The sequence below is a fragment of the Micromonospora sp. GCM10011542 genome (assembly GCF_042650685.1).
Taxonomy (GTDB): domain Bacteria; phylum Actinomycetota; class Actinomycetes; order Mycobacteriales; family Micromonosporaceae; genus Micromonospora.
On record NZ_JBHSBO010000058.1, the window covers coordinates 115,344 to 567,503 of the forward strand.

Annotated in this window: 432 protein-coding genes, 4 tRNA genes, 3 pseudogenes and 1 riboswitch (2 of these 440 running past the window's edge); of the genes and pseudogenes, 184 read left to right on the forward strand and 255 right to left on the reverse strand. The window is 72.9% G+C overall.

Going from position 1 to position 452,160, the window contains the following annotated elements; genetic code table 11:
* The 4 genes from nfi to ACFOW4_RS21290 all read right to left on the reverse strand — a co-directional run.
* Positions 1–189, reverse strand: the 5' end (the start) of a protein-coding gene (nfi, locus tag ACFOW4_RS21275) for a deoxyribonuclease V (protein ID WP_377530373.1). It extends 483 nt beyond the left edge of the window; the window shows 189 of its 672 coding nt (coding positions 1–189); the start codon lies at positions 187–189; its stop codon lies off the left edge, out of view.
* Positions 190–299: 110 nt separating this feature from the next.
* Complete coding sequence (locus ACFOW4_RS21280) at positions 300–659, reverse strand: hypothetical protein (protein WP_377530375.1); 360 nt, start codon at positions 657–659, stop codon at positions 300–302.
* 50 nt (positions 660–709) lie between these two features.
* Positions 710–1,315, reverse strand: coding sequence for a DinB family protein (locus ACFOW4_RS21285; RefSeq protein ID WP_377530376.1), 606 nt, complete (start codon positions 1,313–1,315; stop codon positions 710–712).
* Positions 1,316–1,705: 390 nt separating this feature from the next.
* Positions 1,706–3,145, reverse strand: a complete 1,440-nt coding sequence (locus ACFOW4_RS21290; protein WP_377530378.1) for an aldehyde dehydrogenase family protein — start codon at positions 3,143–3,145, stop codon at positions 1,706–1,708.
* A 143-nt stretch (positions 3,146–3,288) separates the two neighbouring features.
* Here ACFOW4_RS21290 and ACFOW4_RS21295 point away from each other — a divergent pair, with 143 nt between their 5' ends.
* Positions 3,289–4,725 (forward strand): gamma-aminobutyraldehyde dehydrogenase, encoded by a 1,437-nt coding sequence (locus tag ACFOW4_RS21295; protein ID WP_377530380.1) that lies wholly within the window; start codon positions 3,289–3,291, stop codon positions 4,723–4,725.
* 4 nt (positions 4,726–4,729) lie between these two features.
* On the forward strand, positions 4,730–6,001 hold the full coding sequence (gene gabT, locus ACFOW4_RS21300; RefSeq protein WP_377530383.1) for a 4-aminobutyrate--2-oxoglutarate transaminase: 1,272 nt from the start codon (positions 4,730–4,732) through the stop codon (positions 5,999–6,001).
* A gap of 90 nt (positions 6,002–6,091) precedes the next feature.
* Here the strand turns inward: gabT and ACFOW4_RS21305 are convergent, their stop codons facing one another.
* The 7 genes from ACFOW4_RS21305 to ACFOW4_RS21335 form a co-directional block, all read right to left on the reverse strand.
* Positions 6,092–6,763 (reverse strand): hypothetical protein, encoded by a 672-nt coding sequence (locus tag ACFOW4_RS21305; protein WP_377530385.1) that lies wholly within the window; start codon positions 6,761–6,763, stop codon positions 6,092–6,094.
* Between the two features lie 62 nt (positions 6,764–6,825).
* Positions 6,826–7,497: a M15 family metallopeptidase gene (locus tag ACFOW4_RS21310; RefSeq protein ID WP_377530386.1), complete on the reverse strand. Its 672-nt coding sequence runs from the start codon at positions 7,495–7,497 to the stop codon at positions 6,826–6,828.
* A complete protein-coding gene (locus ACFOW4_RS21315) occupies positions 7,494–8,624 on the reverse strand; it encodes a D-alanine--D-alanine ligase family protein (protein WP_377530388.1) in 1,131 nt (376 codons plus the stop codon). Before ACFOW4_RS21315 ends, ACFOW4_RS21310 begins: the two co-directional genes overlap by 4 nt.
* On the reverse strand, positions 8,621–9,748 hold the full coding sequence (locus tag ACFOW4_RS21320) for a threonine/serine dehydratase (protein WP_377530390.1): 1,128 nt from the start codon (positions 9,746–9,748) through the stop codon (positions 8,621–8,623). The genes ACFOW4_RS21315 and ACFOW4_RS21320 overlap by 4 nt, the downstream gene beginning before the upstream one ends.
* 27 nt (positions 9,749–9,775) lie before the next feature.
* Positions 9,776–10,846, reverse strand: coding sequence for an acyltransferase family protein (locus ACFOW4_RS21325; protein WP_377530392.1), 1,071 nt, complete (start codon positions 10,844–10,846; stop codon positions 9,776–9,778).
* Between the two features lie 124 nt (positions 10,847–10,970).
* Positions 10,971–12,035 (reverse strand): sensor histidine kinase, encoded by a 1,065-nt coding sequence (locus ACFOW4_RS21330; protein ID WP_377530394.1) that lies wholly within the window; start codon positions 12,033–12,035, stop codon positions 10,971–10,973.
* Positions 12,032–12,697: a response regulator transcription factor gene (locus ACFOW4_RS21335; RefSeq protein WP_377530397.1), complete on the reverse strand. Its 666-nt coding sequence runs from the start codon at positions 12,695–12,697 to the stop codon at positions 12,032–12,034. The genes ACFOW4_RS21330 and ACFOW4_RS21335 overlap by 4 nt, the downstream gene beginning before the upstream one ends.
* A 236-nt stretch (positions 12,698–12,933) precedes the next feature.
* Here ACFOW4_RS21335 and ACFOW4_RS21340 point away from each other — a divergent pair, with 236 nt between their 5' ends.
* From ACFOW4_RS21340 to ACFOW4_RS21350, 3 genes are read left to right on the forward strand one after another with little or no spacing between them, the layout of a single operon-like run.
* On the forward strand, positions 12,934–14,217 hold the full coding sequence (locus ACFOW4_RS21340; protein WP_377530400.1) for a GAF domain-containing protein: 1,284 nt from the start codon (positions 12,934–12,936) through the stop codon (positions 14,215–14,217).
* A gap of 40 nt (positions 14,218–14,257) precedes the next feature.
* Entirely contained in the window at positions 14,258–15,763 is a 1,506-nt protein-coding gene (adh, locus tag ACFOW4_RS21345; protein ID WP_377530403.1) for an aldehyde dehydrogenase, read from the forward strand.
* Positions 15,763–16,110 (forward strand): DUF779 domain-containing protein, encoded by a 348-nt coding sequence (locus ACFOW4_RS21350; RefSeq protein WP_377530405.1) that lies wholly within the window; start codon positions 15,763–15,765, stop codon positions 16,108–16,110. Before adh ends, ACFOW4_RS21350 begins: the two co-directional genes overlap by 1 nt.
* On the opposite strand, the gene ACFOW4_RS21355 is transcribed toward ACFOW4_RS21350, so the two are convergent.
* From ACFOW4_RS21355 to ACFOW4_RS21390, 8 genes are all read right to left on the reverse strand, one after another.
* A complete protein-coding gene (locus ACFOW4_RS21355; protein WP_377530407.1) occupies positions 16,085–18,136 on the reverse strand; it encodes a HEAT repeat domain-containing protein in 2,052 nt (683 codons plus the stop codon). The two genes, ACFOW4_RS21350 and ACFOW4_RS21355, sit on opposite strands and share 26 nt — an antisense overlap.
* 149 nt (positions 18,137–18,285) lie before the next feature.
* Entirely contained in the window at positions 18,286–19,299 is a 1,014-nt protein-coding gene (gene speB, locus ACFOW4_RS21360; RefSeq protein ID WP_377530409.1) for an agmatinase, read from the reverse strand.
* Complete coding sequence (locus ACFOW4_RS21365) at positions 19,296–20,498, reverse strand: saccharopine dehydrogenase family protein (RefSeq protein WP_377530411.1); 1,203 nt, start codon at positions 20,496–20,498, stop codon at positions 19,296–19,298. The genes speB and ACFOW4_RS21365 overlap by 4 nt, the downstream gene beginning before the upstream one ends.
* Positions 20,498–21,946, reverse strand: a complete 1,449-nt coding sequence (locus ACFOW4_RS21370; protein ID WP_377530413.1) for an NAD(P)/FAD-dependent oxidoreductase — start codon at positions 21,944–21,946, stop codon at positions 20,498–20,500. Before ACFOW4_RS21370 ends, ACFOW4_RS21365 begins: the two co-directional genes overlap by 1 nt.
* Positions 21,943–22,770, reverse strand: a complete 828-nt coding sequence (locus ACFOW4_RS21375) for an ABC transporter permease (RefSeq protein ID WP_377530416.1) — start codon at positions 22,768–22,770, stop codon at positions 21,943–21,945. The genes ACFOW4_RS21370 and ACFOW4_RS21375 overlap by 4 nt, the downstream gene beginning before the upstream one ends.
* Positions 22,767–23,678, reverse strand: coding sequence for an ABC transporter permease (locus ACFOW4_RS21380; protein ID WP_377530418.1), 912 nt, complete (start codon positions 23,676–23,678; stop codon positions 22,767–22,769). Before ACFOW4_RS21380 ends, ACFOW4_RS21375 begins: the two co-directional genes overlap by 4 nt.
* The gene (locus tag ACFOW4_RS21385; RefSeq protein ID WP_377530421.1) at positions 23,675–24,826 is read right to left on the reverse strand and encodes an ABC transporter ATP-binding protein; all 1,152 of its coding nucleotides are present in this window, start codon (positions 24,824–24,826) and stop codon (positions 23,675–23,677) included. The genes ACFOW4_RS21380 and ACFOW4_RS21385 overlap by 4 nt, the downstream gene beginning before the upstream one ends.
* A 5-nt stretch (positions 24,827–24,831) precedes the next feature.
* Positions 24,832–26,016 carry an extracellular solute-binding protein gene (locus tag ACFOW4_RS21390; protein WP_377530424.1) on the reverse strand — a complete coding sequence of 395 codons (1,185 nt, stop codon included), beginning with the start codon at positions 26,014–26,016 and terminating at the stop codon, positions 24,832–24,834.
* Between the two features lie 207 nt (positions 26,017–26,223).
* On the opposite strand from ACFOW4_RS21390, the gene ACFOW4_RS21395 reads away from it, so the two are divergent.
* A complete protein-coding gene (locus ACFOW4_RS21395; protein WP_377530427.1) occupies positions 26,224–26,736 on the forward strand; it encodes an Lrp/AsnC family transcriptional regulator in 513 nt (170 codons plus the stop codon).
* Here the strand turns inward: ACFOW4_RS21395 and ACFOW4_RS21400 are convergent.
* Entirely contained in the window at positions 26,715–26,921 is a 207-nt protein-coding gene (locus ACFOW4_RS21400) for a DUF397 domain-containing protein (RefSeq protein WP_377530430.1), read from the reverse strand. The genes ACFOW4_RS21395 and ACFOW4_RS21400 overlap by 22 nt on opposite strands.
* On the reverse strand, positions 26,912–27,655 hold the full coding sequence (locus ACFOW4_RS21405) for a DUF5753 domain-containing protein (protein ID WP_377531664.1): 744 nt from the start codon (positions 27,653–27,655) through the stop codon (positions 26,912–26,914). Before ACFOW4_RS21405 ends, ACFOW4_RS21400 begins: the two co-directional genes overlap by 10 nt.
* A 685-nt stretch (positions 27,656–28,340) precedes the next feature.
* Between ACFOW4_RS21405 and ACFOW4_RS21410 the strand changes: the two genes are divergently transcribed.
* Positions 28,341–29,687 carry an aspartate aminotransferase family protein gene (locus ACFOW4_RS21410; protein WP_377530432.1) on the forward strand — a complete coding sequence of 449 codons (1,347 nt, stop codon included), beginning with the start codon at positions 28,341–28,343 and terminating at the stop codon, positions 29,685–29,687.
* Positions 29,688–29,722: 35 nt separating this feature from the next.
* Entirely contained in the window at positions 29,723–31,099 is a 1,377-nt protein-coding gene (locus tag ACFOW4_RS21415) for an NAD(P)/FAD-dependent oxidoreductase (RefSeq protein WP_377531667.1), read from the forward strand.
* A gap of 8 nt (positions 31,100–31,107) precedes the next feature.
* Here the strand turns inward: ACFOW4_RS21415 and ACFOW4_RS21420 are convergent, their stop codons facing one another.
* Positions 31,108–31,488, reverse strand: a complete 381-nt coding sequence (locus ACFOW4_RS21420; RefSeq protein WP_377530434.1) for a DUF3499 domain-containing protein — start codon at positions 31,486–31,488, stop codon at positions 31,108–31,110.
* 152 nt (positions 31,489–31,640) lie between these two features.
* On the opposite strand from ACFOW4_RS21420, the gene ACFOW4_RS21425 reads away from it, so the two are divergent.
* Positions 31,641–32,090 (forward strand): metallopeptidase family protein, encoded by a 450-nt coding sequence (locus tag ACFOW4_RS21425; RefSeq protein ID WP_377530436.1) that lies wholly within the window; start codon positions 31,641–31,643, stop codon positions 32,088–32,090.
* A gap of 76 nt (positions 32,091–32,166) precedes the next feature.
* Here the strand turns inward: ACFOW4_RS21425 and ACFOW4_RS21430 are convergent, their stop codons facing one another.
* The 6 genes from ACFOW4_RS21430 to ACFOW4_RS21455 form a co-directional block, all read right to left on the reverse strand.
* The gene (locus ACFOW4_RS21430; RefSeq protein ID WP_007455784.1) at positions 32,167–32,424 is read right to left on the reverse strand and encodes a WhiB family transcriptional regulator; all 258 of its coding nucleotides are present in this window, start codon (positions 32,422–32,424) and stop codon (positions 32,167–32,169) included.
* Between the two features lie 470 nt (positions 32,425–32,894).
* On the reverse strand, positions 32,895–33,224 hold the full coding sequence (locus tag ACFOW4_RS21435; protein WP_377530439.1) for a phospholipase: 330 nt from the start codon (positions 33,222–33,224) through the stop codon (positions 32,895–32,897).
* Between the two features lie 17 nt (positions 33,225–33,241).
* Complete coding sequence (locus ACFOW4_RS21440) at positions 33,242–34,636, reverse strand: DUF4331 domain-containing protein (protein ID WP_377530442.1); 1,395 nt, start codon at positions 34,634–34,636, stop codon at positions 33,242–33,244.
* Between the two features lie 49 nt (positions 34,637–34,685).
* Positions 34,686–34,964, reverse strand: coding sequence for a hypothetical protein (locus ACFOW4_RS21445; protein WP_377530444.1), 279 nt, complete (start codon positions 34,962–34,964; stop codon positions 34,686–34,688).
* 159 nt (positions 34,965–35,123) lie between these two features.
* Entirely contained in the window at positions 35,124–37,634 is a 2,511-nt protein-coding gene (locus tag ACFOW4_RS21450; RefSeq protein WP_377530445.1) for a bifunctional FO biosynthesis protein CofGH, read from the reverse strand.
* 191 nt (positions 37,635–37,825) lie between these two features.
* Positions 37,826–38,740, reverse strand: coding sequence for a hypothetical protein (locus tag ACFOW4_RS21455; RefSeq protein ID WP_377530447.1), 915 nt, complete (start codon positions 38,738–38,740; stop codon positions 37,826–37,828).
* Positions 38,741–38,838: 98 nt separating this feature from the next.
* Between ACFOW4_RS21455 and cofD the strand changes: the two genes are divergently transcribed.
* On the forward strand, positions 38,839–39,828 hold the full coding sequence (gene cofD / locus ACFOW4_RS21460) for a 2-phospho-L-lactate transferase (protein WP_377530449.1): 990 nt from the start codon (positions 38,839–38,841) through the stop codon (positions 39,826–39,828).
* Positions 39,825–40,913 (forward strand): coenzyme F420-0:L-glutamate ligase, encoded by a 1,089-nt coding sequence (locus ACFOW4_RS21465; RefSeq protein WP_377530452.1) that lies wholly within the window; start codon positions 39,825–39,827, stop codon positions 40,911–40,913. The genes cofD and ACFOW4_RS21465 overlap by 4 nt, the downstream gene beginning before the upstream one ends.
* 10 nt (positions 40,914–40,923) lie before the next feature.
* Here the strand turns inward: ACFOW4_RS21465 and ACFOW4_RS21470 are convergent, their stop codons facing one another.
* Positions 40,924–41,913, reverse strand: coding sequence for an ArsR/SmtB family transcription factor (locus ACFOW4_RS21470; RefSeq protein WP_377530454.1), 990 nt, complete (start codon positions 41,911–41,913; stop codon positions 40,924–40,926).
* Between the two features lie 278 nt (positions 41,914–42,191).
* Positions 42,192–43,244: a hypothetical protein gene (locus ACFOW4_RS21475; RefSeq protein ID WP_377530457.1), complete on the reverse strand. Its 1,053-nt coding sequence runs from the start codon at positions 43,242–43,244 to the stop codon at positions 42,192–42,194.
* 99 nt (positions 43,245–43,343) lie between these two features.
* Here ACFOW4_RS21475 and ACFOW4_RS21480 point away from each other — a divergent pair, with 99 nt between their 5' ends.
* Complete coding sequence (locus ACFOW4_RS21480) at positions 43,344–43,910, forward strand: NUDIX hydrolase (protein ID WP_377531670.1); 567 nt, start codon at positions 43,344–43,346, stop codon at positions 43,908–43,910.
* Here ACFOW4_RS21480 and ACFOW4_RS21485 read toward each other — a convergent pair.
* Entirely contained in the window at positions 43,879–44,970 is a 1,092-nt protein-coding gene (locus ACFOW4_RS21485) for a mannose-1-phosphate guanylyltransferase (RefSeq protein ID WP_377530460.1), read from the reverse strand. The genes ACFOW4_RS21480 and ACFOW4_RS21485 overlap by 32 nt on opposite strands.
* 52 nt (positions 44,971–45,022) lie before the next feature.
* Positions 45,023–46,168, reverse strand: a complete 1,146-nt coding sequence (locus tag ACFOW4_RS21490; RefSeq protein WP_377530463.1) for a glycosyltransferase family 4 protein — start codon at positions 46,166–46,168, stop codon at positions 45,023–45,025.
* 154 nt (positions 46,169–46,322) lie between these two features.
* Here ACFOW4_RS21490 and ACFOW4_RS21495 point away from each other — a divergent pair, with 154 nt between their 5' ends.
* Positions 46,323–47,012 (forward strand): TIGR03089 family protein, encoded by a 690-nt coding sequence (locus tag ACFOW4_RS21495; RefSeq protein WP_377530465.1) that lies wholly within the window; start codon positions 46,323–46,325, stop codon positions 47,010–47,012.
* 10 nt (positions 47,013–47,022) lie between these two features.
* Here the strand turns inward: ACFOW4_RS21495 and ACFOW4_RS21500 are convergent, their stop codons facing one another.
* Both ACFOW4_RS21500 and ACFOW4_RS21505 read right to left on the reverse strand, forming a co-directional pair.
* Positions 47,023–49,011, reverse strand: coding sequence for an acetoacetate--CoA ligase (locus ACFOW4_RS21500; protein WP_377530468.1), 1,989 nt, complete (start codon positions 49,009–49,011; stop codon positions 47,023–47,025).
* Positions 49,012–49,236: 225 nt separating this feature from the next.
* Positions 49,237–49,761, reverse strand: coding sequence for an acyl-CoA thioesterase (locus tag ACFOW4_RS21505; RefSeq protein WP_377530471.1), 525 nt, complete (start codon positions 49,759–49,761; stop codon positions 49,237–49,239).
* Between the two features lie 23 nt (positions 49,762–49,784).
* On the opposite strand from ACFOW4_RS21505, the gene ACFOW4_RS21510 reads away from it, so the two are divergent.
* Complete coding sequence (locus ACFOW4_RS21510) at positions 49,785–50,447, forward strand: hypothetical protein (protein ID WP_377530474.1); 663 nt, start codon at positions 49,785–49,787, stop codon at positions 50,445–50,447.
* A gap of 103 nt (positions 50,448–50,550) precedes the next feature.
* On the opposite strand, the gene ACFOW4_RS21515 is transcribed toward ACFOW4_RS21510, so the two are convergent.
* Positions 50,551–51,714, reverse strand: a complete 1,164-nt coding sequence (locus tag ACFOW4_RS21515) for an acyl-CoA dehydrogenase family protein (RefSeq protein ID WP_377530477.1) — start codon at positions 51,712–51,714, stop codon at positions 50,551–50,553.
* A 230-nt stretch (positions 51,715–51,944) separates the two neighbouring features.
* Between ACFOW4_RS21515 and ACFOW4_RS21520 the strand changes: the two genes are divergently transcribed.
* Together ACFOW4_RS21520 and ACFOW4_RS21525 are read left to right on the forward strand one after the other, a co-directional pair.
* Positions 51,945–53,372 (forward strand): UDP-glucose dehydrogenase family protein, encoded by a 1,428-nt coding sequence (locus tag ACFOW4_RS21520; RefSeq protein ID WP_377530479.1) that lies wholly within the window; start codon positions 51,945–51,947, stop codon positions 53,370–53,372.
* Between the two features lie 151 nt (positions 53,373–53,523).
* Positions 53,524–58,425, forward strand: coding sequence for an SCO7613 C-terminal domain-containing membrane protein (locus ACFOW4_RS21525; RefSeq protein WP_377530481.1), 4,902 nt, complete (start codon positions 53,524–53,526; stop codon positions 58,423–58,425).
* A gap of 122 nt (positions 58,426–58,547) precedes the next feature.
* On the opposite strand, the gene purE is transcribed toward ACFOW4_RS21525, so the two are convergent.
* The 8 genes from purE to mca form a co-directional block, all read right to left on the reverse strand.
* Positions 58,548–59,039: a 5-(carboxyamino)imidazole ribonucleotide mutase gene (purE, locus tag ACFOW4_RS21530; RefSeq protein WP_377530483.1), complete on the reverse strand. Its 492-nt coding sequence runs from the start codon at positions 59,037–59,039 to the stop codon at positions 58,548–58,550.
* Between the two features lie 17 nt (positions 59,040–59,056).
* Positions 59,057–60,247 carry a 5-(carboxyamino)imidazole ribonucleotide synthase gene (locus ACFOW4_RS21535; RefSeq protein ID WP_377530486.1) on the reverse strand — a complete coding sequence of 397 codons (1,191 nt, stop codon included), beginning with the start codon at positions 60,245–60,247 and terminating at the stop codon, positions 59,057–59,059.
* Positions 60,248–60,315: 68 nt separating this feature from the next.
* Positions 60,316–62,352, reverse strand: coding sequence for a thioredoxin domain-containing protein (locus tag ACFOW4_RS21540; RefSeq protein WP_377530488.1), 2,037 nt, complete (start codon positions 62,350–62,352; stop codon positions 60,316–60,318).
* 91 nt (positions 62,353–62,443) lie between these two features.
* A complete protein-coding gene (locus ACFOW4_RS21545) occupies positions 62,444–63,334 on the reverse strand; it encodes a hypothetical protein (protein ID WP_377530490.1) in 891 nt (296 codons plus the stop codon).
* A 32-nt stretch (positions 63,335–63,366) separates the two neighbouring features.
* Positions 63,367–64,251, reverse strand: coding sequence for a hypothetical protein (locus tag ACFOW4_RS21550; RefSeq protein WP_377530493.1), 885 nt, complete (start codon positions 64,249–64,251; stop codon positions 63,367–63,369).
* Positions 64,252–64,433: 182 nt separating this feature from the next.
* The gene (locus ACFOW4_RS21555) at positions 64,434–66,965 is read right to left on the reverse strand and encodes a putative bifunctional diguanylate cyclase/phosphodiesterase (protein ID WP_377530496.1); all 2,532 of its coding nucleotides are present in this window, start codon (positions 66,963–66,965) and stop codon (positions 64,434–64,436) included.
* Positions 66,966–67,143: 178 nt separating this feature from the next.
* Positions 67,144–67,437: a hypothetical protein gene (locus ACFOW4_RS21560; RefSeq protein WP_377530498.1), complete on the reverse strand. Its 294-nt coding sequence runs from the start codon at positions 67,435–67,437 to the stop codon at positions 67,144–67,146.
* 48 nt (positions 67,438–67,485) lie between these two features.
* Complete coding sequence (gene mca / locus ACFOW4_RS21565) at positions 67,486–68,367, reverse strand: mycothiol conjugate amidase Mca (protein ID WP_377530499.1); 882 nt, start codon at positions 68,365–68,367, stop codon at positions 67,486–67,488.
* Between the two features lie 200 nt (positions 68,368–68,567).
* Between mca and ACFOW4_RS21570 the strand changes: the two genes are divergently transcribed.
* Positions 68,568–69,008 carry a DUF4307 domain-containing protein gene (locus ACFOW4_RS21570; RefSeq protein ID WP_377531672.1) on the forward strand — a complete coding sequence of 147 codons (441 nt, stop codon included), beginning with the start codon at positions 68,568–68,570 and terminating at the stop codon, positions 69,006–69,008.
* Positions 69,009–69,174: 166 nt separating this feature from the next.
* On the forward strand, positions 69,175–69,672 hold the full coding sequence (greA, locus tag ACFOW4_RS21575) for a transcription elongation factor GreA (RefSeq protein WP_377530502.1): 498 nt from the start codon (positions 69,175–69,177) through the stop codon (positions 69,670–69,672).
* A gap of 37 nt (positions 69,673–69,709) precedes the next feature.
* Here the strand turns inward: greA and ilvA are convergent, their stop codons facing one another.
* The 3 genes from ilvA to ACFOW4_RS21590 form a co-directional block, all read right to left on the reverse strand.
* Positions 69,710–70,930, reverse strand: coding sequence for a threonine ammonia-lyase (gene ilvA, locus ACFOW4_RS21580; RefSeq protein WP_377530504.1), 1,221 nt, complete (start codon positions 70,928–70,930; stop codon positions 69,710–69,712).
* 64 nt (positions 70,931–70,994) lie between these two features.
* A complete protein-coding gene (locus ACFOW4_RS21585; protein ID WP_377530506.1) occupies positions 70,995–72,404 on the reverse strand; it encodes an amidase in 1,410 nt (469 codons plus the stop codon).
* Between the two features lie 11 nt (positions 72,405–72,415).
* Entirely contained in the window at positions 72,416–73,558 is a 1,143-nt protein-coding gene (locus ACFOW4_RS21590; protein ID WP_377530508.1) for a cystathionine gamma-synthase, read from the reverse strand.
* Between the two features lie 78 nt (positions 73,559–73,636).
* Between ACFOW4_RS21590 and ACFOW4_RS21595 the strand changes: the two genes are divergently transcribed.
* The 5 genes from ACFOW4_RS21595 to ACFOW4_RS21615 all read left to right on the forward strand — a co-directional run bounded on the left by ACFOW4_RS21595 (position 73,637) and on the right by ACFOW4_RS21615 (position 77,717).
* A complete protein-coding gene (locus ACFOW4_RS21595; protein WP_377530510.1) occupies positions 73,637–74,047 on the forward strand; it encodes an HIT family protein in 411 nt (136 codons plus the stop codon).
* A gap of 100 nt (positions 74,048–74,147) precedes the next feature.
* Positions 74,148–74,810, forward strand: coding sequence for a peptide-methionine (S)-S-oxide reductase MsrA (gene msrA, locus ACFOW4_RS21600; protein WP_377530512.1), 663 nt, complete (start codon positions 74,148–74,150; stop codon positions 74,808–74,810).
* Between the two features lie 398 nt (positions 74,811–75,208).
* Positions 75,209–76,138 (forward strand): ribonuclease Z, encoded by a 930-nt coding sequence (locus ACFOW4_RS21605; protein ID WP_377530514.1) that lies wholly within the window; start codon positions 75,209–75,211, stop codon positions 76,136–76,138.
* Positions 76,135–76,650: a GNAT family N-acetyltransferase gene (locus tag ACFOW4_RS21610; protein ID WP_377530516.1), complete on the forward strand. Its 516-nt coding sequence runs from the start codon at positions 76,135–76,137 to the stop codon at positions 76,648–76,650. The genes ACFOW4_RS21605 and ACFOW4_RS21610 overlap by 4 nt, the downstream gene beginning before the upstream one ends.
* A gap of 110 nt (positions 76,651–76,760) precedes the next feature.
* Entirely contained in the window at positions 76,761–77,717 is a 957-nt protein-coding gene (locus ACFOW4_RS21615; protein WP_377530517.1) for a S1C family serine protease, read from the forward strand.
* 107 nt (positions 77,718–77,824) lie between these two features.
* Here the strand turns inward: ACFOW4_RS21615 and ACFOW4_RS21620 are convergent, their stop codons facing one another.
* Both ACFOW4_RS21620 and ACFOW4_RS21625 read right to left on the reverse strand, forming a co-directional pair.
* Positions 77,825–79,195 (reverse strand): cystathionine beta-synthase, encoded by a 1,371-nt coding sequence (locus tag ACFOW4_RS21620; protein ID WP_377530519.1) that lies wholly within the window; start codon positions 79,193–79,195, stop codon positions 77,825–77,827.
* A 72-nt stretch (positions 79,196–79,267) separates the two neighbouring features.
* Complete coding sequence (locus tag ACFOW4_RS21625) at positions 79,268–79,624, reverse strand: YkvA family protein (protein ID WP_377530521.1); 357 nt, start codon at positions 79,622–79,624, stop codon at positions 79,268–79,270.
* A 150-nt stretch (positions 79,625–79,774) separates the two neighbouring features.
* Here ACFOW4_RS21625 and ACFOW4_RS21630 point away from each other — a divergent pair.
* The 3 genes and pseudogenes from ACFOW4_RS21630 to ACFOW4_RS21640 form a co-directional block, all read left to right on the forward strand.
* A pseudogene (locus ACFOW4_RS21630) lies at positions 79,775–80,841 on the forward strand (SGNH/GDSL hydrolase family protein); the annotation flags it as partial.
* The gene (locus tag ACFOW4_RS21635; RefSeq protein WP_377531675.1) at positions 80,824–81,636 is read left to right on the forward strand and encodes an SGNH/GDSL hydrolase family protein; all 813 of its coding nucleotides are present in this window, start codon (positions 80,824–80,826) and stop codon (positions 81,634–81,636) included. The pseudogene ACFOW4_RS21630 and the gene ACFOW4_RS21635, both read left to right, overlap by 18 nt.
* A 79-nt stretch (positions 81,637–81,715) precedes the next feature.
* Positions 81,716–82,978, forward strand: a complete 1,263-nt coding sequence (locus tag ACFOW4_RS21640; RefSeq protein ID WP_377530523.1) for an acetyl-CoA C-acetyltransferase — start codon at positions 81,716–81,718, stop codon at positions 82,976–82,978.
* A gap of 7 nt (positions 82,979–82,985) precedes the next feature.
* Here the strand turns inward: ACFOW4_RS21640 and ACFOW4_RS21645 are convergent, their stop codons facing one another.
* From ACFOW4_RS21645 to ACFOW4_RS21660, 4 genes are all read right to left on the reverse strand, one after another.
* On the reverse strand, positions 82,986–83,306 hold the full coding sequence (locus ACFOW4_RS21645) for a hypothetical protein (protein ID WP_377530526.1): 321 nt from the start codon (positions 83,304–83,306) through the stop codon (positions 82,986–82,988).
* 46 nt (positions 83,307–83,352) lie between these two features.
* Positions 83,353–84,111, reverse strand: a complete 759-nt coding sequence (locus ACFOW4_RS21650; RefSeq protein WP_377530528.1) for a Bax inhibitor-1/YccA family protein — start codon at positions 84,109–84,111, stop codon at positions 83,353–83,355.
* 173 nt (positions 84,112–84,284) lie between these two features.
* Entirely contained in the window at positions 84,285–85,100 is an 816-nt protein-coding gene (locus ACFOW4_RS21655; RefSeq protein WP_377530531.1) for a Bax inhibitor-1/YccA family protein, read from the reverse strand.
* A gap of 108 nt (positions 85,101–85,208) precedes the next feature.
* Positions 85,209–85,292: transfer RNA gene (locus tag ACFOW4_RS21660), tRNA-Leu, on the reverse strand.
* A 101-nt stretch (positions 85,293–85,393) separates the two neighbouring features.
* Here ACFOW4_RS21660 and ACFOW4_RS21665 point away from each other — a divergent pair.
* Positions 85,394–87,271, forward strand: a complete 1,878-nt coding sequence (locus tag ACFOW4_RS21665) for a hypothetical protein (RefSeq protein ID WP_377530532.1) — start codon at positions 85,394–85,396, stop codon at positions 87,269–87,271.
* A gap of 97 nt (positions 87,272–87,368) precedes the next feature.
* Here the strand turns inward: ACFOW4_RS21665 and ACFOW4_RS21670 are convergent, their stop codons facing one another.
* The 16 genes from ACFOW4_RS21670 to eno all read right to left on the reverse strand — a co-directional run bounded on the left by ACFOW4_RS21670 (position 87,369) and on the right by eno (position 101,142).
* A complete protein-coding gene (locus ACFOW4_RS21670; protein ID WP_377530534.1) occupies positions 87,369–88,700 on the reverse strand; it encodes an NAD(P)/FAD-dependent oxidoreductase in 1,332 nt (443 codons plus the stop codon).
* Positions 88,701–88,803: 103 nt separating this feature from the next.
* Positions 88,804–89,364, reverse strand: coding sequence for an LPXTG cell wall anchor domain-containing protein (locus tag ACFOW4_RS21675; RefSeq protein WP_377531677.1), 561 nt, complete (start codon positions 89,362–89,364; stop codon positions 88,804–88,806).
* A gap of 73 nt (positions 89,365–89,437) precedes the next feature.
* A complete protein-coding gene (locus tag ACFOW4_RS21680; RefSeq protein WP_377530536.1) occupies positions 89,438–90,871 on the reverse strand; it encodes a DUF58 domain-containing protein in 1,434 nt (477 codons plus the stop codon).
* Complete coding sequence (locus ACFOW4_RS21685; RefSeq protein ID WP_377530537.1) at positions 90,871–91,878, reverse strand: AAA family ATPase; 1,008 nt, start codon at positions 91,876–91,878, stop codon at positions 90,871–90,873. Before ACFOW4_RS21685 ends, ACFOW4_RS21680 begins: the two co-directional genes overlap by 1 nt.
* Entirely contained in the window at positions 91,878–92,462 is a 585-nt protein-coding gene (locus ACFOW4_RS21690) for a hypothetical protein (protein ID WP_377530539.1), read from the reverse strand. The genes ACFOW4_RS21685 and ACFOW4_RS21690 overlap by 1 nt, the downstream gene beginning before the upstream one ends.
* On the reverse strand, positions 92,459–93,256 hold the full coding sequence (locus ACFOW4_RS21695) for a DUF4129 domain-containing protein (RefSeq protein WP_377531680.1): 798 nt from the start codon (positions 93,254–93,256) through the stop codon (positions 92,459–92,461). Before ACFOW4_RS21695 ends, ACFOW4_RS21690 begins: the two co-directional genes overlap by 4 nt.
* Before the next feature lie 20 nt (positions 93,257–93,276).
* Complete coding sequence (locus ACFOW4_RS21700; RefSeq protein WP_377530541.1) at positions 93,277–94,017, reverse strand: uracil-DNA glycosylase; 741 nt, start codon at positions 94,015–94,017, stop codon at positions 93,277–93,279.
* The gene (locus ACFOW4_RS21705) at positions 94,010–94,696 is read right to left on the reverse strand and encodes a dienelactone hydrolase family protein (RefSeq protein WP_377530542.1); all 687 of its coding nucleotides are present in this window, start codon (positions 94,694–94,696) and stop codon (positions 94,010–94,012) included. Before ACFOW4_RS21705 ends, ACFOW4_RS21700 begins: the two co-directional genes overlap by 8 nt.
* A 213-nt stretch (positions 94,697–94,909) precedes the next feature.
* Positions 94,910–95,392, reverse strand: coding sequence for a hypothetical protein (locus ACFOW4_RS21710; RefSeq protein WP_377530544.1), 483 nt, complete (start codon positions 95,390–95,392; stop codon positions 94,910–94,912).
* A gap of 130 nt (positions 95,393–95,522) precedes the next feature.
* A complete protein-coding gene (locus tag ACFOW4_RS21715; RefSeq protein WP_377530546.1) occupies positions 95,523–96,515 on the reverse strand; it encodes a hypothetical protein in 993 nt (330 codons plus the stop codon).
* Positions 96,512–96,844 (reverse strand): PadR family transcriptional regulator, encoded by a 333-nt coding sequence (locus tag ACFOW4_RS21720; protein ID WP_377530548.1) that lies wholly within the window; start codon positions 96,842–96,844, stop codon positions 96,512–96,514. The genes ACFOW4_RS21715 and ACFOW4_RS21720 overlap by 4 nt, the downstream gene beginning before the upstream one ends.
* Before the next feature lie 69 nt (positions 96,845–96,913).
* The gene (locus tag ACFOW4_RS21725; RefSeq protein ID WP_377531682.1) at positions 96,914–97,843 is read right to left on the reverse strand and encodes an exopolyphosphatase; all 930 of its coding nucleotides are present in this window, start codon (positions 97,841–97,843) and stop codon (positions 96,914–96,916) included.
* 153 nt (positions 97,844–97,996) lie between these two features.
* Positions 97,997–98,539 carry an amino-acid N-acetyltransferase gene (locus tag ACFOW4_RS21730; protein WP_377530551.1) on the reverse strand — a complete coding sequence of 181 codons (543 nt, stop codon included), beginning with the start codon at positions 98,537–98,539 and terminating at the stop codon, positions 97,997–97,999.
* Positions 98,536–99,093: a DUF501 domain-containing protein gene (locus ACFOW4_RS21735; protein WP_377530553.1), complete on the reverse strand. Its 558-nt coding sequence runs from the start codon at positions 99,091–99,093 to the stop codon at positions 98,536–98,538. Before ACFOW4_RS21735 ends, ACFOW4_RS21730 begins: the two co-directional genes overlap by 4 nt.
* Positions 99,094–99,187: 94 nt before the next feature.
* Positions 99,188–99,826, reverse strand: a complete 639-nt coding sequence (locus tag ACFOW4_RS21740; protein ID WP_377530554.1) for a septum formation initiator family protein — start codon at positions 99,824–99,826, stop codon at positions 99,188–99,190.
* A 32-nt stretch (positions 99,827–99,858) separates the two neighbouring features.
* Positions 99,859–101,142, reverse strand: coding sequence for a phosphopyruvate hydratase (eno, locus tag ACFOW4_RS21745; protein ID WP_377530556.1), 1,284 nt, complete (start codon positions 101,140–101,142; stop codon positions 99,859–99,861).
* 213 nt (positions 101,143–101,355) lie between these two features.
* On the opposite strand from eno, the gene ACFOW4_RS21750 reads away from it, so the two are divergent.
* From ACFOW4_RS21750 to ACFOW4_RS21760, 3 genes are all read left to right on the forward strand, one after another.
* Positions 101,356–102,051, forward strand: a complete 696-nt coding sequence (locus tag ACFOW4_RS21750) for a hypothetical protein (RefSeq protein WP_377530557.1) — start codon at positions 101,356–101,358, stop codon at positions 102,049–102,051.
* Positions 102,052–102,091: 40 nt separating this feature from the next.
* Positions 102,092–102,949, forward strand: coding sequence for an NAD(+) diphosphatase (locus ACFOW4_RS21755; RefSeq protein ID WP_377530559.1), 858 nt, complete (start codon positions 102,092–102,094; stop codon positions 102,947–102,949).
* Between the two features lie 150 nt (positions 102,950–103,099).
* On the forward strand, positions 103,100–104,017 hold the full coding sequence (locus ACFOW4_RS21760) for a hypothetical protein (protein ID WP_377530561.1): 918 nt from the start codon (positions 103,100–103,102) through the stop codon (positions 104,015–104,017).
* A gap of 175 nt (positions 104,018–104,192) precedes the next feature.
* On the opposite strand, the gene ACFOW4_RS21765 is transcribed toward ACFOW4_RS21760, so the two are convergent.
* The 6 genes from ACFOW4_RS21765 to ACFOW4_RS21790 form a co-directional block, all read right to left on the reverse strand.
* Entirely contained in the window at positions 104,193–104,918 is a 726-nt protein-coding gene (locus ACFOW4_RS21765; RefSeq protein WP_377530562.1) for a zf-HC2 domain-containing protein, read from the reverse strand.
* The gene (locus tag ACFOW4_RS21770) at positions 104,915–105,463 is read right to left on the reverse strand and encodes a sigma-70 family RNA polymerase sigma factor (protein WP_377531685.1); all 549 of its coding nucleotides are present in this window, start codon (positions 105,461–105,463) and stop codon (positions 104,915–104,917) included. Before ACFOW4_RS21770 ends, ACFOW4_RS21765 begins: the two co-directional genes overlap by 4 nt.
* A 123-nt stretch (positions 105,464–105,586) precedes the next feature.
* Positions 105,587–106,153: a hypothetical protein gene (locus ACFOW4_RS21775; RefSeq protein ID WP_377530563.1), complete on the reverse strand. Its 567-nt coding sequence runs from the start codon at positions 106,151–106,153 to the stop codon at positions 105,587–105,589.
* A 43-nt stretch (positions 106,154–106,196) separates the two neighbouring features.
* Positions 106,197–107,606, reverse strand: coding sequence for a hypothetical protein (locus ACFOW4_RS21780; protein WP_377530565.1), 1,410 nt, complete (start codon positions 107,604–107,606; stop codon positions 106,197–106,199).
* Between the two features lie 14 nt (positions 107,607–107,620).
* The gene (locus ACFOW4_RS21785) at positions 107,621–108,184 is read right to left on the reverse strand and encodes a type VII secretion system-associated protein (protein ID WP_377530566.1); all 564 of its coding nucleotides are present in this window, start codon (positions 108,182–108,184) and stop codon (positions 107,621–107,623) included.
* A 14-nt stretch (positions 108,185–108,198) separates the two neighbouring features.
* The gene (locus ACFOW4_RS21790) at positions 108,199–110,019 is read right to left on the reverse strand and encodes a putative T7SS-secreted protein (RefSeq protein WP_377530568.1); all 1,821 of its coding nucleotides are present in this window, start codon (positions 110,017–110,019) and stop codon (positions 108,199–108,201) included.
* A 206-nt stretch (positions 110,020–110,225) separates the two neighbouring features.
* Here ACFOW4_RS21790 and ACFOW4_RS21795 point away from each other — a divergent pair, with 206 nt between their 5' ends.
* Together ACFOW4_RS21795 and ACFOW4_RS21800 are read left to right on the forward strand one after the other, a co-directional pair.
* A complete protein-coding gene (locus ACFOW4_RS21795) occupies positions 110,226–110,531 on the forward strand; it encodes a hypothetical protein (protein ID WP_377530569.1) in 306 nt (101 codons plus the stop codon).
* Complete coding sequence (locus ACFOW4_RS21800) at positions 110,528–111,187, forward strand: hypothetical protein (protein WP_377530571.1); 660 nt, start codon at positions 110,528–110,530, stop codon at positions 111,185–111,187. Before ACFOW4_RS21795 ends, ACFOW4_RS21800 begins: the two co-directional genes overlap by 4 nt.
* An 88-nt stretch (positions 111,188–111,275) precedes the next feature.
* On the opposite strand, the gene ACFOW4_RS21805 is transcribed toward ACFOW4_RS21800, so the two are convergent.
* Both ACFOW4_RS21805 and ACFOW4_RS21810 read right to left on the reverse strand, forming a co-directional pair.
* Complete coding sequence (locus tag ACFOW4_RS21805; protein WP_377530573.1) at positions 111,276–115,649, reverse strand: FtsK/SpoIIIE domain-containing protein; 4,374 nt, start codon at positions 115,647–115,649, stop codon at positions 111,276–111,278.
* 91 nt (positions 115,650–115,740) lie between these two features.
* Positions 115,741–116,037, reverse strand: coding sequence for a WXG100 family type VII secretion target (locus ACFOW4_RS21810; protein WP_377530575.1), 297 nt, complete (start codon positions 116,035–116,037; stop codon positions 115,741–115,743).
* A gap of 231 nt (positions 116,038–116,268) precedes the next feature.
* On the opposite strand from ACFOW4_RS21810, the gene ACFOW4_RS21815 reads away from it, so the two are divergent.
* Positions 116,269–116,952, forward strand: coding sequence for a hypothetical protein (locus tag ACFOW4_RS21815; protein WP_377530577.1), 684 nt, complete (start codon positions 116,269–116,271; stop codon positions 116,950–116,952).
* Positions 116,953–116,966: 14 nt separating this feature from the next.
* Complete coding sequence (locus ACFOW4_RS21820) at positions 116,967–117,428, forward strand: DUF4333 domain-containing protein (RefSeq protein WP_377530580.1); 462 nt, start codon at positions 116,967–116,969, stop codon at positions 117,426–117,428.
* A gap of 41 nt (positions 117,429–117,469) precedes the next feature.
* Here ACFOW4_RS21820 and ACFOW4_RS21825 read toward each other — a convergent pair whose 3' ends face one another.
* Positions 117,470–118,468, reverse strand: a complete 999-nt coding sequence (locus tag ACFOW4_RS21825) for a DUF1996 domain-containing protein (RefSeq protein WP_377530581.1) — start codon at positions 118,466–118,468, stop codon at positions 117,470–117,472.
* Between the two features lie 300 nt (positions 118,469–118,768).
* On the opposite strand from ACFOW4_RS21825, the gene ACFOW4_RS21830 reads away from it, so the two are divergent.
* Complete coding sequence (locus ACFOW4_RS21830) at positions 118,769–119,350, forward strand: DUF3592 domain-containing protein (protein WP_377530584.1); 582 nt, start codon at positions 118,769–118,771, stop codon at positions 119,348–119,350.
* Here ACFOW4_RS21830 and ACFOW4_RS21835 read toward each other — a convergent pair.
* The 5 genes from ACFOW4_RS21835 to ACFOW4_RS21855 form a co-directional block, all read right to left on the reverse strand.
* Positions 119,347–120,966: a DUF885 domain-containing protein gene (locus ACFOW4_RS21835; protein WP_377530585.1), complete on the reverse strand. Its 1,620-nt coding sequence runs from the start codon at positions 120,964–120,966 to the stop codon at positions 119,347–119,349. The two genes, ACFOW4_RS21830 and ACFOW4_RS21835, sit on opposite strands and share 4 nt — an antisense overlap.
* A gap of 89 nt (positions 120,967–121,055) precedes the next feature.
* The gene (locus tag ACFOW4_RS21840) at positions 121,056–122,042 is read right to left on the reverse strand and encodes a nucleoside triphosphate pyrophosphohydrolase (protein WP_377530588.1); all 987 of its coding nucleotides are present in this window, start codon (positions 122,040–122,042) and stop codon (positions 121,056–121,058) included.
* Positions 122,043–122,044: 2 nt separating this feature from the next.
* Positions 122,045–122,833: a hypothetical protein gene (locus ACFOW4_RS21845; protein WP_377530591.1), complete on the reverse strand. Its 789-nt coding sequence runs from the start codon at positions 122,831–122,833 to the stop codon at positions 122,045–122,047.
* Between the two features lie 88 nt (positions 122,834–122,921).
* On the reverse strand, positions 122,922–126,563 hold the full coding sequence (gene mfd, locus ACFOW4_RS21850; protein ID WP_377531688.1) for a transcription-repair coupling factor: 3,642 nt from the start codon (positions 126,561–126,563) through the stop codon (positions 122,922–122,924).
* A 196-nt stretch (positions 126,564–126,759) separates the two neighbouring features.
* Entirely contained in the window at positions 126,760–127,800 is a 1,041-nt protein-coding gene (locus ACFOW4_RS21855) for a S66 peptidase family protein (protein ID WP_377530594.1), read from the reverse strand.
* A gap of 83 nt (positions 127,801–127,883) precedes the next feature.
* Between ACFOW4_RS21855 and ACFOW4_RS21860 the strand changes: the two genes are divergently transcribed.
* Both ACFOW4_RS21860 and ppc read left to right on the forward strand, forming a co-directional pair.
* Positions 127,884–128,915, forward strand: coding sequence for a hypothetical protein (locus ACFOW4_RS21860; protein WP_377530596.1), 1,032 nt, complete (start codon positions 127,884–127,886; stop codon positions 128,913–128,915).
* A 151-nt stretch (positions 128,916–129,066) separates the two neighbouring features.
* Positions 129,067–131,853, forward strand: coding sequence for a phosphoenolpyruvate carboxylase (ppc, locus tag ACFOW4_RS21865; RefSeq protein WP_377530599.1), 2,787 nt, complete (start codon positions 129,067–129,069; stop codon positions 131,851–131,853).
* Positions 131,854–131,961: 108 nt separating this feature from the next.
* Here ppc and ACFOW4_RS21870 read toward each other — a convergent pair whose 3' ends face one another.
* Entirely contained in the window at positions 131,962–132,822 is an 861-nt protein-coding gene (locus ACFOW4_RS21870) for a hypothetical protein (RefSeq protein WP_377530602.1), read from the reverse strand.
* A gap of 54 nt (positions 132,823–132,876) precedes the next feature.
* Here ACFOW4_RS21870 and ACFOW4_RS21875 point away from each other — a divergent pair, with 54 nt between their 5' ends.
* Positions 132,877–134,040 (forward strand): DNA recombination protein RmuC, encoded by a 1,164-nt coding sequence (locus ACFOW4_RS21875; RefSeq protein WP_377530604.1) that lies wholly within the window; start codon positions 132,877–132,879, stop codon positions 134,038–134,040.
* A 21-nt stretch (positions 134,041–134,061) separates the two neighbouring features.
* On the opposite strand, the gene ACFOW4_RS21880 is transcribed toward ACFOW4_RS21875, so the two are convergent.
* Both ACFOW4_RS21880 and ACFOW4_RS21885 read right to left on the reverse strand, forming a co-directional pair.
* Positions 134,062–134,511: a hypothetical protein gene (locus tag ACFOW4_RS21880; RefSeq protein ID WP_377530606.1), complete on the reverse strand. Its 450-nt coding sequence runs from the start codon at positions 134,509–134,511 to the stop codon at positions 134,062–134,064.
* A 58-nt stretch (positions 134,512–134,569) separates the two neighbouring features.
* Positions 134,570–135,556, reverse strand: a complete 987-nt coding sequence (locus ACFOW4_RS21885; RefSeq protein ID WP_377530607.1) for a 4-hydroxy-3-methylbut-2-enyl diphosphate reductase — start codon at positions 135,554–135,556, stop codon at positions 134,570–134,572.
* A gap of 168 nt (positions 135,557–135,724) precedes the next feature.
* Here ACFOW4_RS21885 and xseA point away from each other — a divergent pair, with 168 nt between their 5' ends.
* Together xseA and ACFOW4_RS21895 are read left to right on the forward strand one after the other, a co-directional pair.
* Positions 135,725–136,939, forward strand: a complete 1,215-nt coding sequence (gene xseA, locus ACFOW4_RS21890; RefSeq protein WP_377530609.1) for an exodeoxyribonuclease VII large subunit — start codon at positions 135,725–135,727, stop codon at positions 136,937–136,939.
* Between the two features lie 46 nt (positions 136,940–136,985).
* Complete coding sequence (locus ACFOW4_RS21895) at positions 136,986–137,201, forward strand: exodeoxyribonuclease VII small subunit (protein WP_377530611.1); 216 nt, start codon at positions 136,986–136,988, stop codon at positions 137,199–137,201.
* 42 nt (positions 137,202–137,243) lie between these two features.
* Here ACFOW4_RS21895 and ACFOW4_RS21900 read toward each other — a convergent pair whose 3' ends face one another.
* From ACFOW4_RS21900 to ACFOW4_RS21910, 3 genes are all read right to left on the reverse strand, one after another.
* Positions 137,244–138,095: a hypothetical protein gene (locus ACFOW4_RS21900; RefSeq protein ID WP_377530614.1), complete on the reverse strand. Its 852-nt coding sequence runs from the start codon at positions 138,093–138,095 to the stop codon at positions 137,244–137,246.
* A 224-nt stretch (positions 138,096–138,319) separates the two neighbouring features.
* Positions 138,320–139,123: a hypothetical protein gene (locus ACFOW4_RS21905; RefSeq protein ID WP_377530616.1), complete on the reverse strand. Its 804-nt coding sequence runs from the start codon at positions 139,121–139,123 to the stop codon at positions 138,320–138,322.
* Positions 139,124–139,239: 116 nt separating this feature from the next.
* Positions 139,240–140,034 (reverse strand): DUF4245 family protein, encoded by a 795-nt coding sequence (locus tag ACFOW4_RS21910; protein WP_377530617.1) that lies wholly within the window; start codon positions 140,032–140,034, stop codon positions 139,240–139,242.
* Positions 140,035–140,190: 156 nt separating this feature from the next.
* Between ACFOW4_RS21910 and glpX the strand changes: the two genes are divergently transcribed.
* Together glpX and ACFOW4_RS21920 are read left to right on the forward strand one after the other, a co-directional pair.
* A complete protein-coding gene (glpX, locus tag ACFOW4_RS21915; RefSeq protein WP_377530619.1) occupies positions 140,191–141,222 on the forward strand; it encodes a class II fructose-bisphosphatase in 1,032 nt (343 codons plus the stop codon).
* Positions 141,219–142,190 carry a DMT family transporter gene (locus ACFOW4_RS21920; protein WP_377530621.1) on the forward strand — a complete coding sequence of 324 codons (972 nt, stop codon included), beginning with the start codon at positions 141,219–141,221 and terminating at the stop codon, positions 142,188–142,190. The genes glpX and ACFOW4_RS21920 overlap by 4 nt, the downstream gene beginning before the upstream one ends.
* Positions 142,191–142,218: 28 nt before the next feature.
* Here ACFOW4_RS21920 and ACFOW4_RS21925 read toward each other — a convergent pair whose 3' ends face one another.
* The 7 genes from ACFOW4_RS21925 to ACFOW4_RS21955 form a co-directional block, all read right to left on the reverse strand.
* Complete coding sequence (locus tag ACFOW4_RS21925) at positions 142,219–143,844, reverse strand: hypothetical protein (protein ID WP_377530622.1); 1,626 nt, start codon at positions 143,842–143,844, stop codon at positions 142,219–142,221.
* A 66-nt stretch (positions 143,845–143,910) separates the two neighbouring features.
* Entirely contained in the window at positions 143,911–144,879 is a 969-nt protein-coding gene (locus tag ACFOW4_RS21930; RefSeq protein ID WP_377530624.1) for an NAD(P)/FAD-dependent oxidoreductase, read from the reverse strand.
* 116 nt (positions 144,880–144,995) lie between these two features.
* The gene (locus ACFOW4_RS21935; protein ID WP_377530626.1) at positions 144,996–145,649 is read right to left on the reverse strand and encodes a rhomboid family intramembrane serine protease; all 654 of its coding nucleotides are present in this window, start codon (positions 145,647–145,649) and stop codon (positions 144,996–144,998) included.
* 121 nt (positions 145,650–145,770) lie between these two features.
* Entirely contained in the window at positions 145,771–146,472 is a 702-nt protein-coding gene (locus ACFOW4_RS21940; protein WP_377530628.1) for a lytic transglycosylase domain-containing protein, read from the reverse strand.
* 274 nt (positions 146,473–146,746) lie between these two features.
* The gene (locus tag ACFOW4_RS21945) at positions 146,747–148,162 is read right to left on the reverse strand and encodes a PhoH family protein (RefSeq protein WP_377530629.1); all 1,416 of its coding nucleotides are present in this window, start codon (positions 148,160–148,162) and stop codon (positions 146,747–146,749) included.
* A gap of 370 nt (positions 148,163–148,532) precedes the next feature.
* Positions 148,533–148,868 (reverse strand): hypothetical protein, encoded by a 336-nt coding sequence (locus tag ACFOW4_RS21950; RefSeq protein ID WP_377530631.1) that lies wholly within the window; start codon positions 148,866–148,868, stop codon positions 148,533–148,535.
* 31 nt (positions 148,869–148,899) lie between these two features.
* Positions 148,900–149,241 carry a hypothetical protein gene (locus ACFOW4_RS21955; protein ID WP_377530633.1) on the reverse strand — a complete coding sequence of 114 codons (342 nt, stop codon included), beginning with the start codon at positions 149,239–149,241 and terminating at the stop codon, positions 148,900–148,902.
* A 264-nt stretch (positions 149,242–149,505) separates the two neighbouring features.
* On the opposite strand from ACFOW4_RS21955, the gene ACFOW4_RS21960 reads away from it, so the two are divergent.
* The 3 genes from ACFOW4_RS21960 (at position 149,506) to otsB (ending at position 151,357) form a co-directional block, all read left to right on the forward strand.
* Positions 149,506–149,949 carry an XRE family transcriptional regulator gene (locus tag ACFOW4_RS21960; protein WP_377530636.1) on the forward strand — a complete coding sequence of 148 codons (444 nt, stop codon included), beginning with the start codon at positions 149,506–149,508 and terminating at the stop codon, positions 149,947–149,949.
* A gap of 162 nt (positions 149,950–150,111) precedes the next feature.
* Positions 150,112–150,465: a hypothetical protein gene (locus ACFOW4_RS21965; protein WP_377530638.1), complete on the forward strand. Its 354-nt coding sequence runs from the start codon at positions 150,112–150,114 to the stop codon at positions 150,463–150,465.
* A gap of 67 nt (positions 150,466–150,532) precedes the next feature.
* Positions 150,533–151,357 (forward strand): trehalose-phosphatase, encoded by an 825-nt coding sequence (otsB, locus tag ACFOW4_RS21970; RefSeq protein WP_377530641.1) that lies wholly within the window; start codon positions 150,533–150,535, stop codon positions 151,355–151,357.
* 9 nt (positions 151,358–151,366) lie between these two features.
* On the opposite strand, the gene ACFOW4_RS21975 is transcribed toward otsB, so the two are convergent.
* The 4 genes from ACFOW4_RS21975 to ACFOW4_RS21990 form a co-directional block, all read right to left on the reverse strand.
* Positions 151,367–152,137 carry an isoprenyl transferase gene (locus tag ACFOW4_RS21975; protein ID WP_377530643.1) on the reverse strand — a complete coding sequence of 257 codons (771 nt, stop codon included), beginning with the start codon at positions 152,135–152,137 and terminating at the stop codon, positions 151,367–151,369.
* Between the two features lie 31 nt (positions 152,138–152,168).
* Positions 152,169–153,311: an NAD(P)/FAD-dependent oxidoreductase gene (locus tag ACFOW4_RS21980; RefSeq protein ID WP_377530646.1), complete on the reverse strand. Its 1,143-nt coding sequence runs from the start codon at positions 153,309–153,311 to the stop codon at positions 152,169–152,171.
* A gap of 482 nt (positions 153,312–153,793) precedes the next feature.
* Positions 153,794–154,663 carry a hypothetical protein gene (locus ACFOW4_RS21985; protein WP_377530648.1) on the reverse strand — a complete coding sequence of 290 codons (870 nt, stop codon included), beginning with the start codon at positions 154,661–154,663 and terminating at the stop codon, positions 153,794–153,796.
* Between the two features lie 37 nt (positions 154,664–154,700).
* Entirely contained in the window at positions 154,701–156,545 is a 1,845-nt protein-coding gene (locus tag ACFOW4_RS21990) for a phosphoenolpyruvate carboxykinase (GTP) (protein ID WP_377530650.1), read from the reverse strand.
* Between the two features lie 437 nt (positions 156,546–156,982).
* Here ACFOW4_RS21990 and ACFOW4_RS21995 point away from each other — a divergent pair, with 437 nt between their 5' ends.
* The 3 genes from ACFOW4_RS21995 (at position 156,983) to ACFOW4_RS22005 (ending at position 158,841) form a co-directional block, all read left to right on the forward strand.
* Positions 156,983–157,519 (forward strand): GtrA family protein, encoded by a 537-nt coding sequence (locus tag ACFOW4_RS21995; protein ID WP_377531689.1) that lies wholly within the window; start codon positions 156,983–156,985, stop codon positions 157,517–157,519.
* Positions 157,520–157,582: 63 nt separating this feature from the next.
* Complete coding sequence (locus ACFOW4_RS22000) at positions 157,583–158,293, forward strand: GtrA family protein (RefSeq protein ID WP_377531691.1); 711 nt, start codon at positions 157,583–157,585, stop codon at positions 158,291–158,293.
* Positions 158,290–158,841: a MaoC/PaaZ C-terminal domain-containing protein gene (locus ACFOW4_RS22005; protein ID WP_377530652.1), complete on the forward strand. Its 552-nt coding sequence runs from the start codon at positions 158,290–158,292 to the stop codon at positions 158,839–158,841. Before ACFOW4_RS22000 ends, ACFOW4_RS22005 begins: the two co-directional genes overlap by 4 nt.
* Positions 158,842–158,880: 39 nt before the next feature.
* On the opposite strand, the gene ACFOW4_RS22010 is transcribed toward ACFOW4_RS22005, so the two are convergent.
* Both ACFOW4_RS22010 and ACFOW4_RS22015 read right to left on the reverse strand, forming a co-directional pair.
* Positions 158,881–159,453 carry a PH domain-containing protein gene (locus tag ACFOW4_RS22010; protein ID WP_377530654.1) on the reverse strand — a complete coding sequence of 191 codons (573 nt, stop codon included), beginning with the start codon at positions 159,451–159,453 and terminating at the stop codon, positions 158,881–158,883.
* Between the two features lie 93 nt (positions 159,454–159,546).
* Positions 159,547–160,422: a biotin--[acetyl-CoA-carboxylase] ligase gene (locus ACFOW4_RS22015; protein ID WP_377530655.1), complete on the reverse strand. Its 876-nt coding sequence runs from the start codon at positions 160,420–160,422 to the stop codon at positions 159,547–159,549.
* Between the two features lie 84 nt (positions 160,423–160,506).
* Here ACFOW4_RS22015 and ACFOW4_RS22020 point away from each other — a divergent pair, with 84 nt between their 5' ends.
* Positions 160,507–162,090, forward strand: coding sequence for an acyl-CoA carboxylase subunit beta (locus ACFOW4_RS22020; protein WP_377530658.1), 1,584 nt, complete (start codon positions 160,507–160,509; stop codon positions 162,088–162,090).
* 41 nt (positions 162,091–162,131) lie between these two features.
* Here the strand turns inward: ACFOW4_RS22020 and ACFOW4_RS22025 are convergent, their stop codons facing one another.
* From ACFOW4_RS22025 to ACFOW4_RS22045, 5 genes are all read right to left on the reverse strand, one after another.
* Positions 162,132–162,992 carry a hypothetical protein gene (locus ACFOW4_RS22025; protein ID WP_377530661.1) on the reverse strand — a complete coding sequence of 287 codons (861 nt, stop codon included), beginning with the start codon at positions 162,990–162,992 and terminating at the stop codon, positions 162,132–162,134.
* On the reverse strand, positions 162,985–163,485 hold the full coding sequence (locus ACFOW4_RS22030; protein WP_377530664.1) for a sigma factor-like helix-turn-helix DNA-binding protein: 501 nt from the start codon (positions 163,483–163,485) through the stop codon (positions 162,985–162,987). The genes ACFOW4_RS22025 and ACFOW4_RS22030 overlap by 8 nt, the downstream gene beginning before the upstream one ends.
* Before the next feature lie 63 nt (positions 163,486–163,548).
* Complete coding sequence (locus tag ACFOW4_RS22035) at positions 163,549–164,532, reverse strand: ketopantoate reductase family protein (RefSeq protein ID WP_377530666.1); 984 nt, start codon at positions 164,530–164,532, stop codon at positions 163,549–163,551.
* Between the two features lie 4 nt (positions 164,533–164,536).
* Positions 164,537–165,145, reverse strand: a complete 609-nt coding sequence (locus tag ACFOW4_RS22040; RefSeq protein ID WP_377530667.1) for a class I SAM-dependent methyltransferase — start codon at positions 165,143–165,145, stop codon at positions 164,537–164,539.
* A gap of 116 nt (positions 165,146–165,261) precedes the next feature.
* Positions 165,262–166,005 (reverse strand): M50 family metallopeptidase, encoded by a 744-nt coding sequence (locus tag ACFOW4_RS22045; RefSeq protein WP_377530670.1) that lies wholly within the window; start codon positions 166,003–166,005, stop codon positions 165,262–165,264.
* Between the two features lie 100 nt (positions 166,006–166,105).
* Here ACFOW4_RS22045 and ACFOW4_RS22050 point away from each other — a divergent pair, with 100 nt between their 5' ends.
* On the forward strand, positions 166,106–166,657 hold the full coding sequence (locus ACFOW4_RS22050) for a Uma2 family endonuclease (protein WP_377530672.1): 552 nt from the start codon (positions 166,106–166,108) through the stop codon (positions 166,655–166,657).
* A gap of 128 nt (positions 166,658–166,785) precedes the next feature.
* On the forward strand, positions 166,786–167,541 hold the full coding sequence (locus ACFOW4_RS22055; protein WP_377530674.1) for a GH25 family lysozyme: 756 nt from the start codon (positions 166,786–166,788) through the stop codon (positions 167,539–167,541).
* Positions 167,542–167,623: 82 nt separating this feature from the next.
* On the opposite strand, the gene ACFOW4_RS22060 is transcribed toward ACFOW4_RS22055, so the two are convergent.
* Both ACFOW4_RS22060 and ACFOW4_RS22065 read right to left on the reverse strand, forming a co-directional pair.
* Positions 167,624–167,857 carry a hypothetical protein gene (locus ACFOW4_RS22060; RefSeq protein ID WP_377530676.1) on the reverse strand — a complete coding sequence of 78 codons (234 nt, stop codon included), beginning with the start codon at positions 167,855–167,857 and terminating at the stop codon, positions 167,624–167,626.
* Positions 167,858–167,922: 65 nt separating this feature from the next.
* The gene (locus ACFOW4_RS22065) at positions 167,923–169,971 is read right to left on the reverse strand and encodes a protein kinase (protein WP_377530679.1); all 2,049 of its coding nucleotides are present in this window, start codon (positions 169,969–169,971) and stop codon (positions 167,923–167,925) included.
* Between the two features lie 90 nt (positions 169,972–170,061).
* Here ACFOW4_RS22065 and ACFOW4_RS22070 point away from each other — a divergent pair, with 90 nt between their 5' ends.
* The 5 genes from ACFOW4_RS22070 to ACFOW4_RS22090 all read left to right on the forward strand — a co-directional run bounded on the left by ACFOW4_RS22070 (position 170,062) and on the right by ACFOW4_RS22090 (position 174,991).
* On the forward strand, positions 170,062–170,274 hold the full coding sequence (locus tag ACFOW4_RS22070; RefSeq protein WP_377530682.1) for an acyl-CoA carboxylase subunit epsilon: 213 nt from the start codon (positions 170,062–170,064) through the stop codon (positions 170,272–170,274).
* Between the two features lie 85 nt (positions 170,275–170,359).
* Positions 170,360–170,818 carry a hypothetical protein gene (locus ACFOW4_RS22075; protein WP_377530683.1) on the forward strand — a complete coding sequence of 153 codons (459 nt, stop codon included), beginning with the start codon at positions 170,360–170,362 and terminating at the stop codon, positions 170,816–170,818.
* Between the two features lie 1,420 nt (positions 170,819–172,238).
* Entirely contained in the window at positions 172,239–173,342 is a 1,104-nt protein-coding gene (gene mycP / locus ACFOW4_RS22080; RefSeq protein WP_377531694.1) for a type VII secretion-associated serine protease mycosin, read from the forward strand.
* Positions 173,343–173,672: 330 nt separating this feature from the next.
* On the forward strand, positions 173,673–174,341 hold the full coding sequence (locus ACFOW4_RS22085; RefSeq protein ID WP_377530685.1) for a Maf family protein: 669 nt from the start codon (positions 173,673–173,675) through the stop codon (positions 174,339–174,341).
* A complete protein-coding gene (locus ACFOW4_RS22090; protein WP_377530686.1) occupies positions 174,338–174,991 on the forward strand; it encodes an O-methyltransferase in 654 nt (217 codons plus the stop codon). Before ACFOW4_RS22085 ends, ACFOW4_RS22090 begins: the two co-directional genes overlap by 4 nt.
* Before the next feature lie 153 nt (positions 174,992–175,144).
* Here the strand turns inward: ACFOW4_RS22090 and ACFOW4_RS22095 are convergent, their stop codons facing one another.
* The 4 genes from ACFOW4_RS22095 to ACFOW4_RS22110 all read right to left on the reverse strand — a co-directional run bounded on the left by ACFOW4_RS22095 (position 175,145) and on the right by ACFOW4_RS22110 (position 178,943).
* Positions 175,145–176,401, reverse strand: a complete 1,257-nt coding sequence (locus ACFOW4_RS22095; protein ID WP_377530688.1) for an MFS transporter — start codon at positions 176,399–176,401, stop codon at positions 175,145–175,147.
* Between the two features lie 58 nt (positions 176,402–176,459).
* The gene (locus ACFOW4_RS22100) at positions 176,460–177,215 is read right to left on the reverse strand and encodes an ABC transporter permease (RefSeq protein ID WP_377530690.1); all 756 of its coding nucleotides are present in this window, start codon (positions 177,213–177,215) and stop codon (positions 176,460–176,462) included.
* A 16-nt stretch (positions 177,216–177,231) separates the two neighbouring features.
* Complete coding sequence (locus tag ACFOW4_RS22105; RefSeq protein ID WP_377530691.1) at positions 177,232–178,191, reverse strand: ATP-binding cassette domain-containing protein; 960 nt, start codon at positions 178,189–178,191, stop codon at positions 177,232–177,234.
* 125 nt (positions 178,192–178,316) lie between these two features.
* A complete protein-coding gene (locus ACFOW4_RS22110) occupies positions 178,317–178,943 on the reverse strand; it encodes a PadR family transcriptional regulator (RefSeq protein ID WP_377530694.1) in 627 nt (208 codons plus the stop codon).
* Between the two features lie 132 nt (positions 178,944–179,075).
* Between ACFOW4_RS22110 and ACFOW4_RS22115 the strand changes: the two genes are divergently transcribed.
* On the forward strand, positions 179,076–180,827 hold the full coding sequence (locus ACFOW4_RS22115; RefSeq protein ID WP_377530697.1) for an acetyl/propionyl/methylcrotonyl-CoA carboxylase subunit alpha: 1,752 nt from the start codon (positions 179,076–179,078) through the stop codon (positions 180,825–180,827).
* 77 nt (positions 180,828–180,904) lie between these two features.
* Here ACFOW4_RS22115 and ACFOW4_RS22120 read toward each other — a convergent pair whose 3' ends face one another.
* On the reverse strand, positions 180,905–181,798 hold the full coding sequence (locus tag ACFOW4_RS22120) for a LysR family transcriptional regulator ArgP (protein WP_377530699.1): 894 nt from the start codon (positions 181,796–181,798) through the stop codon (positions 180,905–180,907).
* Positions 181,799–181,867: 69 nt separating this feature from the next.
* On the opposite strand from ACFOW4_RS22120, the gene ACFOW4_RS22125 reads away from it, so the two are divergent.
* A complete protein-coding gene (locus ACFOW4_RS22125; RefSeq protein WP_377530702.1) occupies positions 181,868–182,464 on the forward strand; it encodes a LysE/ArgO family amino acid transporter in 597 nt (198 codons plus the stop codon).
* Between the two features lie 81 nt (positions 182,465–182,545).
* Positions 182,546–183,985: a GuaB1 family IMP dehydrogenase-related protein gene (locus tag ACFOW4_RS22130; RefSeq protein ID WP_377530703.1), complete on the forward strand. Its 1,440-nt coding sequence runs from the start codon at positions 182,546–182,548 to the stop codon at positions 183,983–183,985.
* A gap of 47 nt (positions 183,986–184,032) precedes the next feature.
* Here the strand turns inward: ACFOW4_RS22130 and ACFOW4_RS22135 are convergent, their stop codons facing one another.
* Both ACFOW4_RS22135 and ACFOW4_RS22140 read right to left on the reverse strand, forming a co-directional pair.
* Positions 184,033–185,184: a hypothetical protein gene (locus ACFOW4_RS22135; RefSeq protein ID WP_377530706.1), complete on the reverse strand. Its 1,152-nt coding sequence runs from the start codon at positions 185,182–185,184 to the stop codon at positions 184,033–184,035.
* A gap of 48 nt (positions 185,185–185,232) precedes the next feature.
* The gene (locus ACFOW4_RS22140; RefSeq protein WP_377530709.1) at positions 185,233–185,793 is read right to left on the reverse strand and encodes a TetR/AcrR family transcriptional regulator; all 561 of its coding nucleotides are present in this window, start codon (positions 185,791–185,793) and stop codon (positions 185,233–185,235) included.
* An 85-nt stretch (positions 185,794–185,878) separates the two neighbouring features.
* Here ACFOW4_RS22140 and ACFOW4_RS22145 point away from each other — a divergent pair, with 85 nt between their 5' ends.
* Genes ACFOW4_RS22145 through ACFOW4_RS22160 form a run of 4 tightly spaced genes read left to right on the forward strand, consistent with a single transcriptional unit; the run spans position 185,879 to position 190,607 of the window.
* Positions 185,879–186,325 (forward strand): DoxX family protein, encoded by a 447-nt coding sequence (locus ACFOW4_RS22145; protein WP_377530712.1) that lies wholly within the window; start codon positions 185,879–185,881, stop codon positions 186,323–186,325.
* 24 nt (positions 186,326–186,349) lie between these two features.
* Complete coding sequence (locus ACFOW4_RS22150; RefSeq protein ID WP_377530714.1) at positions 186,350–186,832, forward strand: MarR family winged helix-turn-helix transcriptional regulator; 483 nt, start codon at positions 186,350–186,352, stop codon at positions 186,830–186,832.
* Positions 186,826–188,559 carry an ABC transporter ATP-binding protein gene (locus ACFOW4_RS22155; protein WP_377530716.1) on the forward strand — a complete coding sequence of 578 codons (1,734 nt, stop codon included), beginning with the start codon at positions 186,826–186,828 and terminating at the stop codon, positions 188,557–188,559. Before ACFOW4_RS22150 ends, ACFOW4_RS22155 begins: the two co-directional genes overlap by 7 nt.
* Positions 188,556–190,607, forward strand: a complete 2,052-nt coding sequence (locus ACFOW4_RS22160) for an ABC transporter ATP-binding protein (protein ID WP_377530718.1) — start codon at positions 188,556–188,558, stop codon at positions 190,605–190,607. Before ACFOW4_RS22155 ends, ACFOW4_RS22160 begins: the two co-directional genes overlap by 4 nt.
* Positions 190,608–190,702: 95 nt before the next feature.
* Here ACFOW4_RS22160 and thrS read toward each other — a convergent pair whose 3' ends face one another.
* On the reverse strand, positions 190,703–191,920 hold the full coding sequence (thrS, locus tag ACFOW4_RS22165) for a threonine--tRNA ligase (RefSeq protein ID WP_377530720.1): 1,218 nt from the start codon (positions 191,918–191,920) through the stop codon (positions 190,703–190,705).
* Between the two features lie 598 nt (positions 191,921–192,518).
* Between thrS and ACFOW4_RS22170 the strand changes: the two genes are divergently transcribed.
* Together ACFOW4_RS22170 and ACFOW4_RS22175 are read left to right on the forward strand one after the other, a co-directional pair.
* Complete coding sequence (locus ACFOW4_RS22170) at positions 192,519–193,133, forward strand: DedA family protein (RefSeq protein ID WP_377530722.1); 615 nt, start codon at positions 192,519–192,521, stop codon at positions 193,131–193,133.
* 118 nt (positions 193,134–193,251) lie between these two features.
* Positions 193,252–193,953, forward strand: a complete 702-nt coding sequence (locus tag ACFOW4_RS22175; protein WP_377530724.1) for a DUF998 domain-containing protein — start codon at positions 193,252–193,254, stop codon at positions 193,951–193,953.
* Here the strand turns inward: ACFOW4_RS22175 and ACFOW4_RS22180 are convergent.
* Positions 193,931–195,334, reverse strand: coding sequence for an NAD(P)H-quinone dehydrogenase (locus tag ACFOW4_RS22180; protein WP_377530726.1), 1,404 nt, complete (start codon positions 195,332–195,334; stop codon positions 193,931–193,933). The genes ACFOW4_RS22175 and ACFOW4_RS22180 overlap by 23 nt on opposite strands.
* Positions 195,335–195,440: 106 nt before the next feature.
* Between ACFOW4_RS22180 and ACFOW4_RS22185 the strand changes: the two genes are divergently transcribed.
* A complete protein-coding gene (locus ACFOW4_RS22185; protein ID WP_377530728.1) occupies positions 195,441–195,896 on the forward strand; it encodes a gamma-glutamylcyclotransferase in 456 nt (151 codons plus the stop codon).
* Between the two features lie 73 nt (positions 195,897–195,969).
* Here the strand turns inward: ACFOW4_RS22185 and ACFOW4_RS22190 are convergent, their stop codons facing one another.
* The 4 genes from ACFOW4_RS22190 to ACFOW4_RS22205 all read right to left on the reverse strand — a co-directional run bounded on the left by ACFOW4_RS22190 (position 195,970) and on the right by ACFOW4_RS22205 (position 199,530).
* The gene (locus ACFOW4_RS22190; protein ID WP_377530729.1) at positions 195,970–196,950 is read right to left on the reverse strand and encodes a GNAT family N-acetyltransferase; all 981 of its coding nucleotides are present in this window, start codon (positions 196,948–196,950) and stop codon (positions 195,970–195,972) included.
* Positions 196,951–197,125: 175 nt separating this feature from the next.
* Entirely contained in the window at positions 197,126–197,881 is a 756-nt protein-coding gene (locus ACFOW4_RS22195; protein WP_377530731.1) for a hypothetical protein, read from the reverse strand.
* Between the two features lie 37 nt (positions 197,882–197,918).
* A complete protein-coding gene (locus tag ACFOW4_RS22200) occupies positions 197,919–198,896 on the reverse strand; it encodes a hypothetical protein (protein WP_377530733.1) in 978 nt (325 codons plus the stop codon).
* 4 nt (positions 198,897–198,900) lie between these two features.
* Entirely contained in the window at positions 198,901–199,530 is a 630-nt protein-coding gene (locus ACFOW4_RS22205) for an MBL fold metallo-hydrolase (RefSeq protein WP_377530735.1), read from the reverse strand.
* Between the two features lie 114 nt (positions 199,531–199,644).
* Here ACFOW4_RS22205 and ACFOW4_RS22210 point away from each other — a divergent pair, with 114 nt between their 5' ends.
* Positions 199,645–200,586 (forward strand): DUF4349 domain-containing protein, encoded by a 942-nt coding sequence (locus ACFOW4_RS22210; RefSeq protein ID WP_377530736.1) that lies wholly within the window; start codon positions 199,645–199,647, stop codon positions 200,584–200,586.
* Here ACFOW4_RS22210 and ACFOW4_RS22215 read toward each other — a convergent pair.
* Together ACFOW4_RS22215 and ACFOW4_RS22220 are read right to left on the reverse strand one after the other, a co-directional pair.
* Entirely contained in the window at positions 200,543–201,802 is a 1,260-nt protein-coding gene (locus tag ACFOW4_RS22215) for an amidohydrolase (RefSeq protein WP_377530738.1), read from the reverse strand. The two genes, ACFOW4_RS22210 and ACFOW4_RS22215, sit on opposite strands and share 44 nt — an antisense overlap.
* A 587-nt stretch (positions 201,803–202,389) precedes the next feature.
* The gene (locus tag ACFOW4_RS22220; RefSeq protein ID WP_377530741.1) at positions 202,390–203,973 is read right to left on the reverse strand and encodes a methylmalonyl-CoA mutase; all 1,584 of its coding nucleotides are present in this window, start codon (positions 203,971–203,973) and stop codon (positions 202,390–202,392) included.
* A 206-nt stretch (positions 203,974–204,179) separates the two neighbouring features.
* Between ACFOW4_RS22220 and ACFOW4_RS22225 the strand changes: the two genes are divergently transcribed.
* Together ACFOW4_RS22225 and ACFOW4_RS22230 are read left to right on the forward strand one after the other, a co-directional pair.
* Entirely contained in the window at positions 204,180–206,219 is a 2,040-nt protein-coding gene (locus ACFOW4_RS22225) for a serine/threonine-protein kinase (protein WP_377530743.1), read from the forward strand.
* Between the two features lie 48 nt (positions 206,220–206,267).
* On the forward strand, positions 206,268–207,935 hold the full coding sequence (locus tag ACFOW4_RS22230; RefSeq protein ID WP_377530746.1) for a phospho-sugar mutase: 1,668 nt from the start codon (positions 206,268–206,270) through the stop codon (positions 207,933–207,935).
* 60 nt (positions 207,936–207,995) lie between these two features.
* Here the strand turns inward: ACFOW4_RS22230 and ACFOW4_RS22235 are convergent, their stop codons facing one another.
* Positions 207,996–208,673 (reverse strand): GPP34 family phosphoprotein, encoded by a 678-nt coding sequence (locus ACFOW4_RS22235; protein ID WP_377530749.1) that lies wholly within the window; start codon positions 208,671–208,673, stop codon positions 207,996–207,998.
* Between the two features lie 73 nt (positions 208,674–208,746).
* Positions 208,747–209,379 carry a uracil phosphoribosyltransferase gene (upp, locus tag ACFOW4_RS22240; protein ID WP_377530752.1) on the reverse strand — a complete coding sequence of 211 codons (633 nt, stop codon included), beginning with the start codon at positions 209,377–209,379 and terminating at the stop codon, positions 208,747–208,749.
* A gap of 135 nt (positions 209,380–209,514) precedes the next feature.
* Here upp and deoC point away from each other — a divergent pair, with 135 nt between their 5' ends.
* From deoC to ACFOW4_RS22290, 10 genes are all read left to right on the forward strand, one after another.
* Positions 209,515–210,474 carry a deoxyribose-phosphate aldolase gene (gene deoC / locus ACFOW4_RS22245; RefSeq protein ID WP_377530753.1) on the forward strand — a complete coding sequence of 320 codons (960 nt, stop codon included), beginning with the start codon at positions 209,515–209,517 and terminating at the stop codon, positions 210,472–210,474.
* A 5-nt stretch (positions 210,475–210,479) separates the two neighbouring features.
* Positions 210,480–211,910 carry an aldehyde dehydrogenase family protein gene (locus ACFOW4_RS22250; RefSeq protein ID WP_377531696.1) on the forward strand — a complete coding sequence of 477 codons (1,431 nt, stop codon included), beginning with the start codon at positions 210,480–210,482 and terminating at the stop codon, positions 211,908–211,910.
* On the forward strand, positions 211,903–212,727 hold the full coding sequence (locus tag ACFOW4_RS22255) for an aldehyde dehydrogenase family protein (RefSeq protein ID WP_377530755.1): 825 nt from the start codon (positions 211,903–211,905) through the stop codon (positions 212,725–212,727). The genes ACFOW4_RS22250 and ACFOW4_RS22255 overlap by 8 nt, the downstream gene beginning before the upstream one ends.
* A gap of 177 nt (positions 212,728–212,904) precedes the next feature.
* Positions 212,905–213,399: a BlaI/MecI/CopY family transcriptional regulator gene (locus ACFOW4_RS22260; protein WP_377530756.1), complete on the forward strand. Its 495-nt coding sequence runs from the start codon at positions 212,905–212,907 to the stop codon at positions 213,397–213,399.
* Positions 213,400–213,409: 10 nt separating this feature from the next.
* Positions 213,410–214,315, forward strand: a complete 906-nt coding sequence (locus ACFOW4_RS22265; protein ID WP_377530759.1) for a M56 family metallopeptidase — start codon at positions 213,410–213,412, stop codon at positions 214,313–214,315.
* 171 nt (positions 214,316–214,486) lie between these two features.
* A complete protein-coding gene (locus ACFOW4_RS22270) occupies positions 214,487–215,737 on the forward strand; it encodes a cytochrome ubiquinol oxidase subunit I (RefSeq protein ID WP_377530761.1) in 1,251 nt (416 codons plus the stop codon).
* A gap of 10 nt (positions 215,738–215,747) precedes the next feature.
* Positions 215,748–216,782, forward strand: a complete 1,035-nt coding sequence (locus tag ACFOW4_RS22275) for a cytochrome d ubiquinol oxidase subunit II (RefSeq protein WP_377530763.1) — start codon at positions 215,748–215,750, stop codon at positions 216,780–216,782.
* Positions 216,779–218,455 (forward strand): thiol reductant ABC exporter subunit CydD, encoded by a 1,677-nt coding sequence (gene cydD / locus ACFOW4_RS22280; protein WP_377530766.1) that lies wholly within the window; start codon positions 216,779–216,781, stop codon positions 218,453–218,455. The genes ACFOW4_RS22275 and cydD overlap by 4 nt, the downstream gene beginning before the upstream one ends.
* Complete coding sequence (gene cydC / locus ACFOW4_RS22285; RefSeq protein WP_377530768.1) at positions 218,452–220,209, forward strand: thiol reductant ABC exporter subunit CydC; 1,758 nt, start codon at positions 218,452–218,454, stop codon at positions 220,207–220,209. Before cydD ends, cydC begins: the two co-directional genes overlap by 4 nt.
* A gap of 67 nt (positions 220,210–220,276) precedes the next feature.
* The gene (locus ACFOW4_RS22290) at positions 220,277–220,951 is read left to right on the forward strand and encodes a permease prefix domain 1-containing protein (RefSeq protein ID WP_377530771.1); all 675 of its coding nucleotides are present in this window, start codon (positions 220,277–220,279) and stop codon (positions 220,949–220,951) included.
* A 15-nt stretch (positions 220,952–220,966) separates the two neighbouring features.
* On the opposite strand, the gene ACFOW4_RS22295 is transcribed toward ACFOW4_RS22290, so the two are convergent.
* The gene (locus tag ACFOW4_RS22295; protein ID WP_377530774.1) at positions 220,967–221,299 is read right to left on the reverse strand and encodes a PadR family transcriptional regulator; all 333 of its coding nucleotides are present in this window, start codon (positions 221,297–221,299) and stop codon (positions 220,967–220,969) included.
* Positions 221,300–221,457: 158 nt separating this feature from the next.
* On the opposite strand from ACFOW4_RS22295, the gene ACFOW4_RS22300 reads away from it, so the two are divergent.
* The 3 genes from ACFOW4_RS22300 (at position 221,458) to ACFOW4_RS22310 (ending at position 226,205) form a co-directional block, all read left to right on the forward strand.
* Positions 221,458–222,405, forward strand: a complete 948-nt coding sequence (locus ACFOW4_RS22300) for a DNA primase (protein WP_377530775.1) — start codon at positions 221,458–221,460, stop codon at positions 222,403–222,405.
* A gap of 39 nt (positions 222,406–222,444) precedes the next feature.
* On the forward strand, positions 222,445–224,853 hold the full coding sequence (locus ACFOW4_RS22305) for a transposase (protein ID WP_377531697.1): 2,409 nt from the start codon (positions 222,445–222,447) through the stop codon (positions 224,851–224,853).
* A gap of 158 nt (positions 224,854–225,011) precedes the next feature.
* Positions 225,012–226,205 (forward strand): ABC transporter substrate-binding protein, encoded by a 1,194-nt coding sequence (locus ACFOW4_RS22310; protein ID WP_377530777.1) that lies wholly within the window; start codon positions 225,012–225,014, stop codon positions 226,203–226,205.
* A 102-nt stretch (positions 226,206–226,307) separates the two neighbouring features.
* Here ACFOW4_RS22310 and ACFOW4_RS22315 read toward each other — a convergent pair whose 3' ends face one another.
* From ACFOW4_RS22315 to ACFOW4_RS22330, 4 genes are all read right to left on the reverse strand, one after another.
* On the reverse strand, positions 226,308–226,901 hold the full coding sequence (locus tag ACFOW4_RS22315; RefSeq protein WP_377530778.1) for an ATP/GTP-binding protein: 594 nt from the start codon (positions 226,899–226,901) through the stop codon (positions 226,308–226,310).
* A 1-nt stretch (position 226,902) separates the two neighbouring features.
* Positions 226,903–227,283, reverse strand: a complete 381-nt coding sequence (locus tag ACFOW4_RS22320; RefSeq protein WP_377530780.1) for a DUF742 domain-containing protein — start codon at positions 227,281–227,283, stop codon at positions 226,903–226,905.
* 98 nt (positions 227,284–227,381) lie between these two features.
* Entirely contained in the window at positions 227,382–227,786 is a 405-nt protein-coding gene (locus tag ACFOW4_RS22325) for a roadblock/LC7 domain-containing protein (protein ID WP_067370442.1), read from the reverse strand.
* Complete coding sequence (locus ACFOW4_RS22330) at positions 227,783–231,391, reverse strand: nitrate- and nitrite sensing domain-containing protein (RefSeq protein ID WP_377530781.1); 3,609 nt, start codon at positions 231,389–231,391, stop codon at positions 227,783–227,785. The genes ACFOW4_RS22325 and ACFOW4_RS22330 overlap by 4 nt, the downstream gene beginning before the upstream one ends.
* A gap of 502 nt (positions 231,392–231,893) precedes the next feature.
* Between ACFOW4_RS22330 and ACFOW4_RS22335 the strand changes: the two genes are divergently transcribed.
* The gene (locus ACFOW4_RS22335) at positions 231,894–232,187 is read left to right on the forward strand and encodes a hypothetical protein (protein WP_377530783.1); all 294 of its coding nucleotides are present in this window, start codon (positions 231,894–231,896) and stop codon (positions 232,185–232,187) included.
* 4 nt (positions 232,188–232,191) lie between these two features.
* On the opposite strand, the gene ACFOW4_RS22340 is transcribed toward ACFOW4_RS22335, so the two are convergent.
* The gene (locus ACFOW4_RS22340) at positions 232,192–233,259 is read right to left on the reverse strand and encodes an adenosine deaminase (RefSeq protein WP_377530784.1); all 1,068 of its coding nucleotides are present in this window, start codon (positions 233,257–233,259) and stop codon (positions 232,192–232,194) included.
* 63 nt (positions 233,260–233,322) lie between these two features.
* Between ACFOW4_RS22340 and ACFOW4_RS22345 the strand changes: the two genes are divergently transcribed.
* Positions 233,323–234,324 carry a putative RNA methyltransferase gene (locus tag ACFOW4_RS22345; RefSeq protein ID WP_377530786.1) on the forward strand — a complete coding sequence of 334 codons (1,002 nt, stop codon included), beginning with the start codon at positions 233,323–233,325 and terminating at the stop codon, positions 234,322–234,324.
* A gap of 1 nt (position 234,325) precedes the next feature.
* Here ACFOW4_RS22345 and ACFOW4_RS22350 read toward each other — a convergent pair whose 3' ends face one another.
* The 12 genes from ACFOW4_RS22350 to ACFOW4_RS22405 all read right to left on the reverse strand — a co-directional run bounded on the left by ACFOW4_RS22350 (position 234,326) and on the right by ACFOW4_RS22405 (position 249,433).
* A complete protein-coding gene (locus tag ACFOW4_RS22350; RefSeq protein WP_377530787.1) occupies positions 234,326–235,006 on the reverse strand; it encodes a DUF4272 domain-containing protein in 681 nt (226 codons plus the stop codon).
* A gap of 113 nt (positions 235,007–235,119) precedes the next feature.
* Entirely contained in the window at positions 235,120–236,403 is a 1,284-nt protein-coding gene (locus ACFOW4_RS22355; RefSeq protein WP_377530790.1) for a thymidine phosphorylase, read from the reverse strand.
* A 164-nt stretch (positions 236,404–236,567) separates the two neighbouring features.
* Positions 236,568–237,302 carry a cytidine deaminase gene (locus tag ACFOW4_RS22360; RefSeq protein WP_377531699.1) on the reverse strand — a complete coding sequence of 245 codons (735 nt, stop codon included), beginning with the start codon at positions 237,300–237,302 and terminating at the stop codon, positions 236,568–236,570.
* A gap of 108 nt (positions 237,303–237,410) precedes the next feature.
* Entirely contained in the window at positions 237,411–238,691 is a 1,281-nt protein-coding gene (locus ACFOW4_RS22365) for an ABC transporter permease (RefSeq protein ID WP_377530791.1), read from the reverse strand.
* Between the two features lie 3 nt (positions 238,692–238,694).
* Positions 238,695–240,056 (reverse strand): ABC transporter permease, encoded by a 1,362-nt coding sequence (locus ACFOW4_RS22370; protein ID WP_377530793.1) that lies wholly within the window; start codon positions 240,054–240,056, stop codon positions 238,695–238,697.
* Positions 240,053–241,780: an ABC transporter ATP-binding protein gene (locus ACFOW4_RS22375; protein WP_377530795.1), complete on the reverse strand. Its 1,728-nt coding sequence runs from the start codon at positions 241,778–241,780 to the stop codon at positions 240,053–240,055. The genes ACFOW4_RS22370 and ACFOW4_RS22375 overlap by 4 nt, the downstream gene beginning before the upstream one ends.
* Before the next feature lie 84 nt (positions 241,781–241,864).
* Positions 241,865–242,932, reverse strand: coding sequence for a BMP family protein (locus ACFOW4_RS22380; protein WP_377531700.1), 1,068 nt, complete (start codon positions 242,930–242,932; stop codon positions 241,865–241,867).
* 276 nt (positions 242,933–243,208) lie between these two features.
* Positions 243,209–243,550 carry a hypothetical protein gene (locus tag ACFOW4_RS22385; RefSeq protein ID WP_377530798.1) on the reverse strand — a complete coding sequence of 114 codons (342 nt, stop codon included), beginning with the start codon at positions 243,548–243,550 and terminating at the stop codon, positions 243,209–243,211.
* 163 nt (positions 243,551–243,713) lie between these two features.
* Entirely contained in the window at positions 243,714–245,513 is a 1,800-nt protein-coding gene (locus ACFOW4_RS22390; protein WP_377530800.1) for a glycoside hydrolase family 13 protein, read from the reverse strand.
* A 100-nt stretch (positions 245,514–245,613) separates the two neighbouring features.
* The gene (locus ACFOW4_RS22395) at positions 245,614–246,429 is read right to left on the reverse strand and encodes a sugar ABC transporter permease (RefSeq protein WP_377531702.1); all 816 of its coding nucleotides are present in this window, start codon (positions 246,427–246,429) and stop codon (positions 245,614–245,616) included.
* Between the two features lie 116 nt (positions 246,430–246,545).
* On the reverse strand, positions 246,546–248,186 hold the full coding sequence (locus ACFOW4_RS22400) for an ABC transporter permease subunit (protein WP_377530802.1): 1,641 nt from the start codon (positions 248,184–248,186) through the stop codon (positions 246,546–246,548).
* Positions 248,186–249,433, reverse strand: a complete 1,248-nt coding sequence (locus ACFOW4_RS22405) for an extracellular solute-binding protein (RefSeq protein WP_377530804.1) — start codon at positions 249,431–249,433, stop codon at positions 248,186–248,188. Before ACFOW4_RS22405 ends, ACFOW4_RS22400 begins: the two co-directional genes overlap by 1 nt.
* A 196-nt stretch (positions 249,434–249,629) precedes the next feature.
* On the opposite strand from ACFOW4_RS22405, the gene ACFOW4_RS22410 reads away from it, so the two are divergent.
* From ACFOW4_RS22410 to ACFOW4_RS22420, 3 genes are all read left to right on the forward strand, one after another.
* A complete protein-coding gene (locus ACFOW4_RS22410) occupies positions 249,630–250,715 on the forward strand; it encodes a LacI family DNA-binding transcriptional regulator (RefSeq protein WP_377530807.1) in 1,086 nt (361 codons plus the stop codon).
* 159 nt (positions 250,716–250,874) lie between these two features.
* Positions 250,875–252,512 carry a glycoside hydrolase family 13 protein gene (locus ACFOW4_RS22415; RefSeq protein ID WP_377530808.1) on the forward strand — a complete coding sequence of 546 codons (1,638 nt, stop codon included), beginning with the start codon at positions 250,875–250,877 and terminating at the stop codon, positions 252,510–252,512.
* A 202-nt stretch (positions 252,513–252,714) separates the two neighbouring features.
* Positions 252,715–253,086 (forward strand): VOC family protein, encoded by a 372-nt coding sequence (locus ACFOW4_RS22420; protein ID WP_377530811.1) that lies wholly within the window; start codon positions 252,715–252,717, stop codon positions 253,084–253,086.
* 12 nt (positions 253,087–253,098) lie between these two features.
* On the opposite strand, the gene ACFOW4_RS22425 is transcribed toward ACFOW4_RS22420, so the two are convergent.
* The 6 genes from ACFOW4_RS22425 to ACFOW4_RS22450 all read right to left on the reverse strand — a co-directional run bounded on the left by ACFOW4_RS22425 (position 253,099) and on the right by ACFOW4_RS22450 (position 257,770).
* Positions 253,099–253,536: a hypothetical protein gene (locus ACFOW4_RS22425; RefSeq protein WP_377530812.1), complete on the reverse strand. Its 438-nt coding sequence runs from the start codon at positions 253,534–253,536 to the stop codon at positions 253,099–253,101.
* Between the two features lie 121 nt (positions 253,537–253,657).
* Entirely contained in the window at positions 253,658–254,044 is a 387-nt protein-coding gene (locus ACFOW4_RS22430) for a GntR family transcriptional regulator (RefSeq protein WP_377530814.1), read from the reverse strand.
* The gene (locus ACFOW4_RS22435; protein ID WP_377530816.1) at positions 254,041–254,964 is read right to left on the reverse strand and encodes a YihY/virulence factor BrkB family protein; all 924 of its coding nucleotides are present in this window, start codon (positions 254,962–254,964) and stop codon (positions 254,041–254,043) included. Before ACFOW4_RS22435 ends, ACFOW4_RS22430 begins: the two co-directional genes overlap by 4 nt.
* A 114-nt stretch (positions 254,965–255,078) precedes the next feature.
* Positions 255,079–255,648, reverse strand: a complete 570-nt coding sequence (locus ACFOW4_RS22440; protein WP_377530818.1) for a 2'-5' RNA ligase family protein — start codon at positions 255,646–255,648, stop codon at positions 255,079–255,081.
* 25 nt (positions 255,649–255,673) lie between these two features.
* Positions 255,674–256,699, reverse strand: coding sequence for a tryptophan--tRNA ligase (gene trpS / locus ACFOW4_RS22445; protein WP_377530820.1), 1,026 nt, complete (start codon positions 256,697–256,699; stop codon positions 255,674–255,676).
* Between the two features lie 33 nt (positions 256,700–256,732).
* Entirely contained in the window at positions 256,733–257,770 is a 1,038-nt protein-coding gene (locus ACFOW4_RS22450) for a hemolysin family protein (RefSeq protein WP_377530823.1), read from the reverse strand.
* Between the two features lie 245 nt (positions 257,771–258,015).
* Between ACFOW4_RS22450 and galE the strand changes: the two genes are divergently transcribed.
* Complete coding sequence (gene galE, locus ACFOW4_RS22455) at positions 258,016–258,945, forward strand: UDP-glucose 4-epimerase GalE (protein ID WP_377531703.1); 930 nt, start codon at positions 258,016–258,018, stop codon at positions 258,943–258,945.
* Positions 258,942–260,111 carry a galactokinase gene (gene galK, locus ACFOW4_RS22460; protein WP_377530825.1) on the forward strand — a complete coding sequence of 390 codons (1,170 nt, stop codon included), beginning with the start codon at positions 258,942–258,944 and terminating at the stop codon, positions 260,109–260,111. The genes galE and galK overlap by 4 nt, the downstream gene beginning before the upstream one ends.
* Positions 260,112–260,179: 68 nt before the next feature.
* On the opposite strand, the gene ACFOW4_RS22465 is transcribed toward galK, so the two are convergent.
* The 8 genes from ACFOW4_RS22465 to ACFOW4_RS22500 all read right to left on the reverse strand — a co-directional run bounded on the left by ACFOW4_RS22465 (position 260,180) and on the right by ACFOW4_RS22500 (position 267,908).
* Entirely contained in the window at positions 260,180–261,508 is a 1,329-nt protein-coding gene (locus ACFOW4_RS22465; protein ID WP_377530828.1) for a sulfate adenylyltransferase subunit 1, read from the reverse strand.
* Positions 261,508–262,419: a sulfate adenylyltransferase subunit CysD gene (gene cysD / locus ACFOW4_RS22470; RefSeq protein WP_377530830.1), complete on the reverse strand. Its 912-nt coding sequence runs from the start codon at positions 262,417–262,419 to the stop codon at positions 261,508–261,510. The genes ACFOW4_RS22465 and cysD overlap by 1 nt, the downstream gene beginning before the upstream one ends.
* Before the next feature lie 74 nt (positions 262,420–262,493).
* Positions 262,494–263,324 (reverse strand): 3'(2'),5'-bisphosphate nucleotidase CysQ, encoded by an 831-nt coding sequence (locus ACFOW4_RS22475; protein WP_377530832.1) that lies wholly within the window; start codon positions 263,322–263,324, stop codon positions 262,494–262,496.
* Positions 263,325–263,482: 158 nt separating this feature from the next.
* Positions 263,483–264,073, reverse strand: coding sequence for an aminoacyl-tRNA hydrolase (gene pth, locus ACFOW4_RS22480; protein ID WP_377530834.1), 591 nt, complete (start codon positions 264,071–264,073; stop codon positions 263,483–263,485).
* Positions 264,074–264,206: 133 nt separating this feature from the next.
* Positions 264,207–264,881 (reverse strand): 50S ribosomal protein L25/general stress protein Ctc, encoded by a 675-nt coding sequence (locus tag ACFOW4_RS22485; RefSeq protein ID WP_377530837.1) that lies wholly within the window; start codon positions 264,879–264,881, stop codon positions 264,207–264,209.
* Positions 264,882–265,156: 275 nt separating this feature from the next.
* The gene (locus ACFOW4_RS22490) at positions 265,157–266,137 is read right to left on the reverse strand and encodes a ribose-phosphate diphosphokinase (protein WP_377530840.1); all 981 of its coding nucleotides are present in this window, start codon (positions 266,135–266,137) and stop codon (positions 265,157–265,159) included.
* Positions 266,138–266,194: 57 nt separating this feature from the next.
* A complete protein-coding gene (glmU, locus tag ACFOW4_RS22495) occupies positions 266,195–267,727 on the reverse strand; it encodes a bifunctional UDP-N-acetylglucosamine diphosphorylase/glucosamine-1-phosphate N-acetyltransferase GlmU (RefSeq protein ID WP_377530843.1) in 1,533 nt (510 codons plus the stop codon).
* Between the two features lie 109 nt (positions 267,728–267,836).
* Positions 267,837–267,908, reverse strand: a tRNA-Gln gene (locus tag ACFOW4_RS22500).
* 280 nt (positions 267,909–268,188) lie between these two features.
* On the opposite strand from ACFOW4_RS22500, the gene ACFOW4_RS22505 reads away from it, so the two are divergent.
* Both ACFOW4_RS22505 and ACFOW4_RS22510 read left to right on the forward strand, forming a co-directional pair.
* Complete coding sequence (locus ACFOW4_RS22505) at positions 268,189–269,154, forward strand: acyl-CoA desaturase (RefSeq protein ID WP_377530846.1); 966 nt, start codon at positions 268,189–268,191, stop codon at positions 269,152–269,154.
* Positions 269,155–269,381: 227 nt separating this feature from the next.
* Positions 269,382–270,062: a TetR family transcriptional regulator gene (locus ACFOW4_RS22510; RefSeq protein ID WP_377531705.1), complete on the forward strand. Its 681-nt coding sequence runs from the start codon at positions 269,382–269,384 to the stop codon at positions 270,060–270,062.
* A gap of 30 nt (positions 270,063–270,092) precedes the next feature.
* Here ACFOW4_RS22510 and ACFOW4_RS22515 read toward each other — a convergent pair whose 3' ends face one another.
* From ACFOW4_RS22515 to ACFOW4_RS22545, 7 genes are all read right to left on the reverse strand, one after another.
* Positions 270,093–270,569 (reverse strand): DUF4383 domain-containing protein, encoded by a 477-nt coding sequence (locus tag ACFOW4_RS22515; RefSeq protein WP_377530848.1) that lies wholly within the window; start codon positions 270,567–270,569, stop codon positions 270,093–270,095.
* Between the two features lie 175 nt (positions 270,570–270,744).
* A complete protein-coding gene (locus tag ACFOW4_RS22520; protein ID WP_377530850.1) occupies positions 270,745–271,200 on the reverse strand; it encodes a DUF4383 domain-containing protein in 456 nt (151 codons plus the stop codon).
* A 101-nt stretch (positions 271,201–271,301) separates the two neighbouring features.
* Positions 271,302–273,107, reverse strand: a complete 1,806-nt coding sequence (locus ACFOW4_RS22525; protein WP_377530853.1) for an ABC-F family ATP-binding cassette domain-containing protein — start codon at positions 273,105–273,107, stop codon at positions 271,302–271,304.
* A 147-nt stretch (positions 273,108–273,254) separates the two neighbouring features.
* Complete coding sequence (locus ACFOW4_RS22530) at positions 273,255–274,205, reverse strand: 4-(cytidine 5'-diphospho)-2-C-methyl-D-erythritol kinase (RefSeq protein ID WP_377530855.1); 951 nt, start codon at positions 274,203–274,205, stop codon at positions 273,255–273,257.
* Positions 274,202–274,366: a hypothetical protein gene (locus ACFOW4_RS22535; protein ID WP_377530858.1), complete on the reverse strand. Its 165-nt coding sequence runs from the start codon at positions 274,364–274,366 to the stop codon at positions 274,202–274,204. Before ACFOW4_RS22535 ends, ACFOW4_RS22530 begins: the two co-directional genes overlap by 4 nt.
* A 9-nt stretch (positions 274,367–274,375) precedes the next feature.
* Complete coding sequence (rsmA, locus tag ACFOW4_RS22540; protein WP_377530860.1) at positions 274,376–275,245, reverse strand: 16S rRNA (adenine(1518)-N(6)/adenine(1519)-N(6))-dimethyltransferase RsmA; 870 nt, start codon at positions 275,243–275,245, stop codon at positions 274,376–274,378.
* 85 nt (positions 275,246–275,330) lie between these two features.
* Positions 275,331–276,230 (reverse strand): TatD family hydrolase, encoded by a 900-nt coding sequence (locus ACFOW4_RS22545; RefSeq protein ID WP_377530862.1) that lies wholly within the window; start codon positions 276,228–276,230, stop codon positions 275,331–275,333.
* Positions 276,231–276,376: 146 nt separating this feature from the next.
* Here ACFOW4_RS22545 and ACFOW4_RS22550 point away from each other — a divergent pair, with 146 nt between their 5' ends.
* The gene (locus tag ACFOW4_RS22550) at positions 276,377–277,624 is read left to right on the forward strand and encodes a hypothetical protein (RefSeq protein ID WP_377530864.1); all 1,248 of its coding nucleotides are present in this window, start codon (positions 276,377–276,379) and stop codon (positions 277,622–277,624) included.
* A 123-nt stretch (positions 277,625–277,747) separates the two neighbouring features.
* Positions 277,748–278,599, forward strand: coding sequence for an alpha/beta fold hydrolase (locus ACFOW4_RS22555; RefSeq protein ID WP_377530866.1), 852 nt, complete (start codon positions 277,748–277,750; stop codon positions 278,597–278,599).
* 76 nt (positions 278,600–278,675) lie between these two features.
* On the opposite strand, the gene metG is transcribed toward ACFOW4_RS22555, so the two are convergent.
* Positions 278,676–280,478: a methionine--tRNA ligase gene (gene metG, locus ACFOW4_RS22560; protein ID WP_377530869.1), complete on the reverse strand. Its 1,803-nt coding sequence runs from the start codon at positions 280,476–280,478 to the stop codon at positions 278,676–278,678.
* 148 nt (positions 280,479–280,626) lie between these two features.
* Here metG and ACFOW4_RS22565 point away from each other — a divergent pair, with 148 nt between their 5' ends.
* Positions 280,627–281,610 carry a hypothetical protein gene (locus ACFOW4_RS22565; RefSeq protein ID WP_377530871.1) on the forward strand — a complete coding sequence of 328 codons (984 nt, stop codon included), beginning with the start codon at positions 280,627–280,629 and terminating at the stop codon, positions 281,608–281,610.
* Positions 281,611–281,634: 24 nt separating this feature from the next.
* On the opposite strand, the gene rsmI is transcribed toward ACFOW4_RS22565, so the two are convergent.
* Entirely contained in the window at positions 281,635–282,474 is an 840-nt protein-coding gene (gene rsmI, locus ACFOW4_RS22570) for a 16S rRNA (cytidine(1402)-2'-O)-methyltransferase (protein WP_377531706.1), read from the reverse strand.
* A gap of 93 nt (positions 282,475–282,567) precedes the next feature.
* Between rsmI and ACFOW4_RS22575 the strand changes: the two genes are divergently transcribed.
* From ACFOW4_RS22575 to ACFOW4_RS22585, 3 genes are all read left to right on the forward strand, one after another.
* Complete coding sequence (locus ACFOW4_RS22575; RefSeq protein ID WP_377530874.1) at positions 282,568–284,280, forward strand: dolichyl-phosphate-mannose--protein mannosyltransferase; 1,713 nt, start codon at positions 282,568–282,570, stop codon at positions 284,278–284,280.
* 358 nt (positions 284,281–284,638) lie between these two features.
* A complete protein-coding gene (locus ACFOW4_RS22580) occupies positions 284,639–285,892 on the forward strand; it encodes a VWA domain-containing protein (protein WP_377530876.1) in 1,254 nt (417 codons plus the stop codon).
* 2 nt (positions 285,893–285,894) lie between these two features.
* Positions 285,895–286,677 (forward strand): peptidase, encoded by a 783-nt coding sequence (locus ACFOW4_RS22585; RefSeq protein WP_377530878.1) that lies wholly within the window; start codon positions 285,895–285,897, stop codon positions 286,675–286,677.
* Positions 286,678–286,730: 53 nt separating this feature from the next.
* Here the strand turns inward: ACFOW4_RS22585 and ACFOW4_RS22590 are convergent, their stop codons facing one another.
* Positions 286,731–287,000, reverse strand: a complete 270-nt coding sequence (locus ACFOW4_RS22590) for a hypothetical protein (protein WP_377530879.1) — start codon at positions 286,998–287,000, stop codon at positions 286,731–286,733.
* 249 nt (positions 287,001–287,249) lie between these two features.
* Between ACFOW4_RS22590 and ACFOW4_RS22595 the strand changes: the two genes are divergently transcribed.
* The 4 genes from ACFOW4_RS22595 to ACFOW4_RS22610 all read left to right on the forward strand — a co-directional run bounded on the left by ACFOW4_RS22595 (position 287,250) and on the right by ACFOW4_RS22610 (position 290,089).
* Positions 287,250–287,906 (forward strand): 4'-phosphopantetheinyl transferase, encoded by a 657-nt coding sequence (locus ACFOW4_RS22595; protein WP_377530882.1) that lies wholly within the window; start codon positions 287,250–287,252, stop codon positions 287,904–287,906.
* Positions 287,907–288,123: 217 nt separating this feature from the next.
* Positions 288,124–289,104 (forward strand): DUF4352 domain-containing protein, encoded by a 981-nt coding sequence (locus ACFOW4_RS22600; protein ID WP_377530884.1) that lies wholly within the window; start codon positions 288,124–288,126, stop codon positions 289,102–289,104.
* 180 nt (positions 289,105–289,284) lie between these two features.
* Entirely contained in the window at positions 289,285–289,785 is a 501-nt protein-coding gene (locus ACFOW4_RS22605) for an SRPBCC family protein (RefSeq protein WP_377530886.1), read from the forward strand.
* A 112-nt stretch (positions 289,786–289,897) separates the two neighbouring features.
* Entirely contained in the window at positions 289,898–290,089 is a 192-nt protein-coding gene (locus tag ACFOW4_RS22610; protein WP_377530888.1) for a general stress protein CsbD, read from the forward strand.
* A 171-nt stretch (positions 290,090–290,260) separates the two neighbouring features.
* On the opposite strand, the gene ACFOW4_RS22615 is transcribed toward ACFOW4_RS22610, so the two are convergent.
* The 6 genes from ACFOW4_RS22615 to ACFOW4_RS22640 form a co-directional block, all read right to left on the reverse strand.
* Positions 290,261–290,334 (reverse strand) — tRNA-Ala (locus ACFOW4_RS22615).
* A gap of 229 nt (positions 290,335–290,563) precedes the next feature.
* Positions 290,564–291,355 carry a hypothetical protein gene (locus tag ACFOW4_RS22620; RefSeq protein WP_377530891.1) on the reverse strand — a complete coding sequence of 264 codons (792 nt, stop codon included), beginning with the start codon at positions 291,353–291,355 and terminating at the stop codon, positions 290,564–290,566.
* Between the two features lie 177 nt (positions 291,356–291,532).
* Complete coding sequence (locus ACFOW4_RS22625) at positions 291,533–292,183, reverse strand: GNAT family N-acetyltransferase (RefSeq protein WP_377530893.1); 651 nt, start codon at positions 292,181–292,183, stop codon at positions 291,533–291,535.
* A 52-nt stretch (positions 292,184–292,235) separates the two neighbouring features.
* A complete protein-coding gene (gene glp, locus ACFOW4_RS22630; protein WP_377530896.1) occupies positions 292,236–293,549 on the reverse strand; it encodes a gephyrin-like molybdotransferase Glp in 1,314 nt (437 codons plus the stop codon).
* Positions 293,546–294,508, reverse strand: coding sequence for a UTP--glucose-1-phosphate uridylyltransferase (locus ACFOW4_RS22635; protein WP_377530898.1), 963 nt, complete (start codon positions 294,506–294,508; stop codon positions 293,546–293,548). The genes glp and ACFOW4_RS22635 overlap by 4 nt, the downstream gene beginning before the upstream one ends.
* Before the next feature lie 9 nt (positions 294,509–294,517).
* Positions 294,518–296,938, reverse strand: a complete 2,421-nt coding sequence (locus ACFOW4_RS22640) for a diguanylate cyclase (protein WP_377530900.1) — start codon at positions 296,936–296,938, stop codon at positions 294,518–294,520.
* An 84-nt stretch (positions 296,939–297,022) separates the two neighbouring features.
* Here ACFOW4_RS22640 and ACFOW4_RS22645 point away from each other — a divergent pair, with 84 nt between their 5' ends.
* Both ACFOW4_RS22645 and ACFOW4_RS22650 read left to right on the forward strand, forming a co-directional pair.
* Complete coding sequence (locus tag ACFOW4_RS22645; RefSeq protein ID WP_377530902.1) at positions 297,023–297,700, forward strand: 5-formyltetrahydrofolate cyclo-ligase; 678 nt, start codon at positions 297,023–297,025, stop codon at positions 297,698–297,700.
* Positions 297,697–297,852, forward strand: a pseudogene (locus tag ACFOW4_RS22650) (FmdB family zinc ribbon protein); the annotation flags it as partial. The gene ACFOW4_RS22645 and the pseudogene ACFOW4_RS22650, both read left to right, overlap by 4 nt.
* A gap of 62 nt (positions 297,853–297,914) precedes the next feature.
* Here the strand turns inward: ACFOW4_RS22650 and ACFOW4_RS22655 are convergent.
* The gene (locus ACFOW4_RS22655; RefSeq protein ID WP_377531746.1) at positions 297,915–298,121 is read right to left on the reverse strand and encodes a hypothetical protein; all 207 of its coding nucleotides are present in this window, start codon (positions 298,119–298,121) and stop codon (positions 297,915–297,917) included.
* Positions 298,122–298,485: 364 nt separating this feature from the next.
* On the opposite strand from ACFOW4_RS22655, the gene ACFOW4_RS22660 reads away from it, so the two are divergent.
* Positions 298,486–299,091: a flagellar biosynthesis protein FlgA gene (locus ACFOW4_RS22660; RefSeq protein ID WP_377530904.1), complete on the forward strand. Its 606-nt coding sequence runs from the start codon at positions 298,486–298,488 to the stop codon at positions 299,089–299,091.
* Positions 299,092–299,106: 15 nt separating this feature from the next.
* On the opposite strand, the gene ACFOW4_RS22665 is transcribed toward ACFOW4_RS22660, so the two are convergent.
* On the reverse strand, positions 299,107–299,295 hold the full coding sequence (locus tag ACFOW4_RS22665; protein WP_377530905.1) for a hypothetical protein: 189 nt from the start codon (positions 299,293–299,295) through the stop codon (positions 299,107–299,109).
* 95 nt (positions 299,296–299,390) lie between these two features.
* Here ACFOW4_RS22665 and ACFOW4_RS22670 point away from each other — a divergent pair, with 95 nt between their 5' ends.
* Positions 299,391–299,765 (forward strand): hypothetical protein, encoded by a 375-nt coding sequence (locus ACFOW4_RS22670; protein WP_377530907.1) that lies wholly within the window; start codon positions 299,391–299,393, stop codon positions 299,763–299,765.
* A 34-nt stretch (positions 299,766–299,799) separates the two neighbouring features.
* Here the strand turns inward: ACFOW4_RS22670 and ACFOW4_RS22675 are convergent, their stop codons facing one another.
* On the reverse strand, positions 299,800–300,282 hold the full coding sequence (locus ACFOW4_RS22675; RefSeq protein WP_377531709.1) for a hypothetical protein: 483 nt from the start codon (positions 300,280–300,282) through the stop codon (positions 299,800–299,802).
* 203 nt (positions 300,283–300,485) lie between these two features.
* On the opposite strand from ACFOW4_RS22675, the gene ACFOW4_RS22680 reads away from it, so the two are divergent.
* A complete protein-coding gene (locus tag ACFOW4_RS22680; RefSeq protein WP_377530909.1) occupies positions 300,486–300,914 on the forward strand; it encodes a Fur family transcriptional regulator in 429 nt (142 codons plus the stop codon).
* A gap of 81 nt (positions 300,915–300,995) precedes the next feature.
* A complete protein-coding gene (locus ACFOW4_RS22685; RefSeq protein WP_377530912.1) occupies positions 300,996–301,859 on the forward strand; it encodes an oxygenase MpaB family protein in 864 nt (287 codons plus the stop codon).
* 47 nt (positions 301,860–301,906) lie between these two features.
* Here ACFOW4_RS22685 and ACFOW4_RS22690 read toward each other — a convergent pair whose 3' ends face one another.
* From ACFOW4_RS22690 to ACFOW4_RS22740, 11 genes are all read right to left on the reverse strand, one after another.
* The gene (locus tag ACFOW4_RS22690) at positions 301,907–302,749 is read right to left on the reverse strand and encodes a RecB family exonuclease (protein ID WP_377531710.1); all 843 of its coding nucleotides are present in this window, start codon (positions 302,747–302,749) and stop codon (positions 301,907–301,909) included.
* Positions 302,750–302,896: 147 nt separating this feature from the next.
* Positions 302,897–303,511, reverse strand: coding sequence for a MarC family protein (locus ACFOW4_RS22695; RefSeq protein WP_377530913.1), 615 nt, complete (start codon positions 303,509–303,511; stop codon positions 302,897–302,899).
* Between the two features lie 40 nt (positions 303,512–303,551).
* On the reverse strand, positions 303,552–304,430 hold the full coding sequence (locus ACFOW4_RS22700; RefSeq protein ID WP_377530915.1) for a PHP domain-containing protein: 879 nt from the start codon (positions 304,428–304,430) through the stop codon (positions 303,552–303,554).
* A gap of 47 nt (positions 304,431–304,477) precedes the next feature.
* Positions 304,478–305,746, reverse strand: coding sequence for a hypothetical protein (locus ACFOW4_RS22705; protein WP_377530918.1), 1,269 nt, complete (start codon positions 305,744–305,746; stop codon positions 304,478–304,480).
* A complete protein-coding gene (locus tag ACFOW4_RS22710; protein WP_377530920.1) occupies positions 305,743–306,612 on the reverse strand; it encodes a SigE family RNA polymerase sigma factor in 870 nt (289 codons plus the stop codon). Before ACFOW4_RS22710 ends, ACFOW4_RS22705 begins: the two co-directional genes overlap by 4 nt.
* Before the next feature lie 103 nt (positions 306,613–306,715).
* On the reverse strand, positions 306,716–307,591 hold the full coding sequence (locus ACFOW4_RS22715) for a PH domain-containing protein (protein WP_377530921.1): 876 nt from the start codon (positions 307,589–307,591) through the stop codon (positions 306,716–306,718).
* A gap of 6 nt (positions 307,592–307,597) precedes the next feature.
* Entirely contained in the window at positions 307,598–307,756 is a 159-nt protein-coding gene (locus ACFOW4_RS22720; RefSeq protein ID WP_007455302.1) for a hypothetical protein, read from the reverse strand.
* 117 nt (positions 307,757–307,873) lie between these two features.
* Positions 307,874–308,593 (reverse strand): DUF6758 family protein, encoded by a 720-nt coding sequence (locus ACFOW4_RS22725; RefSeq protein ID WP_377530923.1) that lies wholly within the window; start codon positions 308,591–308,593, stop codon positions 307,874–307,876.
* Positions 308,594–308,685: 92 nt separating this feature from the next.
* Positions 308,686–309,315, reverse strand: a complete 630-nt coding sequence (locus ACFOW4_RS22730; protein ID WP_377530926.1) for a TrmH family RNA methyltransferase — start codon at positions 309,313–309,315, stop codon at positions 308,686–308,688.
* 69 nt (positions 309,316–309,384) lie between these two features.
* Complete coding sequence (locus ACFOW4_RS22735) at positions 309,385–309,921, reverse strand: hypothetical protein (protein WP_377530929.1); 537 nt, start codon at positions 309,919–309,921, stop codon at positions 309,385–309,387.
* Positions 309,922–310,001: 80 nt separating this feature from the next.
* Positions 310,002–310,517, reverse strand: a complete 516-nt coding sequence (locus ACFOW4_RS22740) for a MaoC family dehydratase (protein WP_377530932.1) — start codon at positions 310,515–310,517, stop codon at positions 310,002–310,004.
* A 550-nt stretch (positions 310,518–311,067) separates the two neighbouring features.
* On the opposite strand from ACFOW4_RS22740, the gene trxA reads away from it, so the two are divergent.
* From trxA to ACFOW4_RS22755, 3 genes are all read left to right on the forward strand, one after another.
* Positions 311,068–311,430 carry a thioredoxin gene (trxA, locus tag ACFOW4_RS22745; protein WP_377530935.1) on the forward strand — a complete coding sequence of 121 codons (363 nt, stop codon included), beginning with the start codon at positions 311,068–311,070 and terminating at the stop codon, positions 311,428–311,430.
* A 125-nt stretch (positions 311,431–311,555) separates the two neighbouring features.
* The gene (locus ACFOW4_RS22750) at positions 311,556–311,996 is read left to right on the forward strand and encodes a hypothetical protein (RefSeq protein WP_377530937.1); all 441 of its coding nucleotides are present in this window, start codon (positions 311,556–311,558) and stop codon (positions 311,994–311,996) included.
* Positions 311,993–312,925 carry an MFS transporter permease gene (locus tag ACFOW4_RS22755; protein WP_377530938.1) on the forward strand — a complete coding sequence of 311 codons (933 nt, stop codon included), beginning with the start codon at positions 311,993–311,995 and terminating at the stop codon, positions 312,923–312,925. Before ACFOW4_RS22750 ends, ACFOW4_RS22755 begins: the two co-directional genes overlap by 4 nt.
* Here the strand turns inward: ACFOW4_RS22755 and ACFOW4_RS22760 are convergent.
* Positions 312,889–313,308, reverse strand: coding sequence for a thiol-disulfide oxidoreductase DCC family protein (locus tag ACFOW4_RS22760; RefSeq protein ID WP_377530940.1), 420 nt, complete (start codon positions 313,306–313,308; stop codon positions 312,889–312,891). The two genes, ACFOW4_RS22755 and ACFOW4_RS22760, sit on opposite strands and share 37 nt — an antisense overlap.
* 92 nt (positions 313,309–313,400) lie before the next feature.
* Here ACFOW4_RS22760 and ACFOW4_RS22765 point away from each other — a divergent pair, with 92 nt between their 5' ends.
* The gene (locus ACFOW4_RS22765; RefSeq protein WP_377530942.1) at positions 313,401–314,447 is read left to right on the forward strand and encodes an Rv2578c family radical SAM protein; all 1,047 of its coding nucleotides are present in this window, start codon (positions 313,401–313,403) and stop codon (positions 314,445–314,447) included.
* A 24-nt stretch (positions 314,448–314,471) separates the two neighbouring features.
* Positions 314,472–314,879 carry a CoA-binding protein gene (locus ACFOW4_RS22770; RefSeq protein WP_377530944.1) on the forward strand — a complete coding sequence of 136 codons (408 nt, stop codon included), beginning with the start codon at positions 314,472–314,474 and terminating at the stop codon, positions 314,877–314,879.
* Between the two features lie 7 nt (positions 314,880–314,886).
* Here ACFOW4_RS22770 and ACFOW4_RS22775 read toward each other — a convergent pair whose 3' ends face one another.
* Both ACFOW4_RS22775 and ACFOW4_RS22780 read right to left on the reverse strand, forming a co-directional pair.
* Positions 314,887–316,773: a hypothetical protein gene (locus tag ACFOW4_RS22775; protein WP_377530946.1), complete on the reverse strand. Its 1,887-nt coding sequence runs from the start codon at positions 316,771–316,773 to the stop codon at positions 314,887–314,889.
* A gap of 45 nt (positions 316,774–316,818) precedes the next feature.
* A complete protein-coding gene (locus tag ACFOW4_RS22780; RefSeq protein ID WP_377530948.1) occupies positions 316,819–318,015 on the reverse strand; it encodes an acyl-CoA dehydrogenase family protein in 1,197 nt (398 codons plus the stop codon).
* Between the two features lie 384 nt (positions 318,016–318,399).
* Here ACFOW4_RS22780 and ACFOW4_RS22785 point away from each other — a divergent pair, with 384 nt between their 5' ends.
* Positions 318,400–318,735: a DUF4190 domain-containing protein gene (locus ACFOW4_RS22785; RefSeq protein ID WP_377530950.1), complete on the forward strand. Its 336-nt coding sequence runs from the start codon at positions 318,400–318,402 to the stop codon at positions 318,733–318,735.
* Between the two features lie 27 nt (positions 318,736–318,762).
* On the opposite strand, the gene ACFOW4_RS22790 is transcribed toward ACFOW4_RS22785, so the two are convergent.
* On the reverse strand, positions 318,763–319,584 hold the full coding sequence (locus ACFOW4_RS22790; RefSeq protein ID WP_377531712.1) for an SDR family NAD(P)-dependent oxidoreductase: 822 nt from the start codon (positions 319,582–319,584) through the stop codon (positions 318,763–318,765).
* 185 nt (positions 319,585–319,769) lie between these two features.
* Between ACFOW4_RS22790 and ACFOW4_RS22795 the strand changes: the two genes are divergently transcribed.
* Positions 319,770–320,330: a DUF4190 domain-containing protein gene (locus ACFOW4_RS22795; RefSeq protein ID WP_377530953.1), complete on the forward strand. Its 561-nt coding sequence runs from the start codon at positions 319,770–319,772 to the stop codon at positions 320,328–320,330.
* 46 nt (positions 320,331–320,376) lie between these two features.
* On the opposite strand, the gene ACFOW4_RS22800 is transcribed toward ACFOW4_RS22795, so the two are convergent.
* Positions 320,377–321,333, reverse strand: coding sequence for an HpcH/HpaI aldolase/citrate lyase family protein (locus ACFOW4_RS22800; protein WP_377530955.1), 957 nt, complete (start codon positions 321,331–321,333; stop codon positions 320,377–320,379).
* Between the two features lie 128 nt (positions 321,334–321,461).
* On the opposite strand from ACFOW4_RS22800, the gene ACFOW4_RS22805 reads away from it, so the two are divergent.
* The gene (locus ACFOW4_RS22805; RefSeq protein WP_377530958.1) at positions 321,462–322,286 is read left to right on the forward strand and encodes an SDR family NAD(P)-dependent oxidoreductase; all 825 of its coding nucleotides are present in this window, start codon (positions 321,462–321,464) and stop codon (positions 322,284–322,286) included.
* 137 nt (positions 322,287–322,423) lie between these two features.
* Here the strand turns inward: ACFOW4_RS22805 and ACFOW4_RS22810 are convergent, their stop codons facing one another.
* Positions 322,424–323,389, reverse strand: coding sequence for a DMT family transporter (locus ACFOW4_RS22810; protein ID WP_377530960.1), 966 nt, complete (start codon positions 323,387–323,389; stop codon positions 322,424–322,426).
* A 96-nt stretch (positions 323,390–323,485) separates the two neighbouring features.
* Between ACFOW4_RS22810 and ACFOW4_RS22815 the strand changes: the two genes are divergently transcribed.
* Complete coding sequence (locus tag ACFOW4_RS22815; protein WP_377530963.1) at positions 323,486–324,199, forward strand: HAD family hydrolase; 714 nt, start codon at positions 323,486–323,488, stop codon at positions 324,197–324,199.
* 12 nt (positions 324,200–324,211) lie between these two features.
* Here ACFOW4_RS22815 and ACFOW4_RS22820 read toward each other — a convergent pair whose 3' ends face one another.
* Both ACFOW4_RS22820 and ACFOW4_RS22825 read right to left on the reverse strand, forming a co-directional pair.
* A complete protein-coding gene (locus ACFOW4_RS22820) occupies positions 324,212–324,676 on the reverse strand; it encodes a hypothetical protein (RefSeq protein WP_377531713.1) in 465 nt (154 codons plus the stop codon).
* Between the two features lie 77 nt (positions 324,677–324,753).
* On the reverse strand, positions 324,754–325,623 hold the full coding sequence (locus ACFOW4_RS22825; protein ID WP_377530965.1) for a PhzF family phenazine biosynthesis protein: 870 nt from the start codon (positions 325,621–325,623) through the stop codon (positions 324,754–324,756).
* Positions 325,624–325,656: 33 nt separating this feature from the next.
* On the opposite strand from ACFOW4_RS22825, the gene ACFOW4_RS22830 reads away from it, so the two are divergent.
* From ACFOW4_RS22830 to ACFOW4_RS22840, 3 genes are all read left to right on the forward strand, one after another.
* The gene (locus ACFOW4_RS22830; protein WP_377530968.1) at positions 325,657–326,943 is read left to right on the forward strand and encodes a magnesium transporter MgtE N-terminal domain-containing protein; all 1,287 of its coding nucleotides are present in this window, start codon (positions 325,657–325,659) and stop codon (positions 326,941–326,943) included.
* Positions 326,936–327,592, forward strand: coding sequence for a DUF1003 domain-containing protein (locus ACFOW4_RS22835; RefSeq protein WP_377530971.1), 657 nt, complete (start codon positions 326,936–326,938; stop codon positions 327,590–327,592). The genes ACFOW4_RS22830 and ACFOW4_RS22835 overlap by 8 nt, the downstream gene beginning before the upstream one ends.
* Before the next feature lie 85 nt (positions 327,593–327,677).
* Positions 327,678–328,826: an Mrp/NBP35 family ATP-binding protein gene (locus tag ACFOW4_RS22840; protein WP_377530972.1), complete on the forward strand. Its 1,149-nt coding sequence runs from the start codon at positions 327,678–327,680 to the stop codon at positions 328,824–328,826.
* Positions 328,827–329,072: 246 nt separating this feature from the next.
* Here ACFOW4_RS22840 and ACFOW4_RS22845 read toward each other — a convergent pair whose 3' ends face one another.
* Both ACFOW4_RS22845 and ACFOW4_RS22850 read right to left on the reverse strand, forming a co-directional pair.
* Positions 329,073–329,495, reverse strand: coding sequence for a preprotein translocase subunit TatB (locus ACFOW4_RS22845; RefSeq protein ID WP_377530974.1), 423 nt, complete (start codon positions 329,493–329,495; stop codon positions 329,073–329,075).
* Positions 329,496–329,571: 76 nt separating this feature from the next.
* A complete protein-coding gene (locus ACFOW4_RS22850; RefSeq protein ID WP_377531716.1) occupies positions 329,572–330,969 on the reverse strand; it encodes a S1C family serine protease in 1,398 nt (465 codons plus the stop codon).
* Between the two features lie 260 nt (positions 330,970–331,229).
* Between ACFOW4_RS22850 and ACFOW4_RS22855 the strand changes: the two genes are divergently transcribed.
* Positions 331,230–331,838, forward strand: a complete 609-nt coding sequence (locus ACFOW4_RS22855) for an O-methyltransferase (protein ID WP_377531717.1) — start codon at positions 331,230–331,232, stop codon at positions 331,836–331,838.
* A 42-nt stretch (positions 331,839–331,880) separates the two neighbouring features.
* Here ACFOW4_RS22855 and ACFOW4_RS22860 read toward each other — a convergent pair whose 3' ends face one another.
* Together ACFOW4_RS22860 and ACFOW4_RS22865 are read right to left on the reverse strand one after the other, a co-directional pair.
* Complete coding sequence (locus ACFOW4_RS22860; RefSeq protein ID WP_377530976.1) at positions 331,881–333,356, reverse strand: leucyl aminopeptidase family protein; 1,476 nt, start codon at positions 333,354–333,356, stop codon at positions 331,881–331,883.
* A gap of 145 nt (positions 333,357–333,501) precedes the next feature.
* Positions 333,502–333,669, reverse strand: coding sequence for a DUF3117 domain-containing protein (locus ACFOW4_RS22865; protein WP_007455245.1), 168 nt, complete (start codon positions 333,667–333,669; stop codon positions 333,502–333,504).
* A 190-nt stretch (positions 333,670–333,859) separates the two neighbouring features.
* On the opposite strand from ACFOW4_RS22865, the gene ACFOW4_RS22870 reads away from it, so the two are divergent.
* Both ACFOW4_RS22870 and ACFOW4_RS22875 read left to right on the forward strand, forming a co-directional pair.
* Positions 333,860–334,678, forward strand: coding sequence for a PaaX family transcriptional regulator C-terminal domain-containing protein (locus ACFOW4_RS22870; protein ID WP_377530978.1), 819 nt, complete (start codon positions 333,860–333,862; stop codon positions 334,676–334,678).
* A gap of 4 nt (positions 334,679–334,682) precedes the next feature.
* A complete protein-coding gene (locus tag ACFOW4_RS22875; RefSeq protein ID WP_377530980.1) occupies positions 334,683–335,474 on the forward strand; it encodes an enoyl-CoA hydratase/isomerase family protein in 792 nt (263 codons plus the stop codon).
* A 29-nt stretch (positions 335,475–335,503) separates the two neighbouring features.
* Here ACFOW4_RS22875 and ACFOW4_RS22880 read toward each other — a convergent pair whose 3' ends face one another.
* Complete coding sequence (locus tag ACFOW4_RS22880; protein ID WP_377530983.1) at positions 335,504–336,127, reverse strand: hypothetical protein; 624 nt, start codon at positions 336,125–336,127, stop codon at positions 335,504–335,506.
* A gap of 13 nt (positions 336,128–336,140) precedes the next feature.
* Positions 336,141–336,722 carry a DNA-3-methyladenine glycosylase I gene (locus tag ACFOW4_RS22885; RefSeq protein ID WP_377530985.1) on the reverse strand — a complete coding sequence of 194 codons (582 nt, stop codon included), beginning with the start codon at positions 336,720–336,722 and terminating at the stop codon, positions 336,141–336,143.
* A gap of 134 nt (positions 336,723–336,856) precedes the next feature.
* On the opposite strand from ACFOW4_RS22885, the gene ACFOW4_RS22890 reads away from it, so the two are divergent.
* Positions 336,857–337,762, forward strand: coding sequence for a sterol desaturase family protein (locus ACFOW4_RS22890; protein ID WP_377530987.1), 906 nt, complete (start codon positions 336,857–336,859; stop codon positions 337,760–337,762).
* A 10-nt stretch (positions 337,763–337,772) separates the two neighbouring features.
* Here the strand turns inward: ACFOW4_RS22890 and ACFOW4_RS22895 are convergent, their stop codons facing one another.
* Together ACFOW4_RS22895 and ACFOW4_RS22900 are read right to left on the reverse strand one after the other, a co-directional pair.
* Positions 337,773–338,270, reverse strand: a complete 498-nt coding sequence (locus tag ACFOW4_RS22895; RefSeq protein WP_377530990.1) for an SRPBCC family protein — start codon at positions 338,268–338,270, stop codon at positions 337,773–337,775.
* A complete protein-coding gene (locus ACFOW4_RS22900) occupies positions 338,267–338,809 on the reverse strand; it encodes a DivIVA domain-containing protein (protein ID WP_377530993.1) in 543 nt (180 codons plus the stop codon). Before ACFOW4_RS22900 ends, ACFOW4_RS22895 begins: the two co-directional genes overlap by 4 nt.
* A 157-nt stretch (positions 338,810–338,966) precedes the next feature.
* Here ACFOW4_RS22900 and folP point away from each other — a divergent pair, with 157 nt between their 5' ends.
* Positions 338,967–339,836: a dihydropteroate synthase gene (gene folP / locus ACFOW4_RS22905; RefSeq protein WP_377530994.1), complete on the forward strand. Its 870-nt coding sequence runs from the start codon at positions 338,967–338,969 to the stop codon at positions 339,834–339,836.
* Positions 339,837–339,848: 12 nt separating this feature from the next.
* Here the strand turns inward: folP and ndhC are convergent, their stop codons facing one another.
* Positions 339,849–340,226 (reverse strand): NADH-quinone oxidoreductase subunit A, encoded by a 378-nt coding sequence (gene ndhC / locus ACFOW4_RS22910; RefSeq protein WP_377530997.1) that lies wholly within the window; start codon positions 340,224–340,226, stop codon positions 339,849–339,851.
* A 130-nt stretch (positions 340,227–340,356) separates the two neighbouring features.
* Here ndhC and ACFOW4_RS22915 point away from each other — a divergent pair, with 130 nt between their 5' ends.
* The 3 genes from ACFOW4_RS22915 to ACFOW4_RS22925 all read left to right on the forward strand — a co-directional run bounded on the left by ACFOW4_RS22915 (position 340,357) and on the right by ACFOW4_RS22925 (position 345,050).
* A complete protein-coding gene (locus ACFOW4_RS22915) occupies positions 340,357–341,799 on the forward strand; it encodes a hypothetical protein (RefSeq protein WP_377531000.1) in 1,443 nt (480 codons plus the stop codon).
* A gap of 376 nt (positions 341,800–342,175) precedes the next feature.
* A complete protein-coding gene (locus tag ACFOW4_RS22920; RefSeq protein ID WP_377531001.1) occupies positions 342,176–344,023 on the forward strand; it encodes a 2-oxoacid:acceptor oxidoreductase subunit alpha in 1,848 nt (615 codons plus the stop codon).
* On the forward strand, positions 344,016–345,050 hold the full coding sequence (locus ACFOW4_RS22925; protein WP_377531004.1) for a 2-oxoacid:ferredoxin oxidoreductase subunit beta: 1,035 nt from the start codon (positions 344,016–344,018) through the stop codon (positions 345,048–345,050). Before ACFOW4_RS22920 ends, ACFOW4_RS22925 begins: the two co-directional genes overlap by 8 nt.
* A 65-nt stretch (positions 345,051–345,115) precedes the next feature.
* Here the strand turns inward: ACFOW4_RS22925 and ACFOW4_RS22930 are convergent, their stop codons facing one another.
* Positions 345,116–345,763 carry an FMN-dependent NADH-azoreductase gene (locus ACFOW4_RS22930; protein ID WP_377531005.1) on the reverse strand — a complete coding sequence of 216 codons (648 nt, stop codon included), beginning with the start codon at positions 345,761–345,763 and terminating at the stop codon, positions 345,116–345,118.
* Positions 345,764–345,845: 82 nt separating this feature from the next.
* On the opposite strand from ACFOW4_RS22930, the gene ACFOW4_RS22935 reads away from it, so the two are divergent.
* The gene (locus ACFOW4_RS22935) at positions 345,846–346,331 is read left to right on the forward strand and encodes a MarR family winged helix-turn-helix transcriptional regulator (RefSeq protein ID WP_377531008.1); all 486 of its coding nucleotides are present in this window, start codon (positions 345,846–345,848) and stop codon (positions 346,329–346,331) included.
* Positions 346,332–346,397: 66 nt separating this feature from the next.
* Here the strand turns inward: ACFOW4_RS22935 and ACFOW4_RS22940 are convergent, their stop codons facing one another.
* Positions 346,398–347,411 (reverse strand): potassium channel family protein, encoded by a 1,014-nt coding sequence (locus tag ACFOW4_RS22940; RefSeq protein ID WP_377531011.1) that lies wholly within the window; start codon positions 347,409–347,411, stop codon positions 346,398–346,400.
* Between the two features lie 265 nt (positions 347,412–347,676).
* Between ACFOW4_RS22940 and ACFOW4_RS22945 the strand changes: the two are divergent.
* The 5 genes and pseudogenes from ACFOW4_RS22945 to ACFOW4_RS22965 all read left to right on the forward strand — a co-directional run.
* Positions 347,677–348,051: pseudogene (locus ACFOW4_RS22945) on the forward strand (sigma-70 family RNA polymerase sigma factor); the annotation flags it as partial.
* Positions 348,052–348,073: 22 nt separating this feature from the next.
* Positions 348,074–348,745, forward strand: a complete 672-nt coding sequence (locus ACFOW4_RS22950) for a hypothetical protein (protein ID WP_377531013.1) — start codon at positions 348,074–348,076, stop codon at positions 348,743–348,745.
* 111 nt (positions 348,746–348,856) lie between these two features.
* Positions 348,857–349,495, forward strand: coding sequence for a helix-turn-helix domain-containing protein (locus ACFOW4_RS22955; RefSeq protein ID WP_377531016.1), 639 nt, complete (start codon positions 348,857–348,859; stop codon positions 349,493–349,495).
* Between the two features lie 134 nt (positions 349,496–349,629).
* Complete coding sequence (locus ACFOW4_RS22960) at positions 349,630–350,226, forward strand: ATP-dependent Clp protease proteolytic subunit (protein ID WP_377531018.1); 597 nt, start codon at positions 349,630–349,632, stop codon at positions 350,224–350,226.
* Positions 350,227–351,002: 776 nt separating this feature from the next.
* On the forward strand, positions 351,003–352,421 hold the full coding sequence (locus ACFOW4_RS22965; protein ID WP_377531021.1) for a N,N-dimethylformamidase beta subunit family domain-containing protein: 1,419 nt from the start codon (positions 351,003–351,005) through the stop codon (positions 352,419–352,421).
* Positions 352,422–352,425: 4 nt separating this feature from the next.
* Here ACFOW4_RS22965 and ACFOW4_RS22970 read toward each other — a convergent pair whose 3' ends face one another.
* A complete protein-coding gene (locus ACFOW4_RS22970; RefSeq protein ID WP_377531023.1) occupies positions 352,426–353,040 on the reverse strand; it encodes a hypothetical protein in 615 nt (204 codons plus the stop codon).
* 668 nt (positions 353,041–353,708) lie between these two features.
* Between ACFOW4_RS22970 and ACFOW4_RS22975 the strand changes: the two genes are divergently transcribed.
* A complete protein-coding gene (locus ACFOW4_RS22975; RefSeq protein WP_377531026.1) occupies positions 353,709–354,233 on the forward strand; it encodes a hypothetical protein in 525 nt (174 codons plus the stop codon).
* A 1,192-nt stretch (positions 354,234–355,425) separates the two neighbouring features.
* Here the strand turns inward: ACFOW4_RS22975 and ACFOW4_RS22980 are convergent.
* Complete coding sequence (locus ACFOW4_RS22980) at positions 355,426–355,833, reverse strand: DUF805 domain-containing protein (RefSeq protein WP_377531028.1); 408 nt, start codon at positions 355,831–355,833, stop codon at positions 355,426–355,428.
* Positions 355,834–356,267: 434 nt separating this feature from the next.
* On the opposite strand from ACFOW4_RS22980, the gene ACFOW4_RS22985 reads away from it, so the two are divergent.
* Together ACFOW4_RS22985 and ACFOW4_RS22990 are read left to right on the forward strand one after the other, a co-directional pair.
* Positions 356,268–356,513, forward strand: a complete 246-nt coding sequence (locus ACFOW4_RS22985; protein WP_377531030.1) for a hypothetical protein — start codon at positions 356,268–356,270, stop codon at positions 356,511–356,513.
* A gap of 133 nt (positions 356,514–356,646) precedes the next feature.
* Complete coding sequence (locus tag ACFOW4_RS22990; RefSeq protein WP_377531033.1) at positions 356,647–357,300, forward strand: hypothetical protein; 654 nt, start codon at positions 356,647–356,649, stop codon at positions 357,298–357,300.
* 732 nt (positions 357,301–358,032) lie between these two features.
* On the opposite strand, the gene ACFOW4_RS22995 is transcribed toward ACFOW4_RS22990, so the two are convergent.
* The 4 genes from ACFOW4_RS22995 to ACFOW4_RS23010 all read right to left on the reverse strand — a co-directional run bounded on the left by ACFOW4_RS22995 (position 358,033) and on the right by ACFOW4_RS23010 (position 360,039).
* Positions 358,033–358,122 (reverse strand): SHOCT domain-containing protein, encoded by a 90-nt coding sequence (locus ACFOW4_RS22995; protein ID WP_377531719.1) that lies wholly within the window; start codon positions 358,120–358,122, stop codon positions 358,033–358,035.
* On the reverse strand, positions 358,123–358,659 hold the full coding sequence (locus tag ACFOW4_RS23000; protein ID WP_377531034.1) for a hypothetical protein: 537 nt from the start codon (positions 358,657–358,659) through the stop codon (positions 358,123–358,125).
* Between the two features lie 198 nt (positions 358,660–358,857).
* Positions 358,858–358,930: transfer RNA gene (locus ACFOW4_RS23005), tRNA-Arg, on the reverse strand.
* 590 nt (positions 358,931–359,520) lie between these two features.
* A complete protein-coding gene (locus ACFOW4_RS23010; RefSeq protein WP_377531036.1) occupies positions 359,521–360,039 on the reverse strand; it encodes a MarR family winged helix-turn-helix transcriptional regulator in 519 nt (172 codons plus the stop codon).
* A 39-nt stretch (positions 360,040–360,078) separates the two neighbouring features.
* Here ACFOW4_RS23010 and ACFOW4_RS23015 point away from each other — a divergent pair, with 39 nt between their 5' ends.
* The 5 genes from ACFOW4_RS23015 to ACFOW4_RS23035 all read left to right on the forward strand — a co-directional run bounded on the left by ACFOW4_RS23015 (position 360,079) and on the right by ACFOW4_RS23035 (position 366,847).
* Positions 360,079–360,705, forward strand: a complete 627-nt coding sequence (locus tag ACFOW4_RS23015; protein ID WP_377531039.1) for a disulfide bond formation protein DsbA — start codon at positions 360,079–360,081, stop codon at positions 360,703–360,705.
* Positions 360,686–361,636, forward strand: coding sequence for a GNAT family N-acetyltransferase (locus ACFOW4_RS23020; RefSeq protein ID WP_377531042.1), 951 nt, complete (start codon positions 360,686–360,688; stop codon positions 361,634–361,636). The genes ACFOW4_RS23015 and ACFOW4_RS23020 overlap by 20 nt, the downstream gene beginning before the upstream one ends.
* A 419-nt stretch (positions 361,637–362,055) precedes the next feature.
* Entirely contained in the window at positions 362,056–362,511 is a 456-nt protein-coding gene (locus tag ACFOW4_RS23025; protein WP_377531045.1) for an ATP-binding cassette domain-containing protein, read from the forward strand.
* A 159-nt stretch (positions 362,512–362,670) separates the two neighbouring features.
* Entirely contained in the window at positions 362,671–365,511 is a 2,841-nt protein-coding gene (locus tag ACFOW4_RS23030) for an FtsX-like permease family protein (RefSeq protein ID WP_377531047.1), read from the forward strand.
* 823 nt (positions 365,512–366,334) lie between these two features.
* The gene (locus ACFOW4_RS23035) at positions 366,335–366,847 is read left to right on the forward strand and encodes a DUF3618 domain-containing protein (protein WP_377531049.1); all 513 of its coding nucleotides are present in this window, start codon (positions 366,335–366,337) and stop codon (positions 366,845–366,847) included.
* A gap of 55 nt (positions 366,848–366,902) precedes the next feature.
* On the opposite strand, the gene ACFOW4_RS23040 is transcribed toward ACFOW4_RS23035, so the two are convergent.
* The 3 genes from ACFOW4_RS23040 to ACFOW4_RS23050 all read right to left on the reverse strand — a co-directional run bounded on the left by ACFOW4_RS23040 (position 366,903) and on the right by ACFOW4_RS23050 (position 369,218).
* A complete protein-coding gene (locus ACFOW4_RS23040) occupies positions 366,903–367,943 on the reverse strand; it encodes a fatty acid desaturase family protein (RefSeq protein ID WP_377531052.1) in 1,041 nt (346 codons plus the stop codon).
* Positions 367,944–368,069: 126 nt separating this feature from the next.
* Positions 368,070–368,402, reverse strand: a complete 333-nt coding sequence (locus tag ACFOW4_RS23045; protein ID WP_377531055.1) for a nuclear transport factor 2 family protein — start codon at positions 368,400–368,402, stop codon at positions 368,070–368,072.
* Positions 368,403–368,426: 24 nt separating this feature from the next.
* Entirely contained in the window at positions 368,427–369,218 is a 792-nt protein-coding gene (locus tag ACFOW4_RS23050; RefSeq protein ID WP_377531058.1) for an SDR family oxidoreductase, read from the reverse strand.
* A 115-nt stretch (positions 369,219–369,333) separates the two neighbouring features.
* On the opposite strand from ACFOW4_RS23050, the gene ACFOW4_RS23055 reads away from it, so the two are divergent.
* Positions 369,334–369,849: a winged helix-turn-helix transcriptional regulator gene (locus ACFOW4_RS23055; protein ID WP_377531060.1), complete on the forward strand. Its 516-nt coding sequence runs from the start codon at positions 369,334–369,336 to the stop codon at positions 369,847–369,849.
* Positions 369,850–369,977: 128 nt separating this feature from the next.
* On the opposite strand, the gene ACFOW4_RS23060 is transcribed toward ACFOW4_RS23055, so the two are convergent.
* The 7 genes from ACFOW4_RS23060 to ACFOW4_RS23090 form a co-directional block, all read right to left on the reverse strand.
* Complete coding sequence (locus tag ACFOW4_RS23060) at positions 369,978–370,247, reverse strand: DUF1622 domain-containing protein (RefSeq protein WP_377531063.1); 270 nt, start codon at positions 370,245–370,247, stop codon at positions 369,978–369,980.
* Positions 370,244–370,630, reverse strand: a complete 387-nt coding sequence (locus ACFOW4_RS23065) for a DUF1622 domain-containing protein (RefSeq protein ID WP_377531720.1) — start codon at positions 370,628–370,630, stop codon at positions 370,244–370,246. Before ACFOW4_RS23065 ends, ACFOW4_RS23060 begins: the two co-directional genes overlap by 4 nt.
* Positions 370,631–370,918: 288 nt before the next feature.
* Positions 370,919–373,135: a glycoside hydrolase family 27 protein gene (locus tag ACFOW4_RS23070; protein WP_377531065.1), complete on the reverse strand. Its 2,217-nt coding sequence runs from the start codon at positions 373,133–373,135 to the stop codon at positions 370,919–370,921.
* Between the two features lie 47 nt (positions 373,136–373,182).
* Positions 373,183–375,276, reverse strand: a complete 2,094-nt coding sequence (locus ACFOW4_RS23075; protein ID WP_377531067.1) for an alpha-galactosidase — start codon at positions 375,274–375,276, stop codon at positions 373,183–373,185.
* Positions 375,273–376,097: a carbohydrate ABC transporter permease gene (locus tag ACFOW4_RS23080; protein ID WP_377531070.1), complete on the reverse strand. Its 825-nt coding sequence runs from the start codon at positions 376,095–376,097 to the stop codon at positions 375,273–375,275. Before ACFOW4_RS23080 ends, ACFOW4_RS23075 begins: the two co-directional genes overlap by 4 nt.
* Positions 376,094–377,017, reverse strand: coding sequence for a carbohydrate ABC transporter permease (locus tag ACFOW4_RS23085; protein ID WP_377531073.1), 924 nt, complete (start codon positions 377,015–377,017; stop codon positions 376,094–376,096). The genes ACFOW4_RS23080 and ACFOW4_RS23085 overlap by 4 nt, the downstream gene beginning before the upstream one ends.
* Before the next feature lies 1 nt (position 377,018).
* Positions 377,019–378,314 (reverse strand): ABC transporter substrate-binding protein, encoded by a 1,296-nt coding sequence (locus ACFOW4_RS23090; protein ID WP_377531076.1) that lies wholly within the window; start codon positions 378,312–378,314, stop codon positions 377,019–377,021.
* Between the two features lie 159 nt (positions 378,315–378,473).
* Between ACFOW4_RS23090 and ACFOW4_RS23095 the strand changes: the two genes are divergently transcribed.
* From ACFOW4_RS23095 to ACFOW4_RS23135, 9 genes are all read left to right on the forward strand, one after another.
* Positions 378,474–379,220 carry an SDR family NAD(P)-dependent oxidoreductase gene (locus tag ACFOW4_RS23095; protein ID WP_377531079.1) on the forward strand — a complete coding sequence of 249 codons (747 nt, stop codon included), beginning with the start codon at positions 378,474–378,476 and terminating at the stop codon, positions 379,218–379,220.
* A 37-nt stretch (positions 379,221–379,257) separates the two neighbouring features.
* Positions 379,258–379,968, forward strand: coding sequence for a FadR/GntR family transcriptional regulator (locus ACFOW4_RS23100; protein WP_377531080.1), 711 nt, complete (start codon positions 379,258–379,260; stop codon positions 379,966–379,968).
* Positions 379,965–381,110, forward strand: coding sequence for a galactonate dehydratase (dgoD, locus tag ACFOW4_RS23105; RefSeq protein ID WP_377531083.1), 1,146 nt, complete (start codon positions 379,965–379,967; stop codon positions 381,108–381,110). Before ACFOW4_RS23100 ends, dgoD begins: the two co-directional genes overlap by 4 nt.
* A gap of 47 nt (positions 381,111–381,157) precedes the next feature.
* Complete coding sequence (locus tag ACFOW4_RS23110; RefSeq protein ID WP_377531086.1) at positions 381,158–381,991, forward strand: hypothetical protein; 834 nt, start codon at positions 381,158–381,160, stop codon at positions 381,989–381,991.
* On the forward strand, positions 381,988–382,608 hold the full coding sequence (locus ACFOW4_RS23115; RefSeq protein WP_377531087.1) for a bifunctional 4-hydroxy-2-oxoglutarate aldolase/2-dehydro-3-deoxy-phosphogluconate aldolase: 621 nt from the start codon (positions 381,988–381,990) through the stop codon (positions 382,606–382,608). Before ACFOW4_RS23110 ends, ACFOW4_RS23115 begins: the two co-directional genes overlap by 4 nt.
* A complete protein-coding gene (locus tag ACFOW4_RS23120) occupies positions 382,605–383,546 on the forward strand; it encodes a sugar kinase (protein WP_377531089.1) in 942 nt (313 codons plus the stop codon). The genes ACFOW4_RS23115 and ACFOW4_RS23120 overlap by 4 nt, the downstream gene beginning before the upstream one ends.
* Positions 383,547–383,628: 82 nt before the next feature.
* On the forward strand, positions 383,629–384,510 hold the full coding sequence (locus tag ACFOW4_RS23125; protein ID WP_377531091.1) for an SMP-30/gluconolactonase/LRE family protein: 882 nt from the start codon (positions 383,629–383,631) through the stop codon (positions 384,508–384,510).
* Between the two features lie 196 nt (positions 384,511–384,706).
* The gene (locus tag ACFOW4_RS23130) at positions 384,707–385,459 is read left to right on the forward strand and encodes a GAF and ANTAR domain-containing protein (protein WP_377531092.1); all 753 of its coding nucleotides are present in this window, start codon (positions 384,707–384,709) and stop codon (positions 385,457–385,459) included.
* A gap of 418 nt (positions 385,460–385,877) precedes the next feature.
* Positions 385,878–386,228, forward strand: a complete 351-nt coding sequence (locus tag ACFOW4_RS23135; protein ID WP_377531095.1) for an STAS domain-containing protein — start codon at positions 385,878–385,880, stop codon at positions 386,226–386,228.
* Positions 386,229–386,234: 6 nt separating this feature from the next.
* Here ACFOW4_RS23135 and ACFOW4_RS23140 read toward each other — a convergent pair whose 3' ends face one another.
* Both ACFOW4_RS23140 and ACFOW4_RS23145 read right to left on the reverse strand, forming a co-directional pair.
* Positions 386,235–386,942, reverse strand: a complete 708-nt coding sequence (locus tag ACFOW4_RS23140) for a GAF and ANTAR domain-containing protein (RefSeq protein WP_377531098.1) — start codon at positions 386,940–386,942, stop codon at positions 386,235–386,237.
* Between the two features lie 234 nt (positions 386,943–387,176).
* Positions 387,177–387,623 (reverse strand): ATP-binding protein, encoded by a 447-nt coding sequence (locus tag ACFOW4_RS23145; protein ID WP_377531100.1) that lies wholly within the window; start codon positions 387,621–387,623, stop codon positions 387,177–387,179.
* Between the two features lie 434 nt (positions 387,624–388,057).
* Here ACFOW4_RS23145 and ACFOW4_RS23150 point away from each other — a divergent pair, with 434 nt between their 5' ends.
* Together ACFOW4_RS23150 and ACFOW4_RS23155 are read left to right on the forward strand one after the other, a co-directional pair.
* Positions 388,058–388,783, forward strand: a complete 726-nt coding sequence (locus ACFOW4_RS23150; protein WP_377531101.1) for a GAF and ANTAR domain-containing protein — start codon at positions 388,058–388,060, stop codon at positions 388,781–388,783.
* A gap of 40 nt (positions 388,784–388,823) precedes the next feature.
* Positions 388,824–389,348, forward strand: coding sequence for a DUF421 domain-containing protein (locus ACFOW4_RS23155; RefSeq protein ID WP_377531103.1), 525 nt, complete (start codon positions 388,824–388,826; stop codon positions 389,346–389,348).
* A 44-nt stretch (positions 389,349–389,392) separates the two neighbouring features.
* Here the strand turns inward: ACFOW4_RS23155 and ACFOW4_RS23160 are convergent, their stop codons facing one another.
* The gene (locus tag ACFOW4_RS23160; RefSeq protein ID WP_377531106.1) at positions 389,393–390,148 is read right to left on the reverse strand and encodes a dienelactone hydrolase family protein; all 756 of its coding nucleotides are present in this window, start codon (positions 390,146–390,148) and stop codon (positions 389,393–389,395) included.
* 194 nt (positions 390,149–390,342) lie between these two features.
* On the opposite strand from ACFOW4_RS23160, the gene ACFOW4_RS23165 reads away from it, so the two are divergent.
* Both ACFOW4_RS23165 and ACFOW4_RS23170 read left to right on the forward strand, forming a co-directional pair.
* Positions 390,343–391,275 carry an SDR family oxidoreductase gene (locus ACFOW4_RS23165; RefSeq protein WP_377531109.1) on the forward strand — a complete coding sequence of 311 codons (933 nt, stop codon included), beginning with the start codon at positions 390,343–390,345 and terminating at the stop codon, positions 391,273–391,275.
* Between the two features lie 20 nt (positions 391,276–391,295).
* Positions 391,296–392,129 (forward strand): helix-turn-helix transcriptional regulator, encoded by an 834-nt coding sequence (locus tag ACFOW4_RS23170; RefSeq protein WP_377531111.1) that lies wholly within the window; start codon positions 391,296–391,298, stop codon positions 392,127–392,129.
* A 39-nt stretch (positions 392,130–392,168) separates the two neighbouring features.
* Here ACFOW4_RS23170 and ACFOW4_RS23175 read toward each other — a convergent pair whose 3' ends face one another.
* The 4 genes from ACFOW4_RS23175 to ACFOW4_RS23190 all read right to left on the reverse strand — a co-directional run bounded on the left by ACFOW4_RS23175 (position 392,169) and on the right by ACFOW4_RS23190 (position 396,319).
* Positions 392,169–393,209: a TRM11 family SAM-dependent methyltransferase gene (locus ACFOW4_RS23175; protein WP_377531114.1), complete on the reverse strand. Its 1,041-nt coding sequence runs from the start codon at positions 393,207–393,209 to the stop codon at positions 392,169–392,171.
* Positions 393,210–393,263: 54 nt separating this feature from the next.
* Positions 393,264–394,736, reverse strand: a complete 1,473-nt coding sequence (locus ACFOW4_RS23180) for a flavin-containing monooxygenase (RefSeq protein ID WP_377531116.1) — start codon at positions 394,734–394,736, stop codon at positions 393,264–393,266.
* A complete protein-coding gene (locus ACFOW4_RS23185; RefSeq protein WP_377531117.1) occupies positions 394,733–395,389 on the reverse strand; it encodes a TetR/AcrR family transcriptional regulator in 657 nt (218 codons plus the stop codon). Before ACFOW4_RS23185 ends, ACFOW4_RS23180 begins: the two co-directional genes overlap by 4 nt.
* Before the next feature lie 255 nt (positions 395,390–395,644).
* Positions 395,645–396,319 carry a TMEM175 family protein gene (locus ACFOW4_RS23190; protein WP_377531120.1) on the reverse strand — a complete coding sequence of 225 codons (675 nt, stop codon included), beginning with the start codon at positions 396,317–396,319 and terminating at the stop codon, positions 395,645–395,647.
* A gap of 104 nt (positions 396,320–396,423) precedes the next feature.
* Here ACFOW4_RS23190 and ACFOW4_RS23195 point away from each other — a divergent pair, with 104 nt between their 5' ends.
* The 7 genes from ACFOW4_RS23195 to ACFOW4_RS23225 all read left to right on the forward strand — a co-directional run bounded on the left by ACFOW4_RS23195 (position 396,424) and on the right by ACFOW4_RS23225 (position 404,901).
* Entirely contained in the window at positions 396,424–397,272 is an 849-nt protein-coding gene (locus ACFOW4_RS23195) for an alpha/beta fold hydrolase (protein ID WP_377531122.1), read from the forward strand.
* Positions 397,273–397,304: 32 nt separating this feature from the next.
* Positions 397,305–398,468, forward strand: coding sequence for an acyl-CoA dehydrogenase family protein (locus tag ACFOW4_RS23200; protein ID WP_377531124.1), 1,164 nt, complete (start codon positions 397,305–397,307; stop codon positions 398,466–398,468).
* Entirely contained in the window at positions 398,458–399,672 is a 1,215-nt protein-coding gene (locus ACFOW4_RS23205) for an acetyl-CoA C-acetyltransferase (RefSeq protein WP_377531126.1), read from the forward strand. Before ACFOW4_RS23200 ends, ACFOW4_RS23205 begins: the two co-directional genes overlap by 11 nt.
* Before the next feature lie 16 nt (positions 399,673–399,688).
* On the forward strand, positions 399,689–401,857 hold the full coding sequence (locus tag ACFOW4_RS23210) for a 3-hydroxyacyl-CoA dehydrogenase NAD-binding domain-containing protein (protein WP_377531128.1): 2,169 nt from the start codon (positions 399,689–399,691) through the stop codon (positions 401,855–401,857).
* Entirely contained in the window at positions 401,854–402,996 is a 1,143-nt protein-coding gene (locus ACFOW4_RS23215) for a CaiB/BaiF CoA transferase family protein (protein ID WP_377531131.1), read from the forward strand. The genes ACFOW4_RS23210 and ACFOW4_RS23215 overlap by 4 nt, the downstream gene beginning before the upstream one ends.
* A 246-nt stretch (positions 402,997–403,242) precedes the next feature.
* Positions 403,243–404,616 (forward strand): reverse transcriptase family protein, encoded by a 1,374-nt coding sequence (locus ACFOW4_RS23220; protein ID WP_377531132.1) that lies wholly within the window; start codon positions 403,243–403,245, stop codon positions 404,614–404,616.
* 15 nt (positions 404,617–404,631) lie between these two features.
* Complete coding sequence (locus tag ACFOW4_RS23225; protein WP_377531134.1) at positions 404,632–404,901, forward strand: hypothetical protein; 270 nt, start codon at positions 404,632–404,634, stop codon at positions 404,899–404,901.
* On the opposite strand, the gene ACFOW4_RS23230 is transcribed toward ACFOW4_RS23225, so the two are convergent.
* Together ACFOW4_RS23230 and ACFOW4_RS23235 are read right to left on the reverse strand one after the other, a co-directional pair.
* Positions 404,852–405,712 (reverse strand): cytochrome c oxidase assembly protein, encoded by an 861-nt coding sequence (locus ACFOW4_RS23230; RefSeq protein WP_377531136.1) that lies wholly within the window; start codon positions 405,710–405,712, stop codon positions 404,852–404,854. The genes ACFOW4_RS23225 and ACFOW4_RS23230 overlap by 50 nt on opposite strands.
* A complete protein-coding gene (locus ACFOW4_RS23235) occupies positions 405,709–406,200 on the reverse strand; it encodes a DUF2243 domain-containing protein (RefSeq protein ID WP_377531138.1) in 492 nt (163 codons plus the stop codon). Before ACFOW4_RS23235 ends, ACFOW4_RS23230 begins: the two co-directional genes overlap by 4 nt.
* Positions 406,201–406,469: 269 nt before the next feature.
* On the opposite strand from ACFOW4_RS23235, the gene ACFOW4_RS23240 reads away from it, so the two are divergent.
* The 4 genes from ACFOW4_RS23240 to ACFOW4_RS23255 all read left to right on the forward strand — a co-directional run bounded on the left by ACFOW4_RS23240 (position 406,470) and on the right by ACFOW4_RS23255 (position 410,167).
* Positions 406,470–407,747, forward strand: a complete 1,278-nt coding sequence (locus tag ACFOW4_RS23240) for a DUF2786 domain-containing protein (protein WP_377531140.1) — start codon at positions 406,470–406,472, stop codon at positions 407,745–407,747.
* A 151-nt stretch (positions 407,748–407,898) separates the two neighbouring features.
* The gene (locus ACFOW4_RS23245) at positions 407,899–408,255 is read left to right on the forward strand and encodes a YciI family protein (protein WP_377531722.1); all 357 of its coding nucleotides are present in this window, start codon (positions 407,899–407,901) and stop codon (positions 408,253–408,255) included.
* Positions 408,252–409,505 (forward strand): RNA polymerase sigma factor, encoded by a 1,254-nt coding sequence (locus ACFOW4_RS23250; protein ID WP_377531143.1) that lies wholly within the window; start codon positions 408,252–408,254, stop codon positions 409,503–409,505. The genes ACFOW4_RS23245 and ACFOW4_RS23250 overlap by 4 nt, the downstream gene beginning before the upstream one ends.
* 29 nt (positions 409,506–409,534) lie before the next feature.
* Positions 409,535–410,167, forward strand: a complete 633-nt coding sequence (locus ACFOW4_RS23255; RefSeq protein WP_377531145.1) for a dihydrofolate reductase family protein — start codon at positions 409,535–409,537, stop codon at positions 410,165–410,167.
* 147 nt (positions 410,168–410,314) lie between these two features.
* On the opposite strand, the gene ACFOW4_RS23260 is transcribed toward ACFOW4_RS23255, so the two are convergent.
* The 7 genes from ACFOW4_RS23260 to ACFOW4_RS23290 all read right to left on the reverse strand — a co-directional run bounded on the left by ACFOW4_RS23260 (position 410,315) and on the right by ACFOW4_RS23290 (position 416,371).
* Entirely contained in the window at positions 410,315–411,790 is a 1,476-nt protein-coding gene (locus tag ACFOW4_RS23260; RefSeq protein WP_377531147.1) for an alpha/beta hydrolase, read from the reverse strand.
* A 120-nt stretch (positions 411,791–411,910) separates the two neighbouring features.
* Positions 411,911–412,180, reverse strand: coding sequence for a hypothetical protein (locus ACFOW4_RS23265; RefSeq protein WP_377531148.1), 270 nt, complete (start codon positions 412,178–412,180; stop codon positions 411,911–411,913).
* Positions 412,177–412,524, reverse strand: coding sequence for an ArsR/SmtB family transcription factor (locus tag ACFOW4_RS23270; RefSeq protein ID WP_377531151.1), 348 nt, complete (start codon positions 412,522–412,524; stop codon positions 412,177–412,179). The genes ACFOW4_RS23265 and ACFOW4_RS23270 overlap by 4 nt, the downstream gene beginning before the upstream one ends.
* Before the next feature lie 149 nt (positions 412,525–412,673).
* A complete protein-coding gene (locus ACFOW4_RS23275; protein ID WP_377531154.1) occupies positions 412,674–412,847 on the reverse strand; it encodes a CsbD family protein in 174 nt (57 codons plus the stop codon).
* A 119-nt stretch (positions 412,848–412,966) separates the two neighbouring features.
* A complete protein-coding gene (locus ACFOW4_RS23280; protein ID WP_377531157.1) occupies positions 412,967–415,216 on the reverse strand; it encodes a heavy metal translocating P-type ATPase in 2,250 nt (749 codons plus the stop codon).
* Positions 415,213–416,142, reverse strand: coding sequence for a hypothetical protein (locus tag ACFOW4_RS23285; RefSeq protein WP_377531159.1), 930 nt, complete (start codon positions 416,140–416,142; stop codon positions 415,213–415,215). The genes ACFOW4_RS23280 and ACFOW4_RS23285 overlap by 4 nt, the downstream gene beginning before the upstream one ends.
* A gap of 19 nt (positions 416,143–416,161) precedes the next feature.
* A complete protein-coding gene (locus ACFOW4_RS23290) occupies positions 416,162–416,371 on the reverse strand; it encodes a heavy-metal-associated domain-containing protein (RefSeq protein ID WP_377531724.1) in 210 nt (69 codons plus the stop codon).
* Between the two features lie 148 nt (positions 416,372–416,519).
* Here ACFOW4_RS23290 and ACFOW4_RS23295 point away from each other — a divergent pair, with 148 nt between their 5' ends.
* From ACFOW4_RS23295 to ACFOW4_RS23305, 3 genes are all read left to right on the forward strand, one after another.
* On the forward strand, positions 416,520–416,816 hold the full coding sequence (locus ACFOW4_RS23295; protein ID WP_355235159.1) for a metal-sensitive transcriptional regulator: 297 nt from the start codon (positions 416,520–416,522) through the stop codon (positions 416,814–416,816).
* A 291-nt stretch (positions 416,817–417,107) separates the two neighbouring features.
* A complete protein-coding gene (locus tag ACFOW4_RS23300) occupies positions 417,108–418,460 on the forward strand; it encodes a YibE/F family protein (protein ID WP_377531162.1) in 1,353 nt (450 codons plus the stop codon).
* Between the two features lie 166 nt (positions 418,461–418,626).
* Positions 418,627–418,757: riboswitch (cyclic di-AMP (ydaO/yuaA leader) on the forward strand.
* Between the two features lie 4 nt (positions 418,758–418,761).
* Positions 418,762–419,781: a coiled-coil domain-containing protein gene (locus ACFOW4_RS23305; RefSeq protein ID WP_377531165.1), complete on the forward strand. Its 1,020-nt coding sequence runs from the start codon at positions 418,762–418,764 to the stop codon at positions 419,779–419,781.
* 56 nt (positions 419,782–419,837) lie between these two features.
* Here ACFOW4_RS23305 and ACFOW4_RS23310 read toward each other — a convergent pair whose 3' ends face one another.
* Positions 419,838–420,554, reverse strand: coding sequence for a carbonic anhydrase (locus ACFOW4_RS23310; protein ID WP_377531168.1), 717 nt, complete (start codon positions 420,552–420,554; stop codon positions 419,838–419,840).
* Between the two features lie 199 nt (positions 420,555–420,753).
* Here ACFOW4_RS23310 and ACFOW4_RS23315 point away from each other — a divergent pair, with 199 nt between their 5' ends.
* Both ACFOW4_RS23315 and mycP (ACFOW4_RS23320) read left to right on the forward strand, forming a co-directional pair.
* A complete protein-coding gene (locus ACFOW4_RS23315) occupies positions 420,754–421,080 on the forward strand; it encodes a helix-turn-helix transcriptional regulator (protein ID WP_377531170.1) in 327 nt (108 codons plus the stop codon).
* A gap of 49 nt (positions 421,081–421,129) precedes the next feature.
* Positions 421,130–422,371, forward strand: a complete 1,242-nt coding sequence (gene mycP / locus ACFOW4_RS23320; protein WP_377531172.1) for a type VII secretion-associated serine protease mycosin — start codon at positions 421,130–421,132, stop codon at positions 422,369–422,371.
* A 122-nt stretch (positions 422,372–422,493) separates the two neighbouring features.
* Here mycP (ACFOW4_RS23320) and ACFOW4_RS23325 read toward each other — a convergent pair whose 3' ends face one another.
* The 4 genes from ACFOW4_RS23325 to eccCa form a co-directional block, all read right to left on the reverse strand.
* Complete coding sequence (locus tag ACFOW4_RS23325) at positions 422,494–422,772, reverse strand: WXG100 family type VII secretion target (protein ID WP_377531174.1); 279 nt, start codon at positions 422,770–422,772, stop codon at positions 422,494–422,496.
* A gap of 25 nt (positions 422,773–422,797) precedes the next feature.
* Positions 422,798–423,106: a WXG100 family type VII secretion target gene (locus tag ACFOW4_RS23330; protein WP_074316322.1), complete on the reverse strand. Its 309-nt coding sequence runs from the start codon at positions 423,104–423,106 to the stop codon at positions 422,798–422,800.
* Positions 423,107–423,269: 163 nt separating this feature from the next.
* Positions 423,270–423,539 (reverse strand): hypothetical protein, encoded by a 270-nt coding sequence (locus ACFOW4_RS23335; RefSeq protein WP_377531177.1) that lies wholly within the window; start codon positions 423,537–423,539, stop codon positions 423,270–423,272.
* Between the two features lie 94 nt (positions 423,540–423,633).
* On the reverse strand, positions 423,634–427,596 hold the full coding sequence (gene eccCa / locus ACFOW4_RS23340) for a type VII secretion protein EccCa (RefSeq protein ID WP_377531180.1): 3,963 nt from the start codon (positions 427,594–427,596) through the stop codon (positions 423,634–423,636).
* 98 nt (positions 427,597–427,694) lie between these two features.
* On the opposite strand from eccCa, the gene eccD reads away from it, so the two are divergent.
* A complete protein-coding gene (gene eccD, locus ACFOW4_RS23345; RefSeq protein WP_377531183.1) occupies positions 427,695–429,161 on the forward strand; it encodes a type VII secretion integral membrane protein EccD in 1,467 nt (488 codons plus the stop codon).
* A 101-nt stretch (positions 429,162–429,262) separates the two neighbouring features.
* Here the strand turns inward: eccD and ACFOW4_RS23350 are convergent, their stop codons facing one another.
* A complete protein-coding gene (locus tag ACFOW4_RS23350) occupies positions 429,263–430,447 on the reverse strand; it encodes a type VII secretion protein EccE (RefSeq protein ID WP_377531186.1) in 1,185 nt (394 codons plus the stop codon).
* A 161-nt stretch (positions 430,448–430,608) separates the two neighbouring features.
* Here ACFOW4_RS23350 and eccB point away from each other — a divergent pair, with 161 nt between their 5' ends.
* The 8 genes from eccB (at position 430,609) to ACFOW4_RS23390 (ending at position 437,185) form a co-directional block, all read left to right on the forward strand.
* Positions 430,609–432,129 (forward strand): type VII secretion protein EccB, encoded by a 1,521-nt coding sequence (gene eccB, locus ACFOW4_RS23355; protein ID WP_377531189.1) that lies wholly within the window; start codon positions 430,609–430,611, stop codon positions 432,127–432,129.
* 98 nt (positions 432,130–432,227) lie between these two features.
* Positions 432,228–432,596 (forward strand): hypothetical protein, encoded by a 369-nt coding sequence (locus ACFOW4_RS23360; RefSeq protein WP_377531191.1) that lies wholly within the window; start codon positions 432,228–432,230, stop codon positions 432,594–432,596.
* Positions 432,589–433,896 carry a WXG100 family type VII secretion target gene (locus tag ACFOW4_RS23365; RefSeq protein WP_377531193.1) on the forward strand — a complete coding sequence of 436 codons (1,308 nt, stop codon included), beginning with the start codon at positions 432,589–432,591 and terminating at the stop codon, positions 433,894–433,896. Before ACFOW4_RS23360 ends, ACFOW4_RS23365 begins: the two co-directional genes overlap by 8 nt.
* 170 nt (positions 433,897–434,066) lie before the next feature.
* Positions 434,067–434,423, forward strand: a complete 357-nt coding sequence (locus ACFOW4_RS23370; protein ID WP_377531195.1) for a hypothetical protein — start codon at positions 434,067–434,069, stop codon at positions 434,421–434,423.
* A gap of 212 nt (positions 434,424–434,635) precedes the next feature.
* Positions 434,636–435,433: a hypothetical protein gene (locus ACFOW4_RS23375; protein ID WP_377531197.1), complete on the forward strand. Its 798-nt coding sequence runs from the start codon at positions 434,636–434,638 to the stop codon at positions 435,431–435,433.
* 70 nt (positions 435,434–435,503) lie between these two features.
* A complete protein-coding gene (locus ACFOW4_RS23380) occupies positions 435,504–435,845 on the forward strand; it encodes a hypothetical protein (RefSeq protein ID WP_377531199.1) in 342 nt (113 codons plus the stop codon).
* 31 nt (positions 435,846–435,876) lie between these two features.
* Positions 435,877–436,284, forward strand: coding sequence for a pyridoxamine 5'-phosphate oxidase family protein (locus ACFOW4_RS23385; protein WP_377531200.1), 408 nt, complete (start codon positions 435,877–435,879; stop codon positions 436,282–436,284).
* A 247-nt stretch (positions 436,285–436,531) separates the two neighbouring features.
* Complete coding sequence (locus ACFOW4_RS23390; protein ID WP_377531202.1) at positions 436,532–437,185, forward strand: C39 family peptidase; 654 nt, start codon at positions 436,532–436,534, stop codon at positions 437,183–437,185.
* A gap of 10 nt (positions 437,186–437,195) precedes the next feature.
* Here the strand turns inward: ACFOW4_RS23390 and ACFOW4_RS23395 are convergent, their stop codons facing one another.
* The 8 genes from ACFOW4_RS23395 to ACFOW4_RS23430 form a co-directional block, all read right to left on the reverse strand.
* A complete protein-coding gene (locus tag ACFOW4_RS23395) occupies positions 437,196–438,518 on the reverse strand; it encodes an aromatic acid exporter family protein (RefSeq protein WP_377531204.1) in 1,323 nt (440 codons plus the stop codon).
* A 43-nt stretch (positions 438,519–438,561) separates the two neighbouring features.
* On the reverse strand, positions 438,562–439,731 hold the full coding sequence (locus tag ACFOW4_RS23400) for a M20/M25/M40 family metallo-hydrolase (RefSeq protein WP_377531207.1): 1,170 nt from the start codon (positions 439,729–439,731) through the stop codon (positions 438,562–438,564).
* The gene (locus ACFOW4_RS23405; RefSeq protein ID WP_377531210.1) at positions 439,731–440,540 is read right to left on the reverse strand and encodes an amino acid ABC transporter ATP-binding protein; all 810 of its coding nucleotides are present in this window, start codon (positions 440,538–440,540) and stop codon (positions 439,731–439,733) included. Before ACFOW4_RS23405 ends, ACFOW4_RS23400 begins: the two co-directional genes overlap by 1 nt.
* Complete coding sequence (locus tag ACFOW4_RS23410) at positions 440,537–441,388, reverse strand: amino acid ABC transporter permease (RefSeq protein ID WP_377531213.1); 852 nt, start codon at positions 441,386–441,388, stop codon at positions 440,537–440,539. Before ACFOW4_RS23410 ends, ACFOW4_RS23405 begins: the two co-directional genes overlap by 4 nt.
* Before the next feature lie 115 nt (positions 441,389–441,503).
* Positions 441,504–442,451 (reverse strand): transporter substrate-binding domain-containing protein, encoded by a 948-nt coding sequence (locus ACFOW4_RS23415; RefSeq protein WP_377531215.1) that lies wholly within the window; start codon positions 442,449–442,451, stop codon positions 441,504–441,506.
* Positions 442,452–442,541: 90 nt separating this feature from the next.
* On the reverse strand, positions 442,542–443,489 hold the full coding sequence (locus ACFOW4_RS23420) for a MurR/RpiR family transcriptional regulator (RefSeq protein ID WP_377531217.1): 948 nt from the start codon (positions 443,487–443,489) through the stop codon (positions 442,542–442,544).
* A 67-nt stretch (positions 443,490–443,556) separates the two neighbouring features.
* Positions 443,557–444,990, reverse strand: coding sequence for a cyanophycinase (locus ACFOW4_RS23425; RefSeq protein WP_377531220.1), 1,434 nt, complete (start codon positions 444,988–444,990; stop codon positions 443,557–443,559).
* A 205-nt stretch (positions 444,991–445,195) separates the two neighbouring features.
* Positions 445,196–446,449, reverse strand: coding sequence for a cyanophycinase (locus tag ACFOW4_RS23430; RefSeq protein ID WP_377531221.1), 1,254 nt, complete (start codon positions 446,447–446,449; stop codon positions 445,196–445,198).
* 177 nt (positions 446,450–446,626) lie between these two features.
* Between ACFOW4_RS23430 and ACFOW4_RS23435 the strand changes: the two genes are divergently transcribed.
* On the forward strand, positions 446,627–447,229 hold the full coding sequence (locus ACFOW4_RS23435) for a hemerythrin domain-containing protein (protein ID WP_377531224.1): 603 nt from the start codon (positions 446,627–446,629) through the stop codon (positions 447,227–447,229).
* A 221-nt stretch (positions 447,230–447,450) separates the two neighbouring features.
* On the opposite strand, the gene ACFOW4_RS23440 is transcribed toward ACFOW4_RS23435, so the two are convergent.
* Positions 447,451–447,633 carry an antitoxin gene (locus tag ACFOW4_RS23440; RefSeq protein WP_377531227.1) on the reverse strand — a complete coding sequence of 61 codons (183 nt, stop codon included), beginning with the start codon at positions 447,631–447,633 and terminating at the stop codon, positions 447,451–447,453.
* 156 nt (positions 447,634–447,789) lie between these two features.
* Here ACFOW4_RS23440 and ACFOW4_RS23445 point away from each other — a divergent pair, with 156 nt between their 5' ends.
* Positions 447,790–448,029 (forward strand): hypothetical protein, encoded by a 240-nt coding sequence (locus ACFOW4_RS23445; protein WP_377531228.1) that lies wholly within the window; start codon positions 447,790–447,792, stop codon positions 448,027–448,029.
* Between the two features lie 185 nt (positions 448,030–448,214).
* Positions 448,215–449,357 (forward strand): AI-2E family transporter, encoded by a 1,143-nt coding sequence (locus ACFOW4_RS23450; RefSeq protein WP_377531230.1) that lies wholly within the window; start codon positions 448,215–448,217, stop codon positions 449,355–449,357.
* Here the strand turns inward: ACFOW4_RS23450 and ACFOW4_RS23455 are convergent.
* A complete protein-coding gene (locus tag ACFOW4_RS23455; RefSeq protein WP_377531233.1) occupies positions 449,352–450,029 on the reverse strand; it encodes a dienelactone hydrolase family protein in 678 nt (225 codons plus the stop codon). The genes ACFOW4_RS23450 and ACFOW4_RS23455 overlap by 6 nt on opposite strands.
* 181 nt (positions 450,030–450,210) lie before the next feature.
* Between ACFOW4_RS23455 and ACFOW4_RS23460 the strand changes: the two genes are divergently transcribed.
* The gene (locus ACFOW4_RS23460) at positions 450,211–450,390 is read left to right on the forward strand and encodes a hypothetical protein (protein ID WP_377531236.1); all 180 of its coding nucleotides are present in this window, start codon (positions 450,211–450,213) and stop codon (positions 450,388–450,390) included.
* A 31-nt stretch (positions 450,391–450,421) separates the two neighbouring features.
* On the opposite strand, the gene ACFOW4_RS23465 is transcribed toward ACFOW4_RS23460, so the two are convergent.
* Positions 450,422–452,160, reverse strand: partial view of a glycoside hydrolase family 65 protein gene (locus ACFOW4_RS23465; protein ID WP_377531238.1) — the 3' portion only. It continues 667 nt past the right edge of the window; only the last 1,739 of its 2,406 coding nucleotides appear in the window; its start codon lies off the right edge, out of view; it ends in the stop codon at positions 450,422–450,424.

Below are 452,160 nucleotides of genomic sequence, written 5' to 3' on the forward strand. Positions count from 1 at the left end.
GACGACCGCCAGCGTCCGGGCGTCCAGCACGGTCACGGCCGCCGCGAGCAGGTCGCCGCTCTGCGCGTACGCGACGTCCAGGCCGGCCACCGTCGTGGGCGCGGCCGGCCCCGGCCCGACCAGGTCGACCAACGGCCGCAACTCCTCCTGTACGGCCACCGCCTCCGCCACGCTGCCCGGCGTCCTCACTGCACCTGCCCCGCCCCCGGCGCTCGCGGCGTTTCGTGATCCACTCGAGATCATGCAGGTCGGGGTGTCCTCCAGCCTCCGGCACCCCGACTTCCTTGATCTCGAGTCGATCACTGCCGATGCCGAGCGTCGGCGTCGTGTCCGGCACCGCTGGTGTCCGGAGCGCCAGCGGTGGAGCCGCCAGCGCCGTAAGGCGGATCATCGTCGCTCGGGCCGGCGTCGGCGCCGCGCGGGCTGCCGTTCGGGTCGCTTCCGTTCGCGCTGCCGGGGTCGCTCCCGCGCCCACCGGCGCCGTTTCGGCTCGTGGACGCCCCGAAGACGAGCGCGAAGGCGATGCCGATGGCAACACCGAAGGCGACTCCCCCGCTCGTACCGAACGAGGGGATGCCGATCACCAGACCGATCAGGATGCCGACCGGCCAGGCCCAGGCAGTGGACCGTTCCCTGTCACCCGTCTCCCGCTTTGTCATCGCCCAATGCTATTCGTCCGCCGCGACACCCGTACCGGGCCGGAATCGGGTCACTCACCCACCCGACCGTCGATCCGCTCCCGCAGCAGGTCGGCGTGGCCGTTGTGGCGGGCGTACTCCTCGATCATGTGCACCAACAGCTCGCGCAGCACGACGGTGTTGCCCAGGCGCTGACGCCCCTGCACACCCAGGTCCGGAGCCTCGGCGACGAACCGCTCGGCGAACTCCACCTCGGCCTGCCAGGTCCGCCACGCCTCCGCAACCACCTCGGGATCGGCCACCGCACCGTCGAAGTCGCCGTCGGGGTCGGCCTCCGACGCGTAGATCTTTAGGGCGTCCTGGCCGGCCATCGTCCGCCGGAACCAGCCGCGCTCCACCTCGGCGAGGTGCCGGATCAGGCCGAGCAGCGACATCGTCGACGGGGGAATCGCCCGCCGGGCCAACTGGTCGGCGTCCAGGCCGTCGCACTTGAGTTGGAAGGTGAGACGCTGGTCGCGCAGGTAGTGGACGAGGATCGTCCGCTCGTCGGAGAAGCCGCCGCCGGACCGCGGATCCTCGTCCGGGTGGACAAACCTGTCCAACCAGCCGAAGGTCCGGATGGGCTGGCCGTCGGGCTGCGGCGTCTGCGCGTCGGATTCTGCGAGGAAATCAGCCATGCGACGACCCTTGTCGATCCGGGACCGGATCCGCAACCGGGACCATCCCTACGTGGCGTCGCCACCGCCCTCGGCCAACATCGCCCGAAGAGCCTCCTCATCGGGCAGGTTGACGCCTCCGGTAACCACCCGGGCTACGCCCTCGGCCGCCTCACGATCCACAGTGTCATATTGATCGGAGTGCCTGTAATCATCGAGGAAGCGCATGACAAGCCCAGGATCGTAGGCCCATGCCCGCCTTCGGTGGTCCCAAAGAACCGCTTGGCCGCGTCCCACGTCCATGACAAAAGGCCGGCCGCGTCCGCCTTTTCGTCATCGCGGTAGATCACGTAGTAGGTCAACAATTTCCTGCTCCAGTTCACCGCGACGACGGGACGTGGTGACCGGCCGCTAGAGAGCCACCCCGGTCAGCACCATGACCCGCGGCTCGGTGTAGTCGTCCATGGCGCTGCGCAGCCCCTCGCGGCCGACCCCGCTGCCCTTCATGCCGCCGTAGGGCATCTGGTCGGCCCGGTACGACGGCACGTCCCCGACGATCACGCCGCCCACCTCCAGCGCCCGGGCGGCGGCGAAGGCGACGTCGAGGCGACGGGTGAACACGCCGGCCTGCAACCCGTACGCCGAGTCGTTGACCGCGGCGAACGCGGCCTGGTCGTCGGCGACCGGGGTGACCACCAGCACCGGCCCGAAGACCTCCTCGGCGCAGACCTTGGCGTCCGCCGACACCCCGGTCAGCACGGTCGGCGGATAGGTGGCGCCGGCGCGGGCGCCGCCCACCTCGACGGTGGCGCCGGCGAGGACCGCCTCGGCCACCCACTCCTCGACCCGGCGGGCCGCGTCCTCGGACACCAGGGGGCCAACGTCCGTCGAAGGATCGGCGGGGTCACCGGTGCGCAGTGCCCGCACCGAGGCGACCAGCCTGGGCAGGAAGTCGGCGAAGAGCGCCCGGTGCACGTACACCCGCTGCACGGCGATGCACGACTGGCCGGCCTGGTAGTTGGAGAAGGTGGCGATGCGCTGTGCCGCGAAGTCCAGGTCCTCCTCGGCGGACCAGTCGCCGCAGATCACCGCGGCGGCGTTACCGCCCAGCTCCAGCGTCACGTGCTTCTCCGGCACCTGCCGGCGGATGGCCGCGCCGACCGGCCCGGAACCGGTGAAGGACACCACCGGCAGCCGTGGGTCGACGACCAGCTCGGCGGCCCGGGAGTTGGGCAGCGGCAGCACCGAGAACATCCCCACCGGCAGGTCGGTCTCGGCGAGCAGCTCACCGAGCAGCAACGCGGAGAGCGGCGTGGCCGGGGCCGGCTTGACGATGATCGGCGTACCGACCGCGATGGCCGGCGCGACCTTGTGCGCGACCAGGTTGAGCGGGAAGTTGAACGGTGCGATGCCAAGCACCGGCCCCTTCGGCACCCGGCGGACCAGGGCGATCCGCCCGGTGGCGGCGGGGTCGGTGTCCAGGCGTTGCAACTCCCCGGAGAAGCGGCGGGCCTCCTCGGCGGCCCAGCGGAAGGTGGAGACCGCCCGGCCGACCTCGGCCCGCGCCCACTTCAGCGGCTTGCCGTTCTCGGCGGTGATCAGTGCCGCGACCTCCTCGGCGCGTTCGGCGATCCGCCGCGAGACGTGGTCCAGGGCCGCCGCGCGCACGTGCGCGGGCAGTGCCGCGGCCTGCGCGGCCACCCCGGCCGCCGCGGCGACGGCGGCGTCGACCTGGTCGGCCGTGGCGAGGGTGGTACGACCCACCGGGCGCCCGTCGTACGGGTGGTGGACGGTCAGCTCGCCCTCGCCATGGGCGGGGCGGGAGGCGACGAAGAAGGCTACGGGCTCCACGCCGAGCAGCGTAGACGAGAGAGCAGTCGACGGAAACAGTCGCCGCAGCCCTTGTCTGCCGCGAATTCAGTAGCGAAGATGGCAGAGAGATTGCGATAACCGCCGCTGACCGCACCCCCGGCCCCCCTCGGAGAGATCCAGTCATGAGTGACCAGCAACAGCTGCGCAACTTCATCAACGGCTCCTACGTCGAGCCGGTCGACGGTGGCTACGCCGACCTCATCGACCCCTGCACCGGAGAGGTCTTCGCGCAGGCCCCGGTCTCCGGTGCGGCCGACGTGGACGCCGCGATGAGCGCCGCCGCCTCCGCGTTCGAAGGCTGGCGGGACGCCACCCCGGCCGAGCGGCAGAAGGCGATGCTCAAGCTCGCCGACGCGGTGGAGGCCCGGGCCGCCGAGCTGGTCGACGCCGAGGTGCGCAACACCGGCAAGCCGCGCCAGCTCACCGCCGAGGAGGAGCTGCCGCCGGCGGTGGACCAGTTCCGCTTCTTCGCCGGCGCCGCCCGGCTGCTGGAGGGGCGCTCCGCCGGGGAGTACCTGGCCGGGCACACCTCGTACGTGCGGCGCGAGCCGATCGGCGTCTGCGCCCAGGTCACCCCGTGGAACTACCCGCTGATGATGGCGGTCTGGAAGATCGCCCCGGCGCTCGCGGCCGGCAACACCGTGGTGCTCAAGCCGTCGGACACCACGCCGGTGTCCACGCTGCTGCTGGCCGAGATCGCCGCCGAGTTCTTTCCGCCGGGCGTGTTCAACGTGGTCTGCGGTGACCGGGACACCGGTCGTACCCTGGTCTCGCACCCGACCCCGCAGCTGGTGTCGATCACCGGCTCGACCCGCGCGGGCATGGAGGTCGCCGCGGCGGCGGCCCCCGACCTGAAGCGGACCCACCTGGAGCTGGGCGGCAAGGCCCCGGTGGTGATCTTCGACGACGCGGACGTCGAGGCGGCGGCCGAGGCGATCGCGGTGGGCGGCTACTTCAACGCCGGGCAGGACTGCACGGCCGCGACCCGGGTGCTCGCCGGCCCGGGCATCCACGACGACTTCGTGGCGGCGCTCTCCGAGCAGGCCCGCAACACGAAGACCGGCACGCCGGACGAGGCCGACGTGCTCTACGGCCCGCTGAACAACGCCAACCAGCTCGCCCGGGTCAGCGGGTTCGTCGACCGGCTGCCGGACCACGCGGCGGTGCAGGCCGGCGGTTCCCGCCACGGCGAGCGCGGCTACTTCTACGCCCCGACGGTGGTCTCCGGGCTGCGGCAGGCCGACGAGATCATCCAGGACGAGGTGTTCGGCCCGGTGATCACCGTGCAGCGCTTCTCCGACGAGGACGAGGCGGTGCGCTGGGCCAACGGCGTCGACTACGGCCTGTCCGCCTCCGTCTGGACGAAGGACCACGGCCGGGCGATGCGGATGACCCGGCGGCTGGACTTTGGCTGCGTCTGGGTGAACACGCACATCCCGTTCGTGTCGGAGATGCCGCACGGCGGCTTCAAGCACTCCGGGCACGGCAAGGACCTCTCGGTCTACAGCCTGGAGGACTACACCCGGATCAAGCACGTCATGCACAACATCGAGGGCTGACCCGATGCCTTCCTCCGAGGAACTGCACAAGCGGCGCGGCGCGGCCGTCGCCCGGGGTGTCGGCAGCGTCATCCCGTCCTACGTGGACCGGGCCAGCGGCGGGACGATCACCGACGTCGACGGGCGGGAGTGGATCGACTTCGCCGCCGGCATCGCGGTCGTCAACGTGGGCAACTCCGCGCCCCGGGTGGTCGAGGCGGTGCGGGCGCAGGTGGAGCGGTTCACCCACACCTGCTTCATGGTCGCGCCGTACGAGTCGTACGTGGCGGTGTGCGAGCAGCTCAACGCGCTCACCCCGGGCGGGTTCGAGAAGCGCTCGGCGCTGTTCAACTCCGGCGCCGAGGCGGTGGAGAACGCCGTGAAGATCGCCCGGCACGCGACCGGGCGGCCGGCGGTGGTGGTCTTCGACCACGCGTACCACGGCCGGACCAACCTGACCATGGCGTTGACCGCGAAGAACATGCCGTACAAGCACCGGTTCGGTCCGTTCGCCGGCGAGATCTACCGGGTGCCGATGTCGTACCCGCTGCGCGACGGCGGGCTCTCCGGAGCCGAGGCCGCCGCGCGGGCGATCGAGATGGTGGAGAAGCAGGTCGGCGCGGAGAACGTCGCCGCGCTGCTGATCGAGCCGATCCAGGGCGAGGGCGGTTTCGTCGTACCCGCACCGGGATTCCTGCCGGCGCTGCGCGCGTGGGCGACGGCGGCCGGGGTGGCCCTGATCGCCGACGAGATCCAGACCGGGTTCTGCCGCACCGGGGACTGGTTCGCCTGTCAGCACGAGGGCGTCGAACCCGACCTGGTCACCCTGGCCAAGGGCATCGCGGGCGGCCTGCCGCTGGCCGCGGTGACCGGTCGGGCCGAGCTGATGGACGCGCCGCACGCCGGCGGGCTCGGCGGCACCTACGGCGGCAACCCGATCGCGTGCGCCGCCGCGCTGGCCAGCATCGAAACCATGCACGAGCTGGACCTGGCCGGCGCCGCCCGCCGGATCGGGTCGGTGCTGGGCGCGCGGCTGCGGTCCATCGCCCAGCGGGACCCGCGCGTCGCCGAGGTACGCGGCCGGGGCGCGATGCTGGCGATGGAACTGGTGCAGCCGGGCACCCTCGTCCCCGATCCGGCCGCCACGGCGGCGATCTCGGCGGCCTGCCACGCCGCCGGCCTGCTCACTCTGACCTGCGGCACGTACGGCAACGTGCTGCGCTTCCTGCCCCCGCTGGTGATCTCCGACGCCGATCTCACCCGCGGCGCCGACATCCTCGACGCCGCCTTCGCCTGAGCCGAAGGAAGGGCCCCTTCTTAACGCCTGGTGCATAGGAAGGGGCCCTTCCTACCCGAGCGAGCGCCGGCGCGACCGCGAGCGCCCGTCTCAGCGGAGCAGTTCGACGGTGTTGCGGCGCACCAGGTTCTTGCCCGGCTCGCGGATCTGGTCCATGGCGGCGGCGTTGAGCAGCACGCAACTGCCCGACGGGCCGGTCACCGTCACCGTCACCGCCCGGTTGTTGTCCAGGTTGGTCACCCGCAGCCGGGTCCCGACCGGGAACTGCCCACTGGTCGCCGCGGGCGCACCGCCCTCGGCGAAGAAGGTGATCGTCCCGGTGCAGGTTGAGCGCGGCGCCGGGCCGGGGGCACCGGGCGAGGCGGCGCCGGGACGGACCGAACCGGCGGCGGGCGTGGCCGGCGCGGCCACGCCGTCCAACCGGTCCACCACGTTGCGGCGGACCACGTTCCTGCCCGGCTCCCGGACCAGCTCCATGGCGGCGGCGTTGAGCAGCACGCAACTGCCCGACGGGCCGGTCACCGTCACCGTCACCGCCCGGTTGTTGTCCAGGTTGGTCACCCGCAGCCGGGTGCCCACCGGGAACCGGTCGCTGGTCGCCGCCGGCGCCCCGCCCTCGGCCGAGAAGGTGACCGGGCCAGAGCAGACCGACGGCCGAGCGGGGGCGGTGTCGGCGAACCCGAAACCGGTCCCCACCGCCACGCCCGCCGCGGCGAGCACCGCCATCGTCGCCGCCAGCACGTGCCTGCGCTGCACCCTCATCGCCGTCTCCCGTCCTCGGTGGTGTCCTGCACCGCCTGGTACGGACGGGAGCGTCACACCGTTCAGTCGGTACGCGTACCGATGGCGGCGGCGGCCAGGTCCACCGGCCCGTACCGGGTGTGCGGCGCCCCGGTGCGCAGCGCCCAGTAGCGGTCGCCGTACGACCAGTGCCACCACTCGGTCGGGTAGTTGACCAGCCCCGCCCCGCTGAGCGCGTCCACCAGGATCCGCCGGTTCCGTCGGGCGGTCGGACCGATGGTTGGGGCATCGGTGAAGCAGGCGTCGGCGCTGTCCTCCGGGGTGGCGTCGACGGCCGTACCCAGGTCCAGCTCCACGCCGTCGTCGGTGCACAGGGTCAGGTCCACCGCCCCGCCGGTGCTGTGCGGCGCCACCTCGACCGGCGAGACGAACTTGGTGGTCTCCCGGTGCAGCCGCTCCGGTGACCACTCCGGGTGCCGCCGGCGCAGCTCGTCCCGGTAGCCGGTGAAGATGCCCAGTTGGGCCTGGTAGGGGCGGTACCCCTCGATGACCAGCAGGCGTACCCCGGCGGGCAGCGTGCGCTGCGCGGCCAGCAGCCGGTCCGCCAACCCACGGCGCAGCATGGCGTACGCCCCGGCCGGGTCGGCCGCCCGCCCGTCCAGCCGCAGCTCGGACAGGTCGCGCAGGTCCACGAGCGGATCGCCGTCGTCGGCGCTCGGCACCGCCGCCACCCGGGGGTCGGAGAGCAGGATCATCGGGCGCTCCGGGCGGCGGTCGCGGCCCGCTCGGCGTGCCGGGTGCGGGCCAGCTCGACCAGCCGGTCCACCACCTCCCGGTAGCCGACGCCGGCGGCCGCCCAGACCTTCGGGTACATGGAGTGCGCGGTGAAGCCGGGCATGGTGTTCAGCTCGTTGACGTACAGCTCACCGGTCGACTCGTCGTAGAGGAAGTCGACCCGGGCCAGACCCCACCCGCCGATGGCGGCGAACGCGCGCAGCGACAGCTCGCGGATCCGCTCGGTCACCTCGTCGGGCAGCACGGCCGGTACGACCATCGGGTCGGCGTCCCCGAAGTACTTCTGCTGGTAGTCGAACCACCCGCCGGCGACCCGCACCTCACCCACCGCCGACGCCTCCGGCCGCCAGCCGCCCAGCACGGCGCACTCCAGCTCACGGCCGGTCACCCCCTGCTCGACCACGACGGTCTGGTCGTGCCGGAACGCCTCCTCCAGCGCGGCGGACAGGTCGTCGCCCTCCGCGACCCGGGAGATCCCGATCGAGGAACCCATGCTGGCCGGCTTGACGAACAGCGGCCGGCGCAGCCCCACCACCAGCTTCTCCGGGTCGTCGGCCTCTCGCCAGGTGTGCGCGTCGAAGGTGACGTGCGGCGTGATCGGAATGTCGTCGGCGCGCAGGGCCCGCTTCATGGCCGCCTTGTTCATGCCGACGGCGGAGGCGAGGATGCCACACCCGACGTACGGGACGTCCAGCGACTCCAGCAGCCCCTGGACCACCCCGTCCTCGCCGTACGGGCCGTGCAGCACCGGAAAGACCACGTCCAGTTCGGCATGCACCGCGCCCGCGGCGTCGCCCGCGCACACCTGCACGGTGCCGGGGCGGGGGCCGGCTCGCAGCTCGACGGCCGGGCCGGTCACCGTGAGCCGGTCGTCGATGGCCCGCGCGGTCGCGGGCCGGTCCAGCAGTTCGGCCAGCACCGCGTCCGGCACCAGCCGGAATCCGCCGGTACGGGTGACGCCGATGGCGACCGTGCGGTAGCCGCCACCGGCCAGCGCCCGGGCCACGCCGAGCGCCGAGGCACAGGAGACCTCGTGCTCCGCCGACGGGCCACCGAAGAGAATTCCGATCCGGATCGGCGCGTTCATGCTGCCACCCCTTCCACACTCGTGAGGTCGGCGACCTGCTCGGCCGCCAACGTGGCGACCAGAGCCGCCTCGACATTGCCGCCGGTCAGCACCACGCCGACCGTCGGGTACCGCTGTGCGCCCGCGCCGGCCCGCCCGGCCGCGGGGTCCACCCCGCCGGCCCCGCCGGCAGCGAGGTCCACCCCGCCGGCCCCGCCGGCAGCGAGGTCCAGCCCGCCGGCCCCGCCGGCAGCGAGGCTCAACGCGCCGGCCAGGCCGGCCGCGCCGGAGGGCTCGGTGAGCACCTTCAGCTCCAGCAGGAGCAGCCGGAACGCCGCCGCGATCTCCTCGTCGTCGACCCGGACCACCCCGCGCAGGGCGGTCCGCAGGACGGTGAACGGCAGCTCACCCACGCAGGACGGGCGCAGCCCGTCGGCGATCGTGGGTGCCGGCTCGACCGGGACCCGTCGGCCGGCGGCCAGGCTGCGGGCCAGCGAGTCGCAGCCGACCGGCTCGACCCCGTACACGTCGATCGGCAGACCGGACGCGGCCAGGCAGGCGCCGGCGGCCCCGCCGCCCCCGCCGACCGGCACCACCAGCGCGTCCAGCGGGGTGCCGAGGCGGGCCGCCTCCTCGATCAACTCCAGGCTCGCGCTGCCCTGCCCGGCGATCACGTCCGGGTGGTCGTACGCGTCGACCAGCGGGTGCCCGGTCTCGGCACTGAGTCGGCGGGCCACCGCCATCCGCTCCTCGACGGTGGTGCCGGCGAGCACGACGTGCGCCCCGGCCGCCCGGGCCCGGGACACCTTGGTCGGTGCGGCGTCGACCGGCAGCACCACGGTGGCCACCAGGCCGTGCCGCCGGGCCGCCAGCGACACGGCCACCGCGTGGTTGCCGGTGCTCTGCGCGACCACCCCGGTGTGCCCGGCGGCGGCGAGCCGGCCGACCGCGAGCAGCGCGCCGCGCATCTTGTACGAGCCGCCGGCCTGCAGGTTCTCCGCCTTCATGAGCACCCGGGCGCCGGCCAGCCGGTCGATCGTCTCCGAACGCAGCACCGGGGTGCGGAGCACCCGGCCGGACAGCCACCGGGCGGCCTCCTCGACGTCGGCGCGGTGCAGACCGGCCGGGGTAGCTGTGCGGGACATGAACTTCTCCTTCTGTCGCGGATCGGGTCAGCGCCGGGATGCGGCGGGCAGGTCGAACAGCCAGGTCGCGCGCAGCGCCAGCAGCCCGCGGTGCAGGGCCAGGCTGACGACCAGCACCGTGGCGGTGAGCAGGACCGGGTAGCCGGCCACCAGCAGCACCCGGCTCGTCGTGTCCAGGTCGGCGACCGGGCCGGCGAGCAGCCGGTCCAGCAGGGCGAGCACCGGCATGTGGATGACGTAGACCGGGAGGGTGCGGCGGCCGAGGGCGGCGAGCGGACCGGCGAGAATCGGCCGCCGGGCGAGCCGGGCCGCCGCGGTGATGCCGAACGCCACCGCGGTAGCCGAGACCAGCAGCGAGGCGCCGAACCAGTGCCCGACGACCGCCGTGGCGGCCAGTGCGGCGGCGAAGCCGGCGGAGGTCAGCAGGAGGCGGCGGTCGGTGGCGGTGGCCGCCCACCGCTGCAGGTGGGGGCGCAGGTGCAGACCGGCCAGGAAGAACACCAGGTTCTGGTAGACGCCACCCCGGTTGCCGGGGGTGTCGAGCAGGCCGGCCGCCGCCACCGCCGACAGCACCCCGGCCGCCGTGAGCAGCACCGCCGGGTGCACCCGTCGCAGCGCCTTGGCCAGTACGAAGTAGAGCGCCAGCGCGGGCAGGTACCACAGGTTGGACGGGGTGACGGTGAGCTGGGCCAGCAGACCGGGCAGGCTGGTGGCCCGGTCGGTCGGAAAGTGCGGGGCGAGGGCCAGCACGGCGGTGTGCACGAGCAGCCAGAGCACGTACAGGTGCAGCAGGCGGGCGACCCGGGACCGGCGGACCGTCCGCCAGGGCCGGCCGAGGGCGCTCGCCGCGAAGATCCCGGAGATGGCGAAGAACAGCGGCATCCGCAGGGGCAGCAACTGCTCCCCGAGCAGCCCCCACGCCCCCGGCACCGGCAGGCCGACCTGCCAGTCGATCCGCAGGTAGTGCTTGACGATGACGTGCCAGAGCAGCACCAGGATGATGCAGCCGCCCTTGGCCACGTCCGCCCAGGCGAGGCGCTCGGCGCGGGGCGCGATGACGGGCAGGGTCTCGGTGGTCCGGTCGCTCAGCGTGGTCACAGGTCTCTCCTTTCCGGCTCCGGGCGGGCTGGACCGGGGTCACGGCCGCGCAGGTTGGTCGGTTTCCGGGCACGCCGGAGGAAGGGATGCCGCGGAAGGCGGACCCCGGGATGGTGGATGGGTGTCAGGTGGAGGTGGGTAGCTGGACGTCCACCCGCAGGCCGCCGTGCTCGGCGGGTCGGGCCGCGATGATGCCGGCGTGCGCCTGGGTGATCGACCGGGCGATGGCCAGCCCGAGGCCGGCGCCGCCGCCCTGCGCGGTGCGGTCCCGGGCGAGGCGCCGGAACGGTTCGAAGAGGCCGGCCACCGCCTCGGCCGGCACCGGCTGACCGGTGTTGACCACGGAGAGCGCGGGCGTGCCGCTCACCGTCACGGTCAGCGAGCCGCCGCGCCGGTTGTACTTGATGGCGTTCTCCACCAGGTTGGTGACCAGGCGCTCCAGCAGCACCCGCTCGCCCACCACGATGCGGGGCGTGAGGTGGGCGTCGATCGTGACGGCGGCCTCGCGGGCCCGGTCGGCGTACGCGGCCAGCACCCCGGAGACGATCTCGTCGAGCCGTTCGGGCGTACGGGAGCGCAGCCCCTGGTCGCTCTCGCTGAGCGCGAGCAGACCCTCGATGAGTCGTTCGTTGCGTTCGTTGGTCTCCAGCAGTTGGCCGGTCAGCAGCTCCAGTTGCTCGGCGGTGAGCGACCGGGCCATCCCCACCTCGATCAGCGTCCGCTGCACGGCCAGCGGGGTGCGCAGCTCGTGCGAGGCGTTCGCGGCGAACCGCCGCTGCCCCTCGTAGCCGGCGGAGACCCGTTCCATCATCTCGTCGATCGACCTGGCGAGCCGGGCCAGCTCGTCGCGGCCCCGGGGCCGGATCCGGTGCCCGAGGTTCTGCGGGCCGAGGTGCGCGATCGGTCCGGCCAGGTCGCGCACCGGGCGCAGGCACCACACCGCCCCGAACCAGAGCGCCACCAGGGCGACCAGGGCCACCAGTACCAGGGCCACCACGGGCAGCACCAACGCGACCGGTCGCACCTGCGTGCAGGTGTCCAGCAGCCCGGGCAGCGGCAGGTGGCAGAACTTCTGGCCGCGGGCCCAGATCAGCACGATCAGCCAATTGCTGACCGAGGGCAGCACCGGCCCGGCCAGCAGCGCCAGCAGGCCCACCAGCATCACCCGGCGGCGGGGCGTCCAGGTCACGCGGGACCGCCGAGCCGGTAACCGGCCTTGGTCACGGTGTGGATGACCGGCGGGTCGCCGAGCTTCTTGCGCAGCGTCATCACGGTGACCCGGACGGCGTTGGTGAACGGGTCGGCGAACTCGTCCCAGGCCTGTTCCAGCAGCTCCTCGGCGCTGACCACCTGCCCGCCGGAGCGCAGCAGCACGTGCAGCACGGCGAACTCCTTCGGGCTCAGCGCCAGCGTGCGGCCGTCCCTGGTGGCGACGTGCCGGGCGACGTCGAGCTCCACCCCGTCGCGGGCGAGCACCGGCGGCAGCGCCGGCGCGGACCGCCGGCCGAGGGCCTGCACCCGGGCGACCAGCTCGGCGAAGGCGAACGGTTTGGTGAGGTAGTCGTCCGCGCCGAGGTCCAGCCCGGCCACCCGGTCCCGGATACCGGCGGCCGCGGTGAGCAGCAGCACCCGGGTGCCGGACTCGGAGCCGGCGATGCTGCGGCAGACCTCGTCGCCGGTGTGCCCGGGCATGTCCCGGTCCAGCACCGCGACGTCGTACCGGTTCACCCCGATCCGCTCCAGCGCACCGTCGCCGTCGTAGCAGACGTCGACGGCCATCGAGAGGCGTCGCAGCCCCTCCGCCACCGTGTCCGCCAGCAACCGCTCGTCGTCCGCCACCAGCACCCGCACGTTCGCACTCCCCCTGGTCCCTCTCCGTCCGGCATACCGTCGCAGGCCGGGGTTAAGGGTTCTGTAAGCACCCGAAAGCCATCCTCCACGGCGACGCTCGACGGACAAACCGCCGCAAGACCGCCCCGCCGGCTTCGTCCCGCCGCCGCGCGCTCTGCGTCGTCCGTCCCGCCGGGAGGGGGCGGTTGGCGATCAGGGGTGAGCTGCGTCACGATGGGGGCCGAGGAGGTCGCCCGATGGCTGACCCATGGCTCGCCTTGGAGTTCGGCGTCGATCCGGCGGAGCGGATCGCGCAGGTCGGCGCCGCCCACGAAGCCTTCCTCACCGCCGGCGCCGCGCCGCACCCGGTCCGGGAGGTGGTCCGCCGGTCCTGGGAACGCTCGGCGCGGCTCGACCCGGAGACGACCCCGCCGGTCGACCTGACCGACGACGCACTCGACACCTACCGCGCCACCCACCCGCTCTCCCGGGTGCTGCCGCTCTTCCGCGACCTGCTCGGCGGCATCGCCCTGGACGGGGCGCACCTGATGGCGGTCTGCGACGCCCACGGGCGGCTGCTCTGGGTCGACGGCCACCCGGGAGTGCTCCGACACGCCGAGCGGATGAACTTCGTCCCCGGCGCCCGCTGGGACGAGACCCACGCCGGCACCAACGCCCCTGGCACCGCCCTCGCGGTCGACCACAGCGTGCAGATCTTCGCCACCGAGCACTTCAGCCGCCCGGTGCAGCGCTGGACCTGCGCCGCCGCGCCGATCCACGACCCGCTGACCGGGCGGCTGCTCGGCGCGGTCGACATCACCGGCGGCGACCACCTGGCCAACCCGCACAGCCTCGCCCTGGTCCGGGCCACCGCCCGGGCCGCCGAGGCGCAGCTCGCCGCCGACCGACCGGTCGAGCCCGGCGTGGCGACCATCGCCGCCCTCGGCCGCGACGAGGCCGAGCTGCGCGTCGACGGACGGCGGATCCGCCTCGGCCGCCGCCACAGCGAGCTGCTGGTCCTGCTGACCGAGCATCCCGAGGGGCGCACGGGCGAGCAGCTCGGCCTCGACCTCTACGGCGACGACCGGCTGCACCCGGTCACCCTGCGCGCCGAGCTGTCCCGGTTGCGCCGGGCGCTCGGCCCGGAGCTGCTCGACTCCCGCCCGTACCGGCTGCGCGGCACCGTCCGGGCCGACTTCCGTACCGTCACCGACCGGCTGGACCGCGGTGATCCGGCGGGAGCGCTCGACGCGTACTCCGGGCCGTTGCTGCCCGGCTCCGACGCGCCGGGAGTGGCGCGACTGCGCCGGCTGATCGACGGGCAGCTGCGCGCGGCCGTGCTGGCCGCCGCGGACCCGGCGCTGCTCACGGCCTGGACCGCGACGCCGACCGGGGCCGACGACCTGACCGCCTGGCAGGCCCTCGCGCGGGCGTTGCCGGCGGGCGCGCCGCGCCGGCCGCTCGCGCAGGCCCGCGTCGACCAGCTCGCCGGGGAGTACGACCTGTCGCGCGCAACGTGGCTGCAACGTCGCGGAAACTAGGGTCCCCGCCGACACCCGCACCACGACGGCGGAGGTAACCATGACGCGCTACGACGCGCCCACCCACTGGCAGTCCCGGTACGACCACTTCATCGGCGGCGAGTACGTCAAGCCGCACGGCGGCGCCTACTTCGAGAACCCCACCCCGGTCACCGGGCAGACCTTCTGCGAGGTGGCCCGCGGCACCGCCGAGGACGTCGAGCGTGCCCTCGACGCCGCGCACGGCGCCGCCGACGCCTGGGGCCGCACCTCGGTCGCCGAGCGGGCACTGATCCTCAACCGGATCGCCGACCGGATGCAGGAGAACCTGGAGTCCCTCGCCATCGCCGAGACCTGGGAGAACGGCAAGCCGATCCGGGAGACGCTCGCGGCCGACATCCCCCTGGCCATCGACCACTTCCGGTACTTCGCCGGGGCCATCCGGGCCCAGGAGGGCTCGCTCGGCGAGATCGACGACGACACCGTTGCGTACCACTTCCACGAGCCGCTCGGCGTGGTCGGGCAGATCATCCCGTGGAACTTCCCGATCCTGATGGCCACCTGGAAGCTGGCGCCCGCCCTGGCCGCCGGCAACGCGGTGGTGCTCAAGCCGGCCGAGCAGACCCCGGCGTCGATCCACTACTGGCTCTCGCTGGTCGCCGACCTGCTACCGCCCGGCGTCGTCAACATCGTCAACGGCTTCGGCGTGGAGGCCGGCAAGCCGTTGGCGGCCTCGCCCCGGGTGGCCAAGGTGGCGTTCACGGGTGAGACCACCACCGGGCGGCTGATCATGCAGTACGCCAGCGAGAACATCAAACCGGTCACCCTGGAACTGGGCGGCAAGAGCCCGAACCTCTTCTTCGACGATGTGAGCGCCGCCCGCGACGACTTCTTCGACAAGGCGCTCGAAGGCTTCACCATGTTCGCCCTCAACCAGGGCGAGGTCTGCACCTGCCCGTCGCGGGCGCTCATCCAGCAGGGCCACTACAGCGACTTCCTGGCCGCGGCGGTCTCCCGCACCGAGCAGATCGTGCAGGGGCACCCGCTGGACAGCGACACGATGATCGGCGCGCAGGCGTCCAACGACCAGCTGGAGAAGATCCTGTCCTATCTGGACATCGGCCGGCAGGAGGGCGCGAAGGTGCTGACCGGCGGGTCCCGGGCGGATCTGGGCGGCGAGTTGTCGGGCGGGTACTACGTCGAGCCGACCATCTTCGAGGGCGACAACTCCATGCGGATCTTCCAGGAGGAGATCTTCGGCCCGGTGGTCTCGGTGACCTCCTTCGCCGACCTCGACGACGCCGTGAAGATCGCCAACGACACCCTGTACGGGCTCGGCGCGGGCGTGTGGACCCGGGACATGAACACCGCGTACCGGGCCGGGCGGGCCATCCAGGCCGGGCGGGTCTGGACCAACTGCTACCACGCGTACCCGGCGCACGCCGCGTTCGGCGGATACAAGCAGTCCGGCATCGGCCGGGAGAACCACAAGATGATGCTGGAGCACTACCAGCAGACCAAGAACCTGCTGGTCAGCTACTCCACCCAGAAGCTCGGCTTCTTCTGATGGCCGATGCCGTGACCGTGACCCCCGCGGCGGCCGAGTTGATCCGGTCGCTGCGGGGGCGGCACGGGCCGCTGATGTTCCACCAGTCCGGCGGCTGCTGCGACGGCAGCGCCCCGATGTGCTACCCGGCCGGCGAGTTCCGCACCGGCGGCTCCGACGTGCTGCTCGCCGCTCTGCGGGTTGACGGGGTACCCGAGCCGGTCGAGTTCTGGATGTCGACGTCCCAGTGGGAGTTGTGGAAGCACACCCGGTTGACGGTCGACGTGGTGCCGGGCCGAGGCAGCGGGTTCTCGCTGGAGGCGCCCGACGGGGTCCGGTTCCTCATCCGCTCCCACCTGGCCGGCTGACCTCTTCGGTGGTCAGGACGGCGACGGCGGCACGAAGGTCACGCTGGAAACGCTCGTCGCTCCACACGGTGTCGTCCTCGATCCCGGCGGTGATGACACGGCGGTCCCGCTCGGCGAGGTCCCGGAGGGCCGGCAGCACGCTTCGCGCGCCCATCTCGACCAGCAGCGGCAGGGCGTCCCGCGAGCCGTACTCGTCCTCGATGGCGCGGATCAGCGCCGGAGCCAGTTCGTCCGCCGGCACCCCGAGTCGCCAGAGCGCACGCGCCGCGGACACCCGCGCCCACTGGTCGGAAAGGAGGTCTCGCAGCACCGGCTCCAGCCCCGGCTCGGTCAACAGGGCGGCCAGTTCGGCGGCGGCCCGGGCGGGCAGATCACCGTCGGCCAGCACCGCGCGGACGGTGGGCAGGATGGCCGCGGTGTCACCGGTCGCCGCGTGGACGATCCGGGCCGCCACCATCTGAAGTTGCCGCTCCGGGTACGTGGGCAGGGCCACCCCGGTCAGATACGGACGCAGCCTGGGCGCGAGCGCCCCGAGCGCCCCCGATGCTGCCTCGACCGTCAGCACCAACTCGCGGTCGTTGGCGTTCGCACCCCGGTCGAGGTGCGCCTCGACGGCCGCCACCAGCGGCTCCGACTCGCCGGTGCGGCGCCACAGCGCCAGCCCGGACGCAATGTCGCCGGCCGACGCCGCAGCCCGAACCTTCGGCACGGCCACCGGTGGAAGCAGCCCGATCGCGGCAAGCGCGGCCGTCACCTGGACCGGCGCGACCGCCAGCGCGGCGGTCAGCTCCGGTGTGGCGGCGGCAGCGGCCGATCCCCACCGTCCGATGAGCGTGGCCAGTCCGGCGACCAGCCGGGTCGGTCCGCCGACGGCCAGCCGTTCCCGGGCGACGGCCAGCAGCGCCGGGCCGAAGGGTGGTTTGTCGACCGGCAGCCGCACGTCCTGCCCCGCCGTCCAGGCGGCACAGACGGGCTCGATCCAGCGAGGGTCGGCCAGCATCGCCAGGGTCTCCACCGCCCGCCGCGGCGCGGTGATGGAGACGGAACCGGCCACCTCCGGGTAGCCGGCGGCGATCCGGGCGAGTTGGTCGACGTACGTCCCGGCGCCGGCACCCGCCAGGCGCAGCAGGCCGACAGCGTCGTGGCGGACGCGCTCGTCGGGGTCGTCGAGCACCCGGTCCAGCAGGGGCAGCAACAGGCCCGGTGCGGAACGCCGGGCCCGGATCCGCACGCCCATCGCGTAGAGGGCGGCGCGGCGGGCATCCGCCCCGGCGTCCAGCAGCCGCGCGAACAGATCGGCCACCACGTCGTCGCCGGCCTCGAGCGCCACCTCGTCGAGCGCCTCGCCGTGCCGCTGCCACACGTAGTCGAGCTCCGCCTCGTCGCCCACCGCGTCGGCGAGGGCTATGACCGCGCCGGCGGGCCAGGGCAGGCCGGCCCGCAGCAGCGCGACGGCGGCGGCGACGCGGACCGGAGGTTCACCGTCGAGCAGCGCGCCGCCCAGCAGATCGGCGGAAGCGGCCGCGTCGCGCAGCCCTAGCGCCAGCGCCAGCGAGGCGCGGACGGCCGGCTCCCTCTCGGTCGCCCACCGATCCCGCAGCAGCGCGGCCGGGAGGCGGTCACCGCACTGAGCCACGGTGTACGCCGCGTACGTGCGGATCTCCGGGTCGGGATCGTCGAGCAGCGCCGGGAAGCGGTCCGCCTGCGCGCGCACCGCCTCGCGTACCTCCACCTCCTCGTCGCCGTAGGCGTGGTGCCGGTCGGCGAGCATGCCCACGGTGGCGAGGATCGACGCCCGCTGGTGCGGGGCGGTCGATGCCAGCTCGGCCAGGAACGGCACGGCCGGCACGGTGGCAGGGTAGACGGTGCCCTGGTGGAAGACGCTGCCCACGAACTCGTCGAGTGCCTCCTCCGCCTCGTCCTCGTCGGCCGAGGCCATCGCCAGCAGCAGGTCAGGCGTGTCCTCCGCCGGGCCGTACGCGTGGAAGAGAGCCGCCCAGTTGATCTCGTTCAGACCGTTCAACACGGACGCACTCTATGCAAGATCCGCTCAAGAAGCGGGCCCCTCCCACCTCACAGCCGGAGCACGGGCCGCAGGCACCTCCGACGCGGACCAGCGGTGGCGGATGGCAGCGAAGCGCGCACCGCGAGCGGGGCCGGCACACGTCGCAGGCGTCAGCGGGCGTCGAGGAGGGGTTGGCGGGGGTCCCAGGGTGGGCCGCCGGCGGCGTCGCGGCGGCGACGGGCGATCGCCGACAACGCCTCCAGCACCACCCGGTTGCCCAGGTACGCGGTGATGTCGGCGTGGTCGTACGGCGGGGCGACCTCGACCACGTCCACCCCGACCACGGGCAGCTCGTAGCAGACCCGGCGGACCGCGTCGAGCAGTTGGCGGGAGGTCAGGCCGCCCGGTTCCGGCGTGCCGGTGCCGGGTGCCATGCCCGGGTCGACCACGTCCACGTCCACGGAGAGGAAGACCCCCTCGCACTCGTCGGTGGCGATCCCGAACGCCTCCGTCAGGCACGTGTCGAGGCCACGGGACACCAGCTCGGTCATCTCGTACGAGCGCATCCGCTGCTCGGCCATCCAGGACAGGATGTCGGGGCCGGGCCAGTAGCCGCGCAGGCCGATCTGGAGGAACCGGTCGCCGCGTACGGCGCCGGACTCGATGAGCCGGCGCATCGGCTGGCCGTGCCCGTGCAGCGAGCCGAACTCGATCTCGCCGGTGTCGGCGTGCGCGTCGAAGTGCACCAGGGACACCCTGCCGTACCCGAGGTGCCGGGCGACGCCGGTGGCGTCGGGCAGGGCGATGGAGTGGTCCCCGCCGAGCACCACCGGGATCGCGCCCGTCGAGGAGACGGCGTGGACAGCGGCCTCCAGCGCGGACAACGACTTCTCGATGTCGCCGGAGAACATCTCCACGTCGCCGGCGTCGTACACCCGCAGGTCGCGCAGCGCGTCGACGCGCAGGGCGAGCGACGGGCGGGAGCCGTCATGGGCCAGGTAGCACGCCTGGCGGATCGCGGACGGCCCGAACCGGGTGCCGGGCCGGTGCGAGGTGCCGCCGTCGAAGGGCGCCCCGACGATCACCACGTCGGCGTCGGCGAAGGAGGCGGGCTCGTCGAGGGTGCACCGGTCCACGCCGAGGAAGGTGACGTCCGGTCCGTACATGCTTCCGTAGCGGCTCATCGCTCCTCCATCCCCCACGGCGACCCGTAGTTGGTGAGCAGGTCGAGGAAGGGTACCGGGGGCAGCGCCTCCGGCCCGAGCACCCCGACGCCAGACCACGCGCCGGTGGCCAGCAGTTCCAGGGCGACCACCGGGTTGACGGCGGTCTGCCAGACGACCGCCTGGTGGCCGTACTCCCGCATCGACCACTCGTTGTCGACCACGTGGTAGAGGTAGACCCTGCGCGGTGCGCCGTCCTTGCCGAGGCCGGTCACGTACGTCCCCGCGCAGGTCTTGCCGCGCATCTTGTCGCCCAGGGTGGCCGGTTCGGGCAGGCAGGCCGCGACCACGTCGCGGGGGGACACCTCGACGCCGCGTACCCGGACCGGAACGGTCGAGTCGAGGCCGAGCTTGTGCAGCGTCCTGAGCACCTCGATGAACTCGTCGCCGAGGCCGTACTTGAAGGTGACCCGCTTGGCCTTGACCCAGCGCGGGATGAGCAGCACCTCCTCGTGTTCGACGTTGACGCACTCCACCCGCCCGATGCCCGCCGGGAAGTCGAAGACCTCCGGCTCGCTGAACGGCTCGGTGGTGTACCAGCCGCGGTCGGCCTCCCAGACGACCGGCGGGTTGAGGCACTCCTCGATCGTCGTCCAGATGGAGAACGAGGGCGCGAAGTCGTAGCCGTCGACGGTGAGGTTCGCGCCGTCGCGGACGCCGATCTCGTCGATCTCGCTGAACAGTTCGTCGGCGGCGTAGCGGGCGAAGACGTCCGACAGGCCCGGCTCGATGCCGATGCCGCCGAGCGCCAGCCGGCCGGCCGCCGCCCACCGGTCGGCGACGGCGAACTGTTCGTCGCCGAGCTTCACGCCGGTCTCGGTGTAGGGCCGCGCCGGGTGCGGGTGGGACAGCGACATCGCCATGTCCAGGTAGTCCGCGCCGGCCGCGAACGCGCCGTCGAAGATCGGCATGACGAAGCGCGGGTCGACCGCGTTGAGGACGTGGGTGATCAGGTGCTCCCGGCACAGCGCGGCGACCGCGTCGGCCGAAGAGGCGTCCACCCGCGCGGCGACGAAGCGGTCACCGTGCCCCTCGACGGCGCGGGCGGCGCGGTCCGGGTCGTAGTCGGCGACCACCATCGTCTCGAAGAAGGAACGACGGGCGGCGATGGCGACGGCGGCGGAGCCGACGCCACCGGCGCCGACGAGCAGGACACGCATCAGGAATCAAACCCCAAACCGAGATGATCGAGAGTACGGAGCCAGAGGTTGCGCCGGCCCTCACGCGCGTCGGCGCGGGCCAGCGACCAGCGGGTGAGATTGATGCCGACCGCGCGCACGGGTTCCGGCGGGAACGGCAGTGGCTTGCGGCGGACCAGGTCGAGCCGCGTCAGCGGCGTGTCCGCCCCGGAGAGCAGGTCGAGCAGCACCCGGGCACCGAAGCGGGTGGCGCCCACCCCGAGGCCGGTAAAGCCGGCGGCGTACGCCAGCCGCCCGTCGTACGCGGTGCCGAAGAACGGGCAGAACCGGGTGCAGGTGTCGATGACCCCGCCCCAGCGGTGGCTGAACCGGACGTCGGCGAGCTGCGGGAAGGTGGTGAAGAAGTGCTGGGCGAGGGTGGTGAAGGTGGCCGGGCGCTCCTCCAGCTGCGGAGCGACCCGGTTGCCGTAGTGGTAGACCGCGTCGTAGCCGCCGAAGAGGATCCGCCCGTCGCGGGTGATCCGGTAGTAGTGGAACTGGTTGCCGGTGTCGGCGAGCCCCTGCCGGTTGCGCCAGCCGACCGCGTCGCGCTGTGCCGGCGTCAGCGGCTCGGTCATCAGCACGTGGTCGTAGACCGGCACCAGGTACGCCCGCAGCCGGCGTAGCAGCGGCGGGAACGCGTTGGTCGCCAGCACCACCCGACGCGCCCGCACCGACCCGGCCCGGCCGGGAGCCGGCGCGGCGGTCCGGTCGGCGGGGTCGACGCCGAGGGTGGCGGCGTGCAGCGCGGCGCGATCCGCGCGCAGGCCGGTGACCCGGGTGTGCTCGTGCACCCGCACGCCCGCCTCCAGGCAGGCGCGGCGCAGCCCCCAGGCCAGCTTCGCCGGGTCCAGCATGGCCACCCGATCTGGGTCGAACAGCCCGCCCAGGTACGTCGGCGAGTTCACCTCGGCGCGCACCTCGTCGGCGTCGAGCAGCCGTACCCGGTGCTCGTACCGGCGGGCCAGCTCCGCGTCGGCGGCCAGCCCTTCCAGCTGGTACGGCTCGACGGCGACGGCCAGTTCGCCGGTGCGCTCGAAGTCGCAGTCGATGCCGAGCTTCGCGACCGTGTCGGCGATGGCGTCCAGGTTCTCCCGGCCGAGGCGTTCCAGCTCGCCGACCTCGCCGGGGAACCGGTCCACCCCGTTGGCGAGGCCGTGGGTGAGCGAGGCGGCGCAGAAGCCACCGTTGCGCCCGGACGCGGCCCAACCGCAGGTGCCGGCCTCGACCAGCAGCACGTCGGTGGCCGGGTCGGCCTGCTTGGCCAGCAGGGCGGCCCAGAGACCGGCGTACCCGCCGCCGATGATCAGCAGGTCGGCGGTGGTCGGGCCGGTCAGCGCCGGCAGCGGGTCGGGGCGCTCCGGCCGGTCGAGCCAGTACGGCACGGGCGCCGCGTCGGCGAGCGCCCGCCCGGTATGCGGGAGGATCATGACGGGCGCTTCGCTGGCTGGACCACCAGGTCGGCCCGGCGGGACCGCCGCCCGCGCAGCGAGCTGAGCCCGACCAGCAGCAACGCGATCGCGAACATCGCGGTGCCGATCACGTTGACCTGCGGCGGGATGCCCCGCTGGGCGGCGCCCCACACGTACATCGGGAACGTGACGGTGGTGCCGGCGTTGAAGTTCGTGATGATGAAGTCGTCGAAGCTGAGCGAGAAGGCCAGCAGCGCGGCGGCCACGATGCCGGGCAGCACCAGCGGCAGCGTGATCCGCCGGAACGCCTGCCACTCGCTGGCGTAGAGGTCCATCGCGGCCTCCTCCAGCCGCCGGTCCATTCCGGCCAGCCGCGCCTTGACGGTGACGACCACGAACGAGACGCAGAACATCACGTGCGCGATGACGATGGTCCAGAAGCCCTGCGGCACCCCGGCGGAGACGAAGAGGGCCAGCAGCGACGTGCCCATCACAAGCTCGGGCGTGGCCATCGGCAGGAAGATCAGCACGTTGATCCCGGAGCGGCCGCGGAAGCGGTGCCGGACCAGCGCGAACGCCATCAGGGTGCCGAGCACGGTGGCCACCACCGTGGCGATGAAACCGATCTGCACGCTGCGCACCACCGCGTCGCACATGTCCGAGCTGGCGCACGGCTGACGCCAGTTGTCCAGGGTGAACTCGTTGAAGTCGTAGGACAGCCGGCTGGACGGGCGGTTGAACGACAGCCCGGCGACCACCACGATCGGCAGCGCGAGGTAGCCGAGCACCAGCAGCGCCACGATCATCACCCAGCGGTCGGCCAGCCAACGGGACAGCCTCACAGCACCTCCTCCGTGCCGGCCTTGCGCAGGTAACCGAAGACCACGGCGAGGATCGCGGCCATCAGCAGGAACGACAGCGCGGCGCCCTGCGGGTAGTCGAGCCGGACCAGGAACGCCGAGTCGATGACGTTGCCGATCATGTATTCGTTCGGGGTGCCGAGCAGTTCGGCGTTGATGTAGTCGCCGCTGGCCGGAATGAAGAAGAGCAGCGTGCCGGCGACCAGGCCGGGCATCGACAGCGGCAGGGTGACCCGGCGGAACGCGTGCAGTGGGCTCGCGTACAGGTCGCTGGCCGCCTCCAGCAGCCGGTGGTCCAGCCGCTCCAGGCTCGCGTACAGCGGCAGCACCAGGAACGGCAGGAAGTTGTACGTCAGGCCGAGCACCACCGCGAACGGGGTGGCCAGCAGCCGACCGTCCGGGCCGAGCAGGTGCACGTCGCGCAGCAGCCCGACCAGCGCGCCGTTGTCCGACAGGATGGTCTTCCAGGCCAGGGTGCGGACCAGGAAACTGGTGAACATCGGCGCGACCACGCAGACCAGCAGCAGGTTCTTGAACCGGCCGGCCTTCTGGGCGATCGCGTACGCCAGCGGATAGCCCAGCAGCAGCGCCAGCAACAGCGCCAGGCCGGCGTAGCCGAACGAGCGCGCGAACTGCGGCCAGTACGCCTGCACCGCGTCCGGGTAGTTGCCGAACGCCCAGGTCAGCGCGTACCCGGTGGACAGCGATCCGGCGGGGTCGTAGAGGCTGGCTGCGGCGAGTTGGAGCAGCGGCACGGCGAAGAACACGAACAGCCAGGCCGCGCCGGGCAGCAGCAACAGGTACGGCAGCAGCCGGTACCGCCCGGACCGGGCGGGCGGCGGCGGTGCCGGCTGCCCCGATCCGGTGGGCACCTGGGCCAGGACGGTCACGACGGCGCACCCACCGGTTCGTCGAGCACCGGCGCGGTCCGGTCGGTGTCGGCGGCGTCCCGGGGCAGCAGGAAAGCGTGCCGCGGATCCCAGTACGCCACCGCCTCCGTCCCCACCGGCAGTTGCCCCGTCGCCCCGCTGTTCGCCGCGAAGACCGACAGCTCGGTGCCCCAGCCGGTGCGTAGCAGGTACTGGGTGCTGACCCCGACGTAGGAGGCGTCGGTGACCACACCGGTGAGGTGCTGGTGCCCGGCGGGCACCTGGTCGGCGGAGCCGACCAGGTGCAGCTTCTCCGGGCGTACCCCCAGGTGGACCGGGCCCCGGTCGACGCGGGCGCGGCCGGCGGGCACCGAGAAGCGCGCGCCGTGCGCCGTCACCGGCACCTCGCCGCCGCTGGTGCCGGCGGCGTCGGCGGCGAGCAGGTTGGACTGGCCGAGGAAGTTCGCCACGAACGCGGTGGCCGGGAACTCGTAGAGGTCGGCCGGTGCGCCGAGCTGCTCGATCCGGCCGGCGTTCATCACCGCGACGGTGTCGGCCATGGTCATGGCCTCCTCCTGGTCGTGGGTGACGTGAACGAAGGTGATGCCGACCTCAGTCTGGATCCGCTTGAGCTCGATCTGCATCTGCCGGCGCAACTTCAGGTCGAGCGCGCCCAGCGGCTCGTCCAGCAGCAGCACCTGCGGCCGGTTGATCAGCGCCCGGGCCAGCGCGACGCGCTGCTGCTGGCCACCCGAGAGCTGGGCGGGCCGACGGCTGCCGTAGTCGTCGAGCTGCACCAGTGACAGCATCCGCTGGACCTCGTCGTCGACCGAGCGGATGCCGCGCCGGCGCAGCCCGAACGCCACGTTCTCGAAGATGTTCAGGTGCGGGAAGAGCGCGTAGCTCTGGAACACGGTGTTCACCGGCCGCTTGTACGGCCGCAGCCGGGCGATGTCCCGGTCGCCGAGCAGCACCTGACCGCTGGTCGGCTCCTCCAGCCCGGCGATCATCCGCAGGGTGGTGGTCTTGCCGCAGCCGGACGCGCCGAGCAGGGCGAAGAACGAGCCCTGCGGGATGGTCAGGCTGAGGTCGTCGACGGCGGTGAAGATGCCGAACCGCTTGGTGAGGTTGGCCAGTCGCAGGTCGCCGGCCGGTGTTTCGTGTCCCATGTGCTTCACGCCCCGATGACCTGCTGGAACTTGCCCTCGTACTCCTTCTCCTGCTTCTCGTCCAGGGCCATGAACACCTTGGACTTCGACAGCAGCGCCTCGTCCGGGAAGATCAGCGGGTTGGCGGCCAGCTCCGGGTCGATCTTCTCCATCTCGGCCTGGGCACCCTTGACCGGGCAGATGTAGTTGACGTAGGCGGCGAGCTTCGCGGCGACCGCCGGCTCGTAGTAGTAGTTGATGAGCTGCTCGGCGTTCGCCTTGTGGGTGGCCTTGTTCGGCACCATCATGTTGTCGCTGAACAGCATCACGCCGGAGTCGGGCGCGACGAACTTGACCTTCTCGTCCTCACCGGAGAGCTGGATGACGTCGCCGGACCAGCCGATGCAGGCGGCGATGTCGCCCTTGGCCAGGTCGGGTGCGTAGTCGTTGCCGGTGAACTTGCGGATCTGGCCTGAGTCGACGGCCTTCTTGAGCTTGGCGAGCGCGTCGTCGAACTGGGCACCGGTGAAGTTGGCGGGGTCGTGCCCGTTGGAGCCGAGCAGCAGGCCCATGGTGTCGCGCATCTCGCTCAGCGCGGTCACCTTGCCCTTGAGGTCGGGGCGGGTGAGTAGCTCGTCGACCGTCCGCAGCTCCTTGGTGACGTTGCCGTTGTACGCCAACCCGGCCAGGCCGGACTGCCACGGGATCGAGATCCGGTTCTCGGCGTCGAAGGAGCGGTTGAGCAGGGACGGCAGCAGGTTGGCGGCGACGTTGGGGATCTTCGCCGGGTCCAGCTTCTGGATCCAGCCGAGCCGGATCATCCGTGCCGCCATCCAGTCGGTCAGCACGACGATGTCCCGGCCGGTGCTCTGGCAGGCGGCGAGCTGGTTCTGCACCTTGCCGAAGAACTCGTTGTTGTCGTTGATGTCCTCGGTGTACGTGACCTGGATGCCACTCTTGGCGATGAACTCGTCCAGGCTGGGCCGCTTGGACTCGTCCTTCTCGTCCACGTCCATGTACTGGGGCCAGTTGGAGAAGGCAAGGTTCTTCTCGGTGCCGGACAGGTCCTCGCTGACGCAGCCGGCCTCGGTCTGCTGTGCGCCCTTGGTGCCGCAGCCAGCGAGGCTGCCGCCAGCGGCGAGCAGGGCGGCCGAACCGAGAGTGCCGGTGAGCAGTCCACGCCGAGTGAGGGGCCGGAGGGGAGTACGCATATGACGACTCCTAAGGGGGTCATCGTCGGCGGCGGGACGGGGGTGGCGCGCCGGCGGGAGGGTCAGGTGCCACGGACGACTGATCCTGACATGAGGTGACCTTCCTTACAAGGGATTCCGTTGCGGGAATAGCGATGCACGACGAAATACGCCAGACTGCGCGGGGAAACCCGCGCGACATCGAGATCGGACATGGGGAGCGCAACGATGACGAACCGGCAGCACGACAACGGCAACGGCGGGCGGCGCGTCGCTGTCCGTGAAGGCGCCAGTCACGCTCTGCTGGACGACGTGGCGAAGCAGATCATCGAGCAGCTCCAGGAGGACGGCCGCCGCCCGTACGCGACGATCGGCAAGGCGGTCGGCCTCTCCGAGGCGGCGGTCCGTCAGCGGGTGCAGCGGCTGCTCGACGCCGGCGTGATGCAGATCGTCGCGGTGACCGATCCGCTCCAGCTCGGCTTCCCCCGCCAGGCGATGATCGGCCTGCGCACCGACGGTGACCTGGAGGCGGTGGCCGACCGGCTGGCCGAGCTGGACGAGGTCGACTACGTGGTGATCACGGCCGGCTCGTTCGACCTGCTCACCGAGGTGGTCTGCCGCAACGACGACCACCTGCTGGAGATCCTGCAACGGCTGCGCGCGGTGCCGGGCGTGCTCGCCACCGAGGCGTTCGTCTACCTCAAGCTGCGCAAGCAGACCTACACCTGGGGCACGGCCTGACCGTCGCGCACCTGGCCGACGAAGGACGTCCAGGCGGCGGGGGTGAAGGTCAGGGTGGCCGCGTCGCGGTCCTTGCTGTCGCGCACCAGCACCCGGCCGGGCAGGTTGTCGGCCACCTCGACGCAGGCTCCGCCGTTGTTGCTGCTGCGGGTCGCGGTGCGCCAGCGGGCGTCGGTCATGTCCATGTCGTGGCCACTTCCCTGATCAGCTCGATCGACCGGCGTCGGGGGAACGCCTCACCGGTGACGCTCTCCCACCTGCGCCCCAGGGTAGCGACGTCGACCGGATCGGTCACCACCTGACCGCGGAGCTGGTTGTCGAGGTACGCCAGTTCCGTCCCATCGGGCAGGCGGCCCAGCACGAAGGGGCCGGCCAACCCGGTGTGCCACGGACTGTCGGCCGGGATCACCCGCACCTGCACGTGCTGCCACTCGGCGATCGTCGCGAGGTGCGCCAACTGCCCGGCCATCACGGCACGGTCGCCGACCAGCCGGCGCAGCACCACCTCGTCGATCATCGCCACGAGCTGCGGCGGCGCGTCGCGGGCAAGGACCGCCTGCCGCTCCATCCGGCCCGCCACGATCTCGTCCACCTCGGCCGGCGGGACCAAACCCCCGGTCTCGAGCACCGCGCGGGCGTACCCCTCGGTCTGGAGCAGACCCGGCACGAGCAGCGGCTCGTACCATCGGATGGCGATGGCGTCCTGTTCGAGGTCGGCCCAGGGACGGAACCACGGCAGGTCACGGCGGCGGAACGGCTCGGGCCACAGCTCCGCGGCGTCGCGGCCGAGGATCTGCGCCACCGCCAACCTGGTACGGGGATGCGGGATCCGGCCCGCGGCGAGCCACCGCCCGGCAGTCTTCGGGTCGACCCGGACCTTCTCGGCCAGCGAGTCGACCGTCTCCCCCGCCTCGGCCATCGCCACCCGCAACACTTCGTTCGCCACCGGATCCTCCCGCCCGCCGGGTGCACACTGCGGCGCACGATAGCCACGCAGCGTGGCCATGTCCGCCCTCCACCGGCGTGTTGCGGTGTGACGTGTTGGCGCGCGTCCAGGGTGCGCCGCAAGTGCCCCGAAGGTGCCCCGGCGCTGCCCCGACCCCGTCCGACGCTACCCCGGCGCTGCCCCGACCCCGTCCCGGCGCTGCCCCTCGGTGATCCAGTTAGTTGATCCACTCGACATCGCCGATGTCGCGGTATCAACCCGGCCCCAACACCCCGATATCAGCGATCCGGAGGGGATCAACCCCACGGCTACGCACCCGCGGAGCTGACCGGCAGGCGCCTGCGGCGCCGGGCCGACGGGGCGCTGCCGCACGGGGGCCAACTCTCCGCCCACGGGCGTGAGCCTGTCGAGCTGCCCCATATCTGGGGCAGCTCGACAGCGTCGCGCGACCGCACCGCCGGAGGCGCGGGACCCGCGGACCAGGGCAACCCCCCGTTTGCGAATTCCGTTGCCAGGACTGCACCCATTCGCTGATTCCGTTGCGTGGGGGCGAGAACGCCACCGATCCCACTTGCTTTCCGGATCGGGACTGTGCGATAACCGTGGGCAGAGCGGCCGGCGTCACCCCTTGGACCGGCCCGTTACCGATGGGGCTGACATGGCCAACGCCACCGACCACCTCTGGATGCACTTCACCCGGATGGCGAGCTACTCCGCCGGCGAGGTGCCGACCATCGTGCGCGGCGACGGCGCGTACGTGTGGGATTCGCAGGGTCGCCGCTACCTGGACGGGCTCGCCGGACTCTTCGTCGTCAACGCCGGTCACGGCCGCACCGAGCTGGCCGAGGCCGCCGCCAAGCAGGCCGGCGAGCTGGCGTACTTCCCGCTCTGGTCCTACGCCCACCCGAAGGCGATCGAGCTGGCCGAGAAGATCGCCACGCTGACCCCCGGCGACCTCAACCGGGTCTTCTTCACCACCGGCGGCTCCGAGGCGGTCGAGGCCGCCTGGAAGCTGGCCCGGGCCTACTTCAAGCGCACCGGCCAGCCCAACAAGCACAAGGTGGTCAGCCGGTACATCGCCTACCACGGCACCTCGATGGGGGCACTGTCGATCACCGGCCTGCCCGGCATCAAGAGCGACTTCGAGCCGCTGGTGCCCGGCGGCATCAAGGTGCCGAACACCAATTTCTACCGGGCGCCCGAGCACGGTGACTCGCCCGAGGCGTTCGGCCGCTGGGCCGCCGAGGAGATTCGTCGCGCCATCGAGCGCGAGGGGCCGGACACCGTCGCCGCGGTGTTCCTGGAGCCGGTGCAGAACTCCGGCGGCTGCTTCCCGCCGCCGCCCGGCTACTTCGAGCGGGTGCGGGAGATCTGCGACGAGTACGACGTGCTGCTCGTCTCCGACGAGGTCATCTGCTCCTGGGGTCGGCTCGGCGAGTACTTCGGCGCCGTCCGTTACGGCTACCAGCCGGACATCATCACCACGGCCAAGGGCATCACCTCCGGCTACGCCCCGCTCGGCGCGATGATCGCCAGCGACCGGCTGATGGAGCCGTTCCTCACCGAGACCGGCATGTTCGCCCACGGCGTGACCTTCGGCGGCCACCCGGTCTCCTGCGCGGTGGCCCTGGCCAACCTGGAGGTCTTCGCCCGCGAGGACCTGGTCGGGCACGTACGGGCCAACGAGGGGGCGTTCCGGGCCACCCTGGAGAAGCTGAACGACCTGCCGATCGTCGGCGACATCCGGGGCGACGGCTACTTCTACGGCATCGAGCTGGTCAAGGACAAGACCACCCGGGAGACGTTCGACGAGGCCGAGTCGGAGCGGCTGCTGCGCGGCTTCCTCTCCACCGCACTGTTCCAGGCCGGGCTCTACTGCCGGGCCGACGACCGGGGCGACCCCGTCGTGCAGCTCGCCCCGCCGCTGATCGCCGACCAGCAGCAGTTCGACGAGATCGAGCAGATCATGCGCGCCGTTCTCACCGAGGCGTGGGCCCGACTCTGACCGGCGGGATCGGAAACACTCCGGGCGGGCACCCGATGGACTACCGGGAGCTGTCGTACTGGTTCGCCACCCTGGACGAGCCGCTGACGCCGCGGCCGGCGCTGCCCGGTGACGCCGACGCCGACGTGGTGATCGTCGGCGCCGGCTACACCGGGCTGTGGACGGCGTACTACCTCGCCCGAGCCGATCCGCACCTCAGGATTACCGTGCTGGAGCGGGAGATCGCCGGCTACGGCGCGTCCGGCCGTAACGGCGGCTGGTGCTCCGCGCTCTTCCCCACCTCGCTCACCGGGCTGGCCCGCCGGCACGGCCGGGACGCGGCCGTCGCCATGCAGCAGGCCATGCACTCCACCGTGCGCGAGGTGGCCCGGGTGGTGGCGGACGAGGGCGTCGACTGCGACTGGGCCGACGGCGGCTCCGTCGTGCTGGCCCGCAGCGACGCCCAGCTCGGTCGGGCCCGTGCCGCCGTCGACGAGGCCCGCGCGTTCGGCTTCGGCCCGGCGGACCTGGCGCTGCTCGACGCCGACGCGGCCGCCGCCCACTGCGCCGCCGAAGGGGTACGCGGTGGCACGTACACCCCGCACTGCGCGGCCGTGCACCCGGCGAAGCTGGTCCGGGGCCTGGCCGGGGTGGTCGAACGGCTCGGGGTACGCATCCACGAGCGCACTCCGGTCAGTGAGATCCGGGCCGGCGCGGCGGTCACCCCGGCCGGCACCGTGCGGGCGCCGGTGGTGGTCCGCGCCACGGAGGGGTACACGCCGACGCTGCCGCGACAGCGGCGTGCCGTGGTGCCGGTCTACTCGCTGATGGTGGCCACCGAGCCACTGCCCACGCAGACCTGGGCGCGGATCGGGCTGGCCCGGCGGGAGACGTTCTCCGACCACCGACATGTGATCATCTACGGCCAGCGCACCGCGGACGACCGGCTCGCGTTCGGCGGGCGCGGCGCGCCGTACCACTTCGGCTCGCGGGTCTCGCCCTACCACGACCGGGAGCCACGGGTGTTCACGGCACTGCGGCGGACGCTGGCGGAACTCTTCCCGGTGCTCGGCCCGGACGTGCCGGTGACCCACACCTGGGGCGGCCCGCTCGGGGTGACCCGGGACTGGGCGGCCTCGGTGGGCTTCGACCGGACCAGCGGGCTGGCCTGGGCCGGTGGCTACGTCGGCGACGGCGTGGGCACCAGCAACCTCGCCGGCCGTACCCTCGCCGACCTGATCCGTGGCGAGCGCAGCGAACTGACCGCGCTGCCCTGGGTGAATCACCGCTCCCCGAACTGGGAGCCGGAACCGCTGCGCTGGCTGGCGGTCAATGCCGGGCTGCGGGTGATGTTCTCCGCCGACGCCGCCGAGGCTCGCACCAACCGTCCCTCCCGCCGAGCCGCCGTCTTCTCGCGGCTGTTGGGCAACTGACCCGGGGGTCAGTGGTTCGGGGGGATCACCCGGAGGTGGCCGCGGCGGCCGGTGGAGTGGGACTGGTCGCCGTGGTGGCGGTCCTGTGGGGCGTCCGGGGGGCGCGGCGCCGGCGCCGGGCGGGCGGCCTCGCGGACCGCCTCGGCGAGCGCGACCAGGTCGTCCGTGGTCGGCGGCGGCGGCTCGAACTCGCCCTCGTGGCGTACGACGTCCCAGCCGCGGGGGGCGGTCAGGCTGCGGGCGTGCGGTTCGCAGAGGTCGTACGTGTGCGGCTCGGCGAAGGCCGCCAGTGGACCCACCACCGCGGTCGACTCGTTGTAGACATAGGTCAATGTGGCGACCGCTTGCCGGGGGCAGCCGTTACGGGAGCAGCGCCGTGGTGACCTCACGGCGGCAGGGTATCTCCAATACCGGGTCCGGCGCATCGCTTCGCGTTGCGACACGCCCGTCGTGGTGATCACAATTCCCGGCGCCGACCGCGCCGCGCCACTGCGGTGGCGCTGCCGCTGGACGGCCCGGCGCGGGAGCTACCCTGTGCCTCATGACGAGTCCGGAACACCGCCGGCCCGGGCCTGGCAGGCGTGGGCACCGCGACCGGCACGGGCGCGGCCTGCGCGGGCGCCTGGTGCCGGCCACCGTGCCGCTGGCACGGACCAAGGCGGAGGTCTTCGACGACCTGGTCCTGGACACCGTCGAGACGCTGGAGCGGCGGTTCGCCAAGGAGCTGGCCGGCGTCGAGTTCGCGGTCGAGGACGTCCCGCCGGATCTGAACGTCTACGACTCGGACGTGCTGGAGGACGGCGAGGTCCCGCTGGCCCGGCTGCTGCCCGGCCGGCCGGGCCGCCAGGAGGTGCCGCCGCGCATCGTGCTGTACCGGCGGCCCCTGGAGTTTCGGGCGATGGACCGCGAGGATCTCGCCGATCTCGTGCACGATGTGATCATCGAGCAGGTGGCGAACCTGCTCGGGGTGGACCCGGACGAGCTGGCCTGAGCCGTCCCACGGGACGTGGTGCGACCGCGTCGTCGGGCCCGAGCCGGGCGGCCCCCACCGCCCCGACCCGCACCGCTCAGGCGGCCCGCCGCTTCAACTTGCGCCGCTCGCGCTCCGAGAGCCCACCCCAGATGCCGAACCGCTCGTCGTGGCCGAGAGCGTATTCAAGGCATTCGGTCTTGACCTCGCAGCGCGAACAGATCCTCTTCGCCTCACGGGTCGAGCCGCCCTTCTCGGGAAAGAACGCTTCCGGGTCGGTCTGCGAGCACAGCGCCCGCTCCTGCCACTCCGGCGCGTTTCCGAGCAGGTCGGCCACCTCAAGCTGGCCGTCCATCAGATGCCTCCTTGTCGCGCACCGGCGTCATCGCCGCTGCAACCCCCCACGCGAAAGGCGTGCTTGTCCGTCCGGTCCCGTTTTGTTGCGTTCCGTGCGAACAACCCCATTCAAATTACACGCGTGTAATGCGTGCGCCGTCAAGCCAAACTTGATAATGGAGTCGCCCTCCCGACACCGCGCGGCCGGCGACCCGGACCACCCAGCCTCGCAACCTGCCCTATCGATTCAGACCCCGGCCGAGTAACGCCCTCTCCGGCGAGTTGCCCGACTTTTCTGCCGTGGCGCTCCCCGCCGCCGCGCCGCCGCGACCGGTCCGGAACGCCGGACCGACCCCCCCTCCGTAAAGCTGATCTTGGTGGGAGACAGGTTAACGCGGCCCGGCCCGGACTGCCCGTCGAGTGGGCCAACGGCACTCGCGCCCCGTCCATCAGGTGGACGGGGCGCGGTGGTGCGGAGGGGTTCCAGAGTCAACCAGAAGCGGGAAAAGCCCTGCTGGGCCAGACGAACTCGGCTATCCCTCCACCGTGGACAGAAACTTTGCCGGCGGGTGTCTCGTCGTCCCACCAGACGGTATAGACCCCGGCGGGAAGATCGGGGTAGACGGCACTGTGGAACGAGCCGTCCCGCACCCGGCGCTCCCGTACCGCCGAGTGGGTCCGCCGGGCACCCTCCCGGCTGATCTCGATTTCCCGGCCGTGCAGTTCCCGTCCGGTGTAGATGATCAGAGCGCCGGTATCGCCGCCCAGATCCAGGACGACGCTGCCGGTCTCCGACGGCCCGTACTCGTGTTCGCGCACCGACGCTCCCCTGTCGGTCAGGACGACGCCGGCGGGTTGTTGAACCCGTCGTACGGCGTACCCAGATAGGGGAAGTGAGCGAGGAAGGGGGCGGTCACGTCGGCCGCGCTCAGCCCCGGGGTGAGCGCGGCGGCCGCCGCGTCCGGGCGGAACGCATTGTCGACCAGCGGGACGGTCAACCCGGCGATCGCCCGCAGTGCGATGCTCACCACGTCGTCGCCCACCCGCCGTCCGTTGGGGAACCCGGCGAGGTCGCCGCCGAGCACCCCGAACGGGTTCGGGCGCCGGTTGGGGGCGATCGCGGTGTTCAACCGCAGCATGTCGGCCTGCGTGTCGCCGGTCGCGTTGGTGAAGCCGTCGATCAGCCCGGCCGGTACGCCGGTGAGCAGGATCGCCACCAGGTCCGCCCGGGGCTTCCTGGCCTTGTTCAGCTTGTCGAGGTTGGGGAAGACGTCCGGGTACAGCGCCGGCAGCAGCGCGGCAAGCTCCGGCTGCTCGACGAACCGCGCGAACCGCTTGTCCTCGGACGGCGGCAGGGTGTTCCACCGGTCCTTCTGCGACATCGGCACGATGACCTCGTTGAACAGCGGGTTGCCCAACCGGGAGACCTGGGTGAAGGGGCCGGCCGCCGTGTCGGCCGCGGCCCGGTCGCCGAGCACCCGGACCTGCCGGCGCGACGCCGAGGTCCACACGCCGATCACCGACGCCCGGTCCCCCGCGCGGTAGGAGTTGGCGCGCCGGCGTACCCGGCTCAGCGGGACCTGCAGGGCGAGGCTGTGCACGTTCATCCAGTCGGTGGCGTTGACCGGCTCCCCCTCGGTCTTGAAGATCTTCTTGCCGGCCACGTGCAGTTGTTGGAACGGCCGCAGGGTGCCCAGGTCGAAGATCGCGCCCAGGTCGACGAAGAAGCCGTCGGCACGCTGACCGGCGAAGACCCGCTCGCCGGTGGAGAGCGAATAGGTGGCCTGCCGGACCAGGTCGGCGTACTTCGGGGTGGAGAGCGGGCCGACGTTGCACGGCGGGCAGGGCAGTTTGTGGGCGAGCCGGTGCTCACGGCCGTCGGCGACGCGGGTCAGGCTGTAGAACTGCCGCCGGTTCCAGTTCCTGCTGTCCAGGGAATCGATCGGGCCGGTGTTGTAGAGAAAGCTGTTCGGATTGGTGATCTCGGTGGTGAATTCGAACCGATAGGTGACGTCCGGAAGGCCGTCCCCGTCGTTGTCGATGTGGATCTCGTACCGCACGTCGTCGCCGAACTCGAAGAAGTTCGGGCCCCCCGAGGGGAGCTGCAACGGGACGTAGTTGGCGATCAACGTGACCGAGTCGGGCTTGTCGGGGCTGACGAAGGCGTACAGGTCGGAGCTGTCGGCGACCGGATCCTTGGCTATCTCCGGGGCCTCGCGGTGGGAAGACATGGCGGACCATCCTCACTGGGCGGGGACAGGGTGACGGGACGGTGTCGGGTCAGCGCCGGGCGGCGCGCCGCAGCCGGTCCGCCAGGCCACGGTCGCGTACCTTGATCCGGGACTCGCCGACGAAGACGTCCATCGTGCCGGAGGCGGCGTCGCGCAGGTGCACGACGATCGGGTCGTCGGGCCGCCCGCCCGCGCCGGGGGCGTTCTGCGCGGCCGACAGGCCCGGCACGGTGAGGGCGGCGGCGCCCAGCGTGGCGCTGGCCGCCGCGGTCAACGTCTGCCGGCGGGTCAGTCGCGGCCAGGGCCGCTTCCGCTGATCACTGGTCATGGGCAACCTTTCGGCGGCGGCGCGAACGCGCCCGCGGGAACGGACGGGTCCGGCGCCGCCTGCCGACGCCGCCGGGCCCCTGGGGGCACCGGCGGCGGTCTTCGCCGCGACCGCCACCGGCATCGTCAGGTACGGCCGGCGGCGGGAAAAGGTTCGACGTCAGGGACGGGCGTGACCGTACGAGGTCGTCCGCTTGCGCGCCGGTCGCCCGGCCGCCACGGCGATGGCCCGCAACTGCTCCTCGGTACGCGCCGACCCGTTGCCGGAGCCGGCCATCCGGGAGATGGTCTCCTCCATCAGGGTGCCGCCGAGGTCGTTGCAGCCGCCCTGGAGCATCGCCACCGTGCCCTCGTCGCCGAGCTTGACCCAGGAGCACTGGATGTTGTCGATCCGGCCGTGCAGCAGCAGCCGCGACATCGCGTGCACCACCCGGTTCTCCCGCCAGGTCGGCCCCGGGCGGGCGATGCCGGCCAGGTAGATCGGGGCGTTGGTGTGCACGAACGGCAGCGCGACGAACTCGGTGAAGCCGCCGGTGCGGTCCTGCACACCGGCCAGCACCCGGAAGTGCGCGAGCCACTGCCCGGGGTGGTCGACGTGCCCGTACATCATTGTGGAGCTGGACCGGATGCCCAGCTCGTGGGCCGTGCCGACCACGTCGACCCACGCGGAGGCCGGCAGTTTGCCCTTGGTCAGCACCCAGCGCACGTCGTCGTCGAGGATCTCCGCGGCGGTGCCCGGGATGGTGTCCAGCCCGGCCTCGCGCAGCTGGGTCAGCCACTCGCGCACCGGCACGCCCGCCTTGGCCGCCGCGGTGACGATCTCCATCGGCGAGAAGGCGTGCACGTGCATCTCCGGCACCCGGGCCTTGATCGCGCGCACGATGTCGGCGTACCCGGTGACCGGCATCTTCGGGTCGATGCCGCCCTGGAGGCAAACCTCGCTGGCGCCGGCCGCCCACGCCTCCTCGGCCCGGTCGGCGACCTGGTCGACGGAGAGCCGGTACGCGTCGGCGTCCCGCTCCCGCTGGGCGAAGGCGCAGAACCGGCAGCCGACGTAGCAGACGTTGCTGAAGTTGATGTTGCGGTTGACCACGTACGTGACGTCGTCGCCGACCGCGTCGCGGCGCACCTCGTCGGCGAGCCGGCACAGCTCGTCCAGCGCCGGCCCGTCCGCGCCGAACAGCGCCAGCGCCGCGTCGGTGTGCCGGGGCTCCAGCAGCGCCGCCGGGTCGTCGGCGGCCAGCCGCAGCCCGGCCCGCAGGTCGTGGTCACCGACCCCGGCCGCCGGCCCGGCGGTGACCTTTGTGGCCACCTCGGCCCAGTCGCCGTAGACGCTGTCGAAGTCGCCCCGGCGGTCCTCCGTCCGACCGGTGGTGTCGATGCTGGCGTGCAGATCGGTCCGCCCGCCGAACACCTCCTCCGGCTCCTGCCAGGGGCGGCCCACCGGCCGGGCCGACTCGACCGCCAGCCCGGTGGCCGGGTCCGCCAGTGCCCCGACGTGCGGCAGCAGCCGCGGGTCCAGCCACGGGTCGCCGGCTCGCACGTACTCGGGGTAGATGGTCAGCCGCTCGCGCAGGGTGAAGCCGGCCGCCGCGGTGTGCCGGGCCAGCTCGTCGAGCTGCGGCCAGGGGCGCTCCGGGTTGACGTGGTCCGGGGTGAGCGGGGAGACACCGCCCCAGTCGTCGATGCCGGCCCGCAGCAGCAGGTCGTACTCGCCGGCGATCAGGTTCGGCGGGGCCTGGATGCGGGCCTTCGGGCCGAGCAGCAGCCGCGCCACCGCCACCGTGGCGGCCAGGTCATGCAGTTCCGCGTCGGGCATGCCGCGCATCGCGGTGTCCGGCTTGGCGCGGAAGTTCTGCACGATCACCTCCTGGAGGTGGCCGTACTCGCGGTGCGCGCGGCGGATCGCGAACAGCGCGTCCACCCGCTCGGCGGCGGTCTCGCCGATGCCGATCAGGATGCCGGTGGTGAACGGCACGCCGACCCGCCCCGCGTCGTCGAGCACCCGCAGCCGGACCGCGGGCTCCTTGTCCGGCGAGCCGTGGTGCGGGCCGCCCGGCTCCGACCAGAGCCGGGTCGCGGTGGTCTCCAGCATCATGCCCATGCTCGGCGCGACCGGCTTGAGCCGTTGCAGCTCCGACCAGGACAGCACGCCGGGGTTGAGGTGCGGCAGCAGCCCGGTCTCCTCCAGCACCGCCACCGCGCAGGCACGCAGATAGTCCAGAGTGGAGTCGTAGCCGCGCTCGTCCAGCCAGGTGCGCGCCGCCGCCCAGCGCTCCTCCGGCCGGTCGCCGAGGGTGAACAGGGCCTCCTTGCAGCCCTGTTCCGCGCCCGCCCGGGCGATCGCGAGGACCTCGTCCCGGTCGAGGAAGGGCGCCGGCAGCCGGTGCGGCACGGTGGCGAACGTGCAGTAGTGGCAACGGTCCCGGCAGAGCCGGGTCAGCGGGATGAAGACCTTCTTGGAGTACGTGACCACGCCGGGCCGGCCGGCCTCGCGCAGACCCGCGTCGCGGACCCCACCGGCGACCCGGAGCAGCTCGTCGAGCGCCTCGCCGCGGGCGGCCAGCAGCGCGGTCGCCTCGTCGACGTCCAGCGCCCGTCCGGTCGCGGCCCGGCCCAGGGCCCGCCGCACGCTCGCGTCGGTCGGGCCGGAGTGGGTGCGATCAACCATCCGCTCAGCCTAAGCGCTGCCCCCGTCCGCCCCGGGAGTCCCGACCCGCAGCGTGGGAAACAGCACCCACCCGGTTGAGCGCCGGCACCTGCGCCGTTGATCATGAGGTTACCGATGCGCCACGTCGTGGACACGTACGGCAACCCCATGATCGACGGACCGGACGGGCGGGATGGGCCGGGTGGGGTGGGTCAGCGGGGTTGGTCGGGGTGCTCGCCCGGGTTGATCCGCTGGGTGCGGTCCGAGTCGCCGGGGCGCGGGAGCGCCTCGGTCGGGTCGGCGGACTGGCGCGGGATGGCCTGGGTCGGGTCCGCGGACGGCGGCTGACCGAACGGCGGCGCGGCCGGGGCCGGGTTCACCGGCGGGGCCGGGTGCGGCGCGGAGCCGAACGGCGGGGCGGACTGCGGGGCGAAGCCGGACGGCGGAGCGGACTGCGGGGCGGAGCCGAACGGCGGGGAGGGCTGGCCGTACCCCGGGTGCTGCGGCGGCGGGTAGCCGCCCGGCTGGCCGGGTGCCGGCCAACCGCCGCCCGGCTGCCCACCGGCCTGCCCCGGCCAGCCGCCCTGCTGCTGCGGCCAGCCCGGCTGCGGCTGCCCGTAGACGCCCGGCTGGGGCTTGGGCTTCGGCACGTAGTAGAAGGCACGCCAGATGGTGTAGACCACGTACGCGGCCACCCCGAAGATCACCATCCAGGCGAACCGGGTCAGCATGCCGAGCAGGGCGTCGAGCACCTCCCCCTCGGCCAGCCGGCCCACCGTCCAGATCAGCATGGTGAGCACGCCGAACAGCGCGCTGACGGCGTACTCGCCGAGGGCCACCTGGGTGATCAGCTTCGCCTTCGGCAGCACCGGTGCGACGTGGGTGGCCAGCAGCACGGCCAGCAGCGGCAGGAGCACCGCCTCGATGCCGATGAACGCGAAGAAGGTGCTGCCCGCGCGGTCGGTGAAGGAGGCGTAGTCGCTCGGGCTGAGCAGCCGGAGCAGGCCGACGAAGAGGAACACCGCGTTGGCGCCGAGCAGCGCGAGCGCGCCCAGTTCGCGTAGCGGCTTGGTCAGCTGGCGGGCCTGCGACGCGTCGGCGGACGCGGGCTCGGCGGGGCTGGTCACGAGCTCCCCCTCGGGGCGTGGTCGGACAGGGCGCACGTGAGCCTAGTCTCCCGCGCCACCGCAGGACCGGAGGCGTCGCGTGCGCGAGGATGGTCGACATGCGCATCGTGGTTCTGGCCGGCGGCATTGGCGGCGCCCGGTTTCTGCTCGGCGTACGGGCGTACGCCCGGGAGGTGGGTGCCGAGGTGACCGCCGTGGTCAACGTCGGCGACGACCTGTGGCTGCACGGGTTGAAGATCTGTCCCGACCTGGACAGCGTGATGTACACCCTCGGCGGTGGCGCCGACCCGGAGCGGGGCTGGGGCCGGGTCGGTGAGAGCTGGACGGTCAAGACCGAGCTGGCCGCGTACGGGGCGGAGCCGACCTGGTTCGGCCTCGGCGACAAGGACATCGCCACCCACCTGGTGCGGACCACGATGCTCAACGGCGGTTACCCGCTCTCCGCGGTGATCGAGGCGCTGGCCACCCGGTGGGAGCCCGGCGTACGCCTCCTGCCGGCGACCGACGACCGGCTGGAAACCCACGCCGTCGTGAGCGCGGGCGGTGACGCAGCCGGGGACGGCGCCGGCACGGTCGACGGCGAGCAGGGCCGGCGGGCGATCCACTTCCAGGAGTGGTGGGTGCGGTACCGGGCGGACATCCCCACCCACAGCTTCGTCTTCGTGGGCGCCGAGACGGCCAAGCCGGCACCGGGTGTGCTGGAGGCGATCGCCGGGGCCGACCTGGTCCTGGTGGCGCCGAGCAACCCGGTGGTGAGCGTCGCTCCGGTGCTGGCCGTACCGGGGCTGCGCGAGGCGGTGGCGGCCGGCCCCGCCCCGGTGGTCGGCGTCTCGCCGATCATCGGCGGCGCGCCGGTGCGCGGGATGGCCGACCGCTGCCTCGACGTGCTCGGCGTGGAGTGCAGCGCGGCCGGGGTGGGCCGGCTCTACGGCGCCCGCGCGGCCGGCGGGTTGCTGGACGGCTGGCTGGTGGCCGAGGAGGACGCCGGCACGGTGGTGCCGGAGCTGACTGTCCGCGCGGTGCCGCTGCGGATGACCGACGAGGCGGCGACGGCGGCGATGGTCCGCGCCGCGGTGGAGTTGACGTGAGGCTGGAGATCCTGCCGGTGCTGGGCATCGGCGACGTGACCGAGGGCGACGACCTAGCGGCGCTGATCGCCACCGCCGCGCCGTGGCTGCGCGATCAGGACGTGCTGGTGGTCACCAGCAAGATCGTCTCCAAGGCCGAGGGGCGGTTGGTGGACGTCCCGGCGGACGGGCCGGAGCGGCTGGCCGCGCGGGACGAGGTGCTGGCCGCGGAGACGGCGCGGGTGGTGGCCAGCCGGGGTGCGACCCGGATCGTGCAGACCCACCACGGTTTCGTGATGGCCTCCGCCGGGATCGACGCCTCGAACGTGGACAAGACGCGCCTCGTGCTGCTGCCGACCGACCCGGACGCGTCCGCCCGGGCGCTCCGCGCCGCGTTGCGGGAGCGCTACGACCTCGACGTCGCCGTGATCATCACCGACACGATGGGCCGGCCGTGGCGCAACGGGCTCACCGACGTGGCGCTCGGGGTGGCCGGGATGGCCGCCATCCGCGACCACCGGGGCGAGGTGGACCCGTACGGCAACGAACTCCAGCTGACCCAGATGGCCGTGGTGGACGAACTGGCCGGCGCGGGTGAGCTGATCAAGGGCAAGTGCGACCAGGTGCCGGTCGCGGTGGTGCGGGGCTACCTCGGCGTCACCCATGGCGACGACGGCGCCGGCGCGCGGGCGCTGGTCCGCGATGCCGCGCAGGACCTCTTCTCGCTGGGTACCGCCGAGGCGCGGGCGGCCGGGCTGAGCGACGCCGCCACCCTGGCCGACGGTCCCGGGCCGACACCGGCCGATCCGGCCGCGATCCAACGGGCGATCGACGCCGTGGCGTCGGTGGTCGCCCCCGGCACGGTCTTCACGCTGGTCGACGAGGCCGAGGTACGCGCCGGCCTGGTCGCTGAGGTGCCCGGCTGGCCGGACGACGCGACCGCACTGCTGCTCGGCTCGCCGCCGGCCCCGGTCGAGCCGTACGACCTGGTCCGCTTCGGCGCCGACCTGCACCGGCTGCGGTCCGCCCTGGCCGTCGAGGGCATCCCGTCCGTCCTGCTGCCGCCGCCCGCGGGCAGCCCGGCCAGCGCCGCGCTCGCCCTCTGACGGCAGGCCCTCAGGCGTCCAGCATGGCCCGGCCGAGCGGGGTCAACGTGTGCAGCACGGTGTTGCGCTCCCGGTGGCTGACCAGCAGGCCGGCGTTGCGCAGCACGGTGGTGTGCTGGCTGGCCGCCGCCGGTGAGATGTTGAGCCGGCGTGCCACCTCACCGGTGGTGCACCCCTCGTCGCTGACCTGCAACACCGCCGCCCTGGTCCGGCCGAGCAGCGCGGCCAGCGCCTCGCGGCCGGCGCCCAGCGCGGTGCCGTCGGTCGCGGCCAGGCCACCGAGCCGGTCCACCGGGTAGACCAGTACCGGCGGCAGCGCCGGGTCGAGCAGGGCCACCGGGGTGCGCGCGCAGAAGAACGAGGGCACCAGCAGCAGCCCCCGGCCGTCCAGGTGCAGCTCGCGGCTGTCCGGGTAGTCGCGGACCTCCAGGATCCCGGCCTCCCAGCGCATCGCCGGACGCAGGCTGGTCAGCAGCCCCTCGACGCCGCCATCGAGCAGGGCTCGGGCCCGGCGGGTACGGTCGGCCTCCACCGCGGCCTGGATCCGGTCCCAGTACGGGTTGATCGCCAGCGACCGGTACTGCTCCATCGAGTCGGTGAGGTGCCGCAGCACCGCCGAGTCGCCCCGGGCCAGCGCGGTCGCCGTCGAGGGCAGCGCGTTCTCGCTGGCCAGCACGGTCAGGTCGCGGTGCAGCAGGTCGACGGGCGTGCCGCGGACCGCGTCCAGCCCGGCCTCGAAACCGTCGACGCTGGCGTACGGGGTGAGGAAGTCGGGGAAGTAGCCGCGTGGCGGGTTCAGCGCGAACAGCAGCCGGAGCTGGTCGGAGGCGACGTCCTGGCGCAGCCCCCGGGCCACGCTGCGCCGCCAGTTCGCCATCAGCGGGTCGCGACTGCGGCCCTGCAACAGGTGCAGGCTGAGGACCAGCTCCCAGACCGGATCCGCCGCCGGTGCCACCCGGGTCCGGAGGATGTCCTCGCCGGAAAAGTAGATCTTCAGCATGGAGTACTCCCGTGCCCCCCGGGCAGAGGGAATGCCGGACGACCGTTCGCACTCTACCCGGGTGGCACTTATCTCCACGTTTAAGCCAGGACTGAAAAACCTCGACGTCCTCGGGGGTGGTTGGGCATGCTTCCACTGCCCGAGCACGGCACCGGCGCGTCCCTGACGCGCTCGGCACCGGGCACCCGGGTCGGGGGAGGACCGGCGATCGGGCGGCACCACGAGGGTCTGCGGCCCTTGCTCCGCGGAGGTGCCGTCCGAGCGTCCGTGTACGCGGCTCAGCCCACCCAGAGCGCCACCCGGTGCTCCTCGTCGGTCACGTAGAAGCGCTGCCCGTCCAGCTCGGCCAGACCCTCCACCTGGTGGAAGGGCGCCAGGTCCGCGACCAGTTCCCCGGCCAGCCGATCCGGCGAGGCGACCGGCGGCGGGGCGGCCGGCAGCCGGAACCGGACGTGCCGGGAGGTGACGTCCCCGCCACCCGGATGGTCGTCGAGCAGCACGGACCCCTTGCCCAACGCGTCGATCGAGCCGATCACCGCCGCGTACCCGCCGTCCGGGGTGGGGGTGACCGCCCGGAACCCGGTCAGCGCGCCCGGTGGCGTCACCCCGGTCACCACGTACGCCCCCAGCGCCCGGGGCCAGGCCGGCTCCGCCGCGAACATCTCCGGCACGCCGCCCACCTCGACCAGGATCGGCTCACCGTCCACGGTCACCGGGAAGCGCAGCCCGAGCAGCACCGTACCGGCCGGGGTGAACACCGCGGCCTCCACGTTCAGGGGCAGGTCGTCCGGGGCCAGCCGGCTGACCCAGCTCTTCGCTCGGGCCGTACCCCGGGCCATCGTCTCCACGATGAACCGCGCCCGCACCCGCTCCCCCGGTGGCAGCGGGGTCAGTGCGGCGCCGGCCAGGGCGTCGTTGACCGCCCGGTGCAGCCGGAACCGGTTGCGGACCACCTGCACCGGCAGCGCACCGGACGCCGCGTCGTCCTCGCGGAACCGGGCCACGAACGCCCGGCGCGGGCGCAGCGGGCCGGCCTTCGAGCCGAAGTGCGAGCCGAAGACGTACACCCAGCCGTCGTGGTGGGCGAGCGCCTCACCGTCCTCGGTCCGACCGTTCTCCACGCCGGCGTCCGCGGTGACGTGCCGGGCCGTCCACTCGCCGTCGGAGAGTTCCAGCAGCAGCGCCAGGCAGCGTTCCACCGGCCCCTCGTCCAGCACGGTCCAGAAGCCGCGCCGGGCGCGGTGCGCGCGCAGCAACGCCGCGGAGCGGACCGGCAGCAGGTCGCTCGCCTCGTTGCCGGCCACCACGAATTCGACGAGTCGCAAGGTCACCGCGCCAGGGTACGAAGTGACCGCTCGTAGAGTGGCGGGGTGCCCGACGCCGTGACCAACGCATCCACCGACCACCCGACGTCCGCCGCCGACCCGCGGATGTACGCGGCCCTGCACGCCGACGCCACCGCGCTGCTCGGCCGCTGGACGCCGACCGGCCCGGCCGCCGCCGAGGCCCGGGAGCGGACGCTGGCGCTGCTGGCCGCCGGACCGGTCGCGATGAGCCGGGCGCACCGTGCGGGTCACGTCACCGCGAGCGCCCTGGTGCTGGACGCGACCGGCTCGCGGGTGCTGCTCTGCCTGCACGGCAGGTTCCGGCGCTGGGTGCAGCTCGGCGGGCACTGCGAGCCGGGCGACCGGACCCTCGCCGGCGCCGCGTTGCGCGAGGCGACCGAGGAGTCCGGCATCGACGGGCTGCGGATCGACCCGGTGCCGATCGACGTGGACATCCACCCGGTGAGCTGCCAGGGCGGTTCGCTGCACCACGACGTGCGGTTCGCCGTGCTCGCGCCGCCCGGCGCGGTGGAACGGGTCAGCGACGAGTCGGAGGCACTGGGCTGGTTCCCGCCGGACCGGCTGCCCGAACCGCTGGCCGGCGGGACGGTGCAACTGGTCGCGCCGGCCCTCGCGGCCCTCAGACGTAGCCCTCTTCGCCCCGCTCCTTGAGCTCGTCAACCAGGGCCTTGACGTCCTGCGCCCGGTCGCGCGGGCAGACCAGCACCGCGTCGGGGGTGTCCACCACGATCAGGTCCCGTACCCCGATGACGGCCACCAGCCGGCCGGACTGCGGCACGACCACGAGGTTGCTGCTGTCCCGCAGCAGCACACCCGGCTTGGCGTCGGCACCGAGCACCACGTTGCCCGCCGGGTCGGCCGGCAGCACCTCGCCGAGGGTGTGGAAGTCGCCGACGTCGTTCCAGCCGAAGTCGCCCGGCACGGTGGCCACCCGCCCGACGGTGGCCGCACCCTCCATCACCGCGTAGTCGACGGAGATCTTCGGCAGCGTCGGCCAGACCGTGCCGAGCACCTCGTCCTGCTCCGGGGTGCCCCAGGCGGCGGCGATCGCGCAGACCCCGGCGTGCAGGGCGGGCTGCTGCCGGGCCAGCTCGGCCAGGAAGACATCCACCCGCCAGACGAACATGCTCGCGTTCCACAGGTGCCGGCCCGAACGGACGTACGCCTCGGCGACCTCGGCGGCGGGCTTCTCCTTGAACTCGGCCACCTGCCGCCACGGGACGTCCCCGTCCGCGTCGGCCGTCTCGAGGTAGCCGTAGCCGGTCTCCGGCCGGGTCGGCGTGATCCCGACCGTCATCAGCATCCCCTGCTCCGCGCCCCGGACCGCCTCGCGGACCGTCGCCACCCAGCTGTCCGGGTCACCGATCAGGTGGTCGGCGGCGAAGCTGCCCATCACCGCGTCCGGGTCGCGCAGCGCGATCACCGCGGCGGCCAGCGCGATCGCCGCGCAGGAGTCGCGCGGTGAGGGCTCGACCAGGATGTTCTCCTCGGGCAGCCCGGTCAGCTGCCGAGCCACCGCCGCGACGTGCGCGGCGCCGGTGACCACCAGGGTGCGCTCCGGTGTGGTCAGTGGCGCCAGACGCTCCACCGTCGCCTGGAGCAGCGAGGCGTTGGAGCCGGTCAGCGGGTGGAGGAACTTGGGGTGACCGGCGCGGGAGAGCGGCCACAACCTCGTGCCGCTGCCACCCGCCGGGATGACGGCATAGAGCATCAGCACATCATGCCCGAGGGACGCGCACCCGGACGCCCGGGCGGACCGCCGCTCACGCCCGGGCCCGGCTCCACGCGGCGATGTGCACCTCGGCGCTGGACTCCCAGGTGAACTCCTTGGCCCGGTCGAAACCGGCCTTGGCCAGCGACAACCGGCGCTGCTCGTCGTCGAGCAGGGCGGCCAGGTCGGTGCCGATCTGCTCCGGGTCCTCACTGGTGTAGGCGACCGCGTCGCCGCCCACCTCGGGCAGCGAGAGCCGGGGCGTGGTCAGCACCGGGGCGGCGCAGGCCATCGCCTCGAGGATCGGCAGCCCGAACCCCTCCCCGTAGGAGGGGTACGCGGCGACCAGCGCGCCGCCGAGGAAGCCGGGCAGGTCGGCGTAGCGCAGGTAGCCCGGGCGCAGCAGCCGCAGGTGCGACGGGACGTCGGCCACCGCACGGTCGATGTCGTCGTCGTGCCCCTGACCGCCGGCGATCACCAGGGCCGGCGGGTCGACCCGGTCGGCCACCGCCCGGGCCCAGCCGCGGATCAGGTTCGGCACGTTCTTACGCGGCTCCTTGGCCCCGAGGAACGCGATGTAGCTGCTGTTGCCCAGGCCCAGGCGGGCACGGACCCGGGCCTTCTCCTCCTCGCTCGGCGCGTGGAAGGCGGCGTGGTCGACCCCGTGGTAGGCGACGTCGATCCGGGTGGGATCGGCGTCGAGCAGCCGGATCAGCTCGTCCCGGGTGGCCTTGCTGGGGACGATCACCCGGTCCGCCCGGCGCAGCGAGGTCTTGATCGCGCTGCGAAAGAACGTCCGGCGGGACTTGTCGTAGTGCTCCGGCTCGGTGAAGAAGGTCGCGTCGTGCACAGTGACCGTGACCGGGCAGCCGGCCCGCAGTGGGCAGGTGTAGAAGGGCGAGTGCAGCACGTGGGCACCGACCTGCTGGGCCAGCAGCGGCAGCCCGGTCTGCTCCCAGGCGAGCCGGGCCGGGCGGTGCGCGACGGCCGCCGGGGCGGGGATGATCTCCGCGCCGGGCAGCATCCGGGTGTAGCGCTCCAGGTCGGTGCGGAGGCTGACCACGGCCAGCTCCACCCCCGACCCGCACACCTTGCCGAGGGCGCCGAGCAGGCCATCGACGTATCTACCGACGCCGCCGCGGTCGGCGGGGACACTCGTGGCGTCGATGAGCACGCGGGGCGGGCGACCGGCGGTCACGGGGCGACTCCTTGCACTGGCGGGTCTGTGGGGAACAACACTCCGGGGGCCAAGCCTACGCCGGAGCCCGGGGTGGACGCTGACTGCGACCCGACGGTACGCCGACTTGTCATCGTCTTCGAGTACGGCCCGCGGAGGCGTATCGTTCGCGCCGATGTCCGACAACATTGCAGGGGTTTTCGCCGACGCGATCGCGGCCGACCCGACCCGACCGTTGCTCACCTGGTACGACGACGCCAGCGGCGACCGCACCGAACTGTCCGGCGCCACCCTGGCCAACTGGGTGGCCAAGACCGCCAACCTGCTCGTCGACGAGGGCGGCCTCGGCGAGGGCGACAGCGCCGCGGTGCTCCTGCCGCCGCACTGGCAGACCGCGGCGGTGCTGCTGGGCTGCTGGTCGGTCGGGCTCACCGTCGCCGACGCGCCGACCGGCGTGGACGTGCTCTTCGCCGCCGCCGACCGGGTCGACGAGGCACGGTCGTGGCCGGCCGGCGAGCGGTACGCCCTCGCGCTCGCCCCCCTCGCCGCGCCCCTGCGCCAGGTGCCGCCCGGCTTCGCCGACTACGTGGTCGAGGTGCGTGGCCACGGCGACCACTTCACCCCGTACGCCACCGGCGGCCCGGCCCAGGTGGAGCTGCTGGCCCGCGCGACGGCCCGCGCCACCGAGCTGGGCATCACCCCCGGCGCCCGGGTGCTCGTCGACGCGACCCGTCACCCCGACCCGGTGGACTGGCTGCTGGCCACCCTGACCCGGGGCGCCACCGTCGTCCTCTGCGCCAACCTCGACCGGACCCGCCTCGACGCCCGGGCCACCGCGGAGAAGGTCACCCGCACCCTGGCCTGACCCCGGGCCCTCAGGCGGAGGTCGGGGTGTCGTGGGTGGTACGGCGTTGGGCGAAGGCGGCGAACGCCGTCAGGGACTCGGGGTTGACCAGGGCGCCCTTGGCGGCGGCGGAGTCGACCGGGGTGCCGGTGAGGATCTTCTTGACCGGGACCTCCAGCTTCTTCGCCGACAGGGTGCGCGGCACGGCCCGGACCTGGTGGATCTCGTCGGGCACGTGCCGGGGCGACAGCGCCGTCCGCAGCTCCCGGCAGATCTTCCCGCGCAGCGCGTCGTTTAGCTCCAGGCCGTCGGCGAGGACCACGAAGAGCAGCAGCTCTCCGGCACCGCCCTCGTCGTCCTCCAGGTGCACCACGACCGAGTCGACCACCTCGTCCAGCCCCTCGACCACCGAGTAGAACTCGGCGGTGCCCAGGCGTACCCCGCCCCGGTTCAGGGTGGCGTCGGAGCGGCCGGTGATCACACAGCCGCCCCGCGAGTTGATGGTGATCCAGTCACCGTGCCGCCAGACCCCCGGGTAGACGTCGAAGTACGCCTCGCGGTAGCGGGTGCCGTCCGGGTCGTTCCAGAAGCCGACCGGCATGCTCGGCATCGGCTCGGTGATCACCAGCTCGCCCAGCTCGCCGATGACCGGGGTGCCGTCGGCCGAGCGGGCCTCCACCTTCGCGCCCAGCGCCCGACAGGCGATCTCGCCGGCGTACACCGGTAGCAACGGCACCCCACCGACGAAGCCGGTGCACACGTCGGTGCCGCCGGAGAGCGACTGGAGCTGGAGACGGTCGCCGACCGTCTCGTACACCCAGGTGAAGCCCTCGGCGGGCAGCGGCGCACCGGTGGAGCCCAAGCCGCGCAGCGCGGACAGGTCGGCGATCTCCCGGGGCACCAGGCCCGCCTTGCGGCAGGCCAGCAGGAACGGTGCCGAGGTGCCGAAGTAGGTGGTGCCGGTCTCCGCCGCCAGCCGCCACAGCCCGCCCAGGTCGGGGTGGCCGGGGTTGCCGTCAAACAGCACGATGGTGGCGCCGACCGCCGGGCCGGAGACCAGGAAGTTCCACATCATCCAGCCGGTGGTGGTGAACCAGAAGAACCGGTCGGCCGGGCCCAGGTCGTGGTGCAGGGCGAGCATCTTGAGGTGTTCCAGCAGGATGCCGCCGTGCCCGTGCACGATCGGCTTCGGCAGCCCGGTGGTGCCCGAGGAGTAGAGCACGTAGAGCGGGTGGTCGAACGGGACCGGGGTGAAGGTGAGCGGCTCGTCGGTGGGCGCGGCCAGCTCCTCCCAGCTCAGCGCGCCCTCGAAGGGGGCGCCGGCCGGGTCCAGGTAGCCGATGCCGACGGTGTGCCGCAGCGACGGCAGCGCGGCCCGGATAGCGGCCACCTCGCCGCGCCGGTCCACCGGCTTGTCGCCGTACCGGTAGCCGTCCACGGCCACCAGCACCGTCGGCTCGATCTGCCGCCAGCGGTCGGTCACGCTGCGGGTGCCGAACTCCGGAGCGCAGGACGAGAAGATCGCGCCGAGGCTGGCGGTGGCCAGCAGCAGGACGTACGTCTCCGGGATGTTCGGGGCGTACGCCGCCACCCGGTCCCCGGCGGTGACGCCGAGCCGACGCAGCCCGGCGGACACCCGGCGGACCTGCTCGCGCAGCTCCGCGGCGGTGAGGGTGACCGGCGCCCGGGTCTGACCGTGCGCGATCACCACCTGGTCGTCGTCGGCCCGGCCGGGCATCCGCAGCACGTTCTCGGCGTAGTTGAGGGTGGCGCCGGGGAACCAGCGGGCCCCGGGCATCCCCCGCTCGGCCAGGGTGGCGGTCGGCGGGGTGTGCGCCACCACCTCGAAGTGGTCCCAGATCGAGCGCCAGAAGGCGTCCAGGTCGGTGACCGACCACTGCCACAGCGCGTCGTAGTCGGCGAAGTCCAGCCCGCGGTGCTCACGCAGCCAGCGCAGGTAGCCGCCGATCCGGGACCGCTCGCGTACGTCCGCCGGCGGCGCCCACAGCATGTCACCCACTGCTCCACCCTCCCCTGGCCCGGCACGACACTGTGAAATGGGCCGTGGCGCCATCTTGCCCTACCTCGAAGCGCCATTCTGCGCACCGGGTGCCGCCGCCGACGCGTGCCCGCCCCACATGCCCCACCACCAACCTGTGTGGGGATGCAAGGAAGGGCCCCTTGTTAACGCCTGGAGTTGTACAGGGCCCCCTCCTGACAGTTGCCGTTAACAGGGGGCCCCTCCTTACACGTCGGCGGCGCGGTGTGCCTGGATGGCGCGGCGGCGGGCGAGCCGGTGCGCGCGCCGGATCTCCGCCTCCCGGTAGCGGCGCTCGTCCTCCGCCGTCTCCGGCAGCACCGGACGGACCGTGCGCGGCGCGCCGCCCACGTCGACGCCGACGAAGACCAGGTACGCCGTGGCCACCCGGACCGGCGCGTCCTCGGCCGAGTCCCACCGCTCGGCCACCACCCGCACGCCCACCTCCATCGACGTCTGCCCGGTCCAGTTCACCTGGGCGTGCGCGTGCACCAGGTCGCCGACCCGTACCGCCTCGGAGAAGACGATCTCGTCGATCGCCGCGGTGACCGCGGTTCCGCCGCTGTGCCGGGCCGCGGCGGCCCCCGCCACGTCGTCGACGAACTTCATCAGGACGCCGCCGTGCACGGTCCCGTAGAGGTTGACGTCGACGGCGGTCATGATCCGGCTCAGCGTGACCCGGGAGTACGACGTGGGCTTGCCGGCCGGTGTGGTGGAGGGGTGCTCGGTCATGTCGGAAACGGTACGGTGCGCGGATGCGACATCTCTGGAGCTTCCTCGCCGGACTGGTGGTGGCGCCGATCACCTGGATGCTGGTCACGCTTGGGCAGGACGGGTCGGGTCGGACGGTCGACCGCTGGGTGGAGATCGGCACCTTCAACACGGCCAACCTGATCGAACCCGCCGTCTACCTCGGCGTCGGCGGGGTCCTGCTGGGCCTGCTCGGCACGCTGCGCGTCTCACCGCTGGGTCCACTGGTGGCCGGGCTGCTGCTGGCCATCCCGTACGTCGGAATGTTCGTGGCGCCGTTCGAGGTGCGCGACCTGATCCCGGACGGGTGGAAGGTCCTCGGCGACCCGCTGCCGCTGCGGCTGCCGGTGGAGAACGGCACGCTCTTCCTGATCGGCCTGCTGCTGCTGGTGGCGACGTTCAGTGGTCAGCGCTGGCGGCAGTGGCCATGCCCGACCGACGCGGCGCTCGCCCCGGCCGCGGACGACACGCCGACGCGGGACTTCACCCTCTCCGACTGGCCGCCGGCCGACTCCGTCGACCGGGAGCCGGCCCCGCTGACGCTCGGGTACCCGGACACGTCGACGCAGACCGAGCCGCTGCCCCGCCGCACCGGCGGTGAGTCGCCGTGGTCGGCGCCGCCGCGCGGCCAGCAGCGCTCGGAGGACGACACCACCGACCTCCGCTGAGGCCGACGCCTCGTGCGGGTGCTGATCGTGGCGCCACCTGGCGGTGTGGCCGAGTCGTCCGACTCGGCCACACCGGTGGTTGAGCAGTGCGGACAGCCGTCCGTCAGCCCTTCAGGAGCTGCCGCGCCATGACGATCCGCTGCACCTGGTTGGTGCCCTCGTAGATCTGCGTGATCTTGGCGTCGCGCATCATCCGCTCGACCGGGTAGTCCCGGGTGTAGCCGTAGCCGCCGAGCAGCTGCACCGCGTCGGTGGTGATCTCCATCGCCGCGTCGGAGGCGAAGCACTTGGCCGCCGCGCCGAAGTAGGTCAGGTCGGCGTCGCCCCGCTCCGACTTCCCGGCCGCGGCGTAGGTGAGCTGCCGGGCCGCCTCCAGCTTCATGCCCATGTCGGCGAGCATGAACTGGATGCCCTGGAACTCGGCGATCGCCTTGCCGAACTGCTTCCGCTCGGCCGCGTACCCTTTGGCGTAGTCCAGCGCGCCCTGCGCGATGCCCACGGCCTGCGCGGCGATGGTCACCCGGGTGTGGTCCAGGGTCTTCATCGCGGTGGCGAAGCCGGTGCCCTCGGCACCGATCATCCGATCCGCCGGGATCCGCACGTTGTCCAGGTAGACCTCGCGGGTCGGCGAGCCCTTGATGCCGAGCTTCTTCTCCGGGGCGCCGAAGCTCACCCCCGCGTCGGACTTCTCGACGACGAAGGCGGAGATGCCCCGGGACCGGGCGGACGGGTCGGTGACCGCGAAGACGGTGTAGTACTCGGAGACGCCGGCGTTGGTGATCCAGCGCTTCACCCCGTTGAGCACCCAGTGATCTCCGTCACGGACCGCCCGGGTGGTCATCGACGCGGCGTCGCTGCCGGCCTCCGGCTCGGAGAGGCAGTACGAGAACATCGCGTCGCCGGCCGCGACCGGGGTCAGGTAGCGACGCTTGAGGTCCTCCGAGCCGGCCAGGATCAGCGGCATGGTGCCGAGCTTGTTCACCGCCGGGATCAGTGAGGACGACGCGCAGGCCCGGGCCACCTCCTCGATCACGATGGCGGTCGCGAGGGCGTCCGCGCCGGCTCCGCCGTACTCGACCGGGATGTGCGGAGCGTGGAAGTCGGCCGCTCGCAACGCGTCGTAGGACGCCTTCGGGAACTCACCGGTCTCATCGGCCTCGGCGGCGTTCGGAGCCACCTTGGCCGTACAGACCTCACGGACCGCGTCCCGGATCGCCTCGTGTTCCTCGGGCAACCGGTAGACGTCGAACGACTCCTCTGCGGCCATCGGCCCTCCCCTTCACGGCTATCATGCGCAGTCGGTACCGTCACCTGACCCTGACCGCGCAGACTGAAGGATAGCGACCGGGTCAGTTGGAAGTTACCGCCGCGTAGGCTTTGGCTCGGCGAGAGCCGAAGCCCCCGGCGACCATAGGTAGGACCCTTCGGTGCCCGGCCAGGCGCCGCAGCAGAATGCGACGCGACGAAGCGCCGCCAGTGCGAGCGGAGAAGACAGGCGTGACGATCCCCTACCCCACCATCCAGTCGACGCCCGCCATCGCCGCGGTGACGCCGCCCTCGGGCGCGCCCCGGCCGCGGGTGACCTTCCTGGGGACCGGCTACCTCGGCGCGACGTACGCCATCTGCTACGCGGAGCTGGGTTACGAGGTGCTCGGGTTCGACGTCGACGCCGACAAGATCGCGATGCTCAACGCGGGTGAGGTGCCGATCCACGAGCCTGGCCTGGACGAACTGCTCAAGCGCAACCTCGCCGCCGGCCGGCTGCGGTTCAGCACCGACATCGCCGAGACCGCCAACTTCGGTGACGTGCACTTCATCTGCGTCGGCACCCCGCAGCGCGCCGACGGCATGGGCGCCGACCTGTCGTACGTCGAGGCCTCGGTGACCAGCCTGGCCCAGCACCTGACCCGCAAGGCGCTGATCGTGGGCAAGTCCACCGTGCCGGTGGGCACCGCCGAGTGGGTGGAGCAGCTGGTCGGCAAGCACACCCAGACCGACCTCGGCGTCGAGGTGGCGTGGAGCCCGGAGTTCCTCCAGGAGGGCTTCGCCGTCGACGACGTGCTGCGCCCCAACCGGATCGTGGTCGGTGTGAAGAGCGAGTGGGCCAACAGCATGCTCTACGCCGCCCACAAGGGCGTCTTCGACCTGGCCGCCACGGAGGACCGCGAGGTGCCCCTGGTGGTCACCGACTTCGCCACCGCCGAGCTGGTCAAGGTCGCCGCGAACGCGTTCCTGGCCACCAAGATCTCCTTCATCAACGCGATGGCCGAGGTCTGCGAGGCCTCCGGCGGCGACGTCACCCAGCTGGCCCGGGCGATCGGCTACGACCCGCGGATCGGCAACCGGTTCCTCCAGGCCGGTCTCGGCTTCGGCGGCGCCTGCCTGCCCAAGGACATCCGCGCCTTCCAGGCCCGGGCACAGGAGCTGGGCGCCGGCGAGGCGCTGCGCTTCCTGCACGAGGTCGACCTGATCAACCTGCGCCGCCGCACCCGGGTGCTGCACCTGGCCGCCGAACTGCTCGGCCGCCGCGCCGGCCCGGCCGGCCCGGACTTCTCCGGCACCCGGATCGCGGTGCTCGGCGCGACCTTCAAGCCCAACACCGACGACGTCCGCGACGCCCCGGCGCTCGCGGTCGCCGCGCTGCTGCAGAAGGCCGGCGCCGACGTGCACGTGTACGACCCACAGGGCACCGAGAACGCCCGCCGGGCGGTGCCCGAGCTGACCTACGAGGCCAGCATGGCCGACGCGGTGACCGGGGCCGACCTGGTCTGCGTACTCACCGAGTGGGCCGACTTCCGCAACGCCGACCCGGTCGCCCTCGGCGAGCTGGCCGCCGGCCGCAAGGTGGTCGACGGCCGCAACTGCCTCGACTCCGCACTGTGGACGCAGGCCGGCTGGGAGTACCGCGGCATGGGCCGCCCCTGACGGATCCGACCACGCCGGCCGGTCACGGAGCACCCCTCCGTGGCCGGCCGGTGTCGTTGTTTGCCCCGGACCCGCCGACAACTGTCGAAATCCGTGCCCACATTGGGCATGCTGCGACAGTGGAGGTCCACAGTGCGGGTGGAGGGGTGTCGTGGCGAGCTTTCAGTGCTCCTCGTGCGGCCGGGAGATCAAGCCGGCCGTCCGCTGCCCGCACTGCGGGGCGGAACAGCCCCAGTGGATCGAGCACCTGGCCGAGATCGAGCGCTCGATCGCGGAGATGAAGCGGCGCGACGCCGCCATCGCCAGCGAGCAGCGGCAGATCGCCGCCAAGATGCAGGCCGCGCTCTTCCAGCGGGACATCCTCGCGCACGCCGGTGAGGAACAGCTCAAGCAGGCCACCCGGCCGCGCCGGGTCCTGCGCCGCCGACCCGGTCGCCGGCCACCGACCGCCACCACCGGCGCACCGCCCCGGGTACCCCGCCAGGGCGCCGGGCCGGCCGCCCCGGAGGACCCGCCACCGCCCCCACCCCGGGTGCAGCCACTGGACCTGGACGACCCCGGGCACCCGCCGGAGGCCTCCTCCCGCGAGGTGCAGAACATCCCGCTCGGGCTGGGCGCGCTGCTGCTCGGCGTGGCCGCGGTGGTCTTCGCGGCGGTGGCCACCAGCTCGATGGACGCCCTCGCCCGGCTGGGCATCCTGCTGCTCGCCACCGTGCTGATGCTGCTCGCCCCGCCGGTGCTGGCCCGACGCGGGCTCACCTCGACCGCCGAGACCATCGCCGCGGTCGGCCTGCTCCTGGTTCCGCTGGCCGGCAACGCGCTCTGGGCGGTGGACCGGATCAGCACCGGCGGCGCCTCGGGCGCGGTCTTCGCCGGGGTGATCTTCGCGGTCACCGCAGCCGTGGCGGTGGTTTACACCGGCTGGACGGGCCTGCGCGCCCCCCGGTTCGCCACCGTGCTCGCCGCCCAACCGGTGCTGCCGCTGCTCGCGTACGACCGGATCACCGGGCCGGGCGGCTGGGCTCTGGTGCTGACCGTGGTCGCCCTGCTCGACCTCTGGCTGACCCGCACCGGGGTGGCCCTGGAGCGACCCGTCCGGCGGGACCTGCCCGAGCCGGTGGCGCCGCCGGCCGCTCCTCGCCAGCGCGGCGCCGAGGGCCGCCCGGAGGCCGCACCGGAGGAGGCCGCCGAGGTCGTCGACCCCGGCCCGGTGACCACCGAGGCCCCGGCCATCCGACCGGTGCCCTGGCTGAGCGAACTGATCTGGCTGCTGCACGGCGTCGCGGTCGCCGTCGCGCTGGCGTACGCGGTCACCGCCCTGCTCCAGGCGACCACCGTACCGGCGGCGACCGGGGCCGGAATGGTGCTGCTGCTGGCCGCCACGGTCGGGCTGGCCGGCGCGCTGGTGCTGCGTCGCCCGCCGCTGCCCGACGTCGCCGCCGGCATCCTCACGCTGGCCGTCATCGGCGCGCTGGGTCGGATCGCCTCGGTGGCCCTGCCCGGCCGGGCACTGCTGCTGATCGCGGCGGTCATCACGGTGACCGGGCTGGCGGCACGCGCGGTCCCCGAGACCGCCCGGCGGGCGCCGCAGATCGCCTCGGCGGTGGCGCTGACCGTCAGCGGGATGGTGGTCGCCGGGGGTGCCCTGCGCGCCGGTGTGGCCCCGGTCCGGGCCGCGCTGCCCGCCTGGGCGGCCGACCTCGACCGGTACCCGACCGAGCTGGCCGCGGCGGTCGGCCCGGCCGCCTGGCAACTCGCCGCCAGCGCCTTCCTGCTGACCGTCGCGGCGGTGCTGTCCCTGCCGCCGGAGATCCGCCGCGAGTTCGCGGTCGCCGGGGCGGCGTTGACCGCGCTGGCCGTACCGGCGTCGTTCGGTCTCGGCTGGGCGTCGGCGCCCTGGCCGATGGTGCTGACCGCGATCGGCATCGGGGTCGTCGGTCTCTCCGCGCCTACCGGCCGGGCCGCGCTGGCGCACTCCGCCGGCGCGGCCGTGGTGGGCCTGTTCGGCGCGGGCGCGAGCCTGGCCCGGCCGGCCCTCACCGCGGCGGTCCTGCTCACCCTGGTCGCGGCCGGGGTGCTGGTCGCGCTGGCCCCCCGGGTCCGGATGGCACCGGCCGCCGCCGACGTCGTGTCCGCCTGGGCCGCCGGTGGCGCGGCGTTCGCCCTGCCCGGGGCGGTGGGCGCGTTCGTCGCCGCGACCGTTCCGATCGATCCGACACCGAGCCCCGCCAGCCTGCGCGAGGTGACCGTGCCGGTGCTGGCGGCCAGCTTCCTCGCGGTCTGCGTCACTCTCGGGTACGCCGCCATCGTGCAGGTCTCCCAGCGGCACATCCCGGCACCGCTGTCGATCGGCACCGGGCTGGGCGCGCTGGTGGTCACCGCTGCCGCCTTCGGGGCGCCCGGGGCGACCGTCGCCGACGCCTGGGTCGGGGCACTGCTGCTGGTGGCCGCGGTGCTGCTCTTCCTGGCACCGTCCATCGACGCCGGGCGCCGCTCCGACCTCTCGCTGGACGGCTCGGACCTGGCCGCCGCGGCGGTGACCGCGGCCCTGATCGCCACGCTGGTCCGGATCGCCGCCGTGCTCGCCCCGGGCGGGCAGTTGGCGGTGGCCGCGGGCCTCGTGCTGGTGGTCGCGGTGGGCGTCCGGGCCATGCCGGAGGAGTGGCGGCGCGGGCCGGTCCTCGGCATCACCGTCGGCGGCGCGCTGATCGGTGTGCTGGCCGGCTGGATGGCACTGCGCGGCGGGCTGGGCGTACTGGCCACCCCCGGTCCGATCTGGGACGGCGACCTGACCGGCTGGCCGGCAGCGCCGACCGGGGGCGCGACCTGGCAGGCGCCCGTCGCGCTGGCACTGCTGGCGCTCGCCGCCGCGATCCTGCTCCCCCCGCCCTGGCGCTACGACGTGTCCGGCGCGGCGGCGGTGCTCGCCACGATTGGCGCCCCGGCGGCGTTCGAGTGGCCCTGGTGGTCGCCCGTCCTGGTCGGCGCCATGGTGGCCACCGTGTTCGGAGTGGCCGCGGCGGCCGCCATCGACGCCCGCGCCGCACTGTCCCGGGCCACCGTGGCCGGGGTGATCGCCCTGCACGCGGCCGGCGCCGGTCTGGTCCGTCCATGGACCACGGCCCTCGCGCTGGGCAGCATCGCGCTGATCGGCGTGGTGGTGGCCGCACTCGCCCGCTCTCTGGCCGGCCCCCAGGTGACCGACATCGAGACCGAGGGGATGCCGCCACACCTCGTGCAGATCGGCGGCGCCGCCGCGGGTGCCGCGCTGTTGGCCCTGCCCGGCGCGGTCGCGGCATTGGCGGCCGAGTTCCAGCACTCGGCGCAGGTGGTGCTGACCGCGGCGCTCGCCGCGTCCAGCCTCGGCCTGGCCGGCGTGGCCGCCGTCCGCAGGCTGGTGCCGCAGTACCTGCCCTGGGCGAGCGCCGCCGTGGTGGGCGGGGCGACGGTCAGCGCGCTGGCCGCCATCCCGACCGGCCTGGCGTCCGGCGTCTACGCGGCCGCCGCCGCCCTGCTCGGCGTGCTCGCCGAGCTGATCCGCGCGGCCACCGTGCCGCCGACCGGGTCGGCCCAGCCGGTCCGACGCTGGGCGGTGCTGCTCGACGGTGCGCTGCGGCGGTTGCCCGACGACCCGGACCGACGGCGGTGGCGGGTCAGTCCGGCCGCCGGGGCGCTGGCCGCGGCCGCCCTGCCGACCGCCCTGGCACTCGCTTCGATCGCGCCCGCCCTGGTGGTGGCGCTGGTGGAGCCGCACCGCACACTGTCCCGGATCTGGCAGGGGCCGCCACCGGAGCTGCTCACGCCACCGCCGGGCGCGGTCGACCCGACCCACGTGCTCACCGCGCTGCTGCTCACCGCGACCGCGGCGCTGGCCGCCACCGGGTTCAGCGGTGGCCGGCGCTCCCGCGCCGTGCCGGTGGTGCTGCCCGGCGCGGCCGTCACCCTGCTGATCACCCCGATCGCGCTGGGCCGGGGCTGGCCGGCCAGCGCCCTCGCCGCGCTCTCCGTCTTCACCATCTCGATGCTCGGGCTGGCGCTGACCCCGCCGCCGGCGCTGGTCGAGCCGGCCCGCTCGCTGCGGCTGGCCCGGGTGCTGGTGTTCGTCATCGGGCTGGCCGCCGGCGGAGCCGGGCTGGCCGGCAGCCTGGCCACCCGGGAACTGACCCTGTTCACCCTCGGCGGCGCGGTCGGCGTGGGTGCGGTGGCGGCGGTGTTCGGCACCACCCAGCGGGCCCGCATCCTCGGCTGGCTGTTCGCCTCGCTGATGGCGCAGCTCTTCGTGCTCACCGCCGGGCTGGTCGCCGGGCTCGCCGCAGTCTGGTCCGCGTTCGGGGTGCTCGCCGTCGGGGCGGCCCTGCAGGTGTTCGCCGCCACGCTGCCCCGGCTGCGCCGCCCGGAGGCCCAACGTGAGGCCGCCACGGTGGAATGGAGCGGGTACGCCGCCGCGCTGATCGCGCTGGCGCTCGCCTTCGACTCGCCACGGCACATCGCCGCCCTGCTCGCCGCCTGGGGTGCGGTGCTCGGAGTGGCGGCGACCCGCCCCGGCCGACGGCCGGTGGAACGGCGGATCCTGTTCTGGGCCGTCGTGCTCTGCGAGATCACCTCCTGGTGGATCCTGATGCGGGTCGCCGACGTGGCGCTGCCCGAGGCGTACACCCTGCCGTTCGCCGCACTGGCCCTGCTGGTCGGGGTGATGGAACTACGCCACCGGCCGGATCTGAGCAGTTGGGTGGCGTACGGGCCGGCGCTGGTGGCCGCGTTCGTGCCGACCCTGGCGATCGTGCTGGCCACCGACTCCAGCACGCTGCGTCAGGTGCTGCTGCTGCTCGGCGCGGTGGCGGTGCTGATCTTCGGCTCGTCCAGCCGCCAGCAGGCCCCGGTGATCGTCGGCGCGTCGGTCACCGCGATCACCGCGGTGCACGCGCTGTTCAACCTCGGCCCGTGGCTGGCGTTGATCCCGGTCGGCATCCTGCTGCTGGTGCTCGGCGCGAGCAACGAGCGCCGCCGCCGCGCCCAGGAACGCCTGCAGACCGCTCTGCGAGGCATGCGATGAATCGGAGGGTCCCTGCGGCTGGGTGACCGGGCGCGGTGAGGGTGCCGGCGTGCACCAGTGCGGGACAGGGACCCGGATGCCAGGCGGCGAGGAGGCGGCGGCGGTGCGTTGGACCGGACGGCTCAGGCGAGGGAGGCGCGAAGCGCCTTTTCCTTCTCGCTCACGAGCTGTTCCAGGTCCTGCTGGTAGGTCGCCATCCGGGCGCGTAGCTGCTCGTCGGCCGCGCCGAGGATGCGCACCGCGAGCAGGCCCGCGTTACGGGCGTTGCCGATCGACACGGTGGCCACCGGGATCCCGGCCGGCATCTGCACGATGGAGAGCAGCGAGTCCATGCCGTCCAGGTGCTTCAGCGGCACCGGCACGCCGATCACCGGCAGTGGGGTCACCGAGGCGACCATGCCAGGCAGGGCCGCGGCGCCACCGGCCCCGGCAATGATCACCTTGAGGCCCCGATCGGCGGCGTCGCGCCCGTACTCGATCATCGCGACCGGCGTACGGTGCGCCGAGATCACCCGGACCTCGTAGGGCACCCCAAAGTCGTCCAGCACCTCGGCCGCGGCGCGCATGGTCGGCCAGTCGGAGTCGCTGCCCATGATCAGTCCGACCGTGCTCACTGTGCTCCGCCCTTCGTTCATGACAACGGGGCCCACTCGCGCCCCTCGCGCAGCCAGTGGGCGGCGCGCACGGCCCGCGCCCGTACGTCGTCCAGGTCGTCGCCGAGCACCGTGACGTGCCCGATCTTGCGGCCGGGTCGCACCTGCTTGCCGTAGAGGTGCACCTTGGCCCCCGGATCGGCGGCGAAGAGGTGGTGCAGCCGCTCGTCGATCGACATGCCGCCCGGCTCGCCGCCGAGCACGTTGGCCATCACCACCACCGGGGCGGCCAGCGCGGTGTCGCCCATCGGGTAGTCAAGAACCGCCCGCAGGTGCTGCTCGAACTGGGAGGTCCGGGACCCCTCGATGGTCCAGTGCCCCGAGTTGTGCGGGCGCATCGCGAGCTCGTTGACCAGGATCGCCGGTTGGCCGGCGGCGTCGCGTACCTCGAACAGCTCGACGGCCAGCAGCCCGACCACGCCGAGCGCGGTGGCCAGGTCGATGGCGAGCTGCTGGGCGGCGATCGCCAGCTCCTCGGGCAGGCCGGGCGCCGGGGCCAGGACCTCGACGTTGATGCCGTCCCGCTGCACGGTCTCGACCACCGGGTACGCGGCCACCTGGCCGAACGGCGAGCGGGCCACCTGCACGGCCAGCTCGCGGCGCAGCGGCACCCGTTCCTCGACGATCAGCCGGGTGCCGCCGGCGAGCAGCGTGCGCGCCAGTTCGTCGGCCTGCGTCGCGTCGTCGACCAGCCAGACGCCCCGCCCGTCGTAGCCACCCCGGGCCGCCTTGAGCACCACCGGCCAGCCGGCCTGCTCCCCGAAGGCGATCAGGTCGGCGGGCTCGGCGACGGGCCGCCACGCCGGGTTGGGCGCGCCCAGCTCGGTGAGGCGCTCCCGCATGACCTGCTTGTCCTGCGCGTGCAGCAGCGCGTCGGCCGGCGGGTAGAGGGTCGCCCCCTCCGCCGCCAGCGTCCTAATGTGCTCGGTCGGAACGTGTTCGTGGTCGAAGGTGACCACGTCGCAGCCCTTGGCGAAGGTGCGCAGCGCGGCCAGGTCGGTGTGGTCGCCGTACTGGACGTCGGCGGCGACCAGCGCGGCGCCGTCATCCGGGGCGAGCGCGAGCACGCGCAGTGACTGGCCGAGGGCGATCGCGGCCTGGTGGGTCATCCGGGCCAGCTGGCCGCCGCCCACCATGCCGACAACGGGCAGACCGGTACGAGAATCCATAGCGCGGCCAGCCTATCGGGGCGGCCGGCGGCGCCACCCCGGAGGGCCGGGTGACGCCGTGCGGGCGCTCAGCCGAGCTGGGCGACCAGCTCCTCGACCGTGGTGACCGGGCGCTGGCAGACGAAGCCCTGGCAGACGTACGCGGCGGAGCCGCCGTCGACCAGCGGCCGGTCGGCGAGCAGCGGCACCCCCGGCTGGTCCGGGAGTCCGGCGACCACCACCGCGCCCGGCGGGGCGTGCCGGCGGGCCGCGGCCACCAACGGGTCACCGGCCGGGTCCTCGGTCGCCACCGCGATCTCGTACGGCCCGGAGAGCAGCGCCTCGCCGACGGTGGCCGCGTACCCGGTGAACCGGGCGTGCCGCCCGACGATCGGCGCGACGGTGCCGAGGGCCGTGTCGGCGGCCTCCCGGTAGCGCGTCTGCCCGGTCAGGGCCGCGTACGCCACCAGCCCGGCGATCAGGGCCGACCGGCCGGACGGGGTGGCGTTGTCGGTCGGGTCGGCGGGCCGGGTGACGAGCCGCTCCGCGTCGTCGGCGGTGTCGTAGAAGGCACCGCCGGGCGCGGCGAAGTGCTCCAGCGCGGTGTCGAGCAGCCCACCGGCCAGGGTGAGCCACCGCCCCTCGCCGGTGAGCTGGTGCAGCGCGCAGAACGCCTCGGCGACGCAGCCGTAGTCCTCCAGTACGCCGGCCGGTTCGCCGACCACCCCGTCGCGGGAGACCCGGCGCAGCCGCCCGTCCACCAGGTGCGCCGTGGCCAGGTGCTCGGCCGCGTCGCGCATGGCGCCGTCGGCGACGATGGTGACGCCCTCCATCAGGTTGGCGTCCTCGTCCTGCGGGGATACGTACAGCGCGGCAACCTGCTGGTACTCGGCGATGGCGGTGATCGCCAGGCCGTTCCAGGCGGCCACCACCTTGTCGTCCCGCGCCGGCTGCGGGCGGGCGTCGCGGGCGGCCAGGAGCCGCCCCACCACCTGCTGCCACCGGGCCCGGATCTCGGGCTCGACGTCGTCGACGTCCCGGGCGAGCCTGAGCACGCTCATGCCGTGCTCGAAGGTGCCCTCCTCGGTGACCCCGAACAGGTCGGCGGCCCAGCGGCCGTCCTCCTCGCCCAGCACCTCGACCAGTTGGGCGGGCGTCCAGGCGTAGGTGAGCCCCTCGACGCCCTCGGTGTCGGCGTCCAGCGCGGACGCGAAGCCCTCCCCCGGCCGGTGCAGCTCGTCGGCGAGGAACCGGACGGTGTCCCGCGCCACCCGGCGGGCCAGCGGGTCTCCGGTGAGCCGCCAGAGCTGGGTGTAGACCCGCAGCAGCAGGGCGTTGTCGTAGAGCATCTTCTCGAAGTGCGGCACGGTCCAGTGCGCGTCCACCGAGTAGCGGGCGAAGCCGCCGGCGAGCTGGTCGTAGATCCCGCCCCGGGCCATCGCCTCGGCGGTGTGCCGGACGATCTCCAGGCTGCGCGGGTCGCCGGTGCGCTGGTGGTGGCGCAGCAGGAACAGCAGGTTCATGTGCGGTGGGAACTTCGGGGCGCCACCGAAGCCGCCGTTCGTCGCGTCGTACTCGCCGGCCAGTTGGGCCGCCGCGGCGTCGAGCAGTGCGGCGTCCAGCGGCGCGGTCGGCCCGCCGACGGCCTGGGCACCGCCGATCGCCTCGACCACGGCGGCCCCCTGACGGAGCACCGCCTCGCGCTGGTCGCGCCAGGCGGTGGCGACCGACTGGAGCAGCTGGACGAAGTTCGGCCGCGGGAAGTAGGTGCCGCAGAAGAAGGGCGTGCCGTCCGGGGTGGCGAAGACGGTCATCGGCCAACCGCCCTGACCGGTCATCGCCTGGGTGGCCGTCATGTAGACCGCGTCGACGTCCGGGCGCTCCTCGCGGTCCACTTTGATCGACACGAAGTCGTCGTTCATCAGCGCGCCGACCTGCTCGTTCTCGAACGACTCGTGCGCCATGACGTGGCACCAGTGGCAGGCGGCGTAGCCGACCGAGATGAGCACCGGCACGTCGCGCCGCTTCGCCTCGGCGAACGCCTCGTCGCACCACGGCCACCAGTCGACCGGGTTGTCGGCGTGCTGGAGCAGGTACGGACTGGTGGCGTCGGCGAGTCGGTTCACCCGACGACCATAACCAGCCCGGGCTGGCCGCGCCGGGCGGTCACGCACGGAGGCATCCGGCCCGGGCCGCGGGGCCCGGGCCGGAGCACGATCAACTCTTCTTCAGACGGACCACGGCGGTGTCGTCGACGATGGGCCACGCGTTCCAGGTGTCGTCGTACGCCTCGGCCCGCGCCGTCACGTCAGCGTCGCCACCGCCGAAGGCCACCTCCCCGTACGGCGGCACCGTCGCGGACCAGGGCACCGGCGCGCCCGGGCCGCAGGTGACGTCCGCTCGGAAGCTGCCGTGGGCGAGCAGACGACCGTGCTGCTGGCGGACCTCGCCGGTGACGATGATCGCGACCGGTTCGGTGCAGGTCACCGTGCCGGACACGGTGGCCTTGCCGTTGAGGCTGCTCGCCGTCCCCGAGGTGGCCACGTCCAGCCCGAGGTCGAGCGCCGCCGGCGCCGGCGAGTTGACGACGTGCACCTCGCCGCGGGTCGAGCCCTCGGCGCCCGCGCAGGTCTGCTCGAAACTCGCGTCGAGCTTCTCGACGTACCCGTACGGGCCGAAGACGAGCTGGTGGATGGTGAACGCGCCGGAGAGCGCGAGGCACCCCCGGCCGTTGCCGTCCAGGCTGAGGCCCGGCGCCGAGGCCGACTCGTACCTGCCGGCCCCCGTGAAGGTGCCTACCGTCAGGTCCTGCCCTTCGGGAGCGGCAAGGGTGAGCGTCCACAGGTCCCCGTTCGCCCCGTGCACGTCGAAGCTGATCTCGTGCTCCGCACGGTTCACCCCGCCCACGCCCAGCTGGTCACCGGAGGCGGTGGCGTAGGAGTAGGACTGGCCGAGGCTCACCGGGTCGCCCGGGTCACCGCTGAACGTGAAGGTCCCGGATTCGACCACCTGCGCTCGGGCGGGCGCGGCGACGCCGGCGACGCCGATCGCGGTGGCCATCAGGGACACGGCGGCCGCGACCATGCGGCGCCGCGGTACTGATCTCATGATGTTTCTCCCCGTACGTCGATCGGTGCCGGTCAGAGCTTGCGCAGCCGCACCGCGACGGTGTCGGCGTCACTGACGAAGACGTTGTACGTGGTGTCGTAGGAGCTGGCGTTGGCGGCCACCTCGACGTCACCCCGCCGGAACTGGGTGGAGCTGAACGAGGGCGAACTGGCCGTCCAGGCGACCGGCTCACCGGGGGTGCACGCCGCTTCCGCCCGGAGGGCGCCCTGGGCCAGCAGGCGGTTCTGCACCTGGGTGATCTCGCCCTGCAGGTACACCGTGGCCGGCGCCGTGCAGGTCACCGTGCCGTGCACCGTCGCCTCCCCGGTCGCGCCGTCGACCGTGCCCGAGGTGGCCACCTGCACGTCGACGGCGAGCACCGGCGGGGCAGGCGGGTTGACGATGTGCACCTCGCCGCGCGCGGACCCCTCGTAGTAGGCGCAGCGCTGCTCGAAGGTGGCGTCGAACCGCTCCAGGTAGCCGTGCGGCCCCCAGGAGATGTCGGTGACGGTGAACGAGCCGGTCTGAGCGCCGCCATCGCAGATGCGGTCGTTGCCGCTCAGCGCGATCCCGGGCAACGGGCTCTCGTAGGTGTTCTGGGTGGCACCGGTGTAGGTGCCCACGGCCAGCGGCTGACCGACCGGCGCGGACAGGTCGAGCGTCCAGGTGCCGGTGGCCTGGTCGAAGACCTGGACCGTGAGGTGGTTCGCCGTACCCCAGACGTTGAAGCCGTTTCCGGCCGCGGTGGCGAACGAGTAGCTCTGCCCTCCGGTGATCGGATCGCCGGGATCACCGGTGACCACCAGCGAGCCGGACTGCACCGCCGCCTGCGCGGGCGGGGCGACGAGTACGCCGAGTGCCGCAGCGGTCAGCGCGAGCGCCGCCGCGAGGGTGGGACGTTTCCGGGAGAGTCGCATGCTGTCCCTTCAGCAGGTGGACATGACGGCCGGCGCAGATCGAAGCATCTGCCCAGCTCAATCGACTGTAGGGGCTCTGCGGGCGGCTCGTTGCCCCGTCCGATTCCGACCAGCGGGACCGGCTCCGCCAGGCGCGGGCGGCGTCGCGACAACCGGCCGGGCGACCGAAGGCGACGCTGGTGTCAGGAGGCGCCGTCGGCGCGGAGCCGGAAGACGTTCGACTCCGCCGAGTCGCGCAGCGACCCCAGCACCGCGCTGATCTTGTCAGCGGGCATCGGCTTGAAGAAGTGGTAGCCCTGGGCGGAGGTGCAGCCCAGCTCGGCGAGCGCCAGCCGCTGCTCGGCGGTCTCCACGCCCTCGGCCACCACCCGCAGCCCCAGCTCGTGGGCGAGCCCGACGGTGGTCCGCACGATCGCCGCCGCCTCCGGCGAGTCGGCCATCCGGATGACGAACGAGCGGTCGACCTTCAGCTCGTCCACGGCGATCCGGGTCAGGAAGGTCAGTGACGAGAAGCCGGTGCCGAAGTCGTCCACCGCGAGCTGCACGCCCATCGACCGGAGCGTGGCCAGCACCTCGTCGATGACCTCCAGCTCGCTCATCACCACCGTCTCGGTGATCTCCAGGACCAGGCGGTGCGGCGGCACCTGGTGCCGGCGCAGCGCCTCGGCGATCTCGTTGGGCAGCCGGGGGTCGAGCAGGCTGCGCGCCGACAGGTTCACCGAGATCGGCACGTCCAGCCCCTCGCGGGCCCAGTCGGCGGCGACAGCCAGCGCCTTGTCCAGCACGTACCGGGTGAAGGTGCCGAGCTGCTCGCTGTTCTCCACCGGCCGGATGAAGTCCGCCGGGCTGAGCCAGCCTCGCCGGGGGTGCCGCCAGCGGATCAGCGCCTCCACCCCGGTGGGCGCACCGGTGGCCAGGTCGACCGCCGGCTGCAACGCCAGCACCAGCTGGTCGTCGACCTCCAGCGCCTCGCGCAGCTCGGCCAGCAGGGCGAGCTGGTCGGTGCTGGCCGCGTCCCGGGCGCCGTCGTACGCGGCGACGCTGCTGCCGCCCTCCTTGGCCTGGTACATGGCGATGTCCGCCCGGCGCAGCAGCTCGGTCAGGTCGGCGGTGCCGGCGTCGGCGACCACCACCCCGACGGAAACCTCGACCGACATCCGTACCCCGGCCACCTCGGTCGGCGCGGCCAGCCGCTCGGCGATGTCCCGGGCCTGGCGCAGCGCGTACGCCATCGGGGCGCTCCGGTCGCTGAGCACCGGCACCGAGGTGAGCAGCAGCGCGAACTCGTCGCCGCCGAGCCGGCCGAGCAGGTCGCCCGGCCGGGCCAGCGCGCTCAGCCGGTTGGCGGTCAGCCGCAGCAGCTGGTCGCCGGCGGCATGCCCGAGGGTGTCGTTGACCTCTTTGAACTGGTTGATGTCCAGCAGCAGCAGCGCCACCGGGTGGTCGTGCGCGAGCTGCCGCAACGCCTGGTCGCCCTTGCCGAGCATGGCGGCCCGGTTGACCAGGCCGGTGAGCGGGTCGTGCACCGCCTCGTACGACGAGCGGGCCGTGACCAGCCGCAGCTCCCGGTGGGTCGCGGCGTCGTGCAGCGCGGCGGCGAGCGCGTCCCCGAAGGCGGCCACCGCGTCGCGCTCCCGGGCGGTGGGCGGGGCGGAGCGGGAGAACCGGACCCGGAGCCGGCCGACCGGTGCCGCGCCCACGGTCAGCGGGCGGATCAGCTCGTGCTCGTCGGGCTCCGACCGGCCCGGCGCCGCCGCCTCACGGTCGACCAGCTGACCGCTGGCGTCGCCCCGGTAACGGCGCCACCGGCCGTCGACGCGGGCCACGTCGACGTCGACCAGTTCGGCGTTGAACAGCGCCAGCGCGCCGGTCACCGCCGCGCTGGCCACGCCTCGCTCGTCGAGCTGGTTGAGTGCCGCGGTGGCCTCGGCGAAGGCCCGCCAGGTCCGGCGTTCCTGGTCGGCCCGGAGCCGGTGCCGGTAGGTCTGCTGCAGCAGCCAGAGCAGTGGCGGCAGCAGCAGCAACCAGCGCGCGTCCAGTTCCAGCAGCGCGACCACCACCAGACCGACCGCCACGTTGCCGACGAACATCAGCAGCTTGCCGCGGAGCGCGGCGAGCAGCGGCGGACCGATCGGCATGCCGTGCCGCAGGCCCAGCGTCACCCCGCCGAGCCAGGCGGTGGCGAACAGGTACGTCACCGACCCGGCGATCACGGCGAGCGCCAGCATCGGGGTGGGTGGTGCCAGCAGGGGCTGCCCCAGCGCGGTGGTGACCGACACGGCCAGCGCCGACGCGGCGGCCAGCGACGCGGCGATCCGGACGATCTCCAGTGCCGGCCGGCGGTCGTTGCAGACCGAGAGCACCGACCAGGCCAGCCCGGCGCCGAGCAGGCTGGCGGCGGGAAGCCAGCCGGCGGGGGCCAGGTAGAGGCAGACGATCAGCGCGGCCTCGCCCCAGGTGATGCTGACCATGCCGGCGGCGGAGCGGAACCGCAGCCGGGCGAGCTGGGCCAGGGCGAGCACGGCGACCGCGATGCCGAAGCGAGCCGGACCGCCGAGCGGGTCGTCGGACGGCAGCCCCGCCGGGAGGGTCAGCCCCACGACGGCGGCGACCAGGGCGGTCAGCGTCACGGCGGCGGTCAGCACGAGCACCCGTGGTGGCGTGCCCCGCACCCCGAGCCGGTCGAACTGGTCGCCGGCCGGGCCGGAGGTCATCGACCTCCCCCGTCAGCCACCGGACCGACGGTACGGCGGGCGACCGCTGCTGTGCCGGTCATCGGCGCCCCCTTCCGCGCACGGCTCGGGGACTTTGGTCCCCCCGGCGGAAGGCTAAGCCAAACCGGGTGGCCGCAACAGGGGGCGACGACCCGGTTCGACGTGAATCATGCCGCGACTACCCGTTCCGGTGCTGCTGGTGGCCGTTGGGAGCGCGCGTCGATGAATCGTCCACCCCGGCGGGGTCTGTCGGATCGACGACTGCCGCGTCGGCGCGGCCCGGGTCGGCCGGTCGCGTCTGCTGCGGGAACCGGTCGGGCAGTCGGCGCAGCCGGGCGTTCATGTTGCGGATCAGCAGGATGGTCGCGGTGGCCAGCAGCAGGATGAGGAAGAGGCCCATCGGCCCGGCCAGGCCACCCGTGCGGGTGTCCCCGAAGTTGTTCTCCGCGAGCACCTGGGCAGCGGTCAGCATGGCGTTCCTCCGATGTGCGGTTGGCTACCAGCGTAGCGCCGGGCCGGATCAGCGCGCGTGCGCCGTCTCCCGCACCCCGGCGAAGAGATCCGACTCGGGCAGCGGGCTGTCGACCACCGAGCGGGCGAGCTCGTAGTCCTCGGTGGGCCAGGCGCGCTGCTGGAGCTCCATCGGCACCTGGAACCAGAAGCCGTCCGGGTCGACCTGGGTGGCGTGGGCGCGCAGCGCGTCGTCGCGGACCGGGAAGTATTCGGCGCACTCGACCCGGGTGGTGATCCGGGGGCCCTTGTCCGGCCGGTCCTCCCAGCGCTTGAGCCACTCCTCGTACGGGGACTCCAGGCCGGCGGCGAGCATGCCCTCGTGCAGCGCCATGATCTTGCCCTTGGAGAAGCCGATGTCGTAGTAGAGCTTGAGCGGCTGCCACGGCGTGCCCAGCTCCGGGTAGCGCTCCGGGTCGCCGGCCGCCTCGAACGCGGCCACGCTGACGTTGTGGCACATGATGTGGTCGGGGTGCGGGTAGCCACCCTCCTCGTCGTACGTGGTGACGACGTGCGGACGGAACTCACGCATCAGCCGCACCAGCGGGCCGGCGGCCACCTCGACGTCCTGCAGGGCGAAGCAGCCCCCGGGCAGCGGCGGCAGCGGGTCGCCCTCGGGCAGGCCCGAGTCGACGAAGCCCAGCCAGGCCTGCTCGACACCGAGGATGGCTCGCGCGGCGTCCATCTCGGCACGGCGGATCTCGCCGATGTTCGCCCAGACGTCGGGCCGGTCGAGCTTGGGATTGAGCACGCTGCCGCGCTCCCCGCCCGTGCACGTCACCACCAGGACGTCGACCCCTTCGGCGACGTACTTGGCCATGGTCGCCGCACCCTTGCTGGACTCGTCGTCCGGGTGTGCGTGGACGGCCATGAGACGCAGCTGCTCTGCCAACTTCGGCACTCCTCGTCTGTGCCGGCCGGTGGACCCGGCCGGGCTCGACCGGCTGACCTGCCGGGACCCTCCCCCACCCCGCCGCCGGCGGGTCGCCACCGCGGGCCGACCTGCCATTCCTGCCACGGAGCCGGGCTGGGAGGATGGACTCTGTCATTCTTGCCGACGCCGCCGACAACAACGCCAGGAGATACCCGCCGGTGACCGAGACGCACGCCACAATTTCACCGGGCGCGCCGGTTTTCCCACCCGGGCGCTACGGCCGTCGCCGCGAGCCCGGGGGCCGCGGCCGCCGCACGCTGCTGGCCGCTCTGGCGCTGGTGGTGCTCGTGACGGCGCTGACGCTCATCTCGCTGCGGCTCTACCGGCAGTACGGTGACCCGGCCTACGACGCCCAGGTGATCACGTACACGGACATCACGGACGCCCAGGTGCTCGTCGACTTCCGGGTCACCGTGCCGGAGGGCGGCTCGGCGGTCTGCGTGCTGCGCGCCCGGGACCGGGCCGGCACCGAGGTGGGCCGCGAGGAGGTCACCGTGACGGCCCGCGCCGGCGACCGGCACGTCACCACCCGGCACCGCCTGGCCACCACCGCGCGGCCGTTCGTCGGCGAGGTGCTGCGCTGCCGACCCCCGGCCTGAGCTGGCCGGGCGGCCGTTGCGGGTGCCGGGTGACCGCCCGCGCGTCCCTCTACCGCCGGTACCCGAATCGGACACCGCCGGTGATCGTCGACACGCCGTGTCGTATCGCACTGGTAACTTGGTATTTCACCTGTCAGCCAGCCAAGCACATCTGAGGAGACCGCCTGTGTCCACTGGCAAAGAGGCGCCGGCCACCTGGCTGTCCCAGGACGCGTACGACCGCCTCCAGGCAGAGCTCGACGAGCACATCGCCAACCGCCCGGCGATCGCCGCGGAGATCAACGCCCGCCGTGAGGAGGGCGACCTGCGGGAGAACGGCGGCTACCACGCCGCCCGCGAGGAGCAGGGCAAGGCCGAGGGGCGCATCCGCTACCTGCAGGAGCTGCTGCGCACCGCCAAGGTCGGCGAGGCGCCGACCGCCGACGCGGTGTCCCCCGGCATGGTGGTGACGATCTACTTCGACGACGACACCGAGGACACCGAGACCTTCCTGCTCGGCTCCCGCGAGATCGCGTCCACCACCGACCTGACCGTCTACAGCCCCGAGTCGGCACTGGGCAAGGCGATCCTGGGCGGCCGGCCCGGTCAGACCTGCACCTACACGGCCCCCAGCGGTGCCGACATCAAGGTGACCGTGGTCAGCTTCGAGCCGTTCTCCGGCTGAGTTCGCCCGGTCCGCCGGGGCGTGCCACCCGTCGGTGTCACGCCTCGGCGGCGAAGACCACCTGGTAGCCGCTGGCCCGCAGGGCGCTGATCAGCGTGTCCGAGTGCTCCACGCCCCGGGTCTCCACCGACAGCGCCACCTCCACCTCGCCGAGGCGCAGGTGCGGGTTGGCGCGCTGGTGTTCCACGTCAACCACGTTGGCCCGGTGCTCGGCGATCTCACTGAGCAGCGAGGCGAGCTGCCCGGGCCGGTCCGAGCAGCGCACCGTCACCCGCAGGTAGCGACCGGCGGCGGCCAGACCGTGCTCGATCACCCGCAGCATCAGCAGCGGGTCGATGTTGCCACCGGAGAGCACCGCGACCACCGGTGCCTCCACCTGGACCACGCCGGCCAGCAGCGCGGCCACACCGACCGCGCCGGCCGGCTCGACCACCTGCTTGCCGCGCTCCAGCAGCATCAGCAGCGCCCGGGAGATGTCCTCCTCGGAGACCGTGACGATCTCGTCGACCAGCTTGCGGACGTGGGTGAAGGTGATCTGTCCCGGGCAACCGACGGCGATGCCGTCCGCGATGGTGGAGAAGTTGGGCAGCCGCACCGGCTCGCCGGCCCGCAGTGAGGGCGGGAAGGCCGCAGCGCCGGCCGCCTGCACCCCGATGATCCGTACATCCGGGCGCAGCGCCTTGGCGGCCACTGCCATGCCGGAGATCAGACCACCGCCGCCCACGCCGGTGATGATGGTCCTGACGTCCGGGCACTGCTCGAGGATTTCGAGCGCCACCGTGCCCTGGCCGGCGATCACGTCCCGGTGGTCGAAGGGGTGGATCAGCACCGCGCCGGTGCGCTCGGCCCAGGTCTGCGCGGCGATCAGCGACTCGTCGACGGTGTTGCCGGCCAGCTCGACCTGGGCGCCGTACCCCTTGGTGGCGGCCACCTTGGGCAGCGGCGCGTTGACCGGCATGAAGACCGTGGCGTGCGTACCGACCAGGCCGGCGGCCAGCGCGACGCCCTGGGCGTGGTTGCCGGCGCTCGCCGCCACCACGCCGCGCTCGCGCTCCTCGGCCGACAGCCGGGAGATCCGCACGTACGCCCCGCGCACCTTGTACGAGCCCGCGCGCTGCACGTTCTCGCACTTGAGCCAGGCCGGACCGCCCAGCGCGGCGCTGAGCGGCCGGGAGGGCTCCAGCGGGGTGGTTCGGGTCACCCCGGCCAACAACTCCCGCGCCGCCCGTACGTCCTCGAGCCCGACCAGTTCCGTCATGCCCCGATCGTGCCACCCGCCGTCGGCGGCACCGGCGGCGACGTCCGGTCCCTGACGATCGCGATCACGCGCGGGCCGGTGAACCCGTTCCGACCCGCGGATACCCGGGAGCGTGCCGGGCCCAGGGGGCGGCCATCTCGAACTGTCCGGCCACGCCGAGCAGCAGCAGTTCGGAGCCGGGCGGCCCGACCAGTTGCACGGCGACCGGCAGGCCGTCCGGGCGGCGGCCGACCGGCACCACGATCGCCGGCAACCCGGCGATGTTCCACGGTGCCGCGTACGGGGCGTACCGGATGTTGGCCGCCATGTTGGCCCGCCACGAGCGGTCGGACCAGCGGGCCGCCTCGGGCGGCGCGCCGGCCAGCGCGGGGGTGAGCAGCAGGTCGACCGAGTGGTCGGTGAAGAAGCCGATCGACCGGTCCCGCCAGGCGGCCCGGTCGGCCTCGCGCACGTAGCCGCGCCGCTGCGCCCACTCGCCCAGTGCGACGTGCCGTCGGGTGCGCCGTTGCAGGCCGCGCCGGTCCAGCCCGGCGGCCCGGACGTCGGTGGCGGCCGCGGCGAACCAGGTGGCGATGCCCTGCAGGCCCAGGGTGGTCGAATAGACCGGGTCGGCCGGCACGGTGTCGTGCCCGGCGGCGGCGAGCAGCCGGCCGGCGGCGGCCACCGCGTCCCGGTTGGGGGCGTCCGGGGTGACGCCACGCACCGGCGAGCGCAGCGAGACGCCCACCCGCAGCCGCTGCGGCGGGACCAGCTTCTCGGGACGCCGGCCGGCGAGCACCGAGAAGCCGACCGCCGCGTCGGCGACCGTGCTGGTCAGCAGGCCGTGCTCGGTGAGACCGAACCAGTCGTCGGCGCCGAGCTGGCAGGGCACCACGCCCCGGCCGGGCTTGAGACCGACCAGGCCGCAGCAGGCCGCCGGGATCCGGATCGAGCCGAGACCGTCGTTGCCGTGCGCGATCGGCACCAGCCCGGCGGCCACCGCGGCGGCGGCGCCGCCGGACGAACCACCGGGGGTACGCACGACGTCCCACGGGTTGCGGGTGACCGCGCTGTCGTCGTCGGTCAGCCCCCACAGCCCGAGCTCCGGCATCCGGGTCACCCCGAGGATCACCGCCCCGGCGCCGCGCAGCCGGCGGACCACCTCGTGGTCGGCCTCGGCGACGCCGGTACGCACCGCGGCCGACCCGTTCCAGGTGGGCAGGCCGGCGACCGGGGTGTTCTCCTTGACCGCCACCGGCACCCCGGCCAGCGGCAGGTTGGCCAGGTCCTCCTGCTCGTCGACCTTCTCCGCCTCGGTGATCGCCTCGCCGCCACGGACCGCGCGGAACGCGGCCAGCTCGGCGTCGGCCCGGGAGATGTGGTCCAGGTGGTCGGCGACGACCTGGGTCGCCGAGACGTCACCCCGGCGTACCCCACGGGCGATCTGTTTGGCGGTCGCCCCGACCCAGGTCGACATGATGTCCTGCACGGCCACCCTCCCAGCGGTCAGCCCAGTGCCTGCTCCAGATCGGCGAGCAGGTCGTCGACCGTCTCGATGCCGACAGACAGTCGCACGAGATCGCCGGGAACTTCAAGCGGCGAGCCGGCGGCACTTGCGTGTGTCATCCGGCCCGGGTGCTCGATCAGGGATTCCACCCCGCCGAGCGACTCGGCGAGCACGAAGAGCTTGGTCCGGTTGCAGATCTCCACGGCGTGGTCCTCGCCGCCGGCGGCGCGGAAGGAGATCATGCCGCCGAAGCGGCGCATCTGCTTGGCGGCCACCTCGTGACCGGGGTGCGCGGGGAGCCCGGGGTAGATCACCTGGGCCACCTTGGCGTGCCCGTCCAGGTACGCGGCCAGCCGCTCGGCGTTGTCGCAGTGCCGGTCCATCCGTACCCCGAGGGTCTTGATGCCCCGCAGGGTGAGCCAGGCGTCGAACGGCCCGTTGATCGCGCCCATCGCGTTCTGGTGGTAGCGCAGCTCCTCGCCGAGCGCCGCGTCGGCGGCGATCAGCGCGCCGCCGACCACGTCGGAGTGCCCGCCGATGTACTTGGTGGTGGAGTGCACCACGACGTCCGCGCCGTGCGCGATCGGCTGCTGCAGGTACGGCGAGGCGAAGGTGTTGTCCACCACCAGCAGCGCGCCCGCGTCGTGCGCCACGCCGGCGAGCGCGGCGATGTCGGCGATGCCGAGCAGCGGGTTGGTCGGCGTCTCCACCCAGACGATCTTCGTCCGGCCGGGCTGCACGGCGGCCCGGATCGCGTCGGGGTCGGAGACCTTGGCCGGGGTGAACTCCAGGCCCCAGCGCTGGGCGACCCGCGCGAAGAGCCGGTAGGTGCCGCCGTACGCGTCGTCGGGGATCACCACGTGGTCGCCCGGGGCGCAGACGGTACGCAGCAGGGTGTCCTCCGCGGCCAGGCCGCTGGCGAAGGCGAGACCCACCGGGCCGCCCTCCAGCGCGGCCAGGCACTCCTGCAGCGCGTCGCGGGTCGGGTTGCCGGAGCGGCTGTACTCGTAGCCGAGCCGGGGCGCGCCGACGGCGTCCTGCGCGTACGTGCTGGTCTGATAGATCGGTGGGATCACCGCGCCCGTGCGGGCCTCGGGGTCCTGGCCGGCGTGGATGGCGAGCGTCTCGAAGCCGTGACTCATTCCCGTGACGTTAGTCCGCCCGCCCACCACGCCGGGCGCGACCCGGCGAGGGTCCGGAGGCGGTAATAGCCTGGGCCGATGAGCGGGTGCGTGTTCTGCGGGATCGTGGCCGGCGAGGTCCCGGCGTTCCGGGTGGCCGACGAGCCGGACGGGGTGGCGTTCCTGGACACCCGCCCGGTCTTCGCGGGGCACGTGCTGGTGGTGCCCCGGGTTCACCTGGTCACCCTGGCCGAGTTGCCGTCCGACCTGCTGCCCGGCTACTTCGCGCTGGTCCAGCGGCTGGCGGTGGCCGTGGAGACCGGTCTGGGCGCCGGTGGGACCTTCGTGGCGATGAACAACAAGGTGTCCCAGTCGGTGCCGCACCTGCACACCCACGTGGTGCCCCGGACCAGGGGCGACGGACTGCGCGGCTTCTTCTGGCCGCGTACCCGCTACGTCGACGACGCCGAGGCCCGGACATACGCCGATCGGATCGCGGCGGCCCTCTGACAGCCCGGGGCGGCGGTGGGGCCTGAGTCACGGTGGCGCGGGTAAGGAACCGGGGCCCGCCGGCGTTGCACGCGGGGAGAGGTACGAAAGGAGTCCCACCGTGTTCCTTCGCCAGACCAAGGCGCAGTTGCCCACGCCCGACGAGGCCCTGCCGGGCCGCCCGATCGCCATGCCGGTCGCCGACCGGCACGAGGTGCTGGGCACCCCGCTCAAGGGCCCCTACCCGGAGGGCATGCAGGTCGCCGTCTTCGGGATGGGTTGCTTCTGGGGCGCCGAGCGGCTGTTCTGGACCCTGCCGGGGGTGTACACCACCTCCGCCGGCTACGCGGGTGGCATCACCAAGAACCCGACGTACGAGGAGACGTGTTCCGGCCGGACCGGGCACGCCGAGGTCGTCCAGGTGGTCTACGACCCGAGCAAGATCGCCTACGAGGACCTGCTGAAGGTCTTCTGGGAGAACCACGACCCGACGCAGGGCATGCGCCAGGGCAACGACGTGGGCACCCAGTACCGGTCGGCGATCTACACGACCACGGACGAGCAGCGGCGGATCGCCGAGTCGTCCCGGGACGCGTTCCAGCCGATCGTGACGCGGGCCGGCAAGGGTGAGATCACCACGGAGATCGCCCCGCTCGGCAGCTACTACTTCGCCGAGGACTACCACCAGCAGTACCTGGCACCGACCAAGAACCCCAACGGGTACTGCAACCACGGCCCGAACGGGCTGAGCTGCCCGGTGGGCGTGGCCCGCACCTCCGACTGACCATCGCGCAAGCGCACGACCACGATGCCCGGCCGCCGACAGGCGGCCGGGCATTCCCGTCCGACCGTGTGATCGAAATCCGTTGCCGAGCCCTCCGGGAACTCGATAGCGTGGCGGTACACGTGAAGGGAGGTGGTCCAGACTTGTATAGCAATCGGACTCGTGAGGTGGCTGTCCGCTAGCCGCTGTCCTCGACAGTGATCGGTCCGCCGTGAGGCGGGCACCAGCACCATCGTCGAGACCGTGTGGCAGCGGTGCGGCGAATACCAGACAGCCACCCGACCCCCGGGGCGCCGGCCCAGTCCAGCCGGCCCGCGCGCAAGCGCGGAGCGCCCCGGGGGTCGCTTTATCTGCTGGCCGGCGGGCCGGGGCGGTCAGTTCAGCCGGAGGAGAGCACCGTGTCGATGCGCGAGCTGGTGGTGCTCGGGACGGCCAGCCAGACCCCGACCCGGCAGCGCAACCACAACGGGTACGTGCTGCGCTGGGACGACGAGGTGATCCTCTTCGACCCGGGCGAGGGCAGCCAGCGGCAGCTGCTGCACACCACGGTCACCGCCACCGACCTGACCCGGATCTGCGTCACCCACTTCCACGGCGATCACTGTCTCGGCCTGCCCGGCACCATCCAGCGGCTCTCCCTGGACCGGGTGCCGCACCCGGTCGCCGTGCACTTCCCGGCGGGCGGCGCCGAGTACTTCGCCCGGCTGCGGCACGCCACCTCCTTTCACGAGACCGCCGAGTTGCGCGTCGAGCCGATCGGGTCCGACGGGCAGCGGGTCCAGCTGGGCTGCGGCACGCTGAAGGCCCGCCGGCTCCGGCACCCCATCGAGACGTACGGCTATCGGCTGGTCGAGCCGGACGGCTGCCGGATGCTGCCGGACAAGCTGGCCGCGTACGGCATCGCCGGGCCGGCCGTCGGAGAGCTGATCCGCGTGGGGCACCTGGACCGCGACGGGCGCCGCGTCACCCGGGACGAGGTGAGCGTGCCCCGCCCGGGGCAGCGGTTCGCCTTCGTGATGGACACCGGCCTCTGCGACAACGTGTACGCCCTCGCCGAGCACGCCGACCTGCTGGTCATCGAGTCGACCTTCCTGGAGTCGGAGGCCACGCTCGCCGCCGAGGTCGGCCACCTGACCGCCGCGCAGGCCGCGCGGGTGGCCACCGAGTCCGGGGTACGCCGGCTGGTGCTCACCCACTTCTCCCAGCGGTACTCCGACCCGCGCCGGTTCCACGACGAGGCGCGCGCACACTTCGACGGCGACCTGATCATCGCCGAGGACCTTGCCACGGTGCAGGTCCCACCGCGGCGGGTAGCCTCGGCCGGGTGACCGTCACGCTCCGTCCCGCGACCGAGGCCGACCTGATGGGCGTCGGCGCTCTGCACCAGCGCTCCCGGGTCGCCGCGTACTCGTCCTTCCTGCCCGCGGAGGCGCTGGCCGAGCCGACGCCGGAGGCGATGGGTCACTACTGGACCGAGCGGTGGCGCTGGGAACGCGACGACCACCGGCTGATCGTCGCCGAGCGGGCCGGGACGCTGGTCGGCTTCAGCCACCTGGGCCCGGACGACGAGGACGACCCGGCGACCGGGCTGCTCAACGCGATCCACCTGGACCCGGCCGAGCAGGGCCGGGGCGTCGGCCGCACGCTGATGATGGACGCGCTGGACGCCATGCGCGAGCGGGGCTGGCGGCGGGCGGTGCTCTGGGTGCTGGCCGGCAACGTCCACGCCCGCGCCTTCTACGAGCGGGGCGGCTGGACGCCCACCGGCGCGGAACGCGAAGAGCTCATCGGCACCGCCCCCACCCTCCAACTCCGCTACAGCCGCCGCCTGGATGTGTAAGGAAGGGCCCCCTGTTAACGCCTGCGGTTGTACAGGGGCCCCCTACCAACACACTGTTCGCTCTGAGCGGATCGGGGCATGACCGTCGATCCGGTGGCGTTGGCGGGTTCATGGACACCGATCACACCAGGTCCGGCCCGGCCGAGGAGGCCGCGCTGGACGCGTACTCCCGGGTGGTGACGACCGTGGCGGCCCGGGTGCTGCCCAGCGTGGCCGCCCTGTCGGTGCGGACCACGCGCGGGGCCGGCGCCGGCTCGGCGGTCACCGTGGGCACCGACGGCCTGTTGCTGACCAGCGCACACGTGGTGCAGGGCGCCGCCGCCGGCACGGCGGCGTTCGGTGACGGCACCGAGACCGGGTTCCGGGTGGTCGGCGCGGATCCGCTCTCCGACCTCGCCGTGCTGCGGGTGGACGAGACCACCGTCCCGCCGGTGGAACTGGGCGACGCCGACGGGCTGCGGATCGGCCAGCTGGTGGTGGCCGTCGGCAATCCGATGGGGCTGGCCGGCTCGGTCACCGCCGGCGTGGTCTCCGGGCTCGGCCGTTCGCTGCCGGCCCGCGACGGGCGGGTCACCCGACTCATCGAGGACGTGATCCAGACCGACGCTGCACTGAACCCGGGCAATTCCGGCGGCGCGCTCGCCGACTCGGCCGGGCGGGTGATCGGGGTGAACACCGCGGTCGCCGGCTACGGACTCGGGCTGGCGGTCCCGATCAACACCACCACCCGGCAGATCATCGCCGACCTCAGCACTGCCGGCCGGGTCCGTCGGGCCTGGCTCGGCGTGGCCGGGGTACCGGTGCCGCTGCCGCCCGAGGTGAGCGCGCGCACGGGTCAGCGGCGCGGGCTGCGGGTGGTGGAGGTGGTCCCGGGCAGCCCGGCCGGCGTCGCCGGGATTTACCTGGGCGACGTCATCCTCAGCGCCGGTGGACGCCCGGTGGCCGACGGTCAGGGGTTGCAGCGGTTGATGCTCGGCCCGGCCATCGGCACCCGACTGGCGGTGACGGTGCTGCGCAAGGGCGCGTTCGTGGACGTGGTCGCCGTACCGACCGAACTGCGCGCCTGACACCCCCGGCCGCGCGAACACCCGTCAGGTGTCCGGCGGCCGGGAAGTGTTGACAAGTGGCCCCTGCTATGCGCCAGGCGTTAACAAGGGGCCCTTCCTTGCGTGCGTCAGCGGGCGCCGAGGTGGGCGAGGAGGTCCTGGCGGGTGAGGACGCCCTTGGGCTTGCCGTCGACCAGGACCAGGGCGGCGTCGGACTTCTCCAGCAGGCCGACGGCCTCGCTCACCGGCTGGCCGCCGCCGATCATCGGCAGCGGGTCGGCCATGTGCCGCTCGATGGTGTCGTGCAGGTGGGCCTGGCCGGTGAAGAGCGCGTCGAGCAGGTCCCGCTCGGCGATCGAGCCGGCCACCTCGCCGGTCACCACCGGCGGCTCCGCCTTGAGCACCGGCAGCTGGGAGACGCCGTACTCGCGCATGTAGTCGATCGCGTCGCGGACCGTCTCGGTCGGGTGCACGTGCACCAGCTCGGGCAGCCCGCCCGGCTTGCTGCTCAGCGCGTCGGCCACGGTCGGCTCGGTGCCGGAGTTGTCGAGGAATCCGTACCGGGCCATCCACGAGTCGTTGAAGATCTTGGAGAGGTAGCCCCGGCCGCCGTCCGGCAGCAGCACCACGATCACGTCGTCCGGGCCGGCCTTGCGGGCCACCTCGAGAGCGGCGACCACGGCCATGCCGCAGGAGCCGCCGACCAGCAGCCCCTCCTCGCGGGCCAGCCGCCGGGTCATCTCGAACGACGCCTTGTCGGAGACCTCGACGATCTCGTCGGCGATGCCCCGGTCGTACGTCTCCGGCCAGAAGTCCTCGCCGACGCCCTCGACCAGGTACGGCCGGCCGGTGCCGCCGGAGTAGACCGAACCCTCCGGGTCGGCGCCGATGACCCGCACCCGGCCCTCGGAGGCCTCCTTGAGGTAGCGGCCGATGCCGGAGATGGTGCCGCCGGTGCCGACACCCGCCACGAAGTGGGTGAGCCCGCCCTCGGTCTGCTTCCACAGCTCCGGGCCGGTGGTCTCGTAGTGCGAGCGCGGGTTGGCCGGGTTGCTGTACTGGTTGGGCTTCCAGGCGCCGGGGATCTCCCGGGTCAGCCGGTCGGAGACGTTGTAGTAGGAGCGCGGGTCCTCCGGGGCCACCGCGGTCGGGCAGACCACCACCTCGGCGCCGTACGCCCGCAGCACGTCCTGCTTGTCCTGGCTGACCTTGTCGGGGCAGACGAAGACGCACTTGTAGCCCTTGAGCTGGGCCACCAGGGCCAGCCCGACGCCGGTGTTGCCGCTGGTCGGCTCGACGATGGTGCCGCCCGGCTTGAGCAGGCCGGCCGCCTCGGCGTCCTCGACCATCCGCAGCGCGATCCGGTCCTTGACCGAGCCGCCCGGGTTGACGTACTCCACCTTGGCGAGCACGGTGGCCTGGATGCCTGCGGTGACGTTGCGCAGCCGGACCAGCGGGGTGTTGCCGATCATGTCGACGACGTTGTCGTAGTACTGCACGGTGTGCCCTTCGTTGCGGCGCCGGCGACGGCGGCCGGGCAGACGTTTTCTCGATGCCCAGCGTACGTGCCGTCAGGGCACCATCCGCCCGGGGATGACGGAGCTGCGACGCGCCTCCCACTCCAGAAAGCGCTCGGTCTCGGCCAGCACGCTGCCGGCCAGCCAGGTGATCATCACCGCGTCGTCGGCCAGCCCGAAGATCGCCAGTGGGATCTCCGGCAGCAGGTCGATCGGCGAGACGATGTACGCGGTCGCCGCGGTCATCAGGGCCAGCCGGAGGCCGCCGTCGTAGTGGCCCTGTGCGGTGGCCCGGATCATGCGGGGCAGCGCCGCGAGGCGGGTGCCCAGCGAGGGGCCGCTCCGCGCCCCGGAGGCCAGTGCCCGGGCCAGCGCGGTGAACGCCGCGCTGCGCTTCAGTGTCTTCCCCATGGTCGTGCTCCTCTCCCGCCGGTCAGCGTGACTCCTCGACGCAAGCCGGCCGGCCTCACCCGGACAGGTACCCCGTCGCGTCGGTTTCCAGGCACCCGGCAGCCGTCACGACGACAGCGGCGTGTCGGGCCGGCGCGATAATCTCGCGGTATGGGGGTGGCTGGTTCCGTCGTACCGGTTGGTTCGCGCTGGCGGCACGCCCGGCGGGTCGCCCGCCTGGCGGCCATCGGCACGGGCGCCACCGCGGCGGCCGCCGTGGCGACCGGCGGGGTCCTGCTCGGGCAGGCCCGGCAGGCCCGCCGCACCATCCCGATGGCCGAGGCGCCACCGCCGCGCTGCGACGGGGTGTACGGCGCGAAGTTCCCGGCCGCCCCGCTCACGATGGTCGTGCTCGGCGACTCCTCGGCGGCCGGCTACGGAGTGCACCGCCGCCGGGAGACGCCCGGTGCGCTGCTGGCCACCGGGCTGTCCCGCCGGCTGCACCGCCCGGTGCGGCTGCACCGCTTCGCGGTGGTCGGGGCGATCTCCGCCGGGCTCAAGCACCAGGTGGAGGCCGCGCTGGAGTGCCGTCCCGACATCGCGGTGATCCTGATCGGCGGCAACGACGTCACCAACCGCACCCCACCCGGGCTCGCCGTGCGCTACCTGGTCGAGGCGGTCCGCGCGCTGCGTGAGGCCGGCTGCGAGGTGGTCGTCGGCACCTGTCCCGACCTGGGAGCGATCCGCCCGATCCAACCTCCGCTGCGCTGGCTGGCCCGGCGGTGGAGCCGGCAGCTCGCCGCCGCCCAGACGGTGGCCGTGGTCGAGGCGGGTGGCTGGACGGTCTCCCTCGGCGACATGCTCGGTCCCCGGTTCGCCGCCGAGCCGGCCCGGATGTTCGCCTGGGACCGGTTCCACCCCTCCGCCGAGGGCTACGCGATGGCCGCCGCGGCGCTGCTGCCGACCATCCTCTCCGCGCTCGGCGCGGGGCAGGAACGGCGGGCGGCGCCGGCGCGCGGCGAAGGCGTACGGTCGCTGCCGGAGGCCGCACAGGAGGCGGCCCGGCACGCCGGCACGGAGGTCAGCGCCACCCAGGTCCGGGGGCGCGACCGCGGGCCGGCCGGCCGGTGGGCGCAGCTGCGCCGCCGGGCGTTCTTCGGTGTCGGCGCGGTGCCGCAGCGCGGCTCCGCCGCCGACACGTCGACAGTGGAGGGACTGGCATGAACGAGCGCAGCGAGCGGGACGTGACCGCCGGTTTCCCGGGCCGGCTGGGGCGGGCGGCGGCGTTCTCGCTGCTCGCCGGCACCGTGGGCGGCGCCGCCGTGCTGGCCGGTGAGGCGTTCGTCGCCCGGCACCGGCGCTACGCCCAGCCCGAGCTGGGGCTCGCGCTGCGCGCCACGGTCGGCCGGGCCGACGCGCCGTCGCTGCGGCTGGTGCTCCTCGGCGACTCGTCGGCGCTCGGGGTGGGGGTCGACCGGCTCGACGACACCATCGGCGGGCAGTTGGCCAATCTGCTGGCTGAGGGGCCGACCGGCCGGCGGGTGCACCTGTCCAGCGTGGGGGTCTCCGGCTCACGCTCCACCGACCTGGCCACCCAGGTGGCGCGGGCGCTGCTCGGCGAGCGTCCCGACGTGGCGGTGATCCTGATCGGCGCGAACGACGCCACGGGCCTGCGCCGGCCCGCCGACGCGGCGGCGTACCTGGGGTCGGCGGTGCACCGGTTGCGCGAGGCGCGGGTCGAGGTGGTGGTGGGCACCTGCCCCGATCTGGGTGCCGTCCGCGCCATCGCACCCCCGCTGCGCCAGCTGGTCGGCTGGTCCGGGCGGCGGATGGCCCGCGCCCAGACGGCGGCCGTGCTGGACGCCGGCGGCACGGTGGTCGACCTGGGCACCGAGACCGGCCCGGTGTTCCGGGCCGACGCGGGCACGCTCTGCCACGACGGCTACCACCCCTCCGCCGACGGCTACCGGGTTTGGGCCCACGCCCTGCTGCCGGCGGTCGCCGCGGCCGCGGCGGTCGCCTCGCGCCACTGACCCGCCGCACGGGCGGGGTGACATTTCCCGCCGGGCTGACAGCTTCCCCGCCAAGTTACCGGCGAGTTAACGTTGGTTCATGCCGATTGAGTCGTCCCGCGACGCCGTCATCGTCGCCACCGCCCGCTCCCCCATCGGCCGGGCGCACAAGGGGTCCCTGCGCGACGTCCGCCCGGACGACCTCGCCGCGACCATCGTCCAGGCCGCCCTGGACAAGATCCCCCAACTCGATCCCACCACGATCGACGACTTCTACCTCGGGTGCGGCCTGCCCGGCGGCGAGCAGGGCTTCAACATGGCCCGCGTGGTCGCCACCCTGCTCGGGCTGGACACCCTGCCCGGCGCCACGCTGACCCGCTACTGCGCGTCCTCGCTGCAGACCACCCGGATGGCGCTGCACGCCATCCGGGCCGGTGAGGGCGACGTGTTCATCTCCGGCGGGGTGGAGACGGTCTCCCGGTACGCCCGGGGCAGCTCCGACGGCCTGCCGCCGGAGGCGCAGGCCCTGGTCGGGGGCGGCTGGGAGAACCCGCGCTTCGCCGCCGCCGGTGCCCGCTCCAAGCAGCGCGCGCAGGGTGGCGCCGAGGTGTGGACCGACCCGCGCGAGGCCGGTGAGCTGCCGGACATCTACCTGACCATGGGGCAGACCGCGGAGAACCTGGCCCAGGTGTACGACGTCAGCCGCGCCGACATGGACGAGTTCGGCGTACGCAGCCAGAACCTCGCGGAGAAGGCCATCGCCGACGGCTTCTGGGCCCGGGAGATCACCCCGGTGACCACTCCGGACGGCACGGTCGTCAGCACCGACGACGGGCCGCGCGCCGGGGTCACCCTGGAGGCGGTCGCCGGCCTGAAGCCGGTGTTCCGCCCGGACGGCCGCATCACCGCCGGCAACTGCTGCCCGCTCAACGACGGCGCCGCCGCGGTCGTGGTGATGAGCGCGCAGCGGGCGAAGGACCTCGGGCTGACCCCGCTGGCCCGGATCGTCTCCACCGGCGTCACCGCCCTGTCGCCGGAGATCATGGGCCTCGGCCCGGTGGAGGCCTCCCGGCAGGCGCTCGCCCGGGCCGGCATGACCATCGACGACGTCGACCTCGTGGAGATCAACGAGGCGTTCGCGGCGCAGGTCATCCCCTCCTACCGGCAGCTGGGCATCCCGGAGGAGAAGCTGAACGTGATGGGCGGCGCGATCGCCGTCGGCCACCCGTTCGGCATGACCGGCGCCCGGATCACCGGCACCCTGCTCAACGCTCTGGAGTGGCACGACAAGACCATCGGTCTGGAGACCATGTGCGTCGGCGGCGGCCAGGGCATGGCCATGGTGCTGGAGCGGCTGAGCTGAGCGACCGCTAAAGCGCGCTCCGGGTCGCCGCCACCTCGGCGGCGGCCCGGGCCAGCACCTCCGGCTCAGGGTTGGCGGCCACCAGGTCCGCCACGACCACGCGGAGCTGGTCGGGCAGGGCGAGGTCGTTGTCGAGCCGGGGCACCACCCGCCGGGGCTCGCCCTCCGCGTCGGCGCCCAGGTTGGCGATCTCCTGCACCAACCGGTGCACCAGGTCCGCGCGGGGCATGTTGCCGTTGGCAGCGACCGCCGCCCACCGCGGCTGCTCCCAGTGCCCGACCTGACCGACCAGCAACTGCACCGCCCGGTCCAACTCCGCTGCGCTCATCGCCGCCGATTCTACGGCCGGCCGCGGGCCGGTTGCCGGGCGGACGTCAGCGGCGCAGGTAGCTGAGCAGCCGCAGCAGTTGCCAGTAGAGGAAGACCAGCCCGGTGAGCAGGCCGAACGCGCACAGCCAGGCGTACCGGCGGGGTTGGCCGTCGCGCGCGGAACGCTCGACGAGGTCGAAGTCGAGGATGAAACTGAACGCGCCGGCGATGATGGCCACCACCGAGAAGGCGTACGGCAGCCAGCCGACCTCCCCGCTCACGCTGTAGACGGCCAGCCCCGGTCGCCCGGTGATCAGGTACGACACCAGGTTGACCACGCTGAGCACGGCGATGCCGAGCAGCGTGCCGATCACCAGTCGGGCCAGCCGTGGCGTGGCCCGGACGACCCGCGCCCGGTAGAGCGCCGCCATGCCGAGGAAGACGCCGAAGGTGCCGGCGACCGCCTGCACCACGATGCCCGGGTACACCAGCTCGAAGGCGCGACTGGCCACCCCCAGCAGCAGCCCCTGGAGGATGGCGTAGCCGGCGATCGGCACCGGGTTGGTGATCCCCCGCAGCGAGATGACCAGCACCAGCACGATGGAGGCCAACGCGCTGCCGGCGAGCGCGGCGGGCAGCCACGCCGCCTGCGGCACCACCGCCCAGGACACCGCCGCCGCGGCGCCGGTGAGCAGCAGCAACCCGACGGTACGCACCACGACGTCGTCGACGGTCATCGCCTCGACGCCGCCGACGCCGAGCATCCGCCGCTCCAGCCGGCCGGTCTCGTCCATGCGGTTGAGCACCGGGTTGTTGCTGCGCACCGTCGCCTCCTCCGCCCGTACCCCTGGCAGTCACTCTGCCCCGGGCGGCCCGGCGGCGACGGGGAAACGGCCGGGACATGGTCGGGCCGGCGCCGGCCGCGCGGCGTGGGAAAGACGACGGCGCCCGCCCCCGCGGGTGCGGGAGCGGGCGCCGGTCAGCAGCGCGGACGAGGTCAGTCGTCGCCCTGGAAGTAGCTCAGCAGACGCAGGATCTCGATGTAGAGCCAGACCAGGCTGACCAGGATGCCGAAGGCGGCCACCCAGGAGTAGCGCTGGGGCAGCCCCATCCGGACGCCGTCCTCGACCTCCTTGAAGCTGAGCACGAAGCTCAGCGAGGCGACCACGATGCAGACCAGGCTGAAGCCGATGGCGAGCGGGCTGCCGTCGCGCAGACCGGTGTTGACGCCGAAGAGCGCCAGCACCAGGTTGATCAGCATGACCGCGAAGAGGCCGGCCATCACCGCGATCATGCCCTTGACGAAGACCGGGGTGGCCCGGATGACCTTCGCCTTGTAGAGCACGCCCATCAGCAGGAAGACACCGAAGGTGGCGGTCACCGCCTGGAGGACGATGCCCTCGTACAGCGACTCGAAGGCCTTGCTGACCATGCCGACGAAGACGCCCTCGACGACGGCGTACGCGATGACCAGCGCCGGGTTCGCCATCCGGGAGAACGAGATGATCAGGCCGAGCACCAGGCCGACCACTGCGGCGCCGATCCACGCCGTGCCGACCAGCGCGTCGGGCACGAGCACCCAGGCGGCCGCGGCGGAGACGCCGAGGATGCCGAGCAGGGCGACGGTCTTGACCACCACGTCGTCGACGGTCATGGGCGCCACGGTGGGCGGCGCGGCCGGGTAACCGGCCTGGGACGGGTACTGCTGGGGAATGCCGGGCTGTCCGTACGGCCCGGTCGGTGCGTACCCGGCGGAGCGCTCCCGCTCGGCCGCCTGGCCGAGCCGGGCGAGCACCGGGTTCGAGGTCTTCACTGTCTGGCCTCCCTCAGGGGGTCGTGTGCACGTGAACGTGCCACTCAAGAGTAAACGGCCGAACCCATTCGCGGAGATCATCGAGGGGGGAAGTCGGACCGGAGCGGCTGGTGCCCGGGGCGGGGGTCGAACCCGCACGCCTTGCGGCAGCCGCTTTTAAGGCGGCCGTGTCTGCCGTTCCACCACCCGGGCGGGTGACACCGGCGCGCCGACACGCACGGTGCAGTGTCACCGTAGCCGGTCGACGGCGACCCGACGTACCCCGTCACCGGTACCGCACTAGGGTCGATGCCGTGAGCAGCGCAGCCCCCACGGCCCCCGACGCCGCCCCTGGCCAGCTCCTTCGTACGTCCGAGCAGGTCACCCGTCGGTCGGTGGCCGTCCGGCTGCTGGCCGCCGTCCGCCGGCACCGGGCCGACCTGCTGGTGGCGCTGCTCTTCACCGCGCTGGCCGGCTGGCTCACCCACGGGCTCTGGCCCGACCCGTCGGGCCGCACACTGGCGCTCAACCCGGAGGACCAGACCCTCTACGAATGGTTCCTCGCCGTGGACGCGCGGGCGGTGCTCGGCGACTTCAGCCTGCTCACCGACCGGCTCAACGCCCCCGACGGGGTGAACCTGATGGCCAACACCACGGTCATCGCGCTCGGCATCGTCCTCGCACCGGTCACCCTGCTGCTCGGTGCGCCGGTCACCTTCGCCCTGCTGGCCGGGGCCAACCTGGCCGGCACCGCCGTCGCCTGGTACCTGCTGTTCCGCCGGACGCTGGGCGCCCACCGGCTGGCCGCCGTGCTCGGCGGCGGGCTGTGCGGTTTCGGCCCCGGCATGATCTCGCAGACCAACAGCCACCTGCACATGACGGCACAGTGGCTGGTGCCGGTGATCGTCTGGCTGGTGGTCCGGCTGCTGCGGGCGTCCGACCCCGGCCCCCTTCCAACCGGCGTCACGCCGACGAGCGCCGCGCCGGACCGCGACCTGCCCGTCGGGCCGGACCGACGCAAGATGATCAGCTCCGCCGCCGGGCTGGCCGCGGCGGTCACCGCGCAGGTCTTCATCGGCGAGGAGGTGCTCTTCCTCGCCGCCGGCACGCTGCTGGTGATGGCCATCAGCTACGCGCTGGCGGACCGGGACCTGGCCCGCCGGGCGCTGCCCGGCTTCGCCGGTGGGCTGACCATCGCCGCCGGGCTGGCCCTGCTGGTGCTCGGGTACCCGCTGTGGTTCCAGTTCGCCGGGCCGCAGGGGGTCGCCGACGGCATGTTCAGCCCGCACTACTTCTCGGCGGACCTGAGCAGCTGGTGGACCCTCTCCCCGCTGTCGCTGGCCGGCAGCGACGACGCGGCCAGGCTGACCACCGGCCCGGCCGAGTACAACACCTTCCTCGGCTGGCCGCTGCTGCTGGCCGCCGCCGCCAGCGCGATCTGGATGGGACGACGGCGGGTGGTGCTCGCCTGCGCGGTGGCGGCGCTGGTGATGGGCGCGCTGTCGCTCGGCCCCGAGGTGGTGCTCGGCGGCACCCGCACCGCGCTACCCGGCCCGTACGCCCTGCTGTCCGGGCTGCCCGTGGTGGACGGCGCGCTGCCGATGCGGTTCGGCCTGGCCCTGCTGCCACTGGTCGCCACGCTGCTGGTGCTGGCGCTCGACCGGGCACTGCGCGGCACCGGCCGGGCCCGGCGGCTGGTGCCGCTGGCCGTCGGCGCCGCGCTGCTGCCGCTCTTCCCGACCCCACTGCCGACCGCCGAGCGGCCCGCCGTGCCGGAGTTCATCAGCGGCGGGCACTGGCGGCAGTGCGTCCACCCCGGCGGTGTGCTGGTCCCGGTGCCGCTGCCCACCCCGAAGGAACCCTGGCCGATGCGCTGGGCGGCCGCCGCCGACGCCGGCTTCAACCTGCCCGAGGGGTTCTTCATCGGCCCGTACGGCCGGCGCGGCACCGCGGCGATGGGCACGTACAAGCAGCCCACCTCCGCCCTGCTGGCGGACGTGGCCCGGCGCGGGGACCAGCCGGCCATCGGGGACGAGCAGCGCCGGCAGGCCGCCCGGGACGTGGCCTTCTGGGGCGCCTCCTGCGTGGCGCTGGCCGACGACGCCCCGCACGTCGACAGCCTGCGCGCGACCCTGGAGAAGCTCTACGGCCCGTCCACGCGGATCGCCGACACCTGGATCTGGCGGGTCTGACCCGCCACGACGCGGCCCGCCCGCCCGCTGCCCGATGTTAGAAAGGGGCCCCTCCTATACCGGAAACGGTAAGAAGGGGCCCTTCCTTACAGCTGGGTCAGACGCGCGGGGCGCCGACCGGCTGGGACGCCTCGACGAACTCCTCACGCGGGTCGTGCAACTGGCCCAGGGCGACGACCTCACGCTTGAGGAAGAACGCCAGCGACCAGTCCACCATCACGCGGACCTTGCGGTTGAACGACGGGATCCGGCTCATGTGGTACGTCCGGTGCATGAACCAGGCCGGCCAGCCGGTCATCTTGATCCCGTACACCTGCGCCACGCCCTTGTGCAGGCCGAGGCTCGCCACGCTGCCAGCGTGCTTGTGCTTGTAGTCGACCGGCTCGCGACCCCGGATCACCAGGGCGATGTTGTCGGCCATCCGGGCCGCCTGGCGCACAGCGTGCTGGGCGCTCGGCGAGCAGAAGTTGCCCGGCTCCTTGGTCAGGTCCGGCACCGCGGCGCAGTCACCGGCGCTCCACGCACCCTCGACCACCTGGTCCCCGTCGACCACCTGGAGGGTGGGCAGGCAGGTGACCCGGCGGCGGTCGTCGCGCGGGAAGTCCGTGGCGTCCAGCATCGGCGACGGCTTCACGCCGGCCGTCCAGACGATGGTGTCGGAGCGGAAGCTGTCGCCGTCGGAGAGCTTCACCACCCCGTCGACGCAGGACTCGAGCCGGGTGTCCAGCCGGATGTCCATGTTGCGCTTGAGCAACTGCTGCACCGTGTAGGCGCCCATGTCCCGGTCGACCTCGGGCAGCACCCGGTTGGTGGCCTCCACCAGCACCCAGCGCATGTCCTCAGGCTCAAGCTCCGGGTAGTAGCGCAGGGCGTCGCGGGCCATGTCCTCCATCTCGGCGAGCGCCTCGATGCCGGCGTAGCCGCCACCCACGAAGGTGAACGTCAGCGCCCGCCGACGGACCTCGGGGTCGGTCGTGGCCGCCGCCACGTCGAGCCGGTCCAGCACGTGGTTGCGCAGGAAGATGGCCTCGCCGATGGTCTTGAAACCGATGCCCTGCTCGTGCAGGCCAGGGATCGGGAGGGTCCGGGAGACCGAACCGGGGGCGACGACCACGTGGTCGTACTGGATCTCCCGGGTCGGGCCGCTGATCGGCTGCACGATGGCGGTCTTCCGGTCGTGGTCGATCCGGCTCACCGTGCCAGCCACAACCCGGCACTTGCGCAACTCGCGCCGCAGAGGCACCACGGAGTGGCGCGGCGAGATGTTGCCCGCCGCCGCCTCGGGCAGGAAGGGCTGGTAGGTCATGTGGGGCTGGGGGTCGACCACGATGACCTCAGCCTCACGGGAGCTGAGCTTCTTCGACAGGCGCAGCGCCGCGTAGAGACCGACGTGCCCGGCACCCACCACAAGGATCCGCTTCGGGTTCACGTCATCTATCTTTCCCCGGCCGGGTCAGGTAATCCCGCTCGCGTCCCCCATCTGTGACGGAGCACAACACCTGTGACCTGCGCAACTATGACGACACGGTGGTTTACCTGCGGCGCAGCAGCCAGCCCAGCAACGCCGACAGCCCCACGGCCACCAGCAGCCCCAGCACCGTGGCCCACTGGTGGCCGGTGTCCCCGCCGATCCCCGCGGCCTGCAACAACAGCACGCCGAGCACCGCGGCGCCGAGCAGCACCGCGCCCGCTCTGAGCAGCCAACGGGTGATCAACTCGGGGTCCACCACCGCGTCGTAAGGCAGCAGCGCGGCCAGCGCGCAGAGGGTGTGCCCCAGGTAGAGCAGCGCGGCGAGGGCGAGCAACCGCCAGAGCGTCACCGGCCGGTCGTACCCGTCGGTGGCGAGAACCCAGCCGCCCACCGTCACCAGCGCCGCGAAGGTCGGCCAGACCCGGCGCGGCCCCACCGCCGGAGTCAACGCGACGAACGCCAGGAAGGCCAGCGGCCGACCGCTCAACACCTCGGCGGGGTACGCGAGCGCGAGACCGGCCAGCACGACGAGGAAGACCCCGGCCCGGACCACCAGCGCGGCAGGGCTGATCCGTCCGACGCCGCGTTGAAAGCCGCGAACCCGCCCGACCATCACGTCGATCATCTGGCCGGCCTCTCGTTCGCGACTGCGGGGCTCGCAAGCTCACTCCTCGCGCTCACCCTGCTCACCGTGCTCACCGGCCCCCCACCCTCGGGGCGGTGGCCAGCCGGGCCACGTCCCGCAGCACCTGGTCCAGGCTTCCCGCGCCGGCCCAGCGCACCACCGGCACGCCATGCTCCCGCAGTTGCCCGATCATGGTTTCCCGGTCCAGCCGCCACAGGCGGTACGCCACCTCGGCCCAGCCACGCTCCTTCGGTGGCGGCAGGTCGGCGGGGAGCGTGTCGACCGCCACCACGAACCGCCCGGCGCGGGCCAGCCGGGCCAGCATCTGCGCCGATCGCTCGTCCAGCAGCGGGGTGAGCACCACCACCAGCGCGTCGGAGGAGAGCACCTGCGGGCCGAACACCTGGTCGTACGGCTCGTGCGGGGAGGACTCGGCGCGCACGTCGAGCAGCCACTCCAGCACGGTCAGGTACTGCCGGCGACCGGTGGCCGGGCGCAACCGGCGCGCCCCCGGCCCGTACTCCAGCATCGAGACCCGGTCGCCGCGGTGCAGGTAGTGCTCGGCGATCGCGGCGGAGGCCCGGACGGTGGTGTCCAGCACCGAGGCCGCGCCGCCGACGCCTCCGGAGCGGCCCGCCTCGGCCAGCAGGTCGAGCAGCAGCACCACCTCGGCGTCCCGATCGGAGAGGGTGGCCGCCACGTGCAGTTGCCGGGCCCGCAGCGAGACCCGCCAGTCGATGCGACGCAGCCGGTCACCCGGGCCGAAGATCCGTACGCCGGCGAGTTCGCCGCCCTCGCCCGGCCGCCGCGAGTGGTGCGCGCCGACCAGGCCGGCGGCCCGAGGCATCGCCTCCACCGCCTCGAACGGCTCGGTACGCGGATAGACGCGGACCCGGACCGGTTCGGTGATCACCGCGCGCGAGACCAGCAGGCCGCCCGCCGTGGCGACCCGGGCGCCGGCCGGGCCGACCCGGTGTCGGCCCCAGCGCAGGGCCTTGCCGGCCAGCTCCAGGTCCACGGCGGCGGCGGTGGGCACCGAGGTCACGAAGGGGCGGTCGGCGATGGACCGGCCGGTGCCGGCGGCGGCCGGCTCGTCGCCGGGGGCCGATCCGGCGCCGGTGGTCGAGGCGTCCCGGGCGAAGCCGGCCCGCTCGATCCGCAGCCACGGCGAGACCCGGGCCCGCACCACCACCAGGTCGTAGTCGACCGTGTCCGGATTGCCCACGGTCACCGCGGCCCTCACGTCGCCGCCCTCGACCAGCGGAGCGTCGTCGGGGGTGACCCACACCTGCGGCAGCGCGGTGGGCCGGCGGCGCAGCGCGTACGCCGTGCCGAGCGCGAACGGGGTGGCCAGCACGATCAGGTCGACCCGCCCCAGCAGTACCCCCGCCACCACGAGCAGGCCGACGAGCAGCACCGCGCGGCCGAGCGCCCAGGTCGGCGCCCAGCCGGGGGCCGGCTCCGGTTCGGCGGATCGCTGCGCGGGCACGGTCGGTGCGGTCATCAGCGCCCGGGTCCACCGGCGGCGTAGCTGGGCAACGCGCCGCTGGCCGGTGCGGGGGTGCCCTCCAGGACCTCGCCGACCACGAACGACGGGTCGACCCGGCGCAGCCACATCTCCGGGCGCAGAGTGATCCGGTGCGCCAGCGCGGGCACCGCGACCTCCTTGACGTCCTCCGGCACCACGTAGTCCCGGCCGTTGAAGACCGCCCGGGCCCGGGCCAGCAGCAGCAGCGCCAGCGAGCCGCGCGGGGAGGCGCCGACGAGCACCGACGGGTGCTCCCGCGTGGCCGCGGTGACCGACACGATGTACCGGCCGATCGAGTCCTCCACCACGACGTCCTCCAGGGCCGTCTGCATCGCCCGCAGGGTGGCCGCGTCGACCACCGGCTTGATCTCCGCCTCCTCGCGGCGGCGGGCCATCCGGCGACGCAGCACGTCCCACTCCTCCTCGTGCTCGGGGTAGCCGAAGGAGACCCGGAGCAGGAAGCGGTCCAGCTGCGCCTCGGGCAGCGGATAGGTGCCCTCGTACTCGATCGGGTTGGCGGTGGCCAGCACGTGGAACGGCTCGTCCAGGCGGTAGGTCACGCCCTCCACCGAGACCTGCTTCTCCTGCATCGCCTCCAGCAGCGCGGACTGGGTCTTCGGCGGCGTGCGGTTGATCTCGTCGGCGAGCAGCAGGTTGGTGAAGACCGGGCCTGCTCGGAAGGCGAAGTCGCCGGTGCGCTGGTCGTAGAGGAACGAGCCGGTGACGTCGGCGGGAAGCAGGTCGGGGGTGAACTGGAGGCGCCGGAAGTCCAGCCCGAGCGCCTGCGCGAAACAGCGCGCGGTGAGCGTCTTGCCCAGCCCGGGCAGGTCCTCCAGGAGCACGTGACCGCCGGCCAGGATGCCGGCGAGGACCAGCTCCAGGGCGTCCCGCTTGCCGACCACGACCGAGCCGACCGCGTCCAGCACCGCCCGCGCCAGATGGCCGACCTCGGCGGCGGGCATGCTCCGGTCCACGTCGTTCATCAGATCTTCTCCAGTTCGGCGACGACAGCCGCGAGGTCGCGCGGCGAGGGGGTGCGGCGGGGCGGGGTCTCCAGGAACGTCCACAGCCGGTCGCCCAGCAGGACGCGGGCACGAGCCGGATCCGACTCGCGGGTCACGCCGTGTTTCAGGCGCAACTGCTCGTCGGCGAGTTCACCCAGTCGGGGCAGGACGACACCGGTGAAGCGTTCGGGCCGGGTAGCGGACCAGTCCAGGGGTGTTTCCCAGCGGTTGATCGCGGTACGCAGCGCATCCCGGCTGCCCCAGTGGTAGCTGCCGTCCTCCTCGCTGCCGGACGCCCGGGCGGCCGGCAGCGGGGGCGGCGGGGAGAGCAGGGTGGTGACCCGGCGGACCGCCTGCACGGCGAGCACCCCCGCGACCAGCACCGGCAGCGAGACGGTGAGCCCGACCGCGCGCAGCCCCGCGACCAGCACCACGACCAGCGCGGTGGCGACCCCGAGGAACCGGAGCACCGCACCGACCCGGCCGCCGCGCGCCTGCGGACCGGTCGGCGTCGGCTCCTCCTCGAAGGCGAGCAGGTCGTCGATGCCGATGCTGCCGCTCATCCCGGCACCTCGCTCTGCGCCACCGCGGCCAGTTCGCCGCGCAGCCGGCGCAGCGCGGCCCGGGCCTGGTCGCGGGTACGTTCGTCGACCGGGCGGGTGGTGTACCGGGCCTCCCGGTAGACCTGCGCGAGCTCGGCCAGCACGTCGGCGCTCACGATCGCCGACACACCGGCCGACGGGTCACCACGGAGCAGCCGGGTGACCAGGTCGGTGGGGGTGTCGCCGGCCAGCCGGGGAACACCCGCCGCGGCGGCGGCCTCCTCCAGCCGGACCCAGCAGGCGATCACCGCGACCCGGGGATCGGTGTCGGTGTCGTCCAGCTCGACCAGGCCGGCGTCGAGGGCGGCGACCACCTCGCGCGCGGTGCCCTCGGGAGTACGCCGGGACCACTGCGCTGGCAGCGCCCGGGTGACGCGGCGACGCAGCGCGCCGCGGATCAGGATCCAGGCGACGTAGCTGAGCGCGACGAGCATGGCCAGCCCGAGCAGGACCATCGCCACCGTCGCGATCCACTGTGGGATGTGCGCCTGGGTCGCCTCGCCGGCGTCCCGGGGCTCGACCGGAATGGACGACGGCGGCTGCTCCGTCGGGTACTCGGGGACCCAGGGCACCTGCTCCACCGGCGGCACACGACTGGCCCCGATCGACGAGTGCGCCGCGGCCAGGCCGGCCCCGGCGAGCAGGGTGACCACCGCGCCCACCGGCCACCACCGCCAGATCAGGCCGACCACCGGGCGGACGATCCCCGACTCCGTAGGGGGGTACGCCGTGGTCGGTCGCATCAGGTCCGTCATAGCCACCGCCCCACCCGTTGTCAGTCGACCCCGGCCAGCTGCTTCGCCCGGCCGAAGACGTCGTCCAGCATTCCCGGCGTCAGCCGCCCGGTAAAGGTGTTCTGCTGGCTGACGTGGTAGCAGCCGAGCAGATCCGGCGCGGCCGCGCCGGACCAGTGTGCCCCATGACCGAAGGCCGGTCGCGGGCTGGGCGGGCGCAGCCCGTACACCTGTCGCAGCACCGGCCACCACGCGGCCCAGGCGAACGCGCCGAGCGCGACCACGACGCGCAGGGTGGGCCGGATCAACGTCACCTCGCGGTGCAGCCAGGGCGCGCAGGTGTCCCGCTCCTCGGGGGTGGGCTTGTTGTCCGGCGGGGCGCAGCGCACGGCCGAGAAGATCCGGGTATCCCGCAGGGCCAGGCCGTCGTCGGCGGCGACGCTGGTCGGCTGGTTGGCCAGGCCGGCCCGGTGCAGCGCGGCGAAGAGCACGTCGCCGGAGCGGTCCCCGGTGAAGATCCGGCCGGTGCGGTTGCCGCCGTGCGCGGCCGGGGCCAGCCCGAGGATGGCGATGCGCGCGTCGGTGACGCCGAAGCCGGGCACCGGTCGGCCCCAGTACACCTGGTCCCGGAAGGCGGCCCGGCGGGTGCGGGCCACCTCCTCCCGCCACCGGACCAGTCGGGGGCAGGCGAAACAGTCACTCACGGCGGCGTCGAGGTCGGCCAGGTCGGTCGCCCGCGCGGCGTGGGCGACCACCTGCTCGGGGGTACGCGGCTCAGCCAAGCTTGGCCCGGAAGAGTTCGAGGGTGCGGGCCCAGGCGCTGGCGGCGGCGCGCTGGTCGAACGCCTCCGGTCGGTCGTCATTGAAGAAGGCGTGCGAGGTGCCCGGGTAGTCGTAGAGCTGGCAGGTGCCGCCGGCGGCCTCGATGGCGCGGCGGGCCGTCTGCACGCCCTCGGCGGTGGAGGTGCCGTCCTCTTCGGAGCAGTGGATGACGGCGGCCTTGCCGGCGTAGTCGGACCAGTCGGGACGCATGGTCTCCCACGGCAGCACCGGGTAGAAGCCGACGCTGGCGACGATCCGTTCGGAGAGGGTGGCCGACCAGAGGGCCAGGCTGCCGCCGGCGCAGAAGCCGACCGCTCCGACCTTGCCGGTGACCTCGGGGCGCTCGGCCAGGTAGTCGGCGGCGCCGGCGATGTCCCTGGCCGCCTCGTCCATCCGCATGCCCATCAGCAGGCGCTGCGCCTCGTCCGGCTCGCCGGTCGTCTCGCCGTGGTAGAAGTCCGGGGCGAGGGCGACGAACCCGGCCTCCGCGAACCGGTCGGCCACCGACCTGATGTGCGGGACCAGACCCCACCACTCCTGGACGACGATGACGGCGGGGCTGGCCGCGCCGCTGGCGGGTATCGCGAGATACCCCTCGCTCATCCCCCCGTTGCTGCGATAGCTCACCATCTCGCCCATCGGCCGTCCTCCTAGCGGTCAGTCATCGTTGGCTGGTCGCCCAGTGGTCCTACGTGCCGGTAGCCTGCCATGCCACGCCCGCCCCGGGAAGACGCCGGAACAGTGGCATTCACCTCCCGTTCGCCGAGCGGTGACTGCGGGTACACCGACGGCGGCGGGGGAACGTCCCCCCGCCGCCGTCGGTGTACCGCTACCGCCTACCGGTGCGTCCGATCAGGCCTTCTTGGTCAGGCAGAGCAGGTAACCCTTCTTGCCCGGCTCGATGCTGTAGAAGACGTACCCCTCCTCGCCCTCCTTGAGGTACTGGTCGCACGCGGTGCTGGACTTGGCCTGCGCCTCGGTCTGCCCGTCGATCCGACCGACCACGTTGAACGCGGCGTCGGTGGAGGTGCACTCGACGACCTTGGCGCCGTCGACCTCCTCCTCCTGGGTACCGGTGACCTCGGGCAGCTCGGCGATGCAGTCGCCGGCCTTGGCGTCTGCGGTCTCGTCCTTGTTCAGGAAGTTGCCGATCGTGGTGGCGAGACCGAACTTCAGGCCAGCGATGACGACGAACACGACGATCGCGCCGATGATGCCGAGCGCCTTCCTGCCGCCAGGCTTCTTCGCCTCCGGACCGACCGGCGACGGCGACTCGACGGCCGGCTGGGGCTGCGCGGCGTCGGACGCGGGGTGCGGTGCGACCTGCTCTGACACGGGGGTTCCTTCCGAGGGGTGGATGAGCAGACGACACCGTAACGACCAATGATCTCCGCCGCCGCCCCGGCGGCCTCATCCGTTCAGCCAATTCCCAGGCAGGTGTGCATGATCCTGTTCACAGGGCCGTTCAGCCGGTCGCGGTGGGACGGGGCGCGCCGCTGGGCGTGCCGGTCGGGTCCATCGTGGCCGGAGCGGTGGCCGTCGCGGTCGGCCGCGGCGTCGCGGTCACGCCGGCGCTCGGGGTAGCTGGCGCCGGGGCGGGCACGCCCGGGACCCCGAAGGGGGCCTGGTTCGGGCAGTACGGGTACGGCCGCAGCAGCGGCTTGTCGTCGACGCCGTACGGGGAACAGTCCGGGTAGCCGAGCCGGATCGGGTCGCCGTTCTGGTCGAAGAGGCGGGCGTTCTCCACCAGCCGGCCCTCGCTGTCGTAGACGAAGACGTCCCGCACGCGGTCGTAGGGGTTGTCCACCGACATCTGGTCGTAGCCGTACGGGTCGCGGTTGAGGTAGCCGGCCCGGTCCTCCGCGTTGACCACCGCGGCGAGCGCGAACACCACCAGCGCCGCGCTGGCGACCTGCATCGCCGACCGGGGCCAGCGGCTCAGGTTGGCGGAGCGACGGCCGAGCCAGATCGACGCGAGCACGAAGGCGACCAGCATGACGAGGCCCGCGATCAGCTCGCCACCGAAGCGGGGCAGCAGGCCGAACGTGCCGCCGGTGGACATCACCGTGACCAGCATGGCCGCCAGGTAACCGCGCAGCACCCACCAGCCGGGGCGCAGCAGCCGGAGGAAATCGCTGGCCGTCGCGTACCCCAGGGGTGGGCCGAGTCGGGTGTCGAGCGCGCGCAGCCGGCCGCGGACCCGGACCACCGCGGCGGCCACCCGCTGGTCCAGGTTGCGCCCGGACGGTGGCGCGCCGGCCGCGGCACGCAGCTCGGCGGCGTACGCCTCGGGCTCGCCCAGCCGGTCGACCAGGGAACCCTCGGCCTCGGCGGCCACCTCGGCGAGGTGGTCGGGCAGGTCCTCGGTCAGCTCGTCGCGCCGTGCCGGCGGCAGATCGGCGAGGGCGGCCCGCACCCGCGCCACGTAGTCCGCGATCTCCTGCTCCATGACGGTCATGCCGCCATCCCCCGATCGTCGAGCAGCGTGTCCATGGTGGTGGCGAACGATCGCCAGAGCTTGCCGGAGCGGGTCAACTGGTCTCGCCCGGCGGCGTTGAGCGAGTAGTACTTGCGGTGCGGGCCGGCCTCGCTGGGAACGACGTAGGTGGTGAGCAGGCCGGCGGCGAAGAGGCGGCGCAGCGTGCCGTAGACCGAGGCGTCGCCCACCTCCTCCAGCCCGGCCTCCCGGAGCCGCCGCAGGATGTCGTAGCCGTAGCCGTCCTCCTCCCGGAGCACGGCCAGGACGGCGAGGTCGAGCACGCCCTTCAACAGTTGGGTGGTGTCCACGTATTGCACACTAGTGTGCAGTGCGAAGTAGTGCAACGACGTCGGGCCGATTGCCGGTCCGGCCCGTCGTTACGAGAGGCTCCAGGCGATGCCGTCGAGAATGTCGTGCTCGGAGGCGACCACCGAGGGCATCCCGGCCCGCTCCATGATCACGCGGAGCACCAGCGCGCCGGCACCGATCACGTCGGCCCGGCCCGGGTGCATCACCGGGTTGGCCAGCCGCTGCTCGCGGGTCTTGCCCAGCAGGTCGGCGGTCACCCGCGCCACCGCGTCACGGGACACCCGGGCGTGGTGGATGCGCTCCGGCTCGTACTGCGTGAGGCCCTCGGCGATCGCCACCACGGTGGTGACCGACCCGGCCAGGCCGACCAGCGTGGCCGCCTCCCGACCGGGCACCACCGCCAGTGCCCGGTCCACCGCCGCCGCGATGTCCGCCTCCGCGGCGGCCACCTCCCGCGCCGTCGGCGGATCGCCGTGCAGGTGCCGCTCGGTCATCCGGACGCAGCCGATGTCCATCGAGATCGCCGCCCGTACGCCGCCGGCCCGGTCGCCGACCACGAACTCGGTGGAGCCGCCGCCGATGTCGACCACCAGGAACGGCTCCTCGGCGTCGGCGGGCAGCCCGCGCACCGCGCCGGTGAAGGAGAGCCGCGCCTCCTCGTCACCGGTGACCACCTCCGGCGCCACGCCCAGGGTGCTACGGACCATGTCGGTGAAGTCATCGGCGTTGGCGGCGTCCCGCGACGCCGAGGTGGCGCACATCCGTACCCGCTCCGCGCCCAGCTTCTCGATCTCGCTGGCGTACGACGCCAGTGCCACGCGGGTGCGCTCGATCGCCTCCGGCGCCAAACGGCCGGTGCGATCCACGCCCTGCCCGAGCCGGACGATCTCCATCCGGCGGCTCAGATCGGTCAGCGGCGCCAGCGGCCCGGCCGACTCCTCGGGCAGGTCGGCGACCAGCAGTCGGATCGAGTTGGTGCCGCAGTCGATGGCGGCCACACGCGTCGTCACGTCGACAACCCTACGGCAGGACCAGCGGCCCTCCGGCGGACTGCCCGGTCGGGAGGCACGCCTCGGAGCAGTCCTCCGACGACTCCGGCCCGGTCCCGAGCAGCCGCGCTCCGAGCCAACCCCGCCGCCGGCCGGCCGGGGTCAGAGCCGCAGCAGCATCCGGGTGTTGCCCAGCGTGTTCGGCTTCACCCGTTCCAGGTTCAGGAACTCGGCGACACCCTCGTCGTACGACCGCAGCAGCTGCTCGAAGACCGGCTGCGGCACCGGGGCGCCGTCGATCGCCTGGAAACCGAAGGAGGCGAAGAACCGGGTCTCGAAGGTGAGCACGAAGATCCGGGCCACCCCCAGCTCCCGGGCCGCGTCGATCAGCTCGCCCACCAGCCGGTGACCGATCCGCCGGCCCCGGCAGGACGGGTCGACCGCGACGGTACGGATCTCGGCCAGGTCCTCCCACATGACGTGCAGCGCGCCGCAGCCCACCACCACGTCGTCGGAGGCCCGGACCGCCACCCGGAACTCCTGCACGTCCTCGTACAGGGTGACGGTGGCCTTGCTCAGCAGCCGCCGGTCGTCGGTGTAGGTGTCCACCAGCCGCCGGATGCCCCGCACGTCGCCGGTGCGGGCCCGCCGCACCAGGATCTGCGCCTCGACCTCCCGCGCCGACGGCCCGGCGTTCGCGTTCATTCGGCCGCCGGTACGTCCACGCACGGCCCCGCGGTCCACCAGGGCTCGACCAGGGCCAGCGTCTCGTCGCCGAACGGGTTGACTCCCGGGCCGGCGCCGAGCGCGTGCCCGAGGTGCACGTGCAGGCACTTCACCCGGCCCGGCATGCCACCCGCCGAGATCCCGGCGATCTCCGGCACCTGGCCGATGGCCTCGCGCCGGGCGAGGTAGTCCTCGTGCGCGGCCCGGTAGTGGGCGGCCAGCTCCGGGTCGGCGGCCAGCCGGTCGGCCATCTCCTTCATCAGCCCGGCCGACTCCAGCCGGCTGCACGCCCCGGTCGCCCGGGGGCAGGTCAGGTAGTACAGCGTCGGGAACGGGGTGCCGTCGGCCAGGCGGGGCGTCGTCTCCACCACGTCCGGCAGCCCGCACGGGCAGCGGTGGGCCACCGCCCGGGTGCCCCGGGGCGGGCGGCCGAGCTGCGCGGCCACCGCGGCCAGGTCGGCCTCGGTGGCCGGTTCGCGCTGGGGCAGGGGTACGGAATCCGCCGCCGACTCCGGCGGTGGCAAGACAGTCACAGTCACTCCTGGTACGTCGGTGGCTGGCAAGGAAGGGCACCCTGTTAACGCCTGAGGTATAGGAAGGGTCCCCTCCCAACGTGTCAGGCGGGGATCAGCCGGGTCGCTGGCTGTCCGCCGCCTGGACGCTCGACCAGAGCGTGTCGTACCAGGTCCGCGGGGCGGCCGGCGCGGTCGACGTGGCCGACTTCCCGGCGTCCCGGGCGGCGCCCTCCGGGTCGTGCAGCACCACCATGATCTTCTCGCCGGGACGGCCCATGAAGAACCGCTCCCGGGCCTGCGTCTTGATGTACTCCTGGTCCTTCCACTTCGCGGCGAGGGCGGCGAGGTCGGCGATCTCCTTCTCCTGCGCCGCCTGGGAGGCCTCCATCCGCTCGATGTCGGCCTGCTGGTCCAGGTAGACCCGGACCGGGTAGGTGTAGGCCAGAGCGAGCGCGATCAGCACCGCGAAGAGGACGGTGGCCCGCCCGGTGAAGCGACGGGGATGGGGTGCGGCGAGCCGCTTGACGGCACCGCCGGAAGCGGTCCGCCGGGCGGCGGCGGGCCGGTTCGCGGACCGTCCGCCCTCGGCGCCCCGGACCGCGCTCGGCGCCCGGCCGGCGGCACCGCGCGGCTCGGCGCGCACGCCGGACTCCCGGACCGTTGCCCGGGTCGGCCGGCCGCCGCCCGGCCGGCCGGACTGACCCGGCCGACGGGCGGGACGCTGACCACCCGGTGTGCGGCGCTGCTGCATCGTCACACCCCTCCCCCGAGGCTTCGTGCGTCTCAGGCCGAACGGTAGCGCGGGAACGCGCCGGCGCCGGCGTAGCGCGCCGCGTCGGCCAGCTCCTCCTCGATCCGCAGGAGCTGGTTGTACTTGGCGACCCGGTCCGAGCGCGCCGGCGCACCGGTCTTGATCTGCCCGCAGCCGGTGGCCACCGCCAGGTCGGCGATGGTGGTGTCCTCGGTCTCGCCGGAGCGGTGGCTCATCATGCACTTGAAGCCGGCCCGGTGGGCCAGGTCCACCGCGTCCAGGGTCTCGGTCAGCGAACCGATCTGGTTCACCTTGACCAGCACCGCGTTGGCCGCCTTCTCCGCGATGCCCCGGGCGATGCGCTGCGGGTTGGTCACGAACAGGTCGTCGCCGACGATCTGGATCCGGTCACCGATCGAGGCGGTCAGCGTCTGCCAGCCGGTCCAGTCGTCCTCCGCCAGCGGGTCCTCGATCGACACGATCGGGTAGTCGCCGACCAGCTTGGTGTAGTAGTTGCTCATGTCCTCGGCGGACTTCGCGGCACCCTCGAAGGTGTAGGTGCCGTTGTCGAAGAACTCCGTGGCCGCCACGTCGAGCGCGAAGACGATGTCGGTGCCCAGGCGGTAGCCGGCCTTCTCGACCGCCTCGGCGATCAGGTCCAGCGCGGCCGCGTTGCTGGGCAGGTTCGGGGCGAAGCCGCCCTCGTCGCCCAGCCCGGTCGACAGGTCCCGCTTCTTCAGCACCGACTTCAGCGCGTGGTAGACCTCCGCGCCGGAGCGCAGCGCCTCGCGGAAGCTGGGCGCGCCGATCGGCGCGATCATGAATTCCTGGACGTCGACGTTGGAGTCGGCGTGCGCGCCACCGTTGAGGATGTTCATCATCGGCACCGGCAGCAGGTGCGCGTTCGGGCCACCCAGGTAGCGGAAGAGGCTCAGCTCGGCGCTGCCGGCAGCGGCCTTCGCCACCGCGAGGGAGACCCCGAGGATGGCGTTCGCGCCCAGCTCCGACTTGGTGTCCGTGCCGTCGATGTCAAGCATCTTCTGGTCGATCAGCCGCTGCTCGCTGGCCTCGTACCCGATGATTTGGTCGACAATCTTGTCCTCGACGTTGGAGACCGCCTTCTCCACGCCCTTGCCCTGGTAGCGGTCGGCGTCACCGTCGCGCAGCTCGATCGCCTCGAAGGCGCCGGTGGAGGCGCCGGAGGGCACCGCGGCGCGGGCCACCGTGCCGTCGTCCAGGCCGACCTCGACCTCGACCGTCGGGTTGCCCCGCGAGTCGAGAATCTCCCGGGCGACGATTCCCTCGATGGTTGCCACTGAGTCGCTCCTCGTTGTTGTGATCCGGTCCGTGGGTGGGCCGCGACGGTGCGGCTGAGGCAGGTGTTGAACGCAGCGTATCGGGCCACGGGAACGGACACGGCGTCGCCCGCGCACCCGAGTGGCCCCAACGTGACGGACATTCCCGGATTTCCGTGCGTCAACCGGCAACGGGTTTGCGCCGCGCGGACCCGATCGAGCAGTCTGGTCGCCATGCCCGCCGCCTCGACCACCCTCCGCATGCTCGCCGTGTCGGTCATCGCGTCGCTCACGGTCACCGGCTGCCAGACCTTCGACGACGCCGGTCGCGCCATGGGCCGGGCCGATCTGGTCAACGACCTCGCCGTCCGACTCGACCGGGCGTTGGAGCTCACCTACTCGGCCGACTACCAGCTGCCCGGCGGGAAGACCGCCGCCATCGTGCAGGCACAGGATCCGGTCCGCTCCGCGTACACCTACCCCGGTGGGCGGCTCACCGTCACACCCGAGGCGACCACCCGGTGCACGGCGACCGACGGCCGGACGGTCTGCACGCTGGTGGCGCCGCCAACGCCGGGGACCAAGCCCACCGTGGCCCTCTTCGCCGAAGCCAACAAGCAGGGCCTGGTCACCCCGCCGGTGGTGGTGGGGCTGCTGACCGCAGCCGCGCTCGACCCGCAGGCGGTCATCGCGCAGAGCGACACCACGGTCGCCGGGCACCACGCCACCTGCGTCGAGGTGCAGCGCTCGGAAGGCGACTTCACCGCCTGCGTGACCACCGAGGGGGTGCTGGGCAGCTTCACCGGGCCGGTCGACGGCAAGCCGATGGAGCTGGCGCTGAGCCGCTACACCGAGTCGGTGGAGAGCACCGCGTTCGAGGTACCGACCGGTGCCGGGGTGGTCGACCGCCGACCGGGCGGCGACTCATGAGCGGCCCCCTCCCGCCCACGCCGCATCGCCGGGCGCCGCGGTGACCGACCCGGCCGGGTCCGCGCCACAGCCCGACGGGTTCCGGCCGGGCGCGGACCGGAGCCGACCACCCGCTGCCGGCGACCTGGCGCTGCCGGTGACCGGTGCGAAGTTGACGACCTCCGCCGACGGTCGGCTGCTCCGGGTCGGCGACCTGCCCGCCGACACCGACTGGGTGCCGCTGGGCACCCTCGACGGGACGCCCGCCTGGGCCACCGAGCTGACCTCGGCCGAGGGCGTCCCGGGTCGACCGCGGGGATGGGCGGCGCTGGCGGCCGAAGTGCCCGAACCGCTCGCCACCCTGGCCGGCCGGGCGCTGGCCGTCGTCACCTGGCGGCGTACCCACCGGTGGTGCGGAGCCTGCCGGGCCGAGCTGGCCGACGTGCCCGGCGAATCCTCGCGGCGCTGTCCCGACTGCGGCCTGTACGTGCCGATGCAGCTCTCCGCCGCGGTGCTCGTCGCGATCACCCGGCCCGGTCCGGCGGGCAGCCCGGACGAGCTGCTGCTGGTCCGACACGCCACCGGGCCGACCGGGCTGTGGGCGCTGGTCGCCGGCTTCGTCGAGACCGGCGAGACCATGGAGGCGGCGGTGCACCGCGAGGTGCGTGAGGAGGTCGGGCTGACCCTGGACGCGCCGACCTACTTCGGCAGCCAGCCGTGGGCCATCTCCGGCCCCGGAGTGCTGCTCGCCGGCTTCACCGCCCGCGCCGCCGACCCGCACGCCGAGCCGGTGGTCGACGGACGGGAGCTGACCGAGGCCCGCTGGTTCGGCCTGGACGCGCTGCCGGCGGAGCTGCCGCCCGCGTACTCCATCGCGCGCTGGCTGATCGACGCCACGGCGACCGCCGCGCGGCACTGACCCCGACGGCGCGGCCCGGCTATTCGCGCGGCGGACCCGCCGGTCCATGGTGGACAGGCCACGGCTGAACCGGATCCGGCCGGGCCCCGTGTGGATGCCGAACCGCATCCGGACGTCCCGGAGGCGGGTAGACACCGTGGAGACCCCGACATGATGCGCAAGCACCTCGCGCCCTTCGTCGCCCTGTTGGCCGTCGGCATGGCCACGCTCACCGCGTGCGGCTCGACCCCGGAGGCGCCGCAGCCGGCGCGCGCCGAGGCGACCACCAGCCCGGCCGCGCCATCCGCAGCCGATGACCTGTCGCTGCTTGCCGGCACCGCGAAGTCCAACAACTCGCCGCCCGGCACCGGTGACTGGGCCGTGCCGGACGGCGGCATCGCGCCCGCGGCCGTACGGCAGACGGCGCAGAAGTGGGTCCAGCTGACCGCGAGCCGGGCCGGTGACCTCAACCCCGTGGTGGTCAACGGGGCCGGACTGACGCTCTACCGCTTCGACAAGGACAGCAACAACCCGCCCACCTCGAACTGCTCCGGTGACTGTGCGGCGACCTGGCCGCCGGTGACCGTCACCCCGGGCGGCAAGATCTTCATCGCGGGCATCAGGAAGGCGGACGTCGGCACCGTCCGGCGCGCCGACGGCACCCGTCAGGTCACCATCAACGGCTGGCCCGTCTACCGCTTCGCCAAGGACACCAAGCGTGGCGACACCCTCGGGCAGGGCATCGGCGGCACCTGGTTCGGCGTGACCCCGACCGGCGGCAAGGCCGGCGTACCGGCCGACGACCAGACCACGCCGGACGCCAGCGGGTCGACGGCTCCCCCCGCCACCAGCGCCGTCCTCTTCGACGACGCCAACTTCAGCGACAACGGCGCCTCCCAGGGTGCCGCCGGCAGCGGTTGCCGGAACCTGAGCCGTCCCGGGGTCGCCTCGTCCGTCGCGGCGCCCGGCTCGCTGAAGCTCTGGACGGGGCGAGACTGCACCGGTCGCTCGACGGTGATCAACGGTGACGTCGCCGACCTGGCCACGATCGGCTTCGACGACGCCGTGGCCTCGGTGCGCTTCAACTGAGCGACGCTCCCCACCACGGGTGTGCCGTCCGGCTTCGCGCCGGACGGCACACCCGTCGTCGTAGGCGCGCGCCGGTGGCCCGGCCGGCGGTGACCAGGAGCGAGAGGTACGGGTGCAGGACGATTCGGCGGAGGCGGGCGGCGCGTCTCATCGCGGCCCAGGTGGCCTAGGTGGCCTAGAGCTTCGCGGTGGCGTACGCCTTGCCGTCCGTGGTCTCGACCCGCACGGCGTCGACCTGAGCGGGGTCGATCAGGGCGCTGCCGTCGAGCGTCGTGCCGTCGGTCGCTCCCTTCGGGGACACGAGCCAGCTACCTGCCTGCACGGTGGCGCCGTCCTTGCCGATCACCATGAGTCGGCAGCGTTCCCCGGCGGGAACGCCGGAGACGGCGGCATTGACCCGTACCCACCCGGCGGCGGGCGTGACGGCGACGGTGATCCGGGCACCGGTGGTCGGGTCGGTGGCGCCGGCGTACCGCGTCGCCGGGTCGGTGGAGGTCATGCTCGTCGACGGCGCGGGCTGGGCGGTGCTGTCCGGTGACGCCCCGGTCGTGCGGCCCAGCAGGACGCCACCCGAGATGGCGGCCGCGACGACCACGGCAGCCGCGGTGCTCCGCAGCAGCCCCCGGCGCTGGCGCTGACCGGCCGATTCGCTGCGGACCTGGCGCAGGGTCCGCTGCAACATCAGGTCGCCGCCCTCGGGCGGGCCGTCGAGCAGCATGGCCTCCGGTACCGCGCCGAGTGCCGTCTTCCACCCCTGCAGCGACTCGACCTCGGCCCGGCACTCCGCGCAGCCCGCCAGGTGTTCCTCTACCTGCCGGACCTGCTCCTGGTCGAGCGCGCCCAGCAGGTAGCCGCCGATGTCCACGTGGTCACTGGCCGGCATCGCGCTGTCGGATTTCATGAGGCAGACCGTTCCACCCCGGCTGGGCGACCCGCGATGTCGCGGAGCGCCCGGAGTGCGTAGTAGGAGCGTGACTTGACCGTGCCCGGCGGGATGCCCAGCGCCTGCGCGGCTTCCGCGACTGTACTCCCCAGTAGGTATACGTGTTCCAGCACCTCACGGTGCTCCCGGGACAGGCGGTTGAGCGCGTCGACCACCACCACCGAGGCCACCACCTGCTCGGCGTGATCCCGCTCGACGGCGACGTCCGTAGGGCTCTCGGGCACCTCGGCCGGCCGTGCCCGGCGGGCGCGGACCGTGTCGGTGACGATGTTGCGCACCACGGTGAGCAGCCAGCCCCGGACCGAACCCTTGCCGTTGACCAGACTGTCCGGGTGGCGCCAGGCGCGCACCAGCGCTTCCTGGACGACGTCCTCCGCCGCCGCGCGGTCGCGGGTCAACTGCGTCGCGTACGCGAGCATCGCGCGACCGTGCTCCTCGTACAGGGATCGGACCAAGGCTTCATCCGCGACCTCTTGCCGCCGAACGGGTTTCGAACCCGCCATACCTACCACCCTCTGCTGGCCCACGATGCCGATCTTGATCGGTGCCCAGACAGGATGCGGGAGTGCTCTTCGTATGCGGAAGATCACGGACGAATGTGTATCTTCCGTCACTTATTTGCTGTGTCAACTATCTTGGCCCGTCGGCGCGGCCGCCTTGCCGCCGTCCGGGGCCACCACGAACCAGGCCCCGTCGACGCCCTGCCCGGAGACCTGGCCGGGCACCCGATCCTCGGCGAAGCGGTACACCGGCCAGCCGCCCACCGTCACCTGCTGGGTGCCGTCCGGGCGGGCCGCGGCCCCGAGCTTGGCGGGGTCCAGGTTGGCGAACGTGATCTTCTCGCTGACCAGCACCGGCAGCCACCGCATGAGACAGCCCTCGGTGCAGGTCGACCGCGACGGCGCGGAGCCGTCGTTGTCGAACCGGTAGAGGGTGAAGCCCTGCCCGTCGAGCACCACCGGCCCCAGCTCCGGGTTGTCACCGAGTTGCAGCGACGCCGGCCAGTAGCCACCGTCGGGGCTGCGCCGCCCGAGGTCGTTCTGCGCCGCTTCCGGGTTCGGCTGCTGGACCGTACTGCTGTCCGGCCGGGGCACGGCGACCGGATCGGTCACTGTGGTGGTGCACCCGGTCACGAGCAGCGCCACGGCGAGCGCCACGGAGCCGACCAGCGGACGAGGGATGAGGGCCTTCATCGCCACACCGTTCCTTGAACAGTCGAAGACAGGAGACACGGCCTCAGCCCCGGGTGACCGAGGTGACGCCGCCGCGTGGGCCGGGGCGGTCGAGGTCGAGCCCGAGCACCCCGACGTCGAGGGAGCCGTCGGAGCCGGCCTCGAAGCGCCAGGCCGCGTTCGGCGCCTCGCCGACGACCAGCACGGCCGCCGAGTTGCCCGAGACCGCCGCCAGCGCACCCAGCCGTTCCACCTCGGCCGGTGGGATCGAGGCGGTGACCAGTACGAGGTGGTCGCGCAGTCCGCCGGACGACGAGGCGTCCACCGTGCCATCCGCCGGCGGCACCGCGTCCCGTACGTCGGCGGTGACGCGGATCCGTCCGGGACGGGGCCACAGCTGAGGTGGCGGGCCGACGACGGTGATCGTCGTGGCCGGATCGCGGCTGATCTCGTCGAGGAAGGCGCCCGCGATACGCAGGGCGCTCGCCTCGTCCCCGGTGAGCGCCACGATCCCCGGCGCACGACCCAGGTTGACGACGGCCAGCTCGCCGCCGACCGTGCCCACGGTGGCCAGCAACGGCAGGCCGGACCGGCCGTCGCCGCCCTGGTCGAGCTGCCAATTCGGCGCCTCCCAGATGGCGCCGCGCTGCCGGGCCTGCCACGGGGGCGGGGCCTGCGGCAGCGCGGGCGCCAGCCGCAACGAGACCCGGTCGGGGCCAATCAACGCCGCGTACACCTGGGCGTGGTCGGCCTGCGTGGCGAGCTGCCGCAACGCGCGGTCCAGGACCGCCCGGGAGTCGGGCGGCACCGACGGCGGCGCCACGGTGACCGGACGACGCCGGCGCAGCAGGAGCGGCACCAGCGCGGCGGCGGCCAGCACCAGCAGTACGCCCACGCCGAGCAGCACCGCCACCAACGGGTGAAGGCCGAGGATCCGAGAAGCGCCGCGCTCCTCGGTCGCGGTCGGCTGAGCCGCCGACGTCGCCGCCGGCTGCGGCTGACCGGACGCCGGTGCGCTCGCCCGCTGGCCGGCCGACGGCGTGGCGGGCTGCTGGTCACCGGGCGGCGGATCCGGCCGCTGGTTGGCCGGCGGTACGGCCGTCGGCGGCGCGCCGATCCGGATCTCACCGGAGGCCGCGCCCTCGGGCAGGACGAAAACCCAGCCCGCCCGGAGCTCCTGCCCGGGCTCGGTCAGCACCATCCCGTCCGGCTGCACCCGACCCTTGTTGAGCTTGTAGAGCTCCGGCCAGCGGTGGCTGTCGCCAAGGACGCGGTCGGCCACACCCGGCAGGGTCAGCTCACTGGGAGTGCCCGGCTCACCGGGGACCACCCAGTACGGCACCGCCGGCTCCACGGCTCCGGCCGTGCCCGGCGTCAGCGGTAGCAGCAGGACCACGAGTATGGCGGCGGCGAGCAACCGCGCCATGCCGGGCCAGGACGGGCGGCGTTCGGCGGCACGGGGCGGCCTGCGCATTCCTGCTACCTCACTCACGGCGTGGCCGGCTCGTCGGTGGTCTGGCCGGCGGCGCCGCGCAGGGCGCTGGCGAGCAGTCGCATCGCGCGCGGGCCGGCGGGGTTGAGCAGCACGTCGAGGCCGGTCGGCAGCAGGCGGAGCAGCTCGTACAGGTCGACCTGCCGCCAACCGGGAACGTCGAGCCGAGCCTGGTCGGCGGCCCCGGTGACGACCACCACGCAAGCGACGCCGTCCGGGGCCGACGCCACGAGCATGTCGCCTGTCTCGTCGAGCGCCACCTCGACGACGCTGTCCCGCAGCGCCAGCAGGATCAGGTCGGTATCGGCTCGGCCCGTCGCGACGAGCTTCACCGCCGCGTCCACCGGGCTCGTCGGCGAGTCCGCGTTCCGGGGACGGTAGAGCGGGTTGGCTTCGAAGGGTCCGACAGTCCCGTCTTCGTCGACCAGCCAGCCGCCGACGATGGTCTCCACCGGGGGTACGTCCGCCGCGTCCGGACCCTCGTCGCCGGACCCGTCCCATTCGCTGTCCAGCAGCAGCATCCAGTTGCGCTGGCTGGTGGACTCGTTGCGCTCGTTCATCGGCCGTCCCCTCGTCAGCTCGGATTGATTCGGATGAACTTGCCGCCGTTCTCGACGGCCAGGGTGGCGATGGAGCGGCCCGGGTCGGTCAACAGACCGTCCTCGTCCACGCCCCGGGTCGCCTGCACGACCTCGGTAGATGCGAAGACCGGCCGCTTGCTGCCGAGTTCGCGCATGGTGTCGGCGAAGTCCTGGCCGGCGGTGCCGGTGGGGTTGCCGAAGTTGCAGGAGATCAGCGCGATGGAACTCTTGGGATTGTCCGTCGCAGCCGAGCGGAAGACCTCGTCGTGGTGCACGACCTTCGCGAACTGGCTGCCCGGCACGTGCACCACCTTGCCGTTCTTCAGGGTCACGGCGGCGCTCTCCGGGCTGCCGTGGGCGATGACGGCGATCGGGTCGCTGCGCAGGTTGCTCCACGGCGCGGGCAGGAAGGTGTTGTCCTTGAAAGTGGGCTCCCGCCCCGGCAGGCTCCGGATGACCTTGAGGCCGGAGATGTCCATCTTGCCGCCGACGTTCCTGCCGAAGGCGACGTTGGCGTCCATCTTGGCCCAGTCCGTGAGGTTCTCCGTGTCCCCCGCCCGGCTCGGGAAGAGGACGCCGACCTGCTTGCCGCTCTTGTCCTGCAGAGGAACAGACTGGACGTCCGAGGCGTGGAAGGTCTTGAGGCGACCCTTGTCGGTCTGGCCGAGGATGAGGGTCTTGTCCTTCTCGCGCTCCTTGTTCGCGATCTTGAGATCGCGTTCGAAGCGCATGTCGTCGATCTTCTTGCTGATTGCGGAGAACGTCCCCTTGATGACCTTGCCGACTCCGACCGTGGTGACCGCGGCGTCGATCCCGGCGCCGGGCTTGGCAGCCTGATCCAGGCTGCGGGTCCCGGATGTGCCACCGATCCCCTTGGTGCTGTTCCTGACCCCGTCGGCGACGGTGCCCGGCAGCGCCTTTCCGCCCTTGAGGGCGAACTTCATCAGCCGCGCCGCGATCCGGCCACCCGGCACCAGACCCAGGGCCATGCCGCCGGCGGCCATCCCGATCTCGGCAGGGTCTCCGCCGAGCGCGGCACCCAGCAGGTCGATCGCGCCGGAGAGCAGGCCGATGGCCTCGCCGAGCGGCGGGAAGATGAACGACGCGATCACCGAGAGCGCGTCCAGCACCAGGGTGATCCACTCGATCACCGTGCTCCGCAGGAACTCGATGAACGCGTGGAACGCCTCGGCGATCTTCTCCCAGAGCGAGCGCTGGGGAGCGTCCTTCGCGAGCTGCCGCAGCGTCTCGGCGGCGGATCGGGCAGCCTGGTCGCGCAGCGCGGTCGCCTGCCCGAGCAGTGCCCTGGCCTGGTCGAGCGCCTGCCGGGCATCGTCGGCTCGGCGCTGGGCGGCGGTGAGGTCGTCGTCGGCCTTGTCCTTCGCGGTCTGAGCGGCCGCCGCATCACCGGTGAGCGCGGTGAGCGCCGCCTGCGCCGACGACAGCGCCGCCTGCGCCGCCCCCTGGTCGCCGGAGGCCTGCCGGGCCTGGTCCAGAGCGCGCATCGACATGGTCTGCGCCTCCTCCAGGGACGGGAGGTAGCGCAGGTACGCGTCGGCCGCGGCGGCGTACGAGTGGGCCATCCGGTCCAGCCGGGGCGGCAGCTTGCCGATCAGGTCCCGGAAGGCCTCCATCGCCTTGCCCTGCCCGACGTCGATCTGACCGCCGGTGGCGAGCAGGTCGTGCGCCTCCTGGGTGGTCCTCGCCAACTCCTGGTAGGCCCGGGTGATCTCCTCGAAGGACTCCGGATCACCTGGCACCGGGTCGGAGTCCAACTGCAACACCGACCACTCGGCGTCCCCCGGACGCGCCATGACCAACCTCCCCTATCGCGCCGTCTGCTCCCCCCGCACCTCGTCGGGTGCCGGGAGCCGACTCGCACACGTAGGCGACCGAGAATCGGTTCAGCGCTGAACCGCAACGGCACGGCATCCGTGTACGGCGCGGAGTTGCTGTGACGGCCCCGGAGGGAATCGGAGATGAGCGAGCGAACCGGCAGGCTCGGCGCGGCGGTGCCGGCATGAGCGTGATCGACGTACCGGGTGCGGAGCTGGAGCGGATACACGACCTGCTGCAACGCACCAAGGATCTGATGGACAGTGCCCCGATCAGGTCCATGGGGCACGTGGTCGACACCCTCGGCCAGCGTGACCTGCAAAAGGCGGCCCACGACTTCGAGAAGCGGTGGGGTGACGGTCGCCACGTCGTGGCCAAGGACCTCGAAGGGGTACGCGACGCCGCGAAGGCGGTCGCCGACGCGTTCCGGGAGACGGACGAGCAGACCGTCAACGCCCTCACGAACCCGGACGACGGGGGGAAGAAGTGACCGGCGCGACGGCCTCGACCCCGACCGGCTTCCAACTGCGCACGCCGGAGGACTGGGTGGACTACTCGGTCGCCGACGAGGCGAGCGAGAACCGGATGGCGCAGGAGGTGTGGACCCGGGCCCGCGAGGGCGGCCTCGCCGAGGAGCAGGCCGGTCAGTACGCCGAGCAACTGCGCCGGTCGGTGCGCGAGGCCCGCCGCGCCGGCGCGGTGCACGCCGCCGGTGTCTTCCAGCTGTACGAGGATGGCCCGCTCACCGCTACGGTGCTGGTCTCGGTGGTCACCCCGCCGGCGACGGGCGACATCATCGGGGCGCTCACCGCGGTCGGGCAGCCCGGCCGGGCGGACGGCACCTGGCGTCGGGTGGGCACGGCGCAGATCCCCGGGATCGGCACGGTCGGCCGGGTGCACGGCATCCAGAACGTGACCCAGGACGGCGCGACGATGCGCTGCGCCGTCATGCACACGGTCGTACCGCTGCCGGGCTCGTCGAACGTCCTGGTGGTCACGGGGTCGAGCCCGAACCTCGCCGAGGCCGAGGACCTGTTCGAACTGTTCGCCACGATCACCGGGACCCTGATGTTCACCTGGGGGGATGGAGCCCCGGCGCTCGCGACGCCGCAGGCTTCCATGGGGGAGTCGGCGACCGGGGGGTGAGTCGCCGACACACGTCAGGGGGACACCTTGGTGTCCCCCTGACGTGTATTCGACGCCGCTCAGCTAGCCGAGGACCCTTGTCGGGCCGTCACGATCCCGGCTCGTCGCCGAGCACCGCCCGCAGTGCGGCGGGATCGGCGCGGGGCACCTGCACGAGGTGCAGCCGGCCGCCACCGAAGTGGGCGAGCGCCCGGCCGGGCCGGCCGCCGGCCAGTTGACCCCGGGAGAGCTTGGCGCCGATCAGCTCACCGTCGCCGAGGCCCTGGGGGCTGAGCAGCGCGCCCTGCCGGTTGCGCCGGGCGTCGACGTGCCAGCCGCCGAAGCCCCCGGACAGGCCGTCGATGGTGCCCGCCATGACCAGGCCCCGCCCGGTCTCCGCCCCCGCCCGCGCGATCTCGCCGAAGTCGCTGCCGGCGTCGCACTTGAGCAACTGCTCCGCGTCGTCCAGCACGACCACGACCGGGCCGTCGCGCCCGTCGAGGGCCGCGGCGAGCCGCGCCGAGGTGAAGTCCTCGCCCGCCACGACGTCGAGCACGCCCGGCACACCGGCCAGGTCCCGCAGCGGCGACCGGCGCGGGGCGCCGATCACCACCGGCGTCCCCTGCGCGAGCAGGCCCGCCACCATCGCCAGCAGCGCCGTGCTCCGGCCGGAACGCGGCGGCCCGCCGAGGACGAAGGTGGGGATCTCCGCCAAGTCGGGCCCGATGCCGGTGAGCTCGTCGCCGCCGACGCCGAGCAGCGTCCACAGCGGGCCCGACGGTCGGGCCAGGGCGCGCGATTCCGCCAGCGTCAATTCGTCAGGTAGCACGTCGATCCGGAAGGGGCGGACGGCGTGCGGCAGGGCCTCGTCCCGCGACCGGGCCGCCGCGCCGATCTCCGCAAGCGCCCGGGCCTGCCCCTGACCGGAGCTGTCCTCGGCGAGGAGCGCGATCTGTGCCTCCGCGCTGTCGGCCGCCCGGATCGCCCGGCCCGACTCGATCTCCTCGGGCAGCTGCCGGTAGTTGATCCCGACCATGCTGTAGTCGCTGCGCTCGGTGAGGCGCAACACCAGCTTGTCGTCCGTCGTGGACGAGATCCGGGTGGAGAACATGCTCCGGTCGCCAGCCAGCACCACGTGCATCCCGGCCCCGGCACCCTCGCGCAGCAGGGTGAGCAGCGCGGTCATCACCGCGCCGTTGTCGTAGTCGGCGAAGGTCTTGTCGAAGACCTCGAACCGGTCCAGCAGCACGAGGATGTGCGGCGGACGGTCGCCCTCGACCACGTTCGAGCGGTACTCCACGAGGCTCGCCGAGCCGCTCGAAGCGAGCAGCTGCTGCCGCCGTCCCAGCTCGGCGAGCAGACGGCCGAACAGCCGCCCGAGCCGTTCGGCCTCCGTCCGCTGCACCACCGCGCCGCAGTGCGGCAGGTCGTTGAGTGCCAGCAGGGCCCCGTTGCCGCAGTCGACGCCGTAGAGGTGGACGTCGGCCGTGGAGTGGGCGCGGGCCAGCGTGCCGGCGATCGTCCGCAACGTCTGCGACCGGCCGCTGCGCGAGGAACCGATGACGTGCAGATGTCCCAGCGTCGCCAGGTCCAGCTCCAGCGGCGCCTGCTCCTGCCGTGCCGGCAGGTCGACCAGCCCGTACGCGACGGCCGGCAGGTAGCCGCTCGCCCGGGCGGCGGGGAGCGCGTCGACCGTGAGGGTGGTCGGCAACGCGGGGAGCCACGGGCTGTGCTGCGCCGCGATGGCGAGCTGCTCGTTGGCGCCCCGGATCGCCTCCACCAGCACGGCGAGGTCGGTCACCTCCGCGGAGGGCTCCGCGCCGCCGCCACCGGGGCGGGTCGGCGACGGTCGGCCGAGGTCGGGCCAGGAGAGCGGCGCCAGCCACGGGGCCCGCCGGGTGGTGGCCCGGGCGCCCGGACGGAACCCGCCCACCCGGCCCGCCTGGAACGGCACCAGCGACGACTGGGCGAGGCGCACGTACGCCCGCCCGGGCGTGGACTTGGAGATCGAGGCGGCGTCCGGCGCGTTCAAAACGTCCTGGCTCTCGCTGCTGTCGGTCACCCGCAACGCGATCCGCAGGTTGGTGTTGGCGCGGATCTCCGGCGAGACCACACCGCCCGGGCGCTGGGTCGCGAGCACCAGGTGGATGCCGAGGGACCGGCCGCGCTGCGCGATGTTGACCAGACCGGTCACGAAGTCGGGCAGGTCTCGGATCATCGAGGCGAACTCGTCGATCACGATGAGCAGCCGGGGCATCGGCGTCCGGGTCGGCTCGCGGCGCAGCAGGTCGACGTAGTCGTCGATGTCCTTCGCCCCCGCCTCGGCGAGGATGTGCTCCCGACGCCGCAGCTCGGCCGAGAGCGAGGTCAGCGCCCGGCTCACCAGGTGCGTGTCCAGGTCGGTCACCATGCCGACGGTGTGCGGCAGGAGGACACAGTCCTTGAACGCGCTGCCGCCCTTGTAGTCGACCAGCACGAACGTCATGGCGTCCGGCCGGTTGGCCACGGCGAGCGAGGCGACCAGGGTCTGCAACAGCTCCGACTTGCCCGAGCCGGTGGTGCCGGCCACCAGGGCGTGCGGCCCGTCCCGCTTGAGGTCCAGGGCGAACGGCCCGTCCAGCGATACGCCGAGCACCGCCTCGGTGGTGCGGCCCCCGGTGGTCCAGCGCGCCGCCACCGCGTCCGGCTCCGGCGGCTCCATGCCGAGTACGTCGAGCAGCCGGCTCGCGTCGGGCAGCGCACCACCCTCGTCCGTGCCGCCGGTGTCCCGCAGCGGCGCCAGCGCCCGGGCCACCGTCCGCAACCAGTCCGGCGTGACCAAATCCGCGTGGACGCCGGCGATCGGCTCGGCCAGCGTCCTGGTGACCAACAGCGTCCCGTCGGTCTGCTGCGCGACGACGGCCTGGCACTCCTCCGGCAGCAGCCTCTCCTCGGCGTCCACGCAGAGCGCGTAGACGCCGACCGACGGCCCCTCCCGCAGGATCTGCGTCACCCCCGGCAGGGACCGCAGCCGGCGTGCCCCGTCGAGCACCACGAGGATGTCGCGGAACGCGCCGTCCTGCCGCTGCGCGGAGCGGGCCGAGATGACGGCGACCAGCTCGGCCACGCGACGGCCCAGCGTCTGGGTGTCGGCGCCGACGGTGGCGAGCGTGTCCTGGCCGTCGCGCGGTGCCGCGTGCGGCAGCCAGCGGGTCCACGACCAGCCCTCCTCGTCGCCCGCGCCGGCGAGCAGGTAGATCTGCAGCTCCTCAGGGCTGTGCAGGGTGGCCGCCTGCGCCACCATCCAGCGGGCGGTGGTACGGGCCACCGGGCCACCGGCGACACCGACGACGCCGTGCTTGCGGACCGGCACGACGGCCGGCACGTCCAGCGCGCTCCACCGGATCTCCCGCCGGTGCTCGTCCTGGCTCGGGTCGGTCAGCACCACCTCCGAGGGGAGGTCCGCGGTACCCGTGCGCAGTTCCAGGAAGTCGGGGTCGGTGCGGCGCCGCTCCCAGAGCCGACGTTGCGGTCCGACCGCCATCAAGCGCACCGCCGCCGGATCAGGATGGGTGTCCCGGCGGGCCAACCGCTCGGCGGTCAGCGCCTCCCGCGCCTCGGCGGCGATCCGCTCCTTCTTCGCCTCGTACTCCGCCATCCGCACCCGGTGGCTGGCCCGTCCCTGCCGCCGGGCGGCGATCTGGTTCACGATCAGCGCCACCGGCGACAGGACGGCGAAGAGCAGGGTCAGCGGGTTCCGGGTGGCGAGGTACATGCCCCCGGAGACCAGCAGCGGCGCCAGCACGGTGATCAGCGTGATCGGCCGCCGCTCGGGTGGCGACGGTTGTGCGGGGAGCGCGAACCTGGTGGCACGGGCGGCGGGGAGCAGCCGCGGCGGACGGTTGTAGTCCAGGCCGGTCCGGTCCTCGGAGACCTGCAGCGCCGCCTCCGCACGGACCGGGTGGCGCAGCTCCAGCAGGGAGGAACCGACGGCGAGCTGCCCGCCGGGCGGCCACACCTGCTCACCGGAGACCTCGATGCGGTCGAGCAGCAGCCCCGGCTCGAGCGGGCGCACCCGGCACTCGCCGTCCGGGGTGACCCGCACCCGCGCCGTCACGGCGGCGAGCGCCGGGTCGGAGAGGCGGACCCGGCTGGTGCTGGCAGCCCCGATCGAGTGTTCGCCGATGTCGAGCTGGTGGACGTCGCCGGCGTCCGTGCCGCCGACCACCCGTACCTCGAGGAGGCCCGGGGGTGGTGCGGGCGCCTCGGGCGCCGGACGGTCCAGGCCGAGAACCGTCCCCTGGTGCACCGGGGCCTCGGCGAGGGTCAGCCGCGGATCCAGGGGCGCGCCGGCGACGAAGATGGACGGCGGTGTGTCCGCCGCGGACGGACGGCGGGCGGCCAGCGCCGCGGCGAGTTCCCCGACGGTCGTGTCGGGGTCCGCCTCCACCTGGTAGTCGGTGACGGCGGTGGAGGGATCCGCAACGGTGAGCAGCAGGCGCACGGGTTTCTCCTGGTCGGATGGGTCCGTCGGAGGAAACGGTCAGGGCCGCGTGGTGATCTGCTCACCACGCGGCCCCCGGGCCGTTCGTTCGTCAGCGACCGAGGCTGCTGGCGGTCTGGCTGTCGGTCTCGGAGAAGGCGTCGCTGACCTGCGTGAGGTACTGGCTGATGCCCTCCATGCCGTGCAGGGTCTGGTCCACGCTGCCCTTGTACTCCTCGAAGTACGGGCCGAACTGCTGCTGCGCGCCCGGGGTGTTGTAGCCACCCTGGATGAGCGTGTCGATCTTGCTCTTGGCCTGGGTCATCCCGTCCAGCAGCGTCTGCATGTTCTGCTTCAGCCAGCTCGCCGACTCCTGGATGTCCTCGCTGACGATGTGGTAGGTGGCCACGTTCCCGCTCCCTCGTTTCGTGGGTCTTCCCGGCGGGCGGCGGTCATCGTGTGACCGCCTTCCGCCGTTGCCGCCACCCACACGGATGGCGCTGCGGAACGGTTCAGCGGATTGTTCGGGTCGCGACGGAGAGGTTCTCGTCCTCGCGGTGAACCACATCGCGCGCCCGGCCGTGTGGGTGCCGACCGGGCGTACGGGCACGGTCGGCACCGAGCACGAGGTGGAGCACTGATGTTGTTGCCCAGCCGTTTCGCGCGTACCGCGATCGCACTGACCAGCCTGGCCGCCCTGGCCGCGTGCGGCGACAAGGCGCCCGGGACCGCGGCGCCCGCCGCTCCCAGCCCTGCCGTCTCCGCGGCCGCGAGCCCGGAGCAGGTGCCCGAGGTGATCGAGGCCCCGGCGTCGCCGGTGGCCCCGCCCACCGTGGCCAAGACCCAGCGCCGCGTGCAGATCTACAGTGGCCCGGCCACCGGCCCGCTCTCGCCCCCACCCGACCAGGGGCGCGGCAGCACCATCGTGCAGCTGAACGGCACCGGCTCCGCCGACATCGGCACATACGTCGCCGACGGGCAAGGCCGGACGCTCTACCGGTTCGACAAGGACAGCGCCAAGCCGCCGAAGTCCACCTGCAACGGCGACTGCGCGAAGACCTGGCCGCCGCTGCTGATCCACTCGCCCGGCCAGATCTACCCGAGCGGGATGAACCCGCAGCTCGTCGGCTACGTGGAACGCGCCGACGGTACCTGTCAGGTGACCGTCGGCGGCTGGCCGGTCTACCGGTTCGCCGGGGACAAGGCGCGGGGTGACATCGAGGGCCAAGGGGTCGGCGGCACCTGGTTCGCGATCAACCCGACCGGGGGTCGGACGAAGCCGCTGCCCGAGGTGGTCGCCGTGCCGACCGCCGCGGCTCGCTGAGGGACCGGGAAACGATGATGACCAACCCGTACGGACGCCTCGACGACTCCACCACACCCCCCGCCGCGACTCCCCCGGCGCCCCGCTGGGCCCCGGCGCCGCCGCCGCAGTTCGGCCCGGCCGCCCCGGGCCCGGAGACCGGCCGCGCGTCGAGGCGCGGCGTCTCCCCGAAGCTCGTGGCGGCGATCGGCGGGCCGGTCGCGCTCACGGTCGCGCTCGTGGTGGTGCTCGGCCTGATCTGGCCTGGTTTCCTCAACCGCAAGGTCTTCGACACGGCGGCGCTCCAGCGCGGGGTGCTGACCGTGCTGCGCGAGAACTACCAGCTCGACGCGGACGAGGTCGCCTGCCCGGTCGCACCACCGGTCAGGGTGAATAGCCGGTTCACCTGCTCTACGCGGGTCGCCGGTGAGCCGAGGACAGTCACGGTGACGGTCACGTCCTCCGCCGGCCGATTCGAGGTCGGTCGTCCGAACTGACCGGTCGCGGCCGTGGCGGTCCCCGCGGTCCGTCGCGGCCCTCAGCTGTCGTCGCAGGTCCGGCCGGCGTTGAGACAGTCCAGCACCTTGGCCGTCACCGTCTCCGGCATGAGGTTGAGGAAGAACGCGTGATCGGTGAGCGGGCTGTTGTTCTGGCCGTCGAACGCGTCAATCTGGAACCGGACGCCCGGCGGAAGGTCGTACGCGAGCGTCATCCGCAGCCGCGGAACCGGGAACGTGTTGTGGGGGCAGGCGCCGTCCCGGTCGGGAGCGAGGAGGTGCACGCGGTGGGTCGGGCTGTCCAGCCGCCGGCCGTCCCAGCAGCTGGGGAAGTCGAAGAGCCGCAGTACCCGGTCACCGACCGGGCAGACGGGGTAGGCGGTGGTCCGGCGCTCCGGTGTGCTGGAACAGGTCCACGTCGCCGCCGCGTGGGCGCCGCCGTTGGTGACGGCCACCGCGTCCCCCACGGTCCCCGCGAGCCGTACCGGCATGGGCACCACGTTTCCGCGCGGGTTGCCCAGGAACGTGAGGGTGACGGCGGCCGGCACCTGGATCTCGCCGTCGTGCCCCGGGTGCCCGGCGCCGCCGTCCGGCACCGTCCGCAGCACCGGCCAGAAGTAGGTGGAGCGGTCGCCGTTGCGGCAGGTGGTCCGGGCCGTGGTGAGACTGTGAGGGGTCGAACCGACAGCGGTGGAGACGTTGCCCACGTAGTCGTGCACGTGGTGCGCCTGTCCCGGGTAGCCGGGCGCCGTCACGATGTTGGCGGTGTTGCGGTGGCCGATCTCGTTGCGGCCGCAGTCCCAGGTGTAACTGCCGGCGCCCGCCGGGGGTGGCGCTGCGGACCGGGTGGCGTCGGAGCGTACGGAACTGATGTCCACGAAGTCGGGACCGAGCAGGCTGGCGAGCGGGGTGCGCGGGGCGTGACCAGCGCCGGCGGCGTCGATCCCCCGTACCGTGCCGACGCCGAGCCCGATCAGCAACAGCTCCAACACCAGCATGACGGCAATGCCCCGCCGTCGAGCCATCGCCGACTCGCTCATGGCCCGAAGGTTATGCGGCACGCCATCGCACCCGACTCGGTGGGCATTCCCCTGACAAGCCTGGGACCAGCAGTAACAGCCAGCCGTGAGCGTGCCCTCCGACGCCGGTGTGATGCGGATCAACGAATCGTCGGCACTGCGTACCCGGTGGCCGGAAGCCCGGTCGCAGGCCCGTCGGTCACCCTCCGACGGGCACGAGATCCGGGTCACTCGACGACGGTCGGTCGAACCGGCAGCCGTTCGCATCACGTGGATGCGGTGACCACGCTGTAAGCCCTTGTAGACCGGAGGACGGCCGACATGCCCACCCAGATCCTGAGGACCCTCGCCAACGTCCTGTCCGGCCGAGGAGCGCGCACCGCCGCGGGCGCCGCGCTGGTCACCGACGGGCTCGTCGGAATCGATGTGCCCTTCGGCCGCAAGCGCACCGGCATCTTCGGATCCCTCGTGGTGCTGGCCGTCGGCCTGCTGTTCGTCGGTATCGGCTGGTGGTGGCATGGCCAACACCAGCCCTACCCGGCTGGAACGTCGACGACCGCCACCGTCACCAGGATCACGAGCTCCCGCGACAGCAACGGCCGCACGATGTACTCGCGGGTCCTGACCTTCACCACCTCGGACAACCGGCGGGTGGAGTTCACCGAGCCGGAGCAGAGCAGCAAGCGGCCGGCGGTGCGTTCCACGGCCACCGTCTCCTACCTGCCGCAGGACCCCGGATCCGCACGCGTCATTCCGGAAACCGACTGGCTCCCGTACGGTCTCATCGCCATGGGCGCGCTGGCTGCGGCCATCGGAGGGGTGATCTTCCTCGTCCGTCTCGTCACCCTCATCGCTGGCATCTCTTTGCTGGCCAGCGCGGCACGCCGCACCAGACGGGTCTAGAGGTCGAGCAGGGTACGCAGGTGGCGCGGGGGCGGGCAGTCGTGGGCCAGCATCGCGTCGTGCCAGTCCCGCACCGACACGCCGGCCGGGCGGGCGGCGGCGATCTCGGCCACCTCGCTGTAGCCGACGAAGTAGGTGGAGAGCTGGGTCGAGGTGAGCAGTGCGCGGCGCCACTTGCCGGCCGCCTCGCCCTCCTCCTGGAAGCCGCGCCCGGTCATCAGCGCCATCGCCTCGTGCTCCGGCAGCTCCTCGGCGTGCACGAGTTGGTCGAGCAGGGCGTTGATGGTCATCCGCAGCTGCATCTTGAGCTGCTGCAACCGCACCGGCAGGCCACCGAACCCCAGGCCGGCCATCAGCTCCTCGGCGTAGACCGCCCAGCCCTCGATGAACGGGCCGGACTCGGCCAACGCCCGGACCCGGGTGCCGCCGACGTACCGGCGGGCGTGGGCGAGCTGGAGGAAGTGCCCGGGCATCGCCTCGTGCACGGTCAGGTTGCGGACCATGTGGTCGTTGTATTCGCGGTAGAACGACTCGACGCGGTGCGCCGGCCAGTCCGTCGGGGTGGGCGCGATGCAGTAGAAGGTCGGCACGGCCGCGGTCTCCAGCGGCCCCGGTGAGTCGCAGTAGGCGACCGCGACGCCCCGGGCGAACTCCGGCATCTCCTGGATCACGCACGGGTCGTCGACCAGGGTGACCAGGTCGTGCGCGCGGACGAAGTCGGTCGCCTCGTCCAGCGTCACCCCGGCCAGCTCGACGATGGTGGCGTCGTCCGGGTGCTCGGCGGCGAGCAGGTCCAGCGCCCGGCGTACCGTCGCGTCGTCGGCCGGGCCGCCGACCAGCTCGACCGCCGCCACGCGGATCTCCTCGGTGACCCGGTCCAGGTTCGCCCAGGCGCGGCGCTGAATCTCCGCGGCGCCCAGCTCGGTGTCCAGGGTGTGCCAGAGCCGCGCCTCCCAGCGGCGGCGGCCCAGCCGCGGGTCACGTCCCGGGCCGGCGTCGGCGGCCAGGCCGACGCGCAGCCAGGCGACGAACTCCTCCAGCGCGGCGATCGCCGCGGTGGCCGCCGGTGCCAGCCGGTCGTAGCCGCCAGGGGCCTGGGCGAGCAGCCTCGGCACCTCGTCGCGGATCAGCGCGGCCGTGCCGGTGAACTGCCCGACCGCCGTCTCGGCATGGATCCGCGGCATGTCCCGCAGCGTCGCGCGAGCGGTCGCGAGGGCGTCCGGTACGGCGGCCAGGCGGCCGGCCAGGTGCCCGAGCCGGACCTCGACCGGGGCGTACGGGCGGGCCAGCAGCGAGTGCAGCAGCGGGCCGGGGTTGTGGTGCAGCGGATCCCACTCGTGCGCCCGGATCTCGGTCAGCTCGAACAGCTCCCGGTCGACGAACGAGCTGAGCAGCGCGTGGTCCACCCGATCCTCGACGTCCAGCGCGTCCGGGTCGAGTTCGGACAGCGCGTTCGCCGCGTCGGTGAGCATCGTTCGGTCGGTGGCCAGCGCGCCGGCGGACAGGTCGGGCAGCCGATCGTCGTACCGGTGGTCCCCCGCGCTCGTCGCCAGCCCCGGCCGGCTCTCCAGCAACGCCTCGACAACCCGCTCCGCGAGCACCCCGAACGATTCCACCCGCCGACCCTACCCACTACCCGCGCCGGCCCGCGTTGATCAAGAGGTTTGCGTCACGAACCGGGGCTCTCCGGACGGGAAGTTCTTGATCAAGCCGGTGCGGGGGGTGGGGCTTCGGCGGCGCGGACTGCTTCGGCGTAGGCGAGGGTGGTGCGGCGTAGGGCGGCCTCGGGGTCGAGGTTGGCCTGTCGGGCGGCCGCGACCGTGGCCAGCAGGCTCGCGCCCAGCCGGGCCTCCGGGTCGACCTGCGACTCGGCCAGCGGCGGAGGCACGGCCAGACCGACCCGGGCCGCACGCTCCAGCACCTTCGCGGCCAGGGCGAGGGCGGGCTGGCTCAACGCGATGCCGTCCAGCACCGACTCGCGCGCCTTCTCGGCCCGCTTGATCCGCTCCCAGTTGGCGGTGATCTCGTCCAGCGTGCCGGCCTCTTCACCGGCGAAGACGTGCGGGTTGCGCCGGACCATCTTGTCGACCAGGCCACCGGCCACGTCGTCGATGGTCCACCGCTCGTCCTCGGGCAGTTCCTCGGCAAGCCGGGCGTGCAGCACCACCTGGAGCAGCACGTCGCCCAACTCCTCGCGCAGCGCGTCGGTGTCGTCGGCGCTGATCGCGTCGTACGCCTCGTAGCACTCCTCCAGCAGGAAGCCGGCCAGGCTGCGGTGCGTCTGCGCCCGCTTCCAGGGATCGCCACCCGGGGACGCCAGCCGGTCCATCACCGCCACCGCGTCCAGCAGCCGGGCGCCGGGCGGATCCCACGAGCCGTACATCAGCTCCAGCTCGGCCAGCCCCGGCTCCCGGGCCAGCCGCAGACCCAGCTCCCGAGCCAGCGACTCGTCGCCGGTCGGACCCGCCAGCCAGACCGCCGTGCCGTGCGCCGCCACCGCGTCCAGCAACGCCTGGGTGGCACCGCCGGTCACCACGGTCACCTCGGCGCCCGAAACCCGCACCGCGGTCGTCAGCTCGCTCTCCGCACCGGCGAGCACCGGCGCCGACCGTACGACGTCCCAGGCGGCGGCGGTCAGCAGCCCGGCCGGCAGCCGGGGCGAGGTGACCAGCAGGACGATCCGTGCCGACATGCTCAGCTCTCCGTGCCGCCGGTCTCCGGCGCCCCGCTCGAGGCCACCGGCTCCGGGGTGGAGATGTCGGTGACCGGCCCGTCGGAGTTGATGTACGGCAGCGAGTAGAAGACCAGCGACTGGCCGGTGCTCACCACCGACGGCACCCCGACCGCCCGGTAACGCGGATTGACCGAGACGTCGACCCGCGTCGCCTCCTCCTGCAGAGCCGCGCTCAGCGCGGTGGCGCTGCGGACGAAGCCGCCGTCACCGAACGCCTGGCGGACCTGGTCTACCGGCAGCCCGCCCTGGATCGCCCCCGTCCGGGCCAGCGCCTGGTAGACGGCCATCACCGAGTCGTCGCTCAGCTCCGCCGGGGGCAGCTGCTCGTTGAGCACCTGGAGCAGGTCGATCCACTCGCCCCAGAGCTTGGCGTACTCGGTGGTGGCCGGCACCCGGAGGTTCTGCTGGAGCTGCTCCGGCGTCACCTGGTCGGGCACCTGCAGGTTCTTCGCCGCCGCGACCCGCTTGCCCAGCTCCAGGCTGACCAGCAGGTTCACCACGTCCTGACGGGTGACGGCGGAGCGCAGCTGCTCCGGTGCGGGCGTCGCACCGGCCTGGCCGGCCTCCTGCCGCACCGCCTCGCCGTACTTCGTCTGCACGTCGTCGTAGATGGCGTCGACCCGGTCCACCGAGTAGGTGGCGTCACCGACGTACGCGGCGACGTCCGGGGCGGACCTACCGCAGGCGGCGAGGGAGAGGACACCGAGGGCCGCGACGCTGGCGGCGGCGATCAGACGGCGAGCACGCATGCCCGTCACTCTCTCATGCCCCCGGCATCGCTGTGACGGCCCCCACCTCGCCGGGCGGGGCGACGCGCCCCGCCCGGCGGGCAGCACCTCAGCCGGCCGCGACGGCGACCGGGGCAGGTGCGCCCAGCACGTCGGAGAGCAACTGCGCGCACCACTCCAGCAGCGCCTGGTCACGCAGCGGCTCGCCGCCGATCCGACGGGTGGTCGGGCGGGGCACGCTGACCTGGTCGGTGGCCTGCTTGTAGACCGCGTCCGGGTGGTAGCGCTTGAGCCGCAGCTGCTTCGAGTCGGGCAGCGGCAACGGGCCGAACCGGACGTGCTTGCCCTGCATGGACACGTCGGTGAGGCCGTACCGGCGGGCCAGCAGGCGGAACCGCGCCACCGCCACCAGGTTCTGCACCGGGGCCGGCGGCTCGCCGTACCGGTCGGTCATCTCGGCGACCACCTCGCGCAGCCGCTCCTCGTCGCGGGCCTCGGCGAGCTTGCGGTACATCTCCAACCGCAGCCGCTCCACGCTCACGTAGTCGTGCGGCAGGTGCGCGTCGATCGGCAGGTCGATCTTGACGTCGACCTCCTCCTCCTGCCGCTCACCCTTGAACGCCGACACCGCCTCGCCGACCATCCGCACGTACAGGTCGAAGCCGACGCCCTCGATGTGCCCGGACTGCTCGCCGCCGAGCAGGTTGCCGGCGCCCCGGATCTCCAGGTCTTTCATCGCCACGTACATGCCGGCGCCCAGCTCGGTGTGCTGGGCGATGGTGGCCAGCCGCTCGTGGGCGTGCTCGGTGAGCGGCTTCTCTGGCGGGTACAGGAAGTAGGCGTACGCCCGTTCCCGGCCCCGGCCGACCCGGCCGCGGATCTGGTGCAGCTGGGCCAGGCCGAGCAGGTCGGCGCGCTCCACGATCAGGGTGTTGGCGTTCGGGATGTCGATGCCGGACTCCACGATGGTGGTGCAGACCAGCACGTCGAACTCCTTCTCCCAGAAGCCGACCATGACCTTCTCCAGCGCCTCCTCGCCCATCTGGCCGTGCGCCACCGCGACCCGCGCCTCGGGCACCAGCTCGCGCAGCCGCCGGGCCGCCCGGTCGATCGACTCGACCCGGTTGTGCAGGTAGAAGACCTGCCCGTCGCGCAGCAGCTCACGGTGGATGGACGCGGCCACCTGCCGGTCGTCGTGCGCCCCGACGAAGGTGAGCACCGGGTGCCGCTCCTCCGGCGGGGTGGCGATGGTGGACATCTCCCGGATCCCGGTGATCGCCATCTCCAGGGTCCGCGGGATCGGGGTGGCCGACATGCTCAGCACGTCGACCGAGGCACGCATGCTCTTTAGATGCTCCTTGTGCTCGACCCCGAAGCGCTGCTCCTCGTCGACGATGACCAGGCCGAGCGACTTGAAGCGGGTGGCCGACTGGAGCAGCCGGTGGGTGCCGATCACGATGTCGGCGGTGCCCTCCGCCGCCATCGCCAGCGTCTGCTCGGTCTCCTTCGCCGTCTGGAACCGGGACAGCTGCTTGATGGTCACCGGGAACTGGCCCATCCGCTCGGCGAAGGTGTTGTAGTGCTGCTGCACCAGCAGCGTGGTGGGCACCAGCACCGCCACCTGCTTGCCGTCCTGCACCGCCTTGAACGCCGCCCGTACCGCGATCTCGGTCTTGCCGTAGCCGACGTCGCCGCAGATCAGCCGGTCCATCGGGACGGTCTGCTCCATGTCCCGCTTGACCTCGTCGATCGCCGCGAGCTGGTCCGGCGTCTCCTGCCAGGGGAAGGCGTCCTCCAGCTCCCGCTGCCAGGGGGTGTCCGGGCCGAACGAGTGGCCCTTGGACGCCTTGCGAGCGGCGTAGAGCTGGATCAGCTGGGCGGCGATCTCGCGGACCGCCTTGCGGGCCCGGGCCTTGGACTTCTGCCAGTCCGAGCCGCCCATCTTGTGCAGCGTCGGCTGCTCGCCACCGACGTAGCGGCTCAGCTGGTCGAGCTGGTCGGTCGGCACGAAGAGCCGGTCGCCGGGCTGGCCGCGCTTGCTCGCCGCGTACTCGATGACCAGGTACTCCCGGCTGGCGCCGTTGACCGTGCGCTGCACCAGCTCGACGTAGCGGCCGATGCCGTGCTGCTCGTGCACCACGAAGTCGCCGGCCTTGAGCTCCAGCGGGTCGATGGTGTTGCGCCGCCGGCTCGGCAGCTTGCGCATGTCGCGCGTCGAGGTGCCCCGACCGCCGGTCACGTCGTTGCCGGTGAGCAGCACGAAACGGGACGCCTCGTCGACGAAACCGCTGCTCAACGCGCCGCAGGTGACCACCAGCTCGCCGGGCACGGGCGCGGTCGGCACCTCCTCGGCCAACCGGGCCCCCAGACCGGCGTCGCGGAGCACCTCCACCGCCCGCTGGGCCGGGCCGTGCCCCTCGAAGACCAACGCGATCGACCAGCCCTCGCCGGCCCAACGCTTCAGGTCGTCGACCACCCGGGAGGTCTCGCCGTGGTAGAGCGGGGCAGGCTGGGCGGTCACGCTCACCGCGATGGCGTCGTCGGGAGTCACCGAGCCCTGCTCCGGCGCGTCCTCCCAGGGCTGGCGTGTGTCGGCCGTCTCGGCCTCCACCAAGCCGAACGGGGAGAGCGTCCACCACGGCTGGCCGAGCCGGCCGGCGGCGGCGCGTACCTCACCCAGGGTGCGGAAGGCGGCGGCGCCGACGTCGACCGGGGCCTGGCCGCCGACCGCGGCGGCGGCCCAGCTGGCCTGGAGAAACTCCTCCGAGGTACGCACCAGGTCGTGCGCCCGGGTGCGGATGCGCTCCGGGTCGCAGAGCAGCACGTGGGTGCCGGCCGGCATGGCGTCCAGCAGCAGCTCCAGTGAGTCGGGCCCGACCAGCACCGGGGCCAGGGACTCCATGCCCTCCACCGGGATGCCCTCGGCCAGCTTGTCGAGGATCTCGGCCAGCTCGGGGTGCTCCTGGGCCAGCGCGGCCGCCCGGTCCCGCACGTCGGGGGTGAGCAGCAGCTCCCGGCACGGCGGCGCCCACAGCAGCGGCACCTGCTCGATGGTCCGCTGGTCGGCGACGGCGAAGGTGCGGATCTCCTCCACCTCGTCGCCCCAGAACTCGACCCGGGACGGGTGCTCGTCGGTGGGCGGGAACACGTCCAGGATGCCGCCGCGCACCGCGAACTCGCCGCGCTTGGTGACCAGGTCCACCCGGGCGTACGCCATGTCGATCAACCGGCGGGCGACCTCCTCCAGGTCCGCCTCCTCACCGGCCGCCAACTGCACCGGCTCCAGGTCGCCCAGACCCTTGAGCTGCGGTTGCAGCAGCGAGCGCACCGGAGCCACGACCACCCGCAGCGGGCCGGTGCGGCCGTGCGCGTCCGCCGACTCCGGGTGCGCCAGCCGGCGCAGCACGGCCAGCCGCCGGCCGACGGTGTCCGAGCGCGGCGAGAGCCGCTCGTGCGGCAGCGTCTCCCAGGACGGGAAGACCGCCACCTGCTCCGGCGGGAGCAGATCGCCCAACGCGGCGGCCAGGTCGTCGGCCTCGCGGGTGGTGGCGGTCACCGCCAGCACCGGCCGCCCCGCGCCGCCACCGGCGCCGTCGGGATCCGCGGCGACCGCGGCGACCGCGAACGGACGCAGCGCCGACGGGGCGGTGATGTCGAGGCCGTCGACCTGCGCGGCACCGGAGCGCGCCAGGTCACGCGCCCGGGCCAGCCCGGGGTCGGCCAGGGCGGCGGAGAACAGACCGGTGAGCATGTAGATCACTTCCAGGAGGGTCGGCGTGCGTGGTGAGGCCGCGGCACACGACAGATACCCCGCGTCCGGCTGGACGGGGGGTGCACGACGACCAGCCTATCCCCGCCGACCGACACCCACCGCCTTCGCGCCCACCTCCACGCCGGGACGCCCGGCGGACCGACCCGGCCCGACGGGCGTCGCTGGCGGGCACGGGTCAGTAGCGCACCGCGATGCGGCGGTCGACGGCGTCGACCAGGATCTCCCCGCCGTACGGGACGATCAGTTGCGGGTCGGTGTGGCCCAGGTCGACGTCGAAGACCAGCACCGCGTCCGGCGCGTACTCCGCGCCGGCCCGGGTGACCGCGGCGCGCTGGGCCGCCGCGTACGCCCGGCGCTGGTCGAGGGTGTGCGGCCGGTCGAAGTCCCAGGCCTTGGCCCGGCCGACGAGCACCGCCGGGAAGCCGGCGAGCAGGCCGCGCTCGCCCAGGTTGCGCAGGATCCGGTAGACCTCGGTGTCCGAGGGCAGCTCCTGCGAGGTCTCGATCAGCAGCACCGACCCGGCCAGGGCCGCCGCCGGAGGCACCCGGTCGGCGGCGAGCAGCCAGTTCAGTACCTCCAGGTTGCCGCCCCAGGTGCGGCCGCGCACCACGTTGGCCGGCCCCTGCCAGTGCCAGCCCTCACCGGGCAGCATCTCCGGCTCGTACGCCAGGGAGTCCGGGTCGGTCCACGGGTTGGGGCGGTCGCCCCATTCGGGCGCGGGCGTGAGGTCGTACCAGCCGGGGGTGAAGAGCGCGGCGCGCAGCGAGTCGACCGTGAGCGGGTGCGCCTTGCCGGGCCGGCCGAGGTGCACCAGCACCGAACCACCGTGGTAGGCCACCATCCCCAGTCGGTAGAGGTGGTTGAGCACGTTGGTGTTGTCCGAGTAGCCGAAGTACGGCTTCGGGTTGGCCCGGATCACCTCGTCGTCGAGGTGCGGGGTGACCGTGATCAGGTCGTCGCCGCCGACGGTGGCGAGCACCGCGGTGATCGTCGGGTCGGCGAAGGCGGCCGTCAGGTCCCGGGCCCGGTCGCGGGGGTCCGCCCCCATCCGTCGGGTGGTCGGATACTCCACCGGCTCCAGGCCGAACTCCTCGCGCAACCGGCGCAGCCCCAGCTCGTACACGTGCGGGAACAGCGCCGGCAGCCCCCGGGAGGGCGACACGATGGCGACCCGGTCGCCGGGCTTCGGCCTGGTGGGGTAACGCGGCAGGTCCATGATCAGACATTAACGAGCCGCACCAGCGGTTTCCGCCCGACAAAAGCCGCCAAAGAGGGCAGAGCCGACCCTAGGCTGACCTGGTGGACGAGGCGCCGGAGGTCCGGGTACGCGACCGGCTTCCCCGCACCGCCGGCCTGCTGCTCGGCACCCTCGCGCTGGCGAGCGCGTTCATCGCCGCCTACGTCGGCGCCCTGCACCAACCCACGGCCCGCGACGTGCCGGTCGGGGTGGCGCTCGGCGACCATCGCGCGCAGTTGGTGCTGACCGGCGTCCGCCAGCGGACCAACAAGATCAAAGCCATCGGGTACGACGACCCGGGCGCCGCCCACGACGGCCTGACCAGCCGCGAGGTGTACGCGGTGCTCAGCTCCGACCCCGGCGGCGGGCTCGTCCTGACCACCGCCAGCGCCGGCGCCCCGGCCGCCGCCGACCTGGTCGCCCAGGTGCTCTCCGCCGCCGCGCAACAGGCCCGCCTGCCGCTGCGGGTGACCGACGAGGTGCCGGTGGCCGCCACCGACCCGCGTGGTCTGGTGCCGTTCTACCTGGCCGTCGGGTTCGTGCTCGGCGGCTACCTGGCCTCGACCGCGCTCGGGCTGGCCGCCGGCACCGCCCCGCGCACCCTGCGCCGCGCCGGTCTGCGGATCGGCGCGCTCGCGGTCTACAGCGTGGCGCTCGGCATCGTCGGCGCGGTGCTGGTCGGCCCGGTGCTGGACGTCTGGCACCACGACCTGCCGGCCATCGCGGGCACCGGCGTGCTCACGGTCTTCGCCGCCGCGATGGTGGCCGCCGCGGTCCAGGGCTGGCTCGGCGTACTCGGCACCGGGCTGGTCATCCTGCTGCTGGTGGTGCTCGGTAACCCCGGCTCCGGCGGCATCTACGCGCCCGAGTTCCTGCCCACCTGGTTGCGCGGGATGCACCGGTGGAACGTGCCGGGGCTGGGCACCGACCTGCTCAAGTCGGCGGTCTACTTCGACCGGCGCTCGGTCGGCTGGCCGCTGACCGGGTTGGCGCTCTGGGCGGTGCTCGGCCTGGCCGCGTTGCTCGGCGCGACCCTGGTCCGCGGCCGTCGCGCCGGCTCGGGGCCGGAGGGGATCGACCTCCGACGCGAGTAGCCGCCCCCGCGCCGGCACCAAGACCCGAACTCCGGGTGTCCCTCGTCACGGCGCAGCATCCGGAGAGCCCCTCCTGCCACCCGCACCCGCGCGGATACCATCCAGGGAGTCGGACAGCGCTGTCCTTCGTACTCACGTAAGGAGCGCACTCGTGACCGACCAGCACGACCACGACGGCCCGGACGCCGCGCTGCGCGCCGACATCCGCCGGCTCGGCACCCTGCTCGGGCAGACCCTGGCCCGCCAGGAGGGGCGTCCACTGCTCGACCTGGTCGAGGAGATCCGCGCCCAGGTACGCACCGACGTCCCCGCGGCCGCCCAGCGCCTCGGCGGGTTGGACGTCACCACCGGCACCAAACTGGCCCGCGCCTTCTCCACCTACTTCCACCTGGCCAACATCACCGAGCAGGTGCACCGGGCGCGCGACCTGCGCCGTCGCCGTGCCGTGCAGGGCGGCTGGCTGGACCAGGCGGCCAAGATGATCGCCGAGCGCGGCGTACCGGCCGAGGAGATCGCCGCCGCGGCCCGGCGGCTGGCGGTCCGGCCGGTCTTCACCGCGCACCCGACCGAGGCGGCCCGCCGCTCGATCCTGTCCAAGCTGCGTGCCATCGCCGACGAGTTGGACACCGAGACCGCCAACGCGATCCTCTACGGGGCCAGTGACGAGGGCCCCGCGAACCGCCGGCTGGCCGAGCTGCTCGACCTGATGTGGCAGACCGACGAGCTGCGGCTGGACCGGCCGGACCCGACCGACGAGGCCCGCAACGCCATCTACTACCTGCGCGACCTGTACGCCGAGGCCGCCCCGCAGGTGCTCGACGACCTGGCCGACACGCTGCGCACGCTCGGCGTGGAGACCTCGCCGACGGCCCGCCCGCTCAGCTTCGGCACCTGGATCGGCGGCGACCGGGACGGCAACCCGTTCGTCACCCCGGCGGTCACCCGCGACGTGCTGGCCATCCAGCACGAGCACGGCATCGCGGCCACCGAGAAGGCGATGGACCACCTGATCAACGAGGTGTCCGTCTCCCGCCGGCTGCGCGGGGTGTCGCTGGACCTCTCCGCCAGCCTCGCCGCCGACCTGGACGCACTGCCCGAGGTGGCGCCCCGGTTCCGCCGGGTCAACGCCGAGGAGCCGTACCGGCTCAAGGCGCGCTGCGTGAAGGCGAAGCTGGCCAACACCCGGCAGCGGCTGCGCCAGGGCACCGCGCACGTTCCCGGGCGCGACTACCGGGGCTCCGCCGAGCTGATCGCCGACCTGGAGCTGCTGCGCGCCTCGCTGGCCCGCAACTCCGGGCAGCTCACCGCCGTCGGTCGACTGGCCTCCACCATCCGCACCGTCTCCGCGTTCGGCCTGCACCTGGCCATCATGGACGTGCGGGAGCACGCCGAGGCGCACCACGCGGTGCTGGCCCAGCTCTACGGCGCGGTCGGCGAGGTGTCCGACTACCCGGCGCTGAGCCGGCTGGAGCGCACCAAGCTGCTCGCCGACGAGCTGACCGGCCGCCGGCCGCTGTCCACCCTGGACACGCCGTTGATCGAGGCGACCCGCAAGACGTTCGACGTGTTCGGCACGATCCGTGAGGCTCAGGACCGGTTCGGCAACGAGGTCATCGAGTCGTACATCATCTCGATGACGCTCGGCGTGGACGACGTGCTGGCCGCGGTGGTGCTGGCCCGCGAGGCCGGGCTTGTCGACGTGCACAGCGGGCGGGCCCGGATCGGCTTCGTGCCGCTGCTGGAGACCCCGGCCGAGTTGAACGCCGGCGGCGAGATCCTCGACGAGCTGCTGTCGCTGCCGGCGTACCGGTCCCTGGTGGCCGCCCGCGGCGACGTGCAGGAGGTCATGCTCGGCTACTCCGACTCCAACAAGGAGGCCGGGATCACCACCAGCCAGTGGTCGATCCACCGGGCGCAGCGCGCGCTGCGGGACGTGGCCGCCCGGCACGGGGTGCACCTGCGGCTGTTCCACGGGCGGGGTGGCACGGTGGGGCGCGGCGGCGGGCCGACGCACGAGGCGATCCTGGCCCAGCCCTACGGCACGCTGGACGGCGCGATCAAGGTGACCGAGCAGGGTGAGGTGATCTCCGACAAGTACACCCTGCCCTCGCTGGCCCGGGAGAACCTGGAGCTCACCCTGGCGGCGGTGCTCCAGGCCACGCTGCTGCACACCGGGCCCCGCCAGCCGGCGGAGATGCTGGAGCGCTGGGACGCGGCGATGGACGTGGTCTCCGAGTCGGCGTTCCGGTCGTACCGGTCGCTGGTCGAGGACCCGGACCTGCCGGCGTACTTCTGGGCGTCCACCCCCACCGAGCTGCTGGGCGCGCTGAACATCGGCTCCCGGCCGGCGAAGCGCCCGAACACCGGCGCGGGGCTGTCCGGGCTGCGGGCCATCCCGTGGGTGTTCGGCTGGACCCAGACCCGGCAGATCGTTCCCGGCTGGTTCGGCGTGGGCTCCGGGCTGGCCGCCGCCCGGGAGGCCGGGCTGGCGGACGTACTGGCCGAGATGCACCGCAACTGGCACTTCTTCCGTACGTTCCTGTCGAACGTCGAGATGATGCTGACCAAGACCGATCTGAGCATCGCGCGCCGGTACGTCGAGACGCTGGTGCCGAAGAAGCTGCACCCGATCTTCCACCAGATCGAGCAGGAGTACGAGCTGACCAAGCGGGAGGTGCTGGCGGTGACCGCCTCGCCGGCGCTGCTGGAGAACTCTCCGGTGCTCCAGCGCACCCTGGCGGTGCGCGACACCTACCTGGAGCCGTTGCACCACCTCCAGGTGGCGCTGCTGCGGCAGTACCGGGAGTCCGGCGCGGCCGGTCGGGCCATCGCCACCGCGCCGGGCGGCCGGCGCGCTCCCAGCGACGGCACCGCCCTGGAACGGGCGCTGCTCACCACGGTCAACGGCATCGCCGCCGGGATGCGCAACACCGGCTGACCAAGCGGTGAGCAAGGGCCCCTTGTTATCGCTTTATGGATAACAAGGGGCCCTTCCTCACATCGGGTCAGTGGCGGGAGCGGCACGGCGGGCGGGCACCGGCGGACGTCACCAGTCACCACCCCCGAAGTCGCCGCCACCGCCGAAGTCGCCGCCACCGAAGCCACCGCCACCGAAGTCGCCGCCCGCGTAGTCGCCGCCGCCGAAGCCGCCGGCCTGGTCCGCGCCGCCGACGTCGCCGCCGCCCTGGTCACCGCCGAAGTCACCGCCCTGGTCACCGGCGTCCGCGCCCTGGTCGTCGGCGTAGCCGGCCCCGTCACCGAAGCCCTCCTGGTAGCCCGCGTCGTAGCCGTAGCCGGGGTCGCCGAAGGCGGGCGAGAAGAGCGCGTCGGCGATCAGCACCCCACCGAGGACGCCGGCGCCCGCGCCCAGCGCGGTCTTCCACCAGGGCGTCGAGTACCAGCCGGCCGGCACCGGCCGGCCCTGGTACCGCCCACCGGGGTAGTAGTAGGGCGTGTCCCGGCCGGGCTGCGGGCCGGCCCGGAAGGTCTGCCCCTGCACGTCGACCTGGCGCTCCTTGGTGAGCTGCCCGACGCCACGCGCGGCGGCCAACGGCGGCAGCTCCGGGCCGGGGTCGATGCCCATCGCGGTACGCGCCGCCCTGATGTAGGCGAGCCCCTCGAGCGCGGTCTCCCGGGCCAGCCCGAACTGGTGCGCCGTACGCGCCTGCTCCAGCTGCGAACCCGCCGCGTTGTAGCGCTCACCGGCGTCGGCCAGCGCCTGACGCACCGCCGGCTGGTCGCCCTGCAGGTTCATGAGCTGACCGCCGAGCCGCTCGTACCACCGCTGCGCCTCCGCGCGGGCGTCACCGAGTTCGCTGCCGCGACGGGCGGAGGCCTGGGCGCGGGCGACGGCCGCCGCGACCAGCGCGCCGACGATCACGATGCCGAGGCACAGCAGAAGTTCCATGTCTTCGAACGTACCCGCGAGTGTCACGTCGTATCCGTCTGGCAAGCTCCGGTGATGGACGTCTCGACGCTGCTCCTGGTGATCGTCTGCCTCGGCGCCGGCGGGGCGGTGGGCTGGCTCGCGGCGCGGTCCCGCTCGGCGGCCGAGATCGCCCGGCTGGACGCCACACTGGCCGCCACCCTGAAGGGCGAGGGGCGGCTGGAGCAGTCCATGCGGGCGCTGAGCTACGAGGCGACCGCCCAGTCCCAGGAGGCCGTCGCCCGGGCGGTCGCCCCGCTGCACGACACACTGCGCCGCTACGAGCAGCGGGTGGCCGAGCTGGAGCACCACCGTGTCGACGCGTACGCCGAGCTGCGCGAGCAGGTCCGCTCGATGAGCGCGGTCTCCGGTGAGCTGCGCACCGAGACCAAGCAGCTGGTGGCGGCGCTGCGCGCGCCGCAGGTACGGGGTCGCTGGGGCGAGCACCAACTACGCCGGATCGTCGAGGCCGCCGGCATGCTGGAGCACTGCGACTTCGCCGAGCAGGTCACCTCCTCCACCGACCACCAGGTCGTCCGACCGGATCTGGTGGTCCGGCTGCACGGCGGCCGGTCGGTGGTGGTGGACGCCAAGGCGCCGTTCGACGCGTACCTGACCGCGATGGAGGCCCGCGACGAGCGCGGCCGGGACACCCACCTCGACGCGCACGCCCGGCACCTGCGCGGGCACGTCGACGCGCTGGCGGCCAAGTCGTACTGGGCCGCGTTCGACAGCACGCCCGACTTCGTGGTGCTCTTCGTCCCCGCCGACCCGTTCCTCGACGTGGCCCTGCAACGCGACCCGACGCTGCTGGAGCACGCCTTCGCCCGCAACGTGGTGCTGGCCACGCCGGCCACCCTGGTCGCCCTGCTCCGCACCGTGGCCTACACGTGGCGGCAGGAGGCACTGGCCCGCAACGCGATGGCGGTGCACTCGCTGGCCCGCGAGCTCTACGGCCGGCTCTCGACCCTCGGCGACCACGTGGGCAAGCTCGGGTCGTCGCTGGCCGGGGCGGTGACCGCGTACAACCGGGCGGTCGGTTCGCTGGAGGCGCGGGTGCTGGTCAGCGCCCGCAAGCTCGCCGAGCTTGGCGTCTCGGACCAGGACATCCCCACTCCGGCCCAGGTCGAGCTGACGCCGCGCCAGCCGCAGGCTCCGGAGCTGCTGGACGACGCCGCGCCCGCCGAGCGCGAACGCTGACGGGCGCGGCCGGCGGCGGGCTCAGTCCCGCCGGGCGGTCTCCACGACGAACGGGGTGCCCTGCTGGCAGGTGGTCAGCAGGGCCGGTTCGACGCGGCCGGTGACGGTCACCCGGGCCCCGGCGGTCAGCACGTCGCGGGGACCACCGATCAGCAAATAGCCGTTGAGCAGCAGACAGTTGGGCTCCACGCCGGCGCCGATGGTGCCGCTGAGCCTGGTGGTGTCGGCCGGCGGCGGGAGGGTGGGGCCGCCGGGTTTCGGCAGCGAACCCAAGCTGGTCGGCGTCACGGCTCCGCCCGGCGTCGACGGCGCGCTGGGAGACGCGGACGGGGTGGGCGGCGCGGACGGCGTCGGTTGGCCGGTCACGGGTGACGATCCGCTCGGGGTGGGGGTGTCGTCGTCGGTCCCGCCGCAGGCGGTCAGCGCCATGCCGAGCATCAGGGCGGGGACGACGAGCCGAAGGGTCCTCATGCTCGATCCGACGCACCGGGACGGCGGGGCGTTCCCGCCGAACCCGGCGCGGTGGTGCTCAACCGCGGGCCGCCGCCGCCTTCATGTCCCGCTTGAGCTCCTGCGGCAGCGAGAAGGTGAGCCGCTCGTTGGCGGTGAGGATCTCCTCGACGTCGCCGAAGCCACGCGCGGCGAGGTGCGTCAGCACGTCCCGGACCAGTTCCTCCGGCACGCTCGCGCCCGAGGTCACCCCGACGGTGCGGGCGTCGGCCAGCCAGGCGTCGTCGATCTCGTGGGCGAAGTCGACCAGGTACCCGGCGCGGGCGCCGGCGTCCACCGCCACCTCGACCAGCCGGACCGAGTTGGACGAGTTGCGCGACCCGACGACGATCACCACGTCGCAGTCCGGGGCGATCTCCTTGACCACGTGCTGGCGGTTGGAGGTGGCGTAGCAGATGTCGTCGCTGGGCGGGGACTGGAGCAGCGGCAGCCGCTGCTTGAGCCGGGCCACCGTCTCCAGCGTCTCGTCGACCGACAGGGTGGTCTGGGAGAGCCAGACGACCTTCTCCGGGTCGCGGACGGTGACCTTGTCGACGCCGTCCGGGCCGTCCACCAGCTGGATGTGCGCGGGAGCCTCACCGGCGGTGCCGATGACCTCCTCGTGCCCCTCGTGGCCGATCAGCAGGATGTCGTAGTCCTCGGCGGCGAACCGCTTCGCCTCCTGGTGGACCTTGGTGACCAGCGGGCAGGTCGCGTCGATCGCCCGCAGCGACCGCTGCCGGGCCTGCTCGTAGACCTCGGGGGCCACGCCGTGCGCGGAGAAGATGACGGTGGCGCCCTCCGGCACCTCCTCGTTCTCCTCCACGAAGATCGCACCCTGGGACTCCAGGGTCTGCACCACGTGCTTGTTGTGCACGATCTGCTTGCGCACGTAGATCGGGGCGCCGTAGAGCTTGAGCGCCTCCTCGACGGTCTGCACCGCCCGGTCGACACCCGCGCAGTAGCCGCGGGGCTTGGCCAGGAGCACGCGCTTGCCGGGCCGGGAAGTCGCTTCAGCCTGAGTCACCCGCCCATCGTACGTGTCCGGTTTCCGCCCGGCAGCGGCTGCGACCCGCGCCACAGCTCGGCGCCTCCGCCCTCGATCATGAAGTTGCCGCCGGAACACGCCGACAGGCCCTGCGACAACCTCATGGTCAACTCGGGCCGCGTCGGGGGCGGGCCGTAGGGTGGGCGGGTGACCGAGGGGGCGCGGAGCAGCGCGGAGGAGCCCTGGCCGGTGCGGGTGGTCAGCCAGAAGGTGGGCGCCTGGATCGCCAAGCTGGGCTGGGTGTGGGTGGACGGGCAGGTGGCGCAGATCAGCCGGCGCCCCGGCGCCAGCACGGTGTTCCTCACCCTGCGCGACCCGTCGGCCGACCTCAGCCTGACCGTCACCACCAACCGCGACGTGCTCGACGCCGGCGCGCCGGAACTGCGCGAGGGCGCCCGGGTGGTGCTGCACGCCAAGCCGGAGTTCTACGCCGCCCGGGGCACGCTGAGCCTGCGCGCCGACGAGATCCGCCAGGTGGGGCTGGGTGAGCTGCTGGCCCGGCTGGAGAAGCTCAAGAAGCTGCTCGCCGCCGAGGGGCTGTTCGACCGGTCCCGCAAGCGCCGGCTGCCGTTCCTGCCCGGCCGGGTGGGCCTGATCACCGGCCGGGCCTCGGCCGCCGAGCGGGACGTCCTGACCAACGCCCGGCGGCGCTGGCCGGCGGTGGAGTTCCGGACGGTCAACGTGGCAGTGCAGGGCCCGTCCGCGGTGCCGCAGATCATCGACGCGCTCAAGGTGCTGGACGCCGACCCGAGCATCGACGTGATCATCATCGCCCGGGGCGGAGGCGGCATCGAGGACCTGCTCCCCTTCTCCGACGAGGCGCTGTGCCGGGCGGTGTTCAGCTGCCGTACCCCGGTGGTCAGCGCGATCGGCCACGAGACGGACGCGCCGCTGATCGACTACGTCGCCGACGTCCGCGCCTCCACCCCGACCGACGCGGCCAAGCGGGTGGTACCGGACCTCACCGAGGAGGTACGCCTCATCGGCCAGGCCCGACACCGGCTGCACCGCGCGGTACGCAACCTGGTCGACCGGGAGTCGCACCGGCTGGACGGGCTGCGCTCCCGGCCGGTGCTGGCCCGGCCCCAGGTGATGGTGGAGCAGCGCGCCACCGAGCTGACCGCGCTGCGGCAGCGGGCCGGGCGCTGCCTGGACCACCGGCTGGCCGGCGCCGACGACGAGCTGCGGCACACCCTGGCCCGGCTGCGCGCTCTCTCCCCGGCGGCCACCCTCGACCGGGGGTACGCGATCGTCCAGCGCGCGGACGGGCACGTGGTGCGCGCGGCGGCGGAGGTAGGCAAGGGCGACCCGCTGCGGGTCCGGCTGGCCGACGGCGAGCTGGCCGCCACGGTGGACGGGTGAGGCGGGTCGCGGTGGCCCGGGGCGGGGTGTGCTGAGATGGGACGCGATGACTGACGAGACGAAGGCCGGGCCGGACGAGCGGCTCAGCTACGAGCAGGCCCGCGCCGAGCTGGCGTCGGTGGTCGAGCGGCTGGAGGCCGGCGGCACGTCGCTGGAGGAGTCGCTGGCGCTCTGGGAGCGCGGTGAGGCGCTGGCGGTGATCTGCCAGCGCTGGCTGGACGGCGCCCGGGCGCGCATCGACGCCGCCCGGCAGGAGTCCTGACGCTGGCGGGGCGACCGGAGCCGCCCCGCCACGCGCCGACGGTCAGTTGAACAGGCTGTACAGCTCGGCGGGCGCCTCGACGACCTGGTCCGCCGGCGGCTTCTGCGCCGGGGTGGCGGTGCCGTAGTCGGAGTACGTCATCCGGACCTCCTGCGCGGCGGTCTGACCGGCCGCCGGGATCTGCAGCACCAGCTCGCTGAGCCGGCCCTGCGCGTCCAGCTTGGCGGTGAACGGGACCGTCTTGGCCTGCGCCCCCAGCGCGGTGATCGTGGCGGCGTTCAGCGAGCCCGCCTCGGCCGCCTTCGACACGTCGACGGTGCCGGCGTACGCCCCCGCACCGGTCTGCCGGACCTCGGTGATGCCCTGGGTGAGCACCGCGCTGCCGGCCGGGTCGACCTTGTCGAAGTCGAAGCCGAGGCTGCGGTTGCCCTTGATCCGGGACTGGTCCAGGTGCTGGTACTTGCCGAGGTTGAGCTGCTTGATGACGGGCAGGCTGTTGGCGGTCGGGCCGCTCAGCTCCAGCTTGACCCAGCTGTCCGGCTTGGCGTGGATCACGTCGAGCTTCATCGCCAGGTCGGACGAGGGTCCGCCGATGGCGATCTTCATGGCCGCGCTCTGGCTGGGCTCGTGGACCTGCCCCTCGGCGGTCGAACCGGCGCCGGCCAGCGTGAAGCGGAAGTTGCCGTTGCTGATCTCCTTGGTGGAGTCGAGCAGCGCCTGCTTGGCGTCGCCCGTCGCGGGCGTGGCACCGGACGGCGTGGCCGCGCCGGAGGCGCTCACCGTCGGGGACGCGGTCGACCCGGCGGTGCCGGTCGCGCCGTCGCCGCAGGCGGCCAGGCCGGGCGTGAAAAGAGCGGCGGCCACCAGGCCGGCGCTGAGTCGTCGAACAGTCATGTGTGTCTCCCAAGGGGGTCACCCGACGACCTGGTCGGCGTCGGAAACTCCGGCGACGCAGCACGACCTCGGCTACGCCGCACGATCCGGGCCGAGCAGCCTCGCCCGGATCGCATCCCCCTAGTTCCCTGCCGGCCCGTCACACAATCACCGATCTGTCCGATTGCCCGTCCGTGGACACGAAAGTGGGGCGGCACCGGGCCGCCCCACTGCGCCGTGCCGACCTACTTGAACATCTCGTACGTCTCGGCGGACGCCTCGACCACCTGGTTCGCCGGCGGCTTCTGCGCCGCGCCGGCGGTGCCGTAGTTCGCGTAGCCGATCGTGATGTCGTGCGCCTTGGTCTCGCCGGCCGCCGGGATGGAGACGACCAACTGGGCGAGCCGGCCCTGCGCGTCCAGCTTGGCGGTGAACGGCAGCGCCTTCGCCTGGGCGCCCAGCGCCTTCACCACGTCCTCGTCGAGGGCGGCGGACTCGGTGGCGGCGGTGATGTCGATCTTGCCGGTGAACGTGCCGTCACCGGCCTTCTGCACATCGGTCACGCCCTTGATCAGCGCGTCGCTGTCCATCGGGTCGAGCGACTCCGGGTCGAGCTGAAGGGCGTCGACATCCTTGATCTTGGTCTTGTCGAGGTGCTGGTACTTGCCCTTGTTCTTCGCGGCGCCGGGGATCGCGGAGGCCAGGGCGCCACCGAGCTCCATCTTCACCCAGCTGTCCGAGTCGATGTAGATCAGATCCATCTCGATCGACACGTCCTCGGACGGGTCGCCGAACTTCGCGGCGAACTGGGCGCTGTTGCTGGGCTTGTGCACGAGGCCCTTGCCGCTCGTGCCGTCACCCGACATGGTGAAGGTGAAGTCGCCCTTGGCGATGTCCTTGGTGGAGGCCAGCAGGGCCTCCTTCGGGTCGGCCGGGACGGACGGGCTGGCGGCGGCGGCCGGCTCGTCGGCGCCCGACTTGCAGGCGGCCAGGCCGGGAACGAGCAGGGCGGCGGCGAGGAAGCCGAGGCTCCACCGTCGAATGTTCACGAAGATCCCACTCCAGACAAGATGAATGTGGCCCGATCGTGCAGAGTCGACCGGACCGAGTCGGGGCAGCGTAGCGGATCGGTCCGACGAGCGAGGGCCGCCACGACCCGGCCCGGTCAGCGCAGCGCGGTCGCGAGCTGGCGCAGCTCGTTGTCGCGGGCGTCTCCCATGACGATCACCGTGCGGGCCGGCTCCAGCAGCACCAACGCCTGCTGCCGGCCCTGGGTGCTGTACCGCTGCCAGGTCCGCCCGCCCAGGTCGGTCTGCCCCTCCGGCCGCCCCTGGTCGGTCAGCTCCGTCGGGAGCAGCCGCTCCGCCGGCACGTTGCTCTGCACCAGTTGCACGCCCCGCCCCTCGGGGGTCAGGTAGCCGATCCGCAGGTTGGCCCCACCCTCGACCAGCTGATAGGTGGCGCTCACCGTCCGCCAATCCGAGCCGAGCCCTTCCGGCTGGCTTACCGGGAAGACGTTCGCCGCCCGGGCCTGTTCGATGGCGGGCGCCGGGTCGACCGTGCGGGCCTGGTCGCCGCCGAGGAAGCCGCGGTAGAACGCCAGCAGCAGCGCGATCGGGATCAGCAGCACCAGCAGGGAGATCGCCATGTCCTTGGGCGACCGCTCCGACTTCGCCGCCTCCTGTCGGGGCGGCGGCGCGGGCAGCTCGCCCGTCTCGGTGGCACCGTCGAGCACGACGCCGGCCGGGGCGTCCGCCGACGGCGCGGTGGCCGGGCCGGACGTGGCGCGGGCCGGCTCGTTCCCGGGCGCGGCGGTGGCCGGGTCCGGTTCGACCAGTGCCGGTTCGCCGGCGTACGGAGTCGTCGGCTCGGCCGGGGTCGCGGCGGGGCCGACCGGGGGTTGGCCGCCCGACGGCGTGCGGTCGGTGGGTACGCGGTCGGCAGGCTGTGCGGGTTCCACCCCGCTATCTTCGCAGCCGCTCGACCGGCGGTATCCGGCCCATCACCGCCCCGGACCGAGGCCGGGTAGGCGATCGTGTGAGGATCAGCGACAAAGCCGGCAGCGGGGAGCATCCTGCCGCCGGTCCACCCCGCACCGTCGCGAGGAGGAGCCGTCATGACGACCACCAGGACACGGATCCCACAGGATCTCGACCGCAACCTTGCCCTCGACCTGGTCCGGGTCACCGAGGCCGCGGCGATGGCCGCCGGCCGCTGGGTCGGCCGGGGCGACAAGGAGGGCGGCGACGGGGCCGCCGTCGACGCCATGCGCAAGCTGATCAACTCGATCCAGATGCGCGGCATCGTGGTGATCGGCGAGGGCGAGAAGGACAACGCCCCGATGCTTTTCAACGGCGAGGAGGTCGGCGACGGCACCGGGCCCGAGGTGGACGTGGCCGTGGACCCGGTGGACGGCACCACGCTGATGAGCAAGGGCATGCCGAACGCGCTCGCCGTGCTGGCGGTCTCCGAGCGCGGCGCGATGTTCGACCCGAGCGCCGTCTTCTACATGGAGAAGCTCGCCGTCGGCCCGCAGTACGCCGACGTGATCGACATCGACGCCGGTCCGGCGGAGAACATCCGGCGGATCGCGCGCGTCAAGGGCACCGACGTCGCCGAGGTGACGGTCTGCGTGCTGGACCGGTCCCGACACGAAGACCTGGTCAAGCAGATCCGGCGTACCGGCGCCGGCATCCGGTTCATCTCCGACGGCGACATCGCCGGCTCGATCGCCGCGGCCCGGGGTGAATCCGACGTCGACGTCCTGATGGGCATCGGCGGCACGCCGGAGGGGATCATCTCCGCGTGCGCGCTCAAGTGCATGGGCGGAGCGATGCAGGCCAAACTCTGGCCGCGCGACGACGACGAGCGGGAGAAGGCGCTCGCCGCCGGGCACGACCTGGACCGGGTGCTGAGCACCGACGACCTGGTCACCGGCGACAACTGCTTCTTCGTGGCGACCGGTGTCACCTCCGGCGACCTGCTGCGGGGGGTGCGCTACCGGGCCGGCGGCGCGTACACCCAGTCGATCGTGATGCGGTCCAAGAGCGGCACCATCCGGGTGATCGACTCGTACCACCGGTTGGAGAAGCTGGCGCTCTACTCGGCGATCGACTTCGACGGTCGTCCACTGGCCGAGCAGGAGTGAGCGCCGCCGCGACGGCGACACCGCCGCTCCTGTCGCCCGCCCGCCGGATCGCCGGCGTCGCGCTGGCGTCGGGCTCAGGGGTCGCGGTCGCGGTCCAGTCCCGGATCAACGGCGAGCTCGGGGTACGCCTGGCCGACGGCTTCGCCGCCGCGGTGATCTCGTTCGGCGTGGGTCTGCTGGTGCTGCTGGTGCTGGTGCCCGCCACCCCCGGCGGCAGGCGCGGCCTGGCCGCGCTACGGGCGGCCCTCGCCGCCGGGGAGTTGCGCCCGTGGCAGTGCCTGGGCGGGGTGTGCGGGGCGTTCCTGGTGGCGACCCAGGGACTGACCATCGGCACGCTGGGCGTGGCGGTGTTCACCGTCGCGGTGGTCGCCGGGCAGACCGGCAGCGGCCTGGCGGTGGACCGGGCGGGGATCGGGCCGACCGGGCGGCAGCCGGTCAACCCGCAGCGGCTGGCCGGCGCGGTGCTCACCGTGCTGGCGGTCGGCCTGGCCGTCGGTGACCGGCTGGGCGACCCGGGCGCGCTGGCGCTGGCCCTGCTGCCGCTGCTGGCCGGCGTCGGCATCGCCTGGCAGCAGGCGGTCAACGGCCGGGTCCGGGCGGCCGCCGGCAGCGCGCTGACCGCCACGCTGGTCAACTTCAGCGTGGGTACGGTCGCCCTGCTCATCGCGTTCGCGGTGGACACCGCGGTACGCGGCTGGCCGAACGGTCACCTGCCGAGCGAACCGTGGCTCTACCTGGGCGGCCCGATCGGCATCGTGTTCATCGCGATCGCCGCGGCGATCGTGCGCTTCACCGGGGTGCTGCTGCTCGGCCTGGCCACCATCGCCGGCCAGATCGTCGGGGCGGTCCTGCTGGACCTGGTGCTGCCCACCGCGGCGTCACACCCGGGGCCGGCCACCCTGCTCGGTGCGGCGCTGACCATGGTGGCGGTGCTGATCGCCGCGCTCGCCCCGCCGTCGCGCCGCTGAGCCCGGTGCGGGTCTCGGCCGCCTCCCGCTACCTTCCGAGCCGGGACGGGAAGGGCGGGCCGACCGGCACTGGCGGGTACGGCGGGTCGGGCAGGTGGCCCGACCGACCCCGGCCCGGGGGGACCAGCCCACCGGCCCGGACGGCCAGCAGCAGGCCCGGCACGGTGGCCACCAGGGCCAATGCCAGCGCCACCCGACTGTGCTGCGGCACGCCGTACATCCAGCCGATCAGTGGCACCCCGGTCAGGAGCGCGGTGAGCAGGAAGCCACCCAGTGCCCACCAGAGCCAGCGGGCCGGCGCGCCCGCGTACCGGGCGCGAATGAGCAGCAGCAGCGGCGGCAGCGCGCCCAGCGGCAGGACGACGAAGAGCACCGTCGGCGCGAGGATGAAGTCGTCGTCGCGGTGCCAGAGCAGCGCCAGCAGGAGCGCGGCCAGTAACGTCGGCAGGCTCCCCGCGAACCCCTCCCAACGCGAGTTACCGGCACGGCGGATGGCGACGTGACCAGCGACCACGGCAACCAGGAAGCCCAGCGTCAGCGCGAACACCACGGCGAGCAGCAGGTCCGCCTCGTGTGCGGCGGCCCCGCCGCCGCCCAGCGGGGGCGGATCCTCCCACTGGGTGTGCAGACCGCCGCGCTCGACGAGGAAGCCGTCGCGCCGCCACTCACCGTGCGGCAGTCGGCGCAGGAAACCATCGCGCCCGTTGGCCACCAGCACCTCGTGACCGCCGTTGGCGCTGGGATAGACGATCAGGTCGCGGGAGGCGAAGTGCCGACGGATGTCACCCGGGTTCGCAGATCGGCGGGCAAGCTCCTCGCGCCGCGCGTCCGACACCTCCCAGGCCACCCGCCAGCTCGCACCGGCATCGTCGCTCTGCTCCACCCGCAGGTGACCGGCGCTCACCCGGTAGCACCGCCGCGGCTGCGCCGGCACGCACGCCCGCTCCCGGGCGAGGCGCGGATCGGACAGCCGCGCCCGCTCGGCTAAGGTGGCGGGCCGCCAGGTGGTCGCGCCGTCCTCGCTGACCGCCCAGTCGCCGTCCGCCGGCACGGCCGGCCAGTTCGAACTGTCATAACCGGAGCCGACCGCGATCGCCGGGTGGCCGTCGAGCACGGTGGTGCCCACGGCGTAGGGGTAGTGGACCGCGCTGGTGGCGGCCACCGCCACGAGCGCCGGAGGCAGCACCACCAGCAGCCGGACCAGCCGGGCCATCCGATAGCGCACCGGCCGCTCCCGGGCGCGCGTCCAGCTCCACCCGGCGAGGATGAGCGCCGGCAGGGCGAGCAGGTCGGTCCGGTCGGCCCGGACCAGCGACGGCCCGGCCAGCACGCTCCAGGCCGAGGAGGCGAGCTCGGCGGCGTACCCGCTGGACTTGACGACCGCGAACCCGGCGCCCACCGAGAGCAGCCCGGCCACGACGGCGGTCCGGGCCGGCAGCCGCGGCGCCGCCAGGGTGAGCAGCACCGCGAGCAGCGGCGGCGCGACCAGCAGGCCGGCGACGTCGCTCAGCTTGCCGGTCACCGGGCCGGGCCAGGCCGCCTTCAGCGCGTGGTCGTTCAGCAGCAGCACGACCAGGGCGACCAGCGTGGCCGGGTGACAGAGCCAGGCCAGCGCCGCGGGCGCTCCATCACGGGGACCCTCGGGAGCGCTCATGCCGACACGGTCCCGACGGGGTGTCTCGGTTCGGCCACGGACCGGCAGGGATCCGGTACCGGTGGATCAGCCGGCGTCGGAGGAGTGGCCCGGGAAGAGGTGGGCGGCCGGGTCGATGGCGACCGCCGCGTTGTTGACGGCGGTGGCGGCCTCACCGAAGCCGGTGGCGATGAGCCGGACCTTGCCCGGATACTCGGTGATGTCCCCGGCGGCGAAGATCCGGGGCAGGTTGGTCGCCATCGCGCTGTCCACCACGATGTGCCGCCGATCCAGCCGCAGCCCCCACTCGGCCAATGAACCGAGGTCGGCGGTGAAACCCAGCGCGGCCACCACGGTGTCCACCGGCAGCGTCTCCGTCGCGCCGCCGCGGACGGTGACGTCGGCACCGGTCACCGCGCCGTCGCCGTGCAGCCGGGTCACCTCGGCGTTGACCACCACCCGGACCGGCAGCGCCAGCACCCGGGCGACCGTCGACGCGTGGGCGCGGAACTTCTCCCGCCGATGGACCAGCGTCACCGATCGGGCCAGCGGTTGCAGCGTCAGCGCCCAGTCGAACGCGGAGTCACCGCCGCCGACGATCAGCACGTCCCGGTCGGCCAGCTCGGCCGGCGCGGGTACGAAGTAGACGATCCCCGCATCGGGAGCGCCGTCGGCGGAGGGCAGCGGGCGGGGGGTGAAGCTGCCCAGCCCGCCCGTGACGATCACCGCCCCGCAGCTCACCTGCTCGCCGCCGGCCAGGCCGAGCACCGGCCGGTCGTGGGCGTACGAGAGCTTCTCGGCCCGGGTGCCGAGCAGGTACTCGGGACCGAACGGCGCGGCCTGGGCGACCAGGTTGGCCACGAGGTCGCGACCCTTGACGGCGGGGAAACCGGCCACGTCCAGGATCAGCTTCTCCGGGTACATGGCGGTGACCTGACCGCCCGGCTCCGGCAGCGCGTCGATCACCGCCACCGACAGCCCACGGAACCCGGCGTAGTAGGCGGCGAAGAGGCCGGCCGGACCGGCCCCGATCACGGCCACATCGACCTCGCGCATGGCGTACCGTCGCTTTCCGCTCGCGGATCAACGCGTGCTGATCTCCGACGGTAGGCGGGCCGCAGCGGCCGGGCAAGCATGTCCCAGCAACGCCCCCCGTGCCGGTACGCGGCCGGTCAGGGCAGGGTGAGGGTGGACTCGGAGTGGTATGGGCCGCCCACGTCCGGCCGGCGGCGCCGGAACAGGATCGCGGCCACCACCCCGCCGAGCAGTCCGAACAGGTGCCCCTGCCAGGAGATCCGCTCGTCGGTGGGGAGGATGCCGACCAGCTGCCAGCCGTAGAGCAGGCCGACCAGCAGGAAGACGGCGAAGTTCCACCAGCTGCGCTCGACGATGCCCCGGGTGAGCAGGATCCCCAGGTAGCCGAAGATCACCCCGCTCGCGCCGACCACCACCGAGCTGGGCGAGCCGGTGAACCAGACCCCCAGCCCACTGACCAGGATGATGACCAGCGTCGACCAGAGGAACCGGCGGGCACCGGCGGCGAGCACGAAGGTGCCCAGCAGGATCAGCGGGATGCTGTTGCTGTAGAGGTGGTCGAAGCCGTGGTGCAGGAACGGCGAGAAGAAGACCCCGTCCAGCCCGTCGATGCGGTGCGGAATGATGCCGGCGGTGGCGTCCAGCGCGAAGCCGAGACCCTGGTCGGCGGCCTCGATGACAAAGAGGAACGGCACCACCGCGCACATCGCGACGAAGGCGCGGCCGAGCGCGGCGTAGAACGCCTCGGTGCCGAACCGGTGGGGGTCGCCGCTTCCGGGGTGCAGGGTCACCCTCCAACTGCTATCAGCAAACCGAGCCGACCGCCACTCGCGTCCCGGCCGGTCGGGGCCGGACGCGCGACGGCGGGACGGGTGGTTCGCCCACCCGCCCCGCCGGTCGCCGTCGCGTTGCTCAGTACCAGCCGCTGCTCTGCGAGTGCGCCCACGCGTCGCAGGGCGACCCGTACCGGCCCTCGATGTAGCCCAGACCCCACTTGATCTGGGTGGCCGGGTTGGTCTCCCAGTCGTCCGCGACACTGCCCATCTTGCTGCCCGGCAGAGCCTGCGGGATGCCGTAGGCACCGGACGAGGAGTTGCGGGCCTTGTAGTTCCAGCCGCTCTCCTTGGTCCAGAGCTTGTCGAGGCAGGGGAACTCCTCGATGCCGAAGCCCGCCTTGATCATGAGGGCGCAGCCGATCTCGCGGCTACCGCTGAACTCGGCGCAGGACGACGGGATGGGGCCGTCGTACGGCTTGGGCTTCGCCGCCGCCGCCCGGGCCGCTTCCCGGGCCGCCGCCTCGCGATCGCGCTTGCGGGACGCCGCCGCGGCCTCGGCCTTGCGGGCCCGCTCGGCGGCCTCCTTGGCGGCCTGCGCGGCACGGAGCTTGGCCTGGTACTCGGCGGCCCGCTGCTCAGCGAGCTGCACCTGGTGGCTGGCCTGCCGCTCGCGCTGGTAGGCGAAATCGGCCTGGTCGACCTCCAGGCTCACCTGCGCGGTCAGGCCCTGCTGCTGGGTTTCGCGGTCTTCGCCCAGATAGAAGCCGCCGGCAACGCCCACGGAGAGCAGTGCGACAGCAGCCGTGCGGGCGCCCAACCGGCTCCACAGCCGACTCACGAAGTGGTCCCTTCGTCGGGGGCAAGGACACGACACGGTGCCAGCCCCGGGGGGCCGCAGCCGTGCCGTGAGCGCCCCGACCTCTGCCGGTCGCAGCCGACGCACCGGGCCCGGTCGATGTGTCCGTATCGGGACGAACGATCACCAACGATCCCTGCGGTGCGTGGGCGCTCGTGGGACACCATCGCGCACAGTGAGGCTGATGGGAAACCAAGAGCCATTTTTGTGACCTGGGCCACAAAGAGAATGGGGACAAAGCCCTACATAAACACCATCAGATCGGGATGTCCTCCAACAGATCCGTCACCATGGCGGCGATCGGGGACCGCTCCGAACGGCTGAGCGTGACGTGAGCGAAGAGCGGATGACCCTTGAGCGCCTCGATCACCGCGGTAACCCCGTCGTGCCGGCCGACCCGCAGATTGTCGCGCTGGGCCACGTCGTGGGTGAGCACCACCCGCGAACCCTGCCCGATCCGGGACAGTACGGTCAGCAGCACGCCCCGCTCCAGCGACTGCGCCTCGTCCACGATCACGAAGGCGTCGTGCAGGCTGCGCCCGCGAATGTGGGTCAGCGGCAGCACCTCGAGGATGCCCCGCGACGTGACCTCCTCCAGCACGTTCTCGTGCACCACCGCGCCCAGGGTGTCGAAGACCGCCTGCGCCCAGGGCGACATCTTCTCCGACTCGGACCCGGGCAGGTAGCCCAGCTCCTGGCCACCGACGGCGTACAGCGGGCGGAACACGATCACCTTCTTGTGCCGGCGCCGCTCCATCACCGCCTCCAGGCCGGCGCAGAGCGCCAGCGCGGACTTGCCGGTGCCGGCCCGGCCACCCAGCGAGACGATTCCGATCGACTCGTCCAGCAGCAGGTCGAGGGCGATCCGCTGCTCCGCCGAGCGGCCGTGCAGCCCGAACGCCTCCCGATCGCCGCGGACCAGCCGGACCGACTTGTCCGGAAGCACCCGACCCAGCGCCGAACCACGGGCGGAGTGCAGCACCAGACCGGTGTGACAGGGCAGCCCGGCGGCCTCGTCGACGTCGAGCGCCTCACCCGCGTACAGCTGACCGATCTGCTCCTCCCCCAGCTCCAGCTCGGACATGCCGGTCCAGGTCGGGTCGCTGGCCTGCCCGTGCCGGTACTCGTCGGCGCGCAGGCCCACCGAGGCGGCCTTGACCCGCAGCGGCATGTCCTTGCTGACCAGGGTTACCTCCCGCCCCTCGGCGGCCAGGTTGAGCGCCACGGAGAGGATGCGGGCGTCGTTGCTCTCGGTGCGGAAGCCGGGCGGCAGCACCCCGTCGTCGGTGTGGTTGAGCTCCACCCGCAGAGTGCCGCCGGCGTCGTTGGCCGGCACCGGCCGGTCCAGTCGGCCGTGCCTGATCCGCAGCTCGTCGAGCATTCGCAGCGACTGCCGGGCGAACCAGCCCAGCTCCGGATGGTGCCGCTTGCCCTCCAGCTCGGTGATCACCACCAGCGGGAGCACCACCTCGTGCTCCGCGAACCGGTGGAACGCCGCCGGATCGGAGAGCAGCACCGAGGTGTCCAGGACGAAGGCCTGGCCGGCTGGTCGGGGCTCCTTGCCGTCGGCCGGCCCGGCCGCCGCCGTACGGCGGCTCCGGGTGGCTCGGCGGGTCGTGGCAGTCGCGGCCGGGGTCTGGTCGGCACCGGCGGTGGTACGGCGAGTCGTCACAGGCCTGCTCCGACGGATGGGCACCCGGCCACCCGCGTTCCGCCTCGTCCGGTGCCCGGGGACACGGGGTCGGATGCGGGCCCCGTGCGCGAGGTCGCAGGTCCGGGCGGGCCGGTTGGCTCGGGGGAACCCCGTGCCATGCCTAGACGCTAGCGGCGTGGAGACCCTTCCGGCTAGAGGCTGATCGTGGATCTTCGGAGACCGGGGCGCGGCGGAGCCGGCCGGGATGCATGCCCCCTGCGCGCATCCCGGCCGGTGGGGCCGCCGTCACCGGTCTGACGCGACCCCGACGGTGCGTGTCCGCCGCGGACGACGCACCGTGCTCGCGGACCGGTCGGCGGGAAGCCCACGGGCCACCCGCCGGCCGGTCTCATCCGGTCCGCCGGACCAGCGTGCCGGTCGGGTGCCGCCCGGTGACCGGGGCGGCCGGCGTGCTGAACGACGAGCCGGTGTACGTGGTGCCGGGGCGCGCGACGGTGCCCGCGGAGCGGACCGCCCCGGAGGGCGAGACCGAGAGCGCGGAGGCGATCGCCGCCTGGGCGTCGCGTCGCCGCCGGTTCCAGGCGCCCCGGTCACCGTCGAAGTAGCCCTGGCGGTAGCCGAAGCGGTAGCCGATCCGGTAGCTGAGCTGGCCGTGCAGGCGTCCGGCCGCATAGCTGCTCGCGCCGAGCACGAGGACGAGGAAGACCGCGAGGAACGGGCTCATCGGGCGGCTCCGGGCAGTCGCGGGTGCCGGGTCATCGGTCCTCCGGCTCGACGACGGGGTCGGCGACCAGCAGTAGGTCCAGGTCGTCGGTGCTGACCTCCTCGACCAGCTCGACGGTGATCCGGCAGCCGTCCACCATGACCTCGGCCACCGAGGAGCGCCGGATCTCGCCGCCGGCGTCGTACACCCGGACGCTCAGCTCCGGGCAGCCGAGGTGGGTACGCCAGGCGTTCCACTCGGCGCGGTCGCCGACGCTCAGCGAGAGATAGCGGCAGCCCCGGGCCAGGTAGAGACGCCACGGGGCGCTGAGCCCCGCGGCCACCCCCTCGGCGATCAGCCCGAACGCCTGGGCGCGGGTGGCGAGTTCGGTCACCACACCCCCCTCGGATCGGGGGCATGACGCATGTGAGCACCAGTCGTCTCATGCACGTGACACACCGTAGGTTGTCCCATGGGCGTGACAGTATCAGCTTTTCATCCGTTTACTCCCGCACCTACGGGCATCTATTCTGGCCGGGTGACACCCCTCCACAGCGGCACCGGATCGTTTACCGGAAATCCGAAGAACTCGTCACGTAGGCGTGACAAGGGCGTGCCCGGGCACGCGCCGAGCGCGTCGTGGCCGTACCGTCACGGGGTGAACGAGACGGCCAATGCGCGGAAGATCGCCTTCGCCACCTTCGTCCGTCGCGCGCTCGACGAGGCCCGGGCGACCCGGGCCTGGAGCGGCACCGAGGTCTCCCGCCGCACCGGCGTCTCCCGGCAGACCATCAACCGCTGGGTCCGGGGCGACTGGGCCAGCGACCCGGAGGCCGAGCGGGTGGTGGCCTTCTGCGAGGGCCTCGGGCTGAACCCGGCGGCCGCGTTCGCCGCCCTCGGCTGGGACCGCGCCACCGCTGGTCCCCGCGCCGACCAGCCGGCCCCGCCGATGGATCCGGACGTGGAGGCGCTGCTGCGCCGCCTGGTCGACCCGAACGTGTCGGACGCGGAGAAGTTCCACATCCGCGAAACCATCCGCTACCTCGCTTATCGCCCAACCCTCCCGGTCGATGATCGAAATCGCGGTAAGCAAGCGGGCTAGTTCCTCAGATGGCGAAAGAACGCCTGGTCAGCTTCATTCGTTTCGCTCCGGGGTCGGAACGCGCACGCTAGCGTCCCTATTCGTACTGCTTGGGCTCGTCATCGGCGGGGGGACGGGACAAGGCCGAACCCAGCCCTGCGGGACAGAAGGAGGGGTCTGTCCATGACCCTGAAGTGGTTGGCAGTCGTGGTCGCCACGGTGTCGCTGACACTGTGGGCGACCGGAAACGCGGTGACCCTCGCGGTCGACGGCGGGCAGCTACCGCTGCTCGTCAATCTGCTCGTGCTCACCGCCGCCGGCACCGCGGTCGTCGTGGCCGTCGTGGCCGAGCTGCACGAGCGGCTCAACAACCGGCTCAGCGCGCTCACCGAGTTCCTGGTTGCCCGGCTCAACGAGATCGAGACGCACACCGGCGACCGCAACACCGGGTTCGTGGAGGGCTACCTGCTCAGCCACGGCCAGGAGGCAGCGGTGGTGCCGTTCGGGCGCCGCGGACGGGGAGCCGCCGAACGCTGACCGGGCCTCGCCGAGCGGTAGGTCTCGGCCACGAATGAGCCGCCATCACCGGGGTACGCTGACGCGCGTGCCGCCGTTGAATCTGGGCAACCATCAGCCGAGGACTCCGTTGGACGCCGACCAGGCCTGGCGGACCACCGCCCGACGGGCGGCCGGGACCGTGCTCTTCTTCGATTTCGACGGCACGCTCGCGCCGGTCGACGACGATCCCACCGCCGTGCAGCCGGCCCCCAAGGTGCTGGCCGCGATCGAGGCGCTGGCGCCGGTGGTGCAGCGGGTCGCGATCGTGTCCGCCCGACCGGTGGAGTTCCTCCGGGACCACCTCGGCGGGCTCGCCGGCGTCGATCTCTACGGCCTCTACGGCCTGGAGCACAGCCACTCCGGTGGGGAGACCGTCACCGAGCCGGCCGCGCTGCCCTGGGTGCCGACCATGGCGGAGCTGGCCGACCTGGCCCGGGCCGAGCTGCCGGCGGGCACCCTGGTCGAGTTCAAGCGGCTCTCCGTCGCGCTGCACTGGCGGACCGCGCCACAGCTCGGCCCCGGCGTACAGCAGTGGGGCCAGGCCCAGGCCGACCGGCTCGGGCTGCGGGCGCAGCCGGGGCGGATGGTGCTGGAGCTCAAGCCGCCGGTCGACCGCGACAAGGGCATGGTGATCGGCGAGGTGATCCGGGACGCCACCGGCGCCTGGTACTTCGGTGACGACGTCTCCGACATCAAGGCGTTCGCGGCGCTACGCGCCCGGGCCGACGCCGATCCGGGCTTCTTCGGCGTCTGCGTCGCGGTGGCCAACCCGGAGACCGGCCACGAGGTGGCCAGCGCCGCCGACCTGACCATCGAGTCCCCGGCCGCCCTGGGCGACTTCCTCACCCGCGCGCTGACCCACCTGCCCTGAGCCGGCCGCTCACGCGCCGTAGCGGCGCTGCCGGGTGGCGTACGAACGCAGGGCGCGCAGGAAGTCGATGTGCCGGAAGTCCGGCCAGTTGAGCTCGCAGAAGTAGAACTCCGAGTGCGCGGACTGCCAGAGCATGAAGCCCGACAGACGCTGCTCGCCGCTGGTGCGGATGACCAGGTCCGGGTCGGGCTGCCCGCGGGTGTAGAGGTGCTCCGCGATGTGCTCGACGTCCAGCACCTCGGCCAACTCCTCGATGGTGCCCCCGGAGGCGGCGTGCTCCAGCAGCAGCGAGCGGACCGCGTCGGTGATCTCGCGCCGGCCGCCGTAGCCCACCGCGATGTTGACCTCCGCCCCGCCGCTGCGCTCCCGGGTGCGCTCCTCGGCGCCCTTGAGCGCCGCGGCGGTCTGCGCCGGCAGCAGGTCGAGCGCGCCGACGATGCGCAGCCGCCAGGGGTTGCCCTCCTCGGCCAGCTCCACCACCAGGTCCTCGATGATCTGGAGCAGCGGGTCCAGTTCGGCGGCCGGCCGGCGCAGGTTGTCGGTGGCCAGCAGGTAGAGGGTGACGTGCCCGATGCCCGCCTGGTCGCACCAGCCGAGCACATGCTTGATCTTGGCGGCGCCGACCCGGTGCCCGTCGTTCGGGTCGACGTAGCCCATCTCCTTGGCCCATCTGCGGTTGCCGTCGCACATCACCCCGACGTGCCGGGGCACCGGCTTGCCCGCGAGCTTCGCCGTGAGCCGGCGCTCGTACACGGAGTAGATAAGGTTCCGCAGAGTCATCACCTAGCAGCGTAGCGACCTTCCGGACGGATCACCGCCTCGGAGCCCGTTCCCCCGCCGGGAGTCCGATGCCGATCATGGCCAGGGTGCGGGGAGTGAGACGTCCGTCACCCAGCCCGAGTTCGACGATGTCGTCGAACACCCGGTCGTCCCGGCGGGCCGCCCGTACCGCCGCGTCGACCACACGCCGGTGCCGGGCCAACCAGGCCGCCACCGAGCTGTGCCGCAGGTGGGTGCCGAGGCGGCGGCGCAGCCCGTCGGCGTAGCGCCCGGCGGCGCCCTCCGGTGACCGGGCCGCCGCCGCCCCTGCCAGCGAACCGGAGAGCAGGGCGTAGAAGATGCCCTCCCCGGTGAACGGATTGATCAACGACAGCGCGTCGCCGGCCAGCAGGATCCGGCCCCGACCGGGAGCTGGCCGGTGGGTGGAGAGCGGCAGGTGGTGCGCGCGCAGCGCCGTCACCGTCGCCGGGTCGGTCTGCGGCAGCAGCGCGGCCAGCCGCTCCAGCAGGTACGTCCGGCTCAGCGGCTCGCCCCGCAGCACCTCTCCGTACCCGACGTTCGCCCGGCCGTCACCGATCGGGAACGACCAGGCGTACGCCGGCCAGCGGGCCTCCGAGGTGACGATGACCTGCTCGGGCGGGCCGGGCAGGGCCGGCGCGTACCCCCGGATGGCCAGTGCCAGGTGCCGGTCGGGGTTGACCGGGTGGCCGAGTGCCCGCCGGACCACCGAACCCGCGCCGTCCGCGCCCACCACCACCCGGGCGGCCAGTTCACCGTCGAGCACCACCCGGTCGGCGCGCGACTCCACCCGGCGCACGGTGTGCCGGCGCAACTGCGCGCCGGCTGCCACCGCCGCCGCGACCAGCCGCGCGTCGAACACCTCGCGGGGCACCGTGTACGCCGGCCGGGGCAGCGCCCGGGCCACCGCGCCGCCGCCCGGGGCGACCAGGCGCAGTGCCGGGAGTGGCGCGTAGCCCGCCACCGCGTCGGGCACCCCCAGCTCGGCGAGCACGTCCACCGAGTGCGCGGCGATGCCGTCCCCGCACGCCTTGTCCCGGGGGAAGTCGGAGCGGTCCAGCAGCAGCACCCGGGCGCCCGCCCGGCAGGCCGTCAGTGCGGCGGCCGCCCCGGCCGGGCCGGCTCCCACCACCACCACGTCGAACTCGTCGCTCACGCCCGTCGCCTCCCTCCGGCCGGCGGGCGCGACCGGTCCGCGCCGCGCCCGGCGATCCGCCTGCGCCTCGGACGCCGGCCGCTACGACGGCGTCACCCGTCATCCTGCCCGCTGTGCGCTCACGTCGACCGATACCGCACCGCCGGATCGGGCCGAATGCATCCGGCGAGCGGGCGTGCCGGGCCGACCTCGCGCTGCCCGTCCGGCGGGTGTCGGCGCGGGTCGGGTAGCGGGACGTGTCCGCGGTGCCCGTCGCGGCCCCTGTCGAGCTGCCCCAGAAATGGAGCACGGGCCCGGCACCACCGACCCGGACATGCCAAGACCTGGACCGAATTGCGCGGACCGTCGGCAGGGCCGAGGAGCGTGACGACCAGGGCGGCCCGGTCCATATCTGGGGCAGCTCCACAGGGCCTCAGACAGGCGTCCGGCTGACTCCACAGGGCCTCAGACAAGGCGTCGGGCTGACGCCGCGACGGAGCGGCTCAGGCCGGGGCGGCCGGCTCGTCGGCGCGTTCGGCGCGGGCGGCGCGCCAGAGCCCGTAGAGCGTCAGTGCGGCGGAGGCGAGCAGCGGGCCGCCGTCACGGACCAGCCCGTCCACGCCCAGCAGCCACCAGCACAGCGGCAGGTCCACGGCGAGCACGGCCGCGGTGACCATCACCAGCAGGGTCCGCGCCCAGCGCCGGCCGCGCATCAGGAACGCGGTGCAGAACAGCACCGCGTAGCTGGCCGCGATGCCGGCGCCGAACCAGAACAGCACAGCCGGTACGGCGGCCAGCCGGCCGTCCAGGATGGAACCGCCGGCGACCAGGGCCGGCACCAGCATCAGCGGGCTGTAGGTGAAGGCCGCCACCCGACTGGTGAGCAGCCAGCCGCTCGCCTGCGGCCGGCGCGGCGGGGTCTCCCGCCAGGAGATGCCGGCGGAGTCGATGACCAGGCGGGGCCGGTGCCGGACCAGGTGCCCGGCCAACGCCGGTGAGCGGTAGAGCAGCCAGACCACGGTGCCGCAGAGCGCGGCGAGCACGGCGAAGCCGAGCACCCCGGGCAGCGGCGGGACGCCCTGCCTGGGCACCAGCAGCCGCCCGACGGCGAAGATCGTGGTGACCGCGAGGATCAGACCGAACGGGCGGGCCGCTGACCGGCCCCGCCGCACGTGCCCGATGAGCAGCAGGAAGCCCAACGAGCGCAGCATCGCCCAGCCGGTACGCACCGCCAACCCGAAGCCCTGCTCCGGGGCGTACCAGAAATTGAGCAGCTCGACCGCGACGGTGGCCGCCGCGGTCGTCGCGAGCAAGGTGGTGAGCACCCGGACGGCGGACGGCCGCCGGACCTGGGTCTCGGCGGCCGTCCTCATGGGATCAACCCTTGCCCGCGACGGGCGCTCCGCACACCTACCGCTGGGGCTGCACGGCGTCCAGGCGGGCCCGCAACGCGTCCAGCTCCGCCCAGAGCACGCCGGGCAGCTTGTCGCCGAACTTCTCGAACCATTCGGTGACCAGGGGCAGTTCCTTGCGCCACTCCTCCGGGTCGACCTTCAGCGCGATCCGAACATCCTCGGGGGTCATGTCCAGGCCCTCGACGTCCAGCGCGTCCGGCGCCGGGACCATGCCGACCGGGGTCTCCACCGCGTCGGCGCGCCCCTCGAGCCGCTCGATGACCCACTTGAGCACCCGGGAGTTCTCCCCGAAGCCCGGCCAGAGGAACGAGCCCTCCGGGTCCTTGCGGAACCAGTTGACGTAGTAGATCTTCGGCAGCTTCGCCTCGTCGCCGTCGGCGCCCTTGCCCATCTCGATCCAGTGCCGGAAGTAGTCACCGGCGTGGTAGCCGATGAACGGCAGCATCGCCATCGGGTCGCGCCGAACCACGCCGACGGCGCCGGAGGCGGCGGCGGTGGTCTCGGAGGAGAGCGTCGCACCCATGTAGACACCGTGCACCCAGTCGCGGGCCTCGGTGATCAGCGGGATGGTGTCCTTGCGACGGCCGCCGAAGAGGATGGCGTCGATCGGGACGCCGTCGGGGTTGTAGTAGTCCTCGGCCAGGATCGGGCACTGGGTGATGGGGGTGCAGAACCGGCTGTTCGCGTGCGACGAGAGGCTGTCGCTCTCCGGCGTCCAGTCGTTGCCCTTCCAGTCGATCAGGTGCGCCGGCGGCTCACCCATGCCCTCCCACCAGATGTCGCCGTCGTCGGTGAGCGCCACGTTGGTGAAGATGGAGTTGCCGCGGTCCAGCGTCCGCATCGCGTTGGCGTTGGTCTTCCAGTCGGTGCCCGGCGCCACGCCGAAGAGGCCGTACTCGGGGTTGACCGCGTAGAGCCGGCCGTCCGGGCCGAAGCGCATCCAGGCGATGTCGTCGCCGATGGTCTCGACCTTCCAGCCGGGGATGGTCGGCTCCAGCATGGCGAGGTTGGTCTTGCCGCAGGCGGACGGGAACGCGCCGGCGATGTGGTAGACCCGGCCCTCCGGCGAGGTGATCTTGAGGATCAGCATGTGCTCGGCGAGCCAGCCCTCGTCGCGCCCCATCACGCTGGCGATACGCAGCGAGTAGCACTTCTTGCCGAGCAGCGAGTTGCCGCCGTAGCCGGAGCCGAAGGACCAGATCTCCCGGGTCTCCGGGAAGTGCGAGATGTACTTCGTGTCGTTGCAGGGCCAGGAGACGTCCTGCTGACCGGGGGCGAGCGGGGCGCCGATCGAGTGCAGGGCGTGCACGAAGTCGGCGTCGTCGCCCATCGCCTCCAGGACCTTGGCGCCCATCCGGGTCATGATCCGCATCGAGGCGACGACGTACGCGCTGTCGGTGATCTCGACACCGAACATCGGGCTCTCGGCCTCGACCGGTCCCATGACGAACGGGATGACGTACATCGTCCGACCGCGCATCGAGCCGCGGTAGAGCTCCGTCATGGTCCGCTTCATCTCGGCCGGCGCCATCCAGTTGTTGGTGGGGCCGGCGTCCGCCTCGTCGACGGAGCAAATGTAGGTGCGTTCCTCGACGCGGGCGACGTCCGTCGGGTCCGTCCGCGCGTAGAACGAGTTGGGCTTCTTCTCCGGGTTGAGCCGGATCAGCGTGCCGGCCTCGACCAGCTCGTCGGTGAGGCGGCGCCACTCCTCGTCAGACCCGTCCACCCAGACGACCCGGTCGGGTGTGGTCAGTTCCGCGACCTCACGGACCCAGGCGAGCAGTTTGGGGTGGGACGTCGGGGCCTGATCTATACCCCGAACAACAGCCGGAGCAACCATGACACATCTCCTTGTGGTCGACGCTGACCGATCTATGGGATGCACGAGTCTCAGCGGCGCGATGCGTCGCCTTCGTGGAAACCTGGGATTGGCCTCAGCGTAAACCGGGCAGCCTTCCGAGTCAGTGGGACTGGTTGTGAAGAACTGCACAAGGTACGGCCACGCTGCGACATCTCGAGCTGATACCCGCTTTCCCGCGCAGTTTCACGCAAATCTTGTCGTGCATCCCGGTCGGCGCGGGAGCGGTCGGGCCCGGCCAGGTCCCGCCGACCGGTTCCTGGATTCCCGTTCCGAGCCGCGTCAGTCCTCCTGCTTGGTTACGCTGCGTTCATCGAGGTCGCACCCCGGGAAGGCCCGGAGGCGCCGCCACCGCGCACTCGTCGTTGCTGCCCCTGTGACGTGCTTCCAGCCGGTAGGCTCGGCGCGTGGCCGCGACGATGACCGGGGAGCAACCGGGCCCCCGGCAGACCCGACCGGGTCTGGTCCGCGCATTGATCGACCGCTTCGGTCACCTCGTCCGCGAGTTGAGCAAGTTCGCCACCGTGGGCAGCGTCGCCTTCCTCGTCGACTTCGCCTTGTTCAACTACCTGACGACCGCGCGCGACGTCGAGCAGGTGACCGCGAAGACGATCTCCACCGTGCTCGCGGCGACCGTGGCCTTCCTCGGCAACCGCTTCTGGACGTGGCGGCACCGCCAGCGCAACAACCCGGCCCGCGAGTACGCGTTGTTCTTCACGTTCAACGCCGTCGGCCTGGGCATCGCCGTGGGGTGCCTGGCGCTGAGCCGCTACGGGCTGGGCAGCATCTGGCCGACCATCTTCCAGACCACGCTCGCCGACAACGTCGCCAGCTATGTCGTCGGCACCGGCCTGGGCACGCTGTTTCGATTCTGGTCCTACCGGCGGTTCGTCTTCGTCGAAGCGGGAATCCCGACCGTCCCGCAGGTGAAGCACGACCGAGACCACGGGGCGTGACCTGCCGCCCACCTCGTCCGGCCGGTGATCGCCGGCTTCACCGACTGCCCTAAGGTGTTTCGCATGCGTCTTGTCCGTCTGCTGCCTGAGCGCTGGCAGAAGTTCATCCACGAGGCGCTCAAATTCGGCATCGTCGGCGGTATCAACACCGTCATCAATTACGCAGTATTCAATGCCCTTGCACTCACCGTATTCGCCGACGGCCAGTTGAAGGCGACGGTGATCGCCACCGTCGTGGCGACGATCACCTCATATCTGATGAATCGCCACTGGACGTACCGGGACCGCCCGAAATCGGCGCTCCGGCGGGAGTATGTCCTGTTCTTCCTGTTCAACGCGACCGGCCTGCTCATCGAGCTGGGCGTCCTGGCCGCCGCCAAGTACGGGCTCGGCATGACCAGCCTGCTGGCACTGAACGTGGCCAAGACCGGCGGCGTGCTGCTGGCCACGCTGTTCCGGTTCTGGTCCTACCGGACCTTCGTCTTCCAACCCGTCACGCCGACCAAGGCCACGGCCGAGGCAGAGCCGAGCTGGCACTCCATCCCGCGCGACGAGTGGGACGCGATGGCCGAGATGGACCCGGTCGCGGACCTGGCCGAGTCGGTCTCCGAGCTGGAGGAGGAGCAGCCCCCGCCGACCGGCGAGCGAACCGGCCCGGCGGGCGCGCCCACCCAGGGCCGCCCCATGCCGCTGACCGCCGGCCTGGCCGGCGACCTGGACGCGGAACTCGCCGCGGAGCTGCACGCCGGCACCCGCCGCGCGCCCCGCCGGTGACGGCACCGACCACCCGCTCCGGCACCGGAGCTCCCGCGGAGCTGTTCTTCGAGGACCTCGTGCCCGGCCGCACCGTCGACCTCGGTGTGGTCACCGTCGACGGTGACGAGATGGTGGCCTTCGCCCGCCGCTTCGATCCGCAGTGGTACCACGTCGATCCGGAGCTGGCCGGGGCGAGCCGGCACGGTGGGCTCATCGCCAGCGGCTTCTACACGGTCAGCCTGTTCATGCGGGCGTACGTCGACCACCTGCTCTCCCGGGCCGCGGCGGACGCCTCACCCGGGCTGGAGGAGTTGCGCTGGCTCGCGCCGGTCCACGCGGGTGACCGGCTGGCCGTACGCGTCGACGTGATGGGGGCGCGGCCGTCCACCGCCCGCCCGGGGCTGGGCACCGTGAGCCTCACCGGCACCATGCTCCGCCTCGGCGCCGACGACCAGCCCGAGCGCGAGGTGCTGCGCACCCGGTTCCGCGGCTGGTTCGCCATGCGGCCCACCGAGCCGCCACCCGGCGAACCCGTCGCGCCCAGCGGACCCGTCCCACCTGGCTGAACCGCCCCAGCACGGTGGCCGGGGCGGCGGACGCCGGGATCAGCTGGTGCTGTCCCGCAGCGGCTTGCCGTCCTGCATGTCGGCGAGCATGCCGCGCATCTCCCCGTCACCCAGCGAGTGCTTGTCGTGCTGCGCCTCGACCAGTTCGTACAGCTTGGTCTGCACCCGGCCGACCCCGGGCACATCGGCGAGCACCGACTGGCCGCGCTCGCCGGCCGACTCGATGGTGAGCGTGCCGGCGCCGAGCAGCCGCTCCAGGAAACGCTGGTTCATCGCGTGGTCGTTGATCCGGGTGAGCGGCAGGTCTCGCCGGTCCCGGGAGAAGACCCCCTGCTGCAGCAGCACCCGCTCGTTGGTGAACAGGTAGTGCGTGGTGCGCCAGACCAGGAACGGCCACAGGCCGAGCCAGAGCACCGCGACCAGGGCGAGCACCCCGATCACTGCCAGCGCGATCGAGCCACCGCCGCCGGCGGGCAGCAGCAGTACTCCGGCCACCACCGCGGCGATGGCGAGCACCAGCACCGCGACCGGTCGGATCAACGCCTTCCAGTGCGGGTGCAGGTGCAGCACGACGTGCTCGTCCTCGGTGAGCACGTCTTCGGGGAACGCCACGGAAACCTCCATCGCAGAAACGGACGGCCCGACGGTAACCGGTCGCGGCACCCGCGCGGATCAGCCACGCGGCCGGCACCCGCCCCCGCCGGGTCAGCGCAGGTGCAGCACGTCACCGGCGGCGAGCGCCCGGACGCCGGCGGCGGTGGCGACCAGCAGTTGACCGTCGACGTCGACGCCGGTAGCGGTGCCGGTCACCTCCTCGCCGCCGGGCAGCAGCACCCGCACCTCGCGACCGACGGTCGCACAGGCGGCCAGGTACGCCGCGCGCAGGCCACTGGCCTCCGCGTCCCCGCCGGCGGTACGCCACCGGTCGTACCAGTCGGCGACCGAACGCAGCAGGGCCCGCAGCAGCGGATCCCGGTCGGTGGCCGCCGCGCCGGCCAGTTGCAGCGAGGTGGCCGGCAGCCCGGTCGGGTTCACCGGCAGCTCGTCGGCGCGCAGCGTCACGTTGAGCCCGATGCCGAGCACGATGGCCGGCGGCTGGGCGGGCGAAGGCCCCGGAACCGCCTCGGCCAGAATGCCGGCGCACTTCGCGTCGCCGATCAGCAGGTCGTTGGGCCACTTCAGGGTGGCCTCCAACTCGGCCAGGCGACCCACCGCCTCGACCAGCGCGACGCCGGCGAGCAACGGCAACCAGCCGTACCCGGTGGGTGGCGCCGGCGGCCAGCCGCGTTCCGCGGCGGCCTCACCGGGCCGCAGCAGCACGCTGGTCGCGATGCCGGCCCGCGGCGGCGACTGCCACACCCGCCCGCGCCGGCCCCGGCCGGCGGTCTGCCGCTCGGCGACCACCACCAGTCCCTCCGGCTCGCCGGCCCGGGCCGCCTCGGCCACGTCGGCGTTGGTGGAACCGGTCTCGGTACGCAGCTCCAGCCGGGCCCACGGGCCGTGCGGGGCCACCAGTGCCCGGCTCAACCGGGCCGCCGACAGCGGCGGGCGGTCCAGATCGGTGTACGGCGAGCCCGGCATTCCGTCAGCCTACGGTGATCGTCGCGGACGCACTGAGGCGTACTGCACAGCGGCACCCGCCTGAACCATCGTTATATTCCCTGGGTGACTACCGAGACCGGGACCAACATCCACAGCACCGCGGGCAAGCTGGCGGACCTGGAGCGCCGGGTCGACGAGGCGGTGCACGCCGGATCGGCGCGCGCGGTCGAGAAGCAGCACGCGCGGGGCAAGAGGACCGCCCGCGAGCGGATCGAGATGCTGCTCGACGAGGGCTCCTTCGTCGAACTCGACGAGTTGGCCCGACACCGGTCGACGGCCTTCGGGCTGGAGAAGAACCGCCCGTACGGCGACGGCGTGGTGACCGGCTACGGCACGGTGGACGGCCGGCAGGTCTGCGTCTTCGCGCAGGACTTCACGGTGTTCGGTGGCTCGCTCGGCGAGGTCTTCGGCGAGAAGATCGTCAAGGTGATGGACCTGGCCATGAAGATCGGCTGCCCGGTGGTCGGCATCAACGACTCCGGCGGCGCCCGCATCCAGGAGGGCGTGGTCTCGCTCGGCCTCTACGGCGAGATCTTCTTCCGCAACGTGCGGGCCTCCGGCGTCATCCCGCAGATCTCGCTGGTGATGGGCCCCTGCGCCGGCGGCGCGGTCTACTCCCCGGCGGTCACCGACTTCACCGTGATGGTCGACCAGACCTCGCACATGTTCATCACCGGCCCCGACGTGATCAAGACGGTGACCGGCGAGGACGTCGGCATGGAGGAGCTGGGCGGCGCCCGCACGCACAACTCGCGCAGCGGCAACGCGCACTACCTCGCCACGGACGAGGAAGACGCGATCGAGTACGTCAAGGCGCTGCTGTCGTACCTGCCGTCGAACAACCTCGACGAGCCGGTGGTGTTCGACGCTCCCGCCGCCTTGGAGATCAGCGACGAGGACCGCGAGCTGGACACGCTGATCCCGGACTCGGCCAACCAGCCGTACGACATGCACCGGGTCATCGAGCACGTGCTCGACGACGGGGAGTTCCTGGAGGTCCAGCCGCTCTACGCGCAGAACATCGTGGTCGGCTACGGCCGGGTCGAGGGGCGACCGGTCGGTGTGGTGGCCAACCAGCCGATGCACTTCGCCGGCACCCTGGACATCGCCGCCTCGGAGAAGGCCGCCCGGTTCGTCCGCACCTGCGACGCGTTCAACATCCCCGTGCTGACCTTCGTGGACGTGCCCGGCTTCCTGCCCGGCACCGGCCAGGAGTGGGACGGCATCATCCGCCGGGGCGCGAAGCTCATCTACGCGTACGCCGAGGCGACCGTCCCGAAGGTCACCGTGATCACCCGCAAGGCGTACGGCGGGGCGTACGACGTGATGGGTTCCAAGCACCTCGGCGCCGACCTGAACTTCGCCTGGCCGACCGCCCAGATCGCCGTGATGGGCGCGCAGGGCGCGGTGAACATCCTCTACCGCTCGGAGCTGGCCGGCGCGGACGACCCGGCCGCGGTGCGGGCCGAGAAGATCGCCGAGTACGAGGACACCCTGGCCAACCCGTACGTCGCCGCTGAGCGTGGCTACGTCGACTCGGTGATCCCGCCGCACGAGACGCGTACCCAGATCGTGCGCGCGCTGCGGGTGCTGCGCACCAAGCGCGAGACCCTGCCCCCGAAGAAGCACGGCAACATCCCGCTCTGACGGCGTCCCCTGCTCGCCACCCACCCCGCTGACAGCCCCGATCAGCAGGGTGGGTTGGCGGCGACGCACATCCGGCGGGCGGCAAGCTCCGCCAGGCGCCGCAGCTCCGGCTCGGTGCCGTCCTCAGCGAGGCTGAGTACCGAGATCAGGTCGCCCACCCGGACCACGGCGGTGCTGGTCGACGCCGGTTCCACGCCGAGGGCTCGGCCGGTCTCCCGATCGCGGGGCTCCGACTCGCTGTAGCGCAGCAGGGCCGCCCCGTCGCCCGCGAAGCCCCGCTGGACCACCGCCCAGCGGTGCGTCACCTCAGCAGTCCCCGTGGCCCCTTCCAGGTCGTAGCGCGCGAAGCTGCGCCACTCGGCGCAGGGTGCCACCAGCCGGTCGAGGTCGGCGAAGAACGACGCGGCCGCCTCCGGAGCCACCCGGTACACATCCTGTCTGAGCAGCACATCACGAGGGTTGCGGTCGACGGGGCGATCCCGCAGCAGAGTCTGTGACCGTGACCAGTGGGACGTCGGCCAGCCGGCTGCCATTCCCTGGCTCTCCCGGCAGCGGCCCAGCATGTGTTCCACGAGGACCGGCTCAGTCAACCCCGACTCGCTGAGCTGCATGCGCGCCGGCTGCGCGAGGTCGGCCGGTTGCAGCAGTGACTCGAGGGCGATCTCGCCACGGGCAGGTGCGGTCGGGGCGGCCGAGGCCGCCACCGGGGGCGGTGCCGACTCGCCACGGTTTCCGGTCACGACGAAGGCGGAGACGCCCGCGAGCGTCAGTACGACCGTCGCCGCCACGGCCGTACGCCGGCTGCGTCGCCTGGCCCGGGCCCGGATCTCCTGCGGCTCGGGCCACCGCACGTCGCGCAGGTCCCGGTGGACCCGCTCGACGAATGTCAGGTCGTCACGCATCGGCGGCCTCCTCCAGGTCAGAGACGGCGAGCAGCCCGGCGAGCGCCGCGCGTCCCCGGGAGAGTCGGGCCTTCACCGTGCCGACGGGAGCCTCGGTTTCCCGCGCCACCTCGGCTACCGGCATGCCCATCAGGTAGTACAGGGCGATCGCGGTGCGCTGCTCCTCGGGCAGCCGTCGCAGCGCGGCGACCACCTCGACCGTGTCGGTGCCCGGCCCGGGAACGGTCTCGGAGGCCCCGTGCCGCAGGTACGCGCGGGCGCGACTGCGCAGGCTGCGCCACCGGCTGACGGCGACCCGGCTGGCCACCACGCGCACCCACGCCTCCGGATCGTCGTACCGGCTGACCGTGGACCAGCGCTGCCACGCCCGGATGTACGCCTCCTGCACGGCGTCCTGCGCCTCGACCCGATCGCCGGTCAGGGCGTAGACGAACCCGAGCAGCCGTTGCCGACTTCCCCGGTAGAACTCGTCGAACCCGTCGACGTCCGGCACCCCGCTACCTCCCCGTGTCGGTCGCAGGGAACACGCGCCGGGTGGTGCCGCCGGTTGCCCCGATCAGGGAATCATCTTCTCCAGCTCGGCGAGCGGGAAGGCGCCGGCCGCAATCCGCTCCCGGACCGCCCGGCGCACCGCGCGCTGCACGGCCGCGTTGGCCGGCGTCGGTACGCCGTGCAGCCGCCCGAGCAACACGATCTCGCCGTTGAGGTGGTCGACCTCCGTCGAGCCGGCGCCCCGGGCCAGGCTCTGCCAGGTGGAGCCGCCGGAGCGGGACTCGCCCCGCACCGGGCGCTGCTGGACCTTGTCGCCGCGCTCGGCCGCCTCCTCGGCGGTCGAGGTGTGCGCGATACCGGCGGCGGCGAGCGTGGCGACGCCCTCGGCGCGGACCCGCTCGGACAGGGCGTCCGGGATGTCGCCGCCGAGCAACGCCTGGAGGCCGTTGCCGAGGTTGTTGAGCAGCTTGCCGTACTTCCAGCGCATCACGTCGGCGCGGACCGGGGCCACGAACCCGGCGGCGGTCAGGTCGGCGGCGACCGCCCGGTCGATGTCGGCGGCATCGGCGGGGTATCGCCCGATGTGCAGCATCCCCGGATGCGGGTGCCCGTTGGCCACCACCACGCCCGGCTCCAGGTGGGTGGCCGGCAGCCAGACGCAGACCGCGTGCACGTCGGCGAAGAGCCGCAGCGCCGCCCGCTCGTTGGCCACCCCGTTCTGCGCGGTGACCAGGGGCAGCCGCTCCGCGGCCGTACCACCGCCGGCCACCGGCGCGTCCGCCCAGGCGGCCAGCGCGCCCGCGGTGTCCTGCGACTTGACGGTCAGCATCAGCACGGTGTCGGCGGGCAGCGGCCGGTCACCGGGGCCGTCCACCGCGGTCAGTCGGGCGGTGACCTCGCCGTCGGGCTGGCGCAGGGTCAGGCCCCGCTCGCGCATCGCGGCCAGGTGCGCGCCGCGGGCCACCAGGGTCACTTCGTGGCCCGACTCGGCCAGCCGTACGCCTATGGTCCCGCCGACCGCGCCCGCCCCGATGATCACGTATCGCATGGCGTCATTCTGCCCGTTCGGCGAGGTGGCACAGCCAGCGCTGCCTGACCGGCGACACGTCCCGTTCCATCCGCAGCGGCGTGAAACCCGCGCCGGCCAACAGAGCGTGCGACCCGTCCGGCGAGTAGCGGGCGAAGAACCGATCCACGTCCTCACCCGCCCAGCGGTCCCAGCTCTCCCCGTTGCCTTCCTGCAGGGAAACCAGCAGCACCCCGCCGGGTTGCAGCACCCGGCGCACCTCGGCGAGCGCGACCGGCGCCAGCGCCTTGGGCAGGTGCAACAGGGCGGCAGAGCACCAGACCGCGCCGAAGGCGGCGTCGGCGAAGGGCACGCCCAGCATGTCGGCCTGCACCAGCGGGGCGGTGGTCCGGGTACGGGCGATGGCGAGCATTCCCTGCGAGAGATCCAGCCCCACCGTGGCGACGCCACGCTCGGCCCAGAAGGCGAGGTCCCGGCCGACGCCACAGCCCAGGTCGAGCAGGGGTCCCGCGCACCGGCGCTGGACATCGTCGGCGAGCGCGAGATAGCTCGCCGGCATACCCGGGTTCCGGGCCGCGAAGTCCGCGGCGATCCGGTCGTACGCATCGCGGGTCCGGCTGGTCAGCTCGTCCATGCCCTGCGACGCTACCGCCCCCGCCCGTCGATCATGGAGTTGTGGTGCCCGGTTGATGGTGGTTCAGGGCTTTGGTAACCCACCACAAGTCCATGATCGCCCGGATCGGGACGGGGTCAGACGGTCAGGGCTGCGTCGGTGAGGATGGGGCCCGCCAGCAGCAGGGCGCCGGCCACCAGTACGGCGAGGTTGACCAGGGCGAACACCACCACCCAGAAGAACGCGGGGAACGGGGTGAGGCCTGCGAGCTGATCGGCGTCGGAGGCGGGCATCCGGCCGCGCGAACGCAGCCGTTGCAGCTCCACCACCGGCCGCACCCCGCCGAGCAGCAGGAACCACACCCCGGTGTACGCGAACGCCGCCTGCACCTGCGGGGTGGCGTACCAGGAGACGGCGAGCACCACGGCACCGGTGACCAGCAGCGACACCACACCGAACGCGTTGCGGATCATCACCAGCATGGCGAGCAGCAGTGCCACGGCCACCCAGAGCAGCAGGGTGATCCGGTTACCGCCGAGCAGCCACGCGCCGGCCAGCCCGACCAGCGGCGGTGCGACGTAACCGGCGAGCAGGGTCAGGATCATGCCCGGTCCGCTGGGCCGGCCGGCCGAGAGCGTCAGCCCGGAGGTGTCCGAGTGCAGTCGGATGCCGCGCAGCTTGCGACCGGTGAGCAGGGCGACCAGAGCATGCCCGCCCTCGTGCGCGATGGTGATCGCGTTGCGGGCGATCCGCCAGGGCAGCCGCGTGGAGACCACCACCAGCGCGACGGCGGCGGTCAGCAGCACCAGCAGCGGGGGCGGGTCCGGCTGCGCGCCGAACAGCGTGTCCCAGAGGTTGCCCAGCCCGTCGATCGACATCATGGGGCGCGAGCCTACCGGCGGCGTTCGTGTCGCTCCTCGGGCACCGGCTCGTATCCTGTGAGACTGATCGGGTGGCGAGTGGAGCGGGAGGTGAGCGCCGGTGAGTGCGGAACCCCTGGGACATCACGTCGGGCTCTGGACCGAGGCCGACTACCTCGCCCTGGGTGAGACCCCGGACCGGATCGAGCTGCTCGACGGGAGCCTGATCGTGAGCCCTGCCCCGAGCAAGCGGCACCAGTTGGTGTCGTGGAACCTCGTCGACAGCCTGCGTCCAGCAGCGCGGCCCCAGAACCTCCTCGTTTTCGAGGCCGTCAACGTCCGCCTCGGGGTCGACCGGATCGTCATTCCGGACGTGGTCGTGGCGGACACCGACGACGAGGGCACGATCGTGGAGGCCGCCGAGGTGGTCCTGGTCTGCGAGATCGTCTCACCGGGCAACGCCGCCGCCGACCGGCTGGTCAAGATGCAGCTCTACGCCATCGCGCGGATCCCCTGGTATCTGCTGGTCGAGCAGGACGGCGACGGTCACTCGCTGCGGCTGTTCCGGCTGGACGGCGCGCACTACGTCGAGGAGCAGGTGGCCAAGCCGGGCGAGACGCTGACCACAGCGGAACCGTTCCGCTGGCAGCTTGATCCCGCCACCCTGCGCTGATCCGCCCCGCGGCAATCCGTCCGGGCCACCGACACCCGTCGATGAAAGTTTTCTCTACGGCTCTTGTGATCTAGGGCAGTTATCTCCAATGATGAGCGTCAATAGAACGCCGTCCTTTGGAGGCAGCCATGGCCCGTACCAGATCACCGCTGCGCCGCGTACTCGCGGCCGGCCTCACCGTGCTCGCGGCCGCCGCGGCGACCCTGGTCGCGACCGCCGGCCCCGCGGCCGCCGCCACCACGCCCGGCGTCGACGTCTCCCGCTACCAGGGCACCATCAACTGGACCAGCGTGCGCAGCGCCGGCATCCAGTTCGCCTTCATCAAGGCCACCGAGGGCACCAGCTACAAGGACCCGAACTTCAACGCCAACTACGTCAACGCGTACAACGCCGGGGTGATCCGCGGGGCGTACCACTTCGCCCGGCCCAACATCTCTGCCGGCTCGACCCAGGCGAACTACCTGGCCTCCAACGGCGGCGCCTGGTCGGCGGACAGCCGCACGCTGCCGGCGGCACTCGACCTCGAGGCCAACCCGTACAGCGGTGGCTACTGCTACGGGCTGAGCACCACGGGCATGCGGAACTGGGTCCAGGACTTCCTCAACACCTACCGCTCCCGCACCGGCCGGTACGCGGTCATCTACACCACCACCAGCTTCTGGAACCAGTGCACCGGCAGTTGGACCGGCCCCTGGGCCAACCACCCGCTGTGGCTGGCCCGCTGGTCGAGCACGCCGGGCGCCCTGCCGGCCGGCGCTCCGGTGTGGAGCTTCTGGCAGTACACCGCTACCGGCCGAGTCTCGGGGATCAGTGGGGACGTGGACCGCAACTACTGGAACGGTGACCGGACGCGCCTGATCGCGCTGGCGAACAACACGGCCTGACAGCGGTTGGCGGCAGCGGGATCGGCTGTCACCGCACGGTGGACAATCGGTCCGGCTGCCGCCACCCCTGCGCCGGTACGAGTCAGGCCCGCCGCCGGCTCATCGCCGGCACCATCGCCGGGGCGTCCCTGCGGACCGGGGCGTCCCGCCGGCCCATCCGCCAGGCACCCACCCCACCGACGGTGACAGCCACGACGCTGAGCAGCGCGACGAGCACCGGAATTCCGGCGCCTACCAGCAGCAGTGCCGCATCACCGAGGGCGACGAGCATCCACAGTGCCAGCCGGGGCCGGGCGCTTCTGTATCGGTAACCCATGTCGTACCTCCTTCCGTCGTCGGAGATCAGATACCCCGGGCGACGGAAGGTCATGCGAGGGAATTTCAGTCCCTACGGTCGGGCACGAAGCCCTTGGCGATCCGGTCGAAGTTGGGCAGGTTGGCCTGCCAGTCCTTCTGCGCGATCTCCCACCGCAGGGCGTAGCCGCGATTGCTGGCGGTGACGAAGCCCCGGTTGCGGACGTGGATCCTGGTCCCGTCGCGGGTCTCCAGCCACTCCCAGTCGCCGCAGGTCTTCCAGAAGTTGCAGCGCTTGATGCCCAGGTTCTGGTAGTTGTTCACGAACTTCCGCCGGTCCGGCTCCTTGCTCTGCCAGTCGGCGACCGCGTCGTCCGCCGGATTGCTGGTCCACTGGACGAGCAGCTCGCCCGGCCCGTTGGACTCGTCGAAGACGATCGTGTTCTCACCGACGTCCTTGCGCACCCAGCCGTCGGGCAGCGGCAGGGTAAAGCCGGCCGGGTCCCGGTGCAGCTTCCAGCCGGCCGGCAGCGCGTTCGGGTCGGCCGAGGGGGTGGCCGACGCCGTCGGGCTGGAGGCGCCGGTGGTGGGCGCGGGCGCCACCGGCTCGGAATTCTGCGGCGTCGGCGCGGAGGTCGCGGTCGCCCCGGTCGTCGGATCGGCCTGCGGGGTCCCGCCGTCGTCCTTGCCGTCGCTCAGCAGCGGAACGAGCACCACGAGGCCGATCAGCAGTACGGCCACCAGGGCACCGACGAGCAGGTTACGTCGGGTGTTGTTCGGCTTCGTACCCTCGAAGGGCACCACTGGCGCGCGGCCGGCCGGGGCGGCGGGCGGGCTCACCGGAGCCGGCATGACCGAGGTCGGCGTGTTCGGCCTGCGCTCCACCGCCGGCGTCGCCGGCTCCACCAGCGGGCCGTCGACGGCGGTCGGCTCCTCGTCGCCCGGCGCGGCGTTGGTCGTACCGTCGGCGGACGTGTCGCCCGACTCCGCGACACCGGCGGTCGACGCGGTGTCCGATGTGGTCGGACGGTCCATCGCGGCGGTCGGCTCGGCTGGCGCGTCGGTCGGCACCTTCGCCGTCGGGTCGGCGTCCGGCGCTGGAGGCACCACGGCCGTCGGCGTGGCGTCCACGGAGGAGGCCGCGCCTCCGGCGGGTGCGGCCGTCACGGGCGGGGTACGCGGTGCCGGCGGCGTCACCGGCTTGTCGGCGCGCTCCTCGGCAGGTCGCGGCGCCGGCACGACCGGCGGGCGCGGCTCGCGCGGACCATTCGGCCCCGGCCGGCGTACGCCATCCAGCAGCGAGATGCTGCGCGCCCGCTTGCCCCCGGCGCGGCGCAGCAGGCGCTCCGCCACCTCGGCGTTGATCCGCTCGTTCGGGTCCTTGCGCAACAGTCCGTTGAGCACCGGCTTCAGTGGACCGGCGTTCTTCGGCGGCGGCATCGGCTCGGTCGCCAGCGCCGCCAGCGTGGCGATCGCCGAGGGCCGCGCGTACGGCGACTTGCCCTCGACCGCCGCGTAGAGCGTCGCGCCCAGCGACCACAGGTCGGCCTCCGGCCCGGCGGTGCCTTCGCGGGCCCGCTCCGGCGCGATGTACGCGGGCGAGCCGAGCACCATGCCGGTGCGGGTCACGTTCGGGTCGCCCGGAATGGTGGCCAGGCCGAAATCGGTCAGCACCACCCGGCCGTCGTCGCCGAGCAGCACGTTGCCGGGCTTCACGTCCCGGTGCATGACCCCGGCCTTGTGCGCCGCCTTCAGCGCGCCCAGCACGCCGAGGCCGATCTCCACCGCGCGGGCCGGCGACACCGGCCCGTCCTCGGCCAGATGGTCCTGCAAGGACTTCGACGCCACGTACTCCATGACGATCCACGGGTCGCCGTCGGTGCGCAGCACGTCGAAGATGCGGACGACGTTGACGTGGTTGAGCCGGGCGATGGCCCGCGCCTCCCGCAACGAGCGCTCGCGCATCTCACGGCGCTCCTCGTCGGTGAGACTCGGCGGCGGCACCAACTCCTTGATGGCGACGTCGCGATGCAACACCTCGTCGCGTGCCTTCCACACCCGACCCATGCCGCCCTGGCCGAGCGGCGACAGAAGCCGGTATCGGTCAGCGACGAGTTGGGGAAGCGGGTTCGACATCGCTGAGACGGTACCCGGAGCCCCCGACCCTCACACCGCCGGCACGCCACTGTGCGGTTCGCGCAACTTCGCGCCGCGTACCCTGGCGGCATGTCTGCCGAAGAGCCGCTGCTCCGGGTCGTCCGCGGCGTACCGACCGCCGAGGAACTGGCCGCCCTGGTGGGTGCGATCGTCGCACGCTCCCGCCCGACCGCCGCCACCGCGCCCGTCGCCACGTCCACCTGGGCGCGCAGCGGCCGACCGGCCGGCACCGCGCCCTCGCCCCGCCTCGGCGGGTGGCGGGCCTCCGGCCTGCCCCGCTGAGCCGACCATCCTCGGGGGCTGCCAGGGTCGCGGGCAGCCGTTAACCTCACTCTGGGAAACGGTGCCGTGACGGTAAGGAGGATCGATGATCCCCGAGGAGGACCAGCCAGCGCCCTGGCTGCGTGACTACGGTGGCATCGAGGCCGACATCCGCCAGCTACGGGAGTTCGCCGACCGGCTCGCCGCCGAGGTCGAGCACAACTACGCGCCGCACCTGTCGTACATCGCCGACGACATGATGGCCGCGGTGCCCAACCCCTGCGACGCCTTCATCGAGCTGGTCGACTTCCTGCACGCCCACCACCAGACCCAGCAGGCAACCACCGAGATGGTCTACGCCGTGCGCGGCGCCACCGGCCACCTCGCCGCCGCCGCCGACCGGGTCGCCACCAGGTACGCCGGCACCGACGCCTTCTCCGCAGCCCGGGTGGGCGACGTCGAGTGGGCCCTCGCCGACCCTTCCACCGTCCTGCCGTCCGGCCCGTCGCCGGCGCTCTCCGACCCGACCGGCCCCGACATCGACGACCCGGTGGTGCTGCCGTGATCGAGCGAGGCAACGGCCGGGCGTCCGGCCTCACCGACTGGCGACTGATGGACGTCAACAGCATGTGGGCGTGCCTCCAGGACCACGACACCACCAACCACTGGAAGCAGGTCGCCGGCTGGCGCAAGGTCTGTGACCTGGCCCAGATCCATCTCGGCCGCCTCCAGGAATACCGACGCGGCCTCGCCGAGGCATGGCCGCCAGAGACCAGCGGCGCCTCCCGCGCGTACCTCGCCCAACTCGACGAGCTGATCGACAAGGTGCGGCACACCCACGACGCCGCCGCCGCCAACTACACCGCGCTGTCCGCCGCGGCCCAGGCCATCGGCAGCACCCGGGCCGAGCTCCGCAAGATCCATCAGGAGTACGCGGACAAGCTCCAACAGAAGCAGGCGTACGAGGCGACCGCGGCCGATCCGAAGGCCGTCATGGGCAGCCGGGTGGCCGAATCACCGGTGACCGATGCGGAACTGGAGCGGCTGAACGGACAGGCGCGCGGGATGATGTACGGCCTGAGTGGCGAACTCCAACAAGCCCAAGCCACCCTCCGCCAACCACCTCCCCGACCTGCTCCAAAAGTTGATGAAGAGGTTGTCTCCCCAGCAGGTACCGCGCCGACTATCCCACCAATCGTGCCGGTGCCTATGCCAACGGCCAGTCAGGCTTCGGGTTTGAGTCACTCGTTAGGTCCGTCCCGCTCTGAGCGAGTTCCGACCATAACCGGGGTAGGACCGGTACTTGGTGGGGCTGGTTCAGGGTCAGCGATGGCACCGGCCCCGGACGTATCACGTGCACCGCAGCCAGGGGCGCTCAACCAGCCACCCAACTTCAGCGCGTCACCAGCGCTGCGGCCTCCTGGCCCCTACGGACGGACGTCACCAGCACCGTCCACGCAGCAACGTGGATCGGCAGGTCCATCGGCACCCCAAGGACAAACTGGATTTCGAGCCGCGCCGGCACCCTCGCCAATATCCCGACCCATGCCACCAGGCGGCCTGATCGGGGGAACGCCGGGGATGGGGCTGGGCCAGCCGGGGGCCGGCCCTGCCTCGCCTCGTCGTGTAAACCCCATAGGCGGGGTGATCGGGGGCGGCGGGGCCGGCACCGCACCATCGGGAGCGGCAGGTTCGCGCCCTGGCGCTGGGCGCCCGCAAAGCAGCGCAATTGGCATGTCGCCTATGGGGGGTGCTCCGGGATTCGGTGCCGCTTCTGGCATGGGTGGCGGGCAAAATCGGCCTCCACGACAGCAAGCAGATGAGGGCGGCAACGAGCAACGCCGCTGGGACCCGGACCACCCTTGGGAGACCCAGGGAGGAGTGGCACCAGTAGTTCTTCCTCCAAACGAGGATGGTCCGATCGACCCGGGCCCCGCGCTCGGTCTACCCCGGTGAAGCTGAAGCTGCGTTCTGTCGCGGTTACGTTGGCGGTTTCAGTCTTCTCGGCAGGAACCTTTCTGCCCGCACCTGAAGCTAGTGCTCGGCGCGGCCAAAACGAGCAGTGGCACGTTCGCTTTCTCAAGGTTGCCGATGCGCAGCGCCTTAGCCTAGGCGAGGGGGTCACCGTTGCTGTCCCTGACAGCGGGGTTGACCCGCATCCGGACCTACACGGCAATCTTCTGCCGGGGAAGGATGTAATTGCGGGAGGCGGCGGCGACGGACGATTGGACCGAGATGGTCATGGCACGGGAATGGCAGGGCTTATCGCCGCGCATGGAGCAGGACGGGCAGGCGCGCTAGGGATCGCTCCTAGGGCCAAAGTATTACCAGTCTACTGCTCTCCGCCAGGCGAGGACGGCGAAACAGACGCTTTAGCATCTGCGATAGATTACGCTGTCACAAACGGTGCGCACGTAATCAGCATTTCAATTGTCGCTAGTGCAAGCATACGTCTCCAGCAAGCGGTCACGAACGCATTGCGGGCCGACGTTGTCGTAGTGGCAGGAGCCGGCAATTCGCCTCGAATGCAAACGGTCGGCTACCCAGCGCGACACCCAGGCGTTATTGCCGTTGGTGGGATTGGTCGGGACGGCAATCATGCTGCCATCTCCGTGACGGGTCCGGAGATCGATGTAGTGGCGCCTGCGGTAGACATTTACAGCACCAGCATCGACGGCAAGTATCGGAAGGGCACGGGCACCTCGGACGCCACGGCGATTGTGGCGGGGGTGGCAGCGTTGATCAGGTCCAAGTACCCGTACCTGCCGGCTCGGGAGGTGGCACATCGACTCACCGCGACGGCCATCGACAAGGGCCCGCCGGGACGAGACGACGAGTACGGCTACGGCGTGATCGATCTGGTGGCGGCGCTGACGGCGGACGTACCCCCGTTAGGTTTCGAGTCGGCCACTGCGCCTGCGGGTGGTGGTCCGAGCACGACGGATGTCGCCCAGCCGGATGGCGATGACGGCGCGACGCTGCGCGGCCTGGCCACCCTTGGGGTGATCGTGGCCGCCGGCGTGACCTGGGCATTGGTGGCCCGGCGCCGCCGCCGTGGTGACGATCCACCGCCACGGATCAGCCGCTGACTGCTGGCAGAGCTTTGATCAACACGAGGTCAGCGATATCGGGGTATCCCAACCACCCGGACACCCCGATATCGCTGATGTCGAGTCGATCATCGCCCGACCCGAACCCCGACCCGGACCCCGAACCCGAGCCCGAACCCGGCCCGCGCACCACGACCACCAGCCCGGCGCCGACAAGAGCCAGAGCCGGAACCGGAACCGGAACGGGACAGGCCGGGACCCTAGCGCTACCTACCGGGGACCGAGCGCTCCGACACGTCGACCGCGATCTGATGGCCGACACGTCGGGCCGGCCCGCCGGTGTGGTGGTGAGCCGGTAACGTCGGTCGGGTGTCTGCTTCCCTGCCGCCCCGCCTCGTGCTCGCTTCGGCGAGTCCTGCCCGTCGCAAGTTGCTCCAGGCCGCCGGGATCGAGCCGGACGTGCTGATCAGCGGGGTGGACGAGTCGCTGGTGGTGACCAACCGGGCCGAGGAGCTCTGCCTGGAGTTGGCCCGGCTCAAGGCGCAGGCGGTGCTGACCCGGTTGAGCCCGGCGGCCGACCGGCAGACCCTGGTGATCGGTTGCGACTCGGTGCTCGCGTTCGACGGGGAGATCCTCGGCAAGCCTGTGGACGCGGCGGACGCCACCCAGCGCTGGCTGCGGATGCGGGGGCGCAGCGGGGTGTTGCACAGCGGGCACTGCCTGATCGACGCCGGCGGGGGGCGACGGGCCGAGGCGGTGGCCTCCACCACCGTGCACTTCGCCGACATCAGCGACGACGAGATCGCCACGTACGTGGCCAGCGGTGAGCCGCTGGCGGTGGCCGGCGCGTTCACCATCGACGGGTTGGGCGGGCCGTTCCTGGAGCGGATCGAGGGTGACTCGGGCACGGTCGTCGGGCTGTCCCTGCCATTGTTGCGTCGGCTCCTCGCCGAGTTGGACGTGCGGATCACCGACCTGTGGACGAAGGTCGCGCCGGGCGGCCAGTCGATCGAGCCGCTGGGGAGCGTCCGGCCATGACCACGAAGTCGATCCCGCTCACCGACGAGCTGCACGCGTACCTGGTCGCGCACGGCGGCCCGCCGGACGAGATCATCCGCGATCTGGCCGAGGAGACCCGGGGGGTCCTGCCGGAGCAGGCCGGCATGCAGGTGGCGCCGGAGCAGGCCGCGTTCCTGACCTTTCTCACCCGCCTGCTCGGCGTGCGGCAGGCCGTCGAGGTGGGCACCTTCACCGGGCTCTCCTCGCTGGCGATCGCCCGCGGCCTGCCCGCCGATGGCCGGCTCACCTGCTTCGACATCTCCGAGGAGTACACCGGCATCGCCCGGCGGTACTGGGCCCGGGCCGGCGTGCAGGACCGTATCGAGCTGCGCATCGGCCCCGCCGGGGACACGCTGCGCGAGCTGCCGTACGAGCGGTACCTCGACTTCGCGTTCATCGACGCGGACAAGACGGGCTACCCGGTCTACTGGGCGGAACTGGTACCCCGGATGCGCCCGGGCGGGGTGATCGCGGTCGACAACGTCCTGCGCGGCGGCCGGGTGATCGCCCCGCAGAACGCCGACGACCGGGCGATCGCCGCCTTCAACGACGAGGTGCTGGCCGACGTACGGGTGGACCCGGTGATGCTGCCGATCGCGGACGGCCTGACCCTGGCCCGGGTGCGCTGACCCCGCCCGCTACGCCAACCCTGGCTTGATCCACTCGAGTTCCTGCAAGTCGGGGCATCGCGCCGCCTGGGACACCCCGACTTCCAGCAAACCGAGTCGATCAAGCGAGGCTGGAGCCCGACTGACCACGCAAACAAGGCTGGACCAGACTCGTCAGGCACCGACTGGCGTCAGATCCTGATCCTGGACCGACGGGCGCAGCGAGCGACCGAGGCGCACGGCGAGCAGCGCGGCCACCGCGATGAAGCCGGGCAGCACCAGGAACGCCAGGTGCGGTCCGATCCCGTCGGCCAGCCGACCGAGTGCCACCGGCGCGATGCCGAAGCCGACCCCCATGGAGTACGCGGACCAGCCGGCCGCCCGCTCGGCGGCCGGACCGGCCACGGCGAGGGCGATCGAAATGGCCAACGGGTAGTGCAGCGCGTTGCCCAGCCCCAGCACCACCAGGCCGGTAACCGCCAGCCAGCCCGCCGTCGCGCCCCAGAAGAGCGCGAAGCCGGCGAACGACAGGCCGAGCGCGGCCAGCAGCAGCGGCACGGGCTGTAGACGCAGAGCGATCCGGCCGCCGACGAGGCGACCGACGAACATTCCGCAGACGATCGCGGCGACCGCCGCGGCGGCGGTGCCGGCACTCAGTCCGGCGTGCGAGCGCAGCACGTCGGCGGTCCAGAGCGACAGGCACACCTCGATCGAGCCGGTCACCGCCATCAACAACCAGGCGATCCAGTACGCCGCCGGCAGGGCCCGCTCCCCGCCACCGGAGGCCGACAGCGCCCGAGCGTCCGGGGCAGAGGCAGCCGCGGCACCGGAGGCAGGGGCAGCGGTAGCCGCGGTAGCGGTAGCGGTGTGCGGGAGGCGTACCCGGAAGGTCAGCGCCGCGAGGGCGACGAGCGCGATCAGCCCGACCTCGACGGCCATCACCGGTCGCCAGCCCAGCCCGGCGTCGACGCTGGCGCCGATCACCAGCGGGGCGAGGATGCCCATGCCGGCGCAGACGGCGTTCGCCTCGGTGAGCGCGGCGGGTGCGCCCGCGCCGTGCTGGGCGGTGAGGACGACGGCGACCCCGCTGACCACGATCATCCCGAAGGTGGCGATGACGGCGACGGCGGTGAGGGTGGCCGGCAGCGGCCGGACGGTGCCGAACGCGGCGACGCCCGCGCCGACCCCGGCCACGCCGGTCCAGATGGCCGGCCCGCGGCCGATCCTGCGGGCGAGAGGGGCGAAGAGGGCCCCGCCGAGCAGCGCGCCGACCGCGATGGCGCTGCTGTGCAGACCGGCGACGGCGGCGCTGGTGCCCTGCTCGTCGCGGAGCAGGGGGACGACCGGGCCGAAGCCGTAGAGGAAGAAGCCCCACAGGCCCAGTTGGGCGTAGGTCAGCCAGGTGGTCCGGTCACGGGTGAGGCGGGGCACCGGCCTTACGCTACAAGCGCTCGGCCGAGGCCCCGCCGCAGGTGAGAGGCAGCTCTCGTCAGCGGACGCTGCGGGCGAACTGGCGGGCGGCCCAGATGACGCCGGCCACCGCGAGCACCGCGGTGATGGTGAGCCCCTGCCAGACCTTGTCGTTGCCGAGGTCGCCGGCGAAGAGGGCGCGGGTGCCGTCGACCGCCCAGGAGAACGGGTTCCAGTCGGCGATGCCCTGCAACCAGCCGGGCGCGAAGGTGAGCGGCAGCAGGATGCCGGAGAGCAGCAGCACCGGCTGGGCGACGGTGTTCATGAGCGGGGCGAGCGCGTCCTCGCTCTTGACCTTCAGCGCGACGCCGTACGAGACGGCCGAGGTCATCAGTGCGATCAGGGCGAGCATCAGGTACGCCAGCAGCAGGTCCCCGAGGAACACCCGCAGGTCGAACAGGAGCGCCAGCAGGGTGATGATGACCGCCTGCACCATCAGCGACACGACGTCGCGCAGCGAGCGGCCGAGCAGCAGGGCGAGCCGGCTCACCGGGGTGACCCGGGATCGTTCGATGACCCCGGCGCGCAGCTCGGCGATCAGGCCGAAGCCCTGGAACAGGCCGCCGAAGATGGCGAGCAGCACCAGCAGGCCGGGTACGAAGATCTTGTAGGCGGCGGCCTGGGTGGGCGCGTTCAGCGCCGGCTTGAGCAGCGGGGCGAAGAGCAGCAGGTACATCACCGGCTGGAAGACGCCGACGAAGACCCAGACCGGGTTGCGCAGCAGCAGTTGGAACTGGCGCTGGAAGATCAGCCAGGTGTCACGGGCGAGTTTCATGAAGGGTCTCCGGGTCTCAGGACTCGCGCAGCGAGCGGCCGGTCTTGGTCAGGAAGACGTCGTCGAGGCTGGGTCGGTGCAGCTCGATCGAGGTCAGCGTGAGGCCGGCGTTGTCGAGCCGGCGGAGGATCTGCGGGATGGCGGTGGCGCCCTCGTCGACGAAGAGGCGCAGCCCACCCTCGTCGGCGGTTTCCAGCTTGTTGACGTACGGCTCGCCGTCGAGCACCTGCGCGGCCTGCGGGGTGGCGGCCAGGTCGAGGCCGACCAGCACCACGTCGCCGGAGATCTCCCGCTTGAGCTCGGCCGGAGTGCCCTCGGCCACCACCTCGCCGTGGTCCATGATCGCGATCCGGTCGCAGAGCGCGTCGGCCTCGTCGAGGTAGTGCGTGGTGATGAAGACGGTCATCCCCTCGGTACGCAGCCGTCGGATCTCGTCCCACATGTGCGCGCGGCTCTGCGGGTCGAGGCCGGTGGTCGGCTCGTCGAGGAAGACGACCTTCGGGTCGTGGATGATGCCGAGCGCGATCTCCACCCGCCGACGTTGACCGCCGGAGTAGGTCTTGCACTTGCGGTCGGCGTACTCGATGAGCTGGAAGGCCTCCAGGGCGCGGGCGGCACGCCGCTGCGCGTCGGCCTTGCCGATGCCGTACATCCGGGCGTGGAGGACGAGTTCCTCGCGGGCGGTCGACTCGTCCCAGGTGCTGCCGCCCTGCGGCACGTAGCCGATCCGGCGGCGCACCTCGGCCGGGTTCTTGCGCAGGTCGGCGCCGGCGATGGTGGCCTCGCCGCCGTCCGGCTCGATGAGCGTGGCGAGCATCCGCAGCGTGGTGGTCTTGCCCGCGCCGTTGGGGCCGAGGAACCCGTAGATCTCCCCCTCGGTGACCTGCAGGTCGACCCCGCGCACGGCGTCCACGGTCTTCGTCTCTCGACCCGCGCGGGAGCGGAAGGACTTCCGCAGCCCCCTGGTCTCGATCATTTCTGCTCCTGGTCGTCCGGGCCGGAGGTGACCGGCCGTCGAGTCCGGGGACGACGCCGGACGGCGTACTCCCCCGCTGTGCCGTCAGCAGGCTAACGCGATATAACGCTTTTGGTCAACGTTGATTATTCCGCGTCGGAAGCGGTCGGCTCGGCGCCGCCGGGAAATCGCGACCACGCCTCCGCGTCGGTCAGCTCAACAGGTAGGTACGACACCCCGGACTCGATGCGTCCCGCGATCCGCTCGCACCAGGCCAGCTCCGCCTCCGCCCGCGCCGACCAGAGCTCGAACATCCAGCCGACGTGCACCGGCTTGGTGGTACGCACCCAGTCCGACTCCAGCGAGGCGCGCATCGACTCGATGCCGGCGCGCAGCAGGTTGGCCCGGTTGCGCAGTGCCGCCGCCGCCTCGGCACGCGGCATGGCGGGCAGGAAGGAGAACGCCGCCACGAACGGGTCGGGTGGCTCGGAGAGGTTCCACCACAGGCCGCGCAGCAGCGTCTCGAACTCGTCCTCGCCCTTGGGGGTCACCTCGTACGTCGTGCGCGCCGGCCGGGCGCCGACCTGCTCGGTGGCCACGGCGCGGAGCAGCCCCTCCTCGGTCAACTTGCGCAGCGCGTGGTAGATCGACCCCGGCTGCACGTTGGCCCACTTGTCGGCGTTCCAGCTCAGCAGCTCGCGGCGCACGTCGTAGCCATGCACGGGCTGCATCCAGCGCACCAGACCGAGGATCATCATCCGAGTCGCAGACATCCGACAAGCGTAATAGTCAAGTTTGAGGAGAACTCGCTGCCCACAGTGCGGCATCCCACACTGAGCGATCGTTAGGGCCACCAGGCCGGCCGATACACTCCCGGTCAGTAACCTGCCGGGAGGAGCCACGAGGTGCGCAAGGTACTCATCGCCAACCGCGGCGAGATCGCCGTCCGCGTGATCCGGGCCTGCCGCGACGCCGGCCTGGGCAGCGTCGCGGTGTACGCGGACTCCGACCGCGACGCCCTGCACGCCACGCTCGCCGACGAGGCGTACGCCCTCGGTGGGGACAGCGCGACCGACACGTACCTGCGCATCGACAAGCTGCTCGACGTCGCCGCCAAGGCCGGCGCGGACGCCGTGCACCCGGGCTACGGCTTCCTCTCCGAGAACGCCGACTTCGCCCAGGCGGTCATCGACGCCGGGCTGACCTGGATCGGCCCCACCCCGCAGGCGATCCGCGACCTCGGCGACAAGGTCACCGCCCGGCACATCGCCCAGCGCGCCGGCGCGCCGCTGGTCCCCGGCACCCCCGACCCGGTGGCCAGCCCGGACGAGGTGATGGCCTTCGCCGTCGACCACGGCCTGCCGGTGGCCATCAAGGCGGCCTTCGGCGGCGGTGGGCGGGGCCTCAAGGTGGCCCGCACCATGGAGGAGATCCCGCAGCTGTTCGAGTCGGCCACCCGGGAGGCGGTCGCCGCGTTCGGCCGCGGCGAGTGCTTCGTCGAGCGGTACCTGGACCAGCCCCGGCACGTCGAGGCGCAGGTCCTCGCCGACCAGCACGGCAACGTGATCGTGGTGGGCACCCGGGACTGCTCGTTGCAGCGCCGGCACCAGAAGCTGGTCGAGGAGGCGCCCGCGCCGTTCCTCACCGACGCCCAGCGGGCGCAGATCCACGACAGCGCCAAGGCGATCTGCCGCGAGGCCGGCTACCACGGTGCCGGCACGGTCGAGTACCTGGTCGGCAAGGACGGCACCATCTCCTTCCTCGAGGTCAACACCCGGCTCCAGGTCGAGCACCCGGTCACCGAGGAGACCGCCGGCATCGACCTGGTCCGCGAGCAGTTCCGGATCGCCGACGGCGAGAAGCTGCGGATCACCGAGGACCCGACGCCGCGCGGGCACTCGATCGAGTTCCGGATCAACGGCGAGGACCCGGGCCGCAACTTCCTGCCCGCCCCCGGCACGGTCACCGCGCTGCGGCTGCCCACCGGCCCCGGCGTCCGGGTGGACACCGGCATCTCCGCAGGCGACGTGATCGGCGGCAACTTCGACTCGCTGCTGGCCAAGGTCATCATCACCGGGGAGACCCGTACCGAGGCGTTGGAGCGGGCCCGCCGCGCGCTGGACGAGATGGTCATCGAGGGGATGGCCACCGCGCTGCCGTTCCACCGGCTGGTGGTGCGGGACGAGGCGTTCACCGCCGAGCCCTTCACCGTGCACACCCGCTGGATCGAGACCGAGTTCCACAACACCGTGCCGGCGTTCACCGCCGCCGTCGGCGCCGCCGAGGCGCCGGCCGAACGCGAGACCGTCGTGGTCGAGGTGGGCGGCAAGCGGCTGGAGGTCAGCCTCCCCGCCGGCCTCGGCGGGGGTACGACCACCGCGGCGCCGGCGGCGCGCAAGCCGGCCCGGCGGGGCGGTGGGGCCAGGGCCGGCGCCCCGGTCGGCGGCGACACGCTCACCTCCCCCATGCAGGGCACCATCGTCAAGATCGCCGTCGCCGACGGCGACACCGTGGCCGAGGGCGACCTCGTCGTGGTGCTGGAGGCGATGAAGATGGAGCAGCCCCTGCACGCGCACAAGGCCGGCACGGTGAGCGGGCTCTCCGCCGAGGTCGGCGCCGTGATCAGCGCGGGCGCCGCGATCTGCACCATCGCCTGACCGGTTAGGAAGGGCCCTCCCAGCGCCTTCGGTAGAGGAAGGGGCCCCTCCTAACCGAAACCGGGGATGGGGCGCGGTCAGCGGAGGGTCTCGGCGGCGACCGCGCGGACGGTGGCGGTGAGGGCGTTCAGCACGTCCGACTCCAGCCGCCAGTGCTGCCAGTAGAGCGGGACGTCCAGGTGGCGGCCGGGCGCGAGGTCGACGCAGCGGCCGGCGGCCAGGTCGGCGGCGGCGATCTGTTCGGGCACCAGGCTCCAGCCGAGCCCGAGCCGGATCACCTCGCTGAAGGCCGGCACCGACGGCACGTAGTGCACCGGCGGTTCGAGCGGCCGGCCGACCACGGCCTCGATGAAGCGGTGCTGCACCCGGTCCTTGCGGTCGAACACGATCAGCGGCGCGCCCGCCAGCGCGGAAGGGACGAACCCGTCGGCGAAGTGCGCCGCCGCGAACTCCGGCGTGGCCAGCGGGCGGTAGCGCATGGCGCCCAGCGGCAGCACCCGGCAGCCCTGCACCGCCGCACGCTCAGCGGTGACCGCCGCCGTCACCGAGCCGTCCCGGAGCAGCTCGGTGGTGTGGTCCTGGTCGTCCTGACGCAGGTCGAAGAAGAGCCCCGCCCGCTGGGGCATCCGGGCCAGCACCCCGGGGAACCAGGTGGCGAGCGAATCCGCGTTGACCACCACGGCGACCCGGGTACGACCGCCGCCGGACAGGGGGCCGCGCGCCTCGGCCAGCGCCTCCCGTTCGAGCAGCGCGAGCTGCCCGGCCAGGCGCAGCAGGGGGCGGCCCGCCTCGGTCGCCACACACGGTCGGGTCCGGCGGACGAGCACCTGGCCGACCGTCTCCTCCAGCGCCTTGATCCGCTGGCTGATCGCGGATGGTGTGACGTGCAGCAGCCCGGCCGCTCCGTCGAAGCTGCCCTCCGCGACCACCGCCGCGAGCGTGCGTAGCTGTGCCGAGTCGAGAGCTTCCATCAGCTCAGCTTAACGAGCATAAAAATCTTTAGTTGGACTGGTGGTGGTCGACGGCCCTAGCGTCGTCTCGTGCTCACCTCCGCCCTCGCCGGCTTCTCGGTCTCCATCGCGCTGATCGTCGCCATCGGCGCCCAGAACGCCTTCGTCCTGCGTCAGGGGCTGCGCCGCGAGCACGTGGTGCCCGTGGTCCTCACCTGCGCCGTCTCAGACGCCCTGCTGATCACGGCGGGCATCGCCGGGGTCGGCACGCTGGTGGCCGGTCAGCCCGGCCTGCTGGCCGCGATCCGGTGGGGTGGCGCGGCGTTCCTGCTCTGCTACGCGGCACTCGCCGCACGCCGGGCCCTGCGCACCGGTGCGCTGCTGCCCACCGAGCGGCCGCCCGCCACGCTGCGGGCCACCCTGCTCACCTGCGCCGCCTTCACCTACCTGAACCCGCACGTCTACCTGGACACCGTGCTGCTCCTCGGCGGGGTGGCCCAGCAGCACCCGCACCGTTGGCTCTTCGGTGCCGGCGCCGCCCTGGGCAGCGTGGTCTGGTTCACCGCGCTCGGGGCCGGTGCGCGACGGCTCGCGCCGCTGCTCGCCCGTACCGTCGCCTGGCGGGTGCTGGACGGCCTCATCGCCGCCGTGATGGCCGCGCTCGCCGTGGCGCTGCTGCTGGGGTGATCGTCCGGTATCGGGGGCCGGCGGGAGTGTTTTCCACGACCACCTTCGGCGGAAGCCACCACGAGCGGGAATGATGGCCGGGTGCGGTTCCTTCACGGCGCGGTCCCCGCGCACGACCTGACCTACACCGACGTCTTCATGGCGCCGGCCCGCTCCGACCTGGGCTCCCGCCTCGACGTCGACCTGGCCACCTCCGACGGCACCGGCACCACCATCCCGCTGGTGGTGTCGAACATGACGGCGGTGGCGGGCCGGCGGATGGCCGAGACGGTGGCCCGGCGGGGCGCGATCGCGGTGATCCCGCAGGACATCCCGATCGAGGTGGTGGCGAACGTCGTCGCCTGGGTCAAGCAGCGACACCTGGTCTACGACACCCCGATCACGCTGGGCCCGACCGAGACGGTCGGCGACGCCATCCACCTGCTCCCGAAGCGCTCGCACGGTGCGGTGATCGTGGTCGACGAGGCCGGCCGGCCGATGGGCGTGGTCACCGAGGCGGACACCGTCGGCGTGGACCGGTTCGCCCAGCTGCGGCACGTGATGTCCACCGAACTGCACACGGTTCCGGCGGACGCGGACGCGCGTACCGGCTTCGACCGGCTCTCCGCGGGCCGGCGCCGGCTCGCCCCGGTGGTGGACGACGACGGCCGGCTGGTCGGGGTGCTGACCCGGCAGGGCGCGCTGCGGGCCACCCTCTACCGGCCGGCGGTCGACGACCAGGGGCGGCTGCGCATCGCCGCCGCGGTCGGGATCAACGGCGACGTGACCGGCAAGGCCGCCGCGCTGCTGGAGGCCGGGGTGGACACGCTGGTCGTGGACACGGCGCACGGTCACCAGGAGCGGATGATCTCGGCGCTGCGCGCGGTTCGCAAGCTGGATCCGGGGGTCCCGGTGGCGGCCGGCAACGTGGTCACCGCCGAGGGGGTACGCGACCTGGTCGAGGCGGGCGCCGACATCGTCAAGGTGGGCGTGGGCCCGGGTGCCATGTGCACCACCCGGATGATGACCGGTGTCGGGCGTCCCCAGTTCTCCGCCGTGCTCGACTGCGCGGCGGCGGCCCGCGCCCTGGGCCGGCACGTCTGGGCCGACGGCGGCGTCCGGCACCCGCGTGACGTGGCGCTCGCGCTCGCCGCCGGCGCCTCCAACGTCATGATCGGCTCCTGGTTCGCCGGCACCTACGAGTCCCCCGGCGACCTCTACACCGACGCGGACGGCCGGCGCTACAAGGAGAGCTTCGGGATGGCCTCGGCCCGCGCGGTCAGCGCCCGCACCGCCGATGACAGCCCGTACGACCGGGCCCGCAAGGCGGTCTTCGAGGAGGGCATCTCCTCGGCGCGGATGCACCTGGACCCGGCCCGGCCGGGCGTCGAGGACCTGATCGACGAGATCATCGCCGGGGTACGCAGCTCGTTCACCTACGCGGGCGCGCGCAACCTGGCGGAGTTCCACGAGCGGGCGATCGTCGGGGTGCAGAGCGCCGCTGGCTTCACCGAGGGAATGCCCCTGCCCACGAGCTGGTGACCCCGGACCGCTCCGCCCGGCCGGTGCACGGCCGGGCGGGTGGTCGGTCAGCTCTGCCGCAGCGGCGGCATCGGCACCGGGACGGCCAGTGCGGTGGCGCCGGCTCCGACACCGCCCTCGCAGGTGTACGGGGGCACCGTGCCGATGCCTCGGGTGGAGGGTCGCTCGGCGGCCCAGAACATGAAGCCGAGCATGCCGGCGGTCGTACCGGCGCCGTTCGGGGGGACCGTCTGCACGTACGGGGCGGCGGCCCGCTGGACGGAGGTGGTGTAGTCGACGCACTCGGGCAGCGGCCGGCCGCCGTAGGCGATGTAGATGCCACCGGTGAACTTGGCCGGGGCCAGCGGTGGGACCGGCGGGCTGTACTGCGCCTTGCCGTCGATGTGCTCCTGCCAGCTCGCCTGTGAGCTGCTCGCCGAGGCGGGCCGGGCGGAGACCATCGCGTTGGCGTAGTCGAGCACCGGGCGGTCGGTCCGCAGCCAGTCGGCCGTCGCCTTGCGGTTGAGCGCGATCAGCCACCGATCGCCGGCCGCGACGTCGATCGTGAGCCGGGCCCCGGGCCGGGTGCCGGTGGCGTCGTACGGGTGCACCGCGCGGTAGGCGTCGATGAACGCCTGGAGCCCGGTCAGGTTCGGGTCGGTGTTCTGCTCGTAGTCGATCTCGATGCCGACACCGAGCCGGGTGGCGACGGCGGCGGCGCGCTGCCCGAAGAGCGTGGGGTTCTCGGCGAGCGCGGCGTCCCAGTCGTCGGTGTAGGTGATGCCGCCGATGGAGAGCATCACCCGGACGCCGCGCGAGGTGAAGTAGTTGATGATCTCGGGGGTCATGCCCCGCGGTACGCCGTCGAGCGTGGCCTGGTCGGTGGTCTGACGCAGCAGCGCCAGCGGGTTGACGAAGCTGAGCACGACCAGGTTGACCGAGGGACGGCCGTCACCCCGGTCGACCAGCCAGCGATTCTGGCCGTCGAATTCGGCGACGCTGCGCACCGCACCCCAGGTGCAGTAGTCGTTGCCGCAGTGCCAGGCACCGTGGACCTGGACGGGGGTGGCCGCCTGGACCACCGGGGCCGCACCACCGGTCGGAGCGTCGCCGGGGCCGGCGGTCGCGGCGGGCGGCATCGCCACGGTCAGGGCCAGCAGCACCGCCAGGAACAGCCCGGACCGTCGCATGGGCACCTCCGCGTACGCGAATCGGTGCACTGTGTTTACAGTAAGACCCTCGCATGCGTCAATGTCCGACTCGCGCGACTACTCGAACAGCCGGCGCAGCACCGCGCGGGCCGCCTCCTGCGGGTCGTCCCCGACCCGTGCCGGCAGCGCACCGGCCAGCCAGAGGGTGGCGAACCCGTGCGCGATCGACCAGGCGGCCAGCGCGTCGCGGTCCGTGTCGGCGGGCACGCCGGCCGGCGGCAGGGTGGCCACCCCGGCCCGCAGGGCGGCCCCGGCCCGTCCGCGTGCGGCGGCCAGCTCCGCGTCGTCGGCCCGGTGCAGGTCGGGCCGGAACATCACCTCGAAGTGCGCGCGGTGCCGCACGGCGAAGTCGACGTACGCCACGCCGGCCGCCAGCAGGTCGTCACCGGTGGCCTCCAGGGTGTCGGCCAACAGGTCGAAGCCCTGGGTGGCCAGTGCGGTCAACAGGCCGGCCTTGTCTCCGAAGTGGTGGGCCGGCGCGGCGTGCGAGACCCCCGCCCGGCGGGCCAGATCGCGCAGGCTCAGTGCGGCGGGGCCGGCTTCCTCGACCACCTTCACCGCCGCGGCGAGCAGGGTACGGCGGAGATCGCCGTGATGGTAGCCACGCGTCCCGGTCATGCCGCGATCCTATCTTGTCATTGACAAGATGCCACCTCCACACGCAATCTTGTCACTGACAAGTTCGCGCTGAAGGAGGTTCTCGATGGCACCCCTGATCGCTCTCGTGGTCGGCACCGCACTGGCCCGGCTGGCCGGCCTGGCGGGCGCCACGGCCCTGGACGGCTGGCACCCCGCCCTGCGGGTCGGCCTGGCCCTGATGTTCGTGCTGACCGGCGCCGCGCACTTTGGCGCCGCCCGCCGCAACGACCTGATCGCGATGGTGCCGCCCGGCCTGCCCCGACCGGACCTGCTGGTCACCGTCACGGGCGTGCTGGAGATCGTCGGCGCGGTCGGACTGCTGGTCCCGGCCACCGCCCCCTGGGCCGCCGCCGGACTTGGCCTGCTGATGCTCGCCATGTTCCCGGCCAACGTGTCGGCCGCCCGCCGCGGACAGACCCTCGGCGGTCGCCCGGTCACCCGGCTCGGTCGGCGTACCGCGCTGCAGATCGTGTTCGTCGCCACGGCTGCGGTTATTTCGTTTGGGCCCTGACTATCAGGGCGCTAACCTGCTTCCGTGGATCTCGTCACTCTCCAGGAAGCGCCGCTCGGCCGGTTGCTGGTGGTGGCCGGGCACCTCGTCGGGCAGCGGTGGAACCGCTACCTCGCCGAGGAGCACGGGCTCACCCAGGCCGGCATGGTGACCCTGATGACGCTCGCCCGGCACGGCGAGCTGCCCCACCGCGAGGTGGCCGAGCGGTGCTTCGTCCGCCCGGCCACCCTGACCGGCATCGTGGACACGCTGGCCCGCGAGGGGCTGGTCGAGCGGCAGCGCGACGACAGCGACCGACGCAGTGTCCGACTCGCCATCACACCGGCCGGCCGGGAGCGGGTGGGCGCGCTCACCTCCCTGATCCACTCCGGACGCCCCCTCACCTCGGTCGACGCCGACCCGGCGCGAGCCGCGGTGATCCGGGAGTTCCTGCTAGAGGTCATCGGCAGCGGGGAGGACCCGCGGATGACCACACCCGTCGACGAGCCGAAGGGTCCGGCGTGCTGATCCGACTCCTGCGCAGCAATCTGCGCTCCTACTCCAGACCGTTGACGGCGGTGGTGCTCCTGCAGTTCGTGGGCACCATGGCCTCGCTCTACCTGCCCAGCCTCAACGCGGACATCATCGACCAGGGCGTGGCCCGGGGCGACACCGACTACATCCTGCGCACCGGCGGCTGGATGCTGCTGGTCAGCCTCGTCCAGATCGTCTGCTCGATCGCCGCGGTCTACCTGGGCGCGCAGACCGCGATGGGCTTCGGCCGGGACGTGCGGGCCGCCCTGTTCCGGCACGTCAACCGCTTCTCCGCCCGCGAGGTGGCCCGGTTCGGCGCGCCCTCGCTGATCACCCGCAACACCAACGACGTGCAACAGGTGCAGATGCTCGTGCTGATGAGCTGCACCATGCTGGTCGCCGCGCCCATCATGAGCGTCGGCGGCGTGGTGATGGCGCTGCGGGAGGACCTCGGGCTCTCCTGGCTGATGCTGGTCAGCGTGCCGGTGCTGGCGGTGACACTCAGCATGATCATCCGCCGGATGGTGCCGGGCTTCCGGCTCATGCAGACCCGCATCGACACGGTCAACCGGGTGCTGCGCGAGCAGATCACCGGCATCCGGGTGGTCCGGGCCTTCGTCCGCGAGCCGTACGAGACCGACCGCTTCGGCGTCGCCAACGCCGACCTGACCGCGACCGCGCTGCGTACCGGGCGGCTGCTGGCCCTGATCTTCCCGGTCGTCATGCTGGTGCTGAACGTCTCCAGCGTGGCGGTGCTGTGGTTCGGCGCCCAGCGGGTGGACGCCGGCGCGATCCAGGTCGGCGCGCTCACCGCCTTCCTGCAGTACCTGATGCAGATCCTGATGGCCGTCATGATGGCCACCTTCATGCTGATGATGGTGCCCCGGGCCGCGGTCTGCGCCGAGCGGATCGAGGAGGTGCTGGACACCGACTCGTCCGTGGTCCCCGCCGCCGCCCCCGTCACCGAGCTGCCCACCCGGGGCGAGCTGGAGCTGCGCCAGGTGCGCTTCCAGTACCCGGGCGCGGTCGAGCCGGTGCTGCGGGACATCTCCTTCCGGGCCACCCCCGGCACCACCACGGCGATCATCGGCAGCACCGGCGCCGGCAAGACCACCCTGCTGTCGCTGATCCCCCGCCTGGTCGACGTTACCGCCGGCGCGGTCCTGGTCGACGGGGTGGACGTGCGGGAGCTGGCGCCGGACGAGTTGTGGCGCCGCATCGGGCTGGTGCCGCAGCGGCCGTACCTGTTCACCGGCACGGTCGCCAGCAACCTGCGCTACGGCAACCCCGACGCCACCGACGAGGACCTGTGGGAGGCGCTGGAGATCGCCCAGGCCCGCGACTTCGTGGCCCAGATGCCCGGCGGGCTCGACGCGCCGATCGCCCAGGGTGGCGGCACCGTCTCCGGTGGGCAGCGGCAACGACTGGCCATCGCCCGGGCCCTGGTCCGGCGGCCGGAGATCTACCTCTTCGACGACTCGTTCTCCGCGCTCGACCTCGGCACCGACGCGCGGCTGCGGGCGGCGCTGCGGCCGGTCACCGCGGACGCGGCGGTGGTGATCGTGGCCCAGCGGGTCTCCACGATCGTCGACGCCGACCAGATCATCGTGCTCGAGGACGGAAGCGTCGTCGGAGTGGGACGACACGAGGACCTGCTGGAGAGCTGCCCGACGTACGCCGAGATCGTGGCCTCGCAGCAGACGGCGGAGGTGCCGGCATGAGCGAGCGTGACGCGCCGCGGACCGCGGCCGTACCCGAGCAGAAGGTGGCCGCGGACGGGCCGACGCCGAAGCGGCTGCCCCCCGGCCGCCCGGGCGGCGGTCCGCCGTGGATGGCCGCCGGGATGCCCGCCGAGCGGTCGATGAACTTCGGGCCGTCCGCCCGACGGCTGCTGGGCCGGCTGCGCCCGCACCGGCTGCACCTGACCGCCATCGTCACGCTGGCCGTGGTGAGCGTCGGGTTCAGCGTGGCCGGACCCAAGATCCTCGGCCACGCCACCGACCTGATCTTCAACGGGGTGATCGGCCGGCGGCTTCCGGCGGGCACCACGACCGAGCAGGCGGTCGCGGCGGCCCGGGCCAGCGGCAACGACGGCTTCGCCGACATGCTGGCCCGGATGGACGTGGTGCCCGGCGTGGGCATCGACTTCAGCGCGCTGGGCCGGGTGCTGCTGCTGGCGCTCGGGCTCTACCTGGCCGCGAGCGTGCTGTCCTGGTGGCAGGGCTGGCTGCTCAACGGTGTCGTCCAGCGCACCGTGCTGCGGCTCCGTGCCGAGGTGGAGGAGAAGCTCAACCGGCTGCCGCTGCCGTACTTCGACCGGCAGCCGCGCGGGGAGCTGCTCAGCCGGGTCACCAACGACATCGACAACATCTCGACCAGCCTCCAGCAGACCCTCAGCCAGTTGCTCACGTCGCTGCTGACCGTGGTCGGCGTGCTGGGTGTGATGTTCTGGATCTCGCCGCTGCTGGCCCTGGTGGCGCTGGTCGCGGTGCCGCTGTCGGTGCTGGTCACCCAGCGCATCGCGAAGCGCTCGCAGCGGCAGTTCATCGCACAGTGGACGCACACCGGTGAGCTGAACGGCCAGATCGAGGAGGCGTACACCGGCCACGAGCTGGTCAAGGTCTTCGGGCGGCAGCGCGAGGTGGAGGCCGCGTTCCTCGCCAAGAACGAGGAGCTGTACCGGGCCAGTTTCGGTGCCCAGTTCGTCTCCGGGATCATCATGCCGTCGATGATGTTCATCGGAAACCTGAGCTACGTGGCGATCGCCGTGGTCGGCGGCCTGCGGGTGGCCTCCGGGACGATGAGCCTCGGCGACGTGCAGGCGTTCATCCAGTACTCCCGCCAGTTCACCCAGCCACTGACCCAGCTCGCCTCGATGGCCAACCTGCTCCAGTCCGGGGTGGCATCGGCCGAGCGGGTGTTCGCGGTGCTCGACGCCGGCGAGCAGAGCCCCGACCCGGCCGAGCCGGCCCGGGTCGTCGACCCGCACGGCCGCGTCGAGTTCGAGCACGTCTCGTTCCGGTACGACCCGGACAAGCCGCTGATCGACGACCTGTCGCTGGTCGCCGAGCCGGGGCACACGGTGGCCATCGTCGGCCCGACCGGCGCCGGCAAGACCACCCTGGTCAACCTGATCATGCGGTTCTACGAGCTGGACGCGGGCCGGATCACCCTGGACGGCGTGGACATCACCACGATGCGCCGCGACGACCTGCGCGGACGGATCGGCATGGTGCTGCAGGACACCTGGCTCTTCGGCGGCACCATCCGGGACAACATCGCCTACGGCCGACCGGACGCGACCGAGGAGGAGATCATCGCCGCCGCCCGGGCCACCTTCGTGGACCGGTTCGTCCGCAGCCTGCCGGACGGCTACGACACGGTGATCGACGAGGAGGGCAGCAACGTCAGCGCCGGCGAGAAGCAGCTCATCACCATCGCCCGAGCGTTCCTGGCCGAGCCGTCGCTGCTGATCCTGGACGAGGCGACCAGCTCGGTGGACACCCGCACCGAGGTGCTGCTCCAGCGGGCCATGGCGGCGCTGCGCTCGGATCGGACCAGCTTCGTCATCGCGCACCGGCTCTCCACCATCCGCGACGCCGACCTGATCCTGATGATGGAGAACGGCCGCATCGTCGAGCAGGGCACCCACGAGCAACTGCTCGCCGCCCAGGGCGCGTACCACCGCCTCTACCGCTCCCAGTTCACCGGGGCGGCCGTCGACGACGAGCCCGCGGCCCTGGCCGAGCCCGCACCGGCCGGGGCCTGAGCGTGGACCACCATGTCCGCTCCGCGCGGACGTCCGTCCGTCCGCGGCGGGAGACGCAGCGGCCGGCCCCGCCCCGACGGGGCGGGGCCGGCGGGTCAGCCCGGCGCGAGCAGGTCGGCGGAGCGGGTGGCGACGACCCGGCTGACCAGGTCCAGGGCCTGCCGCGCGGGCATCGGGGGGAGGGTACGGCCGTCGCGCAGGCGCAGGGAGAGGTCACCGTCGGCGGCCTCCCGGGGACCGAGCACCCCGAGGTACGGCACCCCACGGCGGGCGGCGTCGCGGATCCGGGCGCCCAGCGAGCCGCCGGCGTCGACCTCCACCCGCAACCCGGCGTCGACGGCCCGGCGGGCCAGCCCGGCCGCGGCGTCGGCCTGCCCGTCGTCGACCGGCAGCAGCACCAGCTGCACCGGCGCGTACCAGGCCGGGAAGGCGCCCTGGTGCACCTCGATGAGGTACGCGAACAGCCGCTCCATGCTGCCGACGAGACTGCGGTGCACCAGCACCGGTCGACGCCGCGACCCGTCGGAATCGGTGTACGACAGGTCGAACCGCTCCGGCTTGTCGAAGTCGAGCTGGATGGTGGAGAGGGTCGACTCCCGGCCGCCCGCGTCGACGATCTGGATGTCGATCTTCGGGCCGTAGAACGCGGCCTCCCCCGGCGCCTCCACGTACGGCACCCCGGCCAACGCGTCCCGGAGCACCTGCTCGGCGTACGCCCACTGCGCGTCGTCCCCGACGTACTTCTCCCCCGGCCCGCGCAGCGACAGCCGGAACCCGGCCGGGCGTACGCCGAGCGCGGCGTGCGCCTGGCGGATCAGCCCGAGGATCTCGGCGACCTCCGCGCCGACCTGTTCCGGCGCGCAGAAGGTGTGCGCGTCGTTGAGCGAGATGGCCCGCACCCGGGACAGCCCGCCGAGCACCCCGGAGCGCTCCGACCGGTACATCCCGCCCAGCTCGGCGATCCGCAACGGCAGCTCCCGGTACGAGCGGCCGCGGGCCCGGAAGACCAGCGAGTGGTGGGGGCAGAGCGCCGGCCGGAGGACGAACTCGTCGTCGGCGCTCAGTCGCATCGGGGGAAACATGTCGTCGGCGAAGTAGCCGAGGTGGCCCGAGAGTTCGAAGAGTGCCCGCTTGCCCAGCGGGGGCGAGTAGACGTGCTGGTGCCCGGAGCGGCGCTCCAGCTCCCGGACGTACTCCTCGACGGCGTGCCGGGCGGCGGCGCCGGCGGGCAGCCAGATCGGCAGCCCGGCCCCGGCCAGCGGGTCGGAGACGAAGAGGTCCAGTTCGCGGCCGAGCCTGCGGTGGTCGATCATGTCGTGCTCCTGGATCGGGTACGACCCGGAGGCGACCTGGTCTCCGAACGCCGCGCGGCCCTCGGGGGCGGATCGCCCCGGGGCCTGGTCGACGGTGGTTACGTCAGAGCGGCGCGCCGGGGACACCCGGCGTCGTGGTCACCACTACCGCGCTGCGCATGCGGCGACGGTACGCGCCGCCCGCACCCGGGCGCATCCCGATTTGCCGGGCCCGGCGCTCGGCGCTGCCGACCCGATGGTCGGCGTCGCGGCGAGGGCGGGCGGGGCGAAGGCGCGGGATGGGGCACGGCGGGGGCGGGGGCGGGCCGCCGGCGCGGGACCCGCCGGCGGCCCGGGGCGGCCCGATCGTCAGGAACGGGGGACCCGACGGTCACGGGGCCGCGCGCCGACAACGGTACGCCGAGGAACGCCGATCCGCCGACCGGTCCGGACGCGACGAGCCCGCCATTCGCCCCGTCACCCGCGGTGCGGCCGGTCGTTGTACTCGGGTGGCCCAGTCGTGTCGGTGATCACGAGCGGACGGGGCCGTCCACGGTGACGCCGAACACGCAGTCAGGCTCGGTACACCCAATCGGCCGCATCCGACGAGGTGGCAGGCGTGCCCGAACTACTCACTGACATCGCGTCGCCGACCTGGGCGTACCTGGCACTGCTCGGCCTGCTGATCGCGGACGCCTTCGTCCCGGTGATCCCCACCCAGGCGGTGATGATCACCGGCGGGGCGCTGACCGTCTACGGCGGGCTCAGCCTGCCGCTCATCATCGGGGTCGGCGCGCTCGGCGTGTTCGCCGGCGACCTGGCCTGTTACCTGCTCGGCCGCGGCGCGCCCGACCGGCGGGAACCCCGGCACGCCGAACTGAGCCGGGCCCGGCGCGTTGCCAGCCGGGTCACCCAGGGTCTACGCCAGCCGGGGCCGATGGTCATCCTGCTCTGCCGGTTCGTGCCGGGTGGCCGGATGGCGGCCTGCTTCTCGGCCGGCCGCAGCCGCTACCCGTACCGGCTCTTCGTGCTCTACGAACTGGTGGCCGCGGTCGGCTGGGCGACCTACGGCGCCCTGGTCGGGCACCTGGGCGGCACCGCGCTCACCGAGTCGGCCTGGCGGCTGGTGATCATCGCCGCCGCGGCGGCGGGCGGTTTCGCCGCGGCCGGGTGGGCGATGACGGTGGTCAGCGCCCGGCACGCCCGCGCCGCGGCCAACCTCCCGGTCGACTGAGTCAGCCACAACCCGGACCGCGGGGATACGGGCCGGCGGCCTCTAGGGGTGGTCCCGGGGATCGATCTCGGTGGCCGTCCCGGATCCGGCTGGGGCGTAGGCGGGGCCAGGCTGAGACATGCCTGAAACCCGGAGCACCGGCCTGCTGGCCCTCGGCGGGATCGCCCTCGCGGCGCTGCTCACCGTGATCGGCCACCTCGAAGTCAACGACGACCTCAGCCCGTGGGCGCTGACCATCAGCGACTTCGCCGTCTCCGATCGCGGTGGCGTCATCGACGTCGCCATGGTGGTGCTCGCGCTCGCCACCGTGGCGCTGCTGCACGGGGTGCGCCGGACCCGAGGACGCGCCGGCCGTACGGCCGAACTGCTGCTCGGCGCGTGGGTGGCCGGGTTGCTGCTGGCCGCGGTGGTGCCGACGAACGAACCGGGCACGACCATGACCACCGCCGCCTACCTGCATCGGTACGCCTCGGTGGTGGCCTTCCTGGCCCTACCGGTCGGCGGCTGGCTGCTCGCTCGCCGTCCGGACCTCGCCCCGGCAGCCCGGATGCTCCGCGGGTTGGTGCTGGTCAGCATCGTCCTGGCGGCCGCCATGGTCTGGTCCGCCTACCCGGGCGACCGGGTGCTGATCGGTCTGGCCGAACGCCTGCTCATCCTCACCGAGGTCGGTGTGCTCACCACGGTGGCGCTCGTCCTCACCCGCGCGACGGTCGATCACGGAGTTGTGGTGCCTCGCGAAAGGGGCGTTGCTCCCCGCAACGGCCACCACAACTCCCGGATCGGCGAGGAGTGGCGGGTCACTCCAGCTCGTGGAGCATGAGCTGGCGGGCCGCCTCGGTGATGGAGCCGGACAGGCTCGGGTAGATGGTGATGGTCTGCGCCAGCTCGTTGACCGTGAGGTTGTTCTCCACGGCCATGGTGATCGGCAGGATCAGCTCACTCGCCTTCGGCGCGACCACCACGCCACCGACCACCTGGCCGCTGGCCGGTCGGCAGAACAGCTTCACGAAGCCGTCGGAGAGGTCGTCCATCTTGGCGCGGGCGTTGCCGGACAGCGGCAGCATCACCTGCCGGGCCGGCACCTTGCCGGCGTCCACCTCGTCCTGGGAGACGCCCACGGTGGCCAGCTCCGGGTCGGTGAAGACGTTCGCCGCCACCGTACGCAGCCGCAGCGGGCGGACCGCCTCACCGAGCGCGTGCCACATGGCGATCCGGCCCTGCATGGCCGCCACGCTGGCCAGCAGCAGCACGCCGGTGCAGTCGCCGGCGGCGTAGATGCCGGGCACGTTGGTCCGCGACACCCGGTCGACGGTGACGTAGCCGCCCCGACCCAGCTCCACGCCGTACTCGGCCAGCCCGAGGCCGGCGGTGTTCGGGATCGAGCCGACGGCGATCAGCGCGTGCGAGCCGGACACCTTGCGGCCGTCGGAGAGCTCCACCTCGACACCATCGGCGGTACGCCGGACCGCGTCGGCCCGGGAGTTGTTGAGGATGTTCATGCCCCGGTTGCGGAACACCCGCTCGATGGCCGAGGCGGCGTCGGCGTCCTCGTGCGGCATCACCCGGTCCCGGCTGGAGACCAGCGTGACCTGCACGCCCATCGCCAGGTAGGCGCTGGCGAACTCGGCGCCGGTCACGCCGGAGCCCACCACGATCAGGTGCTCGGGCAGCTCGGGCAGGTCGTACACCTGGCGCCAGGTCAGGATGCGCTCGCCGTCCGGTACGGCGGTGGGCAACTGGCGGGGCGTGGAGCCGGTCGCGACCAGGACCGTCGACGCGGCGATCGAGTACTCCTCGCCGCCGTCGGCCGGAGTGACGATGACCCGGTGGGTGTGCCCCAGCGCGTCCTCGCCGAGCCGGGCGGTGCCGGCCACGAAGGTGACACCGGCCTTGAGCAGCTTGGCGTGGATGTCGGCGGACTGCGCCAGCGCCAGCCGCTTGACCCGCTCGTGCACCGCCCGCGCGTCGACGGTGACCGCCTCCAGGCCGTCGGAGTGCACCCCGAACTCCTCGGTGTCCCGGTAGCCGGTGACCACCCCGGAGCTGGCGATGAACGTCTTCGACGGCACGCAGTCGGACAGCACGCAGGCCCCGCCCGCGCCGTCGGCCTCCACCACGGTCACATCGGCGTCCAGCTGGGCGGCGACCAGCGCCGCCTCATACCCGGCCGGCCCCCCGCCGATGATCACGATCCGGCTCACAGCGTTCGCCCTTCGTCGATGCTCACAGTGACTTTCTTCTCCCGAACCCACCCGACACGCACCGTCGTATTCTCCCCCACCCGTGTACCGGGCTATCGTCATCGCCGTGCGTCATCACGCCGCCTACGGCTCAAACCTCGACCCTGCCCGGATGCGTGCCTACTGCCCGCATTCGCCGATGGTGGGCACGGGGTGGCTGGAGGGGTGGCGGCTGACCTTCGCCGGAGCCGACGAGATCGGCTGGGAGGGCGCGGTCAGCACCGTGGTCGAGTCCCCCGGTGACCGGGTGTTTGTGGCGATCTACGACATCCACCCCTACGACGCGGCGCAACTCGACGAGCTCGAGGGTGTGACCGCCGGCACGTACCGCAAGCTGCACGTCCGCGTCTCCACCCTCGACGGTGACGTCACCGCGTGGGTCTACGTCTTCGACGGGTACGAGGGTGGCCTGCCGACCTCCTGGTACCTCACCGAGATCGCGAACGCCGCCGAGAAGGCGGGCGCGCCGGACGACTACGTCTCCGAGCTGCGCTCCCGCCCCACCGGCACCGCGTCGGCGTAGCGCGTATCGCACGCCTCCCAGTCTGCTACCGCCACCAGCCGAATCCGTCGTCGGGCCCGGTCGGCGTCGTCAATCACACACCGGTGGCCGGCGTACCCGCTCCCGAAGCCGGAACGACCAGCTCGTACATGTCGGTCCAGCGGGTCTCGCGCAGGCCGACCGACTGGTAGAGCGACAGCGGGGTGGTCGGGTTGGTCAGGTCCACCCCAAGGCCGGCCGCCTGCCGGCCCTTCTGCGCGTAGCGGGCGAAGGCCCGGCGCAGCAGCGCGGCCCCCACCCCCCGCCGCCGGTACGCCGGCAGCACCGACAGGCTTCGCACGAAGCCCTCGTGCTGGTCGAGCGCCTGGTCCGAGGACTGCAACGCGCCGGCCGGGACCCCGTCCACCTCGGCGACGAACCACTCGTCCCAGGCGGTCACGTCGCCGATCCGTGCCCGCCAGCGGTCGTACGGCAGCGGCTCGTGATCGGGTGTGTCCCGGAAGGCGGTGTCGTAGATCCGGTGGAACTGCCGCAGGTCGGCCTCGTCGTCCGGACGGACCGGCCGCACGGTCACCCCGGGCGGGAGGGGCGGCTCGGCGGGCAGGTCGGCGAGCGGGCGGCGCATCCGCACGTACCGCTTGGCCAGCGTGAAGCCCGCCGCGCCGAGGTCGCGCTGCCACTCTCGCTCGGGAGCGAAGACCGCGCACCGGACGGTGAGCGCCGTGAGCCCCCGTTCGGCCGCGCGCTCGGCGACCCGGTCGAGTTGCCGGGCGAGCAACGGGGCGCGCACCGCCCGGCCGCGCTCCGGGTCGACGTAGACCTCCACGAACTCCCGGCCCACGCCGGTGGGATTGTCCACCGTCGCCCAGCCGACGACCGTGTCGTCCGGGTCCAGCGCCAGCCAGGAGTCCCGGGCCGGATCGAAGTACGGTGCGGTGAGCGACGCCTCGACGTCCTCGGCGTCGAAGTCGGGATGACCGATCGCGAAGGTGTCGGCGGCACGCACCACCGCGAGGATCGCCGCAACGTCGTCGAGGGTGGGCCGGCGCGTGGTCCAGCCAGCGGGAAGCGTCACGGCAGGTGATCCTGGCAGCCGCCGACCGAACGCGCCGCCCATTTTTCCGGCGTCCCCGCGCAGCCACCGACCGCAGGCTGGTGGCGCCGTCGACCCGTAGGTCCCTGGCGCGGCCCGACCCGCGGGCTCGTAGCGCCGGCGACCCGCAGGCTCCCGGCGCTGGGGCCGGCGCGGGTCACCGGTCGGGCGAGGCGGCGACGCTCAGCTCGGCGCGGGTGCGGTGCAGCAGCTCCACGAGCTCGGCGCCGTCGGCCGGGCCGAGCGCCGCGAACGCGGGGGCGGCCAACCGGTTGGTCACCGCCTCGGCCCAGAGCCGCCGGCGCACCAGCGGCCCGACCGGCGGGTACGGCGGCAGCCACCCGCAGGCCACCGCGCCCCCCTCCCCCTCCGGCCCGGCCAGCACAGCCTCCAACGGGGTCATCCCGCCCGCGCGCACGGCGAGCAGGTAGGCGCCTGTGAAGTGCTCGCGGAGCAGGCGCAGCCCGGCGGCCGTGCGGGCGCCCGGGGAGAGATCCGGCAGCGGCATGGCCCGCCAGGCGGCGAAGAGCGGCATCCCGCTGGCGTCCGCCGCCGCCACCGCCCGGTCGACCAGCGCGGCGAGGTGCTCGATCCCGGGCCGGCTGCCCAACTGCTGCGCCCCCCAGCGGCAGCACTCGGCCAGACTCGCGGCGGCCACCTCGGCCGGCCGGACCGTCCGGGCCGCCGCGTCCCAGCCGTCGGCGACCGCGTCCGGGGCGATGAAGCCGATCGCGGCGGCGGCCGTCTCGGCCCGGACGTCGCCGAGCGCGCCAGCGCGTCCGCTGATGTAGAAGGCCCAGCCGGAGATGCCGAGCAGCCGGGCCCGACGCAGGGTGCTCGGGCAGCGGCTGTAGGCGTCGCCGAGATCGAGCACGAGCGGTTTGCTGGCGGCGGCGACCTGCTCGGGCGTCATCCCCAAGCCTCCGTCCACCCGTCGTCGTCCATCGATGTCAGTCTGCCGGGCCACCGCCCGCGTCCGCATCCCCCTCTTCGTCGTCCAGCGCCTCGACGGCAGCCTCGACCTCGCCGGCCCGCCGGCGGGCCACGATGACGGCGCGATCGGCGGCACGCCGGGCCAGCTTGGCCCGGCTCAGTTCCTGCTCCGCGACGGCCCGCCGCCGTTCCAGCTCCGCCAACTCCGTCTCGATCTCGTCGAGAGCGGCGGCACCGTCCCGCTCCTGCCCGGTCGCCTCGGTCAGCTCCGCCTCGGCCCGCTCCTGGTCGGTCCGGGCCCGGGCCAGTTCCCGCTCCAGTGCCCGGCGCTGCCGGGCCCGCTCGGCGCGGGCCGCCCGCTGCGCCGCCCGCTCGGCCTGCGCGGCGCGCTCCGCGGCCCGGTCGGGCGTCGCCCCGGGGCGCTCCCGGTCGGTGGCGGGTCTTCGGGAGGGACGTTCCGCGGCCGGCTCCTCGTCTCCGCCGGTGACGAGCCGCAGCTGCGGCCGGGGCACCTCGCCGAAGCCGGCGTAGCTGGTGGCGCGGAGCAGTCGTCCGGCGCGGACCTGCTCGGCCACGTCGGCATCGGAGAGCGCCGCGTTCAGGGTCGCCTCCACCTCACCCAGCGGCAGCTTCCCGGCCGGCGGGGCCTCCGGCACCCCGGCGGCGAGCTTGCGGACCTCGGCGACCAGGGCGCCGACCACAGCCCGGCGCTGTGCGGAGAGTTCCCGCAGCCGGGGACCGCGCAGCTCGCGTTGGGCGGCGCGCAGCGCGTCGGCGAGCTGGGCCAGGTCCGCCACCAGCTCGGGGCGCTCGATGGCGAGCAGGTTCACCAACCAGGCGGCGACCGTGGGACGGCGCAGGCGGGCCAACTGCCGGGCGGTGGCCGGGTCGCCGGCGCGGCGGGCCTCGGCGACGGCGGCGTCCCGGGCGGCCACGAACCGCTCCGGTGGGGTGCGGTAGAGCTGCTGCACCAGCTCCCGGGAGGGGTCGGGCATCGCCTCAGACGTCCACCCGGCTACCGGGTTCCAAGCGCTGGTACTCGGTGCCGGACAGCGCGGTGTACTGCTCGTCGAGCACGCTGTACCCGTTGTCGTTGAGCAGCGCGTCGTGCAGCGCGTACGCGCGTCGCGGGGCGACCGCCCGGATGAAGTCGACCACCTCGGAGAACTTCGACCAGGGCGCGTGGATCGGCGCGAAGAGCGTGTCGATCTGCACGTCGTCCGGCACCACGAGGGAGTCGCCGGGGTGGTAGACCACGTCGTTGACCAGGAAGCCGACGTTGTCCACCACCGGGATGTCGGGATGGATCACCGCGTGCCGCCCGCCGTAGGCGCGGACCGCGACGCCGGCGGCGATGAACGACTCCCCGGCCGCCACCGGCCGCAACGCCCCGGCCGCGTCGCCGAGGGTGGTGGCGAGCGAGGCCGGCCCGTGGATCGCAAACGGTCGTCGGTCGAGCTGGCGGCGGACCGCCTCCACGTCGATGTGGTCCGTGTGCTCGTGGGTGACCAGCACCGCGTCCGCGCCGTCCAGTGCCGCGGGATCGCTCAACTTGCCGGGGTCGATGACCAGCACTCCCCCGTCGTGTTCCACCCGGAGGCAGGAGTGGGCGTACTTGGTGAGCCGCATCGTGACTCCTCGCATATCGAATCGTGACGTCCTCAGCGCAGTCTGCCGGAACCGGGCGGCAGGCGCGGCGCGTCCGAGGTATCGCCATACCGGGCGACGAGGATGGGGGCGGGGATGGACGGACGGGCAGGACGACGATGCGGCACAGCGGCGGCGCTGGCGCTGGTCGCGGCGCTGGCGCTGGTGGGCTGCGGCAGCGGTGCCGACGGGCAGCAGGACTCGGCCGGTGCGCCGGCGGCGAACGGTGACGCGGCGAACGGCGGCGCCGCCGACCGGGACGGTGCCGCGAGCGCGCCGGAGGGGGCCGGGGCCGGTGCCCCGGACCTGCGGGTCGACCAGCGGGCGATCATCTACACCGGAACGATGCGGGTGCAGGTGAACGATGTAGACGAGGCCGCCCGCGACGCCGCGGCGGCGGCCACCCGGGTCGGCGGCTTCGTCGGGGGCGACCAGCGGCGCAGCGCCGAGGCCGACGCGGTGGCGGAGTTGCAGCTGCGGGTGCCGGCGGCGAAGTTCACCGCCGTGGTGGAGGAAATCGCGAAGCTCGGCAAGCAGCAGAGCCGGGAGATCAGCACCCAGGACGCCACCGAGGAAACCGTCGACCTGGACGCCCGGATCACCAGTCAGCGGGCCCGGGTTGACAGCGCCCGTCGGCTGCTGGAGCGGGCCACCTCGATCACCGACCTGGTGTCGCTGGAGAACGAGTTGGGCCGCCGGGAGGCCGACCTGGCGTCGTTGGAGGCGAAGAAGCGGCGGCTGGCCGACCTGACCGCGCTCTCCACCATCACGGTGTCGCTGGTCGGGCCGGCGGTGAAAACCGCCGAGGAGAAGGACGACACCGGCTTCCTGGTCGGGCTCAGAGGCGGCTGGAAGGCGTTCGTGGTCTCGATGACGGTCCTGCTCACCGTGCTGGGCGCGCTGCTGCCCTGGCTGGTGGCGCTCGGCGTACCCCTGACGGTGCTGCTGCTGGTGCTGCGCCGGCGGCGGAAGACCCCGGCGCTGGTCGCTCCGGTCAGCGCACCGCCGCCAGTGCCCGCAGCGCGGTCTGCACCATGACGCGTACGCCGGCCGGGATGGCCCGCTCGTCCACGTCGAAGGACGCGCGGTGCAGGTCGACGTTGGGGCCGGAGCGGCCCACGCCGAGCCGGGCGAGGGCGCCGGGGACGTACTCCAGGTACCAGGAGAAGTCCTCGCCGCCCATGCTCTGCGGCGTCTCCGCGACGCCGTCCGGGCCGAGCGCGGCCGCGGTGGCGGCGGTGAGCACCTGGATCGCCCGGGCGTCGTTGCTCACCGGCGGACGGCCGCGCAGGTACTCCAGGTCGACGGTGGCACCGGTCGGGGCGATCACGTCCCGGACCACCTGCGCCACGATCTTCGGGGCCAGTTCCCAGGTGTCGCGGTCCATCACCCGCAGGGTGCCGGAGGCGCACGCCTCGGAGGGGATGACGTTGTAGCGGGTGCCGGCCGAGGCGTGGCCGAAGACCAGCAGCAGCCCGCTGTTGGCCGGCACCCGGCGGCTGACCAGGGCGGGCACCTCGGTGATCAGCCGGCCGAGCGCGTCGACCAGGTCGACGGTCAGGTGTGGACGGGCGGTGTGCCCGCCGGGGCCGGTCAGCCGGACGGTGACGTTGTCCGCGGCCGCCGTGATGGGGCCGACCCGCAGGCCGACGCGGCCCACCGGCAGGTTGGGGTCGCAGTGCAGCGCGAAGATCTGCGCCACGTCCTCCAGGCCGCCGGCCTCGATGACCTCCAGCGAACCGCAGGGCAGGATCTCCTCGGCCGGCTGGAAGATCAGCCGGACCCGGCCGTCCAGCTCGCCGAGGTCGGCGAGCTGGGCCAGCAGCATGCCGACGCCGAGCAGGATCGAGGTGTGCACGTCGTGCCCGCAGGCGTGGCAGACGCCGTCCACGGTGGACCGGTAGGGCACGTCCTTGACGTCATCGAGGGGCAGGGCGTCGATGTCGGCGCGCAGCGCGATGACCGGCCCGTCGGGTCGGCCGTCGATGTCGCAGATCACCCCGTTGCCCTTGGGCAGCATCCGCGGGTGCAGCCCGGCCAGCGACAGTTCCCGGGCGACCAGGGCGGCCGTCTCGAACTCCGTGCCCGAGAGCTCCGGGTGCGAGTGGATGTGACGGCGGGTGGCGATCAGACCGGGTACCCGGAGCGCGAGAAGGTGGTCCAGGTCGCGGGGCAGCGGCTGGGACCCGGGCGGGGTCTCCGGCCAGGACGACGCCAGCTGGCCGCCTGTCGGCAGCGTCAACGCACTCGTCACGTCGAATTCTCGATCACTAGGAATGGATGGATCATCGGGAACAGCAGACAGCCTAGACCTCCGGCGGTGACGCTGCGCAACCTCGTTACGGTAATGATCAGACCGCACAGCGTCACGAATGCCCTGCTGAGAGCGTTCGGAGATCTGAGGGACAGCAGGTAGATCGCGGTCGAATGCCGTCATCTGCCCCTCACCTCCTACAACGCGTAACCGGTCCGCGCGGTCACGAATCCCCCGCCCTCACGGGCCCTCGTTCCGAATTGTCGCATTAGTCGGTGTGGTGAACTGACACTCCGACAATTAACCGACCACTCTCGGCAACGAGCCGGATCAGACGCTCACACGCGCTCGTATGCGCCGACCGCACATGGTGTGCGTCCCCGGTGACCCGGTCGGGGTACCCGCAAAACATCGCCGACACACCCCGAGCGCCGTCGGGGGCCGCGCCGCCCCCGGACCGGCCGGAGGACCCACCTCGACTGTAGCGCCGACGAGGGCTCCCCGGCCCCCTCCGACCAGCGCAAACACCGACGGGCCGGCCCAGCGGCCAGCGTGCCGCCGGGCCGGCCCGTGCGCCGGTGGGTTGGTCAGAAGCGATCGGTCGGGCGGTAGAGCCCCCACACCTCGCGCAGCGTGCCGCAGACCTCGCCGACCGTGGCCCGGGCCCGCAGCGCCTCCTTCATCGGGTAGAGCACGTTGTCGCTGCCCTCGGCGGCCGCCCGCAACTCGGCCAGCGCCCGCTCGACCGCCCCGTTGTCCCGCTCCGCGCGCAGCCGGGCCAGCCGGTCGGCCTGGGCCGCCTCGATCGTCGGGTCCACCCGCAGCGGCTCGTACGGCTCCTCCTCGTCGACCGTGAAGCGGTTGAGCCCCACCACCACCCGCTCGCCCGAGTCGATCTCCTGGGCGATCCGGTACGCGGACTGCTCGATCTCCCGCTTCTGGAACCCGGCCTCGATCGCGTCCACCGCCGAACCGTGGTCGGCCACCCGCTCCATCAGCTCGACCGCCGCCGCCTCGATCTCGGCGGTCATCGCCTCCACCACGTACGAGCCGGCGAACGGGTCCACGGTGGCGGTCAGGTCCGTCTCGTACGCCAGCACCTGCTGGGTCCGCAGGGCCAGCCGGGCCGCCTTCTCGGTGGGCAGCGCGATCGCCTCGTCGAAGCTGTTGGTGTGCAGCGACTGGGTGCCGCCGAGCACCGCGCCCAGGCCCTGCACCGCGACCCGGACCAGGTTCACCTCCGGCTGCTGCGCGGTGAGCTGCACGCCGGCGGTCTGGGTGTGGAAGCGCAGCATCAACGACTTCGGATCCTTCGCACCGAACTCGTCACGCATCAGCCGGGCCCAGATCCGCCGGGCGGCGCGGAACTTCGCCACCTCCTCCAGCAGCGTGGTGCGGGCCACGAAGAAGAACGACAGCCGGGGTGCGAAGTCGTCCACGGCGAGCCCGGCGGCCAGCGCGGCCCGGACGTACTCCACGCCGTTGGCCAGGGTGAACGCGATCTCCTGTGCGGGCGTCGCGCCGGCCTCGGCCATGTGGTAGCCGGAGATGGAGATCGTGTTCCACTTCGGCACCTCCTTGCGGCAGTACGCGAAGGTGTCGGCCACCAGCCGCAGCGAGGGCTTCGGCGGGAAGATGTACGTCCCCCGGGCGATGTACTCCTTGAGGATGTCGTTCTGGATGGTGCCGTTGAGCGCCGCGCCCGGCACCCCGTTCTCCTCGGCGACGAGCTGGTAGAGCAGCAGCAGCACCGAACCGGGCGCGTTGATCGTCATCGAGGTGGACACCTTGTCCAGCGGGATGCCGGCGAAGAGCAGCCGCATGTCCTCGATGGAGTCGATGGCCACCCCGACCTTGCCCACCTCGCCGTGCGCGATCGGCTCGTCGGAGTCGTACCCCATCTGGGTGGGCAGGTCGAAGGCCACGGAGAGGCCCATCGTGCCGGCCCGCAACAACTGGTGGTACCGCGCGTTGGACTCGGTGGCGGTGCCGAAGCCGGCATACTGGCGCATCGTCCACGGGCGGGAGGTGTACATGGTGGGGTAGACCCCACGGGTGTACGGGAACTCGCCCGGGCCGCCCAGCCGGGAGTCCAGGTCCTCCGGAAGGTCGGCCGCCGTGTAGACGCCCTTGATCGGGAAACCGGACTCGCTTGACCGCCGTTCGCTCATCCCCGGATGGTAGGACGCCCGGCCGCGCCGGCGGGTGAGGGATACCGCACAGTGCGTCCCGGACGGTCGACGACAGGTGAACGGTCGGGCACGTTCTGTCGACTTCGGTAAACGTCCGTCGCGTCGGCTTTCGCATCGGGCGTCGGAACCAGCAAGATAGGGGGGTTGTATCCCAGCCCCCCTCGATTTCCCCCGGTGGCCTTTCTGTGACTCAGATCCCGACGTGGAGCGGCGGACAAGTCAGTCCCGCCAACGGACGCGCGGCACCCGGCACCACCATTGGTGGTCGCTACTCGCTGCGGTCCGCGGTGGGCAACGGCGGCATGGGTACGGTGTGGCGCGCCACCGACACCCTGCTGCGCCGGGACGTGGCGGTGAAGGAGGTCGTCCTGCCCCCGGGGCTGGCCCCCAGCGACCGGGACGCCATGTACGAACGGACCCTGCGCGAGGCCCGGGCCGCCGCCGCCATCCAGCACCCCGCCGTGGTGCAGGTGTACGACGTGGTCACCGAGGGCGGCCGCCCGTGGATCGTGATGGAGCTGCTGGACGCCCGCAGCCTCGCCGACATGGTGATCGAGGACGGCCCGGTCGCGCCGCGCGCCGTCGCCAAGATCGGCATCGCGCTGCTCGGCGCGCTGGAGGTGGCGCACGCCATGAGCGTGCTGCACCGTGACGTCAAGCCGGCCAACGTGCTGATCTGCTCGGACGGGCGCTGCGTGCTGACCGACTTCGGTGTCGCCCGGATGCCCACCGACGTGCAGCTCACCACCCCCGGCATGGTGCTCGGCTCGCCGCACTTCATCTCGCCCGAGCGGGCCATGGGGCAGGAGTTCGGCCCGCCGAGCGACCTCTTCTCGCTGGGCGTGACGCTCTACACCGCGGTCGAGGGGCGGCCCCCGTTCGACAAGGGCGACCCGATCGAGACCATGCACGCGGTGGTCGAGGACCCGCCGGCCCCACCGCAGCGCAGCGGCCCGCTGACCCGGGTGCTGATGGGGCTGCTGGAGAAGGACCCGGCCCGCCGGCTGGACGTGCACACCTCGCGGGCGATGCTGCGCGAGCTGCTCGCCGGCCCGCTGGGCAGCACCGCCACCGCCGTGCACTCGGTGACCGACCCGTACGCCGTGGTCCCGGTGCAGCAGCGCCCGGCGCCCGTCGCGCCGGCGGCGCAACCGGAGCCGACCAAGCAGATCGGCGGCCGGGCGATGCTCGCCCCGGATGAGTCGCTGACCGACCGGCTGGCCGCGCTGCGCCGGGGCGAACGCCCGCAGCCGGCCGCCGCGGCCGGCGCCGGCCTGGACGACACCAGTGCCGACGCGCTCGCCGGCCCGCTGCACACGCCCACCGGCGCGATGCCCGCCCCCGGGCGGACCTACGGCGGCAGCGCCGACGCCACCCAGCGGGTAGACGCCGGGGCGCACCCGGACGCCACCCAGCGGGTCACCTACGGCAGCCGCCCCGAGGCCACCCAGCCGGTCTACGGCGGCGCACCGGAGGCCACCCAGCGCATCGGCGGCACCTACGGCGGCGGCAACCACTGGTCGGTGCCCGGCACCGGCCAGCCGTGGACGTCGCCGGCGACCGCGCCCGGCGCCGACGGCGGAGTGCTGGGCAAGGCCCGCGCCACCGCCGGCCAGCTGGCCACCACGGTCAAGGGTTGGCCGCGCAAGGTGCAGCTCGCAGCGGCCGGCGGGCTGGCCCTGGTCCTGCTGCTCGGCTCGGTCACGCTGTTCAGCGGGGGTGACGACCCTGCTCCCACCGGCACCCAGGCGCAGCCGAGCCCGTCCGCCCCGGCCGACACCGGCCTGGAGATGCAGGAGCACTCCGCCAAGGGCATCCAGGTGATGGTGCCCGCGGGCTGGACGAAGGCCACCGGTGGGGTCTACGTCGACTACGTCGACCCGGAGGACAGCGGCCGGAAGGTGCGTGTGCTCACCGAGAAGTTCAGCACCAGCTCGATGCGCTGGGCCGAGGTCGCCGAGGGCGTTCTCAAGAAGGCGAAGTCCTGCCCGAAGCCGTACAACCGGGTCGCGATGACCGAGAAGGACCTGGCCGGCAAGCCGGCCGCCGAGTTCGAGTACACCTGCGGCGAGGGCGACACGATGCGGCACGGCATCTGGCGCGGCGTGGTCAGCGAGGGCAAGGTCTACTCGTTCTACCTCTCGTCCAACGAGACCAAGTTCGCCGAGAGCAAGCCGATCTTCGACGAGATGGTGCGGACGTTCCAGCTCACCGGGGCCGGCTGAGCCGGAGGGAAGCGCCAGCGGTGATCCGCCGCCGTGCTATCAAGAGGCATGGCGGCGGACACCACTGACATGGACGACATTCGCGAGCAAGCCCGGCGCTGGCTGGCCGACGACCCCGACCCGACCACCCGCGACGAGCTGACGGCAGTGCTCGACCGACTCCCGGCCAGCGCGCCCGAGCTCGCCGACCGGTTCGCCGGGCCGCTGACCTTCGGCACCGCGGGCCTGCGCGGCCCGCTGCGCGCCGGCCCGAACGGCATGAACCTCGCCGTGGTCACCCGCGCCGCCGCCGGTCTGGTCGGTTGGCTCGCCGCCCAGGGAGGCACCGGCCCGCTGGTGATCGGGTACGACGCCCGACACGGCTCCCGGCAGTTCGCCGAGCGGACCGCGCAGGTGGCCACCGGGGCCGGTCGGCCGGCGATGCTGCTGCCCCGGCCGCTGCCCACCCCGGTGCTGGCGTACGCGGTACGGCACCTCGGCGCGGTGGCCGGGGTGATGGTCACCGCCAGCCACAACCCGCCACAGGACAACGGCTACAAGGTCTACCTCGGCGCGGAACTGGGCGGTGAGCTGGGCGCAGGGGCGCAGATCGTGCCGCCGGCCGACGCCGGCATCGAGGCGTCCATCCGAGCGGTCGGCCCGCTGACGGAGGTGCCGCTGGGCCGGATGGGTGAGGTGCTCGGCAACGACATCATCACCTCGTACGTCGACCGGGCCGTCGCGGTGATCGCGCCGGACGGGCCGCGGGACCTGACGCTGGCGTACACCCCGCTGCACGGCGTGGGTGCGGCGGTGCTCACCGCCGCCTTCGCCCGGGCCGGCTTCCCGGTGCCCGGCGTGGTGCCCGAGCAGGCCGAGCCCGACCCGGAGTTCCCCACCGTGTCGTTCCCCAACCCGGAGGAGCCCGGGGCGGTGGACCGGCTGATCGCGCTGGCCGACTCGACCGACGCGGACCTCGCCATCGCCAACGACCCGGACGCGGACCGCTGCGCGGTGGTGGTCCGCGACGGCGCCACCGGCTGGCGGATGCTGCGCGGCGACGAGGTGGGCGCGCTGCTCGCCGACCACCTGATGCGGCGCGGCGTCACCGGGCTGTACGCCACCACCATCGTGTCGTCGTCCCTGCTCCGGGCCATGTGCGCGGCGCGGGGCCTGCCCTACGACGAGACGCTGACCGGGTTCAAGTGGATCGTCCGGGCCGGCGGCGGCAGCGAGCCGCTGGTCTTCGGTTACGAGGAGGCGCTGGGCTACTGCGTCGCGCCGGACCACGTCCGGGACAAGGACGGCATCACCGCCGCGCTGACCGTTGCCGAACTGGCCGCCGGGCTCAAGGCGCAGGGCCGCACGCTGACCGACCGGCTGGACGAGCTGGCCGCCGAGTTCGGGGTGCACCACACCGACCAGCTCTCGGTGCGGGTGGACGACCTGCGGGAGATCGCCACCGCGATGGCCCGGATCCGGGCCGCCACCCCGACCAGCCTGCTGGGCCACCCGGTGACCGGCACCGAGGACCTGCTGCCCGAGTCGGACGTGGTCATCCTGCGTACCGACGCCGCCCGGGTGGTGATCCGCCCCTCCGGCACCGAGCCCAAGCTCAAGGCGTACCTGGAGGTGGTCGAGCCGGTCGCGGACGGTGACGTCGCGTCGGCCCGTGGCCGCGCGGCGCAGGCGGTCGCCGCCCTCCGCGCCGAGATCGCCAGGGCTCTCGGCCTCTAGTGCAAGGAAGGGCCCCCTGTTAACGCCTGGTGTATAGGAGGGGGCCCCTCCTAACCGGGTTCAGTGGCGGGGGCCGAGTGCCTGGTCGACGGCTCGGCCCAGGGCGGCCACCACCAGGCCCACCGAGGGACGGACCACCGAATCGTCCAGGCCGACCTCGCCGGAGAAGCCGGCGCCGGTGGCGATCTCCGCCAACCGCCGGCGGGCGTTCTCGGCGGCCTCGCCGCTCACGCCGAGCGCCGACTCCATCCGCAACACCGCGACCAGGGTGGCCAGCGCGGCGGTCCGCTCGTCCGGGGCCGCCGTGCCGGTGAGCGCCTCGGTCAGTCGCCGCCGGGTGTCCGCCTCCACCGAGGCGTCCACCACGGGATAGCGGTGCACGTGGATGAAACCCAGTTCCGTCTCGTCGACGTCCCGGACCACGCCCTGGCTGCACAGGTCACCGAGGATCCGGTCGCGCAGGCCGTGCCGCAGCCGCTGCACCCAGGAAGCCGGGGTGTGCGGGGTGTCGGCGGCGATCCGGCCGAGCACCTCGTCGGTGACCGGCTCGCCCGTGGGCGTCGGGTTGACCACGGTGAGGGAGCCGTCGGCGTACGCGATCCGCCCCGCCAGGGCCAGCTCGACCAGCACCGCGGCAGCCATGCCCAGGTCGAGACTGATCCGCGGCATGGTCGCCTTGCCGGTCGAGTCGTCGTACGCGAGCAGCAGCAGCTCTTCGGCGAGCGCAACACCAGTCATGGCCCGAGACGGTAGCGGGTCCACGCACCACCGCGCGCGGACCCGCCGGACCCCGCACCGACCGGGTGGGGGCTCAGAACCGGGGCATGCCGCCGAACTGGCGGTCGCCGGCGTCACCGAGGCCCGGGACGATGAACATCGAGTCGTTCAGCCCGTCGTCGATGGCCGCGGTGACCAGGCGCAACGGCAGGCCGGAACGCTTCAGCCGCTCGATGCCGACCGGCGCGGCCAGCACGCAGAGCACGGTGATGTCGGTGCAGCCGCGGTCGGCGAGCAACTGGCAGGAGTGCTCCAGCGAGCCGCCGGTGGCCAGCATCGGGTCGAGCACCAGCACCGGCAGGCCGGCCAGGTCGCGGGGCAGCGACTCCATGTACGCCCGCGGCTCGTAGGTCTGCTCGTCGCGAGCCAGGCCGACGAAGCCCATCGAGGATTCGGGCAGCAGGCCGAGCGCGGCGTCCGCCATGCCCAGGCCGGCCCGCAGCACCGGCACCAGCAGCGGCGGGTTGGCCAGCCGGGTGCCCTCGGTGCCGGTGACCGGCGTCTGCACCGGGTACTTCTCGACGGGGAAGGAGCGCGCCGCCTCGTACACCAGCATGGTGGTCAGTTCGTGCAGCGCTGCCCGGAACGTCGAGGAATCGGTGCGCGCGTCCCGCATGGCGGTCAGTCGAGACTGGGCCAGCGGGTGGTCAATGACGTGTACGTCCACGATCGCTCAACCTACCGGTCCGACGCGGGTGGCCGTGCGGGTGCGGCCGGACCAGCGACGCCGCTCACGCGGGGACGCCCGACCGGCCCGCCGTGAGCAAGATCACTCGGCGCTCCGGTGCGTAGACTTCGGGGCATGACGGCGACAGCGACGTCGGCCCGGTCGGAGCTCTCCGAGCTGGGACGATCCGAGACCGCTCTGCGGACCTTCCTGCACGGCCTGCCCGGCGTGGACCAGGTCGGCGCGGAGCAGCGGGCGACACAACTCGGCACCCGCTCCATCAAGACCACCGCGAAGGCGCAGGCCATCGACCTGGCGATCCGGATGGTCGACCTGACGACCCTGGAGGGGGCGGACACCCCCGGGAAGGTGCGCGCGCTGGCCGCGAAGGCCCTGCGCCCGGACCCGGCCGACCCGTCCTGCCCGCACGTCGGCGCGGTCTGCGTCTACCCCGCGATGGTCCCGTACGTGGCCGAGGTGCTGCGCGGGTCCGGCGTGCACCTGGCCAGCGTGGCGACCGCCTTCCCCTCGGGTCAGGCGCCGCTGGAGATCAAGCTCGCCGACACCCGGGCCGCGGTCGCGGCCGGCGCCGACGAGATCGACATGGTGATCAACCGGGGCGCGTTCCTGTCCGGCCGGTACAAGGAGGTCTACGACGAGATCGTGGCCACCAAGGAGGCCTGCGGGGACGCCCACCTCAAGGTCATCCTGGAGACCGGCGAGCTGGCCACCTACGACAACGTGCGGCGGGCCTCCTGGCTGGCCATGCTGGCCGGCGGCGACTTCATCAAGACCTCCACCGGCAAGGTCCCGATCGCGGCGACCCTGCCGGTCTCCCTGGTGATGCTGGAGGCGGTCCGCGACTTCCGCGCCGCCACCGGACGGCAGGTCGGCGTGAAGCCGGCCGGCGGCATCAAGACCACCAAGGACGCGATCAAGTACCTGGTGATGGTCAACGAGACCGTCGGCCCGGACTGGCTGGACCCGGACTGGTTCCGCTTCGGCGCCTCCAGCCTGCTCAACGACCTGCTGATGCAGCGCACCAAGCTGACGACCGGCGTCTACTCCGGTCCCGACTACTTCACCCTGGACTGACCGTGATGTTCGAATACGCACCCGCCCCCGAGTCCCGCTCGGTGGTGGACCTCAAGCCCTCGTACGGGCTGTTCATCGACGGAAAGTTCGTCGACCCCACCGACGGGGGCAGCTTCAAGTCGATCAACCCCGCCTCCGAGGAGGTGCTGGCCGAGGTCGCCGAGGCCGGCACGCAGGACGTCGACCGCGCCGTCCGCGCCGCGCGCGAGGCGTACGACAGGGTCTGGGGCCCGATGCCGGGCCGGGACCGGGCCAAGTACCTGTACCGGATCGCCCGGATCATCCAGGAGCGCTCGCGCGAGCTGGCCGTGCTGGAGTCGCTGGACAACGGCAAGCCGATCAAGGAGTCGCGCGACGTCGACCTGCCGCTGGTCGCCGCCCACTTCTTCTACTACGCCGGCTGGGCCGACAAGCTGGAGCACGCCGGGTTCGGCCCCGACCCGCGGCCGATCGGTGTGGCCGCGCAGGTCATCCCGTGGAACTTCCCGCTGCTCATGCTGGCCTGGAAGATCGCTCCGGCGCTCGCCGCCGGCAACACGGTGGTGCTCAAGCCGGCCGAGACCACCCCGCTGACCGCGCTGCTCTTCGCCGAGATCTGCCAGCAGGCCGACCTGCCCGCCGGCGTGGTCAACATCGTCACCGGCGCCGGCGACACCGGCCGGGCGCTGGTCGAGTACCCCGGCGTGGACAAGGTCGCCTTCACCGGCTCCACCGAGGTCGGCCGGGCCATCGCCCGCTCGGTCGCCGGCACCCGCAAGAAGCTCACCCTCGAGCTGGGCGGCAAGGCCGCCAACATCGTCTTCGACGACGCCCCGGTCGACCAGGCCGTCGAGGGCATCGTCAACGGCATCTTCTTCAACCAGGGGCACGTCTGCTGCGCCGGCTCCCGGCTGCTGATCCAGGAGAACGTGGCCGACCGCGTGCTGGAGTCGCTCAAGCGACGGATGGCCCAGCTGCGTCTCGGTGACCCGCTGGACAAGAACACCGACATCGGCGCCATCAACTCCGCCGCCCAGCTGGAGCGGATCAAGGAACTCTCCGACGCCGGCTCGGCCGAGGGCGCCGAGCGCTGGTCGCCGCCGTGCGAGCTGCCCGACCGGGGCTTCTGGTTCGCGCCGACCATCTTCACCGGCGTCACCCAGGCCCACCGGATCGCCCGCGAGGAGATCTTCGGCCCGGTGCTGTCCGTGCTGACCTTCCGGACCCCGGCCGAGGCCGTGGAGAAGGCCAACAACACGCCGTACGGGCTGTCGGCCGGCATCTGGACCGACAAGGGCTCGAGGATCCTCTGGATGGCCGACCGGCTCCGCGCCGGCGTCGTCTGGGCCAACACGTTCAACAAGTTCGACCCCACCTCGCCGTTCGGCGGCTACAAGGAGTCGGGCTACGGTCGCGAGGGCGGCCGGCACGGGCTGGAGGGCTACCTCAATGTCTGAGCGGGTCGCGGTACGCAAGACGTACAAGCTCTTCGTCGGCGGGAAGTTCCCCCGCAGCGAGTCGGGACGGTCGTATCTCGTGCAGGACGCGAATGTGTCGTTGGCTTCCCGCAAGGACGCGCGGGACGCGGTGCTCGCCGCCCGCGCCGCCGTGAAGGGGTGGGCCGGAGCCACGGCGTACAACCGGGGTCAGATCCTCTACCGGGTCGCCGAGATGCTGGAGGGACGCCGCGAGCAGTTCGTCGCCCTCGGCGTGCCCGGCGACGAGGTGGACGCGGCGGTCGACCGCTGGGTCTGGTACGCCGGCTGGTCCGACAAGCTCGCCCAGGTGTACGGCGGCGCCAACCCGGTCGCCGGGCCGTACTTCAACCTGTCCGCGCCCGAGCCGACCGGCGTGGTCGCCGTGGTCGCCCCCGAACGCCCGGCGCTGCTCGGCCTGGTCAGCGTGATCGCCCCGGCGATCGTCTCCGGCAACACGGTGGTGGTGGCGGCCTCCCCGAGCGAGCCACTGGCCGCGGTGACGCTGGCCGAGGTGCTGGCCACCTCCGACCTGCCCGGCGGGGTGGTGAACATCCTGACCGGTCGCCTGTCGGAGACGGTGCCGACGCTGGCCGCGCACATGGACGTCAACGCCCTCGACCTGACCGGGGTGAGCGACGCCTCGCTCGCCACCGAGTTGGAGGTGAAGGCGGCGGAGAACCTCAAGCGGGTGCTCCGGCCGGCCCCGGCCGACCACGACTGGACGGCCGATCCGGGCGTCACCCGAATGACCACGCTGCTGGAGACGAAGACGGTCTGGCATCCCAAGGGGGTGTGAGTCCCTCCCAACCTTGAGGTTTTCCGGGGAGCCCCGCCCGCTCCGGGCGGTCAGGCTTGATCCCTCCGCGGGCGGGGCTCCCCGGAAAACCTGACGTGGGCCCGGTCCGTCGAGAGGGTCAGCTCGCGGGTGGTGCTGCCTCTCGGGTTGGTCTACTACGGGGGGTAGGATTCGGGTGTGACTCGGTTGGGTGATCTTGAGCGTGCGGTGATGGACGTGCTGTGGGACGTGGTCCCGGGCACGTCGGACGGGGTGACCGTGCGCGAGGTGGCCGACGCGCTGGACGGTCGCGAGCTGGCGTACACCACCGTGATGACGGTGCTGGACCGGCTCGCCGGCAAGGGCATGGTGCAGCGCGAGCGGGAGGGGCGGGCCTGGCGGTACCGGGCCGCCGCGAGTCGTGAGGCGCACATCGCCCAGCTCATGCTCGACGCCCTCGACCTGGGCGGCAGCCGGGACGCGGCGCTGGTGCGCTTCGCCCGGTCGGTGACCGGCACCGAGGCCGAGGTCCTCCGCGCGGCGCTGGGGGCCGAGGCCGGGTTGACCGGGCCGGGCACCACCGGCGGCGCCCAGGCGACCGCACCGAACTCGGCGGGGACGGGCGCCGAGCTGACCGACCGGGTGGACGGGCCGGCGGCCCGACGGCCGGCCGACGAGGCAGCGGACCGGTAGGGCGACCGCCATGGCCTACGCCGTGCACTTCGCCGCCACGATGCTGGCCTGCTATCTGACCGCGCAGGTGCTGGCCCGGTCCACCTGGACGTGGCGCAGCCCCCGGGTGGCGATCATCTGCTGGCAGGCCGTCGGGCTGGCGCTCGGCCTCTCCGCGATGGGCCTGCCCATGGCGCTGGGGCTGGCCGCGTACGACCGGCCGACCGGCTCCGCGCTGCTGGCCCTCGCCACCGACCTCGGCCACGGCACACTGCCGATCGACCTGGGTGCCCCCCACCTGGCCGCCGTCGGGGTCGGCTTCGGGATCGGGGCGGTGCTGGTCACCACGACCGTCCGCAGCATCCACGGCACGGTCCGCGCCCAGCGCCGGCACCGGGACCTGCTCACCCTGGTCGCCCGCGACGACCCGGCCGCTCCGGGCGCGCTGGTGCTCGACCACCCCGGCGCCGCGGCGTACTGCCTGCCCGGGGTCAAGCCGCGGGTGGTGGTCAGCGCGGGCACGCTCAGCCTGCTCGACCGGGCCGAGCTCGCGGCCGTGCTGACCCACGAGCGGGCGCACGCGCAGGAGCGCCACGACCTGGTCCTGCTGCCGTTCACCGCGCTCCGCCGGGCGCTGCCGTGGTTCGGCTGGGTCCGCGCGGCGCACGAGCGGGTGGCCCTGCTGGTCGAGATGCGTGCCGACGACAAGGCGCGCGAGCTTCACGCCGAGGCCCCGCTGGCCGGTGCGCTGCGCCGGTTCGCCGCCGCCGGCCACCGGATCACCCCGGCCGGCGCGCTCGGCATGGGCGATCGGGACCTCGACGTCCGGGTGCAACGCCTGCTGGTCAGCGACCGTCCGCCCCGCCTCCTCGGCGCCGCGGCCCTGTCGGTCGCCACCACGCTGGTCGCCCTCCCCATCACCCTCTTCCTGAGCTGAGTCCGCGCGCCGCCGCGCGGCGCTCCCCGGGATCGAGCGCAATCTCCTTCGGGACCCCACAACTACTACGCCTTGTCGTAGAGTCTTCTACGACAAGGCGTAGTACTTATAAGTAGCGAAGCTACGTGTAGGGTGGCTACGACAAGCGAGCCGACACTACGGAGACCCGGCATGGACACCCTGCTCCTCGCCCGTCTGCAGTTCGCCACCACCACCTCGCTGCACTTCCTGTTCGTGGTGGTCACGCTCGGCCTGGTCACCCTGCTGGTCGGCCTGCAGACCGCCTGGGTGGTCACCGGCAACCCGGCCTACGAGCGACTGACCCGGTTCTGGGGCCAGCTGTACGTCATCAACTACGTGCTCGGCATCGCCACCGGCATCGTGATGGAGTTCCAGTTCGGCCTGAACTGGAGCGGGCTGTCGCGCTACGTCGGCAACGTCTTCGGCGCGCCGTTGGCCATCGAGACGCTGGTGGCGTTCTTCCTGGAGTCCACGTTCCTCGGGATGTGGATCTTCGGTTGGCACCGACTGCGCAAGGGCGTCCACCTGGCGCTGCTGTGGGGGGTGGCACTCACCGCGTACGCCTCGGCGTTCTGGATCATGGTGGCCAACTCGTGGTTGCAGAACCCGGTCGGCTACGAGCTACGCGACGGGATCGCCCATCTCACCGACTTCGGCGCCCTGCTGACCAACCCCAGCCTCGGCATGGCATTCGGGCACGTGCTCTCGGCCGGGCTGCTGGTCGGCGGGATGCTGATGGCCGCGGTCAGCGCCTGGCACCTCCTGCGGCGCACGCCGGACGTCGCGCTGTTCCGCCTCTCGCTGCGGATCGGCCTGATCACCGCAGCGCTGGCAATCACCCTGGTGCAGGGCTTCGGCTTCGCCCAGTTCGGCCCGGTCGGCCAGGTGCAGCCGACCAAGTTCGGCCAGGGGCCGGAGGCCCAGGCCCGAATCGCAGAGTGGACGACGACGTTCGGCCCCGGCGACTACACCCCGCCCGTGCTGGCCAACGTCGGGCTGGGCTTCATGATCCTGATCGGCTTCACCCTGGGCTGCGTCTGGCTGCTGCTCCCCCTGCTCTTCCGGGACTGGATCATCCGCCTGCGGTTCCCCCTCTGGCTGGTCCTGCTCGCCCTGCCGCTGCCGTTCATCGCGGTGATCCTCGGCTGGATCGCCCGCGAGGTCGGCCGGCAGCCCTGGGTGGCGTACGGACTGCTCCCCACGGAACAGGCCGTCTCCCCGGTCGGCGCCCCGGTGATGCTCGCCTCGCTGGTCGGCTTCAGCCTGCTGCTGGGCACCCTCGCGGTCGCCAACTGGATGCTGTTCGCCCGGCACGCCGCCCGCGGCGCACACGATCCGGCTCTCGGCCGCCCGCCGGCGCAGCCGACCGAACCGGCCCACCCCGAACCAGCCCTCGCCTGAGGAGACGACCGTGGACCTCGCCTGGTACGCCGTGCTCGGCTTCTTCTTCGCCACCTACCTGGTGCTCGCCGGCTACGACTACGGGGTCGGGCTGCTGCTCGCCCGCTCCGCGTCGTCGTCCGACCCGGGCGGGACCGACGGCGGGGCCGACCGGCGGGCGGCGCTGACCGCGCTCGGCCCGTTCTTCCTCGGCAACGAGGTCTGGCTGGTGGCCGCCGTCGGCATCCTCTTCGGCGCCTTCCCGGTGCTGGAGGGTGAATTGCTCGCCGGCTGCTACCCGGCCGTTGCCGGCGCCCTGGTCGGGGTGGTCCTCGTCGTCGCCGGGGTGCAGTTGCGCGGTCGGCCGGGCGACGAGCGGGTCCGGGCCCGATGGGACCGGGTGGTGGTCGTCGGCAGCGCGCTCGCCGCGCTGGGGTGGGGCGCGCTGCTCGCCGCCCTGCTGCAGGGCGTACCGCGGCAGGCCGACGGTCACGTCGCCGGGGTGACGCACCTGGTCACCCCGTTCGCGGCCGCCGCCGGGCTGGCTATGGTCGCGCTGGTCGCGGTGCACGGTGCGACCTTCCTCACCCTCCGGCTGCCCGCCGCCGGGGCCGCCGCGGCCGGCCGACTGGCCCGGCGCCTGGTGCCGATGGCACTCGCCGCGGTCGTCCTGGCCGCGGTCGTGGGCCTGCTCTCCACCCGGGTACGCGACGCCGTCCAGCGACCGGCGCTGGCCGTGCTGCTGCCCGTACTGCTCGTGGGGGCGTTGCTGGCCGCCCGCGCGGCGGTGGCCCGACGGCGGCCCGGCTGTGCCCTGGTCGCCACCGGCGCGGCGCTGGCGCTGCCGGTGGCGCTGGTCGGAGCGGCCCTCTGGCCCTACGTTCTGGTCTCCACGGTCGACCCGGCGGCGTCGCTGACGGTGGCGGACGCCGCCGCGAGCGCGCCGACGCTGCGCCTCCTCGGCTGGCTGGCGCTGCCCCTGCTTCCGGCCCTACTAGGCTTTCAGGCGATGTGCTGGTGGGTTTTCCGGGGACGGACCGACGGCAGGGCACCGGTGTACTGGTGAACCGCCGTCCCTTCGACCCGCGTCTGCTGCGCCGGGTCCCCGCGGCCCGGCGCGATCTGGCGTTGCTGGCGCTGCTCGGTGTGCTCACCGCGGCGCTGATCGTCGGGCAGGCGACCGCGTTGGCCGCCCTGCTGGCCGCCGCGGTGGACGGTCGGTTGGACCGACCGGCACTGGCCGGTTTCGTGGTGGCGGTCGGCGCCCGCTCGGCACTGGTCTGGGCACAGGGCACGGTGTCGGCCCGGGTCGCCGCCACGGTCAAGGCGGCGCTGCGGGCGGACCTGCTCGGCGCGGTGGGCCGGCACGGGCCGGGCTGGGTCGCCGGGCAGCGGGCCGGCCAGCTCGCCACCCTGGCCGGGCGTGGGCTGGACGCTCTGGACGCCTACTTCACCGGGTACCTGCCGCAGCTCGTGCTCAGCGTCACCGTGCCGCTGGCGGTGCTGGCCCGGATCGTCTTCGCCGACTGGAGCTCGGCGGTGATCATCGCGCTCACCCTGCCGCTGATCCCGGTCTTCGGCGCGCTGCTCGGTTGGCAGGCCCAGGCCGCCACCGAGCGGCAGTGGCGCCGGCTCTCGCTGCTCGGCGGCCACTTCCTGGACATGGTCGCCGGGCTGCCCACGCTGCGCGCCTTCGGCCGGGCCCGGGCGCAGACCGAGGTCGTCCGCCGGATGGCCGACGGGCACCGGGTGGCGACCATGAAGACCCTGCGCATCGCGTTCCTCTCCGCGCTGGTGCTGGAGCTGATCGCCACGCTCTCGGTGGCGCTGGTCGCGGTGCCGGTCGGCATCCGGCTGCTCGGCGGCGGCCTGACCCTGCAGACCGCGCTGCTGGTGCTGCTGCTCACCCCGGAGGCGTACCTGCCGCTGCGGGCCGCCGGCAGTCGCTTCCACGCCAGCATGGAGGGTCTCACCGCGCTGGACGAGGCGCTCACCGTCTCCGCCGCGCCGCCCGCCCCGACCGCCGCCGAGGGTGCGGCCACCCCGGACGGGCGGGGCGAGATCCGGTTCGAGTCGGTGACCGTCGCGTACGAGCGCACCACCGCCCTGCGCGACGTGACCCTGACCATCCGGCCCGGCGAGCGGATCGCGATCATCGGGCCGAGCGGCGCGGGCAAGAGCACCCTGCTGGGCCTGCTGCTCGGCTTCGTCACCCCGACCAGCGGCCGGGTCACCGTGGACGGGGTCGACCTTGCCGACGCCGACCCGGACGCCTGGCGCCGGCAGCTCGCCTGGGTGCCGCAGCGGGCCCACCTCTTCGCCGCCTCGCTGGCCGACAACATCCGCCTCGGCGTGCCCGACACGGCACCGGACGCGGTGGCCGCGGCGGTCCGCGACGCCGCCCTGGACGACGTGGTGGCCGGGCTGCCGGACGGCCTGGCCACCCTGCTCGGCGAGCGCGGGCACGGCCTGTCCAGCGGGCAACGGCAGCGGGTGGCGCTGGCCCGCGCGTTCCTCCGGGACGCCCCGCTGGTGCTGCTCGACGAGCCCACCGCGCGGCTGGACACCGCGGCCGAGGCCGTGGTGCTCGACGCCACCCGCCGGCTGGTCGCCGGGCGGACCGCGTTGCTGGTCGCGCATCGGCCGGCGCTGCTGGCCGACGCCGACCGGATCCTGCGGATCGAGAAGGGCCGGGTCACCGAGCTGACGTCGGAGCCGACCGGAAAGGCGACCCGATGACCGTCCCCGCCGAGCCATCCGCCACCGGTGCCGAGCGCGCGGTGCTGCGGTTGGCCCGGCCGTACCTGGGCCGGCTGGTCGGCGCGGGGCTGCTCGCCGCCGCCACCGAGTTCGCCGGGCTGGCCCTGATGGCCACCGCGACCTGGCTGCTGATGAGCGCGGCCGGCCGGCCGCCACTGGACCGGCTCACCGTGGCGATCGTCGCGGTCCGGGCGCTGGCGATCAGCCGGGGGGTGTTCCGCTACACCGAACGCCTCGCCGGGCACGACGCCGTGCTCCGCATGATCACCGACGTCCGGGCCCGGGTCTTCGCCGCCCTGGCCGCCCGGCGCTCCGCCGCACACCGCTCCGGTGACGTGCTGAGCCGGCTGGTCTCCGACGTGGAGGCCGTCCAGGACCTGCTGCTGCGGGTGCTCGTGCCGGGCGCGGCGGCGGCGCTGGTCGGGCTGCTGGCGGTGGCCGGGGCCGTGCTGATCTCGCCACCGGCCGCCGGCGTGCTCGCCCTGGGCCTGCTGGTCGCCGGGGTCGCGCTGCCGGCGCTGGCCACGGCGGTCACCCGGCGCAGCGCCGCCGAGGTGGCACCGCTGCGCGGTGCGCTGGCCACGGACGCGGTCGACCTCACCCACGGCGCCGCCGACCTGGCCGCGTTCGGCGCGACCGGTGCCGCCCTGCGGGCCGCCGAGCAGCGGGCCCACCGGCTGGCCCGGCTGGAACGCCGGCTGGCCGTCACCGGGTTCGGGGTGGACGCGGTCGGCGTGCTGGTGGCCGGGCTGACCGCCGCCGCGGTGGTGCTCACCGCGCTGGCCGCGGACGTGTCCGGGGTGCTGGTCGGGGTGCTGGCGGTCGGCACGCTGGCCGCCGTCGAGGTGGCCCTGGCCCTGGTCGGCGCGGCCCGTCAGTGGACCCAGCTGCGCCCCGGCCTGGCCCGGGTGTCCACCCTGCTCGACCTCCCGCCCGCTCCTCCCCCGACCGCCGCCACCGCCGGCTCCGGCCCGCATGACGTCCGGTTCGACTCGGTGCAGGTGCGTTATCGGGCCGGGGCGGCGCCCGCGCTGGACCGGGTCAGCCTCGAGCTGCCGGCCGGGCGGCGGGTAGCCGTGGTCGGCCCGAGCGGCGCCGGCAAGAGCACGCTGGCCGCCCTGCTGACCGGTGCGCTGCGGCCCACCGCCGGCCGGGTCACCCTGGACGGGCACGACCTGTCGGCGTACGCCGAGGAGGAGCTGCCCCACGCCGTCGGCGGCCTGCTCGCCGAGGCGTACGTGTTCCATGCCACGGTGCGGGAGAACCTGCTGCTCGGCCGGCCCGGCGCGGGCGAGGACGAGCTGATCGCGGCGACCGCCGCCGCCGGTCTGCTGGAGTGGGTACGCGCCCAGCCGGCCGGCTGGGACACCGTCGTGGGCGAGGAGGGCGGGCAGCTCTCCGGCGGGCAACGGCAACGGCTCGCGCTGGCCCGGGCACTGCTCGCCGCGCCGGGGGTGCTGGTGCTCGACGAGCCCACCGAGGGCCTCGACCCGGCCGCCGCCGACGCGGTGCTCGCCTCGGCGCTGGCCGCCACGCCGTCCGGGCACTCGGTGCTGCTGATCAGCCATCGCCTCAGCGGGCTGGCCGACCTAGACGAGATCGTGGTCCTCGACGCCGGCCGGGTGATCCAGCAGGGCCGCCACGCCGAACTGGTCGCCGCTCCGGGCTGGTACCGCGACCAGTGGCTGCTCCAGGCGGCGGCCGAACGCGGGTACCTGGCCCTGGCGCCCTGACCGTCTCCGGGACGGACCAGGGTTCTCCCCGACGGCGGTGCGGTGCCGCCCGTGGCAGGGTGGTGCCATGCCGCGCTGTGACGACGTCCTGGTGGAGGACCACCTGCGGGAGTTGGCCGCCCGGCTGCGGGGGCCGGCCCGGCTCAAGTCCGACCTGCTGACCGAGGCCCGGCACGGGCTGCTGGACGCCGTCGAGGCGTACCGCGAGGGCGGCGTGCCGGCGGCGGAGGCGCAGCGACGGGCGGTGGCCGAGTTCGGCTCCCCGGCGCAGCTGCTGCCCACCTGGCAGGCCGAGCTGGCGGTCGGCGCGCTGCGCGGGTTCTCGCTGCGGGTCCTCGCGGTGGCCGGCGTGCTGGTGGTGGGCGGCGACCTGACCTGGCGCGGGTCGAGCTGGAGCGACGGCCCGCACCCGCCGGACGGCTACCGCCTGCTCTCCACCTCGGTGAACTGGATCTGGATCGGCGCGCTGCTGCTCGCGGTGACGGGGTTGCTGGTGGCGGCCGCGAGCGCCCGCTCGGCACGGCCCGGGCTGGCCACCCTGCACCGGGTGGTGGGCACCGGCCTGACCGGCGCCCTGGCCCTCGGCGTGCTGACCGGCGGCGCCCTCTTCGCCTGGTCGGTCGGTCTCTGGGACGCGGCGCTCACCTGGCCGCCGATGATCATCGGTGCGGTGGTGGCCGGCGCCGCCTACTTCTCGCTCGCCCGCGCGGCCCGCGGCTGGCTGGTGGCCACCACCCGCTGAGAGCGCCCGGCTCACCTAGGCCGGGGCGGTGCCCGGGTCGAGGAAGCGGCCCACCGTGCTGCGGAACTCGCGCCAGCCGGCGCGTTCTCCGGCCAGCGCGCTCCGGCCGGACTCGGTGAGCTCGTACGTCCGCCGTTCCCGCCCGTTGACCGTGCTCCAGCTGCTCGCCACGTGCCCGGCGCGCTCCAGCCGGCGCAGGGCCGGATAGATGGTGCCGGTGGGCAGGTCGAGGTTGCCGTCGCTGCGTGCCCGCAGCGCCTCGATGATGGCGTAGCCGTGCAGCGCACCCTGCTCGAGCACGGCGAGCAGCAGGGCGTCGAGGTGGCCGTGCAGCGCCTGGGCCTTCATGCGTAGCAACGCTACTTGTCGGACGGCCGGACCGCCAGCGCCGACGACCGGCCGTCGGACCACCACGCCGACGGGCACCGGGGTGCGGGCACCGACCGCCACGGACCGCCGACTAGGGTATGTGCCCAGAGTCACTCGCCGGCCGGAGACGCCGGCGGGTGGGCAACCCGAAGCACACGGAGGTCAGCGTGGCCCGCCAGTCGCCTCAACGGCCCGACGCCGACGAGCCCGAGCTCGACGAAACCTCGGGCCCGGTCGAGCCCGACGAGGCCGAGGGCACCGCCCCCGCGTCGGCGGCCGCCGACCGGTCGCTCTGGGAAGAGCTGCGGATCGACCCGGTGGAGATCGCCCTGCCCGCCGGCACCGGCTTCACCCTGCGGGCGTACCGGCCGGCGGGGGAGCTGACCCCGACCGACGTCGCCGAGCGCGACCAGGACGACCCGTTCCTCGCCCGCCGCCAGGCCGTCGAGGAGGAGGACGACGAGAGCGTCGTCATCCTCGACGAGGAGCTGGCTCAGGAGTTCGCCGACAGCGACGAGGAGACGCCGTCGCGCCGTCGCGGGACCGACGAGGACGAGGACGAGGCGGACGACGAGACCGCGGCGGACGAGGCCGACACCGAGGAGGTGCCGGTCTTCCTCAGCCACCGGGGCAAGCTGCTGCTGTTCAAGACGCCTGAGTCGTTGGTCAGTTTCATCCGATCCGGTGCGCCCAACGACCTGTCCCAACTGGACAGCTGGAATGAACTGTCCGAACGGGTGGAACCGGCCGACATCGCCCCGCTCGACGAGGACACCTACGAGCTCGACCTGGTCGTGGAGAACCTGCGCGGCGGGCACGACACGTGGGACTCGACGCTGCTGATCGAGGCCGGCGAGATCGCCCGTGACCTGTCGTACGCCCTGCGCCTGCCCGCTGTGCTGGACATGCTCTCGGCCGGCTCCAGCCTGGACGATCTGGACGAGGCGCTGCGGGCCACGGCCAAAGGTGGGATCGGCGCTTTCCTTGGTCGGCGCCGGTTGAAGAAAATCGGGGCACAAACCGCAAGTCTCGGTTGGCGCACCATTGTCGGCAAGATCTCTGCGGTCGTGGACTGGCGCGACTGACCCGTACCGGGGAGCATCAGTTGCTGGCAGAGGAAAGACCTGTCCCGGGAGGAGGACGACGCCGTGGCGCTCGTGCGCGTGTACTGCGGTCTGGCCTCGGCGGACCCGGCTGACCGATCGGCCTCGGCCGGTCCGACGCTGACGTCCGCTGTGGTCGACGACGCAGGCCGTCTGCTGCATGTCTGCGAGATCGGCGACGACGCGGCTGGCTACGCCCAGCTCGTCGCGCTGCTCGTGGAGCGGTCGGGCGGGCCGAGCGGTGCGGCCATCGCCGCCGACAGCGACGACCACACGGTCACCTCGCTGTTGAGCGCGGCGGGTCGGCCCCTGGCGATCGCCGACGACGACTCGGTGGACGACTTCGCCGAGCGGTTCGCCGACGACGACTCCCTGGAGGAGATGCAGTCGCCGCCCGCCGAGCGGCGGGCGGTCGGTCTGGCCCGCGCGTTGCAGGCCGGCGCGCTCTCGGCGGTCACCCTGCCGGCACCCCGCGACCTCGCCGGCTACAAGCAGGTGCTCGCCGCGCACGCCGCCCTGGCCAGTGGTCGGCACTCCGCCGCCGTGGCGCTGCGCGAGGTGCTGCGCGAGCTCTACCCGGCGGCGCTGCGCGCCTACCCGGACCCCGCCGAGCCGGTCTCGCTTGCCGTGCTGGACGCGCTGCCCGAGCCGGGCATGCTCGGTGGCACCGTCACCCGGGGCCGCGAGGTGTCGGTCGCCGCCGACGCCATCGCCGCGCACCTCGCCGCGGACGGGGTCGCCGACGCCGACGAGATCAACGAGGCGGTCACCGCGCTGCGGGTCGCCATCTCCGAGACCCCCCGCCGAGCCGCGGTCAACCGGGCGCTCACCTCCGCCGTGGCGGAGACGGTCCGGCAGGCCGTCGCCTCCGTGCGAGCGTGCGACGCCGGTTGCGAGGCGCTGGTCAGCGCGCTGAGTGCGCGGGTCAGCACCCCGGCCCCGGCCGCCGGCCGTCGGGCCGCCGCCCGCCGTGGCGAGTCCGTCGCCGACCTGACGGGGCTGTCCACCACCGGCACCGGCCTGCGGGCCGTCCGTCCGACCCCGGTCACCGCCGAGCCCGCCCCCACCGGCGGCCGGCGCAGCCGCCCGGAGCCGGTCGCGGGCAACGCGTCGCCGCCGGCGCCCCGCCCGCTCGGCCCGCCGCCGGTCGCGCCGGCACCGATCACGCCGCCGCCGGTCGCGCCCGCGCCGGTGGCCCCGGCCGCGGTCGCGGGCCCGCCGGTCTCCGCCCCGCCCGGGCGCGCCGAGCCGCTGCCCAGCCGGATCGACGGCCCGACCAACCGGCCGGTCTCCTCTCCGCCACCGCCGCCGCCCGGGATCACCCCGATCGCGCCGTCGCAGCGCGGCGCGGTGCCGCCGGCAGAGGCGGGCGAGCCGTTCCGGCCGACGTTGACCACCGCCGCGATCAACAACGCGCGCGCCGAGCGGCAGCGCACGGTGATCCCACCACGCACGGTGATCCCACCACGTCCCAAGACCAACGGTGAGCCGCGGCCGAGCCACGGACAGCGCTCGGTCGACGAGGCACCCACCGGCGGGTTCAGCGCCACCGACCTGAGCGTTCCGGTGCCGACCCCGCGGCCGGGCCAGGAGTCCGCACCGCCGGGCTCCCGGGCCAACTGGCCGCTGGTCAACAACCCGGAGGACCCGGGCGACAGCTCGGCCAACAACCCGGCCGTCCACTCCTACGGAGGCAGCCGGGGCATCGACGCGCCGACCGACCCGGGCCGCAGCGAGGGTCGGGTCACGCCCCCCTGGCTGGCGGACGACCTGCCGCAGGAGCCGCCGATGCTGCGGCTGGTGGAGCCGCCGCCGCTCGCCGACCGGGCACTGCGCGACGGGCTCAACCCGCCGGCCGACCCGCACCTGGAGACGCCACCGCTGCGGCTGGTGGACCGCGAGCAGGCCAGTCGCCCGGCCGCCCGTCCGGAGCGCGCCGCCGAGCATCGGCCGCCACCTCCGGTCGAGCACCGGCCGCCGCCGGTGGCCGACGAGGGTGACGGCGACCTGCTGATCTTCGCGCAGGCCAAGTCGGCCTGGTTCGTCGGGCACGCCGACGAGGCGGAGTCCGACCTGGACTGGTCGACCACGGCCGACACCGGTTGGCAGGCCGCCGAGCAGGCGGCCCGCCCGGCGGTGGGCGCCGAGACGACGGCCGGGCTGCCCAAGCGGGTCCCGCAGGCCAACCTGGTCCCCGGTTCCCCGCTGCGCGAGGAGCGTCCGTTGCGGATAGTCCGTGACGCGGCCAGCCTCGCCGAGAACACCACGGGCTACTTCCGTGGCTGGCGTCGCGGCCAGGAGATCGGCGGGTTCGCGGTGGGTGGCCGACCGGGCCGGGAGGCCGCCGGCGGCTGGGACTTCAGCCGCGACCACGGCGACCGCGACGACGATCGGGAGTACGAGTACCGCTCCGCCGGCTACCGGTCCTGACCACCGGCGAAGCGCCTCTCACCTGCGTGTTCCTGCCCACACCCGGCTGATTTGACGCCGGGTCGCGGCGGCCGGAAGCATACCGGCGGAACAGCCGGCGGCGGGCGTCGCCGGAGTGGGAAAGGCGACTCATGGCGACACCGGTACCCGGTCCTTCCGTGCTGACCCGTCGGGGTCTGCTGGCCGCGACGGCGGGCACGCTGCTCCTCGGCGGCTGCGGGCGCTCCGGAGCCGCCGACGGCTCGGGAGCGACCCCGGCACCCACCGGTGCCGACCTGGTGGTCGGCGCGAGCCTGGAGCTGACCGGCGCCGGCCCGGCGCTCGGCGTCCTGCAGGAGCGGGCGCTCGCGCTGACCCTGGAGTCGCTGAACACCGAGGGCGTACGGACCGGCCGCCTGACCCGGCGGATCCGCCTGGAGGTCCGGGACAACCACAGCGACCCCCGGCTGGCCGCCCGGCAGGCCACCGAACTGGCCACGGTGGACGGGGTGCACGCCCTGGTCGGCGGCACCCGCACCGAGACGTCGATGGCGATCGTCCCGGTGGCTCAGCAGCAGCGGGTGCCGTTCGTGTCGCTGGGCTTCGGCGACGGGATCGTGCTGCCGCTTCCCGCTCGCACGTTCGTCTTCAAGCTCACCCCGGACGCGGCCGACATGGCCCGCCGGTTGGCCCGTCAGATCGCCGCACAGGGGCTGCGCCGGGTGGTGCTGCTGGCTGCCCGGGGGTTGCACGGTGACACCGGCGTCCGGGCCGTCACGGCTGCCCTGGCGGTCGCCGATCTGGAGCTGACTCGCACCGTCCGACTGCCCGCCACCGGCGAGGAGTTCCGGCGTGCCGCCGAGCGGGTGGCCGCGGCCGACGCCGACGCCGTGCTGCTCTGGGCCACCGCGCCGGACACCGCCGCCGGGGCCCGGGCCCTGCGCCGGGCGGGCTACGACGGCCCGCTCTTCCTGGACGCCGGCGCGGTGGCCGAGGAGACTCTGGAGGGCGACAACGCCGCCGCCGTCGAGGGCGCGTACGCCGTGCACCCGATGTCGCTGGGCGGCTCGACCCTCACCAACACCACCACCACCGCGCTGGATCGGCGGGCCTTCACCTTCCGCTACCTTCAGCGCTACGGCGGGTTCAGCGGCTTCGCCCCGTACGGCTCGGACGCCCTCCAGCTGATCGCGAACGCCGCCGAGCTGTCCGGCAGCGTCGACCGGGGCCGGCTGCGGGCGTTCCTGCAGAACCAGATCACCGAGGGGCTGGCCGGCTCGTACTCGTTCGCCTCGCTGCGGCACGGCGGCATGGACGGCGAGTCGCTGGGCATCTACACGGTAAGCCAGGGCTCCTGGACGCGGGTCTCCTGACCCTCGCACCGACGCCGAGGGGTGCCCGGCTCGGGCCGGCACCTGGACACCATGCAGCGCCCGGTGGCGGCCGAGGCCACCACCGGGCGGAGACCGGGTCGGTCAGGCCGGCGCGACGGCGCGCGAGCGGCGCATGGTGAGCACGTACTCGACCAGCGAGATCAGCACGTGCTTGGTCGACTCCCGGTTACGGGCGTCGCAGGCCACCACCGGGACGTCCTGCGAGATCGCCAGCGCGTCCCGGACGTCCTGCGGATCGTGGTACTGCATCCCGTCGAAGCAGTTGATGGCCACCAGGTACGGCAGCCGCCGGTGCTCGAAGAAGTCGATCGCCGCGAAGCAGTCGGCCAACCGGCGGGTGTCGACCAGCACGACCGCGCCGATGGCGCCCCGGACCAGTTCGTCCCACATGAACCAGAACCGGGTCTGACCCGGCGTACCGAACAGGTACAGGATCAGGTCACGGTCGATCGAGATCCGGCCGAAGTCCATCGCCACCGTGGTCGTCGTCTTGCCCGGCACCTGCCGGTTGTCGTCGACGCCCACGCCCGCGGAGGTCATGATGGCCTCGGTGGTCAGCGGCGTGATCTCCGAGACCGAGCCGACCAGCGTCGTCTTACCGACGCCGAATCCACCGGCGATAACGATCTTCGCCGACGTCACGCGCCCGCTCGGGGTCGGCGGCCGGTGCGACATGTCAGAGCCTGCGAAGTCCACTCAGCACCCTCTCCAGCAGTTCAGTGCCCACCGCGTCGTCGGAGTCGTCCAGGATGGTCGGCTCGTGGACCGCGACCAGGCCGTCCGTCGCCATGTCGGCGATGAGCACCCGGGCCACGCCGAGCGGAAGCTGCATCCGCGCCGCGATCTCCGCGAGCGACTGCACGCGTCCGTCACACAGCGCGGCGATGTACTGGTGTTCACGGCCCTGGCCACCGTTGCCATTGGCAGCGGTGGCCCGGCCGCGCACCGTCGTCTCGACGAGCGCCTCCAGCGCGATGTCGAGCCGGGGACGGGTACGACCACGGGTCACGGCGTATGGACGGACCAACGCTCCGGTCGGTTCGTCACGATCGGCCATGTCGCCGCTCACCTCCTTCGTACCCGGCACCGGCTCCCACCAGCGGAGCCCGTCGTTGTCGTCTTGTCAGCGCCGTCGACCTGTCGGTCGGCGTCGCGTCAGCCCAGCATGCCCGCGGCCGCACGCGGCTGCGGGGTCAGTGCGTCGCCCACCCGGTCGACCAGCAGAGCCATCTCGTAGCCGACCTGCCCGACGTCACAGCTGCGGGCGGCCAGTACGGCGAAGGACGAGCCGTCGGAGATGGACATCAGGAACAGGAAGCCATTGTCCATCTCCACGACGGTCTGCAGCACCGCGCCTCCCTCGAAGCAGCGAGCCGCTCCCTGGGTGAGGCTGACCAGACCAGACGCGATCGCGGCGAGCTGGTCGGCCCGGTCGCGCGGCAGGTCCCGTGACGACGCGAGGAGCAGGCCGTCCGCCGAGACGGCGACCGCGTGAGCGACACCGGGCACCCGGTCGGCGAAGTTGGCCAGCAGCCAACCGAGATCCTGCGTAGTTGTCATCCTTCTTGCTCCTTCTGCCCGCTCCCGGCCACTGGGCCTGAGCCAGACTGCGAGGATTGCTGCCCTCCCGGAGTCGCCTCCGGGCTGGTCGGGTTGTCCGAGGTGCTACGCCCTCGCTGCACGCCCCGGTGGTACGCCGAGAGCAGGCCACGGACGGCCTCCGGGGTACGCCGCTGGACCGAGGTGGTGGGCTTCTCCACCGCGCCCGGCACCAACTGTGCCATCGGCTTGCGCTTCGGCAGACCGGTCGGAGTGGTCTCGTTCACCGGGGCCGCGCTGGCCGCCGAGGCGGCACGCCAACCGTCGTCGGCGGCGGTCGACCACCCGTTGGTCTGCGGTTGAGGCCGGCGGTTGGGCAGGCTCTCGGCGAGGCTGGGGCGGGCGCCCCCGTTCGCTGTCGACCCGTTCTCCCGCGGCGCCCCTCCGGCCGTCGCAGTGTCTGCCATCGGTGCGTTACCTGTCGTCCCGGGTGGTGTCTGCTGGGCTGCCCGACCACTGGCCTCGACCGTGGCGAACTGCTGCGTCGCGGTGCCGCCGTTGGCCGTGGGCTGGGCCACCGCGGGCTGGGCCACCGCACCGCCGTTGGTCGCCGGCTGGGCCGCGGTCGCGGCGTCCTCCGGACCGGGCCGACGGGTGCGGAACCAGTTCGACTCGAGCTCCCGGAAGATCGGCAGCTCCATCGTCTCGTCCGCGTACCGCTGCCGGTTCTGGGCCTGTGGCTGCTGCGGGGCCGGCCGGCTCTGCGCGGCCGGCGCGGGCGCCTGCCGCTGGGCGGGCAGCGGAGCCGACGGCTGCTGCTCGGCGCCGGATCGGGTGACCCGCGGCAACTCGGTCGTCATGTCCAGGGCCGCGGCGAGCCGCTCCGGCACGGGCGGAGCCGCGGCTTCCCGGTCGCCGCTCTGCACCGGCGGCCACGCCGGCGGTGCGGCGGGGCCGGGCGCCGGGGCGGGCGGGGCCGAACGGGGCGCGAAGCCGCTGAACGGCTGGGCGGAGACCGGCGGCGCCGAGTACGGCTGGCCGGAGACCGGGGAGGCCGAGACCGGCGACGCGGACACCGGCGGACCGGCGTACGGCTGCCCGGAGGCCGGCGACGCCGAGACCGGCGCGCCGGAGTACGGCGCCGCGGAGTACGGCCGACCGGAGTACGGCTGGTCGGAGGCCGGGGACGCCGAGACGGGCGCACCGGAGTAGGGCTGTGCGGAGACCGGCGGCGGCGAGTACGGGCCCGACTCCGGGCTGCTGGGCAGCTGCCGCGGGATGGTCGGCTGCTGATCGGTGCCGGCCGCGTCGTCCCCGCCGGACCGCCGCTGCGGCAGCGGGTCGATCTGCTGCCCGTTAGAGGTGCGCGGCGTGAACGTGTCGGCGCCGTTGGCCCCGGCCGCGCCGGTCAGGTCCGACCAGGCCGGCATGGAGCGGTACGAGCCGTTGTTGGCGGGGGTGCCGGAGCCGTTGCGCGAGGCGGGCTCGAACGGGCGACCACCGAGGGTGACCTGGTTGCCCGACTCGCTCGGCCGCGGACCGTTGCCCAGCGCGGGCAGCGCGCCGAAGGCCGGCACGGGACCGCCCGGCTGCCCACCGCCGGCGGCGGGGAGCGCGGGGGGCTGCTGCACCCGGCCGGAGAGCGCCCGGGGCACCAGCACCGAGGTGGGCAGGGTCACGTCCGCGAGGGTCCCCCGGCCGTTGCCGGGACGAAGCTCGACCCGGACGCCGTGCCGGGACGCCAGCCGGGCGACCACGACCAGACCCATCATCCGGGACACGGCCACGTCCACCTGCGGCGGCGTGGCGAGCTTCTCGTTGAGCTCGTACAGCTGCTCGCTGCTGATGCCGATGCCGCGGTCCTCGACGTAGAGCGAGGTGCGGTCGCCGACCCGGCGAGCCTCGACCATCACCTGCGAGTCCGGCGGCGAGAACGCGGTGGCGTTGTCGAACAGCTCAGCGACCAGGTGCACCAGGTCGTTGACCGCGTGCGCGGCGACCTCGATGTCCCGGTCGATCACGCCGAACTCGATCCGGGTGTAGTGCTCGACCTCGGACTGGGCGGCACGCAGCACGTCGATGAGGGCCGCCGGCTCGCGCTGCACGCGGGTCGAGTCGGCGCCGGCGAGGACCAGCAGGTTCTCGTCGTTGCGGCGCATCCGGGTGGCCAGGTGGTCGAGCTGGAACAGCTCGGCCAGGCGGTCCGGGTCCTCCTCACCGCGCTCCAGCCGGTCGAGGTGCCCGATCAGGCGGTCGACCAGAATCTGCGAGCGGCGGGCCAGGTTGACGAACATCGTCGCGACGGAGGCGCGCAGCGCGGCCTGCTCGGCGGCGGTGCGGACGGCCTCCAGGTGGACGGCGTTGAACGCCTCGGTCACCTGGCCGAACTCGTCCTTGCTGCGTACCGGCAGCGGTTCGGCGATCTGGTTGGCCAGCTGCACCGGGGAGAGCTGACCGACGACCTGCGGGTCGCGCAGCCGGGCCACCGCCTGCGGCAGGCCGTACTGGGCGACGGAGAGCGCGCCCTGGCGCAGGTCGCGCAGCGAACGGGCCATCGAGCGGGCGACCAGGTAGGCGAAGAGGATGGCCAGCAGCAGCATGCTGAGCAGCCCGCCGGTCTCCAGGAACACCTGGCGCTGCACGTCCGAGCGGAGGTTGTCGGCCTCGGCGACCACGTCGCGGTCGAGCTTGACCTCGACGGCACGGATCAGCTTGGCGTTGGCCGTCATGGCCGCGTCCCACTGGTCCGGTCCGAAGGGCGCGCCGCGCATGTCGCCGTTGGTGTTGCCGTCGATCCAGCCGGTGTAGTTCTGCGCCTCGCGGCGGTCGCCGCCGGCGACGGTCTGGTCGTGGAACTTCGCCTCGTCGCCGTTGGCCACGGCCTTGAAGCTCTGCAGCGCCTGCTGCTGGCCGGTGCCGCTGGCGATGTAGTCGGTGCGCAGCACCGGGGTCAGCTTCTGCTGGACCAGCGCGCGGTGCACGACCACCCGGCGGACGGCGAGGAACTCCTTCTCCCGGGCGACGGCGGCGGCGGCGCGCATCCGGTCGCTCAGGTTGTTGTCACCGGCGAGCTGGGTGGCCGAGTCGCGGATGGCGAGCAGGTCGTTGATCAGACCCTCGTACGCCTGCGTGGTCTCGGTGAGCTTGAGCTTGCCGTTGTACACCTGGCTGCGGATGCCGGGCAGGTCCTTCAGGCTCTGGTCGATCCCGTTCAGCAGGCCGTCGAGGCTCGCCGGCAGGTCATCGAGCTCGCCGCGCTGCCGCGCGTACGGGCCCTTCGCCTGGTCGACCCGGGAGTTCACCCGGTTGTAGGCCTCCTGGTACTGCGCCTTCGGCTGCGTCCCGGTCGCTCCGAGCAGCAGCACGGCGGTGGTCCGCTCGTCCTGCAGGGTGTCGACCAGATCACCCGAATAGCTGGAGAGATTGGCCAGGTCACCGGCCCGGTTGGCATTGTTGAGCGTCTCCAGGTGGTCGACCAGACCACTGGTGCCCACGACGACCGTGGCGATGGTCGGCACGATCATGATGAGACCGAGCTTGGACCAGATCGGCATGTCCCGGAGCCGGCTGGCCGGCCGGCGCAGCCGCGACAGGAAGGAGCCCGCCGTCTTTGGCCGTTTGCTCACGTCACCGCCCTCGCGATTACAGCTTCAACGCGTTGCCCCGGGCAACGCCCAGCGACCGACCCGGCGGGTCGGACCCCCGAGATTCCATCACGCCGCCCCGCAAGAAGAAAGCCCAGGTTGTCACCCGCCGAAGGTGTGATGAGATGTTGATGCGATTTGATAGCAGTCCGTCTGGCCGGAGTAACTGAAGGTAATGGAACATCCGCACCGCGTCGTCCTCCTCGCCGGCCCTTCCGGCTCCGGAAAGTCGTACATAGCGCAGCGAACCGGATTACCGGTGCTCTGCCTGGACGACTTCTACAAGGACGGTGATGACCCTACGTTGCCGCACCGAAACGGCCAGGTGGACTGGGAATCGCCCCAGTCCTGGGATGCCGTGACGGCGGTGGAAACGATTGCCCGACTGGCTCGGGAAGGCCGGGCCGATGTGCCGGTTTATGCGATCGGCGCGGATCGGAGGGTGGCCACCCGTCCATTTGACGTCGCCGGATCGCCACTTTTCGTGGCCGAAGGGATTTTCGCCGCCGAGATCGTCGAGGAGTGCCGCCGCCGGGGGCTGCTCGCCGGGGCGTACGCGCTGCGCCGTCCGCGCGGTGCGACCTTCCTGCGTCGGCTGGCCCGCGACCTGTCCGAGCAGCGCAAGGCGCCCCGGGTGCTGGTCGCCCGCGGGGTGGCGTTGCTACGTACCGAGCCGGCGGTGCTGCGCCGACAGACCGGGCTGGGCGCCGAGGCGGCCCGGGCCCGGGAGGTGCTGCGCGGGGTGGCCAGCCTGCTCGCCGGCCACCCGCACCACTGACGGCTCAGGCCATCAGGTCCGCGTACGCCGGCTTGATCACGTCGTCGATGATCCGCAGCCGCTCGTCGAACGGGATGAAGGCGCTCTTCATCGCGTTGATGGTGAACCACTGCAGCTCCCGCCAGCCGTAGCCGAAGGCGTCGACCAGCAGGGCCATCTCCCGGGACATCGAGGTGCCGCTCATCAGGCGGTTGTCGGTGTTGACGGTCGCCCGGAACCGCAGGTCCCGCAGCAGGCCGATCGGGTGGTCGGCGATCGACGCGACAGCGCCGGTCTGCACGTTCGACGACGGGCACAGCTCCAGTGGGATCCGCTTGTCACGCACGTACGCGGCCAGCCGGCCGAGCTCCCCGCCCGGGGTGATGTCGTCGATGATCCGCACGCCGTGGCCGAGCCGGTCCGCGCCACACCACTGGATCGCCTGCCAGATCGACGGCAGACCGAACGCTTCGCCGGCGTGGATGGTGAAGTGGAAGTTCTCCCGCTGGAGGTACTCGAAGGCGTCCAGGTGCCGGGTGGGAGGGAAGCCCGCCTCGGCGCCCGCGATGTCGAACCCGACCACCCCGGCGTCCCGGTGCCGTACGGCCAGCTCGGCGATCTCCTGCGAACGGGCCGCGTGCCGCATCGCGGTGAGCAGGGTGCCCACCCGGATGGTCAGGCCCGCCTCGGCGGCCTGGGCGGTGCCCTCGGCGAACCCGGCCAGCACCGCCTCGGCCACCTCGTCCAGGCTGAGGTCCCGCTCCAGGTGCTGCTCGGGAGCGAAGCGCACCTCGGCGTAGACCACCCCGTCGGCGGCGAGGTCCAGCGCGCACTCGCGGGCCACCCGGTGCAGCGCCGGCGCGGTCTGCATGACGGCCACGGTGTGCGCGAAGGTCTCCAGGTAGCGCTCCAGCGAGCCGGAGTTGGCCGCCTCGACGAACCACCGACCGAGCGCCTCCGGATCGGTGGTGGGCAGTTCGTGGTCGACCTGCGCCGCCAACTCGACGATCGTGGCCGGCCGCAGCCCGCCGTCCAGGTGGTCGTGCAGCAGCGCCTTCGGGGCCCTGACGATGTCCTCGTACCGGATTGCCATGCTCCGACCCTAGTCAGCAGCCGACGGAAGGTGGGACGGGACCGGCCGGCTACGCTCAGCGGCGTGGACCCGCGCATCCTCGACCGGCTCCGCTGCCCGGTCTGCGGCGAACCGCTCGCCGAGACGACCGCCGGCACCGCGCGGGCACTGCGCTGCCCGCGCCGGCACAGCTTCGACATCGCCCGCCAGGGGTACGTGAACCTGCTCGCCGGTCGCGCCCCGCACGCCGGCGACAGCGCCGAGATGGTCGCCGCCCGCGCGGACTTCCTCGCCGCCGGGCACTACGACCTCGTCGCCGACGCCCTCGCCGCCGCCGCGATCGAGGCCGCCGCCCGGTTCCGCGCCACGACCTCCGCACCTGCCACCACCCCCCTTTGCTCTGCTTCCACCGAGGCAACAGAAGCCGGGCCGGAGTGTCGCGCGGAGGTAAGCAGAGCAAAGGACCCGGAGGAGGGGGTGCCGGCCCGACCGGCAGCGGCAGGCTTCGGGGCGTACCCCCTGGTGGTGGATGCCGGCGCCGGCACCGGGCGCTACATCGGCGCGGTGCTGGCGGCGCTGCCCGACGCCGTGGGCCTTTCCCTGGACGTGTCCAAGCCCGCGCTGCGCCGCGCGGCCCGGGCGCACCCCCGGGCGGCGGCGGCGCTCGCCGACACCTGGCAGCGGCTTCCGCTCGCGGACGCCTCGACCGCGGTGCTGCTGAACGTCTTCGCCCCCCGCAACGGCGCGGAGTTCCACCGGGTGCTCGACCCCGCCGGGACGCTTCTCGTGGTCACGCCGGCCGCCGAGCACCTGGCCGAACTGGTGGACGCCCTCGACCTGCTGCGGGTCGACCCGGACAAGGCCGACCGGGTGACCGGGAGCCTGGGCGGTCACTTCACGCCGGACACCTCCACGGTGCACCGGGCGGAGCTGACGCTGACCCGGCCGGAGGTGGCCACGCTGGTGGGGATGGGCCCGAGCGCCTGGCACACCGATCCGGCCGCCCTCGCCGCCCGACTGGCCGCGCTGCCCGAACCGGTACGGGTGACCGTGGCGGTCCGGCTGGACGTGTACCGCCCCCGGTGACTCAGGTCGAGAGGTCGACCTCTTCCCAGCCCGGGGGCTCCTCGTGGTACGGCCCGCGCAGGACGACCGCCCACTCCAGCGCCCAACGCCGCTGCCCGATCGCGTTGGCGTCGACCAGCCCGGGTGGTCGCCGGCCGCCGCGCTCGGTCTCCAGGTACGCCCAGTCCAGGCAGTAGTGCAGGTCGAGCAGGGCGGCCGCGTCGGCGGGGTGCTGCGGCGCGGTGAGGATCCGCGAGCGCCAGTGCGGGAAGGTCTCCCCCTCGGCGATGTGCGGCAGCCGCTCGACCAGCCGCTCGTCCACGGCGAGGGTCGGGTCGAGCACCTTGGTCAGCCCCAGCACCCAGGCCAGCGCGAACAGCGCGTCGTGGTGCAGCACGAAGGAGCGGTGGTCACCCTTGCCGCCCATCACGAACTGCCACTCCGGCGGGGTGACCATCTCCACCAGGTGCGAGCCGAGCAGCCAGCTCATCGCCGCCTGCGGAGGCATCCCGAAGCAGCGGGCCAGGATCAGGTGCAGCACGGCGATCCGTGCCTCGATCTCCACCGTCGGACGCAGCTCGATGTCGTCGCCCGGCTCCCACACCAGCGGGAACTGTGGCGGCGGCAGCGGGAGGCCGAGCCGGGACAGCTCGTCCAGGCTCGCCTCGCGCACCTCACGTGGGTCGGGGGCAGGTACGGTCACGGCGGATCTTCCTGTCTGCTCGCGACAGCCTCTCGGTGCCGGTGGTCCCCCTGGCCAGGCAGAATAGCGCTCCCGGGTGACCGGCACCACGCCACCCCGGCACCGCTGTCTGCTCAGCCGATCCGCTCGATGACCAGCGGCGTCGCCGCCGGCGCGGCCGGCGCGATCCGGATGCCGCGGGCAGCCTCGGCCAGCGCCGCCGGGATCCGCGCCGGGTCCTCGGCGCGCAGCTCGTAGAGGGGTTCGCCGGCCCGCACCGGGTCGCCGGGCCGCTTGTGCAGCACCACCCCGGCCGGCACGCTGACCGGGTCCTCCTTGCGGGCCCGGCCGGCCCCGAGCCGCCAGGCGGCGACCCCCATGGCGTACGCGTCGACGGCCGCGACGTACCCGTCGGCGTCGGCCCGGACCACCTCGACCTCGGGCGCGCTCGGCATCGGCGCGTCCGGGTCACCGCCCTGTGCCCGGATCATCGCCCGCCAGGAGTCCATCGCCCGGCCGTCGCGCAGCGCCGCCGCGGGGTCGACGTCCGGCAGGCCGGCGGCGTCGAGCATCTCCCGGGCCAGGGCCAGGGTCAGCTCCACGACGTCGGCGGGACCGCCACCGGCCAGCACCTCGACCGACTCGGTCACCTCGACCGCGTTGCCGATGGCCAGGCCCAGCGGGGTGGACATGTCGGTGAGCAGGGCGACCGTGCGTACGCCGTGCGCGCCGCCCAGCTCGACCATCGTGCGGGCCAGCTCGCGGGCGTGCTCGACGGACTTCATGAAGGCGCCGGAGCCGACCTTGACGTCGAGCACCAGCGCCCCGGTGCCCTCGGCGATCTTCTTGCTCATGATCGAGCTGGCGATCAGCGGGATCGCCTCCACCGTGCCGGTGACGTCGCGCAGCGCGTACAGCTTGCGGTCGGCGGGGGCGAGCCCGACGCCGGCCGCACAGATCACCGCGCCGACCTCGCCGAGCTGGCCGATGAACTCCTCGTTGCTCAGCGCGGCCCGCCAGCCGGGGATGGACTCCAGCTTGTCCAGCGTGCCACCGGTGTGTCCGAGCCCGCGCCCGCTGAGCTGCGGTACGGCCGCGCCGCACGCGGCGACCAGCGGGGTGAGCGGCAGAGTGATCTTGTCACCGACACCGCCGGTGGAGTGCTTGTCGACGGTCGGCCGGCGCACGGCGGAGAGGTCCAGCCGCTCACCGCTGGCGATCATCGCGGCGGTCCAGCGGGCGATCTCCGGGCCGGTCATGCCGTTCAGCAGGATCGCCATGGCCAGCGCCGACATCTGCTCGTCGGCGACCACCCCCCGGGTGTACGCGTCCACCACCCAGTCGATCTGCGCGTCCGACAACACACCCCCGTCCCGCTTCACCCGAATAACGTCAACCGCCGCAAACTCACCACTCATCAAAAAGTTCTCTCTAGTCGTATCGAGACAACGGCTTCCAACCGGAACCGACCCGCGGACCCGGACATGGACGGGCCGGGGCCGGCCGTGCCCGGCGGAGGGATCAAGCCTGACCGCCCGGAGCCGGGCACGGTCGGCCCCGGCCCCAAACCTCAACCACCGTCTCAGGGAGCAGACCAGCGCACCGGGATCTCCGCCGGCGGCTCACCCTCACCAGCCCAGAAGATGGTGCCGGTCGCGTCCACCACCACCACCCGCGGCGTCCGCGCCAGCCCCCAGGCGATCGCCTCCGCCGGGTCGCCCCAGCTCGGGCCCTCCTCCAGCACCCCGGTCTCGGCGCCGGCGTCGTCCCCGGCCGACCGCTCCCAGTACGCCGTCCACACCTGCTGGCCGTCGGACATGTCCGGGTGCACGAAGACGGTGCCGCGCCCCCGCCAGGCGGCCAGCCGCTCCGGCACCACCGGCACCGGGGTCTCCCCGGTCACCGCCTCGAGGTCCTCCACGCCGAAGGCGTGCGGCAGCAGCTCGGCCATCCGCAGCGGGCGGCCCTTCGTCTCGACGAGGCAGTCGGCGCCGCCGTTCTCCCAGAGCAGCTGCCGGCAGCGGCCACACGGCATCAGCGGCTCGCCGGTGGCGTCGACGCAGGAGAGCGCGACCAGTCGCCCGCCGCCGGTGGCGTGCAGGCTGGAGACCACCCCGCACTCGGCGCAGAGCGTGACCCCGTACGCGGCGTTCTCGACGTTGCAGCCGACCACCACGCGGCCGTCGTCGACCAGGCCGGCCGCACCGACCGGGAACGTCGAATACGGCGCGTACGCGTGCCGCATCGCCTCGGTGGCGGCGGCGCGCAGCCGCGCCCAGTCGATCTCGGTCATCCCGTCATTCTGCCGCACCGCCATCGTGGCCTGCGGCGGGACCACGTCGCCCGGCCGGCCTCCCGGAAACCGACGTGTCCCGGACGCGGGCACACACCCACGTCCGGGACACCTGTCGAGCTGGTCGGGGGCTCAGCCCTTGACGTACGGCTTGCCGTCGGCGGCCGGCGCCCGGACCCTGCCGACCAGGCCGGCCACCGCCAGGATCGTGGCCAGGTAGGGCAGCATCGCCAGGAACTGGCTCGGGATCGCGCTGTTGATCGCGCCCAGGTAGGTGGCGAGCTGGTCGGCGAAGCCGAAGAAGAGCGCGGCGAGCAGCGCCCCGGTCGGATTCCACCGGCCGAAGATCAGCGCGGCCAGCGCGATGAAGCCCTTGCCGCCGATCATGTTCTTGGTGAAGGAGTAGAGCGCCAGCGTGTACGAGGCGCCACCGATGCCGGCGACCACGCCGGCCAGCAGCACGTTGCGGTAACGCACCCGCAGCACCTTGACGCCGAGCGTGTCGGCGGCGATCGGGTGCTCGCCGACCGAGCGGGTACGCAGCCCCCAGCGGGTCCGGAACAGCCCGATGTGGATCACCAGCACCAGCAGCAGGCCCAGGTAGAGGAAGATGTTGCCGCGGAACAGCGCCGGGCCGAGCACCGGGATGTCCTTGAGCAGCGGGATCTCCCAGTTGCTGAACCGGGGTGCGCTGTTGTACTTCTGCGCGTCGGTCTGCATCAGCCGCTCGTAGAGGAAGCCGGTGACGCCCACCGCGAGCAGGTTCAGCACGATCCCCATGACCGTCTGGTCGACCAGGTAGCGGATCGAGAAGACCGCCAGCAACAGCGAGATGAGCGCGCCACCGATCGCGGCGGCGACCAGGCCCACCCAGACGCTGCCGGAGATGCTGCCGAAGAGCGCTCCGCTGAACGCGCCCATCAGCAGCTGACCCTCGATGGCCACGTTGACCACGCCGGAACGCTCGCACAGCACGCCGGCCAGCGCGCCGAAGATCAGCGGCAGGGCCAGGATGAACGTGCCGCGGATGATGTTGACCAGCGGCATGAAGTTCTGCCCGGTCGGGGCGGCGGAGACCTGCCAGCAGAGGAAGGACAGCACGAAGCCGACCAGCCCGACCCCGAGCACGGCCGTGAACCAGCGCTTGGGCACCCCGGCGAGCAGCGCCGCGCCGGCGGCGATCGTGATGATGCCGAACAGGATCGCCCCGATGGTGCCGTTGATCTCCAGTGCGGCGCCGGCAGCGTTCTCACTCAGCGTGAACCGGGCCTGCTGGTCGGTGGCGAGCGCGCCGAAGAGCACCGCCGAGAGCAGGCCGAGCGCCAGCAGCACGAGGCCGGCCTTGCGGCTACGGGTCCAGAACCCTTCGTCGACGGCGGCGACCGCGACGTCGGGGACAGCCATGGTGGACATGAGTTACCAGCCCTTCGCCAGGCTCGTCTGCAACCGGGCGGCCCGTGCGGCCCGGAGCTGGAAGATCGCCTTCACCAGGGCGGGCGCGGCGATGAAGATGACGATCAGCGCCTGGAGCACGGTGACCAGCTCCAGCGAGATGCCCGAGTACGACTGCATCCGGTTGCCGCCGGCCTGGAGGGCGCCGAAGAGCAGCGCGGCCAGCAGCACGCCCCACGGCTTCAGGCGGCCGAGCAGCGCCACCAGGATGCCGTCGAAGCCGATCTGCGCCACCACCAGCGGAGTGAGTGCGCTGGCCGTCGAGCCGAGCACCATGTTCGAGCCGCCGAGACCGGCAAGGATTCCGGCGAGGACCATGATGAGCACGAACGTACGGGTGACGCTGATGCCGGCGGTGCGGGCGGCGTCGGGGTTGGCGCCCACGGCGCGCAGCTCGAAGCCGATCGTCGAACGGTTGAGCAGCCAGGCCACCGCCCAGGTGGCCACCACCGCGAGCAGGATGCCGGAGTGCACCCGCAGGTTGTCGCCGAGCAGCCGGGGCAGCTGCGCCGAGGTGTCCACCGACCTGCTGATGGCGTCGGTGCGGCCCGGGTCCTGCACGCCGTTCTGCACGATCAACCACGTGAGGAAGTACGTGGCGATGTAGTTGAGCATGATCGTGATGATCACCTCGTGGGCGCCGGTACGCGCCTTGAGGATGCCCGGGATGAAACCCCAGATCGCCCCGCCCAGCGCGCCGGCCAGCACCGCCACCAGCAGGTGCAGGCCGGGCGGCAGCGGCAGCAGGAAGCCGGCCAGCGCGGCCAGGATCACGCCGATGGTGGCCTGTCCCTGGGCGCCGATGTTGAACAGGCCGCCGCGGAAGGCCAACGCCACCGACAGGCCGGTGAAGACCAGCGGCGCGGTGTACGTCAGCGTCTCGGAGATCGGCGAGAGCACCGCCTGCCAGCCGTTGGCGCCGTTCAGCCAGCCGGAGAACGTCTGCGGGTCGAAGACCGCGCCCTTGAACAGGTTGGCGTACGCCTCGCTCACCAGCGTCCAGCTGGCGCTGAACGCGTCCGACGGGCGGGCGGTGATGTACGAGTAGGTGCTCAGCACGTCCGGGTCGGAGACGATCATCAGCACCGCGCCGACCACGATCGCCAGCACCAGCGCCAGCAGCGTCACCGTGAAGGTGTTGGCCGCCCAGAGGTTGTCCAGGAACAGCCGGCCCAGGGTCGGCTGTGGCTGCGGCTCCTCCGGCCCCTTGGGTTTGCTGGTCGTGCCGGCCAACTCGGTGTTGCCGAGCGCGTTCTGCGCCGCCTGCGCATGGCTTGCCGGCTCCTTGTCCGGGGAGCCCGACTGCGGCGGGTTCGGGTTGCTCATGCCTCGTCCTCGCTCGGGGGGCCGCCGGCGGTCGCCGGGCCCCCGTCGGTCACCGTGCCGTCGGCAGCCGGCGTACCGGTCGCCGCCGTGCCGGACTCGGTCGCCGTCTGCGGGCTGATGCCGGCCATCAACAGGCCGATCTCCTCGCGCGGGGTGTCCGGGCCGACGATGCCGATGATCCGGCCCCGGTACATCACCGCGATCCGGTCGGCCAGCCCGATCACCTCGTCGAGCTCGCTGGAGACCACCATGACGGCGGTGCCCACGTCCCGCTCGCGGATGACCCGGCTGTGGATGAACTCGATCGACCCCACGTCGACGCCGCGGGTCGGTTGGGCGGCGATGAAGAGCTTCAGCGGCCGGGACAGCTCCCGGGCCACGATCACCTTCTGCTGGTTGCCGCCGGAGAGGGTGCCGACGGGCGCGTCGGCCGAGGAGGTGCGAACGTCGAACTGCTCGATCCGCTCCCTGGCCGACTTGGCGATGGCGTCCGGCTTCAGGGAGATACCGGCGCCGAACGGTGGCCGGTCGTAGATGTCCAGGACCAGGTTCTCGGCGACGCTGAACTCCTTGACCAGGCCGTCGACGCTGCGGTCCTCGGGCACGTAGCCGACGCCCGCGCGGAGCACCTTCTTGGTCGACCAGCCGTGGATCGCCTGCCCGGCCAGGGTGACCGTGCCGGCGAGCACCGGGCGCAGGCCCATGATCGCCTCGATCAGCTCGGTCTGGCCGTTGCCCTGCACGCCCGCCACACCGAGCACCTCGCCCGCGCGCACGGTCAGGTCCACGCCGTCGACCGCCCGGATCTGCCGGTCGTCGTCGACGACCAGCCCGGCGACCTCCAGCACCGGCTCCCCGGGGGTGGCCGGCGCCTTGTCCACGGTGAGCCGGACGCTGCGGCCCACCATCAGCGCGGCCAGCTCGTCCCGGCTGGCCTCCGGTGAGGCGGTGCCGACGGTCCTGCCGCGCCGGATCACGGTGATCCGGTCGGCGATGGCCTTGACCTCGCCGAGTTTGTGGGTGATGAAGACGATCGACTTGCCGGCGGCCTTGAGCGACCGCATGACGGTGAGCAGTTCCTCGGTCTCCTGCGGGGTGAGCACCGCGGTCGGCTCGTCGAGGATCAGGAGGTCGACGTCGCGGGTGAGCGCCTTGACGATCTCCACCCGCTGCTGGATGCCGACCGGCAGGTCCTCGATCACCGCGTCCGGGTCGACCCGCAGGTTGTACCGCTCGGAGACCTCGGCGACCTCGCGTCGGGCGCGCCGTCGGTCCAGGAAGCCGGCGATGCCGCCCCGGACCTGCTCGGCGCCGAGCATGACGTTCTCCGCCACGGTGAAGACCGGCACCAGCATGAAGTGCTGGTGCACCATGCCGATTCCGGCGGCGATCGCGTCGGACGGGCCCTTCAGCTTCAGCGGCTTGCCGTCGACCAGGATCTCGCCCTCGTCGGGCTGGTAGAGCCCGTAGAGCACGTTCATCAGGGTCGACTTGCCCGCGCCGTTCTCGCCGAGCAGGGCGTGAATCTCTCCAGGCTCCACCGTCAGGTCGATGTGGTCGTTGGCGACCAGCTCACCGAACCGCTTGGTGATGCCGCGCAGTTCGAGTCTCAGCGCAACCTCCTGGAGTGCGAGCGATGGTGCAGCGTAGCTGCCGGTCGACCGGGCCGGGCCGGGCCGGTCGCCGTTGGCGCGCGACCGGCCGCCCCGGCCCCGCGAGGTCATGCCCCGCGGCGCCGGAGCGGCCGGATCGGTCGTACTGTCCCCCGCCGGCCCCCCGATGATCTCACCGGGGAGGTCGGCCGGTCGTCACTTGGTCGGCTGGGCCTGTGAGGTGACGGTGATGGTGCCGGCGGCGATGTCCGCCTTGATCTTGTCGACTTCGGCCTTCAGCTCGGCCGGAACCTTGCTCTCGAAGTCGTGGTACGGGGCGATCGAGACGCCGTTGTTGGCCAGGGTGCCGACGAAGCCCGGCTTGGCCTGCAGCTTCTCGCCACCGGCGGCCTTGACCACGGCCTCCTTGACGGCGTCCGGGATGTTCTTGACCACGGTGGTCAGGATCGCCGAGCAGTCCGGGGTGCTCTCGCAGCCGTCGACGTCCACCCAGATGGTGCTGTACTTGCCGCCCGAGGCCTTGGCCGCGCCGGTGGTGCCGAGGCCCGAGCCGCCGGCGACCGGCATGACGATGTCGGCGCCCTGGGCGACCAGCGCGTCGGAGACCTTCTTGCCCTCGTCCTGCTTGGCGAAGTCGTTGGTGAAGGAGCCCTTCTGGGTCTGCTTGTTCCAGCCCAGCGCCTGGACGTTCTTGCCCTTGGCCTTGTTGAAGTACGCCACCCCGTCGACGAAGCCGTCCATGAAGATGGTGACCGGCGGGATCGGGATCGCGCCGTAGGTGCCGACCTTGCCGGTCTTGGTCATCCCGGCGGCCAGGTAGCCGGCCTGGAAGGCCGCCTGGGCGGTGTCGAACTGCATCGGGTAGACGTTGGCCACACCCGGGTCGGCGTCGACGATGCCGAACACCTGGTTCGGGTTCGCCGTCGCGATCTTCTTGGTGGCGTTCGACATCAGGCCACCGACGGCCAGGATGAAGTCGCACTTCTGGTTGACGAACTGCGTCAGGTTCGGCTCGTAGTCGGCCTCGGCCTTCGACGCGACGTACTTGATGTCGATGTTGGAGTTGGCGGCCTTGGCCTCCTGCAGGCCCTTCCACGCCGAGGCGTTGAAGGACTTGTCGTCGATGCCGCCGACGTCGGTCACCATGCAGGCGCTGTACTTCTTGGCGCCACTGCCGGCGTTGTTGTCATCCTTCGGGGCCTCACCACACGCGGCGGCGCTCAGCACGAGCCCACCCACCGCGAGCACCGAGGCGATCCGCATCCCACGCACCGAGCGCAAGACGTCTCCTTCCCATTGCACACCGCGCCTTGTGCGGTGGCAGCCCATCAGCCGACCTGCGGTGTGCCGCCGGCTGTCCCACGTTACGGACGGGAGCGTACGCCCGCGCCCACCCACCGGCCGACAATCGTGCACGACTGTTGAGCGCCTGTTACCCGGGTGTAACCCTCGGGTGGGGCAGATCACTCTTCGTGCTGGTAGCCGAGCGCCCAGGCGTCGCGAACGTCCGTTTCCGTGGCCGGTCCCCTGCTGCGGACGTTACCGCCAAAAGACCGCCACCGCCGCGTTGACCAGGGTCAGCCCGACGATCGCGAGGAAGTGGCCCCGGTTGACCACGTCCCGCTTCCGGGAGAAGAAGACCATGATGAAGATCAGCAGCGCGAGCACCAGCTTCGTCACAAGTTTCGCCGGGGCCGGCTCGTCACCGTCGCGCAGCGGCGCGGCGAGCCCGAGGCCGGTCAACAGACCGATCACGGACCCCCAGAGCATGGCCGGGTTGATTCGCAGCCGGCCGCTGACGTACTGGGCGATCGAACCGCCGAGCAACAGCGCGAAACCGATGAGATGGACATAGAGGAGGATCAACCGCAGTGCTTCCACGCCGCCCATCCTGCCCCATCAACGACGGTTCGTAGTAGGGGGGCGCGCTCAGCGCGTGGCGACGGCCGCCCGCTCGTCCTGCGGGGTCGTGGTCGGGTTCAGTCGCGGCGCCCTGCTCGACACGCCCACCCGACCGGCACCTGACCGGCGGCTGCGCGGCCGGTCAGGGCAGCCGCCAGACCTGGAAGGTCGGGCCGTCGCCGGGCAGATTGAGCCCTCCGGCCGGGTCCGGCCGCAGCGCCGGCGCGCCGCCGTACAGGTTCTCGACCGCCGGCAGGCCAGCCAGCCGAACCGGAGCGCCGGCCGCCCGCCGGGCCAGTACAAGCACCGCGCCGGTCGGTGCCTCCCGCAGGTAGACCAGCGTGTCCGGGTCGTGGTGCAGCCAGCGCAGGCCGCCGTGGCGCAGCGCCGGCTCGCCACGGCGCAGCGCGATCAGGGACCGGTACGTGGCGAACGTGCCGGCGTCCCAGCTCCGCGGACGGTGCCACGGCATCGGGGTACGCGAGCCCTCGCCGTTGGTCCCGGTCAGGCCCAACTCGTCTCCCGCGAAGATCATCGGAGTGCCGGGCAGGGTGGCGAGCAGGCCGGCGGCGACCTGCTGTCGGGCCGCGTCGCCGACCACGGTGCGGATGCGGGCCGAGTCGTGCGAGCCGAGCAGCTGCCAGGAGTGCACGTACGAGCGCCAGGAGACCAGCGAGCGGTAGGCGTTCATGGTGGCCAGTACCGCGCCGGAGTCCCGCCGGACCACCCCACCGGGGGTGCCGAGGAAGTTCGGCACCGGCCGGTCACCGTGGCACAGCCAGGACCAGACCGGGTCGGTGAAGCCGACGTAGTTCATCGTCCCGTGCCAGCCGTCGCGGTCCAGGTCACCGGTGTGGTCGTGGCCGTGCTCGGCCATCACCAGCCCGTCCGGTCGGGTCTGCGTGACCACCGACCGCAGCAGCGCCGCCACCTCGCGGGTGTACGCGTCGGCGCCCCGCCGTCCGGTCATGTTCGCCACGTCCACCCGCCAGCCGTCCAACCCGTACGGCGGGCGCAGCCAGCGGCGCAGCGGCGAGTCGTCGGCGACGGCGAACCGGCGGCGGAGTTCGACGCTTCCCCAGTTCAGCTTCGGCAGCGACGTGACCCCGTTCCACGACTCGTGGTCGCCGGTGCTCTCATCGAAGTAGTACAGCTCCCGCTCGGGGGCGTGCTCGTGGGCGGCGGCGGTGAACCACTCGTGCCCGTCGCCGGTGTGGTTGCTGGTGATGTCGCCGAGCAGCCGCCAGCCCCGGGCGCGTACCGCGTCGGCCAGCCGGGCCAGCGCGGCGTCCCCGCCGAGCAGCGGGTCCACCCGGTCGAAGCTGGCCGCGTCGTACCGGTGGTTGGAACGGGCCGGGAAGATCGGGGTCAGGTAGACGGTGTTCACCCCGAGCCGGTCCAGGTGGTCCAGCCGCTCGACGATCCCGTCCAGGTCACCGCCGTAGCACTGGTACGGCGTCTCCGGGCCACTCCCGATCACCGGGGTGTCCCAGTCGCAGGGGATGGCCCAGGCCGGTAGCGGCCGGCCGTCCGCCGCCGCGGAGCGGGCGAACCGGTCCGGAAATATCTGGTAGACCACCGCATCGCGGGCCCAGGCCGGCGGCGGAGCGTGGGTCACCAGCTTGAAGTCGCTGGCGTCCGGCACGTCGTGGTCGACCACGCCGGCTGCTGTCAACCACCGTCTGCCCCGCCCGGAGAGCAGGAAGCGGTAGTTGCTGACCGGGTTGCGGGCCTCGACCTCGGCCCGCCACCAGACGTCCCCGACGTCCGCGCGGTCCACCACAGCCTCGGCGAACCTCGGCTCCCCGTCGCCGGTGGTCCGTACGTGCACCTGCCGGACGTCCGCGCCGGCCGGCACCCGGACGAAAACGTCGACGGACTCCCCCAGCCTCGGCTCCTGCTGCGGGACATAGCGGGCGGACCCGTCGTGGTGCGGCTGCACGGCAGGGCTCTCTCTCGTACTCGGGTTGCCTGGGGCTACGGACGCCGAGCGGGCGGGCCGGCCGGAGACCCCGCCCCGGGCCGGCGCAGCCCGCCACCGGCTAGCCCTTCACGGCGCCGGCGGTGAGCCCGGAGACGATGTAGCGCTGAAGGAGCTGGAAGACCAGCACGGTGGGGATCGCGGTGAGCAGCGTGCCGGCCGCGAAGATGCCGAAGTTGCTGTTGCGCTCGTTGCCCTCCAACATGCCGTACATCCCGACCGCGAGGGTCTTCTGCCCGGTGTCGGTGAGGAAGACGTTCGCGATCAGGAACTCGTTGATGGTGCCGATGAACGCCAGTAGGCCGGTCACCGCCAGGATCGGCGCCACCAGCGGCAGCATGATCCGGAAGAAGACCTGGGCGTGCGAGGCGCCGTCCATGGTGGCCGACTCGTCCAGCTCCCGGGGCAGGGTGTCGAAGAAGCCCTTCATCAGCCACGTGTTGACCCCGAGCGCGCCACCCATGTAGAGCAGCAGCAGGCCCCACGGGGTGTTGAAGCCGATCGCCGGCCACAGGTCGGTGATCGTGCCGAAGATCAGGTAGATGGCCACGATCGCCAGGAACTGCGGGAACATCTGGATCAGCAGCAGCGAGAGCAGGCCCGTCCGCCGGCCGCGGAACCGCATCCGGGAGAAGGCGTACGCGGCCAGCGCGGAGAGGAACACCGACGCGAATGCGGCCACCCCGGCGATCAGCAGCGAGTTGAGGAACCACCGTTCGAAGGACGTCCGCTCGAACAGCTCGCCGAAGTTGCCGAACGACACCCCACCGCTCGGCACCAGGTCGGTGGAGGAGAGCGTGCCGAGCGGGTTGAGCGCGGCGGAGAGCACGAACACGATCGGGAAGAGGCTGAACAGCACCGCGAGCACGGCGACCAGGTGCCGCCAACCGACCTGCGCGAACCAGCGGTTGGGTCGCCGTCCGGCGACGTCGCGGTCGACCGCTGGCGGGCGCCCGGCCGTGTCGCCAGTACGCGGGGTACCGGAGAGCGTGGTCACGAGTACACCTCCTCCTGCTTGCGGGTCCGTCGGAAGCTGACCGCGGAGACCACCGCGACGATGGCGAAGATGAACAGCGAGATCGAAGCGGCGAAGCCGAACTGGGCGCCCTGCCCGCCGAAGGCCAACCGGTACGTGTACGTGATCAGCAGGTCGGTGGCGCCGTTTGTCGGGTTGTCCGCTGGGAACGGCGCGCCCTCGGTGGTCAGGTAGATCGCATTGAAGTTGTTGAAGTTGTACGCGAACGACGAGATCAGCAACGGGGAGAGCGCGACCAGCAGCAGTGGCAGGGTGACCGCACGGAAGGACTGCCAGGGCGAGGCCCCGTCCACCGAGGTCGCCTCGGTCAACTCCTGGGGGATGGCCTGCAACGCGCCGGTGGCCACCAGGAACATGTACGGGTAGCCCAGCCAGAGCTGCACCAGGATCACCGCGAAGCGGGCGGTCCAGTCCTGGCCGAACCAGTCCACCCCGACGCCGAACAGGTTGTTGATCAGACCGAAGTCGGTGTTGAACATGTCCCGCCAGACCAGCAGCATCGCGAACGACGGCATGGCGTACGGCAGGATCAGCAGCACCCGGTAGAGGTTGGTCCCGCGCATCCGTGGCGAGTGCAGCGCGAGCGCGACCAGCATGCCCAGCAGGAACGTGCCGCCGGTGGAGCCGATGGCGAAGGCGAAGTTCCAGACCAGCGTGCCGAGGAACGGGCCGGAGATGTTCCGGTCGGTGAGCACCCGGGTGAAGTTGCTCAGCCCGACGTTGACCCTCCAGCCCTGGGCCAGCCGCTCGCCGTCGGCCGCCACGAAGGCGCCCGCGTCCCCGTCGGCGGTCCAGGTCTTGCCGGTCTCGGTGTCGCGTACGCAGTCACAGCCGGCCTCGTACGCGCGTACCGCCTTGCCCTCGTAGGCGCGGGACAGCCCGCTGGAGCGCAGCGCGCCGCCCGCGGTGGGCACCACCAGGTCGGTGATCTCCTTGCTGCGGGCGCTGGCCTGACCGAAGTTCAGCACGGTGTAACCGTCGGCCGCGGTGACCTTGCCGCCCGGGGCGACCGTCACGTCGGCGGCGTCGAGCTGGCGCAGTCCGTTGGCGTCCCCCGCGGAGACCGTGCCGGTGGTGGGGTCGGAAACCAGGAAGACCAGCGGGCCGCTGGCCGGGTCGCCCTTGGTGGCGATGGACAGGGCGTACTCGGCGGAGCCGGGCACCTGGGTGACCGAGGAGGTCTGGATCGCCACGATCGCGTCGTCCTTGGTGCCGCGGTGCCCGTCGCCGAAGTTGGTGAACGAGGTGGTCGCGGTGTACAGCACCGGGAAGATCTGGAAGGCGATCAGGAAGAGCGTGCCGGGGACCAGGTACTTGGCCGGGATGTGCCGACGGGTGAGGTAGAGGTAGAACAGCCCGGCGGTGGTCGCCGCCAGCAGGGCCAGCCCGGCCCACTTCCGGCCGTCGACCAGCGGGAAGGCGGCCCAGAGCGCGATCCCGGCGGTCAGGCCGAGCAGCACGACCTTGGCAGCGAGGCCGGTCGCGGTGATCGGCGCGTCTTGCTGGCGCGCGGTACGGGAGCGCGGGGGCCCGGAGCCGACGGGCCCCCGGCCCGGGGCCTGCGTGGCAGACCCCGGGCCGGACGGCGGCGTACTCATTACTTGATCTGACCGGAGATCGTCTTGCCGGCCGCGGTGATGGTCGTGGCCGGGTCGGCGCCGCCGACCACGGCGGCCTCGGCCTTGCCGAACGGGTCCCAGATCGCGGCCATGGCCGGGATGGCCGGGAGCACCTGACCGTTCTTGCCGGCCTCCTGGAACTTGGCCAGGTCCGGGTCGCTGCCCTTGACCTGGTCGAGAGCGGCGGTCAGCGCCGGCGGCCGGGGCTCGGCGTTGTACAGCGCGACGGCCAACTCGGGAGTGGTGGTGTAGTTGGCCACAAACTCCTGGGCCAGGGCCTTGTTCTTACCCTTGGCCGCGACGTAGAACGCCTGCACGCCCACGAACGGCTGGGCCTCCTTGCCACCGGCGAAGCCGGGGATCGCGGAGATGTCGTACTTGACGCCGGCCTTCTTGATGTCGGCGATGGCCCACGGGCCGGAGACCAGGTACGGGCACTTCTTGCCGTTGAAGGTGGCGATCGAGTTGGTGTCGGCGATGGAGCGCTTGAGCACGCCCTCGCCCTTCTCGCCCAGCGCGCCGATCTTCTTGAACGCCTCGATCGACTCGGGCTTGCCCACGCCCAGGTCCTTCGGGTCGTAGTCGCCGGTGGCGGTGGTGCCGAACAGGTAGCCGCCGGCGGAGGTGTACAGCGGGTAGATGTGGTACGCGTCGCCCTTCTGGCCGATCTGCAGGCAGAGCGTCTCGGTGGTCTTCTTCGCCGCCTTGAGCTGCTTGCCGTTGGCGACCAGGTCCTCGATGGTCTTCGGCGCCTCGGGGGCCAGTTCGGTGTTGCGGATCAGCGCCAAGTTCTCCTGGGCGTAGGGCACGCCGTAGATCTGGCCGTTGAAGGTGACCGCCTTGACGGCGGTCTGGTTGAACCCGCTCTTCTGATCGGCGGCCAGCTGCACCGGGTCGATGGCGCCGTTCTGCACCAAGTTGCCGATCCAGTCGTGCGCGCCCACCACGACGTCCGGGCCGCTGCCCTGCTGCGACGCGGTGACGAAGTTGGTCTGCAGGTCCTTGCTGACGGCCTGCACCTCGACGGTGACGCCGTTCTCCTGGCCGAACTTCTCGGCGAAGGGCTTGAGGGCCGCGGTCCGCTTGTCGTCGGCCCAGATCACGAGCTTGCCGCCGGCGGCCTTGGGGGATTCCTTCGCGGCCGGCTCGTCGCTGTCGCTACCGCACCCGGAGGCGGCCAGCGCCAGGGTGAAGAGGGCGACCACACCCGCGGTACGGATGCGCATCGGGACTCCTGTCGTCACGGCGGGTCGCGGGGGATGCGGCCCGCCAGGGGGAAGGTCTGGAAGTTCTTGCCAACCGGCGCAGCACTGCTGCGCCGCTGCTCTCGCATGTTGCGGGGACGTTAGCAAGACGTTGCAGAGAATGGAAGGGATTGCAAGGGCATACGCAAGAAGTTGCCAGTGGGCTAAAGTGCCGCTCATGCGCGCTCGACTGTCCGACATCGCCCAGCAGGCCGAAGTCAGCGAGGCCACGGTGTCGCGGGTGCTCAACGACCGCCCCGGCGTGGCCGCGGAGACCCGGCAGGCCGTCCTCACCGCTCTCGACGTGCTCGGCTACGAGCGCCCGGCCCGGCTGCGCAAGCGCAGCGCCGGGCTGGTCGGCCTGGTGGTGCCGGAGCTGGAGAACCCGATCTTTCCGGCCTTCGCGCAGGTCATCGAGTCGACCCTGGCGCAGAGCGGGTTCACGTCGGTGCTGTGCACGCAGACTCCGGGCGGGGTCACCGAGGACGAGTACGTCGAGATGCTGCTCGACCGGCAGGTCTCCGGGATCGCCTTCGTCTCCGGCCTGCACGCCGACACGGCGGCGAACCACGACCGCTACCGGGCGCTGATCGCCCGGCCGCTGCCGGTCGTCATGATCAACGGGTACGTGCCCGGCATCGGCGCCCCCTTCGTCTCCTGCGACGACCGGGAGGCCGCCGAACTGGCCGTGGCGCACCTGGTCGCGCTCGGGCACCGGCGGATCGGTCTGATCACCGGCCCGGACCGCTTCGTCCCGGTGCAGCGCAAGGTGGCCGGCTGGCGCTCCGCGATGACTCGGCTCGCCGGGGTGGCCGAGGCCGACCTGGACGACCTGGCGGAGCTGACGCTGTTCGGCGTGGAGGGCGGCGAGGCGGCGGCCGGCCGGCTGCTGGACCGCGGCGTCACCGGCGTGGTCTGCGGCTCCGACCTGATGGCGCTCGGCGCGATCCGGGCCGCCCGCCAGCGCGGCCTCTCGGTCCCCGGCGACGTCTCGGTCCTCGGGTACGACGACTCGCCGCTGATGGCCTTCACCGACCCGCCGCTGACCACCATGCGGCAGCCGGTCGCCGCGATGGCGGTGGCCGCCGTCCGGGCGCTGGTGGACGAGATCAACGGCCACGCCGCCCCGCACTCGGAGTACCTGTTCCGTCCGGAACTGGTGGTCCGCGGGTCCACCGCGGTCGCGCCGGCGTCCGCCCGCTCGGCCACCGGCGGGTCGAACCGGCACCGCCCCGGGCCGCCGGCGCTGGCCATCCCCGCCTGAACCGCGCCGACCGCCGGTCCGGTGGCGGTCATTCCTTGCGCAAGGACTGCTTGACTCTTGCAGTCCTCGGCCGGCATATTGCTCAGACATCCGCGCTGCCACCCGCCGTGGCACGCCGGCTGCCGCCGCACCGGCCCGAGGAAGACGGGGAACGCACCGATGACCGCCAGCACCACCACGCCGCCCCGCACCACCGACGACGACTGGTGGCGCTCCGCGGTCGTCTACCAGGTCTACGTGCGCAGCTTCGCCGACAGTGACGGGGATGGCGTCGGTGACCTCCAGGGCATCCGCGAGCGGCTGCCGTACCTGCGCGACCTCGGCGTGGACGCGCTCTGGCTGACCCCCTTCTACACCTCCCCGATGATCGACGGCGGGTACGACGTCGCCGACTACCGCGACGTCGACCCGATGTTCGGCACCCTCACCGACTTCGACGAGATGATCACCGACGCGCACGCGCTCGGGCTGCGGATCATCGTCGACCTCGTGCCCAACCACACCTCCAGCGCGCACCGCTGGTTCACCGCCGCCCTCGCCGCCGGTCCCGACTCCCCCGAGCGGGCCCGCTACCTCTTCGCCGAGGGTCGCGGCGAGCACGGCGAACTGCCGCCGAACGACTGGGAGAGCATCTTCGGCGGCCCCGCCTGGACGCGGGTGGCGGACGGGCAGTGGTACCTGCACCTGTTCGACCCGGCCCAGCCCGACCTGAACTGGCGGCACCCGGAGGTCCGGGCCGAATTCTCCGACGTGCTGCGGTTCTGGCTGGACCGGGGCGTGGACGGCTTCCGGGTCGACGTGGCGCACGGGATGATCAAGGCCGAAGGCCTGCCGGACGTCGGCTTCAGCACGATGACCACCGGCCAGCGCCAGGTGGAACTGCTCGGCAAGGGCCGACTGCCCTACTTCGACCAGGACGAGGTGCACGAGATCTACCGCGCCTGGCGGCCCATCCTGGACAGCTACCCCGGTGGCCGGATGGCGGTCGCCGAGGCGTGGGCCGAGACCCCGCAGCGACTGGCCCGCTACATCGGGCCGGACGAGCTGCACCAGGCGTTCAGCTTCGACTTCCTCGACGCCACCTGGTCGGCCGACTCGTTCCGCAAGGTGATCGACACCGCCCTGGCCGAGTCGGCCGTGGTCGGCGCGCCCACCACCTGGGTGCTGTCCAACCACGACAAGCAGCGGCACGTCACCCGCTACGGCGACGGCGCCGAGGGGCTGCGCCGAGCCCGCGCCGCCAGCCTGCTGATGCTCGCCCTGCCCGGCTGCGCCTACCTCTACCAGGGCGAGGAACTGGGCCTGCCGGAGGTGCTCGACCTCCCTGACGAGCTGCGCCAGGATCCGGCGTTCCTGCGCACCGGCGAGAGCCGGGACGGCTGCCGGGTACCCATCCCGTGGAGCGGCGAGCTGGCCCCGTACGGCTTCGGTCCCGCCGGCAGCGACCTGAGCTGGCTACCGGCCCCGGCGACCTGGCGTGGCCTGTCGGTGGCCGCCCAGACCGGCGTGGCCGACTCGACGCTGGAGCTCTACCGGGCCGCGCTGCGGATCCGACACGAGCACCCGGCGCTCGCCTCCGGAGCCGGCGGCGTGACCTGGCTGGAGACGGAGCCGGGCGTGCTGGCCTTTACGCGCGCCGCCGGCGCGGCGGTGCTGACCTGCGTGGTCAACCTCAGCGGCGCTCCGGTCCTGATCGACGGGTACGGCGCGCCGATCGCCGCCAGCGAGGCGCTCACCGGGCAGGGCTCCGGCCATCTGCTGCCGGTCGACGCGGCCGCCTGGTTCGAACGGCGCTGAGCGGGTAACTCGTCCTCGACCTGGTCGTCCGTTGTGCCCCGCGCCGACGGGCGACTGGGCTACCGACCCCTTGTGGTGGGGGGTGAGGTGGCGCCGGCGCCGTGCGGAGTCCGCTCCGCGCGGCGCCGGTGTCCGTCCGCGCCGGGTGTGCTGGGTCGCCGCGGTGGGTACCGCACCCAAACCGACGCGGCGGAGGTGACCCATGGTGGTACGGATGGCGCAGTGCACGATCGACGTCGAGGACCTGGACGTGATGACCGCGTTCTGGTCGGCGGCGCTCGGCTACGAGATCGAACGGGGCGGTGACGGCAGCGCCAAGCTCTGGCCCGCCGGGCAGCCCGCCGGCGCGGCCCCCACCGTCTGGTTGCAGGGTTCCGGCACGGCCAAGCGCGGGAAGAACCGGCTGCACCTCGACCTGGTCTCCGACGGTGACCCGGAGGCCGAGGTGCGACGGCTCGTCGGGCTGGGCGCCCGCCGCGTGGACGTCGGGCAGAGCGGCACCGAGAGGTTCACCGTGCTCGCCGATCCCGAGGGCAACGAGTTCTGCGTCCTGGACGCCCTTCCGACGCGCTGACCGCCGGCCGCGTCACTTCGCCGTCAGCAGCGCAGCGATGCGGGTGAAGCCGGCGCGTACCTCGGCCTCGTTCGGCGGCTCGGTCGGCTCGCCGTGGCCCGCCTCGTCGGCGGCGGCGTCCAACTCCTCGTCGATCACGTCCTCGAAGTCGCCGTACAGGTCGGCCCCCTCGACCCGGCTCGTCTCGTCCTCGGCCGCCACCTGCGCGGCGGCGATCTCGCCGCGGATCTCGTCGGCCGAGAGCGCCGGCAGCAGTGGCTCGACCACCGCCATCAGCTGTTCCTCGGCCACCACCGCCTCGGCCAGCGCCAACGCGTGCGGTCGCTCGTACGGGCCGCAGACCACCGGCTCCCACTCGTCGAGGTCACCGAGCGGACCGAAGGTGATGATCCACGGCAGGCCGAGCATCGGCGAGTCGTCCGGCAGGTCCAGTGTCATGAGTGCGCCCACCGGCCCATCATCGTCCGCGAACGCGAGCCCCGATGCCGTTCCCCTCAGTTACCGCCCGTCCGGCGCTCCAGCGGGCACCGATCGGCTGTCACGAGCCTCCCTCGACCGGGGTCTCGACCGGTCAGCCGGGCCGGGCGGCGTCCAGGGCGGCGCGGACCAGGGCGAGCGCCGTCGCGGGCGGCACGCCCAGCCGGACCGCCTCGGCCGCGTAGTTGGCCGCCGCCCGCTGCAGCCGGTCGACGGCGTCGTCCCGCCCGGGGGCGACGAACGTGCCGTTGCGCCCCCGGGTCTCCAGCAGCCCGGCCGCCTCCAGCTCCCGGTACGCCCGCGCCACGGTGTTCGCGGCCAGCCGCAGGTCGGCAGCGAGCTGCCGGACGGTGGGCAGCCGGCTGCCCACCGGCAGTCGGCCGTCGCCGATCAGCTCGGCGAGCTGGCCGCGCACCTGCTCGTACGGTGGCACCGCCGAATCGGAATCAACCGAGATCAGCACCCGCGCCCCTTCCGTCATCCGGCACCGCCCGGCGTGCCGGGGTCGGTGTCCTCGTCCAGGTCCACCGGCGGGGCTCCCTCGGCCAGGTCGACCACCCGTCCGCGCGGGCTCGTCGCACAGAGCGCCGCGCCGAAGAGCACGAGCTGGTTGAGCAGGTAGAGGTAGAGCAGCAGGCCCACCGCACCGGCCACCACCGTGTACGCCGGGTTCCGCTCGGTGCGGACCACGTAGAACCGCCCCACGGTGTTGAGCAGCGTGATCCCGACCGCGACCAGCACCACCACCGGGCGCAGCCGCGACCGGCTCATCCGCAGCCGGGGCACCGCCACCAGCAGCGCGGTGGCGAGCACGGCGTTGACCAGCACGCTGAGCACCGCGCTGACCGTGGTGAGGCCCGCCGAGCCGGTGCTGCGCAGCAGGAAGCGCAGCAGCGACTCCAGCGCGTCCACCGCCGCGACCGAGACGCCGAGCAGCAGGAAGATGCCGACCAGCACCCCCAGGTCGACCAGCCTCCGGATCACCAGGTTGCCGGGCTGCTGGTTGAGCCGGTACATCAGCCGCTGCGAGGAACGGATCGCCTCCACCCAGCCGATCCCGGTGAAGACCAGGATGACCAGGCCGATCACGCCGATCCTGCCGCTGGAGTTGGCGATCTGCTCGGCGTCGAGGAACGGCAGATTCTCCCGCAGGAAGTTGGCCGCCGCGGCGCTGACCTCGTCGTTGTCCTTCAGGATCGCCCCGAAGATCCAGTACGCGACCAGGGCGAGGGCGAACACCGCGAAGAAGCCGTAGTAGGCGATCGCCGCGGCGAGCCGCCCGCCCAGCACCTCGGCGTAGAGCGAGCCGGCCCGCCACAGGTGGTCGAAGAGGGCCGAACGACCCCGCGCGGCGCTCACCCAGCGGTCGATGCCCGCCTCGATGCGGCCCATCACGTTCACGCGGTCATCCTCGCCGATCTCCCGCCGTCGAGTGGACAACCAGCTCCCGGTGCTCGCCAGCCGGCGCGTCGTCGCGGTGCCCGTAGGCGGCCGGTGGGACGCGGTGGCCGACCGTCAGCCGCCGAGGCGGAAGTCCCGGCGCGGCTGCCACCGGGTCTGCCCGCTGTGCGAGAAGAGGGTGAACGCCTCGACCTCGAACATCGCGGAGAAGTCGGCCAGATCCTCGTACACCTTGTCCAGCGCCTCCGGTGCGACGTCCTGCGCCACGGTGACGTGCGGATGGTACGGGAAGCGAGCCTCCCGGTGCAGTTCCGGAGCCGAGGTGATGGCGGCGGCCAGCACCTCGCACTCGCTGATCCCGGCGGCGACCGCGACGAAGACCACCTGCGTCACCGGGCGGAAGGTGCCGGTGCCGCGCAGATGCAGGGCGAACGGGAGGTGCGCCGCGGCCACGGCGGTCAGGTGCCGCTCGACGGCGGGCAGCGTGGCCACCGGGATCTCGGTCGGCCCGAGCAGCGTCACGTGCGCCGGGACCGCCTGCGGGTCGCCCGCCTCGATCCGCCGTCGGGTGAGCCGGGCACCCCAGGGCTCCGGAATGTCCACGGCGATGCCGATCTGGATGGTGTCGCCGGCCGACGGCACTCCGCCGCTGCGATCCACGCTTCGCGCCACCCCTGGAACCACCGACCCGTCCAACCCTTCCGACGCGCTATTCGCCGCGCACCGGCGGAAAGAAGCCGACCCGCTCGTACGCGGCCCGCAGCGTCGCCCCGGCCACCGCACGGGCCTTCTCCGCACCGGCGGCGAGGAGCTTGTCCAGCTGAGCCGGGTCGTCCAGGTAGGTGCTCGTGCGCTGCTGGATCGGCCGCACGAACTCCGCGACCACCTCGGCCAGCTCCTTCTTGAGGTCGCCGTAGCCGCGGCCGGCGAAGGCAGCCACCAGCTCGTCGATGCCGCGCCCGCTGAGCGCGGAGTGGATGGTCAGCAGATTGGAGATGCCCGGCTTGGTCTCCACGTCGAAGACGATCTCCCGCCCGGTGTCGGTCACCGCGGAGCGGATCTTCTTGGCCGACCGGGCAGGGTCCTCCAGGAGGTCGATGATGCCGGCCGGCGAGGACGACGACTTGGACATCTTGGCCGTCGGGTCCTGGAGATCGGTGATCTTCGCGGTGTCCTTGACGATGTGCGGGGCGGGCACGGTGAACGTCTGGCCGAACAGCGAGTTGAACCGCTGGGCCAGGTCCCGGGAGAGCTCCAGGTGCTGGCGCTGGTCCTCGCCGACCGGCACCGCGTTGGCCTGGTAGAGCAGGATGTCGGCGGCCTGCAGGATCGGGTAGGTGAACAGGCCGACACTGGCCCGCTCGTTGCCCTGCTTCTGCGACTTGTCCTTGAACTGGGTCATGCGGCTGGCCTCGCCGAAACCGGTGATGCAGCCCAGCACCCAGGCCAACTGCGGGTGCTCGGGCACCTGCGACTGGACGAAGAGGGTGCTGCGCTCCGGATCCAGGCCGACCGCGAAGAGCTGGGCGGCCGCCACCCGGGAGCGCTGGCGCAGCAGGGCCGGGTCGTGCCCCGCGGTGATGGCGTGCAGGTCGACCACGCAGTAGAAAGCGTCGTGGGTCTCCTGCAGGGCCACCCAGTGCCGCACCGCGCCGAGGTAGTTGCCGAGGTGGAACGAGTCGGCCGTCGGCTGGATGCCGGAGAAGACGCGGGGGCGGGCGGGAACGTCGGGCATGGCGGCAATTCTGTCAGCAAGCACCGGGGTCCGTCATGACGGGCCGGCGGGTCGGCCCCGGCCGGCCGGTGTCGGGGCGCCCACCTCGCGCGCCGCCTCGCGTCGCTGCTCCGGCATGCGCGCGGCGGAAACCGCCAGCCGGGCCACCCGGCGCCCGTCCAGGGCCAGCACCCGCAGCAGCCAACCGCCGGGCGGGTCGGCGGGATGGACGTCGCCGTCGTCGGCCGGCTCCGCGGTCACCGGCACCTCGTCACCAGCCACCGGCAGGCGGCCGAGCGCGGCCATCACGAACCCGCCGACCGTCTCGTACGGGCCGACCGGCAGGACGATCCCGGTCCGCTCGGCGAAGTCGGCCAGGTTGAGCCGGCCGTCCACCACCGCGGGCAGGCCGGCGTGCACCGGGTCGGGCGTGGCGTCGTACTCGTCGTGGATCTCGCCGATCAGCTCCTCGATGAGGTCCTCCAGGGTGACGATGCCGGCGGTGCCGCCGTACTCGTCGACCACCACCGCGAGATGCTGGCGCTCCCAGCGCATCTCGGTGAGCGCGGCCAGCACCCGCTTGCTGCCGGGCAGCCGCTTGACCTCGCGGGCCAACTGGCCCACGGTCACGCACGGGTCGGTGTCCGGCCGTAGCAGCACGTCGCGCAGGTGCACGAAGCCGACCACGTCGTCGTGGGTGCCGTCGGTGACCGGGTAGCGGGTGTGCGTCTCGGCCCGGACCAACCGGGCCGCCTCGACGATGGTCAGCCGGGCGGGCAGGAAGACCACCTCGGTGCGGGGCATCATCACCTCGCGGACCAGGCTCGCGCCGGCCACCAGGACCTCGTCGATGATCCGCCGCTCGACCGGGTCCAGCACCGTGTTGACCGCGACCAGGTCGCGCAGTTCGGCTTCGCTGATCCGCTCCCGTCCGGCCGACCGGCCGGTGCCGAGCAGGTCGGTGACAACTCGGATGGCGCCGTCGGCGGCGCGGACCACCACCCGGGCCACGGCGCGGGCGAGCGGGCCCGGCTCGCGGCCGGGCCGCCCCCGCGCGCGTCGCCGGAGCCCGGTACGGGCCGCTTCCCGCATGACAGAGATGGTAGACATCGGCGCCTTCGCGCACCGGTGTTCCGGCGGAGCAGCCATGTTCGGCTCTGTTTAATCGTGAGAGATTATGATGGAATGAGGATGGCGACGAGCTCGGTCGGGCACCGGCCGCCGCCGTAGGGTGGATCACCGAAGGGCCGCGTTCCGGGCGGGCCCAGGCAGGAGGCAACGACGTGAAACTGCTCGTCACCGGCGGTGCCGGGTTCATCGGCAGCGTCGTGACCCGGATGCTGCTCGACGCGGGCCACGAGGTCGTCGTCCTGGACGACCTGCGCACCGGTCACCGCGAGGCGCTGGCACCCGACGCGACCTACGTCGACGCCTCCATCCACGACGCCGCGCGGGTCGTCACCGCAGACGCCGGCTTCGACGGGGTGCTGCACTTCGCCGCCCTGATCGCCGCCGGCGAGTCGATGGTCAAGCCGGAGCTGTACTGGCGGAACAACACCGTCGGCTCACTCGCGCTGATCGACGCCGTCCGGGCCGCCGGGGTGCCCCGGATGGTCTTCTCCTCCACCGCCGCGGTCTACGGCAACCCGGTCGAGCTGCCCATCCCGGAGACCGCCGTCAAGGCGCCCACCAACACGTACGGGGCCACCAAGCTCGCCGTCGACATGGCGCTCACCTCCGAGGCGATCGGGCACGGGCTGGCCGCCGTGTCGCTGCGCTACTTCAACGTGGCCGGCGCCCACCTCGACGGCGACGTCGCGCTCGGCGAGCGGCACGACCCGGAGACCCACCTGATCCCGATCGCGCTGGAGGTCGCCGCGGGCCGGCGGGAGAAGCTCCAGCTCTTCGGCGACGACTACCCCACCGTCGACGGCACCTGCGTACGCGACTACATCCACGTCGCCGACCTGGCCCGGGCCCACCTGCTGGCACTGGGCGCCGCCACCGGCGGTCAGCACCGCATCTACAACCTGGGCAACGGCAACGGCTTCACCAACCGGCAGGTCGTCGACGTGGTCCGCGAGGTCACCGGTCACCCGCTGCCGGTCGAGGTGGCCCCGCGCCGCGAGGGCGACCCGGCCGAGCTGGTCGCCTCCTCCGCGCTGGCCCGCGACGAGCTGGGCTGGGTGCCGCAGAAGCCGACCCTGCACGACATGGTGCGCGACGCCTGGGCCTTCTACCGCACGCACATCCTGGAGCAGCCATGACCAACCCCACCGGTGACGTCGCCGAGCGGGCCACTGCCGGCTTCCAGCGGGAGTACGGCACCGAGCCCGCCGGCCGCTGGGCGGCTCCCGGGCGGGTCAACCTGATCGGCGAGCACACCGACTACAACGACGGCTTCGTGCTGCCGTTCGCGCTGCCGCTGCGTACCGTGGCCGCCGCCGACCGGCAGGACGGCGAGCGCTGGACGGTCTGGTCCGAGCTGTCCGGCGAGACGATCACGTTCGGCGCGGACGAGGTCGCCGAGCCCGGCCAGGTCACCGGCTGGGGCGCGTACGTGGCCGGGGTGGTGTGGGCGCTGCGCGAGGCGGGCCACCCGGTGCCCGGGGCGCGGCTGGCGATCGCCTCCGACGTACCGCTGGGCTCCGGGCTCTCCTCCTCGGCCGCGCTGGAGGCGGCCGTGCTGGCCGCCCTGCTCGACCTCGGCGGGCTGGAGCTGCCGGCCGAGCGGCAGCCCCGGTTGGCGCAGCGGGCGGAGAACGTCTACGTCGGCGCGCCGACCGGCATCATGGACCAGTCCGCGGTGATCCGCTGCCGCGCCGGGCACGCCCTCTTCCTGGACTGCCGGGACGAGTCCGTCGAGCACATCCCGTTCGACCTGGATGCCGCCGGGCTGGCCGTGCTGGTGATCGACAGCCGGGCGCCGCACCGGCACGCCGACGGCGAGTACGCGGCCCGCCGCAAGTCCTGCGAGGCGGCGGCCGAGGCGCTCGGCGTACCGGCGCTGCGGGACGTCTCCGTCGACCAGCTCGACGCCGCCCTGGCCCGCCTCGACGACGAGGAGACGCGGCGGCGGGTGCGGCACGTGGTGACCGAGGACCAACGGGTGCTGGACACCGTGGCGCTGTTGCGCGCCGGCCGCGTCCGGGACATCGGCCCGCTGCTCACCGCCTCGCACGTCTCGATGCGCGACGACTTCGAGATCACCGTGCCGGAGATCGACACTGCGGTCGAGGCGGCGCTGGCGGCCGGTGCCCTCGGCGCACGGATGACCGGCGGCGGCTTCGGCGGCTGCGTCCTCGCACTGGTCCACGCCGATCGGGCCGACGCGGTGGCCGACGCGGTCACCGCCGCGTACGCCGAGCGCGGCTTCACCGCCCCGGGCACCGTCCCGGTCCTCCCCGCCCCCGGCGCCACCCGCCTCGACTGAAAGGAGGGGCCCCCTGTTAACGCCTGGCGTTAACAGGGGGCCCCTCCTTTCCCGCAGTGCGGGCGGGGTCAGTTCGCCTCGACGATCATGCCGGCGCCGACGGTGCGGTTGGTGGCCTCGTCGATGATGACGAACCCGCCGGTGGTGCGGTTACGGCGGTACTCGTCGGCCAGCAGCGGCACCGTCGTCCGCAGCCGGACCCGGCCGATCTCGTTGAGCCGCAGCTCGCCGGCCGACTCGTCGCGATGCAGCGAGTTGACGTCCAGCCGGTAGTGCAGCCCGCGCACGATCGCGCGCGCCGACCGGGTGGTGTGCTTGATCGCGTACCGGCCGCCCACCTGCAGCGGGCGGGTCTCGTCCATCCAGCAGACCATCGCCTCGATGTCCTGGGCCACTGCGGGCGCGTTGTTGGGCCGGCAGATCAGGTCACCCCGGGAGATGTCGATCTCGTCGGTCAGCCGCACCGTCACCGACATCGGCGGGAACGCCTCCGCGACCGGCCCGTCGGCCGTCTCCACCGCGGCGATCCGGCTGGTGAAGCCGGACGGCAGCACCATCACCTCGTCACCCGGCTTCAGCACGCCCGAGGCGACCTGACCGGCGTAACCGCGGTAGTCGGTGACCGTGGTGGACTGCGGCCGGATCACGTACTGCACCGGGAACCGGACGTCGACCAGGTTGCGGTCGCTGGCGATGTGCACCCGCTCCAGGTGGTGCAGCAGCGACGACCCCTCGTACCAGGGCATGTTCTCGGACCGGCTGACGATGTTGTCGCCGCGCAGCGCGGAGATCGGCACCACGGTCAGGTCCGGCACGTCCAGCTTCGCGGCGAACGCGGTGAACTCGTCGGCGATCCGCTCGAACACCTCCTGCGACCAGTCCACCAGGTCCATCTTGTTGACGCAGAGGACCAGGTGCGGCACCCGCAGCAGCGAGCAGAGGAACGCGTGCCGGCGGGACTGCTCGACCAGGCCCTTGCGCGCGTCCACGAGGATCAGCGCGAGGTCGGCGGTGGACGCCCCGGTGACCATGTTGCGGGTGTACTGGATGTGCCCCGGGGTGTCGGCGATGATGAACTTGCGCCGGGGCGTCGCGAAGTAGCGGTACGCCACGTCGATCGTGATGCCCTGCTCCCGCTCGGCGCGCAGGCCGTCGGTGAGCAGCGCCAGGTTGGTGTACTCGTCGCCGCGCGCCGCGCTCACCGCCTCGACGGCGGCCAACTGGTCGGTGAAGAGCGACTTCGTGTCGTAGAGCAGCCGGCCGATCAGGGTGGACTTGCCGTCGTCGACGCTGCCCGCGGTGGCGAACCGCAGCAGGTCCATCGGTCGGGCCTCCGGCCCGACCGGGGAGCCGGGGCGGGCCTCCGCCCCGTCCGAAGCGAGAGTCTCGGTGGTCATCAGAAGTAGCCCTCCCGCTTGCGGTCCTCCATGGCGGCCTCGCTGACCCGGTCGTCACCCCGGGTCGCGCCCCGCTCGGTGATCCGGGTGGCCGCCACCTCCTCGATGACCTTCTCCACCGTGTCCGCGTCGGAGCGGACGGCGGCGGTGCAGGAAGCGTCGCCGACGGTGCGGTAGCGCACCTGTTCCTTGAACCGCTCCTCGCCGGCACGGGGCCGGAAGAACTCGTTGACCGCGTAGAGCATGCCGTCCCGCTCGACGACCTCGCGCTCGTGCGCGTAGTAGATCGACGGCAGCGGGATGCGCTCCCGGGCGATGTAGTGCCAGATGTCCAGCTCGGTCCAGTTGGACAGCGGGAAGACCCGGATCGACTCGCCGGGGTGGTGCCGGCCGTTGTACAGCAACCACAGCTCCGGCCGCTGGTTCTTCGGATCCCACTGGCCGAACTCGTCACGGAAGCTGAACACCCGCTCCTTGGCGCGGGCCTTCTCCTCGTCGCGGCGGGCACCGCCGAAGAGCGCGTCGAAGCGGTGCTTCTCCACCGCGTCGAGCAGCACCGGCGTCTGGATCCGGTTGCGCATGCCGTCGCCGGACTCGCGCACCATGCCCCTGGCCAGGGCCTCCGGCACGCTCGCCACCACCAGTTGCAACCCCAGCTCGGCGACGCGCCGGTCGCGGTATTCCAGGACCTCGGGGAAGTTGTGCCCGGTGTCCACGTGCATGACCGGGAAGGGGATGTTGGCCGGGGCGAACGACTTCTGCGCCAGCCGGAGCATGACGATCGAGTCCTTGCCGCCGGAGAAGAGCAGCACCGGGCGTTCCATCTCGGCGACCACCTCGCGCATCACGAAGATGCTCTCCGCCTCGAGGGCGTCCAGGTGGGAGACCCGATAGGCCGCTGGGGCGGTCATGACACCGGCTCGATTCGCTGGCTCATCCGATTCCAGACCTTTCCGGTCGGGCATGTCAAGAAAGTGCGCTCAGGCTACCCGGAATGTCTCTGCAGCGCTGCAAGCAACCGAGTGGCGAGATCCTTGCGGCAGACCAGCAGGTCCGGCAGGCGTGGATCCGCCTCGTTGTATTTCAGCGCAGAACCGTCGATCCGGGAAGCGTGCAGTCCGGTGGCCGTCGCCACAGCGATCGGCGCCGCCGAGTCCCACTCGTACTGCCCACCGGCGTGGATGTACGCGTCCACCTCGCCGGTGATCACCGCCGCGATCTTCGCTCCGGCCGACCCCATCGGCACCAGGTGCGCGCCCACGTCCTCGGCCAGGTCGGTCAGGAACACCGGCGGTCGGCTGCGGCTCGCCGCCAGCCGGATCTTCCGCTCGCCGGCCGTCGCCGCCTCCAGCGTCATCGGCGGGTACGCCGGCGGGTAGTCCGTGCCCAGCACCCGGTGCTGCGCCGGCAGCCCCACCGCCCCGGCGACCAGCCCGTGCGGGCTCGGCGCGCTGCGGGCCCAGAGCGCCACGTGCACCGCCCAGTCGGAGCGGCCGTCCTCGGCGAACTCCCGGGTGCCGTCCAGCGGATCGACGATCCACACCCGGTCCGCGGTCAGCCGGGACACCGCACCGGCGTTCACCTCGGCTGCCCAGGCCAACCGCGAGCCCTCGTCCTCCTCGGAGAGCACCGCGTCCCCGGGCCGCCACTTCGCCAGCTCGGTACGGATCAGGTCGTGCGACACCTTGTCACCGGCCGACCGCAACGCTCCGGCGTCCGCGAAGCCCATCTCGGCGCGCAGGCCCAGCAGCGCCTGACCGGCCCGGGCCGCCAACCACCGGGCGAACGCACCGTCGATCATCGGAGGACTGCTCATCTGCCCGCTCCCGTCGCCTCGCCGCGACCCGCGAACGGACCGCCCCGCCGCGACCCGCGTCGCCGGTCGCACCACGCCGAAAGGCGCAGACTACCGACATCTGGCCGCCGCAGCGGTACGCCCCGCCAGGGCCACCGACCGTCGGGACCGACAGGCGGTCAGGCCCCGTGGAACAGGTTCTGCGTCGGCTCCACGCCCTTGACGACCACGGACTCCACCACATCGGCGGCCCGGTCGACCAGGAAATCCAACTCCTTGCGCTCCGCCGCGCCGAAATCCGACAGCACGTAGTCCGCCGGATCCTGCCGCCCCGGCGGCCGGCCGATGCCGAACCGCACCCGCACGTACTCCTTGGTGCCCAGCGACTTGGACATCGAGCGCAGGCCGTTGTGACCGCCCTCGCCGCCGCCGCACTTCACCCGCACCTGACCGAAGGCGATGTCCAGCTCGTCGTGCACCGCGATCACCTGCCCCGGCGGCACCTTGTAGAACTGCGCCAGCGCCGCCACCGGCCCGCCGGAGAGGTTCATGTACGTCAGCGGCTTCACCAGCACCAGCTTGGGGCCGCCGAACCCGAGCCGCCCCTCGGCCACCTCGGCCACCGCCCGCTTGTGCCGGCCGAACTTCGCGCCCACCCGGCCGGCCAGCAGATCGGCCGCCATGAACCCGACGTTGTGCCGGTTGCCGGCGTACTCCCGACCCGGGTTGCCCAGGCCGACCACCAGCCACGGCCCCGCCTCGTCCGTCACCTCTGCGTCCCCTTCGTTACCCGCCGGCGCGCGCCCGCCGGTGGTGTCCCGCCGTCAGCCAGCGGCTGACCCCCGATACGCCGACAGGCGCCCCCGAAAGCTCGGGGACGCCTGTCGCAATGCTTCGGACCGATCAGGCCTCGGTGTTCTCGGCCGGGGCGGCGTCCGCACCCTCGGAGCCCTCGGTGACCTCGCCGACCTCGGCCTCGGCCTCGGCGGTGGCGTCCTCGACCTCGGGGAGAGTCGCCTCGAGCTGCTCGGCGGTCGGCGCGGCCGTCACCGAGGCGACGGTCTGGTCCGCGTCGCCTACCAGCTCGACGCCGGCCGGCAGCTGCACGTCGCCGGCGGTCACCTGGGAGCCCGCCTCCAGGCCCTCGATCGAGGCCTCCAGGTGGTCCGGCACCTTGGTGGCGTCGGCGGTGACCGAGAGGGTGTCGTGGTCGTGCACGATCAGGGTGTCGCGCGCGGCGTCGCCGGTCAGCTGCACCGGGACGTCGACGGTGACCTTCTCGCCCCGACGGACCAGCAGCAGGTCGACGTGCTCGAAGGTGTCCTTGATCGGGTCGCGCTGGATCGCCTTCGGCAGCGCCAGAACCTGGGTGCCGTCGGTGATGTCGATCGCGAACAGCTGGTTGGCGCCACCCTTGCGGATCGCGGCGGCGAACTCGCGGGACGGGAGCGCGATGTGCTTGGGCTTCTCGCCGTGGCCGTACAGCACGGCGGGCACCTTGCCGGCCCGGCGGGTACGACGGGCACCACCCTTGCCGAACTCGGTGCGGGGCTCGGCGCTGATCTTTACCTCGGACACGGGGAAACTCCTGATGCTTTTCGCTGCGGCGGCTTGTCGTCTGGCGGTGCTGGGGCGAGGGGCTCGCTGGGGCTCATGCGTCATGAACGACTGCCCGGAGCACCGCGTCGATGACGGTGCCTCCGTGCGGCGCTTTTCAGCGGCCCGCCGGGCACCCTCGCCGTGGCAACCGCACCAGTCTACCCGAGCGGATTCCGGGGTTTCCGGCAGTCCCCACCCCGCCGTTCCCACCGGCGCGTCGACCGGCGGGAACGGCACTCACCGCGGCGCGACGGTCAGCTCAGCCCACCGAACAGGGTGGTCACCGAGCCGTCGTCGAAGACCTCCCGGATCGCCCGCGCGAGCAGCGGCGCGATCGACAGCACGGTCAGCTTGTCCAGCTGCTTCTCCGGAGTCAGCGGCAGGGTGTTGGTCACCACGATCTCGCTGATCGGGCTGTTCTTCAACCGCTCGGTGGCCGGGTCCGACAGCAGCGCGTGGGTGGAGGCCACCACGATCTCCGCCGCCCCGGACTCCTTGAGGATGTCCGCCGCTCCGGTGATCGTGCCACCGGTGTCGATCATGTCGTCAACGATCAGGCAGACCCGACCCTCGACCTCGCCGACCACCCGGTTCGCGACGACCTGGTTCGGCTTCATCGGGTCCCGGGTCTTGTGGATGAACGCCAGCGGGCAGCCGCCCAGCCGGTCGGTCCACCGCTCCGCCACCCGTACCCGGCCCGAATCCGGTGCCACCACGGTCATCGGCCGGCCCGCGTACTTGCGCTCCACGTACTCGGCCAGCACGTCCATCGCGAAGAGGTGGTCCACCGGGCCGTCGAAGAAGCCCTGGATCTGCGCGGTGTGCAGGTCGACGGTGAGGATGCGGTTCGCTCCGGCCGTCTTCAGCAGATCCGCCACCAGCCGGGCCGAGATCGGCTCCCGACCGCGGTGCTTCTTGTCCTGCCGCGCGTACGGGTAGAACGGCAGCACCACGGTGATCCGCTTGGCCGACCCCCGCTTCAGCGCGTCCACCATGATCAGGGTTTCCATGACCCAGGTGTTGACCCCGTGCGTCACGGACTGCACCACGAAGGCGTCCGACCCGCGCACCGAGTCCTTGAAGCGTACGAAGATCTCGCCGTTGGCGAACTCGTACGCGTCGGCCGGCGTCGGCGCGACGCCGAGCACCTCACCGATCTCCCTGGCCAGCTCCGGAAAGCCACGTCCGGAAAAGAGCATCAGGCTCTTGCGGTTTTCGGCGACGATGCTGCCCATGGGCCCGTCTGCTCCCGTTTGTCGGTGGTACCCGGCGCGGTGGTGGTGGGCCGGGGACTATTCGGTTGCAGTATCTCCCGAGCCGGACGCGCCGCCCACTGGCTTCGCCCGCTCGTGCATTGCCTCACTGTCGCTTGCGGCTCCGGCCGCACCCGACGCACCCTCGGCGCCCCGGGCCCGCTGCGCGGCCTCCGCCGCCGCGGTGCCGGCGCGCCGCTTCACCACCCAGCCCTCGATGTTGCGCTGCCGGGCCCGGGCCACGCCCATCGCCCCGGCCGGGACGTCGTCCACGATCACCGAGCCGGCCGCCGTGTACGCGCCGTCGCCCACCTCGACCGGCGCCACGAACATGTTGTCCGCCCCGGTCCGCGCGTGGCTGCCGATCACCGTGCGGTGCTTGTTGACACCGTCGTAGTTCACGAACACCGACGCCGCCCCGATGTTGGTCTGCTCGCCGATCGTCGCGTCACCCACGTACGTCAGGTGCGGCACCTTCGAGCCGGCCCCGATCTCCGAGTTCTTCACCTCGACGAACGTGCCGACCTTCGCCTTGTCGGCCAGCCGGGCCGCCGGCCGCAGGTACGCGTACGGCCCGACGCTGGCGCCCGCGCCGACCTCCGCGCCCACGGCGTGACTACGCACCACGGACGCGCCCGGGCCGACGATCGTGTCCACCAGCGTCACGTCCGGCCCGACCTGCGCGCCCGCGCCCACCACCGTGGTGCCGCGAAGCTGGGTGTTCTGATCGACCACCGCGTCCCGGTCCAGCGCGACCGTCACGTCGATCCAGGTGGTGTGCGGGTCGAGCAGGCTCACGCCGGTCCGCATCCACGCCTCGTTGACCCGGTCGCGCAGCAGCCGGCGCAGCGCCGCCAGCTCGACCCGGTCGTTGCAGCCGAGCGTCTCGACGTGGTCGACGGCCACGTGCACGGCCACCGACTCCCCGGCCGAGCCGAGCAGCCCGAACACGTCGGTCAGGTACTCCTCGCCCTGGTCGTTGTCGGTGGAGAGCTTGCTCAGCGCGTGCCGCAGGCGTAGGGCGTCGAACGCGTAGATGCCGGCGTTGATCTCCCGGATCGCCCGCTGCGTCGCGTCGGCGTCGCGCTCCTCGACGATCTGCTCCAGCCGGCCGTCCGCGTCCCGGACGATCCGACCGAGCCCGGTCGGGTCGGGCACCTCCGCCGCGAGCACGGTGGCCGCGGCGCCGGCCTCCTCGTGCGCCGCCACCAGCGCGCCCACCGTCTCGGGGCGCAGCAGCGGCACGTCGCCGTTGATCACGACGACCGTGCCGGCGGTGTCCGGCACCGCGTCCAGGGCGATGCGAACGGCGTGCCCGGTGCCCAGCTGCTGGGCCTGGAGCACCGGCGTGGCCTGCGGGGCCACCTCACCGAGGTGTGCACGGACCTGATCGGCCCCGTGGCCGACCACCACGACGGTGCGGTCCGCGGCGAGTGGCGCCGCCGCGCTCAGCACGTGGCCGAGCAGCGTCCGGCCGAGCAGCGGGTGCAGCACCTTGGGCAGTGCCGACTTCATCCGCTTGCCCTCACCGGCAGCGAGCACGACGACGGTACGGAGGTGGGGCTGGGGCACGGCGTGGCTCCCGTCGGGACGCGGACAGTCTCGCGGCCATGCTAACCACGGCGCTCCGGGCCTTCGCGCGTTACCCCCAGCCAGCCCTAAAACGGGCTTTTGCTGACAGCTCGGCCGCCAGGGTTCGAACCTGAAATACGGGTACCAAAGACCCGGGTGTTGCCAATTACACCACGGCCGAAAGTTTCACAACAGCTTAGCGCCTCGCACCGCGGGCGCCCCACCCTTATGTGATCACCCGGCGTGGCTCGACGCGACCAGCACCCCTCCCGCGACGGTCGGAACGCGGCTCGGCGGCTGCACCGGGCCACCGCTCCCGCCGCCAGCGACGGGGGAAGAAGCGCAGGTCAGCATGCCTTTCGGAGGGCCATTCAAAACTTCCCCGTGCGATCTACGGTCCCGTAAGTTACGGTGACGTAGGCGTAGCTTCGTGATCGTTTCCGTCCCCTCTGCGAGGTGCCATGTCCACCGCTCTGCTGGAACCCAACGCCGCCGGCCCCGGCCCGAAACCGCTCACCGACGGCACCCAGTCCCCCGGGATCCTGGCCGCCCTCTGGGCCTTCGTGGTGATCCCCTTCGTGGCCCTGCTGGTCGCCGTACCGATGGCCTGGGGTGGCTGGCTGGGCTGGACCGACGTGGTCATCGGGCTGGTCTTCTACGTGGTCTCGGGGCTGGGCATCACGGTCGGCTTCCACCGCTACTTCACGCACGGCTCGTTCAAGGCCAAGCGGTGGCTGCGGGTCGCGCTGGCCGTCTCGGGTTCCCTCGCCGTGCAGGGCGACATCATCCAGTGGGTGGCCGACCACCGGCGTCACCACGCCTTCTCCGACCTGGAGGGTGACCCGCACTCGCCGTGGCGCTTCGGCACCAGCCTCTGGGCGCTGACTCGGGGCCTGTTCCACGCCCACGTGGGTTGGTTGTTCCGGCGCGAGCTGTCCAACCGGCAGCGGTTCGCCCCGGATCTGCTCGCCGACCGCGACATCAACCGGGTGGACAAGCTCTTCCCGGTGCTGGTGTCCGTCTCACTGCTCGGCCCGGCCCTGATCGGCGGCCTGGTGACCTGGTCCTGGCAGGGCGCGCTGACCGCGTTCTTCTGGGCCGGCCTGGTCCGGATCGGCCTGCTGCACCATGTCACCTGGGCGATCAACTCGGTCTGCCACGTCTACGGCGAGCGACCGTTCGCCATGCGTCAGGGCGACCGGGCGTCGAACTTCTGGCCGCTGGCGATCCTGTCGTTCGGCGAGAGCTGGCACAACCTGCACCACGCCGACCCGACCAGCGCCCGGCACGGCGTGCTGCGCGGCCAGGTCGACATCTCGGCCCGGGTGATCTGGCTGTTCGAGAAGACGGGCGCGGCGTCGCAGGTGCGCTGGCCGAAGCCCGAGCGTCTGGCGGCGAAGCTGGTGAAGCCGGTCGCACCCCGGTAAAACCGGGCAGTGGTCCGCGAGGTCGCCTGGCAGGATGGCCGGGTGACCGAGCTAAGCGGGGCAACCGTCGGACGGCACGGCGAACGAGGGGCCGGGCCCGACCCGGGTACCGTCGGACGGCCCGGCGGGGCGGTCACACCGCCGGCCAGTGAGGCGACCACGTGAACGCGCACAGCGGAGGCACGATCCCACGGCAGGGCGTCACCGAGCGCCAGCGAGGCGGCGACATGGCCGAGGTCAGCGATGGTGGCGGTCGACGGCGGGCGGTGCCCGCACCGGCCGCCAAGCCCACGTCCCGGGTACGGATGTCGGCGGCGCAGCGGCGGGAGCAGCTCATCGCGATCGGCCGGCAACTCTTCGCCGAGCGTGGTTTCGACGCCACCTCCATCGAGGAGGTGGCGGCCCGGGCCAAGGTCTCCAAGCCGGTGGTGTACGAGCACTTCGGCGGCAAGGAGGGCCTGTACGCGGTGGTGGTGGACCGCGAGGTCCGGGCGCTGCTGGACCGGATCACCACGGCGTTGACCGCAGGGCATCCCCGGGAGCTCCTGGAGCAGGCGGCGATGGCCCTGCTCGGCTACATCGAGGAGGAGACCAGCGGCTTCCGGGTGCTGGTCCGCGAGTCGCCGCTGATGTCGGCGACGGGCAACTTCAGCAGCGTGATGAACGACGTGGCGCACCAGGTCGAGCACATCCTGGGCGCCGAGTTCAAGAGCCGGGGGTACGACCCCAAGCTGGCCGAGCTGTACTCGCAGGCGCTGGTGGGCATGGTGGCGCTGACCGGCCGCTGGTGGCTCGAGGTACGCAAGCCGCGCAAGGAGACGGTCGCCGCGCACCTGGTCAACCTGGCCTGGAACGGGCTGTCGCACCTGGAGGCGAAGCCGACCTTGATCACCTCCCGCCGACACTGAGCCGGCCGCCGCGGGCCGGCACCGGCGGGCTCAGCGGCTGTGTACCTCGGAGATCGGGTGGTGGCGATTGCGGCGTTCCTCGGCGGCGAGTTCCGCGCTACCGACCTTGTCGTAGAGGCCGGTGCCGAGCAGGATCAGCCCGAAGACCATCGACACGAGGACCGTCGACATCGAGAAGTTGAGGAAGTTCGCCTCGGTCTGCAGCACCGACATCATGATGATGCTCGTCACGAGGAACACCACCCCGGCGGTCAGGTTCATGTAGTGACCGAGGTTGCTCCGCCGGGAGGCGCCGATGATCAGGACGATGCCGAAGACCACCGAGGCCAGCGAGAAGGCCAGGTTGGTCCGCAGCCCGAGGGCCCAGTGGCTGCCGCGGTTGAAGAGCGGGTCCCCGAACGTCTCGGCGACGCCCCAGACGCCGAAGACCAGGATGTAGAGCCCGATCAGCCCGGCGAGGACCCGGTAGAGCGGCCGAGCCGGATGGTTCACGGGAAAGTGCGGCATGCCCTGATCCCTCCGCCCGATTGTCCGGTCGGAAGGAATTGTCACCCGGATCAACCGGACATGTCAGGCGAACCCCAAAGCCGGCCGGGGTCCGCCCACGGGCTGGACCAGCACGGGTTTTCGCCGGAGCAGCTCGGGCTCCGGCGAAAACCCGTAAGCGAGAGGAACGGAAGGATCAGAGGACCAGGCGAGCCTTCTGCCAGGCCTCCGACTCCTCCTCCGAGCCGACCTTGCCGTACATGCCGACCATCAGCAGCACCAGGGCGACCACCATCACGACGATCACCGTGGTGATGCTGAAGTTGAAGATGTTGGCGTCGGTCCGGATGAACGCCAGCCCGGCCAGGCTGACCACCATCAGGACGTACGCGAGCCACTGGTTGATCGCCACGTCGATGTTGCGGCCGAGCGCGGTGCCAGCCAGCACGACGAGCCCGAGCAGCACGCAGAGCAGCGAGAAGCCGAGGTTGGTGCCCTGGCCGAAGACCCGGGTGTCGTCCTGCGCGAGGACCTCGTTGCCGGCGCTCGCGATGATGCCGAGCACACCGAAGACCACCAGGTACAGACCGGTCAGCCCGCCGATCGCCCGGTAGATCGGCCGCGCGGGGTGGTTGACGGGGGTGTGGGCCATCTGAGTCTCCAACGCCGTGGGGTGAGGTGTCGCCGACGATTGTCCCGCATGTGGCGGTGTGACGCCGCACACGGGGCCCCGGGGCGGACGCCACGCGTCGCTCAGCCCTCGGGGAGGTCCTCCGCCAGGGCCAGCCAGGTCTCCTCGATCCGCTCCCGCTCGGCGCGCAGGTCCTTGAGCTGGGTGTCCAGCTCGGCGACCCGGGCGTAGTCGGTGGCGTTGGCGGCGAGCTGGTCGAGCAGGGCCTTCTCCTGCTGGTCGGACTTGCTGAGCTGGCGCTCCAGCCGCGACAGCTCCTTGCGGGCCTGGCGTGCCTCGGCGGCGGACATGCCGCTCGCCGTCGGGGTGGCCGGTCCGGCGGCCGGCGTGGCGCCGGACGGGGTCGGCCCGCCGCGCTCGGCGGCCCGGGCGAGGTACTCGTCGACGCCGCCGGGCAGGTGCACCAGCCGCCCGTCGCCGAACATCCCGTACGCCGATTCGGTGACCCGTTCGATCAGGTAGCGGTCGTGGCTGGCCACGATGATCGTGCCCGGCCAGGAGTCGAGCAGGTCCTCCAGGGAGGCGAGGGTGTCGGTGTCCAGGTCGTTGGTGGGTTCGTCGAAGAGGAGCACGTTGGGTTCCCCGGCGAGCAGCCGCAGCATCTGCAGCCGGCGGCGCTCGCCGCCGGAGAGGTCGCTGACCGGCGTCCAGAGCCGCCGGTCGTCGAAGCCGAAGACCTCGGCGAGCTGGGCGGCGGAGACCTCCCGGTCACCGAGCTGCACCCGGCGGGCCACCTCCTCGACGGCTTCCAGCACGCGCAGGTGACCGGGCAGCTCGGCGAGTTCCTGGGAGAGGAAGGCCGGCCGCACGGTGGAGCCGGTGACGAGGCGACCGCCGTCGGGGCGGTTGACGCCGGCGAGCATCCGCAGCAGGGTGGTCTTGCCGGCGCCGTTGGCGCCGAGGATGGCGATCCGGTCGCCGGGGCCGACCTGCCAGGTGAGGTCGCGCAGGATCTCCTTGGGGCCGGCGTGCAGGTCGACGTGCTCCAGGTCGTACACCTGCTTGCCGAGCCGGGAGGTGGCCATCCGTTGCAGGGACATGGTGTCGCGCACGGGCGGCACGTCGGCGATCAGCGCGTTGGCCGCGTCGATGCGGAACTGGGGCTTGGAGGTACGGGCGGGCGGGCCACGGCGCAGCCAGGCGATCTCCTTGCGGAGCAGGTTCTGCCGGCGGGCCTCGGTGGCGGCGGCGACCCGCTCGCGCTCGGCACGGGCCAGGGTCCACGCGGCGAAGCCGCCCTCGTACGCGCGGACGACCTGGTCGGCGACCTCCCAGGTGGTGGTGCAGACGGCGTCGAGGAACCACCGGTCGTGGGTGACCACGACCAGGGCACCCCGGCGGGCGACCAGGTGGCGGGCCAGCCAGTCGACGCCGCCGACGTCCAGGTGGTTGGTGGGCTCGTCGAGGATGAGCAGGTCGGATTCGCGCACCAGCAGCGCGGCGAGGGCCACCCGGCGCCGCTCACCACCGGACATCGGGCCGACCGGCTGGTCCAGGCCGAGGTAGGGCATACCGAGGCCGTCGAGGATGGCGCGGACGCCGGCGTCGCCGGCCCACTCGTGCTCGGCGCCCATGCTCTGGTCCAGCCAGGCGGTGCCGAGCACCACGTCCCGGACGGTGGCGTCGGGGGCGAGCTGGAGCGTCTGGGGCAGCCAGGCCACCCGCAGGTCGCGGCGGTGGGTGACCCGGCCGTCGTCGGGCCCCTCCTGCTTGGTGAGCAGGCGCAGCAGGGTCGACTTGCCGGCGCCGTTGAGGCCGACCACGCCGATCCGGTCGGCGTCGTCGAGCCCGAGGGAGACGTCGGTGAGCAGCGGCCCGGCTGCGCCGTACCCCTTGGACACCCGGTCCAGGTTGACGATGTTGGCCACGCTCCCACCCTCCATGATCAAGGCGTCCGGGTGCCGGCGGGCACCTGGACGCCTGACCCAAGGGTACGCGGACCCTCCGGCCACCCGCGCCGCGCGCCCGCACGGCCCCCGACGGCGACTCGGCCGTGCGCGGTGGATCTTGGGCGGTCAGACGATCCGGGCGCCGGCGACCGGGCCGTGCGCGAGCCGGGCCTCCCGGCACACCCCGGCGGCGGTCAGCTCGGCGGCGATCCGGTAAGCCTCGGCGGCGTCGGTGGTGAGGAAGACACAGGTGGGGCCGGAGCCGGAGACGATGCCGGCGAGCGCGCCGGCCGCCTCGCCGGCCTTGAGGGTGTCGGCCAGGGCGGGGCGCATGGCGAGCGCGGCGTCCTGGAGGTCGTTGCCGAGCGTGGCGGCCAACACCCGGGGGTCGCGCTGACGCAGCGCGCCCAGCAGCGCGTCGGTGCTGCCCAGCGGGGCGCCCGCGGCGTCGGCCTCGCGCAGCCGGTCCAGCTCACGGTAGGCGGCCGGCGTGGACAGACCGCCGTCGGCGATCGCCACCACCCAGTGCCAGGACGTGGGGCGGGCCAGCACCGGGCTGACCGCCTCGCCGCGACCGGTGCCCAGCGCGGTGCCGCCGTGGATCAGGAACGGCACGTCGGAGCCGAGGTCGGCGGCGATGCCGCCCAACTCGTCGCGGGACAGCCCGGTGCCCCAGAGCGCGTCACAGGCGACCAGGGTCGCGGCCGCGTCGGCGCTGCCGCCGGCCAGCCCACCGGCGAGCGGGATCTGCTTGCGCAGGTGCAGCCGGGCGTGCGGGAGCACCCCGGCGTAGCCGGCGAGGGCGTGCGCGGCGCGGATGACCAGGTTGGTGTCGTCCAGGGCCAGCTCGCCGGTGCCCTCGCCCTCCATGGTCAGGGTGAGCGTGTCACCGCGGCGGGCGGTCAGCTCGTCGTGGATGGAGATGGCGTGGTAGACGGTGTTCAGCTCGTGGTAGCCGTCGCGGCGCAGCGGGCCCACCCCGAGGTGCAGGTTGACCTTGGCGGGCACCCGGACCTTGACCGGCCCGCTGGCCGCCCGCCGCTCGTCCTCGTCGTCTCCGCGCCAGGCCTCGGTCACGGGGTGATGTCCCGAACGTGCAGGCGGATGTCGAACGGCTTGGTCACGGTCAGCTCCTCGGCGGAGTCGGCGGCCAGCTCGTACCGGCCGTCGACCAGGTCGTACGCGTACACGTGCAGCGGATCCGGCTCGATCCGCCAGTAGTGCCGAATGGCGGGCACGGCGCCAGCCTACTGGGCGGCCGGCGCGGGGGCCGGGGCCGACGCGGCGATGGCGGCGAACTGCTCGACGGTGAGTGACTCGCCCCGGGCGCCGGGGTCGACGCCGGCGGCGGTGAGCGCGGCGGCGGCCCGGTCCGCGCCGCCGGCCCAGCCCGCGAGCGCGGCGCGCAGGGTCTTGCGGCGCTGCGCGAACGCCGCGTCCACCACGGCGAAGACCCGTTCCCGGGGTACGTCGGTGCGGGGCGGCTCCCGGCGGGTGAAGGCGACCAGGCCGGAGTCGACGTTGGGCACCGGCCAGAACACGTTCGGCGGCACCCGGCCGGCGGCCCGGGAGCGGGCGTACCAGGCGAGCTTGACCGACGGGATGCCGTACACCTTGGAGCCGGGGCCGGCGACCAACCGGTCGGCGACCTCCTTCTGCACCATCACCAGCCCCTGCCGCAGGGTGGGCAGCTCGGCGAGCAGGTGCAGCACGACCGGCACGGCGACGTTGTACGGCAGGTTCGCCACCAGCGCGGTGGGCGCCGGGTCGGCCAGTTCGGCGGCCCGGATGCGCAGCGCGTCGGCGCGGTGCACGGTGAGCCGGGCGGCGTCCGGCCCGGCGTGCCGGGCGGCGGTCTCCGGAAGGGCACCGGCGAGCACCGGGTCGATCTCCACGGCGTGCACGTGGCCGACGACCGGCAGCAGGGCCAGGGTGAGCGAGCCCAGCCCGGGGCCGACCTCCAGCGCCACGTCGTCCGGGGCCAGCCCGGCGGTGGTGACGATGCGCCGGACGGTGTTCGGGTCGTGCACGAAGTTCTGGCCGAGCTTCTTGGTGGGCGCAACGCCCAACCGGGCGGCCAGCTCCCGGATCTCCGCCGGGCCGAGGAGACCGGTCATGCGGAGGAGCGTATGCGCCGCCGCCCGCCGCCGGTTAGCAAGGGGCCCCTGTACAACGCCAGGCGATAAGAAGGGGCCCCTCCTTTCACCACGGGCCGAAGACCCGGTCGCCGGTGGCGGAGATGGCGGCGCACAGCTCCTCCAGGTCGGTGCCGGTGGTGGCGGCCAGCGCGCGCACCGTCAGCGGGATCAGGTACGAGGCGTTCGGCCGGCCCCGGTGCGGCGTCGGGGTGAGGTACGGGGCGTCCGTCTCCACCAGCAGCTGGTCGACCGGGGTGAGCGCGGCGGCCTCGCGCAGCGCGGCGGCGCTGGCGAAGGTGACCGTGCCGGCGAAGCTGAGCAGGTAGCCCCGGCGGACGCACTCGGCGGCGAAGGCGGCGTCGCCCGAGAAGCAGTGCAGCACCACGGTGTCCGGGGCGCCCTCGTCGTCGAGGACGCGCAGCACGTCCGCGTGCGCTTCCCGGTCGTGGATCACCAGCGCCTTGCCGTACCGCTTGGCGATGGCGATGTGCGCCCGGAAACTCTCCTCCTGGGCGGCGCGGCCCTCGTCGCCGGTACGGAAGAAGTCCATCCCCGTCTCACCGACGCCCCGGACCCGGTCGCGGGCGGCGAGGGCCTCGATCTCGCGCAGCGCCTCGTCGAGGTCGGCCAGCCGGGGCGCCTCGTTGGGGTGCAGGGCCACGGTGGCCAGCACGGCGGAATGACGGTCGGCGGTGTCCGCGCCCCAGCGGGACGAGGCGACGTCCACGCCGACCTGCACCAGCCGGTCGACGCCGACCCCGGTGGCCAGTGCGATCGCCGTGGCGATCGGGTCGTCCGCCGACCCGCCACCGGGCACGCCGGCCTCGCTGACGGTGATGTCCAGGTGGGTGTGGCTGTCCAGCACCGGCCGGGGCAGCGGCTCGGGGGCGGGCGGGAACTCTCCGGCCCGCCGGGCGGCACGCTCGCGGCGGGTCTCAGTCGACTCGGTCATCGTCGACAGCATCACACACCGGCCGCGTCCATCCGGCCGCCACCCGACGTTCACCTCGGCTACGCCGGGCGACTCTACGGTCACGGCGTGAGCGAGCGAACCATCGGGCACGGCAGCGTGGCGTCTCGCGCCGGCGCGCAGCGAAGCGGAGCGGCGGCGTGAGTGTCACGCCGCAGGCGAGCGGCGCCGCCAGCGAGCGGACCGGGCTGCGGGTGGCGTACGGCGGCGCCGTCTACCCGGCCGAGGATATCGCCCGCGGTGCCGCGTACGAGTTGTTCAGCGCGGACGAGGTGCCCGGTTTCGAGTGGGCGCCCCGGCCGGGCAGCGCACTGCCGTGGCATCGGTTCGTGCACGTCACCGAGGTGACGGCGGTGCACGGCGCGACGGAGCCGGCCGAGGAGCCGGAGGCGCCGCTGATGGTGCCGGTGCACCGGGAGCGGGGCTGGGCGCAGCTGCACCAGCTCAGCCAGCAGCCGGACGCGGCGGGTGACCCGTTGCTGGCCGCCGCCCGCGCCTCTGCGGCGGTGCGGCGGGGCACGCGGATGGTGAAGGTGCTCTCCGCGCGGCAGCTCGCCGGGTACGTGCGGGGCTGGCTGCCGCACGGCTTCTGCTACCGCGAGCACGACGTGGCGCACCTGCGTACGCCCGCGGCGACCGCGCTGCTGCGTACCGACGGCGAGGTGGACCGGGACAGCCTGGAGGTGGCGTACGCGCTGCGCTGGCGGGCCGCCGACCCGGGCGACTACGACGTGCCGGTGGGTGCGGAGCACCGCGGGCTGACCGCGCTGGCGCCCCGGGACCGGCTGGGTCCGCCCGTGTTGGGCACCGGTTTCGTGCCGAGCAACGGTCAACTCATTCCGGAGTTCGTCACCCGGGACTTCGCGGACCTGCCGATGCCGGCGAACGCCGCCCTGATCGCCTACCCGGCGGAGGGCGTGGAGGTGGTGCTCTACACCTATCAGGCCGAGCAGCGCGGTTGGCTGCGGATGGTCGGCCCGCAGTGGCGGCACCTGCTGGCCGCGGCGCCGGGCCTCTCCCCCGACCAGGAGTACGTGCCGACCGGGGAGGCGCCGCGCTCGACCCAGCTGGTCGGCATCCACGGCGACGGTGAGTACGAGGCGGTGGCCGACCTGCCCGGCGGGTTCCGGGTGCTGGCGATGACCCGGGCGGCCCGCTACCCGGTGCAGGCGGTGGCCCGGCGGGTGCGGTTCGCGCGGTGGCGGGGCGTGCCGTGCGTGGTGCTGCGGGAGGAAGCCGGCTGGTTGCGGCTGCGGTTGCGGCACCCGGATCCGGACGCGGTGGCCGTCACCGGGGCGCAGTGCCACGACCGCGGCGTCTACGAGACCTGGGCGCCGGGCGCCGAGGTGACCGACGACCAGGTGCTGGACAGCCGGTACGTGCTGTGACGCGGGTCGGTCCCAGATCTCTCCTGGCGGGGCCGGTCAGCCCAGACCGGCGCGCGGGCGGCATATCGCCGGGTGACGTGGGAAAGCGCGGAGCGGCCAACTTCCCACGATCAGGAGATCCACATGCCCTTCATCACCGTGGGGACGGAGAACTCCGCGCCCATCGACCTGTACTACGAGGACCACGGGTCCGGTCAGCCGGTCGTGCTGATCCACGGCTTCCCGTACAACGGGGCGACGTGGGAGAAGCAGGTACACGTGCTGCTCAACGCCGGATACCGAACGATCACCTACGACCGGCGCGGCTTCGGCAACTCCGCCCAACCGGCGTTCGGCTACGACTACAACACCTTCACCGCCGATCTCGACGTGCTGATGAGCGAGTTCGACCTGCACGACGTGATCCTGGTGGGCCACTCGATGGGCACCGGCGAGGTCACCCGCTACCTCGGCCAGTACGGCTCCCAGCGGGTCAGCAAGGCCGTCCTGCTCAGCCCTCTCGCGCCGTTCCTGCTGAAGACCAAGGACAACCCGGAGGGCGTGGACAAGAGCATCTTCGACGGCATCCAGCAGAACATCATCAAGGACCGGTTCGCGTACCTGACGTCGTTCTGCAACGACTTCTTCAACCCGGACCAGAACATGGGCAAACGGGTGAGCGAGGAGGCGTACCGGGCGCACTGGCAGATCGGCGCGATGGCCTCCGGCAAGGCCACCCACGACGCGGTGAACTCCTGGCTCGAGGACTTCCGGGGTGACCTGCCGAACATCGACGTCCCGCTGTTGATCATGCAGGGCGACCAGGACCGGGTGTTGCCGCCGCCGTCGACCGGCGTCCGGTTGGGCCCGCTGCTGCCGAGCGCCAACTGGATCTACATGCAGGGTGCCCCGCACGGCATCCCGTGGACGCATGCCGACGAGGTGAACAAGGCGATCATGGACTTCATCCGTCAGCCGGCCATGGCCGGCCGCTGACTCGCCGCCGGCCGGTCGGCGGGGTGCGGCGCGGCCCCGGGGGTTCCCCGGGGCCGCGCCGGCGTCCGTCGCGTGCCTAGCCGGCCAGCCGGGCCAGTTCCTCGTCGACGATCGACGGGTCGAGCTTGCGAAACACCGGCTTCGGCGCGGCGAGCGGCCGGCCCACCTCCAGCGGCACCGACTCCCAGCGCGCGCCGACGGTGTAGTCCCCGGTCAGCACCGGGTACGCCGGCCCGCCGTCGAGGTCGTCCACCTGCTCGATGACCGGCATCGGAGCGTGCACGCCGGTGCCGCCGAGCAGCTCGTGCACCTTCTGCGCGGAGTGCGGCAGGAACGGGGTGAGCAGCGTGTTGGCGTCGCTGACCACCTGCAGGGCGACGTGCAGGATGGTGCCCATCCGCGGCTTGTCGGCCTCGTCCTTGAGCTTCCACGGCGCCTGGTCGGACAGGTACCGGTTGGCCTCGGCGACGACCTTCATCGCCTCGCCGATCGCCTGCTTCTGCCGGTGCCGGCCGATCAGGTCACCCACCGTGGCGAAGCCGGCCCGGGCCACCGCGAGCAGCGCCTCGTCGGCCTCGGTGAGCCCCGCCGGGTCGATCGGCGGAATCGCGCCGAAGTTCTTGGCCGCCATCGAGACCGACCGGTTGACCAGGTTGCCCCAACCGGCGACCAGCTCGTCGTTGTTGCGGCGGAGGAACTCGGCCCAGGTGAAGTCGGTGTCGTTGCTCTCCGGGCCGGCGGCGGCGATGAAGTAGCGCAGCGCGTCGGCGTCGTAGCGCTCCAGGAAGTCCCGGACGTAGATGACCACCTTGCGGGACGAGGAGAACTTGCGTCCCTCCATGGTCAGGTACTCGCTGGAGACCACCTCGGTGGGCAGGTTGAGCCGACCCAGGTCGCCCGGCTCGCCATCCCGCGAGCCCGCACCGGAGTAGCCGGAGAGCAGCGCCGGCCAGATCACCGAGTGGAAGACGATGTTGTCCTTGCCCATGAAGTAGTAGGCGAGGGCGTCCTTGCCCTCGGTGTCGGCGGACCACCAGCGCCGCCACGCCTCGGGGTCGCCGGAGCGGCGGGCCCACTCGATCGAGGCCGACAGGTAGCCGATCACCGCGTCGAACCAGACGTAGATCCGCTTGTCCGACCGGTCCCGCCAGCCGTCCAGCGGAATCGGCACGCCCCACTCCAGGTCCCGGGTGATCGCCCGGGGCTGGAGGTCGTCGAGCAGGTTCCGGGAGAACCGCAGCACGTTGGGCCGCCAGCCCTCCCGGGTGTCCAGCCACTGCCGCAGCACGTCGGCCAGGGCCGGCAGGTCGAGGAAGAAGTGCTCGGTCTCGACGAACTTCGGGGTCTCCCCGTTGATCCGCGACTTCGGGTTGATCAGGTCGATCGGGTCGAGCTGGTTGCCGCAGTTGTCGCACTGGTCGCCGCGGGCGCTGTCGTACCCGCAGATCGGGCAGGTGCCCTCGATGTAGCGGTCGGGCAGGGTACGACCGGTGGACGGCGAGATGGCGCCCATGGTCGTCTTCGGGACGATGTAGCCGTTGCGGTACATCCCCTCGAACAACTCCTGCACCACGGCGTAGTGGTTGCGGGTGGTGGTGCGGGTGAAGAGGTCGTAGGAGAGCCCCAGGCCGTGCAGGTCCTCGACGATCACCCGGTTGTACCGGTCGGCCAGCTCCCGGGGGGTGACCCCGTCGGCGTCGGCCTGCACCTGGATCGGGGTGCCGTGCTCGTCGGTGCCGGAGACCATGAGCACGTCGTGGCCAGCCATCCGCATGTACCGGGCGAAGACGTCGGAGGGAACGCCGAAACCGGAGACGTGGCCGATGTGGCGTGGGCCGTTGGCGTACGGCCAGGCCACTGCCGCGAGAACGTGACTCATGAGCAGCAAGCCTACTGACCTGCCTCGGGCGACCGCGAACCAATGGGGGTGCCGGGCCGGCGGACCGGCCCGACCACCTCGCCCATTGGTCCGATTTGTCGCCGACACGCGGCCCGGCTGCCCGCTCCGCCCCCGGCACCGGTGTGCAATGAGCGTCGTGACTGGCAGAGGAGCGGCCCGGGACCACGACGACCGTCCCACCGGGCCGGCGGCCGGCGACGACGCCGGCCCGGCCCCGGGTGGCCCCCGGGGCGGGGCGGTGGCGCCACAGCCCCGGCCGGTGCCCGGCACCGACCCGATGCGGGACGGCTCGACCCGGCCGTCACCCACTCCGACCCGTGCGGCCCCGCCGGCCGCGGCGCAGGACGCCACGACGCAGGCCGGTTCCGTGGTGGAGGTGGAGACGACCACCGGCGCACCGGTGGACGCGCTGCCCCGCCGGGTGCCGGTCCGGCAGCAGAACCGCCGGCACCGTCGCGGCCGAGCCCCGGACGGGGGTACCCCCGGGGACGACGCGGGCTCCTGGGCACCGATCGAGGAGGTGCACTGGGACGGCACCCCGGTCCGGGAGGAGACACCGCAGGAGCGGGACCGGACCGCCGACCAGCAGGCGCGGCGCCGGCCGGCCCGGCCCACCCATCCGCCGGACCCGCTGCCCGGGCTCGCCGCGCTGCTGGTGCTGAGCCTGGTCGCGTCGTTCTTCGCCTGGGTGAGCGCCGGCCCGTTCTGGCTGGCCGTCGGGCACGCCCGGACCGGCACGGTGGTGATCGACGACTGCACCGGCGGCGGGCTCACCCAGCGGTGCCGGGGCATCTTCGCCGCCGACGACGGACGGTTCCTGGCGCACGGGGTACGGGTCAGCGGGGTGCCCGCCGGGCGCGACGCGCCCGGCACGGCGTTGCCGGCCCGGATGACCGGCCCGGACGGCGGCACCGCGTACGCCGACACCGGCGTCGGCCGGCACCTGCGCTGGCTGCCCGGCCTGCTGGTGGTGCTGGGCTGCGCTTTCGGCATCGCCCGGTGGACGGGCGCGACCCGGCTGGCCGGCCGGCGGAACCGCCGCTGGGCGGTGACCGCCGCCCTCGCCGGGCCGGCCCTGATCACTCTCGGCTTTCTCGCCGCCGCCTGGTGACCCGCCGACGGATCGGGTGCGGCCTCAGGCGTGGACGATCGTGTAGACGTCCCGGCGCCGCATGGCGTACTCGGTGGCCACGTCACTGATCGCGTCGCGGCGCGACCGGCCGGCCGCCTCCCGCTCGGCGACGGCGGCCCGCAGGGTGTCGTCGTCGGGGCGCTCCGGCGCGCTCGTCGGGGCACCGGCCACCACCAGGGTGATCTCCCCGCGCGGCTCCCCCTCGGCGGCCCAGCGGGCCAGCTCGCCGAGGGGCCGGCGGAGCACCTCCTCGTAGGTCTTGGTCAGTTCCCGGCAGAGCGCTGCCGGGCGGTCCGGCCCGAACGCGCCGGCCAGGTCGGTGAGCGCCGCGCCGATCCGGTGCGGCGCCTCGAAGAAGATCAGGGTGCGCTCCTCGGCGGCGAGCGCGCGCAGCCGGGACCGCCGGGCGCCGGGAGTGCGGGGCAGGAACCCCTCGAAGCAGAACCGGTCGGAGGGCAGCCCGGAGACGGCCAACGCCGTGGTCACGGCGCTCGGCCCGGGAGCGACGGTGATCGGCACCCCGACCTCCAGTGCCGCCCGCACCAGTCGGTAGCCGGGGTCGGACACGCTCGGCATTCCCCCGTCGGTGACGAGCGCGACCGTGTAACCGCCGAGCAGCACCTCGACCAGCTCGGGGGTCCGCCGCTCCTCGTTGCCCTCGAAGTACGAGACGATCCGCCCACCGACGGTGACGTCGAGGTCCCGGGCCAGCCGGGTGAGCCGCCGGGTGTCCTCGGCGGCCACCACGTCGGCGCTCGCCAGCACCTCCCGGAACCGGGCCGAGGCGTCGGCGGGGTTGCCGAGCGGGGCGCCGAGCAGGATCAGGCGGCCGGCCTCGGACATTTCACCCACGAGATGGTCTCCTTCATCGACAGGGCGTACCGCTATTGGGGACGACGGGCGCCACCGGGCACCTTCGCAGCCTACGATCGCCGGGTGACGAGTGCGTCGACAGCACACAGCGCGAGCGCCGACCCCGCCGATTCGATCGAGGTGACGGCGGGCGACCACCGCTCCGACCCGGGGCCGGTGCCGGCCCCCGCCGACGGTTCGGGGGTGGCCGGGGTGGTCCGTCGGCGGCTCAGCACCGTCGACGCCCGGCTCGACCGGAACTCCTGGCTCGCCACCGCCGTGGTGGTGGCGATCGCGGCGATCCTGCGCTTCGTCGGCCTGTCCGGCCCCAAGGGCAAGATCTTCGACGAGACCTACTACGCCAAGGACGCGTGGGGGTTGGTCGACCGCGGCGTCGAGTGGAACTACAAGGACAACGGCCCGTCGTACGTGGTGCACCCGCCGCTGGGCAAGTGGTTGATCGGCCTCGGGGAGTGGGCCTTCGGCTACCAGGACGCGGAGTCGAAGATCTCCGTACCCGGGCACCTGATGACCACCGCGCCGGAGTTCGGTTGGCGGTTCTCCGCGGCGGTGGTCGGCACCCTCTCGGTGCTGCTGCTGGTCCGCATCGGTCGGCGGATGTTCCGCTCCACGGTGCTGGGCTGCGCGGCCGGCCTGCTGCTCGCCCTGGACGGCTTCCACCTGGTGCTCTCCCGCACGGCGCTGCTCGACATCTTCCTGCTCTTCTTCGTGCTGGCCGCGTTCGGCGCGCTGGTGCTGGACCGGGACGCCCGGCGCCGCCGCTGGGCGCGGGCGCTGGACGCCGGCCTCGATCCGACCCGACCCGGTCCGGCCGGTCGACCACCCACCGGCTGGCGCACCTGGCCGTGGTGGCGGCTGGCCGCCGGGGTGCTGCTCGGCTGCGCCTGCGCGGTGAAGTGGAGTGCCCTCTACTTCCTGCCGGCCTTCGCGCTGCTGGTGCTCTTCTGGGAGGTCGGCGTCCGCCGCTCGGCCGGGGTCCGCCGACCGTGGCGGGACGCCCTGCTCGACGAGCTGCCCTGGCTGGTGCTGGCCGGCGCGCTGATGGTGCTCACCTACGTCGCCACCTGGTCCGGCTGGCTGCTCAGCGACGACGGTTACTACCGGCTCGCGTCGACCTACCCGAACGCGCCGCTGAGTGACGCCCCGGTGGTCGGTCCGCTGATCAACCTGTTCGAGTACCACCGGGCGGCGTACGGGTTCCACACCGGGCTGGACGACCCGCACAAGTACCAGTCGTGGCCGTGGCAGTGGCTGCTGCTCGGCCGACCGGTGGCGTTCTACTGGTCCGGCGCGGGCTCCTGCGGCGCGCCGAGCTGCGCCTCGGAGATCCTGCTGCTGGGCACGCCGCTGCTCTGGTGGTCGTTCCTGCCCGCCCTGGTGGCGCTGGCCTGGCTGGGCGCGGCCCGACGGGACTGGCGGGCCGGCGCGATCCTGCTCTGCGTGGCGGCCGGGCTGCTGCCCTGGTTCTGGTTCGCCCTCGACGGCCGGACGATGTTCTCGTTCTACGCCGCGCCGGCGCTGCCGTTCCTGGTGCTGGCCGTGGTGTACGTGCTGGGCGCGTTGATCGCTCCGGCCGGTGCGGACGTCGGCGAGGTGCGGGCGCTCACTCCCGGCGAGGCGGGCTACGAACGCCGCCTGGTGGGCAGCGTGGCGGCCGGGGCGTACGTGCTGCTGGTGGCGCTCTGCTTCGGGTACTTCTATCCGATCTTCGTGGGCCATCTGATGCCGTACGCGCAATGGTCGGCCCGGATGTGGCTGGACGGCCGCTGGATCTGACCGCGAACCGACGAGATCGGGCCCGCACGCCATGGCGTGCGGGCCCGATTCACATAGGTGCGCGCCCCGATCGCCTGCCACGGGGGAAGCGGGCGATTGGGGCGCGCATGAAGAGCTTAACCACCGCGTACCACCGGCACAACGGGTCGACTTGGGTCAGATTTCCGACGGATGGCAACCGGGACGACGCTCCCTCTCCGGCCGTTGACCGTGGGTGACCCGGCGTGGACCCTGCGCTGCCCAGAGGCCATGTCCGGAGGGTCCGCGGCACCCCGTCGATCGCCTCGCCCGCGGTGTGCCCGGTGTCCGGTCGGCACCCGGATGATCATCTAATGTGGATCTCACTACACTGCGGGCCGTGATCAACTTCAGACGATCGGCGGCCGTCCTGCTCGGACTGCTGGCGACCGCCGCGCTGACCGGACCGGTCCCGGCAGCCGCGGCGGACGAGGAGCCGACGGCCGAGCCACCCCGGGTCGAGCTGGTGCTCGACGTCAGCGGCTCGATGCGGGCGGCAGACATCGACGGACGCAGCCGGATCTCGGTGGCTCAGCAGGCGTTCAACGAGGTGGTGGACGCCCTGCCGGAGGAGACCCAGCTCGGCATCCGGGTGCTCGGGGCGAGCTACCGGGGCAAGGACAAGAAGGTCGGCTGCCAGGACACCCAGCAGATCGTCCCGGTCGGGCCGGTGGACCGGACCCGGGCCAAGGCCGCCGTGGCCACCCTGCGCCCGACCGGGTTCACGCCGGTCGGGCTCGCCCTTCGGTCCGCCGCGCAGGACCTGGGCACCGGGTCCACCACGCGGCGGATCGTGCTGATCACCGACGGGGAGGACACCTGCGCCCCGCCGGACCCGTGCGAGGTGGCCCGCGAGCTGGCCGCGCAGGGCACCAGCCTGGTGGTCGACACGCTCGGCCTGGCGCCGGACGAGAAGGTCCGCCGGCAGCTGCTCTGCATCGCCGGGGCCACCGGCGGCACCTACACCGCGGCGCAGAGCGCCGACGAGCTGACCGACCGGATCAAGCAGCTGGTCGAGCGCGCCGGTGACACGTACACCCGGACTCCGACCGTGGTCGGCGGCGCGAGCGCCTGCGACTCGGCGCCGCTGCTCGCCCCCGGCGTCTACAGCGACCGTGAGGCGTTCTCCGAACACCGGTGGTACCGCGTGCCGGTACGCCCGGGGCAGGAGCTGCGTGCGTCGGTCAGCATGTCGCTGGACCGGCCGGTGAACCGCGACTACGGGGTCCTGCTGCGGGCCACCGCCGCCGACGGCCGGGAACTGGTCCGCGGCGCCGACGCGGACAGTGGCCGCGCGGACGTGATCTCCGCCGGGCTGCGCTGGTCGGCCACGGCCGACGACGAGGACGCCGACGAGACCGAGCGGACCGCCGTCGAGCCGGCCACGGTCTGCCTGGTGGTCAGCAACTCCCTGGCGCCGCGCCCGGGCACCGCGGTGCGCCCCGGCATGCCGGTGGAGCTGACCGTCGACGTGGTGGCCGCCGCCCCGGCGCCCGACGGCCCGGACCTCGGCCGCGGCTGGGTGCTGCTCGCCCTGCTCACCCTGGCCGGCCTGGTCACCCGCTGGTGGGTAGCCACGTGGAGGGAGAACTGACGATGCGTACCGCACTGTTGAGATCGCTGGCGGCGCTGCTCGTCGCCGGTGGGCCGGCCCTGCTGCCCGCGACGGCCGTCGCCGCCCCCACCCCCTCCCCCGGGGCCACGCCCGTCACCCGGGCCGGTACGTCGTTCCTCACCGCCACGCCGATCACGGCCGGGCAACCGGTACGGGTGGACGCCTCCACCGGCGACCACCTCTACTGGTCGTTCACGGCCAGGGCCGGCCAGGTGCACGAGATCAGCGCCACCGTCACCTTCCCCAAGGCCCGCAGCGGCGCCTCCACCTGGACCGTAGACGTCTTCGACGGACTGCGCCGCCGGCAGGCGTGCACGGCGGGGGCACAGACGACCGCCGTGGACGCCTCCGCGGCGAACGTGGCGCTCGGCTGCACGCTGCGCGAGGTGCGGCCGTGGGCCGAGCCCTGGTCGGCCGATCCGCTGCCCGGCACCTACGTCGTCCGACTCTCCGTGGTCGACCTGCCCGAGCCCGACCTGGGCGCACCGATCGACGTGGACCTGCTGGTGGGCACGGTCGACGACCGGAGTGCCTCGGCCGACGACGGCGAGCTGGCCGCGCCCCTGGTGCCGAACACCAGGGCCGGTTCGGTGCTCAACGCCGTACCGCCGGCCGACCCGGACGCCGACGACGAGGGTGACTCCGCCGCGGACTGGCTCCCGAACCTCGGCTCGCGATGGATCTGGACCGGCGTCGGCGGCGTGCTGGCCGCCGTCGCCGGCGTGGTGGGTTTCGGCCTGACCCGGCGCCCCCGGCGCGCCTGACCCGCACGACCGCCCTGGTGGCCGCCGCCGACCGGCGGCGGCCACCGGCGCGTTCAGCCGCGGCGTGGGCCGCGCGGCAACCAGCCGATGAACCGGTCCTGCAGCGACGTCACCGGCGTGCTGCGCAGATCCTCGGACGCGGCCGCGAGGCACGAGCCCAGGTAGACGCTGAGCATCGCCCGGTCGACCCCGTACTCCTCCAGCAGCCGGCTGCGCTTGGTCGCGCACGGCCACTCCTCGCCGCAGGAGCCACAGCTCCAGCCGGGCGTCGTCGGGACATGTTCGTCGACCCGTGCGCCGGGCGGTTCCGCGCCTTCGGTCATCGCACGTCCTCTCCAGATACTGGTCGGACAGGCGACTGCCGTGCCTGGCCGAGCGAATGATGCTCGCCTCCCCGGTGCCAACCGGGAAGCGCTTCGGAACCCTCCGGCGTTACATCCTTGCGGTACTTTCACCCCCCATGGCAGTCGGAAAATTGACGGTTCGCCAGGTCACAGCGTGGCGGCCGGTTCGGACAGGGCGGCCGGCGGCCGAGCAGGACCGGGTCCGGGCGTACCTCGGGGGAGGCGCCGATGCGTGACCTGCTACCCGCCACCGTCGCGGTGGCCGTCGCCGGGCCGGACGACTGGGCCGGGGATCTGCTGGCGGCCGAGCTGGCCTGCCTCGGCGAGCGCGCCGTGGCGAGCCGCCGGCGCGACTTCACCGCCGGGCGCGTCTGCGCCCGCCGGGCCATGGCCGGGCTGGGTCTGCCACCGGCGGCCGTGCCGGCCGCCGCCGACCGGGCGCCGGTCTGGCCGGCCGGCCTGGTCGGCGCCATCACCCACACCGAGGGCTACTGCGCGGCCGCCGTCGCCCGCCGCGCCGACATCCGGTCCGTCGGCATGGACGCCGAGCGGCATCGCGAGCTCAACGCCGGGGTACGCCGACTGGTGCTGCTGCCCGAGGAGGAGGAGCACTGCGCCCGGCTGCCCGGCGGGACCTTCTGGCCGGTGGTGCTCTTCAGCATCAAGGAGACCGTCTACAAGGTATGGCATCCCGTCGTCGGCAGCTGGCTCGACTTCCACGACGCCCGGGTGGAGGTGGACGCGGACGCCGGCACGTTCACCGCGCGGATCGCGCCGGCCCGGCTCGACGCGGCGACCGTCGCCGATCCACCGGCCACAGTGGCCGGAAGGTTCGCGCTCGCCGACGGGCTCGTCCGCACCGCCGCGATCCTGACTCCCCGCTGACTCGTCAGGAGCCCGTGGCGCCGGACCGGATCGGACTGGTCCGGATCGGTCACCCCGACGTCGCGCCACCGGTGCTGCCCCAGTCCACCGACGACCGTGCCGGGCGCGGCCCGGCCGGAGCGGTGGGACGGCGTCCAGCGCGACGGTCGGCTGGTCCGTGGCGCACGGTAGCGTCGGCGGGTTCGGAGAACCGCGTGTGCCGAAGTCAAGGAGTACGGTGACCCACCCCCAGCCCCCCGCCGGGCCGCACGACCCCCAACAGCCGAATGCGGAGCCGCCGACGCAGGCAGTCCCAGCGACACCGCAGCCACGCTCGGCCACCGACCCGACGGTCCCCCACCCGCCGGTCTCCGCCCCACCGCAGCCGCCGTTCGCGAGCACTCCCGATCCGTCCTACGCCGGCGCGTCGCAGCCGCCGTACGCCGCCCCGCCGCAGCAGGCCGTGCCGGGGCAGCCCTGGCCGCAGCCGCCGTTCGCCGGCACCTCGTACCCCGCCGCCGGCCCCGGGGCGCAGACGGGCACGCCGGGCTACGGCCCGGGCGCACCCGGCTACCCGCTCGCCGGGACGCCCGCGCCGGCGCAGGGTTCCAAGAAGACCGTGGTGGTCGTCGCGGTCACCGCCGCGGTGCTGGCCCTGCTCTGCTGTGCCGGCGGCATCGTGGCGGCGGTCATCGGCTTCAACCGGGCCGCCGAGCAGGCGGTGGAGGCCAGGCCCACCCCCGCCGTGACCCGGAGCGTCGGTCAGACGCCGGGCGGCAAGACGCCGCCCTCCCCGGCCGAGCCCTCGGCGGCCAGCGGCGAGACGCGGGACATGTCGGTCGGCGAGACACTGGTGATCGACGACAGTGACGGCACCGTCGAGATCACCGTGACGAAGTTCAGCACCTCGACCAAGGCGTGCAAGTCCTACGGCCTGAAGCCGGACGAGGGCATGTACGTGATCGCCACCGTCACAGTGAAGGTCACCAAGGGCAGAGGGTCGATCAACCCGCTCTTCTTCCAGTGGGTGGCCCAGGACGGCACCGAGACCAACGCGATCGGTGGGGCCCTCTCCGGCTGCGGCAAGCCCCTGTCGGCGGGCAACAACCTCTCCACCGGCACCAAGCGCACCGGCAGCGTCGTCTTCGACGTGCCGAACACCAGCGGCGTGCTGGAGTACCAGCACCTCTTCGAGACCGCCGGATCCTGGAAGCCGTGACGTCGCGCGGGGTCGGCCCTTCCGGCCGACCCCGCCCATACCGCCCGCGTGTCGGAGTCGAGGCCGGTCTCCTCCGTCCGCTGCCGACCCACCGGCGTGCGAGAGGCGCCAGCGGGTACGCGACGCGCGTCAGACCGTCGAGAGCAGGTCCCACGGCTGGTCGATCGATCGGAGACTGCGATGCGGAGAACATCGTGGCGACCGCGAGCACACGATGCGGTCGAGGCGAAAGTGACGATCCGGCGCCCGGTGGGTGAGGTCTTCACGTTCTATCGCGACTTCCGGAATTTGTCACGGTTTCTGGGCGATGTCATGGCCGTCGAACAGGTCGGCCCGGCGGAGTCCCGATGGAGGATCCAGGGCCCGCTGGGCGTTCGGCTGACGTCGACGATGAGGGTGACCGAGGAGCGTTCGAACGAGGTCATCGGCTACCAGACCCGCTCCCTGCCCGGGCTGCGGACGTACTGGACGGTCCACTTCACCAGCGGCCCCACGGGCGACGAGACCGAGGTACGCGAGGTGATGCGGACGCCGCTGGGACGGCTCGGGCACCGGGTCCTCGCGTTGCTGGGCAAGCCGCCCGCCGGGGAGGTGCCGGCGAACCTGCGCAGACTGCGGGAAGTGCTGGAGACGGGGAGGGTGACCACCCTGGACCATGCGGTGGCGGGCAAGTTCAGCTAGCGCGCCGGGCAGCTTCAGGCCGAGCCCTTCGCGGTCCAGGTTTTCCGCCCCGGAGGGTGGGGACGCGGGCGGTGCGGACGGCATCCGATCCGCCGCGATCACAGGAGGCGACATGAGCGTGGAGTGGGCAAAGGACGGGGTCGAGCAGGTGGGCGGGCCGGAGAACGCCCGGCTGGGCGACATGAACCAGGATGAACGGGCGGAGGCGGAACGGGTGATGCGGCGCGACGAGATCCAGGGCCGGCATCCGGGCGAGCACGTCCAGGAGGACGCCCGGGACGTCAGCGGCGACTTCAGCAGCTGACGTCGCAGGCACCGACACTCCTCGCGGAACGCGGCCCTGCTGCGTGCTCTCCATCACACCTGGGTATCAGGTGACCCAGGGTTGACGGACGGACCGGACGGAATCCGGCGGTAACTCGTCACGGCATGGAAAAGGCCGTCTCCGACGAGCGAAAACGGCCTTCAAACTGGGTGGAGTTGAGGGGATTCGAACCCCTGACCCCCTCGATGCGAACGAGGTGCGCTACCGGACTGCGCCACAACCCCTCCACCGGCGAACCGGCTTCGGTCCCACCCGGCTTTCACCGGGCGGGCCGGCGACAAGGCTAACAGGTCGCCGGCCTCCACCGCGAATCCGCCCCCGGCGCGATCCCCCGCCGCACTCAAAGATCCACTCGGGTTCCTGGAAATCGGGCCTTCCGGCCGTGACACCCCGAGTTCCAGGAAACCGAGTCGATCAAGGCGCCGGCGCGGCGGCCAGGTGGGGCGGCGGCGGTCACGCCGGGTGGGAGGTGCGGCCCGCCTCGTAGGGGCGGCCCCGTAGGCCGCCGGAGCGCCGGTAGGAGACCGAACCACCACTAGCCGCGGCCGGCAGGTCGCCGGGGCGGTCCAGGCCCATGGCGGCACGGCGTACCACCTCGCGCTGGGCGGCGAGGCGGCGCTGCGCCTCCCGGCGGGCCGCGGCGCGGCGGGCCTGCTCGCGGCGCACCTCGGCCTGCCGGGCGGCCAGCCAGGCCGCCTCGCGGGCCCGCGCACGCCGCCGCCGGCGGTCGGCCAGGGCCCGACCCCGCAGGTGTACGACGTACGCACCCAGCAGCAGGAAGGTCACCGTGAAGCCGATCCAGAAGCCCGGGCTGACCAGCAGCACGCCGATCAACTCGACCACGTTGAGCAGCAGCAGGGCGGCGAGGACCCGGCGGCGGCGGTAGACGGCGGGGGTGTGCGGCCGGCCGGGCGGCGGCCGGCGGCGGGAGCGCTTGGCGGCGGCCGGCACGGCACGCAGCCGGCCGGACCGGCGACCCGCGGGCGGCGCGGACACCGGCGCACCCAGCAAGCCCGTAGTCGCATCTTCACTGAGCGTGACGACGAGCGAGCGCGGTGGGTGGACGGGTCGCCGTCCCGGCACAGTACGACGCCGCCGGCGGCGCTCGAGTACCCGCGCCGTCGACTGCGCCCGCTCCGCCACCAGCCGCTCGGTGGCGTCGTACCGGCGGACCAGCGCCGGGGCCAGAGCGAGCAGGCCGGCGGCGGCGAGGACGGCGAGGAGCACCGAGGTCGGCACCCTCACCCCTCCCGTCACCGAATTCGGAGCAACCACCGCCCGGCCGCAGGATCTTCCACCGATCGCGCTCGGGTGCGTGGATCGTCCGGACGGGCAGCGCTTGCCGCAGCTTGCAGTTACTTGAGGTTACGGCGCACCGACCGGGATGCCGCTGCGCCGCGCCGATCCCGTCCGTGGGACGGCTCACCGCGCGGCAGCGCGGATCCGATGCCAGCGGGCCAGCAGGCCGCCCTCGGCGGCAATGTCCTCACTGGTCATCGCGTATCCGATGTGGTCGCGCCACGCGCCGTCGATGTGCATGTAGCGCACGTGGTACGCCTCCTCGCGGAAGCCCAGCTTCTCCACCACGCGCCGCGACGGCCGGTTCTCCGGCCGGATGTTGACCTCCACCCGGTGCAGTCCACCCGGGCCGAACACGTGGTCCACGGCGAGCGCCAACGCGGTCGGGATCACCCCCTGGCCGGCCACCCGGGCGTCCACCCAGTAGCCGACGTAGCCGGAGCAGAACGCGCGCCGCACGATGCTGCCCACGTTGAGGTGACCGACCAGCCGATCCCGGTCGCCCTCGCGCAGGCAGACCGCGAACGGCATGCCCTCACCCTCGCGGGCGGAACGCCGCTGGTCACGGTGCACCCACCGGAACGCGGACGGCGAGTTCAGCTCGTCCCAACTGCCCGGCAACGACGACTCCCAGGGCGCCAGCCAGGCCCGGTTGGCCCGGCGCACCTCCGACCACGCCGCCGCGTCGGAACGCCGGTAGGGGCGCAGCAGCACCGGCCCGTCGACCAGCACCGTCGGCCAGCCCGGCGCGCGTGCGGGCCCGAAGAGACTCACCCGTCCAGTCTCCCGTGTGGGACCGGGCCACGCGCAAGTGGACGCTCCACGTTCACCGGCGGCGGTCCAGCAGCAGGACGTCCACGGTGGAGCCGGCGGCGGCCGTGGTCACCCGCTCCCCCAGCACCAGCAGCCCGTTCGCCTCGGCCAGCCCGGAGAGGGTGAACGGCCCCCCGCTCAGCGGCTGGACCGTGTAGCCGCCGCCGCGTCGCTCGGCCACGTGCGCGGGCCGGAACTCGCGCAGCCCGCCCGGGGACGACACCGTCTCCAGCAGGTGCGCCCGTACGCTGGGCCGGAACACCGGCTCGGCGCCGGCGAGCAGTTGGATCGCCGGACGGGCCAGCACCTCGAAGCCGATCAGGGCGGCGCCGGGGTCGCCGGGCAGGCACACCACCGGCACCTCCTCGGCCCCGACCGTGCCGAAGCCCAACGCCGTACCGGGATAGAGCGCCACGTCGGTGAAGGTGACCGGCCCCGCGCGGTTGCCCTCCCGGCGGGACAGGATCCGCCGCACCATGTCGCCGGGGCCGGTGCCGGTGCCCCCGGTGGTGATGATCAGGTCGGCGCGCAGCGTCTGGTCCTCGAGCAGCCCGCGCAGGCCCTCCGGGTCGTCGTCGCAGATGCCCACCCGGTACGCGAGCGCGCCCACCTCGGCCGCGGCGGCGGTCAGCGCGTGCGAGTTCGCGTCCACCACCTGGCCCGGCTGGCTGCCCCGGCCCACGTCGACCAGTTCGTCGCCGGTCGCCACGATCACCACCCGTGGGCTGGGCCGGACCACCACGTGCCCGATGCCGGTGGCGGCGAAGACCGCGACCAGCGCCGGCGAGACGTACGTGCCGGCGCGGGCGAGCAGCGTGCCGGCCGGCAGCTCCTCACCGGCGCGGCGTACCCCGTACCCCCGTTTGGGGGCGCGGAAGATCTCCACGGCGGCCATGCCCTGGTCGGTCCACTCCACCGGGACCACCACGTCCGCGCCGCCCGGCAGCGGCGCCCCGGCCGCCACGGAGAAGCACGCACCCGGCGTGAGCCGGACCGGCCGCCAGCTCGCGGCGCCGAGATCGCCGACCACGTTCAGCCGGATGCTGCGCCCACCCGGCGCGCCGGAGGGGGCTGGGACGTAACCCGCGCCCCGGCCGCCTCCGGAGATGTCCTCCCAGCGGGCCGCGTACCCGTCCACGGCCGCCTGGTCGAAGGCCGGGAACGCGTGCGGCGCGACGACGTCCTCGGCGAGGACGTTGCCGTGCGCCTGGGTGAGGTCGAGGTCGAGCGGAGGCAGCGCGCGTAACCTGCGCAGCACACTGCCCAGGTAGTCGGCGAGCGGCGTCAACTCGTTCGCGGCCGCCTCGGCGTCGGCCGTCGCGGTCATGTACCAGATCCGCCCGCCGTGTCGGCGTTGACGAAGTCGGCCAGCCAGGAGCGGAACTCGGGGCCGAGGTCCTCGCGCTCGGCGGCGATCTGGACCACCGTCTGGAGGTAGCCCAGCGGCATCCCCGTGTCGTAGCGGGTGCCCCGGTAGACGATCGCGTGCACCGGGGTGCCTTCGGTGCGCAGCAGCTCCATCGCGTCGGTCAACTGGATCTCGCCGCCGCTGCCCGGCTTGGTCCGCCGGATCGCGTCGAAGATCGTGCCCGGGAGCACGTACCGGCCGAGCACCGCGAGGTTGCTGGGCGCCTCCTCCGGCTGCGGCTTCTCCACCATCCCAGTCACCCGGACGACCTCGCCGATGTCGCTGAGCTCCGCCTCGGCGGGCTCGACCGACGCGATGCCGTACCGCTTGGTCTCGGCCGGGTCCACCTCGAAGAAGGCGAGCACCACGCCACCGGTGCGGGCCTGCAGCTCCAGCATCGCGGGCAGCAGCGGCTCGGAGGGCTTGACGAACTCGTCGCCGAGCAGCACCGCGAAGGGCGCGTCGCCGACGTGCGACTCGGCGTACCCGACGGCGTGGCCGAGCCCGAGCTGTTCCGGCTGACGGCAGGTGTAGATCTCGGCCAGCTCGCTGGGCCGGCGTACCGCGGCCAGCCGCTCGGCGTCGCCCTTCTCCTCCAGCCGGGCCTCCAGGTCGGGCCGCCGGTCGAAGTGGTCCACCATCGACGTCTTACCCCGGCCGGTGATCAGCAACACGTCGCCGATGCCCGCCTGGGTGGCCTCCTCGACGATGTACTGCAGCACCGGTCGGTCGACCACCGGAAGCAGCTCCTTGGGCACCGCCTTGGTGGCCGGCAGGAAACGCGTGGCCAGACCGGCGGCCGGGATGACGGCCTTGACCGCCCGGGGACGGCCGGTTGCGGCGACCGTCGATGAGGGGTTCGCTGAGTGCTCCGACATGTCGCGAGACTATCGGCCACGGCTCTGCCGCGGCGGGTGTGGCCCGGAAGACGCGCCGCCACCCGAGCCGGGCCGGGCGGCGTCCGGCCCGGCCCGCGCCGCGTCGGGGCCCGCGTCCGCCGGGTCCGCCGACCCGTCGGGCGGCTCCGGGCGGGCCTGCGCGGGCGCGGGCCGGGCGACCGGCGCGACCCGACCGGCGCGGGGCAGGCCGTCCGGTGGGCTCACCGCCGCGGCCGGAACCGGGATCTCCCGCACCGGCACCTCCGGCCGCACCTCGGCCACCCGGTAGGTGTCCCGGCCGGCGGCCTTCGCCGCGTACAGGGCGTCGTCGGCGGCCTCCAGCACCTCCCGGCCGGTGCTGCCGTGGTCGGGGTAGACGGCGATGCCCACCGAGACCGTCACCACGATCGACCCACCGCCACCGTGCGCCTCGACGATGATCGCGGTGTCGCGTACGGCCGCCCCGAGCCGTTCCGCGACGATCGCCGCGCCCCGGGCGTCGGTCTCCGGCAACAGCACCACGAACTCCTCGCCGCCCTGGCGGAAGGCCAGGTCGACCTCGCGGATCTCCCCGCGCACCCGCCGGGCGAACTCGGCCAGCACGGTGTCCCCGGCCGCGTGCCCGTAGGTGTCGTTGACGTCCTTGAACCGGTCCAGGTCCAGAGCGAGCACGCTGAGCATCCGGCCGAACCGGCTGGCCCGCTCCACCTCCCGCCGGATCGACTCGCGCAGGTAGCGGTAGTTCCACAACCCGGTGAGCGCGTCGGTGAGCGAGAGCCGCTGCGCCTCCTCGTGCACCCGCACGTTGTCCACCGCCACCGCCGCGTGCCCGGCGAAGGTCCGCAGGGTGACCAGGTCGTCCTCGTCGAACTCGTCGGCGCCCAACCGGTCGTAGAGGACCAGCACGCCGAGCGCCGCCGCGGTCGCGCCGCCCTCCTCAACGGCTCCTTCGCCGTCGCCGGGCCGCGCCGCGCCGCCGACGCCGGAAGCACCGGCGGACGCTGGAGCGGTGCCGGACGTCGACGCGGTGTCGGACCTCGGAGCTCCGCCGGGCATGGCGGAACCGGCCGACGCCGAAGCGGCGCCGGAGCCGCCGGGTGTGGCCGGCGTGCCGGGAGCGGCGAACGGGACCGCGATGTACGTCCGGCAGCGCGGCTCGCCCGCCGGGACCTCGGACGGCTCCACCCGACCGCGCTGCGGCACTCCGGTGGCGGCCACCGCCCCGACCACGCCGGTGCCGACCGGCACCCGCAGGGTCGGCGGCCCGACCTCGTCGCTCTCCGGCCAGCGCCCGTCCAGCCCCTCGGCGCACTGCGCGACGAGCACGCCACCGGCCTCCACCAGCAGCACGGCCCCGGCCCGGGCCCCGGTGGCCGCGATCGCGCTGTGCAGGATCACCCGCAGGATGCGTTGCAGGTCGTGTGTGCTGGCCAGGGTGTCGCCGAGCACCGCGAGGTGCCCGCGCAGCTGGTCCCGGCTGCTGGTCAGCGCCGCCACGTACGAGCCGGTCTCGCGGGTCATCCGGTTGAACGCGGCGGCAAGCCGGCCCAGCTCGTCACGGCTGCGCACCGGCACCCGGGTGCTCAGGTCACCGTGCGCCACCCGGTCCACCGCGCCGGCCAGCTCGACCAGGGGTCGGGTGGTCACCCGGGCCAGCCGCCAGGCGGCGAGTACGGCGAGCAGCCCGGCCAGCACGACGACGGCGGCCAGCGTCGCGTACAGCCCGGGCGGCTGCTCACTGGGGACGGAGAGCACCAGGGGCAGCGGCTGCCCGGCGGTCGCGCCGATCCGCCGCACGTACCGGCCGTCGCCGGTCTCAGTGACCCGCTCGCCGTCGAGGCTGCCGGCGGCGGCCAGCACCGCGTCGCGTACCTGTCGGGACTCGGTGGTGTGGGTGACCCGGGCGGACGTCGCGCCGTCGTCGAGCAGGGTGACCGCGACGCCGGTCGCGGCCGCCAGCCGGGCCACGAAGGCCGGATCGACCAGCTGCGCGGCGGCGACCGTACCCAGCAGGTTGCCGGCCCGGTCGCGCAGGTCGACCCGGGCGCTCAGCGCGCCGACCGGCCCGGACGCCGCCGGCGCGGAGCCGGAGCAGTCCCGCCAGGGCATCGTCGGCGCGCCGGGAGAGGCGTAGGTGACCCGGCCCGTCACGTCGGTGACCAGCACCGCGGCGGCCAGGCCCCGAGCGACCACCTGACTGGCGGTGGCGGCCCGGTCGTCGGTGAGGGCGACCGCGTCGGCGGCGGCGCGCAGTTGCTGGCAGAGCGCGTCGACGGAGGTTCGCACGGCGGACGCGGCCACGGCGAGGCGTTCGGTGGAGCGACTGCGATCGACGGCGGTCACCGTGGAGGCGACGAAGAACGCGCCGAGCAGGACCGGCCCGAGCACCACCGCGAGGAAGGCTGCCGTCAACCGCCCGCGTAGCGTCACTCGGTCCCCCCGGAAGTTCCGCCTCCGATGCTGCGATGCTGACACAGAGCCACGGTGGGAGCGGCGTTGCGTCAGGAGTGTTGCGTGCCGGAATTTTCTTATGAAGCGGAAGTGACGGCTGTGGCGAAGCGGAACGCCCGCGTCGCGCTGCTCGCCCACCGCCGCGCGCTGACCGGTCCGGCGCGGGCCGCCGCCGCCGGGCGCGTCCAGGCCGAGCTCGTCGCCCTGGTACGCCGGCTGCGTCCGAACCGCATGACGGCGTACGTGCCGGTCGGCTCGGAGCCGGGCGGGGCCGACCTGCCGGCGGTGCTGCGGGCCGCCCTGCCGGCCGGCGCCGAACTGCTCCTGCCGGTGCTCCGCGACGACCTCGACCTGGACTGGGCGACCTACACCGGGCCGGACGGACTGGCCGCCGCCGGGCGGGGTATCCGAGAGCCGACGGGCCCGCGACTGGGCGTGGGCGCGGTCACCGACGCCGACCTGGTGGTCGTACCGGCGTTGGCGGTGGACCGGCGCGGCCGGCGGCTCGGACGCGGCGGCGGCTCGTACGACCGGGCGCTGGCCCGGGTATCCGCGGACACGCTGACCGTGGTCCCGCTGCACGACGGCGAGCTGGTCGAGACGCTGCCCACCGAGCCGCACGACCGCCCGGTACGCGCGGTCGTCACCCCCGCCGACGGGGTGCGTACGCTTGACGCCGGCCCGGACACGCCGCCGGGTGTCGTGCCCCACACGTCTGCTGGACGAACCCGGGGCGGATGACGCACCATTGGCACTCGAATACGTCGAGTGCCAACCGGCCGAGCTTTCCGGAGGAGAACGTGCCCACGTACCAGTACGCCTGCACCGCGTGCGGTCACCAGCTCGAGGCAGTGCAGTCCTTCTCTGACGAGCCGCTGACCGAGTGCCCCACGTGTACGGGACGGCTGCGCAAGGTCTTCAACTCGGTCGGCATCGTCTTCAAGGGCTCCGGCTTCTACCGCACCGACTCCCGCTCGTCGGGCGCCGACGCGCCGACCGGCGGCACGGCCAGCAAGCCGACCAAGTCCGACTCGTCCTCGTCGTCGTCCTCGGGTAGCGACTCCGGGTCGTCCTCGGGCTCCTCGAACGGTTCGTCCTCGGGGTCCTCGTCGTCCTCGGGGTCCTCGTCGTCCTCGTCGAGCGGTGGGTCGAGCGGCAGCAAGGCCCCGGCGGCCAGTTCCGCGTCCTGACGCCGACCTCCACGCCCTGATCACCCAGCCCGGCCCCGTCATTCGGCGGAGCCGGGCTTGATCGACTCAAGATCGCCGACATGGGGACATCCTCGCGACCTGGACACCCCTACATCGCCGACACGGAGTCGATCATCGAGGCTTGACGGATCATCGGGGCCGTCCCGCCACGTCTCGCGCGGTCGACGCCTTTAGCAGGTCAGGTCTGGCCGTGGGCGTTGTCCACAGGCTGGAGAGTTGTCCACAGGGCCGGGCCGACGGCCGGCTGACCGGGCACCGACCGCCCTAACCTGCTGCCGCGGGTGTCGCTGCGACGCCCGGGATGGGAGGCGGCACATGGCGACCGCAGATCCGGATTCGGCAACGGCCCTGCGCCCGCTGCGCCGGCCACGCCTGCCGGGCGGGCGGGTGCTGCTCCGGGCCGGCCTGGTCGCCGCATTGCTCGCCCTGGCCGCCGCCGTCCTGCACACCCCGACGGGGCGCCCGCCAACGACCCGCGCCGCGCCGTCTCCTCCCCGCACCCCGGCCGACGCGCAAGAGGCGGTCGACGGAGCGGGACCGACCGGCCAGGACGGAGCGGGACCGACGGGCGCGGGCAGGGCCGGGCCGACCGGCGCCGAGGGGACGGTCGGCAACCCACGATCCTCAGCCGGGCCGCTGCCGCTGCCCAGCGGCGCCGTCGGGGTGCCGGTTCGACTGGCCGAGCCGGCCGCACTGGCGGTGGTCCGCCCTGGGGCGTTGGTCGACCTGCTCGCGGCGCCGCCCGGCGGGGCGAGCACCGAGGCGGCTCTGCTCGCCAGTCGAGCCCTGGTGCTGGACGTACTCGGAGCCGGCGCCGCCGACGGGACCTCGGCGCTCTACCTGGCGCTCAGCCCCGACCAGGCGAGACACGCCGTCGGCCTGCCCGAGGGCAGCCGCTTCGCGATCGTCGTCCGCGGCTGACCGCGCGCGCCGGGGTCAGTCCCAGTGCGGAGGGCGCTCGGCGAGCAGCCAGTCGTCGTTGCCGCCGGCCCGCTCGCCCCAGCCGCGGTCGGTGTCGTCGGCGGTCTGCTCGGGCAGCACCACGAAGTCGTCGCTCAGGTCGACGGTGCGGTCGTCGTCGCCGCGCGCGCCCTGCGTACCCGGGTCGGTGCTCACGAGCGGCAAGACTAGCGCAGGTCACGGCGCCAGGATCGCCGCCGACGGTGGCGCGCCGGGCAGAAGCCGGCCGACCACCGGCCGCGTTGGTAGCGTCGGACGGCGTGACGACCCCCAGCGGTGGCAGCTCCCCGGACGACTACTGGCGACGACCCGGGACCGGCGGCGCGGGGACGCCCGCCCAGCCTCCGCCCGATCAGGCCCCGATCGAGCCTGGGGCCACACCGGCAGGCACCCAGCCACCCCAGACATCGACGGGCGGGTACACCGGGCCGCCGCCGAGTGTGCCGCCGCCGGCCGGTTGGCGTCCGCCCGTACACCTGGAGCCCGCACCGCCCCGCCACCTGCCGCCGCAGGACGCGGCGGACCTCGACGCCTCGGAGCAGCGCGCCCAGCGACTCACCTACGGCCTCGGCGCGGCGGCCGGTGTGGTGCTGGTGGTCCTGGTCTGCCTGCTCTGCTCCCGGGTCATCTTCTGATCCGAGAGCAGAGCGGCGGCCTGCGGCGGACCGGTCAGAGGGTGGTGCCCCAGACGGCGTCGGCGCCGGAGTGGCCGGTCAGGTAGACGTAGACCAGAGCGGCGATGGACAGGGCCACGATCGCCACGCCCAGCACCGGGGTGACCAGCGCCGGCAGCCGCGGTACGCGGGGATGCCCGCTGGTCGCCACGAGCAGCAGGATCACCGCGATCCCGAGCGGCACGACGATCCGGAACAGGATGTCGCCGTACCGGGAGTGCTCGAAGATCTGGTTGAGGATCTGGCCCTGGAAGCCCCGGGCAACCAGCGCGTCGGTGAACGCCTCACCGGACTCGACGGCCACGAACGCGGTCACCGGCGCCACCACGGCCAGGATCCCCGCCGCCCAGTCCAGCCGGGACCGCCACCGGGGCAGCCCCACGTATGCGATGGCGAGGACCGCCAGCAGAGGAACGAACACGACGACCGCGTGGACCACCAGGACGTGTGCCGGTAGACCCAGGATCTCCTCGAACATCGACACCTCCGGGTGGATCATGGTCAGGGCGTTGCCAGCGTACGACCCGCCGGTGGTCCCGCCCAGCTCTTGATCAGTCACACGCGCGCCGGACCGGTCAGGTTCACCAGCGCCCCCGACCGGGTACGTCGACACCTGTGGCCGGGGCCACCCCTGCCCGGAGGTCGGTTGTCGGCGCTGGTGGCGCGTGGTGTCATTGGCGCATGTCGACTGCCGAGGAGCTGCTCCGATCGAGGGGTCTGCGGGTCACCCGACCGCGCCTCGCGGTGCTGGACGTGCTCGCCGGCGGCGGGCACCTGGAGGTCGACGAGATCACCCGGCGGGTCCGGGAACGCCTCGACTCGGTCTCCACCCAGGCGGTCTACGACGTGCTGGGGGCGCTCTCCCGGGCCGGTCTGTCCCGCCGGATCGAGCCGGCCGGCAGTCCCGCCCGGTACGAGGCGCGGGCCGGCGACAACCACCACCACGTGGTCTGCCGGGGTTGCGGCGAGATCGGCGACATCGACTGCGCGGTCGGCAGCGCCCCCTGCCTCGACCCGAGCATCGCGCACGGCTTCGAGGTGGACGAGGCCGAAGTGACCTTCTGGGGCCTCTGCCCCACCTGTCAGACCCGTCGCTCCGCCGACGACTGACGCACTGACACCGGCGGGTCGACCACCTCCAACCGTCCGTACGGCACGGTGGCAATGCGCCGGCCGTGGCACTCTTGGTCGGTGGACTCCGATGACCTCGGCCTCTTCGGTCCGGGATCGGTCACGTGGAAGGTGCACGAGGAGCCGATCCTGATCGTCGCCGGCCTGCGTTCGCTCTACCTGCAGGCGCTGCACCCGAGGGCGATGGCCGGGGTGGCGCAGAACAGCAACTACCGCACCGACGCCTGGGGACGCCTGGTCCGCACCGCCACCTACGTGGCGACCACCGTCTACGGCACGACCGCCGAGGCGGAGACCGCCGGGGCCCGGCTCCGCAGGCTGCACGCCGGGATGCGCGCCAGCGACCCGTCGACCGGCGAGGAGTTCCGGGTCGACGACCCGGACCTGCTGCGCTGGGTGCACGTCACGGAGGTCGAGTCGTTCCTCAGTACCGCCCGCCGCGCCGGTCTGCCCCTCACCGACGACGAGGTGGACGGCTACTACACCGAGCAGCGCCGCTCCGCGGCTCTCGTCGGCCTGGACCCGGCGGCCGTCCCCGGGACGGCCGACGAGGTGGCGGAGTACTACCGCGCCGTGCGGCCGGAGCTGCGGATGACCCGGGAGGCCGCCGAGACGGCGCTGTTCCTCACCGCCCCGCCGCTGCCGTGGAAGCTCAGCCTGCCCGCCCGCCTCGGGCTCACCCTCGGGCCGCCCCGCTGGGCGTACCTGGGCATCGCCGGCACCGCGTTCGCCCTGCTGCCGGCCTGGGCCCGCCGGATGTACGGGGGCCTCGGGCTGCCCACCACAGAGCTGTCGGCGGACCTGACCGTGCGGGCCCTGCGGCTGGCGCTCGCGGCGGTGCCGCGCCGCTACCGGGAGGGCCCGTTGCAGCTGGCCGCCAAGGAGCGGGCCGAGCGCCTGGCCGGCGACCCGCTGACCCGCTGACCCGGCCGATTCCGCTCACGAGATCAGCGGCACGGCGCGCCGGCCCGTCAGTCCTGGCCGGGGAGCGGCTCGACGGTCCGTTCGACGGCCGCCCACGGCTCCTTGCCCGGCGTCTGCGCGCCGACGGGACAGCTGCGCCGGTAGTCGCACCAGCTGCAGCGCGGGCCGGGCGCCACCGGGAAGGCGTCGTCCGGATCGGCGCCGTCGGTGACCGCCCGTTCGGCGGCCATGATGTCGCGGGCGGTCTCCTCGGCGCGGGTGACCTGCCGGGCCAGCGACTCGGCGGTGTGGTCGTGCCCGGCGACAGTGCCGGTCGGCAGGTGGTGCAGCTCGACCCGGCGGCACGGCCGGCGGAACACCCGCTCGGCCGCGTACGCGTAGAGCGCCAGCGCCTGGGAGCCGCGCGCGTCGTCGGCGTCCAGCCCGGTGCGGCCGGTCTTGTAGTCGACGATCACCAGTTCCGGGCCCTCCGGCCCGGGGCGGGAGTCGATCCGGTCGGCGCGACCGTTGAAGGCCAGCACCGCGGTCTTCACCGCGACCACCCGTTCGACCCCGAGCGGATCCGCACCCGGCTCCAGCGTGTCGACGTACGCCTCCAGCCAGCCCAGCGCGCGGCGATAGGCGGCCCGCTCCTGCTCGTCGTCGCGGTAGCCCTCGCGGACCCAGGTGCCCTTGAGCAGCGTGGCCAGCACCTCCGGGCGACGCCGGTCGGCGGGCAGCGCGTACCAGTTCTTCAGCGCGGTGTGCACGCTCGCGCCGAGCGAGTTGTGCGCCCACGGCGGGCCCTTCGGCGGCGTTGGGCGGTCGACGTAGGAGTAGCGGTAGCGCCGGGGGCAGTCGGCGTACGTGCCGAGCTTGCTCGGCGTGCACACGAAGAGCCGTTCGGGCATGCCCTCGAAGCCGAGTTGCTCGGCACCGCCGGCACGGGGCTGGGGCGCCCGACCACCGGCGGCGGGTCGTCCGGCTGAAGAGGCTCGTCGCACGCCTGCGATCCTGCCATCCACCCCCGACATCCCGGTGGCCCGGTCACCGCCGAGTCAGGCCATGTTCACGTAGAGGGTGACGAAGGCGGCCACCGCGTCCGCGATGAGCTGCACGGCGATCGCCGCCAGGAGCAGACCGGCGATCCGGGTCAGCACCTCGATCCCACCCGGACGCAGGATCTTCACGATGCCGCCGGAGAAGCGCAGCACGATCCAGACCGCGACCATCACGGCGACGATCGCGGCGGCGATGGCGGTGAAGTCGGTCAGCCCGTCGGCCTGCTGGACGAAGAGCATGGTCGCCACGATGGCGCCCGGGCCGGCCAGCAGCGGGGTGCCCAGCGGCACCAGCGCGATGTTCGAGGTGACCTGCTGGCTCGGGTCGTCGGCCTTGCCGGTCAACAGCTCCAAGGCGACCAGCACCAGCAGCAGCCCACCGGCGGCCTGCAACGCGGGCAGGTCGACGTGCAGGTAGTCGAGCAGCGTCTGCCCCGCCACCGCGAAGATCACGATGACGCCGAGCGCCAGCGCGACCGCCTGCCAGGCCGCCCGGTTGCGCTCCCGGGCCGGCAGCGGGCCGGTCAGCGCGAGGAAGATCGGCATCATGCCCGGCGGGTCGGTGATCACCAGCAGGGTCACGAAGACTTCGCCGAACAGCTTCAGATCCACGTGATCAACCTATCCGCGGCACCAGCAGCGGAAACGCGGATCAGCCCGAAGCGACCTCGGTCACCCCACCGGCCTGCGCGACGATCCGCTCGTACGCCTCCGTCCCGGTGGTGAACGCCCCGAGCTGGACCGTCTTGTGGGTGCCGTGGAAGTCCGAGGAGCCGGTGACGAGCAGGCCCAGCTCGGCGGCGAGGGCACGGACGTGCGCCTGCTCGGCGGGGCTGTGGTCCTCGTGGTCGGCTTCCAACCCGGCCAGCCCGGCGGCGGCCAGCTCGGCGATCAGCTCGTCGGGCACCACCCGGCCGCGCCGGGTGGCCCGGGGATGGGCGAAGACCGGGACGCCGCCGGCCGCCCGGACCAGCCGCACCGCCTGGAACACGTCGATGTCCTCCTTGGGCAGCCGGTACCGCTCGCCCAGCCAGTCCGCGCCGAACGCCTCTCGGGTGCTGCTCACCAGCCCGGCCCGGATCAGCGCCTGCGCGATGTGCGGGCGGCCCACCGTGCCACCGCCCGCGCCGGCCAGGATGTCCGTCCAGCGCACGTCGATGCCGTCGGCCCGCAGCAGCGCGACCATCCGCTCACCCCGCTCCTCGCGGGCGGCCCGCACCCGGGCCAGTTCGGCGACCAGCTCCGGGTGGTCCGGGTCGAACAGGTACGCCAGCAGGTGCAGCGGCACCGCCGGGTGGGCGCCGGACCAGCGACAGGACAACTCCGCGCCGCGTACCAGGCTGAGCCCCGGCGGCAGCGCCGCGACGGCTGGCGCCCACCCGCCGGTGGTGTCGTGGTCGGTGATCGCGAACACGTCCAGCCCCGCGTCGGCGGCCGCCCGGACCAGCTCGGCCGGGCTCAACGTGCCGTCGCTGGCCGTGGAGTGCGTGTGCAGGTCGATCCGCCGAGCCGAGCCGGTACGCGAGGTCATTCGCCCGACGCTACCGACTTCCCCGGCCCGGGCGGCGCCCGGAGGCGTCAGGGGCCGGTCACCACGACCGGGCGCTGCCCCTGCCCGGCACCGGCGACCGGGACGGCGCTGGCCGGCTCGCCGGCGAGCACCCGGTCGACCGCGACCCGGACCAGACCGCCGGCGGCGTCGACGTAGGCGGCGTCGGAGCCGGTCGGCCAGGCGACCGCTCCGGTCACGGTCGGGCCGGCCGGCACGACGGGCGTGTCCGGACCGAGCCGGTTCAGGTCGATCAGCAGCGCACTCTCGGCCTGGCCGGCCCTCCCGTTCGCCAGCAGCCACCGCCCGTCGGCGGAGACCCCACCGGCCCCGTCCTGGCTCAGCAACGCGCCGCAACCGGTGCGCTGCGGCCTCAGGTTGCGGGTGGGGTCCAGCACGGCCAGGCAGGGCCGGGGCGGAGTGCCGGCCATCACCTGGCCGATCAGCCGGCCGTCGGGCAGCGAGCCGTAGACGTTCAGGGTGCCGCGGTCGGTCCCGGAGCGCAGATTGCCCGCGCCGGGCCGCCAGAGCACGTACCCGGGGTTCGTTCGGTCGATGCGGACCAGCACGCTGTCGCCGACGAACCCGACGGGTACCGCGGTTGCCGGAACGGGCGTACGCACCGGTCCGATGAGCTGGGTGCCGACCACCCCGGCGACCAGCAGGTCGGGCCCGTCGCGCCAGGCGACCTGCCGGCCGTCCGTCGCGACGGTGATCGCCGCCGCGCCCGCCAGCAGCACCTGCACCAGGCCGTCGCGTTGCACCACCCAGAGCGACCGGCCGGCGGCGGCGGGCGCACCGACCACCAGCCATCCGGACTGGTCGGGCAACTGGTGGGCGCGCTCGGCGCGACCGACACCGGGCAGGTCCAGCCGTCCACCGTCCGCGCCGGTCAACGTCGTACCGACGATGAGGTCGACCGCCGCCCGGGCGGACGGCACGGGCTCCGGACCGGCGACGCTCGCCGTCGGGACCGGCCGTCCGGAGGCGTACGGGTCACCGATCACTACGGTGGGAGTGGCCGGACGACCCGAGTCACCGTCGAGCTGCACCATGCCGGCGCTGACCACCACGGTGGCGGTCGCCGCTAGGGCCAGCCCGGCCGCGGTGCGCCGCCGACGGATCCGCTTGGCCCGGCGGATGGCCTGACCGGCCGGGTCGGCGACGAGCGGGCGCGCGACGGCGACCCGGCGCGAGAGGGTCTCCCGCACCGCCTCCTCCATCTCGTCGCGTCGCACCTCGTAAGGACGCGTCGGGTGGCCCGTCGGGTTGTCGGGCCGGCCCGGAATGACGCTCACCGGTGCTCCCGGGCGCCCGTGCCGACCGGCACGGCCGGCGGTGCGGTGGACAGGTCGGGCGCCGGCTCGACCAGGGCGGGCTCGGATGCGGGCCGCGCGGCCGGCGGCTGCTCCGGCTCGCCGAGGCGCGGACCGACGCTGCCAAGATTCGACACCTTCCGGGCCCGACCGGCCGTCACGTCTGCGGCGCTCCGCTCACGTCCGGGGGCGGCACCCGTGGCCCGGCCACCGGTACCCGTCGCGACGGCGTCCACGACGCCAGCGCCGGGGGCACCGGCCGGGCCCGGCGTACGGCGGGCGGTGGCGGGCCGAACCGGCCGGCGGCCCGGAGCGGGCGTGCTGGCAGGTGCGGCGCCCTCGGGCAGGCCCGGCGCGTCCGCGCCCATCCGCCGGCGCAGCGTGGACAGGGCACGGGAGGTCTGGCTCTTGACGGTGCCCGGGGAGATGTTCAGCAGTGCGGCGGTCTGCGCCTCGGACATGTCCTCGTAGAAGCGCAGCACCAGCACCGCCCGCTGCCGGGTCGGCAGGGCCGTGAGATGCCGCCAGAGCAGGTCGCGGTCGAGCTGCTGCTCGATCTCGTCCACGCCGGCCCGCTCTGGCAGCACCTCGGTGGGACGCTCACCGTGCCAGCGACGCCGCCACCAGCTCGTCGACGTGTTCACCATGACCCGCCGGGCGTACGGCTCGATTGCCTCGATCCCGCCGAGCCGCTTCCAGGCCAGGTACGTCTTGGTCAGCGCGGTCTGCAACAGGTCCTCGGCGGTGGCCCAGTCTCCGGCCAGCAGGTACGCGGTACGCAGCAGGGCGGCGGAGCGGGCCGCGACGAACTCGCGGAACTCCTCCTCCAAAGGGTCCCTGCTCGCCACCGCCCACCTCCACGCCCCGTCCGTTCTGGCAGGTTGCCACGGCCGGGGCGCTCCGGTCGACGGCGAAAGGTGTGCACCTACTCCGATTTTCGGACGGAAACCTTCATGCTCCGTCGTCGGCCTTGGCCTCGTCGGCCTCCTTGCCCAGCCGGGCCTCCACCGCCTGCGGCTCGTACATCTCCTCGACCACACGCAGGTAGAGCTCGTTCGGGTTGGGCAGATTCTTGATCTCGCGGAGGGCCTGCTCCTGGCCGGCGGACTCCAGCACGAAGGTGCCGTAGTTGAGCGCGCGGCCGGTCGGGGTCTGCTCGTACTTCATGTCGGTGACCCGGACCAGCGGCATCATGGCGACCTTGCGGGTGATGATGCCGTTGACCACCATGACCCGCTTGTTGGTCAGGATGAACCGGTCGTACCACCAGTCGGCGACCTTCCAGGCCACCCAGCCCATCACCGCGAACCAGAGCAGCACCGCGATGGTGGTCAGCGCGCCGACGTCCTGCCCGGCGAGGAAGCCGGACAGGTAGCCGAGCACGAAGGTCGCGGCGATGCCGATCAGCAGCGGGTTGGTGAGGTGGATCCAGTGCCGCTTCCACTCGCCCCGGTAGCGCTCGGTGGGGAAGAGGTAGCGGGCGACCAGCGAGCTGGGCTCGTCCTCCAGCGGCAGCACCCGCCGGGGCGCGGTGCCGGCCGCGTCGGCGCGCAGCCCGGCCAGCTCCTCCTCGGAGATCTGCGGCGGTTGGTAACCCGCCTCCGGATCACGGATCCAGGCCCGGCCGGACCGGCCCTCGCCGGCGTAGCCGGGCCCCTCGCCGTAGCCGGCATCGTCCGATAGGGACGGCCCGTCGGAGAAGCCGGCGCCGGTGCCGTAGCCCGGGCCGTCGTCGGGCCCGACCCGGGGAATCGGCTCGGTGTCGCGCTCGCGGCGCTCCCGGTCGGGGTCGTCCGGGTCGAAGGGTGGTCCGGAGGGGCTGCCCATCGGCGGTTAGGCGACGAGGCTGGTGAAGAAGTCGCCGAACCCCTGGGCGATATCCATGATCCCGCCGCCGAGCGACTTGAACACGTCCGCCGCGGAGTTTGGCCGGTAGGCGACGAAGAAGATCAAGAATGCGATTCCGGCCCAGGTGAGGACCTTCTTGACCATGGCGGGCCATCCTCTCGCGCGGCGCCGGGTCCCATTACCGCAGCGGCACCCAGAGTATCAGTGTGGTGTCGTACAGTGAATATCTGCGTCCGTCTTCCGTCATTCCGGGACGGCTTGTCAAGCCTTCCCGTGCAGGTACGGGGACGGTGCGCCGTACACGAGCTCGGGGGGAGTCCACTCGGTCAGGTCGTGCAGCACGACATCTTCCGCGAGCAGGTGCCCCGCACTCGCCGGCCAGGCTATCGCATGCAGCCACATTCCCCGAGCCTCGCCGGCGTACGCACTTCGATCCGCCGGAGAATTGACCAGCCACAGTGGAGTCGGATGTCCGGCCACCCGGATCCGGGCCTGCCCGACGTGCTCCGGGTGCCCGGGCCCAGGGTCGGTCAACGCCCCGGCCAGTTCCGGTCCCGGGTCCGGGCCGGCCAGCCCCGCCAGCCGGGTGCCCAGCCCGACGCCCGGCTCCTCCGCGACGAAGACCAGGTCGGCCGGGCCGCCACCGAGCGGCGCCGGGCCGGCGCAGGCCACGGCGGTCGCCCGCACCCCGGTCAGGTCGTCCCCGGCGTACGCCACGCCGGTCAGTGTCCAACCGGGCGGCAGCGGCCACGGGCACCACAGCGGCGTGCCGGGCGCGCCGGAGCCCGCGGTGATCCGCTCGACCACACTCGCCACGATCTCCGCTCCGATGTGCTCGGGCACGTGCAGCGGCGGCACCGGTCCACACCGCAGACACCTCGACTCGCTGTGCATCAGATCCGGCGCCCGCACCGGGCCCCCGCATCTCGGACAACTCACCGCGACACTCACAACCCCACCGTCCGCCCACGACACCGGCACGTCAAGCGGACCGCCCGATCCGGCACCCGGGGTGGCCGGCCGACACGCCGTGGCGGCGACCCGTCCGTGGGCGCGCCGGACCGGGCGCGGGCTCAGTCCGGCGGCGGACCGGCGTGCGTACGGATCCAGGCGTGCATGGCGATGCCGCTGGCCACGCCAGCGTTGATCGAACGGGTCGAGCCGTACTGGGCGATGGAGTAGAGCCGGTCACAGGCGGCCCGGGCCGGATCGGAGAGGCCCGGGCCCTCCTGCCCGAAGAGCAGGACGCAGTCGCGCGGCAGGACGCCGGTCTCCAGCGGCTGCGAGCCGGGCAGGTTGTCGATGCCGAACACCGGCAGTCGTCGCTCGGCCGCCCACCCGACGAACTCCTCGATCGTCTCGTGGTGCCGCACGTGCTGGTACCGGTCGGTCACCATGGCTCCGCGCCGGTTCCAGCGTCGCCGACCCACGATGTGCACCTCGGCGGCGAGGAACGCGTTGGCGTTGCGGACCACCGTGCCGATGTTGAAGTCGTGCTGCCAGTTCTCGATCGCGACGTGGAAGCCGTGGCGACGCCGGTCCAGGTCCGCGACGATCGCCTCCTGCCGCCAGTAGCGGTAGCGGTCGACCACGTTGCGCCGGTCGCCGTCGGCGAGCAGCTGCGGGTCGTACCGGGGGTCGTCCGGCGGGTCCCCCGGCCAGGGGCCCACGCCCACGTCGAGCTGGTCGTCGGTCACGGTCATCAGAGGGTACGGGCCACCGCGCCGGCCAGCGCGCCGACCCCGGGGCGGTGGCGGGTCGGCGGGTGCCGGTCAGCGCAACCCGAGTGCGCCGCCCAGCCGCTCCAGGAAGCGCCGGTCGGCCGGGCTCAGCGGGTGCTCCGCCGAGCGCTCGCCGGGCGTGGGCACCGCCCGGCACACCCGGGCCGCGACGGACTGCACCCACTGGCGGTACGCGGCCGAGTCGGCGGGGTCGGCGCGCCGTTCGAGGACGCGGACCGCCGCCCGGCAGGCGGAGAGCAGGTCCACCAGATCGGTGAGCCGTTCGGCGGGGGCCGGGGGGCCGTCGTGTCGGGCGTAGATCGCGGCGACCACGGCGCGGACCAGGTCACTGTCGAACGCCCGGCCGGCGGCCACGGCGTCCAGGCCGGCCAGCCCCTCGGCGACGCCCCGGACCGCCCGGCCCGGGCCGGGCGAGGCGGCGGCCACGATGACCCGGCCGGGCAGGCCGGTCAGCAGATCCCACTCGGCGGCGGAGTAGACGGCGGTGGTCAAGGGTGCGGCACGGCGACCGGCAGAGGGCGGCTCTCCGGCGACGGAGTGGCTCATCGGAACCTCCGGCGCCAGCATATGCCCCGAAAGTGGGAAAAGGGCTCCTTCCCCACCAGAACGCGGTGCGGGAAGGAGCCCAGGGCCGACCGGCGGTGCGTTCAGCGCGGCTCGGGGAAGCTGGGCCGCTCCGGGTCCACGCCCTCGGGCACGGCGGCGGCCGCGTACTCCCGCTTGGGGACCATCACCCGGCGGCGGAAGACACAGACCATGGTGCCGTCCTGGTTGTAGCCGCGGGTCTCCACCGACACCACGCCGCGGTCGGGCTTGGAACCGGACTCCCGCTTGTCCAGCACGGTGGTCTCGCCGTAGATGGTGTCGCCGTGGAAGGTGGGCGCCACGTGCCGCAGCGACTCCACCTCCAGGTTGGCGATCGCCTTGCCGCTGACGTCAGGCACCGACATGCCGAGCAGCAGTGAGTAGATGTAGTTGCCGACCACCACGTTGCGCTTGAACTGGCTCGCCGTCTCGGCGTAGTGCGCGTCCATGTGCAGCGGATGGTGGTTCATCGTGAGCAGGCAGAAGAGGTGGTCGTCGTACTCGGTGACGGTCTTGCCCGGCCAGTGCCGGTAGACCGCGCCGACCTCGAACTCCTCGTAGTAGCGGCCGAACTGCATCCTGGTAACCCTTCGACGGGCGGCGATGGAGTTCGGCACAGCATGCCTTACCGCTTGTTAAGGCGACCGCGGGGGCGCGAGCCGGGCGGAAATGTCACACCGGTCACTCGCGAGGGGAGACGCAATGAGCGGCGGGGCCCTCCCCGGCACCCGCCGCCCACGCTCTGATGCGGAAGATTCTGCCGTACGGCACCGTAGGTTTAACAGAGACCGGCGTCACATTTACCCTTTTGTAACACTACCCTCCGTCACGAATGGTGACCGTGGGAGCGATCTCCGCCGACGGGATACCTCCTCGTCAGGCGTCAAGTTACCGATTCGTACCGGTCGATCCGGTGGATCTCCTTGGGAACGCTCCCATCACGGCTGGTCACGCAAAGTACGGCCTGCACTTGCGTTCCGCACCTCGGGACCGACAGATACGGGTCGATGACCGCGGGTGCACGCCGACCGGCTCCCGGGCACGTTTCGCGCACGGCCCGGCGGGAATTCGATACGGTCAGCCCTGGTTCTACGGGTCGTAGGTAAACCGCGGTGATCGGAGAGTGCAATGGCAACCGTTGAGCTGACCTCGGCGAACTTCGACGAGGTGACCGGCAGCGACGGCATCGTCCTGGTCGATTTTTGGGCCGACTGGTGTGGTCCGTGCAAGCGGTTCGCCCCGGTCTACGAGCGCTCCTCGGAGAAGCACCAGGACATCGTCTTCGGCCAGGTCGACACCGAGGCCCAGCAGGAGCTGGCCGCGAAGTTCGACATCCGGTCGATCCCGACCCTCATGGCGGTCCGCGACGGCGTCATCGTCTTCGCCCAGCCCGGCGCCCTCCCCGAGTCCGCGCTGGAGAACCTGATCGAGCAGGTCCAGGCGCTGGACATGGACGACGTCCGCAAGCAGCTCGCCGAGCACAAGCACTGAGCCGTCCCCTGACGGCACTGAGAGGCCGGGCCCCGACGGGCCCGGCCTCTCGTCGTACCGGGCAGTCGGGTCTGTCCGTCGGAGGGACCCGACGCGGCTGATACATCCCGTATCGTCACGACCCGATGGAGACCTTGACCACCCGTGGTCGCGCCGCCCGGCTGGGAGCGACCGCGATCGGCCTCGTGCTGCTGCTGGCCGGCACCGTCTGGGGCACCGACGACAACTTCCCGTTCGGCCCGTTCCGGATGTACTCCACCTCCAACCCGCCCGACGCGCCCGCGCCGGACACCCGGGTGGAGGGCGTCGATACCAGCGGAGCCGTGCTCGACCTCGACCAGAACGCGACCGGCATCCGCCGCGCCGAGATCGAGGGGCAGCAGGACCGCTACGCCGCCGACCCCACGCTGCTCGCCGAGGTCGCCGATGCGTACGCCGAGCGCCACCCCGGCGCCGCCGCGCTGGTCGAGGTGCGCATCGTGATCCGCTGGCACGGCATCCGCGCCGGTCGCCCCACCGGCCGGCACACCGACCAGACCGTGGTCCGCTGGCAGGCGCCGCGGTGAGCCGCTGGTTGACCGAGCCGGTGCCACGCGGCCGGGTGGCCGCCTTCCGGACCCTGATCTACCTCTTCGTCGCCGCCGACCTGGTGATCTTCACTCCCTGGGTACGCACCCGGGCCAGCGTCCCCGGCGAGCTCTACCAGCCGCTGCTGATCGGCCGGATGCTTCCGCTGCCCACGCCCACCCCGACGCTGGTCGCGGTGATCTTCTGGTCGCTGCTGCTGCTCGCCCTGCTCGCCGCCACCGGCCGGGCGCCCCGGCTGCTCGGCTGGGCGGTCTGCGCGCTGTACCTGGAGTGGATGATCATCGCGATGAGCTACGGCAAGGTCGACCACGACCGGATCGGGCTGCTCGTCGCGCTGGCCGTGCTGCCCACCGCCGGTCGGGCCCGCCACGGCGACGCCACCCGCACCGAGGCGGGCGGCTGGGCGCTACGGGTCACCCAGATCGCGGTGATCTGCACGTACTTCCTGGCCGCCTGGGCCAAGCTGCGCTTCGGCGGGCTGGACTGGCTGACCGGCTCGGTGCTGGCCCGGGCGATCATCCGGCGCGGCACCGACTTCGCGGACCTGATCGCCCAGGTGCCGTACCTGCTGATCGTCGCCCAGTTCGGCATCGTGGCCTTCGAGCTGCTCAGCCCGGTGGTCTTCCTGCTGCCGGCCCGCTGGCGGCTGGCCATGGTCGGCTTCTTCTACTCGTTCCACGTGGTCACCATCGCGACCATCACCATCTCGTTCGCCCCGCACCTGGCCGCGATGACCAGCTTCCTGCCGCTGGAGAAGGTCCGCCCGCTGCTCTGGGCCCGCCGCCTCACCGGCCGGCAGGGACCGGACCCGGCCGAGGTTGACGCGGAGCCGGTCGAGGCGTCGCTGACCGCGCCCGCTCCGTTGGTTGATCAGGCGCCGGTGGTGGGGCGGCCGGCTGGGCCGTAGAGGCGTTCCCGCGCCTCCTGCGGCAGTGCGCAGGCCGCGGTGCCACCCGGCAGCCGGTGCCGATTGCGGGCCACCCAGCGGTACGCCGGCCAGGCCGCCGCGCGCGCCGGGGGAAACTGCAGGCCGGCGCCCGCCATCCGCCAGAGCGGGCCACTGTCGCGCAGCAGCTTCGCGATGGCGTCCGGGCCGGCGGCCCGGGAGCCGTCCGCGCCGACCCACTGCACGGCCTCCTCACACTCGGCCGCCGTGAGACCCAGCGCGTCGAGGTCGGCGAACTGCCACGGCAGCACCCGCGCCCCGGTCGGGATGCGGCGCTCGATGAACTGCGCGCACTTCGTGCAGAACGCGCAGTCGCCGTCGTAGACGAAGGTCGACGTCTCCATGCGCTCCATCCTCCACCCCGGACCGCACGATCGGGCACGGGTGTCCGGCGAGTCACTTGCGCTTCACTCGTACGCGTGTTCGAATAGTGGCCATGCGCTGGGACAACCTCACCGCTCCCCCGGCCGAGGGAGTTCCCGAGCGGGCAGCGCCAGCGACGCCACCCCTGCCGCTGGCGCTGCCCGGCGCCATCGCCCGCACCTTCGACACCCCGGAGTTCGCCGGGATGACGTTCTACGAGGTGCAGGCCAAGTCGATCATCAACCGGGTGCCCGGCACGTCCCGCGTGCCGTTCGAGTGGACCATCAACCCGTACCGGGGCTGCTCCCATGCGTGTGTTTACTGTTTCGCGAGAAAAACTCACACCTTTCTCGACCTCGACGCCGGGGAAGACTTCGACCGGAAGGTGATCGTGAAGGTCAACGCCGGCGAGCTGGTCCGGCGCGAGCTGGCGGCACCGAAGTGGCGGGGCGCGCACGTCGCGATGGGCACCAACGTCGACTGCTACCAGCGGGCCGAGGGGCGCTACCGGCTCATGCCGCAGATCATCGCCGCCCTGCGGGACTTCGCCAACCCGTTCTCGATCCTGACCAAGGGCACGCTGATCCTGCGCGACCTGCCACTGCTGCGTCAGGCCGCCGAGGTGACCCGGGTGGGCATCTCCTACTCGGTCGGGTCCGTCGACGAGCAGCTCTGGCGCACCGTCGAGCCGGGCACGCCGCACCCCCGGCGTCGCCTCGACGCCGTCCGGGCGCTCGCCGACGCCGGGTTCTCCGTCGGGGTGCTGATGGCACCGATCCTGCCCGGGCTCAGCGACAGCGACGAGTCGATCGACGCCACCGTGTCGGCGATCGCCGCCGCCGGGGCGGCCAGCGTGACCCCGATGGCGCTGCACCTGCGCCCCGGCGCCCGCGAGTGGTACGCGCACTGGCTGGCCCGCGAATATCCGCACCTGGTGCCCCGCTACCGCGAGCTGTACCGGGCCGGCGCCTACGCGCCGCAGGCGTACCAGCGGGAGTTGACCGCGCGGGTGCGGATCGCGTCGCGCCGGCACGGGCTGCACCGCGGCGAGCACGGCGACAACCGCCGGCTGCCGGAGCCACCACCGCCGCCGGCCGCCGAGCAATTGTCGCTGCTGTAACGCGGGCGGCGTTACAGTCGGCGGGTGCGTACCGCTCAGCAGATCCTCTCCGAAGCCGCCGTGATCGCCGTCGTGGGCGCGTCACGTGACCCGGACAAGTCCGCGCACAGCGTGCCGTTGCAGATGCAGCGGCACGGCTGGCGGATCATCCCGGTCAACCCGTACGTCGACGAGCTGTTCGGCGAGCGGGCGTACCCGACGCTGGCCGACATCCCGCACCCCGTCGACCTGGTGAACGTGTTCCGGCCGGCGGCCGACGCCGTGCAGGTGGTCCGGGACGCGGCGGCGATCGGCGCCCCGGCGGTCTGGTTGCAGCAGGACATCGTCTCGGCCGAGGCGCGGCGGATCGCCGAGGCGGCGGGGATGGACTACGTCGAGGACCACTGCCTCGCCGTCGAGCGCGCCGTGGGCGCCTTGACCCGACTCGGCTGACCTCCGCTCAGGGCCGGATCACCACCACGACGCGCTGGCCGTAAGGGTCGGTCACCACCATTCGGTCGTCGCCGTCGACCGCCATCAGCCAGCGCTCGCGGGCCGGCCGGTCGCTCCACACGGTCTGGACCGGGGGCACCTCGACGAGCGGGATCCCTTCCGGCTCCCGGCAGGACCGGTCGGCGCAGATCCGCAGCGTGGCGCGGCCTGGCCAGGGGTCGGAACCCACCCGGAGGTAGAGGCCTTCCGGGCGGACAGGCTCGACCACCACGTCCCAGACACCGCCCCGGGGCCGGTGAACGGTGGCCAGCGGCTGGACGTCGTCGCACCCGTGGCCGGTCCGGCAGTCCAGAACGTCACCGAGGTCCAGCAGTGCGAGGTCCTCGGGCGTCGGCATGCCCAGGGGTCCTGGACCCTCGAGCGGCGCGATCTCGGGTCGCGCGCACGCCAGGGTGGCGCACCAGCCCACGGAGACCGCACCCGTAGACGGGGAGCGGAAGACGACCACCGGCCGGCCGTTCTCGTCGATCCGGACCACCAGCCTGGTGGGGCGGGAGCCGTCCCGGTCGCTGAGCGAACCGGCCACCAGGCCGAGGCTGGCGACCCGGGGGTTCACGCAGAAGACGTCGGGGCAGCGGATGAGCTTCAGCTCGACATGGCGGGCGTGGTCGGGGGTCGGGGCTGCGGGCTTGATCTCCATGGCGCTGGCGAGCAGGATCTCTCCGGCGGGGGCCAGGGTGATCGCCGCCGCTTGAGTTCCGCGCAGCACCGCCAGCCCGCCCTCGCCCCGCCGGCAGATCCGCTGGACGTCGCACTGCTCCAGCTCGTGCTGGCCGAGGGCGTAGACGGAGCCGTCCGCTCCGAACGCCGCTCCCCCGTACGGTTCGTACATCATCACGGACAGGTCGGTGCGGCGGCGGGTCCGGCACGTGTCGTCGAGGCAGTCGTCGAACCAGCTCTGCCCGACGAGGATCGGCCCGCGTCCCGCCGGCCAGCCCACCGCGATCATCCGATGCGCCCGGTCGGACGTGTTCACAGTGACCTCGGGCAGTCGTTCCGCGGCGACGACGCCGCCGACCAGACCGGCGGGCAGCAGGACGGCAGCGAGTCCCAGTGGAACGGTGAGTCGACCGAGCCGCCGGGTAAGCCCATCGGCCGCGGGCGCCGGCTCCTCGGGGCTGGGGGCCGACGGCAACGACCGGCCGGCCAGGTTGCGATGGGCCACGAGGAGGGTCGACGCCTGGAGGGCCACGACGGCGACGAGGGTCGCGTCCCGCAACAACCAGGCCAGGACGCCCAGGAGGTGGTCGGTCACCTGCTCCTCGAGGCGGGCGAAGGCCCAGCCGTGGAGCAGAGCCGGTGCCGCGACGCCGAACAGGAGTGCAACACCGAGGCCCAGCGCGTTGCCGCGTACGCCCACGAAGGAAGCCCGGAACGCCTCCCTGCCGCGCCGGCCGTCCAGCACCGCAATCGGCAGCACGAGCGCGAAGCGGACCAGGAGCGCGGCGACCGGCAGGGCGAGCAGCGCGGCCACCACCCAGACCAGTTCCTCGGCGGCGGGCAGCACCATCCCGAGCAGGAGAAACGCGACGAGCAGTGTCCCTACCCCGGCGAGCAGAGCGGCGCAGACCGTGGGGAGGGCCCGGAACGCGCGGCGTAGCGGACGGTCGAGGGGTGCCATGGCGGCGACCGCGGCGGTCACCGCCCAGGCCCACACGACGGGCTCGAGGAGAGCGCCGACGACGCCGGCCGGCGGGACGAGCATTCCGTTGACCACCCGCTCCGGGTCGACGCCGGGCAGCGGGAGCAGCCCGGCGAGCACTCGGAGCAGCGACCACGGTACGAGCACCAGCACGAGCGTCGTGAGCGCGAGGCGGCGGTGTGGGATCGGCACGGGGCGTACCGTACGGCGCGGCCGCCCCCTCCGCTGTCCCGGCCGTCAGAGCTTGTACTCCTTGAGCAGGCCGCGGCTGATGATGGTCTTCTGGATCTCCGAGGTGCCCTCGCCGATGAGCAGGAACGGGGCCTCCCGCATCAGCCGCTCGATCTCGTACTCCTTGGAGTAGCCGTAGCCGCCGTGGATGCGGAACGCCTCCTGGACGACCTCGGCGCAGTACTCGGAGGCGAGCAGCTTGGCCATGCCGGCCTCGACGTCGTTGCGCTGGCCGGCGTCCTTGAGTCGGGCGGCGTTGACCATGAGGGCGTGGGCGGCCTCGATCTTCGTACCCATCTCGGCGAGCTTGAAGGCGATCGCCTGGTGCTTCGCGAGCGGCTGGCCGAAGGTCCGGCGCTGCTGGGCGTACTGCACGGCCAACTCGAAGGCACGGATGGAGATGCCGCAGGCGCGGGCGGCCACGTTGACCCGGCCGACCTCGATGCCGTCCATCATCTGGTAGAAGCCGCGACCGACCTTGTCGGCGCCGCCGAGGATGGCCGAGTCGGGCACGGTGACCCCGTCGAGCACCATCTCGGTGGTCTCGACGCCCTTGTAGCCCATTTTTTCGATCTTGCCGGGGATGGTGAGCCCGGGGGCGGTCTCGCCGAAGCCCGGCTCCTTCTCCAGCAGGAAGGTGCTCATGTTGCCGTACACCGACTCGGCGCCGGTGTCGGTCTTGACCAGGGTGGCCACCACCGACGAGTACGCGCCGTTGGTCAGCCACATCTTCTGCCCGTTGAGCACGTAGCGGTCGCCGTCGCGGACCGCTCGGGACTTGATCGCGGAGACGTCGGAGCCGGTCTCCGGCTCGGACATGGAGAACGCGCCGCGCACCTCGCCGGTGGCCATCCTCGGCAGCAGTCGGGCCTTCTGCTCGGCGGAGCCGTGCTGGGAGATCAGGTACGCCACGATGAAGTGGGTGTTGACGATGCCGGAGATCGACATCCAGCCCCGGGACAACTGCTCCACCACGAGCGCGTAGGTCAGCAGGGACTCGCCGAGACCGCCGTACTCCTCATCGATGGTGAGGCCGAACAGGCCCATCTCGCGCATCCCGTCGAGGATGTCGGTGGGGTACTCGTCGGCGTGCTCCAGCCGCTGGGCGTGCGGGATGATCTCCTTGTCGGCGAACTCCCGGACCGTCTCCAGGATCGACCGCTGCACATCGGTCAGGCCGGGCGTCTGGGCGAGTCTGGCCATCTCAGCCTCCGGGGGTTGGCGCATTACTCGTGGGTAACTGAACGCTCGGTCAGTATCGGCCTCGGGAGCGGGCGCGGCCAAGGTGACCAGTCCACACAACCGCTGTGAAAAGGTTCACCGCTGCGGGTAGCGTCCGGCAAGAGGGACTTTTCCGGCGCCGGCAGGAGGGGGAAGGCCGTGAGCTATCCGCCGCCATCGGGACCGCCGGGGGACGAGCCGCCGCCGTCGCCCTACGAGCCACCCCCGGACCAGTCACCGTACGCGCGGCCGACGTCCGGCCAGTCGCCGTACGGGCCGCCCCCGGACCAGTCACCCTTCGGCCCACCGCCGGAGCGCTCGCCGTACGGGCCTCCGGCGGACGATCCGTCGCCGTACGGGCAGCCGGTGTCGCAGCCGCAGGGGCACTGGGGGCAGCAGCCGCCGTACGCCCCGCAGGGCCCCTACGGTCAGTACGGCCCACCGCCGTCCGGCCCGGGCCGGGGCACCAACGTGCTGGCGATCCTGTCGCTGGTGTTCGCCTTCGTCTTCGCCCCGGCCGGAGTCGTCCTCGGTCACCTGGCCAAGCGGCAGATCCGCACCAGCGGCGAGGAGGGCGACCAGCTCGCCACCTGGGGGCTGATCCTCGGCTACGTGTTCACCGGCCTCACCCTGCTCGCCTGCTGCGGCTGGCTGGCCCTGGTGGCCATCGGCAACACCACCGGGGACAGCGGCGGCTACTGACCCTCGCCCGCCTCAGCGGAACTGCGCCTAGCGGACGCTGTTGCCGCCGTCCACCACCAGCATCTGTCCGGTGATGTACGAGGCGGCCGGCGAACAGAGGAAGCTGATCGCCGCGGCCACCTCGTCCGGGGTGCCCGGCCGACCGACCGGGGTGCCGAGCCCCTGCTTGATCTCGGCCATGGTGGACGCCGCGGTGTAGATGGTGCCGGGCGCGACGGCGTTCACGGTCACCCCGTCGGCGATCATCTCCATCGCCAACGCCCGGGTCAGCCCGACCACCCCTGCCTTCGCCGCGGCGTACGCGGCCTCGGTGGGCAGGGCGTTTACCGCCCCGGCGGTGGCCGCCAGGTTGACGATGCGCCCCCAGCCCCGCTCGGCCATCCCGCTGATGAACGCCCGGCTGCACAGGAACGCAGTGGTGAGGTTGCGGTCGATCTCGCCGCGCCACTCGTCGTAGGTCAACTGGGCCACCGGGCGCAGCACCTCCGGGCTGGCCCGACTCGCCAGGCCGGCGTTGTTGACCAGCACCTCGACGTCACCCAACTGCTCGGCGACCGCGTCGGCCAGCGCGCCGACCTCGGACTCGTCGGTCAGGTCGGCGACGAAGCCGGTCACCCCCAGCTCGCCGGCCCGCTCGTGGATGCGGCGGGTGGTGGAGACGATGGCCACCCGGGCGCCCAGGTCGGCGAGCCGACGTGCCGTGGCGTACCCGATGCCGTCCGGACTGCCCGCCCCGGTGACCAGAGCGACCCGCCCGTCGAGCCGCATGGTCACCGGCTCGGCGAGCGGGACCGGCTCGTCCGGGCCGACGGTCCCGGCCGGCGCGGCGGCGCGGCTACGCCGGGCCAGGCCCGGGCGGCTCGCGTCCCGCCTCGGTCGGCTGCCGGAACGGTCCGCGGCGCGCGCGTCGAATGCCATGCCGAGATCCTGCCCGCTCGAACCGGGCCGGGCAACGCGGCACCCGGTGACAGGGGCATCGGGTTTGCGCCGCGCTGGCTACCCTGACCGCGCAACCGACCTGACGGAGAGATCGCATGACCCAACCCCCGCCCCCCGGCGGCTGGCAAGACCCGGCATGGTCGGGACAGCCCCTCGCCGACCCGACGCTCCCGGTGAGCGGCCAACCGGTTCCCACCCAGCCGACGTATTCACCGACCGAGCCGTACGCACCGGCCGACCCGTACGCACCGAACCCGTACGCAAGCGCGGCGCCACCCGTGCCGGCCCAGGCCGGCCCGTACGCCGCCCCGGCCGGCTACCCACCACCGGTCGGCTACCCGGGCTACGGGTACCCGCCCGCCCCGAAGCAGAACGGCCTGGCCATCGCCGCGATGGTCGTCTCGATCATCGGCGCTGTCGGCCTCCTCTGCTACGGCCTCGGCGGTTACATCGGCGTGATCGGCGCGATCCTCGGCCACGTGTCCCGCAAGCAGAGCAGGGAGCGCGGCGAGAGTGGCGAGGGCTTCGCCACCGCCGGCATCATCGTGGGCTGGATCGCCACCGCCGTGGCGGTGCTGGCCACCATCGCCTGGGTGATCTTCTTCGTCTGGCTGGCCAACCAGGACCCGTCCAGCTACGACAGCGGCACCAACTGAACTCGGCGGGCCGCCCCGGGTACGATCCCCGGGGCGGCCCGGCCGCTCACTCCGCCGGCGGGGTGAAGGTCGACGTGCGGGTCATCCCGGCGGCGCGGCCCTTCGCGGCGATCACCAACGCCATCTTGCGGGACGCCTCGTCGATCATCTCGTCGCCGAGCATCACCGCGCCGAGCCGGCCACCCGCCTCCGAGGTGTAGTGCTGGTACGCGTCGAGAATCAGCTCGGCGTGGTCGTAGTCGGCCTGCGCCGGCGAGTAGACCTCGTTCGCGGCGTCGATCTGGCCGGGGTGCAGCACCCACTTGCCGTCGAAGCCCAGGGCGGCGGAGCGCTTGGCCACCTCGCGGAACGCGTCGACGTCCCGGATCTGCAGGAACGGCCCGTCGATGGCCTGCTTGTCGTGCATCCGGGCGGCCATCAGGATCCGCATCAGGATGTAGTGGTACGGGTCGCCGGGGTAGTCCGGGATCAGCGCGCCGACCACCAGCGACTTCATGTTGATCGACGCCATGAGGTCGGCCGGGCCGAAGATGATGGTCTCCACCCGGGGCGAGGCGGCGGCGATGGCGTCCACGTTGACCAGTCCGGCGGCGTTCTCGATCTGCGCCTCGATGCCGATGCGGCCGACCTCCAGCCCGAGCGTCTTCTCCAACTGGGTCAGGGTCAGGTCCAGCCACTGCACCTGGGCCGCGTTCTGCACCTTGGGCAGCATGATGCAGTCCAGGTTCGCGCCAGCGCCCTCGACCACCTCGATGACGTCCCGGTAGGTCCACGGGGTGGTCAGGTCGTTGACCCGGACCACCCGGGTCTTGCCGGCCCAGTCGCCCTCGTTGAGGGTGGCCACGATGTTCTTGCGGGCGTCCGGCTTGGCCAGCGGGGCGACCGCGTCCTCCAGGTCGAGGAAGACCTGGTCCGCCGGGAGGCCCTGGGCCTTGCCGAGCATCTTGACGCTGGAACCCGGTACGGCGAGGCAGGACCGGCGGGGGCGACCGACAGCGGCCATGGATGCGCTCCTTCCAGCGTCCGGCGGGCACGCCGACGCCACCTGACGAAAGATCTGAGAACTTAACGATCCCAAAGGGCGTGGTGACGTCACGGTAACCTCGCGCCATGACCGGGGTGAATGGACCTGTGGAAGATCTCACTGGGCGTCGGCTGGTGGTGGTGACCGGGGCCAGCTCCGGCATCGGGCTGGCCGCCGCAGTCGACCTGGCGTGCCGTGGTGACCAGGTGGTACTGGTTGGGCGGGACCCGGCCCGGTTGCAGGCCGCGGCGGAACGGGTACGGGAGTACTCGGGCGAGCGGCCGGAGCTGTTCCGGGCCGACTTCGCGGTGCTGGACGACGTGCGCCGGCTCGCCGAGCGACTGCGGGCGGCGTACGACCGGATCGACGTGCTGGCCAACAACGCCGGCGCGATCGCGCTCCAGCCGCTCACCACCGTCGACGGCTTCGAGCTGTCGATCCAGGCCAACCACCTGGCCCCGTTCCTGCTCACCAACCTGCTCGCCGACCGGGTCGGCCGGCTGGTGGTCACCGCGTCCGGCGCGCACCGCAGCGGAAGGCTGGACCCGGACGACCTCAACGCGCCGCTGCGCCGCTACCGGCCGATGGTCGCGTACGGCACCAGCAAGCAGGCGAACATCCTGTTCACCGCCGAGGCGGCCCGCCGCTGGCCGGGCATCCCCGCGCACTGCTTCCACCCCGGGGTGGTGCGCACCCGGTTCGCCAACGACAGCCGGTTGGTCGCCCTCGGCATGCGGTTCCTGCCGCTGCGCAGCCCGGAGAAGGGCGCGGAGACCCTGGTCTGGCTCGCCAACCAGGCCCCGGCCCGGCTGGTCGACGGCGGCTACTACCACAACCGTCGGCTCCGCCGACCGCTGCGCAAGGCCAGCGACCCGCAGCTCGCCGCGCGGCTCTGGACCGCCAGCGCCAAGGCCGTCGGCATCGCCGGCTAGTGGCCGCCATGCTGCTGCTCGTCGCGCTGGTCGAGTTTCCCGCCGGGTCGGAGAAGGCGGGCAGCGATACCCATGTGCTCGAGGTGCACGAGGTCTAGCCGGTCCGCGTTGGCCCGGCGCCGACACGCCAACCGCCGTCAGTCGGCCAGCGGGGCCGGGTCGGCCGGCAACGGGGTGGGCGTGACCCGGCGACCGGCCCGGGCGCCACCGAGCACCACCACCGCCACGCCGACCACCAGCAGCGCCAGCCCCGGCAGCGCGTACGTGCGGGGCAGCTGGCCCAGCCAGACCCAGCCGAGCAGGGCGGCGCCGGGCGCCTCCAGCAGGATCAGCACGCTCACCGTGGTCGCCGAGATCCGGTGCAGGGCGTAGTTGAACATCGAGTGGCCGAGCAGTTGGGCACCCGCCACCAGGGCCAGGATGGCCAGCCAGGTGTGCCCGTCGAACCCGGTCAGCCGCACCCCGCCGAGCAGGCAGACCACCAGCAGGATCAGCGCGCAGACGCCGTAGCAGATGGTGGTGTAGGTGGCGGTGCTGATGCTGGCCCGGGCCCGCTCACCGAACGCGGTGTAGACGGCCGCGAACATGCCCCCGGCGACCGCGAGCAGGTCTCCGGCGACGGCCCGGCCGGAGATGCCCACGTCCGCGCCGGTCGCGATCACCGCGCCGCCCACCGCCACCGCGATGCCGATCCAGACCACCGGGGGCAGCCGGCGGCCCTGACCTCTGGCGATCAGCCCCTGCCAGACCGGCTGGGTGGCGCCCAGCGCGGTGGCGGCGGCCACCGAGGTGAGCTGGGCACTGGGCATCCAGGTGGCGAAGTGCGCGGCCAGCGCGACGCCGGAGAACACGCAGAAGAGCCCCTCCCGCCGGCCCGCTCCCGTGGTCAGGGCGCGGAACTCGGCGCGGCGCCGGGCCAGCGAGAACGGGCCCAGCACGGCGACCGCGAGCAGGTTGCGCCAGAACGCGATCGCCAGAGCGGGGGCGGCGGCGAACGCGATCAGCGGCGCGGACGACGAGACGGCGACGACGGCCAGCGCGACCGCGCCGGTGGTCAGCGGGTCCAGCGGCGGGCGGTGGGAAGGTGGAGACACGGGAAGCAATCCTCACACGAACGCGACCACCACGGACCGTCAGCGCTCCGTTACGATCATGTCCGTCCGCGCCGCCGCCCCTCGACTGCCCGGAGGCGCTCCCTCATGTCCCGCTACCAGGCGGTGCTGTTCGACTTCTTCGGCACGCTGACCCGCTCGGTGCAGCGGGGTGCCGCGCACCAGACCACCGCCGACCTGCTCGGCTGCTCCACCGACACGCTGACCGACGTACTGGACCGGACCTTCTACCAGCGCGCCACCGGTCGGCTCGGCAGCGCGGAGGCGACCCTGCGCTGGGTGTGCGCGCAGGCCGGCGTACACCCCAGTGATCGTGCCGTGCGCGCGGCGGTGGCCTCCCGGCACCGTGCGGTCCGCGCGGACACCCGGTTGCGGGCCGACGCGGTGCCGGTGCTGGCCGCGCTGCGCCAGCGCGGGCTGCGCACCGGGTTGATCAGCGACTGTACGCACGAACTGCCGGCCTTCCTGCCGCAGCTCGCGGTCGCCCCGCTGCTCGACGTGCGGGTCTACTCGGTGCAGCTCGGATGCTGCAAGCCGGACCCAGCGCTCTACCTGGCCGCCTGTCAGCGGCTGGAGCTCGCCCCGCAGGACTGCCTCTACGTGGGCGACGGCGGCAGCCAGGAGCTGACCGGGGCCGAGCGGGCCGGGATGAGCGCGGTTCGACTGGCCGCGCCGGACCTCGGTGGGCACATGGTCTTCAACGCCGACGTGGCGTGGCGCGGCCGGGTGCTCGGCACGCTGCGCGAGGTGCTCAAGCTGGTCGACACCGCTGTCGTGGCCACCGGCGTCGTCGCACCCTGACCACGCGCCGGGTCAGCGGCGGCGGACGCGGTGCAGGCGGAACGGCTTGCGGGTGGCCCGGACGGCCGGGGTCTCCCGGGGCGACTCCGCCTGTGCATCGGAGGGCAGCGCGGCACCGGCGACCGGTTCGCCGGCCGGGGTGAGCCGGTTCACCGCGCAACCGTCGGCGACCCACCGGGCGACCAGGTCGGCGGTCGGGCCGGGCGCGTTCAGCCGCTTCCCGGCCACCAGCGGCGCGGTGGTCTCCCACTCCTCGGTGCCCGGCCGGACCCGGCTCACCCGCGCCGGCCAGGTGACGATCCGCCCGCCGTGGTCGCCGCGCAGGCTGACCTGCGCCTCGCTCGCGTCGGCCAGGCCCGGCGCCGCCTGCTCGCCCGGCCCGCTGACCACGTAGAGCGCGCTGTCGAGCGGGGCGCACCAGAGTGCGAGGGCCGGCCCACCGGACACGCTGACCCAGGCCACCGCGGCCTTCTTCATCGCCTCGTCGACCAGCGGCGTACCGGCCGGAGTGTCGTCGTCCGTCACACCCGCATCCTCCCGCACCCGCGCACCGGTCAGCCGACGAAGGGTGGCACGGCGATCTCACCCCGGGCCACCGGCACCACCTGCCCGGACACCGTGGCGCCGACCGCCACGCCCTGCACCGCCGTGACCGTGCAGGTCAGCGCGGACGGACGGTTCATCTCCACACCCTGGCGCACCGCGTAGTCGGACCGCCCCTCACCAGGCAGCAGACCGGAGGCGACCAGCCAGACGCCGAGACCGAGCGCCGCCGAGCCGGTGGCCGGATCCTCCGGTACGCCGACGCCCGGCACGAAGACCCGGGCGTGCGCGGTTTGCGCGGCGGCGTCCCAGGAGAAGACGCTCACGTGCCCCACCCCGTACCGCTCCGCCGCCGCCGGGTTCACCCGGGCCCGGGCCACCGCCTCCGGGTGGACCGGCAGGTACGGGAACTCCAACCCGCAGCCGGCCACCCGCGGCGCCGGCCCGGCGTGATCGGCCGCACCGAGCCCGGCGATCTCCAGCAGCGGCTCCGGGTCCAGTTCCGGGCCGAGCGTGGGGCTGCCGCCGGTCAGCGTGGCGCCGGAGGCGGTCACCTCGACCGGCAGCACCCCGGCTCCGCACTCCTGGGTGACCAGCCCCACACCGAACATCCCCCGGCGGCTGGCGGTCACCGCCGCCCCGACGCTGGGGTGGCCGGCGAACGGCAACTCCTCGACCGGCGTGAAAATCCGGGCCCGGTAGGTCGCGCCGACCTGCGTCGGGGGCAGCACGAACACCGTCTCGGACAGGTTGAACTCCAGCGCGAGCGCCTGCATCTGCTCGGTGGCGAGCGCCTCGGCGCCGAACACCACGGCCAGCGGGTTGCCGGCGAACGGGCGGTCGGTGAAGACGTCCACGATCTCGTAGGCCAAGGTCGACATGTTGATAAACACTAGGCGCTTAGGCTGGTGCCCGTGAGCACGCCGACCCGGGTCTACATCGCCCGTCTCGCCGGAGTCGCCGTCTTCGATCCGAACGGCGACCAGGTGGGGCGGGTCCGCGACGCCGTGGCGCGGCTGCGGGCGACCAAACGTCCCCCCGAGGTGGTGGGGCTGGTCGCCGAGATGCCGATGCGCCGGCGGATCTTCCTCTCCATCAACCGGATCACCTCCATCGACGCCGACGCGGTGGTGCTCGGCTCCGGCACGCTCAACCTGCGTCGCTTCGAGAAGCGCCCGAACGAGCTGCTGGTGCTCCAGGAGCTGCTGGACCGGCGGGTGCAGCTGGACCCGGGCGGTCAGCCCGGCACGGTGGTCGACGTGGCGATGGAGTGCAGCCGGGGCGGCGAGTGGTCGCTGAGCCGGGTCGCGGTCCGGGAGCAGGCCAACCGGCTCACCCGCCGGGGCCACCTGCACCAGGTGGAGTGGGACCGGGTGCGCGGGCTCAGCGGCATCGCCGACACCCGGGGTACGGCGAACCTGCTCGCCGTCCTCGAGGACATGCGCCCGGCCGACCTGGCCAACGCCCTGCAGGACCTGCCCGACCTGCGGCGCAACGAGGTGGCCGCGGCGCTGGACGACGAGCGGCTGGCGGACGTGCTCAGCGAGCTGCCCGAGCACGACCAGGTGGAGATCCTCGCCGCGCTGGACCGGGAGCGGGCCGCCGACGTGCTGGAGGAGATGGACCCGGACGACGCGGCGGACCTGCTCAACGAGCTGCCGCCGCCGGAGCAGGACGTGCTGCTGGACCTGATGGAGCCGGACGAGGCCGACCCGGTGCGCCAACTGCTCAAGTACACCCCCGGCACCGCGGGCAGCGTGATGACCTCGGAGCCGGTCATCCTGCCGCCGGACGCCACCGTGGCGGAGGCGCTCGCCCGGATCCGGGAACCGCAGCTCTCCCCCGCCGTGGCGGCCCAGGTCTTCGTGACCCGGGCACCGCAGAACACGCCCACCGGCCGCTACCTGGGCATGGTGCACTTCCAGGCGCTGCTGCGCGAACCGCCGGCCGACCTGCTCGGCAAGGTGGTGGTCAACGACATCGACCCCCTGCGCCCGACCACCCCGCTGCCGGAGATCACTCGCCGGATGGCCACCTACGACCTGGTCGCCATGCCGGTGATCGACCGGAACAACCGGCTGGTCGGCGCCGTCACCGTCGACGACGTACTGGACCACTCGCTGCCCCGGGACTGGCGGGACCGGGACGCCATGGGCGCCCCGGGCGCCACCGGCCCGGCGCCGGACGGCGCGGATGGCTGACCAGCGCAGGGCCGAACGGCTGGACCAGCCGCGCGAGCCCCGCAGTCTCAAGCTGCCGCGGTTCGACCCGGAGGCGTTCGGCCGGTGGTCCGAGGGGATCGCCCGGAGCATGGGTACGGCGAACTTCATCGTCTACATGACGGTGGTGATCGCGCTCTGGTTCGGCTGGAACACCCTTGCGCCGGCGAACCTGCGCTTCGACCCGTACACCTTCACGTTCCTCACGCTGGTGCTGTCGTTGCAGGCCAGCTACGCGGCGCCGCTGATCCTGCTGGCCCAGAACCGGCAGGCCGACCGGGACCGGGTCGCGCTGGAGGAGGACCGGCGGCGAGCCACCGCGCAGAAGGCGGACACCGAGTACCTGGCCCGGGAGATCGCCGCGCTGCGGATCGCGCTCGGCGAGGTGGCCACCCGCGACTTCCTCCGCTCCGAGCTGACCCGGCTGGCCGAGGAACTGGACGAGGCGGGGCAGCGCCGGCAGCGGCTGGAACGCCGCCAGCAGGAGCGGGGCACTCCCCGGGCGACCGGCGGTGAGAGGCTGGACGAACCCGGCGGTGAGAGGCTGGACGAACCCCGGGACGAGGTGGACGGCGACTTCGCCCGCGACCGCCGCCCGGACGGCGCCGCAGGCCGCCCACCGGACGGCTGAGCCTTTGCCACAGCGGTCATCGATTCGCTCACACCGGCACCCGTCAACGGCCGACGCGGATACCCACCGACGTAGCATTGCGGGCATGTCTGCACCCGTCAGCACCGTCGAGGACGCGATCCAGGCCGCCCTGGCCACCGTCAACGACCCGGAGATCCGCCGGCCCATCACCGAGCTCGGCATGGTCAGCTCCGCCACGGTCGGCGCCGACGGCGTCGTACGGGTCGGCCTGCTGCTCACCGTCGCCGGTTGCCCGATGCGGGACACCCTGAACAGGGACATCACGGCGGCGGTCGGCGCGGTGCCCGGCGTGAGCGGCGTCGAGATCGAGTTCGGCGTGATGAGCACCGAGCAGCGCCAGTCGCTGCAGACGAAGCTGCGTGGCGGGGGCGCCTCCGAGGAGCCGGTGATCCCGTTCGCCCAGCCCGGCTCCCGCACCCGGGTGTACGCGGTGGCCAGCGGCAAGGGTGGCGTCGGCAAGTCCAGCGTGACGGTCAACCTCGCGGCCGCGCTCGCCGCCCGCGGGCTCTCCGTCGGCGTGGTGGACGCGGACATCTACGGCCACTCGGTGCCCCGGATGCTGGGCGCGGACGCCCGGCCCACCCGCGTCGAGGACATGATCATGCCGCCGCAGTCGCACGGCGTGAAGGTCATCTCGATCGGCATGTTCACCTCGGGCAACGCGGCCGTGGTCTGGCGTGGCCCGATGCTGCACCGGGCGTTGCAGCAGTTCCTCGCCGACGTCTACTGGGGCGACCTGGACGTGCTCCTGCTCGACCTGCCCCCGGGCACCGGCGACGTGGCCATCTCCCTGGCCCAGTTGCTGCCCAACTCGGAGATCCTGGTGGTCACCACCCCGCAGGCCGCCGCCGCCGAGGTGGCCGAGCGGGCCGGTGCGATCGCGCTGCAGACCCACCAGCGGGTGGTCGGCGTCATCGAGAACATGTCCTGGCTGGAACTGCCGGACGGCTCCCGAATGGAGATCTTCGGCGCCGGCGGCGGCGCGACGGTCGCCGAGTCGCTGAGCCGGACGATCGGCGCTCAGGTGCCGCTGCTCGGGCAGATCCCACTGGACACCCGGGTACGCGAGGCCGGCGACGCCGGCAACCCGATCGTGCTCGCCGAGCCGGAGTCGCCGGCCGCGCAGGCGCTGGGCAGCATCGCCGACCGCCTGGCGCTGCGCCGCGAGTCGCTGCTGGGCAAGCCGCTCGGCCTCAAGCCCGCCGGGCGCTGAGGCGCCGTTCCACCGCCAGCCCGCCGGTCCCTCGACCGGCGGGCTGAGCCGTACCTCGGGCACGGCCGACGGCCTGGGAATGGGTTCGCCGGGGAGTGGACCGGCTTGATCAACTCGCTATCAAGGAAGTCGCGGTGTCCCGCGCCGATCGACAGACCGGTTTCCTTGAAGTCGAGTTGATCACGCGCAAGCTCCGAAGAGCGCACCGGGCGGACGCGAGTCGGCCCCGGGGCGGGTGCGGGTCGGTCAGGTGGCGTCGTCGTAGCTGGCCCGGGGGGCCGGTGCCGACGGGGTGCCGGTGGCCGTGGCGGGCCGGGTTCCCTTCGCCCGCGGGTCGGCGGCGCTGGCAACGTCCTTCAGCTCGTTGTGCACGCCGGTGACGTCCGAGCGCAGGTCGTCGTAGACGCCCTGCAGCGGCTTGCGGATCGCCGCCTCGTCCTCCTCGCTGAGGAGGTGCTTGCGGATGAACGCCTTGGGGTGCAGATCCTCGAGCTGGATGTCGGTGCCCAGCTCACGGCTCAGGTCACCGGTGGCGTTGCGAGCCATGGCCCGCAGGTTGCGCACCATGCGCAGGCCGTCGGTGATGACCGCCGGCAGCCGGTCACCGAAGATCAACAGCGCCAGGAGCAGCAGCGCACCGATCTCCCACACGTTCAGGTTTTCGAGCATCCCGCAGGCCTCCTATCGGCGTCAGCAGCAAGACTACGCACGTCGGACGCCGATCGGGGAGGGGGTGACCCGGTCCTCACTTCGCGTCCGCCGCCAGGGTCACCGAGGTGTTCTGCCGGGTGGCGCCGCGCCGGTACTCGACCGTGACCACCGAACCCGGGGCGAACTTACGCACCAGGGCGATGAGGTCCGTCGGCTCGGTCATCGGCCGGCCGTTGAGCTTCAGGACCACGTCGCCGGCCTTCAGCCCGGCGTCGGCAGCCGGCCCGGACGGCTCCACCGCGCCGAGTCGCACGCCGCCACCGACGCCCGCACCCGGGCCGCCGACCTGGGCGCCGATCACCGTACGCCGGGCCTTGCCGGTGCCGATGATGTCCTGGGTCACCCGCTTGGCCTGGTTGATCGGAATGGCGAACGCGAGGCCGATGTTGCCCGCCTCCTGCCCGTCGGCGACCAGCGACTTGATCGTCGAGTTGACCCCCACCACCCGGCCGGAGCCGTCCACCAGGGGGCCGCCGGAGTTGCCGTGGTTGACCGCCGCGTCGGTCTGGATCGCCGCGTAGTAACGCACCGGGCCCCCCGGCTCGCCGGCCTGCATCGTCCGGTCCAGGGCGCTCACGATGCCGGCGGTGACCGTGTTGGCCAGCGACAGCGGCGAGCCCATCGCGAGCACCGGGTCGCCGACCGCGAGCGCGTCGGAGTCGCCGAACTCCACCGGCCGCAGCCCGGTGCGTTCCACCTTGATCACCGCGATGTCCGATTCCGGGTCCTGACCGACCACGGTCGCCGGGGCGGAACTGCCGTCGTTGAAGACCACCGAGGCCTTGCCGGTGCCGCCCGCGACCACATGGTCGTTGGTGATCACATGACCGTCGGCGCTGGCGATGAAGCCGGAGCCCTCGCTCGTGCCGCCGAGGCTGGCCACCCGCACGGTGACCACGCTGGGCAGGACCCGTTCGGCCACGCCGGCCAGCGACTCGGGCTTGCGCTGGGCCAGCGCGGGCGCCTGGGGCGGCTCGGCGCCGAGCACCGTACCCACGGCCCCACCGCGTACCGCGAACGCGTAGCCCAACGCACCGCCGAGGGTGCCGGCCAGCAGCGCGGTGATCACCGGGATGAGCAGCAGTTGGCGCAGCGTCGGCCGGCCGGGCGCGTCCGGGTCGGTGACCGGCTCGGGCTCCGTACCGGCCTCGGCCACCGCCGGGACGACCACCGCGGCCGGTGCCGCCGGGTCCCGCCACGGGTCGGCGAGCGCGTCCGACCACCAGGGCGACGGACCTGAGGGGGCGGGCCTGCTCGACGGTGCCGCGGGTGCGCTCCACGGCCCGCTCGGCGACGCCGCGGGCGGGGTGCCGGCCCCCGGCGTGGTCGGCGACCCCGTCGGCGGGGTCCCGTCCCCCGGCGGTCCCGCCGGAGCCGCAGCCTCACCGGCCCGGCGCCAGTCCCAGCCGTCGGTCACGTCGGTGCCTCCCAGTCCGTCCCCGGATCCCGTCCCGCATCACCCGGCCACGTGCCGGCCCGGTCGCGGCGGACGGGATACCGCTTCCAGGATTGCACGGATGCCCGTAGTGGAGTCAGCGGTTGCCCCCGGTGATCGCGAAGGGCGGAGGCGCGGCTGCGCCCGCCGACCGACGCCTCTACGCTCACAGTGCCAACCCGCCCCCCGCACCACGCACCGCCCGGAGGTGCCCCATCGCCACGGTCGCCGGTTCCGGCAGTTCGACGACCCAGGCTCTGCAGTTCGCCGAGTCGTACGTCAACGAGGATCTCGTCCTGCGCACGGCCCGCAGTCTCGCCCACGAGGTGGGGCTGGACGCCGTCACCCCCGGCGCGGGGGCGGCGCTGCGGCTGCTGGCCGCCGCCGGCAGCGCCCGGGCGGTGGTGGAGATCGGCACCGGCACCGGGGTGAGCGGCGTCTGGCTGCTGCGCGGGATGCGCGCCGACGGCGTCCTCACCACCATCGACGTCGAGGTGGAGCACCAGCGGATCGCCCGACGGATCTTCGCCGAGGCCGGCTTCGCCGCCGGTCGCACCCGGATCATCACGGGCCGCGCGCTGGACGTGCTGCCCCGACTCGCCGACGGCGCTTACGACCTGGTCTTCGTGGACGCCGAGGCGACCGGCTTCCACGCCTGCGTGGACGCGGCGCTGCGGCTGCTGCGCCCCGGGGGCGTGCTGGCGCTCAACGGCACGCTGGCCGGCGGCCGGATCGGCGACCCGGCCGCCCGGGACGCGGAGACGGTGACCGTCCGCGAGACGATCAAGGCGATCCGCGAGTCGGAGCACTGGATCCCGGCGCTGCTCCCCGTCGGGCACGGACTGCTGGCCGCCGTCAAGTGCTGACCCGGCCGGGCCGGACGCCGGCCGGGTCGACCAGGCGGCGGGTCAGCCGAGGGTGGCCAGCCAGCGCAGCAGTGAGCGCACGCCCCACCCGGTCGCGCCCCGGGTGAGTTCCGCGTCGTCGCCGTCGGCCCAGGACGGGGCGGACATGTCCAGGTGCAGCCAGCGGTCGCGCAGCTCGCCCGTGAACTCGCGCAGGTAGAGCGCGGCCACCACCGACCCGGCGCCCTGCGTCGGAGCGCTGTACAGGTCGGCCAGCTCGCTGCCGAGATAGTCGACGTAGTCGGCGGGCAGCGGCAACCGCCAGGCCCGCTCACCGGCCGCCTCGACCGCCGCCAGCACGTCGGCGGCCAACTGGTCGTTCTCGCTGTAGAGGGCGGCGGTGCGCTTGCCCAGCGCCACGGCGTTCGCCCCGGTCAGGGTGGCCAGGTCGAGCAGCAGGTCGGGCTTGAGCTCCCGGACGGCGTACGCGATCGCGTCGGCGAGCACCAACCGGCCCTCGGCGTCGGAGTTGGTCGTCTCGCTGGTCGTCCCGCCGTAGTGCCGGACGATGTCGCCGGGACGGAACGCCGAGCCGCTGACCATGTTCTCGGCCAGCGGGGCCAGCGTGGTCACCCGTACCGGCAGCCGCAGCGCGGCCGCGCCGAGGGTGGCGGCGACGACCGCCGCCGCGCCGCCCATGTCCTTGCGCATCAGCTTCATCGCCGACACCGGCTTGATGGAGATGCCACCGGTGTCGAAGGTGATGCCCTTGCCGACGAGCACCACGTGGGTGCGCGCACCGGCCGGGTGCCAGTCCATCTCGACCAGGCGGGGGCCGCTGGCCGAGCCGCCGCCGACGGCGAGGATGCCGCCGAAACCCTCGGCGGCCAGTTCCGCCGGCTCGCGTACCCGCAGGTGCAGGTCCGGCACCCCGGCGGTCGCGGCGGCCACCTGAGCGGCGAACCACTCGGGGTTCTTCATCGAGGAGGGAGTGTTGGTCAGGTCGCGGGCCAGCCGGGTCATCCGGGCGGTGGTCCGTGCGGTCTCGACCGCGGCCAGGTGGGATTCGGGATCGGCCACCAGCAGGTCGGCTCCGGCGAGCGCGGGCGCGTCGTCGGCGTCCGTGAGCCGGAACCGGTACGAGGCGAGCAGCAGCCCCTCGCAGAGCCCCCGGACGGCGGCCGGGGCGACGTCCGCCGGGAGCGCGATGGTGATGTGCGTCTCATCTGCCGTGGCGCGGGCCAACGCGGCACCGGCCCGCCGCCAGTCGCTCTCGCCGCCCTGGCCGACTCCGATCAGGACGAGCACGCCCGGGGTACGCCCCGGACGCAGGTGGGTGCGGACCTCGCCGGCCCGCCCCGTCGACCGCGCGGCCGGGACCAGCGTCGCGGCCTCGTCGGCGACACCGTCGGGCAGCACGGTCGCGGGCGCGATCGGCACGGCCGGGGCGTCGCCGCCCACCGCCGTTCCGGCCGGTCGAACGGGCAAGACGAGAGTGTCGAGCCGGTCAGGCTCGGCTACCAGACGGATGGCGAGCACGCGGGACCGTACCTCCAGGAAAGATCGCGGAACGGGGCTCGGCCCGCGTTCCGCACGGATGAAGACCCTGAGCCACCGGCAGGGCCGGTGGCTCAGGGTCCGACGAACGTCCCGCGCGGCGTACGCCGAGCGGAGCGCCTGTCGCTCAGCCGGCGGCTGCCTTCAGCGCGTCACCGAGCGCGTTGGCCTCGTCGGGAGTCATCTCGACGACGAGCCGGCCACCGCCCTCCAGCGGGACCCGCATGACGATGCCCCGACCCTCCTTGGTGACTTCCAGCGGACCGTCGCCCGTCCGCGGCTTCATCGCCGCCATGTTGTCTCCCCTCAGACCTACACCAGGGTCGGTGGGTTGCCCCACAGCCACTTCGTCACGACCACCCGCAACCGTCGCGGGGGTGTCGATAAACGATTTTCCCTGATGAACACCGCCGGACCCAAACCGGAGCAGCATTGATGTAACAGCATCTAGCTTATCTTGAGAAGGCCTGTCACAATGTGCGGTCATGCAGGCACGGTCGGCACTCTTCGACCTGTACGGCGACCACCTCCGACCGCGGGGTGGCCGCGCACCGGTCGCCGCCCTGGTCAAGCTTCTGGCGCCGTTGGGTATCGCGCCACCGGCCGTGCGGACGGCCGTCTCCCGGATGGTGCGCCAGGGCTGGCTCGACCCGCTCCGGTTGGTGTCCGGACCCGGATATTCGATCACACCGAAAGCCGCCCGGCGACTGGACGAGGCGGCGGCGCGGATCTACCGGACCGGCCGGGTCAGCTGGGACGGGCGGTTCGACCTGCTCGTCCTGGAGGCCCCGCCGTCGCGGCGGGAACGGCAGCGGCTCGCCGCCAACCTGAGCTTCCTCGGCTACGGCACGCTCGACGAGCAGACCTGGGTGGCCACCCGGCCGGGCGAGGACGTCGACCTGCTGCTCGCCGAGGCCGGCGTCCGGTTCGAACGGTTCACCGCCTCGCACGCCGCCGGCACCCCCGGCGCGATGGGCGTGGTCCGCCGAGCCTGGGACCTGGCCGAGATCGGCCGCGCCTACGAGCGGTTCGTCGCCGAACAGCGCCCGCTGCTGGCCGGGGTGACCGTGCGCAGCACCGACGAGGAGGCGTACGCGGCCCGGTTCCGGCTCGTGCACGCGTGGCGTACCTTCCTGTTCCGGGACCCGCAGCTGCCCCCGGCGCTGCTGCCCGAGCGTTGGCCCGGCACCGCCGCGGCCAGCTTCTTCGACCGGCACGCGGCCCGCCTGCGTCCGGCCGCCGACCGGTACGTCGAGCACTGTCTCGACGCCGGCAACCGCATCGCCCGACAGAAGGGTCGTTGAACACGTGACCGAGCCGCTGCTGGTCGACCGGACCGACGCCGTCGTCACCCTCACGCTGAACCGCCCGACGGCGATGAACGCCCTCGACGTGGCGCTCAAGGAGGCGCTGCGCGACACCCTGGCCGAGCTGGAGACCGACCGGTCCTGCCGGGCCGTGGTGCTGGCCGGCGCGGGCGGGTCGTTCAGCGCCGGGCAGGACCTGCGCGAGCACGTGTCGACCCTGGAGTCGGGCACCGGCAACCCGCTGGACACCGTGCGGGCGCACTACAACCCGATCGCCGCCCGGCTGGCCAACCTGCCCAAGCCGGTGGTCGCCGCGGTGCGCGGGATGGCCGCCGGCGCGGGCGCGTCGCTGGCCTTCCTCGCCGACATCCGGATTGGCGGGCCGACCACCAGCTTCCTGATGGCCTTCGCCAAGGTCGGCCTGGCGGCCGACACCGGCGCGTCCTGGACGCTGCCCCGGCTGGTCGGGCACGCCAAGGCGGTGGAGCTGCTGCTGCTGGCCGAGCCGGTACGCGCCGAGGAGGCCTGCCGGCTGGGGCTGCTCAACCGGCTGGTGGACGACGACGAGAAGGTGCTGCCCACCGCGCAGGAACTCGCCGCCCGGCTCGCCGCCGGCCCGACCGTGGCGTACGGGGCGATCAAGCGGCAGCTCTCCATCGCCGACGCGGGCACCCTCGCCGACGCCCTAGCGGCCGAGGCGCAGGCGCAGTCGATCTGTGGTGCCACCGCCGACCACCGGGCGGCCACCATGGCCTTCGTCGCCAAACAGAAGCCGGTCTTCGAGGGACACTGAACCGCGGCCCGCGCACCGGGCCGGTGTGGTCAGTCGTCCTCCTCCGGGTCCTGGTTGGCCTCAGCGCCCAGCACGAACGCCTGCATGGCCAGCTCGTCGCCGGACGGGGAGACGAAGGCGGGCAGCTCCCGGGGGCCCAGCTCCTGCACGTAGGACCAGAACAGCCGGACCGCCTCGGCCGGGGTGCCGGCCTCGATCGGCAGGTCGAGGCTGACCAGCCAGGTGCGCCGCAGCGGCGGCGGACCGAGCCGGTCGGCCAGCTCCCGGAAGGCCGCCGGGTCGAGCGCGGTGACCGGCCCGTCGAGCGACAGCCGGTCGGCCGGGACCGGCTCGTCGAAGGCCCGCCGGGTGTACGCGACGACCAGCGTCGCCGGCTCGACCGGAGACTGCGGGTCGTCCGGGTCCTCCCGGTGCCGCTGGACCGGTGCGGTGACCCGGCCGAGCGCCACCAGCCGGGGTGGCGTGTCGGCGAGCACCGCCACCCGGTCACCCGGTGCGGGTCGGCCCACCTCGGTCAGCCCGGTCAGCTCCAGCGTGTCGTGGTGCACGAGCCGCTCGGCCTCGTACCGCTCCGCCGGCAGCAGCACCGCCCAGGTGCCCGTCGGATCGGTGCGGCCGGTCCCGCCGGCCCGGTGCGCGGTCTCGGTCGTCATGTCTGACATCCCATCACGCCGTCGGCGGGACCGTGACGTGACAGCCGGCGAGGTGGTCGTCGACCATCCCGGTGGCCTGCATCAGCGCGTACGCCGTGGTGGGGCCGACGAAGCGGAAGCCGCGCTTTTTGAGCGCCTTGGCCATCGCGGTCGACTCCGGGGTGATCGCCGCGACCTCGGCAAACGAGGTGGGGCGGGTCGGCCGGGGCGCCGGCGCGTACGACCAGAGCAGCGCGGAGAGGCCGTCGGGCAGCTCCAGCGCCGCACGCGCGTTGGCGATGGCCGCTTCGATCTTGGCCCGGTTGCGGACGATGCCGGCATCGGCGAGCAGGCGGGTCACGTCGGCCTCGCCGTAGCCGGCGACGGTCGGGATGTGGAACTCGTCGAAGGCCAGCCGGAACGCCGGACGCTTGCGCAGGATGGTCAGCCAGGACAGGCCGGACTGGAACGCCTCCAGGGTCATCCGCTCGTAGAGCGCGTCGTCGCCGTGCAGCGGCCGGCCCCACTCGGTGTCGTGGTAGACGGCGTAGTCGGGGGTGCTCGCCCCCCAGGCACAGCGCGGCAGCCCGTCGGCGCCGATCACCAGGTCAGTCACCCCCTCACGCTAGGCCAACCCCCCGACACCCCATTGCCAGTGGCCGCCGGGCTGCCTATGGTGCTGGTTACCGACCGGTAGGTCGGGGTCACCGCCCGGTCTCCCGACCGGGAACGGCGAGTGGAGGCGGCGCGATGAAGGAGTTCCCCGACGTCATCGCCTGGTCGATCCCGGCGTTCCTGTTGCTGATCGTGCTGGAGCGGGTCTCGTACCTGCTGCACCGCGACGACGACGAGGTCGGCTACGGCGGTGCCGACACCGCGACGAGCATGGCGATGGGGCTGGGCAGCGTCTTCACCGACCTGCTCTGGAAGGTGCCGATCGCCGCCGCGTACGCGCTGCTCTACGCGCTCACCCCGCTGCGGGTGGCCGAGGTCTGGTGGAGCTGGCCGCTGATCCTGCTCGCCCAGGATTTCTGCTACTACTGGTCGCACCGGGGGCACCACGTGATCCGGATCCTCTGGGCCTCGCACGTGGTGCACCACTCGTCGCAGCGGTTCAACCTCTCCACCGCGCTGCGCCAGCCGTGGACCGGTCTGACCAGCTGGGTCTTCTACATCCCGCTGATCCTGGCCGGTGTGCACCCGGCGGTGGTGGCCTTCTGTGGCTCAGTCAACCTGCTGTACCAGTTCTGGATCCACACCGAGCGGATCGACAAGCTCCCCCGCTGGTACGAGGCGGTCTTCAACACCCCGTCGCACCACCGGGTGCACCACGCCTCGCAGGGCGGATACCTGGACCGCAACTTCGGCGGCATCCTGATCGTGTGGGACCGGCTCTTCGGCTCGTTCGCCGCCGAGCGGGAGCGCTGCCGGTACGGGCTGACCAAGAACATCGCCAGCTACAACCCGCTGCGGGTGGCCTTCCACGAGTACGCCTCGATCGCCCGCGACCTGCGCGCCGCCGTGGGCTGGCGGCAGCGGGCCGGGCACCTGTTCCGCTCACCGGGCTGGCGACCGGCCGACGCCGCCCCGGACACCGGGCGGCTGCCGGAGACCGCAGCGTCCGGCCCGGCGGCGTCGGTCACCCCCGCCACCTGACGGCGTCCGCTCAGGGCAGCCGGCCCTGCTCGACGAGCCGACCGAACTTCTTCAGCGCCTGGGTGAGGCTGACCTTCGAGCCGGGCCAGAGCAGCGGCCAGGCCACCCGGCCGGCCGGGCCACCCGGGAGGTGGAACCATTCGTGCCAGACCACCTGGGTGCGGTCGCGTTCCATCTGGGTGCAGCGCAGCACGCCCGGGCCGCGTAACAGCCGGCCGCAGTGCACCACGCCGATTTCGTACGGCTGGTCCACCCGGGTCACACGCATCTCGTCGCGCAGCACGGCCGGACCGATGGTGGTGACCGCCTCGATCAGGCTGCCCTCGCGCCCGTCACCCTCGACCACCTTCACGGTGGTGAACGGGATCCAGTCGGACTGACGTTCCCAGGCGAGCAGCGCGGCGAAGACCCGCTCCGCGGGGGCGTTGACGACGACCGAGGCGGTCACCTCGCCGGCACCCGGTTGGGCGGCCTCGCGGAAATCGTCGGCGCCGTCCCGACCGTTCACGCTGACTCCGACCGGACGACCGTGCCGTGCTTCCCGGCCGCCGGCTCGTCGTCGAGCGGTTGGCCGGCGCTCGGCTCGTCGCCCACCGGGGCGACAGCCTCCGGGTCGACCGACGAGGACGTGGACCCCGTGTCGGTCCCGGCCTCCACGGGGGTGGCCGGCTCCTGCGGCGCGGTGGCGTCAGCCGCCTGCTCCCGGGCCCGGCGCAGCGCCTCGGCATCGGCGGTCCGACCCTCGCGCAACGCGGTGACCTCCGCCTCCAGCACGCCGATCAGTTCGGACTTGTAGCCGATGTCGTAGGCGGCCCGACGCATCGCCTGATCGACCTGGGCCATCCGGTACCCGCGCAGCGCGGTGTCGAAACGGACCTCACCCACGTCGGACTCGCGCAGCGGCCGGGTGCCCGGCAGCGGTACGGCGCGACCGTCCGGCTCGGCGGGCGCGAGGCCGGGATCCTGGCCGGTGACCAGCACCGTCACACCGAACACCACCGCCGCGACGGTCAACGCCACGACCACCAGGAGCAGAAGCTGACCCATGCAGTGATCGTGGCACGTCGGACCGGCCCGGAGCGAGCCCACCACTCGACCGGTCCCGATCGGCTCCGCCGCCCGCCCGGTGCCGTCCCGGGTCGAGGGGCTAGCGTCGGGACCGGCCGGCGGGGCGGTCGACGGTACGGACTCTCGGGAGGCGGGCATGGCCGGGGCGCTTCGGCTGGGTGGGCGGACGTTCGCCCCGGGTGAGCTGGTGGTGATGGCGATCGTCAACCGGACGCCGGACTCGTTCTTCGACCGGGGATCCACCTTCGCCGCCGACAGTGCGCTGCGCGCGGTGGAACGGGCGGTGGACGAGGGCGCCGAGATCATCGACATCGGCGGGGTGAAGGCCGGACCCGGCGCCGACGTGGACGTCGCCGAGGAGATCCGGCGCACCGTGGACACCATCGCCGCGGTGCGGGCCGCGTTCCCGCAGGTGGTGATCTCGATCGACACGTGGCGGGCGGAGGTGGCGGTGGAGGCCGTCGCGGCCGGCGCCGACCTGCTCAACGACACCTGGTCGGGCGCCGACCCGGCGCTGGCGCAGGTCGCCGCGCAGACCGGCGCTGGCCTGGTCTGCTCGCACGCCGGCGGGCTGGCCCCACGGACCCGGCCGCACCGGGCCGCCTTCGACGACGTGGTGGCCGACGTCATCGCGACGGTGACCGGGCTCGCCGAGCGCGCGGTGGCCCTCGGGGTACGCCCCGACGGGATCCTCATCGACCCGGCACACGACTTCGGCAAGAACACCCGGCACTCGCTGGAGATCACCCGCAGGCTGGACGAGCTGACGGCCACCGGCTGGCCGCTGCTGGTGGCGCTGTCCAACAAGGACTTCATCGGCGAGACGCTGGACCTGCCGGTGGCCGAGCGGTTGGAGGGCACGCTCGCCGCGACGGCGGTCTCGGCCTGGCTGGGGGCGCGCGTGTTCCGGGCGCACCAGGTACGCCCGACCCGTCGGGTGCTGGACCTGGTCGCGGCGATCCGGGGCGACCGTCCGCCCGCGGTGACCCGCCGGGGGCTTGCCTGACCGGTGCGGGGGTCAGGTCCAGCGCAGGATGTTCCTCCGCCAGGCGTAGAGGATGCCGAGCGCCAGGACCGCCACGAAGATCGCCATCTCCACCACGGTGACCAGGCCGAAGCCCGGCCGGTCGAACACCACCGCCCAGGGGAAGAGGAACACCGCCTCCACCGCGAACAGGACGTACAGGTAGGCGTAGACGTAGTAGCGGATCTGCATCTGCGCCCAGTCCCCGCCCACCGGGTCGAGCCCGCACTCATAGGCGGTCCGCTTGCCCGGCGGATCAGCCGGACGGGCAGGGCGTAACACCCGGTTGGCCGAGAACGCCGTAAGGAAGAAGAGAACGCTGGCGAGCAGAAGCAGCCCGAGCGTCGCGTACGAGCCCAGGTAACCGGTCACGTTCGGCAGCCTACCGCCCCCGCCGGAGCGGTCGTATCGAACACGTTACGGATTCGTTTCCCGATGGGACTAGTGCTCTGGGGCAACTGTTACGAATATTGGACCCTCACCCATTGTCAGCGGAGGACAGATGGCCCGCCTGGACGTACCGCCCGGCACCCGGGCACCGGGGCGGCGGAACGCGCCCCTGCTGGCGACCTCCCTCGCGGTCGGCATGCTCGCGGCCATGGCCGTCGGGCCGGCCCTGGCGAGCGCGGCGGTGCCGGACGCCAGTCCGATCGCGGCGGCCACCGACCCGGTGACCGAGCCGGACCCCCCGGAGATCGAGCCCACCTCGGCCGAGCCCACGCCGACCGAGGAGCCGACCGTCAGCCCGTCGCCGACCGAGCCGGCACCGGAGACCACCGCACCCCCACCGGTGACGACTCCACCCGCCGCGCCGACCACTCCACCAAGCGTCCCGGTGCCGACCACCACCGCTCCCGCTCCGGGCACCACCACCCGGGCGCCCACCGCAGCGCCCCCGGCGCCCCCGGCACCGCCGGTTCCGCCGCCCGCGCCGGGGCCGAACGCCCCGGCGCCGAACCCGCTCGGTGTGCAGATCACCACCGAGGACGTCACCCTCTCCGGGGCGTACTGGAACGCGGCCAGCACCCCCACCACGCTGCGGGTCACGGTGACCAACACCGGCACCACGGCCGAGCGGATAAGGCTCTCCTACACGCTGCCCGCCGGCCTGACCGACACCGGGACGAAGGGCTGCGCCGCCACGGGAGCGGGCGCGTACCGCTGCGGTGCCTGGACGGCCCCGGCGGGGGCCAGGTTCAGCACCCTGATCCGGCTGCGGGTCGCCGGCAACGCCTGGCGGCAGATGCCGCTGAGCGGGTCGGCACGGGTCACCGCGACGGCGCCCGGGGTGGCCGGCACGGCCACCGACGACCAGGGCTTCGCGGTGCTCTTCCCGCCCGGCCCGCCGGTGCCCGGCATCTCGCTGGCGGCCGACGAGGTGGCCTTCGACATCAGCGGTGGCGCGAGCACACTCGCCGTCCGGCTCGGCAACACCGGCAAGGTGGACGCCGCCGGCCGGGTCGAGGTGGTCCTGCCGGCCGGGGTGCGCGTGCCCGTCCCGCCGGCGGGGTGCGTGGGGGTGGACCCGACCCGCACCCGGTGCGACGCGGGCACGGTTGCCGCCGGGAAGGCCGTCGAGCTGCGGCTGCCGGTGGAGGCGACCCCGCAGGCCCAGCGGGAGGCCCCGCTGTCCGGCGCCGCGATCGCCCAGCTCGACCCGCGCAGCGGCCCGGCCCGGCAGGTGCAGATGAGCTTCCGGATCACCGCGGCGGCGGCGCTCGCCACCCCGGTGGCCTCCCCTCCGGCGCCGACCGGCTCCCAGGGCGTGCTCGCCGGCGGCGGCGCCGGTGACGGCGACCGGATGAGCTCGGTCCAGCGCACCGCCATCATCCTGATCGCCGTCTCCGCGCTGCTCGTGGTGCTGGCTCTCACGCTGGCCACCACCTCGCTACGGCGCCGTCTCGCCGACCCGGCCCCGGGGCCGACCACGGCCGCCACCGACTGACCGGCCCGCACCGACCGACCGACCGGCCGGCCGGCATCCCGCCGCGCCACCCGCGACCGCCGGCCCAGCGCCGGCGGTCGTGGGCGCTTGGCGGTCTCCGGAGGCCCGGGGTCGGTGATCTGGATTACGGCGGGCACGGCGAAACGGTGTAAAACGGTGCATTCGTCGACCCGATCCGGTCCCGGTCCACGGACCTCCGGGGAGGACGGGGGGCCTGTGCGACGTAGGCTCTCAGGTGAGGAACGACAGCGGACCGGACCACCCTGGGGCGGTGCGGTACACCGGTGCGTCAAGGAGGTCCCGTGACCGGGCAAGGCGAGGTCACCATCATGTTCAGCCGCCCGCGCGAGCGCGCGCAGCGAAGCGAGGTGCAGGCGTGACCAAGCAGATCCGTCAACTCGACCGGGTGGTCATCCGGTTCGCCGGTGACTCGGGCGACGGCATGCAGCTGACCGGCGACCGGTTCACCTCGGAGACGGCCCAGCTCGGCAACGACATCTCCACGCTGCCCAACTTCCCCGCCGAGATCCGGGCGCCCGCCGGCACCCTGCCCGGCGTGTCGAGCTTCCAGGTGCACTTCGCCGACTACGACATCCTGACCCCGGGTGACGCGCCGAACGTGCTGGTGGCGATGAACCCGGCGGCTCTCAAGGCCAACCTGGCCGACCTGCCGCGCGGCGCGGACATCATCGTCAACACCGACGAGTTCACCAAGCGCAACCTGGCCAAGGTCGGCTACCAGGTCAGCCCACTGGACGACGACTCGCTGGCCGGGTACGTGGTGCACCCGGTGGCGCTGACCTCGATGACCATCGGCGCGCTGGCCGCGCACGCGGTGTCGAAGAAGGACGCCGAGCGGTCGAAGAACATGTTCGCCCTCGGTCTGCTCTCGTGGATGTACTCCCGGCCGTACGAGTCGACGCTGCGCTTCCTGGAGCGCAAGTTCGCGGCGCGTCCGGAGCTGGTCGAGGCGAACGTGGCGGCGTTCCGGGCCGGCTGGAACTTCGGCGAGACCACCGAGGACTTCGCGGTCCGCTACGAGGTCAAGCCGGCCAAGATGCAGCCCGGCACCTACCGCAACATCACCGGCAACGCCGCGCTCTCGCTGGGCCTGGTCGCCGCCGGCGTGCGCTCGGGGCTGCCGGTCTTCCTCGGCGCGTACCCGATCACGCCGGCCTCGGACATCCTGCACGAGCTGAGCAAGCACAAGCGCTTCGGTGTGCTCACCATGCAGGCGGAGGACGAGATCGCCGCGGTGGGCGCCGCGCTGGGCGCGTCGTACGGCGGCTCGCTGGGCGTGACCACCACCAGCGGACCGGGTGTGGCGCTGAAGAGCGAGACGATCTCCCTCGCCGTGGCGCTGGAGCTGCCGCTGGTCATCGTGGACGTGCAGCGGGCCGGCCCGTCGACCGGCATGCCGACCAAGACCGAGCAGGCCGACCTCAACATGGCGCTCTACGGCCGGCACGGCGAGGCTCCGGTCGCGGTGATCGCGCCCAGGTCGCCGTCGGACTGCTTCTTCGCCGCGCTGGAGGCCGCCCGGATCGCGCTGACCTACCGCACCCCGGTGATCCTGCTGTCGGACAACTACGTCGCCAACGGCTCGGAGCCGTGGCTGCTGCCCGACGTCGAGTCGCTGCCGGACCTGCGGGTGGAGTTCGCCGCCAAGCCCAACGGCGAGGACGGCACCACGTTCCTGCCCTACCTGCGCGACCCGGAGACCCTGGCCCGGCCGTGGGCGATCCCGGGCACGCCGGGGCTGGAGCACCGGATCGGCGGGCTGGAGAAGGCCGACAAGACCGGCGACATCTCGTACGACCCGGCGAACCACGACTTCATGGTGCGTACGCGGGCCGCCCGGATCGAGACCATCCCGGTGCCGGACATCGAGGTCGAGGACCCCGACGGCGACGCCCGGGTGCTGGTGCTCGGCTGGGGCTCGACGTACGGCCCGATCGGCGCGGCGTGCCGGGGGCTGCGTCAGCGTGGCCTGTCCATCGCCCAGGCGCACCTGCGGCACCTGGCCCCGATGCCGGCCAACCTCGGCGAGGTGCTGCGCTCCTACGACCGGGTGGTCATCCCGGAGATGAACCTGGGCCAGCTCGCCCACGTCATCCGGGCCCGCTACCTGGTCGACGCGATCAGCTACAACCAGGTCCGCGGCCTGCCGTTCACGGCAGCGGAGCTGGAGACGACGCTGGAAGAGGTCCTGAAGAATGTCTGAGCCCGTCGCCCTCAAGCTCACCGCCAAGGACTTCAAGTCCGACCAGGAGGTGCGCTGGTGCCCCGGCTGCGGTGACTACGCGATCCTGGCCGCCATCCAGCAGTTCATGCCGGAGCTGAACATTCCCCGCGAGCGGACCGTCTTCGTCTCCGGGATCGGCTGCTCGTCGCGATTCCCGTACTACATGAACACCTACGGGATGCACTCGATCCACGGCCGCGCGCCGGCGATCGCCACCGGCCTGTCGGTGTCCCGGCCGGACCTGTCGGTGTGGGTGGTCACGGGTGACGGTGACGCGCTCTCCATCGGCGGCAACCACCTGATCCACGCGCTGCGGCGCAACGTCAACCTCAAGATCCTGCTGTTCAACAACCGGATCTACGGTCTGACCAAGGGGCAGTACTCGCCCACCTCCGAGGTCGGCAAGGTCACCAAGTCGACGCCGGCCGGCTCGGCGGACGCCCCGTTCAACCCGCTCTCGCTCGCGCTCGGCGCCGAGGCGAGCTTCGTCGGCCGCACCATCGACTCCGACCGCAAGCACCTGCAGTCGGTGCTGCGGGCCGCCGCCGAGCACCAGGGCTCCGCGTTCGTGGAGATCTACCAGAACTGCAACATCTTCAACGACGGCGCATTCGACCAGCTCAAGGAGCCGGCCACCCGCGACGACTACCTGATCCGGCTGGAGCACGGGCAGCCGATCACGTTCGGTGCGACCGGGCAGTTCTGCGTGGTGCACCCGCCCGGCGGGTTCGGCCTGGAGGTACGGGAGACCGCCTCGGTGCGACCGGAGGAGATCGTCGTGCACGACGCGACGGTCGCCGACCCGGCGTACGCCTTCGCGCTGTCCCGACTGCCCGGTCTGGACCTGCGCAACACCCCGATCGGGGTGTTCCGCTCGGTGGACCGGCCGTCCTACGACAGCGTGGTGCAGGAGCAGCTCGCGGCCGCCAAGGCGAAGGTCACCGAGACTCCCGAGCAGCAGCTCGCCGGCCTGCTCGGCAGCGGCGACACCTGGACGATCATGTAACCCGTACCGCAGCGTCGAGAGCGGCCGTTCCCTACCGGGGACGGCCGCTCTCGTCGTAGCGTGGCTCAGCGCTGGGCGTCGGCCGGCGCCCAGAGGTTGTCGATCTCCTTCTCGGCCGCCGCAAGGCTCGCCTCGTGCAGCGGGATCAACTCGGCCATCGCCGGGACGACCGGCGCGAGGGTCAGCTCGGTGGCGATGAAGCGCGGCTGCAGCCCGGTGGTGGACAGGCCGTGCGGCAGCCAGGGCTCGGCGTGGTCCCAGCCGTTGCGCGGCGTGCCCTCGCCGTAGCCGCCACCCCGGGTGGCCAGCACGATGAACTCCCGGTCACCGAGGAGGCCGGCCCGGGTCTCCGGGTCGTAGGCAAGCCCCGGCGCGATCAGGTGGTCGACCCAGGACTTGACGCTGCTCGGCGCGCTGTAGTTGTAGAGCGGGAGCCCGAGCAGGACGACGTCGGCCTGCTTGATCTCGTGCACCAGCCGCTCGCTCAGCTCCCACGACTCGCGCTGCGCCGGGGTGTGCTGCTCGGCCGGCACCATCCGGGCCAGACCGCCCGCCGCGTCCAGGTGCGGCAGCGGCTCGGCGCCCAGATCGCGGTAGGTCACCGTGCCGTCGGGGTGTGCCGCGCGCCAGGTGGCCGCCGCGCGGGCGGTGAGCCGCCGGCTGACCGACTGCTCTCCCTGGATGCTCGAGTCGATGTGCAACAGGTGTGGCATTATTTCTCCTCCAAGGATCGTCTGTGTAGCACCAACTATTTATAGCAGGCAGATGTTTCCTCGGATCGGTAGAGTGGGTCACATGTCCGCCGCCCCGCTCGACCCTTCGGAGCACCGTTCCGGGGCGCTGCTGGACCATCTGGCGCGACGGATGCGGCTGCGGTCGGAGTCGGTGCTGGCACCGCTGGGCCTGCGTCCGCGACACCTGGTGGCGCTCACCGTGCTGCGCGCCGGCGGCGGAATCAGCCAGCAGGCGCTTGCCAGCACCTTGGAAATGGACGGCACCAACATCGTGGGGCTGCTCAACGACCTGGAGGCGGAGCGGCTGATCGAGCGACGCCGCTCCCCCGAGGACCGTCGGCGACACGTCGTCGAGCTCACCGACGACGGTGCGAAGCGCCTCAGCGAGGCGGAGTGCGCCCTGGCCGGTGCCGAGAACGAGGTGTTGGGAGCGCTGGAGCCCACCGAGCGGGAGACGCTCTACGAGTTGCTCCGGCGGGCCACCACCGGGCCGATCTCCTGTGGCGAGGCGGTCCGCGAGGAGACACCGCCCGACACCTCCTGCTGACGCAGCCGGGAGGACCGGATCAGGACGCCGTAGCCGGCGACGGACCGCCGGATCTGGACGGGCGGGTCAGACCGCCGTCGTGGACGTCGGCCGGTCGTCGCGGACGTGCACCAGCATGTCGCCGGTCTCGATCACCGCGCCGGCCCGGTCGGCCAGCGTGACCACCTTGCCCCGCCGGACCAGGGCGATCACCAGCGATTCCAGCTCGCGCGGCGAACGCCCCACCTCGTTCCGCTCGGCCGAGCGCATGGCCAGCGCCATGCCCTGACCCGGGGTGAGCAGGTCCTCCACCACGTCGATCAGGGGCGGTGCCGAGGTGGACAGGCCCAGCAGCCGGCCGGCGGTGGCCGAGGAGACGATCACGTGGTGCGCGCCGCTCTGCTTGAGCAGTGGGGCGTTCTCCGCCTCACGGGCCGCGGCGATGATCCGTACCTGCCCGGCGGTGAGTTGCCGCACGGTCAGCGCCACCAGCACCGAGGCGTCGTCGCTGTCGGTCGCGATGATCACGGCCTTCGCCGTCTTCACGTGCGCCTCGTTGAGCACGGACGACCGGGTCGCCGAGCCCTCGATGGCCACCAGCCCGGCGGCGGTGGCTCCCCGCAGGGCGGCGCCGTTGCGCTCCACCACCACGATCCGGGACCGGTCCAGACCGTTCTCGAGCAGAGCCGAGACCGCGCTGCGGCCCTTCGTGCCGTAGCCGCAGATGATGACGTGGTCCTTCACGCTTCTCCTCCACCGCGACAGGCGACGGCCGGTCCGGTACTGCTCGGTCAGGACTTCCAGGGTGGTGCCGACCAGGATGATCAGGAAGAGCACCCGGGCGGGAGTGACGAAGAGGACGTTCACCAGCCGAGCCGACGGCGCGAACGGGGTGATGTCGCCGTACCCGGTGGTGGAGAGGGTGACGACCGCGTAGTAGAAGCAGTCGAGCAGGGTGAGGCCGTCCTCGTTGACGTCGCGGTAGCCGTCCCGGTCCAGGTAGACCACCGCGACCACGGCGAAGACCAGACCCAGGGCCGCGGCCAGCCGAAGGCTCAGGGCGCTCAGCGGGCCCCTGCGCTGCGCGGGAAAATGGATCACCGTCGAACCTGCTCCGCCACCGTCGCCTGCACGCCCACAACATAGCGGGTACGGCGCGATCCGCACCCCCGGGTGGTCGATGCGGACAGCCCGCGGCCACCCCGCACCCGACTACCCGTTGACAGCGACGAACCGGTCAAGGCCGGCAGACAGAGGGGGTACGACCCTCGTGACGACAAGCGGCGAACGGGCCGCCGGAGCCGACGACGAGTACACCGGGTACGTCCGGTCCCGGATGGTCCAGTGGCGACGGACGGCGTACCTCATGTGCGGGGACTGGGACCGGGGCGACGACATCCTGCAACGGGTCCTCACCGACCTGTACCGCAACTGGGCGCGGGCGCGCCGGGCCGACCACCTGGATGCCCTCGTCCGCACCATGCTGCTGCGGCGGCTGATCGACGAGCGTCGCCTGCGCTGGTCCCGGGTTCGGCTCGGCGCCGCGCAGCCCGAACGGGCGGCGAGCGGCACCGACCCCACCGACCGGATCACGCTCGTGGGCGCGCTGCGCCAGGTCCCGCCCCGGCAACGGGCCGTGCTGGTGCTGCGCTACTTCCAGGACCTCAGCGTCGAGGAGACCGCCCGAGCCATGGACTGCTCGACGGGCACGGTGAAGAGCCAGGCCGCCAAGGGGCTGGCGACCCTGCGCACGCCCGAAGCAGGTGCAGCCACCGGCGCCCCAACGGGACAGCGGCGAACCGGCCACCGTGCGCGGCACCGCCGTCGGCCCCGTCCTGAACGGCTCGACCAGCACCGTCGTCACCTACACGGGCGCGGATGCTCCGGAGGCGATCCTGCGCTGGCGGTACGCCCCGGACGGCTGGGCGCAGCTGCGCCTGTACGGCGGCACGGGGGACGTGACGGCGACGGCCGCCCGGGTGGCCCGTTCGCTGCGCTTCGGCGACGACCCGGTCCCGCTGCCGGGAACGGTGACCGGAGTTCCGGCCGGACTACGCCCGATCACGGTCGACGTCACCGAGTCACTGGAGCAGCCGGGGTCCTGGTACGCGAACACGACGTGGTCCCCGGAGCCGGCCAGCGCGGAACCCGGCCGGCAGCGGGCCCGCACGCTCACCGTCGCTGTCTCCCGCTACCGGTCCGTCACCGACCCCTTCGACAAGGCGAACGTCGACCCGAACACGACGGTCGACGGGCATCGGGCGAAGTTCGGCGGGCTGCGCGGCAACGAGTCGCTGACCGTCTACGACGTCGGCGGGGCGACCGTGACGATCAACGACGACGCGCTGCTGCCCGCCGGCGGCACCCGGGCGCTGTTCCGTACGGTGCGGCTGGTGCCCGAGCCGGCCACCTGGCACACCCACCTGCTCCGCTGAGGGCGACGGGCCCGCGCCGTCGGACGGCGCGGGCCCGCAGGGTCGGCCCGGACCGGCGGGAACGGGCATGATGGGGGTGACCCGGACGACGACCGCGAGAGTGAGGCCCGCATGTCGTTGCTGCGACGAGTGATCGGCGGGGTGCTGCGCCGGCTGCGCCAGGGCCAGGGCCGCACGCTGCGCGAGGTGGCCGAGTCGGCCGGGGTCTCCGTGCCCTACCTGTCCGAGGTCGAGCGCGGCCGCAAGGAGGCCTCCTCGGAGGTCCTCGCGGCGATCTGCCGGGCGCTCGGCATCCACCTCTCCGACCTGCTCGAGGAGGCCCGCGACGACCTGCGCCGGGTCGAACGGCGCATCCCGGCCGCGCCCCGGGCGGCCCTGGCCCGGCTGGAGCGGGTGCCGTCGACGCGCGACGAGACCGGGCCGACGCTCCGGATCGGCTTCCAACCGGCCGAGGCGACGCCGCCCGTGGCCGCATCTCCCACCGCCCTCGACCACCTGGCCGAGGCGGCGTCGCCCGTGGCCGCCGCCCCGACCACCGTCCGCCACCCGGCCGGGCCGGTGCTGCGGCTGGGCGGGCCGATCCTGCACGTCGGCGGTCCGGCGTCGCCCGTCGGGTCGACCGTCGGCGGGGCGGAGCTGCGGGTCCGGCTGATCGCCTCCGCGCCCGCCGGGCGCCCCGGTCCGCGTACCTCCAGGCTGCTGGCCCGCCGCCGGGCCCGGGCGGGCCGGCGGCGGCTGACCGCGGTGTAGGCCGGCCGGGTTCTGCCCTGGGCGGATCTGCCGCCGGCAGAATCCCTGGGCCGCGACGACCGCCGCGCGCACGCTGGAGGGGCCGGTCCCCCGGGCGGTCCCGCCGCCCGCCGGCGCGGTGGAAGGCGGACGCGATGATCTCCTACGGTGTGCGGATGCTGGACGGCGGGCAGCCGTCCTTCGGCGACCAGGTCTTCGAACGGCTGCTGCGGGAGCGGATCGTCTTCCTCGGCAGCGAGGTGACCGAGGAATCGGCCAACCAGATCTGCGCGCAGATCCTGCTGCTCGCCGCCGAGAACGCCGAGCGGGACATCTACCTCTACATCAACTCGCCTGGCGGCTCGGTCAGCGCGGGCATGGCGGTCTACGACACGATGCGGTACGTCCGCAACGACGTGGCCACCCTGGCGCTCGGCTTCGCCGGATCGATGGGGCAGTTCCTGCTCTGCGCGGGCGCGGCCGGCAAGCGGTACGCACTGCCGCACTCGCGGATCATGATGCACCAGCCGTCGGGCGGAATGGGCGGCACGGCCTCGGACATCACCATCCAGGCCGAGAACATGCTGCACGTCAAGCGCACCATGCAGGAGCTGACCGCCCAACACAGTGGACGGACGCTGGACGAGATCCAGCGCGACTGGGACCGGGACCGTTGGTTCACGGCCGAGCAGGCTCGCGAGTACGGCCTGGTCGACGAGGTGGTCACCCGGGCCGAGCAGCTTCCCGGGTGAGCGGTGGCGGTGGCCGGCGATGGTCCCGCCGGCCACCGCTCTGGCTCTGACGCCGCCCTCATTCCCGTGCGCCGCCCCGGGCCCCGGACGGGCACCACGGCGACCCGCACCGAGGCCGGACGCGACCCCCTCGATCCGCATCCGGACACCGGCACGGGATGGCCGCCATGGTGCCGGCCCTCGATGTTTCGGAGCCTATTCCCGCACGTGGGAATGTGCGCGCGGTGCCGCTGCAGCGCATTTGCCGGGAATCTCGTTACAGCGAAGATCATTGATTGAGCGGTCAGGATCATCGACCACCCTGAACCGACGAGGCTCTTCGCCCTGCTGTCGTCATACCGACAATTTTTTCCCTCGGAGGCCTACGGGGCTGCGGCCGGTGGTAGCGCTCTGGCATCGTGCGGCGTGGTTGAGGCGGGCAGACCGATCCTGTGACGGCGGTGCCCGAAATGGATCACTGGCCCAACTTCCGCCTGGCTTCCGCCCAACTTCGGTCTCGGGCACGGATGTGACCAAGGGAAGAAGCACCTGGGAGAGAGGAGGCGAGTTGCGTGACCAATAAAGATGATGTCAGGCCGGCCGGATCCCGCTGGTCGCGCCGCGCCGCGTTCACTGTCTTCGGGGTCAGTGGAGCGCTGGCTGTGGCGGGATATGGTGCGGCACGCCTGCTCACTCGGGCTTCCTCCTCCGTGCCGGAGTTCGACCCCTACTACGCGGGGGATCAGGCCGCGACCCCGGCGAGGCCCGGTCCGCAACCGTCCCTGGGATCGCGCGCGGTGACGCGGGAGAACTCCCGAGCCGGCACCAGGGGCTTCAGCATCGCGAACCAGCGGTTCGGCGACGACAAGCAGGCTCAGATCGCCGGATACGCCTCGGCGACGAGTGTGGCTCCTGGCGAGGACCTGGATTTCCACGTGTCGGTCGCTCCGGCTCAGGAGTACCGAATTCAGGTATACCGACTCGGCCACTACGACGGGATGGGCGCACGCCTGATCACGGCGAGTCCCTGGCTGCCTGGGCGTACGCAGCAGGCACCCAGCGTGGACCCGGAGACCGGGATGGTGCGCTGCGACTGGGCGCCCGGGTGGCGGCTACGGGTGGACCGGAGTTGGGTGAGCGGCTACCACCTGGCATTGCTGACCAGCGCGGAGGGCTGGTGCCGGTGGGTTCCCTTCCTGGTGCGTGAGCCGGAGCCCGCCGCGGCCGGGTTGGTGATCGTGCCGACCAGCACCTACCAGGCGTACAACATGTGGCCGGAAGATGGAAGCACCGGGGCGAACCTCTACTACGGCTTCGACCCATCCCGCCAGAAGATCCCCACGCTTCGCTCGGCGGCGGTCAGCCACGACCGGCCCTACGGCAACACCGGACTGCCCGCCCTCGCGGACCGTGACATCGGCTTCGCACAGTGGATCGAGCGGATCGGCGCCGACGTCAGCTACGCCACGAGCGAAGACCTGGACCGCGGACGGGTGGATCCGGCCCGGTACCGGGCGGTGATCTTCTGCGGCCATGACGAGTACTGGACCGTGGAGATGCGCCGAAGGGTGGCGGCAGCCCGAGACAGCGGGACCAGCCTCGTCTTTCTCAGCGCCAACAACTGCTACTGGCGTATCCGCTACGGGGCAGCGGACGGACAACCGGACGAACGCACCGTGGCCTGCTCGAAGACCATGAAGTTCTCGGACGGACGTGTTCCCCTGATGACCCAGTGGCGTCGCGCCGGAAGTCCGGAGCAGTCACTGATCGGGGCGCAGTACGTGAGCGTGGTCGACGGCTACGCGGACCTGGTGGTCCAGGACAGCAAGCACTGGTTCTGGGCGGGTACCGGGCTGCGGGACGGCGACACAATCCCCCGCGTCGTGTGGGGCGAGGCGGACCAGGTGATGCCCGGCGTCACCGTACCGTCGCCACGGGAACACACGGTGCTCGCCAGATCCCCGTACCGCCGCAAGGGCAAGACGCAGAACTCAGACACGACGCTCTATCAAGCGCCGTCGGGCGCCTGGGTCTTCGCCGCCGGCACAATGGGGTGGACGGCAGCGCTGCAGGCCGAGGGGTTCGCCGACGAGCGACTCCAGCAAGCCACGCGGAACCTGCTCGACCGGGTCCTCGCCTCGCCCGGCGACCGGCACGGCCGGCCAGCCGTTGCCGCTGCTCGTGTCGAGGACGGCGCCCGTTCCCTGCTCAGATAGCTCGTCACCCACCTGTGGGCTGTGAACGGGTGCCTTCGGGTCGAGGAGCAGCCAGGGCGGGACCTGACCCGCTCGCCACCCTGGCGAGAGTGCGCAGCCTGCGTGCCACAGCGAAGGCAGCCTGCTGGGTCTCGTTTTCTGATCGGCCGGCGGAGATCGCGTTGGCCAGCGCGGTCAACTGGGTGGCCGGAAGCATGGCATCCCCGAACGCGTCGATGTTCAGCGTCAACTCCGTACCGGACCTCGGGTCAGTGGCAGTCAAGACCGACGATCGGTCGTCGTAGCGGACCGTGGCGAGGCTGAGGTCGACCTGTTTCTTCCGATAGGCGATGAGCAGTGTCAGGGCCGTCCCCCGAAGCCAACCGCGATATGTGGCATGCGCAAACGCGAAGTACGCGCTGGCGCAAAGAACGTAAATCCCGATGAGCAGCACCCCATAGAGGAACACGCCCTCAATCGCCCGCATCCACCATGGCCCCCGCAGGGCTGTCCACGTGAGGGCACCCACGAGCAGCAGAAACGCCGCGCAGACCACCGGAATCAACCCCACGCAACTGAGGAGCACCCTCATCGCGAGCGGGTGGCCGACAGATAGCCGCATCCTGGCGGGGCGGGACATCCCGTGAGCTTAGGTCCCGCCGGCGACGAGGTGGAGCCTCGCAACGGCCCCGGCTCGATTACTGCAGCCGCGCCAGGAGGATGGCTGTCCGCTGACGTCGGCCCCGCTCGTCACTCAGTTGGTCACTCAGCATTCGTGCCGTGGCACGATCATGCTCGTGCCTGCTTGCCGATTCTCCGTCCCGCTGTCATCAAGAAGCCGCCGGTGAGTCCGCTTGGCAGCCTCGTGTGCATCGACCTGGTCACCCTTGCGGCATCGCTGGCCCTGCTCTGGGTCTGCATCCGTCTCCCTGAGGGCATCCAGCGATTACGGCACCGCCTGACCAGGAGGCGATCCCGCCGGTTACGAGATCATCCGTTGCTTCAGGCTCCGCCGGGGTGGATCGCAGAGAAGAGACTCTGTGGCGGCCTGAGCTCTACGACTAACGGTGCAGCCGGTGAAGCGCCAGCAGAACTCCGTTGGGGGCGGGCAGCGCCTGGCGAATGTCCGTTGTAGCGTGCGCGGTCATGACGTTGGCGCTCCGGCCCGCCATGCCTGCCGTCGCCGATCCTCCAGCCGCCAGTGCGGGCACTACCAGAAGGGAGGGCCGCCGCCGACCTGCCATGCCCGATGCTCGTCTTCTGCGGACGCCCCCTCTGAGGCCCCGCTGGCGGCTCCTGGTTGCCGCGATGCTGGCTATCGCACTGTGCGCTGGGTATCTGTCGGCCACCATCGGCCATCGCCTCGATCACGGCAGCTCGTGGTGGCACGGGGCTGACGCCGAGTCCCGCACGGAAGGGCCGAGGACGGAGGTGCGGTTCGCCTTCAATCCGGGAAGGCAGGTCACGTTCGGCGCGTCGATCCGCAATCCCGGTCCGTGGCCGGTGACGATCACCGGCATCAATGACGGTCCTGCGGATCAGCAGGTGTTCAAGATCGCCCGCCTGGCGGTAAACCGCGCCGATGAGGCCACTGCCGTCGGGTTCGACCCGGCTGCGGCGGCACCCTTCCGCTCGACCACGGTAGCCGCGGGCATGGAGCTGCCGGTCTTCGTTACGATCACGATCCCGGACGTGGAGATGGCTCCCGGATCAGGGGTCTTCTTTGATGACCTTGCGGTCGACTTCAGAGTGCTCGGCCTGCCTCGTCACCAGCGGGTGCCGATGGGCTTCCGCTTGGTGGTCCACTCTGCAAACGGCTACGTCCCACGGTGACCGTCAAGGGTCCAGAGCGGTCTTGGGAGTGGAACAAGATCAGAGCGGCCTAGCGTCACGACCCGTCACGACGCCCGTGCCGTCGATGGCCGGGAGGCCGCTCAACACCTGGACGCGAGCAGGACGAAGATGGCGAGGCGATCGGCCACGCAACGGGACGTAAGCCCCGGAAGGCGGATCAATGATCGTGATCAAGGCTCTGACCTGGTGCCCCCGGCAGGATTCGAACCTGCGACACACGGTTTAGGAAGTGGCTAGCGCCCGCGACTGGCCACGTCGGTCTACCAGGCCAAATGACCCGACTCATACCCGGCTTGCCCTCGAACGTTCCGCGCGTGTTCCGGATCTTGTACTACCGGGGCCAGAACCGGAACGCCCAGCCAATCCGACAGGATCGGCCGGGCGTTCTCGCATTCACGAGCGGCGGCAGCAAGATTTGAACCCGCGGGGCGGGCAGCAAGTGGACACTGGTCCACCCCGGTGCCCACCACGTCACCCTCGCCCCGCACGGGCAGCGTCTAGCGCGGCCGTCCCCGCACCAGCGCCCAAATCCCACAGGTGAAGATCACCATGGTCCACCAGAACATCTTGGCGATCGGCGAAGCACTACGAATCACGCTCGACATCACGCATCACCTCCTCCCCTCCGCGTCACTCAGCTGTTGTTGATCATGCTCAGGCCGCTCGGTCAAGGTCAACTAGCCATCCGGGCAACACTGGCCCCTTTTCGATGACGGCGTTTGGCCTGGTGGGTGGGCCGATACCCCGCAAGGTCGACGCTGCAACCGTGGCGCGATCTCGACCGCTAAGACGGCGGTCCTCTACGCAAGTCGCGAGCTTTAGCCGGTCGGCTGCGACGGTGGGGTGGGTTGCTGTACTTCTGTGCGGCGACCAGGTCGAGACGGAGCTTCGACCCCGCTGACGGAGCTGGACCCACACTGCCGTTATGTGTCGGTGGATGCCGGGCGGCGCTGATCCGTACCTGGCGCCAAGCGTCCTCTGATGCGTAGTAGCGGCCTGCATCAAAAAGGGCTTGCTGCTTTGTTGCTGCCTCTGGCACTGGCGTGGCCACATTTGCTCGCTGGCCGAAGACCGATGAGTGGCGCCGGCGGCGACAGTCGTGCGCTGTCACCGCCGGCATGGGCTTCCTGGGCTGGCTCAGCTCTAGCGAGCAGCCACTCGATGGGCCCTGTCAGGCCATGCTGGGGGCGGTGGCCTGCGGAGCGTCCTTCGGGTCGGCGCCGTACCGGTTACCTCCCCGCGTGCCGTCCTTGGCGAAGAACACGAGCAGGACGATGCCCCCCACGAGAGGCACGAGTCCGATCAACAGCCACCAGCCCGAGTGGTCGGTGTCGTGAAGTCGCCGCACGGCAACGGCCAGGCCCGGCAGTAGCAGGGCCAAGCTGACGATGATCCCGATGACGCCGGTAGAGCTGGGATCCGACCCGATGTCGGTCCCTAGCGCGCCGTCCAGAACTGCGGCGACGCCGCTGAGGATCAGGGTGAAGAGGAAGAACCACCAGTATTCGGACCGGCGAGCTCGACCGCCAAAGCCGGCGTACTGGGAGAGGACGGATTTGATGGCATCAACGGGGGACATACATTCTCCAGTGCGATGAGAGATTCAGACCTGCAAGGTCAACTCCGACGCAGCCAAGCAGACGGCCGGCGGGCGGTCAATGGCCGTTCGGCTGCCCCTGCTGGTTGGGGCCTGGGACGTGAACCCTGAAGACCAAGATCATGCGCTGCCTCAAGCGCTACATCGCCCGTGAGACGTTTCGCCTGCTCGCGTCCGAGCCTTTGGGCCAGGCATCCTTGCCGGGTGCCACCGCTACTGACCGAGGACGAATACAAGGCAACGATGGGGACCTCACCCCGTGACAGTGGGTCTCGATGAAGCGCCCCCTGGATGGCCGAGGGGAGGCCTCTCAGCAGGGAGTTGTGTCGCTCCGCACTGCTCTCCGGCGTTCGGCCGTTGGCCTGGCACTCGGAGCTCTCCTCGTCCTGGCCTTCTCATGGATCTATTCCGACGGCTTGCTCGCGATTCTCGGTGCGTTGACCTTCCTGCACGGCCAGAATGACCGGCGTTCAAGCTGGGCGCTCGGCGCAGCGTTGCTGACTGCGGTGCCGGCCGCCCTTGCTGCTGCCGTGCTGCTGAAGGGGTGGCTACCGCAGCCTTGGGACGGCATCTCGTTCGCCGGACTCGGCGTCCTGCTCGGAAGCGTCACCTACGCCGCCGTCACCCAGACTCGATCCGAGACACCGCAGGCAGCCCCTTGACAGAAGATCGGAGCGTCCAAACGCCGGCAGCCGGCCGGTCCGGTCTCGGGACTTGCGTGACAACTCGGTATCAGGACCCGGGTGACACGGCTTGGGGGTAGCTGGGGCCTGGGCGACCAATCACGATGAGCGAGTGATCGAGCGGGGGATCGAGCAACGACCGATGAACATCGTCCGTCGGCGGGTGATGGCAATCGTGCTCACCGGCCTGGTCGTCGTTGCGGTGCCAGCCGTGCTCGTTGCCTGGCGCAATCCGTGGCACTACGTACACCTCATGCCGTTCGGCCGCTCGTCAGTCGTGGCGGCTGTGCTGTTCGCCGCATCGGTGCTGCTCGGCGTCGCGGCGTGGCTCGTTCTGCGGCCAGCACTCGCGCGGGCAGCGGCTGTGGTCGCGACCGTCTTGGCGTTGATGGCGGCCTGTAGCGGCGTCGAGTTTTTGGGGCCGTCGCTCTACGGCATGGAGCCAGACGGGGATAGCAGAGTTGTAGCCCTTTCCTCAGGCGGTTCGTTCGAGGTGGTCCTGCTGCACTACCCCGAATTTATGACCGGCTTTGATGTCTTACGTATCCGGTCGCGGGCGGGGCTGAGGAGTCGGGAGGCCAATCAGGACCTCGCATGCTTCGCCACGCCATTCGATGGACTTGGCTCCGAGGGCACCTTCAGCACCGCTCGATTCCTGAGCGACCACGAGATTGAGGTCCGCACCGAGGCAGGCCAGCCCTGGACGACCCGGTTTGACCCGCGCACCTTCCTGGCCGTCTCCACCCTGTCCCACGGCTGTCAGTAGGCGGCGGTGTATATCGATATTCGGCCTCCTCATCGCGTGATGGTTGCGGACAACGCGGGCTAAGGAGACCGGGATTGGCGCTGGTGGTGTTGTCGATCGTGGAGCAGCGGTATCGGGGGCGGTCCTCGCCTGCATGGTGTGTGAGCTGGGCCGGCATTATCCGCGGTGGGGAACTCACCGGATTGCCTTTGAGCTGGGCCGGGGTGTCCGGATCCGGTGCCGGCGAACGGGCTGGAGCCTCTACCGCCCGAGTAGTCCGGGCCCCTGCACGATCCGCACCACGTGCCGAATCTCGTCAAGACGCCGCCCGCCGGTTATGTCGCCTGCGTCAATACGGCATCCGCCGCGGTCACCCCGGATCTGAAGCTATGTCCATACCGTACAGACGGTCAGGCGTTGGCCGCCTCCGCGTCCACCCCACCCGAGCTGCAACATCTCAAACGGCGGCTCCGTGCCAGTCAGGTTTCGCCTCGGACCGCCGAGCATGCGGCCGAGCTGGGCAAATACCGCTGCAGGACGACTCTCGGCCAAGCTCACGCAGGGACCTGCGGCCCGATCTTGGCCGACCGCCACCCTCTGCGCCGATGTCCGGCCACCGAGACGACCGGCCGTGCCACCCCAAATTGGCTGGTCAGAGTACATGTCTGTCGATGTGGAGCGAGCATGGGTCAGGCTATGGCGGCCCAGACGTGCGCGTTCGGTGACCGGGGCGACGACTGGCCGCCTCAAGTTTCAGAGACGCTTGAGCAGCTCAGCCTTCTTCTCCGTGAACTCCTCGTCCGTGAGGATGCCAGCGTCGCGGAGCGAGGCGAGCTTCGCGATCTACTCGACAACATCCGGCTGAGCTGCGGCCTCGGCCGGTGCCCCATGCTTGCCTCGCTGGATCACCGAAGAAGCAAGGTCCAAAATCTTCTCGGTCACGCCAGGCTGGGCTGGGAGGGGCTCCGAAGACTCGGCTTGCGCGGAGGCATCGGTTACGACCTGCTGGCGCTTGAGTAATACGGAGAAGATCATGAACAGCTTTTCCGGCAACTCAATGATGGACTGATTGCCGTCGGCCCAGGTCACGCGGACGGTGTGCCCGGATTTCATGGAAGCCCCGAGGCCGGCACCGACAGCCCTACCGATCATCCCAGGCAGAGCAGCCTTCGCGGCAGCCTGGCCCATGACGCTGGCGATACCTTCCGTGGTCGAGAGTTCCTCCCACTCGAGCACGGTCTCGGCGTTGAGCTTGGGCCGCTTGAATGGGTTGCGTGGGTGCTGGATGGTGAGTCCGCCCTGGCCTGAGAGAACGCTGCCGCTCGCCAGGTGGCCGCCCACGACGCGTCCCTGGTTCGTCAGCGCCTGCAGAATTGCCACTCGCGAACCGTAGAGCAAGCCTTCGGCCCCACGCAAGATCCGTCGTCGCCACGCCGGCTGCCGACCGCATCGAACGCTTGGTCGCCCAGGCTGCTGTGGGTGGAGGTACGCGGTCGCTGGTGGAACGGGGCATGGGGCCGCATGGCCCGGCGGACATCTGGCTGGTCTTCAACGGCCGGCTCTGGCTGATCTTCGAGGTGCCCCCGGCAGGATTCGAACCTGCGACACACGGTTTAGGAAACCGATGCTCTATCCCCTGAGCTACGAGGGCGCGAGCGCCTAGTCTAGCGACCTGGGGTTCACCGGGGGTGGCAGGGAGTGGCCCACGTTCACCCACGTTCTCCGCACCCCGTTTTCCCAGCCCAGGAGCACGCTCGGAGCACACGGACACCGGTTTGCGACCGGCAGTCGGCCGCGGTGATCCGCGTTGGCACTGGCTCACCCGGGTTGGCATTTGCTGGAGAGCACGCACCGCGCACATCACGCAAGATCATGGCGTGCCGCGCGCTCCCCCTGGCATGGGAGCCGCCAGCCGACAGGAACCAACCTCGCCAGCAACCGTCCGCGGGCTTCGAGCGCTGACTCAGCCACGAGGCCGACGCGGGGCGGCATCAGCTGAGCGGGGGCGGGCGAGTCGTTGCCCAGAAATCTCCGGCTGGTCTCGGGCGCGCGGGCCAGTGCTGGCCTTGCCCGCGCTGTAGCGGTCTGACCAGCCCGCCGGATTTGGCCACCGGTCAGACTTTCGCTTGGACCGCGAAAGCTTCAGCGCGGCAGCGGCACGGCGCTCTACCGGTTCGTCGCCGCACGATCAGTTCTTCCCCGGGTTCGGCCTTCACCGCCCCGTTGGTGTTTCTGAGTCGATCAACCCCTCGTCTCGGATCCCGAAAGCTGGGAAACGATGGCTCGAGTCAACGTCGCCAGTAGGCGCTCGAGCCCTCCGCGTTCGCTGTCGGTGAGGTCACGAAGGACAGCCGCCTCGTTAGCCAGATGATCCTCGATGAGCCGATCGATCAACGCCACCCCGGCGGGAGTCAACCCCACCACTCTGCCGCGCGCGTCGGCTTCGAACACCGAGCGCGACACGAACCCTCGGGCGATCAGCCGGTCCACACGCTTGGTCACCGCCCCGGTGGTCACGAGCATCCGCTGGCTCAGCTGCCCGGCCGTGAGCGTGTACGGCTCACCCTCCCGGCGCAGCGCCGCAAGCACGTCGAACTCGCCGTTGCCCAGATTCGCCGCGGCGAATGGCGGCCTCAGGGCCGCGTCGAGCAGGTCGGCCAACTGTTGGATCCGACCGATGATCAGCAGCGGGCTGGGGTCGAGGTCTGGTCGCTCACGACGCCACTGACCAACGATTTCGGCGATGCGGTCTCCATCCACGATTGCATCTTACCTTCCATGGAAGGTAACTTACTTTCCGTGGAAGATAACTCGTATCGTGCCGCGCCTCCGGTGGTCACGGCCTTCGTGGACCCGTCCTGTCCGTTTGCTTGGATCACCTCGCGCTGGCTGATGGAAGTGGCGCGGATGCGTCCGATCACTCTGCGGTTCGAGGTCATGAGCCTCGCGGTGATCAACGAGCATCGAGATCTGGAGCCCTGGTACCGCGAGTTCAACGACCGGGCGTGGGGGCCGGCGCGGGTCTGCGTGGCAGCAGTCGCCCATCACGGCCCCGACGCCCTGGCGCGTCTGTACCCGGCGCTCGGGCACCGGATCCACGACGAGGGCGACAAGAACTTCGACCGCGTCGTCCCAGCGGCCCTGACCGAGGCGGGCCTTCCCGCCGACCTGGCCGACGCCGCCCACCGCAGCGACCTCGACCCGCAGATGCGCGCGAGCACCTCCCGCGCCCAGAAACTCGTCGGCGAGGATCTCGGTACACCGACGGTGGTGGTCGACGACGTGGCCTTCTTCGGCCCCGTGCTGACCTCGATCCCTCGGGGGGACGAGGCCGTGCGCGTCTTCGAGGGCGCCCGCCTGCTCGCCGCCTGCGGAGCCTTCTCCGAACTCAAACGCGCCCGGGCCAATGGCCTCAGTTTCGCGTAGCCCCGTCCTGACCCCAGGGAACGAGCCCCGAGCCGCCGCCGTGGACCTTCCGGTGACCGCAGACCTGGAACGCGGCTACGGCGACGTCGCCGAAACGGTGCGCGCCGCGATTTGCACCGGGGCGGTCGGCGGCAACCTCGATGACGCCATGAGAAGGAATACCTGCCCCATGACGATCGACGTGCGCACCCCCGATCGGCCTGCTTCTGCCTCTGACGCTCCCCTGCGACAGGCCCGCAATTCGGCTGCTTTCTGGGCCGCCACCGGCCACGCCCGCGGCCACAGGGTGATCCGCCGCCGCGGCTTCGTCGCCGTCGTCGGTGACGAGCGCGCGGGTCTGCGCGTCCTGATCCAGAAGCCCGACCTGTGGCGCGAGGAGGTAGCTGAGATATCCGATCTGGCCACCCGGGCAGCCGGTCCGGTGGACGCCGAGGACCCGTTCAGCTCGACCGATCTGAGCCACCTACGCATGCGCAACTGGCAGATGCCGATCATGCTGCGCCAGCCCGGCGCTGTTGCCGAGCCCGCGATGAACGTGCTCCGGGCGCCGAGCGAGTCGGACCTGAGAGCGGCTGAGCGAGCCGTGATCGCCGCTTTCGCGCTCGCCAGATTCGAGCCCTACCAGGGCGGTGAGATGTTCCCGATTGCGTTGATTCACCAGCCAGGTGTGGACGTGTTCATCGCCAGTCTGGATGGCGAGATCGCGGGGGTGTGCGTCACCGTCGTGGACGGTGGGTTTGGCAGCCACTACTGGGTCGGAACCTCGCCGGCGTTCCGTTCCCGGGGTGTGGGCCGTGCGGTCATGCTGGGTTCCCTAGCTCCGATGGCAGGCCTGCCGGTCACACTGACCGCTTCCCGGCTGGGCAGGCCGCTGTACGAGTCGCTGGGCTTCGCTGCCACGACGGCTTCGACATGGTGGTCTTCCCGGTAGAAGTCTGGCCGCTCGCGTAGGCACCCACTTGAGACAGGCAGCGCGTTCGCCCGCCCGACGTCCTCGTCACCGAGGCTGAGTCCTTGAGCGGTCCGCAATCATGCGGACGCCTGCGGCGATGCTCTATCCCCTGAGCTACGAGGGCGCGAGCGCCTGGTCCAGCGACCTGGGGTTCACCGGGGGTTGGCAGGGAGTTGCCCGCGTGCACCCGGTCACCCGAGCCTGAGATCAAGTGCTGAGTTCGCACGCAGGATCCGGAGGATTGGCTGGTGGGGGCTGCGGCGCGGGGTCCTTCCGTCGGGTTGATTGATCGACGGCCGGCCATGTATTTTCACTTGTCATGCCGAGCGATACGGGGGCTGGGCGGTGGAAGATCTGCTCGTGCATTCCATGTTCCTGCTGACGATGCCCGGCGCCCGATGAGGGCCGACGGCGAGACCACCGCCGGGCGGGGAGCCGTCATCCGGGTCGCCGACCTGGTCAAGCGGTTCCGCTCGGGTGACGGGACGATCGTCGGCGTGGACCGGGTCACCCTTCAGGTGCCGGCGGGCGCCACCGTCGCGGTGACCGGCCCGAGCGGTTCGCAAAAGTCCACCCTGCTGCATCTGATCGGCGCGATCGAACGCGCCGACGAGGGCCGCATCGAGGTCGATGACGTGGAGGTGACCGGCCTGTCCGGCCGGCGGCTCGCCCACTACCTGCTGGCCGACGAGCCGGCCGGCAACCTGGACTCCGCCACCGGCACCGGGATCATGGACCTGCTCTGGCGGCTACGCGACGAATACGGGCAAGACCCTGCTCATGGTGACCCACGAGGCGTCGCTCGCGGACCGCTGCGACCGGACGTTCGCGTCCACGACGGACGGACCGTCTGACACCGGCGCGGAAACGGGGTGCGGTGGTCGGAAACCGCCAACGTCATGGGTTCGTACAACGCTCATCGACAGGTCGATCAGAAGGAGTGGGATGAACTCACGACGCCGTTCCGGCCGGCCGCAGGTCGACCCGTACTCCTGAGCGGAGAGGTCCCACTCATGTTGCGGATGGTCTGGTCCCAGCTACGGCACACGCCCGGCCGGAGTCTGGCGGTGTTCGCCGCCGTGCTGGTCGCGACCACCGGGTTCACCGTGCTCACCGGGGCCGCCGCCACCTCACGGCTGGTCGCCCGCGGCTCCATCGACGGCCAGTTCCGGCCGTCGTACGACATCCTGGTCCACCCGTCGGCGCCCGTCGGTGGCCCGCTGCGTCAGGACCGGCCCACCGCGGCCTACGGCGGCATCACCCTGGAGCAGTGGCGGAGGATCGAACGCGTCCCCGGGGTCGAGGTGGCCGCCCCGCTGGCGGTCCTCGGGCTCGCCGACATCCGACCCGGCCTGCCGGTGGACGTGACCGACCAGGTCGACCGGACAGCCGAGCGGCAGGTCATCGAGGTCGCCCTCCGCGTCAGCGCGGACCGTGGGCTGAGCACGCTCGCCGCCGCTCCCACCTACGTTTACGTGTCCCGTCGGCCCCTGCTGCCACTGTCCGTGATGGACGGCGGCCAGCGTGTGTTCGTCTACTCCGACGGCACCCGCATCGACCAGACCACCTCGGCCGCCGAGTGCCCCGGCACTGGCGGAGGTGGCCCCTTGGAGGTGCAGCCCGACGGGCGGCGTCTGCAGGTGTGCACGACCGCCACGGGCAGCTTCGATCCGGGCAACCGACGAACCAAGGCCAGCGTGTTGGAGGCCTACCAGTTGCTCTCCGACGGCACCTTCCGGGCGGCCAACGTGATCACGCTCGGCCGCCCCGTCGCCGCCATACCCGCCACCGCTCGACTGGAGACCCGGCTACCCGCGGTGGTACCGATGCTCGTGGCCGGGATCGACCCGACAGCCGAGGCGCGCCTGGCCGGCCTGGACCGGGCGGTACGCCAGGGCCGCTACCTGACCGGCTCCGACACGATCGGCCCCGCAACCCGCAGCACATCGGCGTCACCGTTCACGCCGACCGGCCCGGCCGGCCGGACACTGCCGGTACTCGCCGCTACGGACCTCGCTCTGGACGAGCAGATGAACCTCGCCGTGTCCCGACTCGCGGGCCGGACCGCCAGCCAGGTGCCCGGTTCCACGACCGAAGCACTGTGGCCGCTGCTGCGCGACTCGGCGAAGGCACCCCCGCAGGCAGCCGCGCACGACCTGGGGCAGCTCTACCGCGCCCGACTCGACACCGCCCTGGCCGACAACGGCCCCCTGTCCGGCGTCCAGACCCTGCTGCGACCGGCACTACCGGCCTACACACCACAACCCGACGGCAGCGGCCGAATACTGCTCCGCTCCGGTGAACCCGGTTCCACCGACCAGGCCATCGACGACCTGTGGCGGGATGCCTGGCTCAACGCCGGCGGTGTCGGCACCGGGGAGCCGATCAGTCTGATCGGGCGGAGCGAGGAGTGGTCGGTCACCCCCGTGGGCAGCTTCGCAGCCGACGCCCTGCCCACCGTCGGTGGCGCCGCCCAGCAGGCCCTCGACCTGTACCGCCCGGCCCCACCGGTGGGCGCCGACCCCCGTACCCGGCAGCTGCTCGCCGACCGTCCCCTACTGCCCGGCGACGACCCGCTGGGCTACCCGCCCCGCCCACCGCACCTGCTGACCACCCTGACCGCCACCGATGACCTGTACACCAGCGTCGGTTCACCGGTGGCCGACACACCACTGAGCTCCGTCCGGGTCCGGGTGGCCGGCATCGACCGGTTCGACGAGGTGGCCCGGGAACGGGTCCGGCTCGTGGCCGACGAAATCGTCCGGCAGACCGGGCTGACCGTCGAAATCGTGCTCGGCGGCTCCACCGTACGTAGCCCCGTGCTGCTGCCCGCCAACCCACTCGGCCGCCCCGACCTGACCCTGGCCGAAGCCGGCACACGCAAGGGCGTGGCTGCCGAGATCGTCACCGCCGTCGACCGCAAGAACATCATGCTGCTCGGACTGCTACTGGTGGTGTGCGCCCTGCTCGTCGGCAACGCGGTGTCCACCGCCGTCCGCTCCCGCCGACGAGAACTGGCCGTGCTGGCCTGCGTCGGCTGGCCCGGCTGGCGACTGAGCCTGCTGGTCCTCACCGAGACCACCACCCTCGGCCTCGCCGCGGGCCTGCTCGGCGCCGGCCTGTCCAGCCCGCTCGGCCACCTGGCCGGCGTCGAGGTCTCCGGCGCCGTCGTCCTCCTGTGCGTACCGATCGCGGTGTTTCTCACCGCGGTGGCCGGCGCGCTACCGGCGATCCAGGCCGCCCGCACCCGATCGGCCGAGTTGCTCCAGGCGGCCCCCGCGCGGGCCCGACGCGCCGCCCCACGGCGTACCTTCGCCGGACTCGCCGCCGCCAACCTGGTACGGGCACCCGCACGCACCCTCGCCGGAGCGGTCAGCCTCGCCGCCGGCGTAGGCGCGGTCACCTTGATCGCCGCCTCGCTCTGGGCGTTCCAGGACGGCATGGTCGGCTCCCTGCTCGGCCAGGCCGTCTCCGTGCAGGTACGTGGAGTGGATCTGATCGCGGTCGGTGGGGTGCTGCTGTTCGGGGTGCTGGGCGTGGCCGACGTGCTCTACCTCAACGTGCGGGAACGCTCCGCCGAGTTCGCCACCCTCCGGGCCGTCGGATGGCCGGACTCCGCACTCAACCGGCTGCTCGTCTACGAAGCCCTCGGCGTGGGAGTGCTCGGCAGCGTCCTCGGGACCGTAGCGGGCCTCGGATCGGTGGCCCTGCTGGTCGGCCGCCTCGACGGCCGGTTGGCGATCCTGTCGCTGGCCGTGACCGCCGGGGCGCTGCTGCTGACCGTGCTCGCCGCCCTGGTCCCGGCGATCCTCATCCGACGGCTCCCGACCGCCACCCTTCTCACCGAACGATGACGACCAGCGGAGGGGACGACCAGCCGGCGGCCGGATCCAGCGTGCCCGCACTTCCGCGGCAGTGGTCAGTTGCCGGCGCGCGCCAACCGGTCCTCGAAGAATGCCCGGGGGGTGTCTACGACCTGGCCGGTCCGCGACGTTGATAGTGCGTGACGTTCGAGGAGTACGCGTTCGCCCGTACCTCAGCGCTGGTGCGGCTTGCCCGGTTGCTGGCCGCACGTCGTCGAGGCGTTCCTCAGGGGTTGGGGGAACGGCTACACCGAGTCGGATGGTCTGGCGGTCCTCGGCGGATACCAACGGGCCGGCGACCTCGAGCGCCCGTCCACCTGGTGACGACCAGGGCAGGCTGGTGGGCTCGCCTGCCCGACCCGCGCCGCGGCCCGCGGTCGCGCAGCGATGTCCTCATCCGGCACGAACGTGTCAAATGCGCGGAAGGCCCCCTGGCTACCGCTTCCGGTTTTGCACGATGGAGGCCACGACCAAGCGAGTCAGTGAAGGGGCGATCGGCATGAGGCGTCGAGAGAGCAGGAGACGGCAGCTGTGGCAGGCAGCGGCGATGTCGCTGACAGCGGCGGCGTTCGCGGCAGCCGTGGTACGGGCCCGGCGGGCTGCCCGGGACAAGACGGGCGACGAGGATTCCGCCCTCCGGACCGGTGCGTTCGATGCGACGACCACGTACGTGTCACCGCCTGCTGTCGAAAGCACCGACCCCGCTCGATCGGGAGCGGCGTCCCGCTGAGGGTGTCGGCCGCCGGCACGGCACCGCGGGGTGGACGGCACCCCGGCTGCCGTGCCGGCAGGCCGCAGAGGAGGGCAGGAAGCAGTGACCAACTGGAGCAGTGACCCGGACCGCGTCCGTACGGACATCGAGCGGACCCGGGCCGACCTGAGTGACACCGTCCAGGCGTTGGCGAACAAGGCGGACATGGGGGCGGAACGGGTCACCGAGTTGCCGAACCGGGTCGGGCAGGACGTGACACAGCGGGCCCAGACGATGCAGGAACGGGCAGCCGGTGCCCTGTCCGACGTCCGCACGAGGACGAGCGCGGGTCTCGGCGGCGTGGCCCGGTCCGTGCAGCAGCGCGGGCGGGCACTCGGCCGCGGCGGGACACGGCGACCGAAGGCCGCCATCGGCGAGATCTCCGGCAACGCGCGGCATCAGGACGGATCGGCGCTGGGTTCACGGTCGGGTGCGGTGGGCGCGGTCCGATCAGCCATCCGCCGTCGTCCGGCCATCGTCGCCGGGGCAGCGGCCGCTGCCGCGGTGGCTGTCGCCGCGCTGGTGGGGCGTCAGTTCCGGCTGGGACCGGGGTTCGCGATCCGCCGCCGGTGCTGACGCGGCGGCGTCACGCCTGGCCCGCCGGGTTCCGGCACTCGGCGGCCGGCCGGCGTCAGCCGACGGCCCGGCCCGTCCGGGACCCGGGGGATCCGATGTCGTTCAGGTGGCGCAGTCCCTCCGCCCAGGAGCGGCCCAGGCTCGTCTCGTGGTAGGCGATGCCGTGCTCGGCGCAGAACCGCTGGATCAGCGGCCGGGCGCGGCGGAGGTTGGGGCACGGCATGCTCGGGAACAGGTGATGTTCGATCTGGTAGTTGAGGCCGCCGAGCGCGGTGTCGAGGAGCCACCCCCCGCGCACGTTGCGGGACGTGAGGACCTGCCGCCGCAGGTAGTCGAGGTTGTCCTCGGCGCCGAGGATCGGCATGCCCTTGTGGTTGGGAGCGAAGGAACAGCCGAGGTACAGGCCGAGCACGCCCTGGTTGACGAGGATGAACGTGATCGCCTGCGCGGGGTTCAGGACGAGGAACACGGCAGCCAGGTAGCCGCCGAGGTGCAGGGCGAGCAGCCCGGCCTCGACCGGTCGACGCGCGAGGCGGCGTCGGCCGAGGACGGCCCGCAGGCTGAGGGCGTGCAGGTGCAGGCCCTCCAGCAGCAGCAGCGGGAAGAAGAGGTACGCCTGGTGCCGGACGAACAGTGCGCCCAGGCCCCGCTGTCGCCGCGCCTGGTCAGCGGTGAAGGACAGGGGGGCCACGGTGATGTCGGGGTCCTTGCCCTCGGTGTTCGGGTGGGCGTGGTGCCGGTTGTGCTTGTCCACCCACCAGCCGTAGCTGATCCCCGTCAGCAGGTTGCCGTGCAGGATGCCGATCAGATCGTCGGCCCGGCGTGAGCGGCCGATCTGCCGGTGCCCCGCGTCGTGGCCGAGGAACCCGGCCTGCGCGATGACCACCGCGAGGGCCACCGCCACTCCGAGCTGCCACCACGATTCACCCAGGACGAAGAACAGGGCCCACAGTCCGGCGAAGGAACCGACGACGAGGCCGATCCGCACCGCGTAGTAGGCGGTCCTCCGTTCGAGCAGACCCGCCGCGCGGATCTGCCGGGACAGGTCGGCGTAGTCGCTACCCCGCTGGCCGGCGCCGAGGCTGATATCGCTCACGATTGCGCTCCCGCTGTCGGTGGCTGGCCGTTCGCCGGCCGACTCCCGCGTCACTCTCCTCCATCTTCTGGGTTGGCCGGAGCCGTGACCCGCGGATTGAACCGATTGAACGCCGGTCGCCGCCGGTCAGGGTGCGATGCGGAGCCTTCGGATCCGGGTGTCGTCGTAGTCGCCGAAGCGGAACCGGAGCCCGGCGACCGGGCTGCCCGGGAAGTCGCCGCTGATCGTGGCGGTCACGATGGTGCCGGCGGGCGTCTGCTCGACGTCGGTGATGTCGTACGACACCAGCGGCACCTCGCCGCGCCACCGCCGGATGGCGTCGATGCCGCGGTACTCCCTCCCCTCGTCCTCGACGACGGCGTCGTCGGCGAACAGGGCGAAGTAGGCGTCCTGGTCCCGCTGGCCGGCCAGCTCGAAGTAGCGGCGGATGATGTCCGGTGCGGTGTCGGTGGCAGCCATGGTCGCTGTCCTTTCGGAGGAGGGTCAGACGGTCGGGATGGTGCCGCCGTCGATGACGTGTTCCGCTCCGACGATGGCCGAGGCGCGGTCGGAGACCAGGAAGCCGACCAGGTCGGCGACCTCGCTCGGATGGGCCGGGCGACCCAGCGGGATCCCGCCCAGGGAGGCCATCAGCTGGTCGAGGGCGGTGTCGCGGTCGACGCCCTGCCCGGCGGCGAGGCGGTCGATCAGCGCGTCGGCGGCGGTGGTCTGGATGAAGCCGGGCGCGACGCTGTTGACCCGTACGCCGTGCGGCGCGAGCTCGTTGGCCAGGCCCTTGCTGTACGCGGTCAGCGCCGCCTTCGCGGCCGCGTACCCGAGGGTGGCCTCGTACATCGGCTTGCGGCGTTGGATCGAGGAGACGTGCACGATCGCGCCCGAGCGCTTTTCGATCATGGACGGAACGAGGTGCCGGTCGAGCCGGACCGCGCCGAGGAGGTTGAGGTTCAACTCCTCGATCCAGTCCTGCTCGGTGAGCGCGGCGAAGCCACCGGCCGGGGCGTGCGAGCCGCCGACGACGTGCACGATGATGTCGACGCCGCCCGCGCCGAGCAGCCGCTGCGCCACCAGGTCGGCACCCGCGACGGTCGACGTGTCGGCGGCGATGAACCGGTCGGCGTACTCGTACCCCTCCGGCTGGGTGCGGGCGGTGGCCCACACGTCGGCGCCGGCCTCGCGCAGCCGGGCGGCGATCGCGGCCCCGGCACCCTTCGTTCCCCCGGTCACCAGGGCGCGTCGGCCGTGCAGTGAATCGCGCGCGGACAGTGTCTCGGACATCGGTTACCCCTGTCGTTGCAGCATGAAGCGGACGTCCTGGGGACGCCGTATAGTTGCTTCGGAATCAGAACCTACTGACTTCGACACTAGCACCCACTCGGGAGAGGGCAGATCCGTGGCAGGGAAGATCCGGCTGGAGGACCGCGAGTGCCCGCTGTCCAGCGCGCTGGGGCACGTGGGCGAGTGGTGGACACTCCTGATCTTGCATGACGCATTCGACGGCTACACCCGATTCGAGCAGTTCCAGGCCAACCTGGGCGTCTCATCCAGCATCCTGACCAGCCGACTCAAGACGCTCACCAGTCAGGGGCTGCTCGAACGGCGCCGCTACCAGACCCGGCCGGACCGCTACGAGTACGTCCTCACCGAGCTGGGCCGCAGCCTGCGTCCCATCGTGGTCGCCCTCGCCGCCTGGGGGAACTCCCGCCTCGGGCCCGGCGAACGCAGCATGATCCTGGTCGACCGGAACACCGGCGAGGAGGTCGACCCGGTCATCGTCGACCGGACCACCGGACGCCCGCTCGACGCCGAGAACTTCGTCTTCGCCGCCGGCCCGGCCGCCAGCGAGGTCATGCGCAAGCGTTACGAGCACATCCCGACCCGGCCGGTCCCGAACCAGCACCGTCCCTGAGCGGCCGGCCGGACGAAGACCCGGACCCCCGCGGAGCACCGGGCACTTCGCCCTGGAGAGCCACCTGGACGTCATCGCCGGCTACGTCCGAGGCTTCCTGGGCCGAACCGTCGGCTGAGCCGGCACGGTCAGGTGTCGGGGGTCGGCGGTCGCCGTGGCGACCGCCGGGACCAGAGCGCCAGGCCGACGATCTGACGTACGGCGATGATCGCCGCCGCGCTGATCAGCTGATCCCAGCCGGGTCGCAGGCTCAGCCGTAGCAGCCCGGCGGCGATCCAGAAGTCGAGTGCCACCATCAGGGCCAGCCGCCCGTCGCGCACGGTGAGCAGGACCAGCCCGCCGGTCAGCAGGCCGGCCAGGACACAGGACAGCGCGGCGTACTCGATGAGGACACTCATCGGCGGTCCCCGCGCGACCGGCCCACCGGCTCCGGCGGTGCACCGGAACGGTCGTCGGTCTGGGCCAGTTCGTCGCGTTGCTGTTTGCTCTCCTTGGCGAGGAAGAAGTTCAACGCGGTCCGGATCGCGGCGATCGCGGCGAGTTCGGCGATCTCGAGCAGGGTCGGCGCGATGGCGGTACGCAGGATGTCCGAGGCAAGCTGGAACTCCAGCCCGAGGGCGAGGAACCGCCCGAGCCGCAGCCGTACCGGAATGAAGCTGCGGGTCCGCCGGTCCCGGAAGCCCACGAGCACGAACTGGCCGAAGGCCAACACGGCGCCGACGAAGATGACCACCGCCCCGGTGGCCTCCACCACCCGGACCAGGACGTCGACGACGTCCATCAGCCAGGCTTGGGGGGGATCGCTCAGGCCCGTCGCGCTGGCCAGGCTCCAGGGCGCTCCGAGCGCACCAAGGTCCAGCACGAAGGGGACGCTACTACCTGCCTGGAATGTCCGTTCGGTTCTCGCGGAAATGCCGCCGTGCCAGGGCGGCCGGGTGGCGCGTTCCACGATGCGGCGCTGGCCACCGGTCCCCGCCAGCAGCGGTGGGACGAGGAGATGGCGCAGTCGCGGGTCGAACCGATGGCGTGCCGCCGGCGGGTGAAACCGCCGGCGACACGCCGCCGTGGATCAGAGAACGATCTGGTGCACCCGGTCGTCGACGCCACGTACCGCCAGCCAGGCGCTGCCGTTGGCGCCGGCCGCGGCACCCGGGGCGCCCCGGAACGCGTCGGTGGCGAACTCGCCCCGACGGAACCAGCCGCCCCACGCCCCGTCGACCAGGTTGCGCTGCCAGAGCCGGTTGTCGGCGGCCAGCGCGAACAGGTAGACCCGACCGGAGGTGGCCAGCAGGGTCGGGCTGCCGCTGGTGGTGCCGCCGAGCGCGGTCCAGGCCGACCAGGTGGCGCCGGTCCGGCTGCGCCACCACACCTCGTCGGTCCGGCTGCGGACCGCGACGTGCAGCACGCCGGCATCGTCGACGACCGCGCTCGGGCGGCCGTGGATCGGCCGGTCGTCCGGCGCGCCGATCCCGGTCCAACCGGTGGACGGGGTCCGTGACCAGAGCTTGCCGTCGGCGCCGCGCGCCACGATCGTCCACTGCGTCGGACTGGTCCACGCCACCGTCGGCGCGTCGGTCACCGTGCCGCCGAGGCTGCTCCACGGCCCCCACGCGCCGGCGACGAGGCTGCGCCGCCACACCGCGTTGTCGCTGCCCCGGACGAAGACGTCGATGCGACCGCCCGCCGACCCGTACGCGGCCGGCTGGCCGACGATCCGGCCGCCGACCGGACCACCGAGCGAGGTCCAACCGGTGCCCCAGGTGGTGCCGGAGCGGGTGTTCATCGCCAGTGCGCCGGAGGCGCTCCGGACGAAGGCGGCGGCGTGCGTGTCGTCCACCCGCACCAGCGCCGGACTTGCGCTGGCCGTGCCGCCGAGGTCGACGCCGGCCACCTGGTCGGTGCCGGTCAGGGCGAGCATGGCCACCCCGTGCGCCGGGACCTGCACGGTGTACGAGCCGGTGAACGGCTGGACGCCGGCGGTGCCGGGGGCGGCGTCGACGTCGGCGCGGGCCCACAGGTCGCGGACCGCGACCGGACCGCCGAGCGCGACGTCGGCGAAGTTCACCGTGATCGCCTGGGCGGTGTCGTGCCGGTTGAGCAGCGCCACGGCCCGACGGCCGGAGCCGGTGAGCACCTTGCTCCAGACCTGCGCGTCGACCCCGGTGTCGGCGACCTTCACGCCCTGCCGGACCAGCGGGTCCTGGTCCACCCCGACGATCTCCGGGTTGGTCAGCGCCGAGATCATCTCGCCGGGCAGGCCGCGCGGGTCGGATCCGATCACCAGCGGCGCGGCCATGATCGCCCACATGCCGAGCTGGGTCCTGGACTCGTCCAGGCTCATCTCGTACCCGCCGGCGGGCAGCGGTCGCATCGGCAGCAGGTAGTCCGGGTCGTTGTAGTGCCCCGGCCCGGTGGCCGCCGGGTGGTACGCGTTGACGTCCATGTTGCGCAGCACCCACGGGAACGCCCACTGCGGGGTGGGATCGGTCAGGTTCACGTCGGTGTAGGTGCGCCACGAGTCGGCGATCGTGGGCGCGTAGGTGTAGCTCCAGGTGGAGAGCTGCTCCGGGGTGTACGGGCCGCCACCCCAGTCGGAGCTGACCGGGTTGCAGATGTTGAGCAGCATCGGCCGGGGCGACCGGCGTACCGCGTCGGCGAGCTGACGGAAGGTGGTCTCCGGGTCGAGGCCGGCGGCCCGCCCGCAGAGCCAGTCGGCCTTGAGCGCGTCGAAGCCCCAGCCGGCGAACTGGTCGACGTCGGCCTGGTAATGGCCGTTGCTGCCGAGCCCGCACTGGCCCGGCAGGTACGGGCCGGCGTCGGTGTAGATGCCGGCCTTCATGCCCTTGGAATGGATGTACGCGGCCAGCGCCGCCATCCCGCCGGGGAACCGGGCCGGATCGGCGACCAGCTGACCGGCGCCGTCGCGGGGGGTGGGCGCCGCCCAGTTCCCGTCGATCCAGACGTAGGTGTAGCCGGCGTCGCGCAGGCCGCTGCTCACCATGAAGTCGGTGACCGAGCGGATCTCCGCCTCGGTGGGGTCGCCGCCGAGACCGAAGTAGGTGTTCCAGCCCTGGTACGGCGTCGGGGCGAGCCCACTGTTGAAGTAGGTGGGGGCGCCCTGGTCCTCGGCCCCGGTGTCGTCCACCCGGCCCGGGCGGGGCCCGGCACCGGGTGTGCCGACGGGTGGGGTTTCGGTGGCAGGTGGGCCGGCCAGCGCCGGCGCGGGGCCGACCAGGCCCAGGCCGAGCACGGCCAGGGTGGCGGTCAGCGGTCGGATCAGGCGCATGGGTACTCCTGTCCCTCGGGGGTGGGGGTGCGGTGGTGCCGCCGGCCTCAGTCGCGGTGCAGCACGATGAGGTCGGCGTCGTGGGTCGGGCTCCAGTGCACCGGCAGGCCGACCGCGGTGAGGTGAGTGCCGGAGTAGTGCCGCTCGCCGTCGGAGTAGCGGGCGGCCGGGTCGAGGCCGCGCAGCGGCAGCCGGACCGGACGCGACGGCAGCAGGCCGGCGCCGTCCAGCCGCCCGGTGTGCCAGGCCAGGACGACCACCCGGCGCTCGTCCGGGGCGGTGTACTGCACCGCGCATCGGGCCTGGTCGGGCCCGCCGATCAGGTGCACCTCGCCGTGCGTGACGACGTCCCGGATCTCCTTGTACCGGGCGATCCAACCGGCCGCCTCGGCCCGCTGTTCCGCGGTCCAGGACCGGATGTCCGCGCCCACGCCGAGCACGCCGGCCATCGCCAGCACGAACCGGAACGCCAGCGAGCGCGGGCGCAGGTCGAACATGCCGGGCGCGTCGGTGACCCAGGAGCTGAGCAGGTGCGGGGCGTTGGCGTGCAGGAAGCCGTACTGGATGGCCAGCCGGTCCAGCGGGCCGGTGTTGTCGCTGGGCCAGAAGACGTCGGCCCGGGCTGCCATCGCCAGGTCGGCGCGCCCACCGCCACCGGCGCACGACTCGATCAGCACCCCCGGGTGGTCGTGGCGCAGCCGCTCGTAGATGCGGTGCAGGTTGGCCACGTGCGCGCCGTCTAGGTCGAGCGGGCCGGCCGCGCCGGGCCGCCCCGGCTCGGTACGCGGGCGGTTGAAGTCCCACTTCAGGTAGTCGATGTCGTACCGGCGCAGCAGACCGTCCACGGTGGAGTGCACGAACTCGGCGACCTCCGGGCGGCCCAGGTCGAGCAGGTACTGGTTGCGTACCGGGGTGAGCGGCCGGCCGTCGACGGCGTAGACCCACTCGGGGTGCTCGGCGTAGAGCCGCGAGCGCGGGTTGACGCACTCCGGCTCGACCCAGAGCCCGAAGTTGAGCCCCAGCGCCCGGACGTCGGCGATGAACGCGTCGAACCCGGCGGGGAACTTGGCCGGGTCGGGCGTCCAGTCGCCCAGCCCGCCAGTGTCGTCGTTGCGGCCGACGAACCAGCCGTCGTCCACCACGAACGTCTCGACACCCAGCTCGGCGGCGATCTCGGCCAGCTCCAGCTGACTCTTCGCCTCGACGGCGAAGTAGGTGGCCTCCCAGGAGTTGTAGAGCACCGGCCGGGGGGTCAGCCGGTCGGCGGCGAGCTGGCGCTGGTGGGTGTGCCAGACCCGGGCCAGCCCGTCCAGGCCGTCGGGGCTGTACGCCCCGGTGACCACCGGCAGGGTCAGTCGGTCGCCGGGACCCAGCTCCAACGGGCCGTCGACCAGCTGTCGGCCGGCCCGGACCCGGGTCAGACCGCCGGTGTCGCGCTCCGCGCCGATCTCCCAGGAACCCGTCCAGGCCACCGCCACACCCCAGGTCGGGCCCGCCGGCTCGGCGGCGTCCCGGACGGCCAGCCACGGTACGTGCAGGTGCCCGGGCACCCCCTGGGCACTGCCGATGGTGAACGCGCCGTGGCCCAACTCGACGTGGGAGAGCTGGAACTCCTGCTCCCACTGCCCCCACTGATGGCTGAGCAGCGCGCCGTGCGGAGTGGGTACGCAGAACCCCGCCGAGCCGGCCCGGACCAGCTTCAGCGGTCCGCTGCCGGCGTTGGTCAGCTCGACCCACCGCTGCACCACGTCGGTGCCGGCGGGCACCCGGTAGTGCACGGTGGCCCGCAGCCCGGTGACCGGGTCGGCGAAGTCGACCGCCAGCTCGCGCCGGTCGGGGTCGGCCACCTCGCCGGTGTACCCCAGGCCCACCCGGCGGTCCCCGGCGGCGGTCTCCACCACCAGGTCGGCGCCGGTGAACGGTCGGTCGGCGTCGGTCGCGTACTCGATCGCCGCGGCGTCGCCGGCGGTGAGGAACGGCACCGGGCCGTCGTAGGCCACCGCCGACGGCCCGTCGGAGACGCCGTGCGGCCCCCAGGCCACCAGCTCCAGCCACCGGCCGTGCGCCGGCACGGCCACCGTGTATTCCGTCTGCGCGCCGCGCAGAGTCCAGCGCCGGCTGGCGCCCGTCAACGTGGTCACTTGACCGCTCCGATCGCCAGGCCTGAAACGAAGTGCCGCTGGAAGCGCAGGAAGACCGCGACGGTCGGGACGGCCGCGATGACCGTGCCCGCGGCGATCACGTTCCAGGAGGAGACGAACTGCCCCTGGAGGCCGAGCAGCGCCGGGGTGACCGGCATGTTGTCGTCGGTACGCAGCACGGTGATCGCCCAGAGCAGGTCGTTGAAGATCCAGGTGAAGGAGAGCGCACCGAGGGCGGCCAGCGCGGGCCGGGTCAGTGGCAGCATGACCCGAGCGAAGATCTGCGCCGGGCCGGCACCGTCGATGGTGGCCGCCTCCTGGATCTCGCCCGGCAGGTCACGCATGAAGCCGTGCAGGACGAAGGTGTAGAAGCCGAGCCCGAAGCCGACCTGCACCGCGATCAGCGCCCAGAGCGTGTCGTAGAGGCCGGTCAGCTCGCTGAACTTGGCCACCGGGATGAGCAGGATCTGCGGTGGCAGGAGGTTGCCCGCGAGCATGAGCAGCAGGATGGTGCGCCGGCCCGGGATCCGGTAGCGGCTGAGCGCGAACGCGGCCACCGCGGCCAGGGCGAGGCTCAGCGCCACCGACGGGATGGTGACCAGCAGGCTGTTGACCAGCGCGCGCAACTCGCCACCGTCGGTCCAGGCCTGACGGTAGGTGTCCAGGGTGAACGACCGGGGCAGGCTGCCGACGCCGTGCGCCGCGATGTCGTCGAAGGACCGGGTGGACATCACCACCACCCACAGCACAGGCGCCAGCCAGAGCAGCGAGAGCAGGATCATGCCGGTGTGGAAGGACCCGGTGCGGAGCTTGGAGATCACGCTTCCTCCCGGAACGCTCGGACGAGGTAGCCGAGGATGACCGCCAGCGCGAGCACGAAGATCACCACGGCGATCGCGGAGGCGTAGCCGAGCCGCAGGCTCTGGAACGCGGTCGAGTACATGTACGTGCTCAGCAGCTCCGACGAGTGGTACGGCCCGCCCTTGGTCAGCGACCAGACGATGTCGAAGGAGCGCAGCGAGTCGATCACGATGACCGAGAGCACCACGGCGTTGACCCCCTTGAGCTGGGGAATGGTCACGTGGCGCAGTCGTTGCCAGGAGTTCGCGCCGTCCATCCGGGCCGCCTCGTGCAACGCCGGGTCGATCGCCTTGAGCCCGGCCAGGTAGAGCACCATGACGTAGCCGATCTGCCGCCACAGCGCGGGCAGGATCACCGCGTACAGCGCGGTCTGCGGGTCGGCGAGCCACGGCCGGATGAGGTGCTCCAGGCCGATGCCGCGCAGGACCGTGTCGGCGATCCCGTCGGGCTGGTAGAAGACCCGCCAGACCAGCGCGGTGACCACCAGCGAGAAGACGACCGGGGTGAACAGTGCGGCGCGGTAGAAGCCGACCCCCCGGCGCTCGCGTTGCAGGACCAGGGCCATGCCGAAGCCGCCCAGCACGGAGAGCCCGCCGAAGAGGACCAGCCAGATCACCGTGTTGAGCAGCGCACCCCGGAAGGTCGCGTCACCGGCCAGCTCGACGTAGTTGTCGACGCCGACGAAGGCCGGCGGCGCCATGCCGTCCCAGCGGGTGAGTGAGAACCAGAAGCCCTGCAGCGCCGGCCAGAACACCCAGATGCTCTCGACCGCGAAGGGCACCAGGACGAACGCCACCAGCAGCGGCGACAGGCCAGCCGACCGTCGCCGCCGCCGGGTGGCGACCGGGGTTGTCGCAGGTGTGGAGATGGTTGCCGTCACGTCAGCCCTTGAAGACCTTCTCGGCGCTGGTCTGCCACTCGCGCAGGATCGCGTCGATCTGGTCCGGCTTGTCGATGAACTTGGTCAGCGCGGTGTCCGCGGTGGGCTGGAGGGCGTCGCTGGAGTCGCGGTTGAAGAACTGGGTCAGCTCCTTGGCCTCGTTCAGCATCGCCTTGCCCTTGACCACCAGTGGCGAGTCGGACGCCTTGGCCTTGGGGTTGGCCGGCAGCACGATGCCGGAGCTGGCCTTGACGTACGCCTCCTGGGCCTCGACCCCGGCCAGGTAGCTGAGCAGGGCCTTGGTGCCGGTCGGGTTGGCGGTCTTCGCGCTGGCGAAGAAGCCGTCGGTCGGCGCCTCCTCGGCCAGCGGCACCGCCGGGTCGATGATCGGGAACCGGAAGAAGTCCAGGTCGCCGAGCGCGTCCTTGGGCGCCGCGTCGGCGAAGAAGGTGCCGATCAGGAACATGCCGGTCTTGCCGGCCAGCAGCGCGGTGGTCGCCTCCTGGAACGGGTACGCCTTGCCCTTGGGGTCGAAGTAGGGCAGGGCCTCGCGCCAGCGGGTGAAGACCGCCTTGACCTTCGGGTCGTCGAAGCGCTGCTTGCCGGCGAGCAGTTCGCGGTGGAACGGGGCGCCGTTGATCCGGATGTTGAGGTAGTCGAACCAGGCGGAGGCCACCCACGGGGTGTCGCCCAGGCCGATGCCGATCGGCGGGATGCCCTTGCTCTTCAGCGTCTGGCACAGGGCCAGGAACTCGGTCCAGGTCTTCGGCTCCTGCACGCCCCACTTGGCGAAGTTGGACTTGCGGTAGAAGAAGCCCCACCAGTAGTTGTTCATCGGCACGAAGACCTGCTTGCCGCTGGCGTCGGTGGAGAGGGTGCGCAGCGACGCGGGGTAGTCGCCGAGCGACTTCCAGACGTCGGAGACGTCCAGCAGCAGGTTGCGGCTGGCGTAGTCGTTGGCCACCGAGCCCGCGTACCAGGTGTAGAGGTCCGGCGGGTTGGCCGAGGTCAGGTAGGTCGGCAGCTGGGTCCGGAAGGTCTCCGAGGCGATGGTGTTGAGGCTCGCCGTGCCCTTGCCCTGCGCGTTGAAGTTGGCGATCAGCTTCTCCATCGCCGCCTTGGCCTGCGGTGAGGAGAGGTTGGACTGGATGGTGACCGCGCCGGAGCCGCTGCCGGTCGCCGGTCCGCTGGCGGAGCTGGCGCAGGCGCTGAGGAACGAGCTGGCGCCGAGCGCACCCAGGCCGGCGAGCCCGAGGTGGCCAAGGAATCGCCGGCGACCGGGGTCGAAGTCGCTCACGAGGGGTGTCCTTCCTCTACGACACGTAGCGTCACGGCGCGATGTGTCTGCCATGTGAATGGTGTGATCAGAAGGTTGCATTGGCTCGCACCGGCTGTCAAGATATCTTCGTAATTAATGATTAGATGAGACCGAGGTCGAGGTCAGGTGGATCAGCCCATGCTCCGGCTCAATGGTAGGAACGCGCTGGTCACCGGCGCGATGGGCGGCATCGGTGCGGCTACCGCCCGGCGGCTCGTCGCCGAGGGCGCGGCGGTGGCACTGGTCGACGTCTGCGATTCCACCCCGCTGGCCGAGGAGCTGACCGCCCAGGGCGGACGCGCACTGTCCGTAGTGGCCGACGTCAGCGACGAAGCCGCCTGGACGGCCGCCGTGGCGGCCACTCGGGAACACCTCGGTCCCGTCGACATCCTGGTCAGCAACGCGTACGCGGTGCAGGTCGCTCCGGCGCACGAGACCAGCCGGCAATCCTGGGACCATCAACTCGGGGTCAGCCTCACCGGCAGCTTCCTCGGCGTCCGCGCCTGCCTGGACGACCTGCGCGAACGCTCCGGCGCGGTGGTGCTGGTCTCCTCGGTGCACGCGCTGGTCGGGCTGCCCGGCCGCCCCGCGTACGCCGCCGCCAAGGGCGGCCTCGTCGCGCTCGGCCGCCAGCTCGCGGTGGAGTACGGCCCCCGGGTGCGGGTCAACACCGTGCTGCCCGGGCCGATCCTCACCGGCGCCTGGGCCGATGTGTCCGAAGAGGACCGTCGGCGCAGCGTCGCGGAGACCGTGGCGGAGCGGTTCGGCACCCCCGACGAGGTGGCCGCCGCTGTGGCCTTCCTCGCCTCACCCGACGCCGCCTTCGTCACCGGGGCGAGCCTGGTGGTGGACGGCGGCTGGACCGCGGTGAAAGCCTCGGCCTGAGAGATCGATCCCGACCAACGAGAAGGCCAGGAGAGCATTGGCACAGTACGCACGCCGCGGCGTCCACGGACAGACCGTCGAGGCCATCGCCCGCCGCATCCTCACCGGCGAGATCGCCGCCGGCGCGACCCTGAACATCGCCGCGTTGCAGGAGGAGTTCGACGTCAGCCTGACCGCGCTGCGCGAGGCGCTGAAGGTGCTCTCGGCCAAGGGCATCGTCGACGCCCGGCAGAAGCGGGGCACGTTCGTCCGTCCGCGTGCCGACTGGAACCTGCTCGACGGCGACGTGATCCGCTGGCAGTTCGCCGAGGGTGCCTCCGAGTACCTGCTCGACCAGTTGCACGAGGTGCGCGGCATCATCGAGCCGGCCGCCGCGCGGCTGGCCGCCACGCGCGCCACCGCGGACGACGTGGCCGCGCTGGACCGGGCACTGGCCGAGATGGCCGAGGCCAACCCGGATCCGTCCGCCGCCGTCGCCGCCGACCTCTCCTTCCACCGCGCGCTGCTCGCCGCCACCCACAACGAGCTGCTGGAGCGGATGGAGGTGGTGATGGAGACCGGTCTCGCCGAGCGCGACCGGCTGGTGCACGGTGGGGCCGCGCACGACGACCCGGTGCCCAGTCACCGTGCGGTGGTCGACGCGATCCGGGCCCGGGACGAGGCGGCGGCCGAGACCGCCATGCGTGAGTTGCTGGACAAGGCCGTCCGCGACGTCGAGAAGGTACGGGGACGAAGGGGCAGTCGGTGAAGATCGAGCGGATCGAGACCTTCCTGGTCACGCCACGGTGGTTGTTCTGCCGGGTGGAGACCGACGACGGGCTCGTCGGGTGGGGCGAACCGGTGGTCGAGGGGCGCGCCGAGGTGGTGCGCAGCGCGGTCGAGGTGCTCTCCGAGTACCTGATCGGTGAGGATCCACTGCGGATCGAGCAGCACTGGCAGGTGCTCACCAAGGGCGGCTTCTACCGTGGCGGTCCGATCCTGTCCAGCGCGGTCGCCGGGCTGGACCAGGCGCTCTGGGACATCGCCGGGCAGGCGTACGGGGCGCCGGTGCACGCGCTGCTCGGCGGGCCGGTACGCGACCGCGTCCGGATCTACTCCTGGATCGGCGGGGACGAGCCCGACGAGGTCGCCGACGCGGCCGCCGCGCAGGTCGCCGCCGGCCTCACCGGGGTCAAGATGAACGCGTGCGGCCGGCTCTCGGCCATCCCCACCTCGGCCGAGGTGGACGCGGTGGTCGGCCGGGTCGCCGCCGCCCGGGAGGTGCTCGGGGACGACCGGGACATCGCGCTGGACTTCCACGGCCGGGCCGGCCTGGCCGCGGTCCGCCGCATCCTGCCCGAGCTGGCCGCTCTGCGGCCGTTCTTCGTGGAGGAGCCGGTCCTCCCGGACCAGGCCCACCACCTGCACGACATCGTCACCAGCACGCCGATCCCGGTGGCCACCGGCGAGCGGCTCTACGGCCGCTCGGAGTTCCTCGCCCCGTTGCAGGCCGGGGTGGCCGTGGTCCAGCCGGACCTGTCCCACGCCGGCGGGATCTCCGAGGTCCGCCGGATCGCCGCGCTGGCCGAGACGTACGGTGCGCTGCTCGCCCCGCACTGCCCGCTCGGCCCGATCTCGCTCGCGGCCAGCCTCCAGGTGGCCTTCGCGACGCCGAACTTCCTGATCCAGGAGCAGAGCATCGGCATCCACTACCACGCCGGCTCGGAGCTGCTGGACTACGTGGTCGATCCCGAGCCGTTCCGCTTCGTCGATGGGCACATCGCCCGGTTCGACAAGCCCGGCCTGGGCATCACCGTGGACGAGGCAGCGGTCCGGGAGGCGGCGCGTACCCCGCACGCCTGGCGCAACCCGGTCTGGCAGCACCGCGACGGGTCGTTCGCCGAATGGTGAGCGCCCCCTCCGGGCCGCGGTCGGTCGAACCTGACGACGCGGATCCGGTGCCGTTGACCGTGGCGTACGACGCGGCGCACGGCGCCCGGTGGACGAGCCTGCGCGGTGGCGCCCGGGAATGGCTGTGGCGCGGGACGGAGCCCGGGCGCCACGAGGTCCGCCCGGACGGCGCCTTCGTCGACGCCGGCGGGCTGGAGGAGTGCCTGCCCACCGTGCGCGGCCGGCCCGACCACGGCGAGGTCTGGTCCCGCCCGTGGCGCAGCACCGGCCCGGGCACCGTGGTCATCGAACGCCCGGCGTTCACCCTGACCCGCCGGATCACCGACTCCGCCGGTGCGGTGGTGGCCGACTACCGGCTGGCCGCCGACCCCGGTCACCGCTTCGTCTGGGCCGCGCACGCGCTGCTCGACCTCTCCCCGGCGGCCCGGCTGGACGCCCCCGGCGGCACTCCGACCCGGCTGCACCCGGAGGCCGCCGCGCTGCTGCCCCCCGGGGCGTGGCCGGCCGGCGATTCCTGGTTGACCGGGCCCTGGCCGGCGCCGGCCGGGCTGACGCTGGACACCCTCGGCCCGGACGACGGGACGGCGCTCGGCGCGGTGCTGCTCGACTGCCCCCGGGTGCGGGTCACCGACGGCGCCGACCGGCTCACCCTGGAGCTGGAGTGTGACGACCAGCCCCGCAGCACCGCGCTCTGGCGCAACCTGGGCGGCTGGCCGGCCGGCAGCCCGTACCGCAGCGTCGGGGTCGAACCGATGCTCGGCGCCGCCTTCGACCTGGCCGACGCCGGCCCGGACGACGCCGCGGTGGTCCCACCCGCCGGCCAGGTCGTCTGGCGGCTCACCATCTCCGCCCACCGCTTCCGAGGAGGACGCCCGCGATGAACCTGCTCGACGAGCTGCGTACCCACCGACTGCTGGCTATCGTGCGCGGTCCCGACCCGGCCGCGGCGCTGGCCGCGGTGCTCACCCTGGCCGACGCCGGCGTGGCGCTGATCGAGGTCTCGCTGACCGGCACGGACGCGCTCGGCACCATCCGCCGGGCCCGGGCCGCCCTCGGGCCGGGCTTCGGTCTCGGCGCCGGCACGGTGCTCAGCGTCGACGACGCCCGGGCGGCGGCCGACGCGGGTGCCACCTTCCTGGTCACCCCGGCGCTGGCGCCGAGCCTCGGCGAGGCCGGCCGCCTGGGCCTGCCGGTGCTCGCCGGCGCGCTGACCCCCACCGAGGTGGTGCAGGCCGGCAGCGGCGGTGCCAGCGCGGTCAAGCTCTTCCCGGCCTCCCTCGGCGGCCCCGACTACCTCGGCGCGCTGCGCGACCCGTTCCCGGAGACCGCCTTCGTGCCGGTCGGCGGCGTCGACGCGGACGGCGCGCGCCGCTACCTGGACCGGGGCGCCGTCGCGGTCGGTGTGGGCTCGCCGCTCCTCGGCGACGCCCTCAAGGGCGGCGATCCGGCCGCGCTGCGGGAGCGGGCCGCGGCCTTCCTGACGGCGGTACGTCCGTGACCGACCTGCTCACCCTCGGCGAGACGATGGCGGCGTTCCGTACCACCGGTCCGCTGCGCCTGGGCGGCACCGCCGGGATCTCCGTCGCCGGGGCCGAATCGACGGTCGCGATCGGGCTGGCCCGGCTCGGTCACTCGGCCGCCTGGGTCGGGGTGACCGGCGCGGACGAGCCGGGCGAGCTGGTCCGCCGCACCCTGCGGGCCGAGGGTGTCGACCTGACCTGGTCCCGGGTGGATCAGGCGGCCCCCACCGGGCTGATCCTCTTCGAGTCCCGGGTGGGCGACATCAACCGGGTCACCTACCACCGCGCCGGTTCGGCCGGCTCCCGACTCGCCCCGGACGACGTCACCGCCGCCTTCGACGCGCCCGGCCCGCCGCCGCGACTGCTGCACGTCACCGGGATCACCTGCGCGCTCGGCGACGGGCCGTACACGGCGGTGGTGACCGCGGTGGAACGGGCCCGCGCCGCCGGCACCACGGTCTGCCTCGACGTCAACCACCGGCGTCGGCTCTGGTCCGTCGCCGAGGCCGCCGCCGCGTTGCGGCCGCTGCTGCCCTCGATCGACCTGGTGGTCGGCTCCGACGACGAGCTGGCCGTGCTCACCGACGCGGTCGACCCGGTCGCCGCGCTCCGTGCGGCCGGCGTGAACGAGGTGGTGGTGAAGCACGGTGCGGGCGGGGCCACCAGCCACGGTGCGACCGGCACGGTGCACCGTCCGGCCCGCGCGGTGCCGGTGGTGGACACCGTCGGCGCCGGCGACGCCTTCGTCGCCGGCCTGCTCTCGGCCTGGCTGGACGGCGCCGACGCGTCCGCCCGGCTGGACCGGGCGGTCACCACCGGCGCGTTCGCCGTCGCCACCCGGGGCGACTGGGAGGGTCTACCCGACCGGGCCGAGCTGAGCCTGCTCGACCAGGGCCCCGGCGGCACGGTGCGCTGACGCACCCCGTGGCCGACGCGGGACCGGGCGCCGCCCGGGGTCGGCGCAGTGGACACCGGCGACCAGGCTTTGGAGGAGAGCGATGGAGCTGACCGAACCGACCGTGTGGAGCGCGGACCGGCTGGAGCTGGGCGAGGGCCTGCGCTGGGTGGACGGCCGACTGATCCTGGTCGACCTGCTGGCCGGGCGGCTGTTGGAGACCACCGGCGACCGCCCCGCGCCGCTGCGGGAGCTGCGCCGGCTGGACGTGCCGCTGGGCGCGGTCGCCCCGGTGGCCGGCCGGCCCGGCGACTGGTTGGCCGCCGCCGGGACCGGGATCGCCCTGCTGCCCGCCGCCGGCGACCGACGCTCCCTCGCCGATCTGGTGGACGAGCAGGCCGAGCCGGCCCGGATGAACGACGCGGTCGCCGACCGGTACGGTCGCTTCTGGGCCGGCAGCATGACGTACGCCGGGGTGCCCGGCCGCGGTGCGCTGTACCGGATGGCCCCGGGTGCGGCGCCGGTCCCGGCGGTAACCGGGTTGACCGTGCCCAACGGTCCGGCGTTCGACGCCGCCGGCACCACCATGTACCTGGCCGACTCTCCGCGCGGGGAGGTCGACCGGTTCACCGTCGACCCGCGCACCGGCGCCCTCGACGGGCGGCAGCCGTTCCTGCGACTGACCCCGGGCGAGGGGGTGCCGGACGGGATGACCGTCGACGCGGCGGGCCACGTCTGGGTCGCCCTGTGGGGTGGCTCGGCGGTGCGCCGGTACCGTCCGGACGGGGTGCTCGACCGGGAGATCCGACTGCCGGCGACGCAGCCGGCCGGTCTCTGCCTCGGCGGCCCCGGCCTGCGCCGGCTCTTCGTCGGCACCGCCCGGCACGCGCTGGACCCGGCGGGCCCGCTGGACGGCGCGCTGCTCGCGGTCGACGTCCCGGTCCCCGGGCTGCCCACCGCGGCCGCCGCTCTCGGCACCGACTGACCGCACCGATCGGGCCGGCCGTCGCGGTCCCTCGGATCAGCCGCCGGAAGGCGCTGGGCGGGCCCGTGGCGGGCGGTTGTCATCGAGCCATCCTGGCTGGCAGGGAGCTCGCCGGGCGGAGATACGATTCTTCACCGGCGGCGGGCGGAAGGCCCGGCCGTGAGGCGATGGGACGGCTCGATGCAGGAGGATGGCGGTGTCTGACGCTGTGCAGTCGCAACTGGCCTCGGCGTACAGCCGACTGTTGACGCTGTTGGCCGATTCATCGGACGTCGACGTGTTCCTCGATGAGATGGTCCGGGTGGCCGCGGAGGTGGTCAGCCCGGCGGTGGCCTGCGGCCTGACCGTCCGTCGGGACAACGGTGCCTTCACCGTGGCCAGCAGCGACGCACTGGCCGCCCGATCCGACGAGATCCAGTACGGCGCGGACGAGGGGCCGTGCCTCGACGCGCTGCGCCTCGGGCACGTCGTCGAGGTCGTGGACCTGAGGGACGACGAGCGCTGGCCCAGTTACCGCGAGCACGCGCTGCGGCACGGCATCCGCGGCTCGCTGTCGCTGCCGTTGACCGTCGATGGTGAGACCGTCGGCGCGTTGAACCTGTACGCCACCCGCCCGCAGGCGTACACCGACGACGCGCGCCGGCACGCGACGGCGTTCGCCGACCAGTGCGCGGCCGCGTTGACGATCATCCTGCGCCAGGCCGACCAGGCACTGCTGCACCAGCAGCTCGCCGACGCGATGGCCTCGCGCAGCGTCATCGACCAGGCGCTGGGCGTGCTGATGGGGCAGCAGCGCTGCACCGCCACGGCCGCCTTCGCCTTCCTGCGGGAGGCGTCGCAGCACCGCAATCGCAAGCTGCGTGACATCGCCGCGGAAGTGATCACGCAGGTGACCGGGGAGTCTCCACACCCGACCCCGGAGTTCGTCGCGCCCCGCCAGCCCTCCTGACGCGGAGCCGACGGCCCCGGAGCCTCCACCCGGTGCCGTCCGGCGACTTGGCCGGTACGGGAGTCCACTGCAGGATGGACGCAGGTACGCGCTGGCGCCCGGGCCCGGCGCGACCCAGGCCGGGACGGTTGAGCACACAGCCGTCCCGGCCGCCTCACATGCTCGGGTGATTCTGAGGAGAACACCCCCGCGGACAGCCCCGGAGCAGCGTCGCGGGTGCACGACCGGACGGATCGGAGTACCGTCGGGTACGGGTCAAGACAGGTGCCCTCCGCTGGGCGTGCCCACCGCAGCAGTCGAGCTGCGACTGGGAACGCGCCTCGAACGTCGCGTCGGAGGCGCCATGTTGATCAATCGGTACCCGTCCGGGTGCCACCGTTCCGACACACCAGCCGCGCGTCACCCGGACCAACCCATCATGCGGCTCGACTCCACCCGCCAGGGCTCGACCAAGCAGCTCAGCGTCGCCGGTAAGGTCGACATGAGCAACGCCCACCTGCTCGTCGAGCAGGTGGAACTGCTGGCCCGCACGCCGCCGCCGCAGATCGCGCTGGACCTGTCGGCAGTCACCTACCTCGGCGCCCACGGCGTCACCGCTCTGCTGCGGGCCCACCACCTGGTGGTGCACCTGGGCGGGCAGCTCACTCTGCGGAACCCGTCGCCGGTCGTCCGGTACATCCTCGGCGTGACCGGGGTACGGCAGGACCTCGGGCTGGCCGACACTTCGACGGCGCCCGAGCGGCAGCCGCGGCCCGGCCAGGCGGCCTGACGGCCCTCAGTTGCCCGGACGGACCCGCCGGACCAGCTCCGCGGCGACGTCGCGGAGCTTCGTGTTCTGTTCCTGTGCCGCCTTCGCCAGCACCGCGAACGCCTCCTCGGCCGTGCAGCGCCGCTGGCCCATGATAATGCCCTTGGCCTGCTCGATGACCGCTCGACTGGCCATCGCGGCGCGCATCTGCCGGGCCAGGGCGGCCGTGCTGTCGTACAGGTGGGCGTTCGCCAGGGCGACGGCGCCGTACGCGGCGAAGGTCTCCGCGAGCCGGGTCGCCTCGGGATCGAAGGAGTGTGGCCGCTCGGCGTAGAGGTTCAGCGCGCCCACCACCGCCTGCTGGATCGGCAGGCCGACCGAGAGCGAGCTGCCCAGGCCGGCGGCGCGGGCCCGCTCGGCCCAATCCGGCCAGCGGTCCTCGGCCGCCGCGTCCGGCACGCTCGCGCTGGTGCCGCTGGCGGCGGCGTCCAGGCAGGGCCCCCGGCCCTGGGCGTACTGCCACTCGTCGAGGTCGCGGGCCAGTTGCCCGGTGTACGCCGCCGTGTGCGCCGCGCCGGCGTGGACCAGGGTCACCGACGCCTCCGCCACGCCGGGGATGGTGCTCTTCGCCAACTCGGCCACCCGGTTCAGCACCTCGTCAAGCCCGACCTCGCCGAGTCTGATCCGGCCGAGTTCGGCGAACGCGTCGGCCGGGTCCAGCGGCGGCTGCGCCATGATGTCGGTCCTTCGGGGGTGGCGCCCGTTCCGATCGCGTGGACGGGTGCGCGAACGGCAGCCCACGATCGCGGACCGCTGCACGGACCCACCGCAACGAATCCGGGACCCACGCCCAACGCCGACGCCGGTTCGCCACGCCGCCGGGGAAGCCGGCGCGGACTACAGGGCCCTCACCCTACGCTCCGACGGCACCGGCGACAGTCCCGCGATCCGACCAGCACCTCCGTGGACTCAGCGTGTCGGCGGCAGCACGGGATCGGCGATCGGCATCTCGCACCAGACGACCTTGCCGGGCGCGCGCGGGTGCCAGCCCCACTTCGCCGCCAGCGTGTCGATCAGGAAGAGACCGCGCCCGCCGAGGGCCTCCAACTCCGGACGGCGCGGCACCGGCGGGGTGGCGCTGGAGTCGGTCACCTCCAGCCGGACCCGGTCGGCATGCAGGCTCAGCTCGAGGCAGACCGGCGGTGGACCGTGCCGCACCGCGTTGGCGATGATCTCGCTGGCCAGCAGCACCATGGTGTCGGCGACCTGCATCGGTACCCGCCACCGCCACAGCTGCTCCTCCACGAAGTGCCGGCCCTGGGCGCAGGCGGTCCCGGCGTTGGGCAGGTCGGAGAGGACCGCGACCTGGACACCCGGCGACGGTCCGGACGGCGGCGGGAGGGAATCTGGCGGCAACGTCGGTCCAGAGGCGGGACACTGCGGTGAGCGGCATGCCTCGACGGCGCCCACCGGTCTGCCGCCAACCGGCGGCACACCCGGCAAGTGTGGCACGGCGGACGAATGAGCGCCGAGGTCGAGGCACCGGCGGCAGGCTCCCGCGCGGGCACCGCGGCGCTCGGTCCGAGCACGTCCCGGCCACCCGGCGGGTCCCGTCGGCGGGACGAAACGACCGCCGCGCCCGTCCTTCGCCGCCACGCCCGATGCGTCGTAGAGTGGTCATCCTGTAGCTGACGCCCCCGCGCGGGGCGTTCGGAGCGAGCGTCAAGCAGCGGCGCCGGTTCCCGATCCACCACCGGATCGGCACAGCGGTTCGCGAACGCGGGCCGCCCGCCACGCGCTGTTGAGCTCCCAGGTCGACGGCGCCGGTTTTCGCAAGGACGTCAGACCGCATGCCGCAGGTACCCCAGGACCTGGCCGAAGCCCTGATCAGGCTCGGCCGGATCAAGCACGACGAGACGGACCTGGACACCGTGCTCACCACCGTCGCCGAGGTCACCAGGGAGACCATCCCCGGCGCCCGGGAGGTCTCGGTGACCCTGGTTCAGGGCAGCGAGGCGTACACCGCCGCGTGCACCGGCGAGCTGGCCCGGACCCTCGACATCTGGCAGTACGAGCACGGCCGGGGCCCCTGCCTGGACGCCGCCACCACCGGTACGGCCATGGTGGTCCCGGACCTGACGACCGAGGAGCGGTGGCCGGAGTGGGCGGCCCGGGCGCACGCCGCCGGTGCGGGCAGCTCGCTCTCCATCGGGTTGCCGATCCAGGAGGCCGTGGTCGGCGCGCTCAACATCTACGCGACCCGGCCGGGGGCGCTGGACCAGGGGGTCGACCTCGCCGGGACGCTCGCCGGGTACGCCGCCATCGCGCTGGCCAACGCCCACCTCTACGAGAGCACCGCCACCCTGGCGCAGCAGATGCAGGCGGCGATGCGCAGCCGCGCGGTGATCGAGCAGGCCAAGGGGATCATCATGGGGCAGCGGCGGTGCACGGCCGACGAGGCGTTCGCCATCCTGGCCCGTGTCTCGCAGGACTCCAACCGCAAGCTGCGCGACGTCGCCGAGTTGCTCGTCGGCCGGACGGTGCACGGCCCGGGCGGCGGCCTACCGCCCGCGTGACCGGCAGGATTGCCGGGTCGAGCGGCGGGTAGCCCGTCGGGTGGCCGACTGGGGGGACCTCTTCGTCCCGGACACCCCACTGCTGGAGATCCTGGTCCGGGGCAGCGTCATGTACCTCGCGCTCTTCGCGCTGCTGCGGGTCATCCTCAAGCGGGAGAGCGGCACCACGGGCGTCACCGACCTGCTGGTCATCGTGCTGCTCGCGGACGCCGCGCAGAACGGCATGTCGGGCGGTTACACCTCGGTCACCGACGGTGTGCTGCTGGTCGGGGTGATCATCGGCTGGTCGTACCTCCTGGACGCCGTCGCCTACCGCTGGCAGGCCGCCGCCCGGCTGATCCGGCCCGGGTCACTGGTGCTGGTGCGGGACGGGCGCATCCTGCGGCGCAACATGCGCCGTGAGCTGATCACCAACGAGGAGTTGCACACCCAGCTACGGGAGCAGGGCATCTCCGATCTCGCGGAGGTCCGCGAGGTGCGAATGGAGGCCGACGGCCGATTCAGCGTCACCACTCGGACACCCGGCCGGTCCCGGGGCGGCCCGGATTCCGCCGGCGCGCTGTGACGACTCGGCCGCCTGGGGCGATCGGCGCGCGTCGCCGACCCGGTTCAGCCCGTGGGCAGCGCCCGGGCCAGCAGGTCGAACAGGGCCGTCCAGTGCCGCTCGGTGGCCCGCTCGTCGTAGGCGGCGGTGTCGGCCACGGTGAAACCGTGCCGGGCGCCCGGGTAGACCTCGGAGCGGTACCGCACGCCGGCCGCGTCGAGCGCCTTCTCCAGCGTGGCGATCTGCTCCAGCGTCATGGACGGGTCCTGGTCGGCGTGCCCGAGGTACAGCTCACCGGTGATCGAGCCGACGCCCAGGTGCGGGCTGTCGGGTGCGTCGGTGACGATCCGACCGCCGTGGAAGCTGGCCGCCGCGGCGATCCGGTCGGGATGTGCCTCGATGGCCCGCAGCGCGTTGGTGCCGCCCATGCAGTAGCCGGTGAGTGCGACCGGGCCGGGCCGGACGTCGTCGCGGGCCGCCAGGAAGTCGAGGTAGGCGGCGGTGTCTCGACTGATCACGTCGGGGGTGAGCGACCCGACCAGCGGCATGATCTGCTCCATGATCGCGCCCCGCTGCTCCGGATCCCCTAGGCGGGACAGGTCGAACAGCGGTGCCCGACCGGCCCGGTGGAACAGGTGCGGCACCAGCACCAGGTAGCCCCGCTCGGCGATCCGCTCGGCCATCTCGACCAGCCGGGGGCGCGGGCCGAAGGCGTCCTGGAAGAGCAGCACCGCCGGCCACGGTCCGTTCCCGTCCGGCCGGACGAGGTACGCGTCGGCGACCCCGTCGCTCGTGGGGATGTCCACCGTCGTCGTCTGCACGGGTCCTCCTCGCGGCAACCGTCATTCGCCCCGAACGCTACCCGCCACGCCCGCACCCCGACGCCGGTCCCGGGACCGGCCGCCGAGCCAGGGACCGCCGATCCCTGGACAAGCTCACCCTGGGCACCGTGCCCGGTCCGGGCCAGGGTTGGCCCCGACCCCACCGAGGAACACCACCGACCAGGGAGTTTGTTGTGCTGAACGTGAACGTACCCGACCTGACCGGGCAGCTCGCCGTGGTGACCGGCGGCAGCGACGGCCTCGGCCTCGGCCTGGCCACCCGGCTCGCCGGCGCCGGCGCCGAGGTGGTGCTCCCGGTGCGCAGCCCGGCCAAGGGCGACGCCGCCCTGGCCCGGATCCGGGCGGCCGTGCCGGGCGCCACCGTGTCGACCCGGGAGCTGGACCTGGCCTCGCTCGACTCGGTGGCCGCGCTCGCGGACACGCTGCACGCCGAGGGCCGGCCGATCCACCTCCTGATCAACAACGCCGGCGTGATGACGCCCCCCACCCGGCACACCACCGCCGACGGCTTCGAGCTCCAGTTCGGCACCAACCACCTCGGTCACCTGGCGCTGACCGGGCGGCTGCTGCCGCTGCTGCGCGCCGGCCGGGCCCGGGTCACCACCATGTCCAGCAGCGCCGCCCGCTGGGGCAAGCTGGACTGGGACGATCTGCAAGCCAGCCGGAAGTACGCGGCGATCCGCGCGTACAACGCCTCGAAGCTGGCCACCCTGCTCTTCGGGCTCGAACTGGACCGGCGCAGTCGGGCCGGCAACTGGGGCATCGTCAGCAATGTCGCCCACCCGGGCACGACCCTCACCAACCTCTACGCCTCCGGCCCGAACCTCGGCCGTGGCCGGCCCTCGCCGAACGAGGCCGTCATGAGGCGGTTGGCCCGCTGGGGCATCCTGGTGCAGTCGGTGGACGCCGGCCTGCTCCCCGCCCTGTACGCGGCCACCAGCCCGCAGGCGCAGGGCGGCCGGTTCTACGGCCCGGACGGGTTCGGGCAGTTCACCGGAAAGCCGACCGAGCTGGCCGTGTACCGCTCGGCCCGCAGCACGGACGACGCCGCCCGACTCTGGGCGGTCTCCGAGCAGCTGGTCGGCGTCACATTCGGTGGCAACTGACCGTGCAGAGGAGATCGCTCATGGACCGCGCGCAGTTCGCCGGCTTCCTCCGCGCCCGGCGGGAGGCCCTGCAACCGGAGGACGTGGGGCTACCTCGCGGACCTCGGCGGCGCACCGGTGGGCTGCGCCGGGAGGAGGTGGCCGCGCTCAGCGACATGTCGACCGACTACTACAGCCGGTTGGAGCAGCAGCGCGGCCCACACCCGTCGGAGCAGATGCTCGCCGCGATCGCCCGGGGCCTGCGCCTGTCGCTGGCCGAGCGCGACCACATCTTCCAGCTCGCCGGGTACGCAACCCCGAAGCGGGCGCTGCGCGCCGAGCACGTCAATCCCGGGATGATGCGGATCCTGGACCGGCTCCGGGACACTCCCGCCCAGGTGGTGAACCTGGTCGGTGAGACCCTGGAGCAGACCGGCCCGGCGATCGCGCTGCTCGGCGACGAGCGCCGGCACACCGGGCTGGCCCGCAGCCTGCACTACCGCTGGTTCACCGACCCTGCGACCCGGTTGATCCACCCGGCCGAGGACCGCGCCGCGCAGAGCCGGCTGATCGTGGCCGACCTGCACGCCACGTACACCCGCGACGGCCGGGGCTCGCGGGCGGCGGAGATCGCCGACGCGCTGCTGGCGGAGAGCCCGGAGTTCGCCGAGCTGTGGAACGAGCACCCGATCGCCGGGCCGTACTGCGCGCCGAAGCGGATCCAGCACCCGGAGCTGGGGCTGTTGGAGCTGCACTGCCAGACGCTGGTCGACCCGGACCACTCGCAGGCCCTGCTGGTCTACACCGCCGCGCCGGGCAGCGAGAGCCAGGAGAAGCTCCAACTCCTCTCCGTCATCGGCAGCCAGCGGCTCTGACCGAAGCCCGCGCTCCTCGGGTGCGGACCGGGTCGCGGGTCAGACCGGGCGGCGGGCCACCAGCACGTCGCGCATGATCGACTGGTCGACCCGGTGCCGCAGGGCGCGGTACGGCTCGTCGTCGACCACGGTCAGCCCGGCGGCGGCCAGCGCCGCCGCCGCGTCCTCGCGGGCCGCGACGTGCGTGTTCCAGGAGATGCCGAGGGCGCCGCCGGGGCGCAGCAGCCGGGCCCAGACCGGCGCGGCCTCCGTGAGCAGCGCCAGCGGGTCCCGCATCAGACCGTGCTCGGCGGTCCGGCTGCCATGCTGTACGCCGTACGGGGCGTCCGCCACCACCAGGTCGACGCTCTCCGGCTTGAAGAACTCGCCGCTGCGGGTGGTGTCGATGTTGACCACGTCCAGCGACTGGAGCCGCCCGGCCTTGTGCTCCTCGCGCGTCGGCGCCATCTCCAGCCGCAGCCGGCGCCCGACCACCTTGTGCTCCCGCCGCACCGGCCCGGACTCCAGCACCCGGTGCTTGATCCGCTTCTGCTTCAGCCAGGTGACGAGGAACGCCTTGTACGCCTCGAAGTCCTTCTGGTCGCGGTCCACCCCGGCGGCGTCGAAGCCGTACATCAGCGCCTGGTTGAGGGTGGTCCCCCGGCCGCAGAGCGGGTCGAGCACCCGGAACCGTCGGCTGGTCAGCTCACCGGCCCAGGCCGACGCGAGCAGCGTGACGTTGAGCAGCAGCTTGGTGAACTGCTCGTTGGTCTTGCCCGGGTACTTCTGGATGGTGAGCAGGTCGTCGTCGTAGCGGTCCAGCCGGCTCCACTCGACCGGGCGCAGCAGCTCGCCGACGAACTCGAACAGCGCGTACCCGCTGGACAGATTGCCCAGCAGCGCCACATCCCGCTCGGTCAGCCCATCGCCGGCGAAGGTCACGTAGGACGCCCCGCCGACGGTGGCGGTGTCCAGTTCACCGATCCGGCCGTCCAGCGCGAAGCGACCGAAGATCTCCAGCTCAGCGACGGTCAGGTCGACGGCGGAGCGGGCGTACACCCGGTTGGCGGCGGGCAGGATGAGCAGGGCATAACGGGTCATGATCGGGCGAGTATTCCACAACCGGCTCCCGTCGCGTCGGGCACCGTGGCGCGGTCAGCGGCCGTAGTCGGCCGGGTTCAGCCGGGCCGTGCGGCGGCGGTACTCGTCGGCCATCCCCGGCCAGTTGGTGACCACCCGGCCGCCGGGGGTGCGGTACCAGCTCTGGCAGGCGGTCCAGACGCTGCCGGCGAGCCGGCCCTGCAGCTCGGTGTCGTACCCGGCGGCCACCTCCGGACGTACCTCGAGCGGCGGGCCGCCGGCCGCCAGCAGGCGCACCGCGTGGGCGATGTGCCGGGCCTGCGCCTCGTGGAAGTAGACCACCGAGGTGTTGCCGGTGTTGGTGTTCGGGCCGTACACCAGGAAGAGGTTGGGAAACCCGGGCACGGCCATGCCGAGATACGCGTACGCGCCGTCGCGCCACTCGTCGGTGAGCTTGCGGCCGGCGCGCCCGGTGACCCGGATCGGGGCCAGGAAGTCGGTGGCCGCGAAGCCGGTGCCGTAGATCAGCACGTCGCAGGGGTGGCTGCGGCCGTCGGCGGTGCGTACCCCGTCCACGGTCACCTCGACGATCTTCTCGGTGACCAGGTCGACGTCGGGTCGGGCGAGGGTGGGCAGCCAGTCGCTGGTGAACAGCACCCGCTTGCAGCCCATCGGCTCGTCCGGCGTCACGCGGGCGCGCAGTTCGGGGTCGCGCACCTGCCACCACCGCTGGCCACGGGACGCGGTACGCAGCACGGCCCCGGCGGCCCGGTTGCCGGTCACCGCCAGCCCGGTGAACACGGTCAGCGCCCAGGACCCGGCCCGGGGCAGCCGCATCAGCGCCGGCACCCGCCGGTACAGCGCGCGGCGCAACCGTCCGTACCGGCGATCCGGCTTCGGCAACGTCCAGGGTGGGGTGCGTTGGAAGACGGTGACCCGCGCGGCCCGGTCCACGATCGCCGGCACCAGCTGCACCGCGCTGGCACCGGTGCCGATCACCCCGACCCGGGCACCGTCCAGCCGGAGCGCCGGGTCCCACCGGGCGGTGTGCAGCGCCGGCCCGGCGAACCGCTCGGCGCCCGGCAGCACCGGGACCACCGGGCGGGAGAGCTGCCCGACGGCCGGCACCAGCACGTCGGCCGTCAACTCCTCGCCGGCCGCGGTGCGCAGCCGCCAGCAGCCCGCGGCTTCGTCCCACTCCGCGTCGGTGACCTCGGTGTTCAACCGGACGCGGTCGGCCAGCCCCAGATCGTCCACGCACCTCCCCAGGTAGGCCAGGATCTCCGCGTGCGGCGGGAAGCGCCGCGACCAGTCCGGGTTGGGCGCGAAGGAGTACGAGTAGAGCGGCGCCGGGATGTCGCAGGCGCACCCGGGGTAGGTGTTGTCCCGCCAGACGCCGCCGACCCGGTCCGCCCGCTCGAGCAGCAGGACCTCGACGTCGTCGGTTCCGCGCAGCGCGGCGGCCACCGCGACGCCGCCGAACCCCGAGCCGATGATCGCCACCCGCACCCGACGCGGCGTGGCGGCGGTTGGTGCGGTGTCCGTCATGGCGCTCCGGCGTCTGTTGCGCGGGCCGGGCCGCTGGCGGCGACGGCCTCCGGGATGACCTGCTCGACGATGGCCAGCAGGGTGGTGGTGAGCAGCAGGTGCACCTGGGCGCGGGTCAGCGCGCCGCGTTGGAGCCATTCCCGGGCCGTCGACGCGGCCAGCCCGCCGTAGGCCCGGACCATCCCGCGCAGTTCCTCGCGGTGTTCCTCGACCCCGGCGAGCCCCACCGCCACCAGCACCCGGTCTGCGGCCACCTCCTCGGCCTCGGCGAGCACCCGCTCGACGTCCGCGTCCCCGCCCATCCCCCGGGCGGTCACCGCCGCCAGCCAGGAGGTGCTGTGCCGGGACACCACGTCGAGGAACCAGGAGACGCTGGCCTCGACCCGACTCCGCAGGTCACCCTTCGGCAGCCGCTCCAGTGCCACCTCCGGGATGGTCACCATGACGCGGACGACCTCCAGGTAGAGGTCCTTCTTGGAGCCGAAGTAGTGGTTGATCAGCCCGCGCGCCACGCCCGCCTCCCGGGCGACGTCGGTGGTCGACACGTCCGGGTAGGGCCTCTCCCCGAACAGCCGGACCGCGCAGGCCAGGATCTGCCCCCGCCGGGCGTCCGGCTCCAACCGGCGGCGGCGCCGCGCCGTCTCGACACTCATTCGACCGACCCTAGCGGCAGGTACGCCGCCACCCGGACCGGCCGCAACGCGGCCGCCCCGCCCCGGAAGCCGGAGCGGACGACCCCGACGTCGCCGTAGGCCATGGCGTACGGTGACACCCTTGTTGTCGCACTGTCAACAACAGTGCGGCGGCGCCGCGGACGTCCACCGGATCCTCAAGCCGGCGTCGCACGCCGCCCTCAACGCCCGGCCGCCGCTGCCCCACGCCGCCGACGCAGCATCCCTGACCCGGGGTTAGTCCCGGCCTCCGTTGCGCCGGCGCCGCTCCCGGGCGTTCTCGCCCCGGATCGGCAGCCAGTAGAAGGGAATCAACGCGGTGATCACGGCGACGCCGAGGATGGGAAGCAGGGCGCCAAGCAGGATCCCGGCGGCGATCCAGAAGGGCGCGAGCCGGAAGCGCCTGCTGAGAGCTCTCCCGGCTGCCGCGTCGACGGCGGGGTCGAGCAACCGGTTACCCCGGCGCGCATAGGTCCAGATGGCGTTGAACACCACGGCTGCCAGTTCGAGCGAGATGCCGTAGAAGACGACGGCGGTCCGCTGTCCGTGGCCGTGACGGAACGCGGCGGCCAGGACGGAGGCGGCGAATGGCAGGAACGCGATGGCCATCAGCAGCAGGGTGTTGAGCAGCAGCACCACCCCGTCGGCGCTGCGAAGGTGGTCGAACATGGCGTGGTGGTTGGCCCACACCTGTCCGATGAGAAGGAACGTGAGGGCGTACGCCAGGTAGGACGGCCACAACACGGCGAGGCTGTCGATCAGATGCTGGGTGTCCTCCGGCGGGCGAATCTCCAGAACGAGCAGGGTGATGGAGATGGCGATGACCGCGTCGCTGAAGGTGACGAGCCGCGCCGGATCGCGTTCCGCGCCGACCGCCGCCGCTGTGCCTGGTTGACGAACAGGTTCTGCCACCGTCCAAGACTGAGACACAGAACTCGCCGGTGCGCGCAGGCGAGCGGTGTGTTGGGCAGCCGCCGACCTGGTTCGGGCATCGATCGGTGTGCCAGGGTGGGGCAGTGCGACGCACCGACCCGGCCTGGCTCACGCACTCCCGGCGTGGCAGTGGCCCACCGCTGGTGCTCATCCACGGCATCGGCAGCCGCTGGCAGGTGTGGGAGCCGGTGCTGGACGAGGTGGCGCGGCACCGTGACGTGATCGCGCTGGACCTGCCCGGCTTCGGCGCCTCTCCCCCATGGCCCGACCCCACCTCCGACCCCGGTTCGGTGGACCATCTCGCTGACCGGGTGGTCGCCTTCCTGGGCGCACTCGGCATCCGGCGGCCGGCGGTGGCGGGCAGTTCGCTCGGCGGCGGCATCGCGTTGGAACTGGGCCGGCGCGGGCTGGCCCGGGAGATCACCGCGTTCTCGCCGATCGGGTTCTGGGGTCCGCTCGGGCGACGCTGGTGTCAGGCTGCCGTCGGTGGTGCCCGGTCGGCGAGCGTCGGGCTGCGGCCCGTGCTGCCCCGACTCTTCGCCACGGCGGCCGGGCGGGTGGCCTTCTGCGGGCTCTTCTACGGCCACCCGGGCCGGCTCGCGCCGGACGAGTGCGTCGACTCGGCGGAGGCGCTGGCAGACGCGCCCGGCTTCGCCGCGGCGCGTGCGGCGTTCGGTCGGTGGCAGCTCCACAACGAACAGTCACCGGCCCACGACCGAAGACCCCACCACCGCGTGCCAGGGGCGTTGGCCGCGATGCCGGTGACGATCGCCTGGGGTACGCGCGATCTCGTTCTGCCGTACCGGAGTCAGGCCCGGCGGGCGCGCGCGGCGCTGCCGGCGGCCCGGCACGTGGCGCTTCCCGGCTGCGGGCACCTGCCGTTCGCGGACGATCCGGCGGCCTGTGCGCGGCTGCTGATCGAGACTTATTGACATGCCGTCAACAACGCGCGAGGGTGGTGCACATGCCGACGCCCTCCGACGGTCAGTCCTCGCCCTGGCGCGAGCCGGAGCACGACGACCTGGCCGACCTCGCGCGCACCTTCTTCACCAAGGAGGTGCTGCCACACACCGACCGTCTGCTGGCGCAGGGCCATCCGGACCGTGAGCACTACCGGCGGGCCGGCGAACTGGGGTTGCTCGGCCTCTCGGTGCCGGAGGAGTACGGCGGCGGGGGCGGCGGCTTCACCCACGAGGCGGTCATGCTGCACGAGCAGGCGTACGCCGGGGAGAGCAGCCTCGGCCTGGCCGTCCACAGTGGCATCGTCACCGGCTACCTGGTGGCGTACGGCAGCGAGGAGCAGAAGCGGCGCTGGCTGCCCGGCCTGTGCAGCGGCGAACTCGTCGGCGCGATCGCGATGACCGAGCCGGACGGCGGCTCAGACGTACAGGCGATCCGCACGCGGGCGGTCCGCGACGGCGACGACTATCTGGTCACCGGGGCCAAGACGTTCATCAGCAACGGCGGTCTCGCGGACCTGATCATCGTGGCCCTCAAGACCGACCCGGAGCAGCGGGCGGCCGGCGTCTCGCTGCTGGTCTGCGAGGTCGGCGGCGACCCGGCCGGCTTCCGGCGCGGGCGGCTGTTGTCCAAGATCGGTCTGCACGCCAACGACACGGCGGAGCTGTTCTTCGACGAGTTCCGGGTGCCGGCGGCCAACCTGCTCGGCGGGGTCGAGGGGCTGGGCTTCATCCAGCTCATGCAGCAACTCCCCCAGGAACGCCTGGTGATCGGCGTCGGCGCGGTCGCCGCCATGGAACGCGCCGTCGAGCTGACCATCGCGTACGCCAAGGAGCGCCACGCCTTCGGCAAGCCGCTGATGGGGCACCAGAACACCCGGATGGTGCTCGCCGAGTGCGCCACCCGGGCCCGGGCCAGCCGGGTCTTCCTGGACGACTGCATCGCCCGGCACGCCCGGGGCGAGCTGGACGTGGCCACCGCCGCGATGGCGAAGTGGTGGCTCACCGACGGGCAGTGCGAGGTCATCGACCGGTGCCTGCAACTCTTCGGCGGCTACGGCTACACCACCGAATACCCGATCGCCCGGATGTACGCCGACGCCCGCGCCCAGAAGATCTACGGCGGCACCAACGAGATCATGAAGGAGCTGATCGCCCGTGCCTTCTGAGGCGTACGTCTACGACGCGGTCCGCACCCCGCGCGGGCGCGGCCGGGACACCGGCGCGCTGCACGGGGTCAAGCCGATCTCGCTGGTGGTGGGCCTGATCGACGCGCTGCGCGAGCGCAACCCCGGCCTGGACGTCGAGCGGCTGGAGGACCTCCTGGTCGGCATCGTCACCCCGGTCGGCGAGCAGGGCGGCGACCTGGCCCGGGCCGCGGCGCTGCTGGCGGGGCTGCCCGACCAGGTGGGCGGGGTGCAGCTCAACCGGTTCTGCGCCTCCGGGTTGGAGGCGGTCAACTCCGCCGCCGCGCGGGTCCGCTCGGGCTGGGAGCACCTTCTGCTCGCCGGTGGTGTCGAGTCGATGTCCCGGGTACCGATGGGCTCCGACGGCGCCGCCTGGGCGACCGACCCGGAGACCGCGCTGGCCACCTCATTCGTGCCGCAGGGCATCAGCGCCGACCTGATCGCCACCCTGGAGGGCTTCACCCGCGACGACGTCGACGGCTACGCGCTGCGCTCGCAGGAGCGGGCGGCCAAGGCGTGGGCCGGCGGGCACTTCGCCCGCTCGGTGGTGCCGGTCCGCGACGCCACCGGGTTGGACATCCTCACCGTGGACGAGCACCCCCGCCCGGAGACCACCCGGGAGGCGCTGGCCCGGCTCACCCCGTCCTTCGCCACCATGGGCGAGGCGGCCGGCTTCGACGCGGTCGCGTTGCAGAAGTTCCACTGGCTGGAGGCGATCGAGCACGTCCACCACGCCGGCAACTCCTCCGGCATCGTGGACGGCGCGGCGCTGGTGCTGGTCGGCTCGGCGGAGGTCGGCCGGGACCTCGGCCTCACCCCGCGCGCCCGGATCGTCGGCGCGGCGGTCAGCGGCGCCGATCCGACGCTCATGCTGACCGGTCCGATCCCGGCCACCCGCAAGGCGCTCGCCGTGGCCGGGCTGACCCTCGACGACATCGACCTGTTCGAGATCAACGAGGCGTTCGCCGCGGTGGTGCTGAAGTACGTCCGCGACCTGGAACTCGACCCGGACCGGGTGAACGTCAACGGCGGCGCGATCGCCCTCGGCCACCCGCTCGGCGCGACCGGCGCGATGCTGCTCGGCACCGCGTTGGACGAGTTGGAGCGCCGCGACCTGCGCCGCGCCGTGGTGACCCTCTGCATCGGCGGCGGCATGGGCGTCGCCACCGTGATCGAGCGCTGCTGACCTCCGGAGGAAGACCATGACCGACACCATCCGGTACGACCGCGGCGCCGACGGCATCGTCACGCTCACCCTGGACGACCCCGAGCAGTCCGCGAACACGATGAACCGGGCGTACGCCGCGTCGATGAGCGCGGTGCTGGACCGCCTCGAAGCCGAGCGCGACGAGCTGGCTGGGGTCATCGTGACCAGCGCCAAGTCCACCTTCTTCGCCGGCGGTGATCTGCCGGAGATGGTCCGGGCGACCCGCGCCGACGCGCCCGCGCTGGCCGACCTGCTCGGCACCATCAAGCGCGACCTGCGCCGGTTGGAGACGCTGGGCTGGCCGGTGGTGGCGGCGGTCAACGGCTCGGCGCTCGGCGGCGGGCTGGAGATCGCGCTCGCCTGCCACCACCGGATCGCGCTGGACGCGCCCGGCTCGCGGCTGGGGTTGCCCGAGGTGACCCTGGGCCTGCTGCCCGGCGCCGGCGGCGTCACCCGGACGGTACGGATGCTCGGCCTGGCCGGGGCGCTGACCACCGTGCTGCTCACCGGCCGGCGGATGCGCCCGGCCGACGCCCTCGCCGCCGGCATCGTGGACGAGGTGGTGGCCACCGCCGACGAGATGCTGGACCGGGCCCGCGCCTGGATCGCGGCCAACCCGCGCCCGGCGCAGCCGTGGGACCGACCGGACTACCGGATGCCCGGCGGCACCCCGGCCAGTCGCTCGTTGGCCGCGCAGCTACCCGCGTTCCCGGCCACCCTGCGCAAGCAGCTCAAGGGTGCCCGGCTGCCCGCACCCGAGGCGATCCTGGCCACCGCGGTCGAGGGGGCGCAGGTCGACCTGGAGACCGCCTTCACCGTGGAGACCCGGCATCTCATCGGCCTCCTCACCGGCCAGATCGCCAAGAACATGATCGGCGCCTTCTTCTTCGATCTGAAGGCGGTCAACGGCGGCGCGGCCCGACCGTCGGGGGTGGACGCCGCTCCCGTGACCCGGGTCGCCGTGCTCGGCGCCGGCATGATGGGCGCCGGCATCGCGTACGCCTGCGCCAGCGCCGGGCTCGACGTGGTGGTCAAGGACGTCTCACCGGAGGCGGCGGACCGGGCGCGGGAGCAAGCCGAGCGGCTGCTCGCCCGGCGGGTGCGCAAGGGCCGGTCCACCGAGGCCGAGGCCCGGGCGGTGCTGGTCCGGATCACCACCACCGACCGGGTGGACGCACTGGTTGGCTGTGACGCGGTGATCGAGGCGGTCTTCGAGGACCCGGCGCTGAAGCAGAAGGTCTTCGCCGAGGTGCTGCCGGTGCTGGCGCCGGACGCGCTGCTCGCCTCGAACACCTCCACCCTGCCCATCACCGGCCTGGCCGAGAGGGTGGACCGGCCGGCCGACTTCATCGGCATGCACTTCTTCTCGCCGGTGGACCGGATGCCGCTGCTGGAGATCGTGGTCGGCGAGCGGACCGGCGACGTCGCCCTGGCCCGCGCGTTCGACCTGGGGCGGCGGATCGGCAAGACCCCGATCGTGGTCAACGACGGACGGGGCTTCTTCACCAGCCGGGTGATCGGCCGGTTCATCGACGAGGCCGTCGGCATGGTGGCCGAGGGGGTGCCGGCCGCCTCGGTGGAGCAGGCCGCCCTCCAGGCCGGCTACCCGACCGGGCCGCTGGCGCTGGCCGACGAGGTCAGCCTCACCCTGATCCAGCGGATCCGCCGGCAGTTCGAGGCGGCCGGCGAGGGCTTCGCGCCGCTGCCCGCGCACCGGCTGGTCGACGAGCTGGTGGACGCGTACGACCGGCCGGGCCGCGCGGCCGGGCGCGGCTTCTACGCGTACGACGGCGGCACCCGGGGCCGGCTGTGGGCCGGTCTCGCCGACCTGACCACCGACGCCGGCCGGGCGGTGCCGTTCGCCGACCTCCAGGAGCGGATGCTCTTCGCCGAGGCGCTGGACGCGCTGCGCTGCCTGGACGAGGGCGTGCTGCGCACCGAGACCGACGCCAACATCGGATCGATCTTCGGCATCGGCTTCCCCGCCTGGACCGGCGGAGTGATCCGGTACGTACGGCAGTACGCGGGCGGGCCCGCCGGCTTCGCGGCCCGCGCCACCGAGCTGGCCGCCCGCTACGGCGACCGGTTCACGCCCCCCGCCGACCTGGCCGACCGCCTCGCCGCGTCCGCCGCCCGCCCCGCCGAACCGGCGGGCATCGCGTGACGGCGCGCGGCGGGCCGGCGCGCGGCGGGCCGCTGGCCGGGGTGCGGGTGGTCGAGTTGGCCAGCCTCGCACCCGCCCCGTTCGGCTGCATGGTGCTGGCCGACCTCGGCGCGGACGTGGTCCGGGTGGACCGGCCCGGCGGTCCGGGCGCGGGACGCCTCGCCGCGCCCACCGGTGGGCCGTTGCAGCGCGGCCGGCGGGCCACCGCGCTGGACCTGAAGTCCCCGGCCGGGGTGGCCGATCTGCTGCGCCTGGTCGAGCGGGCGGACGTGCTGGTGGAGGCGTACCGGCCGGGGGTGGCCGAGCGCCTGGGCTTCGGGCCGGACGTGTGCCGGGCCCGCAACCCCAGACTGGTGTACGCCCGGATGACCGGCTGGGGCCAGGACGGTCCGCTGGCGCCCCGGGCCGGGCACGACATCGACTACATCGCGGTGGCCGGGGCGCTGGAGCCGCTGGGCCGGGCCGGTGAGCGTCCACACGCGCCGATGAACCTGATCGGCGACTTCGCCGGTGGCGGGATGCTGCTCGCCGTGGGAGTGCTGGCCGCCCTGCTGGAACGGGAACGCTCGGGCGTCGGCCAGGTGGTCGACGCGGCCATGGTGGACGGCTCGGCGCTGCTCACCGCGTTCCTGCACGGGATGCTCGGCACCGGCCTGTGGGCCGCGCCGCGCGGGCGCAACCTGCTCGACGGCGGCGCCCCGTTCTACGACACGTACCGCACCGCCGACGGCGGCTACCTGGCCGTCGGCGCGCTGGAGCCGGCGTTCTACGCGGCGCTGCTGACCGGCCTGGGCCTCGCCGACAACCCGGACCTGCCCGCCCAGTACGACCCGGGCGGCTGGGACGAGCTGCGCCGGCGGTTCACCGAACGCTTCGCCGAACGGACCCGCGACGAGTGGACGGCGGTCTTCGCCGACCTGGACGCCTGCGTGGCTCCGGTGCTCGCCCCGAGCGAGGCACACCGGCATCCGCACAACGCGGCCCGGGACACGTTCGTCGAGGTGGGCGGAGAGATTCAGCCGGCACCGGCACCCCGCTTCGACCGGACGCCGACCGCCGCACCGACCCCCGCCCCCGACCCGGACCGCGACGTCCTCCCGGTCGAAACGGTCCTCGCCGACTGGCCGCCACCCACCTGACCGTCCGGGCGCGCGGCGGCCCGCGGCACTGGTCCGTCGGGGCTACGCTGCGCGGGTGGCAGCGTGTCCCGAGCTGACCTGGCCGCGTCCCCACCGGGGAGGCGGCCCGGGTCCCTCCGGGGCAACCCCGGGGGCGCGACATCGACCTGGGCAACACACCACAGGTGCGCCCGCACGCTCCGCGAGCCTATGCACCCGTACGACCGGGCCTCGTCGGGGCACGCTGCCTCCCCCGCCGGTCCGGCCGTGACGACCGTCGACACGCTGGCCGTCGCGCTCGCCGACGCGTTCCTCGCCGCCGACCGGTGGCACCGCGCCGACCTGGTCGACTGCGGCGGGCAGGTGCTGGGCGTGCGTCGCCGCTGGCTGTGGCCGGTTGCCGACGCCATGCTGACCGCGTACCCCCGAGCTCCGCGCGACCGCCCTCGGGAGCTGGCGGCCTTCCTCGCGGACCTGGCGCTGCTGGCCGACGTGGTCGGCGCCGCCCGCGAGGGCGGCCGACCGGTCGCGGTCCGCGCCCGGCCGGTGACGCCGAACCGCACGGTCCGCCGGCCCTGGTCGACCCCGGTTCTGGACGACCTGTCCGACCTGGCCCGACTGCTGGAGCTGCCTCCCGGGCAGCTCGACTGGTACGCCGACCGGCGGGCGATGAACCGCCGCGCCGCCGACCCGCGGCTGCACCACTACCGGTACCGGTGGGCCGCGGGTGGCCGGCTGATCGAGGCGCCGAAGCCGCGACTGCGGGCGCTGCACCGGCGGCTGCTCGCCGAGGTGCTGGGTCCCCTGCCGGTGCACCCGGCGGCACACGGGTTCGTGCCGGGCCGCTCGGCGCACACCTTCGCCGCCGCGCACGCCGGCCGGGCGGTGGTGGTCCGCGTCGACCTCGCGGCTTTCTTCGGCAGCGTGCCGGCCCGGCGGGTGTACGGGCTGTTCCGCACGGCCGGTCACCCGGAGCCGGTCGCGCACGCGCTCACCGGGCTCTGCACCCTCCGGACCCCATCGGCGGTCCTCCGCGCTGCCCCGACCGGGCTGCCCGACCGGGCCTGGCGGCTGGCCGTGCTGCGCGCCGGACACCTCCCGCAAGGGGCGCCCACCTCGCCGGCGCTGGCCAACCTCTGCGCGTTCCGGCTGGACCGCCGGTTGACCGGGCTGGCCGGCGCCTTCGAGGTCCACTACCAGCGGTACGCCGACGACCTGGCCTTCTCCGGCGAGTTGCCGTCCCGCCGGGTCGCCGACCTGGTCGCGGCGGTGACCGAGGTGGCCCGGGACGAGGGCTTCCGGGTGCACCCGGGCAAGACCCGCATCCGGGGCCGGGCCGACCGGCAGCTCCTGGCCGGGCTGGTGGTCAACGAGCGCCCGGCGGTGCCCCGGGCCGAGTACGACCGGCTGCGCGCGATCCTGCACAACGCCGCCCGTACCGGGCTGGCCGCGCAGAACCACACCGGGCATCCGGCGTTCGCCGAGCACCTGGCCGGCCGGGTCGCCTGGGTCGGCCACGCTCACCCCACCCGGGCCGCCAAACTGGCCCGCCTCCTCGCCGCCGCCACGGCCGCCCCCGGGCAGACACCTTCCTGCCACGATGCGGCCGCGCGCGGGACCCCGCCCAGCGAGCGGAAGTGAGGGAAGCCGACGAGCATGGACACGGACAGGTGGAAAGGCCACGTGAACGGGATCCTCTACGGGATCCAGTTCGACCGGACCCTGGACGACGCGGTGGTGGACCGGGTCGCCGACGGGGTGACCGGCGGGCTGTACGTCGGCGACCGCGCCGAGACGCTCGTCGCACTCGACGAGGCGCTGCGCTCTCCGGGCCCCTTCAACGACGAGATCGGGACGCACCACAGCGAGGAGAGCATCAGTGAGTTCCTCGGCCGGCTCTCCACTGTCCTGAGGGCACGCGGCTGAGCGGGTGCAGGCGGGCGGGGCGGTGGTACCAGGTGGCGAAGAGGGCCACCGCCAGCAGCAGTTCGGCGATGTCGCCGCCGTAGTACATGAGCTGGGCGGCGGACCGGAACGCCGCCGGATCCGGGTCGGTCAGGCCGGGCGGCAGGGTGCCGGCGTGCGCGTAGAGGTACTTGGCGAGCGCGGCGTGCCCGGCCGCCGCGCCCAGCAGCGCACCGAGCCGCACGGCCAGCCCGGGGCGGCCAGGCGCCGGGTCCGGGCCGGCCACCGCCCAGGCGAACAGGTACCCGGCGGCCAGGTAGTGCAGGTGCAGGGCGTGGTGCAGGGCGGACTGGCGCTCCGCCGCCGCGTAGAGCGGGGTCAGCAGCACGAGGGCGAGCCCGCCCGTGCTGAGCAGCGCGGCGGTGACCGGGTGCGCGAGCAGATGCAGCGGGCGGGCACGCAGCAGCCGGCCCGCCAGTCGCCGCGTGGGCGGCGGCGCGATCCGCAGCAGCAGGGTCACCGGGGCGCCGAGCACGAGCCCGAGCGGGGCCAGCATGCCGAGCAGCAGATGCTGCGCCATGTGCCCGCGCGGGTCGTCGGGGAGCTGGGCCAGCGGCCCGACCGCCACCGCCAGCAGCGCGCACCCGGCCAGCCAGGCGGCGCTCCTGCGGCGGTCCCAGCCCCGTGCATCGCGTGCCGCGGCGACCAGATAACCCCCGGCCAGCAGCAGGACCAGCAGCAGCGGCACCCACACCGCGCCGCTCATCGCGTGCGCCTCGTGCGCGAGCACGGCACCGCTCGCAGCGTGCCCCCCGTGCGTGAGCGGCGTCATCGAGGACGGCTGGTCGGTGGGCGGGACCGGGCCCGCCAGGTCAGCAGGGCGCCGGCCAGCAACAGCAGCGCGGCGGCGACGTTCCACACGACGTCGTACGGCACCAGGTGCACGCCGTAGCGGATCTGGTGCAGCCGCAGCACCTTGTGGTCGACGATCCCGTCGAAGAGCTGGAACCCGCCGGCCCCGAGCAGGAACCCACCCCAGGCCAGCCGGGCCGCGAGAGCACCCCGCCGGCGCAGGTCGGCGAACCAGAAGAAGCCGCCGACCAGCGCCAGCAGCTCGGCGGCGTGCAGCAGGCCGTCGGAGAGCAGCGCGACCGACGGCGTGGACCGGTCGTAGAAGTGGTGCCAGGCGAGCAGTTGGTGGAAGACGATCTCGTCGACCGCGGCCATCACCGCGATTCCGATCAGGGCACCGGCGAGCGCGGACGAGCGGCCGTCCCGCTTGGCGGCGGCACGGGGGCCCGACTGGTGGGAACCGGCCATCACGCACCTCGCATCGCGTCGGGTCCGCCCCCGAACTACCCGGAACCGGACGGACCATGCCGTCCCGGCGCGGTGGTGATCGACACGAGATCAGCGATATCGGGGCGTCCGACCGGGTCGGACACCCCGACCTCCCGGGCCTCGTGTTGATCAACGGGTGGCGGGCGGCAACATCCCCGTTCCGGGTCGACGGCACGCCTACCGGCATGATCATGGAGCTGGGGCGGCCGGAGCCACGCCGGCAACGGAACCCGATGAAGGAGGTGCCCGTGCCGGACGCGGACGAACTCGTCGCCGACGCGGTCGCGGCGGTGCGCGGCAACGACGTACGCCAGGCCGAACGGCAGCTGGACCGGCTGATGGTCGGCACCGGCGCCGCGGACGGTACGGCGGCCGTGGACGCCGCCCTGCTGCGCCGCCTGGTGCGCGGCGTGGCACGACTCTGGCCCCGGGGCTGGCAGCCGGTGGACCTGGACCGGCTCGCCAACCGGCGGCTGGGCCCCCGGCCGGCCCGCCTGGTCCGGGATGCGATGGCCGCCCAGCGACGCGACCAGGCCGGTCCGGTGCCGACCTGGTGGGACGAGCAACTGGACGAGTTGGCCGCCGAGGTGTGGTGGGACGACGACGGCACCCTGCTGGCCGGCTGGTCCGCCCGGGAGGGCCTGGACCGGGTCGACGCGCTGCGCGTGGCGGTCGACGCGCTGGCGCTGGTGGAGGGTCTGCCGCCGATCGCGGTGCTGCGCCCGCCGCCCGGCACCAGCGGTGCGGCGACCGCCGGCCGGACGACGGGCGGTGCGGTGGTCCCCGGTGCGGCGGCCGGCGGGTCGCGGATGCTGGACCGGGTACGGGCGCTGCTGGCCAAGGCCGAGTCGACCACCTTCCCGGCCGAGGCGGAGGCGCTGACCGGCAAGGCGCAGGAGCTCATCGCCCGGCACAGCATCGACGAGGCGCTGCTGGCCGCCGACGCCGAGCGCACCGACCTGCCCGGCGGGGTGCGGCTGAGCACCGACGCACCGTACGCGGGCGCGAAGGCGCTGCTGGTGCAGGAGGTGGCGGCGGCGAACCGGTGCGAGGCGGTCTGGTCCGACGACCTGGGCTTCGCCACCGTGCTGGGGTGGCCGGCCGACCTGGTGGCGGTGGAGCTGCTGTACACCTCGCTGCTGGTCCAGGCGACCGCCGCCATGCTGCGTGGCCGGACCGAGCGCCGCGCGGGCGGCGGCGGGAAGCGTACCCGCGCCTGGGACGAGTCCTTCCTGAACGCGTTCGCGCTGCGGATCGGCGAGCGGCTGCGCGCGAGCACCGAGGCGGCGGGCCGGGAGGCGGTCGAGGCGGCCGGGCCGGAGCGGTTGCTGCCGGTGCTCGCCGCCCGGGGCGAGGCGGTGCGGGAGCGCCTGGTCACGCTCTTTCCCGGCGTCACCCGGCACCGGCTCAGCGTCCGGGACGCCGAGGGCTGGTCGTCGGGGACCTCGGCGGCGGACCGGGCTTCGCTGGATGTCGGCGGCGCGCGGCCGGCCCGGCAGGTACGCGGCCGGCGCGACCCGCGCTGACCCGTGCCGGCGCGGGAGGCCGCCGTCGGGGAAGATTTCTGGGATTTTCTTCGGTAGCCGGTAGGGAACGGGGTCCCGGCTCCGACCTTCTGCCGAGACGCACCCCGCCCGGGGCGCGCCCACGACCCGAGGAGCATCCGACGTGAAGTACATGCTGCTGATCTGGAACCGGCCCGGCTTCGTGGAGGAGCTGACCGAGCGGGAGCGCGTGGCGCTCTTCGGCGAGGTCGACGAGATCATGAAGGAGCTGACCGAGTCCGGCGAGCTGGTCGGCGGGCAGGCGCTGGCCGACCCGTCACAGACCCGGACGGTCCGGCTCGCCGGTGGCCACCCGGAGGTCGTCGACGGGCCGTTCATGGAGAGCAAGGAACAGTTCGCCGGCTACCTGACCGTGGACTGCGACAGCCCGCAGCGGGCCGCCGAGATCGCCGCCCGCTGGCCGGACGTGCGCTACGGCGGCGTGCTGGAGGTCCGGCCGATCATGGACGAGGCCGGGACCGAGATGTGATCGACGACCGGACGGTCGAGGACCTGCTGCGCACGCTGGCGCCGCAGGTCCTCGGCCTGCTGGTGCGCCGGCACGGCCAGTTCGACAGGTGCGAGGACGCGGTCCAGGAGGCGCTGCTCGCCGCCGCGACGCAGTGGCCCGGGCAGGGCGTGCCGGACAATCCCCGCGCCTGGTTGCTCACGGTGGCCACGCGCCGGCTCACCGACGAGTGGCGCAGCGAGCGGGCCCGCCGGGAGCGCGAGGTCGCCGTGGCGAGGCGTGAGCCGGCGTACGCCTCAGTGGTCCCCGCACCGGACGCGGACCCGGCGGTCCCCGCCGAGGACGACACGCTCACCCTGCTCTTCCTCTGCTGTCACCCGGCGCTGGCCCGGTCGGCGCAGGTGGCGCTGACCCTGCGCGCGGTCGGTGGCCTCACCACCGCGCAGATCGCCCGCGCCCACCTGGTGCCCGAGGCGACGATGAGCCAGCGGATCCGTCGGGCCAAGCAGCGGATCGAGGCCACCGGCGCACGGTTCGCCCCGCCCGCGCCCGGCGATCGGGAGGATCGGCTGCGCGCGGTGCTCCAGGTGCTCTACCTGATCTTCAACGAGGGGTACACCGCAACCAGCGGGCCGGACCTGCACCGGGCCGAGTTGACCGGCGAAGCGATCCGGCTGGCCCGCGTCCTGCGCCGGCTGCTTCCCGAGGACGGCGAGGTGACCGGGCTGCTGGCGCTCATGCTGCTCACCGACGCGCACCGGGCGGCCCGGGTCGGCCCGGGCGGCGAACTGGTGCCGCTGGCGGAGCAGGATCGCCGACGGTGGGACAGCAACGCCATCGCGGAGGGGATCGCGCTGGTCACCGAGGCGCTGACCTGGTCGCCGCCCGGCCCGTACCAGCTCCAGGCGGCGATCGCCGCGGTGCACGCCGAGGCGCCGACGGCCGAGGCGACGGACTGGCCGCAGATCCTGGCGCTCTACCGGCTGCTCGCCCGGGTCGCGCCGAACCCGATGGTCACCCTGAACCAGGCGGTCGCGGTGGCCATGGTGGACGGACCGCGTGCCGGGCTCGCCCTGCTCACGTCGCTGGACGCCGACGAGCGGATCGCCGGGCACCACCGGCTGGCCGCGGTGCGTGCCCACCTGCTGGAGCTGGCCGGGGAGCCGGGCCCGGCCCGGGAGGCGTACCTCGCCGCGGCGCGGGGCACCACCAGCCTGCCCGAGCAGCGCTACCTGGAGCTGCGGGCCGCCCGTCTGGCCGCCGAGCGATGAGTTCCACCGGTCGCCGGAGTCGACCTGGCATGGGCATCGTGAGCAGTCAGTTGTCGATCTCGCTCGACGGGTACGTGGCGGGGCCGGAGCAGAGCCGGCAGGATCCGCTGGGCCGGGGCGGTCTGCGGTTGCACGAGTGGTTCTTCGGCCTGGACGCCGAACGGGCACAGGACGGGTCGGCCGGCGTGGACCAGAGCGTCGACGCCAAGGTCGTCGAGGAGATGACCCGCGACGTCGGGGCGTACGTGATGGGCCGGCGGATGTTCGGCGGCGGGGACGGGCCCTGGGACGAGGGCTGGCGCGGCTGGTGGGGCGAGGACCCGTCGTTCCGCACCCCGGTCTTCGTGCTCAGCCACCACCCGCGCGAGCCCCTGCTGATGCGGGACGGCACCGAGTTCCGGTTCGTCACCGACGGGATCGACTCGGCGCTGCGGCAGGCCCGGGCGGCGGCGGGCGACCGGGAGGTGGCGATCGCCGGCGGGGCGAGCACTGTCCGGCAGTACCTCGCCGCCGGGGCGATCGACATCCTGCACCTGCACCTGGTGCCGATCGTGCTGGGCGCCGGCGAACGGCTCTTCGACGGGATCACGCCGCGACTGGAACAGGAGACGGTGGTCGCCGGGCCGACCGTCACCCACCTGCGCTACCGCGTGCTGCGCTGACGGGCGCGGGTGGCGGTTGATACGCAGGCGGTGGGGGCCGCCGTTCGTCCCTGTCGAGCTGCCCCCATTTCCGGGGCAGCAGCTCGACAGGGACCGACGGGGATTCGGCCCCACTCGGCGTGGCACCGGAGCGCCCGGCGGCGCCGGTCAGCTCCCGGGTTCGATGGCCGGGCAACTGGTGCCGCGGGCGGGCACCAGCCCGTCGATCAGATAGGCGTCGACGGCCCGCTGGACGCAGGGGCTGGTGGTGTAGCCGCCGTGCCCCCAGCCCTCGTAGGTGAGCAGGACGCCGTGCTCACCCAACTGCCGGGCCAGGTTGGTGGCCCAGTTGTAGCCGCTGGCCGGGTCGTGCACGGTGGCGGCAAGCAGCAGCGGCACCTCCGTCCGCACCCGCGGGCGGTGCTGCGGGTTGGCGACCGGCGTCGGGGTGCCCAGGCAGGTGACGAGGGCGAACAGGGCCGGCGGGTAGCGCAGGTCGGGCGCGAGCCGGGCCGTCCGGCGCAGGAGTCCGGCGTACTCGCGGTGGTCGCGGACGGGCAGGCTCCAGTCCTGGCAAAAGACCGCGAACGGGTACGGCGCCACGGCGTCGCCCGTCGACCCGCCGCTGCCCGTGGACGCGACGCTCGGCGTGGTGGGAGCGGCCATCCTGGCGAGCCATTCGGCCAGCTTCGGCCAGCGCGGCATCTCGTAGAGGTCCTTGTGGGTGCGCCGGCTCAGCTCGAACGGGGTCAGCACGGCCCCGGCCCGGTCCGGGTCCGTCAGCGTGCCGCGCTCGGCCCGGGCGTGCAGGCCGGCCCAGATCGCGCGGAAGTCCCGCCCGTGCAGCGCACAGCCGGTGGACCGGGCGCACCACGCCACGTACTCGTCGAAGGCGCCTTCCGCCGTGACCGCCTGGGTGTCGAGGAAGGCGCGGGTGCGGAGGCTGTGATCCATCGCGGCCTCCAGCACCACGGCCCGGACCCGGTCTGGGTACAGCTCGGCATACCGCTGGCCGAGCAGGGTGCCGTACGAGCTGCCGTGGAAGGTCAGCCGTCGCTCGCCGAGCGCGGCGCGGACCGCGTCGAGGTCGCGGGCGGCGCTGGTCGTGTCCACGTGGTCGTAGAGCGGCCCGGTGCGGGCGCGGCAGTCGGCGCGCAGCAGCGCGTTGTTCACCAGTGTGGCGTCGAACTGTGCCTGGTCGGCGATCAGCTGCGGTTGCCGGGCGAGCAGGTCTCTGGAGCAGACCACCGGGTGGCTGCGGCCGGTGCCACGCGGGTCGAAGCTGACGATGTCGAACCGGCGGCGCAGCTCGGCGCTGAACCGGGAGCTGCCGGTCAGCACCCGGCCGACCCCGCTGTCGCCCGGCCCACCGGGACCGAACACCAGCGAGCCCGTCCGGGCGGTCGGATCGGTGGCGACCCGACGGGCCAACGCCAGGTCGAACCGTTCGCCCCGGGGGCGGTTCCAGTCCACCGGCAGCGAGAGCGTGCCGCACTCGGCGGTGGTGTCCTCGGTGCAGGGCTGCCAGTCGATGGTCGGTTTCGGCTGTGGTCGGGCGGCGGCCGGGGTCGCCGGGGTCAGCCCGGTGGCCGTGACGGCCAGGGCGAGCGCCCAGCCCACGGCGGATTTGCGTACGCGCAGCATGGGGTGCTGTCCTCTCCTGGAAGGAGCGTTACGGGAGAAACTCGCCCCCGCGGGCGAGGTGATGCTGCTTCCACCCGGGCCGTCGAGTTGGCGCTCGACGGCCCGGGGCCTTCCACCGGATCAGTCGACGTCCTTGAGGACGCGTTCCAGCGTGCCCATCCGGGTCTCCATTCCGCCCAGCCGGCTCTCCATCGCGGCGAGCAGGCGGGCGTTCTCCTCCTGGACGCGGGTGGCGGTCTCGGCGAGCCGCTGGTACTCGGCCGAGCGGGCGCCGTCGAACCGGGCCCGCCGGGTCTTGGCGACCTGCACGACGGTCACCGTGAACACGGTGATCAGCAGGGCGAAGACGCCGATCGCGCCGACCACCTCGGTCCAGTCGTGTTCGCTCACCGCTCCGCTCCCGGCTGCTCGGCGGAATCGGGCACGGTCAGCGTCTCGACCGCCGCCGCGATGATCTGGGGGGTGAGTGTGAGCACGAACGGCTCCACCTCGTAGTAGTTCATGGCCTTCCCGTCCTCCGACAACTCCAGGCTTGCGGAGACCAGCCCGGCCGCCGCCAGCTTCCGTAGGTGGACCTGCAACAGCGCCCGGCTGATGCCCAGCTGCCGGGCCAGCCGGCTCACGTAGGCACGTTCCTGGGCCAGCGCGGCGACGACCCGCAGCCGGTGCGGGTTGGCCAGGGTGGCGAGCACCCGGACCAGGTCGTCGCCGGTCGGCGGCGGAGCGGCGCTCATAACCAGCCCTTGCACATGCCAATGGAAGTTAGCGGGTATGCGCGCATGGCGGGTGCGGGGCGGCGCGGAATCAGGGGGATCTCAGGGTCGGACAGACAGCACGCCGGGCCGGTGAGATCACCGGCCCGGCGTGCGTACTGCTGCGTGCGTCAGTTCTTGAAGGCGTCCTTAATCTTCTCGCCAGCCTGCTTGATGTTGGCGGAAGCCTGGTCGCCGCGGCCCTCGGCCTCGAGCTGCTCGTTGTCGGTGGCCCGACCGGCGCCTTCCTTGAGCTTGCCGGCCGCGTTCTCGGTGGCGTTGTTGAGCTTGTCGTCCATACCCATTGCGAACCTCCATTGCGAGCGTCGCTACGCCATCAGCAGTACCCCCGCCGGCGGTCACCCAACCATTTCGGTCCGATCCGCCGTCACCGACGGTCACCAGCGCGCGTCGGCGGCGCGCGTCAGGCGGCCGGACGGAACCGGCGCAGGCGCAGGCTGTTCGCCACCACGAAGACCGAGGAGAAGGCCATCGTGGCTCCGGCGATCATGGGGTTGAGCAGTCCGGCGGCGGCCAGTGGCAACGCCGCCACGTTGTACGCGAACGCCCAGAACAGGTTGCCCCGGATGATGCCGAGCGTGCGTCGGGACAGCCGGATGGCGTCCACCGCGGCGCTCAGGTCGCCCCGGACCAGGGTCAAATCGGACGCCTCGATCGCCACGTCGGTGCCGGTGCCCATGGCCAGGCCCAGGTCGGCCTGGGCCAGGGCGGGAGCGTCGTTGACCCCGTCACCGACCATCGCCACGACCTTCCCGTCGGCCTGGAGTCGCTTGACCACGTCGACCTTGTCCGCCGGCAGCACCTCGGCGATCACCTCGTCGATGCCCACCTCGGCGGCGACGGCCCGGGCCACGGTCGCGTTGTCTCCGGTCAGCAGGACCGGGGTGAGCCCCAGGCCGCGCAGCCCCGCCACGGCCGCCCGACTGGTCGGCCGCACCACGTCGGCGACCGCGAGCACGCCGCGGGCGCGGCCGTCCCAGCCGGCCAGCATGGCCGTCCGGCCGGCGGCCTGCGCGTCGGTCACCGTCCGCTCGACCTCCGGGGGTACGTCGAACCCGCGCTCGCGCAGCAGCCGGAGCCGGCCGACCAGCACGCCGCGCCCGTCGACCGTCCCGGTCACGCCGAGCCCCTCGACGTTCGCGAAGTCGGTCACCGGGGGCAGCGCGCCGGCCTCGGCGGCACCGGCGGCGACCGCCCGGGCGATGGGGTGCTCGGAGGCGGCCTCCACCGCCCCGGCGAGCCGGAGCAGCTCGGCGCCGTCCTCCCCGGCCGCCGGGACCACGTCCACCAGGGTCATCCGGCCGGTGGTCACCGTGCCGGTCTTGTCCAGCACCACCGTGTCCACCCGCCGGGTCGACTCCAGCATCTCCGGCCCCTTGATCAGGACGCCGAGCTGGGCACCCCGGCCCGTGCCGACCAGCAGGGCGGTCGGCGTGGCCAGGCCCAGCGCGCACGGGCAGGCGATGATCAGCACGGCCACCGCGGCGGTGAACGCGGCGGTCGGCCCCGACCCGGTGCCCAGCCACCAGCCCAGCGTGCCGACGGCCAGCGTGATGACGATCGGCACGAAGACGCCGGAGATCCGGTCCGCCAGCCGCTGCACGGCCGCCTTGCCGCTCTGTGCCTGCTCGACCAGCTCGGCCATCCGGGCCAGCTGGGTGTCCCCGCCGATCCGGGTGGCGGTGACCACCAGCCGGCCGCCCGCGTTCACCGTGGCGCCGACCACGGCGTCGCCGGGGCCGACCTCGACCGGCACCGACTCGCCGGTCAGCATGCTGGCGTCCACCGCCGAGGTGCCCTCGTCGACCACCCCGTCGGTGGCGATCTTCTCGCCGGGGCGGACCACGAACCGGTCACCGACGGCGAGCTGGTCCACCGGGATCCGGGTCTCCACTCCGCCGCGCAGCACCGCGACGTCCCTGGCGCCCAGCTCGAGCAGGGCGCGCAGGGCGGCCCCGGCGGTGCGCTTGGAGCGGGCCTCGAAGTAGCGGCCGGCCAGGATGAACACGGTGACCCCGGCCGCCGCCTCCAGGTAGATGGCGCCGGCGCCGTCGGTGCGGGTGATGTCGAACCGGAACGGGTGCGTCATCCCGGGCAGGCCCGCGTCGCCCAGGAAGAGGGCCCAGAGCGACCAGCCGAACGCGGCGAGGGTGCCGAGCGAGACGAGGGTGTCCATGGTCGCGGCGCCGTGCCGCAGGTTGATCAGCGCGGCCCGGTGGAACGGCAGCCCGCCCCAGACCACGACCGGGGCCGCGAGGGTCAGCGAGAGCCACTGCCAGTAGTCGAACTGCCAGGCCGGCACCATGGCCAGCAGCACCACCGGCACGGTCAGCACCGCTGACACCCAGAGCCGGGTACGCGGGCCGTGCAGCTCGTCCGCCGGCTCCACGGTCGGCTCGACGGCGGCCGGTGGGGGCGGGAGCACGGCGGTGTAGCCGGTGCGGCGAACGGTGTCGATCAGGTCGTCCGGCGTCACGTCGTCGGCGTACCGGACGGTGGCCTTCTCGGTGGCGTAGTTGACGGTGGCGGTCACCCCGTCCATCCGGTTCAACTTCTTCTCGATCCGCGCCGCGCAGGACGCGCAGGTCATGCCGCCGATCGCCAGCTCGATGCGGTTCGGCGCCTCGGGTAGCGGCCTACTGGTGGTGGTCATCGTGGGCTCCCGTCGGTCGTGACGGTGAACTCGGCGGTGTGCACCGCGCCGCCGTGCCGGAAGTCGAGGTAGAGCCGGTAGCTGCCCACGGACGGGACCTCGGCGAAGAAGGTCACCGCGGGCCCGGGTCGGGTCCGCCCGTCGCCGGGCGTGCCGTCCGGGTGCACGTGCAGGTACGCGAGGTCCCCCTGGCGCAGCGCCACCAGGTGGCCGTACGCGCCCAGGTAGGGCTCCAGGTCGATGACCGGTGCGCCGTCTCGGCTGACCGTCAGGGTCAGCGGCGAGGTCCGGCCGGGCCGCGGGGCGCCGGCCAGGGTGACCGTGTAGCCGTCGACCGTGGTGCTGGTCGCCGGGGCGGGCAGCGGTCGCTCGGTCAGCGCGCCGGGGACGGTCACGTCCACGCCGAGGGTCAGCGGTTCCCCACCGGTCGGGGTGAAGTCGGCGAACGCCCGCCACTGGCCCGGACCGGCCAACGGGGAGGTCACCCGCCAGGTGCCGTCCGGCGCCATCTCGGGATGTACGTGGCGGAAGCCGGAGAGGTCGCGCCGGGCCACGACGAGGTGCATCCGCTTGTCGTGCGCCACGTCGAAGGCGGTGACCGGCCGGCCGTCCGGGCCGGTGATCCGGTAGGCGAACTGGTCGGCGGGCGCCGCGACCGGCTCGACGGTGTAGCCGTGCTCGGAGACGAGCAGGCCGCCGGGGAACCGCTCGACGGCGTCGCCGGCTGAGTCGCCGTGCCCGCCTGTGGCGTCGTCGTGCCCGCCCTCGGTGGCGCCGTGCGCGGCGTCGCCGGTGGCGGCGCTGGCGTCGTGGCGCGCCTCGGCGATCGGGGCGACGGGGCCGGCGACCTGGCCGACCCCGTACGCCGCTCCGAACACCGCCGCGAGGCCGAGGGCGAAGCCGCTGAGCTTCATCGCCGTGTTCATCGGGGCACCCCGGTCTCCGTCACGCGTCGACGAGGTCGTAGCCGGCCTCGTCGACGGCGGCGCGCACCGACGCCGGGTCGAGCGGGGCCTCGCTGGTGACGGTGACCCGGCCGGCGGTCAGATCGACCTGCACGTCGGTGACGCCGGCGATGGCGCCGACCTCGCTGCTGACCGCGCTCACGCAGTGCCCACAGGTCATGCCCTGCACCTGGTACGTCGTGGTGACCATCGGAACTCCCTCCACCGCCTCCAGCCTATACCCCCAGGGGGTAAATCGGAGACGGACCGCTTCTCGATCACTTACCGGTACCCGGTGGGGGTATCCGGCCCAAGGAGGACCGTACCATACCCCCCAGGGGTACGCTATCCTGGTCGACATGACCGCACCCACTCCGATCCGCGGGTACACCGCCAGCAAGGACCAGCTGCTCGCGCGGCTCCGCCGCGTCGAGGGGCAGGTCCGGGGCATCGAGAAGATGGTCGACGAGGACCGCTACTGCATCGACGTGCTCACCCAGATCTCCGCCATCCAGGCCGCGCTGGACAAGGTCGCCCTGGGGCTGCTCGACGGGCACGCCCGGCACTGCATGCACGAGGGTGCGGCCGAGGGCCGGGCCGACGAGATGGCCAGCGAGATGATGGCGGCCGTCGGGCGGTTGATGAAGCGGGGCTGACCGATCGGCTCCCGACACCCCGGCGCGACCTGCGACCCGGGTTCGGGCTGGTTACCATTCCCGACGATGACCCTCCGGATGCCGTACCACCCGCCGCGCCCGAACCGACGGGCGCCGACACCGCCACCGCGTGGCGGAGCCGGCGGACGGCCGAGCCGATCCCTCACGGTGTGTCACCGATCCGTCGTCGCGCAGCGATCCGGCGCGTCCTGTGCCGCGTTCCCACGGAGGCGGTGAACCAACCGACCCGCCGGCACGTACCCCGCACCGGATCCGTTGGGAGAATTCGCTTTGGGCGCCGACCACACCCGTCCCGCTCCGTCCGCCCCGCCGCGGGTGCGACGGATCCTCGTCGCGACGGTGGTGCCCCTCTTCGTCGCCACGGTTCTCGCCGCCCTGGTGCTCTGGCCGCGCGGCGGCACCCCGTCGACCGACGGTGGCGCCAACGTTCCGCGCTACCACGGCACGGTCACCCGGATCGTCACCGAACCCTGCCCGCCGGCCCCGGAGGGGACGCCGGGAGCCGCGGCCGGGCCGTGCGGCACGGTCAGCGTCCGGGTCGACGACGGGCCGGCGGCCGGTCAGCAGGTGGAGGCACCGGTACCGGCCGGCCCCGGCGCGCCCCGGGTGCAGGCCGGCGACGACATCATCCTGGTCGAGCTGACCGACCCCACCGACCCGGCCAGCAGCAGCTGGAACATCGCCGAACACCAGCGCGGCACTCCGCTGGTCTGGCTGGCGGTCGTCTTCGCCGTCGCCATCGTCGCGTTCGGCCGGTGGCGCGGTCTGGCGGCGCTCGCCGGGCTGGCCGCCAGCTTCGCCATCCTGCTCGCCTTCGTGCTGCCCGGCATCAGCGCCGGCCGGTCGCCGCTGCTGGTCGCGGTGGTCGGCGCCGCCCTGATCATGTTCGTCGTGCTCTACCTGACGCACGGGGTGACCGCGCAGACCTCGGTAGCGGTCCTCGGCACCCTGGGCAGCCTGGTGCTGACCGGGGTGCTCGGCACGATCGCCACCGCGGCCACCCACCTGACCGGCTTCGGCAGCGAGGACGCCACCACGCTGTCGATGTTCCAGGCCGACGTGGACCTGCACGGGCTGCTCCTCGCCGGCATCATCATCGGCTCGCTGGGCGTGCTGGACGACGTCACGGTCACCCAGGCGGCCACCGTCACCGAACTGGCGCACGCGAACCCCGGGCTGTCCCGGTTGCAGCTCTACCGGGCCGCGACCCGGGTCGGCCGGGCACACATCGCGTCCACGGTCAACACCATCGTGCTGGCGTACGCCGGGGCCTCCCTACCGCTGCTGCTCCTGCTCACCGCCGACTCGCGGCCGATCGGGGAGATGCTGACCAGCGAGTTCCTGGCTCAGGAGATCGTGCGCAGCGGGGTCGCCACGCTCGGCCTGATCGCCGCCGTCCCGCTGACCACCGGGCTGGCGGCGGTGGTGACCGCAGCCGGGCGGGACGGGTCCGCGCCGGCCGGCGACGCCCCCTCCACCAGCCGGCCGGCATCGGAGCGGGCGGAGGCGCTGGCCGCGCTGAGCACCCCTCGCGCGGGCCGGGTCGACCCGGCGCGCGGCCCATCGTCCACCGCCACCGCCGGGTGGCCGGAGCCGAACAGGAGCACGGATACGGCATGGTGACACTCCTCAGCGTGACCGGGTCGGGCGTCCGCCCTGAGAACCGCGTCACTGGTCACTCAGCGCCATGGCGAAATGACACTTTTGGTAGGCATCCGGACGTAGCTCTGCGGGTGGACTCTCGGGTAACCTCGCTGCCGGTTACCGCCGAAGGCGCGCAGCGGCGCCTGCGGTGCCACCGCCCAATCGCCAAGCGGCGAGCCGGGAACCCAGGTACGTGGGGTGAATCCGCAACAGCGGTAGGGGCCACTTCCGCCCCGAACCCGTCAGCTAACCCGGTCGGCGGTCGACGGAAGGGAACAGAGTGACGGCACCCCTACGCCGCTGGCTGACGCCCGTGGTGGCCGTGTTCGCCGCCTTGACCGTGCTCGCCGGACCCCTCCCGGCGCACGCCGCCCCGAACACCCCCACGCCCTCCGGGCACGAGGAGGACGGCGAGCCCCAGCTGCTCAACGACGTCATCGAGCAGACCAACCGCGCCTACCTGGCGGCCCAGTCCAAACTGGACAAGTCCAAGAAACGGCAGCTCCAGCTCGCGCTCGAGGTGAAACGGGCCCAGGCCGACCTCGACGCGCTCGCCCCGCAGGTGTCCCAGATCGCCGCCCAGTCGTACCGGACCGGCCGGGTCGGCGCGATGGCGATGCTGCTGGAGAGCGGCACGCCGGACTCGTTCGTCCAGCGGGCCGCCGCACTCGACGAGCTGAACATGGTCAACGAGCAGAAGCTGGCCGAGGTCAACGCGGTGAAGACCCGCGCCGAGCAGGCGAAGCTGGCCCTCGACGCGGAGGTCCGCGAGCAGCAGAAGCAGGCCGCTCTGATCGCGAAGCAGAAGCACGACGCGGACAAGGCGCTCGCCCTGGTCGGCGGCCAGGGCTTCACCGGCGGTCTGGTCGCGGCCACCTCGCCGGTGGCCCGGATCGGCCCGGGCCGCGACTCCGACGGCGACTGGCGGCCGGAGTCGCGTTCGGTGGACGACCCGACCACCTCGGGCACCATCACCCCGCGGACCCTGCACGCCTACAAGGAGGTCCGGCGGGCCGGCTTCAACCGGTTCGCGGGCTGCTACCGCCCTGGCGGCCCGTGGGAGCACCCGAAGGGCCGCGCCTGCGACTGGTCGTTGGAGAAGAGCGGCTTTCGCCCGTGGCACAACACCGACACCCGGACGTACGGCAACAACCTGGCCGCGTTCCTCATCCGCAACGCCGACCGGCTGGGCATCTACTACGTGATCTGGAACCGGCAGATCTGGTTCCCGGCCACCGGCTGGAAGTCGTACAGCGGACCGTCGAACCACACCGACCACGTGCACATGTCGCTGCTCTGACGTCGGACGAACGCGTCGAGGGCCGCCCCGCAGAACGCGGGGCGGCCCTCGACGCGTCAGGCGGCGGACGCGGCCGGGTCGGTGGGCACGTCCAGCGCGGTGGTGCCGGCCGGCACGGCGGCCACCTGCCGCACCACGCCGGCGGCGAGCCGGTACGACAGCCCGACCACCGCGCACCGTCCCTCGGCCACCTCGTCGGCCAGGACGGGTGAGTGACCGAGCAGCGCCTCGACGGTCTGTGCGATGTGGATGTCGACGATGCCGTCGATGTCGTGCACGCCCTCGGCGGCGGCCCGGCGCAGGCCGGGCAGCACGGCGTCGACCACCGCGCCCAGATGTCCCGGGGGCACGACGCCGGTGGTGGCCACCTCCCGGGCCGCCTGCACGGCGCCGCACGAGTCGTGCCCGAGGACCACCACCAGCGGGGTGCCGAGCACGGTCACCGCGTACTCCACGCTGCCCAGCACCTCGGGGCCGACCGTGTGGCCGGCGGTGCGGACGACGAAGAGGTCACCCAGCCCGCGGTCGAAGATGATCTCGGCGGCGAGGCGGGAGTCGGAACAGCCGACGATCACGGCGAACGGGTGCTGCCCGTCGGCGACGGCAGCCCGGTGTCCGGCGTCCTGGTTGGGATGGCGCGGAGCACCGGTGACGAAACGCTGGTTGCCCTCGACCAACTCGGCGTACGCCTGCGCCGGGTCGGTCGGCGCGGCCGACCGCTCGGGGGCTCGCTGGGTAACCGGCTGTCCGCCGGGTGTACCGGGACGACTCATCCCCGCACCTCGTCTCCACGCGTTTGACCTGCACATCCCGGCCCACGGGTGGGCGCGGGCCCGGGCTTCACCGTCACACGCACCGCAAGGTACGTCAACCTATACGTGATATAGATTTCATACGTTGACCCCGGCCGGTCCTGCGCTCAGGTCCGGCGGGCGGTGCGGGATCCGGAAGGCGGGTCATACGATGGCGGGCATGGGGACGGCAGCGGGTGGGTACGGCGGCGCCCGGAACTGGACCTTCCTCACCAACCACGGCCACGTGCTGCTGGCCATCGCGCGCAACCCCACCGCCCGGCTGCGCGACGTGGCCGCCGAGGTCGGCGTCACCGAGCGGGCCGCCCAGGCGATCGTCGCCGACCTAGAGGCCGAAGGCTACCTGCACCGCACCCGGGTGGGGCGGCGCAACGAGTACACCCTCAACCCAGCCGGCCGTTTTCGCCACCCCGCCGAGGCCGACCGTCAGGTCGGTGACCTGCTTGCCCTCTTCGCCGAGGCGCCGGACACCGCCGAGCGGTCCTGACCGCCACCGCCGGCCCGTGCCGAGCGCGGCGCGACGGTAATCTCAGCGGGTGCGCGAGAGCCAGCCGTTGAGCGCGACCAATCCGACCCGCCGGGCCGGTCGAGGATTCCGATCCGTCCTCGGTGCGACGGTGGCGGTCCTGCTCGGCACCACCGTGGTGGCGGCACCGTCCCCGGCCGCCGCGGCCCCTACCTGCGGGCCGGCGGGAGGCCCCGCCCCGGCCGAGACGCCGTGGCCGCTGAGCCGGCTCGAACCGTCGTCGGCCTGGCCGCTGTCGCGGGGTGCCGGGGTGACCGTGGCGGTCATCGACTCCGGGGTCTCCGCCACGCATCCCGTGCTCAAGGGGCAGGTCGTCGAGGGCCGCGACTACAACGGCCTACCGGCCAGACAGGGCCGGTGCGACCTGGCCGGGCACGGCACCATCGTGGCGGGCATCATCGCCGGCCGCGAGGGCACCGGCGTGCCGTTCAGCGGCATCGCCCCGGCGGCCCGGATCCTGCCCGTCCGGGTCCTGCCGGACACCCGTCGCACCACCGACGAGGCACTGCCCGGGGAGATCGCCCGGGCCATCCGCTGGGCGGTCGACAACGGCGCCGACGTGATCAACCTGTCCCTGGTGACCCTGCCCCGGCCCGAGCTGGCGGAGGCCGTGGAGTACGCGCTCGCCAAGCAGGTCGTGGTGGTGGCTGCCGCCGGCAACCGGCAGGAGTCACAGCAGGACCAGCCGGCCTACCCGGCCGCGTACCCCGGGGTGATCGCGGTCGCCGGGGTGGACGAGCAGGGTGGGCACGTGGGCAGCTCGGTGAGTGGCTCCTACGTGGACATCGCCGCGCCCGGGCTGAACATCGTCGGCCCGGCACCGGGCGGGTCGGGCTACCTGGCCGAGCCGCAGGGCGGCACCAGCTTCGCCGCCGCGTACGTCTCCGGAGTGGCCGCGCTGGTCCGCGCCGCCCATCCGGATCTCAGCCCCCAGCAGGTCGCCGACCGGCTGAACCGGACGGCGGACAACCCGCCGGACGGCCACAACGCGGAAGTCGGTCACGGCGTGGTCAACCCGTACCGGGCGGTGGCGAGTCTGCTGGGCACCCGGACCGACCCGCCGGCGGGCGCGCTGCCCGCACCGGCCGCACCGCACGACCCGTTGGGCTGGCAGCGCACCGCGGCGATCTGGGCGGCGGTGGTCGGCGCGCTGCTCGCCGCGCTGCTGCTGGCCGCCCGGCCGATCGTGGCCCGGGGGCGTCGACGCGGCTGGCGCCCGGGTCGACGCACGGACGCCCCGGCGACCGGCTGACCAGGACCGCCACACCTACCGCCGGTGCGGGCCGTACCCGTTACTGCCGGCAGGACCGTGCGGACGTCGACGCAAGGCGGCTCCAGCCCGGTCGAGCCGGACCGGAGCCGCACCGGCGTTCGTCAGCCCCACACCTTGGCGTTGCTCATCTCGGTGGAGACGTAGTTTTCCTTGGCGATACCGACGGCGCCGCCGATCTCGTTCAGGATCCGGTTGATGTCCCGGACCGACGCGTCCCACTTGGCCTGGTGCTGCTCGTAGGCGGCCCGGTCCTCACCGTCCCACTGGAGCTTCGACAGCATCGACCGCAGCGTGTCGAGCTTCTCGTCGATGGTCCGCGAGATGGCCTGCATCTGCTGGTTGCTGCTCTCGAGGACCGCGTAGTCAACCTTGATCGTCACGATTTCCTCCTCTGCTGGCTACGGATCACGGGTTGAGAGCAGAGTGGAACTTGTCCAGCATCTGCTGCTGCTCTTCGTCGTTGACCTGGTGCGTCGTACCCGACTTGTCGAGCAGATCGGCGATGCTGTCCATCGCCGTCAGCAGGTTGACGGTGTCCTCGTTCCAGCGCTGCATGAGCGACTGGAAGCCCGTGGACGCCTGACCCTTCCACGCCATGGCCAGGTCGTCGACCACGTTCCACAGCTTCTTCAGCTCGCCGTCGACCTCGCTGCGCGTGGACCGCACGTCACTCGCGGCGGTATGCAGAGTCGCAGCTTCGACCTCGAACGCCATGCTTCACACCCTTCCGTCATGTTGTGGCGGCGGTTGCCGCGCCCCTCCCCCGCGGCAAGGCAGCAACACCCCACCGACGGACACTCCAGTGAAGACCGTAGCGGAACCGGTCCAGCACGCGCAGCCCTGACCGACCGCAATGGATGGATGGTGGTGGATCGCGTCAGGCGGATCGCGAGTACGACCGGACGTGCATCACCACGCTCACCACCAGCACGGCCACCAGCAGCGCCACCGCCAACCAGAGCGCCGGCACCTCCAGTGCGCGGTGCAGCACCACCGGGACCAGTGCGGCGATGCCGGTGATGAGCACCAGCTCGCCGGCCCGCCGGGCCGCCGCCGATCGCCCGAGCTGGGCGACCAGCGCCAGGCCGAGGAAAACAGGGATGGTCAGCAGGAAGTACACGAACAGGTAGAACAACGCCTGCGGCATGCCGGCGCCCTCCGTTCCGATGCTCGACGGGTCCTCTCGGCGGGTGCGGCCGCGGGCCGCACGCCACCGGGACGACCCGGCCCCGGCCGTCCCGTCAGGAGGGCTCGGACCAGGCGGTCTGAATCAGCTGCTGGCCGTCGCGGCGGCGCACCAGGGTGCCCCGCCCGGGCGGCTGGGGACTCGGCCGCAGGGTGCCGAAGACCGCTCCCTCCTCGCGGTTGCCGGACATCAACAGCCCCGGACTGTCCAGCTCACGCAACCGCTGCAGCACCGGCTCGTAGAGCGCCCGGGCCACGCCGCCGACCCGCCGGGTGATGATCAGGTGCAGGCCGATGTCGCGGGCCTGCGGCAGCAGCTCGTGCAGCGCCGACAGGGGGTTGTTGCCGCCGGAGGCCACCAGGTCGTAGTCGTCGACCAGGATGTAGAGGTCCGGGCCCTTCCACCAGCTGCGGTCGCGCAGCTGGGCGGTGGTGACGTCCGGGCCGGGCAGCCGGTTGGACAGCGCGCTGCGGATCGAGGCGAGCCCCTGGGCGAACGCCTGGTTCGACGGGGCGTAGTCCAGGAGGTGGTCGCCCTCCACGGCGCCGAGCAGCCCGCGTCGGTAGTCGGCGATGACCAGCCGGGCCTGGGCCGGGGTGTACCGCTCGGTGATGCCCCGGGCGATCAGCCGCAGCAGGTTGGTCTTGCCGCACTCGGCGTCGCCGAAGACCGTCAGGTGCGGCTCGTTGGCCAGGTCCAGGTAGACCGGGGCGAGCGCCGCCTCGTTGACCCCGATCGGCAGGCCGGGCGCAGACCGGTCGATGATCCGGGCCAGCTCGGCGACCGGCAGCCTGCGCGGCAGCAGCCGCACCTTCGGCGCCGGGCGGCCCGGCCAGTTGGCCGCCACGTGCCCGGCCAGGGCGGTCGATGCCTCGCTGAGGTCCTCGATGTCGCGGCGGCCGTCGATGCGGGAGACGGCGGTGAGGAAGTGCAGCTTGTCCCGGGTGAGACCACGGCCCGGGGACTTCTCCGGCACGTTCATCGCCGAACGGCGGTCGATCTCCGACTCGGCCGGGTCGCCCAGCCGCAGCTCCAGCTTGGTGCCGAGCAGGTCCCGCATGTTGATCCGGACCTCCGCCCACCGCACCGCGGTGAGCACCACGTGCACGCCGAAGCCGAGGCCCCGGTTGGCCAGCGTGGTGATGGTCTGCTCCAGCTCCTCGTAGTCCTGGCGCAGCGTGTTCCAGCCGTCCACGACGAGGAAGACGTCACCGAACGGGTCGTCGGCGAACTCGCCGGCGGCCCGGCGGCGGCGGTAGCTGGCCACCGAGTCGATGCCGTGCTGGGCGAAGCGGACCTCCCGGTCGTCCAGGACGGCCACCACCTCGGCCACCGTACGGCGAACCGCCTCGGTGTCCCGCCGGCCGGCCACCCCGGACATGTGCGGCAGCCGCTCCAGGCTGCGCAGCGCGCCGCCGCCGAAGTCGAGGCAGAAGAACTGCACCTCGCGCGGGGTGTGGGTGAGCGCCAGCGAGGCCAGCAGCGACCGCAGCATGGTGCTCTTGCCGCTGAGCGAGCGGCCGACGATCACGACGTTGCCGCCGGCACCGGCCAGCTCGACCATCATCGGGTCGCGGCGCTGCTCGTACGGCCGGTCCACCACACCGACCGGCACGGTGAGCCGCCCCCGGCCGGGCCAGGACGCGGTGCAGAGCCCGTAGGTCGGGTCGACGGCCAACTGACCGAGCAGCTCACCCAGGCCCGGCGGGTCGGCCAGCGGGGGCAGCCACACCTGGTGCGCCGGCCGCCCCTGGCCCTTGAGCCGGTCGATCAGCACGTCCAGCATCGCCACGGCCTTGCCGTCGGCCGGCTGCTCCGGCTCCGGCGCGGTGTCGGGCGGCAGCTGTGGCGCCTGCGCCGGAACGAAGTCGACGCCGTACGGGACGATCCGGCGCTGCACCAGCGCCTGCGACGCCGACACCTGCTGCCCCGGCGCCCGGTACGGCCCGGAGACGTACGCGGCCCGGAAGCGCAGCATGGTGCTGGTGTCCGTCTTCAGGTACCCGTGGCCCGGGGCGTTCGGCAGCTCGTACGCGTCGGGCACGCCGAGCACGATCCGGCTCTCCACGGCGGAGAAGGTGCGCAGGCCGATCCGGTACGACAGGTGGGTGTCCAGGCCACGCAGTTTGCCCTCCTCCAGCCGCTGGCTGGCCAGCAGCAGGTGGACGCCGAGCGACCGGCCCAGTCGACCGATCATCACGAAGAGGTCGATGAAGTCGGGCTTGGCGGCGAGCAGCTCGCTGAACTCGTCGCAGATGATCAGCAGGCTGGGCATCGGGGCCAGCGGCTCCCCGGCCGCCCGCGCCTTCTCGTACTCGAAGCGGGAGACGTAGTTGCCGGCCGCGCGCAGCAGCTCCTGCCGGCGGACCATCTCGCCCGCCAGCGCGTCCCGCATCCGGTCGACCAGCGGCAGCTCGTCGGCCAGGTTGGTGATCACCGCGCTGGTGTGCGGCAGCGCCTCCAGCGAGGCGAACGTGGCACCACCCTTGAAGTCGACCAGGACGAAGTTGAGCTCCTCCGAGGAGTGGGTCACCGCCAGCGCGGCGACCACCGTACGCAGCAGCTCGCTCTTGCCGGAGCCGGTCGCACCGATCACCAGGCCGTGCGGACCCATGCCCTCGTGCGCGGACTCCTTGAAGTCGAGCTCGACCACGTTGCCGTCCGGGCCCACACCGAGCGGGATGCGCAGCCGGTCCCGGTGACCGCGGGGCCGCCAGGTCTGGTGCACGTCCACCGCCGCGGCGTCACCGACACCGAGCAGGTCCGGCAGCTCCATGCTGCGGGCCAGCGGCTCATCGCTGCTGGCCTGCTGCTGGGACAGCCGGTACGGGGCGATCTGCCGGGCCAGCCCTTCGGCGCCCTCGGCGCTGAGCCGGTCGGGCCGGCCCAGTCGCGACGACGAGCTGCCCCGGACCAGGTCGAGCGTGTCGCCGTCGCCGGCGTCGAGGCAGAGCAGCCAGCGGCCGGCATCGCGCGGCACGGTGCCGGACAGGTCGATCAGGGTGGCGCCCAGCAGACCCTGGCCCACGAGCTGGCAGGTCGGCGAGATCTCCCCGCCGTCGACGACCACCACCAGGTGCGGTGCGGTGGTCAACGGCTTGGCCTCCGGGGCGAACCGCGGCCGGCCGGCCAGCTCGCCGGCGAGCGCCTCCTCCGCCTCGGCCAGGGTGGCGAAGACCAGCCGGCGAGCTCCGGCGGCGTCGGTGCGTCCACCGTGGTGGGCGTGCGGCAGCCACTTGACCCACTCCCAGGCCGGCTGCCGGTCGGGGGCGGCGACCACGGCGATCACCAGGTCGTCCGGGGCGTGGAACGTGGCCAGCTGCCCCAGCGCCGCCCGGGTCAGGTCGAGCACCGGCTCCCGCTCGCCCCGCAGCACCACCCGGCTGAACGCCCGCACCGACAGCGCGGTCGGCAGGTCGGGCACCGAGGAGTGGGCCCGTACGAACCGGCGCAGCGCGATGGCGCTCATCGGCTCCAGGTCCTCGACCGGCTTGGTCTCCGGCGGAACGATCTCCACGGCCAGCCGCTGCGGACCGAGCGCGATCCTGGTCTCGCCGAAGTCGTCCTCGGTGATCCGCCGCTCCCACAGTCGCCGGGACGCGGCGATCGACCAGAGCGCGTCCGGCTCCGGGTGCCGCCAGGCCATCGCCGCCCGCTGCTGCTCGGCCGCGCGCCGGGTGCGCTTGCGCATCTGCGCCAGGTAACGCATGTAGTCGCGGCGGTTGGCGTTCAGCTCGGCCTTGTCGTTGCCGCCGTTGCTCAGCGAACCGATGGCCATGCCGAGCATCGAGACGCCGAACAGACCACCGGCGACGTACGTCATCATGCCGCCGCCACGGCCGGCGTAGAGGAAGGCCATCGCGCCGACGCCACAGACCATCGGCAGGATCATCAGCAGCTGGCCCATGCCGCGGGGCGTCGGCTCGGGCAGCTCGGGCGGGGACTCCAGCAACACTTCGCCGCGCGGCAAGGCCGGCCCCGGCTGACGCGGGAGCCGGCGGAACACCACCGTGCTCACGGCTGTCTCCTCCCCAGAAGCGGCCCTGATGACGATCTGCCGCGGACCGGAGTCCTCGGGTGGGCATCGTACGTGGCAGTCATCGTAGGTAATCTCCCGTGGGCGCCGCGGACCCGTACCGTGGCACCGCCGGCCAGGTGATCGTTGAAGAGCACGAGGAGGCCACAGTGGCGACGAAGACGGCGACCGGTGGCCTGAGCCGGATCACCATCGTGGCCCCCCGCACCCGGATGGACCTGGCCCTGCCCTCGGACGTACCGATGGCCGACCTGCTGCCCACCCTGCTCCGCTACGCCGGTGAGGACCTGGCCGACGAGGGCGTGCGGCACGGCGGCTGGGCACTGTCCCGGTTGGGCGGTGCGCCGTTGGACGGTGGGCGTACCGCCGCTCAGCTCGGCGTCCGCGACGGCGAGGTGCTCTACTTCAACCCGCGCTCGGCCGCCACTCCCGAGATCGTCTTCGACGACGTGGTGGACGCGGTCGCGACGGCGACCAACCAGCGGCCGGGCGCCTGGCAGGTCGAGACCACCCGCTCCTTCGCCGTGCTGTTCGCCGCGGCGGCGCTCGCTGGCGGCGCGGTGGCGGCGGCCTGCACCGGCCCGCCGCACCTGCCCGGCGCGCTGGCCGCCCTGCTGGTCGCGGTGGCGCTGCTGATTGGCGCCGCGGTGGTCTCCCGGGCCGCCGGCGACAGCCGGACCGGGTCGGTGCTGGCCATGGTCGCTCTGGTGCACGCGGCCACCGGCGGCCTGCTGCTGCTGGCCGGCAACCGGCCGCTGACCGGGCTGGCCAGCCCGCACGTACTGCTCGCGGCCACCGCCGTCGTGCTGGCCGGCGCGGTGGCCACACTCGCCGTGGGTGACCGGTACCCGCTCTTCTTCGGCGCGATCGGGGTGGGCTCGGCGACCGGCCTGGGAGCGCTGCTCTGCCTGGCCTTCAACATCGGCGCGCCGGCCGCGGCCGCCGTGGTGGCGGCGGTCGCCTTCGGCGCGGTGCCGGCGTTGCCGATGGTCGCCTACCGGCTGGCCCGGCTGCCGGTGCCGTCGATCCCGACCGGCCCGGAGGACCTGAAGACCGACAGCGAGTCGGTCGACGGCCGGCGGGTCCTCCAACTGAGCGAGCGGGCCGACGCGTTCCTGACCGGTCTGCTGTGGACGGTGTCGCTGCTGGTGCTCGGCGCGCAGCTGGTGCTGGCTCTCGACGGCCGGCTGGCGGCGGTGCTGCTCTGCCTGGTGCTGGCCCTGCTCTCGCTGCTGCGTGCCCGTCCCTTCCTGGGCCGGTCGTTGCGCACCCCGGTGCTGGTGACCGGCACCGTCGGGCTGGGCCTGGCCGCCGCGGCGACCTTCGCCGGCGGGTCAATGCCGGTACGGCTCGGCCTGATCCTCGGCGGGTTGCTGCTGGCCGCCGTGGTGAGCCTGATCTACGGGCTGACCGTCGCCGGCAAGCGCATCTCCCCGGTCTGGGGCCGGCTGCTGGACATCGTCGAGATCCTACTGATCATCTCGCTGGTTCCGCTCGCCGTCTGGGTCTGCGGCCTGTACGGCTGGATCGTCAACCTGCGACCCTGACCCACCGGCCGGACCCACGCGGGCCCGGCCCCGGCCCACCGCGCCGGTCCGGCCCACCGCGCCGGTCCGGCCCACCGCGCTGGCCGGGCGGGGGCCGCCGGTCAGCGGGCCGGCGCCCGGTCCGAGCCCAGCGCGGACGCGACCGGAGCGCTGGCGTAGACGCCCGGGCCGTGCTGCCCGTCCACCGGCCGGGTCGACGCGCCGCACCGCTGCGCCACCTCGCGCACCACCTTGACCAGCGCCTCGACGTGGTTGTCCATCGCCGCGACCCGCAGCAGCGGCGCCACGGCGCGACCACCGGGCAGCACCACGGCGGCCACCGTGTGCGAGGGCGCGGAGGTCGCCGTGACCGCGTCCACCAGCGGGCCGAGCGGAGCGTCCGGCCGGACCCGCAGCGCCAGGCAGCGGTGCGTCCAGCCGCCGCCGCGCAGGCCACCCCAGGTCTCCGCCGGCGGCTCCGGCACCAGGTCCAGCCCGGCGGCCGAGACCACCGCCGCGCGCAGTTCGTCACGGCCCAACGCCCGATGGGCGAGGCCGGCTGCGCTGAGCGCCTTGCCGAGCCGGCCGATCCCGGCCGCCAACGTGCGGTGTACGCCGGCCAGCCCACCGCCCCGGCTCACGGCCTCCGCCCGGGCGTCGCGGACGGAGAGCCGCAGCGCCACCCAGACCGTCCGGTGGGCGGCCGGCGGGGCGCCGGGAGCGGGGTACCAGACCAGGGTGTGTGCCACGACCTGCGCGCGGCTGACCGGCGCGCTGAAGTCGGCGAGCACCCGCAGCGCCTGATCCACCGTCGCCGCCTCGACCGAGCCGACCGTGGCGCCGGTGGAGGATTGCAGCGCCAGCGCGGCGAACCAGCCCTGCGCGTCCTGCCCGATGCCCAAGCGGGTGCCCCGGTCGGTCAGCTCGATCACGGTCAGCTCGGGGGCCAGCGCGGCCAGCCGGGGATCCGTACCGCCGCCGTTGGCCAGCGCCGCCGCGGCCCGCTCCCGGCGGCGTCGCAGCCGACGTCGCAGGAGCAGGTCCTCGTACCACCAGCGGCCGCCCCGCCGGGCCACGGCCGCGAGGGCGACCAGCGCCGCCACCGTGCCCACCAGGGCGACCAGCCAGTTGGGCCGGCCCCACACGGCCCAGACGGCCACCGTGCACAGCTCCAGCACGACGAGCTGCCCGACGAGCAGCGGACCGACGCGTCCCCGCCCGGAACGGTCGGACGGCGGCAGTGGCCGCCCCGGGACAGCGGACGGGTGTGGGACCGCTCGGGCGGGTGGCGCCTGGACCTGCGTCATGGGTGACTGTCCCTCCTGCACGGTACGGCTCAGCGCCGGGTCGATACGCTGCCGGCCACCGCCGGCGGTCCCGTTGACCCGCCGACGGCCCCTTATCGTAGGGAAGCCCGCGACGGCGCCCCGAGGAGATCGTCGCGGATCCACCCCGCCGGAGGTAAGTCATGCGGACCCGCCGCGATCAGGTGCAGGCGTACCGCTTCGTCACCCGCCGGATCGTCTCCGCGTTGCTGGCCGGCGACCCGGAGACCAGCAACCTGCCGATGCGTCGGCTCGGCATGGCCGTCTTCGGCAGCGTGATCGCCGCGGCCGTGGTGCTCGGCGGGGTGGGCGCGTACGGCCAGTTGACCGGGAACACCGCGCCGCTGGAAGAGAACACGCTGGTGATCGAGCGCGAGACCGGCGCCACCTACGTGTTCGTCGAGGGCCAGCTGTACCCGACGCTCAACTACACCTCCGCACGGCTGGTCCTGAACCAGCCGGACACGACGGTGCGGACGATGTCCCAGGCGTCGCTGCGTGACCGGCCACGTGGACGCATGCTCGGCATCGTGGGCGCGCCGGACGCGTTGCCCGACCGTAAGTCGCTGACCGGTCTGCCGTGGTCGGTCTGCGATGTGCCCGACCCGGCGGACGCCCGCCGCTCCAGCACCCGGGTGGTGATCGACCGGGCGTTGCCCGGCGGTACGCCGCTGGGCGACCGCGCGGTACTGGTCTCCGTGGACGGTCAGCGGCACCTGCTCACCGCCGACGCCCGCCTCGAGGTGCTCGGCGGCGACCAGGCGATCGCGGCGCTGCGGATGACCGGCAGCCAGCCCCTGCGGGTGGGCCAGCAACTGCTCAACGCGGTGCCCGCCGGGCCGCCGCTGCGCAAGCCGTCGCTGCCCGGTTCCGGTGACCGCAGCGGGCTGGCCGTGGCCGGCCGGCCGGCCGAGATCGGTCAGGTGTTCCGCGCCGCCGGCCGGCACTACGTGCTGACCCGGGAAGGGCTCGTCTCGATCACCGAGATCACCGCACTGCTGCTGGTCAGTGGCGGCGGTCAGATCACCGACATCACGCCGGACGAGGTGGGGCGGCTCTTCACCGAGCAGCGCGTCGAGGAGGAGGGCCTGCCGGCGACGCTGCCCGCCCTCTACCCGGCTCGCGCCGGCCAGACGGTGCTCTGCGCGACGTACCGCTCGGGCATCGGAGGCGCCCCGCCGACCACCACCCTGGAGGTCTTCGACCGGGTGCCCGCCGAGCTGACGTCGACCGAGCCGGGCCCGGTGCCGGTGCGGCAGAGCCCCCGCGACGCGGTGCGGACGGCCGAGGCGGTGCTGCTTCCCGGTGGCAAGGGCGTGCTGGCCCAGGCTGCACCGGGTGCCGGGGCCGGCGGTGCCCCCGCCGCCGGATCCACGGCCTACCTGATCACCCCGCAGGGCGTGCGGTACCCACTCGGGTCCGCCGAGACGCTGGCCGTGCTCGGATACGGCGGGGTCACTCCCGTGGCGGTGCCCGCGTCGCTGCTCTCGCTGATCCCCACCGGGCCCACTCTCGACCGGGAGGACGCGCTGGCCTACTTCGACCCCGGCGGGGTGCCGTCGGATGCGCCACCGGGCCCCACGCCGAGCCCGTCGGCCACCGATGCCCCGGCGATCGACGGTGCGGGCGGCGGACCGGCCGCATCGACGGACACCGAAGACTGAGCGCCACCGAGGCGCTGGCAGCGGGTCGCCTCGATCGCACCGGTCGACTAACCTGAGGCTCGCTGGCGGTTGTCAACCAGAACGACGGGGATGTTGCCATGACCGGGCGTACGGAAGTCGACCTGCTGTCCCTTGAGGACTTCCACCAACGGTTGGCCGCGCGGCTGGCCCAGGCCGAGTCGGTGCTGCGCAAGCTCAACACCGAGATGCAGTGCCGTCCCCCGGCGCTGGGCTCGTTCGCCGACGCCACCGACAACGCCCGCCGCTACAGCGACGTCCACCAATCCTATGTGGAGGCCGCCGATCGACTCAAGCAGGCGGTCGAGGCGGCGCAGCAGGCGACCAGCACGATCCTGGCCAGCTACCGGACCACCGAGGCACGCAACGCGGCCAACGCTGGCGACATCACCGCGGCGCTGACCGGGGTCGACCGGGCGCTGCAGCCGAAGGAGGACGGTCGTGTCTGAGTACACCCAGCGCTACCAGGGCGTCAGCCATCAACAGCTCTACGACGGGGTGATGGCCGGCAGGCCGGAGCAGATCGAGGGCGTCGCCGCCCAGTGGTCCGCGCTCAAGGGCATCGTCGACGGTCTGGGCCGGGAGCTGAGCGACGACCTGGAAAAGCTCGGCAACACCTGGACGGGCTCGGCCGGTCGCGAGTTCCAGCGGCGGCTGATGCTGATCGTCGACCACGCCGGGGCGCTCGGCGAGGGCATGTCCGACGTTCGGCAGGGGCTGACCCTGATGGCCGGTCAGCTGCGCACCGCCCACCAGCAGGCGGAGAGTCCGGACCAGACCGACGACAACGACAAGGCGGTCAGCGGCGCGCTCAAGGGCGCGGCCGTCTTCGGCGTGCCCGGCGCGGTGGTCGGCGGCCTGCTCGGTCACCAGCAGGACAAGGAAGAGCAGGAGAAGGCCCACCAGCGCATGGTCAACGTGGTGGCCGAGCTGGCCGCGGGGTACGACCTCTCCGCCTACGGCCGGGTGGTCCCTCCGAGCCCGCACGATCCCGACCTGCCGCAGCCGACGACCACGGACCCGTCGACTCCCCGCAGCGGTCCCCACACCACCTCCCCGACCGCCGGGCCGACGAGCACCGGGCTCACCGCGCACACCGGCGGCGCGACCGTCGCGACGCCCGACCGGGCGGCACCGCCACCAGTCGCCAGCGGTGGCGGGGACATCTCGGGCCCGGGCGGCGACGGGGCCGGCGGCACGGCCGGCGTGATCACCGGTCCGAACGGCACCGGCACGGTGACCGACGGGGGCACCTCCCTCGCTGGCGCGGATCCGTTGCTCGGCGGGGCACTGCTCGCCGGCGGGACGGCCGGTCTGGTCGGCCTGGGCGGGCCGGGCACGGTGACTGCCAGCGCCGGCACCGGCCCGGGTCTGCTCTTCGGGGCAGCCGGCGGCGCACCGGCCGGCGGGGTGCTGGGCACCGGCGCGTTGGCCGGCTCCCCCGGCAGCACGCCGACCGCCTCGGTCCGGCCGACCGGCGGCACCGCGGCGGCCGAGAGCCGGTCCGCCAGCGGGGTGGGGCGGGGCGTCGACGGTCGGCGCGGCGAGGGCACCGGTCGGGCGGCCACGGCCAGCGGCCGGCCCGGTTCCGGCCGCGCGGCCGGAACCAACCGGCACGGCGTGCTGGGCGGGCACGGCCGGCCCGACGAGGACGACTCCGACGAGCGGCTGACCTGGCTGACCGAGGACGAGATGGTGTGGCGCGACGGCCCGGACGCCGTGCCGCCGGTGCTCGGCACCACCGACTGACCCGACCGCCGCAGGCGGTAGACGTAAGCCACGGCCCCACCGGGAGCGAATCCGGGTGGGGCCGAGGCGTGTCCGGCCGGAGCGTCCACATCGCACACGGTGGTGGCGGTCACTGTCGCCGGGGCCCTCGCCGAGCTGCGCCGTACCGGATCGGGCGATAGGTTGGTGCGGTGTCGTCCGCAGCCTCCGTCCGCCCGTTCCGGCGGGCCGTGCTGCGGTCGCTGCGCGAGCTGACCCGGCTGGCGGTGACCGCGCTGGTGTTGGCGGTCGGCCTCGGCGGCGCCCTCGCCGTGGCCCCGCCACCCGGCGCCGCGACGCCGCTGCGCCCGGCCTCGGTGAGCAGCCGGGTCGATTCGATCCGGCCCGAAGCCGCTCCGCGACTGGCCACCGACGCGGCCCCGACCCGGCCGACCCGCCCGTTCGTCGCCGCCCCGGCGATCGACAACGCGACGGCCGCCCCGGACGACGCGCCGCGCACCGGGTCCGGCCGCGGCACGCCGTCCCGTCGCGGCCCGCCCGCCGTCTGACCCGGCCCCCCTGCCGGACGATCCGCGCCGCCGGCCGGGTCGCCGGCGCGGCAGCCGATCCGTCGCCGGGGTGGGCTCGCGCCGCGGCGCAGACACCGCCGTGCCGCGGATCGTCCCGTCGCAGACCAGCCGAGCCGGCGACCGCCCACCCCGCCCGCGTACCGGGCTCCACCACAGTCGATACCCGTCGTTCGACCGCGAGGTGCTGAATCATGCAGATCGTTCTCTCCGCCGTCCTGCCCGAGGTCCCCCGGGCCGCTGCCATCTGGTTGAGCCTGCTCGGCGTGGTCGCGGTCGCCGTCGCCGCCCTGCTGTTGCGGCCCGGCCGGCTCCGCATCGACCCCGGCGCGCGGATCCGCCGCGCCGCCATGCCGAGCCAGCTCGAACAGGCGCAGGAGGAGCGGGAACGCACCCGTTACGCCCAGGAGGTGGCGGTCGCCGCCGAACGTGCGACCACCACCGCCCAGCGCCGACGGGCGGAGTGGGTGGCCGCGCAGGAGGCGGTCGAGGCGGCCTGGCAGGCGTGCGAGGCCGCGGAGGCCGACGTCCGGCGCCTGGCCGCCGCCGCCGCGATGCCCCTGCCGCGTACCGCCCGCACCCCGGCGGAATACGTCGACCGCGAGCGTTACCTGCACCGCTCGGCGCTGGACGCGTACTGGCGGCGGGAACTCTCGGTCGAGCAGCTCAGCGACATCTTCGCGCACCGCAACGGCTGGGACCCGCGGCTGCACCCGGTCGAGCAGGAGCTGGTGCTGCGGCGCGCGGTACGGGACAACCTGGCCGCGCGGCAGGCGGAGGCCCGCGAGCGGGAGCAGGCCGCCTGGCGGGCCGCCGAGCTGGCGGTGGCGGCGGCCCGGAGCCTGCGCGAAGAGGCGTACGCCGCGACCGGCCGACGGGTGGCGGAGTCGGCGTCGGTGCTGCCGCTGAGCGAGGTGGCCCGCCCGTCCGCCGAGCAGACCCGGGAGATCCCGGCGGTGCCTCGCGGCCGCGCCGCCGCGCCCGCCTTCTGAGCCCATGCCGTACCCACGAGCCGGGCGGCGTCGCCGGGTCGAGGCGGCCCGGGTGGGTTAGCGTGACGGCATGTCCCGAGAGGCGTGGCTCCTCGTCGTGGTCGCCGGCATCGTGGCGATCGCCACGCTGGTCGGCGCGGTGCTGCTGGCGATACGGGTGGTCCGCACCCGGCGGCTGCTGACCGGGCTGGGCGCCGGCGGCAAGGTCGCCTTCTACGGTGCGCTGATCTACACGATCTTCCCGGTCGACCTGCTCCCCGATCCGATCTACCTGGACGACATGGGCGTCCTGGCCGGTGCGTTGATCTACCTCACCCGGCTGGTGCACAAGCGCCGGGCGGCCGGCCGGCAGCTCCCCGGGCAGCCGGACGCACCCCCGGACACCGGCCGGGTACGCCGCCCCGTGTCATGATCGGTACCTGACCGGAAGACGGGGGACGGACATGCCGGGCGACCATCGGTTGGACGTACGCGACGAGCGCGTCACGGCCTTCTGCGCCGAGCGGCACCTGGCGACGCTGACCACCCTGCGCGCCGATGGCACCCCGCACGTCGTGCCGGTCGGCGTCACCCTCGATCCCGAGGCCGGCCTGGCCCGGGTCATCACCTCCGGCACCTCGCAGAAGGCCCGGCACGTGGCCGCCGCCGGCGCGGCCGGCACCCCGGTGGCGGTCTGCCACGTGGACGGGCGGCGCTGGCTCACCATCGAGGGCCGGGCGGTCCTCCGGTCGGACCGGGCCGCGGTGGCGGAGGCGGAGCGCCGCTACGCCGAGCGGTATCGGACCCCACGTCCCAATCCGGAACGGGTGGTCATCGAGATCACCATCAGCGGCCTGCTGGGCAGTCTCTGACCGTTCGCGTCGGTTGACTGGTTCGTCCCCCGGAACCAGGCCGATCAGCCGGCGCTGCACCATGCCCGGACCGACAGCGAGCACGTGCCCTGGCCGGCGGAATGCCCGCCGAATCGGGGCCGTTACACCCCCGGGACGCCATTGGCCTAGACCCGCACGGGTCGTCGCCCCTGATGAGCCGAGCGCCCATTCCCGGTGCTGCACCTCCGCATGGCGGAGGCGTCAACCCTCGAACGGAGACTCGACCATGAACCCGATCATGCACAAGAGCGGTCTGTCCGTCGTCGGCCTGCTGGTCGCCGGCGGTTGCGCCCTCGGTCCCGCGGTGGCCGCGCAGGCCGCTCCGGTCCAGGCCGACCCGGCCTCGTCGACGCAGTCCGACCGGGCCAGCCGGCCGGCCGAGCGGATCCTCGACGTCGACTACGAGGCCCAGCCGAACTTCTACTACTGCGGCCCGGCCGCCACCCGGATCGCCCTGTCCGCGCAGGGCAAGGCGATGTCGCAGGACGCCGTGGCCAAGCTGCTGGGCACCACCGAGGCGGGCACCGCCTCGGCGCTGGACACCACCCGGGTGCTCAACGAGCTGACCGGCGGTGGGTACCGGACCACGGAGGTCCGTGACTCGGTGGCCCGGCCGGACCAGGTCGAGCAGCTACGGCGGGACGTGCTGGCCGCGGTGGACGCCGGGCGACCGGTGGTGGCCAACGTCAAGGGCACGACGGTCGACACCGACGGCAACCCGCACTCGTACGAGGGTGGCCACTACCTGACCCTCGTCGGTTACACCGATGGTGGGGACACCGTCCGGATCGCCGACCCGGCGAACCCGGCGGCGGGCGAGTACTGGGTGAGCCTGCCCAAGGTCGCCAACTGGATCGCCGAGCGCGGCTACTCCTCCTGATTCTGGCGGTTCACCGGGCCGGTCTCCCCTTCGCGGGGTGGCCGGCCCGGTCGCCGTTCGCCGCCCGGAGGCGGTGACGGTGTGTACGCCGGCGGGTGCGGTTTGACCGCGGCGGGCGGTAGAGGTGCCCCCGGGCCGCCGGGCGGATCGCCGCCTCGCCCGCGCCGGCAGCCTGCCGCACCAGGGCGTTCGCGTCGTCCGGTTCGCAGCCGGTGGCCCGCAGCAGGTCGCTGGCCGCCGTACGCAGGTCGGTGACGAGCGCGTCGCCGAAGGAGCGGACGCCGCTGACCGCCGCCCGACCGGCCAGGTTGGCGCACTCCTGGACCAGTTGGCGGGCGCGCGCGGGATCGCGGCCGATCCGGCAGTCCACGTGCATCTCCGCCACGGCCCGACCCAGCCGGGTCACCGCGTCCGGCAGCTCCGGCGGGATCGGCTCGCCGTACTGGAGGGCGGTCGCCGACCAGCGGGCCAGCCCTCGGCTGTCCAGCATCAGCCGCTCCAGGTGTTCCGCGGTGCGGGCGTACCGGTGGTACTGCTGACGGCGGTGCCAGCGGGCCGGCGCGATGGTCACCACCTCTTCCGCTCCGCTCAACGACTCGTGCAACCGGCCCAGGTCGCCCTCGGTGCCGCGGAGCCGATCGAGGACGCGCACCGCCCGGTCCGCGTCCGCTCCCCGCAACGCCTCCGCCAGCTCGGCGAGTTGCTCGCAGAGGACCGTGAAGATCGGTGCCGCCGCCCGGTCCAGGACTCGCAGCGGGTTGATCGGCAGCAGCAGCGCGACCACCACGAGGCCGACCGCGCCGCCGACCAGCGCGTCGAAGATCCGGGGCAGCTCCAGGCCAGGTTCCATCGGGGCGAGCGTGGAGATCAGCACAGCGGTACCGCCGGCCTGACCGACCAGCGCGCCACCCCGGCCGGCCACCAGCAGCGCGCTGGCGATGGCCAGGGCCACCACCGCGCCGGTCTGCCACGGCCCCGTGCCGAGCACCAAGCGCAACGCATCGCCGATCAGGATGCCCAGACCCACGCCGGCCAGCAGCTCGAAGGTGCGCCGGGCCCGCTGGCCGATGGCGGTGGCGATCGTACCGACGGCGGCGGCCGGCGCGAAGACGTGCGCCCCGGGACCGAGCAGGTTCTGGGCGATCAGGGCGGCGAGTGCCGCGGCCAACCCGGCCTGCACGGCGATGAACAGGGTGATCTCCCACTGCCGGGCCCGGATACGGCCGGCCTGCCCGCCCCACTGGCGGGCCTGGCCGACCGCCCGGCCGCCCCGCTCGGTGGCCACGCCGAGCGCCGACCGGGCGTTGTCGGCGGTGGAACGGTCGTCGGGCATGGCGGCGGATACCCGGGCGACCGCCGGGCAATCGTGCGGAGCGTCAGGCGGCGGTCTCCCGGCTCACCTGATCGATGAGCCCGGCGAGCAGGGCGGTGCGGGGCACCACCGAGTCGAGGTCCAGCCACTCCGACGGGCTGTGGTCGGCACCGCCGACCGGGCCGAGGCCGTCCAGCACCGCCGCGCCCGCCTCGGCCAGCAGGTTGGCGTCGGCGCACCCGCCGGTCGCCGTGTGCGACACCGGTACGCCCAGCCCGGCGCCGACCTTCGCCGCCAGTTCGGTGAGCCGACGCCCGGCCGGGCCCGGTTCCCAGGGCGGGGTGGGCGCGTGCACGGCCAGGTCGGCCCGTACCCCGGAGACGGTCGGCGCGGCGACCAGCCGGCGGATCTCGGCGAGCGCGGCCTCGTACTCGCCGGTCCGCCAGGCGCGCAGGTCGACCAGCATCCGGGCCCGGTCGGCGACCACGTTGGGCCGGTCACCGGCGTGCAGGTGCCCGACGTTGACCGTCACGCCCGGCCAGCGGCCGTTCAGCGCGTCCAGCGCGACCGTCAGCCGGGCGGCGGCGAGCAGCGCGTTGGCACCGCGTTCCGGCTCGATGCCGGCGTGCGCCGCCCGGCCGCGCAGGGTGACCTCCAGGTCCGCGACGCCCTTGCGCGCGGAGACCAGGTCGCCGTTGTCCCGGGCGCACTCCAGGCAGAGCGCCACGTCGACCTCGCCACCGAGGGTACGCAGCAGCGCCCGGCTGCCGGGCGAGCCGATCTCCTCGTCCGGGGTGCAGACCAGGATCAGTTCGCCGTACTCCCCCAGCCCCAGCGCGGCCAGCACCTCGACCGCGGCCAGGCCGGCCAGCACGCCGCCCTTGTCGTCGCTGACCCCCGGCCCGTACGCGCGCCCGTCCTGCACCCGGAACGGCCGGGCGGCGGCAGTGCCGCGCGGGAACACGGTGTCCAGGTGGCCGGCGAGCAGGATCCGGCGGGTTCCGCGACCGCGCCGGCGGGCGATCAGCACGTCGCCCAGCGCCGCGCCGGACGGGTCGGCGACCGGTTCCCGCTCGACCGACATCCCGGCGGCCAGGCACCAGGTCTGCACCAGGTCGGCCGCCTCGCGCAGCCCGTCCACCTGCCCGGATCCGGAGTCGATGCCGACCAGCCGGGCCAACCGCTCGTGGTACGCGGCCAGCCGGTCCCCGGCCGCCGTGAGCAGTGGATCCATCAGAGCACCTTGTCCAGGAAGGCGCGGGTGCGGTCGTGCCGGGGGTTGCCCAGCACCTCGGCCGGCGGGCCGGCCTCCACCACCACCCCGCCGTCGAGGAAGGCCACCGAGTCGCCCACCTCGCGGGCGAAGCCCATCTCGTGGGTCACCACGATCATGGTCATGCCGTCGGCGGCGAGGCCCTTCATCACGTCCAGCACGTCGCCGACCAGTTCCGGGTCGAGCGCCGAGGTGGGCTCGTCGAAGAGCATCAGCTTCGGGTGCATGGCCAGCGCCCGGGCGATCGCCACCCGCTGCTGCTGCCCGCCCGAGAGCTGGCCGGGGTACGCGTTGGCCTTCTCGGCCAGCCCGACCCGTTCCAGCAGCCGCAGCGCCTCGGCTCGGGCCGCCTCACGGCTGGTCCCGAGCACCCGGACCGGCGCCTCAACGATGTTGCCGAGCGCGGTCAGGTGCGGGAAGAGGTTGAACCGCTGGAACACCATGCCGATGTCCCGCCGCCGCCGGACCACCTCGCGGGCCTTGAGCTCGTAGAGCTTGTCGCCGCTGCGCCGGTAGCCGACCAGCTCGCCGTCGACCCAGAGCTGGCCGCCGTCGATGCGTTCCAGGTGGTTGATGCAGCGCAGGAAGGTGGACTTGCCGGAGCCGGAGGGCCCGAGCAGGCAGGACACCTCGCCGGGGGACACGGCCAGGTCGATGCCCTTGAGCACCTCGACCGCGCCGAAGCGCTTGGTGACCGCCTCCGCCCGTACCATCGGCCGTTCCGCCGTCGCCGTCTCGGACCGGGCGCTGCCGCGTTCCGCAACCGTCATCGAACCCCTCCCCGGGTGAAACCGCGGCCGAACCGCCGCTCGATGGCCCACTGGCCGGCGGAGAGCAGGCTCACCAGCGCCAGGTACCAGATGGCGGCCACCACGAGCAGTGGGATCACCTTGTAGTTGCCCTGGTAGACCGTCTGCACGGCGGTCATCAGGTCGCGACCGGCGATGATCGACACCAGCGCGGTGGACTTGAGCATGGTGATGGTCTCGTTGCCCATCGGCGGAATGATCACCCGCATGGCCTGGGGCAGCACCACCCGGCGCAGGGTCAGCGTCGGGCTCATGCCGAGTGCGGCGGCGGCCTCGGTCTGACCACCGTCGACGGCCAGGATGCCGCCCCGGATGACCTCGGCGGCGTACGCCATCTCGTTGAGCGACAGGGCCAGCACGGCGGCGACCGTGCCGGTGACCACCACGCTGGTCGGCTGGTCGAAGAGCACGGTGCCGGTGAACGGCAGGCTCAGCGTCAGCCGGGGGAAGAGCGCGCCGAGAAAGCCGAAGAAGATGATCTGAACGAGCAGCGGGGTGCCCCGGAAGACCCAGATGAAGGCCCAGGAGACGCCGCGCAGCACGGGGTTGGGTGACAGCCGCATCACGGCGAGCAGTACGCCGCCGACCGTGCCGAGCACCATCGCCAACAGGGTCAGCCAGAGCGTGGTGACCACGCCGTCGAGGATGTAGTCCTTGAACAGGTAGTCGCCGATGGTGGCGGGTTCGAGGTTGGGGCTGTCCAGCAGCGCCCGGAGGAACAGGGCCGCCAGGCCGACCACGAGCAGCGCGGTCAGCCAGCGACCGTAGTGCCGGACGGGGACCACCCGTACGGTCTCGGTGTCGCTCATTGCAGTGCCTCCTGCGAAGACGTTCACGGCGGTCGCCGGGCGCCTTCCGGGCCCGCCCTCACGGTGTCGGAAGTGCGCCCGGCGACCGCGGTTCAGGGGGTCGCCTCCGCCGGGGTCAGTCGATGGCCTGGTCGATCGTGGCCTGCTTGACGGCGATCGGGGTCTGCTTCCACTGGGTGAGGATCTTGGCGTAGGTGCCGTCGTCGATCAGCGACTGCACGGCCAACCGGTACGCCTCGGCGACGTCCTTCTTGCTCTTGAGGAAGCCGAAGCCGTTCGGGCTGGCCAGCCAGCCGTTGGGGGCGGACGGGTCGTCCACCAGGTCGGCCTTGCCGGCCAGCGAGGCGGCGGTGTCCACCAGGTTGACCTTGGTGGCGGCGACCACCTCGACGTTGCCGGCGATCAGCGCCTGCACCGCCTGCGGGTTCTCCGGGTACTCCTTGACCTCGATGGCCTTGCCGGCGCAACTGTCCTTGCTGTACGCCGCGAGGTTCTTCGCCTGGTTGCTGGCCTTCTGCACGGCGACCTTGCGCCCGCAGAGGTCCGCCACGGTCTTCACGCCGAGCGGGTTGCCGGTCTTGACGAGGAAGCCGGTGCCGGAAGCGGAGTAGTCGACGAAGGTCGCCACCTGCTGGCGCTCCTTCTTGTCGGTGATGCCGCCGGCGATGGCGTCGTACTTGCCGGCCTGCAGGCCCGGCACCAGCCCGTCGAAGGGCTGCTGGGTGAAGGTGGCCTTGATGCCCAGCCGTGCGGAGGCGGCGAGGAAGAGGTCGTAGTCCAGACCCTTGAACGCGTCGGTCCGCCCCTCCTGCTTGAAGTCGATGAACGGCTCGTAGGGGGCGTTGGTGGCGACCGTGACGGTGCCCCGGCCACGCAGGTCGGCGGGGACCTTCTTGGCAAGGTTCGCGTCGGTGCTGACCGGGCCGACGCCCTCGACGGTGACGGTGACGGTGGAGACCTCGTCGCCGGAGCCCGCGGCGGTGGAGGAACTACCGCCGCAGCCGGCGGTGACGGCGAGAAGGGCCGAGGCCGTGGTGGCCAGGGCGAGCTGACGGATGCGCATGGGGTGTCCTTCCGGGTGCCAGACGAACCAGCACCCGGACTGTAACGCACATTACTATTTCGGTGGGGTTACAGTTTTCTGTAACGCGGATCAACCAGCGTGGAACTCCTGCTGCGCCTGCTCCATCGCCTTCAGTCGGGCGCCCGCCACCGGCCCGAGCCGGTCTATCACCGCCGCCACCACGGTCTCCACCAGGGCCAACGCCGGCACGAAGCTGTCGTACAGCGAGGGCGACTCGACCCGGCCAGGCAGCACCACCTCGGCCAGCCCGGCCACCGGGGAGAGCCACCGGTCGGTGAAGAGCACCACCCGGGCGCCGCGCGCGGTCACCTCCCGGGCCAGCGCCAGCGTCGGTTCCTCGTACCGGCGGAAGTCGAAGAGCACGACCAGGTCCCGGCGGCTGACGTCGACCAGCATGTCGGTGCGCTCCACCGGGTTGGCCGGCAGCAGCCGGCTGGCCCCGCGCACCTGCATGAGGTGCAGCACCAGGTAGTGGGCGAGCAGACCGGAGAACCGGCCACCGGCCGCGGTGACCCGCAACTGCTGGTCGGCGAGGAGCCGCACCGCCGCATCCAGCTCGCCCTGCGGCAACTCCACCAGGGTGCGGGCGACCGCGTCGGGCAGGCTCGCCGCCGCGCGGGACAGCGCGCCCGCCGGCGGTCCGCCGGTACGCTCCGCCGCCCGGTACGCGGTCAGCGGCGAGGTCTCCCGTTCGGTGAGCTCGTCGCGCAGCGCCCGCTGGAACTCCGGATAGCCGCCGAAGCCCAGCCGGCTGAGGAAACGCAGCACGGTCGGGGCGCTCACCTCGGCGCGCTCGGCCAGCGCGGCGACCGTGCCCAGCCCGGCCGCCGGGTAGGCGGCGAGCAGCGCCCGGGCCACCCGGCGTTCGGCCGGGCTGCACTCGCCGAGCCGCTGCCGGATCAGAGCGGCCACCCCCACCGACGCCGGCCCCGCCGGCTCGGCATCCACGGCGGGGGTGGTGGGGACTGCGCCGCGAGCCAGCCCGGTGGGCTCGTCGGCAGGATCGGAGGTCGACACGGGCTGAGCCTAACCGCGGCGGGAGTGGCCACCCGGGGCATGCTGGTGGCCACCCCCTCCGGTCGGGTCAGGACCTGGTGACCGTGCAGCTGTAGTCGGCGCTGCCGGATCCCGAGTACGCCTCCAACTCGACGTAGTACGTCGCCGAGCCGGACGCGGTCCGGGTGGTGGACGCCGACTCGTCGGCGCCGGCGCCGTTGTTGACCGACCGGGTGAGCGTGCTCCCGGTGGAGCTGAGCAGGTAGAGGTCGGCGTCGTACGCGGTGGGCACGGCGCAGTCCACACCCAGCGTCTGTCCACTGGCGAGGCTGACCGCGAAGTAGTCCCGGTCGGTGCTGCTCTTCATGTCCCCGGTGATGGTCAGCGGGTAGCTCTTCGCGGTCACGTCGTTGGCGGTGGCACGCGAGTCGTTCGACTCGACCTCGGCGTAGCTGGAGCCGCCGCCGGGCGGCGGCGGGGTGGAGCAGTCGGTCACCGGGGTACCGCTGTAGAGGCTGCCGCTGGGCACCCCGCTGGTGACGCTCTTCAGGTAGTAGCCGCAGGTGGGACGGTTGGCGAAGTTGTAGGTCTGGCCGCTGGTGAGCTTCCAGATCTTGAAGTTCGAGTAGGTCAGTGGCTGGCCGGAGCTTGCCACCTCCGGCTGGTGGTCGCCGAGGACCACGTACGCGCTGGGTCCGCTGAGCGTGGCCAGCCCGTTGCGGTCGATGAAGAGCGAGGCGCCCTCCTCCACCCCGACGCCCCACGCCTTGCCACCGCTGGTCCGGCCGTCCTTGACGGCCCGGGCCACGAACGCCATCAGCCGACCCATCCGGTCCCGCGTCACGAAGTGCGAGTCGTTGATGGTGTCGGCGTAGTTCGGCCAGCGGAACATGCCGGTGGTGAAGGTCATCGAGCGGTCGTACGGGTCGTCGAGGGCGATCGCCGAGGTGGCGCTGCCGCCGCAGGCGTCGTACACGATGTCGCTGTTGACGTGGTGCCCGGCGCTGCCGCCGCCCACGCCACCGCCCTTGGCCACCACCGACTCAACGGACGCCTCCAGCGCGGTGCCCTTCCAGGCCACGTAGCGGCACTGGTCACCGCCGGCGAAGTAGACGAACTCCGCGTTGCGGACATCGGTGTTGACCTGGCTGTTGTTGCCGTCGTTGGCGGCGGTCAGGGTGAGCGTGGTGCACGAGTTCACCCCGCTCAACCCGGTGATCACGTCGCATTCCGGGGTGCCGGTGCCCGATCCGGCGATCACCGCCACGTCGATCGAGCCGGAGCCGCCGCGGATCGCGCTGATCGCCTGGTTCATGGTGGCGGTGACGATGCCGCCCGAGCCGTTCATGGTGTACGCCGGACCGGACCAGCTGGCTCGGCTGACGTCCGTCGAGCTGCCCTGCCGGACGCGGGTCACCTGGGCCTGCGCGGCGGTCACCCCGATCGGCGCCACGGTGAGCAGGGTGGCGGCGGCGGTGAGCACCGCGAGCCGGGTACGCAGGGGGTTGCGGGGAAGAGACATGGGCACCTCCGAGGGGCCACGGATCGATGAAACAGAAGTTACATCCATGACAGTCGTTGCTCAATACGTAACTTCTGTTACAGCTCAGTGACGGATTCGCGCCCTCCCTCGCCGGGCGGGCGACACCCGGACGAGCGGTATGACTCGGAGTCATATTCATGACCCACGGTCATACCGCTCGTCTCGGGATGTGCCCGGCGGACCGTCAGACCGGGCGGATGCCGATCACCGCGGCGACGAACGAGGTCGTCGACCCGGCCCGGTACCCGGCGAAGCCACGATCCCGGGTCACCTCGGCGGCGAACTGGGGGTCCTTCTCGTACGAGGTGCCCGACGTCGACGCGCAACCGGCCTGGTCGACCAGCCCCTCGGCGAGCCCGACCAGTGCGTAGTCGTAGAAGACGTCGTCCGACGCCGGCACCGTGCACGGCCCGGCGGCCGGTGCCACCCGCTGCTTGCCCGACGCGATCACCGGCTGCCAGCGGTCCGCCCGGTACCGGTCACCATCGGTGAGCCGGCTCCAGCGCACCCCCTCGATCCCCCAGACCGCCGTGTCGGTCACGCGGGCGCGGCGCAGGTCGAGCACGCTCACCCCGCGCTGCCCGAGCACCCGCAGCGACCGGTGCCGCGAACCGACCCCGGTCACCTCCAGCGCGGTGTTCTCGTCCAGCCCGAAGACCCGGTCGTGCCGGGTGTCCGAGGCGAGCCGGATCGACCGGGCCTCCCGACCACGCCGGGAGAAGTGGGTGTCCACCAGGCCGTCGGTGAAGAAGCCGAAGCCACCCTTCGGCAGGTACGCGAGGATGCCAGCGTCGTCGAAGTAGCCGGGCCGGGCCCCGTCGCGCAGCCCGGGCTCGGTGGAACCGCCGGTGATCATGTCGCGGCCGGCCATGATCTGCGCGCCCGCGCTGGTGCCGGCGACCACCGCACCGGCACGCAGCTTGCGGCGCACCGCGGCGAGCGCCGGCGTGTCCCGCTGAGCGCTGCCCCGGGTCATCGTGGTGACGTACCGGTACTGGTCACCGCCCCCGAAGAAGAAGCCGGTCATCGAGTTGATCTGCCGGACCACGGCCGGGTCCTCGGCCGCGCCCGGTCGGTCCAGGTCGATCGGGATCCACTGCGCGTCGGCCACACCGTAGGTGCGGAACAGCTTGGCGTAGTAGTCACCGTTGCAGACGCTGTTGTTGCAGTCCGGGGTGTCCGCGTCCGGGTCCTCGCTGGGCACCGGGGCGGCTGCGGTGAAGATGCCGATCCGGGCCTTGCCGTGGCCCCCGGCCAACCGGACGATGTCGCCGTAGACGGCCGCGTTGTCGTCGGCGAGCGCGCCACCGACCAGCACCAGGCTGCCGCCGCGGGAATGGGACGGTTGGGCCGAGGCGGGCGCCGCGGCGAGGGGGACGCTCAGCGCGACCGCCGTGCACGCGCCGACCCCGAGGGTCAGCAGGCGGTTCAAGGGCATGACTGCTCCTCACTGGAAACCGTGAGGGCGGGCCGAGCAGAAGCGTACGGCAGCACCCCGGCCCGAACAACGCCCCGGCGCGACAGCCGCCGATTCGTCCCGGAGGGTGGGTTCACGCGGCGGTAGAGGGGTACAGCCCCCCACAGCCGACCGTTCCGCAACCGGTTAGGGGCCGACATGACCAACCCACAGACCACCGAGGGTCAGGACGTCGTCGACGTCCTGACCTCCGATCACCAAGAGGTCGAGACGCTCTTCGTCGAGCTCGAGAGCCGGCAGGGCACCCCCGAGCACCGCCGGCAGCTCGCCGACGTGGTGATCGCCGAACTCGTCCGCCATTCGGTGGCCGAGGAGGCGTACGTCTACCCGGCCGCGCGCAAGGCGCTGCCGGACGGCGACCAGGTCGCCGAGCACGAGATCTCCGAACACTCCGAGGCGGAGCGGACCATGAAGGAACTGGAGTCCGTCGACCCGTCCGACCCGCGCTTCGACCAGTTGCTCTCCCACCTCACGGCCACCATCCGGCACCACATTCAGGACGAGGAGAGCGACCTCTTTCCCCGGCTGCGCGCCGCGGTGGCACACGAGGAACTGGTCGAGCTGGCCGGCAAGGTGAACGCGGCTAAGAAGACCGCACCGACCCGGCCACACCCCGCCGCCCCGGACCACCCGCCGGCGAACAAGCTGCTCGCCCCCGGCACCGGCCTGGTCGACCGGATGCGCGACGCGCTCAGCGGCCGGCCGACCTCGGTGAAGGATCTGCACGAACAGCAGCACTGACCCGCCACCGTACGCCGGTGGCCGCGTCGGCACGGACGTGACCACCGGCGTACGGGTGGGATCCGGCTCAGGGCTCGGGAGCCAGTCGGCGCATGGTGTCCGCCTCGGACACGATGACCGCCGTCGCTCGCTGACCAGAGGCGGCCGTCGATATGACAAGTGTCCGAAACGGACACTCCCGGGTCACCGCGTCGGCGGTGACCCGGGAGACGTCGGGTGGGTCAGCGGACCTGGTCGCCCTCGCCGGTACGCGCCTGGGCCTGGTCGACGCCCTTGTCGATCTGGTCGTCGTACTTGCCCCCGGTGCGCTGGTCGGCCATGTCGCCGGCCTTGTCCAGCCCCTGGTCGACCTGCTTGTCGTGCTGGTCCGCGAAGTCCTTGGCCTTGTCCATGAAGTCACCCACGGCGATCCTCCTCGGTTCGGTCACTGCTGTCTGCGTTCCCTGGCCCGGCCAGCGCAAACGCCGATCATCCGGGCAGACGGGGGCGAAGCCGGCCAGTGCCGCCCGGGCGGGACGACGCGTACGATCCGCTGCGGCATCTCCGGAAAGGGGCACGCAGTGCAGCAGATCCCGGTCCGCCGGCGGTTGTCCCTCAGCGCGGCGCTGCTCGCCGTCACCCTCTCCGGCTGCAGCGACGGCACGCCGGACGAGGGCGCGCGCTGGACCGGCGGCGTCCCGGTCACTCCGACCGCCGCGTACCACCTGGACGGTCTTCACCGACGGCGGCGCTGGCGCGGTACGCGGGGTGGCCGCCGGTTCCGGGATCGCGGCGGCCGCGGCCCGGGTGGACAAGGGTGACTTCTGGCGGACCCGCAGCGTGCAGTCCGGCGGACCGCCCACCGGGGGCGCCGGCGACCTGGCGGCCTGGCCCGGACTGTCCTGACGCGACAACCGCGCGGGCCCCCCGCCCGACGGTGTGCGGCGAGGGGTGTCGGCGTGCGCCCGGGCGGGTACCGACCTCGCGGAGATCGAGGAGGACCGACATGGTGGTGGACGATCCCGCGGCGGACGCCCGGGCGACGAGAGACCGGGACGGGGCCGGGCCGCGGCAGGCATGGTCCGCGCTGCCCTGGCTGGTCCGGTCCGCGGTGCTGTGGAGCGCCTGCCTGGTGGTGGTCGTCACCGGGCTCTACCTGCTGGGGAAGATCGCGGTGCTGCTGGCGCCGCTGGCCATCGCGTTGGCCGCCACCATCTTCCTCACCGCGCTGCTCGACCCGGTGCTGCTCCTGCTGCGCCGGCTGCGGCTGCCGGCGGCGCTGGCCGCGCTGCTCACCGTGCTGCTGCTGCTCGGCATCCTGGTCGGCGTCGGCGCGCTGGTGTGGAACCTGACCGCCAGCCAGTTCGACCAGCTCAGCCAGGAGCTGACGCAGGGGCTGGACCGCACCCGCGACTACGTCACCTCCACCCTCCCGGTCACCGACGCCCAGTTGGACGATCTCGTCCAGCAGGCCCGCCGGGGACTCGGCTCCAGCTCACTGGACCCGGTGGCCGGCGCGCGGACCGCCACCGAGGTGCTCGGCTCCGCGCTGCTCGCCCTGGTGCTGCTCTTCTTCCTGCTCAAGGACGGCCGCTCGATGTGGCACTGGGTGCTGTCCCGGATGACGGGCCCCAACCGGCCGCTGGTGACCGAGGCCGGCCGGGCCGGCTGGCGGACGCTGGGCGCGTACAGCCGGGGCACCATGATGATCGCCGCGATCGACGCGATCGGCATCGGCATCGCCCTGGTGGTGCTCGGGGTGCCGCTCGCCCTGCCGCTGGCGCTGATCACGTTCCTCGGCGGTTTCGTGCCGATCATCGGCGCGACCGTGGCGGGCGCGGTCGCGGTGCTGGTGGCCCTGGCCGCCAACGGCCCGACCACCGCGCTGCTGACCCTGGCCGCCGTGATCGCCGTGCAACAGATCGAGGGCAACCTGCTGGAGCCACTGATCATGAAGCGTCAGGTCCGGCTGCACCCGGCGGTGATCCTGGTGGCGGTCACCGCCGGCACCCTGGTCGCGGGCATCGCCGGCGCCTTCGTGAGCGTCCCGATCACCGCCGTCCTGTGGCGGGTCATCGACACCGTCCAGGCCCACCGCAGTGCCGGCACCGGTGATCACGGGGGCCGGGTCCACCCGGCAACCTCATGATCGACGGGACGGAACGGCGGACCGGGTGAGGTGGGTGGTGAACCAGGCGCTCGCCTGGTCGGCGACCTGCTCCAGGGTGCCGGGCTCCTCGAAGAGGTGGGTGGCTCCGGGCACCACCCGCAGCTCACCGACGTCGCCCAGCTCCGCCAGCGCCCGCTCGTTGAGCGTGATCACCTCTTCGTCCAAGCCGCCGACCAGCAGCAACGTCGGGGTACGCACCTGAGGGAGCGCGTCGCCGGCCAGGTCCGGTCGGCCACCCCGGGAGACCACCGCGCCCACCCGGTCGGCCCGGGACGCCGCGGCGACCAGGGCGGCGGCGGCACCCGTGCTGGCCCCGAACAGGCCGATCGGTACGTTCCCGGCGGGGCGCTCGGCGGCCAGCCAGTCGACGATCCCGGCCAGCCGGCTGGCCAGCAGGCCGATGTCGAACCGCAGCTCGGCGGTGCGCGCGTCCGCCTCGTCCTCGGCCGGCGTGAGCAGGTCGACCAGCACCGTGCCGAGCGCCTGCTGGTTGAGCGTGCGAGCCACCGCCACGTTGCGGGGGCTGTGCCGGGAACTGCCGCTGCCGTGCGCGAAGAGCACCACGCCGGTCGCCTCGGCGGGCAGCATCAGATCGGCGGGAAGTTCGACGTCCCCGACCGGGATGCTCACGGTGCTGCTCTGCTCGTCCATACCCCACCTCCACGTCCTCGCCGAGGAGGCACGGGTACCCCGCCGGCCGCGCCGCACGCCCACGGCCGCCCCCTTGCTCGGCGACCGTGGGCGGAGTTTGCCGGACGGGTGGCCGGGTAGCCGACGGGCGACCGCAGACCGTGTCGGCGCAACCGCGCCCCGACGGATCGCGAGGATCGCCATGGCCCAGCAGCAGACGTCGCGCCAGCAGCAGACGGACGAACGGAACCGGCGGGAACAGGACGCCGATCGCAGCCCGAACTGGGGGGACGAGGCCTCGAAGGCCCGTACCCCCGAGGATCCCCGGGCGATGGCGCCCCGGGACGCGTTGGGGCGCCCGTCCACCGGCGAACCCATCTGAGCTCACCCGCCGGGTCGAACCCGGCGCGCTGTCAGCGGTCGGGGCGGGTCACTCCCGCCTCGGCCGCTCGCTGATCCTCGGGCAACCGCAGCAGCGGCGCCCGACCGGGGGCCTGCTCCGGCGGCGGCCCGGCCGGGTCGGCCGGCGGCACCGGCACGGTCACCGGCTCGTCGCAGGTGACCCGCAGCTTCTGGTCGTGGTGGTGCAGCTCCACAACGTCGTCCGGACCGCCGTGCCGCAGCGAGTACGTCGTCTGGTGCGGCCGGACGTCCACGCGCAGCGCCAGCCCGCGCCACTGGAGCGAGAACTCCAGGCGGTTGAGCCGGCTGGACAGCCGGGGCGCGAAGGAGAGCTCACCGTGGTGGTCGCGCAGCCCGCCGAACCCGCCGACCAGGGCGATCCAGGCGCCGGCCAGCGAGGCCATGTGCACGCCGTCGCGGGTGTTCTCGTTGAGGTCGTGCAGGTCCATCAGCGCGGCCTCGCGCAGGTAGCTGTGCGCCAGCTCCGGGTGGCCCACCTCGGCGGCGAGCACCGCCTGGGTGCAGGCCGACAGGGACGAGTCCCGGACGGTGCGGCGCTCGTAGTAGAGGAAGTTGCGCACCTTCTCATCCGGGGTGAACGCGTCCCCCCGCCAGTGCATGGCGAGCACCAGGTCCGCCTGCTTGATCACCTGCTTGCGGTACAGCTCGAAGTACGGATAGTGCAGCAGCAGCGGGTACTTCTCCGCCGGCGTGTGCGCGAAGTCCCATTCCTGGAGCCGGGTGAACCCCTCCACCTGCTGATGGACCTTGATCTCGTCGTCGTACGGGACGTGCATCGAGTGCGCCGCGTCCCGCCAGCTCGCCGCCTCCTCGTCGCTCACCCCGAGGTGGTACGCCTCCTCGCGGTAGCGCATCACCATCTCGGCGGCGGTGAGCAGGTTCCGCTGCGCCATCAGGTTGGTGTAGATGTTGTCGTTCTTCACCGCGGTGTACTCGTCGGGCCCGGTGACCCCGTCGATGTGGAACTGGCCGTGCCGGTCGTGGTGGCCGATGGAGCGCCACAGCCGGGCGGTCTCCACCAGCAGCTCCAGCCCGATCTCCTTCTCGAGAGCGGTGTCCCCGGTGACCATCACGTAGCGGCGCAGCGCGTCGGCGATGTCGGCCGCGATGTGGAAGGCCGCCGTGCCGGCCGGCCAGTAGCCGGAGGACTCCGGGCCCTCGATGGTCCGCCAGGGGAAGGCGGCGCCCTTGAGGTTGAGCGTCTCGGCCCGCTCCTTGGCCTGCTCCAGGGTGCTGTGCCGCCAGTGCAGCGCGTTGCGCACCGCGTTCGGCTGGGTGTACGTGAGCACCGGCAGGACGAACATCTCGGTGTCCCAGAAGGCGTGCCCGTCGTAGCCGGGGCCGGTCAGGCCCTTGGCGGAAATCGGACGCCGCTCGGCGCGGGCACCGGCCTGGAGCACGTGGAACAGGCCGAACCGGACCGCCTGCTGCACCTCCGGGTCGCCCTCGACCCGCACGTCGGAGGCGTCCCAGAACTCGTCGAGGTAGGCCCGCTGCTCCCGGCACAGCCCGTTCCAGCCGTCCAGCTTCGCCGCGGCCAACGCCGCGCCGACCTGGTCGCGCAGCGCCGGCAGCGAGCGCCGGCTGGACCAGCCGTACGTCAGGTACTTGACCACGCGCAGCTTCTGGCCCGGCCGCAGCACGCACCCGACGGTCGTACGGACCCAGTCCTGATAGCCCTCAGACTCGATGGTGGTGTGCTCCGGGCCCTCGATCTCGTGCTCCATGG

Bases quoted from the DNA above. Each gene is read 5' to 3' on its own strand.
- ACFOW4_RS21280 (WP_377530375.1), bottom strand. From the start codon at position 659: ATGACAAAGCGGGAGACGGGTGACAGGGAACGGTCCACTGCCTGGGCC.
- ACFOW4_RS21285 (WP_377530376.1), bottom strand. From the start codon at position 1,315: ATGGCTGATTTCCTCGCAGAATCCGACGCGCAGACGCCGCAGCCCGAC.
- ACFOW4_RS21295 (WP_377530380.1), top strand. From the start codon at position 3,289: ATGAGTGACCAGCAACAGCTGCGCAACTTCATCAACGGCTCCTACGTC.
- gabT (WP_377530383.1), top strand. From the start codon at position 4,730: ATGCCTTCCTCCGAGGAACTGCACAAGCGGCGCGGCGCGGCCGTCGCC.
- ACFOW4_RS21305 (WP_377530385.1), bottom strand. From the start codon at position 6,763: ATGAGGGTGCAGCGCAGGCACGTGCTGGCGGCGACGATGGCGGTGCTC.
- ACFOW4_RS21310 (WP_377530386.1), bottom strand. From the start codon at position 7,497: ATGATCCTGCTCTCCGACCCCCGGGTGGCGGCGGTGCCGAGCGCCGAC.
- ACFOW4_RS21315 (WP_377530388.1), bottom strand. From the start codon at position 8,624: ATGAACGCGCCGATCCGGATCGGAATTCTCTTCGGTGGCCCGTCGGCG.
- ACFOW4_RS21320 (WP_377530390.1), bottom strand. From the start codon at position 9,748: ATGTCCCGCACAGCTACCCCGGCCGGTCTGCACCGCGCCGACGTCGAG.
- ACFOW4_RS21340 (WP_377530400.1), top strand. From the start codon at position 12,934: ATGGCTGACCCATGGCTCGCCTTGGAGTTCGGCGTCGATCCGGCGGAG.
- adh (WP_377530403.1), top strand. From the start codon at position 14,258: ATGACGCGCTACGACGCGCCCACCCACTGGCAGTCCCGGTACGACCAC.
- ACFOW4_RS21350 (WP_377530405.1), top strand. From the start codon at position 15,763: ATGGCCGATGCCGTGACCGTGACCCCCGCGGCGGCCGAGTTGATCCGG.
- speB (WP_377530409.1), bottom strand. From the start codon at position 19,299: ATGAGCCGCTACGGAAGCATGTACGGACCGGACGTCACCTTCCTCGGC.
- ACFOW4_RS21365 (WP_377530411.1), bottom strand. From the start codon at position 20,498: ATGCGTGTCCTGCTCGTCGGCGCCGGTGGCGTCGGCTCCGCCGCCGTC.
- ACFOW4_RS21370 (WP_377530413.1), bottom strand. From the start codon at position 21,946: ATGATCCTCCCGCATACCGGGCGGGCGCTCGCCGACGCGGCGCCCGTG.
- ACFOW4_RS21385 (WP_377530421.1), bottom strand. From the start codon at position 24,826: ATGGGACACGAAACACCGGCCGGCGACCTGCGACTGGCCAACCTCACC.
- ACFOW4_RS21390 (WP_377530424.1), bottom strand. From the start codon at position 26,016: ATGCGTACTCCCCTCCGGCCCCTCACTCGGCGTGGACTGCTCACCGGC.
- ACFOW4_RS21395 (WP_377530427.1), top strand. From the start codon at position 26,224: ATGACGAACCGGCAGCACGACAACGGCAACGGCGGGCGGCGCGTCGCT.
- ACFOW4_RS21400 (WP_377530430.1), bottom strand. From the start codon at position 26,921: ATGGACATGACCGACGCCCGCTGGCGCACCGCGACCCGCAGCAGCAAC.
- ACFOW4_RS21405 (WP_377531664.1), bottom strand. From the start codon at position 27,655: ATGGCCGAGGCGGGGGAGACGGTCGACTCGCTGGCCGAGAAGGTCCGG.
- ACFOW4_RS21410 (WP_377530432.1), top strand. From the start codon at position 28,341: ATGGCCAACGCCACCGACCACCTCTGGATGCACTTCACCCGGATGGCG.
- ACFOW4_RS21415 (WP_377531667.1), top strand. From the start codon at position 29,723: ATGGACTACCGGGAGCTGTCGTACTGGTTCGCCACCCTGGACGAGCCG.
- ACFOW4_RS21425 (WP_377530436.1), top strand. From the start codon at position 31,641: ATGACGAGTCCGGAACACCGCCGGCCCGGGCCTGGCAGGCGTGGGCAC.
- ACFOW4_RS21430 (WP_007455784.1), bottom strand. From the start codon at position 32,424: ATGGACGGCCAGCTTGAGGTGGCCGACCTGCTCGGAAACGCGCCGGAG.
- ACFOW4_RS21440 (WP_377530442.1), bottom strand. From the start codon at position 34,636: ATGTCTTCCCACCGCGAGGCCCCGGAGATAGCCAAGGATCCGGTCGCC.
- ACFOW4_RS21445 (WP_377530444.1), bottom strand. From the start codon at position 34,964: ATGACCAGTGATCAGCGGAAGCGGCCCTGGCCGCGACTGACCCGCCGG.
- ACFOW4_RS21450 (WP_377530445.1), bottom strand. From the start codon at position 37,634: ATGGTTGATCGCACCCACTCCGGCCCGACCGACGCGAGCGTGCGGCGG.
- cofD (WP_377530449.1), top strand. From the start codon at position 38,839: ATGCGCATCGTGGTTCTGGCCGGCGGCATTGGCGGCGCCCGGTTTCTG.
- ACFOW4_RS21470 (WP_377530454.1), bottom strand. From the start codon at position 41,913: ATGCTGAAGATCTACTTTTCCGGCGAGGACATCCTCCGGACCCGGGTG.
- ACFOW4_RS21480 (WP_377531670.1), top strand. From the start codon at position 43,344: ATGTACGCGGCCCTGCACGCCGACGCCACCGCGCTGCTCGGCCGCTGG.
- ACFOW4_RS21485 (WP_377530460.1), bottom strand. From the start codon at position 44,970: ATGCTCTATGCCGTCATCCCGGCGGGTGGCAGCGGCACGAGGTTGTGG.
- ACFOW4_RS21495 (WP_377530465.1), top strand. From the start codon at position 46,323: ATGTCCGACAACATTGCAGGGGTTTTCGCCGACGCGATCGCGGCCGAC.
- ACFOW4_RS21505 (WP_377530471.1), bottom strand. From the start codon at position 49,761: ATGACCGAGCACCCCTCCACCACACCGGCCGGCAAGCCCACGTCGTAC.
- ACFOW4_RS21510 (WP_377530474.1), top strand. From the start codon at position 49,785: ATGCGACATCTCTGGAGCTTCCTCGCCGGACTGGTGGTGGCGCCGATC.
- ACFOW4_RS21515 (WP_377530477.1), bottom strand. From the start codon at position 51,714: ATGGCCGCAGAGGAGTCGTTCGACGTCTACCGGTTGCCCGAGGAACAC.
- ACFOW4_RS21535 (WP_377530486.1), bottom strand. From the start codon at position 60,247: ATGGATTCTCGTACCGGTCTGCCCGTTGTCGGCATGGTGGGCGGCGGC.
- ACFOW4_RS21545 (WP_377530490.1), bottom strand. From the start codon at position 63,334: ATGAGATCAGTACCGCGGCGCCGCATGGTCGCGGCCGCCGTGTCCCTG.
- ACFOW4_RS21550 (WP_377530493.1), bottom strand. From the start codon at position 64,251: ATGCGACTCTCCCGGAAACGTCCCACCCTCGCGGCGGCGCTCGCGCTG.
- ACFOW4_RS21555 (WP_377530496.1), bottom strand. From the start codon at position 66,965: ATGACCTCCGGCCCGGCCGGCGACCAGTTCGACCGGCTCGGGGTGCGG.
- ACFOW4_RS21560 (WP_377530498.1), bottom strand. From the start codon at position 67,437: ATGCTGACCGCTGCCCAGGTGCTCGCGGAGAACAACTTCGGGGACACC.
- ilvA (WP_377530504.1), bottom strand. From the start codon at position 70,930: ATGACGGAACTGGTCGGGCTCGAGGACGTACGGGCGGCGCGGGAGTTG.
- ACFOW4_RS21590 (WP_377530508.1), bottom strand. From the start codon at position 73,558: ATGAGTCACGGCTTCGAGACGCTCGCCATCCACGCCGGCCAGGACCCC.
- ACFOW4_RS21595 (WP_377530510.1), top strand. From the start codon at position 73,637: ATGAGCGGGTGCGTGTTCTGCGGGATCGTGGCCGGCGAGGTCCCGGCG.
- ACFOW4_RS21615 (WP_377530517.1), top strand. From the start codon at position 76,761: ATGGACACCGATCACACCAGGTCCGGCCCGGCCGAGGAGGCCGCGCTG.
- ACFOW4_RS21625 (WP_377530521.1), bottom strand. From the start codon at position 79,624: ATGGGGAAGACACTGAAGCGCAGCGCGGCGTTCACCGCGCTGGCCCGG.
- ACFOW4_RS21635 (WP_377531675.1), top strand. From the start codon at position 80,824: ATGAACGAGCGCAGCGAGCGGGACGTGACCGCCGGTTTCCCGGGCCGG.
- ACFOW4_RS21640 (WP_377530523.1), top strand. From the start codon at position 81,716: ATGCCGATTGAGTCGTCCCGCGACGCCGTCATCGTCGCCACCGCCCGC.
- ACFOW4_RS21645 (WP_377530526.1), bottom strand. From the start codon at position 83,306: ATGAGCGCAGCGGAGTTGGACCGGGCGGTGCAGTTGCTGGTCGGTCAG.
- ACFOW4_RS21680 (WP_377530536.1), bottom strand. From the start codon at position 90,871: ATGACCGCACCGACCGTGCCCGCGCAGCGATCCGCCGAACCGGAGCCG.
- ACFOW4_RS21685 (WP_377530537.1), bottom strand. From the start codon at position 91,878: ATGAACGACGTGGACCGGAGCATGCCCGCCGCCGAGGTCGGCCATCTG.
- ACFOW4_RS21690 (WP_377530539.1), bottom strand. From the start codon at position 92,462: ATGAGCGGCAGCATCGGCATCGACGACCTGCTCGCCTTCGAGGAGGAG.
- ACFOW4_RS21695 (WP_377531680.1), bottom strand. From the start codon at position 93,256: ATGACGGACCTGATGCGACCGACCACGGCGTACCCCCCTACGGAGTCG.
- ACFOW4_RS21705 (WP_377530542.1), bottom strand. From the start codon at position 94,696: ATGGGCGAGATGGTGAGCTATCGCAGCAACGGGGGGATGAGCGAGGGG.
- ACFOW4_RS21715 (WP_377530546.1), bottom strand. From the start codon at position 96,515: ATGACCGTCATGGAGCAGGAGATCGCGGACTACGTGGCGCGGGTGCGG.
- ACFOW4_RS21730 (WP_377530551.1), bottom strand. From the start codon at position 98,539: ATGAACGCGAACGCCGGGCCGTCGGCGCGGGAGGTCGAGGCGCAGATC.
- ACFOW4_RS21740 (WP_377530554.1), bottom strand. From the start codon at position 99,826: ATGCAGCAGCGCCGCACACCGGGTGGTCAGCGTCCCGCCCGTCGGCCG.
- ACFOW4_RS21750 (WP_377530557.1), top strand. From the start codon at position 101,356: ATGCCCGCCGCCTCGACCACCCTCCGCATGCTCGCCGTGTCGGTCATC.
- ACFOW4_RS21760 (WP_377530561.1), top strand. From the start codon at position 103,100: ATGATGCGCAAGCACCTCGCGCCCTTCGTCGCCCTGTTGGCCGTCGGC.
- ACFOW4_RS21765 (WP_377530562.1), bottom strand. From the start codon at position 104,918: ATGAAATCCGACAGCGCGATGCCGGCCAGTGACCACGTGGACATCGGC.
- ACFOW4_RS21770 (WP_377531685.1), bottom strand. From the start codon at position 105,463: ATGGCGGGTTCGAAACCCGTTCGGCGGCAAGAGGTCGCGGATGAAGCC.
- ACFOW4_RS21775 (WP_377530563.1), bottom strand. From the start codon at position 106,153: ATGAAGGCCCTCATCCCTCGTCCGCTGGTCGGCTCCGTGGCGCTCGCC.
- ACFOW4_RS21780 (WP_377530565.1), bottom strand. From the start codon at position 107,606: ATGCGCAGGCCGCCCCGTGCCGCCGAACGCCGCCCGTCCTGGCCCGGC.
- ACFOW4_RS21785 (WP_377530566.1), bottom strand. From the start codon at position 108,184: ATGAACGAGCGCAACGAGTCCACCAGCCAGCGCAACTGGATGCTGCTG.
- ACFOW4_RS21790 (WP_377530568.1), bottom strand. From the start codon at position 110,019: ATGGCGCGTCCGGGGGACGCCGAGTGGTCGGTGTTGCAGTTGGACTCC.
- ACFOW4_RS21795 (WP_377530569.1), top strand. From the start codon at position 110,226: ATGAGCGTGATCGACGTACCGGGTGCGGAGCTGGAGCGGATACACGAC.
- ACFOW4_RS21815 (WP_377530577.1), top strand. From the start codon at position 116,269: ATGTTGTTGCCCAGCCGTTTCGCGCGTACCGCGATCGCACTGACCAGC.
- ACFOW4_RS21820 (WP_377530580.1), top strand. From the start codon at position 116,967: ATGATGACCAACCCGTACGGACGCCTCGACGACTCCACCACACCCCCC.
- ACFOW4_RS21825 (WP_377530581.1), bottom strand. From the start codon at position 118,468: ATGAGCGAGTCGGCGATGGCTCGACGGCGGGGCATTGCCGTCATGCTG.
- ACFOW4_RS21830 (WP_377530584.1), top strand. From the start codon at position 118,769: ATGCCCACCCAGATCCTGAGGACCCTCGCCAACGTCCTGTCCGGCCGA.
- ACFOW4_RS21840 (WP_377530588.1), bottom strand. From the start codon at position 122,042: ATGTCGGCACGGATCGTCCTGCTGGTCACCTCGCCCCGGCTGCCGGCC.
- ACFOW4_RS21845 (WP_377530591.1), bottom strand. From the start codon at position 122,833: ATGCGTGCTCGCCGTCTGATCGCCGCCGCCAGCGTCGCGGCCCTCGGT.
- mfd (WP_377531688.1), bottom strand. From the start codon at position 126,563: ATGCTCACCGGTCTGTTCTCCGCCGCCCTGGCCGACCCCGGGCTGGCC.
- ACFOW4_RS21855 (WP_377530594.1), bottom strand. From the start codon at position 127,800: ATGGACCTGCCGCGTTACCCCACCAGGCCGAAGCCCGGCGACCGGGTC.
- ACFOW4_RS21870 (WP_377530602.1), bottom strand. From the start codon at position 132,822: ATGGAACTTCTGCTGTGCCTCGGCATCGTGATCGTCGGCGCGCTGGTC.
- ACFOW4_RS21875 (WP_377530604.1), top strand. From the start codon at position 132,877: ATGGACGTCTCGACGCTGCTCCTGGTGATCGTCTGCCTCGGCGCCGGC.
- ACFOW4_RS21880 (WP_377530606.1), bottom strand. From the start codon at position 134,511: ATGAGGACCCTTCGGCTCGTCGTCCCCGCCCTGATGCTCGGCATGGCG.
- ACFOW4_RS21895 (WP_377530611.1), top strand. From the start codon at position 136,986: ATGACTGACGAGACGAAGGCCGGGCCGGACGAGCGGCTCAGCTACGAG.
- ACFOW4_RS21900 (WP_377530614.1), bottom strand. From the start codon at position 138,095: ATGACTGTTCGACGACTCAGCGCCGGCCTGGTGGCCGCCGCTCTTTTC.
- glpX (WP_377530619.1), top strand. From the start codon at position 140,191: ATGACGACCACCAGGACACGGATCCCACAGGATCTCGACCGCAACCTT.
- ACFOW4_RS21925 (WP_377530622.1), bottom strand. From the start codon at position 143,844: ATGAGCGCTCCCGAGGGTCCCCGTGATGGAGCGCCCGCGGCGCTGGCC.
- ACFOW4_RS21930 (WP_377530624.1), bottom strand. From the start codon at position 144,879: ATGCGCGAGGTCGATGTGGCCGTGATCGGGGCCGGTCCGGCCGGCCTC.
- ACFOW4_RS21950 (WP_377530631.1), bottom strand. From the start codon at position 148,868: ATGAGCCCGTTCCTCGCGGTCTTCCTCGTCCTCGTGCTCGGCGCGAGC.
- ACFOW4_RS21965 (WP_377530638.1), top strand. From the start codon at position 150,112: ATGACCCTGAAGTGGTTGGCAGTCGTGGTCGCCACGGTGTCGCTGACA.
- ACFOW4_RS21975 (WP_377530643.1), bottom strand. From the start codon at position 152,137: ATGACTCTGCGGAACCTTATCTACTCCGTGTACGAGCGCCGGCTCACG.
- ACFOW4_RS21985 (WP_377530648.1), bottom strand. From the start codon at position 154,663: ATGAGGACGGCCGCCGAGACCCAGGTCCGGCGGCCGTCCGCCGTCCGG.
- ACFOW4_RS21990 (WP_377530650.1), bottom strand. From the start codon at position 156,545: ATGGTTGCTCCGGCTGTTGTTCGGGGTATAGATCAGGCCCCGACGTCC.
- ACFOW4_RS21995 (WP_377531689.1), top strand. From the start codon at position 156,983: ATGACCGGGGAGCAACCGGGCCCCCGGCAGACCCGACCGGGTCTGGTC.
- ACFOW4_RS22000 (WP_377531691.1), top strand. From the start codon at position 157,583: ATGCGTCTTGTCCGTCTGCTGCCTGAGCGCTGGCAGAAGTTCATCCAC.
- ACFOW4_RS22015 (WP_377530655.1), bottom strand. From the start codon at position 160,422: ATGCCGGGCTCGCCGTACACCGATCTGGACCGCCCGCCGCTGTCGGCG.
- ACFOW4_RS22025 (WP_377530661.1), bottom strand. From the start codon at position 162,992: ATGCGTGACGACCTGACATTCGTCGAGCGGGTCCACCGGGACCTGCGC.
- ACFOW4_RS22035 (WP_377530666.1), bottom strand. From the start codon at position 164,532: ATGCGATACGTGATCATCGGGGCGGGCGCGGTCGGCGGGACCATAGGC.
- ACFOW4_RS22040 (WP_377530667.1), bottom strand. From the start codon at position 165,145: ATGGACGAGCTGACCAGCCGGACCCGCGATGCGTACGACCGGATCGCC.
- ACFOW4_RS22045 (WP_377530670.1), bottom strand. From the start codon at position 166,005: ATGATGTCGATCGACGGGCTGGGCAACCTCTGGGACACGCTGTTCGGC.
- ACFOW4_RS22055 (WP_377530674.1), top strand. From the start codon at position 166,786: ATGGCCCGTACCAGATCACCGCTGCGCCGCGTACTCGCGGCCGGCCTC.
- ACFOW4_RS22060 (WP_377530676.1), bottom strand. From the start codon at position 167,857: ATGGGTTACCGATACAGAAGCGCCCGGCCCCGGCTGGCACTGTGGATG.
- ACFOW4_RS22065 (WP_377530679.1), bottom strand. From the start codon at position 169,971: ATGTCGAACCCGCTTCCCCAACTCGTCGCTGACCGATACCGGCTTCTG.
- ACFOW4_RS22070 (WP_377530682.1), top strand. From the start codon at position 170,062: ATGTCTGCCGAAGAGCCGCTGCTCCGGGTCGTCCGCGGCGTACCGACC.
- ACFOW4_RS22075 (WP_377530683.1), top strand. From the start codon at position 170,360: ATGATCCCCGAGGAGGACCAGCCAGCGCCCTGGCTGCGTGACTACGGT.
- ACFOW4_RS22090 (WP_377530686.1), top strand. From the start codon at position 174,338: ATGACCACGAAGTCGATCCCGCTCACCGACGAGCTGCACGCGTACCTG.
- ACFOW4_RS22100 (WP_377530690.1), bottom strand. From the start codon at position 177,215: ATGAAACTCGCCCGTGACACCTGGCTGATCTTCCAGCGCCAGTTCCAA.
- ACFOW4_RS22105 (WP_377530691.1), bottom strand. From the start codon at position 178,191: ATGATCGAGACCAGGGGGCTGCGGAAGTCCTTCCGCTCCCGCGCGGGT.
- ACFOW4_RS22110 (WP_377530694.1), bottom strand. From the start codon at position 178,943: ATGTCTGCGACTCGGATGATGATCCTCGGTCTGGTGCGCTGGATGCAG.
- ACFOW4_RS22120 (WP_377530699.1), bottom strand. From the start codon at position 181,798: ATGGAAGCTCTCGACTCGGCACAGCTACGCACGCTCGCGGCGGTGGTC.
- ACFOW4_RS22140 (WP_377530709.1), bottom strand. From the start codon at position 185,793: ATGACCGGGACGCGTGGCTACCATCACGGCGATCTCCGCCGTACCCTG.
- ACFOW4_RS22145 (WP_377530712.1), top strand. From the start codon at position 185,879: ATGGCACCCCTGATCGCTCTCGTGGTCGGCACCGCACTGGCCCGGCTG.
- ACFOW4_RS22160 (WP_377530718.1), top strand. From the start codon at position 188,556: ATGAGCGAGCGTGACGCGCCGCGGACCGCGGCCGTACCCGAGCAGAAG.
- thrS (WP_377530720.1), bottom strand. From the start codon at position 191,920: ATGATCGACCACCGCAGGCTCGGCCGCGAACTGGACCTCTTCGTCTCC.
- ACFOW4_RS22175 (WP_377530724.1), top strand. From the start codon at position 193,252: ATGCCTGAAACCCGGAGCACCGGCCTGCTGGCCCTCGGCGGGATCGCC.
- ACFOW4_RS22195 (WP_377530731.1), bottom strand. From the start codon at position 197,881: ATGACGCCCGAGCAGGTCGCCGCCGCCAGCAAACCGCTCGTGCTCGAT.
- ACFOW4_RS22200 (WP_377530733.1), bottom strand. From the start codon at position 198,896: ATGCCCGACCCCTCCCGGGAGCTGGTGCAGCAGCTCTACCGCACCCCA.
- ACFOW4_RS22205 (WP_377530735.1), bottom strand. From the start codon at position 199,530: ATGCGGCTCACCAAGTACGCCCACTCCTGCCTCCGGGTGGAACACGAC.
- ACFOW4_RS22210 (WP_377530736.1), top strand. From the start codon at position 199,645: ATGGACGGACGGGCAGGACGACGATGCGGCACAGCGGCGGCGCTGGCG.
- ACFOW4_RS22220 (WP_377530741.1), bottom strand. From the start codon at position 203,973: ATGAGCGAACGGCGGTCAAGCGAGTCCGGTTTCCCGATCAAGGGCGTC.
- ACFOW4_RS22230 (WP_377530746.1), top strand. From the start codon at position 206,268: ATGGCGGCGGACACCACTGACATGGACGACATTCGCGAGCAAGCCCGG.
- ACFOW4_RS22235 (WP_377530749.1), bottom strand. From the start codon at position 208,673: ATGACTGGTGTTGCGCTCGCCGAAGAGCTGCTGCTGCTCGCGTACGAC.
- deoC (WP_377530753.1), top strand. From the start codon at position 209,515: ATGACGGCGACAGCGACGTCGGCCCGGTCGGAGCTCTCCGAGCTGGGA.
- ACFOW4_RS22250 (WP_377531696.1), top strand. From the start codon at position 210,480: ATGTTCGAATACGCACCCGCCCCCGAGTCCCGCTCGGTGGTGGACCTC.
- ACFOW4_RS22255 (WP_377530755.1), top strand. From the start codon at position 211,903: ATGTCTGAGCGGGTCGCGGTACGCAAGACGTACAAGCTCTTCGTCGGC.
- ACFOW4_RS22265 (WP_377530759.1), top strand. From the start codon at position 213,410: ATGGCCTACGCCGTGCACTTCGCCGCCACGATGCTGGCCTGCTATCTG.
- ACFOW4_RS22270 (WP_377530761.1), top strand. From the start codon at position 214,487: ATGGACACCCTGCTCCTCGCCCGTCTGCAGTTCGCCACCACCACCTCG.
- cydC (WP_377530768.1), top strand. From the start codon at position 218,452: ATGACCGTCCCCGCCGAGCCATCCGCCACCGGTGCCGAGCGCGCGGTG.
- ACFOW4_RS22290 (WP_377530771.1), top strand. From the start codon at position 220,277: ATGCCGCGCTGTGACGACGTCCTGGTGGAGGACCACCTGCGGGAGTTG.
- ACFOW4_RS22295 (WP_377530774.1), bottom strand. From the start codon at position 221,299: ATGAAGGCCCAGGCGCTGCACGGCCACCTCGACGCCCTGCTGCTCGCC.
- ACFOW4_RS22315 (WP_377530778.1), bottom strand. From the start codon at position 226,901: ATGTCGCACCGGCCGCCGACCCCGAGCGGGCGCGTGACGTCGGCGAAG.
- ACFOW4_RS22320 (WP_377530780.1), bottom strand. From the start codon at position 227,283: ATGGCCGATCGTGACGAACCGACCGGAGCGTTGGTCCGTCCATACGCC.
- ACFOW4_RS22325 (WP_067370442.1), bottom strand. From the start codon at position 227,786: ATGACAACTACGCAGGATCTCGGTTGGCTGCTGGCCAACTTCGCCGAC.
- ACFOW4_RS22340 (WP_377530784.1), bottom strand. From the start codon at position 233,259: ATGGCAATCCGGTACGAGGACATCGTCAGGGCCCCGAAGGCGCTGCTG.
- ACFOW4_RS22355 (WP_377530790.1), bottom strand. From the start codon at position 236,403: ATGAGTGGTGAGTTTGCGGCGGTTGACGTTATTCGGGTGAAGCGGGAC.
- ACFOW4_RS22360 (WP_377531699.1), bottom strand. From the start codon at position 237,302: ATGGCGGTGCGGCAGAATGACGGGATGACCGAGATCGACTGGGCGCGG.
- ACFOW4_RS22365 (WP_377530791.1), bottom strand. From the start codon at position 238,691: ATGTCCACCATGGCTGTCCCCGACGTCGCGGTCGCCGCCGTCGACGAA.
- ACFOW4_RS22370 (WP_377530793.1), bottom strand. From the start codon at position 240,056: ATGAGCAACCCGAACCCGCCGCAGTCGGGCTCCCCGGACAAGGAGCCG.
- ACFOW4_RS22375 (WP_377530795.1), bottom strand. From the start codon at position 241,780: ATGACCTCGCGGGGCCGGGGCGGCCGGTCGCGCGCCAACGGCGACCGG.
- ACFOW4_RS22380 (WP_377531700.1), bottom strand. From the start codon at position 242,932: ATGCGGATCGCCTCGGTGCTCGCGGTGGGTGGGCTCGTGCTGAGCGCC.
- ACFOW4_RS22400 (WP_377530802.1), bottom strand. From the start codon at position 248,186: ATGAGTACGCCGCCGTCCGGCCCGGGGTCTGCCACGCAGGCCCCGGGC.
- ACFOW4_RS22405 (WP_377530804.1), bottom strand. From the start codon at position 249,433: ATGCGCATCCGTACCGCGGGTGTGGTCGCCCTCTTCACCCTGGCGCTG.
- ACFOW4_RS22410 (WP_377530807.1), top strand. From the start codon at position 249,630: ATGCGCGCTCGACTGTCCGACATCGCCCAGCAGGCCGAAGTCAGCGAG.
- ACFOW4_RS22415 (WP_377530808.1), top strand. From the start codon at position 250,875: ATGACCGCCAGCACCACCACGCCGCCCCGCACCACCGACGACGACTGG.
- ACFOW4_RS22420 (WP_377530811.1), top strand. From the start codon at position 252,715: ATGGTGGTACGGATGGCGCAGTGCACGATCGACGTCGAGGACCTGGAC.
- ACFOW4_RS22430 (WP_377530814.1), bottom strand. From the start codon at position 254,044: ATGACGGAAGGGGCGCGGGTGCTGATCTCGGTTGATTCCGATTCGGCG.
- trpS (WP_377530820.1), bottom strand. From the start codon at position 256,699: ATGCCCGACGTTCCCGCCCGCCCCCGCGTCTTCTCCGGCATCCAGCCG.
- ACFOW4_RS22450 (WP_377530823.1), bottom strand. From the start codon at position 257,770: ATGCGGGAAGCGGCCCGTACCGGGCTCCGGCGACGCGCGCGGGGGCGG.
- galE (WP_377531703.1), top strand. From the start codon at position 258,016: ATGCTGCTCGACGCGGGCCACGAGGTCGTCGTCCTGGACGACCTGCGC.
- galK (WP_377530825.1), top strand. From the start codon at position 258,942: ATGACCAACCCCACCGGTGACGTCGCCGAGCGGGCCACTGCCGGCTTC.
- ACFOW4_RS22465 (WP_377530828.1), bottom strand. From the start codon at position 261,508: ATGACCACCGAGACTCTCGCTTCGGACGGGGCGGAGGCCCGCCCCGGC.
- cysD (WP_377530830.1), bottom strand. From the start codon at position 262,419: ATGACCGCCCCAGCGGCCTATCGGGTCTCCCACCTGGACGCCCTCGAG.
- ACFOW4_RS22475 (WP_377530832.1), bottom strand. From the start codon at position 263,324: ATGAGCAGTCCTCCGATGATCGACGGTGCGTTCGCCCGGTGGTTGGCG.
- ACFOW4_RS22490 (WP_377530840.1), bottom strand. From the start codon at position 266,137: ATGGGCAGCATCGTCGCCGAAAACCGCAAGAGCCTGATGCTCTTTTCC.
- ACFOW4_RS22505 (WP_377530846.1), top strand. From the start codon at position 268,189: ATGTCCACCGCTCTGCTGGAACCCAACGCCGCCGGCCCCGGCCCGAAA.
- ACFOW4_RS22510 (WP_377531705.1), top strand. From the start codon at position 269,382: ATGGCCGAGGTCAGCGATGGTGGCGGTCGACGGCGGGCGGTGCCCGCA.
- ACFOW4_RS22515 (WP_377530848.1), bottom strand. From the start codon at position 270,569: ATGCCGCACTTTCCCGTGAACCATCCGGCTCGGCCGCTCTACCGGGTC.
- ACFOW4_RS22520 (WP_377530850.1), bottom strand. From the start codon at position 271,200: ATGGCCCACACCCCCGTCAACCACCCCGCGCGGCCGATCTACCGGGCG.
- rsmA (WP_377530860.1), bottom strand. From the start codon at position 275,245: ATGACCGGTCTCCTCGGCCCGGCGGAGATCCGGGAGCTGGCCGCCCGG.
- ACFOW4_RS22545 (WP_377530862.1), bottom strand. From the start codon at position 276,230: ATGCTGTCGACGATGACCGAGTCGACTGAGACCCGCCGCGAGCGTGCC.
- ACFOW4_RS22555 (WP_377530866.1), top strand. From the start codon at position 277,748: ATGCCCTTCATCACCGTGGGGACGGAGAACTCCGCGCCCATCGACCTG.
- metG (WP_377530869.1), bottom strand. From the start codon at position 280,478: ATGAGTCACGTTCTCGCGGCAGTGGCCTGGCCGTACGCCAACGGCCCA.
- ACFOW4_RS22565 (WP_377530871.1), top strand. From the start codon at position 280,627: ATGAGCGTCGTGACTGGCAGAGGAGCGGCCCGGGACCACGACGACCGT.
- rsmI (WP_377531706.1), bottom strand. From the start codon at position 282,474: ATGTCCGAGGCCGGCCGCCTGATCCTGCTCGGCGCCCCGCTCGGCAAC.
- ACFOW4_RS22585 (WP_377530878.1), top strand. From the start codon at position 285,895: ATGCGTACCGCACTGTTGAGATCGCTGGCGGCGCTGCTCGTCGCCGGT.
- ACFOW4_RS22590 (WP_377530879.1), bottom strand. From the start codon at position 287,000: ATGACCGAAGGCGCGGAACCGCCCGGCGCACGGGTCGACGAACATGTC.
- ACFOW4_RS22595 (WP_377530882.1), top strand. From the start codon at position 287,250: ATGCGTGACCTGCTACCCGCCACCGTCGCGGTGGCCGTCGCCGGGCCG.
- ACFOW4_RS22605 (WP_377530886.1), top strand. From the start codon at position 289,285: ATGCGGAGAACATCGTGGCGACCGCGAGCACACGATGCGGTCGAGGCG.
- ACFOW4_RS22610 (WP_377530888.1), top strand. From the start codon at position 289,898: ATGAGCGTGGAGTGGGCAAAGGACGGGGTCGAGCAGGTGGGCGGGCCG.
- glp (WP_377530896.1), bottom strand. From the start codon at position 293,549: ATGACCGCGACGGCCGACGCCGAGGCGGCCGCGAACGAGTTGACGCCG.
- ACFOW4_RS22635 (WP_377530898.1), bottom strand. From the start codon at position 294,508: ATGTCGGAGCACTCAGCGAACCCCTCATCGACGGTCGCCGCAACCGGC.
- ACFOW4_RS22660 (WP_377530904.1), top strand. From the start codon at position 298,486: ATGGCGACCGCAGATCCGGATTCGGCAACGGCCCTGCGCCCGCTGCGC.
- ACFOW4_RS22675 (WP_377531709.1), bottom strand. From the start codon at position 300,282: ATGTTCGAGGAGATCCTGGGTCTACCGGCACACGTCCTGGTGGTCCAC.
- ACFOW4_RS22680 (WP_377530909.1), top strand. From the start codon at position 300,486: ATGTCGACTGCCGAGGAGCTGCTCCGATCGAGGGGTCTGCGGGTCACC.
- ACFOW4_RS22690 (WP_377531710.1), bottom strand. From the start codon at position 302,749: ATGCCCGAACGGCTCTTCGTGTGCACGCCGAGCAAGCTCGGCACGTAC.
- ACFOW4_RS22700 (WP_377530915.1), bottom strand. From the start codon at position 304,430: ATGACCTCGCGTACCGGCTCGGCTCGGCGGATCGACCTGCACACGCAC.
- ACFOW4_RS22715 (WP_377530921.1), bottom strand. From the start codon at position 307,591: ATGGGCAGCCCCTCCGGACCACCCTTCGACCCGGACGACCCCGACCGG.
- ACFOW4_RS22720 (WP_007455302.1), bottom strand. From the start codon at position 307,756: ATGGTCAAGAAGGTCCTCACCTGGGCCGGAATCGCATTCTTGATCTTC.
- ACFOW4_RS22730 (WP_377530926.1), bottom strand. From the start codon at position 309,315: ATGACCGTGACCGACGACCAGCTCGACGTGGGCGTGGGCCCCTGGCCG.
- ACFOW4_RS22735 (WP_377530929.1), bottom strand. From the start codon at position 309,921: ATGCTGGCGCCGGAGGTTCCGATGAGCCACTCCGTCGCCGGAGAGCCG.
- ACFOW4_RS22740 (WP_377530932.1), bottom strand. From the start codon at position 310,517: ATGCAGTTCGGCCGCTACTACGAGGAGTTCGAGGTCGGCGCGGTCTAC.
- trxA (WP_377530935.1), top strand. From the start codon at position 311,068: ATGGCAACCGTTGAGCTGACCTCGGCGAACTTCGACGAGGTGACCGGC.
- ACFOW4_RS22750 (WP_377530937.1), top strand. From the start codon at position 311,556: ATGGAGACCTTGACCACCCGTGGTCGCGCCGCCCGGCTGGGAGCGACC.
- ACFOW4_RS22760 (WP_377530940.1), bottom strand. From the start codon at position 313,308: ATGGAGACGTCGACCTTCGTCTACGACGGCGACTGCGCGTTCTGCACG.
- ACFOW4_RS22765 (WP_377530942.1), top strand. From the start codon at position 313,401: ATGCGCTGGGACAACCTCACCGCTCCCCCGGCCGAGGGAGTTCCCGAG.
- ACFOW4_RS22780 (WP_377530948.1), bottom strand. From the start codon at position 318,015: ATGGCCAGACTCGCCCAGACGCCCGGCCTGACCGATGTGCAGCGGTCG.
- ACFOW4_RS22795 (WP_377530953.1), top strand. From the start codon at position 319,770: ATGACCCAACCCCCGCCCCCCGGCGGCTGGCAAGACCCGGCATGGTCG.
- ACFOW4_RS22800 (WP_377530955.1), bottom strand. From the start codon at position 321,333: ATGGCCGCTGTCGGTCGCCCCCGCCGGTCCTGCCTCGCCGTACCGGGT.
- ACFOW4_RS22815 (WP_377530963.1), top strand. From the start codon at position 323,486: ATGTCCCGCTACCAGGCGGTGCTGTTCGACTTCTTCGGCACGCTGACC.
- ACFOW4_RS22820 (WP_377531713.1), bottom strand. From the start codon at position 324,676: ATGAAGAAGGCCGCGGTGGCCTGGGTCAGCGTGTCCGGTGGGCCGGCC.
- ACFOW4_RS22825 (WP_377530965.1), bottom strand. From the start codon at position 325,623: ATGTCGACCTTGGCCTACGAGATCGTGGACGTCTTCACCGACCGCCCG.
- ACFOW4_RS22835 (WP_377530971.1), top strand. From the start codon at position 326,936: ATGGCTGACCAGCGCAGGGCCGAACGGCTGGACCAGCCGCGCGAGCCC.
- ACFOW4_RS22840 (WP_377530972.1), top strand. From the start codon at position 327,678: ATGTCTGCACCCGTCAGCACCGTCGAGGACGCGATCCAGGCCGCCCTG.
- ACFOW4_RS22845 (WP_377530974.1), bottom strand. From the start codon at position 329,495: ATGCTCGAAAACCTGAACGTGTGGGAGATCGGTGCGCTGCTGCTCCTG.
- ACFOW4_RS22865 (WP_007455245.1), bottom strand. From the start codon at position 333,669: ATGGCGGCGATGAAGCCGCGGACGGGCGACGGTCCGCTGGAAGTCACC.
- ACFOW4_RS22870 (WP_377530978.1), top strand. From the start codon at position 333,860: ATGCAGGCACGGTCGGCACTCTTCGACCTGTACGGCGACCACCTCCGA.
- ACFOW4_RS22880 (WP_377530983.1), bottom strand. From the start codon at position 336,127: ATGACGACCGAGACCGCGCACCGGGCCGGCGGGACCGGCCGCACCGAT.
- ACFOW4_RS22890 (WP_377530987.1), top strand. From the start codon at position 336,857: ATGAAGGAGTTCCCCGACGTCATCGCCTGGTCGATCCCGGCGTTCCTG.
- ACFOW4_RS22900 (WP_377530993.1), bottom strand. From the start codon at position 338,809: ATGGGTCAGCTTCTGCTCCTGGTGGTCGTGGCGTTGACCGTCGCGGCG.
- folP (WP_377530994.1), top strand. From the start codon at position 338,967: ATGGCCGGGGCGCTTCGGCTGGGTGGGCGGACGTTCGCCCCGGGTGAG.
- ACFOW4_RS22915 (WP_377531000.1), top strand. From the start codon at position 340,357: ATGGCCCGCCTGGACGTACCGCCCGGCACCCGGGCACCGGGGCGGCGG.
- ACFOW4_RS22925 (WP_377531004.1), top strand. From the start codon at position 344,016: ATGTCTGAGCCCGTCGCCCTCAAGCTCACCGCCAAGGACTTCAAGTCC.
- ACFOW4_RS22930 (WP_377531005.1), bottom strand. From the start codon at position 345,763: ATGCCACACCTGTTGCACATCGACTCGAGCATCCAGGGAGAGCAGTCG.
- ACFOW4_RS22935 (WP_377531008.1), top strand. From the start codon at position 345,846: ATGTCCGCCGCCCCGCTCGACCCTTCGGAGCACCGTTCCGGGGCGCTG.
- ACFOW4_RS22955 (WP_377531016.1), top strand. From the start codon at position 348,857: ATGTCGTTGCTGCGACGAGTGATCGGCGGGGTGCTGCGCCGGCTGCGC.
- ACFOW4_RS22960 (WP_377531018.1), top strand. From the start codon at position 349,630: ATGATCTCCTACGGTGTGCGGATGCTGGACGGCGGGCAGCCGTCCTTC.
- ACFOW4_RS22970 (WP_377531023.1), bottom strand. From the start codon at position 353,040: ATGTCCCGCCCCGCCAGGATGCGGCTATCTGTCGGCCACCCGCTCGCG.
- ACFOW4_RS22975 (WP_377531026.1), top strand. From the start codon at position 353,709: ATGCTGGCTATCGCACTGTGCGCTGGGTATCTGTCGGCCACCATCGGC.
- ACFOW4_RS22980 (WP_377531028.1), bottom strand. From the start codon at position 355,833: ATGTCCCCCGTTGATGCCATCAAATCCGTCCTCTCCCAGTACGCCGGC.
- ACFOW4_RS23020 (WP_377531042.1), top strand. From the start codon at position 360,686: ATGGCCTCAGTTTCGCGTAGCCCCGTCCTGACCCCAGGGAACGAGCCC.
- ACFOW4_RS23025 (WP_377531045.1), top strand. From the start codon at position 362,056: ATGAGGGCCGACGGCGAGACCACCGCCGGGCGGGGAGCCGTCATCCGG.
- ACFOW4_RS23030 (WP_377531047.1), top strand. From the start codon at position 362,671: ATGTTGCGGATGGTCTGGTCCCAGCTACGGCACACGCCCGGCCGGAGT.
- ACFOW4_RS23045 (WP_377531055.1), bottom strand. From the start codon at position 368,402: ATGGCTGCCACCGACACCGCACCGGACATCATCCGCCGCTACTTCGAG.
- ACFOW4_RS23050 (WP_377531058.1), bottom strand. From the start codon at position 369,218: ATGTCCGAGACACTGTCCGCGCGCGATTCACTGCACGGCCGACGCGCC.
- ACFOW4_RS23060 (WP_377531063.1), bottom strand. From the start codon at position 370,247: ATGAGTGTCCTCATCGAGTACGCCGCGCTGTCCTGTGTCCTGGCCGGC.
- ACFOW4_RS23065 (WP_377531720.1), bottom strand. From the start codon at position 370,630: ATGGACGTCGTCGACGTCCTGGTCCGGGTGGTGGAGGCCACCGGGGCG.
- ACFOW4_RS23070 (WP_377531065.1), bottom strand. From the start codon at position 373,135: ATGCGCCTGATCCGACCGCTGACCGCCACCCTGGCCGTGCTCGGCCTG.
- ACFOW4_RS23095 (WP_377531079.1), top strand. From the start codon at position 378,474: ATGCTCCGGCTCAATGGTAGGAACGCGCTGGTCACCGGCGCGATGGGC.
- ACFOW4_RS23115 (WP_377531087.1), top strand. From the start codon at position 381,988: ATGAACCTGCTCGACGAGCTGCGTACCCACCGACTGCTGGCTATCGTG.
- ACFOW4_RS23125 (WP_377531091.1), top strand. From the start codon at position 383,629: ATGGAGCTGACCGAACCGACCGTGTGGAGCGCGGACCGGCTGGAGCTG.
- ACFOW4_RS23135 (WP_377531095.1), top strand. From the start codon at position 385,878: ATGCGGCTCGACTCCACCCGCCAGGGCTCGACCAAGCAGCTCAGCGTC.
- ACFOW4_RS23140 (WP_377531098.1), bottom strand. From the start codon at position 386,942: ATGGCGCAGCCGCCGCTGGACCCGGCCGACGCGTTCGCCGAACTCGGC.
- ACFOW4_RS23150 (WP_377531101.1), top strand. From the start codon at position 388,058: ATGCCGCAGGTACCCCAGGACCTGGCCGAAGCCCTGATCAGGCTCGGC.
- ACFOW4_RS23170 (WP_377531111.1), top strand. From the start codon at position 391,296: ATGGACCGCGCGCAGTTCGCCGGCTTCCTCCGCGCCCGGCGGGAGGCC.
- ACFOW4_RS23175 (WP_377531114.1), bottom strand. From the start codon at position 393,209: ATGACCCGTTATGCCCTGCTCATCCTGCCCGCCGCCAACCGGGTGTAC.
- ACFOW4_RS23180 (WP_377531116.1), bottom strand. From the start codon at position 394,736: ATGACGGACACCGCACCAACCGCCGCCACGCCGCGTCGGGTGCGGGTG.
- ACFOW4_RS23185 (WP_377531117.1), bottom strand. From the start codon at position 395,389: ATGAGTGTCGAGACGGCGCGGCGCCGCCGCCGGTTGGAGCCGGACGCC.
- ACFOW4_RS23200 (WP_377531124.1), top strand. From the start codon at position 397,305: ATGCCGACGCCCTCCGACGGTCAGTCCTCGCCCTGGCGCGAGCCGGAG.
- ACFOW4_RS23210 (WP_377531128.1), top strand. From the start codon at position 399,689: ATGACCGACACCATCCGGTACGACCGCGGCGCCGACGGCATCGTCACG.
- ACFOW4_RS23225 (WP_377531134.1), top strand. From the start codon at position 404,632: ATGGACACGGACAGGTGGAAAGGCCACGTGAACGGGATCCTCTACGGG.
- ACFOW4_RS23230 (WP_377531136.1), bottom strand. From the start codon at position 405,712: ATGACGCCGCTCACGCACGGGGGGCACGCTGCGAGCGGTGCCGTGCTC.
- ACFOW4_RS23235 (WP_377531138.1), bottom strand. From the start codon at position 406,200: ATGGCCGGTTCCCACCAGTCGGGCCCCCGTGCCGCCGCCAAGCGGGAC.
- ACFOW4_RS23245 (WP_377531722.1), top strand. From the start codon at position 407,899: ATGCTGCTGATCTGGAACCGGCCCGGCTTCGTGGAGGAGCTGACCGAG.
- ACFOW4_RS23255 (WP_377531145.1), top strand. From the start codon at position 409,535: ATGGGCATCGTGAGCAGTCAGTTGTCGATCTCGCTCGACGGGTACGTG.
- ACFOW4_RS23260 (WP_377531147.1), bottom strand. From the start codon at position 411,790: ATGCTGCGCGTACGCAAATCCGCCGTGGGCTGGGCGCTCGCCCTGGCC.
- ACFOW4_RS23270 (WP_377531151.1), bottom strand. From the start codon at position 412,524: ATGAGCGCCGCTCCGCCGCCGACCGGCGACGACCTGGTCCGGGTGCTC.
- ACFOW4_RS23275 (WP_377531154.1), bottom strand. From the start codon at position 412,847: ATGGGTATGGACGACAAGCTCAACAACGCCACCGAGAACGCGGCCGGC.
- ACFOW4_RS23280 (WP_377531157.1), bottom strand. From the start codon at position 415,216: ATGACCACCACCAGTAGGCCGCTACCCGAGGCGCCGAACCGCATCGAG.
- ACFOW4_RS23285 (WP_377531159.1), bottom strand. From the start codon at position 416,142: ATGAACACGGCGATGAAGCTCAGCGGCTTCGCCCTCGGCCTCGCGGCG.
- ACFOW4_RS23290 (WP_377531724.1), bottom strand. From the start codon at position 416,371: ATGGTCACCACGACGTACCAGGTGCAGGGCATGACCTGTGGGCACTGC.
- ACFOW4_RS23295 (WP_355235159.1), top strand. From the start codon at position 416,520: ATGACCGCACCCACTCCGATCCGCGGGTACACCGCCAGCAAGGACCAG.
- ACFOW4_RS23310 (WP_377531168.1), bottom strand. From the start codon at position 420,554: ATGAGTCGTCCCGGTACACCCGGCGGACAGCCGGTTACCCAGCGAGCC.
- ACFOW4_RS23315 (WP_377531170.1), top strand. From the start codon at position 420,754: ATGGGGACGGCAGCGGGTGGGTACGGCGGCGCCCGGAACTGGACCTTC.
- ACFOW4_RS23330 (WP_074316322.1), bottom strand. From the start codon at position 423,106: ATGGCGTTCGAGGTCGAAGCTGCGACTCTGCATACCGCCGCGAGTGAC.
- ACFOW4_RS23335 (WP_377531177.1), bottom strand. From the start codon at position 423,539: ATGCCGCAGGCGTTGTTCTACCTGTTCGTGTACTTCCTGCTGACCATC.
- ACFOW4_RS23350 (WP_377531186.1), bottom strand. From the start codon at position 430,447: ATGACGCAGGTCCAGGCGCCACCCGCCCGAGCGGTCCCACACCCGTCC.
- eccB (WP_377531189.1), top strand. From the start codon at position 430,609: ATGCGGACCCGCCGCGATCAGGTGCAGGCGTACCGCTTCGTCACCCGC.
- ACFOW4_RS23360 (WP_377531191.1), top strand. From the start codon at position 432,228: ATGACCGGGCGTACGGAAGTCGACCTGCTGTCCCTTGAGGACTTCCAC.
- ACFOW4_RS23375 (WP_377531197.1), top strand. From the start codon at position 434,636: ATGCAGATCGTTCTCTCCGCCGTCCTGCCCGAGGTCCCCCGGGCCGCT.
- ACFOW4_RS23380 (WP_377531199.1), top strand. From the start codon at position 435,504: ATGTCCCGAGAGGCGTGGCTCCTCGTCGTGGTCGCCGGCATCGTGGCG.
- ACFOW4_RS23385 (WP_377531200.1), top strand. From the start codon at position 435,877: ATGCCGGGCGACCATCGGTTGGACGTACGCGACGAGCGCGTCACGGCC.
- ACFOW4_RS23390 (WP_377531202.1), top strand. From the start codon at position 436,532: ATGAACCCGATCATGCACAAGAGCGGTCTGTCCGTCGTCGGCCTGCTG.
- ACFOW4_RS23395 (WP_377531204.1), bottom strand. From the start codon at position 438,518: ATGCCCGACGACCGTTCCACCGCCGACAACGCCCGGTCGGCGCTCGGC.
- ACFOW4_RS23400 (WP_377531207.1), bottom strand. From the start codon at position 439,731: ATGGATCCACTGCTCACGGCGGCCGGGGACCGGCTGGCCGCGTACCAC.
- ACFOW4_RS23405 (WP_377531210.1), bottom strand. From the start codon at position 440,540: ATGACGGTTGCGGAACGCGGCAGCGCCCGGTCCGAGACGGCGACGGCG.
- ACFOW4_RS23410 (WP_377531213.1), bottom strand. From the start codon at position 441,388: ATGAGCGACACCGAGACCGTACGGGTGGTCCCCGTCCGGCACTACGGT.
- ACFOW4_RS23415 (WP_377531215.1), bottom strand. From the start codon at position 442,451: ATGCGCATCCGTCAGCTCGCCCTGGCCACCACGGCCTCGGCCCTTCTC.
- ACFOW4_RS23425 (WP_377531220.1), bottom strand. From the start codon at position 444,990: ATGTCTCTTCCCCGCAACCCCCTGCGTACCCGGCTCGCGGTGCTCACC.
- ACFOW4_RS23430 (WP_377531221.1), bottom strand. From the start codon at position 446,449: ATGCCCTTGAACCGCCTGCTGACCCTCGGGGTCGGCGCGTGCACGGCG.
- ACFOW4_RS23435 (WP_377531224.1), top strand. From the start codon at position 446,627: ATGACCAACCCACAGACCACCGAGGGTCAGGACGTCGTCGACGTCCTG.
- ACFOW4_RS23450 (WP_377531230.1), top strand. From the start codon at position 448,215: ATGGTGGTGGACGATCCCGCGGCGGACGCCCGGGCGACGAGAGACCGG.
- ACFOW4_RS23455 (WP_377531233.1), bottom strand. From the start codon at position 450,029: ATGGACGAGCAGAGCAGCACCGTGAGCATCCCGGTCGGGGACGTCGAA.
- ACFOW4_RS23460 (WP_377531236.1), top strand. From the start codon at position 450,211: ATGGCCCAGCAGCAGACGTCGCGCCAGCAGCAGACGGACGAACGGAAC.